We start from the raw sequence: 424,118 nt of genomic DNA on the forward strand, positions 1-424,118 counted from the left end.
ACGATGTCAGGGACGCTCAGGTCCTGGAACACCCGGCTGGTCTTGCGGTGCCGCAGCAGCGCCAGCGGCGGTTCGATCGTCAGGCCGTAGCGGGCAAAGCCGCCGTCCGAGCCCAGCGATTTGACCCTGGTGACCACTCCGGTCAGCACCTGCGTCCCGCCGTCGGCGGTGTGGATGTCGACCTCGACCGCCAGCCCGAGCAGCGACTTCAGCTCCAGCCCGGCATCGGCCGACAGGCACTCCAGCGTGTACAGATAAGGCTTGCTGAGTTCAGCCTCGCCCTCGAGCACATGCGGCAGCAGCGTCTCCGGCACCGGTCCGCGGCCTTCGGCGAAGTGCAGCGACAACAGGCGCTGGTCCTGGTTGAACGCGGCGGCGAATGACGCGAGCAGGCTGGTGAGGTCCATCGGNGGAGTAGCCCCCATTTAGCGTAAGCAAACCGGTCGTGCGATCAATTTTGACTTTCGGCTTGTTCAGGAAATTCAGCGCCAGGACGCCGGTGATTTCCTTTTCACCCACGAAGGGCTGATCCATCGTGAGCCATCCTTCGTGCGCGTTGTTGAGGCCCGGCAACATTTCCTGCGGGATCTGAAAGCGCACTGCGTTGCCGTTGATTTCAACGGTTGCAGCACCGCTGAAGGTGCGATGGCCCGAGGTGTTCGTTACCGTCATCTTGGAGTGGTCGTTGCCCTTGCCGCCGAGCTCGGTACCGACAGAACTCTGGTTTTCAGTGACGGTACCAGAGCCTTGGCATAGCAAGCGGACAGTACTGTCTGCGAGGCTGGCTTGGGCGGCAAGAAGGGCAAAGGCAGATAGAACAACGGGGGCGAATTTCATCTGAACACCGGTCTCTGTCGAATGGATGGTGTCCATTATTGAACAAGAGCGGGATGATGAAAGGGCAATAAATACCGCGATGGCATAAAGTCAGCGGCAGTCATCTCTGTCGGACCGGATGGGCGCGCGCAGGATCTTGAGTGTTCGGGGAGGGGGCTGAGGTGCCCTTGGTGCGTCAGCTTTCCGGGGAGTTATTGGTGCGCTGGACTATTTGAATAACCCAGTTACCGTTCTATCACCCGACGGGCTGTGTTGGATGGCCCGGAAAGCCTTGCAAAAACAGGTGGCGGAGAGACGAGGATTCGAACCCCGGATAGGCTATTAACCAGATAAATATTCTTATAATAATCCAGTAAAAACAAAGTGTTGGGTCGTCTGGCTTGGGTCTTTCGGATGTGGCGCGAAAGCTCATAAGTCATTGATTTTACAGATGGTGAGTATTTGCCAGTGACCCGGTTAAGGGGGGCGCTGCTGGGGCATAAGTGGCTAACGCTGGAGATAAGCGGTGCGCAGAAGGCGCATCAGCTGGAGCCGCGGGTTAGGCCATTTTTCGAAGCGCATGCTCTATCGCTTAAACCAATGCTTCGGATATCGACCGCGCTGGGCATAAAACTTCACGTCTTGAACAGTCATAGCGCCGAACCAGCGCATAGGGAAAGTAGATAACCAAGCAACGGCCATTCCGCTAACGTAGACAACAAGCGGAACGCTAAGAAGGGTAAGCGCGACCCAGACCACGCCGTTCGCCGATCCTTGAATCCGGGCGTTCCACGACAAGCCTAGCCATGATGCAAGTAGAGTTGCAACGAACATCATCATCAGCAGAGAAGTGGCCAGGGCGAGGAGACCGACAGCACTGGTCATCCAGTAGTACTTGCGCTGCAGACTGGAAGTCGCCTGCGCGTTTGCGAGCAGTTCTCGGATGATTTCCATGTTGGGGTGAAGAGCTCGAATGAGCCTAACGTAGCTATGGCCGGCGACCAAAAATGGGTGCGTAGAGAGCGTAGTGACCGAGCCGACGCCCTTGGGCTTCCGTGCCGATTGACTTGTTAGACGGCTCTTCGAACCAGTCGCGCATGATCGGTGTACGTGAACGTGAGGATGGCTTCGCCATCCGCTTGCACCTGAAGTTTGCAGTCAGCGACGCGGCCGGTCGAGCACCAAAGAGCCCGAAAGCACAGATAGTCGCCCGAAACTGACACTTCACTCACATTGGCCGTTTCGCCATCGCTCGGATCCCGGGCCGAGACCACCAGCGCACCTCCGCGCTCGTCAACGGTGTACTCCACCTCCGCGGTGTATTCGTCTGGACCAACCCACGTGCCGATGAAGCGGTTCATAGCACCTGCCGTCTAACGTTTGAAGAGACGGGCCGGCTTTAGCCGGTCCCGGTTGACTGAAGTGTTAGGCTCTCACCTTTGGGCGGTACGCAACAATATTCACTACGCCCTTTCCTTTGAACTTGGTCATTTCGAATAAATCGATTTTTGCAATTAAATCAGGTACTTTTGTTGCGCCGTAAGTTCTGGGGTCAAAATCTGGCTTTACGCGTTTCAACAGCCCGCCGACTGGAGCGACGTTAGCCCAGTCATTGCCGTCATCTTCTTTATATTGCTGCCACCCAGAGAGTAAAATTTCGACAATTTCTTGAGGGATTACTTCTGTTTCTTGTTGTTGTAACGACTCGCCTTGCTGCGGGGCTACTTGTACAACTCCTACATCATCAAGATTTTCTACAAAAATGAAATCGTCACATGAATTTCTGAATGATAGAGGTGTTTTTTTCTCGCCAACACCAAAAACATAAATCTCAGATTCTCTTAGGCGCGATGCGAGTTTTGTAAAGTCACTGTCCGAAGAAACTATAGCAAATGCATCGTACTTGTCCGTGTAAAGCAAATCCATTGCGTCAATAATCAGGGAAGAGTCTGTAGAGTTCTTTCCTGTTGTGTAGGCGAACTGCTGAATTGGCTGAATGGCCATTTCATTTAGTACTGTCTTCCAGTTCTTCAGATACTCACTTGACCAATCGCCGTATGCTCTCTTTGTGATTATGTGCCCGTGCTTAGATATTTCATTAAAAATTAATCTAACTTTTGAATGCTGTGCATTGTCGGAATCTAATAGAACGGCAATTTTTTTCTGATCAGTTAAGTCTTTCATATGCAGTTCCTTGTGCCTGACGCTTGAAGTTAGTGGCCAGTTTTAAGCCGGTCCCGGTTGGTTTAAGTATGAGGCGCTGCTGCGCGTGCTAGGACGATCAACTAATATCTTGATCTTTACACATGTGACGATGCGGATTGCGTGCGATGTGCTTGATCAGGCGTCAGCGAGCGCATTAGCGAAATCAGGCCAGAAAGTGACGGCTGCTTCGACGTACCGACGCAGGTCTGTTTCACGTAGAAATATGTCGTCACCGGAGAGCGGCGAATAAATGCGCGGTCGATAGTAGAGATTTGGGAAGTCGAATTTTTCGAGAGCGGGAGGCTTGAGCAAGGCGGGGTACTGCGTCTTGACGATCTCTGCCGACGTGCCATCAGCGTGCTTGACTGTGTTCGCGACATGTTTGAGTTCATCAATGATTGCCCAACTCGGCAGAGCCTTCAGTTCAACGCCCTTCAATGAAAGGCGCTCTTTTAGGACATTGATGGAAAGCAACTTCGGCTCATGTTCTTCGGTGGGATGAAGTACTTCCCGGCGATGGAATGCGAGCAGTTGCTGTTCCCAAGTGTGATAAAGGATTGGGGCAAATGCATTCAACAGGGTTTGACGCACGGCGCACATCCCTAAGTAGTGCTCTAGTGCTTCTTCGTGTGCCATCTCCGCTGGCCACGCAGGATCGCAGTCCTCGTCTGCGGGCATCTGATTAAAACGATCAAATGCTACCTCCTGTACACGATCGGCTTCCGCCGCCAGATCACCTAACGAGGGCAACAGGCGCTCTTCGAGAGTCTGATGGAGCCGCCGAAGATGCGGGATGAAAGCTTGTTGGAAGTGGCGGGCCCAAAACTGGTGGTTGTGCATGGCTTTCGATGCCTAACGTTTGAGTTAACGAGCCGGATTTAGCCGGTCCCGGCCTAACTAAGCTGTTAAGCGTATAACTAATGCGCTAACGACCATAATGTAATAAATATCCAGTAAAGCGCTGTGGAGGCACCAAGAAAAATAAGTGACCACAAGGCAAAGGCTTGAATTTTGGGAACAGGGGGGCTGGGAACGATATTGATATATCTGGCGCTAGCCTCATCTGACTTGCAATATGCGTTTATTTGACTGTGCGTGATTGGTGGAGCGTATAAGTATGAAATATTAATTTGCTCGTCTGGAACTAAAGTCGGTATTAGTATTTCTGCAGTCCCATTGCTACCATTTTTTAATTCATGATCTAGCTGGGGGTAAAGTTGATAACTTGCTGGTAAATGGTTGTGGCCAATTCGCACATTGTGCGCAGTCTTCTTGCCGGCATTTCGCACTACAATGCTGTGCGTATTTATAATATGGGTGGTGTTTTCATGGATTAAAGGAATGGCCGAGGCGTGTACAAGATAAGTTATTAATTTGGGCCTTTCTTCAAGATATTTTTTAATCACAAACCCAATAATGGCCGTCAATATCGGGGCCAGAATTTTAACAATAACATCTAAATTCATGCTCGAATCCATGTGACGCGCCTAACGTTTGAAACAACGGCCGGCTTTGGTTGGCCCCGGTTGAGTGACGGGTCGGTGTTTACGAAAATAGATTTTCTGCAAATTCGGGACGGAAATATTCATTGCTGTTTTTCTTTGTTGTTTTTAACATTCGCATGGCGATGTCATAACGGTCATAATTCTTAACTCGATGAGTTTCCGAGAAATGTGATTCAGGGAAGAAAACATCACATTCAGCGCAATAATAGCGAGCGGCATCAGACTCACTTTGATCGCCGTGAATGTAGTAACGCTGCTTTTGAGGGGGCGCCATAAGCTTGCTCTTGAACGTTAGCGTTTGTGATAACGGGCCGATATTAGCTGGTCCCGGTTGCTTGAAGTGTTAAGTATCGACTGCTGTATTTGTAATGCCTTCAATTTTTGGTGAAATACCAAACTATCAAGCTTGATGCTATACCAGTAAGCAGGCCGACTACGATACCTTCCAAAAGCCCGCGCCCACGGCCTTTTGCAGATGCTCGTGCCAGCATGCGAGCAAAGGCTTCCTCTGGAACTTTTATCAAATCTTCTGCTGCAGCCCGATCCTCTCGAAGTCGCGCGATCTCAAATTGCAATTGATCTGACTCTTTCTTCGATTTAGTTGCACTTTCCCGCAGCTCACCTACAGCAGCGACTGCTGCGTGAAGATCTGCTTGTATCTCTGCTAGTTTTTTTATTCGCTCATCGGCACTAGGTTCAGCTTTGAAGATTCGAGCGAATCCATCGAGCCCATACATCCGTAAGAGTTCTTGCGCGAGTTTTGAAGTTATGACTTCGATGGAGAGTGACAAGATGGCTTCCTTAATGCCTAGCGTTGTTTACATGCCATGGTACATATAGAAATATTGCGACATCTGTCGGATAACACGGCCGACAGTCGTCTTTTCAAGTGTTCTTTGTGGCTGCAATGTTCTGTACTTTCCAGCATAAATGCACTCTGCAGGGAGACTGGCAATGTTATTGGACATGTCGGATAACCCTGCAAATACACCACGACCAGGTTTGCTGTAGCAGGTGTCGGACTGCCTGCGCTACCGTCCTTGCAACCTGGTACCTGAAAAAGCTTACATCCGTATGGTAAAATACTTTATCAGATTTAATGGTGTACGCAATCTGCATGTAACTGGGCGACAGGAGGTGTGTTTTCTGACTCATCGGGCTGTAGGGCGGGGCGTACTGGTGTCGATGCCATGCCGAGCGCTGTCGGTGTTGCTGAAGCAGTCAGAGATGGTGCCTGCCGGCGCATGCGATTCAGTCCTTGCGTTCCAGCGGTGAAACGCGCTCTGCTTTTCTGCGATAGATGCGCTTTGTCGTATCGATGCTGGTGTGCGAAAGCAGGGCTCTGGCGTGATCGACGGTTTCAGCGTCGCTGGCGACCTTGGCCCGAATGTCGTGCTCGTTGAACCGAACTGTCACTTCCGTTTCGGACATGACGCGATCCATGAAACCGCGCCACAGGGAGTCCCAGCCACCGGCGCGGCCGGTTTGTTCATTGACGTAGCACTCGCCGCGGCGATTGCAGAACAACCAAGGCGACCTGGCATTCGGCCGTGCAGCAATGGCATCCAGTACGACGGCACGCAGGGTCTCGGTCCAAAGATAAAGTGTTCGCTTGCCGGTGCTCTTGGCTGTCTTGTGCCGTTTGATCTCGATGCCCTCCGCATTGAAGTCGGGCAGAGGTAAACGTAGCAAGTCACCGCGTGCCATGCCGGTCAGCAGCTTCAGGCGAATGTAGGCTTGCGCGGCCAGCACGCTGCCTTTTTTCCGCTTGCTCTTGATCGACAGGCAGGCTTCGATTTCCCAGTCCTCGACATAGCGATCCCGGGGCTTCTCGCCGGCGAGACGAACCTCGCGCGCGAAGGGGTGGCGCTTCATGAAGCCCCATTGAACGGCCATGGTGAAGGCGTGCGACAGGACTTCAATCTCTCGCATCGCGGCTGTCCTGGCTTTGACTTTCAGGGGCTGGCCGTCCGCACCCTTGATCGTCTTGGTTCGTGCGTCGACGTAGGTGTAGATGTGGTGCGGCTCGATTGCAGAAAGCGGCCAGGCGCCGAAGGTTTTACGCAAGCGGTTGATGGCAATCTGGTTCTGCGTTTGAGTCGTCGTGGCTTTGGTCGGTACGACTTCGAGTGCGTACCGATCGAGCAGCTCGCCTATGTTCGCCGCGGCGTCGAGCGTACCCAGCCGATCGGCCCAAGTGCGATAGGCTTCGGGCAGGTTGGCGCCCAGGCGGAATCGCTTCTTACCGTCCCAAAGGGCTTCGAGGCCGGGCGGTACACGGTAGAAGTAGGCGCCGTGGTGGTGCTGCCAGCGGGCAGGCAGCCCCTTGTTTTCTGCGTTGCGCTTCCGGGCCATTACAGGGTGCTCCGGTCAATCTGGTAGACCTTGGCCCTTTGGCCGGGCCGTTCAGCCCCGCCGAGCAAGCGTTCAACGTGCGCACGCAGCACGATGACGCTGCCGTCCGGTCGAATTCGGTGCTCGATGCCGAGTGATTTCAATACGGTCGCCTGCGAAGTGCGGCGAACCCGGTTTGTAAGTTCTTGCAGTTCGGCCTGGCTGAGAAATAGCTTCGTAGACTCGTTGATTGGCGCGCTCATGATGTGCCTCTTTGGTTGTCGGCAAGCCCAGACCTGGCGGCCCAATTCGAAGGGCGCGCTTGTCGGTTGCTGCCGGTGTTGTTCCTCAGCACTGATGACGGAGAGGCTGCGACGCCCGGGTGCTCCGGGTATCGAATCGCGCTCGCACGATTGGTCGGGGCGGAAGGCCTGATCCGAGCCGGGCCTCCGTGTTTCGAATGAAAGAACGACTCGCAAAACCTTCCCAAAGGCTTACGTTTTGCGAAGTTGGATGCCACGTATTGACGAGTTCTGCTGTGATTGGTAAGAAATATGCGCAGCAAACTTACATACACTAAAAAAATACGAGGCAAAAAATGGCACGTTATACCGTATCGGCAGACCAGATCCGGGTATGGATTTCCAGAAGAATCAACGAGCATCCGACTCTTGTTGCCAAAGGTGGGTACGTCAGGGTGCCGCTGCCCTATTGGTGTGATGCGCCACCCAATGAATGCAACTGGCATATTTCGTACTGGTATGACGTCACCGGGTACGAAGAAATTGTTGCATCCGTGTTGCAAGAGGCTCAGTCGCGATTCTCGCTGGTTGTCAGCCCCAGTGAGAGCGTCATCCGTATCCACGACTAAGGGGTGATAGGCCGGCCCGGGTGGATACGCTTGGGCCGGCTCGCGTAGTTCTGAGGCTGCGCGTGGGTAGGCATGTGTTCATGCTGCAATCCTCTCAATCTCGAAGTAGGGCAAATGCTGCTGCCGCCACTCGTGGAACTTGGCTGTTGCCAATGGCTTTAAGTCGGTCCACCCGATGGGTCAGCCCATCAGCCACTCGACCCAGTCCGGGTTCAACTGGCCATCGTCCGAAGCCATGACGGCACGGTCCAGCCTGTCGTTCTCCCGGCTCGCACCGGTCTTGCGGGTGCTCGAGCTGCGCGGCGTGTCGTGCAGCGACCTCGAGGCGCACACGCCGGACAAGCGGCAGATCATGTGTGCCGGATCCTTCGGGCAGCCCGTGTTCACCCGCGGCGAGCTGGCCAGCGCGCTCTCAAGCTACGTGGCGCGCGCCGCCGAGAAACTGCGCAAGCAGGGCTCGGCCGCCGGTGGGCTGATGGTGTTCATCCGTACGAACCCGTTCCGCCCAAGCGATCCGCAATACAGCCCGGCGGTAACCGTGCCGCTGACCACGGCCAGCGACGACACGCCGTTGCTCAAGCGTGCCGCGCTGTGGACGCTCGACCGGATCTTTCAGTCAGACTACCGCTACGCCCAGGCTGGCGTGATGCTGACCAACCTGCAGCCCCGCGACACCGCGCAACGGCATCTGTTCATCGAAGACAACGTCGACCCGGGCAAGCGCACCGCCCTGAATGCAGTGATCGATCAGGCGAACCGGCGATACGGCCGCGGCTCGCTCAAGCTGGCCAGCGCCCTCGACGACAAGGGCTGGAAGATGAAGCAGGGGAAGGTGTCGCCGAACTGGACGACGGTGTGGGCGGATGTGCCAGTAGCGCGCTAGGGGCTGTTTCGGCTTGGTGGTGGGGGGGGCTGTAAAGGCGATCGCAGGCGAAGCAATTGCCTAAGGGATTTTGGGCTGACATGCTTCATGTGGATAACTACGAATTGTAGAAGCTTCTACAGCCGCGTCGGCGCAAAGTCGTGTGGTTACTTCATTTCCAGATTCTTGGTCACAACTTGGCGCTTTTTTGCATGAAGTGCTCGTGCATTTCGACGGTCAAGAGCTCGATACGCTCGGTCAACTGCTTGGTGAGCTCTGTCAGCTTGGTATTTTGCTGCAGCAATTCCAGCACCTGTGCCGCGTTCTGCGCGGCAATCGCCTGCCGTTGTTCGTTGGCCGCCGCGAGCGCCTCTCGATGTTGCGCATCGGCCTCGGCGAGCGCTTTGTCTGTGCAAGCAGGATGAGTGGGGCGGCGTAGGCTGCTTGCAGGCTGAATGCCAAGTTGAGAAGTATGAACGGGTAGACGTCGAATTTGACGAGGCCAAGGACATTGACGGCAATCCAGATGGCGACGACCGCCGTCTGCCCGCCCAAGAACAGTGGCGTTCCGAAAAACCGAGCGAACGCTTCGGCTTGGAGCGCGAAACGATCGCTGCCGAAAGTTGGGGCTAGGTGCGCGTGAGGGCGCTGGAAACACAGGTGGTCGATCTCCGGGGCCGCAACCGGAGCCGAAGCAGCGTCGGGCGTCGAATCAGATGGCTTTGTTTCCATGGCACCCTCATCTTGGTCATTCATTCGGGGCGGCGCTTGCTACTTCACACGCACCTAATCGGACTGCAGCCCAGCTGCTCCGCATCTTTCAGCATTAGAAGCGTTGCTTGGAAATGCCAACTCCATATGCCAATTCACGCAACTCGGCCGCGGCTCACTCAAACTGGCCGGCACGCTCGACGACAAAGTTGGCAGAGGAAAGTAGGGGAAGGTGTCGCCGCACCGGACGACGGTGCGAGCTGAGCCTGACTGTGCCTTCAAGGGCAACGTTGTTACGCGTCGTGGCCTCTTGCATTTAGGCATAAGCAGTCGGTGTGATTCGCCTCGGGAAGACGGTATGGGTCGGCGTGCCGGTGATCAACGAGGTGTCTAGGGCGCTGGAAGCGCTCTAGTATCATCGTCGAATCGCGAATGCCAAGGGTGATGCAGGGGGAGTTTGAGGTGGGTGGATTGATAGCTGAATGACCCAGTGTCCAATCCATGACCCAACCTCGGTGCGCGGGAACCGCTGGAACCCGCATAGAATCAGGTGGCGGAGAGACGGGGATTCGAACCCCGGATAGGCTATTAACCGCTGCGTTCTTTCTGAAATAAAGCATATAAATCATACGGGTAGGTCGTGTTTGGTGGGTATGTCAAGGTGTGAGTTATCTCGCGTTAAGTGCTTGTTTTGCAAGAAATATTGAGGGTTGAGTTGCCCATGTCGTCACGATGCTGATGGAGCATGGTTTGCCACAAATATGAAGGATGGTCTATGTTTTCCTTGATTCTTACCTTTAGTGAAAGGATTGGTCATGAAATCGAACTTGATCCGAACATTTATGAGTGTTCATTTTCAATTAATAGGCGCATTTTTCCTTTTATTATCTAGCGGTTCATGCCATTCTGAATCCTCCAAGATCGATTGGGAGGTCTTAAATAGATTTCCCGTTTTTAGCGCCGAAGAAGATTTTCAGCGTTTAGTAAGTGCTTGGCCTAAGAATCAAGGTGCAAAAGCGTTTTTGTCTAAAAATAATGAAAAAGAACTACGGGTGTTGTTGCCAATTGATAGGACTGCATGGGTGCCGCAACTTGGAACCTATGATCAACGCGTGCTTTTCCGTTCAGATAATAGAGTTAGACTGATGTGGCATGGACAAGGTGATTGCCATTGGAAGTTAGGCGAAAAAGAATTAACGGCTTTGTGTGGGTCTAGCGTTGTATTTCCAGTAAAGTTAAATGAAAAAATAAGTGTCAGTGTGTCGGATGATGCGGGTGAGTCCGTTTCTGAGGTTATCGAAATTAAACCAAAACTGATTGTCGCTATGGGCGATAGTTTTGCTTCTGGTGAGGGAAGCCCAGATTATGCGGCTGTATGGAGAGATGCGCGAATTGGTGGGAATTGGTTTTTAAAAGGGAGAAACTCAAAGGGGACTTTGATTTCAAGTGCGCGATGGTGGGATGATAGCTGTCATCGCTCATTGATTTCTTGGCCCGCATTGTTTGCGTTGCAAGAAGCCATTAGCAATCGACGTGGTGTAATACAGTTTGCAAGCTTTGCATGTTCTGGTGCTGAGGTGATTGATGGGTTTTATCTGGCACAACAAAATCCACCTGGATACTATCAGGATTTTTGGAGGGGCGATGTTCCACAACCAGAAAATCAGGTTCGTAAAAGCTACGTGCGTAATGGGCATGGAAGAGATGGGACTCCTGGAGATTATGTACGCTTGTCGCAAATAAATGCTTTGGTGAGCTTGTTGTGTCAAGGTCAAGTTATTCAAGGCGAACGCCAGTTTCCGTACGAAGGTGAGTCGATTAGAGTAGATGAATGTACGAAAAATAATCTTCGAAAAGTAGACCTGCTATTGCTGGCTTTTGGCGGGAATGATGTGCACTTCGCGAGTGTGGTTAAACATTCGATTTTCCCGGATTCTGTGCGCTCTGGTCTTCTTAAAAAACTACGTGGTGAGGCGTTGCAACTTGCTCGGTGGTTTGCGGAAATGAAGTCGCCAACTGAAGCCGCTGAATCGATTGATTTGCTTGAGGGGCTCTATGGAATGATGGATGAGGATCTGCGTAAACTGAATGTGAGTTCGTCGAAGGTGAATGCATTGGTTTATCCCGATCCGTTGCCAACTATACAGACAGACCAATGCACCGATCGCATTCGCTCTGGGAATATGGCGTTGACCACATTGGTGGGGAAATTTGGTTCGAATAATATGAAGTTTGGACTAAATAAAGGAAGCGTTGAAGACGTGCGCTCAAATTTTATATTTAAGCTACGCAATAAACAAATGAGTTTGTTTTCACCTGAGATGTTGAAATGGCAGGGTGTGCCCGCTCAGATTGGTTTTGATGGTGATGCGGTTCGTACTTGGTGTGCGGTAACTCCAGATTGTTACGCCGGACAGTGTGATGTGACAAATCTATTTGCTTGGAAAGATGGTTGGCGTGATGATCTTGGTTATTTGAATAATACCAAATATTGGTCTGGCTATTCGCCAGGGCGCGGTCGTGGAATGCGAACAGCAAATGATGCAATGCTTATTGGAGCAAGGCAACCGATGAACCACAACTATGAATGGGTGTTGGGTACGGCGCATCCGACAGAAACCGTACACGCTGGAATTGCAGAGTGGTTAAGTCTGAAGTATCACAAAGCGCTATGCGTTGATGCTTTGTGTAATGATCAAATCATATCGAAGGCGCCAAAGGCTGACGATGCTATCTGATTTTTTGAAGTTGAACCTCTAGTTGGGTTTATGTTTTGGGATCAAGTGGGGAAACGCGCTCTGCTTTCCTACGGTAAATGCGTTTTGTAGTATTAATGTTTGCGTGCGACAGCAGGGCGCTAGCATGCTCAATGGTCTCTGCGTCGCTCGCGACTTTGGCACGGATGTCGTGCTCGTTGAACGCGTCCTTGAGATCGGTCTCGGCCATGACTCGATCCATGAAATTGCGCCAGAGCGACTCCCAGCCACCGGCCCGGCCCGTATTTTCGTTGATGTAACAATCTCCGCGGCGATTGCAAAAAAGCCATTGAGACTTGGCGTTCGGACGAGCGGCCAGTGCATCACGTACCGCTGCGCGTAATGCATCCGTCCAGGTGTACAGCGTGCGCTTTCCGCTGCTGTTGGCCGTCTTGTGGCGCTGGATTTCTATCCCTTCGGTGTTGAAGTCCGGAACCGGTAATCGAAGCAGGTCACCTCGGGCCATCCCGGTAAGAATTTTCAGACGAATATAGGCTTGAGCGGCAAGCACGCTACCCTTCTTTCGCCTGCTTATGATTGACAGGCAGGCAGCGATTTCCCAGTCCTCAACGTAGCGGTCACGTGGCGGCGGAACGGCGAGGCGGACTTCCTGCTTGAATGGATGGCGTTTGAGGTATCCCCATTCAACTGCCTTCGTAAATGCGTGAGACAGCACCTCGATCTCGCGTAGCGCTGCTGTGCGGGCCTTGGTTTTCCGTTCGTTGCCGTTGGCGTCCTTGACTGTCTTGGTTCGTCCGTCGACATAGGTGTAGATGTGGTGCGGTTCGATCGCGGTCAATGGCCACGCAGCAAACGTTTTGCGCAGGCGTGCTACTGCAACCTGATTGTGCGATTGCGTGGTCGGCGCCTTTGCAGGAATGACCTCGAGCGCATAGCGATCAAGCAGCTCTCCGATATTGGTTGCTTTGTCAGGAGCGCCGATCCGGTCCGCCCAATTTCGATATGCTTCCGGGAGGTTTGCGCCGAGGCGGAATTTCTTTTTTCCATCCCAGAGTGCTTCCAGCCCCTTTGGAACACAGTAGTAGTAGGCACCGTGGTGAAGGTGCCAGCGAGCTGGTAGCCCCTTGTTCTCCGGTTTACGTTGCCGCGGCATTACAGCGTGCTCCGGTCGATTTGATAGGTTGTGGATTTGCGTGCGGGCTGCTCGCCACCTCCTAGCAGACGTTCAACATGAGCCCGGAGAACAAGCACACTGCCATCCGGGCGTACTCGGTGCTCAATCCCCAGCGAGTTCAGGACAGTGGCTTGCGAGCCCCGGCGGACCCGATTCGTCAATTCGCATAGCTCCGGCTGTGACAGGAACATGCTGGGGGCGTCGTTGGCGGAGACGATCGAGTTCACGGCTTATCCTCCATTTCATTCCTCGCTTTAATCCAGATAACCCCTGGTGCATTGATGCTGCTACCGCTGCAGCTGGGCAGTGATGCGCAGTCTGGCCAATGTTCTGCCACGCAGCCTTCGCAGGGGCCGATACCGGACTCGCCGGCTGCGATGTATTCCGCCGTACCCACGAAGATTTGAGTTTGACCAATCCATGTTTTTGGAATCGGCAGCTGGTGGCGGGTGATGTTCATGCGGCCTCCGCGGCGGGCGCCTGTGCTTTGGCAGCTTCATCAGGCGGCGCCGGCCGGTCGCAACTCTCGACCGTGGCAAACCGCACAACCGCATCCAGCAGGCCGCCAACGTCCTTGCGCAGTGCCATGCGGACGCCGGCGCGCAGCTCATCGCCGGCGCGGGTGCAGTCGGCCGCGGCTGGGGCAGCGATGCTGGTCGCCAGCAGGGAAACGACGATCAGGTTTCGCGTGTGATTCATGCTCGTGCTCCGTTGATGCGCGCGGCGGTCTGCACGCGCTTGTGGTTGGCTTGCCAGTCCTGGGCACATTCGGTGTCGCAGAACGTTGCCCCGGCCGGTGCCGGCTCCTCGCACCAGGGGCAAACGCCGCTGGGCTTAGGTGTTTCGCTACATGCCTTCCGGCGCACGTTGTCCAGCGCGCGGTCACGATCTTCTTGTTCGCGATCGCTGGCCAGATCGAAAATTCGGCTCATTGGTGGGGCTCCCGGTTGAGATTGTTGGTGGCTGCACTATCGGGCCGTAGAACAACCAGCCGGCCATGCCGTAGCCGAGGTTTTGCAGGGCAGTGATGCGCAACATCACCAGCTCGGCCTTGGGCGACATCAGCACCCAGTAGTGGCCGGGGCGAGGCAACTCGTTGAAGCGGCGAGGGCGAAGTTCCATGGCGGTCTCCGGCTACGGGCGCACGTCGTAGGCGTCAGCGCCCACGGCCTGCAGGCGTGCGTGCTGATCCCGCAAGCGCTCGGCGCCGTTGGGGCTGTGGTGCTCGATGCGGGAAATGGCCTCAGCAAGGTCTGCCATGGCCGCCGTGTGACTGCGGCCGCGGTGCGCGAAGTGCCGATCTCGTGCGGCCAGCCGGTTCAGCGCCGCCTTGAACTCCGGCGAAGCGATCTGCGCCGCGTTGTCGGCGTGGATTCGGGCGTTTTCGGCGTCGAGTTTGGCCAGCAAATCGCGCTGCGCCTGATTGTCCAGATCGGACCGGTTACAGTTATTCACACGAGTCCAAGTGCTCGCGGCTTCGCCGCTGCGCTCAAAACCAACCCCCAAAGGCGCGGCGTTGGCGCGGGCCATGATCTGGCCCACCGAGTTGTCGCGGCCCCATTTCACATCCCACTCGTGCATGCGCGTCTTGATGCGCTCGATGACCTCGTCAGCCAGATCAAACACGGCCACGCCCTTGCGCACGAATTGCGGTTCGCCGTACTTGTTCAGCGGCATCAGGTGTTCGCCGGTGGCCTTGTCCGACTTGAGCAGCGGCTCGAAGCCGATGCGCAACCCGGCACCGACGCGGCCATAGCCGGTCAGGAACGCAGCCCAGTCGCCCAGATCGGCTGCGCTGTGCAGGTCGCGCAGGATCAGCTCGCCCTGGTTCTCTTCATCGAACAGGTCGGCCTTGCGCAGCTCGCGCCACACCGTCACCGGCGGCTGGCCGAACAGCTGGAACTGGCGAATACGCCAGAGGCTGGCCCACTTGTTCACGCGCCGCGCGCCGGTATCGGCGGCAAGTCCCGATTCGTCGTCGGTACCGACAAACTCGCCGTCGATGTTCTTGGCCAGATACTTGGCGATGTAGCCGACGGCGCTACCCTTGCGCGGGTCGATCTTCTCGACCTTAAATCGCGCGCCTTCGCCGCCGCGCTTGTTGAAGCGGGCGCCCGGCTCATCGCCGTCCACCTCGAGCGCCTTCTCGCGCAGGATGTGCAGCATCCGTTCTGACTGGTGCGGCGCCACCCAGATCAGCATGTGCCAGTGGGGCGTGCCGTCGTGGTGCGGCTCGACCACGCGCACCCCGTAAACCTGAATCTGGTGCGCTTTTTTCTTGAACAGGGCACGGCACTCGGCCCAGTTCTCGCACAGGTAGTCCTGCGTATCGCGCGGGCTGAATTCCGGGCTGCCCTTGCCGTACTTGTCGCTGCAGCGGTGGTAACGGCTCGGTGCCGTGATGGTGAGGAAATAGCCCTCGTACCCGAGTCGCACCATCACTTCCTCGGTGCCGCGAACGCGCACCATCAGCTCGGTGCGGCGAATGGCCGGGTTGGCCACGGTGCGCCGGCTCAGCTCGGCCAGCGTGTACGTCTGGCCTTTCTCATTGGTGGCTTCGGCCAAGGCCAACGCTTTGGCATTGCGCTGATCGCGGCCGAGCATGCGCTTGAACGAGCCCTCGCTCAGGTAGGCCGCGCGCTCGCGGTCGACGCAGCCCAGCCGCACCATCAGCTGCTCGACGGCGCGGGTCACGAACCGTTTCAGTCGTCCGCGCCACCATTTCTCGTCGGCCAGTCGCTTCGGCAGCTGTTCGAGCGCCTTGGGGCCCATCCGGACCAGATCCGGCAGCACGCCGGCGTCGATCGCCTTGATCAGCGCCTCAAGCACAAAGCGCGGCTGCCGGCACAGCTTCCCTTCGATCAGGATGCTGCGTACTTCACCGGCGTCCGCCTCGGCAATGATCCGGCCGCACTCTTCGGCATTGGTGCGGGCGTAGCTGGCCAGCTCGTCGTCGGCCATCGCCAGCGGCAGGTTGTCCGACGCTGCACGGGCCGACGCCACAAAGTCCCGCACGAACCCGTTGGCGGCAGACAGCGCGCCGTTCTCGGTCGTTTTGCGGATGCGGTGCCAGCGGGCCAGCAGTGGTTTGCGCACATAGTCCGGCAAGCCCGCGGTCAGACCATAGAAGTCGCCCAGCTGCGCCTGACTGACGCGCGCACGCTGGCGCCGGATCGGCTCCGGAATTGTTGCCGCCCATGCCGCATCCTCGGCCGCCTGCACTGCCGCGGCGCGGTCGCTGGCAATCTGCTCGGCTATGCGGGCCGCAGTTTCAGGGCAGGGGGTCATGCCGCCACCTGCTTGGGCTCATCCGCCGTAAAGCTGCCCACACGTACCGCGCGCATCCGGGCGCTGGTGTCCTGTGCGAGTCGGTACTCGGTCTGATATGCAACCAGCCCGGCTACACACAACACCGACCGCACCGTCGCCGGATTGATGCCGGCAATGCCCTGCAGCTCGACTGCCGCAGCCAGCTCGCTCAGCCGCAAACCGAACTGCAGGCGCAGGTCACTGATCAACGCTTCCAGCTCTTCCACCACGGCGCGCTGCTGGCGCGTCATGGGCACGTCGACGGATCGGTGCGGAATCACGTTGCAATCCTCCGCCGGCGCCAACTGGATGGTGGGCGCCGGCTGCGGCTGGGCGGGCGGGATGCCGGCAACCGCCTGCAGCAATTGCAGGCGGGCGGCAGCGGCGAGGAACTGGTCCGGGGTGCGCATGGCGGGCTCAGGCGTACTGCCAGCGGTTGACGAGTGCCGACACCCAGTCGTCGCCGATACGGGCGAGGGCTTGCGCCACGGTGTAATCGCCCAGCACATCCAGCCGGTTGGCGGCCAGCCCCACGTACAGGCGTTCGCCGGTGCTCAGCACCCACACGCGGTCGGTGTTGCCAGTGCGGACGTCGCGGGCAATGGCGTCGAGGTGGTCCAGTTGCTTACTCATGGCCAGCCCCTGTTGCCTTCACCTCGAGCGCCTTCTCGACTACGTACCAACTGGTCGACTTCTTAGCGCCAACGACAAGCACGCCATCGTCATCGAAATCGACCAGCCAGCTGCTGGCTGGCCCAAAGTAGCAAGGGATCTCGAGTTGTCCGACCCACTCGACGCCCAGACTGGCAACCCCTGCTGCAAAGGCACGCTTTGCCTTTACCAACCGATCTTGTCCCTCGGCGACGTCCCGCTTGGCCTCTTCGAGGCCGTCAAGTGCACTGGACAGCCCATTGCGAAGGGCCGCAAATTCCTTGGCACGATCAACCGCCGGAAGCTCAACCATCTTGTTCTGTTCGCTCATGGCCGCGCCCCTTATGCCGACTGCCCGGCGCGCAGGCCGAACAGGGTGACAAGGCGGATGCGCCACACCACTGACCACGCCAGCACGCGGGGCATTTCGCTGCTGCTCACCAGCCCTTGCAAGTACTTGCCGACGTAGGCCACCACGCCGCCGCGGCGGATGACTTCGACCTTGATGCAGCGGCCATCGGTGGTCAGTTCGCGGCAGATGCTGCGGAACAGGCGGATCGCATCCGTGGTCCGGTCTGGCGATACCCACATCACGTAATGCCAGCTCGGCACACCGTCGCGGTGCGGCTCCACCACGCGCATGCCGGTCCAGTACAGATAATCGTTCGAAGCGGCCCGGGCGATTTCCCGCCACATCTTCTGCAGGAACTTCTGCGCATCCTTCGGCGTGCTGCCGTCGTAGAAAGCCGACTCCGGATGAAAGCGCGCCGGTGCGGTCAGCGAGATGAAGAGGCCGGCCTTGCCGGACTTGAGCGCAGCGCGCTCCATCTCGTACAGGTGGTCGGTCAGCGTGCTGAGGCGGGCCGGGGCGCGGCCGAGCAAACGGGCGATCAGGTCTTTCATTGCGTTTCTCCGGGCAAAAAAAGCCCCTCGCAGCCCGAAACGGGCGCGAAAAAAGGGCAACAACGACGAGGAAGGAAGGGGGCTTAGCTGGGCGAGAGCGGCAGCGTCATCTGCTCGCGGCCGAGCAGATGCTCAACCGGCAGCGCAGTGCCGCCACGGATGCGGCCGTTCGGGTCGGGCCGCAGCTCGCTGATGATTTCCAGCACCGCGCGAAAGCGCCGGCCGCAGCCCTCGAAATTGCTGCATTCGAGGTAACGCAACGTGCTCAGCTCGGACTGCTTGCGGCTGGACCGCGTCTTGAGCGACCAGCCGCAATACGGGCAGGTGGCATGGCTGATCTTGGCGCGGGGCGCGCGCACTGGCCGGTATCGGCGCGGGTGCTGGTCTCGGCCCAAGCCTTGGCGGCTGGACGGAATCACCCGGCGGCAGGTGGGGGCGGGTTTTTTGCTTTGGTCGGCCATGATCAAGCCCCAGCCATGTGAGCAGCACCACTGTTTGCTGACGGCATATCGCGTACAACCACAGCGTGGTCGATGTCCCATTTGAAGCGCTGCAGGCCACGCCGATACATCGACAGGACAAAGCTGGAATGCGAGTAACCGTGCGCCTCCGCGAGCTTTTCCATCTCGGCCCGGTCCACCGTCGAAAGTGACAGACCGACCCGTTTTGGTGCACGTTTTGCTTGACCGAAAGCGGATGTTTTCTTGCTGTTAGCTGTCATGGTGTATGATCGCCTTCTAATGCGTGTCACACGGATGCGGCGGCAAAACGGCTGCCCGCCACGACACGGTTTGGTTTGCTGCCGCAGGTTTGCTTGTCCGGCGACTGCTGCAGCGGGGTAATGCATGGGCTGTTCATGGGTTTGAACGGCCTTATGTGTGTGACATGAATGCATTATTTCCCTCGAACGAGGGAAAGTCAAAGAATAAATATCGAAAATGGATTCTTTCGGTGCACGGCTTCGCGAAGAGCGGAAGCGACTCGGCTTAAATCAAGACGACTTTGCTGCCATCGGCGGCGTGCGGAAGAACGCCCAAAGCAACTATGAGAAAGACGAGCGGGCCCCTGATGCCGCCTATCTCCAGCTTGTGGGTGCAGCTGGTGTCGACGTGCTCTTCGTCGTTACTGGCGAGCACAACGCCGCGCTTCTCAGTGCAGATGAGAGGGCGTTGTTATCTGCCTACAAAGCGGCTCCACCCGCTGTCAGAGCTGCAGCCCTCGCAGCCCTGATCGCTGGCACCGCTCCGACTGGAACCACCCAGGTTGTTCATGGCGACGTCGGTCAGCAGGTTGCTGGCAACGTCACTATCGAAGGCGGCTTCAACATGGGCGGCAAAAAGAAGTAGCTCGACGACAAAACGGCGAAATAAGCCGGTCTAGAAGGGGGATGGATGGAACTGACAATCAGAAATGAAGCTCAGGCATTCGAGCTTCTTGAGCGCGCTGTACGCGGCGAGTTTGGTGAAAACGAGCATATCGATTTCACCTTCGAAGACTGGCCGAACGTCCATGTCAAGTTTACGGGGCAGGGGTACGATAGCGTTGTAACTGCCGAGATGGCCCTCGCCATCGTCGAGTTCCAGCATGCAGTAAACCGAGCCTACGCGCGGCTGGCCTACAATCAACCGAATGCTCGCTTCCTCAAGGATGTCGAGCGTGATGCGATTCGCATCAAGGCCAAGGTTGAAAAAGGCAGCACGGAAATCACGCTTCCGCTTGGCGATGTCATCCCCAAAATTGTTGAGACCTTGGCGTCGAAAATGACCCCTGAGCAACTTGTCATCACTGTCATAGGTGTAGCCGCGGTCATCGCAGCGCCGGTGATGTACAAGGCTTATCTGGCGAGCCGTACCCGCGAGAAGGAGATCGACGCGGAGACGACAAAAACCATCGCCATGACTGAGCAACAAACGAAGCAGCTTGAGATTTTTGCCAAAGCAATGGCGAAGGAGCCAAGGCTTGAGCTGATCCGCGAGGATTTCGACGTAGCGCGAAACGAGATTTTGCGCGGCGTTGCTGACGCCGACAAAGTTGAAGTAGATGGCGTTGTGGTATCTGCACCGATCGCCAAGAAACTGGCCACGGCCCCGAGAACCGCTTCGAAAGACATTCAGCTCAACGGCACCTACCTCATCCAGCAGGTTGACCATAGTGCCGATGGCGAGGTTCGCCTTTCGCTGTATCGCCCTGGTACTGATCGTCTGTTCTCGGCGCGCTTCCGCGATCAATCGCTTGAGCAGTCCGAGATCAAGCTGCTGCAGGAGGCTGAGTGGTCCCGCTCCAAGGTCTACCTCAGCATCAATGCCACGGAACTTCGCGGTGAAATCACATCCGCGACCGTAGTTGGCGTGCTACTGCAACCCCCGACGGCGCAGAACTAAGTCTAGAAATCCAGCAGTAATCCCAGGCAGCGCGTGCTTCGCCATGTTGCTGGATCGTTTACGTGCGCCCGATCCAGGGTGATTAATGTGTAGTCATGAATAGCAATGGAGGCTTGTATGGCACATCAAGTATCTTTGAATCTCAATGAAAAAATTGTCCTTCACAAAGACGTAGAAATTGAAGTTAAGGCCGATGGAGCAAAGCTGGGGACTCTTTTGGTCAGCAAAGGAAATATCGAGTGGCTGCCAGTTGGTAATTCAGTGAATAAGCATCGCCTAACTTGGAAAAAGTTTGCGGAGCTCATGGAAACCCAAGGTGCCCCAGCAAAGGTAAAGAAGAAAATTGCTTAGAGAAAATGGCATTTGGGGCGAAGAGAAAACTCGCGCTTGATTTTTCATATAAGAAGCAGTTCCGGATTGTCAAGTTAAATCTACGTTTTCTCCCTTCGCGAAGTCGCTTAAGTAACGAGCCGCTATGGATATTGCATTTACGCTGCTGTTTCTGTGGAGTTTTGCCTGTATGCCGATGATGGCCCTTTGGGGGCGCCGTCGTGGTCGATCCTGGTTCGTCATCATCCCGCTGGCGCTCACTGCCGGGTTTTGCGCCTTGCTCGCCACGACCTTGCTGCTTGCTCCATCAATCACCTCGATCCTTGTCAAAGTCTTCGGTTTTCTCTTCTTCGGCGGGCTGCACGTGCTCGCGCTCTGGCCGTGCCGCGCAATCAACAAAGTTGAAATGAGTGGCATTCGCTCCTGATAGAAGGGGCTATTTATACGGCGAACATACCCCATTCAAATATCAACCGGGAAAATTTCGCCCCCGGTCGCCCTAACGAACTGGGACTCACGGTTTGGTGCTATTCGGTAATCTAAATATTAGTAATCGTTGTCGATAGAGTTTAATTTTATTGTGTGTTGATGAGTATTCCGGGGGGGTGTATGCATCAGGTCCTAGAGCAAATAACAAATGAATTGATTGCCATTCGAGGGCAGGTTTACGGGGTGGTGCCTACCGATACTCCATTTGGAGTTGCTCATGGTAATAGTTGGCAGATGTCTGGGCTTTCTAGAATGGATCTGCTGGAAATGTTGCGTGACGTGGAAGATTTCATTTCCATTTACGGTAGTGGTGATATTAAGTCAATTGAAAGTAGGTTGCAGATTTATGTTTCAGGGTTGAATCACCTTAAAGTTAATGTTGTACCGCAGCTTTGGGCGAACCCCTTATACGCTGTGCCCGCATTTGTCATGACGATTGACGGTCTTCGTAATGCTGTTAAGCCGTTGAAGGTTGAAATTGATACAGAGGATGCGGTTTTACGGCAACGCTCGATTCAAAATAAACAAAGAAATCTTGAGGCTACTTTGCGGAAGGTCGAGCCAAAATTAGCAACTTTGTCTGAAATGGTGGAGCGTATCGAAAATGCATATCAAACAGCTGAACAACTTCCTTCCGATTTGGAGTCGCTAGACGAAGCAAGATCGGAAATTGAAAAATTAAGGAAGCTCGCAGAAGCAGACCAAGCTTTGGCGTTATCGGCGGCTACTTCTGCATCTGAGCAAAGTGCACTTTTAAATCAGCATGAAGTTGATGCGAAATCGGTTCTGGAGCGGTGTGAGTCTGCATATTCGGCTGCAACAAGTGTTGGTTTGGCCGCTGCATTTACTGAACGCTCGGTGTCACTGACAAGGTCCATGTGGGTGTGGGTCGTGGGTTTGATCATTTCTTTATGTGCCGGCGGCATATGGGGGCACGTGCAGCTGGGGTCGTTGACTTCGCTTTTATCTGACTCAAAGGCTTCAAATTTGGTGGTCTCGGTTAATTCCATTCTTACTGTGCTTTCTGTAGGCGCTCCCATTTGGTTTGCATGGATTTCTACAAAGCAAATCGGTCAGCGTTTTCGGTTGGCAGAAGACTATGCATTCAAAGCCTCCGTTTCTCGTGCATACGAAGGCTTCCGTAAAGAAGTCGCTAGATTTGACAAGGACATGGAGGCGCGCCTGCTTTCGTCCGCACTCAGTCGACTTGATGAACTCCCGCTACGTCTTGTTGAGCCTGATACGCATGGAAGCCCCTGGCATGAATTGGCGTCATCTGAGCTAGTCAAGCAAGCACTAAAAACAGTGCCTGGTTTTGGGGCTGAGGTCGCAAATCTGGCAAGTAATGCATTGGATAAAGTTGGTGCAACAGTGGGCTCTATTTCCAAGCGCGCTGTTTCTTCCGCTGTTGGGTCAGAAGCAGCATCTGATAAGCGAGCCAATGATAATGAGTAACTCTTTTGAGGGGCGATCGGATGGTGGCCATTAAGGGGCAGGCTAGTTCCGATTTGGTTCACGGTATGTACGAAATGGCGCAGGGGGTGTCGAAGAGACTGCGTGAAGAACGCCAAAAGCTTGGTTTAAACCAGACGGACTTCGCTGCCATTGGTGGCGTTACCCGTAATACGCAATCGGTGTTCGAGCGAAAGCTCACCATTCTGGACCTTGCCTATCTGGATAGACTGCAAAGCGCGGGCGTGGATGTTGGATATGTTCTGACCGGTGTTTCATCGCGGGCCGAGCTTCAACAGTTGATTGCTGCCTACATGAAGGCGCCACCCCGGGCCCGGGCCGCAGCAACCGCCGCATTATCGGCTTGTGGCGTTTCATCAGAATAAAGAGAGGAGAGCAGTAGCGTGCAAGACCAATACACCAACGAAAAGCGGCCTGCGTTCGACGAGCTGCTTTCCGATCTCATCGAAGCCGCAACCGACATCTGGGGAGGCGGCCCGCGCAAGATGGCTGTCGGATTCACGGATGAACAGGGCCACCTGTACCGGGAAATCGAAACCAACGGCATGGGCGAATACAACCTGCTGGTGCACAAGCTGAAAAACAACGGCTTTGTGTCGTCCGGCCGCTCCGGCAAGTTCGATGATGTGTTCCACCTGGCCCAAGCAAAGACTGCATGAATCAGCGCTTCAACGATGTCGGCGTGGTCGCCGGCAACAACGTCTATATCGACAAGCTGTTCAACCAGTTGCAGCCGGATCCGGCCAAGCCCGACGCGATCAATTCCTCGCAGCTGTGGCAGCTGCGGCAGCTGGTCGACCGGGTGATCCTCCGCCGGCAGGAGGCCGGGCAGCCCGGCGCCGAGTCAGTAGCCGTATGGGGCGAAATCAAACGGGTCACGAAAGTGGGGATCGACGACATGACTGTCGACCACTTCGCGCCGGCCGAGCAGTGCCTCAAGCAGATGCTGCAGGCGGTGGAAGACGAAGTCAGCCGCAAGAACATGTACACCCGGCTGTTGCGGCGGACCAGCGACAGCCCGGACATTCGCCAGAAGATGAGCGACTTCGCCCTGCGGCGGTTCGGCAAGCGGCTGATAAAGGACCTGACCATCGAGCAATTGCGAGAGGTCGACGAATACCTGGAGTCGTCCGTCGCCATCACGCTCCCGGCCACATCCGAGCCGGCGAATGCACACTGTACGCATGACTGCCAGAGCTGCCGCTCGGCGACGCAAGCGCATCAGTTCGCGCAGATGGAGCAGCTGAAGGCAGATGCCAAGGTGGATCTGGATCGGGCCAACAGGGCTTTGTCCACCAAGGCTGCAGCGCTGATCAAGGAAAAGGTCAGCGAGGCTGTGACGCAAAGCGCTGGGTTGTGGCAATCCAGATTGAACGAAGCCAAGTCGGAGCACGCTGCGGCAATTAATCAGGCGAAGGCGCAGTCGACAGCAGATTGGCGCAGCCGGCTAGTCGAACAATCAGGGAAATTTGAGCATACCAAGCGGCGGTATCAAGTCGGATGCATGGTTTGTTTCATGATCGGCTTCATGATTGCGGCATGGTTATTTTGATTTGTACTGCTGCGATATTTTCTTAACGAAAGTTGGATCATTCTGTGGTTGTGAATATGAGTTCGATGAGTGATGAAAGTCAAATTCATGATGCCGATGTGGCGTCTGCAAGTATGCTCTATCAAAGATTGAGTATTTTGAAGTGGCTTGCAATTATTGTTTTCTTGATAGTGATTGGCTTGTATTTGGCTATTTTCAATGGTGAACTTACAAGGGACCAGGATAAGTGGGGGCAGTTTGGGGACTTTGTTGGTGGCGTGCTAAATCCGATTTTTAGTTTGATGGCGTTAATTGCCCTGCTTGCTACATTTGATTTGCAGGTTAGGGAGTTGAAACTTTCAGCAAAAGAGTTGAAGAATTCTGCAGATGCATTAGCTGCCCAAAACGCCACGATGGAGCGACAAAATCAAGAGGCGTCTTTTTTTAATTTGCTGGGTGTGCTGGCTAAAGTAGTTGATGGTTTGAGTTACAAAGAAAGCAGTTTGATGGGAGTTGTATCTAGTAAATCGGCTATAAAGTATAGCGGCAGAGAGGCGTTTCATCCGCTGTGTAATTTGTGGTTGATGGATTTGTTGCGAGCGCATCGGAGAGGTGACTTTGATGTCGATATCGCAAAAGAGATGCTTGTGGAAAAATACTTTGATTCTATCGAATTCAGATTGGGGCATTATTTTCAGGTTGTGCTTTCTTTGGTTAGATTTGTGGATAGGTCAAATGACAAAAGTTACTTTTCTGAAATTATAGCTGCGCACTTGACTATTTATGAGATGGAGTTAATCCATTATTACTGCCTGTTGGGTCTGTCTGATGAGCTGAGGGATTTGGTGGAAAAGTATGAATTAATTGCACGTTTATATGCAGGCAAGAAAGTCGCGCTGAAGTGATGATGCATTAACGTGTGTTTCGAAAAAGATTGGCTCAAGTTAGTTGCAGTAAGTGCATTTATGTGATGAGTTGCTGGGTTTTTATTTGTCTTTTTTGATTTTTATTATTGATGTAGGTAAGGGGGGCGAAAAATGAGTGCAGAAACCAATGCACGATGGTGGGAGGGCTATTTTGTTCGTTATGCACAAGGTTCTGTCATTGGTGCGCTGTTTGTGGCTGTAATTTTTTCATCAAATGCACACCTGAAATCGTATCTATTTATGCCGAAGTTGGGAGAGAAAATCGAGGCTGCCAATTTGTTGTTAATGTTGGCGTATGGTCTGGTTTTCTGTTATGTCTCAAGTGCACCGATATTGGTACTTCATGCTTGTCGCGGCCTTAAACTGGATGCGAGGTGGAGTTCGGCGTCTTGGACTGCTTATAGGTGCTTGACGTACTTTTTGCTGGCTGCAATTATTTACTTTTCCCTGTATTTGGGTTTCGAAGATCAATTGTTTACGACGTTGATGGCGAAATTTGTAATGGGGGTGCTGGCGTTTTTGCTTTCATTTCAGTTCGTTAATTTGCTTGGTTTGATTGGGCCGGGGTGGGGTGAATCCGTAAAATATTTTAAGGGTTTGGCGGAAAAGCGCGGAAAGGCCGATAATAAAGAATATGTTGAGTCATATCGTCATTTGAGAGAGCATGGCAATGCATTTATGATTTTGATTTTTGAGTTTTTCTTTGCGGCCATTCTTTATCCAATGGTGATTAACTTTCCGGAATTATCAGAGACTCCGCCTATAAGTCTCGTTTTCGTCTTGCTGCTTTGGGTGTTGCCGGCGGCAATGGTATGGCTTGCAGGAACAAAACTGGAGCATGCGTTAGTTCGCTAATGGATGGCATGGTTGGGCAGACAAGTCGTCGGCCATTTGAACTGTGCATTGCGGTTTTTCGGTAGGATTATTTAGTTTCAACTTCATTCAGGCGTAGTTCGAATTCGACCGAGGTCGCCAACCCGTTGCCGTCCAGCGTGTGGGCGGCCCGGCTGACCGTCCAGTTGCCGTTGTCAATGTCGGCCTTGAAACCGGTCACGGTAGCCGGCGATTCGGTCACGATTTCAGGGCGGCCGAGGGCGAGGGTGATACCGAACTCGGCCACGCCGCGCTGTATCCGGTTCCAGCTGGCCTTCGCCGCGCGCTCGGCGGCCTTCTGGGTGGCGTATACATGGCGCAGGGTTTTCAGGTTGTCTGCCTTGCCAACCACCACTTCGCCCTTTTTCGCCTTCTTGTTGTTCTGGTACTCGGCGCGCACGCCGCTGTAGTTGTCGCGGTTGGCCACGTTGTAGCGGTGCTGGTCGCCAGCCTGCCGGTTGACGAGCACGCGCTCCAGCGGCTGGCCGCTGGCCGTGGTGCAGGCGCCCATGGGCATGAACAGCAGCCGGCCAGCCTTCACCGTGGCCACGGCATCGAACAGCTGGCCCAGCCTGGTCAGGAAGTTGGCGTCGCTCTCGTTGGTCTGGTCGATGTGGTCGACCACTTCCTTGGCCAGCGCCTCCGCAATGCTGGGTTCGAGCTTGGCCGCGCCGGCAATGGTGCGCACGATGGCCCCCACCGTCTGCCGGTGGAATGATCGTTCCCGTTGCATCAGCAGCCCGTCTGCGAGATCCGCGCTGCGGGCGCGAATGGTCAGCTTGTCCGGCGCGCCGCTGTGCTCGACCTCGTCGACGGTGAACGTGCCTTTGTCGATCAGCCCCGTGGCCTGCCAGCCCAGCCAGACGCGGATTTCGGCCTTGAGCGGCGGAATGGCCAGCGCGCCGTCGTGGTCGTGCAGCACGATGTCGAGCTGGTCGGCCTCGAATCCGCGGTTGTCGGTCAGCGAGAGTGATTCCAGCCGGTTGTCGATCAAGCCGCTGATGTCGCGGCCATCGACCACGACCCGAAAGATGGGGACGGGCTGCGGGCTCATTCAACGGCCCTGGGCTGGGCCAGATCCTGCAGGTCCGGGTCGCGGCGTTTCAGTTCGATGGTGAACTCGATCCGGCGCGCCGTGCCGTCGTGCATGAAGTAGCTGCGGGATTCGTCGATGCCTTCGATGACGAAGTTGCCGTACAAGTAGCCGTTGCCCTCGATCAGCGGCCATGCGTCGCCCTCGTCAGCCATCTTGATCAACTGGTCCAGTGACGGCACGCCGCCGGTGATTTCCGGGTAGAGCACGCCGTCGATGCTGATGGTCTGGTCATCCGGCCCGACAAACTGCGACACCGGCCGCGCACCAACGCGCGAGCCGGACGGGTGGCGCCATTTGCTGCTGCGCTTCAGGCCGGTGTAGGGCAGGGTGGTGCGCTGGAACACGAACATGCCCAGGCTGGCGAGGTTGCTGGTGTAGGTGACCGGCGGACTGAGCAGCCGTTCGGCCGCCTGGTACAGGTTGTTGCGCAGGTTCATGGCGATTTACTCGTTATCGACCAGGCGGGAACGGCCACGCGCAGCCTGCTCGCGCGTCAGTTTCTCGATTTCGGCGCGCACCTGTTGTGCGATGGCGTTGGTATCCATCCCCGGCGCGGCATAGATGTGGATTCCGCCCAGATTGATATTGGCGCCCGCGCCGGCCGGCGCACCCGCGCTGGCCGCAATGGGCGGGCGGCGATCGATGTTGATGCCGGTGGCACCTCCGGTGCCGATGGCGAATCCGGCACCGATGGCGGCCAGCTGCTGGCCGAGTCCAATCACCGACTTGATCGGCCCGCCCTGGCCGTCCTGCAGCCCTTGGTTCAGCCCGGCCATGGTGAAGCCGCCGAGCTGGGCAAACACGCGCGAAGGCGAGTGGATGCCAAGGGTCGATTTCACGCTGTCGGTCACGCTGCTGGCGATTTCCTTGATGGTGCTCTTGAGCGACTCCCATTTGGTCATCAGCCCGTTGATGAATCCGTCAATGACCATGCCACCAAAGTCGGTGAACTTCGCCGGCAGCTCGATCCCGAACCAGCTCAACACGGTTGCCAATGCCCGATGGAACAGGCCGATGGGGGACCAGTTGACGATCAGTGCACCAATGCCTGCGATGCCGCCGTCAAACGCGGCGCTGATCTCGGCCCACAGCGACTTGAACCACGCCTTGATCGGCTCCCAGTAGCGGTAGATCAGGTACGCCGCGGCCGCGATCGCCATGATTGCCCAGCCGATCGGGTTGGTGAGCAGGAACAGCGCAACAGACTGGAGCGCCCCGATCAGTTGAACGGTCAGCGCGCGTGCGACCCACCAGATCAATTGCCCGAAAATCTTGAGTGGTGCCGCAAAGGCCATCAGCAAGCCACGGCCAAAGCCCAACATGGCGCGCATGATGGCCGGCCCCTGGCGCCACAAGTACCCCGCGACTTGCCCTGCACGTTTGAGCACTCCGGCCAATCCGCTACCCGCCCAGTCCCATGCCTTGCGCAACAGGCTGGCCGCTTTGCCGCCGGCCTTTCCGGCGCTGGTAAACCTTTCTGCCAGTCCGCCGACTTTGATGCCCAGCACGGACAGCGATAGCCTGACCACTGCCATCGGGCCAAGCAATCCGGCGATAGCGATCATGATGCCGCCAAGGGTGGTCAACAGGACGGCGAGCACGGCCACGATCTTGACGATGCTGGCTGCCAGCTGCGGATTGGCTTTGACCCACCGGTTCACAGTGCCGAGCAATTCGCCCAGGCCCTTCATCAGCTCCATCAGCGGCTGCCGCAGGGAGGCGCCAAGGTTGCTGCTTTCGTTGAACAGCTGGTTCTTCACCATCTGCCATTGCGCTGACAGCGTGTCGTTCTTGGCGTCACCTTCGCGCTGCATGCTGCCCTTGGCTTTTTCCTCGTTCACCAGCTTCAGTTGCTTGCGGTATTCGCCGAGGTTGTCGGCCAGCTTGGCGGCGTCATCGCCGTATTCCTTGCCGAACAGGTCGACCATGACGCCCATCCGCCGGGTTTCCGGCAACCTCCGGACGGCTTCCATGACCTTGAGGATGGTGCCGGTACTGTCCTTGGCCATGTCGGCCTGAATCTGTTTGGCGCTGAGCCCAAGCTCGGCCAGCCCCTTGCGGAAACGGGCGGGCTGTTTTTCGGCAATCTGCAGTTCGCGCACCATGGCCTTGGTGGCCGTGGCGGCAATCTCCGGCGACGCGCCCAGTGACAGGAAAGTACTGCCCAGTGCCGCGGCTTCCTTGTAGTTCATGCTGCCGGTGCTGCCGGCGATACGCTGCATTACCTCGATGATGTCCGCCCCCTTGGATTGGGCGTTGTCGTCCAGATAGTTGATGGCATCGCCAAGCTGGCCGATATCCTTGATCGGGATCTTGTAGAGGTTGGCGATCTTGCCCAGATCCTCGCCGAGCTGGTCGACGGGCAGGTCGAAGGCGGTGCCGGCCAGTGCGGCCGTGCGGGCGAAAGCGAGCAGGTTGTCCTTGCCCTGGATGCCCATGCGGGCGCCGCCTTCGACCAGCGCCGCAATCTCCGTCGTGGCCATCGGGATCTGCCGGCTCAGCGCCTTGATGGCGTCTCCCATCTCGTAATAAACCGGAGTCAGCTTGCCGTTGGCGTCCCGTGCGCCTTCCACCTGGCGCGCGATGCCAAGCATGGCGTCTTCGTAACTGCTGTAGTCCTTGATCATGCTGGCGATGGGCACACCCATCACGGCGCCGGCTGCGGTCGTGGCTACACCGGCGCCGGCGAGCTTGTCCCGCACGCCGATGGTCTTGTCGTAGTTGGCGCGCGCGGCGTGCATGCGCTGCGCCTGTTTGTTGAGTCGTGCCAGGTGCGCCTCCTGTTTGGCCAGCGTACCGTTGGCTGCTTCGGTCTGTGCCTTGAGTTGCTGCTCGTGCTGAGTCAGGTTTCGAATGCCGGAAGCATTCATCGCACTGCGCAGCTGTTTCAGCGATTCGGTTTGCTCGCCGTGCTTCTTGCGTAGATCTCCAGCTGCTTTTTCAGCCTGTTTGAACTGACGCACCATTTTCCGGGTCGGGTTGGCTGTCTGCTTCATCTGGCTGCCCAGCGCTTTGGCATAGGCTTCCGCGCTGCGCATGCTGACAGCGGTTGCCTTTGTCTGCTGCTGGAGTTCGCGCAGGGCGTTGACTTGTCCCTGTGCGCGTTCCAGTTGCTTGATCTGGACCCGGGTCGCTTTGATTGCCTTCGCAGCATCGCCGCTTCCGGCCGTGATCTGTTTGAGCGGGCGGGTTACGCGGTCCACCGCGTTCATGATGACCCGCAGCTTGAGGTCGTTACCCGCCATCAGTCATCGGCTCCGCTTCGTTGTCTGGCGTGCTCGCGCCATTCCATCAGTTCGGTCAGGGACATGGGAGCCATGACTTCCGGCCCCCAGTGGAAAATCACGGCGATGTCGGCGATGGCGTCGTCGACGTATCGGGGGATTCCCCGCTCAGGCGCTTCGGCACCAAAAAACCGGCCACCTCGGTGCCCAGCTGCAGCAGGTCGGCGGGGTCAAGCTTGTCGACATCGGCTTCGGTCAGCGTCGGGTCGCTGATGCGCGGCAGCAGGGTTTTCAGGGCGGAGACGTTGATCTGCATGACGTCGGTCAGGTTCAGGCCGCGCAACGCGCCGGAGTTCGGCTTGCGCAGGGTGATGCTGGCGATGATCTGGTCGCCACGCTTGATCGGTTCGTCGAGTTCGATGGTTACGTTTTTGATCATTTGTCATTTCCTTGGCGTAAAGTGGCGCACATCCGGCGCCGATTGCTACGAGCTGGATAGCGCCCCGGCTTGGTCCGGGGCGTTTCATTACATGCCCAGCGCGCGGCGCTGCTCGGCAAGGCGATCGACGCCGCCGACCATCTCGACCATGTTCAGCACGTCAATCTCGATCAGCACCGTGCCGTTGATGGACAGCTTGTAGTAGCTGACCGAGCTGGTGATCTTGAACTCGGTGTCGTCGCCGGCCTTGGCCTTGCCCGGGTCGATTTCCTTGTGCCGGCCGCGGACGACCAGCTCGACCGCGTCGACCTCGCCATCGTCGTCGCGCTGGTAGGCGCCGGCGAAGCGCAGCAGCGCACCGCCGACCTGGGTGATGCCCCATTGTTCGAGCGGTTGGCGCATGAAGCCGCCGCAGGTCCACTCGAACTCCATTTTTTCCATGCCGAGGTCGGCCTCGATCGGCACGTTCATGCCGCCGCCGCGCCATTCTTCGACCTTGCGGGCGAGTTTGATCAGGTTGAGTTCGCCGATCTCGCCGGCGTAGTTCGTGCCGTCGACGAACAGCGTGAAGTTCTTGAGTTTGCGGGGCATGCCCATGGTGATGTCCTTTCAGCGCGGGGCCGGGTTATGCGTTCACAGCGGCGGCGAAGTCGGCGAGGTAACGATCGGTAATGCGCTGGCGCAGCATGATGTATTCGGCCGGCGGCAGCGGGGTGTAGTCGAAGTCGATGGTGAGCTTGCCGCTCTTGAGCGTTTCCAAGGTGTTGACCTCGGGGTCGTACCAGGCTTGGGCGTCGATGATGTAGCCCAGCGCTTTCAGCTCGCGGAATTTGGCATTGATGGTTTCGAGGATGTCGCGCACCAGCGAGGGCGTCATCGGCTTGTCGACGGCCCACATCAGCCCTTCGGCGACGGTGTCGGCCAGTACCTGGGCGGTGCGGGTGTAGTTCTCGAAGGCGAACAGCGGGTCGTCGCTGCAGGTGCGCGAACCCCAGAAGCGGAAGCCGTCGCGACGCACCAGCGTGGTGACTTCATGGCCATTGAGGAAGTTGGCGTCGGTGGCCGATTCCTGCAGGGCAAAGAACACGTCCGCGCTGATGCCCTGCACGCCATTGACGCCCACGTTCGAGAGCGTTTTGTGCCAGCCCAGTTCGTTGTCGATCTTGGCTCGCAGGCCCACGGCGTAGGCGGTAGAGAACGCGGCCGCTTCTGCATCGGCGACCGTATCCCAGACCAGAAAGTCCGGCCAGATGAGCATCAGCTCGCGCTGACTGAAGCCTTCGCGGTAGGCGACGACCTCTTCCTTGGTCTTGCAGCCGTTGGCGTAGATGTAGCCGAAGGCCCGCAGCTTCTGGCAGATGCTGCCGATTTCGGTGGCGACGGGCAGGGTGTCGAGGCCCGGCGCAGCGATGATGCGCGGTTTGACGCCAACGCGCGTTTCGGCGCTGAGCAGGGCCTTGAGGCCGGTGTACTTGCCGGCCGCAGTGACGGTGCCGATGACGGCGGAGGTAGTCGCGGCATCGTCCGCACCCGGGGCGACGCGCACCACGATGGTTGCGGCGTTGCCCTGCGAAACGATCGCCTCCAGTGTCTTTTTCAGCGTGCCGCTGGTGCCGGCCTTGCCGATGGCGGCCTGCACGTTGGTCAGTAGCACCGGGGTGTCGAGCGGGAAAGCGGCGACGTCGGCATCCTGCGCGGTGCAGACCACGCCGATGACGGCGGTTTCGATGGTGCGCAACGGGCGGGTGCCGTCGTTCAGCTCGAACACCTTGACGCCGTGGTGAAAGGAATCCTGGGCCATGTCTGGCACTCCTGGGTTGCAGTCGGTTTACCTGCCCAGAATGCCGCGCCCGCGATGTCGGCGCCTGTGGCCGGTGTTGTGCCAGATGGCGGCACAGGCGCGGGACATGAAAAAGCCCGCCTTTGGAGCGGGCTGTGATTTTCGGCGTGACCTCCGAACCGATTCAGATCTCACCACAGACGAGGTGACCGTTGTCGTTGGAGAAAACGCATGACGGGCAACTCTGCAGGTCGATTCTTGTTCCGTGGGCACCACCACCACGCTGCCGGCAGGCGCAGTACAGGGTGCCGATGTAGTTGACGCGTTCCTCCGGGACGTCGAATCCGCAGTCATAGCAAGAGTCGGCATAGCTGCCTCTGACCTGGCTTGGTGTGCAGGTATTCGCCACCTTTGGCTGCAAAGCATCTGCGGATTCGGATTTGTTCGTGGGGCCGCAGGCAGGCAGAAGTAAAACAACCACCAAACTGAAAAGGACGGCTACGCGCATGACGTTTACCTCGCTTCGTGCTGTGATTCCAAACTAGCCGAAGCGGAGGCAAGCAGTTATTGCTGGGGGCTGGATGGCCAGTCCGGCACAAACGCCTGCAGCCATGCCGCATTGGCCGCGTCGATCTGCAGCTTCATCTCGCGCTGGCGTTGATGGATTTTCCAGCCTTGCCCGAAAATGGCGCGCTCGTGCGCTTCGAACAGCGCCTGCAGCTCTGGTCGGCCCATCGGCACGTCGATGTTGTCGGCGTCTGTCCAGAAGAAGCCGTCCGGCACACCGACGGCTTTGAGGGTCGCCAGCGTCGTATTCAGGCGCTCGCGTACTGCGAGGCCGCCATCCCAACGGTGGTCGGCGTGGGTGAAAGTCACCACGGCGAGCTCTTGCTGGTCGCGCCACACGTTAATGCGTTCACGGGCGGCGACGCGAAGCGATTCGATTGGCGCTTGCGGCATATCAGCACATTCCGGCAACCCATCTTGCCCAGCAAGGATCAATTGCCCGCGTGACTGGCCAGCCAGCAGCTCGGCATGCAGGGCCTCGGAAATTTCGACTACGTCGGAGGGCCAAGTGCCGGCTACATCATATGCGGCACGCATTGCGCCATCGTAGAAACCAGCATTTGAAGCAGAGTAGAAAAGCACGGTTATGTCCCCCAATTACATGCCAATCGCGAAGTACGAACATGAGACACCACCCGCAGACGGCGTACCAGGTGCGACACCAGACGCTGAATAAAATGCAGAAAAGGTGAAACCCGAGAGGCTGGTCGTATTCAGCACGACATACGCCTGCTGACTGATTGTGATCTGGCCACCGACAGGAAAGACGCGCAGACAACTATTTGGAAATGCAATCGGGAACGTCGCCGACGTCGGATTGCTCGCGCCGTTGAGCAGATTGCCCCACTGGATGATCAGCCCGCTTGGCAGCTTCTGCCAGCCGTTGCTGGCAAAGCTCGCGCCAAACGACGGCAGTCGGCGCAACACCGTACCGCCAGTCAAAACCCAACCGGCGCCAAACAAGGTGACAGTTGCGTCCTCACCCACGTCGACATTGATCGAAGTCGGTGCGTTGCCCGACGAAATCGTGATGCCGTCGACCGAAGCAATCGTGAAATAGCTGTTGGCAACGGTGGCCTTGAATGTGATTGATGCCCCGTCCGGCAATCCGGCTTTGTCCGGAAGCGTCAGCGTGATCCCGCCGGCCGTCACGCCATGTAACAGGCCCACGTCTGAGGCAGTCATCACCCGGGTCGCAGCCTCGGGTTTGATGCCCGCGTAGCTGCCCAGCTCTCGGCGCAGTGCGGCCATGGTCGCCATTTTGGTGCTGTTGTCGAACTGCGCTGGAGTCGACCCCTGCACCGGGCCGGTAAAGGATGCGCCGGCCAGCGCAGCTTTTCCGGCCAGAGCGTTCGTCATCGTCGCGGCGAAGCTCGAATCGTTGCCGAGTGCGGCGGCAAGTTCGGCCAGGGTGTCGAGTGCGCCGGGTGAGCCGTTGATCAGCGCGCCGATTCGGGTCTCAACCTCGGGTGCAGTCATGTACTGCGGGTGCGGGTCGGCTGCGCCAGTGTGCGCGGCCAAGTCGCCCTGCCTGGTCTCGACTTGCTGCTTGAGCCAAGCGGTTCGGTTGGTCAGATCCTGCAGTGGCAGGTTGTCGGGGCAATTCGGGCCGCCGGTGAGCACTGCGCCGTCTTCGAAGTAGCGGACCCCGGTAGCCCAGCTCACGTTTTCTACGAGTGTTCCCATGTTGTTTCCTTCAGATTGAACCGCGGGTGTAGTTGCCGTCGCGGCGGGCGTAGCCGTTGCGGACCAGCGCGGCTGACGAGAAGTCGATCCCGTACAGGTGACTGCGGGCCGGTGCGATGCTGGCCAGCAGCTGGCGTGCCTCTTCGGCCTGGGCCACGCTCAGCAGGTTGAAACATTTGATGCGGTACACCGCCCATTCGGTGCGGCCATCGCCGCGCATCGCAAAACCGTCGCGGCGCTGTCGGCCGTCCCGCAGATAGCCGCCACGACCTTCTTCGATTTCGATCTCGCCGAGGCCCATGTCGCGGAAGACCTGCCGCACGGCGGCAACGGTGCCCTTGTGGCGGTGGACCTCGATCGACGAGGCGATCAGGGCGCGCTGCTGGGCCTCGGTCTGGGCGGCGTCGAAGCGGTCGACCGACCGCGCCCACGCGAGCCAAGGCAGGAAGGGGGCTGGGCAGCGCTCGGCGCTGTAGAGGTCGCGCAGTGCGGACGGATCGATGTCCGGCGCCAGCGCGACCGCGAGCGCCTCCTCGAGCCATGTGCGGTTTGGTGGCAGCAGGCTGCGGATCATCGCCGTTCCACCGTGACGCTGCTGGCAAGCGGGAATTCGTTCAGGGCGCAAACAACATCGGCGGTCGGCGAGAGCCACGTCACCCGGCGAACGCCCGTGACATGCACCGCAGCGTCGAGCGCGGAATGCGAGACCAGCCCTTCGAGCCGTTTGAGCTGTGCCAGCGCTTGCTCGGCGCGGGACTGCGCCGCGGCCAGCCCGCCCGAGATGGCTTCACCACCGTCCTCGAACTCGATCAATGCATGCGCGGCGAACGAGCGCGGCGTGCCGGCGATGACGTAGGGCCGGTCGTTCAGCGGCCGGACCGTTTCGGCGGACAGTGCGGCCTGCACGGTGGCGAGCAGCGTGGCATCGGGCACGCCGTTACCGCGGTCGTCGAGCACGTAAACATTGACGTCGCCGCCGGCCGGGCTGACGACCTTGACGTCGGCAACGTGCGGCGAGGCGCTGAGCGCGTGGAATACATAGGCGCCGCGCGGGCCAGCGACCGACAACCCCTCAAGCGCCATCTGGGCGCGCATGCGCAGGCGGTCGTCGCTTTCCCAGATGGCATCGATCGGTGGCACGGCGTCCGGATCGGCAGGGGTAATCAGCAGCCGGTTGACGCCGTAGTCGGCGGCGCGGTTGTCGAGGTCGGCACCCCTGGCCTTGGCCAGCAGCGTGGCGACTGCCGCTTCGTTGATGCGCTGCCGGAGCAGCAGCTCCATGTAGGCGTTTTCCTGCAGCAGGATCGTCATCGGCTCGGATTCGAGCTCGAGCGTGCGGGCGACGTTGTCGCGCTGATCTGCCGGCACCAGTCCGAGCAGCCGGGCTTTGCGGCGGGCGAGGATGGTCTCGAAATCCAGCGGCTCGACGAGGTCCGGAGCGGGCAGTTTGGCGAAGTCGATCTGACTCATGCAGCACCCCCGCGAAGTGGCACGCTGAGCGCAACGGCCTGCCGGCGCGGGCCGTCTGCACGCTCGGCATTGATATCGATGGACAGTTGCCCCGGCGACTCGCCGGCAACAAGTTGCACTGCGGTGATCCGCAGGCGTGGCTCCCAGCGCTGAACGGCCATGACGGTTGCGGCACGGGCGCGCTGAATAGTGACCGCGTTCATGGGCGCGTCGACGAGGTCCGGCAGCAGCGAGCCGAAATCACGACGCATGACGCGGCTACCCAACGGGGTAGTGAGAATGCAGCGCACGGACTGACGGATATGGTCGAGGTCGCCGATGCTTCGGCCGGAGTCGATGCTCATGCCGGCGTAGCTCATTGCGGGCCTCCCGTGCTGCCACCGATGGAGTCAACGTGGATGTGCAGGTGGAGCACCACGCCGTTGGAGCTGAGCTGGCCACCTTCGTGGATGAAATCACCGGTGATCTTTGATTTGCCACCGGCACCACCGTTGCCGGATAGGCCAGCGAGGTAGGAAAGCAACTGTTCGATGGTGGCTTTGCCCTTGACGACCAGATTGCCCTTGATCAGCACGTCGCCGGAAAACTCGCTCTTGGGGCAGTCGACGGTGACCATGTCCGAGGCTTCGATCATGGCGGTCTTGATGCCGGTGACGTCGAGCGCGCCGGCGGCGTGGTTGTAGCGGATGACTGCGCCGTCCGGATACTGCGTCATGTGTTCGTCCGGGCTAGCACTGGGTGCCGGATTGGCATCGCTGTACAGGCCGACCAGCACGATGCCGGCGGCTGTTTCTCCGCTCGGGCTGAGCACGAGGCATTGCTCGCCCACGGTCGGGGCATTCCATGTCCGGGTCGTGCCGGCGCGCAGCGTGATCCAATGCAGCCATTCGGACTGAAGCCCGCCGGTTTGCACGCGGCAGAGTGCATTGTCGTGATCGACTCCGGCAATGGTGCCGGTGCGGATCAGGCTCTCAAGGCGACGGGGTTGTTCGGCGGGCAAGCTCATTGGTGAAGCATGAACGCGACACGGGAGCTGATGTTTTTGGTTTGTTGTGCGGGTCGTGCTGCACAATTTACACCTTGCGAAAGAATTTGTTTGCGAATGCTGTTTTTCGAGTTGGAGTTGTCATGGGAAAGACCGAGTTACTTAGAAATCCGAAATTGGGTGGGGCGGGTTTGGTCAAACGCAAGGGAGCGGTCGCAAAAAAAAATCTGGACTGGCGTTTGGTGATGTCTACATTTGCAGTGATTGTGGCTCCTTGCGCATACTTATTCGGTCATGCATATCGAGAAGGTTATCTAATTGAGTTTGGCGTGGATCCTTCGCATTTTTCGATTGATATCACGGAAACGTATGTGAATGCTTTTTATGCAGTGATTGGAATATGGAATAGAGTTGCTGATTGGGCGGGTGTCTCACCCGGTGTGATTAATTTTCTGTTTGCATTGTTTGTTTTGTGGATGTTTTACGGGTTTGCAGGTTATGTGCTTTTACTTATTAGAGGGTTTCTTGATAAGCCACGGATTCAAAATGGCTGGCTTTTGACAAAACTGCGTCCGATTCTTGCTAAGCTGAGTCCCAAGAGAAATAGACTTGTGAAGTCTTTTGGATATGTTAGTGCTATTGGTTTAATAGTGGCTTGCGTTCTCTATCTTGTTTTTGTTTTTGTTTTGGTAGCTGGTCTTGTACCAGCGACCTCGTATGCTCAAGGGGCATATTCAGCGAAGAAGCAAAAGTCAAGTTTCTTGCAGGGCATGTGCAGCGATCGAAAAAAGTCACAGGGGAATTGTGTTGCCCTGAAGGGTGACGATGGTAAATTGATCGCGAGCGGCTTATATGTGTCCCGAAATGAGAAAAGCATCGCAATTTACGCTAGTGGAGTTAGTGCGATCTACCCTATTCCGGTGAAATACGTAATGGAAAGTTACTAGGTATTTTTGGTGAGAATGGTCGATAGAATCAATTCGTGGGTGAGGTCCACTTCTTTCGGGCGGAAACCCAGTAATCTTCTTCGGGGCAGGCGTGGAACGCTACCTTCCTGATGCTGGCCGGCAATACGGGCATCCCGGCCGCTGAATCCAATACTGGCTTCGTCGGTGGTGGATTCGGCTTTCAGGTGTCTGGCGGTGCGCAGTTTGGCGAACATGCTGCGGCGGATGCGGCCTTTCTTGCCGCGCAGGCCGCGTTTGCTTGAGCGCGGCGCGTAGGCGACGCCGTCCGGATCTTTCTGCTCGGCAATGCGCTTGGCCTGACTTTGTCGCAACGCGGTGGCGATCTGCCTCATGAGTTTGCGGCGCTCGACCGGAGAAAGCCTGGCTAGCAGGCCGCTGGCCCAATCTTCGATAGCACTGAGGTCATCCACCGGCGGCCTTTCGTTCAAAGATGGCCAACCAATCTGATTCGACCGGGGCAGGTTCGCTAATGGCTTCGGTTTCCCAGCGGCCGGCGACCGTACGTGCGATGACGCGCTCGGTGAGCGGTAGCTTGATGGACAGGTCGACCAGATCCTCTTTGAGGATGTCCGCCTCGAACTGGATGGCATCGCGGCGGCGTTCGTTGTTGTCCAGCAGTTCGGGCTGGTTCGTGGCCAGCCAGTCGACCACGGCGACCATGACGGCATCCGGGTTGCCGCCGAAGTTGGTCAGGATCAGGTTCAGCGTGTACTGGTATTCGTAGCTGCGCGTACCGGTGCCGGTGCCGAGGATGCGGCCCTCGTCGACGAACATCAGCAGCTTGTCCGGATCGCGGTCGAGATGTGGCATGGTCGCGATCAGGTGCGCACGCAGGCTGTCCGGTTTTTTCATTGTGCGGGCCCGTTGATCAGGGTGCGGTCGTTAACGACGATTGACTGGCAGGCTGCGAGCTGACGGGCGAGCTGGTCGGCATCACTGCCGAGGCGTTCAAGAAACTCGCCAGCCGCGACCGATAGTTCGGCTCGCGCTTCACCATCACCGCCGCGTCCGGCGGCGACAGTTGTGGGCACTGGTTCGCAGCTACCGGCACGGACAGGGACGAACAGCCGGCGAGTGCCAGCACGCAGATCAGCAATGGCACGGTCACGGTCGGCGATTTCATTTTGCAGGCGCTCCTGATAGGTTGTGGCGATGACTGCTTGGGATGCGGCGGCGGCGCGTTCGTCACGGCGGACGGTGTTGATGCGCGCGGCCACGGCGCTGGCGTCGCGGGCTTTGCGTTGCTGGTCGGCGAGGCGCCACTCGGCGTCGCTGCTGCGGTAGCCATCCAGCCAGATCAGGCCGATGGTGCCGGCCAGCAACAGCGCATAGAGCAGCCATTTGCCGATCGGCTTGAGCATGGCCGGCCAGCTCATGCTGCGACCTTGGCGAACTGCTCGTAGGCGCGGGCGAGCTTCACGTCGTAGAGGTTTTCGCGGTAGGCGGCGCCGTTGTAGCCACGGGCGAAGTCCGCCCACTTGCGGCCCCTGAGCGCCTTGATCAGCGCCGGTTCCGACAGCACGAAGCGGCAGAAGGCTTCGAGGTGATCGCCTTCGTTGCGCTGCATGCGCTCGACGAACTCGTAGATGCTGGCGTAGCCAAGCGCTTGCCAGTGGTAGCCCATGACTTGGAACGCGCCCCAGCTGCAGGCTTCGAGCGCGCAAGCATCGTCGATGCGCCGGGCGTTGGCGAGGCGGATGTACTCGGCGCTGCCGCCGGCGTAGCCACCGCGGACTGTGCTGACCAGATCGGCGTAACGGCTGGCGATCGCAGCGGCGGCATGGCCGGCTTTTTCGAGCTGCCGGTACATGATGTGGCGCTCGTACAGGACGACCGGGCGGCCGTCGTCGAGGAAACCCGAACCGCGGCTTTCCACCGCGTTGACGGCCTGAATGCTGGCCAGCGGCACGCCGAGCAAGTCGGCGGCGCGCTGCAGGTCGGCACCGGTCATCAGTCGCGGATCGGCGCCACCTGCGCGCAGGGTCTGCAGCGTCTTGGGGCCAGCGATGCCATCGGCGACGAGGTCGTGCGATTGCTGAAAGCGGCGCACGGCAGATTCGGTTGATTCGCCGTACCAGCCGTCTGCGCTGAGCCGGTAACCGGCGGCGAGCAGTTGGCGCTGCAGATCGCGGACGGCCTGCCCCTGATCGCCATTGCGCAAGGTCATCGCCATGGTCCGTCTCCGAACACGCGGGCGACGTTGCCCTTGTCGCGCCAGACCTTGGCGCAAAACAGGATGACGAGCAGATCCATGCCGCGTGGGACGACGGGATACCAGCCGAGCAGGATGCCGCCGGCCGAGAAGATCATGCAGGCGAGCACGACCCAAGCCATGACCGAATGATGGCGACGGAAACTGGCGCCAGCGCGCTGGTAAAACAGGATGCGGCCGATTGCCATCAGCATGGCGATGCAGGCCAGCAGGGTGAGCAGACTCACGATTTACCCCCTTTGCCGAACAGGTTGTTGATCAGGCCGGCGAAGTCGAATGTCCTTGCCCGTTCGATGAGGCCAAGGGCGACGGTGACCAGCAGCAGCGACAGCAGGAACGCAGCGGCGCCGGTGCTCTTGATTGGCGTCAGCCGCACCACTTCAGCCGCGCAGAAGTAGCCGACCGACCACGAAATTGCGAGATAGATGAGACGCTTCCACCAAGGCAGCTCTTTGGCGCTGACGGTGAAGAGCGTGGCGCCGGCGGCGGCGCAGACCAGCGCGTTGTCGTCGACACCGGCAAGCATCGATGCAAGGCCGGCACCGGTGACGATGGTGAACACGGCGGCATTGGTGACGGGTTCGGACATTCGGGCTCCTAGTCCCAAAGCTGGACGATGCGGCGCTCGGCTTGCGGCGCGATGTCCGGCAGTTCGATTTCAAGGCCCATCGGCAGGATGGGGCCGTGGTCGGCAAGGCCGGGATTGCTGGTGAGGGCCAGCTCGGTGACGCCGGCCGTGCGGCCGTAGTACCGCTGGCAGATCGCGTCGAGCGTGTCGCCCTGACTGGCCCGGACGCGCATCAGATCAGCTCGACCGTGATGCGGGACCGGCCGAGCAGATCGCGGACGGCAAAGCGGCCGTCGCGGCGCAGGGCGTCGGGCTGCTCGTCGAGCGTGTCCGTTTTCTTCTGGCCTTCGCGGGTGGTGTCGTAGTCGCGGTAGCGCTCGACCAGATTCGCCTTGGCGAAGCAGTAAACGGCGCGGCGGTAGTGCTGCACGAGCACGCTTTCACCATCGATCTGGTCGGCTGGTACGTCGGCCAGTGTGGTAAAGCCGACCGCCTGTTTGCCTTGGCGCCAAGCCTTCATGTCGGTCTCGCCGTTGACGCTGGCCATGGCATTGACCAGCGCTTCGGTCAGGCGGATGTCGGTAACGGTGTCGGTGAAGCGCATGACGTCACGCGCCTTGTCCAGCTCGATGTCGGGCCAGAAGCCGGCATTGCTCAGCGTGGCGATCTTGGGTGGCGTGCTGCCACCGGTGGCGACGAAGCCGCTCATGTTGGACCTCGATTCAGGAGGCGGTGGGCGGGGCTTCATCGTGGGCCAAGCCCCGAATCCACCCCGCGCCGCCTGGCTCGCGTGGGACGCTCGGTCAGCCGCCTGCAGGCGGCGTGTCTTTGGGCTCGCCCGTGGGCGGCGATTCGTGAGTGGCCTCGCCGGTGGGCGGTGCGTTGACGGCTGCGGCCTTGCGCATTTCACGCTCGATCCGCTCGATGTCTTTCTTGACCCCGCACTTGTCGTGCAGCTGCAGCGCACGGTTGAGGTGGGTCAGCGCCTCGGCCGGGTCTGCTTTCTCCAGGGCGTAGCCGATGGCCTTGTGCAGCTTGGCGCGGACTTCGTCCGGCATGTCTTCGTCGGCCACCAGCGCGGCGACCTCATGCAGGATGGTGGCGTCGACCGACTGGTCGTTACCGGATGCTGCGAGCGCGGATTCGGCGATTTCCTCGGCGATCAGGCAGGCCGTGGTGCGCTCGTACTGGTCCGGCATGGTCAGCTTGTGCTGCAGCGCGTAGCGGGCGATGGCCAGCGCGCCGGCGATGTCGCCGGCGTCGACGCGCCAGACCATGACGGACATCAGTACGTCGTCCTGGGCGCCGCGGCCGGCGGCGAGTACGCCGTCGATGTAGGCGACGTACTCGGGTAGCAGTTCTTCGCGCTTGATGACGATCTTGCGTTCGATGCTTTGCACCTGCTTGAGCCGGCGCCGGTCTGCGCTGAGCTTGGCCAGCATCAGCTCGTAGCCGGTGGCGTCGCGCATGGTGTTGCCGGCACCGGCTGCCTCGATGGCGGCGACGGCGCGCTGGAAATGGGCTTTGGCCGGACTGGTCATTACGCGGCGACCAGTTCGATGTTTTCGATCAGGCAGCCGGCCTCGTACACCTCGACGACGTAGGCGTCGTTCGAGCTTTCGTAGTTGGCGACCCGGTCGTAGTCCGGTTCTTCGCGCAGATGGCGACGGCGGCCGCCTTCCTGGTAGTAGATCGACAGGTTGGCCAGCGTGGTGATCAGGATGGTGCCGGCCGGGAAGAACGGTACGGTCACTGCCTGCTTGCCGCCAACGCGCTTCTGGCTGATGACCATATCGCCGGCAAGTTGCTCGGTGGCCGGGTTGTCCTTGTTGATCAGGGGGAAGTATTTGTCGGCCAGCAGGTCGCGGCCCATGACGGCAACGATGTTCGGATCGTCGCGGAAGCGTTCGTCGATCAGGTTGTTGACGACGTCGTAGACCAGTGCGTCGAGGTTCTTGTAGCCATCCTCTGCCGCCACTGCCGCACCGATCCTGACCTTGCCACTGGCTGCCTTTACCTCTTTCATGACCCGCTGTGGCGCGTCGACGCGATAGTGCTGCAACCAGCCGATGTTGACGTCCTGCAGCAGCGGATTGGCATTGCGATCGGTGGTTGCGGCAACGCTGGTGCCGTTGAAGCCGATCATGATCCGGTCCAGTGCTTGCTGCTTCAGGATGACGTCGCGGACACGGGTCTGGAAGTCCGGAAACTTGGCCCACATGTCGAGCTGCGGGTAAGGAATGGCCGTGTCGAAGTTGGTCTGGGCGCACACGTACTTGCCGGACGACAGGTCGGCCACGCTGCGCGGTTCGCGCTTGCCGCCATTCTTGGTGTTGGTACGACCCGCGATGGTGCCGATGACGCCGAGGCCGATTTTTTCGCCGGACAGCTCGGTGACCGGGACGATGTTGATCTTGCCGAGGAATTCGCTCGACAGCTGGATCTTGGTTTCAAGTGTCTGCTGGACGCTGGGCTCGACCGAAAACGACAGGGCGACATCGTCGACGTGGTTCAGCTGGGCAATGGCCTGCGCGTAGGCATTGAATTTGAGGCGGGTGCTGTTCTTCATGATCTGGCTCTCTCCTGTAGCGGTCGGTGATCAGCAGTCGGTGACGGCATCGCCGTTGCCGCCTGTGGCGCGGGGCCGCTGGGTGTTGTGCTTTTCGGTGGTGTCGAGGAGCTTTTCGACGGCGTCGAAACGTTCGGTCAGCGACTTGTTGTCGGCGGTGAGCTGCTTGACCTCGTCAGCGGTGCCGGCGAACGCGTCAACGCGCTGGGCCAGGTCGCCCTGGTTGGTGGCCAGCAGCTCGACGGCCTGGCCTACATCGGTGAAACGCTCGTCATCGCTGCGGGACTTTTTGCTGAACAGGTTGAGCAGGTCGCGGACCTTGCCGAACAGCTGCGGCTTGTTGGCGTCGACGGATTCGTTGATTTCGTCGGCTACCGTTTCGAACTCGATGTCGGTTTCTTCACCGATCGAGTAGAGGTATTCCGGGTTGAGCGCGAACTTGCCGATCTGCCCGCCGTTGGCGCGGAACTGCATGACTTCGGTGCCGAGGCTGGCCGGGTCATCGGTTGCGGCGACACCCATCAGATAGGCCTCGCCGGTGTCGGCAAAGCTCGGTTTGATTTCTACCGAGGTGAAGGTTTTCTGGCCCTTGCCGGTCATGGCGATCAGGTCGTCGTTCGGCTCGATGACGGCATAGAGGCCCATCTTGCCGTCGAGCATGCTGCCCTTGATGACCTCAGATGACAGCGACAGCACCTTGCCGAAACGGCGGAACGGGCTGTCCGGCAGCACGCTCTTGAAATGTTCGAGATTGACCAGCGCGGTGTAGACCGCCGGGTCGTAGTTCTTGGCCATCTGCTCGATGTGCAGGCGGGAAATCTTGCGGCCGTCGACGGTGGCGCCTTCGGTTGCAACGCGGAATTTCTTGGATCGGGTGGCCATGCTGCCCTCGTGTCATGCGGTAGCGGATGCGATACCGACATGGTCGTGACGCGAGGGGCGAGGGGGCAACGGCGGGCTGTTGTGCCAGTTGGCGGCACAGTTCGGGCGTGTCGAAAGCAGGGCGCGTGGCGGTCAGGCTTCCGGCATGACCGATACCATTCTCGAACTCGACCCGCGCCGGCAGGCGCGCGGCCTGTACTGGCAGGGCTTTCGCATCGCGGAGATCGCCGCGTTGCTGGAACTGCCGCGCGGCACGCTGGACAGCTGGAAGCAGCGCGACCGCTGGGATGATGCCAAGCCGATCGACCGCGTCGACTACATGCTCGAAGCGCGGATGACGCAGCTGATCATGAAGGAGAGCAAGGCCGGCGGTGACTATAAGGAAATCGACCTGCTCGGCCGGCAGATCGAGCGCATTGCCAGAGTACGGCGCTATAGCGAAACCGGCAGTGAGGTGGATCTCAATCCGAAGCTGGCCAAGCGCAACGAGCAGCCGAAGGCGAAGCCGGCGCGAAACGTCTTCAGCGAGGAGCAGGGCGATCTGCTTGTCGAGGCGTTCAAGGACGGGCTGTTCGACTACCAGCGCAACTGGTTCGAGAGCATGAACCAACGGACGCGGATGATCCTGAAAAGCCGGCAGATCGGCGCGACCTGGTACTTCGCCCGCGAGGCACTGATCGACGCGATCCTGACCGGGCGGAATCAGATATTTCTGTCGGCATCGAAGTCGCAGGCGCACGTGTTCAAGCAGTACATCATCCAGTTCGCCCGTGAGTCGGCCGGCGTCGACCTGTCGGGTGATCCGATCGTGCTCGACAACGGTGCGCACCTGTACTTCCTCGGGACCAACGCCCGGACGGCGCAGGGCTACCACGGCAATTTCTATTTCGACGAGTTCTTCTGGACCAACAAGTTCGAGGAGCTGAACAAGGTTGCCTCCGGCATGGCGCTGCACAAACAGTGGCGCAAGACCTACTTCTCGACGCCGTCGAGCCTGAACCACGAGGCGTACCCGTTCTGGTCCGGCGAACGCTTCAACAAGCGTCGGCCGAAGAAGGACCAGGCCGATTTCAATGTGTCGCCGGCCTACCTGCAGCCGGGCGTGCAGTGTCCGGACAAGATCTGGCGGCAGGTGGTGACGATTCTTGACGCCGAGCGCGGCGGTTGCGACCTGTTCGACATCGACGAGCTGCGCGCCTACGAGTACAGCCCGGACGAGTTCGACAATTTGCTGATGTGTAATTTCATCGACGACACCCAGTCGGTGTTCACGCTGCGGTTGCTGCAGGCGTGCATGGTCGACAGCTGGGATGTCTGGACCGATGTGAAGCCGCATGCCAATCGGCCATTTGCCGACCGGGCCGTCTGGCTGGGTTATGACCCGTCGCTGAACGGGGACAGTGCCGGCCTCGTGGTGCTGGCACCGCCGCTGGTGGCAGGTGGCAAGTTCCGTGTGCTGGAAAAGCACCAGTGGCGAGGCATGGACTTCGAGGCGCAGGCGTCGGCGATCCGCGCCATCACCGAGCGCTACCGGGTGACCTACATCGGCATCGACGCCACCGGGATCGGGCAGGGCGTCTATCAGCTGGTGCGGCAGTTCTTCCCGGCGGCCGAACAGATCAGCTACTCGCCCGAGGTGAAAACCCGGCTGGTCCTGAAAGCCTACGACGTGATCAGCAAGGGCCGGCTGGAATTCGACGGCACCGATCTGGCGCAGGCATTCATGGCGATCCGCAAAACCCTGACCGCGAGCGGCCGACAGGTGACGTACGAAGCCGGCCGATCCGACGAAACCGGCCACGCCGATCTGGCGTGGGCGTGCATGCACGCGCTTTCCAACGAGCCGCTGGAAGGCGCGGCCGCGGGCGAGCGCATCCCGATGGAGATTTTCTGATGAGCAAACGAAGCCGCATGCGCGAACACACGCAGCACCCCAACACCCAGAACGCGCCAGCAGCGTCTACCAGCCCCACGCTCGAGGCGTTCACCTTTGGCGATCCGGAGGCCGTACTCGATCGCCGCGGGATCTTCGATTATCTGCAGTGCTTGCACAACGGCCGCTGGTACGAGCCGCCGATCAGCTGGGACGGACTGTCCAAGTCGTTCAGGGCGACACCGCATCACAGCTCGCCGCTCTACGTGAAGCGCAACATTCTGGTCAGCACCTTCAAACCGCATCCGCTGCTGAGCCGGTCGGCGTTTTCGGCGTGGGTGCTGGATTTCCTCGTGTTCGGCAACGCCTATCTGGAGCGGCGCGACGCTATGAGCGGCCGGCCGTTGTCGCTGAAACCGGCGCTGGCCAAGTACGTTCGTCGAAGTGTGGACCTCGACGGCTACTGGTATGTGCCGACGGCTGCCGAGGAGTACGAATTCGAACCCGGCCGCGTTTTCCATCTGCTCGAGCACGACATCGACCAGGAGGTGTATGGTCTGCCGGAGTACCTGAGCGCGCTGCAGTCAGCCTGGCTGAACGAGTCTGCGACCCTTTTCCGCAGGCGGTATTACAAGAATGGCAGCCATGCGGGCTTCATCCTGTACGCCCACGATACGAAGCTGAACAACGACGACGTCGATGCGCTGCGCGCGGCACTGCGAAGCAGCAAGGGGCCGGGCAATTTCCGGAATCTGTTCCTGCATGCGCCGGGTGGCAGCAAGGACGGCATCCAGCTGATTCCGGTCAGCGAGGTGGCGGCCAAGGATGAATTCCTGAACATCAAGAACGTGACCCGCGACGACCAGCTCGCTGCGCATCGTGTGCCGCCACAGCTGATCGGCATCATCCCCACCAACACCGGCGGGTTCGGTTCGCCGGCACAGGCGGCCGAAGTGTTTGCGCGGAATGAAATCGGGCCGCTGCAGGCGCGGTTTATGGAGCTGAACGAGTGGATCGGGGAAGAGGTTGTGGCATTCGAGGCGTACGTGTTTCCGGATGGATCGACGGCTGCATAGGCGTGATTGGTCGGGTGAAAGGCGAGCAGATGCTCGCCTTTTTTCTAACTCCAATCGATCATTTGCTTGCCGGTGACGACATTCAGCCGTTCGAAGTCCCGGAGCACTTCAATGGCTTTCCCGGCCACCAGGCGCTGACCTCTCCGTTTGGCCAGTTCTTCCAGCAGGGTCAGGCATCGGCTGGCGAGCGGTCGGGCAACCTGCGCTTCTCGCAAAAAATTGTACTCGCCAACGGCAAACCGGATGGCGGCCTGGCCACGAAGGTAGCCGTATTCCGCATCGGTGATGTCGACCACATAACTGCAGGCTCCGGTAAATCGCATCATCCCGCCTCGCTGCTTGGAAACCTGGGAGTCCCAGTTTTGCGCGACGTTTTTTTGGGAAAGGACCAGATTTCGGCTGTTGGCCGTATAGGGCTCGTCGGTCAACACGTTGGTGACCGTGACTGAAAATCCGTTCGGCGTTCCGCCCATCGTGAATTCGATGTGGTGACCGGTTTGCAAGTCCAGCATCGTCATGTGGCCCGGGTCGTTCTGGTCGTTTTCATTGATCCAGGCTTCGAACTTAACTTGTGGCATCTAGATGGCTCGCTTCAGTGATTGGCGTTGTATCTATAGGAAACTTTCCACGTTTTTCGTTGTGTTCTGAACGATCCAGACTCATGCGTTGCTAGCCCAGTGACTGATCGTGCGACACGATTGGGCGTTTGAGGGTATTGGGACGTGGTGCAAGCACCCCGTGCAGCGCTACTGCATCGAACGGACCTAGCATCGTGCGCGCCTGCTCCACCGGCGTCGGTGCCAGCCATTCGGCAAAGTCGGATTGCGCAAGCAGCACCAGCGACCGCTTCTCGTCGCCCGGCTTGTGCATGCGTTTCATCAACGGGTGGTCGTCCGCGTTGATGGTCAGTTGGGTGAAGCTGAACGAGTAGCCGCCGTCGTCCTCCTTCCACGGCCGCCACAGGCCGGCCACTGCGAAAGGCGCGCCGTCGACACGCTCGATCCGCATCCGCTCGGCCTTGCCAGTCTCGTAGCACGGCTCGAAGAAGCCCATCATCGGCACGAGGCAGCGGTAGCCCTTGGCCCAGGCGTTGCGGTAGCTGATTTTTTCGCCGACCGTCTCGGCCCGTGCGTTCATGGTGGCGTAGTGCTTCCCGCCGGGCTTGATCTTGCGCTTGGGGATCATGCCGTAGCTTGCGACGAGCGCCTTGGGCTGGCCGTCGTCCCCCTGGATGATGATCGGCGCCAGATAGTCCTGCCAGACCTCGTCGGGCCAGTCGCCAAGCGGGTCGGGCACCTTGAAGTGCTGGATCAGTACGGCGCGGGGTGTGGGCAGGTAGTTGACGCACATCGGCTGGATTCCACTTTTGCAGAACGATCGTTCTACAATGGCAATCAGACAACTCCGATTTGCCACCGCAATGATTCCCGAATTGATCGGGCCGATACCGGCCCATGATAGTCCGCCGCCGTGCGCGCTGCCGCTGGCCGACGTGCTGGTGCCGGCCGGCTTCCCCAGTCCGGCCGAGGACCACGCCGAGGAGCGCTGCGACCTCAACATGTATTTCATCGACCGCCCGGAAGCGACGTTTTTCTTCCGAGTCGCCGGCGACAGCATGGTCAGCGACGACCCGCAGCGGTCGATTCCGCCGGGCGCGCTGCTGGTTGTCGACCGCTCGCTCGAGGCCAGCCACGGCGATGTGGTTGTGGCCGCGATCGACGGCGATTTCACCGTCAAGCGGCTGTTCAGCCGCGCCGGCAAGGTCGCGCTGGTCGCCAACAACAAGGCGTACCCGCCGATCGTGCTCGGCGACGAACAGGAGCTGTCGGTCTGGGGCGTGGTGACCGGTTGGGCGATGAAGTCGCAGCGATGATCGCGCTGGTCGACGTCAACAACTTCTACGTGAGCTGCCAGCGGGCGTTCGAGCCGGCCATGGAAGGGCGGACCATCGTCGTGCTGAGCAATAACGACGGCTGCGTGATCGCGCGCAGCAACGAGGCGAAGGCACTCGGCATCAAGATGGGTGCGCCGTGGCACCAACTGCGCGAGCTGGTGCAGCAGCACGGCATCGTGCACTACTCCAGCAACTATGCGCTGTACGCAGACATGAGCAACCGGGTGATGTCGGTGTTGGGCCGGTTCTCGCCCGACCAAGAGGTGTATTCGATCGACGAGAGCTTTTTGGGCCTCGACGGCATGCCGGGCGATCTGACCGATTACGGGCAGGAAATCCGGACCACGGTGCGGCGCTGGACCGGGCTGCCGGTGTGCGTCGGCATCGGGTCGACCAAGACGCTGGCCAAGCTGGCCAACCACCTGGCCAAGAAGCGGCCAGAGTTCGGTGGCGTGTGCGAGCTGGCCAAGATCCCGCCGGCGCGGCTGCAGGCGATCATGGCCGAGGTCGACGTCGGCGATGTGTGGGGTGTCGGCCGCAAGATTGCGGCCCGGCTTGCCGGCGAGGGCATCAACACGGTGGCCGATCTGGCGGCGGCCGATGCCGAGGGCGTCGCGAATCGATACAGCGTGGTGCTGCAACGGACGGTGCTCGAGCTGTGCGGCGTGCCGTGCATCGACCTTGAAACCGCGGCGCCGGACAAGCAGCAGATCATGTGTGCCCGATCCTTCGGGCAGCCGGTGTTCACCCGCGGCGAGCTGGCCAGTGCGTTGTCGAGCTACGTGGCCCGTGCCGCCGAGAAGCTGCGCAAGCAAGGCTCAGCCGCCGGCGGCTTGATGGTGTTCATCCGCACGAACCCCTTCCGCCCGGGTGATCCGCAGTACAGCCCGGCAGTGACCGTGCCGCTGACCACGGCCAGCGACGATACGCTGCTACTCACGCGCGCCGCGCTGTGGACGCTCGACCGGATCTTCCTGCCCGGCTACCGCTACGCCAAGGCCGGCGTGATGCTGACCAACCTGCAACCCCGCGACACGGTGCAACGGCATTTGTTCGTCGAGGACCGCGTCGATCCGGGCAAGCGCGCCGCGCTGAACGCGGTGATCGATCAGGCGAACCGGCGTTACGGCCGTGGCTCACTCAAGCTGGCCAGTGCCCTCGACGACAAGGGCTGGAAGATGAAGCAGGGGAAGGTATCACCGCACTGGACGACGGTATGGGCGGATGTGCCTGTGGTCCACTGAACACCCTGGGCGCGGGCTGGCGCGCGCAGTCGTCTCCCCGCCACGCCTACCCGCTAAATGGGGTGGTTTTCATGCACACATGCACGCCAGCTAGAAGCAAGCTTGGCTACGGGCTGGAGGCATATATTTGCCTGACATGAAATCATTCGGAATCTTGCGTTTTCATGCGCGCAAGAGGGGGCGGACGTGACAAGACCAGCTCGCAGCAAAGGACGAGTTCGCTCGGCGTCAAAGGCTGGATGATGAAGCTGAGGAAGCACTGTGCGCTGGGCGAAAACCTAGGCGTAAGAGCCGGTGCCGCGCGAACTTGAGGGGCTTTCAGGGTAGGCTGGGTGAGTTGAATTACCCAACCCCCGTTGAATTACCCAGCAGCGTTGCGCTGACCGGGCTGGAAGCCTTGCAAAATAAGGTGGCGGAGAGACGGGGATTCGAACCCCGGATAGGCTATTAACCTATACACGCTTTCCAGGCGTGCGACTTAAACCACTCATCCATCTCTCCGCGATGGGAGGCCGAATAGTACCGAAGCGCCGCGCGGCTGGCAAGGCGCGCGCGGTATTTTCTTACGCTGCCGAGCCGGCGGTTCGCGCCGCGGTCAGGCTCAGCAGCCAGTAGCCTGCGCCACCGATCAACAGGGCCGGCACCGAAGCCATCATGCCGGGGAGCAGGTGCACGGTCAGGTGGTAGGCGGTGATGCCGAGTGACCAGGCAAGCAGCCCGCGGACATGCCAGCCGCCGCTGTACCAGTAGGTGCCACCGACCTGGGCGATGGCCGCGGTATCGATCTGTCGGCGGCGAACGACGAAGTGGTCGACGAGAACGACGCCGAACAGCGGTGCGAACAGCGAGCCGATCAACAGCAGGAAGTTCTCGAAGCGCGCAAACGGTACGAACAGGGCAATCGCAGTGCACAGTACACCAAAGGCCAGTGCCGCGTGTTCGACCTTGGCCGGAACCAGTGTGCAAGCCGACACCGCCGCCGAGTGGATGTCGGCGAATGCCTTCTCGCTTTCGTCGAGCAGGATCAGCAGCAGTGCAAGGCCGCCGCCCGATGCGGCGAGTGCGAACAGCAGGGCGTTGTCGCCGCCCTGCTGGGCGAAGGCGAGCGTGTACGCTGCGCCGAGGCTGCAGAACCACAGATTGCCGATCAGGTAGCCGACCAGCGTGCCGCGGAAGGCCGCACCGGGCTGACGGGCGAAGCGGGTGTAATCGGCGACCAGCGGCAACCACGAGAGCGGCATGGCAATGACGAGGTCGATGCCGGTGCCAAGTCCCAGCGCGCCCGTGCCCGGACGGCTGAACAGCTCGGCGATATCGTAGGCGGCAAACAGGTGCCAGGTGAGCCAGGCTGCCGCTGCCAGCAGCATCCAGATGCCCCAGCGGCGCAGTACGCGGCGGACGAAGCCGAGCGGGCCGAAAACGGCGATCAGCGTCGAGATGCCGCCGAACAGCAGCGTCCACAGCACCGGGCTTTGCCACAGTGCCGAGTCGGTCCCGGCACGCTGGATCAGCGCGCCGGCGGCATCGCGCATCACGACGATCTCGAACGCACCCCAGCCGATCAACTGAATCAGGTTGCAGATGGCCGGCAGGCTGGCGCCGCGCAGGCCCAGCGTCGGGCGCAGCGCCGACATCGTCGCCAGGCCGGTGTCGGCACCGATGACGGCAACGGACGCGAGGCAAGCAACGCCGACGATGCTGCCGATGACGATTGCGGTCAGCGCTGCGCCAAAGCCCAAGCCCGGCACCAGCAGCGCGCCGGTCTGCAGCACCATCAGGCCGATGGCCAGCGAAAACCACAGCGACATTACGTCGCGGGCGGAAAAGACGCGCCGTTCCAGCGGAACGGGAACGCGCGGATCGTAGGTGCCGGTCGGCTTCATGCTTCGTTCTCCTCGGAAGGCAGGCATTGTCGCCGCCACCGCAGACGCAGGCAACGAAAAACCCCGCCGCAGCGGGGTTGGATCAAGGTTGCTCAGGGCTCAGAGGAAAACCATTGCCACCGTCGCCACCACGCCGCCGGTGACGCCGATGATGGTTTCCATCACCGTCCATGTCTGCAGCGTCTGCTTTTCGGTCATGCCGAGATAGCGGCTGGCAAGCCAGAAGCCCGAGTCGTTGACGTGCGACAGCACCACCGCGCCGCCACCGATGGCGATCGTCACTGCGGCCAGTTGTGCGCCGTTCAGGTGCATGTATTCGATCATCGGCTGGATCAGGCCGCAGGCCGTCAGCATCGCCACCGTGGCCGAGCCCTGGATCACGCGGACTGCGGCCGCGAGGGTGAACGCCAGAATCGTTACCGGGAGGCCGGCACCGGCGAGCATGTTGCCGAGCGCGCTCCCGACACCGGAGTCGACCAGCACCTGTTTGAACACGCCACCGGCACCGGTGACGAGAATGATGATGCCGGCCGGCTCCAGCGCGGCCGAACAGATGTTCATGATCTCGTTGCGGCTCATGCCACGCTGGACGCCGAGCAGGTAGAACGCCGACAGGCAGGAAAACATGATCGCGGTGAACGGGTGACCGATGAACTGCAGCCAGTTGTAGAGCGTCGAGTCGGGTTCGACGAAGTGCACCGCAACGGTCTTCAGGCCCACGAGCAGCAGCGGCAGAACCATCAGGCACAGCGCAAGGCTGAATGACGGCAGTTCTCCCTTGTTTTCACCCAGATGGCTTTCCAGTGCATGCGCCGGCAGGGGGACGCTGACGAACTTCGAGATGAAGCGGCCGTAGAGCGGACCGGCCAGCACGGTGGCCGGGATCGCCGTGGCCAGACCGAGCACGATCATCCAGCCGAAATCGGCATTGAGCTGTGATGCGACGAGAATCGGCGGCGCAGCGGGAATCAGAAAGGACTGGCAGGCGCCGATGCCGGCAAGCAGCGCGAGTCCGAGCCCGACGACGTTGCCGCCGCTGCGGCGGGCCAGTGCAAACACCACGCCGATCAGCAGCACGACGGCGACGCCAAAGAACAATGGCAACGAGCAGATGAGACCGATCACCGCCAGCGCCCAGCTGGCGCGCCGCTCGCCGAACTTGCCCAGCAATGTCAGCGCAATACGGTCGAGCGCGCCGGTGGCCTCCATCATCTTGCCGAACATCGTACCGAGCGCGACGACGGTGGCGACGAATCCGAGCGTATCGCCCATGCCGCTCTGGATGGTGTCGGCAATCCTGGCCGGGTTCATCCCTGCGGTGATGCCGACGATCATCGAGACAAGAATCAGTGCGACGAATGCGTGCAGCCTGAGTTTCATGACCAGTGCCAGCAGCAGGACGATGGACCCTGCTGCGTTCAAAATCAGCGACAAATTTGACATGGATCGACTCTGGTTGTTGTTGTCAACTTACGTGTCTGTTCTTTGAACTACGTTACCGGTAACATGCTAGCAGTAGCACCAGAAGAGTGCCTATCAAGAAGAGTCCCTATCCAAAAGGGTGCCTACTGCAACAAGCCCAAGTGCGAGGTCAGCCCGGTTCGTTCCGAGCCGGCGCCAGCCTCCTCGGTCGGGTGACGGGTCGATCCAATGCAAACAGGAGTACTAACAGATGTCCGGGAAAAGTTACGTGGTGATGGGGGTGTCAAGCAGTGGCAAGTCGAGTATCGGCGCGGCGCTGGCACAAGCCCTCGGCGCCAAGTTCATTGATGGCGACGATCTGCATCCACGCGCCAACATCATCAAGATGGGTGGCGGCACGCCGCTGAATGATGATGACCGCGCGCCGTGGCTGGAACGGATCAACGACGCGGTGTTCGCGGTCGATCGCAAGAACGAAACGGCGGTGATCGTCTGTTCGGCGCTGAAGAAGGCCTACCGTGACCGGATTCGCCAGGGCAACGACAAGCTGACCTTCGTGTTCATGGAGGGCGGTTATGAACTGATTCTCGAGCGCATGAAGGCACGGCAGGGGCATTACCAGAAGGCCGGGATGCTGCAGAGCCAGTTCGATGCGCTCGAGGTACCGGGGGCCGACGAGCCGGACGTGATCCATGTCCCGATCGACGGCGATTTCGAGTCGGTGCTGGCACGGTCACTGGCGGCGGTTCGCACTGCTGCTTGACGAAGTCCTGCTGCATCAAGGGATTTCCGATTATCGATTCAGCCCTTTGGTTTTCGACGATGTTCAACACGAAGCGGACGACTTGGGGCGGCCACGGAAAATGTCCATCGACAGGGGCTGGATTAAAAGATGGCTGGTTGCATGCTTGGTATTGATGCCGGTGCGGCTGGTACGCAAGAAGCTGGAAAATTGACGATTTGGAGGGGTTCATAATGCCGTTGGTCATTGTAGGTTTTGGCATTTTAGCTTTGCTAATTTTGATCATGAGATTCAAGTTGAACACGTTCATCTCATTGATCGTCGTGTCTTTTGGCGTTGCTTTGGCGCTTGGAATGCCGCTGAAAGACATCGTTAAAACGATTGAAACGGGCTTGGGCGGGACGCTTGGTCATTTGGCGCTGATATTCGGTCTCGGTGCGATGATGGGCAAGCTGATCGCTGATGCAGGCGGTGCTCAGCGAATTGCCATGACGCTCATAAAAAAGTTCGGCGAAAAGAACATTCAATGGGCTGTCGTTGCTGCTTCCTTCATCATCGGTGTGGCACTGTTCTTCGAGGTCGGGCTTGTATTGCTGATTCCGATCGTTTTTGCGATTTCAAGGGAGTTGAGGGTTTCCATCCTGTATCTCGGTATTCCGATGGCTGCCGCGCTGTCTGTGACGCACGGATTCTTGCCGCCACATCCGGGTCCCACGGTCATCGCTGGCGAGTACGGTGCACACATTGGCGAGGTATTGCTGTACGGCTTCATCGTTGCTGTTCCTACCGTCATTCTGGCAGGTCCGCTGTTTACGATCGTGGCCAAGAAACTGGTGCCGGATTCGTTCACCAAGACAGGCAATATCGCTTCGCTGGGAGAACAGAAGTCGTTCAAGCTGGAAGAAACGCCCGAGTTTGGGATCAGCGTTTTTACAGCGCTGCTGCCGGTCATCCTGATGTCGATCGCGACAGCCATTACGCTGCTGCAAAAAACAATGGGTGTCGAAGACAATCATTTCCTGGCTGCAATCCGCTTTGTTGGTGACGCCGGTACCGCAATGCTGATTTCGTTGCTGGTCGCCATCTATACCATGGGTGTGGCAAGAAAGATCCCCATCAAGAATGTGATGGAGTCTTGTACGACATCCATTGCCCATATCGGGATGATGCTGCTGATTATCGGCGGTGGTGGTGCCTTCAAGCAGGTGTTGATCAATGGGGGCGTCGGTGGCTATGTGGCCGAACTGTTCAAGGACACGTCGCTGTCCCCCATTTTTCTTGCCTGGATGATTGCCGCCATTCTGCGTATTTCGCTCGGTTCCGCTACGGTTGCTGCGTTGACTACGGCTGGTCTGGTGATTCCGTTGTTGGGGCAGACACATGTCAATCTTGCGCTGGTCGTTCTTGCCACCGGGGCGGGGAGTTTGATTGCTTCTCACGTCAACGATGCCGGCTTCTGGATGTTCAAGGAATACTTCGGTTTGAGCATGAAGGAAACATTTGCAACGTGGACCTTGCTTGAAACCATCATTTCCGTAGCCGGGTTGGTGTTCATTCTGTTGCTCAGCCTGTTTGTGTAAGTGTTGACCGTTCACGGTTTTGCTCGAATGGTGCAGGTCCGTGAAGCGGGTTCAGGAAAGGAGTCGTGCCCAGTGAAGGGGAGATTGCTGCGCCAGGTTTCGGCTCCTTTCGTTCAATAAAAAGCCTCGCAACATGCGGGGCTTTTTTTGATCACCGGGGGCGCTTGTGGATTGTCAGGGGCGAGAAGCGACAACACTGCCGCCCAGCGCCAGCGCATAACCCAGGTCGACGACGCGGTCCGGATAATCCCGGCCGGCGAGGCGTCCAAGCAGGCGCTCTGCCGCAACGCGACCGATCGCTTCGCGCGGCGTGATCACGCTGGCCAGTTGCGGTGACAAGGCCTTGCCGATATCCAGCGCGTTGTAACCGGCAATGGCAACGTCGTCGGGTACACGCAGCCCCCGTTGCTGGCAGGCGAGCATCGCGCCGACGGCTACGTCGTCGTTGGTGCAGATCAGACCGTCGAGCCCCGGGTGGCGTGCGAGCGCATCGGCGGCGAGGTGGCCGCCCAGCGTGAAGGTGGAGGGCGCTTCGGTTTCGACCACATGCGGGTTGAGGCCGGCTGCACCGAGTGCTTGCCGGTAGCCGGAAATCCGCTGGTGCGTGCGGCTGTCGAGCCGGGCTGCGAGATAGACGATGTGGCGCTTGCCGCTGGCGATCATCGCCTCGGTCATCTCCTTGGATGCCGCGGTGTGGTCGAGCCCGACAGCCAGATCGATCGGGTTGCAGGGCGTTTCCATCACTTCGACCACCGGTACGCCGGCAGTACGGATCATGCGCAACGTCCGCTCGGTATGCAGGGTTTCGGACAGGATCAGGCCGTCGACGTGGAACGACAGCAGGGTGGCGACGCGCGCTTCTTCGATCGTCGGGTCGTAGCCGAAGTGGGCATACAGCGTCTGGTAGCCGGCCGGCTCCGTGACCGATTCGACGCCGCGGATCAGTGCCGAAAAGACCTGGTTGGAGATCGAAGGCAGCAGCACGCCGATCGCGTGGCTGCGGGCTTTGGAGAGGATGTCGGGGGCCCGGCTCGGAATGTAGCCCAGTTCCTCGACCGCCTGCTGCAACGAATCCCGCAGCGCCGCCGATACCTGTGACGGGTCACGAAGGTAGCGGCTGACGGTCATCTTGGTGACGCCAACCAGATCGGCGACATCCTGCAGGGTGGGGCGTTTGGCGCGGTTCATCGGATTGCGGTCAGAGGCGATCGGTCGATTGTTACACGTAACATTGTCCACTTGTACGACCTGGCGCAAGATCGCATCATCTTCGTTCACCCGTTTCGCGCCTGGAGGCGTCATGTCAGCAGCAGGGGTCTCGCGGTTCCGGACGGTTTTCGTTTTTGCTGCGCTTGTACTTGCGGCCTGCACCACAACACCCCCACGCAAGCCGCAGCCGGTCGACCGTAGCCTCGCGCACATCGAGGCACAGGGCGATGGTCGCGAGATCGTGATGTACTCGCTCGGCTTGCTTGATGTCGGTTACCAGTTCGGCGGCAACAACCCGGAGGCCGGGCTCGATTGCAGCGGCATGGTGCGCTTTGTCTACAAGAATGCGCTGGGCATCGAGTTGCCGCGCACCGCGGCCGACATGGCTTCGAAAACACGCCCGGTATCCGGATCGCAACTGCAGGCCGGCGATCTGGTGTTCTTCAATACGCTGGGGCGGCCGTACTCGCACGTCGGCATCTATCTGGGCGATGGCAAATTCGTGCATGCGCCCTCGAGTCGCGGCAAGATTCGCGTCGAGTCGATGGACCTGCCGTATTTTTCAAGTCGCTACGAGGGGGCGCGGACCGTGTTCGCGCAAGGAAAATGACGCTCGGGGATCAGGCCTTGTCGGCAATGTGGCGGTTGATGCCGCCTTGCAGCTGACCCTGCTGCGAGTAGCCGAGTGCGTCGCTCTGGCCGGCGGCCAGCGAATAGGCGAGGGTGTCGAGTGCCTGCCGGCGGGCGTCGATCAGCTTGCCGTTGCACTGGTTGAGCAGTGCGGCCTGGCGGACCTGTTCCAGCAGCTGCTGCCATGGCGCGACCAGCCCGGGGCGGTTGGCAGAGAGCCATTCGGCGATGGCCGGACCGTTCTCAAGGCCCAGTGAGGTAAAAGCGCTGTTGAGTGCATTGCCGGCGGCGTCGGCGGCCAGGGTGGCTTTTTGCTTGTCGGCCAGCAGGCCGGCCAGCGCATCCGGCTGATTGTGGGTCAGGCAGTGCTGCTCGTCCTGCAGCAGCAGGACAAGGGACTTGTAGGCGTCGGTGGCGGCGCCAAGTTGCGCGGCCCAATCTGGAAGGCTGTTCATGTACGCGTTGACCGCGTCAGCGGCCCAGCAGTTCCTTGACGCTGTCGATCAGCTTGTCGGCGACCGCATCGGCGCGCACGCTGAATCGGCCTTCGGCGATGGCCTGGCGCAGCGTGGCAACGCGTTCGCTGTCGAACGGCGCGCCGGCCGAGTCGGCTTGGCCAAGCTCGGCTGCCGCCGGATTGATGCTGACGCTAAGGTCATCGGCCGGTGCGGCAGTGCCGGTCTGACTGGCACGCTCGGTATTGCGCAGTGTTTGCGCAACCGGCGCCCGGGTAGACGGGTCGATTTTCATTGGGAATCCTCGTCGCCGCGGATCTCGCCGTGGCTGGTTTTGGTCCTGATTATGCGCTGTATCGGCCGTTCGACGGAAAACTTTAATGCGAATCGCAACCTGTTGTCGCCGCCGGACGGATGGCGCCGCGCCTTGCCGTGCCAGACGCGAAAGCGTGGGGGCTATGATGGAGGTCCGGTCAGGCCGCCGTGCGGTGCTGGCAAGCGCTTCATGGTGGCCGGACCTTGCTGTATAGTTGCGCAATTTTGACCCGGCCCAGGGTTGGCGCCGCGTGCGCGCCGCGGGGAGAACCGAGCAAGCATGAAAACCACATTCCTCGATTTCGAGCAGCCGATTGCCGAGCTTGAAAACAAGATCGAAGAGCTCCGCTACGTTCAGGATGATTCCGCTGTCGACATTTCCGTCGAGATCGGTCATCTGGAAAAGAAAAGCCAGGAGCTGACCAAGAGCATCTACGCCAAGCTCACGCCGTGGCAGATTTCGCAGGTTGCGCGTCATCCGCAGCGGCCCTACACGCTGGATTATCTGGCCGCGATCTTCACCGACTTCGAAGAACTGCACGGCGACCGTGCCTTTGCCGACGACCATGCGATCGTTGGCGGTCTGGCACGCTTCAACGGTCAGTCCGTGATGGTCATCGGCCACCAGAAGGGCCGCGACACCAAGGAAAAGATCCACCGCAACTTCGGCATGCCGCGTCCGGAGGGTTACCGCAAGGCGCTGCGGCTGATGAAACTGGCCGAGAAGTTCGGGCTGCCGGTGCTGACCTTCGTCGACACGCCGGGGGCCTACCCGGGCATTGGCGCCGAAGAGCGTGGCCAGTCCGAAGCGATCGGCCGCAACCTGTTCGAAATGGCCAAGTTGCGCGTGCCGGTCATCACCACCGTGATCGGCGAGGGCGGTTCGGGCGGTGCACTGGCGATCGCCATTGGTGACGTCGTCCAGATGCTGCAGTACTCGACCTATTCGGTCATCTCGCCGGAAGGTTGCGCATCCATCCTGTGGAAGACGGCCGAGAAGGCGCCGGATGCCGCCGAAGCGCTGGGCATTACCGCCAGTCGCCTGAAAACGCTGGGATTGATCGACAAGATCGTCACCGAGCCGGTCGGTGGTGCGCATCGCAATCATGCGCAGATGATGCAGGCGATGAAGAAGGCGATCTCCGATGCACTCAAGAGCGTTTCGGACAAGCCGGTCGACGCATTGCTCGATACCCGTTTCGAGCGTCTGATGGGTTATGGCCAGTTCAAGGAAGTTCCGATCCAGTGATCTGGCCGGGCGGGTGGGCGAGAGCCTGACTCGCCACGCTGTCTCGCCGGCCACGCGGCTGTGCGTGGGGCTGTCGGGCGGGCTCGATTCGGTCGTCCTGATTCACCTGCTGGCCGGTTTGCGCAGCAGTCTGGGGTTCTCCCTCTCCGCAATTCATGTTCATCACGGATTGTCGGCAGACGCCGATGCGTGGGCCGATTCGGCTTGCGCGTTGGCGCATTCTCTGGAAGTGCCGTGCGATGTCGTGCGCGTGCATGTCGATCGTCGCGGCAGCAAGGGTCTCGAAGCCGCAGCGAGAGCGGTCCGCTATGCCGTTTTCGAGCAGGCCGATGCCGATCTGCTCTGTCTGGCGCACCATCAGAACGATCAGGCCGAAACCGTACTGATGCAGGTGTTGCGCGGCAACGGGCTGGCCGGCATTGCGGCGATGCCCGAATGCCGCGATCTGACGCCGTCGCTACGGCTGTTGCGTCCGCTGCTGGCGATGTCGCGTGCCGAGCTGGCTGCCTATGCCAAAAGCCACGATCTGCGCTGGGTCGACGACGAGAGCAATGCCGATACGCGCTTCTCGCGCAACTTCCTTCGCCACGACATCCTGCCGATGCTGGCGCAGCGCGATCCGGGGGTCAATGCGTCGCTGGCAAGGCTGGCTACGCATGCCGCCGAGGCGAACGCCCTGTTGGCCGAGCTGGCCGAGTGCGATCTTGCGCATTGCGTGCGGGATGGTGGCCTGGATCTTGCCGTGGCTGCCGAACTCGGCGAGCGGCGAAGCCGCAATGCGCTTCGGTACTGGCTGGCAAGGCAAGGGGTCGTGGCGGATGCGCGGGCTTTCGATGCGTTCTGCATGCAGTTGCAATCCGCCAGCGATGCGCAGCCGCAGTTGCGCTGGCGCGACCGGCAGATTCGCCGCCATCGCGGGCGGCTGTATCTGGTCGCCGCGGCACCATCAGGTGGCGTGATCGATATCCCGTTCGGCGAGTCCTGCTTGCCTCGAGGCTGGGCGGGAAGGCTGGATTGGCGTCGATGCGCCGACGGCGTGGCGATTGCGCATGCTGGTCGAGCAGGGTGGCAGCTGCGTCCGAGGCTTGGAGGCGAGCGGCTGCGTTTGCATGCTGCCGGACCGAACCGGGAGCTCAAGTCACTGTATCAGGAGGCCGGCGCACCACCCTGGCTGCGCGATGCGACACCGCTGCTGTATTGCGACGACGAGCTTGTTGCCGTGCCCGGACTTGGCGTTGCCGCGGCGTGGCGTGGAGAGGGCTGGCTGCCGTTGTGGCAACCAGCCTGAGGCAGACCTTTAAGCCAGCAGTCGTTCGAGTACGCCGGCATAGACGGCCGACAACCTGGGCACGTCCTCGACAGAGACGCACTCGTTGAGCTTGTGGATTGTCTTGTTGATCGGGCCGAACTCGACCACTTCCGGGCAGTACTTGGCGATGAAGCGGCCGTCCGACGTGCCGCCGGTGGTATTGAGCTGCGGCGTATGGCCGGTGACCTCCGCGACGGATGCCTTGATGGCGTCGATCAGTGCACCGTGATCGGTCAGGAAGGGTTCGCCCGACAGGTTCCAGGTCAGTTCGTACTCGAATCCGTGTGCGTCGAGGATGGCGTGAACCTTCTGTTTCAGCGTCTCGGCGGTGTTCTCGGTCGAGAAGCGGAAGTTGAACAGTACTTCGGCCGTACCCGGGATCACGTTGGTCGCACCGGTGCCGCTGTGCAGGTTGGAGACCTGCCATGTCGTCGGCGGGAAATAGGCGTTGCCCTGATCCCATTCGGTGCCTGCCAGCTCGGCCAGCGCCGGCGCCAGCAGGTGGATCGGGTTCTTGGCGAGGTGCGGGTAGGCGATGTGGCCCTGGACGCCGTGGACGATCAGGTGGCCCGATAGCGAGCCGCGACGGCCGTTCTTGATCGTGTCGCCGAAGGTCTCGGCGCTGGTCGGTTCGCCGACGATGCAGTAGTCGATCTTTTCGCCGCGCGCCTTCAACGCCTCGATGACCTTGACCGTGCCGTCGTGGGCCGGGCCTTCCTCGTCCGAGGTGATCAGGAAGGCGATCGAGCCTTTCGGGGTCGGATGTTTGGCCAGAAAGGCCTCGGTCGCGGTCACGAAGGCGGCGAGCGAGGCTTTCATGTCGGCGGCGCCGCGACCGAACAGGTGGCCGTCACGAATTTCCGGCGCAAACGGATCCGAATGCCAGCGATCGAGCGGGCCGGTGGGGACCACGTCGGTGTGGCCGGCGAAAACGAGGACCGGACCTTCGCTGCCGAAGCGGGCCCAGAGGTTGTCGACATCGCCAAAGCGCATGGGTTCGATGTGAAAGCCGAGCTTCGCAAGGCGGCTGGCCATCAGTTGCTGGCAGTCGGCATCGTTCGGGGTTACCGATGCCTGGCGGATCAGTTGCAGGGTCAGGTCTAGCGTGGCGTCGTTCATGGTCTCAGCGGCGGAAAAGCGTGTCGTAGGTTTCGGGTTTGTAGCCAATGGTAATCGTACCATTGCGGTCAAGTACCGGCCGCTTGATCACGGACGGCTGCGCCAGCATCAGGGCGATGGCCGAATCGGCATCCACCACTGCGGCCTTGCTGGTGTCGTCGAGCTTGCGCCAGGTGGTGCCGGCCTTGTTGACGAGCGGCTCCCAGCCGGTCTGGGCAATCCAGCCGTTGAGTAGCTCGGCGCTGATGCCGGCCTTCTTGAAGTCATGCCAGTCGTAGTCATGGCCGTGCTCGGCCAGCCAGGTCCGGGCTTTTTTGACCGTGTCGCAGTTCGGGATGCCGTAGAGCTTCATGGAAAGGGATTCCGATACAAAAGGGTGATTCTAGATGGCTGCTCCGGAGGTGCCTACCGTTCATCGGTACTTCGGCGAGCATTGCATCCGCTCGGGCACGGCCCGCGGACGAGTCATCTTTTGCAACGCGGTACCCGTATCCTTTGATGGTCATCATGAGAGTGCCGCATGTCATTGCCCGCCGTTCCTGGTCTTGGCCGTCTGCGCTTCTCTTGATGAGGACGCAGTCGGACCTGCCCGTGTCCGTTTGCCCCAATGTGCCCGATGAAATGGCCATACGGATCAAAGACGTGGGCGAGACCACTTGCTGGTGTCGGGCCGGGAGGGGTTGGCAAGCCAATACGATTGGGCGCTGCAGGACCGAAGTTGAGCTTTGCGACCGGAGCCGACGGGTGATTGGCATGGTGTCATGCGGACCCGACCTGATGGGTGCTGAATGGGTCGAAGGTGACCCGTCCGTGGCCCCGCGCCGGATCCGGGCCGCCTGCTGCTGTGGGTCAAGGCAAGCTTTCCGCGGGGCGTGGCAAGAGGCGCGCATCAGCTTTACTCCGCGTCCGACCGCCGCGCTCCTGCGGTGCCTTATGCCGTCGGCAAATCCGGAGAAAAGCTCCAGTTTGCCGATAAGGCCCGACTGCGCGCTTTTCGCAAGGTCACGAATCCGTCTGAGTCTGGCCGCTGCGCAGCGGCTCAGTGCAGCTTGATGTCGAAGTTGGCGCCGGTGTCGGCGACTATGCTGACCGGGGGCGCGTTCTTCGCTTCCTGCTCCTCGACGGTCTGGCTGTTGTTGACCATCCACGAGAGGTTGGTGGCCGAGTCGGCATGGCGCAGCGCTTCGTCAAGGTCGACTTCCCCGCTGCGGAACAGTCCGTACAACGACTGTTCGAAGGTTTGCGAACCTTCGGTCAGGGTCTGCTCCATCGCTTCCTTGATGTCGGTGAGCTGGCCGTTGCGGATCAGCTCGGCGATACGGTTGGTGTTGAGCATGACTTCGATGGCCGGTGTCAGCTGGCCGTTGCGGTTGCGGACGAGTCGCTGTGACACGATCGCGGTCAGTGCGGTCGAGAGGTCATAAAGCAGCGCTTCGCGTGCGTCCTGCGGGAAGAAGTTCACCACGCGGGACAGCGAGTGGTAGCTGTTGTTGGCATGCAGTGTCGAAACGCAGAGATGACCCGCCTGCGCGTACTGCAGTGCATAACTCATGGTCTCGCGGTCCCGGATTTCGCCGATCATCAGAACGTCGGGGGCTTCGCGCATGGCGTTTTTCAGCGCCTCGGCGTAGCTGTGGGTGTCGACACCGATTTCCCGCTGGTTCACGAGGCTGCGCTGGTGTGAATACAGGTGTTCGATCGGATCCTCGACCGTGAGGATGTGGCCCGGATAATTCGCGTTGCGATGCTCGAGCATGGCGGAGACCGTCGACGACTTGCCCGAGCCGGTGGCGCCGACAACGAGAATGATGCCGCGCTTTTCCATGATCAGTTCGCGCAGCACCGGCGGCAAGCCGAGTTCGGCAATGCTCTGGGCGCGAGGCCGGATGAAGCGTGCCACCATCGCCACGGCGCCGCGGGTGCGGAAGACGTTGATGCGGAAGTTGCCGAGCTGCGGCAGCGTCAGCCGGAAGTTGAGTTCCCAGTCGCTTTCGAAGCGGGCGATCTGCTCGGGACTCATGAGCTGGTAAACCAGTTGCTTGACGTGTTCGGCGCCAAGCACCTGGCTGTTGGCCGGATTGCACTGGCCGTTGATCTTGATGACGATTGGCGAGTCCGCCGACAGGAACAGGTCGGAGGCGCTTCGTTCGGCCATCAGTTTGAAAAACGGCAGCAAATTCATTCGTGCATCCGGCGTGAGGGTTTATTGGGGTTTCAATTCTCGCCGCAGGATTTTACCGACATTTGACTTGGGTAGTTGCTCGCGGAACTCAACCAGTCGTGGAACCTTGTAATTCGTCAGGTTCGCGCGACAGTGTGCGATCACGTCCTTTTCGGTCAGGGCCGGATCCTTGCGCACCACGAAGACCTTGACCGCCTCGCCGGACTTGTCGTCGGGAACACCGATGCAGGCCACTTCCATGACGCCCGGATGATCGGCAACGACATCCTCGATCTCGTTCGGATAAACGTTGAAGCCGGATACCAGAATCATGTCCTTCTTGCGGTCGACCAGTTTGAAATAGCCGGTTGGCGACATCACCGCGACGTCGCCCGTGGCGAGATAGCCGTCGGGCCCGATGACCTTGGCGGTTTCCTCGGGGCGCTGCCAATAGCCCTTCATGACCTGCGGTCCCTTGATGAAGAGCTCGCCCGATTCGCCGGTCTCCAGAACCTTGCCGTTGTCGTCACGGATCTGTGCGTCGGTCGACGGCACCGGCAGGCCGATCATGCCGTTGTATTCCCGCGTGGTCATCGGGTTGATCATCGCAGCCGGCGAGGTTTCGGTCAGGCCGTAAGCCTCGACCAGCGGGACGCCGGTGATCTTCTTCCATTTGTCCGCAACCGCGTGTTGCACGGCCATGCCGCCGCCGAGTGCCAGTTTCCACGTCCGGAAATCCAGCTTGGGGAAATCGGGGTTGTTGGCGAGGGCGTTGAACAGCGTGTTGACGCCGGTCATGCACGTGACCGGGTATTTGCCGAGCTCCTTGACGAAGCCGGGGATGTCGCGCGGATTGGTGATCAGCAGGTTGGTTGCGCCGACCTTGGTGAAGACCATGCAGTTCGCCGTCAGGCAGAAGATGTGGTACAGCGGCAGTGCCGTGACGATGATTTCCTTGCCTTCTTCGACCGCCTCGCGAATCCAGGCATGTGCCTGCTGCATGTTGGCGACGATGTTGCCGTGCGTGAGCATGGCGCCCTTGGCGACGCCGGTGGTGCCGCCGGTGTATTGCAGGAAGGCGAGGTCGTCATGGCTCAGTACCACCGGTTGCAGCTTGTGCGCCTTGCCCCTGCTCAGGGTGGCGTTGAAGCCGATGTGTCCCGGCAGCCTGTAGGGTGGAACCATTTTTTTGACGTGACGTACGACACTGTTGACCAGCAAGCGTTTCGGAAAACCGAGCAGGTCGCCGATGTCGGTGACGACAACGTGCTTGACTGGCGTGTGGCCGATGATGCTTTCGAGCGTGTGGGCAAAGTTGGCGAGGATGACGATTGCTTCGGCGCCGGAATCCTTGAGCTGGTGCTCGAGTTCGCGCGGGGTGTAGAGCGGATTGACGTTCACGACGGTCATGCCCGCCTTCAGGATGCCGAAAATCGCGATCGGATACTGCAGCAGGTTGGGCATCATGACCGCGACGCGGGCGCCGCGGGCGAGCTTCAGATCCTGTTGCAAAAACGCGGCAAACCGGTTCGAAAGCTGGTCGAGCTCACCGTAGGTAATCGCTTTCCCCATGTTGATGAATGCATCGCGCTCGGGGTAGCGTGCGACCGTTTTGGCGATGACATCGGGAATCGAGCTGAACTCGTGGACGTCGATTTCGTGGGGGACATCCGCCGAATAGCTGGCAAACCAGGGTCGCTCCATGTTCCTCTCCTTGGGATTCTTTGCGCACTCTAGGGTTGTAAGGCTGTCGAGAACAAGCCGCTTGTGCACACAGTTTCGCCAAGTAATTGTTTCTGTTAGAATGAGGGTTGTCCCCAAGATACGGGGATAGTGCTTGGGAATGGGCGCATTTTTGCAGCCCATTTTTTGTTTTTCAGCAAAGGAATCTATGGCAGCGAACGTGCAAAGCGTGCTGGATGCGACGCTTCCGGGTCTCGGCTACGAGCTGGTCGATCTGGAACTGGCGCACAACGGGCTGGTGCGGGTGTTCATCGACAAGCCGGGTGGCATTACGGTGGACGACTGCGTCACCGTCAGCAACCACCTTACCCGTCTCTTCATGGTCGAAGAGGTCCCTTACGAGCGACTGGAGGTGTCGTCGCCGGGGGTGGATCGTCCGCTGACCAAGCCCGAAGACTTCACGCGCTTTGCCGGCGAAAAGGTGCGCATCAAGTTGCGCCTGCCGCTGCCGGACAAACGCAAGAAACTGCTCGGCACGCTCATCGGTCTCGAGGACGGTGCGGTTGTGGTCGACGTCGATGGCGAGCGCCTGGCGCTGCCATTGACGCAAATTGACAAGGTGCGGCTCGAGCCGCAGTTCTGATCCGGAATTTAGGCCCACAGGCGGGCTTCTTGCCGAGGGAATCGAAACGATGAGCCGAGAAATTCTGCTGCTGGTGGATGCACTGGCGCGCGAAAAAAATGTAGAGAAAGAAGTCGTTTTCATGGCGCTGGAAATGGCGCTGGCGTCTGCGACCAAGAAAACCTACGAGGACGAGGTTGATATCCGTGTCGATATCGATCGCGATACCGGTGACTACCGCTCGTTCCGCGTCTGGACCGTGGTCGAGGACAATGACCACGAAGAGCCGTCGCGCCAGATCGCCATTACCGATGCGCCGGAGTACGACCCCGAGCTGCAACTGGGCGAAACCTGGGAAGTCGAGCTCGAGCCGATCGAGTTCGGCCGGATCGGCGCGCAGGCGGCCAAGCAGGTCATCCTGCAGAAGATCCGCGATGCCGAACGCGAGCAGAACCTCAACGATTTCCTGCAACGTCGCGAGCACATCGTTTCGGGCAGCATCAAGCGGCTCGAGCGCGGCAATGCGATTCTGGAGTTGGGCAAGCTCGAAGCGATCCTGCCGCGCGACCAGATGATCCCGAAGGAAAACCTCCGGGTCGGCGACCGTGTGCGCGCCTTCCTGCTGCGGGTCGATCGTCTCGGTCGTGGTCCGATGCTGGTGCTGAGTCGTACCGCGCCCGAATTCATGGCCAAGCTGTTCGAGATGGAAGTGCCGGAAATCGAGAACGGCCTGATCGAGCTGAAGGGCGTTGCCCGTGACCCGGGCATGCGTGCCAAGATTGCCGTCAAGTCGAACGATCCGCGCGTCGATCCGCAAGGCACGTGTATCGGTGTTCGCGGTACCCGCGTCAACGCGGTGACCAACGAAATTGCCGGCGAACGTGTCGACATCATTCTGTGGTCGGAAGATCCGGCGCAATTCGTGATCGGTGCGCTGAGTCCGGCCGACGTGAATTCGATCGTCGTTGACGAAGACAACCACGCGATGGATGTGGTGGTCGACGAAGACAATCTTGCCATGGCCATCGGTCGTGGCGGCCAGAACGTCAAGCTTGCTTCCGAGCTGACCGGCTGGAAGATCAACATCATGACCGTGAACCAGGCCGAAGAGAAGAACGAGGCCGAGTTCACCAAGGTGCGCGAACTGTTCATGCGTGCGCTCGACATCGACGAAGACGTTGCCGATGCGCTGGTGCAGGAAGGGTTCAACACGCTGGAAGAAGTGGCCTACGTGCCGCTGAACGAAATGCTCGAAATCGAGGTGTTCGACGAGGACACCGTCAATGAGCTGCGCGCCCGCGCCCGCGACGCACTGCTCACTCAGGCCATTGCCCGCGAAGAAAAACTCGAGCATCAGTCGGAAGACCTGAAAAACCTGGAAGGCATGACCGCTGAACTCGCTGCTGCGCTCGCCGAGAACGATGTCCATACCCGCGACGACCTCGCGGAGCTGGCCGTCGACGAGCTTGTGGAAATGACCGGTATCGGCGAGAACGAGGCCAAGCAGTTGATCATGAAAGCCCGCGAGCACTGGTTCGCATAAGGCGGGGAGAAATGCATGAGTGAATTAAAAGTCAGTGAGTTCGCGGCAGAATTGAGAATGCCGTCGCAGGAGTTGCTTGAGCAGCTCACCGCGGCCGGTGTCAGCAAGTCCGGCGAGTCCGATGCGGTGACTGCCGAGGATAAGGCTCGTCTTCTGGATCATCTGAAAAAGAAGCATGGTGGCGGCGACAAGCCGAAGATCACCGTGACCCGCAAGCAGACGTCCGAGATCCGCAAGACCGATTCGACCGGCAAGGCCAAGACCATTCAGGTTGAAGTCCGCAAGAAACGCGTGGTTGAAGCACCGGCTGCGCCGGCCGTAGAGCCGCGCGCCGATGTCGCCGCCGCCAGCCCCGCTGCGCCGGTGATCGGCGATGCGGAACGTGCTGCCCGCGAGGCCGAGGCCCAGCGTCAGTCGGCGCTTCGCGAACGTCAGGCGGCAGAAATGCGTGCCAAGCACGGTGGCGAAGCCCCGAAGGAAGAGGTGCGTGAGGTACCGGTTGCGGTCGCTGAACCTGCACCTGCACCTGCTCCCGAGGTGGTCACGCCGGTGGTGGCAGCACCCGCGCCTGTGGCTGCGCCGGCCCAGGCCGAACCGGTGGCCCGTCCGGCTGCTGCACCTGCACCGGCCGCTGCTGCGCCGCGAACCGACCGTCCGCGCGTCGGCATGCGCGTTGAGTTGCGCAAGCCGAAGGATACGCCGCTGCGTGCGCCGGAGCCGGTCAAGCCGGAGCCGGCCAAGGTTGCCCCGGCAGCCGCCAAGCCTGCGTCGTCGCCCGAGAAAAAGGACGAGAAACGCAAGTGGGATGACGGCAAGGGCAAGAAGGGCATCAAGACACGCGGTGGCGACGCCGGCGGTGGCTGGAAGTCCGGCAAGAAGGGTGGTGGCCGCAACAGCCGCAACCAGAGTCAGGATAGCGACAACGCGCACGCCTTCCAGGCGCCGACCGAACCGGTCGTGCATACCGTCGACGTGCCGGAAACCATCAGCGTCGCCGATCTGGCGCACAAGATGGCTGTCAAGGGGGTCGAGGTCGTCAAGGCACTGATGAAGATGGGCATGATGGTGACCATCAACCAGGTGCTCGACCAAGAGACCGCGATGATCGTCGTCGAGGAAATGGGGCACGTTCCGCGCGCTGCCAAGCTCGACGATCCGGATACCTATCTGGAAGAGGCCGACAAGGGCGAACACGAACTGCTGCCGCGCGCACCGGTCGTGACCGTCATGGGTCACGTCGACCACGGCAAGACCTCCCTGCTCGACTACATCCGTCGCGCCAAGGTGGCCGCAGGTGAAGCGGGCGGCATTACCCAGCATATCGGTGCTTATCATGTCGAAACCGGCAAGGGCATCGTCACCTTCCTCGATACCCCGGGTCACGAGGCGTTTACCGCCATGCGCGCCCGCGGCGCGTCGGCCACCGACATTGTCGTGCTGGTCGTCGCTGCGGACGACGGCGTGATGCCGCAGACGATCGAAGCGATCCACCATGCGAAGGCGGCCGGTGTGCCGATCGTGGTTGCGGTCAACAAGATCGACAAGCAGGGTGCAAACCCGGAGCGCATCCGTCAGGAGCTGGTGGCGCAGGAAGTCGTGCCGGAAGACTGGGGTGGCGACACGCAGTTCGTCGAAGTTTCGGCCAAGCAGGGTACGAACATCGATGCGCTGCTGGATGCGATCCTGCTGCAGGCCGAAGTACTGGAGCTGACCGCACCGGTCGATGCGCCTGCCAAGGGCATCATCATCGAGGCGCGTCTCGACAAGGGCCGTGGCGCGGTGGCGTCGATGCTGGTTCAGTCGGGCACCCTGCGCAAGGGCGATGTCGTCCTCGCCGGTGGCGTCTACGGTCGTGTTCGCGCCATGCTGGATGAAACCGGCAAGCAGATTACCGAAGCGGGCCCGTCGATTCCGGTCGAGATTCTCGGTCTGTCGGAAGTGCCGGCTGCCGGTGAAGATGCGATGGTGCTCGCCGACGAGAAGAAGGCGCGTGAAATCGCCCTGTTCCGTCAGGGCAAGTTCCGTGACGTCAAGTTCGCACGCCAGCAAGCGTCCAAGCTCGAAAACATGTTCGCGCAGATGGCCGAAGGCGAAGTGCAGAACCTGCCGATCATCATCAAGACCGACGTGCAGGGTTCGGCCGAAGCGCTGGCCGGTTCGCTGCAGAAGCTGTCGACCGACGAAGTCCGTGTGCAGATCCTGCACTCGGGTGTGGGTGGCATCTCGGAATCGGACATCAACCTTGCGCTGGCGTCGAAGGCCGTCGTGGTCGGCTTCAACGTCCGTGCCGACGCGGCAGCCCGCAAGCTGGCCGAGTCGGAAGGCGTCGACCTGCGTTACTACAACATCATTTACGACGTGGTCGATGATGTGAAGGCTGCGCTGTCGGGCATGCTGGCACCGGAGAAGAAAGAGCAGATCATCGGTCTGGTCGAAATCCGCCAGGTGTTCGTCATCTCCAAGGTCGGCTCGATCGCGGGTTGCTACGTGCTCGACGGTATCGTCAAGCGCGGCGCCGGCGTCCGCCTGCTGCGCAACAACGTGGTCGTGCACCAGGGCGAGCTCGAAACCCTCAAGCGCTTCAAGGACGACGTCAAGGAAGTGCGTTCGGGTTACGAGTGCGGTCTGCAGCTCAAGAACTACAACGACATCCAGGAAGGCGACCAGCTCGAAGTGTTCGAAATCATCGAGATTGCGCGTACGCTGTAACGTCGTGAGGTGTGAGGGACGGGGTACGAAGCATGCTTCGTCCCTTGCATCGGCAGGCGCGGGTTCATCCCTGCGCCTTTTGTCTTTTCTGCCTGCGCCCAACCGGTGTCGGGCACCGCTACAGAATCATCATCATGGCCAGAAACTTCACCCGTTCCGACCGGATCGCACAGCAGCTGCAACGTGACGTTGCCGAACTGATCCGTGCCGAACTTGATCATCCGAAGGCATCGCTGATCACGATTACCGATGTCGAAGTCACCCGCGATCATTCGCATGCCAAGATTTTCTACACCTTCCTTGGTACGCCGGAAGATGCGCAAGCGATCGCCACCAAGCTTGAGCAGGCCAAGGGTTTCCTGCGCAGCGAACTGGCGCGAGGCTTCAAGCTGTTCAAAATGCCGGAGCTGCATTTCCATTACGATCATTCGATCGAGCAGGGGTTCAAGCTCGATACGTTGATCTCGCAGGCAGCCAGTCTGCCGAAGGCGCCGGACGACGAAGGCGACGCCTGAGATGGCGAAGCGCAAGATCGACGGCGTGTTGCTGCTCGACAAGCCGTTCGGCATCACCAGCAATGCGGCGCTGTTGAAGTGCCGCTGGCTGCTGTCTGCCGAGAAAGGCGGGCATACCGGCGTGCTCGACCCGTTCGCGACCGGGCTGTTGCCGCTGTGCTTTGGCGAGGCGACCAAGTTTGCGCAGCGCATGCTCGATGCGGACAAGGGGTATCGTGCGACGATCCGGCTCGGCCAGGTGTCGACCACCCTTGATGGTGAGGGCGAAATCAGTGACAGCGGCCAGCCGCCGACGGCGCTCGCCGAAGTCGAGCGGGTGCTGGCGGGTTTTGTCGGCGAGATCGAGCAGGTGCCGCCGATGCATTCGGCACTCAAGCATCAGGGCAAGGCGTTGTACGAGTACGCGCGGCAGGGGGTCGAAATCGAGCGCCAAGCGCGCCGGATCACCATTTATTCGATTGGCGTTGTGTCCTTCGATCGTGCCGAGCTCGTGATCGATGTCGCGTGTTCCAAGGGGACATACATCCGCACACTGGCCGACGATGTCGGTCGTGCGCTGGGGTGCGGTGCGTATCTGACGGGTTTGCGCCGAACCAGAACCGCCGGGTTTTCTCTCGATCAGGCGGTGTCGCTCGATGCCTACATCGCCATGTCGCTCGACGAGCGAGAGGCTTGCCTGCTGCCGGCCGACACGCTGGTACAGGACATGCCGCTGTTGACGCTTGACGAAAGCGAAGTCGCCCGCTGCCGAAACGGCATGAGTATCCAGCGTGCGGCGGGCTGGTCGGCGCAAGGCCTGTTCCGGCTTTACGCTGAGGTCGAAAGCGGCGATAATGCGCGATTCATCGGTTTGGGCGAAGTGGCATGCGATGGTGTGCTGCGGCCCAAACGTCTGCTGGCCACTAGTGGCCAGTGAAAGGAGCGCGGTTGGGTGCAAACTCGGCCGGGCTTGTCGGGAGCGGGGCATCTGCCCTGGCCCAATCACCACTCTGGAGTATTGAAATGGCAGTTACCGTAGGCCAAAAGGCTGACATCGTTAAGCAATTCCAACGCGCTGAAGGCGACACCGGTTCCCCGGAAGTTCAAGTTGCGCTGCTCACCGCTCGCATCAATGACCTGACCCCGCACTTCAAAGAAAACAAGAAAGACCACCACTCGCGTCGCGGTCTGCTGAAGATGGTTTCGCGCCGTCGTCGCCTGCTGGATTACCTCAAGCGCACCAATGCTGATAGCTATCGCGAGCTGATCGCTCAGCTGGGTCTGCGCAAGTAAGCCAGTTCCACTTAAAAGTCGCAGTCATCGCACTGCGACTTTTTTGCTTTTTGGAATGTCGAAATGATTGCGTTCCGCCCAAAGACGGCTTCGGCGGCGGAACGGAAGACCGTGAAAACCGGTCACGCTGGAATGTGCCGAGGCCGGCGACAGGCATCCGGGTCATTGCCGGGATGGGCGGCGTTGTCGCAGCGGGATATTGCCCTTGCCGCAGGCAAACAACTGTAAGGAAAATCCGTGTTCAACAAAATCGTGAAATCGTTCCAGTACGGCAAGCACACCGTAACGCTGGAAACGGGCGAAGTCGCCCGCCAGGCTTCCGGCGCTGTGGTCGTGTCGATGGACGACACCGTGGTGCTGGTGACTGTGGTCGCCGCCAAGGGCGTGAAGCCCGGCCAGGATTTCTTCCCGCTCACGGTCGATTACCAAGAGCGGACCTACGCCGCCGGCAAGATTCCGGGGGGCTTCTTCAAGCGTGAAGGCCGTCCGTCCGAGAAGGAAATTCTCACCAGCCGCCTGATCGATCGTCCGATCCGTCCGCTGTTCCCGGAAGGCTTCTTCAACGAAATCCAGATCATCGCGACCGTGCTGTCGCTCGATCCGCAGATCGATTCGGACATTCCGGCGATGATCGGTGCTTCGGCTGCGCTGGCGATTTCCGGTGTGCCGTTCCAGGGGCCGATCGGTGCCGCGCGCGTCGGTTACGCCGACGGCCAGTACCTGCTCAATCCGAGCAAGGACGAACTTGCCGCGTCGCAGCTTGACCTCGTTGTCGCCGGTACCGAGCAGGCCGTACTGATGGTCGAGTCCGAAGCCAAGGAGCTGTCGGAAGAGGTGATGCTGGGGGCCGTGGTCTTTGGGCACGACGAAATGCAGAAGGTCGTCAAGGCGATCAACGAGCTGGCTGACGAAGTCAATCCGGAGTTGTTCGACTGGAACGAGCCGGTGCGCAACGAGGCACTTGAAGCGCAAATCGCCAAAATCGCCGGTGAAGACCTGAAGCTCGCTTTCCGCATCGCGCAAAAACAGGCACGCAGCGCCAAGATTGGCGAGGCGTGGGACAAGGTCAAGGCTGCACTGATCAACGAGTCGACCGACACGCTGGCGGCCAACCAGATCCGCGGCATCTTCCATGACATGGAAGCCAAGATCGTCCGCAACCAGATTCTCGACGGTTACCCGCGTATCGACGGCCGCGACACCCGTACCGTGCGTCCGATCACCGTGCGCAACAGCGTGCTGCCGCGTACCCACGGTTCGTCGCTGTTCACTCGTGGCGAAACCCAGGGTCTGGTCGTTGCCACGCTCGGCACCAAGCTCGACGAGCAGAAGATCGACGCGCTGGCTGGCGAGTACAGCGACCGCTTCATGCTGCACTACAACTTCCCGCCGTACTCGACCGGTGAAACCGGTCGTGTCGGTACGCCGAAGCGCCGTGAAATCGGCCACGGCCGTCTGGCCAAGCGCGCGCTGATTGCCGTGCTGCCGAGCCCGGAAGAGTTCGCCTACACGATGCGTGTGGTATCGGAAATCACCGAATCGAACGGTTCGAGCTCGATGGCGTCGGTCTGCGGCGGTTGTCTGGCACTGATGGACGCCGGTGTGCCGCTGAAGAACCACGTTGCCGGTATCGCGATGGGTCTGATCAAGGAAGGCAACCGCTTCGCGGTGCTGTCCGACATCCTGGGCGACGAAGATCACCTCGGCGACATGGACTTCAAGGTGGCCGGTACCGACAACGGTGTGACCGCGCTGCAGATGGACATCAAGATCAACGGCATCACCAAGGAAATCATGAAGGTGGCACTGGAGCAGGCCAAGGCCGGTCGCCAGCACATCCTCGGTGTGATGAAGGAAGCCGTTGGTGGCGCCCGTGAAGAGGTCAGCGCTCACGCGCCGCGCCTGTACACGATGAAGATCAATCCGGAGAAGATCCGTGACGTGATCGGCAAGGGCGGTTCGGTGATCCGTGCGCTGACCGAAGAAACCGGTACGCAGATCGACATCGCCGAGGACGGCACGATCACGATCGCGTCGATTTCGTCGGCCGGTGCCGACGAAGCCAAGCGCCGCATCGGCGAGATCACTGCCGAAGTCGAAATCGGCAAGATCTACGAAGGTCCGGTCGTCAAGATCCTCGACAACAACGTCGGTGCGATCGTGTCGATCATGCCGGGTCGTGACGGTCTCGTGCACATCAGCCAGATCGCCAACGAGCGCATCAAGAACGTGTCCGACTACCTCAAGGAAGGTCAGGTCGTTCGCGTGAAGGCACTCGAGCAGGACGAGAAGGGCCGTGTCCGCCTGTCGATCAAGGCTGTGCTGAACGACGAAGCTGCTGCGGCAGCGCCGGCAGGCGAGCCGGTTGAAGGTGGTGCGCAGTAATTGCCGATGATGGGGCGTTAGCCTCATCCGGGTAAAGCAACGGGAGCATCGACGATGCTCCCGTTGTCCATTTCCGAGTAAACAAAAAGGCGCCCACGGCGCCTTTTTGTTTGCGCTGGATTCGCGATTAGGCGGCAGCGTTGCCCGAGGCAGCGGTTTTCTTGGCTGCGGTCTTGACGGCGTCAGCGGTTGCGGTAGTGGCAGCCTTCACCGAAGCGTCAGCAAAGTCGGCGACTTGCTTGGCGGCCTTGGTCAGGCTGTCGACGGCGGCGGCAGTGGCTTGTACGGTCGACTTGACGGCGGCAACGGCTACGTCGGTGCCGGCCGGAGCCGACTTGACGAAGCGGTCCAGGCCCGAAACGACCTGCTTGTTGAACGCGGTCGATTGTTCTTCAGCGATCTTGGTCAGCTCGGCTTGTGCTTGCGAAGCGATTTCGTACACTTGGCGCGAGTACTGGCCTGCGTGGTCGACGGTGGCTTCGAGTTGCTTCTGGCGCAGGGCCAGCGCTTCCTGCGCGTCCTTGACGGCGGCCAGCGACTTGACCTGCTTTGCACCTTCTTCGAGCGACGTCTTGGCGGTTTCCAGGTTCAGTTTGGAGAGGCGTTCGGCCGAATCCAGATAAATACGGGCAAAACGCAGTGCGGTTTCGACGTTTTCGGTGGCAAAATCTACAAACTGTTGTTGAGCTTGGCTCATGATGGTTTCCTCGAGATGGGTTGGCATGCCGATGGCAGAGCCATTTTGAGTATTTGAAGTATGCTGCTCTGCACAATCACGTTCATTTTTGGATCGGTTCTACTATTTGTCAATCGATTTTTGTGCGCTGCAGCAATGGCCGACGAGTGGTGATGAGCGGCGGCGATCTACAATGCAGGAATCAAGCTGCAGACTCAAAGGGAGTTGGCATGAGTGCCGAAGAAAAGCGCATCATCAAAAAGTACCCGAACCGTCGCCTGTACGACACGGCGACCAGCAGCTACATCACGCTTGCCGACGTCAAACAGCTGGTGCTCGACTGTATCGACATCCAGGTCGTCGATGCCAAGAGTGGCGAAGACATCACCCGCAGCGTGCTGCTGCAGATCATCATGGATGAAGAGGCCGGCGGCATGCCGCTGTTCAGCTATGACGTGCTGACGCAGATCATCCGCTTCTACGGCAACGCGATGCAGGGGCTGATGGGCAACTATCTGGAGAAGAACCTGCAGCTGTTCGCCGAGATGCAGCACCGCTTGCAGGACCAGGCGAGTTCGGCCATGAGCGGTGACAATCCGATGCTCGGCAACGCCAACCTCTGGGGCGACTTCATGAAGTTCCAGGGGCCGGCCTTGCAGAGCATGATGGGCAATTACCTGGAAAGCAGCACCAATCTGTTCGTCGACATGCAGCAGCAGCTGCAGGATCGGGCCAAGAACCTGTTCACCGGTTTCGGCATGCCGGGCTACGGCAAGGCTGAAGCCGAGACGGACGAACCGCAGCCGTCGGCGCCGCCACCGGCCGACGAACCGAAAACGACGACGCGAAAACGCACTACCAAGAGCTAAGCGCTTGAATTAAAATCGCATGTTGTCCACGCGGGCATGCCAAAACGGCATGCCCGCATCGTTTTGTGCCGGCGCCGGTGAAGATGCGCGCCGCGAAGTGTGCGCCTGAAGGCGCCGGAGATGTGTATGTCCGCACCAAGAGTTGGCTTTGTCTCGCTGGGCTGTCCGAAAGCGTTGACCGACAGCGAACAGATCATTACCCAGCTGCGCGCCGAGGGGTACGACATTTCGCCGTCGTACGACGATGCCGATCTGGTCGTCGTCAATACCTGTGGCTTCATCGATTCCGCGGTACAGGAGTCGCTCGACGCGATCGGCGAAGCGCTGGCCGAGAACGGCAAGGTCATCGTTACCGGTTGTCTGGGCAGCAAGGAAGACGGCAACCTGATTCGTGAAACGCACCCGAAGGTGCTGGCCGTGACCGGTGCGCATGCCCGTGACGAGGTGATGAACCACGTCCATCAGCATCTGCCCAAGCCGCACGATCCGTTCATGGATCTGGTGCCGCCGGCAGGGGTCAAGCTGACCCCCAAGCATTACGCCTACCTGAAGATTTCTGAGGGCTGCAATCACCGCTGCACCTTCTGCATTATTCCGAGCATGCGGGGTGACCTCGTCAGCCGGCCGATCCACGACGTACTGAAAGAGGCCGAAAACCTGGCCAAATCCGGCGTCAAGGAGCTGCTGATCATTTCGCAGGACACCAGCGCCTATGGTGTCGACGTCAAGTACAAGACCGGCTTCCATAATGGCCGTCCGGTACGCACCCGGATGACCGAGTTGTGCGAAGAGCTGGGCAAGCTCGGCATCTGGGCGCGGCTGCATTACGTCTACCCGTACCCGCACGTCGACGAAGTGATTCCGCTGATGGCCGAAGGCAAGATCGTGCCTTACCTCGACATCCCGTTTCAGCACGCCAGCCAGCGCGTACTCAAGTTGATGAAGCGGCCCGCCAATAGTGCCAACGTGCTCGGCCGGATCAAGAAGTGGCGCGAGATCTGCCCGGATCTGACGATCCGTTCGACGTTCATCGTCGGTTTTCCGGGCGAAACCGATGCGGACTTCGACGAACTGCTGGCTTTCCTCGATGAAGCCCAGCTCGACCGCGTCGGCTGTTTCACCTATTCGCCGGTTGACGGTGCGACGGCAAATGACCTGCCCGACCACGTGCCGGCGGAGATTGCCGAGGACCGAAAGCGTCGCTTCATGGAAAAGCAGGCCGCGATTTCGGCTGCACGGCTGCAGGACAAGATCGGCCGCGAGTTCAACGTGCTGGTCGACGAGATCGACGACGAAGGCGCGGTTGCGCGCACTTATGCCGATGCGCCGGAAATCGACGGGCTGGTGTTCTTTCAGCCGGCGGAAACCGTGCAGCCCGGCGATTTCGTCAAAGTGCGCATCGTCGATGCCGACGAGCACGATCTGTGGGCGGAGCAGGTTGAAGGCTGATTGATGGATACCTCGTACGAGCGTCGCTTCGGCGGCATTGCCCGGCTGTACGGTGCGGCTGCGCTGACCCGGTTCCGCAGTGCGCATGTCTGCGTGATCGGCGTCGGTGGCGTTGGCTCATGGTCGGCCGAGGCGCTGGCCCGGTCGGGTGTCGGCGCGATCACGCTGATCGATCTGGACGACATTTGCGTGTCGAACACCAACCGGCAGCTGCCGGCACTGGTTGGCCAGTACGGCAAAATGAAAGTGGCGGCGCTGGCCGAGCGTATCGTTGCGATCAATCCGGAGTGCCGGGTGACGACGGTGGAGGATTTTGTCGATGCAGACAATCTGGCCGACCTCCTCGGTGTCGGCTTTGACTACGTCGTCGATGCGATCGACTCGGTCAAGACCAAGGCGGCACTGATCCACTGGTGCCGGCGCAACAAGGTCAACCTGATCACCACCGGTGGCGCCGGCGGGCAGATCGACCCGACGCAGGTGCAGGTCACCGATCTGTCCAGGACGACGCAAGATCCGCTGGCCAGCAAGGTTCGCAGCATCCTGCGGCGCGAGTACGGCTTTCCGAAGGGTGACAAGAAGTTCGGCATCGATTGCGTGTTTTCGACCGAGCCGCTGGTTTATCCGCAGCTCGACGGCAGCGTGTGCGCGCAGAAGCCGGCGGTGGGCGATTCGCCGGTACGGCTCGATTGCGAAGGCGGATTCGGCGCCAGTGTGGCGGTGACCGGTACCTTCGGTTTTGTCGCCGTCGCACATCTTCTGAAGAAGCTCGCTACCAAGGTCTGACGCGGCTTTTCCGGCAAGGGACGGGGCACTCGGCGTGATAAAATCGACCGATGCCTCTTCACCTTGTCCTCCCTTATTCCGACTGGGCAGAGCGCGACGACATCGCCGCCTTTGCCAGCTCCGTATCACTACCGGCGACCGCGCTGCTGCTGGGGCGCGGCTCACGCCAGCCGGCGCAGCCCGAGTCGCTCGACATCTGGCTTGCCAACCGCTGCGGGCTGGCTGATCTGCCCGTTGCACCGCTGACGATGGCACTCGATCTGCCTGGCGAGGAGCCCGGCTTCTGGATGCGGGCCGATCCGGTGCATCTGCGCGTCGATCGCGACCGCCTGTTGCTGGTCGACCCCCGACACTTTTCGCTGACGCAGGCCGAGGCCGACGGTCTGTGTTCCGGTCTGAACGCGCTGTATCGTGACGACGGCTTCCGTTTCGTTGCAGCGACGCCGTCGCGCTGGTATCTGCGCCTGCCTGCCGACCCGGGATTGCACTGGTCGCCGATCGATGCGGCATTGGGTCACGACGTCCGTGAGCACCTGCCCAAGGGCGACGGTGCGCTGAAGTGGCACGGGCTGCTGAACGAAATCCAGATGTGCCTTTACAACCATCCGGTCAACGACGCCCGCGTTGCCGCCGGCCAGCCGGCGATCCAGAGCGTCTGGCTCTGGGGCGGTGGTCAGTACCCGCTGGCCGACAAGCCGGTTGCGCCGGCACAACCGGTGCTGAGCGATCTGCCCTTGGTGGTGGCGCTGACCCAGCATGGCGGCGGTCAGGCCAGACCTGCGCCGGCCGCCTTTGATGCGGTTCAGGGTGACGCGGTCGTGGTGCTCGACGCGCTGCGCGACGGCAATCTCTATGGCGATGCGCACGGGTGGCTGTCGGCCTGGCTGGCGCTCGAGGCCGACTGGTTTGCACCGGCACTGGCGGCATTGAAAGCCGGCCGGCTCGACGAGCTGGCGGTTTCGATGCCCGAAGCCGGATTCGGCGTCAAAGTCACCCAACGGGCGTTGTGGGCGCTCTGGCGCAAGCCGGTTCTGCCGTGGGAGGTGCGCTGATGCCGCAAGTCCGCGCCCGGGCGGTTGCGCCCGACCGCCTGCAGCAACTGATGAACGAAGGGATGAGTGCGCTTGAAGCACGGCTGTATGCCGGCCGGGGCATCGCTTCGCCCATGGAACTCGAGCACGAACTCAAACGGCTGCTGCCATTTGCGACGCTGAAGAACATTGACGCCGCCGCAGTGCGGCTTGCCGACGCGATCGCCGCGCGCGAGCGCCTGCTGATCGTCGCCGATTACGATGCCGATGGCGCAACCGCGTGCAGCGTCGGCCTGAAGGGCCTGGCGATGCTCGGTGCGGTGGTCGATTTCGTCGTGCCGAACCGTTTCGAATACGGCTACGGCCTGACGCCCGAGATCGTCGAACTCGCGGCACAAAAATCGCCGGACCTGATCGTGACGGTCGACAACGGCATTGCCAGTGTTGCCGGCGTTGCCGCGGCGAAGGCGCGCGGGATCGACGTGCTGGTGACCGACCACCATCTGCCTGGCGACACCTTGCCAGACTGCCTGATCGTCAACCCGAACCAGCCCGGCTGCGGGTTTCCGAGCAAGAACCTCGCCGGCGTCGGCGTGATGTTTTACGTGCTGCTGGCGCTGCGCGCCGAACTGCGCGCACGGGGTGCGTTTGCCGATGTGGCCGAGCCGAATCTGGCCACGCTGCTCGATCTGGTGGCACTGGGGACCGTCGCCGACGTCGTGCGGCTGGATGGCAACAACCGGATTCTGGTCGAGCAGGGGCTCAGGCGCATGCGGGCCGGCCGGGCCAGTGCCGGTGTGATGGCGCTGTTTCAGGCTGCCGGACGCAACCCGGCGAAGGCGAGCTGCTTCGATCTCGGCTTCACGCTCGGCCCGCGCCTCAATGCGGCTGGCCGGCTGGATGACATGAGCTTCGGCATTTCCTGCCTGCTGTCGACGTCCGAGGAAGACGCTTTGACGCGGGCTCGCGAGCTGGATCAGCTCAACCGCGAACGCCGCACCATCGAGGCGGGGATGCGCGAGGAGGCCGAAACGGCGCTGGCCGGACTGGCGATCGATGCCAGCTATAGCATCGCGCTGTACCGGCCGGACTGGCATCAGGGGGTGATCGGCATCGTTGCGTCCAGGGTCAAGGAGCGTTATCACCGGCCGACCATTGTGTTCGCCGACGCCAGCGAAACCGAAATCAAGGGCTCCGGCCGTTCGATTCCGGGGCTGCATCTGCGCGATGCACTGGATCTGGTGTCCAAGCGCCATCCGGACCTGATCGTCAAGTTCGGTGGCCATGCGATGGCAGCGGGTCTGAGTCTGCGCCCGAACGATTTCGGCCGCTTCCAGCAGGCCTTCGAGGCCGTGTGTCGCGAGCTGATGGACGAGGCCGCGCTCGAGCGCGTGATCGAGACCGATGGCGAACTGTCGGCCAACGACTTCAGTTTCGAAACCGCCGAGCGGATCGAGCGTCAGGTCTGGGGGCAGGGTTTTCCGGCGCCGCTGTTTCACGGGCATTTCCGCGTGCTCGAACAGCGCGTTGTCGGCGAGCGGCATCTCAAGGTCAAACTGGCCAACGACTACGGTCTGGTGCTCGAAGGCATCCGCTTCCAGCATCCGGACCCGCTGCCGCGGGACGTAAACGCGGCCTACAGCCTGTCGGTGAACGAATTCCGCGGCGAGCGCATCCTGCAGGTCATGCTCGACTACGTTGAAGGTTCGGCCTGATGCGTTATTTGCATTCGATCGTGAGCGCGTAGACGTCGTCGGTTTCGTGCGGGTTGCCGATCAGCGTGTAGCCCTTGGGGCAAAGATCGTGCGCCTTGTCGAAACTGTCGGTGGCGCTGCCGGTTTCGATATGATGGACGGGTTTGCCGTTGGGGCCGAACTCGGCGGTTTCGACCGAGGCGCAACCGGCGAGCCAGACAGTACCGAGCAGCAAGATGAAGACAAGCGGTGTTTTCATGGCGGTGGTGTATGGGGAGCGGTGCGCCATTGTCACGATTTATGGTTGTTGTTTACAACTGGAATAGTGGCGCGGACTGCCATGGTCGAAAGGAAAGCTTGGTGATCGGTCATACACTTGCTCGTTGCGGATTGCCCGCCATCGCGCTATTGCTGTCTGCTTGTACCGTCGTGACGGTGACCGGTGCCGTAGTCGGTGCTGCTGCATCGGTGACGACAACCGCGGTCGGGCTGGCCGTGGACGGCACCGTCGCGGCCGGCAAGGGCGTGGCGGCCGTCGGCGGCATGGCTGCCGGCGCGATGTCGTCGAAGCCGGTTGCGAGCGAGGCCAGCGCGGCCAGTGGCACCGCTGACCGATCGCCCTAAGGGGAAGTGATGCGCACAATCGTATTTGCTTTGATGCTGTGGTCCCTGCCTGCCATGGCGGGTACGGTGCTGACGCCGGCCGAGGCTGCGGCGCTGGGTGATGCCGCATGCACACCGCTGAAGAATGGCCTGCTCGATTGCCGGAAAATAGCGACACCGTCGCCGCCGCCCGCCTCGGACCCGGCGATTCGCCCGCTTGAAACCATGTTCGCTCCGGCAACCCAGGTCTTCCCGCAGCCGAGCGCCGAGGCGCCGATCTTGCCGAGCTTCGATCCGATTCCGGCACAACTGGATGGCGACACCGTATCGATCGGCTGGGATATCGGTTTCGGTACGCCGGCGAGCTGGTGGGAGGTGCTCGACAACGATGCACTGCGACTGAAGTCGCGCAACTTCGTCCAGCGCCCGCTTGGGGCGGCGCCACTCGGCGAAAACATCGTGGCCAGCGAAGGCATGATCGTTCAGGGGGGCATGCAGTCGGTATCGGTGCAGAGCGGGGTTTACAAGCTCGGCCCGCTGACGCCGGGACGGCACGTGATCGAGGTACGGCTGTGCAATCCGGACGTCGACGGCAAGCCGCTTTGCCAGGGCAAAACATTCGAGACCTGGGTGGGCGGCAAGGGCGAGCAGGGCGAAGGCATGCCCGACAAGCCGCAGTTCGACTGGGTGCCGCAGATCACCACCGGCGAGCCGATTACCGTCGGCTGGAACATGTGGTGGGGCCAGACCGGCAGCTACTGGCAGCTGCTGGACGACAGGCAGGTGCTGCTCGAATCGCACGAGTTTGCCGAACACACCGAGCGCAGCCAGTCGGGACAGACGGTCCTGACAGGGCTGGCGGCCGGCAAGCACAGCCTGCAAATCCGTTTGTGCAATGCGCTGCAGTGTGCCGAGAGCGACCCGGCACCGGTCGAAGTGCTGTTGCCGCCGGAAGTGCCGACCAAGCCGGTGCTGGCGCTGTTGCCGCTCGAAAACGATCAGTGGCTGCTGCGCTGGTCCTTGCCGAAATCCACGCAGCATGTCGCACCAACCGACTGGCAACTGCTCGACGCCGATGTGCCTGCGGTGCTGCGACAGGAAAGAAAGGTGCGCAGCTGCCAGATCACCGGTGAGGCGCAGCAGCGCGTGACCAGTTACTGCGGTGAAACCCGGATTGCGCAATCGGCCATGCCGAAGCAGTTGCTGGTCCGGATCTGCGCCGGTCAGCGCTGCGTCGACAGCGATACGGTGCCGACGGTCATGCTGCTGGCAACGCCGGCGTCCGAATGATTCCTTCCTGCTGTTTTGCAGGCCGACCTGCAGTCCGGGAGGCTAGGGCCGGGGCGCCCCATCTTTCCCGGTAACACCGGCTGCGGCGGGTGCGACGAAATAAGTGCCGCGTGCGGTGTGGATGTAGTCGGCTTCCAGCGCCATCATAGTCACGAGAACCAGCAAACACAGTGGCGGGATCAGGATTGCGCAAACGAGGGCTAGCCGCTCCCATGCAAGGTGCATGAAGACGCTGGCGATCAGTGCCGCCTTGTAAAACATGAAGGTCAGGATCAGTGTCCAGCGCAGCGCACCCTGGACGTGAAAGTAGTCGACCAGGTAGGAGCAGGCGCTGAGGACGAACAGCAGGCCCCAGATTTTCAGGTAGAGGCCGACGGGGTGCTGCTGACCGTGGGTCATGACGGCCTCCTGCTTTCGCCATTGCGGGTGCGCGGTGCCATGCCGCTCACCACAGGTAAAAGAACGCGAAAATGAACACCCAGACCAGGTCGACAAAGTGCCAGTACAGCCCGGCGATCTCGACCCGGTCCGCGTCACGCAGGTGCCCATTGTCAGGTGAAGGCCCGTCGCTGTGCCTGTGTCCGAGCAGGCGCACGGCGACGGTGGTGAGGTAGATCACGCCGACACTGACGTGCAGACCGTGAAAGCCGGTGATCATGAAAAAGCACGCACCGAATTGCGCGGCACCGAGCGGGTTGCCCCACGGACGTATGCCCTCGGAGACGATCAGCTTGGTCCATTCGAACGCCTGCATGCCGACGAAGGCTGCGCCCAGTGCCGCAGTGGCCAGCATCAGTGCTGCGGCGCGAACCCGGTCGCCGCGGCCGGCGAAGTTCACCGCCATGGCCATCGTGCCGCTGCTGCTGATCAGCACGAAGGTCATGATGGCGATCAGGATCAGCGGCAGTCTGGTTGCGCCAAGCTGCAGCGCGAACACCTCGCTGGGGTTGGGCCATGGTTCGGCAGTGGTCATGCGCACCGCCATGTAGCCGCTGAGGAAAATACCGAAGACGAAGGTGTCTGACAGCAGGAACACCCACATCATCGCCTTGCCCCAGGGCACCTTGAATGCCTCGCGGTCACCGGACCAGTCGGCAGCCAGTCCGTACACCCCGGATGAAGAGGTGGGTGAAGAGGTCGAGTCGGACATGATGATGGTCCTCCGGGGCCTAACTTCCGCCGCAAATGACCTGCAGCGTTGCGGGTGGAATCAGGAACAGCACGCCGTACAACAGCAGCCAGACGAGCAGCAGGAAGTGCCAGTAGCGGGCGCACAGTCGTGCGCCCGGCGCGATGTCCGCGCCATGCCGTGCGCGAACCCGAACCCGAACCATCAACAGGCCCCATGCAAGCAGCCCGCCCAGTACATGCGCGCCGTGCATGCCGGTCAGCAGGTAGAAGAAACTGCTGGCCGGATTGCCGGCCACCCCGAACCCGAGCGATCGCAACTGTTGCCATGCAAGCAACTGGCCGACCAGGAAGGCGCAGCCGAACAGCCCGCCGAACCAGAGCGGGATTGTGCCGTGAGGGCGCATCGCGGCCGATTGCAAGGCGACGCTGGCCAGCAGCAGCGCCAGTGTGTTCCAGCGCAGCAGTGCCGGCTCCGGCAGGCGCAGCCAGTCAGCGCTGCCGGAGCGCACGGCGTAGGCCTGGATGAATTGCAGGAACAGCACCGTAATGACCGCGAGCAGCACCCACAGCCCGAGCCGGGCGGCGGCATCAGGATCGGGACGGTCTGTGCGGGTCGTGGCATCGTTCATGGCGCTGTCCGGTCAGGTTTCGCCTCGCAGCCCAGTGGCGACGTCGAGGTTTGCGGCAGGAAGTCGGTACTCGTGCCCGGCACGCTGTAATCGTACGGCCAGCGGTGCACCTCCGGCAGTGCGCTTCCCCAGTTGCCGTGGCCGGGCGGGTTTTCAGGCGTTTGCCATTCCAGCGAGGCCGAACCCCAGGGGTTGGGGCCGGACGGAAGTCCGTTGAACGCGCTGCGGGCGAGGTTGTAGAGGAACACCAGCTGGAAAGTGCCGACGATCAGCGCGGCGACGGTGATGAAGGCATTCAGCTGCTGTGCCGAGGGCGGAATGAAGGCGTAGTTGTCGTAGGCGTAATAGCGGCGCGGCATGCCGAGAATGCCGAGGTAATGCATCGGAAAGTAGATGGCGTAGCTGCCGACAAAGGTCACCCAGAAATGCAGCTTGCCGAGCGTGTCGTTCATCAGCCGGCCGGTCACTTTCGGATACCAGTGATAAATGCCGCCGAAGATCGCCAGAATCGGCGACACCCCCATCACCATGTGGAAATGGGCAACGACGAAGTAGGTGTTCGACAGCGGCATGTCGGTGCTGACGTTGCCGAGGAAGAGCCCGGTCAGGCCGCCGATCACGAAGGTGCTGACGAAGCCGATGGCGAACAGCATCGGCACGGTCAGGTGGATGTCGCCGCGCCAGAGCGTGAGCAGCCAGTTGTAGACCTTGATGGCGGTCGGTACGGCAATGATCAGCGTGGTGGTGGCAAAGAAGAAACCGAACCAGGGGTTCATGCCGCTCACGTACATGTGGTGCGCCCACACGACGAAGCTGAGAACGCCGATGATGACGATGGCCCACACCATCATCCGGTAGCCGAAGATGTTCTTGCGCGCATGCGTGCTGATCAGGTCGGAGACGATGCCGAACGCCGGCAGCGCGACGATGTAGACCTCGGGATGGCCGAAAAACCAGAACAGGTGCTGGAACAGGATCGGGCTGCCACCCTTGTACGCGAGCGCCTGGCCCATCGACACCACGGCGGGCATGAAGAAGCTGGTGCCGAGCAGCCGGTCGAACAGCATCATCACCGCACTGACGAACAGTGCTGGAAATGCGAGCAGCGCCATGATGGTCGCGACGAGGATGCCCCAGACGGTCAGCGGGAGCCGCATCAGCGTCATCCCGCGCGTACGCGCCTGAAGCACCGTGGTTACGTAATTGAGTCCACCCATCGTCGCCGCGACGATGAAGATCGCCAGTGACACCAGCATCAGCACGATGCCGCCGCCGCTGCCCGGCGTGCCGGGCAGGATGGCTTGCGGCGGATACAGCGTCCAGCCCGCGCCGGTCGGCCCGCCGGGGACGAAGAAGCTGCCCATCAGCACCAGCACGGCCAGCAAATACATCCAGTAGCTGAGCATGTTGAGGAAGGGAAACACCATGTCGCGCGCGCCGACCATCAGCGGGATCAGGTAGTTGCCGAAGCCGCCGAGGAACAGCGCGGTCAGCAGGTAGATCACCATGATCATGCCGTGCATGGTGACGAACTGGTAATAGTGATTGGCGTCGATGAAGGCAAAGCGGCCGGGGAAGCCGATCTGCAAGCGCATCAGGTTGGACAGTACCAAGGCCACCAGGCCGACCGCGATCGCCGTGATCGTGTACTGCACCGCAATCACCTTGTGATCCTGGCTCCATACGTAACGGGTCCAGAAACTGTGCGGTGCGTGATCCTGTTCCGGATAGGCCATGGTGCCCCCTCACTGCCGCGCGGTGGTCGCCGCAGGTTTGGCGGACAGCGACTTGATGTAGGCGATCAGGGCGTTGACCTCCTGATCGTTCAGCTCGATCTTCGGCATGACAGGCTGGAATCCCTCGACCCGTTTCGAGTTGGGTGAGGTGATCGCTTCCCTCAGGTAGGCGTCGTCGACCAGCGCCGAAGCGCCGCCGGCCAGCCGTTCGTGCTTGCCGTACAGGCCCTGCCAGCCCGGGCCGACGCCGGCGGCCGTGGTCGGGCTGTGGCAGGCTACGCAACCCTTGCTTTGCGCCAGCGACTGGCCCTGGCTCGCGAGTGCGTTGACGGGGGATGTGCCGGAGATGGGGGGCGCTAACGGCCGGGTATTGACCGTGGCGGATGCCAGCGTCACGCGCTGCTTGTCGAGCCAGACCTGGTACGCAGCTTCGTCGTCGACGACGACATAGCCGCGCATGTTGAAGTGGCCGACACCGCACAGCTGCGCGCACAGGATTTCATAACGCCCGGTCCTGGTCGGCGTCAGCCAGAACGACGTCACCATGCCCGGCACCATGTTCATCCGGGTCCTGAACGGCTGGACGAAGAAGTCGTGCAGCACATCCTGGGAGCGCAGCAGGATCTTCACCGGCTGGTTCACCGGCAGGTGTACTTCCGGCGCGTTGATCAGGATGTCGTCCTGGCCGCGCGGGTCGGCCGGATTGAGGCCGAACGGGTTGGTCGGACTGATGAAGCGCACGTCGGTCGAGCCGAGCTGGCCGTCCGGGCCGGGCAGGCGGAAGCGCCATTGCCACTGCTGGCCGATGGCTTCGATGACCGCGGCCTTGGGCGGCGCATGGATCAGGTCGGCATAAACGAACAGGCCCGGTGCCAGCATGGCGGCGATGCCCAGTGCGGTCAGGCCGATCAGCCAGTGCTCGAGTTTGCGGTTGTCCTGCTGGACGGTCGCACGATGGCCGTCGCGCTGGCGAAATCGGACGATGCACCAGGCGATGAAGATGTTCACGGCAATGAATACGGCGCCGGTAATCAGCAGGGTGATGGACAGCGTCGTGTCGATGAGTGCCCAGTTGGAGGCAAGGGGCGTATACCACCACGGGCTGAAGACGTGGAACAGGACTGCGGAGATGACCAGTGCGATCAGTGCGATTGCGAGCGCCATGGGGTGTCTGCCTGCTGCCGTGCCCGTGCAACCGGAGTTTGCTGCGGGCCGGGTACGTCGTTTCACGCTAGCACATCGTGACCGGTGCACCGGCCGCAGCGGCAAACCGGGCGACGGCCTGCAACCCGGTATCAGGTGCGAGGGTCGGCACGCAACTTGCTTGGACTATGCTGGTTCCTATGCAAAGTCCTGCCTCCATGCTCCGCGTTCTGCTCGTCAACGACACTGCCAAGCCCATCGGTGAATTGCGCGATGCGCTCGAGCACGCCGGTTATGCGGTCATTGCCGAGGTCGACGGTGCGGCGGCCTTGCTGCGCGCGGTGGAAACGCAGCGCCCCGACGTGGTGATCATCGACACCGAGTCGCCGTCGCGCGACACGCTCGAACAGCTGGCGGTGATGGGCCACGCCGCACCGCGGCCGGTGGTGATGTTCGCCGACCGCAGCGAGCCGCAGGCGATCCGTGATGCGGTCGGTGCCGGGGTCACCGCCTATGTGGTCGATCACGTCGGTGCCGACAGGCTTGCCCCGATCATCGAAGTGGCGCTGGCGCGGTTCGAGGAAGAGGCGCGACTGAAAAAACGCCTCGCCAACGCCGAGCAGCAACTGGCCGACCGAAAGCTGATCGACCGCGCCAAGGGCGTGCTGATGGACAAGCGCGGCCTGAGCGAGGCCGAAGCCTACGCCACCTTGCGCGAGCAGGCGATGAAGCAGGGGAGCCGGATCGCCGACGTGGCGCGCCAACTGATCGCGATGGCCGAGCTGCTCGGCTGAAGGAAGAACCGATGTTCCACCCCACTGCATCAACGCCCGAATCGCTGCCTGGCTACCGGATCACCGGGTCGGATGCACCCGAAAAAACGGTGCTCAAGCTCGGCTTCGTGCCCTTGTCCGATTGCGCGCCGCTGGTTGCCGCCAAGGTGCTCGACCTCGGGCGCACGCACGGGATCGAAATCGAGCTGTACCGCCAGCCATCGTGGGCGGCGGTGCGCGACAAGCTGATTTCGGGCGAGCTGGATGCCGCGCATGCGCTGTACGGCCTCGTCTACGGCGTCGAACTCGGCATCGGCGGGCCGCAGGCCGACATGGCCGTGCTGATGACGCTGAACCAGAACGGCCAGGCGATCACTCTGTCGAACCGGCTCGCCGAGGCGCTGCAGGCCGGCATCGGGCTGCGCGAACTGCTGGCGGCCGAATCGCGTCGACACGTATTCGCGCAGACCTTCCCGACCGGCACCCACGCGATGTGGCTGTATTACTGGCTGGCGACGCAGGGCATCCATCCGCTCGACGACGTGAAACCGGTGGTGATTCCGCCGCCGCAGATGAGCGACGCGCTGGCATCCGGCGTGCTCGACGGCTACTGCGCCGGCGAACCGTGGCACGCGGTCGCCGAGGCCGAAGGCCACGGCCGCACGGTGATCCGCAGCGGCGAAATCTGGCCCGATCATCCCGAGAAGGTGCTGGCCTGCCGGCGCGACTTCGTTGCCCGCCATCCGAACGCAGCGCGGGCGCTGACGATGACGCTGCTCGAGGCCTGCCGCTGGCTCGACGACCTCGAACACCGGCGCGAGGCGGCCGGCTGGTTGTCCGGCCCCGGCTATATTGGCCGGGCCAGTCCGCTGATCATGCCGCGATTGCTCGGCGACTACGGCCGGCTGGGTAATACCGCGCCGCTGATGCGCTTTTTCGGCGGCGGCAGCGTCAACTACCCGTATCTGTCGGACGGCTTGTGGTTCCTCGGTCAGTACCGGCGCTGGGGCTTGCTGCCGGACGACGTGGACATGCAGGCAGTCGCCAGGGCAATCAACCAGACGGCACTGTACGACGAAGCCGCCTCCGCGCTGGGCGTACTGCAGCCGGCCAGCCCGATGCGCAGCAGCACGCTGATCGACGGCCGGCGCTGGGACGGAAGCGATCCGCAGGGCTATGCGGACGGTTTCGAAATCCGTGCCGATGCCTGCGTTGGCGGGGCTGGCGACGGGCGGCGCTGAAGCGCCGACCTGCGATGTTGCGGTGCGCAAATGCTGTGCGCACGGACATCCATTTGCACCGATGCAGTGCGCCATGCCGGGGTGATCCACCCCGAAAATCCAGCAAATCCCGAGCGCGAACGAAAACGGTGATCTGGCACGGCCCTTGCTGAACATGAAGTGAGTGGCACAACGGCGTGCCGCTCACCAAATCGGAAGTGAAGGCCAACGGCGGTTTTCAGCTTCAAGGACAACGGCGTCCCTCCATGTTTCACGACATGGACGGACGCCGTTTTTGTTTTCCTGCTTGGGAGAGTGTCATGAACCGTTCCTTCTGGCGTGCAGGGCATACGCCGACGCTGTTTTCCGCCTTCCTGTATTTCGACCTCAGTTTCATGGTCTGGTATCTGCTCGGGCCGCTGCAGGTGCAGATTGCCAGCGACCTGCACCTGACCACGCAGCAGCGCGGGCTGATGGTCGCCACGCCGATTCTGGCCGGCGCGATCCTGCGGCTGGTGATGGGCGTCGTCGTCGACCGGATCGGCGCCAAGCGCGCCGGTCTGATCGGTCAGGTGATCGTGATTGCCGCCTTGCTGACGGCGTGGCAGGTCGGCTTCTCGACCTTGACCGGCGCGCTGACGCTGGGGCTGTTCCTCGGCGTGGCCGGTGCATCGTTCGCCGTCGCTTTGCCGCTGGCGTCGCGCTGGTACCCGCCCGAGCATCAGGGCACGGCGATGGGCATCGCCGGCGCCGGCAACTCGGGCACCGTGCTGGCCGCCCTGTTCGCACCGCTGCTGGCGGTGGCGTTCGGCTGGCAGAACGTCTTCGGTCTGGCATGCATTCCGCTGGTGATCACGCTGATCGTTTATGCCCTCAACGCCAAGGACGCACCCGGTGCCGCGCCGAAGAAGAAACTCGCCGACTACCTGGTGGTGCTCGGCGAGAAGGACGCGTGGTGGTTCATGTTCTTCTATGCGATCACCTTCGGCGGCTTCTCGGGCTTTGCCAGCGCCTTGCCCGGCTACTTCCACGACCAGTTCGGCTTCGACGCCAAAACCGCCGGCCTCTATACCGCCGCCTGCGTGCTGGCGGGTTCGGTGATGCGCCCGATCGGCGGCGTGCTGGCCGACAAGGTCGGCGGCACCAAGTCCCTGCTCGTCGTTTACACCGCCACTGCCTTGCTGATTGCCGCGGCCGGTTTCAACGTCGGTGGCTCGGCCGGTGCGGTGGCCTTGTTCATTGCCGCGATGCTCTGTCTGGGTGCCGGCAACGGCGCGGTGTTCCAGCTGGTGCCGCAACGCTTCGGCAAGGAAATCGGCGTGATGACCGGGCTGATCGGCATGGCCGGTGGTGTTGGTGGCTTCGCGCTGGCGGCGAGCCTCGGTGCGATCAAGCAGGCGACCGGTGATTACGCGACCGGGCTGTGGCTGTTCGCCTGCATCGCCGCGCTGGGCTGGATGAGTCTGGCCGGTGTGAAGCAGCGGTGGCGCAGCGACTGGACCGTCGCCGCAGCGCGTGTTTAAGGAGAAACCACAATGAAAAAGCCCAAACTCGTCGTCGTCGGCAACGGCATGGCCGGCATCCGCACGGTCGAGGAACTGCTGACGCTGGCGCCCGATCTGTACGAGATCACCGTGTTCGGTGCCGAGCCGCACCCGAACTACAACCGCATCCTGCTCTCGCCGGTGCTGGCCGGTGAGCAGGAGTTCAAGGACATCGTCCTGAACCCGCTGTCGTGGTACGCGGAAAACGGCATCCGGCTGCATCTGGGCAAGAGCGTCGCGCGGATCGACCGGCACCGCCGTACCGTCGTCGCCAACGACGGCACCGAGGAGCCGTACGACCGGCTGCTGTTGGCGACCGGGTCGATGCCCTTCATCCTGCCGGTGCCGGGCAAGGACCTGAAAGGCGTGATCAGCTACCGCGACATCTACGACACCGAAACGATGATCGCTACCGCAAAGGCCAAGAAGCACGCCGTCGTCATCGGTGGCGGGCTCTTGGGGCTCGAGGCAGCCAACGGGCTGAAGATCCGCGGCATGGATGTCACCGTCGTGCACTTGGGCGAGTGGCTGCTCGACAAGCAGCTCGACGTGACCGCCGGCCAACTGCTGCAAACCTCGCTCGAGGAGCGCGGACTGTCCTTTCTGCTGCAGAAGCAGACCGCCGAGCTCGTCGGCAACGACGCCGGCGAAGTGACCGCGGTGCGCTTCAAGGATGGCGACGAGGTCGCGGCCGATCTGGTGGTGATGGCCGTCGGCATCCGCCCGAACACCGCGCTGGCGGAAAGCGCCGGACTGCATTGCAATCGCGGCATCGTCGTCAGCGATGCGCTGCAGACGTTCGATCCGCGAATCTACGCGGTCGGCGAGTGCGTCAGCCATCGCGGCGTCGCCTACGGCCTCGTCGCGCCGCTGTTCGAGCAGGCCAAGGTCTGCGCCAACCATCTGGCGCAGCTCGGCATCGGCCAGTACAAGGGTTCGGTGCTGTCGACCAAGCTCAAGGTCACCGGCATCGACCTGTTCAGCGCCGGCGATTTCATGGGCGGCGAGGGCACCGAGGACATCGTGCTGTCCGACCCGGCCGGCGGCGTCTACAAGAAGCTGGTGATCAAGGACGACCAGCTTGTCGGCGCCTGCCTGTATGGCGACACCGCCGACGGTGCGTGGTACTTCAAGCTGTTGCGCGAGGGACGCAAGATCGCCGACCTGCGCGACCACATCATGTTCGGCGAGTCGGCGATCGGCGACGCCGGCGTCCAGGGCCAGAGCCGCGCCGGTGCGATGCAGGACAGCGACGAGGTCTGCGGCTGCAACGGTGTGTGCAAGGGCACCATCGTCAAGGCGATCAAGGAGAAGGGCCTGTTCACCGTCGACGACGTCAAGAAGCACACCAAGGCGGCGAGTTCGTGCGGTTCGTGCACCGGTCTGGTCGAGCAGATCCTGATGAATACGCTGGGCAGCAGCTTCCAGGAGACGCCGAAGACCAAGGCGGTGTGCGGCTGTACCGACCACAACCATGGTGAGGTGCGCAAGGCGATCCGCGAGCACCACCTGACGTCGCACAAGGCCGTTTACGACTTCCTTGAGTGGCGCACACCGAACGGCTGCGCAACGTGCCGACCAGCGGTCAACTACTACCTGATCTCGACTTGGCCGAAGGAAGCCGTCGACGATCCGCAAAGCCGCTTCGTCAACGAGCGCGTGCACGCCAACATCCAGAAGGACGGCACGTTCTCGGTGATCCCGCAGATGAAGGGCGGCGTGACCAACTCATCCGAATTGCGCAGGATTGCCGATGTCGCCGACAAATACCACGTGCCGATGGTCAAGGTGACCGGTGGCCAGCGCATCGACTTGCTGGGTGTGAAGAAGGAAGACCTCGTCAGCGTCTGGAAGGATCTGGGCATGCAGTCCGGCCACGCCTACGGCAAGTCGATCCGCACGGTGAAAACCTGCGTCGGCAGCGAGTTCTGCCGCTTCGGTACGCAGAACAGCACGCAGATGGGCATCGATCTCGAAACCATGCTCGCGAACATGTGGTCGCCGCACAAGGTGAAGCTCGCCGTCTCCGGCTGCCCGCGCAACTGCGCCGAATCGGGAATCAAGGACGTCGGCGTGATCGCGGTCGACAGCGGCTGGGAGCTGTATGTCGGTGGCAATGGCGGCATCAAGACCGAGGTCGCGCAGTTCCTGTGCAAGGTGAAAACCGGCGACGAGGTGAAGGAATACACCGGCGCCTTCCTGCAGCTCTACCGCGAAGAGGCGTACTACCTCGACCGCACCGTCCACTACATCGCCCGCGTCGGCCTCGACTACATCAAGCAGAAGGTCGTCGACGATGCTGCGAACCGCAAGGCGCTGTACGAGCGGCTGCTGTACTCGCTCGAAGGCCTGCCCGACCCGTGGGCGGCGCGGATCGCCGGGGTGCAGAAGAACGAGTACATCCCGATCAGGCTCGTGACCGCAGGAGAACCGGCATGAATGCCCCGCTGAACACCGAACAATGGTTGCGCGTCTGCACGGTCGAGGATATTCCCCGGCTCGGCAGCCGGGTGGTCGAACGCGACGCCGGCAATATCGCCGTGTTCCGCACTGCAAGCGACAGCGTATTCGCACTGCTCGACCGCTGCCCGCACAAGGCAGGTCCCTTGAGCCAGGGCATCGTCCACGGCGAGACGGTGACGTGCCCGCTGCACAGCTGGAACATCGACCTGACATCGGGCGAGGCCAGGGCGCCCGACGTCGGCTGTGCGCGACGCTATCCGGTCAGGGTCGAAAACGGCGAGGTCTTCCTCGCATTGGCATCGCCATGAGCCTACTGCGCGAATCGATGGCTGCGTTGCGCGGTGCTCGGAATCCTCATGGACCACGTGTCCATTCCGGTTCCTGTGCGCCGGGCGCTTTGACCTCGATCCGCTCGCTACGGCTCTTGGTGATTCCAGAGGTGTACTGAGATGACAAAGACCATTACCAAATCGACGTGCTGCTACTGCGGTGTGGGCTGTGGCGTGCTGATCGAGTCGGACGGCGACCGGATCATCGGCATCCAGGGCGATCCCTCGCACCCGGCCAATTTCGGCCGGCTGTGCACCAAGGGCATGACCCTGCCGGCAACCGCTGCCAGCCTCACCGGCCGGGCGCTGCATCCGGAAATGCGGCTGACGCGGGATGCCGAACGTCAGCGCATCGATTGGGATGCCGCGCTCGATACCGTGTCCGAACGCTTTGCCGACATCATCGAGCGCCACGGCCCGGATGCGGTGGCGTTCTACGTGTCGGGCCAGCTGCTGACCGAGGACTATTACGTCTTCAACAAGCTCGCCAAGGGTGTCGTCGGTACCAACAACATCGATACCAACTCGCGGCTGTGCATGAGCAGCGCGGTGACGGCGTACAAACTGGCGCTCGGTGCCGATGGCCCGCCGACGTGTTACGAGGACCTCGAACTCGCCGATTGCGTGCTGTTCGCCGGCAGCAATATGGCGTACGCGCACCCGGTGCTGTTCCGCCGGCTCGAAGCAGCCAAGGCGACGCGGCCGGCGACGAAGTGGATCGTCATCGACCCGCGCCGTACCGATACCGCGGCGATGGCCGACCTGCATCTGCAGATCCAGCCCGGTACCGACGTTGCGCTGTTCAACGGCATGCTGCACCACCTGATCTGGGAGGGGCTGGTCGACCCGGCCTACATCGCCGCGCACACCGCCGGCTTTGCCGAACTGAAAAAACTGGTGCGCGATTACACGCCCAAGATGGCGGCGGAGCTGTGCGGGATATTCGAGGCCGATCTGGTCCAGGCGGCTGAATGGTTCGGTGCCAGCGGCGGTGCCTCGCTCTCGCTGTACTGCATGGGGCTGAACCAGTCGGCGCACGGCACCGACAAGAATCTGGCGCTGATCAACCTGCACCTGGCCACCGGCCAGATCGGCAAGCCCGGCGCCGGGCCGTTCTCGCTGACCGGCCAGCCGAACGCGATGGGCGGGCGCGAGGTCGGCGGCATGGCGACGATGCTCGCCGCGCATCGCGACATCGCGATCCCGTCGCACCGCGCCGAGGTCGCCGAGGTGTGGGGCGTGCCGGCCGAGCGGCTGTCGAACCAGCCTGGCCTGCCGGCGGTGGCGATGTTCGACGCGATCCGGGACGGCAGGATCAAGGCGGTGTGGATCGCCTGTACCAATCCGGCGCATTCGCTGCCCGACGCCGGCAAGGTGGCCGAAGCGCTCGAAATGGCCGAGTTCGTCGTCGTCCAGGAGGCATTCACCAATACCGACACCGTACCGTACGCCGACGTGCTGCTGCCGGCGGCGACCTGGGGCGAAAAGGCCGGCACGGTGACCAATTCCGAGCGTCGGATCTCGCGCGTCCGCGCCGCAGTCGCCGCACCGGGCGAGGCGAGGCCGGACTGGTGGATTGCGTGCGAAGTCGCGAAACGGATCGCGGCACGACTGTACCCGGAGGACGCAGCGGGTTTCGCATATGTGGAAACATCGGCGATTTTCGACGAGCACCGCAGGCTGACTGTCGGTCGTGACCTCGACATCGGCGGCCTCGACTACGCGCTGCTCGAATCGCATGGCCCCCAGCAATGGCCGCTGCCGGCCGGCATGCGTCAGGGGCTGGCGCGGCGTTATGTCGACTGCGGCTTTGCCACGCCGGATGGCCGGGCGCGCTTTCATGCCACGCCGTACAAACCGGTCGCTGAACCGACCAATGCGCGCTACCCCTTCCACCTGCTCACCGGCCGGCTGCGCGACCAGTGGCACGGCATGAGCCGGACCGGCCGGCTGCCGCAACTGTTCGCGCACACGCCCGAGCCGAGCCTGACGATGCATCCGCATGATGCCGAGCGCCGTGGCCTGAAGGCTGGCGATCTGGTGCGGGTCGCCAGCAAGCGCGGCGCACTGGTGCTGCCGCTGGCGATCGGCAATGACGTGCCCAGTGGCAGCGTGTTCGCCGCGATGCACTGGAACGGCCAGTTCCTCAATTCGCTTGGCGTCAACGAGACCAGCGCACCGATGGTCGACGGGCGTTCGTTCCAGCCCGAACTCAAGCACGCCGCAGTGCGGATTGAGCGCGCCGAGCTGCCATGGCGAGCGATGGCGGCGCTGCGCAGCCCCGATGTGCTGATGCTGCACGCTGCAGTGCAGCCGCTGCTGGCCGAATGCGATTACGCGGCGATCAGTCTGCAGGGGCGCGACACGCTGGTGCTGCGCGCCGCGTGTACCGAAGCGCCGGCCGGCTGGCTCGAACGGGTGTTTACTGCGCTCGAGCTGCAGCCGGGCGCCGACGTACTCGAGTATCGCGACGCGCGGCGCAATCTGGTCAAACGGGTCGGCTGGCGCTCGCAGGATGAAGGCGGCAGCGTGCTGGCCGGTTTCGTGTTTGCCGGCGATGTGTCCGGCGCCGAGGGACTGCTCGATACCTTGCTCGCCGGCGAGGTCTGGCAGGGGCCGCGGCTGGCGGTATTTGCGCCTAAGGGCGCAAGTGCCGTGCCGCGCGATCGGGTGGTCTGCAACTGCATGCAGGTGCGCGAATCGCAAATCGCCGGTCGCGCTGCGGCCGGCGCCGGTGTCGAACAACTGAAGGCCGAGCTGGGTTGCGGCACCGTCTGCGGCTCGTGTGTGCCCGAACTCAAACGCCTGTGCGCATCGACGTCACGGGCTGCCTGATCAAGGAGATGGTCATGAACGGAAAAGTCACCCTGCTCGGCGCCGGCCCCGGCGATCTGGATCTGCTGACGCTGAAGGCGGTCAAGGCGCTGGCGGCGGCCGAGATCCTGCTGCTCGACGATCTCGCGAATCCCGACATCGTGACATTGGCGCCGCAGGCGCGGGTGATTCGTGTCGGCAAGCGCGGCGGCTGCAAGTCGACGCCGCAGGATTTCATCCAGCGGCTGATGCGCCGCTATGCGCTGGCCGGCAAAATCGTCGTGCGGGTCAAGGGCGGCGAGGTGCTGCTGTTCGGTCGCGCCGGCGAGGAGATTGCCTACCTGCAGGCTGCCGGCGTCGCGGTCGAGATCGTCAACGGCATCAGCTCCGGCCTCGCGGCGGCGGCCAGTCTCGGCATCTCGTTGACGCATCGCGAGCACTGTCGTGGCGTCATCTTCGTTACCGCACATGCGCAGGACCATTCCGAACCGGACTGGGGTGCGCTGGCCGCGACCGGGACGACGCTGGTGATCTACATGGGGATGAGCCGGATCGGTAGCCTGAGCGATGGACTGATGCGGACCTTGCCTTCGTGGACGCCGGCGGCCGTGGTGCAATGGGCCAGCACCGATCGCGAGCGAAGGCTGGTGACGACACTCGGTGCACTGGCCGGCGATGCCGAGGCGGCCGGGCTCGGCAGTCCGGCGATCATCCTCGTCGGCGAGGCAGTTGGCGAAGCACTGCCGACCGCCTTGCCGCTGGCGGCCTAGCGGTACTTGATCGCGATGCCGATCAGCCGGTGGCCTTCGATGTCCTGCACCGTTGCGGCCCAGTAGGGACCCGACACATAGGCGCCGACCGGCTGGATGCGGTCGTAGACGATGACGATGGCGTCGGCGCCGAGTTTCGCCGCTTCGGTCCGCAGCTTGTCTTCGACCTCGGTCACGCCGGGTGCAGGATCGGTGCTGGCGTCGATCTTCACTTCGCCGATCCGGTCGAACGGCTTTTTCGGTTCTTCACGCAGGATCTGGACCGATGCCGGGTCGGTCGGTGCGGGGTGGGCCACGCCGACGTACTGGGTCGACGTGGCATCGATGCTGGCGCAGGCGCTCAGCACCAAGGCAAGCAGGACGGAGGCAAGGTGGCGTAGCGGCATCGTCGTACTCAAGAGATGAGAATCAATCCTGATTGTAGTGCGACGGCCAGTTGTTGCCATAAGGAACTTTGTTGCCGGGCCGGTGCACGTCACCGACTGCCGTGCGGTCGGTGACGCATGCCGATTCAGCCGGAAGCGCCGGACGCAGCTGCCGCTGGGGCGTCCTGCACAGCGCAAGTCAGTGCGAGGCCGACAGGCAGTCCGCCGGGCAGGTTGCGGACGCCGCATACCGTCCGCACGTGCGCACCCCGGTCGCCCAGTACGGCGACGAGCAGTTCCGATGCGGCATCGAGTACCTGCGCGTGCCCGGTGAAATCGTCGCTGCAGGCGACGTAGCCATCCAGCCGGACAAGCTGTGCCAGCGTATCGAAGCCGCCGAGGTAGCGATGAAGTTGCGCGAGCGTGTTGAGTGCCGCACGCCGCGCCGCCTCGCGCCCGTCGTCCATCGTCAGTTCGGCGCCGATTCGCCCGGGCAGTAGCGGCTTGCCGGCAATGGCCGGCCCCTGCATCGAGACGAACAGCAACGATCCGGTCCGGGCAACGGCCTGATAGGCGCCGAGTGGCTGTGGCGGCTCGGGCAGGGTGAGGCCGAGCCCGGCCAGGCGTGCAACGACGTCGTCAGTCATGATCGGCTCCGGTGCTTGGCCACGGTCGCAGGATGATGCTGCCCTGTGCCTGGTTGGCCGCAATGCGCCGGTGCGCGTCGGCGGCTTGCGACAGCGGCAGCACGCTGTCGATCTGTGGCTTGATCCGGCCGGCCCTGATCGGTTCGAGCCAGGCTGCAAAGTCCTCGATGTCGCCAACCAGCGTGCCGCGCAGCTGCTTTTGCGAGAAGAAGAAGTCGCGGATGTCGAAGCTCACCGTCGTGCCGGCCATGAAGCCCATCGTGACGATGGTGCCGAGCGGCCTGACGGCGGCAATGGTCCGGGCGAGTACGTCACCACCGAGATTGTCGATCGCCACGTCGACACCGGCGCCGCCGGTCCAGTCGCGGACGGCCTCGACGAAGTCCTGCCCGTTGCTGTCGATGACCAGCTCGGCGCCCAGCTGCGTTGCCAGCTCGGCCGATGCAGCACTCTGCACCGTCGTGGCAACCCGTGCACCCAGCGCACGGGCAACCTGGATGGCCATGATGCCGGTGCTCGAAGCGCCGGCGTGGATCAGCACCCGGTCGCCAGCCTTGACCTCGCCGACAATCTGGACCGAACGAATCGCGATCAGCAGCGCCACCGGCAGCGCGGCGAGCTGCTCGGCCGGCAGGCCGGTCGTGTCGAGGAGCAGCCAGTGCTCGGGCACCACGACGTACTGCGCATACGTGCCGGGAATCTGGATGCCCGGAATGGCGTAACTGGCCGCAGCGGTGACCGGGCGCACATCGGCGTGGGCCGGATCGGTCGGGTAGCCCGGCATGGTGATGACGCGATCGCCGATGTCGACGCGGCTGACGCCTTCGCCCAGTTCGACGACTTCGCCGACGGCGTCCGAACCGAGGATGTGCGGGAAGGCCAGTGCCGGGGCAATCTGACCCAGACGCACGTAATGATCCAGCCGGTTGATGCCGACGGCCAGCACCTTGACCAGCGCCTCGCCCGGGCCGGGGCGTGGTGTGGCGATCTCTTCGATACGGATCTGCTCGGGGCCGCCAAAGGCGCGGATGACTGCTGCTTGCATGGTGTACCTCCAGGTTCAAATGGCTTGTCCGGACGAAATGCCTCGCGGCGTTCACTACGTGGCCAAGTGAACGCGGAGCGGGTTCCGGACAGGTGGTACAATCCTAAGGAGTGTACTAACCATTTGAAAAGTAGGTACTTTTTTGTAATGTAGTTACCATTTGGTAACTTTTGGAGTCATGCCGGATGGCTGAACCGGATTTCATCCTGCGAGAAAACTGCCCGCAACGGCGGATCCATTACATCCTCAACGGCAAGTGGACGTCGATGGTCCTGTCGGTGCTGAGCTACGGCCCGATGCGTACCGGCCAGCTGGAGCGCGCGCTGCCCGGCATCTCGAAAAAAATGCTGACGCAGACGTTGCGGGAGGTGGAAAGCGGCGGCCTCGTGCATCGCGAGGTATTTCACGTCGTGCCGCCGAAAGTCGAGTATTCGCTGACGCCGCTAGGCATCCGGTTTGTCGAGCCGCTGAGCGCGTTGTACGACTGGGCCAAGGACAATGCTGCGGCACTGGACGAACTCGAAGACAACCTGCGTCGCAGCGCCGAGGCCGCAAGCAAACAGGGCGAGTGAAGCACCAACTTCGGTACGAGGCCATTGAATGTACAACACCCCCGTCGCACTGGCGAAGGGGGTGTTGTCGGTACGTCGCTGTATGCGTGTGATGCAGCGAGCCGGATCTCAGGTCGGATCCACCGTGCCGGCTGCGATCATGCGCAATGCGGTCAGGCTGGGTACGAAGAAGTAGTCACCGCCACGTGTTTCCACGAAACGCGGCAGGCGCGGCAGGATGTAGGGGGCTTCGTCGCTGTTCGGGTCGACCTGCAGTACGGCCTTGCTGGGGAAGTGTTCGCTCTGGCTATGGTTGCCGAGCAGGATTTCCTTGTCGTTGCCGGCCTTGAAGTCGTTGCCGTAATTGATCCACTGTTGCTGCACGAATTCGAACTGCCGGTTGATGTCCGCATTGAGCATCATGATGACGATGCCGTGATTGCCGTCGTCGCGGCTGCGATCCTTGACCTCGCCGTAGGGCAGTCCGCGGCGCAGGATGCGGCGGCGGTTGCTGAGTGCGCCGGGGGTATCGAACGCGCCTTTGCTGACGCTGAATCCGCCGCAGACTTTGGCCGGGGGCTGTTCGTCGCGGGTGAGCTCAAGCGAGGCGCGCGGGTTGATGCGGCGAATGTGTGCGCTGAACGGGCAGCGACCGCCGCTCATGTCCTCGTCGTAAGTGAAGTTGCTCAGCAGCTGATCCGCCCCATGGCTGTCGTGGGCTTTTTCCAAAGCGGCAAGCTCGGCATCGAAGCGTGCCTTGCTTGCGGCATCCCAAGCCTTGACGATGGGGGCCCCGTTGTCGCGCCAGCGGCCGACGAATTTGGCCGCCAGCAGTTCCTTGCCGCCCTGATAGCGTTCGCCGTGCTCGTCCAGGTACTTTTCGAACGTGCCGACGTTCTCGTGCAGCTTGCGGTAGATCATATACGTGCCGTTGCGTGACAGCAGCAGCGGGCTGGGGGCGGGCGGGTATTCCAGTGCTTCGTCGGTATGGCCGAGCAGGAATTCGCCGGCAGCCAGCGGCGCCCACTGGCCGTTGTCCAGTTGCTTGCCCCGGCCGTTGATGCGGTCCGCATCGTAGGGCACGCCTTCGAACACCGGGTCGCCAATCCCGTCGGTGTAGCCGAAGTGTTCCTTGCTGGTCGGTACGCCGTTGTCCAGCACAGCCTTCACGTCCTGATAATCAAGCAGATCGCCGTCGTCACCGCGATGCCCGCCCAGCTGCACCACGCCGCCCTGGCATGCGGCCAACTGATCCTGCAGCCACCGGTAACCGGCCTCGACGCGTACCTGTGCTTCCAGCACTGCAGCGTGTATCGCGGCGGGCTCGGCGTCCTTGGGGAGGGGCATCAGGCCGTTGATGGAGACGAAGACGTGTACGTCGTGCTCGCGCGTTTCACGATTGCGCTGCCAGATCGGATCCCAATGCTCTGGGGCGCTGGGGCCGTCGTCGCCCAGGATGTCCCGGCGGTCTTTCATGCCGGCGACGAATTCGGGCGAGAAGCCGATCAGCGACTCGCGCGGCAGATCCAGCTCTTTCAGGCCCTGGTAGGCGAAGGCGACATTCAGTGTCCACTCGGGCGCGGGCAGTTTGTCCGGCCCTTCGCCCCATTGCACCGCGGTGGTCACGCGACGGGTCAGCGCGGCAACAAAATCACGCCCGCGGGCACCGTCACGGATATTGAAAAACACGTAGCGGGCAGCCGGATAACGAAAGCGGCCGTAGGCGCGCAGCACATTGCCCTGAATATCCAGCAAATCCAGTTGTTGGGTCACGCTTGCAATCCTTGTTGATCAGGGCAGTCGGTACTTGCCGGGTTCCCAGGTGGGGGCGGCCAGTTCGTGCGGGGCGATGCGCGTCATGAAGTCCCGGAAGTGCTGCCGCAGGGTTGCGGTCGGCAGGCCCTGGTTGGCGACGGCGAACTTGGCGAATTCCTGCTTGATGTACAGCGCTTTGAGCTGCTCGGGCAGCGCCTCGTCGTTGGAGCCGACAAAAAACAGCGATGCAGGCAGTGCGCAACGCTGAATGTAAGCGGCGAAACCGTCGGCATCCTTGACCTCGTCAAAGCCGTAGCAGTATTGCCAGATCGATTCGATCTGCGGACGTATGGCCTGCCACATGCCGCGCAGATAGGGCGCAATATCGCCGGACGGGCCGACATGGACATTGGCGGAGAACACCAGATAGCGCGACTTGAGTTGATCGTGTGCCGGCATGACGGCGCGCCGCAGCCAATCCGGTACCACAGGCAGCCAGTCGCTGATGGTGTCGAGGGCACCGCCGCCGGGCAGTGATTCGGTATACGGATTGTCGAGCACGAAATAGCGGCACAGATAGGTCTGTGGTACCGCGGTCATCGGGCTGTTTTTCAGCTCGTTCCACCCCAGCAGAATGCTGCGGACCTTGTCTGCATAGGCGATTTCTTCGTCTGCGACGATACCGGGCTTGATCGGCGACAGTACCGTCAGTGCATAGGCGTTGCCACTGAGATTGCTCATCAGTGCTTGCTCCCGTCGAGTTGGCCGTCATGCCAGCGCTGGCGCCGCTCGACCTGATAGGCCGACATGCTGACGATGGGTGTGGGGTACATATCGCCCAGGTCGTGCTGCAGGTCCCGCAGCAGCTTGCGGTATTCCCGGGCGAATTCGCCGTCACTGCTTTCGCGGGTGGCACCGTCGAAATCCAGCAGCTTGGCCTTGACGATACGGGCCGATTTCACATCATTGGACGTGGCGAGGGGATAAGCGTTGTAGTAGTGCAGCGTGTCGAGCTGGTTGTAGCGGATGTATTTATGGAAAGGCGTCAGCGCGACCGACTTGGGATAACGGATGTTCCATTTCCAGAACATGTCCAGTCCGCTGGGAATGGCGAAGGTGAACGAGTCGACATACTGATCCCAACTGCCGTTGAAGTTACTGAAAAACAGCATGTATGCGTACTTGAGGTCTTCCTTCGGCTGGCTGGGATGGACATGCGGAAACTGGTTGCGGCCAATGATCACCCAGCGCGCGTAATGGATCAGCGACAAGGTAATCAGGCCTTTGAGCGTGGACGGGTTTTTAAGTGCAGCCCAGAAAATCACTTTGTTGAGCCATACCGTATACCAGCGTATTGGCGTTATTACGTTCATTGCATAGGCTTTGCCGGCAATGTTGGACATGGCTGCCCTCGGGAGTGGTCGTTGATCCGGACGTACGTTACGTTTGTCTTACATAGTTCAATTTTCTCGCTGACGATCTTAGTTTGCATGCTGTTGGCATGCAAGTTTTTGCTTGCAAACTGTGGGTTGCTTGGCAGGAGAGGACTCTGGCGTTCGAGTCTGGCGCTATCCGATTGCGGCTTCCGGCGCATACAACAAAGCCACCTTGCGGTGGCTTTGTTCATGCTGGCGCGGTGGAGTCCCGCGTGATTTCAGTAGGTGTAGAACATCCGCTGGATTTCCTTGGTGTCCTTGGTCTTGGTCAGTGCCAGCATCAGCAGGATGCGGGCCTTTTGCGGGCTGAGCGTGTCCGAGACGACGAAGTCGGTTTCGTCATCATTGTTTTCGCCGTTGCGGATGGTCGGGCCGTTGCCGACGCGCGACGAGCGGACGATCTGCAGGCCTTGCTTGCGCAGTTCGGTCAGACGCGGGCGCACGGTATTGGCCAGGCTGCCGTCACCGGTGCCGGCATAGACGATGCCGACGTCGCCGGCTGCAGCGAAGGCGTCGATGGCGATGGTGTTGGCATTGGCCGAGCCGTAGGCGATGTCGACGGCCGGCAGTTTGTCTAGCTTGCTGACGTCGAACTCGGTGTCCGCGGTGTTCTTGCGCGTGCTGGCGCGGTAGAACACCGGTTTGCCCGAGACGATGTAGCCGAGGCTGCCCAGTTCCGGCGAGCGGAAGGTGTTGGCGGTCATGGTGTTGGTCTTGGTGACGTCACGCGCGCCCTGGATTTCGTCGTTCAGCGTGACCAGCACGCCGCGGCCGACCGAGTCCTTGCTGCCGGCGGTGGCGACGGCGTTGTACAGATTGATCGGGCCATCGGCGCTGATGGCGGTCGACGGGCGCATCGAACCGACCACGATCACCGGCTTCTTGCTCTTGACCGTCAGGTTGAGGAAGTAGGCGGTTTCCTCGATCGTGTCCGTGCCGTGGGTGATGACGATGCCGTCGACGTCCGACTGCTTCAGCAGTTCGTTCACGCGCTTGGCGAGCTTGAGCCAGTGATCGTTGGTCATGCTTTCGCTGGCGATCTGGAACACCTGCTCGCCTTTGACATTGGCCACTTTCTTCATTTCCGGCACGGCTTCGATCAGCTTTTCGACGCCGATCTTGGCCGCGGTATAGCCGACGGTGGTGGTGCTGGTGGCGCCGGTGCCTGCAATGGTGCCGCCGGTGGCAAGGATCACGACGTTGGGCAGCTTGTCGGCCGCGTGAACCGAAAACGCGGTAAACAGCGCCGCGGCACACAGGCCTTGCTTGGTGAGGGTGGCAAACATCAGCATGCTCTCCGGTGTCGGCAGGCGTTCGGGTCACCGGATGGATGACGTGCCTGCCTGTGTTCTGGGTTGGAATACGCTGCCCGTTGGCAGGGTGAAACGATCATGCGCGCCACGTTTTTGCAATCCTATTGCCACATTTACTGATGGGGAAACGCCTTAGCGGGCTTCGCTTCTTTTTGTATTAATGGGAAATGAAATCAAGGACTTGAATCCGGAGTTGGATGCTGCGACTGCACAATGGCGGCGCCATTCTGGTGCATGCTGAAAACATCCATCCGGACAGCGGTTTGCGATGTGTGGGGGTCGTGTTTGCGTCGTCGGACGGCCACCGGTTGCACCGGCCTGGAACGGTCTGGCGTGCGGGAACGCCGCTCCATGTCCTGTCCCGGGGAGTTGGCCGGATCGGTTATGCTGCGGGTTTTTGCGCGACAGACATCATGAGTTCGATCATTGCCTTTGCGGCGGCAGGCACGACACCTGCGTTCGATCACCCGCGTCCGGACCGGCGCGTTGACGGCAATCCGCAGCGAACGACGTGGGAACACTATGCCCGGCAGGGTCTGTCGAGCGGGATCTGGGCGTGCGAGGTCGGTAGCTGGCACATCCGCTTTGCCGACAATCGCGACGAGTTTTTCTGTGTGATCGCTGGCAGGGTGCGGCTGCATGCCGAGACAGGCGGCATGACCGAATTCGGCCCGGGCGACGCCGGGGTGATTCCGGCGGGCTTTGTGGGCCGCTTCGAAGTGGTCGAAGCGGTGCGGAAGTATTTCGTCGTCGTCGACCAGTAAGCGCTGGCCGCTGCGGTCAGAGCGCCAGCAGGCCCGTCTCGATCAGTTCGTCGAGCAGCAAGGCCATGTCCTGTGCGGCGTCGCTGTCGGGGTCGAGCGAGAACACGTCGGCATGGCGGATCACGGCGGCCTCGTACAGCTCGGCCGGGCGGATCGTAGCGCCGAGCACTTCGCCCGGATAGTCGTGGCGCAACTGGCGCAGCGCATGTTCGCTGCCGATGCTGCCACGCTGGTAGCGGTTGAGCAGGTAGCGCCGCGGCTTGCGCGGCACCAGCCGCTCGAGCCCGGCGAGTGTCCGTGCCGTCATTCGCGCACCGTGCAGCGCCAGGGTTTCGGGCGACACCGGCACCAGCACCACGTCGGCGGCGAGCAGCGCGGAGAAGCCCAGTACGCCGAGCATCGGGCCGCAGTCGATCAGCACCGGCGCATGATCGGCCAGCATCTCCGCGGTCAGCCCGAGCTGCAGTCGCCACAGGTGGTCACGGTGCCGGGTGAGCTGGGCGTCGACTTTCGACAGCGCCAGTTCGGACGGAATGAAGTCGATGCCGTTCGGCAGTGGCCGGACCAGATCGGACAGCGCGGAGACGCCACGGAAGAAGTCGTGAATCGTCGGGCCCGGCGCGGCACCGAAACCCCAGTAGTGGCTCAGGTGCGCTTGCGGGTCGAGGTCGATCACCAGCGGCGCGGTGCCGTTCTGCGCCATGGCGGCAGCAAGGTTGGCCGTGACGGTCGTCTTGCCGACGCCGCCCTTTTGATTGAATACCGCGATCACCGTCATGCCGTGCAGCCTACTGCTCGAAAGCCTGAGAACTTAGTCGAAAACACGCCCGGTTGAAAGATGTCCGGCCGAAAGCACGGCGCTTTGCGTGCGCTGCGACGCCTGCACCTCGGGCCGGGCCGACGCGCAGCCGGGGCCGGTGCGGGCACGATGTGCCGCACCCCAGTCGCGCAGCGCCAGCAACACCGGCTCGAGCGTACGGCCGTACTCGCTGAGCCGGTATTCGACCTTCGGCGGCACCTCCGGGTAAACGGTGCGCGTGATCAGCCCGTCCTGCTCGAGTTCGCGCAACTGCTTGGTCAGCATCCGCTGCGTGATCCACGGCAGGATGCGCTGGAAGGCGTTGAAGCGGATGCAATCGTGTTCGAACAGCAGGAACAGTAGTACGCCTTTCCATTTGCCATCGATCAATTCGAGCGTGGCTTCGACCGGGCAGCCGATCGAACCGTCATAACTGCCGTGTCTGCGCATTGGGCACCGTTTTGTAACTAAGGGACGAAATTGTGCGTTCTTATGCCGTACGAATATATCGGGAATAATCGGCCGCACCAAATCTGCACAAGGAGGAGTCCGGATGAAACGTCGCCATGCCTTGCCGTTCATGCTGTGGAGCGCCGTCGCGCTTGCCGGTCCGGCCGCCGACCGCGATGCGGTGTCGCAGGTCGCGTCGAACTACCTTCGTGCGTGGTACACCGGCGACGGTGCGCTGATGAAAACCACGTTGCACCCGCAGCTCGCCAAACGGATGCCGACCGGCAAGCGCAATGCGGCGCTCGACGATATCTCCGCCAGCGCACTGGTGATGGCGACCGATGCCGGCTATGGCAAGCCGGCAGCCGACGACGCCAAGCGCAACGACGTGACGGTGCTCGACCTGCGCGGTGACGTCGCTTTCGTCAAGGTTGTCGGCGACAGAATGACGGAGTACCTGCAACTCGCACGGACCGATGACGGCTGGAGCGTCGTCAACGTGCTGTTCGGCAGCCATTCGTAAAGGAGCAAGCGATGAACCGTTATCTCGTGACATTGGCGCTGCTGATTTCCGGCGCGGCCCCGGCGGCACCGTGCACGCCGAAACAGTGCAATGCGATCGGGGCTGTCGTGGCCGACTATCTGGCGAATGACGCCAGGCGCGTCGGGCGGGCGACCCTGGCCGGAACGGCGCAGCGTCGGGTCGACCCGGCGACGCTGCAGCTCGAAGAAATTCCGAACGGCAAGCTTCAGCCGGCCGCGCCGTCCCGGACGATCGCGGTGCTCGACGTCGACGGCGATATGGCCGCCGTCGCCGTGTACGACGTCAGCCGCGTCGATTACCTGCAAATCGGCATGGCCGGTGGGCACTGGAAAGTCATCAACACCTTGTCCGAGCAGTTCGCTCACTAAACCCGCCTCACGGTAAGGAGAAAACGATGAAGCCGACCTATCTGATCCCCGTCGCAATGCTTGCGATGGCCGCGGGCGCCGTGAGCGCCGCAAAGTGCGACAAGCCAACATGTGCAGCGCTTACTGCGGTCGCGCAGGACTACACCGACGGCTGGTACAACGGCGACGGCCCGCGGATGAGGCGGGCGATCTACGACAAGCTGGTGAAGCGTGAAATCCGGCAGGGCGGGAATGAGACCAACGTGAACGAACTGAGCCCGGATGTGCTTGTGAACTACACCGCGCAGGGCTACGGCAAGACCGACGATCCGGCCCGGCGACGCCATGACGTCCAGGTGCTCGACGTCTACAACGGCATGGCGATGGTGCGTGTCGACATGCAGGACTGGGTCGACTACATGCAGATGGCGAGAATTGATGGGCGTTGGCAGATCGTGAACGTGATCTGGAGCCACCATCCGATCGAGAAATAACGGTTCAGCGTATTTCGGTGGCGACATCGGCCAGTCCTTTCCACGCATGACGTTGACCGGCCTGACCTTGAGGCGTACGCGTTTCAAGGCCCGGCATGCAAAACGGGTCGGCATTGCCGACCCGTTCACGGATGGCGACAGGAATGGCTAGGCGGACGGCTGTTCGCCCGTCGCCTCGGCGCGTTGCAGGACAAAGTAGTCGAACCAGCCGTCGTCATCGCACCGGACCGTGCCGCTGGCTGTGAAGCCGCTGCGCAGGACGACACGGCGGGACTCCGGGTTCGAGGGCTTCACGACGGCCATCAGTTGCGGAAGGGGGGACAGCCCGAAAAGCCACTGCGTTGCGGCGCGGACGGCTTCACTGACGTAACCGCGGCCGCGATACGCGTGCGACAACGCGTACATGACTTCTGGCGGATCGACGTGAACACTTGGCTTGGGCCAGATGCCCAGCCAGCCGATCAGCTCGCCGTCAGGCAGGCAGATTGCGAGGGGCAGAGCCGGCTTGTCGCTGTCGAAACGGGCCTGGTTGGTTTCGTGCCAGGCCAGCCACTGTTCGCACTGCTCGGCTGTCATGGCCCAGTCGGGCAGGTTGGTGGTGATTTCGGCCTGACTGACCAGCAAGAGAAGCGCAGCCAGATCGTCTTGCGAGAAAGTGCGCAACAGCAGTCGCGCGGTGGGGATGCGCAGGTCGCGCAGGTCGTGGAGCATCGGGGTGATCCTGTGTTTGGCACAAAACGAAACCCGCCGTGCTGATCGCAACGGCGGGTGGGAGTATAGCGCTCAAAATGATATTGGCATTTGTCCGGATGCCGGACGATCCTGGCGGTCGAGGTCTACAAGGTTTCCGCCGCATAATCGGCAAGGCGCGAACGCTCGCCGCGCTGCAGCGTGATGTGTCCCGAATGGCCCCAACCCTTGAAACGGTCGACGACGTAGGTGAGACCGGACGAACCTTCGGTCAGGTAGGGTGTGTCGATCTGGCTGATGTTGCCCAGACACACGACCTTGGTGCCGGGGCCGGCGCGGGTGATCAGCGTCTTCATCTGCTTGGGTGTCAGATTCTGCGCTTCGTCGATGATCAGGAACTTGTTGAGGAAGGTGCGGCCGCGCATGAAGTTGAGCGACTTGACCTTGATGCGCGAACGGATCAGGTCGCGCGTCGCGGCACGTCCCCAGTCGCCGGCCTCGGCGTCGGTCTGGTTCAGCACGTCGAGGTTGTCTTCGAGCGCGCCCATCCACGGCTGCATCTTTTCCTCTTCGGTCCCCGGCAGGAAACCGATGTCCTCGCCGACCGGCACGGTGACCCGGGTCATGATGATCTCGCTGTAGATCTTGGTTTCCAGCGTCTGAGCGAGGCTCGCCGCCAATGTCAGCAACGTCTTGCCGGTGCCGGCCTGACCGAGCAGCGAGATGAAGTCGATTTCCGGGTCCATCAGCAGGTTGAGCGCGAAGTTCTGCTCGCGGTTGCGTGCCAGGATGCCCCAGATGGCGTTCTTCTGGTGCGAGTAGTCCTTGAGGCTGACGATCAGCGCGCTCTTGCCGTCGATCTCGGCAACGCGGGCAATGAACGGTGTCTCGCCCTGCTGGTACAGCAGCTGGTTCGGATAGAGGTCGATGACGTCCGGCCCCTTGATCCGCCAGTAGCTGCGGCCGCCTTCCTGCCAGCTCTGCAGGTCCTTGCCGTTCTTTTCCCAGAACGTCTGGTCGATCTCGCGCATGCCGGTGTAGAGGAGGTCGGTGTCCTCGAGCACCTTGTCGTTGAAGTAGTCCTCGGCCGCCAGCCCCATCGTGCGGGCCTTGATGCGCATGTTGATGTCTTTCGACACCAGAATGACCTGGCGCTTGGGCTGCATCTGCTGCAGATGGTGCACGACACCGAGAATCTGGTTGTCGGCCTTGCCCATCGGCAGTTGCGACGGCAGCACGCTGGTGATCGCTTCGGTCTGCAGGAACAGCCGGCCGCTGGCCTGGCCCTTGCTCGGGCCGTCCAGTGGCACGCCTTCGTGCAGGCTGTGCTCGCGTCCGGCGACCAGTTCCTCCATGAAGCGGCTGGCCTGACGGGCGTTGCGGGCGACTTCGGACATGCCCTTCTTGTTGTTGTCGAGTTCTTCCAGCGTCATCATCGGCAGGAAGAGGTCATGCTCCTGGAAACGGAACAGCGAGGTCGGATCGTGCATCAACACGTTGGTGTCGAGTACGAACAGCTTGGTGTCGTCCTTGCGGCGAGGCTTGCGGGCAGCCATATCGTTTCCCCTTGCTGGTTGGTGCTGTGCGGTTGCAGCAGCCATGAAAAAAGCGGCGCACGCGCCGCTTCGTTTACTTCAGTGTCCGGACAAAGCCGAGGACTTCCTCGACATGCCCCGGGACCTTGACGCCTCGCCACTCCCTGACGATGTCGCCGTCCCGATCGATGACGAAGGTGCTGCGCTCGATGCCACGCACCTGTTTGCCATACATGTTCTTCATTTTCATGACACCGAATGCTTCGCAGGCGATCTCCTCCGGGTCGGAAACCAGTTCGAACGGAAAACACTGCTTGGTCTTGAAATTTTCGTGCGACTTGACGCTGTCCCGGCTGATGCCGAAAACCCTGACGCCGGCGGCCTCGAAGTCGTCATGGTGGATGCGGAAGTCGTTGCCTTCGACGGTGCAGCCGGGGGTGCTGTCTTTCGGGTAGAAGTAGAGGACGAAGGACTGCCCCTTGAGGGCGGCTGTGTCGAATACGCCACCACTGGTGGTTGGCAGGTTGAGGGCGGGGCACGGCGTGCTGGGCATCGGTGAGGGTTCTCCTTCTCGTTATGAATTGTCTGTCTTGATTGTCGGCAATCAAGGCGGCGAGGGCAAGTCGGCGGGCGCGGCAAGAGTCGTGTATCCCGCGCGCTTCAGTGCCGGTAAAATGCCGGCCATTCCAATGAAATCAACCAGGGTATTGCAATGAGCATCAAGTCGGACAAGTGGATTCGGCGCATGGCCGAAGAGCACGGCATGATCGAACCCTTCATTCCCGGGCAGGTGAAGGAAGTGAACGGCGAGCGCATCGTGTCCTACGGCACGTCGAGCTACGGTTACGACATCCGCTGCGCCGACGAATTCAAGGTGTTCACCAACCTCAATAGCACCATTGTTGACCCGAAAAACTTCGACGAGAACAGCTTCGTCGACGTCTCGGGCAAGGGCTACTGCATCATTCCGCCGAACTCGTTCGCGCTGGCCCGAACGGTCGAGTACTTCCGCATTCCACGCAACGCACTGACGGTGTGCTTGGGCAAGTCGACGTATGCGCGCTGCGGCATCATCGTCAACGTCACGCCGTTCGAGCCGGAGTGGGAGGGCTATGTAACGCTGGAGTTCTCCAACACCACACCGCTGCCGGCAAAGATCTACGCCAACGAAGGCGTGGCGCAGGTGTTGTTCTTCGAGGCCGACGAGGACGATGTCTGCGAAACCAGCTACCGCGATCGCGGCGGCAAGTATCAGGGCCAGAGCGGCGTGACGCTGCCGAAAACCTGATTCGCCTGCGTTCCAGGAACGAGCCCGAAGCCGCCGGATGTTCACCGGCGGCTTTTTTGTTGCGTCCATGTGTGCAGGACATGACACCCCGTTTGAGCGCGCGCTATAAGTGCAAACAGGAGGGCGCATGACAATACGCTTGCAGGCACGCTATGAGGCTGACGACCCCTTGTTGCAGGGGGCGCAATGGGCATTGCACAGGGGGCGGAACGTGCAGTCGGGGCAGGCGGTGTTGCTGCTTGCGCTGCCGTCGCCATGCGACGACAGCCTTTGCCGGCAGCTGCTCGCGCTGCGGCACCCGCAGCTGTTGACGCCCGTCGAGGTGGTGCGCCATTCCGACGCCTGTTGGCTGGTCCTGGATGACGTCGCGGCCGAGCCGTTGCGGCAGCGCCTGCGCCGTGAAGGCCCGGTTGCGCCGGGGGTGGCCGTGTCGTGGGTGCTGGACGGGCTTGCCGTGCAACAGGACGCACAAAGCCAAGGCCTGGCGCTGGTATTTGGTGAGTCGCTACTGATCGATGCCAGTGGTCAGCCCAGGTTGTTGCCGGTTCCCGGGTCTCGCAACGCCGATGCCTTGTCTGCTGCGGCGGATCTGTTGCAGCAGGTGCTTGGCAATGCCGCGGTGCAGCCCGAGCTGGGCGAGTTGCGGGGCCTCGTTGCCGACAGAAAGGGGGGTATCGAGGCCTGGTCAAGAGGGTTGCGGCACTGGCTGGAAACGCAAGGTGGCGGCGATGCCACAGAAGGCGGAACGCTCGACAAGCTGCTGCGGCGAATGCAACGGACCAGCGATTTTCCGGCGCTCTCGCAGGCGATCAGCAGCCTCAACCAGATCCAGGGCGGCGATGCCGAACATCTGCAGGGTCTGTCCGACGTGGTGCTGCGGGATTTTGCACTGACCAACAAGCTGTTGCGGCTGGCCAATTCGGCAATCTACGGCCAGTACGGCGGCACGATCAGTACCGTGTCGCGGGCCATCGTGATCCTCGGGTTCAACACAATCCGCAGTCTGGCGGTGACGGTGTTGCTGTTCGAGCACCTGCACGACAAGAATCAGGCGCAGAGCATCAAGGAAGCCACGCTGCGGGCCTTTTTTTCCGGGCTGCTTGCCCGGGCGCTGTATCGCCGCGGTGGCGCGCGTGACAGCGAAGAAGTGCTGGTATGCGGCATGCTCCATCACCTCGGGCGGCTGTTGGCCATCTATTACTTCCCCGACGATTTCCTGCGCATTGACCAGCGCTGTCGCGAGGGGCGGCGTGAGGCCGTTGCCGCCAAGTCGGTGCTGGGGCTGGATTTCGCCGAGCTCGGCAGCGGGGTGGCCAGGCAGTGGCACTTTCCGGAGCGGATCTGCCGCAGCATGCAGACACTGCCTGACGGTAATGTGCGGCCGGCGCAGACCGAGCAGGAACGCTTGCGGCAGTATGCGAATCTCGGCAGCGAGCTGCTGGCCGTGCTCGACCCGTCCGATCACGCCGGCACCGGACGGCTGGAGCACCTGCAGCGCCGCTATCTGCCGGCGACCGGATTGTCGCTCGACGAATTGAACACGACGCTGCAAGAGGTCTCGGCACAGTTTCGCGACTATTTGCGCGCGCTGGGCATCACGGCAGGAAACAGTGCGCTGCTTCACCGGCTGGACGAGCTGGACGCAGCCCGTCTGCAGGCGGCAACGGACGGGCCGGATACGATCGACCGTGCCCGGCTGGAGACGACACTCGAAGACGCGGCACCGGCACATGCCGCCATTCTTGCTGCGGGGGTGCAGGACATCGCCGATACGCTGGTGGGTAGCTTCAGGCTCAACGACCTGCTGCGCATGGTGCTCGAGACGATGTACCGCGGAATCGGGTTCGACCGCGTGCTGCTGTGCACGCGTGACCCCAAGCGTCAGGCCATCGTCGGCCGGTTCGGATTCGGCCAAGACATCGCCAGGGTCATGCCCGGCTTCCAGGTTGAACTGGGGCCGGTTGCCGACGTCTTCCAGGTTGCGTTGCAACGCAATGCCGACATCCTGATCGAGGACACCCGTGATGCGACCATCCGCGACCGCATACCGGCGTGGCATGCGCAGCGCCTGGGGGCGCGAACCTTCATCGTGTTGCCGCTGGTGTTCGACAAGCAGGTCATCGGCTTGCTGTACGGAGACCGCCGGCAGGCCGGAAGTTTGCGCATCGGCAACGAGGCACTGAATCTGCTCAAAACGCTGCGCAATCAGGCGCTGATGGCTATTCGCAGTGCCCAGTCGTGAACGCGGCCGGTTTTCGGTGGTCAGTCCGGCATCGACAATGCGATGGACGGGCAATGAATCAACATGCAATCGGGGTGACACATGGCAATTAACTGGCTGGTCGCCTTGCAGGCGATTCCCTGGGGGCAGGTGATCGAAAACACGCCGAAGATCATCGATGCAACCAAAAAGCTGTTCACCAAGGCGCGATCAATCGACCCGCCGCGCGAAATCGTCATCGATGCCGCAACCGCGCCTGACGACGCCGCCCGGATCGCCCGGCTTGAGCGCCTTGTCGAAGAAAACCGTCACGAGCTGATCACCTTGCATGAAGGACTGCAGGCGTCGACCCGGCTTCTCGACGAGCTCGCCGGGCAGAATGCACGAATGATCGGCGAAATCGAGGTGTTGCGACGGCGTGGCAGAGTGCAGGTCTGGTTCTGCGCGGTGCTGGCGCTGCTGCTGATTGGTGTGGTCCTCAGGGTCGCCTGATCGGACGGAAACAAAAAGCGCACCCGGGGTGCGCTTTTTGACGAAGGCTGCGGAGCGATCAGCGCAGCGTTTCCAGGTACTTGTCGGCATCCAGTGCAGCCTGGCAACCCGAGGCGGCGCTGGTGACGGCCTGACGGTAGATGTGGTCCTGCACGTCGCCGGCAGCGAACACGCCCGGCGCCGTCGTCGCGGTGGCGCCACCGTCGCGGCCGCCCTTGGTGATGATGTAGCCGGTGCTGTCCATCTCGATCTGGCCGCGGAAGATGTCGGTATTCGGCTTGTGGCCGATGGCGATGAACACGCCGGCCACCTCGAGGTTCTTGGTCGCGCCATCCTGGCTCGACTTCAGGCGCGCACCGGTCACGCCGCTGGCATCGCCGAGCACTTCGTCGAGCGTCTGGTTCAGTTCGAGCGAGATCTTGCCTTCGGCAACCTTGGTCATCAGGTGGTCGACGAGGATCTTCTCGGCGCGGAAGGTGTCGCGGCGGTGGACCAGCGTGACGTGGGCTGCGATGTTGGCGAGGTAGAGCGCCTCTTCAACGGCGGTGTTGCCGCCGCCGACGACGGCGACCTTCTGGCCTCGGTAGAAGAAGCCGTCGCACGTGGCGCAGGCCGATACACCGCGGCCGGCGAAAGCTTCTTCGGACGGAATGCCGAGGTATTGTGCCGAAGCACCGGTCGCGATGATCAGGGCGTCGCAGGTGTACTCGCCGGCATCGCCGACCAGACGGATCGGCTTCTCGTTCAGGTGCGTCGTGTGGATGTGATCGAAGAGCATTTCGGTGCCGAAGCGTTCCGCATGCTTCTGGAAGCGCATCATCAGCTCGGGCCCCTGAACGCCGTCGGCGTCGGCGGGCCAGTTGTCGACATCGGTGGTCGTCATCAGCTGGCCGCCCTGGGCCAGGCCGGTCACCAGCACCGGGTTCAGGTTGGCGCGAGCGGCGTAGACGGCGGCGGTGTAGCCGGCCGGGCCGGAACCGAGAATCAACAGACTGGCGTGCTTGGTGGCCATGGGCATTCCTATGAAGAGGGGCGCAAAGGTGGATAGTCTAAATCAGTCGCAGTCGGGCAATCTAATCGAATATGCCTATTGATCCGATTGTCCGGGCTCGCCGGTGACGTGCAGTTCGACCGGAACCTGCAGGTATGGGAGCGACAGTTGCTCCGCAGTGATCGTTGCAAGGAGTCGGGCAATGACGTCGCTGCTGGCAATGACTTCGACTGCGACCGGTACGTCGCCGGCGAGTTCAAAGAAGGTTGCTTCATGCCAGCCATGGCGGCCGAAGCCGGCGAGTGCATGAAATGCGGTTGCGCCGCTGGCGCCCTGTGCGTGTGCCTGTTTGAGCAGCCATTCGTAGAGCAGCACGCCATGATGGCGGCGCGTTTGTGTCAGATAGAAGCGGACCAGTTGCATCACATGCCTCCCTTCAGTGCCGCGACGGTCTTGAGACCCAACCACGTTAGCGTCAACGAGCCGCCGACATGCAGGCCGATTGCGGCGACGGCCCAGCCGAACTGCTGGCGCAGGATGAGTGTGGTTATCTCGGCCGAAAAGGTGGAAAACGTCGTCAGTCCACCCAGAAAACCCGTCGTGATCAACAGTTTGATTTCGGGGGAAATGCCTTGCCAGAGCGTGAATGCGCCGAGCGACAGTCCCATCAGGTAGCCGCCGACCCAGTTGGCGGCAAGTGTGCCGGCCGGCACGGTCGGAAACAGCGGGTTGAGTGCGATCGACAATCCCCAGCGTGCCCATGCGCCAAGCGCTGCGCCGATGCCGATGAAAATCAGGCTGGTATAGTTCATAGTCGGTATCAAGATCGTCGGATATGCCGGCGATTATAGAGTCCGCCTTCGCCAGAGCGAGTCGTCTGATCCGTGTTCCCCAAACTTTTTGCGTTGTTGCCCCTTCTTGGACAGTTGCGCCGGCCGCCGGTGCGCCGCGTCGTGCTCAAACAGTTGTATTTCACCGGCAACCAGGCCGCATGGATCATGCTGCTGATCGGTGTGGCGCTCGGGGGGATCGTGCTGCTGCTGCTGCACGGACAGTACGGACAGAGTCGCGAGGCGTCGATGCGCCTGCTGGCGACGTTGAGTTTCCGCGACATCAGCCCTTTGCTGGCCGCACTGGTGCTGATCGCCAGGTCGTCGTCGGCGGTCGCCAGCGAACTTGCGGCGATGCGTGTCCATGGCGAGCTGGACAGTCTCGCTGCGATTGGCATTCCTGTATCGGCCTACATCGTGATGCCGCGGATTATCGGGGTCGGCGTCTCGTCGGCGCTGTTGTCGTTCTATCTCGCTGGCGCTTCGCTGATCGGCGGCGCGCTGGTTTCGTCCGGCTGGGAAATCAGCTATCAGGTGCAGCGGATCGATCAGGTACTTCAGTTCGGTCTTGTGCTGGAGTGTCTCGGCAAGTCGCTGCTCTTCGGCCTTGCCGCTGCAGCGCTGGCGTGTTTCTCCGGCTTACGCGCTGCGCCCTATGTGACCGAGATTCCCAAGGCCTCCTCGAGTGCCGTGGTGCGCGGATTGCTGGCCGTCTTCTTCATTGACCTTGTCTGGGTGTTGCTGTCGTGAGCGTGCAATGGGATTTCGCGGCATGCCGCCCGGGCTCGGTTTACGGTCTTGAGCACGAACTGCGCATGTCGGAAAGTCAGCGCGCGCTGACGGCCTTGCAGCGGCTTCAGCCGGGCAAGGTGGCTTGTCTGCAGGATGGGGGCGGGCTGGTGAACAATCTGCGGGTGTGGGAAAACCTCATTTTGCCTGCGTGGTACCATGAATCGGCCTCGATGTCCGACCTTGAGGGGCGCGTTGCAGCGGCGCTGGATAGGGTTGCGGCGGATGACAGCGAGCGTGTCCGGCTGATGGCGTCGTTGCCGTCGACGCTCTCGCGAACGCAATGCCGTACGCTGGCGTTGGTTCGGGCGCTGGTACAGGCGCCGACGTGGCTGGTTGTCGAGGTTGAGTGGCTGGCGTGGCTGAGCGGGGTTGCCAACATCCATTGCAAAGAGGCGTTCGGTGCGCTGGCGCGTCAATGCCCGGTGCTGTTGCTCGGGGCTGGTGCCTTGCCGCAGGCCGAAGCCTTGCCTGAATTTCCCACGACAAACACCGAGGAATGCAATGCCGCTGCTGCGAGATAGCGACCCCCGTTTCCGCTGGCTGGGCTGGCGGGTCGGCGCATTCGTGCTGATCGGTCTGGGTATGGCGCTGGCGCTGTTGGTGGTGCTCGGCCTGCGCCAGGGTTATTTCGTTCCCAAAACCCAATTGCATTTCGTGGCCGAGCATGGCGCCGGTCTGACGCCGGGGATGCAGGTCCGCTTGTCCGGCTTCAAGGTCGGCGTCGTTGATGCGGTCTCGCTGAACGAGCAGGCCAAGGTCGACGTCGATCTGCTTGTCGAGGCGCGTTACATCAAATGGATCAAGCCCGACTCGATGGCGATCCTGCAGCAGGACGGTCTGATCGGCGATCACTACATTGAAATTGCCGGCGGTTCGCCGAATCAGGCGCCGATCAAGGAGGGGGGGCGGCTGACGTTCGCGCCGGCGCTGGGCTTGTCGGAAATCGCGCTCGACCTGCGTCAGCGTATCGTTCCGGTGATTGACTCGGTGCAGACGACGCTCGATATCGTCAATGACCCGAACGGTGATCTGCGCCAGACGCTGGCGAACGTGCGCGGCCTGACCGCCGAGTTGCGCGAAACACGCGCATCGGTCGACCAGCTGATCGTCAACCTGAATGCGCTGAGCTCGCGTGATCTGCCGGCAGTCGCACAAACGGGGCAGCAGGCACTGGCAAGGGTCGATGCAATCGCCGCCGAGCTGCAGGGGCGCATGCCGACGATGCTCGACCGGATCGACGGCACGCTGCAGCATGCCAGTCGTGCGGCCAGTGAGGCCGAGGCCATGATGGTGACGACGCGTCGCGCCGTCGACGCCGCCGCACCGCGCTTGCCATCGATCTTGCGCAATGGCGATGCGGTCCTGCAGACGAGTCGGGATGCGCTGGATGGTGCATCGCAATCGTGGCCGCTGAAAAACTGGTTGCCGCCAGCCGATACCAGTGCGCCTGTTCCGCCGAGCCGGCCATGAGGAGGGCGGACGTGATCAGGGCTGCTGTATCGACACTGCTGCTTGGCAGTTTGGTCATTCTGTCCGCCTGTGGGGGGGCGCCCACCCAGCCTGGGCCGGTTCTGGCGCAGAAGGCTGATGCCGCGGCATTGGCGGCAAACCGTGCGGCACAAGTCGGCAACGACGAAGAGGCGGCGGATCTCTGGCAATCTGCGCTGGATTTGCGGCGTGCCATTGATGACTGGACGGGGGTGGGCGAAGCACGGCTGGGGCTGGCGCAGGTGCTGGTCCGCTTGCAGCGGCCGGCCGATGCGGCGCGGGCGCTGGCCGAAATGCCGGCGGACGGGTTGTATCCTGCTGGCCAGCGGGCGCGAGCCGCATATCAGCTGGCGGTGATTGCCGTTGCCGACGTGCCGACGGCGCGCCGCTGGCTGGTGCAGGCTCAGGCATTGTGCGTGTCGCCGTGTGCAATCGCCGTACCGTTGCGGAATCTGGATGCACGTCTGGCGCTGGCCGAGGGGGATCCGGCTGCGGCGCTGGTGCGGGCGGATGCGTCGGCCGATGCATCGCCGGTCGAGCGAGCGCATGCGGAACGGATCCGGGCCGAGGCGCTGGGGGCGCTGGGGCGCAATGCAGAGGCGCTTTCGGCACTGCAGGCGGCGATCGTTCTGGATCGGCAACTCGCGGAGCCGGCCTATCTGGCCGATGACTTCTCTTTGCTGCGGCGGCTGGCACTGGCGGCGGGCGATGAAGGGCTCTCTGCACAGGCTGCTCGGCGGCTGGACGGCATCTGCGCCGTCGCGGCCGTTCCGGCTTGCAGGTCGCACTGAGTGGAAGCTGCCCGGGCTTGAGCGGTCTTGCAATTTCGGGCTATACTCTTGGGCTACGTACGGCATGGGTCGTGCGTAGCATTCTCCCGGTTCGCCCCGATATGGGTGCCCTGTTTGGTCAGGGTGTCGCGCGAACGGTAGTCCATAACCCTATCGATTTGGAGAGTTCCAATGTCCGTTAGCATGCGTGAAATGCTTGAAGCCGGTGTTCACTTCGGTCACCAGACCCGTTACTGGCACCCGAAAATGGGTCAGTACATCTTCGGTGCCCGCAACAAGATTCACATCATCAACCTCGAAAAGACCCTGCCGCTGTTCGAAGAAGCGCTGAAGTACGTGCGCCGCCTCGCAGCCAACAAGGGCACCGTTCTTTTCGTGGGCACCAAGCGCTCGGCTCGCGACATCGTTGCCGAAGAAGCTGCCCGCGCAGGTATGCCGTTCGTCTCGCACCGCTGGCTCGGCGGCATGCTGACCAACTACAAGACCGTCAAGCAGTCGATCAAGCGTCTTGAAGATCTGCAAGCCATCCTCGCTGACGAAAACAGCGGCTATGGCAAGAAAGAGCTGCTGGACATCCAGCGCGAAGTTGAAAAGCTCGATCGCTCGCTCGGCGGTATCAAGGACATGAAGGGTCTGCCGGATGCGATCTTCGTGATCGATACCGGTTATCAGAAGGGTGCGCTGGTCGAAGCCAAGAAGCTGGGTATTCCGGTCATCGGTATCGTTGATACCAACAATGACCCGCAAGGCGTTGACTTCGTTGTGCCGGGTAACGACGACTCGTCGCGCGCCATCCGCCTGTACGCTCGTGGCGTTGCCGATGCGGTGCTCGAAGGCCGCAACCAGGCGGTGCAGGAAATCGTTGCTGCGGCTGCTGAAGCCCAGGCCTGATTCGCCTCTGTCGCGAGTCCGAAATGAAAAAGGGGCGTTCAGCCCCTTTTTCACAAGCCAGTAAACCGAATTCAATACAGTATCCGAACCGTATTCAGGAGAATCAACATGGCAGCAATCACTGCAAAGATGGTCGCCGAACTGCGCGAACTGACCGGCCTGGGCATGATGGAGTGCAAGAAAGCGCTCGTCGAAGCTGATGGCGACGTCAAGAAGGCCGAAGAAGTGCTGCGCATCAAGTCGGGCAACAAGGCTTCGAAAATGGCTGGCCGTACCGCTGCCGAAGGCGTGATCGCTGCGTTCATCTCGGACGACAAGAAGGTTGGCGCCATCGTCGAAGTCAACTGTGAAACCGACTTCGTCGGCAAGGATGCCGGCTTCATCGAGTTCGCTTCGGCTGTTGCCAAGGCGGTTGCCGTTGCCAACCCGGCTGATGTTGAAGCGCTTGCCGCTGTTGCAACCGATTCCGGCGCTTCGGTTGAAGACCTGCGCAAGGCCATCATCGCCAAGCTGGGTGAGAACATGACGCTGCGCCGCTTCGTGCGCTACGAGACCGCTGGCCAGCTCGCAACCTATCTGCACGGCGGCAAGATCGGCGTTCTGGTTGACCTCGAAGGTGGTGACGAGGCGCTGGGCAAGGACGTCGCAATGCACATCGCTGCCGCCAAGCCGAAGTCGCTCGACGCGTCGGGTGTGGATGCCGAGCTGATCGAAACCGAGCGTCGTGTTGCGATCGAGCGTGCCAAGGAAGCGGGCAAGCCGGAAGCCATGATCGAGAAGATCGCTGAAGGCACCGTGCAGAAGTTCCTGAAGGAAGTGACACTGCTGAGCCAGCCGTTCGTCAAGGACGACAAGCAGACCATCGAGCAGCTGCTCAAAACCAACTCGGCCAAGGTCAATGCGTTCGCACTGCTGGTCGTTGGTGAGGGTATCGAGAAGAAGGTTGTGGACTACGCTGCAGAAGTTGCTGCCGCTGCCAAGCTTTAAGCTATTGTTGTAGAAGTAACTGACGCCGCGCGGCAACGCGCGGCGTTTGTCCGCCTGTCATCGGCGGCACCCAGAATATACAAGTATCGCGTCGTCGAGCGCCCGCACAAAGGAATCCTCATGAGCCAAGCCCCCAAATACAAACGCATCCTGCTGAAACTCTCCGGCGAGGCCCTGATGGGCGATGACAGTTACGGCATCAACCGGGCCACCATTGACCGCATCGTTGGCGAGGTGAAGGCCGTGGTCGATCTTGGGGTGCAGGTGGCGGTGGTCATCGGTGGTGGCAACATCTTCCGTGGCGTGGCGCCGGCGGCTGCCGGCATGGACCGCGCAACGGCCGATTACATGGGGATGCTGGCGACGGTGATGAACGCCCTGGCCTTGCAGGATGCGATGCGCCATGCGGGCATCGTCAGCCGGGTGCAGTCGGCGCTGACGATTCAGCAGGTCGCAGAGCCCTACATCCGCGGCAAGGCGATCCGCTATCTGGAAGAAAACAAGGTGGTGATCTTCGGTGCCGGTACCGGCAACCCGTTCTTCACGACCGACACGGCGGCGGCACTGCGCGGCATGGAAATGGGTGCGGATATCGTCCTCAAGGCCACCAAGGTTGACGGTGTTTATACCGATGATCCGAAGAAGAATCCGGATGCGGTGCGTTACCAGACCGTCACCTTCGACGAGGCGATCGGTCGCAACCTCAAGGTGATGGATGCGACAGCGTTCGCGTTGTGTCGTGACCAGAAGATGAACATCAGCGTCTTCAGCATCTTCAAGGCCGGCGCGCTCAAGCGCGTGGTGCTTGGGGAAGACGAGGGCACGCTGGTACACTGCTGATTTTCGCGGGGCGCTCGCCCGCCCTGGCCGGATAGGAATGCTCAAGCAGGCGGACTCGATCCGCCTGTTTCGTTTGTGCTGTGAGGACAAAAGAATGATCGCCGAAATCAAGAAAAACGCCGAAACCAAAATGCAGAAGTCGATCGAGGCGCTGAAAACCAGCCTGATCAAGGTGCGTACCGGTCGCGCGCACACGGGCCTGCTTGACCATGTCATGGTCGATTACTACGGCAATCCGACGCCGATCAATCAGGTGGCCAACATTACCTTGCTGGATGCGCGCACGATTGGTGTGCAGGCTTGGGAAAAGCCGATGGTTGCCAAGGTTGAAAAGGCGATCCGCGATTCGGACCTCGGCCTCAATCCGGCTTCGATGGGTGATGTGATTCGGGTTCCGATGCCGATGCTGACCGAAGAGCGCCGCAAGGAACTGATCAAGGTTGTGAAGGGCGAGTCGGAGGATGCGCGTGTTGCCATTCGCAATCTGCGCCGCGATGCCAATGACCAGCTCAAGAAGCTGCTCAAGGACAAGGATATTTCCGAGGATGACGAGCGTCGCGGCCAGGAAGACATTCAGAAGCTGACCGATCGCTACATCGTCGAAGTCGACAAGGTCTTCGCCGAAAAAGAAAAAGAGCTGATGACGGTATAAGGCCGGATTCGTGACCAAGTTTTGCAGCTCGACGCTTGCGGTGCCGCAGGCCAATACATGCGTGCCACAGCACGTTGCCATCATCATGGATGGCAACGGCCGCTGGGCCAAGAAACGGCTCATGCCGCGCGTCTTCGGGCACAAGAAGGGCGTCGATGCACTGCGCGAGACGGTGAAGACCTGCGATGCACTGGGTGTCCGTTACCTGACCGTTTTTGCGTTCAGTAACGAGAACTGGCGCCGTCCGGACGACGAGGTGTCGTTCCTGATGGGCCTGTTCCTCAAGGTGCTGCAGGGCGAGATCGAACGCATGCACCAGAACGGCATTCGTCTGAAAATTATCGGCAATCGCGACCGTTTCTCCGCCGAGCTGCGTGAGTGGATCGAGTCCGCCGAAGCCAGGACGGCGAACAATGCCGGCCTGACGCTGACGATTGCTGCCGACTACGGTGCGCGCTGGGATATTCTGCAGGCGGTTCATCGCCTGCAGCAGTCCGAGCCGGACAAGGCGGCATCGTTTGGCGAAGCCGAACTGACGCCATATCTGTCGATGGCCTATGCACCCGAGCCGGATCTTTTCATTCGTACCGGCGGCGAGCAGCGCATCAGCAACTTCCTGTTGTGGCAGTTGGCGTATACCGAACTGTATTTCACCGATCTGCTCTGGCCGGATTTCGATGCTGCGGCATTCGGTGCTGCAGTTGACTGGTACCGTGGGCGGGAGCGGCGCTTCGGACGCACCAGCGAGCAAGTTCAGGCGACCTCCTCATGCTGAAGCAGCGCGTACTGACGGCGCTGGTCCTGATTCCATTGATTCTGGTCGGCCTGTTTGCTTTGCCGCAAACGGCGTGGATCGGTTTCGTTGCGGTCATTCTCGGTTTTGCGGCGTGGGAATGGCAGCGCCTTGCGGGCATGGGTGGCATGGCGGCCCGGTTGTACCCGGTGTTGACGCCAGTGTTTTTCCTGTTGTTGGCAATGCCCGGTTTGAGTGTCTTGGCGTCACCGTTCGTGATGCTCGGGGTGATGCTGGCCGGCTGTTTGTTCTGGGGGCTGTTGGCGCCCGTTTGGCTCAAGGCCAAATGGCTGCTGGCCCGCGGCGGCAATGTCAATGCCTTGCTGGGTTGGGCGGTGTTGTTGCCGGCGGGGCTGGCAATGGTGGTCCTGCGCCAGGGGGGCATGGGCGGATGGGTGTTGCTCATCGTGATGGCCATCGCCTGGGTGGCCGATACAGGGGCCTACTTCAGCGGAAAGGCGTTCGGACGCCACAAGCTTGCGCCCGGCATCAGTCCCGGCAAGAGCTGGGAAGGCGTGTTTGGCGGCTTGGTCGGTGTTGGCATCTATGCGCTGCTGGTGCCCAAGACGCCGTTCGTTGGCGGTGACGCCGTTCCATCCGTGGTCTGGGTGCTTGTAGCGCTGCTGCTGACGGCACTTAGTGTCATTGGTGACCTGCTGGAGTCGCTGTTCAAGCGCCAGATCGGACTCAAGGACAGCAGTCAGTTGCTGCCCGGGCATGGTGGCGTACTGGACCGTATCGATAGTCTGCTGGCAATCCTGCCGGTTGCCGCGGCGATCTACCTTTCCTATTTGTTGTTCCATCTCGTGCCAGGGCAATAGTCCCGGCGAGGCTGAATCATGGCTCCACAAGTTCTGACCGTCCTCGGTTCGACCGGCAGCATCGGCGTAAGTACCCTCGACGTCGTCGCGCGCCATCCCGAGCGCTTTCGCGTTTATGCACTGACCGGTGCAACTCAGCTCGACAAACTGCACGCTCAGTGCCTGACGTTTGCACCTCGTTACGCCGTTGTGCTCGACGAATCGGCTGCCGACACCTTGCGCGCCAGCCTGCTGGCGTCGGGAAGCGAGACCGAAGTCCTGTGCGGGGAGTCTGCCCTCGAAGCTGTGGCCAGCGATCCGGCAGTGACGATGGTGATGGCCGCCATTGTCGGTGCTGCAGGCATGAAGCCGACGCTGGCGGCTGCGCGCGCCGGAAAGCGGGTCCTGCTCGCCAACAAGGAAACGCTGGTGCTTGCCGGCCGTCTGTTCATGGACGAAGTGGTCCGCTGCGGTGCAACGCTGTTGCCGATCGATAGTGAACACAACGCAATTTTCCAGGTGTTGCCACGCCCTTATCGGGAAGAGCCCTATGCGGGTAGCTTGCGAGGTGCGGGCGTCAAACGGATCTTGCTTACCGCGTCCGGCGGGCCGTTCCGCACGCGTCCGCTCGAGACGCTCGCACAAGTGACACCCGAAGAGGCAGTCAAGCATCCGAACTGGTCGATGGGGCGCAAGATTTCGGTCGACTCCGCTTCAATGATGAACAAGGGGCTCGAGGTCATCGAGGCGCATTGGCTGTTCAATGCCGGCGTTGACGATATCGCCGTCGTCGTTCATCCGCAGAGCATCGTGCATTCGATGGTCGAATACGTCGATGGTTCTGTGCTCGCGCAGCTGGGGGCGCCGGACATGCGTACGCCGATTGCGTACGGCATGGCTTATCCGGAGCGCGTCGAGTCCGGTGTCACCTCGCTCGACCTGTTCAGTGTCGGGCGGCTGGATTTCGAGGCGCCGGATTTTGCCCGCTTTCCCTGTCTGCGGCTGGCGTTCGACGCGTTGCGCGCCGGTGGCGCCGCGACGGCAGTGCTGAATGCGGCGAATGAAGTGGCCGTTGCCGCTTTCCTTGATCGCAGGCTTGGGTATGCCGGCATTCCGGCGTTGATCGAAGCGGTCCTCGCCGATTGTGTTGGTCAGGTGCACGCGAACAGTATCGATACGCTGATGGAGGCCGATGGCCTGGCTCGCGAGCGTTCGCAGGCCTGGTTGAGTCGCCACTGACAATGCTGCTCACCATACTGGCCTTTGTCGTTACGCTGGGTGTGCTCGTTACGGTGCACGAGTGGGGGCACTACTGGGTGGCCCGCCGCTGCGGCGTCAAGGTGCTGACCTTTTCGATCGGTTTTGGCAAGCCACTGCTGCGTTGGCGACGGGGCGACGAACAGTGGCAGCTGGCCGCCATTCCGCTCGGCGGGTTTGTCCGGATGCTCGACGAGCGCGAGGCGCCGGTATCGTCCGGCGAAATGTCGCAGGCGTTCAATCGTCAGCACCCGCTCAAGAAAATTCTGATTGTCGTTGCTGGGCCGCTCGCCAATCTCGTTCTCGCGATGCTGCTGTATGCAGGGCTTTACGTTCATGGTGTCGACGCCATCCGGCCGATTGCCGGGCAGGTGACACCTGCCTCGATTGCCGACCGGGCCGGATTCCGTCCGGGTGACGAGATCGTGTCGATTGCCGATCGACCGGTGGCCAGTTGGGATGAGGCGTTCGTTGCCTTGCTCGACGTGGCAGGAAGTGCGGTGCCGGCGAGGGTCGAAGTGCGGGATGCCGATGCGCGTGTCGTCGAGCGGCTGCTGCCGCTGGCGGAGTTGGGGCGAGAGGTTTACGAGCCGCGACTGCTGATTCGTCTCGGGTTCACGCCGTATCCATTGACGACCGTGATTGCCCGTGTCGAACCGGAGAGCGCTGCGGCGAAAGCCGGCTTGCGAGCGGGGGACGCCATCGTTTCACTCGATGGCCAGGTGCTGCGGCAATGGTCGAGTCTTCAGGCCGCCCTGCAGCGAGGCCCCATCCCTTTGGATCTTGTTGTTCGGCGCGACGGGGTTGAGCGCTCGATCGTTGTCACGCCGGCTGCGGTCGACGTGCAGGGGCATCGCATAGGTCGGCTTGGACTCGAGCCGACGATCGACGAACAGCTGTGGCAGAAGTACCAGGTGCGCTTGCAGTATCCGCCAGTGCAAGCATTGTCGGCTGCCGTGGACAAAATCGTGATCCAGACCCGACTGACGCTGGCGATGTTTGGCCGGATGATTGTCGGCAAGGCATCGCTCGATCAAGTCAGTGGTCCGCTGACCATTGCAACCTATGCCGGTGAAAGCGCCCGGCTGGGGCTGGGCAACTTCATTGAATACCTCGCGCTGATCAGCCTGAGCCTTGCAGTGCTGAACCTGCTACCAGTGCCGCTGCTGGACGGCGGCCATTTGTTGTATCATGTCGTCGAACTTTTGACCGGCCGGCCCGTATCGCCGCAGGTCGAGGCAATCGGGCAACGTATCGGTTTGACCCTTTTGCTCGCCTTGATGGCGCTCGCGCTGTTCAACGACATCCACCGACTTTTCCTGGGCTGATCGAGCCAGCATCCGACCGACAATGACATTGAAACCGCTTCATCTGCTGCTTGCTGCAGCACTGGGCTCGGCAAGCGTTGCCGCGCATGCCGTGGCACCGTTCGTGATCAAGGACATCCGGGTTGAAGGCCTGCAACGGACCGATCCCGGTACCGTGTTCAGCTATCTGCCCGTCAAGGTAGGCGATCGATTCGACGACAGCCGTGCAACCGAGTCGATCAAGTCGCTGTTTGCCACCGGCTTCTTCAACGATGTCCGCGTCGAAACGGATGGCAGCGTACTGATCGTTACGGTTGAAGAACGCCCGACGATCGCGCAAATCAACATCAACGGCTCCAAGCTGCTTGAGAAGGACCAGATCAAAACCGCGCTGAAGGGCCAGAACTTCGCCGAGGGGCGGATTTTCGACCAGGCCGTGCTTGATGCTGGCGTCAACGAACTCAAGCAGCAGTACTACTCGCGCGGCCGCTACTCGGTCATCATCAAAACGACGATCACCAAGCTCGAGCGCAACCGCGTCGGTGTGCAGTTCGACATTTCCGAGGGTGAAGTCGCCCGCATCCAGCAGATCAACGTCGTTGGCAACAAGGCTTTTTCTCACGGTGACATCGGCGACCTGTTCTCGCTGACGACCCCGAACTGGATGTCCTGGTATACCAAGACCGACCAGTATTCGAAGCAGGCGCTCAGCGCCGACCTCGAGAAGCTGCGTTCGTACTATCTCGATCGCGGTTACCTCGAGTTCAATATCGACTCCACCCAGGTGGCCATCTCCGAAAGCCGCGAGGACATGTTCCTGACGGTCAATGTGAGCGAGGGCGACAAGTTTACCGTCAGCGATATCAAGCTGGTCGGCGATACCGTCGTGCCGCGCGAGGATGTCGAAAAGCTGATCGAGCTGAAGGCTGGCGACGTGTTCTCGCGTGAAAAGCTCAACAAAACGACTTCGGCCATTTCGGATCTGCTTGGCAACGAGGGCTACGCGTTTGCAAACGTCAATGCTGTGCCGGAAATCGACAAGGACAAGCACACGGTTGCGTTTACCTTGTACGTTGATCCGGGTCGCAAGGTCTACGTTCGGCGCATCAACATCAGTGGCAACAATCTGACGCGTGACGAGGTGATTCGCCGCGAGCTGCGGCAACTCGAGTCGGCGCAGTATGACGGCGCAAAGGTCAAGCGCTCGAAGCAGCGGCTGAACCAGCTCGGCTACTTCAACGAAGTCACCATTGATACACCGATCGTTCCCGAGGCGACGGATCAGGTGGACATGAACGTCCACGTGACCGAGCAGAAGACCGGTTCGTTCAACATCGGTGCCGGCTACGGCCAATCGGAAGGTGTCGTTGTTATTTTGTCGCTCTCGCAGAGCAACTTCCTCGGTAGCGGCAAGCAGTTCACAGCCGAAATCAACACCAGCCAATCGAACAAGGTTTACTCGCTGGCGCTGACCAATCCGTATGCGACGGCGGACGGTGTGTCGCTGGGCTGGAACGTTTATCAGCGTGAAACGGACGCATCAGACCTCGATATCGGTGATTACGCGACTTCGTCGTATGGCGCCGGCATGTCGATGGGTTTTCCGGTGTCCGAAACCAACCGGATCAATTTTGGCCTCAATTACGAGCACCTTGAGCTGATTACCAACGACGGATCCCCGGGGTATATCAAGGATTTCGTCGCGGAAAACGGCAATCAATACAATAACTATCCGCTGAGCATGTCGTGGGCCCGGGATACGCGGGATAGTGGCTCCTATCCGACCAAGGGCTGGTATACGCGTGTTGCCGGCGATATTTCGCTTCCGTTTTCCGATCTGGATTATTACAAAATCCAGGGGCAGAGCCAGTTGTTCATTCCGCTGTCAAGTGAATTCACCTTGATGTGGAACCTTGAGGCCGGGTACGGTGATTCGTACGGTTCCAATACCTACCCGTTCTACAAGAACTTCTATGTCGGCGGCGTTAACACGGTTCGTGGCTTCAAGTACGGCACGATCGGCCCCAAGGACGAAGACGGAAACGGTATCGGCGGTACACGCAAACTGGTCAGCAACGTCGAGTTCCTGTTCCCCATGCCCGGCGTGAAGAACGACAAGTCAATGCGATTGTCGGTTTTCGCCGATGCAGGCGATGCCTGGGGCGAAGGGGAAGATATCGATTTTGCCACCATGCGATATTCGGTCGGCGCTGCCTTCACTTGGATTTCGCCAGTTGGTCCGCTCAAGTTGGTCTACGCGGTGCCGCTGAAGTCGGAAGAAGGGGATCAAATCGAACGCTTCCAGTTCCAGCTTGGCAAGGTGTTCTAAGTTGCGAGGTAACGGTATGAAGCGATATGCAGGATGGCTGCTTGGTGCTGTGCTGCTGACGAGCGCATCGGCATGGGCTGCGGAAATGAAAATCGGCTTCGTCGATACCGACCGCATCCTGCGCGAATCGGCGCCGGCGCAAAAGGCGGGGAAAAAGCTCGAGAAGGAGTTCGATCTTCGTCGCCAGGAGTTGCAGCGGCTTTCCGCGCAGGGCAAGAATCTTCAGGCGCAGATGGACAGACCCGGGGTGTCGGAGTCGGACCGCAAAGCGAAGGAACGCGACCTGATTCGTCTGAATCAGGATTTCCAGCGTATGCAGCGTGAACTCAACGAAGACCTCAATACGCGCCGCAATGAAGAACTTGCCGGCATCCAGGAACGCGTCAATGGCGCGATTCAACAGATCGCCAATAACGAGAAGTACGACCTGATCCTGCAGGAAGCGGCATGGCGCAATCCGCGCATCGACATCACCGACAAGGTGTTGCGACTGCTGTCGGAGAAGTGATGCCGGCCCCAATCAGGATCTCGACGCTGGCGGCGCGTTTCGGCGCCTCCGCGCATGGTGAAGACGTTCTTGTGGTGCGTGTGGCCTCGCTGGAGTCGGCGGGGCCGGATGCGCTGACGTTTCTGGCCAATCCCCGCTTCAAGCCACTGCTTGAAAGCAGTGCTGCGGGTGTGGTGGTCGTACGGGCGACCGATGCGGTGGGCTTGCGACGCCCGCATGTCATTGCCAAGGATCCCTATCTCTTTTATGCCCAAGCGGCGCAACTCCTGTATCCGCAGCGAACCGCGAATCCGGGCATTCATTCGAGCGCCTGCGTCGATCCGAGTGCGCGGGTAAGCGATGCGGCGGAAATCGGCCCGAACGTCGTGATCGGTGCCGGATCGGTGGTCGGCGCCGGATGCATCATCATGGCCAACAGCTATGTCGGCGCGCGGGTCGAGTTGGGTGACGATGTCTTGTTGCATCCGACCGTTACGCTGATGGACGACTGCCAGATCGGTAGCCGCGTGATCGTTCATCCGGGGGCGGTACTCGGTGGTGACGGGTTCGGCAATGCCTGGGCAGGCGATCACTGGGAAAAGATTCCGCAGGTCGGACGTGTCGTCATTGGCGACGACGTCGAGATTGGTGCCAATACGACCATCGATCGTGGCGCGCTGGAAGACACCGTCATCGGTAGCGGGGCAAGGATCGATAACTTGATCCAGATTGCCCACAACGTCGAGATCGGCGCGCACACGGCGCTTGCGGGCTGCGTGGGCATCGCCGGATCGACGAAAATCGGTGCGCGTTGCCAGATCGGTGGTGCTGCAATGATCAGTGGTCATCTGGAAATCTGCGACGGCGCCGTCGTGTTGGGCGGGACGCTGGTTGCCAAGTCGATCCGCGAGCCTGGCGCCTACGGTGGGCCGTACCCGATGCAGGCCCACGGAGACTGGGTCAAGAACGCCGCGCAATTGCGCCATCTCGGTGAATTGGCGCAGCGTGTCAAACAGCTGGAAAAAACAATGGCGAGCCTGAGCGTCGCCACCGGAGAGAATGAATGAGCCAAGTGATGGATGTACTCGATATCGTCAAATGCCTGCCGCACCGATACCCATTCCTGCTGGTGGACCGGGTTGTCGAACTCGAGCCGGGCAAGTCGATCAAGGCGATCAAGAACGTCACCGTCAACGAGCCGTTCTTTCAGGGGCATTTTCCGCAGTATCCGGTCATGCCGGGCGTGCTGATTCTCGAAGCGCTGGCGCAAGCCGCCGGCGTGCTCTCGTGCAAAAGCGTGGAAGAAGTGCCGGAGGACTCGCTGTATCTGTTCGCCGGCATCGACAATGCACGCTTCAAGCGGCAGGTGCTGCCGGGTGACCAATTGACGCTGTGCGTTGAGATCGTTGCGCAAAAGCGCGGCATCTGGAAGTACGCGGCGAAGGCTTATGTGGGCGAAGAGCTCGCTGCCGAAGCCGACCTGATGAGCGCGCACCGCGTCATCAAACGTTAATTGACCGCTCGGGGAACGTATATGCCGAAGATCCATCCCGCCGCGCTGGTCGATGCCAGGGCCGAGCTGGCCGACGACGTCGAGGTCGGTCCGTTCGCGGTGATCGGCCCCGACGTCCGCATCGGCGCCGGCTCGGTGGTCGGTGCCGGTGTGCAGATCGAAGGCGTGACGCGGATCGGTACCGGCAATCGTTTCCATCCGCACAGCCACATTGGTTGCGCGCCGCAGGACAAAAAGTACAAAGGCGAGCCGACCGCGCTGGAAATCGGCGACGGCAATACGTTCTTCCAGTCGATGACCGTCTCCGTCGGGACAATCCAGGATCGTGGCGTCACCCGGATCGGCAACAACAACTGGTTCATGGCGTATGCGCACATCGGTCATGATTGCGTCATCGGCGACAACACCATTTTCGCCAATGCCGTAACCCTGGGCGGGCATGTCAATGTCGCCGACTGGGCCATTCTTGGCGGCCTCAGTGCGATCCATCAGTTCTGCAGCATTGGCGCACACGCCATGGCCGGCGGTGGCTCGATCATTGTTCAGGATTTGCCGCCGTTCGTGATCTGCGAGGGCAATCGTGCCGTGGCGCGAGGCATCAACAGCGAAGGGCTGAAGCGTCGCGGCTTCAGTGCCGAGGCGATTGCACGGGTCAAGCAGGCTTATCGCCAGCTCTATCGCCAAGGTCTGCCGTTCGACGAGGCCAGGGCAACGATCGAGGCGGACGCTGCCGCGGCGCCGGAGCTCCAGTGCTTCGTCGACTTTTTCGCCGTGAGCCAGCGCGGCATCATTCGCTAACCCCTTATATGACGAGCCGATGAACGATCGACTCTTTGAAGCCGGACGGCGCGGGCCCCGCATCGCCATTGTGGTGGGCGAGGCCTCGGGCGACCTGCTCGGATCTCAGCTGATGCACGCGCTCAAGGCCCGACTGCCTGACGCGCAGTTTTCCGGCATCGCCGGTCCGAAAATGATGGCCGCTGGCGCATACAGCATGGTGCCGATGGAAAGTCTGGCCGTGCGTGGTTACGTCGAGGTGCTCAAGCACCTGCCGCGGCTGATTGGCATTCGCCGGCGTCTGAAGAAAGCCATTCTTGCCGAGCGGCCCGACTTGCTGATCGGAATCGACGCGCCGGATTTCAATCTGGGTCTGGAGGCCGCCGCCAAGGCTGCCGGCATTCCGACCGTACACTACGTCGGGCCGTCGGTGTGGGCATGGCGGCCGGAGCGCCTGAAAAAGATCGGCGCAGCAGTGTCGCACATCCTGCTGCTGTTTCCGTTCGAGGAAGAGATCTATCGCGAGGCCCGGATTCCGGCGACCTACGTCGGTCATCCGCTCGCGGATCTGATGCCGGTGCAGCCGGATCAGGCTGCGCTGCGCGAGCAACTCGACATCGGCACGACCGGCCCGGTTTTCGCGTTGCTGCCGGGCAGTCGCCAGAACGAGCTGGAAATGCTCGGCGCATTGTTTGTCGAGACGGCCAAGCGCTTGCACGAGCGTTTTCCCGATGCGACCTTCCTGGTGCCGTTCATTACCCGGGAAACCCGGCTGTATTTCGAGAACGAAATGTGGCGCCAGGGGGCGCAAACGCTGCCGTTCCGCCTGATGTTCGGGCACGCGCACGAAGCCATGCAGGCGGCGGATGCGATCCTGGTAGCCTCCGGTACGGCGGCGCTGGAAGCAATGCTGGCCAAGCGGCCGACGGTCGTAACGTACCGGATTACCGATTTCACCTACCGGATGGTGAAAAAGAAATTGCGTCTTCCGTACGTCAGTCTTCCCAATGTGCTGGAGGGCCGTTTCGTATTGCCGGAACTGATCCAGCACGAGGCGACGGCCGAAAACATCAGTCAGGCGCTCGCCAATCTTGTGGTGGACAAACGGCTGGCAGGCAAGCTGGCCGAGTGTTTTACCGCGCACCACGAAGCCTTGCGCTGCAATGCCGCCGAACGTGCTGCCGATGCGGTGATCCGGCTTTTGGGGGTGCGGGCATGACGCTGGTGTGCGGCGTCGACGAGGCGGGGCGGGGGCCGCTGGCCGGCTCGGTCTATGCTGCCGCCGTCATCCTGCCGGTCAATCACGGTATCGTCGGGCTGAATGACTCGAAGAAGTTGTCCGAAAAGAAGCGCGAGCAACTGTTTCCGCTGATCCAGCAACGTGCGGTTGCGTGGGCGGTCGCCAGTGCGAGCGCCGCTGAAATCGACGAGATTAACATCCTGCAGGCCACCTTTCTCGCCATGCGGCGGGCGATCGAAGCCTTGCCCGTGGCGGCCACTTCGGCGCAGATCGACGGCAACCGGATTCCGCCGCGCTTGACGATTCCGGCGGAGGCCATCATCCAGGGGGATGCCAAGGTGGAGTCGATTGCCGCGGCGTCGATCCTGGCCAAGGTTTCGCGTGATCGAGAGGCGCTCGAGCTCGAGGCACGCTACCCGGGTTACGGTATGGCGAAACACAAGGGGTATCCGACCGCGGCGCACCTCGAAGCGTTGCAGCGTCTGGGGCCGACCCCGGAGCATCGCCGCAGCTTCGGTCCGGTCAGGGCCTTGCTGTCACGGTCGGACCTGTTCTGACTGTTGCAAAAACCGGGGTGATGCAGGCGACGGCGCGCATTAGGCGTTGCCGCGGCGCAAGTGCATCACCGACAATGAACCGACAAAAAATAGCTCAGGGATAGGGACGATGTTTGTTGTCATCGGCTACATTTTCATGTGCGCCTGCATTTTCGGGGCCTACGCAGCGCATGGCGGTCATCTGGCCGTGCTTTGGCAGCCCACGGAAATCGTCATCATCTTTGGCGGGGCGCTTGGTGCAATGATCGTCGGCTACGGCGGCAAGCCGCTCAAGGCGGTCCTGAAATCGCTGCCGTCCCTGTTCAAGGGGAGCGCCTACAGCAAGGCGTTCTACATGGACCTGTTTGCGCTGATGTTCGAATTGCTGAGCAAGGTGCGCAAGGAAGGCCTGATGTCGATCGAAGCCGACGTCGAAGATCCGCACAACAGCCCCGTCTTCGCCAAGTACGAGCGGATTGCCAAAGACCATCACCTGATCGAGTTCATCACCGATTACCTACGCCTGATGGTCGGCGGCAATCTCAATGCCTTCGAAATCGAGAACCTGATGGATGTCGAAATCGATACCCATCATCATGAAGCCGCCGTGCCGGCCACCGCTATCACCAAGCTCGCCGACGGCCTGCCGGCGTTCGGTATCGTCGCCGCGGTCATGGGCGTCGTGCACACGATGGGTTCGCTGCACCTGCCGCCATCGGAGCTGGGCGGCCTGATCGGTGCGGCACTGGTCGGGACTTTTCTGGGTATTTTGCTGGCATACGGCTTCGTCGGGCCGTTGGCCCAGATCCTCGAACGCAAGGTCGAGGAATCGAGCCAGGTCCTCAATACCGTCAAGGTGACGCTGCTGGCGAGCCTGAACGGTTATGCGCCCCAGGTGGCGGTCGAGTTCGGCCGCAAGGCGCTGAGCTCGACCGAACGGCCGTCGTTCAAGGAGCTTGAGGACTTCGTCAAGCAGGCCAAGGCCAAGTAGCCGGAGAGATGAGCGATGAGTGACGAATCGCAACGGCCCATTGTCGTCAAGCGCGTAAAAAAAGGCGGCCATGGCCATCACGGTGGCGCCTGGAAAATCGCCTACGCCGACTTCGTGACCGCGATGATGGCCTTCTTCCTGTTGATGTGGCTGCTTGGTTCGGTGTCCAAGGGCAACCTCAAGGGGATTGCCGACTACTTCTCGAACCCGCTCAAGGTCGCCAGCCGCGGCGGCGAAGGGGCCGGTGATGCCGATTCGCTGGTCAAAGGTGGTGGGAAGGACTTGTCACAAAAAACGGGTCAGCTCAAAAAAGGCACGCCGACCATCGAGGATCAGCAGAAGGACAAAAACCGGCTTTCGGCACTGAAAAAGAAGTTCGAAACGCTGATGAATGACAAGGCCAAGAAAAACAGCAAGCTGGCCCAGTTCAAGGACCAGCTGCGACTGGATATGGTTGCGGAAGGCTTGCGCATCCAGATCGTCGACAAGCAGAACCGGCCGATGTTCAAGTCCGGCTCCAGCGAGCTGGAGCCGTACGCAGCAGAAATCCTCGATGAAATTGCGCAACTGCTGAATGATGTGCCCAATTCGGTATCGATATCCGGTCATACCGATGCCCAGCAGTATGCCAGCGGCCAGCGCGGCTTCAGCAACTGGGAGCTGTCGGCGGATCGGGCCAATACGGCGCGGCGCGAGCTGATTCACGGCAGCCTGTCCGAGCAAAAGGTCTTGCGCGTCAACGGCTTTGCCGACGAGGTGCCGCTGGATGCCGGCAACCGCCTTAACCCGGTGAACCGCCGCATCAGTATTGTCGTGCTCAACAAAGAGGCAGAAGGCGACATCCGGGAGCAGGCTGGCATGTCAGCCAGCGAGGCGAGTGCACCGCAGCAAGCAGGCGCATGACCGTCATTTTTCGTATCGTTCTGCTGCAGTGCGTCGCGCTGGGAGTGACGTTGCTGGCGCAATGGTGGATGCCTGTGTCGGCGCCGGTCCTGATGGGTTTCGCCTCGCTTGCTGGCGGTGGATTGGCTGCACTTCACTTTCGGCGCTGGTGGATGGCATTGTTGAATGCGGTGATGCCGCCGGTAGGTTTGCTGGCGCTTTCAGGGAATATCCCGTCGTGGTTCTGGCTGGTGGCCGCCATCCTGACCTGGGCGATCGGCGCCGGCGCATTCCGGTCGCGGGTGCCGCTCTACCTGTCGAACCGCGGTGCGTTGCGACAACTCGAGCCGCTGATTCCCCAAGGGGCGCACGTCATCGACCTTGGCGCCGGCACCGGGACGGTGCTGGCCTGGCTGGCGCGCAGACGCCCTGATCTGCGTCTCACCGGCGTCGAACTGGCGTGGTTGCCGTGGTGTGCCGGCTGGTTGCGCCTTCGCAAGCGCGGCGTGAACTGGCATCGGGCGGACGCCTTTGCGATCGACCTCGCGGCGTACGATGTGGTCTACGCCTATCTGTCGCCAGCGCCGATGGCGGCGCTATGGAACAAGGCGCGCGCCGAAATGGCAAGCAGCGCCATACTGATCAGTAACAGCTTTGAAATCGATGGCGTTCCGCCGCATGCAAGGCATCCGGTCGGTGACTGGAAACAGAGTGAGTTGCTCGTATGGCATCCCAATTCGCAGACTCGTCCGGTAGCCGGCGCATGAGTGTGCCGCCGGCCCGCTTCGAGGTGCCGCTTCCTGCATTGCTGGCGACGCGCGAGCGACTGGCTGCCATGTTGCGACGGGCGGAGCGGATCAAGCCTGCGGAGGTCGCCGAAGTCGTGCTCACCGATCCGCTGCTGACCGCGACCGTGCTGCGCGATATCAGTCGCCGCCCTCGAACGAGCGTCAGTGTCGACGTGACCTCGATCGAGGCCGCAGTGATGCTGTTTGGGGTCCTGCCGTTTCTGGAGCGACATGCCCGTGGCGTGGTGCTCGAAACGCAGCTGGCCGGCGATGAAGAGCGTCTGGGTCGTTGTCTGGCGCTGGTGTCGCGTGCTCAGCTGGCCGCCAGAACCGCCCGGCGTGCCGCGGTCGAACGCATGGATGCCCGGCCGGAAGAACCGCAGGTCGCGGCCTTGCTTGCCTCGCTGGTGGAACTGCTGACGCAGCTGTTTGGCGAGGAGCCGGGGTTGCAGTGTGCCGACCTGCTGCAGGCGTGGCAGTTTCCCGAGGCGCTCTGCCAGCTGTGTACAGACGGCGAGCCGGTTTCGCACCGGCAGCAGCTGCAGCAGGCGTTGCTGGCCCTGGTTCGAGCGCTCGAGTCCGGCTGGTGGCTCGACGCCGTGACCGACGCGTTGCAAGAGGCCGCCATTGCGCTGGATCGCCCGGAAGAGCTGGTCTGGCAACTGGTCCGGGAGTCGCTGCTGGCGCATGCTCGCGCGCCCCTGGCCGCCATGGTCATGCCGCCGGCGCGCTGGCTGCCGATGCTGCCCGGGGCGTGGCCGCGCGCCGCGCCGACCAAGGATGTGCTGGCGGAGCGGATGCAGGCGCTGCATCTGGCCGGTTTGCAGGGCTTGCCGGCGAACCAGATCATGCGTCTGTCGGTGCAGGCTTTGCGGGAAGGGCTGCAGATGCGGCGGGTGCTGCTGGCAATTCCGCAGGAGCGGCAGCTGTTGGCGCGTTTCTGCATCGGCGCCGACGACAATGATCCGTTGCGTGCCTTTGCCTTGTCGATGGACGAGCCGCAGCTGTTTTCCCAGCTGATGCGAAAGCCGCAAGCAGTCTGGCTGAGCGCCGAAAGCCGGCCGCAGTTGCTGCCGCAACTTGGCGGTGCCGTGCTGGCGACCGTTGGTTCCGCGGATTTCTGCGCGATGTCGCTGTTCGTCGGAGACAAACCCGTCGGCATGCTGTTTGCCGACCGGCCGGAATCGATGCCGATCGACGCGCAGGTCTATCAACACTTCAAACAAATCTGCCAGCTGACGAGTCGCGCACTTGCCAGCCGGACCGTGCCGTAATGCTCCAAGACCTTATTCAGTCCGCCCAGAATCCGCTCTACAAGCAGCTGCACAAGCTCGCAACGCAACGCCGCGACCGGCTCAAGCTCGGTTTGACGCTGCTCGACGGCCCGCATCTGATCGACGCCGCACTCTCGGCAAACTGGCCACTGCAACGGCTGATCGTGACCGAGGGCGGCATGCAGCGGCCCGAGGTGGCGCAGTTGCTCGCCCGGGCGGGGTTGCCGGTGCATCCGATGGCCGACATGCTGTTTGCCACGCTGACCGAATTGCCGAGTCCGACCGGCGTGCTGGCACTGACCGCGATTCCCGTTGCGCCGGCCGCCAGAACGAACGGTTTCGTGTTGTTGCTTGACGGCATTCAGGATCCCGGCAACGTCGGAACATTGCTGCGCACCGCGGCTGCGGCAGGGGTCGATCAGGCGTGGCTGTCCCCCGGGTGCGCCGACGCGTGGTCGCCCCGGGTGCTCCGCGCCGCAATGGGCGCGCATTTCGTGCTGCCGCTGATCGAGCGCGCGCCGCTGGGGGCGTTGCTCGACGGCTTTGCCGGCCCGCTGGCAGCGACGTTGCTCGACGGCGGGGTCGATCTCTATCAGGCTGATCTGGTCGGCGATCTGGCGCTGGTGCTCGGTGCAGAGGGGCTCGGTGTGTCCCCGGAACTGGCTGCGCGCGCCGGCAAGCGCTTGCGCATTCCGATGGCCGCCGGCATCGAGTCATTGAACGTGGGTGCTGCTGCGGCGATCTGCCTGTACGAGCGCGTGCGGCAGCTTGGCGGTGTGCCGCGGGTATAATCGCCGTTTTAAAGTCCGGCCTGAACGCATGAGTGCATTTCCCGAAGGTGTCTGCTTCGACGCCATTTTGCCGCTGGTCTGGCAGCCCGATGCGCGTTGGCAGCCGTTCGAAGTGGCGCGCTATCTCGATGTCCTGGCTGATTTCGACGTCACCGAGCGTGCCGAGCCGATTTCGGCCGAGCAGGGCAGACTCGATCTGCAGCTGATCTGGCTGGCGCGACTGGCCAACCCCATCTTGCCGGCGCCGGCGGGCGTCACGGTCGGGCTGGAGTTCGTCCGTTGGCAAGGGGGCGGTGTCAGCATCGGCGAGCGCGGCTGCCTGTCGATCGCGCCCGGTGAGGCGTTGCCGCATCTGCTGGCGCTGCCGGCAGAAATTGTCGCGATCGATGCGGCGATGGCAACGGTTACGGCGCGATGGCAGCTTGATCATCCGGCGGCCCGTGATGCGTTCGAGCGCTATGTGTTTCGCCGGCATCGGGAGCAGATCCGCCACGATCGCGAGGCGAAATCGTGAGCGCCCTGGCAGATCAAGTCCCCGCGGCATGGCGGGAGGCGCTGGCGCCGGTCAGTGAGAGTGCCGGATTCGCAAGCCTGTCGGCTTTCCTCGATGCGGAACTGGCGGCCGGCAAAACCGTCCATCCGCCGCGCGAACACTGGTTTGCCGCGCTTGCCGAGTTGGCGCCGAACGACGTTCGCGTCGTGATTCTCGGGCAAGATCCCTATCATGGCGCCGGCGAGGCGCATGGCTTGAGCTTTTCGGTGCCGTACGGGGTGAAAACGCCGCCGAGCCTGCGCAACATCTGGCAGGAGATCGCGCGTGACCTTGGCATCACCCCGCCGCAGCACGGCAATCTGAAGGGCTGGGCGAGGCAGGGTGTGCTGCTGCTGAACAGCGTCCTGACCGTCGAGGCTGACAGGGCCGGTTCGCATGCCAAACGTGGCTGGGAGGCCGTGACCGACGCGGTGATCCGCGAGCTGGCGCAGCGCCATGACGGGCTTGTGTTCATGCTCTGGGGTGCCTACGCGCAAAAGAAAGCCGGTCATGTCGATGCGGGCCGGCATTGCGTGCTCGAATCGGCACACCCGTCGCCACTGTCGGCCTATCGCGGCTTCCTCGGCAACGGCCATTTCTCTGCGGCCAACGCCTATCTCGAACAACACGGAAAGGCGCCCATCAACTGGGCGCGAGTCGAATGAGCCAGAAACTACTGAGTTTTGATATCGGCGGTACGCAGATCAAGTACGGCATCGTCAGCGACAGCGGCGAAGTGCTGCTTGCACACTCGGTGCCGACGCAGGCGCAGGAGGGGGGCGCGGCCTTGCTCGACCGCCTGGTTGCCTTGGCGCGACCGGTCGTTGCGCAAAACGAGGTGTGCGGCATCGCCATCAGTTCGCTCGGTCTGGTCGATGCAGAAAGCGGTCGGATTCTTGGCGCTGCCGAAGCGGTGCCGGACTATGTCGGCATGTCGCCAAAGCGGGCGCTCGAGACGGCGTTCGGTCTGCCGGTCACGATCGAGAACGACGTCAACTGCGTTGCGCTGGCCGAAGGCTGGCAGGGTTCGGCCAAGGGCATCAGGCACTACATTGCGCTGGCGATCGGTACCGGCATCGGTGGCGGCATCGTCATCGACGGCAAGTTGTACCAGGGCGCGCGCTCGGCCGCCGGCGAGTGGGGCTATATGCGCATTGCCGACCGTTGCTGGGAAAACCACGCATCGATGCGCGGCCTCGTCACCGAGGCCATCCGCGTCAGTGGCCGTAGCGACTGGGATGGCCGGTCGGTGTTCGCTGCGCGCGATGCCGGCGACGCGCAGATGGGGCGCGTCGTTGAAGAGTGGCTCGATCTGCTGGCGACGGGCATCGTCAACCTGATCTATGTGCTTAACCCGGAGCGCGTGATCGTCGGTGGCGGCATCAGTAGCCGCGGCGAGCGTTTCCTGAACGAGCTGCATGCCGCGATCAGCGTGCGCATCGAGCCTGGCTTCCGCAACATGAGTGACGTCGTGCTTGCCAGTGCCGGCAACAATGCCGGCATGATCGGCGCGGCGCGCAACTGGTTTCAAAGCAAGCGGCTGTTCTGACCTCCAATAACAACCAAGGGCGAGACTGATCATGAAAATCCTGTTCAACCACCTGGGCTTCGAGCCGCAGACCCGCAAGCAGGCATTGATCGAAGCGCCGGCCGATGCCGCGCTGACGACATTCGCCATTCATGACGCCGAAACGCGCGAGTGCGTGCATCGCGGTGCGGTTCGCGCCGAAGGTGGCGTGGCCCGCTGGAAGAACTGGCACTTCTGGTCGGCCGACTTCTCGGCACTGACCACCCCGGGCGAGTACTTCATCGTGGTCGACGGCGTGACCCCGGCGCTGGTATCGCACACTTTCGCGATCGGCGAAGGCCTGTTCGGTGAGCTGCTGCTGTCCGACATCATCCATTACATCAAGGGCCAGCGCTGTACCGGGCTGTACGACCTGGCCGACCGGTCCCGGCCGAAGTGGGGTTCGGACGAGCGTCGCGACGTGCACGGCGGCTGGTATGACGCTTCGGGTGACTGTTCCAAATACCTGAGTCACCTGTCGTTTGCGCAGTTCATGAACCCGCAGCAGACGCCGCAGGTCGTCTGGAACCTGATCGACGGTCTCGCGCAGCTGCCGGATCAACCGAAGTGGTTCAACGAGCGCATCGTTGACGAAGCGCTGCATGGTGCCGATTTCCTCGTTCGCATGCAGGATCCGGCCGGTTACTTTTACATGACCGTCTTCGACCAGTGGAGCAAGGACGAAAACCGTCGCGACATCTGCGAGTACAAGACGCAGAAGGGGGACAAGTACGACACCTACCAGTCCGCCTGGCGCCACGGTGCCGGCAGCGCGATTGCCGCACTGGCACGGGCATCGACGCTGGGGCGTGACGGCGAAGGGTTTGCCCGTGCCGATTACCTCAAGGCTGCGCGGACCGGGTTTGCCCATCTCGAGGCCAACAACATCGCTTATCTGGAAGATGGCGTCGAGAACATCATCGACGACTACTGCGCGCTGCTGGCCGCAACCGAGCTGCTGGCGGTGACCGGCGACGGTGTCTATGCCGATGCCGCGACGCGCCGGGTGCTGAACCTGCTCGAGCGCCAGCAGATGGAGGGCTGGTTTGCAGCCGATGCAGCGGGCGAACGCAGCTATTTCCATGCCGCGGAGTCCGGTCTGCCGTACATCGCACTGATGCGATATCTGGAGGTCGTACCGGCGAGCCCGCTGGCCGGCCGCATTCGCGAAACGCTGCGCAATGCGTACGAGTACGAGCTGCGCATCACCGGTGAGGTGACGAATCCGTTCGGTTATCCGCGTCAGTACGTCAAACTGCCGGGGCAGGATGCCAAGGTGCAGTTCTTCATTCCGCACGACAACGGCACCGGCTACTGGTGGCAGGGTGAAAATGCCCGGCTCGGCTCGGTGGCTGCGTCGGCTGGCCGTGCTGCAGCGCTGTTTGCCGGCGAAGGCGATCTGGCTGACCGTATCGCGGCCTACGGCCAGAATGCGCTCGACTGGGTGCTGGGCGCCAATCCGTACGATGCCTGCATGCTGCAAGGCTGGGGGCGCAACAACCCGCGTTACGAGCCGGGCTACTACAATGCGCCCGGTGGCGTGTGCAATGGCATTACCGGCGGCTTCGACGACGATCAGGACATCGACTTCAAGAAATCTGCCGATGCGACCATGGCACACAGCTGGCGCTGGACCGAACAATGGATGCCGCACGGCGCGTGGCTGTTCCTCGCGCTGTGCACCCGACTGAAAAAGGAAAACTGATATGGCAATCGTGGTGACCGGCGCAGCCGGCTTTATCGGCTCGAACATCGTCAAGGGGCTGAATGCCCGTGGCGAAACCGACATCATCGCCGTCGACAACCTCACTCGCGGCGACAAGTTCCGCAATCTGGCCGACACCCAGATCAGCCACTTCGTCGACAAAAACGATTTCATTGCCGAGCTGGCCAGTGGCCGCTACGACGGTGAAGTCACCGCCATCCTGCACCAGGGCGCGTGCTCCGACACCATGGAGCACAACGGCAAGTACATGATGGAGAACAACTATCAGTACACGCTGGGTCTGTTCGAATGGTGTCAGGCCGAGGAGGCGCAGTTCATCTATGCATCGAGTGCGGCAACCTACGGCAACGGCGACAACGGCTTCCGCGAAGATCCGGAATGCGAAGGCCCGCTCAACGTCTACGGCTATTCGAAGCTGTTGTTCGATCAGGTTTTGCGCCGTCGTTGGGAGGAGCTCTCCGCGCAGGCGGTCGGCTTCCGATACTTCAACGTCTATGGTCCGCGCGAATGGCACAAGGGCCGGATGGCATCGGTGGCGTTCCACAACTTCAACCAGTATCGCGAGTCGGGCAAGGTCAAGCTGTTCGGCGAGTACGGCGGCTATGTGCCGGGCGGCCATCTGCGCGATTTCGTGTCGGTCGAGGACATCGTCAAGGCCAACCTGTGGTTCCTCGACAATGACGAAGTCTGCGGCATCTACAACCTTGGCTCGGGTCAGGCGCAACCGTTCAACGACGTAGCGTCGACCGTGGTCAATACCTGCCGTGCCGCCGAGGGCAAGTCGATCCTGACGCTCGACGAGATGGTCGGCAACGGCATCCTCGAGTACATCGACTTCCCCGATGCGCTCAAGGGCAAGTACCAGTGTCATACCGAAGCCGATCTGACACTGCTGCGCGAAGCCGGCTATACCGAAGCGTTCCTCACCGTGCAGGAAGGCGTGTCGCGTTATGTGGAATCGCTGCTTCAGGGCTGATCCGACATGATGCACGCACAAAAAGCCGGCGAAAGCCGGCTTTTTGCTTTCCGTTGATCGGGGTGGGTGAAAATTTTGTGTAAGAATGGCGGCTTGCCATTTTCCGGGGCGCCCCGATGCGTGTCTTCCATCTGTTTTCTGCCGGTGTACTGGCGCTGGGTCTGAGTACGGCCCAGGCCGCCGTCAATGTCACGACCTTTTCGCCGCAGGGCGAAGTCCGGCAGGTCGAGCAGGTGCGCGCCACCTTCTCGGCGCCGATGGTACGGATGGGTGATGTGTCGGCCGCCGCGCCGTTTTCGGTTTCCTGCAACCTGCCCGGCAAGGGACGCTGGATCGACGACCGAAGCTGGGTGATCGACATCAGCGGCGACCTGTCCGCCGAGACGGCATGCCGCTTTACGCTCAAGCCGGGGCTCAAGAGCGTCGACGGCAATCCGGTTGATGGCAAGAAGACGTTCCAGTTCTCGACCGGCGCGCTGGCAATCGCGGAAAGCTGGCCGGATCGTGGCGAAACCGTCGAGGAAGATCAGGCCTTCGTACTGCGCTACAACGGCGCGCTGGCGGGCAAGCAGCCCCAGCTCTTCTGCAAGATCGAGGGTCTGCCCGAACGTGTGCCGGTGACGAGACTGTCCGCGGCCGATACGGCGACGTTGGTCAAGCATCTTGGCGAACAGAAACGCGCCGCAACGATCGAGGCCGTGCGCTGTGCGCAACGGCTGCCGGCCGGCAAGAAGGTCGTGCTGGCCCAGCCGCGCATTGGCAAGGCCGAGGTGCGCGAGTTCGATGTCCGGCCCGAATTCAGCGCATCGTTCAGTTGCGCGCGCGAAAACGCCAAGGCCGCGTGCATTCCGTTCAAGCCGGTGACGCTGTCGTTCAGCGCGCCGGTGCTGCAAAAACTCGCCGACAAGATCCGGCTGGTGACGCCCGAGGGCGAGCGGGCGCCGGAGCCCGATCGCGATGCACGCAACGGCACGGTCGACTCGGTGCAGTTCAAACCGCCCTTCGCCGCGCTCGGTGCGTTCACGATCAAACTCCCCGGCGATCTGGTTGACGACACCGGGCGCAAGCTCGTCAATGCGTCGGCGTTTCCGCTGGCGTTCAAAACGACAGACTATCCGCCGCTGGCAAAATTTGCCGCCGCGCCGTTCGGCATCATCGAACTCGGCGACGACGCGGCGCTGCCGGTGACACTGCGCAACGTCGAGTCCGACCTCAAGGTCGGCGAAGTGCGCGTCGGTGCGGAAACGCTGTCGGTCAACGACGACAAGGGCATGATGGCGTGGCTGGCCAAGGTGCTCGACTACCACGAGAGTGTCGTGCCGGTGAACCGCGGCGGCAAGACCGAACAGGTCGAAACGCGGCGGCTGAGCCTGCTGAAGGGCCAGAAGGGCGTGACGCCGCTGACCTTGCCCGGTAAGCCCGATGCCAAGGGGCGCTGGCCGTTCGAAGTGGTCGGCATTCCGCTCAGGACGCCGGGCCTGCACGTGGTCGAGATCGAGTCGCGTCTGCTCGGCAAGGCACTGCTGGGTGCCAGCAAGCCCATGTACGTACGCAGTGCGGTGCTGGTGACCAATCTGGCGGTGCATTTCAAGCAGGGGCGTGACAATGCGGCCGTGTGGGTGACCACGCTCGACCGCGGGCAACCGGTGCCGCAGGCCGAGGTGAGCATCTACGACTGCAAGGGCGTCGCCCGCTGGCACGGCAAGACCGGCGCCGACGGTGTTGCGACCGTACCGCAGGCACTGGGCCAGCCCGAGTGCAGCGGCACGACGCTCGACGGTTATTTCGTGACTGCGCGCAAGACCGACAAGGGCGTGACCGATGTGTCCTTCGTCCGCTCGGGCTGGAATCGCGGCATCGAATCATGGCGCTTCCCGTTTCCGACCAGTACCTCCGACCGGCCTTCGGTGCAGGCGCATTCGGTGCTCGACCGGATGCTGTTCCGCGCCGGCGAAACGGTGTCGATGAAGCATTACCTGCGCGTCGAGACCAGCAAGGGCTTTGCATTGCCGAAGGCGGGACAGTTGCCGGACCAGCTGCGCATCGTCCACGAGGGCAGCGGCCAGGAATACCGTCAACCGCTGAGCTGGCGTCAGGGGCGTTACGCCGATTCGAGCTTCAAGCTGCCCAAGGACGCCAAGCTCGGCGAGTACTCGATCGTGCTGGAAAAGACTGCGAGCAAGGCACGCAGCGACGACGGCTATGGCAGCAACGGCGTGACGCTGTATACCGGGACGTTCCGTGTCGAGGAATTCCGCCTGCCGGTGATGACCGGCTCACTGACCGTGCCGGCGAAGGCCGGCATCGCGCCGAAAGACGTGCCGCTCAATGTCTCCTTGGCCTACGTCAATGGCGGTGCGGCCAAAGGTCTGCCGGTACAGGTGTCGGCAATGCTGCGCGAGCGCTATGCACGCCCGCAAGGTTATGACGGTTACTCCTTCAGCCCGCCGGAGGCCAAGCGTAACGAGGCGCAGACATCGCTCGACGGCAAGGTGATGCTCGACAAGGCCGCGCTGACCCTCGACGCCAATGGCGGCGGAAAAGTAGCGGTCAAGGGCCTGCCGGCCATCGACCGGCCGTACGACATGGTGACCGAGGCGACCTACGCCGATCCGAACGGCGAGGTGCAGACGCTGTCGCGGACCGTGCCCCTGTGGCCGGCAGCGGTACAGGTCGGCCTTGCCGTCGACGACTGGGTCTCGGTAGGGCGCGAGGCGAAGCTGAAGGCCATCGTGCTCGATACCAACGGCAAGCCGGTGGCCGGGCGCAAGGTCGTCGTCAATGCGGTGCGCCACACCTACCAGTCGACGCGCAAACGACTGGTCGGCGGTTTCTACGCCTACGACCACGACGAACAGGTCGACGATCTGGGCAAGGTCTGCAGCGGCGAAACCGACGCGCGCGGGCTCGTGTTCTGCGATCTTGCGCTGAAGGATGCCGGCAGCATCGAGCTCGTCGCCAGTGCCGACGACGGTGAGGGTCACAGTGCCCGCGCCGCACAGTCGGTCTGGGTCAGCAAGCAGGACGAGTTGTGGTTCGATGTTGACAACAACGACCGGATCGACGTGCTCGCCGAAAAGGAAAGCTACAAGCCCGGCGAAACCGCCCGCTTCCAGGTCCGCATGCCGTTCCGCAAAGCGACCGCCTGGGTGGCGATCGAGCGCGAAGGCGTGATCGAAACGCGCGTGGTCCAGCTCGAAGGCAAGTCGCCGATGATCGAAGTGCCAGTCAGTGCGGCTTGGGCGCCCAACGTTTATGTGTCGGTGCTGGCGGTGCGCGGCCGCGTCCGCGATGTGCCCTGGTATTCGTTCTTCACCTGGGGCTGGAAGGCGCCGGTGTCGTGGTGGGACGCGTACTGGAACGAAGGCAAGGACTATCAGGCGCCAACGGCAACGGTCGATCTGGCCAAGCCGGCATTCAAATACGGCATCGCCGAGATCCGCGTCGGCGAGGCCGGCCACAGGCTGGGCATTACGGTGACGCCGGACAAGCCCGGCTACGGGGTTCGAGAAACGGCGCAAGTCACCGTCCAGGTGAAGTTGCCTGACGGCAAGCCGGCCCCGGCCGGGACCGAAGTTGCGTTTGCCGCCGTCGACGAGGCGCTGCTCGAACTGCAGCCCAACTCAAGCTGGAACCTGCTCGAAGCGATGCTGAAGCGACGCAGTTACGGCGTCGAAACTGCCACGGCGCAGCTTGAGGTCATCGGCAAGCGCCACTACGGCCGCAAGGCACTGCCACCGGGCGGCGGTGGCGGTTTTGCGCCGACACGCGAGCTGTTCGACACGTTGCTGGTGTGGAATCCGCGGCTGGTGCTCGACGCCAACGGGAGGGCGAAGATCGCCGTGCCGATCAACGATGCGCTGACCCGTTTCCGTTTCGTTGCGGTGGCCGATGCCGGCACCGGCTACTTCGGCACCGGTTCGGCCAGCGTGGCGGTGACGCAGGATCTGCAACTGACGTCGGGATTTGCACCGCTGGTGCGCGAAGGGGACCAAGTCCGTGCGCTGGCGACGCTGCGCAACGGCAGTGCGCGGGCGATGAATGTCCAGATCAGCGCGCAGGCCGAAGGCTTGCCGGCGCTGCCGGTGACGAAGCTGGCGCTGCCGGCCGGCGAGGCGCGCGAGCTGGTCTGGCCGATGACGGTGCCGGACGGGCTCAAGTCGCTGAAGTGGACGCTGGTTGCCAGCGAAGTCGGTGGCAAGGCGGTTGATCGCTTGAGTTTCAGTCAGCAGGTCGAACCGGCGGTGCCGGTGACGGTGCAGCAGGCGACGCTGCGGCGGATCGATGCCGAGGTGAGCATTCCGCTTGCACTGCCCGCGGCAGCGTTGCCGGCGCGCGGCGGCGTATCGGTGCAGCTGCAGCCGCGGTTGTCGGCCGAGTTGCCGGCGGTGCGGCGCTGGTTTGCCGACTATCCCTACGTCTGCCTTGAACAGAAGGCGTCGGTCGCGATCGGCCTTTCCGACAAGGCACGCTGGGACGCGCTGATGGCCGAGCTGCCCGTTTACCTCGATGCCGACGGGCTGGCCAACTACTTCCCGCCGCGCGAGGGCGATGCGGCCAGCGGCAGCGATACGCTGACGAGTTATCTGCTGGCGGTTGCGTCCGAGGCCGGCTGGGCGATTCCGGATGCCAGTCGCGAGAAGATGCTGCAGGGGCTGACCCGCTTTGTCGAAGGCAAGCTCAAGCGTGATGCATGGGCGCCGCGTTCGGACATCGACGCGCGCCGCCTTGCCGCGCTCGAGGCACTGAGCCGGTATGGTCGCGCCGAGCCGCGCCAGCTGGCAGTGCTGGCGATCCAGCCGAACACCTGGCCGACGGCGATGCTGGTCGACTGGTTGTCGCTGCTTGAACATCTGCCTGCACTGCCGGAACGTGCAGCGAAGCTTGCCGAGGCCGAACAGCTGCTGCGTGGCCGGCTGACGTATCAGGGTACCCGGCTGCAGTTCTCGACCGAAAAGGATGACGACTGGTGGTGGCTGATGCGCAGTGCCGACGTCAATGCGGCGCGGTTGCTGCTGGTGACGCGCAGCCTGCCGGGCTGGAAGGATGATATGCCGCGTCTGCTGAATGGGCTGATCGGCCGGCAGACGCAAGGCACGTGGCGGACCACGACGGCCAACGTCTGGGGCTCGCTCGCCGTCGCGGCCTTCGCCAGACAGTTCGATGCCACGCCGGTGTCCGGTGCGACGAAAGTGGCGCTTGGCGATGCCAGCCGCGAACAGCGCTGGCCCGCGGCAACGCCGGTACCGATTGCGCTGCCGTGGCCTGTGGGTGGCAAAGGGGTACTGAGCCTGAAGCACGATGGTGCCGGTGCGCCATGGGCCACCGTGCAGGTTTCGGCCGCAGTGCCGCTCAAGGCACCGCTGGGTGCCGGTTTCCGGGTCAAGAAGACCGTCAGCGCAGTCGAGCAGAAGGTGGCGGGGCAGTACAGCCGTGGCGACGTGCTGCGGGTGAGGCTCGATGTCGATGCGCAAAGCGACATGACCTGGGTGGTTGTCGACGACCCGGTGCCGGCCGGTGCAACGGTGCTGGGTGGTGGCTTGGGGCGCGATTCGGCGATCGCCACCCGTGGCGAGAAGCGCGAGGGTGAGGCGTGGCCGGCGTACGAGGAGCGCCGCTTTGCGGGCTACCGTGCTTATTACGGCTACGTGCCGCGCGGCACGTTCTCGGTCGAGTACACGGTGCGGCTCAACAGCGCCGGCGAGTTCAAACTGCCACCGACACGCGTCGAAGCCATGTATGCGCCGGACGTGTTCGGCGTGTTCCCCAATGCGGCATTCAAGGTCGTTGATGCGAAGTAAGTGGGGAGTGGCGGTGCTTGCGCTGGCGACACTGCCGGCGTGGGCGCTGCCGACGTTCGAGGCGGTCAAGGCCGACTGGCGCTCATCGGATGCCGTGCTGCTCGACCGGCATGGCGTCGAGATCCAGCGCGTCCGTGTCGACATGAAGCAGCGGCGCGGCGACTGGGTAACGCTGGCGGAAACCTCGCCGGCGCTGCGCCATGCGCTGGTCGTGTCGGAAGACAAGCGCTTCTATGTGCACAGTGGCGTCGACTGGTCGGCTGTTGCCGCTGCGGCATGGGGCAACCTGTGGAGCAGCAAGACGCGGGGTGCGTCGACGTTGACGATGCAGCTGGTCGGCCTGATCGACGAGGACCTCCGCCGTGATCAGGGGCGGCGCAGCTTCTGGCAGAAAGCCGGGCAGAGCGTGTCGGCGCGCTCGCTCGAACATGACTGGAGCAAGGCGCAGATTCTCGAGGCCTACCTGAATCTGGTCAGCTTCCGTGGCGAACTCGTCGGGCTGTCCGCGGTATCGACAACGCTGTTCGGCAAACTGCCAGCGGGGCTCAACGCCCGCGAGTCTGCGATTGCCGCTGCGCTGATCCGTGCGCCGAATGCATCTAATGATCGGGTCGCCGATCGTGCCTGTGTGATCCTCAAGGACATGAAGGTGGCGGACGATTGCGGCGGGTTGCGAGGCGAAACGCAGCTTGCACTGGCCCGCAAGGCGGTGCCCGATGTGCAGCCCGAATCGCTGGCGCCGCATTTCGCCCGTCAGGTGCTGGTCGGGGCCAAGGCCGGTCAGCGCATCCCGACGACACTCGATGCCGGTTTGCAGCGTTTTGCCGACCAGACGCTGCGCCGGCACTTGCTCGAGCTGTCGCAGCGCAACGTGCAGGACGGTGCGGTCATCGTGCTCGACAACGCGAGTGGCGATGTGCTCGCGTGGGTCGGATCGAGTGGCGGGCTGTCACGGGCGCGCGATGTCGATACCGTCGTGGCGTTGCGTCAGGCCGGCTCGACACTCAAGCCCTTCCTCTACCAGCTGGCACTCGAAGGGCGCTGGCTGAGCGCGGCGTCGCTGCTCGACGATGCGCCGCTCGATCTGCAGACGGCCAGCGGGCTCTACATGCCGCAGAACTACGCCCGTGACTTCAAGGGACCGGTTTCGGTGCGGACGGCGCTGGCGTCGTCGCTGAACGTGCCTGCCGTACGGACCATCGAGATCGTTACGCCGAACCGCTTGCGCGACCGGTTGTATGCGCTCGGGCTGACGAGTCTGTCCGAGGCGGGCGACTACTACGGCTATTCGCTGTCGCTCGGTGCGGCTGACGTGCGCCTGGTCGACCTGGCCAATGCCTACCGGGCGCTCGCCGATGGCGGGGTCGTGTCACCACCGCGATTGCGTCGCGACACGCCGGCCGTGCCGGGCAGGCGCATTTCTGACGCGGCAACCAGTTTCATCATTGCCGACATCCTGTCGGACCGGACGGCGCGCTCGCGCACGTTCGGACTCGAAAGCGCACTGGCAACGCGCTACTGGAGCGCAGTGAAGACCGGCACCAGCAAGGACATGCGCGACAACTGGACGGTCGGTTTTTCGCGCCAGTACACCGTGGGGGTCTGGGTCGGCAATGCCAGTGGCGAGCCGATGTGGGACGTTTCGGGCATGCACGGTGCAGCACCGGTGTGGCTGGCGGTAATGAACCGGGTGCAGCAATCGCCGTCGCGCCCGCCGACGCCGCCGTCCGGGGTCGTGGCGCAGCGCGTGGTGTTTGAAAACGGTGTCGAGGCGACGAGGCAGGAATGGTTCGTCAAGGGGACGGAGCGGGCCGAAATCAGGCTCGCAACGGCGGCGGATGCCCGGTCTTCGCCGGCGCGTATCGTCAATCCTGCGAACGGCGCGATCTACGCGCTCGATCCAGATATCCCGCCACGCAGTCAGCGCATTGTTTTCCGTGCCGAAGGCGTCACCGGCGGCAGCTGGTGGCTCAACGGAAAGCGCGTCGGGGGCGGGGCGAGTCTGTCGTGGTTTCCGTGGCCCGGACGGCACTTGCTGCAACTGCGTACGTCCGCGGGGGCGCTGGTCGAGGAACGCCGTTTCGAGGTTCGGGGCGCGGTGGCGAAGCCGGGGCGCAAACCCTGGTAGCAGGCAGGGTGTGGACGCGCATCGTTACAGACCCGATCGAATTGCATGACGTATGCTGTAGGCTCAAACCAATATCTTTTACAGGGAGTGCTTTCGTGAAAATCGTGAACAAGCTGCTGCTGGCGATGATGATTTCTGCTGCGGTGCCGGTCTTCGCTGCCGACGATGCAACCGCGCCGCTGTTTGCCATCCAGGAAGAAAACAAGCTGACGGTGCAGATCACCGCAATCGACGCTGCCAAGCGCAAGCTGACGGTGCAGCTGCCGAGCGGCGAACTCGCCGACGTCGATGTTGGCGCCGAGGTGCGCAATTTCGATCGCTTGAAGGTCGGTGACAAGGTGACGACGCAGATCAGTGCGGCGATTGCCTACGAAGTCGTCAAGGGCGCTGCCGGTGTCCGCGGCACGACCGAGTCGACGGACACCTCGCGCAGCGAGCCGGGTCAGCGCCCGGGCGGTGGCTGGGTGAAGACCGAAACGCTGACGGCCGATGTTGTCGCGGTCAACCGCAAGACTTCGCAAATCAAGGTCAAGACGCCCGACAACAAGATCGTCGAAGCGAACGTGAAGAACCCGGCGGCACTTGAGCAGATCGCGGTCGGTGACCAGATCAGCATCATTCTGCGCCGGTCGATCGCGATCTGGGTTGAACAGCCGGCGAAGTAAGGCGATCCGGACAAAATCGGGGCGCACGCCTTCGCGTGCCTGTCATGCGGCGAGTATAATCGCCGCATGACTACACCCCGATTCAAGACGCTCGAGGACTTTGTCGGCAATACGCCGCTGGTTCGTCTCAAACGCCTGCCCGGCGATACGAGCAACATCGTCCTCGTCAAGCTCGAAGGCAACAATCCCGCCGGTTCGGTCAAGGACCGGCCTGCGCTGTCGATGATCCGCCATGCCGAAGCGCGCGGCACGATCCGTCCCGGCGACACCCTGATCGAAGCCACCAGCGGCAATACGGGCATTGCGCTGGCCATGGCTGCAGCGATGATGGGTTACCGGATGGTGCTGATCATGCCGGCCAATTCCAGTGTCGAGCGGGTTCAGACGATGAAGGCCTACGGTGCCGAAGTCATTCTCGTCGACGGCATGGAAGTGGCTCGCGATCTCGCAACGCAGATGGTGGCCGAAGGCAAGGGGCTGGTGCTCGACCAGTTTGCCAATCCGGACAACCCGCTGGCGCACTACGAAACCACCGGCCCGGAAATCTGGCGCGATACCGAAGGTACGATTACCCATTTCGTCTCCAGCATGGGGACCACCGGCACCATCATGGGCACCGGGCGGTACCTGAAGGAGGTCGCGCCGCAGGTCGAGATTGTCGGCGTTCAGCCGTCCGACGGGGCGTCGATTCCCGGCATCCGCAAATGGCCTGCTGAATATGTGCCGGCGATCTGCGACTTCTCGCAGATCGATCGCGTCATGGAGGTCGGTCAGCAGGACGCCGAAGACATGACCCGCCGGCTGGCGCGCGAGGAAGGCATCTTTGCCGGCATTTCGTCGGGTGGTGCGCTCGCGGCGGCCCTGCAGCTGTCCAAGCAGGTAGAGAACGCGGTGATCGTGTCCATTGTCTGCGATCGCGGCGACCGCTACCTGTCGACCGGGGTATTTCCGGCGTGAATCCGCTTGACTGGATCGGCCATGTCGCCGGTGTCTGCACGACGTTCGCGTTCCTCCCTCAGGTGGTCAAGGTGTGGCGGACGCGCTCGGTCGACGACATTTCGCTCGGCATGTACTCGCTGTTCGTTTTCGGCGTCGCATTGTGGCTGCTGTACGGCGTGGTGATCTCGTCGTGGCCATTGATCATTCCGAACTCGATCACCCTGGTGCTTGCCGGTTCGGTGCTGGCGATGAAGCTGCGCTACTCGGTAGGGGCAAAACGATGACGCCGGTCGACCTGCATTGTCATTCGAACATCTCGGACGGCCTGCTGCCGCCGCGCGAGGTCGTGCGCAAGGCGCAGGCCCGCGGTTGCCAGCTGTTTGCGCTGACCGATCATGACGACGTTCGCGGTCTGCCCGATGCGGCCGACGAAGCGGCGCTGCTCGGGATGCAATTCATCAACGGCGTCGAGATTTCGGTCAGTTGGGGCAAGCATACGCTGCATATCGTCGGCCTCGGCTTCGACCGTGATCATCCTGCCATCGTCAACGGACTGGCGAGCGTACGCGCGGGCCGGGCAGAGCGGGGCGAGCGCATGGCCGCGTCGCTGGCGGCGGTCGGCATCGACGGGGTGCTTGAAGGCGCGCGCAAGTACGCCGACAACCCGGAAATGATCAGCCGCACCCACTTTGCCCGGTACCTGGTGGAGGCGGGCAAGGCCAAGGACACACGCAGCGTGTTCAAGAAATTCCTCGTGCGCGGCAAGCCCGGCTACGTCGAGCATGAATGGGCGCGGCTGCACGAGGCCATCGACTGGATTCGCGAGGCCGGCGGCGTTGCCGTGCTGGCGCATCCGGGGCGTTACGAGCTCGGCAACGAAACCCTGCGCGTGCTGTTGACCGAGTATCGCCGACTCGGTGGCGAGGCGATCGAGGTCGTCTCGGGTAGCCATGGCGCTGCCGATGTCGGCCGTTTCTCGCGACTGGCTCAGGAGTTCGGTTTTCTTGCTTCCTGCGGCACCGATTATCACGCGACCGGCGAGGGCGCGCGCGAGCCCGGCCTCAATGCCGACCTGCCTGCCGGCTGCGAGCCGGTCTGGGCGCGCTGGTGGACGCCACCGTCAACGACAAACTTGCCCTGACGATCGGGCGCTCGTCCGCTACAGTCGCAGCAGTACACCAAGAAGCGAATCCATGTCCCAGTTCTTTTCGATCCATGCCGAAACGCCGCAGCCGCGCCTGATCAAGCAGGCGGTCGAGATCATCCGCAAGGGCGGTTTGATCGTCTATCCGACCGACTCCTGTTATGCGCTCGGCTGCGCGCTCGACAACAAGGACGCGCTCGAACGCATCCGCCGTATCCGTCAGTTGAGCGACAAGCACCATTTCACGCTGGCCTGCCACGATCTGTCGCAGCTGGGCAATTACGCCCGCGTCGACAACCGCACCTACCGGATGCTCAAGAGCGCGACGCCGGGCAATTACACCTTCATCCTGCTGGCGACCAAAGAGGTGCCGCGGCGCGTCTGGCACCCGAAAAAGCAGACCGTAGGGCTGCGCGTGCCCGATCATCCGGTGGCACTGGCGCTGCTCGAGGAGCTGGGCGAACCGATGCTGTCGAGCTCGTTGCTGCTGCCGGGCGAAGACGACCCGATGTCCGATGCGTGGGAAATCCGCGACCGGCTCGAACACGATGTCGACCTCGTGATCGAGGGCGGCTACTGCGGCATCGAGCCGACGACGGTCATCGATCTGTCCGAAGGCGCGCCGGTACTGATGCGCGCCGGCAAAGGTCCGCTGGCGCCGTTCGGTCTCGACGCCTGATATGAATCCGACTGGGAAATCAAATGGGTGGTTTTGATCTGAGCAACTTCGTCCAGACGGTCTGCATCTGGGCGATTCCGGTGCTGTTTGCCATCACCGTGCATGAAGCGGCACACGGCTATGTGGCGCGGCATTTTGGTGACGACACGGCGTCGCGACTGGGCCGGATTTCGCTGAACCCGATCCGTCATGTCGACCCGATCGGCACCGTCGCCTTGCCGCTCTTTCTGCTGGCGCTCGGCGGGTTCCTGTTTGGCTGGGCCAAGCCGGTGCCGGTGAACTTCGGCAAGCTGCGCAATCCGAAGCGCGACATGCTCTGGGTGGCCGCGGCCGGGCCGGCATCGAACTTCGTGATGGCGATCGGCTGGGCGCTGCTGATGAAGGCGGCGCTCGGGCTCGAGGGATTCAGTCTGCAGGAGCCGATGTTCCTGATGGGGCAGGCTGGCGTATCGATCAATCTGTCGCTGATGGTGCTGAATCTGCTGCCATTGCCGCCGCTCGATGGCGGCCGCATCCTCGTGTCACTGCTTCCCAACCGTCAGGCCATGTGGCTGTCGCGAATCGAGCCCTATGGCTTTTTCATTCTGATCGCACTGCTGGCGACCAATATGCTCGGCACCATCATGGCGCCGCTGATGCGGCTCGCGGCAATGCCGATCATGTTCATTTTGCACTGATAACCATAAATTCAAGGAATTAGCTCCATGTTCCCCGATCGCGTCCTCTCGGGCATGCGCCCGACCGGCAAGCTGCATCTCGGCCACTATCACGGTGTACTGAAAAACTGGGTCAGATTGCAGAGCGAGCACGAGTGCCTGTTCATGGTCGCCGACTGGCATGCGCTGACGACGGCGTACGACGATGTCAGCGTGATCGAGAAGAGTGTCTGGGACATGGTGATCGACTGGATCGCCGCCGGTGTCGATCCGGCGCAGGCAACGATCTTCATCCAGAGCCGTGTGCCCGAGCATGCCGAACTGCACCTGCTGCTGTCGATGGTGACGCCGCTGTCGTGGCTCGAGCGCGTGCCGACGTACAAGGACCAGATCGAGAAGATGAGCCACAAGGATCTCGGGACCTACGGCTTCCTCGGCTATCCGCTGCTGCAGTCGGCCGACATTCTGCTGTACCGCGGCAATCTGGTGCCGGTGGGCGAGGATCAGGTGCCGCACGTCGAAATCACCCGGGAAATCGCCCGCCGTTTCAATCACGTGTTCGGAAAGGAAGTCGGCTTCGAAGAAAAGGCCGAAGCGGCGATCAAGAAGATCGGCGGCAAGAAAGGCAAGCTGTACGAAGACCTGCGTACACGCTACCAGCGTGACGGCGACGTCGAAGCGCTCGAAGCGGCGCGTGCCTTGCTGGCCGAAACGCAGAATCTGTCGCACGGCGATCGCGAGCGACTGTTCGGCTATCTGGAAGGCGGCGGCAAGATGATTCTGCCCGAGTCGCAGCCGCTGCTGACCGCGGCCAGCCGGATGCCGGGGCTCGACGGGAACAAGATGTCGAAGTCCTATGGCAACACGATCAGCCTGCGCGAGGATGCCGACTCGGTCGCGAAAAAGATCAAGCAGATGCCGACCGATCCGGCGCGCGTTCGCCGCACCGATCCGGGCGATCCGGACAAGTGCCCGGTCTGGCAGCTGCACCAGGTGTACTCGGACGATGCGACCAAGGCCTGGGTGGTCGAAGGCTGCAAGAGCGCCGGCATCGGCTGTATCCAGTGCAAGCAGCCGGTGATCGACGGCGTGCTTGCCGAGCAGGCGCCGATGTTCGAGCGGGCCCAGCCTTATCTCGAAGATCCGACGCTGGTGAAAAAGATTGTTGCCGACGGTTGCGAGCGCGCTCGCGAGCTGGCGCGTGAAACCATGCGCGACGTGCGCGAAGCGATGGGACTGGCCTACAGCTGAGAGGTGTCATGAGCATGCTGATTCGTCCTGCCACGGTTGCCGACGCACATGCGATCCGCGAACTGGTCACCGCTGCGTTCGGCCAGCCGGGAGAAGCCGGGCTGGTTGATGCGCTCCGGGATGCCGGGCGTGCAAGTGTCGAGCTGGTTGCGCAGGCCGATGATCTGATCGTTGGCCACGTGTTGTTCTCGTCTGTATCCGTCGAGGGCGTCGCTGGCGACGTCGCCGGATTGGCGCCGCTGGCGGTTGCCGCCGACTGGCGCCGGCAGGGCGTGGGCAGGGCGCTGATCGAAGCCGGCCTGACTGAGCTCAGGAAACAAGGTGCTGCCGCGGTCGTGGTGCTGGGTGATCCTGCCTACTACGGTCGATTCGGTTGCGTGCCGGCGTCCCGCTTTGGCCTCAGTTGTGAATACGAGGTGCCTGCCGAGTACTTCATGGCACTGGAGCTTTGGCCCGATGCGCTGGCGTTCGGCGCCGGCGTTGTCCGCTATGCGCCGGAGTTTGCCGCGCTGTGACCGCTGGCGATGCGGTACTGGCGCACGTGCTCGGCGAGCCGGTGCATCAGTTGCCGGCCGACCTGTACATTCCGCCGGATGCTTTGCGTGTACTGCTCGAGTCTTTCGAGGGGCCGCTTGATCTGCTGCTGTACCTGATTCGCAAGCAGAATCTGGATATTCTCGACATCCCGCTGGCCGACGTCACCGGGCAGTACATGCAGTATGTCGAAGCCATGCAGACGAGCCGTTTGGAACTGGCTGCAGAATACCTGCTGATGGCAGCGGTGCTGATCGAAATCAAGTCGCGCCTGTTGCTGCCACGGCGCGACGAATACTTCGACGACGGACCCGATCCTGACGTGGATGACCCGCGTGCCGAGCTGGTGCGCCGATTACTGGAGTACGAACAGATCAAGCAGGCCGCCTACGCGCTGTCCGAACAGCCGCTGGCCGGGCGGGACTTTGCATTTGTTGCCGTGCTGTTCGAGCGGGAAATGATCCTGCGCCTGCCGGAGGTGGGGGCTGCGGATCTGCGCGCAGCGTGGCAGGGCATTCTGGCCCGAGCCAAACGCAATCAGCACCACCAGATCACCCCGGATTCGCTGTCGGTACGCGAACAGATGAGTCAGGTATTGCGGCTGCTGCAGGATGGTCGTTTGCATGCATTTGAAACGCTGTTCGATATGACGGCAGGCGTCCCGTTGCTGGTGGTGACCTTTCTGGCCGTGCTCGAGCTGGTCAAGGAAGAGCACATCGTCGTCAGTCAGGACGAGGGCTTCTCGGTGATTTATGTGCGGCTTGCCCGGAGTGCACCGGCGGAGGTCTTGCAATGAGCCCGGACTGTTCGCCCAAACTGGTGCTGGAAGCTGCACTGCTGGTCGCGCAGGAGCCGCTGGCCATGCCGGCGCTGCGCCTGCTGTTTGCCGACGAATTGTCCGGCAAGGACATTGCCGCGCTGCTGGCCGAACTCAAGGGCGATTGGGCGGGACGCGGCGTCGAGCTGGTGCAGTTGGCCTCGGGCTGGCGTTTTCGCAGCCGTGCAGCGGTACAGCCGTATCTGGAGCGGCTCAGTCTGGAGCGTCCGCCACGCTACTCGCGTGCGGTCATGGAAACGCTGGCAATCATTGCCTATCGACAACCGGTCACGCGCGGCGACATCGAGGAAGTGCGCGGTGTCGCAGTGTCCAGCGCCATCATTCAGACGCTGAAGGAGCGCGGCTGGATCGACGTGGTCGGTCACAAGGAGGTGCCTGGCCGCCCCGAGCTGTTGGCGACCAGCAAGTCTTTCCTCGATGACCTTTCCCTGGGATCCTTGTCCGATTTGCCGCCACTGGCCGAAATGTCGTCGCTGGTCGAGCCGGACATCGGCTGAGCCCGGCAGAGGCCGGGCTGTTGGGCTGCATCAAATTCGTCGCGAGCCGGCCTGCCACAGCAGGGCGCACTGCGTTACATTGAGCGGTTACTCGCGAGCACAAAACATGATGAATGAAACGACAGCGGTCGGGATTGGTGCCGTGGCCATGCTGATGGTCTGGAAGTGGGCGGCAGCGGCATTGGCCAAGAAAGGGCTCAAGCGCTGGATCCAGCATGTGGTCGGTGGCGTTGCCGGCGTGCTGGTGCTGGCACTGGTTGTCGGAATACTGGCGCCGGCGCGTCAATTGCCGCCGGTATCGTCTCCGGCCGCGACGGCGAACTGAATTGGCTCCGGCGTGGTATCTATGGCGGGAATGTTTGACGTCGGCGGTCGATTGAAAGAGCGGACACTTTGAATGTGCGCATGATGCCCAATGACATTCCGAAAGAATGGCCGAGGCGTTACAAGTAATCTTTGCCGAAGAATGGTGGTGGTTTGAGTGGCGGATACAGGTGCCGCTACCCAATAGAGTAGCGGTCCCGACCTCCGCAAAAAGATCCCGCCATGAAGCACATCCTTTTTACCGTTTTGCTGACGGGCAGTACGCTGGCCAGTGCCGGCATCGTTTCGTCTGCGACTCCTGATGAAGTTCGCGCGGAAATCCGGCTGACGACAGCACGGACGCTCGAGCAACTTTATCAGCTGCATCCGGATGCAAAACCGCTGATCGCACAAAGTGCCGGTTACGCTGTTTTCGACAACTTGAGTACCACCATCGTGTTTGCAGGGGGTGCGACGGGCCATGGCATGGCGGTCGATCGCCGGAACAGCCATGCGACCTATATGAACATGTACGGCGCGCAACTCGGTCTCGGGCTTGGCGCGCAAAGTTACAAGCAGGTATTCGTGTTCCAGACAACGTCCGCCCTGAACGAGTTCATCCGGACGGGGTGGCAGGTCGGGGTGCAGGCTAATGCTGCCGCCAAGAACGGCAAAGACGGCGCCGCATACTCCGGTGCGGTCAGCATTGCCAAAGGCGTCTGGGTCTACCAGATGACCGAAACGGGTTTGGCGATGGAGGCGACCGTGAGTGGTGTGAAGTACGCCAGGGACAGTGAGTTGAACGCTTCCGGCGTGGCCTCTGCACCCGTTGCTTCGATGGCGAGCGCGCCCGCCAGAGTAGAGGCATCTGCGGCCAAATAGCATCCGGCGCCGGGCCTCGTGGCCAGCCCGGTCCGGCCGCTTTTCGCCCGAGTTCGTGCGGCGATTCAATCCCTCCGTCGGGAGCGAAGTCGGGTTTCACTGGCCAGCCACGCTGGCTAGAAAAGAACTGGTTCGGCCAGCTGAATGCAGAGGCTGCAAACGGCTCTTGTCAGCGGCCGTGCTCACCGCTGCTGCTGTGCACGGTTCGGCTGCGTCCGCTTCCCGCTGGGGCCGGCTTACCAGTTGTTCGATGTCGGCGTGAATTACGGTCGGCAATGGCAATCAAGCCGCGGCAATGCGCGATCAGTGCCGATGGCGACGGCATCATCGGCCTCCGCAGACGCTCGGCGCAGCCAAAGCCATGCAACCCGCCGACGCGGTAAGCCTGCTGGCAAAAAGCCGGCATCTTGGCGCTGGAGATAGCGGGCAATGGCAAAAAATCACCACAAAGCGTAAACGTCTGATTTTATTGATAGGTACTGGGGCGGGTGACGGGAATCGAACCTGCACGAAATCTTGCAGTTGTGCGGGTCGCAGTAAATTAACAGGCCAAATGCTGGCGAGGTTAAGTCCGTCGCCTATTTCTTAATGGAATAGCTCGTTCGTATTTTCTCTCTGCCTTTTTTATTGATGTCTGCGCAGCCTCAAACCTACAATAGGTGGTTTATTAGTAATTGATGACCCGCCAAATTTTTGTTGTGAGTGCACTTAACGAGTTTAGAAAAGTCGTAAAATATTTTATTGGGTGGTGTTTTTCGATTGACTTAGCTCTTGGTGATTTTCGGTCCAATGTAGAATACACTTAGTTTTGTTCTCGGCATTGGTGGCCATTCAAAATGGATTCGATATTGTGGGGTTTTAATTTTTCCGTGCCAAGAGCAAAAAAATTTCTTGCCGGGCTGCGTCGGATCGGAAAATTCTAGTTCTTTTTTGAAATTCCGTTTGTTAGATTCTGATTCGTCGCTAAACCAACTCTTGGCTCCAGTGAAGTGTTGAGCCATCAATTCGTTGTTACGTTTCGTGGGTGCCCCAGTTTCTATCATGCAGAACATGTATTCGTTCAATACCCGTAGGAGTTCGAATATTCTTTCCACTGCATAATAACTGAAAGGCTCGGATTTTAGAGAGTCACTGCAATTGGCTACTAAATTTAGATGCTCGAAACGCCTGCGGGCTGCTGTCAACATTTGTTCCCAATTAACGATCGGGGGGGCTGCGGCTTCAGCTGCCTGCTGAATATCCCCCCATTTCCAAAGGTTGGTCACAGAAATAGTTGAGATCGGTTCCTCAAGTAGGCCTTGAACTACCTGCAACGGACTGTAGTCGAATCCTGCTGCAGCGAAGCTAACAGAATTCGCTAATGTTTCTCCACCGAGCAGGCGTCTAGATGCCTCGCCAAGGCCCAGTTCTGTGACCTCCGTTTTTTGGTAGTGGAAGTAATCATCCGCAACCTGTTGCCGCTGATCTTCCCAAAAAGGGCCAGCTTTGGTTATCCAGTTAAGTACCAAACTTGTCAGGGTCTTGTCGGCCGAGCCGCGTACTGCTTGCTGAAAATTATGGTTTGGGGATACCGGTTGAGTGCAAATGGTTCGAGAGCAAAACAGTCGAGACGTTAATAACGGTGAGCGACAGCGAAGCGCTAACAGTTGCTTCAAATCTTCGATGAAGAACTCTGGCGTCGGATACTGACCTGTAAGCGATAAATCATTCAAAAACCAAGCCATTTTCTACCCCTGGCCGCTGAAGTCGATAGTCCAGCCTGCCAAGGCTGCAAGATCCTTTTCGGACTGATCAAAGAAACCACCGGGCCATTCGCTTAGATTACCATTGCTGCTAATATGAATTGCGACTACGTGAGCGGGATCCTCCGATGTGTTGGGTCTACGATTAAAGAAATATACAGCAGCTTGTTCGGGGGGGGGATTTTTATTGAGAATGGCTAAGCGAACCCCATTCAATACATGATCGCTGTGGGTTTCGACGATGACCTGGACGCCGCTATGAGCCAAGTTAGCGAGGAACTCACCCATTTTGGATTGTCCCATCGGATGCAGGTGTGCCTCCGGGCTATCAATCACCAAAATTTGCCCGGGCTTGGCAAGCAGCCCTGCTACTAGAATCGGAAACGCGTAAGTAATGCCGTATCCAATGTTGGCCGGTCGCCGCCAAGCGTCGGCTTCGTGACTACGAAATTCAAGGCGTACTAAGCTGGTGCCGGCTATGCGCTGAGCGTTAGCCTCGACGCCAGGAAATAGTTCCCCAGCCCACGCATTGAACTGACGCCTTAGCGAAGGTGCAGGTTCGGACGGGTGGCGCCGCAACTCGGCTATTTCCTCATCGAGTTTCTCGGTAAACCACCAAGCGGCGTACTCTCCCATAATACCTGCATCACCCCACAACGGATTCGGTGTGTCTGGTGATGGAAATACATCAGTAGCTCCAGCTCTAACGGCTGAAATGAATATGCAATTTGCTAGGCGGTTAATCAGAGTAATAACAGACGTTGTTGTTTGATGTGGGACGAGAAGTCCTGTCGTGTGTATGGTGCCATCATCAGAATACTCTCCACTCTCACTTTCGGAGGTCCATTTTATATTCTCCAGCGAAAGGGTGTGCCCAATACGGTCTTCACCAGGGCCGAGTGTCCATTTTATGTCCGCTTCTTCAGAGCCTATTCCGAGAGTGAGCTGAGATCCGCCGACTTGCCCAAGCACATCTCCAGGAGTGCCAAGGCGCACCAAGGGGCCATTTAGCGGTAGCTTCGGTCCCCGGGTGCCTTGTCGCAATGCTTGGGCAAGTAGTAGTAATCCTTGGGTTGTAGTCGATTTACCTGCTGCATTGAAACCGGTTAGCAACGTTAGTGGTGCTAGTGGCAAAGTTAATTCATCAAAGCATTTTAAGTTTTTTAGATATAAACGATCAATCACAGAAATACCTCTTCAATTGCATTCCGAGCCATGTCGAAACGAGTATAAACCTGTCTTTTGCTATTGGTTGAGTATGTGATTGAATGGTTGAATGATGGCTCTCCAATTAATCGGCGAGCTGCATCGCGAAGTTCATCGGCATGCTCCTTAATGCTTTGTACATCAAAGTCGGCGAGCAATACCGAGAATACGTCAAATAAGGCTATGTTCAGCACCGAGCGAGAATTAAACTCGCTGTTTCCCGCTAATGATTTACGGAAAGCGTGCCCTTTAAATAGCCATTTATTTGCTTGCATCGAGTGTGTGAATTTGATACTCAATTGGTCAAGCTCGTCGGCATTTTCATTCATGTGCTTTAGAGCTCTTGCGAGGAATTCATCCATGTCCCCATTTCTGTAGCTGCTCTCACCTAAAAGATAAAAGGCGCAGAATCGATTAATCGCTTCACGATCTCTCATTGTTTTTGGTTGCAAAGAGCGACCACTAGTAGATAGAAATTCTGGGCTGCCGGCCGCATTTTTTAGCCACTGAGTCGCAGGGCCATTAAACAAACAGTTGCGCATTTGCTGGCGTGTGAGTGGGGAGCCACTATTTACGCGCTCAAAAATGTCTAGCTTTGCTCGCTCTGGTGCCTTTACGTCGAGAATGTACAAAGTCAATTGGGTGTCTTCGATACGCTCTTGTAACTGAATTGGAAGGTCATCGAATTTTTTGCCGTCAAGCGGGTGATGCGGCTGGTCCTCTCCCGTCTTTAATACTAAGGCAAAGTCGCCATTTAGGAAGCGATGAAAAGAGGTTAGGCGCTGTAACCCATCAACCACTGCGATACGACCATCCGGAGACTCTGCAACATAGAAGACAGGGAGCGGTATTCGCATAATGCAGGATTCGATAAGGCGAGATTGATTTGTTACGGGCCACACAAAATCTCGTTGAAACTCAGGGTCAAGCTGGTACCGTTTTGCATTGATTCTCTTTACCACTTCCACAACTGTACGTTGTTCACTACGTACGAAAACTGCGTCAAGCGGATAGTCACTACCCCAACCAGTCGGCTGAGATGTGTCGATACCCTCGGGCTCGTTTTCCGGCAGGGAAAAATCGGAGTTATCAGTATTAATGCTCATAGTCGCTTGCGAAGTAAATCTTTCGAGATTAGGCCTGTGCGCTAGTACGCTTTATTGAGATCTGGCCGGATAAAATTTGAAACCTTTGCATGTCAATTCTATGGATATAATTTAATATATCAAAGAATTTAATCAATAGTTGAAATTTATAAATCATTTTAACACTGGACTCAGTAGTCTACTTGCTATGGAACAGAGAAAATTGCCTTAGATGCTCCCGAGACTGCCTAAGGTAGGGGGCAAGGGGCTGGCTACTGGACACGCTTGCGCTTGACCTTAGCATGTAAAGCTCCTCTTGGCCCGCTTCAAGACAACAAGTAAACCCTATGTTTCTTGGTGGCTACGACTGCTTGGGATTATCTATGTTGGGCGTCTCTAGCCTACGCCATGTCAAGTAATCGAATGTCGCTGAGCTGTGGGCTTCAGCATCTCCGGTGACATGGGCTTGGAATCAGGATTTTTCGGTCTTGCCCGGCGTGTCGTGCCACTGCCTGAAGCCTGCAGGCCACCGATTTCATGCTGATGGGGGCGTCCGGGGTTAGTGCCGACCGCGCTCAGGTATTTGGCGGCAACACCTTCGAAGGAGTCACTGATTCGGTGGCAGAACATGGCAGGGGGCTCAGGCCGTTGGCATCAAGTTGGGCCGAGCCGGTGTCCGACTTCAGCCAGTCGCACAAGAGATCAAATACGCTTTCGGCATATTCAGGTTGAAACTTACGTGTTGCGCATTCCCAGATTACCAGCACCCGCCAGCCTTTCTCAATAAGCAAGCGCTGTTGTTTGGAATCCCGGACACAGTTGGCTGTTATTTTGGATGCCCAGAAGTCGGTGCGGGTCCCGGGAAGGCGGAAGTACTTGCAGCCTTGGTGGCCGTGCCAAAAGCAGCCATGCACGAACAGCACGGCCTTGTATCGGGGGAAAACCAGATCCGGTTTGCCGGGCAGGTCGGGCGCATGCAGCCGATAACGGAAGCCCCGCGCGTGCAGGGCCTTGCGGATCAACATCTCGGGCTTGGTGTCCTTGCCCCGGATGCCGGACATCATCCGGCTGCGGGTAGCCTGATCGATGATGTCCGTCATGATGCTTGGTGCTAGAGCGGCAGCTCCGGCTGCAGGTCGTTCACCAGAAACTGGTGCATCAGCCGGGCCGTGTGCGCCATGACGTCCACCACGACCGAGTTGCCGAACTGCTTGTAGGCGCGGGTATCCGAGACCGGAATGCGGAAAGTGTCGTCGAAGCCCATGAGGCGGGCGCATTCACGCGGCGTCAGCCGGCGCGGGTTCTTGCCTTCGCCCTGATACACCAGGATCTCCGAACCGTCCTTGTAGTACCGGGCGGAGAGGGTGCGGGTCACGCTGTCCGGGCCGACCAGTCCGAAACCGAAGCCATTGCCCTTGGCGCGGTGCTTTTCGGCATAGCCTTGCAGGTAGGCCCAGAGTTTGGGCGTGAGCGTGTACTTGTCGAGCACCTTGCCGCTGGCGTGATCGAAAAAGCGGTCGCCATCCCAAGGCAGCACCGGCTCGCTGCCGTCGGTCTTGTGCAGGATGTCCTTGAGGGTCGTCGAACCCTTGGGCGGCAGGGGGATGGCATCCCATGCGAACGCGACCGGCTCGCGGAAGCCGACAATCAGGATCCGCTCGCGGTGTTGTGGCGTGAAATGGGCGCCGTCGATGACGCGATAGTGGATGTGATAGCCGAGCTCCTCGGTGAGCGTCCTGCGGATGACGTCAAACGTCCGGCCTTTGTCGTGTGACAGCAGGTTCTTGACGTTCTCGAGCAGGAAGGCCCGTGGTTGCTTGTCCTTGATGATGCGCGCCACATCGAAGAACAACGTGCCCTGCGTTTCGTCCTCGAATCCGTGGGCTCGGCCGAGTGCATTCTTCTTCGATACGCCGGCGATGGAAAACGGCTGGCATGGAAAACCGGCCAGCAGTACATCGTGGTTCGGAATGTCCCCGGTGGTCACCTGGGTGATGTCACCGTTCAGTTCGTGCCCATCGCCGCGGTAGTTCTCGGCGTAGGTCTTCTGGGCGTAGCTGTCCCATTCGCTGGTGAACACACAACGGCCGCCGATCTGCTCGAAGGCCTGCCGGATGCCGCCGATGCCGGCAAACAGGTCGATGAAGCGGAAATCCGATGTGTCGTCATCCTCGAACGGCAACACCGGGGGCAGCAGCTGCTTGAGTGCGTGCTTCACGTACCTGGGCGGTTCGCTCTCGCCGTTTTCCCAGCGACGGATGGTGCGGACATCGGCATCCAGCGCCTTGGCCAGTTCGGCCTGGGATTTCTGCTTGCGCAGGATCCGGAGCATGGCCTGGATACTGTCGAGGTCGGGAGCATTCATGAGTCGGTTCTCTGGGTATAAAAGCGGACATTTCGTCCTTGTTTTTTACCGAATTTTACTGGTGAACGAACGTTCTTGCCAAGGTTTCAGGTGGTAGTATGAGCATAGGGCGATGTAGCTGCCCCTTGGGCGGTGCAACGGGTTCTGTTTTCCGACTTCTCTTGCCCGTCCTTGCACGGTCTTGGCTACATACGTAGCGCACCATTTTCGTGTGCAGGTGAGGCGGAAGCTCAAAGGGCTCAGCGAGGATGAGGGGGGCTTCACATGATCCAAGAGGGGGTAAATCCACGGATGGGTTGGGGCACAAAAACTCATAGTGCCCCTTGATTTTTATCCGCATTAGTGTAATTTTTGTAAGTTTTGTAAGTCGAGCTTTCTCTGGCTGGTTATTGGTCACGGTAAATGCTGCACTGTGCGTTGATGATCGACATGGGGCCTGAAGGTGTCGACACACTACCCTGAAAATAGGGTGAAATAATAAATTCAGAGTTTAAATGATGTCGCAAATTTTTTTGGATGATGCTCGAAAGATTGAAGAGCGAGTAACACCAGACTCATTGGATGTGACCATTACGTCGCCGCCATACTTCGACATGAAGGATTATGGTCATTCTGGGCAGATTGGATTTGGTCAGAGTTACGATCAGTATATGGATGATCTGAAAAAAGTATTCCGAGGTGTGTTTCAGGCAACAAAAAATACTGGTTCGTTATGGGTTGTTATCGATTCGTTTAGGCGCGACGGGGTTGTTGTTCCGTTGCCATTTGATTTCGCAAAGGCAATTGGTTCAATAGGCTGGAAGCTGCAAGATGTAATTATCTGGAAAAAGGATAAAACTGTTCCTTGGAGCAGAAAGGGCGCAACAAGAAAAATATTTGAGTACGTGCTTTTTTTCTCCAAAAGTGAAGAATATAAGTATTACTCGGAACGGGCCCGAGAAACGAGGGATTTAAAAGAGTGGTGGGTTCGTTATCCCGAACGGTATAGTCCATATGGGAAAAGTCTTGAGGAAATTTGGGAATTCAGTATTCCAACCCAGGGTGCGTGGGGTGAGGGGTATATACGTCATTTTTGTCCGCTCCCCGAAGATTTGGTTCGTCGGATAATAACGTTAACGACGGATGAAGGAGATTTGGTTTTTGATCCATTCTCCGGATCTGGAACTGTGCCAGCGCAAGCAGCATTCATGGCTAGGAATTATTTGGGCTTCGAGTTGAACGAAGGTTACGTGAAGATGTTTGAGACGTACTTGAATGCCAACTCTAGCACTCGATTGAATGAATATTTCAAGTCGAAATCCTCCATGGGGGAGGATGAGTTCAAAGAGACAATTACCAACCTTCGTATACTGAAATATCCAAGGGTAATTGCAAAAAAGCTGAAATCCATGGGCATTGACGTGTCTCGAATTTTTGTAGAGCGTCTAGATGTGCCTTTGGGCGGACGGCACGAGATTGCAGCCGCAAAATATGTGTTTTTGACGAGTAATGCGGTGTCATCGGAGCATTTGCTTGGGGCTATTAAAGAAGTTACAAGCATTCCACCGTTGTCAAAATTTGGGATTGCTGCAAACGTTGAGCACATGACCAACGAAGAAGTTTTTTTTGCGAAATTACCAAGTTCTGATTTGTATATTTATACGGCGGCAAATACTCATAAACATAAAGAGTCGAGGCTGGGGCTTAAGTATGGGCGTAGTGATTTTATTTTTAGCTCAATTGCAATAAATATAAACGAAGAAATGTACAGGAGCAATCAATAAACATGGCTGCAAGGACCGGGGTGCGTAGCGCAAGAAAAAGGATGTCGCCAGAAGATCGGGCGAATGCAAAAAAGAAAAGAGACGAGACTCGATTTCGCAACTCTGCAAAAGAGATTTTTGCAAAATCTGGATTTGTTTCGATTTCTTCTGAGGGGAGGGAGTTTAAATTCTCAACCCCCAATGGGGATAGAACCGGCGAGCTGGACGGCATTTTTGTATATGAAAATGTCTTAATTTTGCTGGAAGACACTTGCGCCGCTACGCCTGGGCCGCACCTCAACAAAAAGCTAATGTTTTTTGAACTTGCGCTTAAAAATCCAGCAAGATTTGTGAGTTGCCTTCGTGATGTGTTTCCTGAGTTTGAAAGGTATTTCAGTGCAAGGGCATATCAAGAAGAAGATTTTGTTTTAAGATTTGTATACTTCAGCATGTATTCAGTGGATTCTGAGTATGTGGAGGCTGCAGCTCGTGCTGAAGTTAGGGTTGTTGAGCGAGCGCTGACTAATTATTTTAGTGCGCTTGTAAAGAACATTGCAGCGTCTGCAAAGTATGAAATATTCAAATTTTTGGATATTCCATATTCGGAAATTGGAGAGGAAAAATTAAGGGGTGGCAATTCAGATTATCCGAGTAGATATAATGGATTCTTGTTGCCGGAGGCAAATAGTAGTTATCCGGAAGGGTATAAAATAGTTTCGTTTTATGCGGATCCGGCATCGTTGCTTAAAAAAAGCTTCGTATTGAGAAAGAATGGGTGGCTTGCGCCCAATTTGTCTTATCAGAGAATTCTCGATGTTTCGAAGATTAGGCTGATGAGGCGTTATTTGACGGAAGATAAGCGGGTATTCCTTGGTAATATTATTGCAACCCTTCCTTCTTCGACCAAAATCGGTAAGCTTTCAACCGCAGATCAGCTTTCGCTGGATGACCAGCGGACGGTGAAAGCAGTGAAAATTACGTTGCCAGATGAGTATAACGTAATTGGATTGGTAGATGGGCAGCATCGAGTTTATTCGTATCATGAAGGAAACGATGCGTTCGAGAAAGAAATAAATCGATTGCGAACTAAGCAGAATTTGCTCGTTACCGGAATTATATACCCAGAGTACGTGTCGGACGAGGAGAGAACCTTGTTTGAGGCAAAATTGTTTTTGGAAATAAATAGCCGACAAACCAAGGTTAAGTCTGCGTTGACTCAGGAGATTGAGCTGATTGTCAATCCTTTCTCCACGACGGCAATTGCTAAGGCTGTGTTAGTTCGACTTGCAAAAAAAGGAGCGCTCAAGGATAGGTTGGAAGAGCACGTATTTGATGATGTGAAGAAGCTGAAGGTGTCTTCCATTATCGGTTACGGCTTGAAGCCCCTAGTCAAAAAGGAAGGCGGGGATTCGTTGTTTGATCTGTGGGGCGAAGATAGGAAAAAGGTTGATATTTTTACAGAGCGCAATAGGGAGCATCTCGAGGAGTTTGTGGATTTTTGTGCTTCGGAGATCAATGACTTATTGATCTCGGTGAAAGTTTCATGCTCGGATGCTTGGTATATTGGCCACGATAAGAAGCTTCTGACTCCGACATCAATAAATGGATTTCTCAAGTGCTTGCGCCTTATTATTGAGAAAAGAAACGTGCGCGGAATTGAGGAATACAAAAAAAGATTGGCCAATATTGGTGATTTCGATTTTTCAACGTACAAGTCGAGTCATTGGAATCAGCTGGGCACTGACTTGTATGCAAATTATTTTGCAAGCTGATTCAGCTTCGACTTTCTGGGTTCGCTAGTCTATTAGGATTTTGGTGAAATCCTCGTTGTAGATCTGGGCGGTATGGTGCTCGGCCTAATTTCACGATGCGATCTGGGTGCCGATGCTGGCGAGGCCTTATCGGTGCCGTCGCAGGTCGCGCACGGGGCGCTCGTGTATTTGGCCCGCCAACCGGGTGAGGTCGCCGAAGCGCTGGCGCTGGTTGTGGAGCATGGCGGCACGCTGGTCAAGCCGGCCACGGAAATCGCATGGGGTGTTGCTGGCTACTTCCGCGATCCGGACGAGCATCTGCTTGAGGTTTGCTACGAGGATGGCTGGAAGATCGACGAAGCAGCGCGCTTGCTGGTCTGAGCGTTTGGGACGGGCGGCTGGAGCGGACGAGGGCCGCTCCAGTTGTTTGGAGCAATATGCTCAACTGCTGTCCGCGACAAGTGCATTTCGGCCAAACGTTGCATTTGCCTTCAAGCCTGCCTGTGGAGATGCGTCTGGAAGCCAGCGACCGTAAACCCTGGCGATCATGGTCCAGTCGGCATGCCCCATCTGTGCCGCAACCCACATCGGCGCCTCACCGGCGCTGAGCATCATGCTGGCGTAGGTATGGCGGGTTTGGTAGGGGCGGCGATATCGGACTCCCGCGCGTTCGAGCGCTGGCAGCCAGATCGACTTCCGGATGCCATTCGGCCCTTTCCAGGGTTGGTTCGAATACGGGTTAAGCCAGATTAGACCGCTCGGGTGCTCAAGCGTATGCACTTTCTGCGCCTCCAGTGCCTGAAGCGCCATGGGAAGCAGCTTGACCTCGCGCGCACCTGCGCGCGTTTTCGGTGTTTCAGGCTCCTTCGCATGGGCGGTCTTCGCCTTGTTGATCATGACTACGCTTCGTATCCAGTCGATGTCCTTCCACTCCAGTGCAATTAGCTCGCTGGTCCGCAGGCCAGTCCAGAATGCAAACTGCACCAGATTCCGGGCCGCACCTTCCAGATTGGCAAGTACCGAAGCCTGTTCGCTCGGCGAAAGCGGATCGACGTCGTCAACTCGTCGAGGCGCCGTTTTGCGGCGATAGGTCCAATCGTGGAGCGGGTTGCTTTCGATCATCTCGTCGTCGACAGCATCGTTCAGGGCAATCCGTAGCGGGCTGAGCATGTTGGCGATCCGCTTGTTGCCGGCCGTCAGCGTATTGCACCAGTTACGGATTACCGGCCGCTTCAAGTCACTCAAGCGCATTGAACCGAACGCCGGAATCAGATGATTGAAGATGGTCATCCGGTAGTCATGCAGCGTACTTGCTTTGAGCGTCAACGATTGCTGATCAAACCAAGCGCAAAGATAGTCTTCCACCGTTTCGACTTGGCCGAGACGTTCCGCAAACATGCGTGCCCGAGCGGAATCGGGAAAAGTCACCGTGTAGTCGAAAGTGCCCAAGGCGATCGCCTCGAGCACTGCGGCGCGGTGCTGCGCGACCCGCTTCAGATTAGCGGGGGTGGGCTGAAGCTTGATCCGCTCACGACAGCGGACGCCTCGATAGGAGAAGGTGATTTCGATCGACGTTTCACTGACTGCGTTGACGCCCGGCCACTTTCCGCCCATTGGTTGTAACCCTCTATATCGATCAAAATTCGCCCATCGGGGGCTTTTATCCAGACCTGCGCCATCAGCCATACACCGTTGTGGATCTTCGATCTGATGGCGTACTCGGTGTACCCGGACTCTTTCGAAAACTGCCGTATCGTCTTGAATCTGATGGTCGTCATACACCGTTCCTCGAAGAGAGCGCCGGACGCCATTGCCATACCTCGCAGGTAGCAGTTTTCAGTTCGCGAGCGATTTGATGGTCGCGTCGGCGATTGCGCAGGACTTCAAGTTCAGAACCCCGAGCGCGAATGATGACCAGATCATGCGTGTGCAGGCGTGCGGGTGATGCCGACAACAGTGCGTTCGCTCGCCATGGCGTATTCGCCAGCCGTGCGGCTTCTGCATGGGCGTTCATGGCGCACTCTCGGCGCCGATGGTGTTGATGAGATCCATGACGATCGTCCAGATACCCAGCAGGCTGAAGATCGTGATGGCCGCGGTGATCTTGTCGAGCGGGTGGGGCAGGTTGCTGCACGCGGCACAGATTGTCAGGGCGAGGGCGAGGCATGCCGCGGTGACGATGATTTGAAGGGCGAAGGTCATGCTGCCGCCCTCATGTGCTCGCCATCGTTTCCTCTGGCCGTCTCGACGTGTTTCAAGACATAGAAGCGAGTGTCGATGCCGTTAGAGATCCGGTAGCCGGCTGCAAGGATGGGATTCATCAGCTCGACTACCAATCCGTCGCCAACCATCAAAGCGTAGATAGTGGCGTTGCGGGGTGTAGGAGGTTGTTGCTCTGAGTGGCCGTAAGTTCGGATGGATTGCACGTTGCAGACCTTTCCGGGGGATTTACCGGATTGATGCGCAGCGGGCCATGTCATTTGCACGCCTCCCCGAGGCCTACTGCGCTAGGTGGCGTGTAATAAATATACCCACAAGGTATACATAAAATCAATACCCATCAGGTATCTTTTGTGGGCATGAAAAAGCCGCCTGAAAAAGCGGCTTGTTTGGCTTATGAAGTGCGCTTGCTGCGCAGTTACTTCTCGTTTGCGAGGTGATCGGCTGTGGAGACGAGGAGAGACAAGGATTGGTCGCTGAGAGCTCCACTAGCACTTGCTACTGCTATTTTCTCCATCAGGAGGAGTGCTTTGGGTGGGACCTGAACCCATAGATCTTCTGATATGCCGGGTAAGCGCAGCGTTTGAGCTTGTTTGTTCTGGAGCGTGCTGAGTGCACCATCGGCAGCATTAAGCCCGTCATGGCGAGCGTCCATCCACCCGTGAGGTTTCTGCGCGGCGGTTTCTGCGTCCCGTGCGATCTTGTCACCGATGTTCTTAACCGGTGTTTTGCCAATGTAGTTACTCAGCAGGGCATAGCTGATGTTCATCAGCTTTGCGAGCTGTGGGCGCCCGCCCACCTCTTGCGCAAGCAGGCGCAAATTGGCTAGGCGAATTGCGTAGATATCCATCTAGCCATTTTCATAACGTTGACGCCCCGCGTAAATGACCTGCCGGGTACATTTGTGTTGCAGAAAAATATACCTGTGAGGTATATTTTGAGTGTGAGTTTGAGGACGCCCAGCTTGTAACCGACAGCCATCCGGGCTGTAGCCTCGTCTTGAAATACTTCGATTTAGGTTCCACCGCCACAGCGTGCCCCGCTATGGCCTTTGCCGGTCGCGCCGGCTTTTTTCTTCCTGCTGCACTGCCATTTTCGGCACGGCAGCGCGCCTTCACACCATTTTCCAAGGAGAGCGCCTTATGAAACAGGCTTATCGCCACGTTGTCGTTGCCGGGCAGGTGCTGGCCAAAAGCCATCACAACGGGATCGTGGGGCTGGCTGCGGTGATGCACAAGAACGCGACCATCCTGACCAACAAGCTCAACCCCAATAACGACGCCAACCAGCTGACGTTGACCGAGGCCGCCGAAATCACCGACCGGATGCAGAGTCCGGTGATTGCCGATGCGCTGGCGTCGCTGTGCGGTTACGTGACGGTGCCACTGCCGGAAGCACACCGCTCGCTGCGCGAACTGTCGCGCGAGTTCTGTCTGCTGGCAAAGGAGTGTGGCGACACCGGTGGCGAGATTGCCCGCGCCGAAGCACCCGACAGCGAGTGGGGCGAGCAGTTGAGCCCGGCCGAGCGCAAACGGATCGAGCAGCATCTGCGTCGTCTGTTGACCGTGGGTGCCGGCATGTTGTTGCAGGTGGGCTGAGGGAGAGGGCGATGATTGCGGTAACGCATGTCGAGGCCCGGGCGCTGAAGCGCTGCTCGGATCTGGCGAAGCGGGTGTATGTATCTGGTTTGTTGCGGTTGGTGGATCTGCGCGACGCGCACGTCACCGGGCCGCGCCAGTCGATGTTGAACCAGCTGGCATCACTAGTGGGGCCGGTCCCGGCCTTGGGTCGGCCACTGGTCTACGAGGAGCTGCGGGCGGTACTGGCCGAACTGCTCAATGCCGGGGTGATCGAGAGCCGTGGCGATCTGCGGGTCTTCGACGTGGTGCTGTTGCCTCGGACAAGGTGGGCCGCATGAGCGTACTGATCTCCGACGCCGAACGGGCCGCGCTCGAATACCTCGATCCGTTCGATTTCAAACTGTACGTACTGGGCCTGCGCTGGCACATGGACTACCAGTCCGGCATCGTCGGTCGTGCTCGCGGTATCTCGTACCAGAGCCTCTCCGAGGCGGTCGAGAGCCATCCGGAAGCCTGCAGCAGGGCCAAGGCGGTCAAACCCACCGAGAAACGCCTGCGCTGTGCGCTCGAACGCTTCGAACGGCTGGGTCTGGTGGTGCGCAAGCATGACCCGAAACACCTCGTTTTTTCACTCCCGTTGGCGACCCTGGCCGACGTGCGTCCGAAATCCGGGGGGCAGATGAAGGGCAGGGATGAAGGGCGGGCTGCAAGCCGCGCCAGTGCTGGGGTTCCGACTAGTGAGGGGCAGACCCGAATTGCCCATGAGCGGCACACATCAGAGGTCGGGTTTTTACTCTCCGAATCATCATCATCTGTGGAATCAACTACGGGGGCAGATGGTGCCGTTGCCGACGAGATGATGCCGGTCGAAGAGGGCAACGAAACCCTGACTGCACTGGCGACAGTATTGCGCGACTCAGGCATTCCGGTGTCACCACGTCATGCCCAGCTGCGTAGCTGGGCCAGTGCGGCGGTCTCGGTCGACGAACTCCGGTCGGCAGTGGCGACAGCACGCAAGTACAAGCCGACGCCGGAGGCGCTGCCGCTGGCCTATCTGGCCAAGGTGCTGCAGACGGCACGCTCATCGAACGTCGTGCCGCTGACCTCTGCCGGTCCGGCCGGCAAACCGTGGTTCGAGTCCTGGTCCGGCATTCAGGCCAAGGGAGAGGCCTTCGGGTTGTTCGAGCGGGACTTCGCCCAACCGCAGCTGTTCCGCGAAGCGGTGCTGCAGGCCGCCGGTGTCGGCCGGCAGGCGCAGCGGGTCGCCCACGTCGATGCGGGAGGGCGCTGATGGCCCGCAATCCGTGGTTGCGCCCGGCTGGTGCCGACGGCTTCGTGGCCGTGCGCGTGCTGTGGGAACGGTTCGCCGCAGTGTATGGCGCCAAATGGCGCACTCAGTTTCCGGACGAGGCCTCACAGGTGGTGTGGGGCGAATCGGCTGCCGCGCTGTTCTACGCCCGCGGCATCCAGTACCGGATGCTTAAGCCGGTGCTCGACCGGTTGCTTGCTACGGTCCGGGCCGACTCGGTTCCGCCTTCACTGGCCGAACTGGCTGACATGGTGTTGCCGGCGATCGACTTCGCTGCCGCCTTCGACGAGGCGAGGGTACAGGCACCGCTTGTTCAGTTCGGCAGTGCAGTGTGGAGCCAGCCGGCGATCTACTGGGCGGCGCGGGACTTTGGCCTGAGCCGGATCGCTTCAGCGCGCTGGGGCCGCAGCAAGGGAGACTGGATACGGCTGCTGTCGAAGAGACTGGCAACCCCGTGCCCGGCGGTACCGGCGAACGTACCGCCACCGGAATACAAGCGCGGCAATACCGCCGTCGCCGCCGCCTCGGTGGCACAACTGAAGGAAATGCTGGCTGCAAAAGCGGCCTGAGCAGAACACAACAAAGCCCGGCAACGATCGGGCCAGGTGGTCTCCGGGGCAATATCGGAGGGAATGATGGTTGAAAAAATGCTGGATGGTCCGGCCGCGATCAAAACGCTGGAGAACTGGGCCCGGTGGTCGCAGTCCGTGCCAAGCAGGGGGTACGCGGCGTGCTCGTACATGACGCCGGAAGAAAAGATCCAGGCTGGTGCGACCTCACGGCCGAACTCGGTCGATGAAGCTGTAGCGATCCGCGTAGATGCCGTTGTGGTCGGCTTGCCTGAGTCGACCCGGAATCTGCTGCGCAGGCACTATCTGCTGCGCGACAATCCGAAGTGGATCTGCCGACGACTGCGTTTGGCGCTCGTTGACTATCCGGAGCATGTCGCGCGTGCAGAAGAAGTATTCCGGATGCGATGGAATTATTTGTTGTCGACTCCAACCAAGGCCATCCGCTATCTTTCGCTCAACAATTCGACAACGCTTCGGCGCGACTCTACCCGGGAAAGGGTGTTTTCGCTCGCCTAGCAGAAACGAATCCCCAGACCCCGCCGCAGCGATGCGCGGGGTTTTTGCTTTTCCGGGTCGATGCGCCGACCAACCCCAGCCCGCCATCGTGCGGGCTTTGTCATTTCCGGAAGAGCCCCATGCAAACCTACTACCGGCTGATCCACGCAGACGGCCGCATCGTGATCGACAACGTCGTGCCGGTCGACGCGGACGTGATTGCCGAATGCGACGCCTACAGCTGGCTGGAGGCGAGCAAGCAATTGCCCGATCTCGACTGATGTCGTTCCTGAAACTGGATTTCGACTTCGGTGCCGTCGAGCGACAATTGACGGAGCTGGGCAGGAAGCAACTGCCATTCGCCACGGCCAAGTCGCTGACGCAGGCCGCGCAATCGGTGCAGCAGCAGGTCAGGGCGGACATGCCCAAGCGGTTCACGATCAGCCGCAAGTGGGTGATCAACGGCATTCGGATCGAGCCGGCCCGCAAGAACCGGCTTTCGGCCCAGGTCTACAGCCGCGACAAGTTCATGGGCCGGCAGGAATACGGCGGCAAGAAACGCAGCCGGGACACTCAGGTCTGGCGCTGGAAAGGCAAGCTGGCCATTCCGACCGACGAAGCGCGCGGCGGCAAGCCGCACGGCGTCGTGCCGAAGAAGAACTGGCCAGAGAACCTCGCCGGCGCGCTGTTCCAGATCCGTACCCGCGACGGACTCGAGCTGCTGTGCCTGCGCCGTCGCGGCCAGGTGCAGGTGATGTACGTGCTCGAGGACGAAGTTACCGTCGATGCGCGCCTGAAGCTGCGAGAGACCGGCGACCGGATCGCCAAGGTCGCCTTTCCGAAGCTGTTCGGCGCCAATATGGCACGGGCGATCGCACAATCACGGCGACAGGCAACCGGGCGATGATGCAGCCACCGTTTATGCCCGGAGGTCCATCACCTCTCGGACCGCGTTGCGGTGCTGGCGTAGCGCCGGCATGAACTCGCGGATCGGCATCGGCCGGCCGAAGTAGTAGCCCTGCAGGTAGCGTACCCGCAAGGCCCGCAGGTAGTCGCGCTGGGCGGCGGTTTCGACGCCTTCGGCCACCAGGTCGATGTCGAGCTTGGTCGCCAGCGCGACCAGCGTGTCGAGCAGGTGGGCCGACAATGTGTCGGCGCCGATGCGCTTGACGAAGCTCTGGTCGATTTTCAGCGCGTCGACGGTGAAGCGCTGCAGGTAGTTGAGGCTGGCATGGCCGATACCGAAGTCGTCGATCGCCACCTTGACGCCGAGGGAGCTTAGTTGTTGGAACAGCAGGTCGGACGCTTCGGTCGGTTCGATCAGTTCGCGCTCGGTCAGCTCCAGCCACAGTTCGATGCTGCCGGACGGGAAGGCTGCAAGGAAGTTGCGGCAGTCCTCGAGCAGCTGCGGGTCGCTACAGTGGGCGGCGCTGATGTTGAAGCCGATATGGCAGTGCGGCGGCAGCTCGGCGGCGTGCGGTGCCAGCACCTCGGCGACCTGCTGCATCAGGTCGCGGGTCATTGGCAGGATCTGACCGGTCTGCTCGGCCATCGGGATGAACAGGTCGGGGCGGATCAGTCCCTCGCCGGGCAAGTGCCAGCGCATCAGGACTTCGGCACCGATCCAGTGACCGTCTCCGGCCCGCACAATCGGCTGCAGGAAGGGCTCGAACTGCCGTGCTTCGAGCGCGCGCCGCAGGATGGCCCGCGGTGAACCGGGCCGGCCCAGCAGGCGATAGCAGGCCAGTCCGGCCAGCAGGCCGACAATGACGGTCAGGATCAGTAGCGGCAGATTGTAGTTGAGCAGGTACTTCTGGATCGATCCGGCAGGCGAACCGCTGATGATCGTATACGGATGGCGGCTGGAGGTTCGCTTGGCAAACGCATCGTCGAGCGCCGGGATCGGTTTGTTGCTGATGTGACCGTCCAGACCCATGTGCAGATCGCCGACCTCGAAATACAGTTGGCCATCCTGAGCTGCCAACTGCATCGCCGAATGCAGGTAGCGACCGTCGATGATCGCAATCACGGCGCCGCCGGGAACCGGGTGCCGGGTGGCGAGTACGGGGACATTCGGCGAAGTGACGAGGTTGGGCATCAGCAGAAGCTGGCCGTCGATGAACCGGGACTGCGTCAGGTCAAAGCGGGTCGCGCCAAGCAGCGAAGTGCAATACAGCTGGGAGCCCTTGGTCAGTGCGACGGACCGGACGTAGGTGATCGTCGCAACGGGCCATTGCAGTGCGCGCTGGGTGTTCTTGTCACAGGGCTGGCCGACCAGCATTTGCACGGAGCTGGCTGCCAGTTTGCCGTTGTCCAGTACCTGGTCCAGCCGCTTGATTGCGTGCGCGGCAGACTTTTCGGCTTGCTGCTGTAGTTGCCAGTGCGCCTGAACGATGCCGATGCCGATGCCTAGCAGCGGCAGCGACAGCGCCACCAAGGCCGAGATGAGTACGCGAGACCGGACGCGGCTCGGCCCTGCTTCGGGGAATCTGCTGCCGGCGTCGTTGGCGTTACGTTGTAGCAGCGAGGCGAAGCGTCTGGGCATGAGCGTGGGTAGAACAGCAAGTTGCTGCCGGCGAATATCAGTCGTTGCTGAATTCTAGGTCGTCGCCGGAAATGTGCATCGGCAGCATTTCGCATGGGGTGCGGGGAGACGGCGCAGTCCAGGCTCTGCGCCTTTGCCATTGAAGGCTCCGTTCGATGGTGGCCGGGGGCAATCGGTCACACTCGGGAGACAGACCGGCCGCCATCGACAGGAGTACCGACCAGACTGGGCCGGAGCGGAATGAAGGTCAATCAGAATTTCCTGATGTGATGTGAATTCGTCCGGTGCTTTGGGCATTCGGGTCCTTCCGGACGGGGTGGCCCGCACGGGTATCGCGGCCCCGATGGTCTGCAGCGGTCCGGTTTTCCGGAATTGCTTAACACTTAACAACTTAACAGGGCTTTACCGATAGCTCCGGTCAATGAGGTGCTGCATGGAAGCCCTGACGAAATCCGCCTTCGCCAAGCTGCGGGGGTACAGCCGCGCCTATGTGACGCAGCTGGGCAATGCCGGGCGACTGGTGCTCGACGACGAAGGCCTGGTGCTGGTGGCCGAGACCGACCGGCTGATCGCGGCGACGGCCGATCCGTCACGGGCCAGACGCAAGGCGGCCCCACGCAAGGCCTGGCACGACCCCTTGGCCGACTCCGGCTTGCCCGACTTCCAGACGGTACGCACCCAGAACGAGATCAAGCGCGGCGTGCAGCTCGACATCGAGATCGCCGAAGCCCTCAAGCAACTGGTGGCGGCCGACGAGATTGCATTGGCGGTCGCCGACATTGCCGGCGCCGTGCGTGCCGCGCTCGAGCGCCTGCCTGACCGGCTGTCGATGCCGATCGCGGCCGAGACCGATCCGGGTCGGGTCTACGACCTGCTGGACCGGGAGATCACGCTGGTGATCGAAGAGGTGCACCGGCTGATGACGGTGTTGCCGGAACAGAACGAGGAATCCCTATGCTGATGACCGGGTTGCGCGACAGCTATCGCTTCGCATGCGAGACGGTGGGGAAGGTCTTCGCCCCACGGCTGCGCCTGAGCGTGTCGGGCTGGGCCGACCGGTTCCGGCGGCTGCCGCAGAAGGGTGCGTCCGAACCGGGCCAGTGGCATACCGACCGGACCCCGTTCCTGCGCGAGATCATGGATGCACTCTCCGCCGACAGCCACGTCCGCCGGGTCGTGTTCATGAAGTCGTCGCAGGTCGGCGGGACCGAGGCCGGCAACAACTGGCTGGGCTACGTGATCGACCACGATCCGGGGCCGATGATGGTCGTGCAGCCCACGCTCAAGGTCGCCAGCCGCTGGGCCAAGCAACGGCTGGAGCCGATGATCAAGGAAACGCCGGCGCTGGCCAGCAAGATCGTCGCCACCGGCAGCCGGGACGGCAGCAACACGGCCGAGCTGAAGGATTTTCCGGGGGGAGTGGTGATCATCTCGGGTGCCAATTCGGCGTCGAGCCTGCGCTCGATGCCGGCCAAGTACCTGTTCCTCGACGAGGTCGATGCCTACGTCGACGACCTCGACGGCGAGGGTTCGCCGATCGATCTGGCCGAGCGCCGGACGACGACCTTCCCACGGCGCAAGATACTGCTGGTGTCGACGCCCACAGTGCGCGACGCCAGCGCGATCGAGGCCGAGTACGAGGCCAGCGACCAGCGCCGCTACCACGTGCCGTGTCCCCACTGCGGCGAGCTGCAGTGGTTGCAGTGGAAGGGTCTGCGCTGGTGCGACAACGACGGCAGCGTGCAGGTGCCGGTGCATGCACTGACCCGGGCCTGGTACGTGTGCGAGCACTGCGACGCGCCGATCGAGGAGAACCACAAGACGGCGATGCTGGCCCGGGGGCAGTGGGTCCCGGGTTTTCCGGAACGGACGGCAAGGGGCTACCACATCAACGCGCTGTATACGCCGATCGGCCTCGGGGATTCGTGGCTGGACCACGCCCGCGGCTGGATCCGCAGTCAGGGGAATCCGATGCGACTGAAGGTCTTCATCAACACCGTGCTCGGCGAGACCTGGGAAGAGCGCCGGAATGCCATCAAGCACGACGAACTCAAGGCGCGGGCCGAGCCGTTCCGGCTGCGGACGGTGCCGGCCGGCTGCCTGCTGCTGACCTGCGGTGTCGATACCCAGGACGACCGGCTCGCGGTGCAGCTGATGGGGCACGGCCGGAACGGCCAGATCTGGATCCTCGACTGGTTCGAGCTGCCGGGCATTCCGTCCGACGACGCGCTCTGGGCCCGGTTCGACCTGTACCGGACCACGCCGATCCGCAACCAGTGGGGCATCGACATGCGGATCGAGATGACCGCCATCGATACCGGCGGCCACTTCACCCACTTCGTCTACAACTACTGCCGCATGCGGCAGAACCAGGGCGTGCTGGCGATCAAGGGCGCATCGCAGGCGAACAAGCCCATCCTCGGCAAACCGGGCCATCCGGACGTGCTCTACCAGGGCGAGACGATCACGGCCGGCGTGCAGCTGTGGCCGGTCGGTACCGATACCGCCAAGACCACGCTGATGAGCTACCTCGTGCAGGACCGGAACGCGGTGCTGGGCGAGCGCCGGGTGCACTTTTCGGACCAGTTGCCGGACGAGTACTACCAGCAGCTCACGGCCGAGAAGTTCGACCCGCTGCACCACCGCTGGGTCAAACCCAAGAACGCCCGCAACGAGGCGCTGGATACCGCCGTGTATGCCATGGCCGCCGCGCAGCATCCGGCGTACCGGATCCACGTCGCGACCGATGCGGACTGGGAGCGGCGCGAAGCGCTGCTGCAGCCAAGGATGCGGGACCTGTTTGCCGAGCCCGCGCCGCAGCTACCCGAACCACCCCCACCGGCCGACGTGCCGGTGGCGCAACCGACATCCCGACGCCCCGTCCCGAGCGGGGCGTCGTCACATCCGGCCACCGACGACTGGGTCGGCGAGACCGGCGACTACTGGAGAGACTGATGGCCGAATTTACCCTCGACGACCTGAACGAGCTGAGCCGGGCCATTGCCAGCGGTGAACTCACGATCGAACGCGACAACCGCAAGGTGACCTACCGCTCGATGGACGAACTGATGACGGCCCGGAACCTGGTGCGCAACGACCTGATCAGGGCCGGCCTGATCCGTGACGGCGACAGCCGTTCGGTCGCCGCCTCGTTCGACCGGTACTGAGACGATGAACGTCTTCGACAGCATCGTCGGCTTCTTCAGCCCGCGGGCCGGGCTCGCGCGCTGGGCCGACCGGCAGGTGCTCGACGAGGTTCGCCGGTTCGATGGTGCGCAGAAGGGCCGCCGTACCGATGGCTGGCTCACGCCGGGCACGTCGGCCAACGCGACCAACGCGCTGTCGCTGCCGGTGCTGCGCAACCGGGCCCGCAACCTGGTCGACAACAACGAATGGGCCGCCGGTGCCGTGCGGCGCTGGATCGCGCAGGCGGTCGGCACCGGCATTGTGCCGGACTGGGGCGACCGCGACACGGTCGATGCGCTGTGGCAGCAATGGGCCAAGGTGGCCGATGCCGATGGCGGCAGCTTTGCCGCGGCGCTGGCACTGATCGCCCGGACGGCGTTCGTCTCGGGCGAGGTGCTGATCCGGATCCGGCCGCGCAAGACCAGCGACGGCCTGCCGGTGCCGTTCCAGATCCAGGTGCTCGAGCCGGACTACCTCGACGTATCCGGCGACGGTCCGCTCGACGGGGGCGGCTACCGGCAGGACGGGATCGAGTTCGATGCGATCGGCCGGCGGGTGGCGTACTGGCTGTTCGACCGGCATCCGGGCGACGACCACGCGTCGATGCGGACGACGACCAGCCATCGCGTCCCCGCGCGCTGGGTCATCCACCACTTCGAGGTGCTGCGCCCGGGCCAGCATCGCGGCGTGACGCGCTTTGCACCGGTGATCATGTCGATGCGCGACCTCGGCGACTACGAGGACGCGACGCTGATGCGCAAGAAGGTCGAGGCCTGCATCGGCGCGGTGATCACGTCGACCGACGTGCGCATGCCGGCGGCGCTGGGCATGCCGGTGGATCCCGCCGGCGAGACGGCGTCAGGCAGCACCGGCCGAAGCGGGCGCCGCAACGGCCCGCGTCTGACGCCGGGGATGATGACCCGCATCAACCCGGGCGAGAGCATCAATTTCCTGAACCCGACGGCCAGCGCCGACTACCAGATCTACACGCGCCGGCGCGACCGTGGGGTGGCCTCCGGCCTCGGCGTCACCTACGAGCAGCTGACCGGTGACTACTCGCAGGTCAACTTTTCGTCGGGACGGATGGGGCGTGGCGAGTTTCGTGCCGAGATCCAGCAGTACCAGCTGCTGTGCCTGATTCCGCAGGTGTGCGAAGCGATCGCGACCGCGTTCCTGGCCATGGCCCGTGTGGCCGGACTGCTCCGGCCGGACGAGCTGGCGCCACCGGAGGACTGGACCACGCCGGGCTGGATGATGACCGACCCCGGGCGCGAAGTGCCGGCGATGCTGATGCAGCTCGATGCCGGTCTCGCCAGCTGGGGCGACGCCTGCCGTGCCGCCGGGATCAACCCGCGCCGGCAGCAGCAGGTGCTGCAGAAGCAGAACGACGCGCTGCAGGGGCTGATCGGTGCGCTGAACTTCAGCGGCAAGCACGCCACCGGCGCCGTCGACATCCCGGATCCGCCGGACGAGGACCAGCCGGCCGGCGAGCAGTCGACCGGCACTTCATCAACCTGACCCACCCGCCCATGGCGGGTGTTTTCACATCTGGAGGTGGCGATGTCCAAACCGGACAGAACGCAGGACCCCGACCGGCCGCTGATCCGCGGCGGGCTGCCGCTGCAGAGCCGGGCCTATGCCGTCACGTCGGTCAACGAAGCCGCGCGCACGGTCGAGCTGGTCTGGACCACCGGCGCCGCGGTCCGCCGCTTCGACTGGCAGCGCTGGCGTTACTTCATCGAAGAGCTTGAGGTGTCGGACGCGGCGATCCGGCTCGAGCGCCTCAACGGCGGCGCCGGTCTGCTCGACAACCACAACAGCGGTGAGCTGAGCGACCAGATCGGCGTGGTCGAACGCGCCTGGCTCGAGGGTGGACTCGGCCATGCCGAGGTGCGCTTCAGCCGCCGCGCCGAAGTCGAGCCGGTCTGGCAGGACGTCGTCGACGGCGTGATCCGCAATGTCAGCGTCGGCTATGTCGTGCACGGCTACGAGATCACCGAGACCGAAGGCCAGACGCCGGTCTACCGCGCCATCGACTGGGAGCCCTACGAACTGTCGATGGTGCCCATCCCGGCGGATTCCGGCGCCGTGACCCGCAGCGCCGTTCCGGTCGACCTGCCGGATTTCCCGATTCATTACCGCTACACCCATGCCCCCACGGAGGAACTCCCGATGGACCAAGAACAAGCGCAACCTGCAATTCAGCCCGAGCAAGTCGAACGCCAGCAAGCGATCGAACCGGCGCCGGCAGCACCGGCACAGCAACGCAGCCAGCCGGCTGCCGCACCTGCGGCAGCGGATCCGGCCGATGCCGTCGCCACCGAGCGCCAGCGCGGCATCGAGATCCGCACGCTGGTACGCAAGTCCGGCCTCGACGAGGCGCTGGCCGACGAGCTGATCGGCAACGGCACGCCGCTGGCCCGCGCCCACGAGGCGATTTTCCAGCGGCTGTTCGACGACGACCAGGCGGCGCCGACGCGCAGCGGCATCGTCCAGACCGTCCGCGACGAAACCGATGTCCGCCGCACGGCGATGACCGAGGCGATGCTGCACCGTGCCCAGCCGGGCCAGTACCCGCTGACCGACGCGGCCCGCAATTTCCGCGGCATGTCGCTGGTCGACCTCGGCCGCGAGTGCGTCGAGCGCGCCGGCGGCCGGACCCGCGGGCTGGTGCCGGCCGAGATCGCCGATCTGGCACTGAACAACACCCGTGGCGCCGGCATGGCGTCGACCAGCGACTACCCGATCATCCTCGGCAACGTCATCAGCCGGGTGCTGCAGTCGGGCTATGCGCTGGCCGGCCAGACTTTCTGGCCGCTGGTGCGCGAGCGGACCGCAGCGGATTTCCGCGAGCTGGTCGGCGTGTCGGTCGGTCAGGACCTGTCGTTCAAGCCGCTGGACGAGCACGGCGAGTATCAGGAAGGGAAGCTGCTCGAGAGCGAGCAGCGCTACCGGTTGCAGACCTACGGCCGCAAGATCAGCGTGACCCGGCAGCTCATCATCAACGACGACCTCGGCGTGTTCACCAACCTGGCTGCGCGCTTCGGCCGGTCCGCCGCGAACCTCGAATCCGATCTGGTGTGGAGCCTGATCATCAGCAATCTGCTGATGGCCGACGGCAAGTCACTGTTCTGCGCCGACCACGCCAACGATGCCGAAACCGGCGCGGCGATCAGCGTCGACGCCATCGGCGAGCTCGACACCCTGATCGGCCTGCAGACCGACATGAGCGGCGATGCGCTCAACCTGGGCAGCAAGTACCTGATCGTGCCGCGCTCGCTCAAGCTCGCGGCCAGCAAGGCCATCGCGGTGATCTCGCCGAACAAGGCCGAAGACAGCAACCCGTACCAGAACGACCTGCAGATCATCGCCGAGCCGCGGCTCGACCGCGCCGACAAGGCCGCCTGGTATCTGGCGACCGACCCGACGCAGTGCCCGATCGTCGAGCTGGCCTACCTCGAGGGCCAGCGCGGCGTTTACACCGCGACCCGCGAGGGCTTCGACGTCGACGGCATCGAGGTCAAGGCTCGGCTCGACATCGGCGTCGGCCTGCAGGATTTCCGCGGCATCGCCCGCAACAAGGGCCAGTGAGGCCGAGGAGACACCATGCTCAATTACGTGCAACAGGGCGACAGCCTGACCGTCACCGCCGTGGCCGACACGCTGTCGGGTGATCCCATCCTCGTCGGCCACCTGTTCGGCGTCGCGACCCACGACGCGCCGGCCGGCCAGCCGCTGACGATCAAGACCTCGGGCGTGTTCGACCTGCCCAAGCTCTCTGCCGACGAAGTGACCGTCGGCGGTCCGCTGTACTTCGATGCGGCCAAGCATGTGCTGACCGGCACCAAGCCGGCCGATGCGTCGACGGCGCCCTTCGTGGCCGTCGCGACCGTGGCCGCCGGCAACAACACCGGTAGCGTGCGGGTCCGACTCAACGGCGTGGCGATCTGATGGGCTCGCCCGCGGATCGCCATCTGTACGGGTCGCTCCGGTCGCTGCTGCGCACCTTCGGCGAACCGGCCGTGCTGGACGACGGCACGGTCATCCGGGTGCTGTTCGATGCGCCGGTGAAGCTCGAAGGCTTGCCCGGCGGCATCTCGCTGGTCGACAACCTGCCGACCGCACGCTACCGGCTGGCCGACCTGCCGGCCGGTACCACGACGCTACACCGACGGCTGATCACGCTCCGTGGCCAGACCTGGCTGGTCGCCAATGTCGAACCCGGCGATGACGGCACCGAGCGGGCGCAACTGGGGGTGAGGTCATGACGCAGCAGCACCAGCTCGACGCGATCTGCGCCGCGCTGCAGGCGACGCTGACCAACAGGACGCAGGCTAGGGCCTGCGTTTTTCGTCACCGTGCCCGGCATTTCCAGGCTGCGGACATGCCGGCGCTGAATGTCTACGACGGCGTCACCAGTTGCGAGATCTGGAGCGATCCGCCCCGGGTACTCAAGTTCGACACCGAGCTGATCGTCGTGCTGCACATCGCCGGTGGCGAGCTGGCCGACGCCGTGGCCAAGCAGCTGCTGGCCGAAGTCGAAGCGGCGATTCATGCCAACCCGCGGCTGGATGCGACCGGGCAGGGCGACTGCCAGCTTGCCGACGAACTGGTGCCGGTCCGCTACGAGGCTTTCGCCGACGGCGAACAGGGACACGACTACCAGGGCTACGTCACCACGTGGCGCGCGACCTGGTACCAGGACGTCAGTTACCCGACCGACGGGGCGGCACTGCCGCCGCTGCTCGGCGTCACCACCCGCTACGACCTCGCGCCCGCCGATGGTGCGATCGACGCGACGGACATCGTTCCGCCGCAGGAGAAGACATGAACAAGACCACCACGAAGCCCGCTGCTCGCGGCAACCGCATCCTCGTGCGGCCGAAACCGGGCCGGCGCGTGCTTGACCCCGAAACCGGTCAGGCCCTGCCGCCGGACGGCGCCTGGGTGGCCGCGCGCCATCAGGGGCACTGGCTGCGGCGATACCGCGCCGGCAGCGTGGATTTCCCGGTGCCGGCCGAACCGGTCACCGACACCACGAAGGAGGATGCCGCATGATCAGTTTCGACAACATTCCCGCCGGCTGGCGCGTGCCGGGCGCGCAGGTCGAAATCAGCAACGTTCGCGCCGGACAGGACCTGTCGCTGCAACCGTACCGGGTGCTGCTGATCGCGCAGGCCTTGGCCGAGGTCGTGCCGGGTCTGTACCGCTGTACCTCGGCCGATCAGGTGATCGCCCAGTGCGGCGACGGCTCGCAGCTCGCCGGCATGGCCACGGCCTACTTTGCCGCCAACCAGACGACCGAGACCTGGTATTACCCGCTGCAGGACGTCGAGGATGCGGTCGCCGCGGTCTGGACCGCGACGATCACCGGGCCGGCGAGCGGCGACGGTGCGCTGGTGCTTGATCTGGCCGGCGATATCGTTCGTGTCGGCGTGCTCGCCGGCGACGACACCGCGACCATGGCCCAGGCAGTGGTCGCCGCCGTCGCCGCCGTGCCGGGCGTGATGTTCACCACAGCGCTCACGGCCGGTACCGGCGTGACCTTCACCGCCCGCAATGCCGGTGCCGCCGGCAACGGCATGACGCTCGACCTCAACCCCGATGCCGACGACGTGCTGCCGGCCGGGGTCTCGGTTGCGATCAGCCAGACCGTGCAGGGCGTGACGAACCCGGACCTGTCCGAGGTGGTCGCGGCGATGGGCGACGTGCAGTTCAACATCATCGCCCACCCGTACACCGACGCGGCCAGCCTGCGCCTCCTCGACCAGGAACTGGAGAGTCGCTGGGAGCCGCCGCGGCAGATCGAAGGCATGGCGGTGTCGGCGGTGATCGAATCGTTCGACGATCTGGCCGACCTCGGTGACGGACAGAACTCGCCGAACCACATCATCGTCGGCACGCCGGCCATGCCCTCGGCGGTCTGGCGTGTGGCCGGCGGCACCGCCGGGCGGCTGGCGTTTTCTGCATCGCAGGATACGGCCAGACCGTTCCAGACGCTGACGCTGCCCGGGCTGCGCGGACCGAAGCCGGCGGCGCAGCTGACCGGGACCGAGAACAACCTGCTGCTGCACGACGGCATCTCGACACTGGCGACGATGACCGACCGCACCGTGGCGATCCAGCGCCTGATCACCACCTACCGGACCAATGCGCTGGGTGCCGCCGACGCGAGCTACCTCGACCCGAACACCCGGCTGACGCTGGCCGCGATCCGCTACGACTGGCGCAACTACGTGCTGAACAAGCTGCTCGGCGGCCGCTACAAGGTCGGTAAGGACGGCACCAAATTCGGCGCCGGCCAGCCGGTCATGACACCGAAGGGCCTCGAGGCCGAGGCCGTGTCGCGCTTCAAGCTCTGGATGGACCGCGGCTGGGTACAGGACCTCGAGACGTTCAAGACCAACCTGCATGCCGAGATCGACAGCGCCGACCCGACGCACCTGAACCTGCTGATGGTGCCGGATCTGGTCGTGCCGCTGTTGATGGTCGGCACCCGCATCGAATTCGTCAGGGGATGAGCATGGCAACACAGAACCGCCGCGCCGGGACGATCTACTTCAAGGTGGACGGCTACCAGTACGACGCCAAGGGCGACTTCACCTACAACCTCGGCAACCCCAAACGGGAAGGGATCATCGGCGCCGACGGTATCCACGGCTTCAAGGAAACGCCGCAACTGCCCTATATCGAGGGCAAGTTGACCGACAAGGCCGATCTCGACCTCGACCGGCTGACCCTGCTCGACGACGTGACCGTCACGCTCGAGCTGGCCAACGGCAAGGTCATCACCGGCGCGAACATGTGGTACGCGGCTGACGGCAACGGCAGCACCGGTGAGGCCGAGCTCGACGTGCGCTTCGAAGGCAAGACCAAACTCGAGGAGATCTGAACATGGATGACACGATGGACCTGCACGCCGACCAGTCGCCGCTCGAGGCGCTGATCGACGAACTCGACAACCTGAGCATCGACGCCAACGGCCGGCTGAACCTGGTGCTGAACACGCCACTCGAGGACGAGGACGGCAACCCGGTACCGGTGCTGGTGTTCCGGCGCGATCCGTGCGCCGGTGACCTGCGCGACGCGAAGGTGCAGAACCTGATCGCCGGCAAGGCCGACGATGTGCTGGCCTTGCTGGGCCGGCTGTGCGGGCTGCCGTTGCCGCGGATCCGCAAGCTCGATCTGGGCGACATGGCGACGGCTTCGCTGGTGATCGGCTGTTTTTTCGTGCCTGGCCGGCGAACTGGCAAAAAGTGATCGGGGCGCTGGCCCTGAATTGTTCGTTCGGCATGGCCGAGCTGGAGGCCCTCGATCTCGCGGGCCTGCTGTTCTGGAATGCGTTGATCAAGGAAACGCTCGATGAGTGCACCGGCCCAGGCTGAATTTGTCGTCACGGCCACCGACAGGGCGACCGCAACGCTCGACCGCATCCTGAAGAAGTTCGAGCAGTTCAACGCCCCGGTCACACGGATGCAGCGCGCGTTCGCCCGCTTCGGCAACACGGCCGGGCTGGAACGGTTCGGCAAGTCGATCGCCAACGTCTGGGACAAAACCAAGAACGCCGGTGGCGAGATCGGCGCGCTGATGCTGAAGGGCGCCGGCGTCGCCGCGACGGCCGGCTACCTGTTCAAGAAGCAGTTCCTCGACGTCGCGTCATCGTTCGAACGGATGCAGGCGGCGCTCGAAACGACCGAGGGCAGCCAGGCCGGGGCCAAACGGGCGATGGACTGGGTGAGCAAGTTCGCGGCGCAGACGCCGTACGAGCTTGATCAGGTCACCGAAGCCTACGTGCGCCTGCGCAGCTACGGGCTGGATCCGACCAGGGGACTGATGCAGTCCCTGGGCGACACCTCGGCGGCGATGGGCAAGCCGCTGATGCAGTCGGTCGAGGCGATCGCCGATGCGGTCACCGGCGAGTACGAGCGCCTGAAGGAGCTGGGCATCAGGGCGTCGACCAAGGGCAACGCGACGACCTTCGCCTACACCGACAGGTCGGGGCAACAGCACTCGGCCACGGTCAACAGGAACAACCGCAAACTGGTGCAGCAGACGCTGGAAACGATCTGGAACGACAAGTACGCCGGTGCGATGGGCCGGTTGTCGTCGACCTGGTCGGGGATGCTCTCGAACCTGATGGACCAGTGGACCCGCTTCGCCAGCATGGTGATGGCGACCGGCCTCTTCGACTGGCTCAAGGACAGGCTGTCGGGCTGGCTCGAGCAGATCAACCGGCTGGCCGAGAACGGCCAGCTGCAGGCATGGGCCACGAAGACCGGGCAGATGATCCGTGATGGCTTCCAGCAGGCATGGAGCGCCGGTAAGGCCTTCGTCGACGGCGTGCAGCAGTTCGTCGGCTTCGTCGGCGGCTGGAGCAATGCCTTCAAGCTGCTGGCCTTGGTGCTGGCCGGGCCGCTGCTGATGTCGCTGGTGAGCCTGACCACCGCCGTCTGGTCGCTTGGTGTGGCGCTGTATGCGACACCGGTCGGCTGGATTGTCGCCGGACTGGCCGCGATTGCCGTGGCCGCAACGGCGCTGTACCTGAGCTGGTCCAAAAGCGTCGGCGAGATCGACGGGCTATGGGACGGGGTGGTCAAGACTTTCCGGTGGGGTGTCGACCTCGTCACCAGACTATTCAAGGACTTCACTCCGCTGGGCTGGATCGTCGACGGCATCGTCAACGCCAAGGGACCGCTGGCCGGGTTTTTCAAATGGATCCGGGACAAGCTGTCTGTACTTGGCATCGGCCAAGGTGGTGAGTCGGACGATCGCGGCATCGACCAGCAGAAGGTCTGGCAGAGCGCCGCGCCGCCGGTGGCGCCGGCACCGGTGGTAATGAAACCGGCCGGGCAGGGTGGATCCGGCAACAACGCTCAGGCAGCGCCAGGCGCGCGGATCGCCGTGGACTTCAGCGGCATGCCGCGCGGCGTCCGCACCACCACGACAGTGGATCCGGGCGTCGTGCTGGACCAGTCGCAGGGCTATTCGCAAACGGGGGTGTACTGATGGCAGGGCCGAGCAAGTACGAGCAGTGGCGCAGGACGCTGAAGCCGGCCAGCTGGCGCGGTATCCGCTTTATGGTTGAGGATTGCCTCGAGTCCGGTGGCCGCCGCGTCGACGTCAGCGAATACCCGTTCCGGGATGCTCCGTTCGTGGTCGACCTCGGTGCCAAGGCGGGCGAGCTGCTGGTGTCGGGCTACCTGCTCGCGTCGGAACTCGGCGCCGCACTGTGGCCGACATCGCAGCAGCTGTTCGATGCCTTGCAGAGCGACGGCAGCCCCGGCGAGCTGGTGCTGCCCGAGGGCGGCGCCCAACAACGCCGGCCAATGGGGATTGCGCGCCGCACCTGCTCGGGCGATCCCGGCATCGTCCGCTTCGACCTGACGTTCGCGCCACTGGGCAAGAACGAATTCCCGACCCGAACCGCCGATGCACAAAGCGGCGTCCGCGACGCCGGTGCCGCGACCGTCGACGGCGCCACGGCCTCGATGGCGTCGGTCTGGTCGGTGGTCGGCCAGTCCAGCGCCGCGTTGGAGAAACTGGCCAACCAGGTCGAAGGCTACGTCGATCAACTGACCGAACTCGCCGGCATGGGCGACCTGCTTTCGGGTTTGAACGACCTGATCCTGCAGGGCACGCGCATCAGCAACGACATCGCCCGGCTGATCCGCGCACCGGAGGAACTGGCCCAGCAGCTGACCAGCATGACCGCCTCGGTCGGGCGGATGTTCTCGCGACCGGCCGACGCGGTGCGCAGCTACCAGACCTTCTTCGACGGCCTGCGCCCGAAAGGCACACCACGGGCCAGTACGCCCCAGCCCGCGCAACCCAAGGCCGGCGTGCCGCGTGATCCGTACAGTCTGGCCGCACCACCGGACAACAGCCGGGCGCTGACCGAGCTGATGGAACGCAGCTGCCTGAGCGAAGCGGGCATCCTGCTGCCGTCGGCGACGTACACGACCTGGGACGACGCCCGTGCCGCCTGCGATCAACTGGTGCAACGGATCGATCGGATCCAGCCGGCGGCACCGGACGCCGTGTACGAGCCGATGTCGCTGCTGCGCTTGGGCCTGCTGTCCACGGTACCGGACCCGACAGAACGGCTACCGCGACTGGTCACGGTAACGCCGCCGACCACGCTGCCGGCCTTGGTACTGGCCTACACCTACTGCGGCGATCCGTACCAGGCCGACGATCTGGTGCAGCGCAACGGGATCAGCCGGCCGGGATTCGTGCCGGGCAATAAGCCGCTTCAGATCATCGTATCGCAGCAGCTCATGGCTGGAGAAACATGAAGTAGAAGTACAGCAACGCAGCAAGGACCGAAAGAAAGAGCGCTGAAAACATGCCGGAAATGGCCAAGGCGATGCGTCTTCCGCTTTTATGAGACTTGATACTCAGCTTGGTAGTGAATGCTGACAGCAGCGTTGCTGGAAAAATCACGAGGATGCTCAAAGCTGCTGATCCGCACTGGCCAACCGGTCTTTGATGGCACTATCCAACGCCACGAGGGCGCTGGTCAGCTCTGCCACGCCTAAATCTGCAGTCCCAAAAAACTTCTTGGGTATTTTGGGCGCACTGGCATGATGCGAATGCACGATGGCGGCAAAAGGAGGGCTAAGGCTGTCGTCGGCGAGGCCATCAAGCCTCGCCCTCCATAGCGGGCATTTCAGGGCGATCCACTGCAACAGCACTGAAACTTCCTTCATGTGGATGTAATCAACATCCATCTTGGGCGCCTTGGAGCTGGCCTGACTGCCTACAAGTGCTTCGACTTTTCCCTTCGCTCCACCGTTCGTGGGGCTGGCTGGCATGATCCCACCCACCAGATGCAGCTGGCCTAGGGTGGTGACCCGGTCGAGGTTGGTGCGCGTTACGACCGGGCCATGTACCTCGGCGGCAACGAAATTATGGCCATTCCAGTCTGGCGTCTTCGCCAATGCGCTGTCCACATTCAGCGCTTCTGGATGCCAGAACATCTCGCCGATCGTAAAGTCGCGGCGCTCCGCCAAGTCGAGCAGGATAAGGTTGATCAGAAAGGCTCGGATGTTGCGGGCGGGTTCAGCAATAAACATGGCGCAAACGAAAACCGGCAGCGCCGTTTGTAGCCTTGAATAGTCTTTGCTAAGTGGTATGGCCTTGCCACTCAGCATGTTACGTATGGCTTGGATCACCGCAGGCTGGCGTGCGGCATCGTTCCAGGTGAGCGGGGTGGCCACCTGCCATGCCTTGCCCAAGCTGGCTTTCGCCTGTGCCGCCCAAGCTGCATTTTGCGGTAGCGCATTTTCAGGCGAGCGCATAATCTGCGCGCCTACCCGGTAGGTGGGCGCTACACTTCCATTGAATGCCAGCTGTTTATTTCGGTCGATCCGGTGTTGGAGGTCTGCCGCATGGGCGTCGGCGGCGTTAGCATCCTCTAGGAAACGCTCTGCGTCGCCGTGCAGGAACGCTGCTGCGGCAGCGTGCCGGTTGAGCTCGGCTGTGGTGTTTGCTGTGGCGATTGCGGCGACATCAGCATCGGGGTCCCACTTTTTCCAGGCGGGGCCTACGTCGCTGAAATACAGATCATGCTGGATATCGCGCCGGATCAACCTACCGGCCACGCAAAAGTACTGTACGGCTTTGTTTTTCTTCACGTGGCATGCCAGTTCAAACCACTGCTGGATGCTGGTGGGCCGCCAAGGCTCAGTCGCCGTGCCTTCGCCAACGCAAGAGATCGCACGGGTGGCGTCCACCTTGCGATTGCAGTATTTCTGTACGATACGCAGCAGATCGATGCCGTCGATCAACACCTCTTTGCCATGTAGTTGCCGCCCTAGGGATTTATACACATCAAGCTCCGTCGATTAGAACAATCTTGCCTCCGGCCGGTGGAAACGCGTCCATCTACGCTACGCCGAGACACTATAGTTACGAAATTGCGGATTCCCAAAAAAATGGATCCAATCCACGTGCCTGCTCGTAAAACTGCCCTACATCCTGAAGGAAGATGCGAATTGCTGAGTTTGCAATGTCGGGGCGTGATCGATCCATGGAATTCCGAAGGACTGGCGTGTGAAGTGGCGGGCCCGCGCTAGCCAGTCCCAGTTGACTGGAGTGTTAGCCCTCGTCTTCTAAAGGGGGCAGGCTTAGAGGTGAAGTTTGCCCGCTGGATAGAAGGGCTAAATAAGACGAGAGCAAGCGCTCATCGTAGTTGGCCGCATCGGCAAAAAACGGAGCGGCAGCTTGAAATGCCGGTAGTATCTTTTCTGCATTTGGTTTCGCCCACATCTTGAATATGGAAATTCGAGGGCCACCTTTAGGAATTCCAGTAATTCTCTTTTCGGTTGTCATCGTTCCTGTGGGTAGACTACCTTTAAGAGGGATTCTTGAGATAAACAGGGAGTGAAAAGAGTTTTCTTTCCCGGTAATCCAGAAGACTTCTTGATGCGGAAAAAATTCTTTTAAATCTTCCTGTAGCCACTCAATTCGAGTGGTTTTAAATCGTTCCAATCCTAACAATCGTTCTAGGTGGTTGCGATTAAAAACGAGTCCATCCAGATCACGCAACCAGCATTGAATTACTGCAAATAGTGCGGCTGTGCGATGTTGCCTTCTTGCACCTTCTCGTATGTCAATCTGTTTCATGGAATTCCTGAGTAACGTAGTGTTAAGGGTACGGAGTCGCATTGTGGCGGAGCGTCTCAGTGAGCGAAGCGAACGATTTGAACACGTTGTTAGGTTATTTTTGGCCAAAAAAAGGTATCTGGCATCATTTGATACTTTGCTCGTTTTTTATTGTTGCAGCTGGGGCACGACAACACTAGGTTGGTAGGGTCATTCGTTCCACCGTTGGCTATTGGTGTCATATGATCTATGTCATAACTCTGGTTTGCAATAGATGGGCTGGCAACAATGCAGTTACAATAATGGCATAGTCCTCTTTCGCGGAGCATAATCATGTCTACGAGCCATTTAGGGAAATATGTTTCCCTGGGAAGTTGGCCGTCTTTTGCTAGTGCTGGGTATTCATGCTTCAAAAGAGGTGAAATTTTTTCGGCTAGCCTTGTGTTGAAATCAAACAAAAAACCCTTTCTGGTCCAAAGATGGGCAAAGGCTGAATTTACAAAAAATTGAAGCCCGGACAAGAATAAATTTCTATGTTGGTCTCGCGCAGCGATTATCTCTTCTGGCGATTTGCGACGAAATTCGCTCGGGACAGGGATGTTCATGTGCTGAAACATTTCTGTTGCATATTTAGCAAAGTCGGTGTATTCGTCGGTCCAATCTAAGTCGTCGTATAATTGCAAGTAAAAGTAAATATAAGCCAAGTTGCTAAGTACTTTGTGCAGTGCCGTGTTTTCTGAGATTCTGCTTGCTTCCAAAGCAATCCTTAGAAGATCGTCATCAATTTCACTGAAGCAAACGCTTTCGTTTTGATCTATAGGGTTGCGATAAACAAAACGCTCTACAGCTGAGATAAGATCAATCGAAGGTCCGCCGCTAATTATGCTGCTAATGTTTCTATTTCTTCTCATTTTTTGAGCCTAGTGAGCATAACAGTTATTGGAGTGGTTGGACTGCTTGTGGATTTCACAATAATGCTGACGCGAATTTTGTTATGTATCTCTTTAATTGTATGGAGATTTTCTCGCCCTCGTCCGCCTATCCGTGTCAATCATACGGACGCAATGCAGCTTCCGCATCACCTGCTTACAGCATGCTTTGTTTTTGTCGACAAGATGTGACATTTGACCTGACCAAGGTAGCGTTTCTCTGTTCTTGGCGCCCGGTTTTCCGGGCACGTTCCAATCAAACCCGCTCCGGCGGGTTTTTTCATGCGTGGCCTTCATGGATATCGACCTTTTGATCGGCGGTGCCCGCTACGGCGGGTGGCAGAGCGTGTCGGTAGTGCGGTCGATCGAGACACTGTCCGGGCGGTTTTCGGTCGGGCTGACCGAGCACTGGCCGGGGCAGTGGTTCGATTGGCCAATCTCGACCGGTGACCGGGTGCAGGTGCTGATCGCCGGGCAACCGGTGATCACCGGCTGGATCGGCCAGGTCGAACGGGCGGCGGAAGCGTCGCGCTACACGCTGTCGGTTTCGGGGCGCGATGCGAGCTGTGATCCGGTCGACTGCGCCCCGGATTACCGCCCGGGGCAGTGGTCCGGGCTGACGCTGTCGCGGCTGCTGCGCGCCTTGCTGGCGCCGTACCCGGGCATTCCGGTCCGGTTGGTGCCGGACGTCGTCGACGTGGTGCTGCCGGCCTTCAAGGTCCAGCCCGGTGAGACGACGTTCAGGGCAATCGACCGTGCCTGCCAGTTGGCCGGGGTGCGCTACATGGCCGATGCGGCCGGTGGCGTGCTGGTCACGCAGGCCGGCCGGGAACGGGCAAGCACGCCGCTGGTGCTGGGCGGCAACCTGCTGGCGATCAGTGCCTCGTTCGATGCCGACGGCCGCTTCAGCGATTACCTGGTCAAGGGCCAGTGTTGCGGTGGTGCGGACGAGCCGGCGATGCCGGTGCTCGGGCGGGCACACGACCCCGGGGTGACGCGCTCTCGCCCGCTAGTGATCCGGGCGAACAGCGGCCAACTGACGCCGGAGCTGGCTGGGCGTCGCGCCCAATGGGAGCGGGACACCCGGGCGGCGAGGGCTTCGCCGGTTTCGGCGCTGGTCGCGGGCTGGCAGCAGCAGAGCGGCGACCTGTGGGCACCCAACCTGCGGGTGCCGGTGAAGGCGGCGGCGCTGCAGGTCGACGCCGAAATGGTGATTGCCTCGCTCGAGTACACGGTGGACCCGGAGCGCGGCCCGGTCACCAAGCTGGATCTGCTGCGGCCGGATGCGTTTGCACCGCAACCGGCACCGGCCCAAGCGCGCGGCCGGCGTGCCAAAGCGAGCGGGGAGGTCGGTTTTGACGAGGTGAAATGGAGGTGAGTCGGGACATGAGCCGGATAGCAAAGGGAAAAATCCTGCGCGCCGATGACGGCGGCCGCTGCGCCATGCTGCAGGTCGAATTGCTCGACGGCGAGATCGTCGACAACGTCGAATGGTTTCTCAGTTACGGCGTCACGGCGCTGCCGCTGGCCGGCGCCGAATGCGTGGTGGCCTTCATCGAAGATGCCAGCGACCACGCGGTGGCCATCGCGGTCGAGGATCGCCGGTACCGAATCGCCGCCAAGGCCCCCGGCGAGCTGGCGATCTACACGCAGGACGGCGCCAGAATCGAACTACTCAACGGGCGGCTGGTTTCGGTCGAGTGCGACACCTATCAGGTGCGTTGCGCGACCTACGACGTGCAGGCCGACAACGTGGCGTTTGATGCTGAGGCGATTGCACTGACCGCTTCAGCCGGGGTCGACGTCGATGCCCCGGTGCTGGCCACGACCGGCGATGTGACCGACCGCGGTGGTCAGGCCTCGCTGCAGGACCTGCGCGACTACGTCAGCGGCCATACCCATGCCGAAACCGGTACCGAGACGCGCGCACCTTCGCAAGTCATGAAAGGAGCAGGGAATGAGTGATCTGGCGCTGGTGCTCGACGACTCGGGCCGGATCGATCTGGCTATCACTGCTGGTGACCTGGTGCGCGAAACCACCCTGAACACCTGCGTGTTGGTGTGCCTCGGTACCGATGCCCGGGCCGGACCCGATGATGCGATCCCGGACGGCACGACCGACCGCCGCGGCTGGTGGGGCGACGCGCTCGGGCAGCAGGTGCACGGCTCGCTGCTGTGGCTGCTGTCCCGCGAGAAACACACCGCCGCAGTCGCGCAGCGGCTCGAGGACTATGCCCGCCAGGCGTTGGCGTGGATGGTGCCTGCCGGATTGGCTGCTCGCATCGACGTGCAGGCGACGCTGGCACCCGGGCAGGGTGCCGTGCTGGCCGTGACGCTGTACCAGCGTGACGGCAGCGCCGCGCATTACGAATACAACGATCTCTGGAGCTGAACCCATGCCTTATCCCAAACCGGGGTTGAACCAGATCGCCGGGCGCATCACGACCGACTGGCTGCAACGCCTCGCGCAGGGCAAGGCGCCGATTCCGGCCCCGGGTTCGCTCGCGTCGATGCTGGCCCAGGGGCTGGCCGGTGCCTTCAACGGCCTGTACGGCTACGGTGACTGGATCTACCGGCAACAGCATCCGGCGACCTGTGACGCCGATACGCTGATGGCGCGTGACGTGCCGATGTTCCTGAAGGATGGTCCCAAGCCGGCGGTGGCGGCCACCGGCGTGGTCCAGTTCGCGGCACCGGCCGGCGCGATGATCGCCGCCGGCGCGCAGGTACAGCGGGTCGACGGGGCGCTGTTTCTTGCTACTGCCGCGGCAAGCACCGGTGACGATCTGCAGATCCGGTTGCCGGTGGTGGCCGAACTGACCGGCCCCGCCGGCAACACCGCCGCCGGCGAGACGATGACGCTGGTCAGTCCGGTCGGTGGCGTGGCTGCGCAGGGCACGGTGGCCGGTGCCGGCCTGACCGGCGGGGTCGATGCCGAGTCGGTCGACGAGATCCGCGGCCGGGTGATCGCAGCCCGGCGCAACGGCGGCCAGGTCGGCAAGTCCGGCGACTGGGAGCTGTGGGCGCTCGAGGTGCCCGGCGTCACCCGGGCCTGGGCAGCACCGCAGCTGCTCGGCCTCGGCGAGATCACGGTGTTCTTCGTCAGGGACGATGACACCGACGGCATCTTCCCCGATGCCGCCGAGCAGGCCGCCATGAAAACCTGGCTCGAAGCGAACGGAACCCCATTCGGCGAAGTCTGGGGTGCGTCGCCCAAGCCGAAGCCGGTCGACTTCAGCATCCGCCTCGCACCCGATTCGCCAGCCTTGCGCGACGCGGTGCTTGCGTCGCTGCAGTCGGTGTTCGCGCTCGAGGCCGCGCCGGTCGCACGTTACACGGACGGCACGACTGTCCTGCCCGTTGCCGGCGTCACGCTGCCGCTGACCCATTTCGCCGAAGCCATCAGCACGACCGTCGGCGAGTTCGATCATGACCTGATCGCCCCCAGTGCCGACGTGGTCTGCGAGGTCGGCGAGCTGGCGCAACTGGGGACGGTGACATGGACGAGCTGATCGAAGCCTACCGGCAACAGCTGCTGGCACTACTGCCACGCGGCCTGGCGTGGAACCGTTCACCCGACGGCAACCTGAACCAGTGGCTCACCGGTGTCGCGGTCGAGTTCGCCCGGGCCGACCAGTATCTGGCGCAACTGTTCACCGAGGCGGATCCGCGCCAGACCTCGGCACTGCTGCCCGAATGGGAGGCCAGCCTCGGCTTGCCGGACCGCTGCACGTCGCCGGGGCGCGGGATCGAAGCAAGACGGGCGTCGGTGGTCACCAAGTACACCGACCTCGGCGGTGCGCGCGTGCCGCGCTACATCTGCATCGCCGAGTCGCTCGGTTACACCGGCGTATCGATCAAGCGCTTCGTACCGTACTCGGTCATCAGCCCGGTCGATGTCCCGCTCTGCACCGAGCGTTCCCGCTTCTGCTGGGAGCTGCATGTCGCCGAAGCCACCAAGGTTACGCCCTGGGCGGTGGTCGGCGGCGTCAACGAACCGCTGTCGAGCTGGGGTGACGCCGAGCTCGAATGCGTGATCCGGCGCGAATCGCCGGCCATCTCCAACGTCATCATCTCCTACGGAAACACCCATGTATCGCATTGACAGTACCACCGCTGCACTCGACAAGTTCGGCCCGGGCAAGAACGGCTTCCAGGACGGCGTGCCCGGTCTGGTGCAGGCCACGACACCGGGTGCGGTGACCTTCGACCGCTTCCAGGAAGAGCTGGCCAATGCCGTCGAAGGCGCCGGTCTGACGCTCAACAAGAACGACAACACACAGCTGCTGCAGGCGATGCAGATCGTCGCCGACGGCAGCACCACCGACGAGGCCGGCAATCCGCTGTACGTGCCGCGTGCCGGCGGCTCGGTGGTACAGGCGCCGTTGCTGCGCACCGGCGCCGGCGAGCTGCAGGACCGCAGCGGTGTACCTGACGGGACCGACTGGAACGGTCTCAACGGCAGTGGCTTCTACTTCTTCGGCAGCGACGCCAGCATGGCGACGATGGTCAACGCCCCGGCGCTCCACGCTGGTTTGCTGCACGTCTACAGCTCGAACGATGCCGGTACCGAATGGGTGTTCCAGCAGTACCAGAGCTACGCCGACGATCGCATCTACCGCCGCCGTTTCTACCCGACCTCGGGCTGGTCGTACTGGTCGGCCGACTTCACGTCCTCGTACCCGCAACCGATCCCCATTCCACCCAAGGAGCTGCCGGTCGGGATGATCGCGCCGTTCAACGTTGCGCCCGGCACGGTGATCCCGGGCTGGATGCCATGCACCGGCGGCGGCTATCCGGATCTGCGCGGGCGTTTCATCCGCGTCTGTTCGCAGGGCAGTGGCGTCGATCCGGACGGTGATCGCGGCGCCGGCACGATACAGGGCTGCGACGTGCAATCGCACACCCACGGTATCCCGGTGCGCGAGCGGGAAAGCAACGGCGGTGGTGGCTGGGGTGTCGACTACCAGGGTGGCGCGCTCGAGAACACCTGGGGGACCGGTGGCGCAGAAACCCGCCCGACCAACGTCAGCTACCCGCATTACTACTACACCGGCGTCGGTGTCGGCCTGTGGACGCCGCTACAGCTGAAGCACGCCGGCATCGAGCCGGCTCCACTGAGCGTGCACCAGTCGCATCTGCTGACCGGCGAGTACCTCGGAGAATATCCGGTCCAGCACGATCCGTTCGCCACGAAAGAGCAGGGCGTGCTGGTGCCGCTGATTCCCGACGGCGCCACGCTCGAGCCGCCGCCGGCCAGCAACGACGAGGCCGGCTACCCGCAGCTGGCTGTGCTCGAGTCGGGCATTTGGCAACTGGTCCGCAACTGGCGGTCGACCGCGCTGTGGCGCACCACCAACGCCCAGACCTACAGCCCGGGCAGTTGGCCGCACGATCCGGAGTGGAGCGGTCTGGGTGACTTGCCCGACTGGCTGACCGATCAGGCGCCGCCGGAAAGCTACCCGCTGTGGAATGCCACAAACGGCGAATGGACCATCGACACGGTCGCCCAGCAGCGTGACGCCGAGCTGGCCAAGGCCAGACAGGATCTGCAGTCCTTCCTCGTCATGCAGGGACTCGCGCCCGAAGTGGCAGCGCTGCTGTGAGCCGCAGCCGAACCACCTCGCCACCCAGCCGGCCTTGCGCCGGCTTTTTAACGCCCGGAGGAAACGCGCCATGAGTTTGAGACTGATCCTGCTCGCGCTGATTGCCGTGCTGAACGGTTGCGCCTCGGCGCGCTATGCCGACGGCCAGTCCAGCACCTGGGCGATCGGTGACGGTTCCTGCGCCATCGTCCGCGCCGACGGTGTCACCGTCTCGGCCTGCGGCCAGACCCACGAAGTAGGAGAACCCGATGCGAATGCTGAGCTACGCACTGCTGCTGGCCCTGACCGGCTGCGCCATCGCCATGACCAGTGAGGTCCACCAGCCGGATGGCCGCGACACCCGCCGCGGCATCGCCATGAGCAACGGCTGCGCCCGCGCCGCCGGTGCATCCGGGCCTATCGCCTCGGCCTGTGTGGCCGGTCACTGAGCGGTGCGAAAACCGGCCGCTTGGGCCGGCAAGAGTGTGATGGGCCTGCCGCTACGCCTGGCTTGGCGTCCTTGGTTGCCTTGGCTTTTAACCAACAAGGAAAAACTGCTACGGGCTTTTTAGCGTCGCCGCGCCGACGTCCAGCGGCTGAATATCCGCACCAAGGAAACAACAAAAATGCGGACGGGCGCATATTGCTCCGCAAGGGCAACCAATTCAATTGTAAATATTAGGAATTACTCATGCAAAATGAACAAAGCCTTATGCACCGCACCAACCTTGCCGGGCAGATGCTCAACTTCGCCGTCGCCTTCCAGCGCACCGTCGGCCTCGAGGGAGACTACTGGGAAGACCCCGCCGGCGGTCCAACCCGCTACGGCATCACCGAAACGACCGCACGCGACCATGGCTACACGGGCGACATGCATGAGCTACCGCTGACCACCGTCGCGGCGATCTACTGGCAGTCGTACTGGGCGCAGTCGGGTTGCGTGTATTTCCCGCTGGTGCTGGCCTACCAGCTGTTCGACGCCGGCGTGAATCACGGCCCGACGACAGCAATCAAGCTGCTGCAGCGCGCGCTCGGCACCGACGACGACGGCATCATCGGCCCGCAGACGCTCGACGCCGCGAAGGCCATGAATTCCTACGACCTGGCGATCCTGTTCCTCGCGCAGCGCGAGCAGTACTTCACCGACTGCTCAGGCTGGCCGGACAACGGCAAGGGCTGGTCAAGGCGGGTGGTGCAGAACCTGCGGTATGCGCAGCAGGATGTCACGAGGTGACAGCACCGGAAGTAAAACAGTCAGCCTGCCAGCGCATGAGCTGCGTCAGATCACTATGGGCCGCAACCGCGCGCTGGTGGTCGGCCTGGCTCAGCCCCGGCTCGAGCTTCTCGCGGTAGACGTGCAGAACCTTGCCTGCATCGAACTCGCGCGCCAGTGGCGTGAGCTGGTCGAGCAACTGGTTTGCCTTGGCAAGGTAGCTCGCGCGCTCACCGGTCCAGGGGTCGACCATGTCGCCGGCCAGCCCGTAACGGCAAGCCTGGAAGCGGTTGTACGGATAAACGTCGTGAGCCGGCTGCGGCGCCGGCCGCGCTAGATAGTAGGCGCACAGCAATTGCACCAGCCCGGCCAGGCCAGCAGCGATTTCGACCGTCAGCGGCGTATCGAAGATGCGGAATTCGATGGTGCCGTACTCGGACTTGGGGCGGATGTCCCAGTAGAAGTCCTTGATGCTGCCAACGATGCCGAGCCCGGTCAGTCCGTCGATGTAGTCGCGACATTCCGCCCAGTCGGCGAAGGGCGGCATCGCACCGGCATACGGAAACGACGTCAGGCTGTGCAGTCGCGAGCAGGCGAAACCGGTGTCGAAGCCGTCCTGAAACGGTGACGCGACCGACAGGGCGATCAGCAGCGGAATCCACGGCGACACCGAACGGATCAGCTCGATCGCCCGATCGCCTTCACCGCCGACACCGATGTGGACATGCATGCCGAATACGGTGAACTGCTTGCTCAGATAGCCGTACTTCTCCCCGAGATCGAGGTAGCGCTCTTTCGGGAAAAACTCCTGATCGTTCCAGTAGCGGAAGGCATGCGTACCGCCACCGCTGATGCGCAATCCGCATTCGTCGACAAGCGGCAGCAGATAGCCGCGCATCTCCCGCAATTCATCGAGCAGCTCGTGCCAGCGGCCGTGCACGCCGCTGTTGTACTCGATCATCGTCTGGGTGATTTCGGGGCAGAAGAAGAAGCGCTTGTCGGCGTGCATGCGCATCAGATCAAGCAGATTGAGCGCACCGGCGCTGAGCGCGTAGGTCTGCGGATCGAGCAGCATCAGCTCGAGTTCGACCCCGAGCGTGAGCATGCCGGCGGATTTGAAAGGCGGCAACGACATGGCATTTCCTCGCGGCACATGCCAGCGGCCGCTACCCGGTACGAGGTGCCGCGACGTCAAAACGTTCCGCAGTCCGGCCCCGGGCCGTACAAGCGGCTGTGTTGCCGTTCGACTCGAGGAAAACTATTCGCCGGTCGAGTTGGCCAGCAACTGACGCATTTCGTCGACCGAGAATCCTGCCGCCTCGATTGCCTTCTGGATGTCGGCCTGCGTTTCGCGTTTGCGTTTGAGGCGTTCGAGCTTGGCGGTGACTGCCGCCTCTTCGTTCTGCTTGTGGGCGATCAGGTTCTGACCTTCCAGAGTAGGGGTGTGATCGGGCGTCGGCGCGGGGCTGCTGCCGGAGAACAGTGCTTCCAGTGCTGCACGAGCAGCAGGATCGGAGCGGGTTTGTTTCGGGTGCTTAGTGTATTGACTGGCCATTGCGGCTTCTAGGAGTAAGTGTTGATTCCAACATAGCAACGGAATATGGCATTTGAATAAGGAAATACAAGTACCGAGAGCACATGAATCGTTTTGTGCTCGGCCATGAACGGTTCCCATTTACCAGCTTACAACAGAAACTTACGCCTTTGCTGATAATCAGACAATCTTGTGCGTATTGCCATTCATGGAAATGTGCTCGACTCGCATGACCTTCTGGCCGAACTGCCGCATGCGTGAGCGGAGGATTGTTCTAATCTCAACGTAGGCAGGGTGTCATCGCGAAGGGATTTTCGCGTGTTCCAGCAAGCTAGGCAGCTCCGCCTGGCGGCGACTGCAGGCGGGAAACCCATGAATGACGCGGGTTACAGAGAGGTGGGCGCTTGCTGCGAGGGGTGCCAAGCGGGTCTAAAAATGCTGGCAAAAAGCTGGCATTTTGGTGGCGGAAAGGCCGGAAAATGGTCAAAAAAATAGTCACCCGAAAAACGTAAGTGACTGATTTTATTGATTATGCTGGAGCGGGCGACGGGAATCGAACCCGTGTTCCGAGCTTGGGAAGCTAGTGTCTTACCATTAGACGACGCCCGCAGAAGCCAAGCATTTTAGCCGAACACCCCTTGTCGGGCAATCGCCGCCTTGTGGCTTGGGAGGAAAGATGACCGGGCCCGCATCGGAAAATCTGGTGCCGCGCTTGTCTGGCGTGGATCTGTACGGTAACGACATTGCGCTGCAAACCGCGGTCAACGCATTTGGCGGCACATGGGCGCGGCAAAGGCTGCATGGGCGAGGGCGGCTGCTTTATCGTAAGGACTGGCTGGACATTGCCGATGCCGCTGACCGGAATCCGCCGCAGCTGCATCAGTTCGACCGGCTCGGCGAACGCATCGATGATGTTGTCACTCACCCTTCCTGGCACCTTCTGCTGGACAGCGCTGTCGGCGCCGGCCTGCACAACAGCCCTTGGGCCGCACCACGTGAGGGTGCACACGTTGCAAGGGCGGCCGCATTCTATCTGCAGGCGCAGCTGGAAGCAGGCGGGTTGTGTCCCGTCACGATGACCTTCGCGGCCACCCCCCTGCTGTTGCAACAGTCCGTACTGCAGCCGTGGCACAAAGCGTTGCTGTCGGACCGCTACGATGCGCGTCCCTTGCCCGGGCCGGCCAAGCACGGGGTATTGGTCGGCATGGGCATGACCGAAAAACAGGGTGGCTCGGATCTGCGTTGCAATGTCACCCGCGCCGAACCGCATGGCGAGACGGTCCGGCTCTACGGGCACAAATGGTTCTTCTCCGTGCCGCAGGCCGATGCGCATCTGGTGCTGGCGCAGGCCGGCGCAGGGCCAAGTTGCTACTTCATGCCGCGCCGGCGCGATGACGGCAGTCTTAACGCAATCCGGATCCTCCGCTTGAAAGACAAGCTGGGGAACCGCTCCAACGCGAGTGCAGAAGTCGAGTTTGACGGTGCAATCGCCTTTCCCGTCGGGGAGCCCGGGCGAGGAATTGCAACCTTGCTCACGGTGGCGGCCCGCACCCGTCTCGATTGTGCACTGGCGTCGGCCGGGCTGATGCGCATGGCACTGGCCGAGGCATTGCATCACGCCCGACATCGGCATGCATTTTGCACCCGACTGGCCGATGCCTCGTTGATGAAGGTCGTTCTGGCTCAAATGGCGGTCGAGTCCGAGGCGGCGATGTGGCTGGCCATGCGGTTGGCGCACGCGGGAGGCGGCACCGATGCTGCCGAAATCCTGCTTTACCGGCTGATGACCCCGGTCGCCAAATTCTGGATCTGCAAGCGGGCCGAAACACTGATTGCCGAGGCGATGGAAGTTCTGGGTGGAAACGGGTATTGCGAGGATTTCCGGCTGGCACGGGGCTACCGTGAAGCACCGGTCAACTCGATCTGGGAGGGCGCCGGCAATGTGATGTGCCTGGACGTGCTGCGAACGCTGCAACGCCAGCCTGAAGCCGCTGAGGCAGTGCTGCTGGAATTGAGCAAGGCGGCGGGGCAAAGCCAGGCATACGACCGGCACTTGAAGACGCTGCCGGCCAGTTTGCAGGGCGCCAACGAAGGCGTTGCCCGGCAGTTGGCCGGCAAGCTGGCGTGGATGATGCAGGCAAGACTGCTGCTGCAATATGCCGATCCGGCGGTTGCCGATACATTCGTCGGTCTCGTTACCGGCGAGTTTGACGGCGGTCTGTTCGGGATGCGATCCGTTGGCAATGCTGAAGTCCTGTTGCAACGGGCCTGGCCAGAATGAAAAAAGCCCGGACTATGCCGGGCCTTTGATGGTTACGACTGCTTGTCCGGCAAGCGCCAGCCCCCGCCAACGGCCTTGTACAACGCAACGCGTGTATTGGCTTCGGCCAGCTGGGCGTCGACCAGCGCAAGGCGGGCATCGAACAGACTGCGCTCTGCATCCAGCACTTCAAGGTAGCTCGAGTAGCCGTTGTCATAGCGCAGGCTGGCCAGTTTGTACTGCCGCTGCAGTGCAATGACGCGATCGGACTGCGCCTTGGTCTTCTTGGTCGACTCGGCATTCGAGATCAGTGCGCCGCGCACATCGGCAAAGGCCTGTTGCACTGTCAGCCGGTAGTTGGCGAGTGCCTGTTGCTCGACGGCCCGAGCCTGATCGACTTGCGCCGCAGTCAGACCGCCATCGAACAGCGGCATGGCCAGGTTGCCGGCAAATGACCAGGTTTTTGCTGCACCACTGAACAGGTTGGAGAATGACACGCTTTGCACGCCCAGCAGGCCGGTCAGCGACACGGTCGGGAAATAGGCGGCCCGAGCTGCTTCGACTTGCGCGCGCGTACCGATCAGCGTTGCTTCTGCCGATTGGATGTCCGGCCGGCGCAGCATCAGATCGGATGGCAGCCCGGACGGAATGGCGGGGGCCTTGTCGATCTGGTCGATCGATCGACCGCGGGCAGGTGTGGACTCGATGATCGTTTTCGGATCCGAACCGATCAGCACGGCGAGCGCGCCTTCGGTTCTGGCCACCGAACTGACGAGATCGGGTACCGCTGCGCGAGCGATATCGAGTTCGGACTCGGACTGGCGCACGTCCAGTTCGGAAATCAGCCCGCCCTTGAAGCGCTTGGTTTGCAGTGCGTAGGTTTCTTCGCGTGACTTTACCGTGTCGGTGGCAATCTGGAGCTGGGCATCGAGTGCACGCAGATTGAAATAGGTCTGGGCCACTTCGGCGTAGAGCGCAAGCTCGACGCCGTCACGGTTGTAGGTGGCGCCGAGGTAGTTGCGGCGCGCCGCTTCACTCAGGTTGGCCAGCTTGCCCCACAGGTCGAGTTCCCAGCTGGCAACACCGGCAACCTGATAGTCGTTGTAGGTGCCCAGTGCCGCAGTGGTCGACTTTTCCGACACCTTCTGGCGCGACCCGGCCGCACCGAGGTCGACGCGCGGCAGCTGCGCGGCCGTGTTGATGCCAAGAACCGCACGAGCCTGATCGACGCGTGCCGATGCCAGTGCAAGGTTCTGGTTGTTGGTACGCGCGGCCTCGATCAACTGGTCAAGCGTCGGATCGGCGAACTGCTTCCACCATGCATCACTGATCCAGTCCGGTTGTGCCTGAGTGCTTGTCGGCAACGGCATCTGCGGCGCCTTGGTGTCCGGTTGGAAAAATGCGCAGCCGGACAGTAGCGAGAGCGACAGGGCAATGGAGAGCGCTTTCATTTTCTTAGGCATGGTGTTCTCCCGCGTTCGGCGCGGCTTCTTTCTTCTTGCCAAGGCCCATGATCAAACGGAAGAAGAGCGGTACGAAGAAGGTGGCAAGGCAGGTGGCGGCGAGCATGCCGCCGATCACGCCGGTGCCGATCGAGTGCCGGCTGGCCGCGCCGGCACCGCTCGAGGTGACCAGCGGGACGCAACCGAGGATGAATGCAAGCGAGGTCATCACGATCGGGCGGAAGCGCAGGCGAGCCGCCTCCAGCGCCGAATCGAGCAGCGTCATGCCTTCGTGATGCTTCTCGACCGCGAACTCGACGATCAGGATCGCGTTCTTTGCCGCCAGACCGATCAGCGTGACCAGCCCGATCTGGAAGTACACGTCGTTGTTGAGGTCGCGCAACCAGACTGCCAGCAAGGCGCCGAACAGGCCGAACGGTACCGCGGTGACGACCGCAATCGGCAGGGTCCAGCGTTCGTACTGTGCCGCCAGGATCAGGAACACCATGATGATCCCGAACACGAAGGCTTGCGTCGACGTGCTGCCGGCCAGTTTCTGCTGATACGCACTACCCATCCAGGCCAGCGTGAAGTCGGAGCCCAGATCCTGGCTGGCAACTTCTTCGGCCGCGCTGATTGCCTGGCCGGTTGAAAAGCCTGGCGCCGGCTGCAGCATGACCTTGCCCGCCGAGAACACGTTGAAGCGTTCGACCAGCTCCGGTCCGGTCACCTGCTTGGCCGTGACCAGCGAGTCGAGCGGGATCATCTGGCCGCTGGCCGAGCGGACGAACACGTTGCGCAGATCGCTGGAGCGTGAACGGAAGTCGGCTTCGGACTGCAGTTCGACCTTGTACGTGCGCCCGAACTTGTTGAAGTCGTTGACGTAGAGCGAGCCGAATGTGGCCGACAGCGTCTGGAAGACCTGGTCGACCTGAACGCCCAGCGTCTTGGCCTTTTCGCGATCGAGATCGAAATACACCTGCGGCACATTGGCGCGGTAGGTCGTCGTGACGCTGGCAAATTCCGGACGCTTCTTGGCTGCCTCGATGAACGACTGAATGGCAGCTTCGATCTGTTTCGGGTCGGTCGTGCCGCGACTCTGGATGTAGGCCTCAAGGCCACCCGTCGTCGACATGCCGGTAATGGGAGGCGGATTGAATGCCAGCACCACCGCATCCTTCACCGTCTTGGCGCCATATCCCATGGCCTGCTTGGCCAGCGAGAACGAATCCTGGCCCTCGCCCTGACGCTCCTTCCAGTCCTTCAGCGTCATGAAGGTTGCCGCGGCATTGGAGCGGTAGGTGCTCGACAGCAGGTCGAAGCCCGAGAACGTCAGCACCTGGTCGACGTCCTTGTTCTTGATGAAGCCGGCATCCAGCTGCTTCGTGACGGCCTCGGTACGGTTCAGCGCTGCGGCATCGGGCAGTACCGGGATGACCATCAGATAGCCCTGGTCTTCGTCCGGAACCAGACCGCCCGGAACGCGGTAGAAGAGCACCACGAGCAGGACGATCATCGTGCCGAACAGCGTGAAAGCGACCATGACGCGACGGTTCAGGAACGAAACCCCGGCAACATAGCCGTTGGTCATCTTGTCAAAGCTGCGGTTGAACCAGCGGAAGAAACGGTTCGGCTCGGCGTGGGTGGGCTTGAGGATCAGTGCGCACAGTGCCGGCGTCAGCGTCAGTGCGACCAGACCGGAAATGACGACCGAGACGGCAATGGTGACTGCAAACTGCTTGTACATCTGGCCCGTCATGCCGCCCATGAAGGCCACCGGCAGGAACACGGAGCACAGTACCAGCACGATTGCGACAACCGGGCCAGACACTTCTTCCATCGCCTTGATCGCTGCTTCTTTCGGCGAGCACTTCTCGCTCGTCATGATCCGCTCGACGTTTTCGAGCACCACGATCGCATCGTCGACGACGATACCGATCGCCAGCACCATGCCGAACAGGGTCAGCAGGTTGATCGAGAAGCCGAGCGCGAACATCCCCGCAAACGTACCGATCAGCGAAACCGGAACGGCAAGGCAGGGGATCAGTGTGGCGCGGGCGTTCTGCAGGAACACGTAGACGACGATGAAGACCAGGATGATGGCTTCGAACAGCGTGTGCACCACTTCTTCGATCGAGATTTTCACGAACTTGGTGGTGTCATACGGAATGTTGTATTCCATCCCCTTCGGAAAGCGGGCCTTCATGCCTTCCATCGTGGTGCGGACTTCTTCCAGTACCTTGAGTGCGTTCGCGCCTGGCTGCAGATAAACCGCGATACCGACCGTGTCCTTGCCGTTGTGCTTGGCGACGACGTCGTAGCTGTCCGCGCCGAGCTGGATGCGGGCGACATCCTTGAGCTTGGTTTGCGAGCCGTCCGGATTGGAGCGCAGGATGATGTTGCCGAACTCTTCGGTCGTCTCCAGCCGGCCCTTGGCGGTCGCGGTGTAAGTGAACTCGAGCGGTTCCTTTGTCGGTGCGGCGCCGACCTTGCCGGCGGCAAACTGCTGGTTCTGCTCGTTCAGGGCATTGACGACGTCGGTCGTGCTCAGGCCCAACTGCGCCAGCTTGTCGGGACGCAGCCAGACGCGCATCGAATAGTCGCCGGCACCGATGACCGAAATGTCGCCGACCCCGTTCAGGCGCTTCAGCGCGTCGACGACGTTCAGGTTGGCGTAGTTGGCAAGAAACAGCGAATCGAGGCTGTTGTCCGGCGAGTCGAGCGTGACGAAGGCAAGAATCGACGTCGATTTCTTCTGAACCGTCACGCCCTGTTTCTTGACCGTGTCCGGCAGTTGCGCCATCGCGGCCTGAACGCGGTTGTTGACGTTGATGGTTGCCAGATCGGGATCAGTGCCGATGTTGAAGTAGACGTTCAGGTTCATGGCGCCGTTGGACGCCCCCGACGACTGCATGTAGATCATGTCTTCGACGCCGTTGATCTGCTGCTCGAGCGGCGCGGCGACGGTTTCTGCAATCACCTCGGGCGAAGCGCCCGGGTAGGCGGTGGTCACCGAAACGACAGGCGGGACGATGTCCGGATACTGCTCGATCGGCAGTGCCTTCATCGACACCAGACCCGCTAGGGTGATGATGATCGAGATGACGCTGGCGAAGATCGGGCGTTCAATGAAGAATTTGGAGAACATGCCGGCCGCCCCTTATCTGGCTTCGGCCGTTGCGCTGGCCGCGGTGCCGGCAGGTACCGGCTTCACCGGCATGCCCGGTCGAGCCTTGAGAACGCCGTCAACGATGACCCGGTCGCCATCCTTCAGGCCCGAGATCACGATGAAGTCGTTGCCACGTTCCTGACCGAGCTGCACCACGCGGGGCTCAACCACATCCTTGTCGTTCAGCACCAGAACCGCCTTGTCGGCCTGGAACTGGATGACCGCGCGTTGCGGAACCAGTACCGCCTGGTTGAGCTGGGCGCCGTCGAGCACGACGCGGACGAACTGGCCGGGCAGCAGATCGCCTTCCGGATTCGGAATCACCGCACGCACCTTGATGGTGCCGGTGCTCGGGTCGACCTTGCTGTCGGAGAAGTCGATCACGCCACTGTGCTTGAAGATCGAACCGTCGGCCAGCCGCAGTGAAACCTTGTAGCGCGAGTGCTCGGGCAGAATCAGCCGGCCGGAGGCCGAGCCTTTCTGGAATGCGAGCTTCTCGGCCTCGGAGAACGAGAAGTTGGCGTACATCGGATCAAGCTGGACGATGGTGGTCAGCAGGCCGCCATTGGCGCTCGGCGAAACCAGGCTGCCTTCGGAGAAATTGATCTTGCTTGCCATGCCGGAAATCGGTGCAACGACATTGGTGTAACCCAGATTGATGCGGGCCTCGTCGACCTTGGCCGTGGCAGCGGCAAGATTGGCGACGGCCGAATCGTATTCGGCGTTGGCGTCGTCGAAATCCTTCTTCGAGACGGCGTTTTCCTTGAACAGCGGTGCGATACGGTCCCGATCGGCTGTCGCCTTGTTCAGTGACGCTTTGGCCTGCGCCTGTACGCCAAGGGCCTGGTCGAGGGCTGCCTTGAATGGTGCCGGATCAATCTGGAACAGCGTCTGGCCTTCCTTGACCGGTTTGCCTTCGGTGTATACCCGCTTGAGCAGGATGCCTTCGATTCGTGCCCGGACGTCGATCTCGCGATACCCCGCCGTCTGGCCGACCGCTTCATAGGTGTAGGGCACCGTCTGCTTTTTGATGGTGACGATGCCGACTTGTGGCGGCGGCGCCTTGGGCTGTTCTTTCTTCTCGCACCCGACCAGACCGATGATCAGTGCGGCGGCTATGAGGGTGGGGATCGCTTGAAATCTGCGGCTTGGCACGGGAGTTCTCCTGATGCGATTTTGGTGACGTATCGGAACGCCTTATTTTTGGGGCAGCAATGCCTGAGCATGCTTTTCTGGCGGGGGCTGAATTCCAGTTTACCCAAGGTTGAATTAATTTTATGACGATCTGGGGAGTGGGCGCGGGCTTGTGTTGGTTTTGATGTCTTTTGCAACTATGTGCGGACGTGCATCGTAAACAAAGTTGACCAATGGTGCTTTAGGAAACGATGTAGATATTTACGATCGGCGGGCTGCCAATTAGACTGGACAGTCCAATCCAGTATTGCGGTGAAGTCTGGTGTCAGAACAGGAAGTCCAAGCGTCAGGTTGCAGGCAACGCATTGTTGCTGCGGCACTCGAGGTTTTCCGCGAGTGCGGCTATCGCGCGAGCGTCGATCGCGTAGCCCAGCGCGCCGGGGTCGCGCGACAGACGATCTACAACCACTTCGTCTCCAAACCCGCGCTGTTCTCGGCCGTGCTGCAGGAGGGCTGCGCCGAACACCGGGCCAGACTGGTTGCAGGAGAGGGGGGGCTGGCCCAGCGACTGCTGCATTTTGCCGTCGGTTTGCAGGCCAACTTGCTGACGCCAGCTTCAATCAATCTGCATCGTTTGCTGACGCATGAGGCGGCAAGATTCCCCGAACTTGCAGCGCAGGTTTATGTCAACGGCATTCAGGCTACGTCAGAGCAACTTGCCGGTTTGCTGACAAAAGCAATGCGTGACGGCGAATTGCGGGACGACGATCCGCAGCTGGCGGCCGACCTGTTTCTCGACATTGTCGTCAGCCATGATCGTCAGCGCCTGCTGTTTTGCATGCCGCTGGCCGATGCGGATCAGCAGCTTCAACTGTTGCGCCGGCGCATCAACATCTTTCTGCGCGCCTATCGCCCCGATCCGCCCTGAGTGGCCGTACACGTAGTTGCAGCACCGTTGTCGTGAAATGAAAAAACAGAACAATCAGCTCGTTACCACAAGGACATTCCCCATGCAGCAACGACTTGCCGTGCTGTGCGCCGCGCTGGCGCTTGGCTTTACCGCCTGCAGCAAACCGGATGGCGACGCGAAACAGGGCGCCGGCGGGCCGCCCCCGGCCGAGGTTGCCGTGGTGACGGTGACCCGCGGCGACAGTGCGCTGACGCGCGAATTCCCGGGGCAGGTCACCGCGTTCAGAACGGCCGAGGTCCGCGCCCAGGTCGAGGGCATCCTGCAGCAGCGGCTTTATGCCGAAGGGGGGGAGGTCCGCGCGGGCCAGCAACTGTTCCAGATCGACCCGAGAACGCTGCGCGCCAATCTGGCGTCGGCCAAGGCCGATCTCGCCCGCTTGCAAGCCAGTGCCGACATCGCACGGGCTACGCTCAAGCGCTACGGCCAGCTGGTCGGCGACCAGGGGGTATCACAGCAGGAGTACGACCAGGCGCAGTCGTCGCTCAAGCAGGCCGAGGCGCAGGTGCAGGCGGCCGCGGCCGCCGTCGACCGGGCCCAGATCGACCTCGAGCACGCGGCCGTTGCCGCGCCGATTGCCGGTCGCATCGGTCGGGCTCTGGTGTCCGAAGGCGCGCTGGTCGGCAAGGGCGAAGCCACGCATCTCGCCACCATCGAACAGCTGGACCCGATCTACGTCGACTTCAATCAGTCGGCCAACGATCTCTTGCGGCTTCGGCAGCAGCTCAAGTCCGGCAAGCTGGGGGCAGCCGACGGTCTGCCGGTCGAAATCATCCTGCCCGACGGCAGCGTCTATCCGCATACCGGCAAATTGCTGTTCTCGGAGCAGACGGTTGACCCGGCAACCGGCACCCTCGTTGTGCGCGCGCAGTTCCCCAACCCGGACCGGTTGCTGATGCCGGGCGTATTCGTGACCGCACGTTCGGCGCAAGGCACGCTCAGTGGTGCCGTCCGCGTACCGCAACGTGCGGTGCAAAGTTCGCCGCAGGGGCAGTTCGTCTACGTCGTCGACAAGGACAGCAAGGTCGCGCCGCAACCGGTCAAGACCGCCGGCTTCTCGGGCAAGGACTGGCTGATCGGCGAAGGCCTCAAGGGTGGTGAGACCGTCATTGTCGAGGGCATTCAGAAAGTCCGTCCGGGTGCACCGGTCAAGCCGGTCCCGTTCGGCGCGAGTCAGGCGGCCGCTCAGGGTGCCAGCCAGCCGGCAGCCAGCGCTGTCGCGGCCAAGAAGTAAGGGGCGCCCATGTCACGCTTCTTCATCGACCGCCCGGTTTTTGCCTGGGTGATTGCACTGATCATCATTCTCGCCGGCCTGCTCGCGCTGCGCGGGCTGCCGGTGTCGCAGTACCCGGAAGTCGCTCCGCCGGGGCTGACGATTTCCGCAACCTATCCCGGCGCCAGCGCGAAACTGGTCGAGGAGACGGTGACCGCGCTGATCGAGCAGGAAATGAACGGGCTCGAAAACCTGCTTTACTTCGATTCGGCCAGTGACAGCAACGGTTCGGCAACGATTACGCTGACCTTTGCATCGGGCACCGACATCGACATTGCCTCGGTGGAGGCGCAGAACCGCATCAAGCGGGTCGAGGCACGACTGCCGGCCGAAGTGCGCCAGCAGGGTGTTCAGGTCGCCAAGTCGCGCCGCAACTACCTGCTGTTCATGACGCTGTACTCGCCGGACGATTCGCTCGACAACGTTGCGCTCGGCAGCTATGCCAGTTCGGCCGTGCTCGACAGCATCCGTCGGGTCAAGGGGGTCGGCGAGGCCACGCTGTTCGGTACCGAGTACGCCATGCGCGTCTGGCTCGATCCGCAGCGGCTCGCCGGCTACAAGATGACGCCGGCCGAGGCATTGGCCGCCGTGCGCGCGCAGAACGTCCAGGTGGCGACCGGCGAGCTGGGCCAGCTGCCGTCGAAACCGGGGCAGGAAATCAACGCGACCGTCGTCACCCAGGGGCGTTTCGTGACCCCCGAGGAGTTCGGTAGCATCGTGTTGCGCGACGGTGGCCACGGTGCGCAGGTTCGGCTCAAGGACGTCGCCCGGGTCGAACTCGGCGCGCAGGACTATTCGGTCGTGGCGCGTCTGAACGGCAAGCAGACCGCGGCGATCGGCGTGAAGCTCTCGCCGGACGGCAATGCGGTCGAAACGGCCCGGCTCGTCCGCGAGAAGATGACCGAGCTGCAGCGTTACTTCCCGCAGGGTGTGGCGTGGGACATTCCGTACGACACGTCCAAGTTCGTCGACATTTCGATCAAGGAAGTACTGAAGACGCTGGCCGAAGCAATCGTGCTGGTGTTCCTGGTGATGTACCTCTTCCTCGGCAACCTGCGTGCCACGCTGATTCCGACCATCGTCGTGCCGATTGCACTGGTCGGTTCGCTGGTGGGGCTCTACCTGCTCGGCTACTCGATCAACGTGCTGACGCTGTTCGCGATGGTGCTGGCGATCGGCATTCTCGTCGACGACGCGATCGTCGTGGTCGAGAACGTCGAGCGGATCATGTCCGAAGAAGGGCTGGCGCCACGTGAGGCCACGCAGAAGGCGATGGGCCAGATCGTCGGCGCGATCATCGCGATCACGCTGGTGCTGTCGGCGGTGTTCGTGCCGATGGCGTTCTTTACCGGCTCGGTCGGCGCGATCTACCGGCAGTTCTCGGTGACGCTGGTGCTGACCATGGGCTTCTCGGCGCTGCTGGCACTGACGCTGACACCGGCCCTGTGCGCGACGCTGCTCAAGCCGATCCACAAGGGCGAGCTGCACGCGCAGACCGGTTTCTTCGGCTGGTTCAACCGCAAGTTCCACACCACCACGGTCGGCTATGTCGGCTGGGTGACGCGCATCCTGCGCCGCTCCGGCCTGGCCTTGCTGTTCTTCGCGCTGGTGCTCGCGGCGACCGGCTGGCTGATGAGCCGACTGCCGACCTCCTTCCTGCCGGACGAGGACCAAGGCTACTTCGTCAGCCTGGTGCAGCTGCCGGCCGGCGCGACACGCGAGCGTACGCTGGTGGTGATGAACGAGGTCGAGCAGTACTACATGAAGCAGCCTGCCGTCGACAAGGTGATCGGTGTGGTCGGTTTCAGCTTCTTCGGTCGCGGCCAGAATGCGGCGCTGGCCTTCGTGACGCTGAAGGACTGGAAAAACCGTCCGAAGAAAGAGGATGGCGTGACCAGTCTGGTGCAGAACGCGAACATGATGCTGTTCCGCATCAAGCAGGCCTTCGTGTTCGCGCTGAACGTGCCACCGATCCCCGAACTTGCATCGGTCGGCGGCTTCGACTTCCGGCTGCAGGACCGGGCCGGGGTGGGGCGTGAAAAATTGCTCGAAGCGCGCAACATGATGCTGGGCATGGCCGGGCAGAATCCGGCATTGGCCGGGGTGCGTCCGGAGGGGCAGGAGCCGGGGCCGCAGCTCTATCTCGAGGTCGACCGGGTTCGCGCCAGCCAGCTGGGGATTCCGCTGGCCGACCTGAACGATACGTTGTCGATTGCGCTTGGCTCCGCCTACGCCAACGACTTCGTGCGTGACGGACGCATCCTGCGCGTACTGATCCAGGCCGATGCACAGTCGCGCTCGTCGCCGGACGGCATCCTCGGCCTGCAATTGCGCAACCGGCAGGGCGGCTTGGTGCCGCTGTCGGAAATCGCAACGGCCAGCTGGGTGGTCGGTGCGCCGAAGCTGGATCGCTACAACGGCCTGCCGTCGTACAAGATCAGCGGTGGTCCGGCGCCGGGCAAGAGCTCGGGTGATGCGATGAACGCGATGGAAGAAATGGCGGCCAAGCTGCCGCAGGGCATCGGCTTCGAATGGTCCGGTACGTCGTACGAAGAGCGGTTGTCGGGGTCGCAGGCACCGTTCCTGTTCGGTCTGTCGGTGCTGGTCGTGTTTCTGTGTCTTGCCGCACTGTACGAAAGCTGGTCGATTCCGTTTGCCGTGCTCTTGGTCGTGCCGCTGGGCATCTTCGGTGCGGTCATGGCGATGACACTGCGCGGCTTGCCGAACGATGTCTACTTCAAGGTCGGCCTGATTGCGATCATCGGGCTTTCGTCGAAAAACGCGATCCTGATCATCGAGTTCGCCAAGGATCTGCAGCGGCACGGCATGGGGCTGACCGAGGCAACGCTCGAGGCTTGCCGCCTGCGCTTCCGGCCGATCCTGATGACCTCGATCGCCTTCATTGCCGGCGTGCTGCCGCTGGTGATCAGTACCGGTGCCGGGGCGGCCAGCCGTCATGCGATCGGTACCGGGGTCATGGGCGGGATGATCGCAGCCACCGTGCTGGCGGTCTTTCTGGTGCCGGTGTTCTTCGTCGTGACGCGCAAGCTGTTTCCCGACAAGACACACAAGGCACAGACAGAAGCCGCCAGTGACGATCACCGCTAAGGAGCGCACGATGAAAAAAAAGATGATTTCGCTCGCGGCGCTGACCCTGCTCGGCGGCTGCGCCATGGGCCCGGATTACCAGCGCCCGGCGCTCGACATGCCCAAGCAGATCGGCCAGGGCGACGCGGCAGTCCAGCCGGCAGCGTTGCCGGCGATCAAATGGGAGAACTACTTCACCGATCCCGCACTCACGCCGCTGATCCGCGATGCATTGGCAAACAATCGCGACCTCCGTGTCGCAGTTGCCCGGGTCGAGGAAGCCAGGGCGCTGTACGGCATCCAGCGTGCCGACCAGTTGCCGACACTCAACGCCAACGGCGCAGCAGCAGCCAGTCGCGTGCCGGCATCGCTGAGCAGTACCGGCCAGGAAATGATCAACCACCGTTACGATGCCAATCTCGGCTTGCTGTCGTACGAGCTGGATTTCTGGGGGCGTGTCCGCCGGTTGAGCGAAGCGGCGCAGGCCAACTACTTTGCCAGTGAGGCGGCGCAAAAGAGTTTCCGCTCCGGGCTGATTGCCGATGTGGTCAGCGGGTATTACGCCGCCCAGGCCCTGTCGGAACAGCTGGCCTTCTCCCGCAAGACCGAGGTTGCGCGCGGCGAAACGCTGAGGCTGGTTCAGCGTCGACTCGATGTCGGTGTGGCAGGGCGGCTGGAGTTGCTGGAGGCGCAAACCGCGCTCGAAACCGCGCAGGCGGTGTCGGCGCAACTTGCCAAGCAGAAGGACAATGCGCGGCATGCGCTCAGCGTCCTGATCGGTCGCGTGGTGGCCGACGACGAGATTATCTCCGGCGATGCGACGCTACTGGAGAAACGCCCGTTGCCGCTGGCGGTGCCGTCAGGGTTGTCGTCGGACATCCTGCTGAGCCGGCCGGACGTCGAGCAGGCCGAGCAGCAGCTGGTGGCGGCGAATGCCAATATCGGCGCTGCGCGTGCCGCATTCTTCCCGAAGGTGACGCTGGTCGGGTCGGCGGGCACGGCCAGCGCGGAACTGAGTGATCTGTTCGGTAGTGGCAGTGGCGCATGGAGTTTCCTGCCGACCGTGTCGATGCCGATTTTCGATGGCGGGCGGACGCGCTCCGGGCTGGAGCTGGCTGAGGCGCGCAAGGTCGGCGCGGTGGCATCGTACGAAAAAACGATCCAGGTGGCGTTCAAGGAAGTAGCGGACGTGCTGTCCGACCAGCAATGGCTGGCGGCACAGCTTGAAGCGCAGCAACGGTTGATCCGAAGCCAGACGGCACGAATGGACATGGCCGAACGCCGCTACAAGGATGGTCTGACCAACTATCTCGAGTTCCTGATTGCTCAGCGCGATTACTTTGCCTCCCAGCAGACGCTGATCGAAGCGAGAAGGGCGAGGCTGACGGTCGCCGCACAGGCCTATAAGGCGCTGGGTGGGGAATAAAAAAACGCCAGGGCAATTCCCTGGCGTTTTTTTGAACAGTAGCGGGCTTAACCCATGTGCTGACCGCCGTTGATGGCGAGATTGGCACCGGTCATGAAGCCCGACACATCGGAGGCCAGATAGCCGATCAGACCGGCAATTTCTTCCGGCTTGCCGAGGCGGTTTACCGGGATGTGCGCAATGATCTTGTTGCGCACGTCTTCCGGAACGGCCATCACCATCTCGGTAGCGATATAGCCGGGAGAAATCGTGTTGACCGTCACACCCTTGCGAGCCACTTCCTGCGCCAGTGCCATGCTGAAGCCGTGCATGCCGGCCTTGGCGGCCGAGTAGTTGGTCTGACCGAACTGGCCCTTCTGGCCATTGATCGACGAGATGTTGATCACGCGACCCCAGCCACGATCGGCCATGCCGTCGACGAACTGCTTGCAGACGTTGAACACCGAGTCGAGGTTGGTCTTGATCACCGCATCCCAACTGATCTTGTCGAGCTTTTTGAAGGTGGCATCGCGGGTGATGCCGGCGTTGTTGACGAGTACGTCGACAGCGCCGACATCGGCATTCACCTTGGCAGCCAGCTCGACGCACGCGTCATAATCGGTGACATCACACTGATAGGCGTGAAAACTGTAGCCGAGCTCTTTCATGTCGGCGAGCCAGGCCTGTTCCTTGCCCGGGCGCGAATAGGTGGTGACCACGGTGAAGCCGTCATCTGCAAGTCGTTTGCAAATGGCAGAGCCGATGCCGCCCATGCCGCCCGTGACCAGTGCAATCTTTGCCATGATTTGATGTCCTTCTCTTTTGTAGATGTTGTCGTTCTCGCCCAGAAAGGGCGACAAAAATCTTACTATTTACATTCTGTGTGTGTAAATAAGCAAGATGTAATGTTTGTGTTTAGCAGCAACACTGAGTCAGTGAGGAATCCATCGTAATGCTCGTCAAAACCGCGCCATCGGCGCGCTCGATTCTTGTCAGCGGTTGTTCTACAGGTATAGGTCACTGTGTCGCGCATGGCTTGGCTGCCCGCGGCTGGCAGGTCTTTGCAACCGCACGCCAGGCCGATGACGTCGCCAGTCTGGCCGCGGCAGGCTTGACCGCGCTGCAGCTCGACATTGCTGACGATACGTCGATCCGAGGCTGTGTCGATAAGGTGTTGGCGCAGACCGGCGGCAGACTGGACGCCCTGTTCAATAATGCCGGCTTCGGTGTGCCCGGGGCCGTCGAGGATCTCGGCAGGGCAGCCATGCGGCATCAGTTCGAAACCAATGTCTTTGGCAGTCTCGAGCTGACCAATGCCGTATTGCCGGTCATGCGCCGGCAAGGCCACGGACGGATCCTGTTCAACAGCTCGGTGCTGGGTTTTGCCGCGATGCCGTATCGCGGTGCCTATAACGCCAGCAAATTTGCCCTTGAAGGGTTGGTTGACACGCTTCGGCTCGAACTCCTGGGCGCCGGCATCCATCCGGTGCTGATCGAGCCCGGGCCGATCAGCAGCCGGTTTCGCGCCAACGCGCAGTTGCAGTTCGATCGCTGGATCGACGAGGTGGCCAGCGCGCATGCGCCGGCCTACCGGGCCATGCGTGCGCGGCTGGCCAAGCCGGGGCCGGCGGCGCCGTTCACACTGCCGCCGGAGGCGGTGCTCGACGCCGTGCTTGCCGCGCTGGAAGCGGGCCGCCCGGCAGCGCGCTACCGCGTGACCGTACCAACGCATCTATTCTGGTGGCTCAAGCACCTGCTGCCGACCCGGTTGCTGGACTTGGTACTTTTGCGCGCAAGCGGCGATGAGCCCGGTCATGTCTACGGGCGCAAGTAAATCCGTGGCGTATGCGCGCCCGAGTCACATTCCGTCGTCCTTGTCCAGAATTGAGAGGGGACGGGTGTTCGGCTAAAATACGGGATTCCAATCTGTTGCATTCGCCATGACCAAGTACATCTTCGTAACCGGCGGCGTTGTTTCTTCCCTCGGGAAGGGCATCGCCGCCGCGTCGCTTGCGGCCATCCTCGAATCGCGTGGCCTCAAGGTCACCATGATGAAGCTCGATCCCTACATCAACGTCGACCCGGGCACCATGAGTCCGATGCAGCACGGCGAGGTGTTCGTGACCGAAGACGGTGCCGAGACCGACCTCGACCTCGGCCACTACGAGCGCTTCATCCACTCGAAGATGAAGAAGAGCAACAACTTCACCACCGGCCAGATCTACGAGTCGGTGATCAAGAAGGAGCGTCGTGGCGACTATCTGGGCAAGACCGTCCAGGTCATCCCGCACATCACCGACGAGATCAAGCTGTTCATCGGCGAAGGCACGGACGGCGTCGATCTGGCCGTGATCGAAATCGGCGGCACCGTGGGCGATATCGAGTCGCTGCCGTTCCTCGAGGCCATTCGCCAGATGGGCGTTGAGCTCGGTCGCGAGAACGTCTGTTTCGTCCATCTCTCCTACGTGCCGTACATTGCCGCCGCGGGTGAAATCAAGACCAAACCGACCCAGCACAGCGTCAAGGAGCTGCGTGAAATCGGCATCCAGCCGGACGTGCTGATCTGCCGTGCGGACCGCGTCGTGCCGGACGACGAGCGCAAGAAGATCGCGTTGTTCACCAACGTGTCGGAAAAGGCCGTCGTTTCCTGCCCGGACATGGACTCGATCTACCAGATCCCGCGCGTGCTCTCGAGCCAAGGCATCGACGACATCATCTGCAAGCAGCTGCAGCTGGACCTGCCGAAGGCCGATCTGTCGATGTGGGACCGCATCGTCGGTGCAATCCAGAATCCGAAGCAGACCGTCAACATCGCGATGGTCGGCAAGTACGTCGATCTGACCGAATCGTACAAGTCGCTGATCGAAGCGCTGAAGCACGCAGGCATCCATACCGAGAGCGAAGTGAAGATCCACTTCGTCGACTCCGAGTCGCTCGAAACCGAAGGTCCGGGCTGCCTCAAGTCGGTCGATGCGATCCTCGTGCCGGGCGGCTTCGGTAAGCGCGGCGTCGAGGGCAAGATCGTTGCAGTCAAGTATGCGCGCGAGCACAACATCCCCTACCTCGGCATCTGTCTCGGCATGCAGATTGCGCTGATCGAGTACGCGCGTGACGTGGCCGGCATGACCGGCGCCAATTCGACCGAGTTCGACCTCGAAACCGAATTCCCGGTCGTTGCGCTGATCGACGAGTGGGTCAATCACGACGGCAAGATCGAAACCCGCGACGAGAACTCGAACATGGGCGGCACCATGCGGCTGGGCGCGCAGGAGTGCAAGCTGGCTTCGGGCAGCCACGCAGCGAACATCTACGGCGCGGACACGATCACCGAACGTCACCGTCACCGCTATGAAGTCAACAACCACTACCTGCCGCGTCTCGAAGCGGCCGGCCTGACAATCAGTGGCAAGTCGACTGGCGCCGAGCAGCTGGTCGAGACCATCGAGCTGCCGGAACACCGCTGGTTCTTCGCCTGCCAGTTCCACCCGGAGTTCACTTCGACACCGCGCGATGGTCACCCGCTGTTCAAGTCCTACATCGAAGCCGCCATCGACTACGCCAAGGCACAGGGTCGCGAAGGCCTGAGCTGCTGATCGATCCGGGCCACCTGCGGGTGGCCCGTCATTCGTACGGGCGGGTGTCGCAACACGCCGCCAGGAGACAAGCATCATGAAACTTTGCGGATTCGAAGCCGGCCTCGACAAGCCGTTTTTCCTGATTGCCGGTCCGTGCGTCATCGAAGGTGAGCAGTTTTCGATCGACGTTGCCGGCCAGCTCAAGGAAATCACCACCGAGCTCGGCATTCCGTTCATTTTCAAGTCGAGCTTCGACAAGGCCAACCGCTCCAGCGGCAAATCGTTCCGCGGCTTCGGCATGGACGAGGGCCTGAAGATCCTTGCCAAGGTCAAGGAGCAGGTCGGCGTACCGGTCCTGACCGACATTCACGAAATCGACCAGATCAAGCCGGTATCGGCGGTGGTCGACGTCCTGCAGACGCCGGCTTTCCTGTGCCGCCAGACCGACTTCATTCGCGCATGCGCGCAGTCCGGTCGGCCGGTGAACATCAAGAAGGGCCAGTTTCTCGCCCCGGGTGACATGAAGAACGTCATCGACAAGGCGCGTGAGGCTGCGCGCGACGCCGGCCTGCCGGACGATGTGTTCATGGCCTGCGAGCGCGGCGCCAGTTTCGGCTACAACAATCTGGTGTCCGATATGCGATCGCTGGCGATCATGCGCGAAACCGGCGCACCGGTCGTTTTCGATGCGACGCACTCCGTTCAGTTGCCGGGCGGTCAGGGTGACAAGTCCGGCGGCCAGCGCGAGTTCGTGCCGGTGCTGGCGCGCGCAGCGATGGCGGTCGGCGTCGCCGGTCTGTTCGCCGAAACCCATCCGGACCCGGCGTGCGCGATGTCCGACGGCCCGAATGCATGGCCGTTGCCGCGAATGAAGGAGTTGCTGACCGTGCTCAAGGCCATCGACACCACGGTTAAGGCAAACTCCTTGTCCGAACAAACGTTGTAATCCGGGGCGTATAGCCTCGGTTCGTGTTCCACAAACATCATCGTCAACAAAGGAAAGCATCAATGAGCGCAATCGTTGAAGTGATCGCCCGCGAGATTCTCGACTCCCGCGGCAACCCGACCGTGGAAGCAGACGTTCTGCTCGAATCCGGTGTGATGGGCCGTGCAGCCGTGCCGTCCGGCGCATCGACCGGCGAGCGCGAAGCGCTTGAACTGCGCGACAACGACAAGTACCGCTACCTCGGCAAGGGCGTGCTCAAGGCCGTCGAAAACATCAACACCGAAATCGTCGAAGCCATCATCGGTCTGGATGCTGCCGATCAGGCGTTCATCGACAAGACCATGCTCGAACTCGACGGCACCGAAGACAAGAGCAAGCTGGGCGCCAACGCCATCCTCGCCGTGTCGATGGCCGTGGCCAAGGCCGCTGCCGAAGAATCGGGCCTGCCGCTGTACCGCTACATCGGTGGTTCGGGCCCGATGAGCCTGCCGGTGCCGATGATGAACGTCGTCAACGGTGGCGAGCACGCGTCGAACAGCCTCGACTTCCAGGAACTGATGATCGTTCCGGTTGGCGCACCGACCTTCCGTGAAGCGCTGCGCTACGGCGCGGAGATCTTCCACAACCTGAAGAAGATCCTGCACGACAAGCACCTGCCGACCCAGGTCGGTGACGAAGGCGGTTTCGCGCCGGACGTGGCCAACGCCGAAGAAGCGCTGGACCTGATCCTGGCCGCCATCCACAAGGCCGGCTACAAGCCGGGTGAAGACATCGCGATCGCGCTGGACTGCGCTGCGTCGGAGTTCTTCGACAAGGCCACCGGCAAGTACGTGTACAAGAAGAGCGACAAGCGCGAGCTGACCAGCGAGCAGCAGGTCGACTACCTCGAAAGCCTCGTCAACAAGTACCCGATCATCTCGATCGAGGACGGCATGGGCGAGCGTGACTGGGACGGCTGGAAGGTGCTGACCGACCGTCTGGGCGATCGCGTCCAGCTCGTCGGCGATGACCTGTTCGTCACCAATACCAAGATCCTGGCCGAAGGCATCGCCAAGGGCATCTGCAACTCGATCCTGATCAAGGTCAACCAGATCGGTTCGCTGTCGGAAACGCTGGCTGCTGTCGACCTGGCCAAGCGCAATGGCTACACCTCGGTCATGTCGCACCGTTCGGGTGAAACCGAGGACAGCACCATCGCCGATCTGGCCGTGGCTACCAATTGCATGCAGATCAAGACCGGCTCGCTGTCGCGTTCGGACCGTATCGCCAAGTACAACCAGCTCCTCCGCATCGAAGAAGAGCTCGGCGATGCTGCGGTCTATCCGGGCCGCGGTGCGTTCTACCAGCTCAAGAAGTAATCACGGGCCGGTGTACGCCGCAAACATGTAGTAAGATGAAAAACCGGGGTTCGGCCCCGGTTTTTCTTTGGTTTCAACCCGTTTTCTCCCGCACCCACTCATGCGCCTGCTTGCCATCGTTCTTGCCCTGTTGATCGCCCTGTTGCAATGGCCGCTGTGGGTCGGCAAGGGCAGTTGGCTGCGCGTCTGGCAGCTCGACAACGAACTGGTTGCCAAGCGTGCGCAGAACGAGCGGCTCAAGGAGCGCAATGCCGCGCTGGATGCCGAAGTGGCCGACCTCAAGTCCGGCACCGATGCGATCGAAGAGCGTGCCCGCAACGAGCTGGGCATGATCCGTCAGGACGAGGTGTTCTTCCAGGTGCTCGATCGCCGCAAGCCGGCAAGCGGTCCGTCGATCGCCAGTCAGGTCGCTTCCGCGCCCTGAGACGTTTTGCCTGAACTGTGCTGCTGTCCTGGTTCGGTAAACAAATATTCACGACTGTAATGGTGTAACTGTATATTGGTATCTCATCGACGATGAGGTGCATGATGGCAACGCCGCTTTCCCCTGCTGCAAAGCGCAAGTCCGATACGCTGTATTTCCAGCTTGCCGAAGAAATGGCACAAGCGATTGCGGCGGGCGTACTGAAAGCGGGTGAACGCCTGCCGTCGATCCGTCGGCTGTCGGCGCAGCGGCAGATCAGCCTGTCGACCGTGATGGAGGCCTACCGCGAGCTTGAAGCCCGCGGGTTGATCGAGGCCCGGCCGCAAAGCGGTTTTTACGTCAGGGCGTTGCACGCCGGTTTCAGTCCCCCGTCACTGACGCAGCCGCCGAGCGAGCCGAGCGAGGTCGTGACCGCACCGGTGCTCTGGCCTTATCAGGTCAAGGAAAACCAGTCGATTCGCGTCGATTTCGGTCTCGCCATCCTCTCGCCGGAACTGTACCCGACACAGCAACTGCAGCGTCTGCTGGCACAAACGACGCGCTACCAGCCGCGAATGCTGGCCGATTACGGCAAGCCGGCCGGCGACATCGAGCTTCGTCGTCACATTGCCCGTCGTTCGTTGGCCTGGGGCGGGCAGTTCGAAGCCGACGACGTCCTGATCACCCATGGCTGTCTTGAAGCGATCAACCTGTGCCTGCGTGCGGTGACCGAACCCGGCGACGTGGTTGCGATCGAATCGCCGGCGTACTTCGGTCTGCTGCAGATCCTTGAGAGCTTCCAGCTCAAGGCACTGGAAATTCCCACCCATCCGCAGACCGGCATTTCGATCGAAGCGCTGGAGCTGGCCACACGCGAGGGCAAGGTCAAGGCCTGTCTGCTGATTCCGAGTTTTTCCAATCCGCTCGGCAGCGTGATGCCGGACGACAACAAGAAACGACTGGTGGAAATGCTGTCGAGCCGGAACATCCCGCTGATCGAAGACGATCTGTACGGCGAGTTTTTCCACCATGGCAGCCGACCGCGACCGGCCAAGGCGTTCGACCGCGACGGCAACGTGATGCTGTGCTCGTCATTCACGAAGGCACTGGCGCCGGGCATGCGGGTCGGTTGGGTGGTGGCCGGACGCTGGCGTCGCGAGCTGGAGAAGCTCAAGTTCATCAACACCTACTCGACGCCGGTCGCGATGCAGCAAACGATTGCGCGCTTTCTCGAGAACGGTGGCTATGACCACCATTTGCGCCGGCTTCGCCGTGCGGTGGCGGAACAGGTTGACGGCGCCGTCTCTGCAATCCGGCGTTTCTTTCCCAAGGACACGCGGCTGAACGTACCGCAGGGCGGGTATGTGCTGTGGATCGAGCTGCCCGAGTGCGTCGATACCCGCGAGCTGCTCAGACTGTCACTGGCCGAAGGCATCAGCTTTGCGCCGGGTGAACTGTTCTCGCCGAGTCACAGCTACCGCAACTGCCTGCGCATCTGCTGCGTCGAGCCGTGGACCACACGGCACGAGCGCGCCATCCAGCGTCTGGGCGAATTGTGCCAGACGCTGATCCGGCCGGTACCGCACAGCGTCGTCACCGCCTGAACGCAACTGCCTGAAAAATCAGTAGCGGTGCTCGGCACCGCCAGCGGGCTCGTCCTCGATATGCATGACGACCATGCAGCTCGTCGGCCCGTTGTACTGGACTTCGTCACAGAATGGCGAATACGACATCAGGCAGGGCGGATTTGCACGCGTTTCGTCAAGCCAGACCACGTCGAGGCGCTGACCGCAGACGGAGTCCAATGCCATGCGCAGCATGCTGATGTTTTCCACCAGACCGGCGCCTGCACTCGAACTCAGCATGCTGGCGGCAAGGGTCAGGGCGGCGAGAAGAGAGGGGCGGACCATGGCGGACCTCCTTGCAGTCTGCCGGCGCGCTCCGCCGGCCTGCTGTCGACGGCCATGGTTTCACTCTAGATTCTTACAACGAGTGCTTCAGTGCGTTGATGCCGCCGAATATCGGTTGGCGGTGTGCACGCCGTGGCACGTTGCGGTGCGGTGCGACCACGGCATCGAGCTGCAACCGTGCAGAAGCAGACATGGCTTCGACCAGTGCGATGCCTTGACCCGGAGCCGTCCAGTGCTCGCCACCGGCAAGCACGACATCTTCTCCGTCGAAAGTCAGCCACAAGCGGCCGGAGGCACAGCGCAATTGCCGGCCGGGCGCGAGTGCCATTCTGAGCAGGCTGCCGGATGTCAGTGTCAGCGTTTGCATCGTCGTCTCCTTGGGAGGGTGTACGACGATGCTACGGCCGCGCGAAGGGGTGTGGCAGATGCAACTGTACTGCTGCCCGGTGATTCAGCGCTTCAGTGCAAGCCGATTGTACCGGCCATGCCATTGGCAAACTGTTTGTCTTGCTGATCCATCGTGGCCAGCATTGCCGTGGCGCTATTCATCGTCGCTGCCGCCGGTCTGCACGCGGTAGGGCTCGCCGCGCCGCAGTGCTCGCAGGAGAAAGCGGGCGGGGTCGACTGCATTCAATAGGGCGCTTTCAACCGGCGCGGGCTCACCATTGAGTCTGCAGGCAAGCATTTCGCCGATCAGCGCCGACCACGACAGTCCGCGTGCGCCCAGTCCGAGCGCGCCGTACAGGCCGGACTGGCGCGGCACCTGCGCCAGCTGATGGCAGCGCGGATAGTCGTCGTGCCACGGCAGTGCGAGCTCGCCGACCAGCGGCAGGCGGTCGGGCGAAGTGGGGCGCTGACAAATCCGGCTTCCGAGTACGGCGTCGTCCGGCAGTGTCTGCCCGGGCAGCAAGGCGACGAGTGCCCGGCGATTCTCGATTTCGGCTGCGGCAAGGTCGCCCTCGAACGGTGCCGCGCCGATGATGCGTTCGCCACCGGCCGCGCCGGTCAGATAGCCGGCGCCGGCTATACCTGCTGCAGTCAGCCCGACACTCGAAGCCGGGATGCGGCTTGCAACACGGAGCACGCTCCAGAGTGGCAAATCCACGCACTGCGCCAGCGCTCGGGCCGCACTGGCATTGCACAGAATCACGGTCGGCGCGGTGCCGAGCAATGTTCCGTCTCCACCGAATGCCTGCCACTGGCCGTCGACACAATCCAGCCGGACAACCGGTGCGTTCCCGCGAAAACGGACCGCATCGCCGTGCCGGGCCAGCAGCGCACGGCAGTAACCCGGCGGATTGATCCAGGCGCCGCGCGCAAACCACCAGCCACCGCGTGCCGGGCGCACGCCCAGCCGCTGCTGCGCCTGATCCGGCTTGAGGAAGCTGACGTCCGGATCGGTACCGTCCTCGGCCATGCATTGCTGCAGCGCCTCCTGTTCCGCGTTGCGGGCGACCTGCAGCACGCCTTCGATGCCGTGCGGTACGTTCAGGCCTGAATCGGCCAGATCCTGCAGCAGGGCGAGTGTGGCGGCATTGCCGGCGCGACTGAGCCGGGCGAGCAGGTTGTCGTCCTGCGACACATAGGCATGCATCAGCCCGGCCAGATTGCCGGACGATCCGGTTGCGGGTTCGGCGGCCGCATCGACAATGTCGATACGCCAGCCACGTGCGGCGAGACGCTCCGCCACCGCACAGCCGGCGAGACCGGCGCCGATGACCAGTGCGTGCCTTGCAATGGGGGCTGCAACGGGGCGCCGCGGCGCGCGTGCCATGCCGCCGCACAGCATCTGCCACTTGCTGCCATAGCCCTTGGCTTTCGCAACGGCAAACCCGGCCTCGTTCAGCGCCCGGCGGACGGCACCGGCGGCGGTGTATGTCGCCAGCGTCGTGTCGGCACGGCAAAGCCGCCAGAGTTGCTTGAACACCGCGGGCGTCCACAGCTCGGGGTTCTTCGACGGCGAGAATCCGTCGAGGTAGATCGCGTCGGCACAGGCGTCGAGCTGCGGCAGCACGTCGAGCACATCACCGAACAGCAGCGTTAGCGACACCCGTCCGCCATCAAGCCAGAGGCGGTGGAAGCCCGGCGTCGGCGCAGGCCAGTGCGCGAGCAGCTCGGCCACCTGTGCCGCGTACTGCGGATAGCGCGCCAGCAGTACTGCCAGATCATCGCGAACGAAGGGGTGGCGTTCGACCGACACGAAGTGCAATCGGGCACAGGCGGCCGGGTCGGCACGCCATGCCGCCCAGGTCACCAGAAAACTCAGCCCCTGGCCGAAGCCGGTTTCGACGATGGTGAACGCATCCCGGCCACGCCAGCGTGCCGGCAGCCCGTTGCCCCCCAGAAAGACGTGCTCGGCCTGACCGATGCCGCCGTCGGGCGAGTGGTAGGCATCGTCAAACTCGGCGGAAAACGGCACGCCGTGTTCGTTGAACGCAAGTCGGGCTGGCGTGATGCGGGCGGGTCTGGACTGGGACAAGAGCGGCTTTCCGGACAGCAAAGCCGCGATTTTACGCGCCTGCGGCCGGCACGTCGTGACCGGACAGGAAACGCTTCACCAGCAGCCAGAACCCGATCCCGGCCGCGAGGTTGGCACCCGCGAACCAGAGGTTGCCGCCACTGCCGTAGCCCCAGCGGACGATTTCGATGCCGACGGTAAAGAACACCATCGTGATCATGCCGAGCGACGCAGCCACCGTGCCTTTGCTGACGGTGCTAGAGAACAGTGTCAGCCGGTACAGCGCGGCATTGGCCAGGCCGACGCCGTAGGCATAGAGGCTGATGCCGCCAACCAGCCAGGCAACCGCCGAGCTGTCGACCAGCATGGCCACGGCAGCAAGACCCAGTCCGGCCAGTGCCGGAATCAGACCGAAGCCGATCATCCGGTGGATCGGAACGCGGTCGGCGACACGCGCCAGCGTGATGTTGCCGGCGATCAGCGCGGCAAAAATCGGGATCTGCCACAGCCCGAAGGTCAGCGGCGTCATGTGCGCGCGTTCCATCAGGATCACCGGCGCCTGGCCGATCCACGTCAGCAGCGGCAGACTGGCCGCACCGATTGCCAGCGCGCCGCAAACGAAGCGGCGGTTGCCGAAAACCTTGCGGTAATCGCCGGCAATGCTGCGCACGTTGAACGGCGTGCCGCGCAGTTTGGCGGTCTCCGGCATCGTCCGCCACAGGCCGAACAGCGAGATCGAGGTCGTCACGGCGATCAGCACGAAAATGCTGCGCCATGGCGCCACCTCGATCAGGGCCGCGCCGGCGACGGGGCCGATCAGCGGCGCCAGCAGCGCCACGTTGGCCATCAGCGCCATCACCCGGACCGCGGCCGTCTCGGAGAACGCTTCCTGAATCGACGCATAGCCGATCGCGGTGACGAAGCACAGCCCCATGCCCTGAAAGAAACGCAGCACCATGAACTGGGTGATCGACGTCGTCGGCAGCGTCAGCAACAGCAGCACGATGAATGCGGCCACGCCGAACAGCATCAGCGGCCGCCGGCCGACCCGGTCCGACAGCGGACCGAGCAGCCACTGCAGTGCTGCGCCGCCGGCGAGGTAGGCCGCCAGCGCGGTCGGCACCAGCGACGATGGCGCGTTGAACTCGTGCACGACCTGCAGCATGCCCGGCAGGATCATGTCGTTGGCGATGTAGGTCGAGAACTCGAACAGCACGAGCGAAATCGGGAACAGCATCGTTCGCCAGGTGAGTCGGGAAATGGGCTGGGCAGTCATGGACGGGCTTGAAGGAATCAACCCGGCAGTTTGTCCGATGACGACGGAATGCGCGATGAAGGATTACCGCTGCAGCCACGCTTTGGCCAAGCCGGGCAATGCCGGGCAAGCGCAATCGGCATCGCCGCTTACGGGGCGGCGGCGAAGCCGGGCGCCGCAAAGCGGCGGCTGCATTGTGTTTGCCGTCGCCAGCCGCATTGGGGTGCAACGGCTGACAAACAGGTAGAGCCCGATTTCATAAGCGAGCAATCACATATTCTTTACCGGCCTATGTTGTACCTTCCTATGCTGGTTTCGCTTTTACAAACAAGGAGGAATGTATGCCATCACCCCGCTCAAAAGCGAAACCGCTCCCGTCATTCAAACACTCCGGCGTGCTGCTCGGGCTGGCTGCCCTGCTGCTCGCCGGGCCGACCAGTGCCGCCTCGGTACTTGCAACCCCGGAGCAGCAGGCGTTCGATGCCAGGGCGATCCAGATCCGCAAGAACAACCCGTTCCTGCTGCAGCGCGCGCAACTGGCCACGGCCTACCTCACTGCACATGGTGCGCCGGTCAGTGCCGAGGCCTCGTCGCGACTGAATGGCGCCATCGACGAACTGGTGTTCAGCGCCATCCAGAAAGCCGTGAACAACGATCCGGACCATCCCGGGGTCTACTGGCTGAACGCGCCGCCGCGCGACTGGTTCGGCCTCAAGGTGCCCGGTGGCCGCTATTCGTACGACAACCCGGACAACATCTACCGGACGATTCCGGTCGACGGCGATTCGCGCTACGTGATCCGCGGCCAGCGTCGCGGCAACGGCCCGAGCGACGTGACATTCTCGCTGATCAGCAATCCGAACTACCAGCAGAGCATTGCCGTACTGAGCGGCAAGGATCTGGTCGTTGCTGCCGACGGCAGCTTCACGATCACGATCGACAACCAGCCGGCCAACGGCCGGATCAACCACATCCAGTCGACGCCGGAGGCAAAGCAGCTGTTCGTGCGCAACAACTTCGGCGATTGGGCGGAGGAAACGGCCGACGCACTCAGCGTGACCCGGCTTGATGCGCCGTCGCGCCCGGCACGCAGCGATGCCGACATCGTGGCGGATGTCCGCACCAACCTGAACGAATCGACGCTGGCGTATGCAGTCGGCACCCTGGGACTGAAAACCTACATCAACCCCGTAAACACGCTACCGCAGCCCAGCTCGTCGGCCACGCTCGGCACGCTGGTGACCCAGGCCAGCACGTTCGGACACTTTCGCCTGGGCGACGATGAGGCACTGCTGGTGACGGTCGACACCGGTGGCGCCGGTTACTTCGTGCTGCCGGTCACCGACCCGTGGACGGTCAGCGTCGAGCCGGACAACCATCAGGTCAGCCTGAACAACGCGCAGGCCGTGCCCGATGCCGACGGCAGCTACACCTTCGTGATCTCGCCGAAAGATCCGGGTGTGTTCAACTGGGTTGAAACCGCCGGGCTGCACGAGGGAACGCTGATGCCGCGTTGGCAGGATCTGCCGGCTGCCGCTACGGCCGGCAGCGGGCCGGCGATTGCCGCGCGCGTCGTCAAGCTGGCTGACCTGCCGCATTACCTGCCGGCGGCTACCCGCTACGTGACGCCGGCCGAACGCCAGCAGCAGCGACAGGCACGCGCGGACGCCTACGCGCAGCGGATTGCAACCGACTGATCAGCACGGCTGCGGGCGAAGGCGCCGGTGAATGGCCGTCGCCCGCTGCAGCCAGCCGCGCTGTTGCCAGCGCCGGTACATCAGCATGCCGCGCAGCCATTCGTCGCAAAGCATTGCCAGCCATACACCGACGAGCCCGAGGCCGAGCACGGTTCCCAGCAGCCAGGCGCCCCCGACAAGGACGATCCACATCGACAGCACGCCGACGATGACCGGATAGCGCACGTCACCGGTGGCCCGTAGCGCATTGATCGCCACCAGATTGGCGACGCGTCCCGGCTCGAGCACGATGCCGATACGCATCAGCACCGCCCCGGTAGCAATGATCGTGGCATCGGTGGTGAACAGCCCCAGCAACCAGGGCGCGGCCAAGGCAACGACCAGTGCCATCCCGCCGGCAAACAGCCAGCCCAGCTTGAGGCTCTGCAGCACCTGCCGGTAGGCGGCGTCGAACTCGCCGGCGCCGACCAGTTGGCCGATCAGGATTTCGGTCGCCAGCCCGATGGCCACGCTGGTGAGCACGACGATGTGGACGAGCTGCATCGCATAGGTCTGCGTTGCCAGCGTGGCATCGCCCAAGCGCGCGCTCAGCGCAGTAATCGTCACGAATGCCAGATACCAGCTGACCTTTTCGCCGGCGGCCGGCAGGCCGATGTGCAGGATGCGCTGCAGAATGCCCGCCGGAACGTTGAAGAACTCGTGCCATCGGGGCAGCCAGCCCAGTGCCCGCTCTAGCAGCACGAACAGCGCAAGCAGGGCAACGACCCGGCTCAGTACCGCGGCATACGCCACGCCCTCGACGCCCATGACCGGCACCCCCAGCAATCCGAACAGCAGCACGGCGCCGCCAGCAGCATTGACGGCGTTCTGTGCCAGACTCACCCACATGGCCACCCGCGTGTGTCCGTGTGCACGCAGCACGGCCGAAACCGACAGGTTGACGGCTTCGAGCGCCAGACTGGCGCCGACGATGACCAGAAAGGGCTGGGCATAAGCACGCAGCGCAGCGGACAGCTGCATTGCACGCAACAGGGGATCGGCCAGCAGCGCGACGGTTACGCCGAGCGCCAGCCCGAGCCAGGTGTTGACCGCCATTGCGGCGACGGCAACGTCGCGCGTGCCCTGGCGGTCCCCCGCGCCGAGATGGTGGGTGAGGACGACGCTGCCGCCGATGGCAACAAAGCCGAACACCATGATGCACAGCGTGACAATCTGGTTTGCCGCGGACAGTCCGGCCACTGCGTTATCGCCAAGATGACTGACCATGAAAATGCCCACCATGCCGACCAGCATGTGCAGCAGCTGCTCGAGAAACAGCGGCCAGGCCAGCTGGAACAGGGTGGGGCGGCGGAGCGGAGTGTGCATCGCAGCAGGTTCCGGTTTCGATGCGATCATTCTGCGTGCTTTTGCAATCGAATTCAAACCGGTTTGAATCGTGACGATTCGTGAGCAGGGATCGACCCGAAAGAGCGCAGGGCACATGCCGTTACTGGTGGTGCACCGTGCTTTGCGGCATGCTCGCCGCTTTGCAGAGACGGACCCGGTCATGAAGCAGATCGACACCGCAACGCTGGACGCGCTCGCCGCGCAGGCGGCACAGTCACCGCGCAAACGCGCCAATCACAACCTGCACCCGGAACTTGCCGATCCGATCCAGCGGCTGGCCATTGCGATGGCGCCGGGCACCTATGTGCGGCCGCACCGGCATCCGCATACCTGGGAGCTTCTGTATCCGCTTCGCGGCCGCTTTGTCGTGCTGCATTTCGACGATGCCGGCACGGTGATTGACCGTGCCGTGCTCGGTGAAGGCGCGGCCGTGGTCGAAACACCGGCGGGCGTCTGGCATGCGGTGCTGTCGCTGGACGAAGGCGGCGTGATCTTCGAGGTCAAGCACGGGCCGTACGTGGCGATCCCGGCCGACGATTACACCGTCTGGTCGCCGGCAGAAGGCGAGCCCGGCGTCGCCGGGCTGATGGCGCGTTACGCCACCGCGACGACCGGTGAAACGCTGGCCTGATCAGGCATCAGCCGGCCGCTCCCTCACGGCACGGCCGAACCAGACGGCAACCAGCGTCAGCACTGCCAGTACAGCAAACGTCCAGTGGAAGGCCGGCAGCAGCGCCGTGCCGGCATGCCCTGCCGGCGCCAGTGCCGCCAGCAGCAGGCTGCCAACGGCAATGCCGAATGCCATCGACAGCTGCATGGCGGTAATCCAGCCGGTATTGCCCATATTGGTCAGTCCCGGTGTCAGCTCGGTCACCGTTGCGGCGTTCAGCACCGTGTATTGCGTCGAATTGAGTGCGCCGTTGAGCAGCAGAAGCAGCAGGATCAGCACCCCGGCGCTGTCGGGTGTCAGCCAGCCGAAGGCCCAGGTCGCCAGTGCCAGCAGGACGTTGGTCGCCGTCAGCAGCCGCGCCCGCCCGCATCGGCGGATCAGCATCGGCATCAGCGGTTTTGCGCCGATGGCGCCGATCGACGCAACGCCGATGTAGATGCCGGCCTTGGTCGGACTGAAGCCGAGTGCCAGTTGCAATTGCAGCGGCACCAGCAGCGGCACGGCGCCGGTGCCCAGACGGCCCAGCAGCGTCGCCAGTATCCCTGCGCGGTAGCCGCGCTGCTGCCATAGTGCCGGCGAGAACAGCGGCGCCGGATGGCGGCCGAAATGGCGGGTGCACAGCCACAACGGCACCAGTGCGAGCAATGCCAGCGGCAACGCCACCGACGTCGGCCAGGCATTCTGCCCCAGCGCATCAAGCGCGGTGGTCAGCAAGGCGATGCCACCGGCAAACAGTACGAAGCCGAACGTATCGAAACGGTGGGCGGACACCTGCCGGTAGTCGGGCATGCAACGGCGGATCAGCATCAGCCCGAGCACGCCGACCGGCACGTTGATGAAGAAAATCCAGCGCCACGACGCGTACTCGGTCAGCCAGCCGCCAAGCAGCGGCCCGGCCAGCGGGCCGACCAGCCCCGGAATCGTCACGTAGTTCATCACCCGCAGATAGCGGTCGCGCGGGTAGTGATGCAGGATCGTCGCCAGTCCGACGGGCACCATCAGTGCCGCACCGGCCCCCTGCAGCACGCGGACGACGACAAGAAAGCCCAGGCTTTGCGAGAGGCCGGCTGCGAGCGACGCTGCGGTGAACAACAGCAGCGAACCGGCAAACACGCGCCGGTTGCCGAAACGGTCGGCCAGCCAGCCCGACGCCGGCGTGCACACGGCCACCGCCAGCCCGTAGGCGAGGATCACCGCATGCAGCGAAAACGGACTGGTGCCGAGCTGTGTCGCCATCGCCGGGATGGCGGTATTGAGGATGGTGACGTCCAGCATCTGCATGAACATCGCGATGGCAACCAGCCAGGGCAGGCCGCGATAGTGGCGGGCAAGGTGAGGGCGCTGTTCCATGAACTCAGTCGGTGGTGCCGCTGACCGGCAGGGTGGCCAGCATGTCGGCCGGAACCGGATGCTGCGCGCAAAGGGCACGCTTCTGCACCGCAGATAGTTGCTTGACGGTGTATTCGCCGCGACTGGCGCTGGCGCGATCCGGGTGCGGCATCACGGCCAGCAACCGAACCGGGGGATTGGCGCGCGTGTATCGCGCTCCTTTGCCGGTTTGGTGGACACGGAAACGCGCGACGACATCGTTGCTGATGCCGGTATACAGGCTGCCGTTGGCGCACTCGATCAGGTAGACGTACCAGGACATGGAAGCCGCCCCGCGGCGAAGGCACGGAAACGGCCGATTGTACCCGCCGGAACCTACTCCTTGCCGGCGGCGCTGGCGCGCGCGTGCATTTCCTCGGCCGACAGCCGTTCGCGCTGCGACGAGATGTACCAGCGGTGACCGAAGGGGTCGACGAGGGTGCCGCTGCGGTCGCCGTAGAACTGGTCGGCGACCGGACGGGTCAGCATCGCACCCAGTCCGACGGCACGGGCCACGGTGGCGTCGACGTCCTCGACATACAGCAGCAGGCCGACCGGCGAGCCGCCGACGGTTTGCGGGCTGTGCGCCTCGTACTCGGGGTGCTCGCTGGCCAGCATCAGCGGCTGGCCGTTGATGCGCAGCTCGGCATGGCTGATGCTGCCGCCGTCGCCTTCGAAGCGCAGCGTTTCGGTCGCGCCGAATGCCGCCTTGTAGAAGTCCAGCGCCGCATGGGCATCATCGACGATCAGGTAAGGGGTGACTGCGGTGTAGTCGGGAGGAATGGGCGGAACAGGCTGTTTCATGGCAGCGCTCGAGAGGGTGAACACGTTCCAGCGTAGCCCGTCGGGGCCGGCGATCACCGGCGGGACCGCCATGCGGCGGTGCATCGTCCGCCCATCGTCGGGACGGCCGGATTGACTGCGGATGATGCGCACAGGCCGGCTAACGTTGAATCAGGTGGCCGTACGCGGCCACCCGGCTTTTCCATGTCGTCAATAAGGAGGCGCCATGAAATCGTACTGCATGGCACTGGCGACCATCGTCGCCCTGATTGCACCGCCGCTGCTGGCCGACGACGATGTCACGTTCACCAATCCCGGTCAGATCAAGTGGGAAAAAGCGCCCCCCGATCTGCCCAAAGGCGCCAAGGTGGCGGTGCTGCACGGTGACCCCGGCAAGCCGGGGCCGTTCACCATCCGGCTGAGCGCGCCGGCCGGCTACCGGATTCCGGCGCACTGGCACTCGCAGGCCGAGAACCTGACGGTGATCTCGGGCGAGTTCTACCTCGGCCTTGGCGACAAGCTCGACAAGACCAAGGCACACGGTTTGAAGGCGGGCGGTTACCACTACCTGCCGGCGAACGTGCATCACTACGCGTTCACCAAAACGCGGACCGTGGTCCAGGCGAGCGGCGAAGGGCCGTTCGACATCCACTACCTCGATCCGGCCGACAATCCGGCAGGCAAGTAGCCATGACTGGCGGACACCGCGACGGGCATCGCGCCGGCCGCGATGCCCGCATCCGGCTCCGGATTGTGCGAGCCCGCACTCAGCGTTTCGGCTGCAGCCGGAGGATTTCGCCGGCGTCCTCGTCGGTCAGCAGGTACAGCCAGCCGTCCGGCCCTTGGCGCACGTCGCGGATGCGGCGCTTGCCGTCCCGCAGCAGGCGCTCTTCGGCCACGATCCGGTCGCCGGACAGCGTCAGCCGTACCAGCATCATGTCCTTCAGTGCCCCGACGAACAGACTTCCGCGCCAGCCCGGATAGCGTGTGCCGGTATAGAAGGCCATGCCCGACGGTGCGATCGACGGGTCCCAGTAGTACACCGGTTGCAGCATGCCCGCCTTGGCGGTGCCTTCGCCGATCCGCAAGCCAGTGTAGTCCCGCCCGTAGGTGATCACGGGCCAGCCGTAGTTGCCGCCGGCCCGCGGGATGTTGATCTCGTCGCCACCGCGGGCGCCGTGCTCGACTGTCCAGAGGGCACCGGTTCCGGGCCGGAGTGCCGCACCTTGCGGATTGCGGTGGCCATAGCTCCAGATTTCCGGCAATGCGTCCTTGCGTCCGGCAAAGGGATTGTCGGCCGGAATACGGCCGTCCGGCCAGATCCGGACCACCTTGCCCAGATGGGTGCCAAGGTCTTGCGCCTTGTCCCGCTGGTAACGTTCGCCCAGCGTGACGAACAGCGTGCCGTCGCCGGCAAACACCAGCCGCGAGCCGAAGTGCACGCTGCCGTCGACCTTGGGCAGCTGCCGGAAAATCACCTGAAGTCCTTCCAGCCACGCTTTTCCATCGTTTTCGACCAGCCGGCCGCGTGCAACGGCGGTGCCAGCCTGACCGGTGCGGCCGGCCTCGGCATAGCTCAGGTAGACGAGGCGGTTGTCGGCGAATATCGGATCAAGCGCCACGTCCAGCAGACCGCCCTGGCCGGCGGCGTACACGTCGGGAACACCGGTGACCGGGGGCGAGACGACGCCGGACGTCGTGACGATACGCAATCGCCCCGGCCGCTCGGTGACCAGCATCCGTCCATCGGGCAGGAAGGCAAGCCCCCAAGGATGCGCGAGTCCGCGCGCGACGGTCGTTCCGACCCACGCGTCGGACGTCGTGACCGGCACGTCGGCGCGGGCAGGAACGGCCAGCAGCAGTCCGGCCAGCAGGGCGCTAGCGCGCAGCCAGTTCGCGCAATACATAGGGCAGGATTCCGCCATGTTTGTAGTAGTCGACCTCGATCGGGGTATCGATCCGGCTGCGCACCGGTACGTTCCGGACCTTTCCGTCGGCACCGGTGATCCGCAGCGTCAGCATCTGCTGCGGCGCCAGACTGTCGCCGTCGATGCCGAGCACGTCGAAGGTTTCGTTGCCCGCCAGCTGTAGCGTCGCAGCGCTGTCGTCGCCGACGAACTGCAGCGGCAGTACGCCCATGCCGACGAGATTGCTGCGGTGGATGCGCTCGAAGCTGCGGGCGACGACGGCTTTTACGCCGAGCTGCTGCGTCCCCTTGGCCGCCCAGTCCCGGCTCGAACCCGTGCCGTACTCTTCGCCGGCAACGACGATGGTCGGCGTCCGGCTCGCGATGTACGCCTGCGCGGCGTCGAAGACGGCGGTCTGCTGGCCGTCGTGCAGCGTGAAGCCGCCTTCGATCCGGCTGCCGTCGGCCTTGGGCGGCAACATCAGGTTCTTGATGCGGACATTGGCGAACGTGCCGCGGATCATCACGTCATGGTTGCCGCGGCGACTGCCGTAGCTGTTGAAATCCGCCCGCGGAACGCCGTGTGCCACCAGATACTGCCCGGCCGGCGTGGACTCGCTGAACGCACCGGCCGGGCTGATATGGTCAGTCGTGACCGAATCGCCGACGATCAGCAATGCTCTTGCGCCAAGAATGTCGCTGACGGGGGCGGGGGATGGCTTGAAATCATCGAAGAACGGCGGTCTGGCAATGTAGGTCGATGCCGGCCAGGTGTAGACTTGGCCCGTCGGCGCCGGAATGGCGTTCCACAGGTCGAGGTCCTTGCCGAAGTCGGCATAGAGCCGGCGAAACACCGCCGGATCGAGCGCCGCCGGCAGCAGCGCCGCGACGTCGTCGGCCGAAGGCCATAGGTCGCGCAGGTAGACCGGCTCGCCATCCAGACCGGTGCCGAGCGGTTCGGTTTCGAGGTCGACATTGACCCGCCCGGCAATCGCGAAGGCGACCACCAGTGGCGGACTGGCCAGATAGTTGGCACGGATGTTCGGATGGATGCGGGCCTCGAAGTTGCGGTTGCCCGACAGCACGGCCGCGGCGATGACATCGTGTTCGGTGATCGCCGCATTCAGTTCCGGCGTCAGATCGCCCGAGTTGCCGATACAGGTCGTGCAGCCGTAGCCGGCAAGGGCGAAGCCCAGCTGCGCCAGCGGCTCGAGCAGGCCGGTCCTGTCGAGGTAGTCGGTGACGACGCGCGAGCCCGGCGCCAGACTGGTCTTGATGTGTGGCTTGACGCGCAAGCCGTGCGCGACGGCCTTGCGCGCCAGCAGGCCCGCCGCGAGCAGCACGCCGGGGTTCGAGGTATTGGTGCAGCTGGTGATCGCCGCGATCAGCACGTCGCCGTGGCCGAGGTCGATGCCGCTGTCGTGCCGGTCGTCGATCCGGTCCGGCGAGGGGCGGTTGTCGGCCATCTCGACGACATTGCGCGCCGAGCCGGCATGATCGAAGCGCTGGCTGTCGACCGTGCTGCAGCTGCTTTCCGGCCCGACCGGATAGCGCCGGGGCAGCTCGTCGGCCGGCTTGCCGAAGCCGTTTTCGCCGGCCGGCTTCGAGAACAGCGCCTCGAACGTCTCGCGCATCGCCGGCAGCGCGATCCGGTCCTGCGGGCGCTTCGGGCCGGCCAGGCTCGGCACGATGCTGGCGAGGTCGAGCGTCAGGGTGCGGGTGTAGTCGATCTCACCGGTCTTGGGAATGCCGAACAGCTGCTGCGCCCTGAAATAGGCTTCGAACCGGTCGGTTTCGCTGTCGAGCCGTCCTGTGCCCCGCAAATAGGCGAGCGTCTGCCCGTCGACCGGAAAGAAGCCCATGGTTGCGCCGTATTCGGGCGCCATATTGGCGATCGTCGCGCGGTCCGGCACCGTCAGGCTGGCGGTGCCGTCGCCAAAGAATTCGACAAACGTGCCGACGACCTTTTCACGCCGCAGCAGCTCGGTCACCGTCAGCACGAGGTCGGTGGCGGTGACGCCGTCGCGCAACGTCCCCTTGAGCTCGACGCCGATCACGTCCGGCGTGAGGAAGTACACGGGCTGACCGAGCATGCCCGCCTCGGCCTCGATGCCGCCGACGCCCCAGCCGACGACGCCGACGGCGTTGATCATGGTTGTGTGGCTGTCGGTGCCGACCAGCGTATCGGGAAACACGACGCCGTTTCTCACCTGGACGCCGCGAAACAGGTATTCGAGGTTGACCTGATGAACGATGCCGACGCCGGGCGGCACGACCTTGAAGGTGTCGAATGCCTGCATCCCCCATTTCATGAACCGGTAGCGCTCGCCGTTGCGGGCGAACTCGAACTCCATATTCCGCTGCAGCGCATCGGGGCGACCGAACACGTCGACCTGAATCGAGTGGTCGACGACCAGATCCACCGGCACCAGCGGCTCGATCAGGGCCGGATCTTTGCCGAGCTGCCCGACCGCGCTGCGCATTGCCGCCAGATCGGCGAGCAGCGGCACCCCGGTGAAGTCCTGCAGCACCACGCGGGCAACGATGAACGGAATTTCTTCGACACGCTCGCCTTGCGGCTTCCAGTTGGCCAGTTGCCGGACGTGCTCCTCGGTCACCTTCTTGCCGTCGCAGTTGCGCAGTACCGCCTCCAGCACCAGCCGGATCGACACCGGCAGCCGAGAGACCGGGCCGACACCGGCGGACTCGAGTTCGGGCAGGCTGTAGTAATCCAGCGATTCACCGCTGGCAAGGGCGAGCGACTTCAGCGTTTGCAGCATGGCGGGGCTCCGTCTGCAGGGTCCGATAAGCAGTCCGACCGCGTAACGGCCCGGCCGTTCACGCGGTTGCACTCATCTTTGCAGATCGGCGGGGCGGAACAAGGTCCGCAGCAGCGCCGCCGGGCGGTTTACTCGCGGTACGGGCCGGGAGGCAGGTAGGGCAGCGCCGCCTGAAGTGCCGGAATGCTCAGGGCGACCCATGCTGCCGCGAGGACGGCCAGCCAGAGCCATTTGCGTTTCGACGTGAACAGCCAGCACAGCCAGCCGATTGCACTGGCCGACAGCGGCAGAACTTGAAGCGTCCATGACAGTTCACGGAAATAGCGCGGCGGTCTCGGATTCATATGCCCCAGTCCGATCATGACGAGCCCGATGCCGTAAAAGATGTAGCCGAACGCCAGTCCCGCGACCACGATGCCGATCCGGTTCCAGGTCTGCGGCGTCATTTGCGGCCGCCTGCGTTCGGAGCTGCGACCTTGAGCCCCTCGGCCGATCGTTCGAGCCACTGGCAGAAGGCGGCAATGGTCGGGTCGTTCATGGCACTGCGTGGCGCGATCCAGCAATAACCGCGCACCGGGACGATCGGGGTGGGCAGCGGTGCGATCAGGCTGCCGTTTTCAAGTTCGGCCTGCATCATCGGCAGCGGTCCGAGGGTGACGCCGAGCCCGTCCATGGCGGCCTGCAGCGCCAGATAGAAGTGGTCGAACTGCTGTGTGGCGGCTGGCTTGAGATCAGGCACCCCGGCCAGCGTGAACCAGCGCTGCCATGCCGTCGGGCGGGTATCGGCATACAGCAGCGTGTGGCCGGTCAGGTCGGCGGGCGTCCTGATCGGCAAACGTTCGAGCAGCGCCGGACTGCACAGCGGCAGCTCCCACTCGTCGAGAAACGGCTTGCTGACGTAGCCGGGCCAGTCACCCGGGCCGCGGCGGATGGCGACGTCGAACGGCGCGTCGAGCCGGCTGATGTCGCGGTCCGACGTCATCAGCCGCAGCTCGACATCCGGATGCTCGCGCTGGAATTGCGCCAGATGCGGCAGTAGCCAGTACATCGCCAGCGTCGGCGTCGAATTGATCACCAGCCGGCGCTGGCGGTTCGGCTGCATCAGCTGCTGCGTGGCATTGGCGATGATGTCGAAGCCGTCCTGCACCTGCACGAGGTAGCGCCAGCCGGCGTCGGTCAGCTTGACCCGACCGCCGGCACGCTCGAACAGCTGCACCGACAGCCACTCCTCCAGCTGCTTGATCTGCTTGCTCACAGCGCCGTGGGTAACGAAGAGCTCGTTGGCGGCGGCGGAAAAGCTTTCCAGCCGGGCAGCGGCTTCGAAAATGCGCAGGGCATTCAGCGGGGGAAGGGTCTGGCTCATTCTGTGAGTATATCTCACAGTCCTTGTGGCGATTACTCGTTTGTTTCGCCCGCGCGATCGCGTTAATCTCGCAGCCAAATCCCCGGTTTGCGCTGGCTTGCTGTCAGCGTTGGCCGAGATGGCCGCCGTGACGGCCATCGAGCGGAGTCGATACGGACCGAGTCCGCCCCATACAACGCAACCGCAAAGGTCATTCCATGCTTGAAGCTTATCGCCAGCACGTTGCAGAGCGCGCCGCCCTCGGCATTCCGCCGCTCGCACTCACCGCACAACAGGTCGTCGACCTCGTTGCCCTGCTGCAGAACCCGCCGGCCGGCGAAGAAGAATTCCTGCTGGACCTGATCACCAACCGCGTTCCGCCAGGCGTCGACGATGCCGCCAAGGTCAAGGCCGCGTTCCTTGCCGCCGTCGCGCAAGGCAAGGACACCTGTAAGCTGATCAGCCGCGCCAAGGCGGTCGAGCTGCTGGGCACCATGCTCGGCGGCTTCAACATCAAGCCGATGATCGACCTGCTGGGCGACGCCGAAGTCGGCACCGTGGCCGCCGAAGGCCTGAAGAAAACGCTGCTGATGTTCGACTACTTCCACGACGTGAAGGAACTGGCCGACGCAGGCAACGCCAACGCCAAGGCCGTGATCCAGAGCTGGGCCGATGCCGAGTGGTTCACCAGCCGTCCGGAAGTGCCGCAAGCCGTGACGCTGACCGTGTTCAAGGTCACCGGCGAAACCAACACCGACGACCTGTCGCCGGCCCCGGACGCGTGGTCGCGCCCGGACATCCCGCTGCATGCACTGGCCATGCTGAAGAACACCCGTGACGGCATCACGCCGGAAGAAGACGGCAAGCGCGGCCCGATCAAGTTCCTGCAGGATCTGGCTGCCAAGGGCCACGCCGTTGCCTACGTCGGCGATGTCGTCGGTACCGGTTCGAGCCGCAAGTCGGCAACCAACTCGGTACTGTGGTGGACCGGCGAAGACATCCCGTTCGTACCGAACAAGCGCTTCGGCGGCTACTGCCTCGGCGGCAAGATCGCCCCGATCTTCTTCAACACCCAGGAAGACTCGGGCGCGCTGCCGATCGAAGTCGACGTGACCCAGCTGAACATGGGCGACGTGATCGAACTGCGCCCGTACGAAGGCAAGGTTATCAAGAACGGCGAAACCGTTTCCGAATTCAAGGTCAAGTCCGACGTGCTGTTCGACGAAGTGCGCGCCGGCGGCCGGATCAACCTGATCATCGGCCGCGGCCTGACCGCCAAGGCGCGCGAAGCGCTGGGTCTGCCGGCATCGACGCTGTTCCGCCTGCCGCAATCGCCGGCCGCATCGACCAAGGGCTTCACGCAAGCGCAGAAGATGGTCGGCCGTGCCTGCGGCCTGCCGGAAGGCCAGGGCGTCCGTCCGGGCACTTACTGCGAACCGCGCATGACCTCGGTCGGCTCGCAGGACACCACCGGCCCGATGACGCGCGACGAGCTGAAGGATCTGGCTTGCCTCGGCTTCTCGGCCGACCTCGTGATGCAGTCGTTCTGCCATACCGCGGCCTATCCGAAGCCGGTTGACGTCAAGACCCACCACGAGCTGCCGGAATTCATCCGCAACCGTGGCGGCGTGTCGCTGCGCCCGGGCGACGGCGTGATCCACAGCTGGCTGAACCGCATGCTGCTGCCGGATACCGTCGGTACCGGTGGTGACAGCCACACCCGTTTCCCGATCGGCATCTCGTTCCCGGCCGGCTCGGGCCTCGTGGCCTTCGGCGCTGCCACCGGCGTGATGCCGCTGGACATGCCGGAATCGGTGCTGGTGCGCTTCAAGGGCGAACTGCAGCCGGGCATCACCCTGCGTGACCTCGTCAACGCGATCCCGCTGTACGCGATCAAGGCCGGTCTGCTGACCGTGGCCAAGGCCGGCAAGAAGAACATCTTCTCGGGCCGCATCCTCGAAATCGAAGGCCTGCCGGATCTGAAGGTCGAGCAGGCGTTCGAGCTGACCGACGCGTCGGCCGAGCGTTCGGCCGCCGGTTGCTCGGTGCGCCTGAACAAGGAACCGATCATCGAGTACCTGAACTCGAACATCGTGCTGCTGAAGTCGATGATCGCCGACGGTTACGGCGACGCGAAGACGCTGGCCCGCCGCATCAAGGGCATGGAAGCCTGGCTGGCCAACCCGAACCTGATCGAACCGGATGCCGACGCCGAATACGCTGCCGTGATCGAAATCGATCTGGCCGACGTGAAGGAGCCGATCCTCGCTTGCCCGAACGACCCGGACGACGTGAAGGTGCTGACCGAAGTCGCCGGCACCAAGATCGACGAAGTGTTCATCGGTTCGTGCATGACCAACATCGGCCACTTCCGTGCCGCCGGCAAGCTGCTGGAAGGCAAGCGCGACATCCCGGTCAAGCTGTGGATCGCCCCGCCGACCAAGATGGACGCGCAACAGCTGACCGAAGAAGGCTACTACGGCACCTTCGGCACCGCCGGCGCACGCACCGAAATGCCGGGCTGCTCGCTGTGCATGGGCAACCAGGCGCAGGTGCGTGAAGGCGCCACGGTCGTGTCGACGTCGACGCGCAACTTCCCGAACCGTCTGGGCAAGAACACCAACGTGTTCCTGAGCTCGGCCGAACTCGCCGCCATCGCCTCGCGCCTCGGTCGCATCCCGACCGTCGCCGAATACATGGCCGACATCGGCGTGATCAACGAGAAGGGCGCCGAAGTCTACCGCTACCTCAACTTCAACCAGATCGAGAGCTACCAGGCCGAAGCTGCGAAAGCGACGGTTTGATCCCGGTTCCGCGTTGAATGAAACAGCCCGCTTCGAGCGGGCTGTTTTTTTACACTCGTTGCATGGTTGCAACGACAGTCTTTCACCAGTTTGACGGCATGGCGTCGGCACGCCAACAATGCGCCCCATTCTTCAACCCTCAGCCACAGGAGATTTCTGCATGACCTCGAACCAAACTCTCCGTATCAACTGCTGACCCCGTTTCCGCCATTGGCGCAGGGGTTCCAGCCCCTGCGCCGGTTGCCCAAAAAGCCCCGGCCCGACCGGGGCTTTTTCATGTCCGTCGCCGCCTGATCGGCGCGCCGGACATGGCAACAGGAAATGACGTATGCCGATTCTGAAAACCTATGCCGGCGCTAGGGTGCCGGTCAAAGTCTGGACCGACGATGTCGCGCCGGACGCCATTCAACAACTCAAGAACGTCGCTGCACTGCCCATCATCCACGGCCACGTGGCCGCGATGCCGGATGTGCATTACGGCACCGGCGCCACGGTCGGTTCGGTGATTCCGACCAAGTCGGCCATCATCCCCGCCGCCGTCGGTGTCGACATCGGTTGCGGCATGAATGCCGTGCGCACCTCGCTGACCGCGAGCGACCTGCCGGAAAGCCTGGCCCGGCTGCGCGCCGCCATCGAGGCCGCCGTGCCGGTGGGCTTCGAGCAACACGAGTGGGACAAGGTCCGCGGCTCGGCCCGCCAGCGGATTGCCCGGCCGCTCGACGACCGGCTCGACCGCATCGTCGGCAAGCATCCTGGACTGATGAAGATGCAGCGCAAGTTTGCCCAGACCTGGGTCTGCCAGATCGGCACGCTGGGTGGCGGCAACCACTTCATCGAACTGTGTCTGGACCAAGACCAGCGCGTGTGGGTGATGCTGCACTCGGGCAGTCGCGGCACCGGCAACGTGATCGGTCGCTACTTCATCGACGCCGCACGCAAGGACATGCGCCGTCACCAGATCAGCCTGCCGGATCGCGATCTGGCCTATTTCAGCGAAGGATCGACCTGGTTTGACGACTATGTCGAGGCACTGGAGTGGGGTCAGGACTACGCACTGGTGAACCGCCGCGAAATGATGCGGCTGGCGGTCGAGGCCATGCGCCCCTTCCTGCCGGCCTTCACGCTGACCGACGAGGCGATCAACTGCCACCACAACTATGTGGCGCAGGAAACGCACTTTGGCGAAAAGCTCTTCATCACCCGCAAAGGGGCGATTGCCGCCCACGCCGGGCAGCTGGGCATCATCCCCGGCTCGATGGGGGCCAGAAGCTTCATCGTGAGGGGGCTGGGCAATGCGCAATCGTTCTGCTCCTGCTCGCATGGCGCGGGCCGGCGCATGAGTCGCAGCGAGGCCAAGCACCGCTTCAACCGCTTTGATCTGGCAACGCAGACCGAAGGCGTCGAGTGCCGCAAGGATGGTGGCGTGGTCGATGAAATTCCCGCCGCCTACAAGGACATCGACACCGTGATGGCTCACCAGACCGATCTGGTCGAGGTGGTCCACACCCTGAAACAGGTGCTGTGCATCAAGGGCTGATTCGCCGCTTGATGAACCCACGGAGTGGCCAAAGCCGCGCCGACAACCCGAGGAGCCGAATCATGAAGAACCGACACCAAAGCAACGCCAGCTTTCGAGGCCACCCGCAAGCGCCGCAAGGAGTTCCCGTCTGAAACGGGCGTCAAGCGCGGCCCGAGGACCGTGCATGGCGACAAGGAGCTGCTGGAAAAGCTCGGTCGCAACGATCTCTGCCCGTGCGGCTCCGGTCGTTTGTTTCAAGCGTTGTTGCCTCGCTACCGGCTGCTTTTGACGGCAGCCTGAGGGACGACTACTTCCGCCAACCCGAGGGACCGCGCAAGCGCGGTCCACATGAACAGGAGGCCACGATGAATCAGGCCATGGCAGTACCCCCATACCGAATACCCGATTTCCCCGCGCCTGAATGGCGTGATCCGGAGCTGATTGATGAATGCCCGACTGGTCGACGAAATCGTCGCCTGCCTGCCGCAAGGCAGGACCTGCTTTAACTATTACCCCGAGCGTTACGCCTGGCTGCTGCTGCGCCATGCCGTCGGCGAGGGCGCCACGGTGGGTGCGCTCAAACGCTCGCCCTTTGCCGGACTGCTGCAAAAACCGCGCGTCAAGCAATGGCTTGCCCGGCTCGGTTCGGACCGGATCCGGCCCGGCGACCTGATTGTCACCGACGGAGATGCCGAACAACTGGCGTTCACGCTGACGCTGTCGCAATGGCAAGGCGCGCAGACCACACGAAATGATGCGAATCTGGTGTTGCAGCTCAACTTCGACCGCGGTCACGACCGGCGCTATCAGGAACTGGTCAGACCGTCCTCGGACGGTGTCGGACCATTTGCCTGTTCGGGCCACCCGATTTGTCGGACGCGGAACACGCTGGCATGGGCGCGACTCGATATCGATCTGGATGCCGGCGAAGTACTCATCGAAGAAATCCAGAACGACTGGCTGCGCAAAACGGCCTGGGCACTGGAAAACCCGGCACGATGGCCGGCACAGATCGGTGGGCAGCCTGCCGACGTGCTGCGTTACCTGCGATGGGTGCAGGCGCGCTACCGCAAAATCTGGGCCGAGGCGATGCTGGCCGCGACCATCTGGTTTGTCCGGGAGGAACTGGGCCTGCGCCGGCTGTTCTTTCACTCGCCCGAGTCGGGTGTCCTGCTGAAGAGACTGCCGTCATGCCGCCAGCCGCCGCGTTCGATCTATACCGATCTGCCTCGACAGTTCTGCTTCCGCGAGACCGGCAACATGCCGCGTTTTTTCGCCAGAAGACAGTGCCGGCGGGCTCGCAATGCACCGCTTTACGAGTTGCAGTTGAGCGGGGTGCCAGCGTGAAGATCAGCGGCAAACTGCCCAGGCCCCGCAATCCGCTGGCACTGGCTGCCCGACAACGTCATGCCGGCCCCCATGAAAAGAGCAAGAAATCGCTGCGTGCCGCAGATCGACGGGCATTGAAGCTGGCGCTGCGTTCCGGCCGCTGGCCGGAATAGTCATCCCCGGGCAGAAGCAGCGGGCCGGCCATGCCGTCAGCCTGCTGCGTCCGCCGGTTTCTTGTCGACGGCGACGTGCACGAACAGCTCACCATCGACGCTGACATCGAACGCCTTGCCGAAGCCGACCACGTAACGGCCGGGTTGCGGCGTCAGTTCGAACAGGGAGAAATCCAAGCCGCGCAGCAGCGCGAGCATTTTGTCGCCGAAGCGCGCATCGAACAGGGCAAAAACCTCGTCGAAACCTTCGTTGCCGAGATTTTTCACTGCGCACAGCCAGCGCGCCCGCTCGCGACCGAACAGGTTGGCCGAGTCGGCCTCGTCGGCCAGCAGCATCACATTGGCCTGCCGACGCGCCTCGATGTACTGGTAATGCTCGGCCAGCCGGCTGATGTAGATGTAGAACCTGCCGTCCCGGTGAACGAACGGCGCATAACTGATGAAGGGGGCGCCGTCCGGGTCGAGGCAGCTGATCGCCAGCGTTTTGCGGCTGGCGACGAAGTCGAGGTACTGCTGTCTGGCGGCGGCAAGGTCGATGGCCATCCGGGCGTACTCCTGTCGATCGGCGGGCCGATATTGTCCACGCTGACGACCGGTCTGTCACGGCCCGCAAACCGGCATCGAACACGGGTAAAATGCAGGCAGCGCCGGCCACAGAGCCGGCCTTGTCATTGATCCGGTCCGTTCTTTGCGAGAACGACCACCTGGAGAACAAGCGATGTCGCATCAATCTGCCCAGCCCATTGTGGTTGCGGCGCTGTACAAATTCGTTACCCTGACCGATTACGTCGACCTGCGCGAGCCGCTGCTGCAATGCATGCTCGATCATGACGTCAGGGGTACGCTGCTGCTGGCCGAAGAGGGGATCAACGGCACGGTGTCGGGCACTCGCGCCGCAATCGACGCCTTGCTGGACTGGCTGCGCCGTGACGTCCGACTGGCCGACGTCGACCACAAGGAGTCGTACTGCGACGTGCAGCCGTTCCTGCGCACCAAGGTCAAGCTGAAGAAGGAAATCGTCACGCTCGGCGTGCCCGGCGTCGACCCGAACAAGCGCGTCGGCACCTATGTGGAGCCGCAGGACTGGAATGCGCTGATCAGCGATCCCGAAGTACTGCTGATCGATACCCGCAACGATTACGAAGTGGCCATCGGCACGTTCGAAGGCGCGATCGACCCGAAGACCGAAAGCTTCCGCGAGTTTCCGGACTATGTTCGCGCGCACTTCGACCCGGCCAGGCACAAGAAGGTCGCGATGTTCTGTACCGGCGGCATCCGTTGCGAGAAGGCCTCGAGCTACATGCTCGGTGAGGGCTTCGAAGAGGTCTACCACCTCAAGGGCGGCATCCTCAAATACCTGGAAACCGTGCCTCAGGAAGAAACCCGCTGGCAGGGCGACTGCTTCGTGTTCGACAACCGCGTCACGGTCCGGCACGACCTGTCGGAAGGCGATTACGAGCTGTGCCACGCCTGCCGCGAGCCGGTATCGGTGGACGAGCGCCAGTCACCGCACTACGTCGAAGGCATCAGCTGCCCGCACTGCTGGAACAGCCTGAGCGAGAAAACCCGTGCCGGTGCGACCGAGCGGCAGAAACAGATTGCCCTGGCCAGGGCGCGCAACCAGCCGATGCCACTGGGGCGCAACCCGCGCACCGCGGACTGATCCGGTCGATCCATGCAAAACAGCCCGGTTGGTCCGGGCTGTTTTTTTGTGTTGTGCCGTGTGACTAGCCGCGCAGCCGCAACGTCAGCCCCTTGAGGAAGTTGCGCAGCAACTGATCGCCACAGCGGCGGAAGTTCTTCTGGCCTTCCTTGCGGAACAGGGCGCTCAGCTCGGGTTTGGATACGTCGAAGTCCACGCTGGCGAGAATGGCGTGCATGTCGTCATCCTTGAGTTCGAAGGCAACCCGAAGCTTCTTCAGCACCGTATTGTTCGACACCGGCCAGCTGACCTCCGGCAACGGCCGGCTTTCGTCGCGACCGCGACGGAAGATCACCAGCCCGTCCAGAAAGTGCGCAAACATCTGGTTGTCGCAATGGCGATAGCCGTCCTCGTCATCCTTCTTCAGGTAGGCCTGGACGTCGTCGAGCGTCGTTTCGAAGCCGGCGAGAGCGGTGATCTCGACGAGCTTGGCGTCGCTGAGGTCGAGCATGTAGCGCACGCTGCGCAGTACATCATTGGAAAGCAATTCGAATCCTTGTGGTGAGCGTGCCCGGCAAGGCCGGACCGAATCCCGTATTTTGCCACTCCGGCGGCCCGAATGGCGTCCCGACAGTGGCACCTTGCATCGGGTTGCGCTGAAAAAGCGTTACCCCACGCGCAAACCCGCCGTTTTTTGCGCTAAATTTCTAATTTTTCTGGTTATTTTCCGTTCCGCCGCTTGCCCGAACGGGGGCGGCAGGGCAAAATCCTCGTCTTTTTTCGGGCCGGATATCCGTCCGGCATGTGTTGAACTGATGGCTTGCCCACCCATCGTGACCTGGTCACAAAGTGGCGAGACGTCTTAGACCTTCTAGCCCAGGGGGTGTGGGATAAACATGACGAATCTGGCTACGGCTGCAGCCTTGCAGCTGGACATGACGACCCAGCTCCCGGTGTCGTCCTACTTTGACGAAACCCTTTTCCAGATCGAGCAGGAGCGCCTGTTTGCGCGGGGCCCGAAGTACATCGGCCACCAGCTGATGGTGCCGGAAGCCGGTGACTATCACGTGCTCGAGATGAGCAACGGCGCGCAATACCTGAAACGCACCGATCAGGGCGTCAAACTCCTTTCCAATATCTGCCGCCACCGACAGGCCACCATGCTGTCCGGTCGCGGTAACGGTACGCACACGGTTTGCCCGCTGCACCGCTGGACTTACGACCAGCACGGCAAACTGGCCGGCGCGCCCCACTTCCCCGGCAATCCTTGCCTGCATTTGCCGGAAACCGGACTGGTGCAATGGAACGGCCTGCTGTTCGAGAACAATGGCCACGATATCGAGGCCGACCTCAAGGATCTCGGCGTCGCCAAGCACCTCGATTTCTCGAACTACGTGTTCCACAGCGTTCAGGTCGACGAGTACGAGGGCAACTGGAAGACCTTCATCGAGGTTTATCTCGAGGACTACCACGTCGAGCCGTTCCATCCCGGCCTCGGGCGCTTCGTGACATGCGACGACCTGAAGTGGGAATTCGGCGACTGGCACTCGGTGCAGACGGTCGGCGTCAACAACGCCCTCGCCAAGCCCGGCTCCAAGGTCTACCAGGAGTGGCACAAGCAGGTGCAGGCCTACTATGGCGACACCGTGCCCGAGCATGGTGCGATCTGGCTGACCTATTACCCGAACGTGATGGTCGAGTGGTACCCGCATACGCTGGTGATTTCGACCCTGATCCCGACCGGGCCGCGCAGCTACAAGAACGTCGTCGAGTTCTACTACCCGGAAGATATCGCGTGGTTCGAGCCCGAGTTCGTTGCGGCCGAGCAGGCTGCCTATGCCGAGACGGCGGTCGAAGACATCGAGATCATCAACCGGATGGAAGCGGGGCGCCTTGCGTTGTACAAGGCCGAACGCAACGAGGTTGGTCCGTACCAGAGTCCGATGGAGGACGGCATGCGCCACTTCCATCAGTTCCTCCGCCGCGAACTGGGCGACGCGATCCGGGCCTAGGGTCAGGCCCAATGGTGCAGATGGTCGCGAATGCGTGATCATCGACCTGCGCAGAAGGCAGCCTGTCGGCTGCCTTCTTCTTTCTTCCGGCCTTACCGACTCATGACCTTAATGCACTGGCATCGACTGAAAAACTCCGGCCCGTTCTGGATGGTCGTCGCCTGCCTGAGCTTTGGCGTGATGGGCGTATTCGTCAAACTCGGCAGCCACAGCTTCAGTACGGCCGAGCTGGTGTTCTATCGCTGCCTTGCCGGCTTCATCGGCATCCTGCTGATTGCACTGCCGGCACGCCGGCCGCTGCGGGTGTCCTGGCCGCTGCTGCAGGTTCACCTCGGACGCAGCGTGTCCGGCTTTTTGTCGCTGATGCTGTATTTCTTCGCGATCAGCCGCCTGCCCCTGTCGACGGCCGTCACGCTGAATTACACGTCGCCGCTGTTCCTGATGGTCGTTTCGACCCTGTGGTACCGGCAATGGCCGATGCGCAGACAGGTGCTGGCCATCCTGTTCGGCTTTGTCGGTGTCGTTCTGTTGCTGCGGCCGGCGCTTGATGGCGACGAATGGCTCGCGGGCCTGCTTGGTCTGTGCTCGGGGCTCCTGGCGAGCATCGCGTACATGAACGTGCACGAGCTCGGCCGGCGCGGCGAGCCGGAGTGGCGCACCGTCTTCTATTTCTCGCTGGTTTCGTCGCTCGGCGCAGGCATCTGGATGCTGCTGCAACCGGGCGAACTGGCGCAGCTGCACCTGGACAACCTCTGGATCATCCTCGGCATGGGCATCAGCGCGACGATTGCGCAGCTGTCGATGACGCGGGCGTACAGCAAGGGCAAGTCGCTGGTCGTCGCCAGTCTGGCCTACCTGACCGTCGTGTTTTCGACCCTGTTCGGCGTACTGCTGTGGGGCGACCGGCTGCCACCGTCGAGCTACCTTGCGATGCTGCTGATTGCCGCCTGCGGCGTCGTTTCCGCACGACTGGGCGCAGCATCGGCGGCACGCCCACAACGGCCGGCCTAGCTGCATTTTGTCGTCGTCGGTCGTGCGGCTAGAATAGGGTCGACCGGGGAGAATGCATGCGCATACTAATTTCAAACGACGACGGTTACTTCGCGCCGGGCCTTGCGGCGCTCGCCACCAAACTTGCCGAGCAGCACGACGTGCTGGTGTGTGCACCGGAGCGTGACCGCAGCGGCGCGAGCAACTCGCTGACGCTGGATCGCCCGCTGACCGTACGTACGGCCCCCAATGGCTACCGCTACGTCAACGGCACGCCAACCGACTGCGTTCATCTCGCGGCCACCGGGCTGATGGACACGCTGCCGGACATGGTGGTCTCCGGCATCAACCACGGTGCCAACATGGGCGACGACACCATCTATTCCGGCACCGTGGCCGCCGCGACCGAGGGCTTCCTGCTTGGCGTACCGGCCATGGCGGTTTCGCTCGCGTCACGCAATCCATCGCATTTCGACACCGCGGCGCGCATTGCCAGTGAACTGGTCGCCCGCGTCGAGCGCGAACCGTTTCGCGGCGCCGTGCTGCTCAACGTCAACGTGCCGGACATGCCTTACGGCGCACTCGCAGGGCGAAAGGTCACCCGCCTCGGGCGCCGGCATCGTGCCGCGCCGGTCATCAAGGCAGCCAACCCCCGTGGCGAGGCCATCTGGTGGGTCGGCCCGCCGGGACTGGCGGCCGATGCCGCCGAAGGTACCGATTTTCACGCCATCACCCAGGGTCAGGTTTCGATCACGCCGCTATCGATCGATCTGACCGCCTACCCTCAGCTGGATTTCATCGAATCATGGCTGCACGCATGAACTTCAACGCTTTCGACGGCGCCGGGATGACATCGGCGCGTACCCGCTCCCGCATGATCGACCGGATCAGGCAGCTTGGTGTCGACGACCCGCGCGTACTGACGGTGATGGGGCAGGTGCCAAGGCACGTTTTCATCGACGAAGCGCTTTCGCACAAGGCCTACGACGATACGGCGCTGCCGATCGGCTACGGCCAGACCATTTCCCAGCCCTATATTGTCGCCCGGATGACCGAGCTGGCGCTGGGCGCCGCGCAACATGAAAAAGTGCTGGAAATCGGGACTGGCTGCGGATATCAAGCCGCGGTATTGTCTCAGCTCTTCAAGACCGTCTACTCGATAGAACGGATTGCCCAGCTCAGCAAGGGGGCGCGGGACCGGCTCAGCCAGCTTGGACTGCGCAATGTCCGCGTTCGCCATGGCGACGGCAGCCACGGCATGCCCGAGGCGGCACCGTTCGACGTGATCCTGATCGCGGCAGCGGCACCGATCGTTCCCGAGGATCTGATCGATCAACTGAGCATAGGCGGGCGCCTGATTTTTCCGGTCGGCAGCGACGATCAGGAGTTGCGCCTGATCGAGCGCAGCGAGGAGGGCGTCACCGAGACCCGTCTTGAAAAAGTGCGGTTCGTTCCGCTGTTACCGGGGCTCGCCTGAGCAGTTGCCACGATTGCGCCCCCAGGCGAATCGGTCCATGCTGCAAGGCCGGTCCATTTACGATGCGCCACCGGCAGGACAGCCCGAGCCGGCGGCAAGACAAGGAGATCCTTTGTGAGTTGGCCGCGCCTGATCGCACCGACCGTTCTGTTGTTGCTGGCTGCGTGCACGAGTGCGCCAAGACAGCCGGCGCCGATCGTTGACCATACCAATCCCGCGCCGCTGCCTGCGGCAACGCCCTCGCCAACACCGATCGCGGTGCCGGCCGGGCAGTACATGGTCAAGCGCGGAGACACGCTCTACCGGATCGCGCTTGAACACGGCCTAGCCTATCGCGACCTTGCCAGCTGGAACTCGCTGACCGACTTCAACGACATCAAGGTCGGCCAAATACTCCGGCTGACTCCGCCCTCCGGTGGTGCAGCCACACCGGCAGGCGTCGAAGTCCGTCCGCTGGGTGATGCAGCCGTGGTGACCAGTGCACCACAGCCGAGCAAGCCTGCCGTCAAGCCCGCCAGTAGCGTAGCGGCAGTGTCAGCTGGTGCCGTTGCTGCCAAACCACAACCCGTCACAGCCAGTGCTGCGGTGAAAACAAACGCCTCCGCTGCGTCGTCCGTAGCAAAAACCCCTGAAAAATCAACCACGAAACCAAGCGCCGAGGATGCCGACGTGGCAGACTGGATGGCGCCGACTTCCGGCAAGCCAAACAAGGGCTTTACCGATGAGAGCCGCGGCATTGATATTCCCGGGAAAATCGGACAGTCTATTGTTGCGTCAGCATCCGGAAAGGTTGTTTACGCAGGTTCAGGGCTTCGCGGTTATGGCAAGATGCTAATCATCAAGCATAACAAGGAGTTTTTGTCAGCTTATGCCCACAACAGCAAGCTGCTCGTCAAAGAGGGCGATACCGTCAAGAAGGGCGAGAAGATTGCGGAAATGGGTAATACCGACGCCGACCAGGTCAAGCTGCACTTCGAAATTCGCAGATATGGCAAACCGGTCGACCCCGCCAAATATATTCAGCTTGAATGACCGACCATGAACGATCAAATCGATATGCTGGAAAACGACTCAGGCCTTGATCAAGGGGACGAGCTCGAACGGGAAGAGGCAGAAGACGAAGCCGAGGCCGAAGAGGCCGCCGGCGGCGAGGAGGCAGACAACACCAGTTATGAAAGCACCGGTGACGTTACCCAGATCTATCTGAACGAAATCGGCCGCAGCCCGCTACTCAAGCCCGATCAGGAGCGCGAACTGGCGCGCCGTGTCGTGCAGGGGGATTTCGAAGCGCGGCAGAAAATGATCGAGCACAATCTGCGCTTGGTCGTGAACATCGCCAAACACTACATCAATCGCGGCATGACCCTGCTCGACCTGATCGAGGAGGGCAACATTGGTCTGATGCACGCACTGGAAAAGTTCGACCCCGAACGCGGCTTCCGGTTCTCGACGTATGCCACGTGGTGGATCCGCCAGAGTATCGAGCGGGCGATCATGAACCAGTCTCGAACGATCCGGCTGCCGGTGCACGTGATCAAGGAGCTCAACGTCTATCTGCGTGCGCAGCGCCATCTGGAAACCCACCTCGGGTACGAGCCGTCGCTGGAAGATGTGGCCCACCTCGTCGGCAAGGATGTAGAGGATGTGCGCCGGGTCATGGGCTTGAACGAACGCGTTGCATCGCTCGATGCGCCGCTGGATATCGACCCGATGCTGACCATCGGCGAGTCGATTCCGGACGAGCAGAACGAGGGCCCGGAGATGATTCTGCAAAATGCGGAAATCCAGCGCTATGTCCGTGAATGGCTGCGCCAGCTCAACGAGAAGCAGCGCATGGTGATCGAGCGGCGCTACGGCCTGAACGGCTACGAGATCTGCACGCTGGAAGACCTGGCTGCCAGCCTGAGCCTGACCCGCGAGCGGGTACGCCAGATCCAGATCGAAGCACTGGAACAGCTGCGCCGCATCCTCCGCCGCTACGGCGTCTCGCGTGACGTTGTGCTCTGAGCGCACATCATTAAAAAAGCCGACCTGCAAAGGTCGGCTTTTTTCTTTCAAAATCGAGCAGATCAGATGCCGCGCAGCAGTTCGTTGATGCCGACCTTGCCACGGGTCTTGGCGTCAACCTTCTTGACGATCACGGCGCAATACAGACTGTACTTACCGTCGGCCGACGGCAGGTTGCCGGACACGACCACCGAGCCGGCGGGAATGCGGCCGTAGCTGACTTCGCCGGTTTCACGATCGTAGATCTTGGTGCTCTGACCGATGTAAACACCCATCGAGATGACCGAGCCTTCCTCGACGATCACACCTTCCACTACTTCCGAGCGTGCACCGATGAAGCAGTTGTCTTCAATGATGGTCGGATTGGCTTGCAGGGGCTCCAGTACGCCACCGATGCCGACGCCGCCCGACAGGTGAACGTTCTTGCCGATCTGCGCGCATGATCCGACGGTCGCCCACGTATCGACCATGGTACCTTCGTCGACGTAAGCACCGATGTTGACGTAGGACGGCATCAGCACGACATTCTTGCCGACGAACGAACCTTTGCGTGCAATCGCATTCGGTACGACACGGAAACCACCGGCACGGAAATCCGCCTCGGTGTAGTCGCCGAACTTCGACGGAACCTTGTCGAAATACTGGGTGCAGCCACCATCCATCGGTACGTTGTCATTGATGCGGAACGAAAGCAGTACGGCTTTTTTCAGCCACTGATGCGTTTGCCACTGACCGTCGATCTTTTCTGCAACGCGCAGTTGCCCCTTGTCGAGGCTGTTGATGACTTCGTTGATCGCGTCGCGCAGTTCCGCGGATGCAGACGCCGGATTGATGTCGGCGCGATTCTCGAACGCGGTTTCGATCACGGATTGCAGATTGCTCATGCTGATTTCCTTGTTGGTTTACAAAGACTGGACAAAGCGGACGATGCGATCGGCCGCTTCGAGACATTCGGATTGCGAAGCGACCAGCGCGATGCGCACGTAACCTGCCCCCGGGTTGGTGCCGTGCGCCTCCCGGGCGAGAAAGGAGCCGGGCAGCACCGTGACATGCTCCTGTGCGTACAGGCGCCTGGCGAACTCCGCATCGTCACAGGGCACTTTGGCCCAGAGATAGAACGATGCATCCGGCAGGACGACGTCCAGAACGGATTGCAGCCGCGGGGTAACCGCCTCGAACTTGGCCGCATACTCCCGCCGGTTGTCTTCGACGTGCACCTCGTCATCCCAGGCAACGGCGCTGGCGGCCTGGATCGTCGGGCTCATCGCACATCCGTGGTAGGTGCGATAGAGCAGGAACTGCGCCATCAGCCTTGCATCGCCTGCAACAAAGCCCGAGCGCAAGCCCGGTACGTTGGAGCGCTTCGAAAGCGATGAAAACATCACGAGATTGGTGAAGTCACGGCCGAGCCTGGCGGCGGCCTCGAGGCCGCCAAGCGGCTTCTCGGCGCCGGAATAGATTTCCGAATAGCACTCGTCACTGGCGATGACGAAGCCATGACGGTCGGACAGGTCAAACAGCTTCTGCCAGTCGGCCAGCGACGCCACCGCGCCGGTCGGGTTGCCGGGGGAGCAGACAAAAACCAGTTGCGTGCGCGCCCATACGTCATCGGGAACGGCATCCCATTCGGGCTGAAAACGAGCCGGCGCGGTGCAGTTGACGTAGTAGGGTTCCGCACCCGCCAGCAACGCCGCACCTTCGTAAATCTGGTAGAACGGATTGGGAGACAGGACGACCGGCTTTTGCTTGACCGACGTATCGATGACCGCCTGGGCAAACGCAAACAGCGCTTCGCGACTACCGTTGACCGGCAGGATTTCCGTGGCAGGGTCGAGAGCCAGATCGTAACGCCGTTTGGCCCAGCGACCGATCGCAGCGCGCAGCTGCTCGCTACCTTGCGTTGCCGGATAAGCCGCCAAGCCGTCGAAGTTGGCAACCAGCGCATCCTTGATCAGCTGCGGCGTCGGGTGCTTGGGTTCACCTATCGACAGATTGATGTGCTGGCGTGCGACATTCGGTTCGACATCGGCGAAGAGCTGGCGCAGCTTCTGGAACGGATAGGGGTGCAACTGCGCAAGATTCGGAGACATGGCGAACGGACTTAGGGAAAACGACAAGTATAACCTGCCGAAGCCCGGCGTCACCTTTCCGCAGCGACCGACGCCGGCACCACCGGCAGCGCGAGTCTGGCCGTGATTTTGCAGCGCTGACAACGTCACAAGCGGCAAACCCGGCCGGCTCGCCGCCACGAGCTTGCAATTGCTCAGGCCAGAGAGGGTAACCATGCCCCACGCAGCGTTGCCGGTTACACGGGGGTTACTGCCGTGCAGTTCTGGCGTTGGAGGGCTGAGGCGCGTTGAAGTTGCTGCGATAGGGATTGATGTCCAGCCCTCCCCGGCGGGTATAGCGCGCATATACCGACAGTTTCAGCGGAGCACAGCCACGCTGGATATCAACAAAAATGCGTTCTACGCACTGCTCGTGGAATTCGTTGTGATTGCGGAACGAAATCAGGTAACGGAGTAGCGACTCACGATTGATGGGCTGCCCGACGTAACGGATCTGTACGCTGGCCCAGTCCGGCTGACCGGTCACCAGACAATTTGACTTGAGCAGGTTCGAGACCAGCACTTCTTCGACCAGGCTGTCGGCTTTGTCGCAATGCAGGACCTCCGGCGTCGGCGTATAGGTATCGACATCGATGTCGAGGTTGTCGATGCAGTAGCCGTCAAGTTCTCCCAGTCGCTGAAGCCCAAATGCATCCGGCTCGATCAGCTCGACGCGGACGGTGGCGCCGGCAGCATCGCCAAGATCGTGCCTGAGCAACTCGGCCAAGGCTTCGGTGCCGGCGAGGCGAGTCTGGTTGAAACTGTTGAGGTAAAGCTTGAATGACTTCGATTCGATGATGTTCGGACTGGTGGCCGGGATCTCGATCACGGCGAGCGCAATCTGCGGCTTGCCGCGCATGTTCAGCCAGGAGAGCTCGTAAGCGTTCCAGATGTCGACCCCCATGAAGGGCAAGGTGCCGCCGATGCCGACTTCGTCCCGCTTGCCGATGCGAGGGATCGGAAACAGCAGGCTGGGGTCATACTCGGCCTTGTAACTGACAGCCTTGCCGAGGGGAGAGTGGTGTTCGTTGCTCATTGCGTACCGGTCAGATTGCGTATGGGCGAAGTTTAGCGGTATTTGCGCACCAGCCCGACCATGATGCCGAAGATTTCCAGGCCTTCCTGCGGGCGGATGGGCGCATAGTCGACATTGTGGGGCAGCAGCATGTAGCCCTGTTTGTCCCGGCCGAGTTCCTTCAGTGTGTACTCGTTGTCGACGACAGCAACGACGATGTCGCCAACACTGGCGGCGTGGCGTTTTTCCACGATGGCGATGTCGCCATCGTGAATGCCTGCGTCGATCATCGAATCCCCCTTGATCCGGACCATGATGGTGCTCGACGGCTTGGGAATCAGGTATTCGTCAATGGTCAGCGATTCGCTCATTGCGTCATTGGCGGCCGCCGGCATGCCCGCCGGAATCGGAAAGTCGGCCAGCTCGCGCTCGAAGAACCGTTTGGTCGGAGCGAGGCGCTTGTCTGGCGTCATTTCGACATAGCCTGCCAACGTCAGGCGCTTGATCAGCGCAGAAACCGCCGACTTCGATGCCATGCCGAGCATGTCGCCGATGACGGCGTAGGAGGGGATGCTGCGATAGTCGGCATAGTAATCCTGCAGTTTGCCGAGGTATTCCTGGTCACGGTTCGGGTTGCCCATAATCTGCGCGATAGAGAACATTCGTTCCACAAGCGTAGAGAACGATCGTACACATGTCAATCGGCGTGCCGCCATTCCATGGCATCAAGGTAAAATGGCGGTCCGGCCTAGAGTTGTACGATCGTGAAAATCTATCTCGCCCCGATGGAGGGGCTGCTCGACCATCTGCTGCGCGACATGCTGACCCGAACGCCCGGCGTCGACATCTGCGTGACCGAATTCGTCCGCGTCTCCGGCAGCCTGCTGCCCAACCGGACCTTCCAGCGCATCGCCCCCGAGCTACTGCATGGCAGCCGCACGCCGTCTGGCGTACCGGTGCGGGTACAGCTGCTGGGCTCCGACCCGGCCTGTCTGGCCGAGAATGCAGCCAAGCTGGCCGAACTGGCGCCGATGGCCATCGACCTCAATTTCGGCTGTCCGGCCAAAACCGTCAACCGCCATCGCGGCGGCGCGGTGCTGCTTGACGAGCCCGAGCTGCTGCACGAAATCGTCAGTAGCGTACGCCGAGCCGTGCCCGCCGCAGTGCCGGTTACGGCGAAGATGCGCCTTGGTTACAACGACCGTACCCGCATGCTCGATTGTGCCCATGCACTGACATCGGCCGGCGCCGCCGAACTGGTCGTCCATGCACGGACCAAGGCGGATGGCTACAAGCCGCCGGCGTACTGGCACGAAATCGGGCGGATTCGCGAAGCCGTGACGGTGCCGGTGATCGCCAACGGCGAGATCTGGGCGGTCGACGACTACGTGCAATGCCAGCTGGAATCGGGCTGTGACGACGTGATGCTGGGCCGCGGCATCGTTGCCGATCCGGGGTTGGCAGCACGGATCAAGGGTCTGCCAGCGCCCGACTGGGACGCCATCAAACCGTTGCTCGCCGCATTCTGGGACGACGTGCTGATCTACATCCTGCCGAAGTACCAGGCCGGCCGGCTCAAGCAGTGGCTCAATTACCTGAAACGGATCCATCCCGAAGCCGGCATCGCATTCGAGCACATCAAGACCGTCAAGGACGCCGACGTGATCGGCGCCTGGCTGGCCGAGGGTTGCCCGGTCCCTGCTGCGGAACCGGGCTGGACCAAAGCCTAGTTGGGCTGCAGTGTCAGCACCGTGCTGCCCTGAAGCAACTCCTCGGACTTCAGCCGCCACTGCCCGGCATTGTCGCCCAGCTCGAGCTGCCAGCGATGTGACGGCAGTGGTTTGTCCAGCTGTACGGCGTACAGCATCGGGCCTTGCGACACCAGCTTCAACTGCTGATCGTGTCCGGCAATGGTCGGGTGGATCACCTTGAGGAACAGTTCACCATCGACCGGGCGGTTGAGCAGGATGCGGACCGCCCGACTGTCGTCGCTGACCATCAACTGCGCACTCAGGCCCATCTCGCGCGCCTTGTCGTCGCGCGCCAGGCGCTGATTGATCTCCTGGCCTTCCTTGTAATAGTCATCGGAAACAAGACTGTCTTCCGTCTTGAAGGCAATGACGAAGGTCGTCACGCCGGCCAGGACGGCCAGCGCCGGGAAGAACATCAGGAACCATGGCCACGGCGATTTGTACCATGGCGATTTGCGGGGGAGGGTCATGCTCATTCGGACCTGCCTGTCTGTGAAGCTGGATGGACCGCCGGCTCCGGCAAGGATTCCCGGCGGATCGGATTACTGACCGATGAAGGTCGCCTTTTCGCGCGTACTGATTTCGGGTTTGTCGACCGCCGTGATGACGAAACGGATGTCGTGACTCCCCTTGGTGGCCACTTGCGGGTCTGCCTGCAACCGGACGCCGACTTCCTGCATGTCGGTCGGTGCAATGTCGATGGAGCTAGGGCCGTCGACCAGGACACGCAGACCGGGCAACCCTTCGGCAGTAATACGGTAAGTGTGCCTGGCTTCGTCGGCATTCTCGATCTGGATCCGGTAGCTGTTTTCCAGCCAGCCATCGTCGGCCTCGCGCACCAGCGCAACGCGATCACGTGCGATGTTGGCCTTCACCGGCTGGCGCAACACCAAACCGGTGACCGTGGCGATCATGATGATTGAGAGAACGACCGCGTACATCATCACCCGCGGCCGAACCAGGCGCTTGAGCAGTTGCCGCTCCGGGTAGTCTCCCTTGAGCGCGTTCTCCGAGGTGTAGCGGATCAGGCCGCGCGGGTAGTTCATCTTGTCCATGACCGTATCGCAAGCGTCGATACAGGCAGCGCAGCCGATGCATTCGTACTGCAGGCCGTTGCGGATGTCGATGCCGACCGGGCAGACCTGCACGCACATCGTGCAGTCGATGCAGTCGCCCAGTCCTTCGGCCTTGTAATCGGCGCCTTTCTTGCGGCTGCCGCGTGCCTCGCCGCGCTTTTCGTCGTAGGACACGATCAGCGTATCGGCATCGAACATCGCACTCTGGAAACGGGCGTACGGACACATGTACTTGCAGACCTGCTCGCGCATCCAGCCGGCGTTGCCATAGGTGGCAAAGCCGTAGAACAGTATCCAGAACAGCTCCCAGCCACCAAGGGCCAGTATCAGCATGTCGGACCACAGCTCGCGGATCGGCGTGAAGTAACCGACGAAGGTAAAGCCGGTCCATAGCGAAAAGACGATCCACAGTGCGTGCTTCGTGGCCTTCAGCCGCAACTTGCGGGCCCCGAGCGGGCCGTTGTCGAGCTTGATCCGCGCCGGGCGGTCGCCTTCGACCCATTTCTCGATCCACAGGAAGATTTCGGTATAGACGGTCTGCGGACAGGCGTAGCCGCACCAGAGCCGGCCACCGATCGTCGTCCAGGCGAACAGGCCGAACGCACACAGCATCAGCAGGGCGGTCAGGTAGATGAAGTCCTGCGGCAGGAACAGCAGGTTGAAGATGTAGAACTTGCGCGTCGAGAGGTCGAACAGCAGCGCCTGGCGGCCATTGATCTGCAGCCACGGAACGGCATAGAAAAACAGTTGGGTGGCGATGACGGCAAAAACGCGCCAGTTGTTCCACAGCCCGGTTACCCAGCGCGGATAAATTTTCCGGTGTGCGGCGTACAGGTGGATCTGTTCGTACTCGCCATCGTCGCTGACGACATTGACCGGAATGTCCTGGAGTTTCTGCTTGCTCATCGCGCTTTCCTGATGTGCTGATTCCCGAGCGGCGCCGGAACGGTTCTCGTTCTCGATCGCGCCTCAGGATGGTAAAACGGGCGGGGATAAGCCCGCCCGTTGTACTTTGCCGGAAAACCGGCGACTTACTTGGTTGCCGCGGCCGGCGTGTTCGACAGGCCGTAGACGTAGGCGGCCAGCAGGTGCACCTTGCTGTCGCCCAGGAAGTCCTTCCACGCCGGCATGACGTTGTTGCGGCCGTTGGTCACCGTTTCGATGATCGTCGCTTCGGAACCGCCGTACAGCCAGACCTTGTCGGTCAGGTTCGGCGCACCAACGTCCTTGTTGCCCTTGCCGTCCGCACCGTGACAGGCCACGCAGACCTGCTGGAACGTTGCCTGGCCACGCGAAGCGCGCAGTTCGTTGTGCGGCTTGCCGGCGATCTGCATCACGTAGTTGGCAACGTCGCGGACCTTCTCTTCACCGAAAGCGGCGCCGAAGGCCGGCATCTGGCCGTGGCGACCCTTCTCGATGGTTTCGAGGATCTTCTCAGGCGTACCGCCATAGAGCCAGTCGCTGTCGGTCAGGTTCGGGAAGCCCTTGGCACCACGCGCATCGGCACCATGACACTGGATACAGTAGGTGTAGAACAGCCGCTGCCCCATCTCGCGAGCTTCCTTGTCCTGCGCAACCTGGGCGATCGGCAGCTTCGCGTACTTGTCGTAGATCGGGCCGTACTTGGCATCGGCCTTGGCGACTTCCTGCTTGAACTGCCCGGTCGATGTCCAGCCCTTGGCGTTGCCGAACAGCACCAAGCCCGGGTAGAGCGCCAGATAGCCGACCGCAAACACGATGGTCAGAATGAACAGCCACAGCCACCAGCCCGGCAGCGGATTGTTGTACTCCTGCAGGTCGCCGTCCCACTTGTGGTCGAGGACTTCGGCCTTTTCACCCTTCTTGAGCTTGATCACCGCCTGACTCTTGAGCAGGACGGCGAGCCAGATCAGCGACACGATCACGATGACCGCGATGAAGACGCCCCAGAAACCGCTATAAAAATCTGTCATCTCATTCTTCTCCGTACGGCAGATTTTCAGGCGCGCGGGCCGTGCGGGGTGTCATCGTCCAGCAGCGGCGCCTGAGCGGCCTCGTCAAAGCCCTTGCGGCTCGAGCGGCTGTAAGCCCAGGCGCAGATCCCCAGAAAACAGAAGAAGCTGATGACGGTGACGGCGATGCGCGCGATGTCCTGAAAATCCATGATCCGTATTACCTCTTGTTCTTGAGTGCCAGGCCGAGACCTTGCAGATAGGCGATCAGCGCGTCCATCTCGGTCTTGCCTTCGACAGCCTTGGCGGCGCCGGCGATGTCGGCATCGGTGTAAGGCACGCCAACCTTGCGCAACGCGGCCATCTTCGCCGGCATGGCTTCGGCATCGACCTTCTGGGCGGCCAGCCACGGGAAGGACGGCATCACCGATTCGGGCACCACGTCCTGCGGGTGCATCAGGTGGGCGCGATGCCACTCATCCGAATAGCGACCACCGACGCGGGCGAGGTCCGGACCGGTCCGCTTCGAGCCCCACAGGAACGGGTGGTCGTAAACCGACTCGCCCGCTACCGAGTAGTGCCCGTAACGCTCGGTTTCGGCGCGAAACGGACGGATCATCTGCGAGTGGCAGTTGTAGCAGCCTTCACGGATGTAGATGTCGCGACCGGCCAGCTGTACCGCGGTGTACGGCTTGACGCCTTCGATCGGCTTGGTGACCGACTTCGAGAACATCAGCGGCAGGATTTCCACCAGCATTGCAACGCTGATGGTGGCGATCGTCAGGACGATCAGCCAGCCGACGTTTTCTTCAATGAGTTTCTGAGCCTTGTTCATTTTTATGGCTTTCCTTTAGCTCAAGCGTGGGCAGGCACGGCCGGGATCGGCGCGTTGACAGGCTTGCCGTCGAACACGGTGCGTAGCACGTTGTAGAACATCAGGAACATGCCGGCGACGAAGCAGCAGCCACCCAGGAAGCGGATGAAGTAGTACGGATGGGTTGCCTTGACTGCGTCGATGAACGCGTAGGTCAGCGTGCCGTCCGGGTTGACCGCACGCCACATCAGGCCTTGCGTCACACCGGCGATCCACATCGACGAGATGTAGAGCACGATGCCGAGCGTGGCGATCCAGAAGTGGGCTTCGATCAGCTTGATCGAGTACATCTGTTCGCGATCGAACAGGCGCGGAATCAGGTAGTAGATCGAGCCGATGGTGATCATCGCGACCCAGCCCAGCGCACCCGAGTGCACGTGACCCACGGTCCAGTCGGTGTAGTGCGACAGCGCGTTGACGGTCTTGATCGCCATCATCGGGCCTTCGAACGTCGACATGCCGTAGAACGACAGCGCAGTCACGAGGAACTTGAGGATCGGGTCGGTGCGCAGTTTATGCCAGGCGCCCGACAGCGTCATGATGCCGTTGATCATGCCGCCCCAGCTTGGCGCCAGCAGAATCAGCGAGAACACCATGCCCAGCGACTGGGTCCAGTCGGGCAGGGCGGTGTAGTGCAGGTGGTGCGGACCGGCCCACATGTAGGTGAAGATCAGCGCCCAGAAGTGCACGACCGACAGACGGTACGAGTACACCGGACGACCAGCCTGCTTCGGCACGAAGTAATACATCATGCCGAGGAAGCCGGCGGTCAGGAAGAAGCCGACCGCATTGTGGCCGTACCACCATTGCACCATGGCATCGACGGCGCCCGAGTAGGCCGAATACGATTTCCACAGCGACACCGGTACGAACGCACTGTTGACGATGTGCAGCAGCGCGACGGCAAGGATGAACGCACCGTAGAACCAGTTGGCGACGTAGATGTGCTTGACCTTGCGCTTGGCGATGGTGCCGAAGAACACCACGGCGTACGCGACCCAGACGATGGCCAGCAGGATCTTGATCGGCCATTCCATTTCGGCATATTCCTTGTTGAAGGTAATGCCGAGCGGGTAGGTGATGACACAAAGGACGATCACCAGTTGGTAACCCCAGAAGGTGAACGCAGCGAGGCCGTCGGAGAACAGGCGCACGTTACAGGTGCGCTGGACGACGTAATAGCTGGTGGCAATCAGGCCACAGCCGCCGAACGCGAAGATCACCGCGCTGGTGTGGAGCGCACGCAGGCGCCCGAAGTGGAAATACTGGCCCAGATTGAGTTCCGGCCAGACGAGTTGCGAGGCGATGAACACCCCGAGCAGCATGCCGACAATGCCCCAGACGACTGTCATGATGGCGAATTGCCGCACCACTTTATAGTTATATGTGGCTTGGTTTTCCATGGGAGCGCTCCGAATGATCTCCAAGAACGGCGGTTTTATGAAACCTGTGAGTTTGTACGCAACCCTTTGCAGGCGAACGAAAGGGGCCGATCTGGATCGGCAAATGCGGAATAAGCCGGCGCGACTATAACGAGGGATGGACTAGTCCAACCTTGATTCAAATCAAACCGGCCAACGACCAACGTGCATTTTACCGTGCCGCACGTCATCCAGTCAGTTGTTTTTTTCCCGATCGGACTCATTTCCGGGCAAATGCGGATCCGGTCGGTCGTCATCCTGCAGGATACGGTGCGCCGGACCTTCGAGATCGTCGAACTGCCCGCCGCGGATGGCATTCCAGAACAGCAGCGCGATCACGACGACCAGCAACACCGATAGCGGGATAAGCAAGTAGAGGCTTTCCATCAATATCTCCGCGGAAGCCGGGTCAGGCGCAAGGCGTTGAGGATCACCAGCAGCGAGCTGGCCGCCATGCCGGCACTGGCCAGCCAGGGCGTCACCCAGCCCGCCACCGCGAACGGCAGCGCAACAAGGTTGTAGAGCAGGGCCCACGCCAGATTCTGCCGAATGATCTGCCGGGTACGCCGCGCAAACAAGATGGCCTCGGGAATCCGTTTCAGGTGGTTTTCCAGCAGCACCGCGTCACCGGCGCTCTGTGCCACGTCCGTTCCGCCCCCCATGGCAATCGAGACATTGGCCGCCGCCAGCACCGGCGCATCGTTGACACCGTCCCCCACCATCAGCACGCGCGCACCCTGCGTTTGAAGGGCCTTGATGCAGGCGAGCTTGTCCTCAGGCGAGGCGCCAGCCTGCCAATGCTCGATGTCGAGCTCCCCGGCCGTATGTGCCACCACTCCCGCCGAATCGCCGCTCAGCACGTGCGTACGCAATCCGGCCTGCCGCAATCGGGCCACGGCAGCGGCAGCGTCCGGCCGAAGGGCATCGGCAAGCACCAGCCACCCCAGCCAGACGTCCTCACCAACCAGCGCCAGCAGCGTCCCGTCGCTCGATTCGGGCACCTCCGGCCGGGTCGACGTCGTGAACCCCGCCGCAAAATCCGGATGGCCGATGGCAAAATGCCGTCCGGCGATCGTACCGGTCAGACCGCCACCGGGGTGACTGACAACGTCGCCGGCCATCATCGAACCGCCAAAACCGGCAAAGGCTCCGGCCAGCGGGTGCTCCGAATGATGTTCGAGCGCAGCGGCGAGTCGCAACATCTCGTCCTTGCTCATGCCGGCAACAGGATGAACCGCCCGCAGGACGGGGCGACCAAGCGTCAGTGTCCCGGTCTTGTCGAACACGACATCGGTGACCTGCGCCAGCGACTCCAGCGCATGACCCCGACTGATCAGCACTCCCCGGCGTGCCAGCGCACCGGTGGCAGCCGTCAACGCAGCCGGCGTTGCCAGTGATAGTGCGCACGGACAGGAGATCACCAGCACGGCGACAGCGATCGGCAACGCATGCAGCGGATCGTGCAGATGCCAGTACCACCACGCCGCAGCCGCAACAACGAGCAGCGCCGCAACAAAACGGCCGGAAATCCGGTCAGCCAGTTGCGCCAGACGGGGCTTTTCGGCCAGTGCACGATCGAGCAGCCGGACGATACCGGCCAGCCGCGTCTCCTGACCGACCCGTTCGACGCTGACGATCAGCGGGGACGCCAGATTGATCGTACCGCCGGTCACCACGTCGCCGACCCGCTTTTCGACCGGCAGGCTTTCCCCCGTCAGCATCGCCTCGTTCACCTGTGACACCCCCTCGGTTACGCGGGCATCTGCCGGGAGTGTTTCGCCGGGCCGCACCAGCAGCACGTCACCGACAGCCAGCCGCGTCACCGCCACCTCGTGAGTCATCCGGTCTCGCGGGTAGTTTGCCAGCCGGTGGGCAAATGCCGGAATCAGCCCGGCCAGTTGCTCGAGGGCGGCGCCGGCCTTGGCACGCGCCTGCGACTCGAGGTAGCGGCCGGTCAGCAACAGGAAAACGAACATCGATACCGAATCGAAATACACCTCGCCGTGATCGGTGAGCATGGCATAGACGCTGGCAGCAAACGCCAGCACCACGCTGACCGCCACCGGCAGATCCATGCCGGCCCGGCCGCGCCGGATGTCCCGCCACGCCGAGACGTAGAACGGCCAGCTCGAATACAGCACAACCGGCAACGTCAGCACAAAACTGGCCCAGTTCATCAGATCAAGCCAGCGCACCTCGATTTCGCCGGTCGGCGCCAGGTAGACCGGCACGGCAAACATCATCACCTGCATCATCGACAGCCCGGCCACCCAGAGCCGGAACAAGGCCGACTTGCGGGCCTTGGTCTGGGCAGCCTCCTGCCGGACACGGTCGTACGGCAGGGCGCGATAGCCGATGGCTGCAACGGCTTCCAGCACTGCCGACAGGCTCGTTTGCGCCGGATCCCAGCGCACCCGCGCACGGTGACTGGTGTAGTTGATCGAGACGTCGCTGACACCCGGCAACCGGGCGATCTGCCTTTCGTTCAGCCAGATGCACGCCGCGCAGGTAATGCCCTCGATCATCAGGGCCGCATCCTTCAGTTCACCACTGTCGGCAACGAAGTCCGCCTGCAGCTGCGGATCATCGTAAAGCCGGAGTTGCTCGCGCAGCGCCGAGGGTAGCGGCTCGGCGCGATCGGCCGGCCTGTCCCGCTGCTCGTAGTAGGCGTCGAGACCCGCATCGATGATGCTCTGCGCAACGGCCTGACAACCGGCACAACAGGCCGGCTCACTGCGTTGTCGATAACGGATGACAAAATCGGCACTTTCGGGAACGGATTCGCCGCAATGGAAACAGCACAGGACGACGGGCGTGGAAGCGGCATTCATGGCACGCATTTTACTGCATTGAACTGGCGCGGGGCGCAGACATCCCCAATGATAAACGCCCCGACAAGCGGGGCGTTGCAGAGGCCAGGACGCGTCAGGCCAGACCCTTGGGAAGCGAAAAAACGACGTTCTCTTCGATGCCATCCATCGGTGATACCGATTCCGCACCAAAATCGCCGATGCGCTGGATGACGCGCTGCACCAGCACGTCCGGCGCGGAAGCGCCCGCGGTAATGCCGACACGGACACCATCGGCAAACCACTCCGGCTTCAACTCGGTTTCGTTATCGACCATGTAGGCATCGATACCCAGACTGGCGCCGACCTCGCGCAGGCGATTCGAGTTCGAACTGTTGGGCGAACCGACAACCACCAGCACGTCGACATCGCGCGCCAACTGCTTCACCGCATCCTGCCGGTTCTGCGTGGCGTAGCAAATGTCGTCCTTCTTCGGCCCGACGATGTCGGGGAAGCGGGCGCGCAGTGCGTCGACCACGCGCTGTGCATCGTCGACCGACAGCGTGGTCTGCGTCACGTAGGCAAGTTTTGCATCCGCATTGACGACCATGCCCGGCACGTCCTCAGCCTCTTCGACCAGATACATGCCGCCGTCGGCCTGCCCCATGGTCCCTTCGACCTCCGGGTGACCCTTGTGGCCGATCATGATGATCTCGAAGCCCTGCTGGCGCAGCCGCTTCACTTCGAGATGCACCTTGGTGACCAGCGGGCAGGTGGCGTCAAAAACCGACAGGCCACGGGCTTCGGCCTCGGCGCGAACCGCCTGCGACACGCCATGCGCCGAGAAGATCACCGTATTGCCGGCCGGCACCTCTGCCAGCTCCTCGACAAAGATCGCCCCCTTGGCTTTGAGGTCTTCGATCACGAATTTGTTGTGCACGACCTCGTGACGCACGTAGATCGGCGCACCGAACTTCTCCAGCGCCTTTTCGACGATGGCGATTGCGCGGTCGACGCCGGCACAGAAGCCGCGCGGCTGCGCGAGAATGATCTGCATGCTCATGCGGATTCCTTCTTGCGGAAGCTGTCCCACACCATCAGTGCCGCACCGGCGCAGATGGCCGAATCGGCGAGATTGAACGCCGGGTAGTACCAGTTCCGATAGTAAACCTGGATGAAATCGATCACATGACCGAACAGCACCCGGTCGATCACGTTGCCGATGGCGCCCCCCATGATCAGCGACAGCGACAGCGCGAACAACGTCTGACCATGATGCTTGCGCAAAGTCAGCACGATGAAGACGGAAACGCCAAGCGCCAGGATCGTGAAGAAGTGCCGCTGCCAGCCCCCCGCATCGGCCAGGAACGAGAATGCTGCACCCGGGTTGTAGGCCAGCGTCAGGTTGAAGAAGCCCGGAATGACCGGAAGCACGTCGCCGTAGGCAAATGCCGCCTCGATCGCGTGCTTGGTTACCTGGTCCAGCGCAATGACGGCCACCGCGAGTGCAATCCACTGCCAGAACCGCTTAGGCATGCGTACGCGCCTCGCCGTGGCCGTGCAGGTTGTCATCGCAACGGGCGCACAGCGTCGCATGACCCGCCACTGTGCCGACGCTCGGCACGTAGTGCCAGCAACGGTCGCACTTGGTGTACACCGACGGCGTGACACCAATGGTCAGCGCATCGCTCCGCTTCAGCACCGCCTTCGAGGTAATCAGCACGAAGCGGAGCTCGTCACCGAGACTTGCGAGCGCGTCGTGCAGTTCGCCACCGGCAGCAATCTCGACCTCCGCCTGCAGGCTCGAGCCCAGTTTGCCTTCGGCGCGCAGCACTTCAATGTCCTTCTGCGCGGCGGTCCGCACCTCGCGGATCAGCGCAAAGCGCGTCGACAGCTCGGCCGCATCGGCAATCGATGGTGCCGGGTGCCACGTCGACAGGAAGACGCTGTCGTCGTCGCCGTTCAGCACTTCCCAGGCTTCGTGCGCCGTGAACGACAGGATCGGTGCCAGGATGCGGACCAGCGACTGCGTGACGTGCCACAGCGCGGTTTGCGCCGAGCGACGGATCGCCGAGTCGGCCTTGGTCGTATACAACCGGTCCTTGATGATGTCGAGGTAGAACGAGCCGAGCTCTTCCGAGCAGTAACGGTGGATTTCCTGCACCGCCGAGTGGAACTCGTAACGGTCGTACAGCGCCGTCACACGTTGCTGGAACGCAGCAAGTTCGACCAGCGCATAGCGGTCCAGCGTCAGCAGCTGCTCGGCCGGCAGGGCTTGCGCCGCCTCGAAGTCGGACAGGTTGGCCAGCAGGAAACGCAAGGTATTGCGGATGCGCCGGTAGGCGTCGGTCGTACGCTTGAGGATTTCCTGCGACAGCGACATTTCGCCCGAGTAGTCGGCGCTGGCGACCCACAGCCGCAGCATGTCGGCGCCGATGCTGTTGAAGATTTCCTGCGGTTCGATGCCGTTGCCCTTGGACTTCGACATCTTGTGACCCTTGTCGTCGACGGTGAAGCCGTGGGTCAGCAGTTGTTTGTACGGCGCGCGGCCTTCGGTGGCGCAGCCGGTGAGCAGCGACGACTGGAACCAGCCGCGATGCTGGTCCGAGCCTTCCAGATACAGGTCGGCCGGCCAGCCCAGCTCCTCGCGCTGACGCAGCACCGCGTAGTGGGTCGAGCCCGAGTCGAACCAGACGTCGAGCGTGTCCTTGAGCTTTTCGTACTGTGCCGCTTCGTCACCGAGCAGTTCGGCCGCATCGAGCTTGAACCACGCTTCGATACCCTCGTTTTCGATGCGCTGGGCGACCTGTTCGAGCAACTCGCCGCTGCGCGGATGCAGGTCGCCGGTTTCCTTGTTCACGAAGAAGGTCATCGGCACGCCCCAGTTGCGCTGGCGAGAAATGCACCAGTCCGGGCGGTTGCCGATCATGGCCTCGAGCCGCGCACGCCCCCAGGCCGGGAAGAATTCGGTGTCGTCGACGGCCTTGTTGGCGTGCTGGCGCAGGGTAGTGCCGTCGACCGCCTTTTCCATCGCGATGAACCACTGCGTGGTCGCGCGGAAAATGATCGGCGTCTTGTGCCGCCAGCAATGCGGGTAGCTGTGCTTGAGTTTTTCGTTGGCGAACAGCGCCTGATGCTCGTCGAGCACCGCAATCACTAGCGGATTGGCTTCCCAGACGGTTTTGCCGGGTGCGAACGATGCGCTGCCGATGTAACGGCCGTCGCCGCCAACCGGATTTTCCACCGGAAGGTGATAGTGCAGACCGACCAGATAGTCGTCCAGGCCGTGCGCCGGCGCGGTATGAACGAGGCCGGTACCGGCGTCGGTCGTCACGTGCTCGCCAAGAATGACCGGTACTTGCCGGTCAAGGAAGGGGTGTTGCAGCTGCAGGAGGTTCAAACGCGAACCGTGCGCCTTGGCAATGACCTCTGCAGCCTCGATGCCGTAGCGCTTCAGCGCGGACTCGGCCAGATCGGCGGCGAGCACCAGCAGGCCGCGCGGCGTGGCGATCAGGTCATAGGTCAGTTCCGGGTGAACGCACACAGCCTGGTTGGCAGGCAGGGTCCACGGTGTCGTGGTCCAGATGATCGCGTAAGCCGGTTGATCCTGCAGATTGACGCCGCCAAAGGCCTGCGACAGTGCGGTGGTGTCGACGAAGCGGAAACCGACGTCGATCGCCGGCGACACCTTATCTTCGTACTCGACCTCGGCTTCGGCCAGCGCCGAACCGCAATCGACGCACCAGTGCACCGGCTTCTGGCCTTTGACGATGTAGTCGTTGGCGTGGATCTTGCCGAGGGTGCGGACGATGTTGGCTTCGGTCTTGAACGCCATCGTCTGGTACGGGTCGGCCCAGTCACCCCAGACACCAAGCCGGATGAAGCCTTCCTTCTGGATTTCGATCTGCTTGGCAGCATAGGCACGGCACAGTTCGCGCACGAAAGCCGCCGGCAGGTGGGTTTCCTTTTCGCCCAGACCGTTTTCCTTGCGGAATGCAACGATACGGGCGTGAATGTCCGGATTGGCCTTGACGGCTTTGTCATCGCTCTTGGCGATCTTTTCGATCTGGTGTTCGATCGGCAGGCCATGGCAGTCCCAGCCCGGCACATAAGGCGCATCGAAACCGGCCAGCGACTTCGACTTGATGATGATGTCCTTCAGCGTCTTGTTCACCGCGTGGCCGAGGTGGATCTCGCCGTTTGCGTACGGCGGGCCGTCGTGCAGGATGAACTTCGGCCGGTTTTCCTGTTTGGCGCGCTCGCGCAGCTTCTTGTAGAGCTGGCGATCCTGCCATTGCTTCAGAAAACCCGGCTCGCGCTTGGCGAGGTCGCCGCGCATCGGGAACGCGGTATCCAGCAGGTTGACCGGGTATTTATTCGACGCTTTTTCGCTCATGGTGTCTCTCAGTGTCGGTCACGATTCGCGAACCAGTCGCGGGCTTGGTCACAATCTTTGTGGATCTGGGCAATCAGTGGTTCCAGACCCGAATACTTTTCTTCGTCGCGCAGCTTGGCGAGAAAATCCACCCTGAGGTGTTCGCCGTAAATCTGTCGATTGAAATCGAACAGGTGCACCTCCAGTACCGGCGCAGCATCCGCACCTTTGACGGTCGGCCGGACGCCGAGGCTGGCAACACCCTGCCAAGGCTTTTCCAGCCCGTGCACCTCGACAACGAAAACCCCCATCATTGGCGGCTTGTTGTGGTGCAGCTGAATATTGGCGGTCGGAAACCCGAGCTGCCGGCCAAGCCGGTCCCCGCCGATCACCCGGCCCGAAATCGAATACGGCCGGCCGAGCAGGGTGGCGGCCTGTGCCATATCACCCTGTGCAAGCGCTGCGCGCACCGCGGTCGAGGACACGCGACCGCCCGCATGCACGACGGTCGGCAGGGCCTGGACATCGAAAGCCTGCGTTTGGGCCAGGAGCGAAATATCGCCCGCCCGGCGAGCACCGAAACAGAAATCGTCGCCGACAATCACGTGACGGGCATTGAGCCGGCCAGCAATGATTTCGTCACGAAACGCGTCGGCTTCGTAGCCGGCGAAGCGACGGTCGAAACGTTGAACGATCAGGTAATCAATCCCTTCCGCGGCCAGGCGTTCGGCCTTCTCGCGAAAACTGGACAGACGGGCCGGAGCCGAATCGGGCGTAAACAGTTCGCGAGGGTGGGGCTCGAAGGTCAGCACCGCGGTAGCCAGACCGCGCTCGTGCGCAATGTTGCGGACCTGGGCCAGCATGGCCTGATGCCCCAGATGAACGCCATCGAAATTGCCGATGGTCAGCGCACAGGGCGGAAGTTGGGCTGCGGCGACACCGCGTACGACTTGCATGATCGGCAATGGCAATCGGGTGCAAAACCATAGATTTTAACGGTTTAGGGGCGGCTTGTCAGGCACGCGCTCGCCGATGTTTTGCACGCCATCGGCGAATCGGTTTTCTATATTGAAAGCCGATTGTCAGGGGCAGAACGATGAACGAGCTTCTCCCGCTTGCTTTCCGGCTGGCGCCGGTCCTGATTGCGGCACTGGCATTGCACGGCAGCCTGAGCTGGCTTCAGGGCATCGCCGCATTGTCCGAGCGTGAACGCCTCCGGCAAGTGGCAGCCGCATCACTGGCGCTGGGCGGCGGCCTGTGGGTAGCCCTGCTTGCGCGACTCCCGCTGGCGAATCCGGAACAACTGCACCAGCCGCTGCCGTTGCTCGGCGGGCTGTTCGTTTCACTACTGGGCGCCGGTCTCGGCCTATGGCTGATCACCAGCAAGCACCTGCGCCTTGCGGGGCTGGTTGCCGTCGTGTTCGGACTGGCTGCCGCGCTGTTTTTCGTGGCCACCCCATACCCGTCCACCTGGCCGACCACCAACCGAATCACCCCCGTGCTGGCACTACTGGCGGCAGTTGCGATTGTCTGGAGCAGCGACCAGGCAAGACTGGGCAAACTCCCGCCGAGCAGGCACGCACTTGCAACCCTGGTAACTGCCCTGGCCATCGGCCTGTCACCCCTGCAAATCGTCACTCCGCCGCAGCCGGAGTTTGCCAGCGAATTTACCCTCCTGCTGGCGCTGACGTTTCCTGCAGTGTCGCTACTTGCGCTGGCCGTACTGGCGCCAGTTCTGGCTCACCTGCTCAAACAACCGGGCAAATCAGCTCCCAGCACACCGCCACCGATCAGGCACCTATTCATGGTGCCGGCCGTCATGCTGATCGCACTTTTCGGTATCGGCGGAGGCTGGGCAGTGGGTCAGCACAACGCCACCCTGCAACGATGGGCGCCACGCCACGACGCAACAATTGACGAGCTGGCCCGCCTGCAAAGCGTGCGCGAGGATTTGGCCGCAACCGGCTCGATTCCAGCCTGGCGCGGCGAAGCAGGGGAGCGACTGCGACAGAGCTGGCACACCTGGCACAACCGGTTCGCCCCACCGAACGAACTCCGGGATGCCGATCTACCGGCGCAGCTGGACGAGGCAGCCAACACCCGCAATCCGTCGGCGGCATTTCAGTCCGAACGCGACCGGATGTTCCAGGCCATCGACACCCGGCAGCGCACGCTCGTTGCACAGCTGGACCGCACCCGGATCGAGTCGCGCCAGACCGGTGCGGCCACGCAGGCTGTCGCCACTTCAATCCTGCTCGTCACCCTGCTTCTGATCCCGGGTGCGTTCTGGCTGATCGGCCGGCTTGGCCAGCTCGCACGGGAGGCGCACGCAGAGCAGCAAAAGTTGCACGCGGACATGCTGGAACGCGAAGCACTCAGCGACACCCTGCGCCGCAGCAATGAGGCACTGGAAGGCGGGCTGGCATCGTTGCGGCGACACCTGCAGGACGTATCCCTGCAGCGCGAACTCGGTCGCATGCTCGAATGCTGTCAGACCTTCGACGAAGCACGCGACATCATCCGTGCCAGCATGGCCAAGCTTTTTCCGGAGAGCGCCGGTCAGCTTTTCATCGACAATCCGGTCACCGCGCAACTTGAAGAGGCCTGCCGCTGGGGCGAGCTCCCCAGGTCGCAAACTGCCATGGCACCTGACGACTGCTGGGGCGTGCGACTGGGGCAAGCGCACTGGCTCCAGTCACCCCAGCACGGCCCGCGCTGCCGCCACGTCCCCGTCGCGCCAAGCCGGCAGAGCCTGTGCATTCCGATGACGGCACAGGGGAGAAACCAGGGCGTACTGACGCTACTGGGTTCGTTGTCACGATCGGAGAGCCAGTTCAGCGATGTCGAACACCAGCTGGCTCTGTCGGTAGCCGAACAGATTTCCCTTGCCATTGCCAACCTGCAACTTCGCGAAACACTGAAACTGCAGTCGATCTCCGACCCGCTGACCGGGCTGTTCAACCGCCGATATCTTGAAGAGTGCTTGCGGCGCGAGCTGGCTCGCGCCAAACGCAGCCGCGGCACGCTGGGCGTCGCCATGATCGACATCGATTACTTCAAGCGCTACAACGACACCTACGGCCATGAAGCCGGCGACGCCGTGTTGCGCGCACTGGCGCAATGCCTGCTCAATCTCGGCCGTGCCGACGATGTCGTCTGCCGTTACGGCGGCGAGGAGTTCACCGTCCTGCTGCCGGCGATCGACCGCGAAGGACTGACCGACTGGGGTGAACGTCTGATGGCAGCGGTCCGCCTGTTGTCGGTCGACTTTCACGGCCAACGGCTGATCGGCATCACGATTTCGATCGGCGCAGTGCTCGCCGGAGCAGGCGAATCGGACTCCGATGCGCCACTCGAACTGGCCGATGCCGCGCTCTATGCCGCCAAGCGGGAAGGGCGCAATCGCCTGCGCTGGTGGACCCCGTCCGACCCGAGCCGGGCCGAAGCCGAGCACATGGCAGCCGCCACGCTGCAGTCGGCCACCTGAGACTGACGATCAGGGCGCCGCGTCGACCGTCCCGTCGGCACGGGCCACACCCTGCACGATCTGGGTGGCACCGAAACGGACCCGCACCATCTGCCCCTCGGTCGCATTGTTCAATGCAACCCCTTCGTTGCTGACGTCGATGCCATCCATCCGGAAAACCAGTTTGACGCGCTGCCCCTGTCGGATCACGTTTGCAGCGCGCAGCATCTCGGCACGAACAGGGGCTCCACCTGAAATGGCCGAACCAAGCGTGCGACCGACGGCCTGCGCCGGATCGAGCACGACACTGCCCGGAAGTTGCGCCAGGTCGCCCCTTTGAAGCTGGAGGTCAGTCGCCGCCAGAGCATGCCCCGCGGGCAACGGCCGAGCGGCCACGTAATAGGCAACATCCTGACTGATCTGCACCGGCAGATTGACCGCCCAGCTCGCCCCCGAAACGCAGCGAACCCGCACCTGTGTGTTGCCCAGCAAACGCTGGCCAGGCGCAAGCTGGATGTCGCGCAGCGCGCAACCATCAAGCCGAAGCCGGCTGTCGAGCTGCCCCGCCTTGACCGTGGCAGCAGGCATGGTGGCCAGTTGCAGCCGCACCCACGCCTCGACCTCCCGGCGCAAGGCATCGTTATCCTGAGGTGCTGCGTAGCTGGCTGCGCAGCAACCGAAAAACACCAAGGAGCAGAGTTTTTTCATCGGGCCATTATACCGACCAGTTGTAGCTCCGCCTCTCCCGGACGCTCCTCCGCAAAAAAGCGGCACCCCATCCGGCCCGCAACGCGATCGCAACCAGACCCTGTATTGCTGCGCCTTGCTTGCCCCCCCATGGCCGCTCATGCGCGCACCGCAGCCCGCATCGGTGCTGCGATCGCATACAATCTCCGACCTAACACGGAGCCCGTACATGCTAGATCTGCTTTTCGGCATCACCACCCTGATGGTGCTGCTCGCCGGCGTCGTCGTCGTGCTGCGCCTGCAGCACCTCGCCCGCGTCCAGCAGGATGTTCTCGATACGCTTTCTCAGGACATGGAGGCCAAGCACCGGCAGATGCTGAGCGATCTGCACACGGGGCTGGCGCGCCAGGGCGAGGCGCAGCACGCCGCGCTGGCGCAACATGGCAGCCTGCTGAATGACGCCATCGGCCGGTCGGCCGGACAGCTGCGAGACGCGATGGGCGAGTCGTTCGACCGGCTTCGCGGCGGTGTCGGCAGCGAACTCAAGGACACGCGCGAATCCCTCAACCGGCTGGCCAGCACGCAGGGCGAGTCACTGTCGGCGATGCGTCTGTCGCTGACGTCCACACTGTCGGAGACGCGCGAGCTGGTCCTCAAGCAGCTCGCCGACATCGCCGCAGAGCTCAAGGGCAAGCAGGACGCGCTGCGCGAGGACGTGCTGGTCAAGCTGTCGACCATGCTGGCCGAACAGTCAAAGCGCGAAATGGAGCAGATCCAGACCCTGCTGGCGTCCACCTCACAGCAGCTGACTGCGACGGTCGGCGAGCTCACCAAGACCGCCGATACGCGTCTCGCCGAGATATCCGGAAAGGTCAACGAGCGACTGGACGAAGGTTTCAAGAAAACCAACGAGACGTTTGCCAGCGTCATGGCTCGACTGGCCACGATCGACGAAGCGCAGAAGAAGATCGACGGCCTGACGACCAATGTCGTCAGCCTGCAGGAACTGCTTGGCGACAAACGATCGCGCGGCGCCTTCGGCGAGGTGCAGCTCGAACACCTGGTGCGGAACGTACTGCCGGCACAGGTCTACGAATTCCAGGCCTCGCTATCGAACGGCACCCGTGCCGACTGCCTGCTGCGCCTACCGGAACCGACGGGCACCGTTGCCGTCGATGCCAAATTCCCGCTGGAGAATTATCACCGCATGTTCGCTCCGGACACCGACCGGGTCGTGGCGACACGCGCCTTCAAGGCCGATGTCAAAAAGCATATCGACGACATTTCCGGCAAGTACATCATCGCCAACGAAACCGCCGACGGCGCGGTGATGTTCGTACCGGCCGAGGCGGTATTTGCCGAAATTCACGCCTACCACCCCGACCTCGTGCAGCACGCATTGGCGCGGCGCGTCTGGATCGTCTCGCCAACCACGCTGATGGCGGTGCTCAACACGGCCCGTGCGGTGATCAAGGATGTGGAAACCCGCAAGCAGGTGCACATCATCAAGGAGGCACTGGGCAAGCTGTCGCTGGAGTTCAGTCGCTTCGATGATCGCATGAAGAAACTGGCAACGCACATTCGCCAGGCCAACGACGACGTGCAAAGCGTCGCGATCACCAGCGAAAAAATTTCGCGCCGCTTTGTCGAGATCGAACAGGTTCGACTCGAAGGCGACGATACGGCCAAAATCGAGGCATAAAAAAATGCCCGCTGGCAGGCGGGCATCCAAGTCATGAGGAGAGATGAAGCATTGCGGGCCGTTCCATGGGTTCAGCCGGCACGAACCCATCGTATGCCGTCGCCATCTCCACCTCCACCGACAAACTCACACCTGTGAGTAATGCCGCAGGTGTCGTCTTTTCGACAAACAGAAACGGCCCGCAAGCGACCGGCTTGCAAATCACGACATTAAGCGCTATTGATCTGGCGATTCCGCGCTCAATAAGAATGGAGACCCGATAATGAAATCGCATCTGGCGCTGCTGGCACTTTGCCTGTCGACCGGTCTGGTGCACGCCGAGATCTACAAATGGAAGGACGCCAGCGGCAACTGGCAGTATTCCGACACACCGCCCGCCGGCGCCGACAAAGGCAAGGCGCAAATCGTCAAGACGGCCAAACAGCCGGTGACGGTAACGCCATCAACCTCGGCGCCGGCAAAAACCAGCGCCTCCGCCGCGACCGCGTCGGCCCCGCAAAGCGCGCCGCAGGCCAAAGAAGAGACCAGGAAGGACCCCAAGCAGTGCGCGGAAGCCAAATCGCGACTTGGTTACCTGCAAACCGCGCGATTCAACAGTCTGAACGACAAGGGCAAGGTCGAGTTCATGACCGAGGAACGCAAGAAGGAAGAAATCACCAAGATGCAGGAAGTCATCAAGAAAACCTGCGAATGAAAAAACCGGCCTCAGGCCGGTTTTTATTGATCGCTATTGGTCGCCGCCGCCTTTCTTCATCGCCTTTCCTTCTGCGACCCGCTTGCGACGCACCTCCTTGGGGTCTGCGATCAGCGGGCGGTAGATCTCGACGCGGTCACGCTCGCGCAGAACGGCATCGAGTTTTACGGCCTTGCCGAAAATGCCGACCTTGTTCCGAGTCAGGTCGATTTCGGCAAACTCGTCGAGCAGTCCGGATTGCGCAATCGCCTGTCCGACGGTGGCACCGGCCGATACACGCACGGTGACGAGCTTCTGCCGCCCCGGCGTGGCAAATACCACTTCAATGCTGATCTGCTCACTCATGCTTCACCCATGACGACGGTCGGCTTCTTTGACAAAACAGTCAACGAACGTACTGGTGATTTTCTCGAACACCGGGCCGATCAACACCTCGAGCGTACGGCTTTCGAACTGGTAATCGAGCTCGAATTCGATCTTGCAGGCGTCCTCCATCAGCGGGGTGAAGCGCCAGATGCCTGATAGCGCCTTGAACGGACCATCGGCCAGCTGCATTTCGATCCGGTTGTCGCTGTTGACGTTGCGGGTGCGGAAGAACGACTTGACCCTCAGGAAGTCGATGCGCAAGGTGGTGTCGAGCGTCGTTGCCGTGCGCTCGTGCACCTCGACGCCGCCGCACCACGGCAGGAAGCGCGGGTAGCGTTCGACATCGTCGACCAGGTGGAACATGTGAGCGGCAGAGTGGGGGACGAGAACGGACTTTCGGATTTGCTTCATCGGGCAATGGCGTCGCGCCAAGGGCCGCAAGGGGCTAGAATAGACGGCCTTTCGCCCACGGAACGACTGTCGGAAATGACCGAGTATCCTACCCCCCCCCCTGACGCCATGCAAGCCGGCCTTGCCGCCGACGTTGCCGCACTCAGGCTGCCGCCGCATTCGATCGAGGCCGAACAATCGGTGCTCGGCGGGCTGATGCTCGACAACACGGCGTTCGACAAGATCGCCGACGTGATCAACGAGAACGACTTCTATCGCGAAGATCACCGCAAGATCTGGCAGCACATCGTCAAACTGATCGAGCACAACCGGCCGGCCGACGTGATCACCGTCGCCGAGTCGCTCGACAACTCGAACGACCTGGCCTACGTCGGCGGGCTCGCCTACCTTGGCTCGCTGGCATCGAACACGCCGTCGGCGGCCAACATCCGCCGCTACGGCGAAATCGTCCGCGAGCGCTCGGTCATGCGCCAGCTGGCCGCCGTCGGTGCAGAGATTGCCGAATCGGCCTACAACCCGGACGGGCGCGAATCCGCCGACCTGCTTGATGAAGCCGAATCGCGCGTATTCCAGATCGCCGAGCAGTCGGCCAAGGGCCAGAAAGGCTTCATTGCGATGCCGCCGATCCTGAAGGAGATCGTCGAGCGCATCGACCACCTGTATCAGCAAGACAATCCGTCCGAAGTCACCGGCATCGCCTCCGGCTTCATCGACCTCGACAAGATGACTTCGGGCCTGCAGAAAGGGGATCTGGTCATCGTCGCCGGACGCCCCTCAATGGGCAAAACCGCGTTTTCGGTCAACATCGCCGAGTACGTCGGCGCCGAACTCAAGCTGCCGGTGGCGATCTTCTCGCTCGAAATGGGCGCCGCACAGCTCGGCATGCGGATGGTCGGCTCGATCGGCAAGATCGACATGCACAAGCTCAAGACCGGGCGCTTTGAGGACGAGGACTGGCTGCGCCTGACCCATGCCGTGAACAAGCTTTCCGAAGCGCCGATTTTCATCGAGGAGACGGGCGCACTGTCGGCGATGGATATTCGCACCAAGTCACGAAGATTGGCGCGACAGGTCGGCGGCCAGCTCGGCCTGATCGTGATCGACTACATCCAGCTGATGTCGGGCCGGGCCGGCGCCAAGGACCAGAACCGCGCCACCGAAGTGGGAGAAATATCCCGTTCGCTCAAGGGCTTGGCGCGCGAACTTCAAGTGCCGATCATTGCACTGTCGCAGCTCTCCCGTGCGGTCGAACAGCGGACCGACAAACGCCCGATGATGTCGGACCTGCGCGAATCGGGCGCCATCGAGCAGGATGCCGACGTGATCATGTTCATGTATCGCGACGAGTACTACAACCCGGACACGCCGCACAAAGGCCTGGCCGAGTGCATCATCGCCAAGCATCGTAACGGCCCGACCGGCAAGATCCCGTTGGTGTTCATGGGGCAGCACTCGCGCTTCGACAATGCATTGATGCGGCCGGAGGGCTGGTCGAGCGACCTCGAGTAGATTTCACGACTCACACAAACAAAAAACGCCAATTCATTGATGGAATTGGCGTTTTTTGTTTGCAACCAAAGCGGCGCATCAACGGAAGTAGTTCAGCACCCCTTCAAGCCCGACCCGGTTGATGCAGTACGGCGCCTCTGCCTGCACCTTGGGCTTGGCGTGGCACGCCACACCAAAACCTGCTTCGTGCAGCATGGGCAGGTCGTTGGCGCCGTCCCCCATGGCCACGACCTGATCACGGCGCAGGCCGAGCGATTCACGCAGCGCGATCAGCTCGCTCTTTTTGCGCTCGGCATCGACGATGTCACCATTCACGTGCCCGGTCAGCTTGCCGCCCTCGATCTCGAGCACATTGGCAATCGTCCGGCTCAACGCCAGTCGCGACTGCAGCTTGTCGGTAAAGAAGGTAAACCCCCCCGAGATCAGCAGCGTCGTGGCGCCGGCCGACTGGAAACCGGCGAGCATCTCTTCTGCACCAGCCATCAAATGCAGGCGCTCGTCATAGACACGCTGCAATGCCGACTCTTCAAGTCCGGCCAGCAACGCAACACGGCGGGTCAGGCTTTCGCGAAAATCCAGCTCGCCCCGCATCGCGGCAGCCGTGATCTCGGCCACCTGCGGCTTGATGCCGACCATGTCCGCAATCTCGTCGATGCATTCGATCGTGATCAGCGTCGAATCCATATCCATTACCACGAGGCCGATATCGCGAACACCCAGCTCTTCAGGAATGAATGCAAAGTCGAGCTGATTGCTTTCGCAAAAATCGGCCACCGCCTCCTCGTTGCCGATATGCGCGCCGTGCAGCTTGAACGCGCGCTGGCTGATCGCCTCGATCTGGTGCGCATCGGACAGACGGGCCAATTGCTTCAGGTCCTGCGTGGCGATCTCGGGGGCTTGAATGACGAGGCGGTGCATGGTGATTCCGGTTCGATGGGTTGGTGTGAGGGGCGACGATTATAACGGATCGCCCGGCCTGACTACGCGACGGGCAAGCAGGGAAGGCTTGCACTCGAAACGACTCAGGCGCCGTGACACTTCTTGAACTTCTTGCCCGAGCCGCACGGGCAAGGGTCGTTGCGACCGACCTTGGGCTCCTCGCGTTCGACCCGCTCGACCTGACCGTACTTCTGTTCCAGCCAATAGAACATCACGTCCTCGACAATCCACGGCAGCTCCGAAATCCGCTCCTCGCGCTGTTTGATCGTCAACGGCCTGGCTTCGTCGTCCGGTTCGTGGCCCTCTTCGAGCGCGAGCACCGACGCCACCGAGTCGAACAGGTGTTCGTCCTCGTCGAGCGCCTTCTGCCACACGTCTTCGCGCGCAAGCAGGCCAAGGCGAAAGCCGCTGGCCCAGTAGGCACCCAGCGAGTCCTGCCACTTCTCGTCAGCCCCTTCGTCGGACAGTACCAGCGGAAAGTAGAGTGGCTCCTCGCCGATGTTTTCACGGCGCTTCGGTGCGAACGCGGCACGGACAGCCGCAGCGTGACGACGGATCAGCGAGAACGTTTCCTCGGCCTCGACAGCGTCGTCGAACTCGGGAGGGGTGCCGTCAAACACCTGCGGCAACCACTCGTCCTCGGGCACTTCTTCCGGCCCCACGGCGAGCGCCACCAGAAAGCCGTCGAGCATTTCCAGGTCCATGGTTTCCGCTGGTGTGCGCGGTGACATCAGAAAGGCATCGAGACGGTCGAGTTCGTCTTCGGAGAGGGGTTTGAGCAGATCGGTCATGGTTGTTCCAGTCATTTGTTCAGTTCGACGAGCAGTTCCTTGATACGGACTGCACGCAGTGAGGGTTCGGGCCAGTTGCCCTCGATCCGCATCCGGTCGGGGGGCAACATCTTGTAGTTCTTCTTGCTCTGGATCAGCTGGATCAGCTTGAAGGGTTCGACAACGGTGTTCGGTGCGAACGTCAGCACGATGGCCGAGTCGGCCGCGTCGATCTTCTGGATGCCCATCGGCTTGGCCTGCATGCGCAGCCGGTGGCAGTCGAGCAGCACCTTGGCCGGGTCCGGCAGCAGCCCGAAGCGGTCGACCAGTTCCTGCAGGATGTCGTCAAGCTCGTCCGGCGTTTCGCAGTTGGCCAGCCGCTTGTACAGCGACAGGCGTTCGTGCACGTCCGGGCAGTACTCGTTGGGCAAAAGTGCTGGCGCATGCAGATTGATTTCGGTGGTGATGCCGAGCGGCTGCGACAGGTCGGCCTCCTGGCCCTTTTTCAGCGACTTCACCGCCTCATTGAGCATCTGGCTGTAGAGCGAGAAGCCGATTTCCTGCATCTCGCCCGATTGCGAGTCGCCCAGTACCTCGCCGGCGCCGCGGATTTCCAGGTCGTGCATGGCCAGGTAGAAGCCCGAGCCCAGCTCTTCCATCAGCTGGATGGCTTCGAGGCGCTTCTTGGCGTCGGCGGTCAGCCCTTCGACATCGGGAACCAGCAGGTAGGCGTAGGCCTGATGGTGCGACCGACCGACGCGGCCGCGCATCTGGTGCAGCTGCGCCAGACCGAACTTGTCGGCGCGGTTCATCACGATGGTATTGGCATTCGGAATGTCGATGCCGGTTTCGATGATGGTCGTACACAGCAGGATGTTGAAGCGCTGCGCATGGAAATCGCGCATCACGTGCTCGAGCTCGCGCTCGCGCATCTGGCCGTGCGCGACGCCGATTCGCGCCTCCGGCAGCAGGGCACCGAGCTTCTCGCGCATGTTCTCGATCGTGTCGACCTCGTTGTGCAGGAAAAACACCTGTCCGCCGCGCTTGAGTTCGCGCAGCACCGCTTCGCGGATGATGCCGTCACTGAATTTGGCGACGAAGGTCTTCACCGACAGCCGTTTGCTCGGTGCGGTGGCAATGACCGAAAAATCGCGGATGCCTTCGAGGCTCATCGCCAGCGTGCGCGGGATCGGTGTGGCCGTCAGCGTCAGTACGTCGACGTTGGCACGCAGCGCCTTGAGCTGCTCTTTCTGCCGCACGCCAAAGCGATGTTCTTCATCGATGATCACAAGGCCAAGATTCTTGAATTCGACATCGGGCTGCACCAGCTTGTGCGTTCCGATGACGATATCGACCGAGCCTTCGGCCAGGCCCTTGAGTGCGGCCGTCGTTTCCTTGCCGGAGCGGAAGCGGCTCAGCTCGGCAATCCGGACCGGCCAGTCGGCAAAGCGGTCGGCAAACGTCTGGAAATGCTGTTCGGCCAGCAGGGTCGTCGGCACCAGTACGGCAACCTGCTTGCCGCCGGCCACCGCGGCAAAGGCCGCGCGCAGCGCAACCTCGGTCTTGCCGAAGCCGACATCGCCGCAAACGAGCCGGTCCATGGGCTGACCGACGCGCATGTCGACCAGTACAGCCTCGATCGCGGCGGCCTGATCGGGGGTCTCGTCGAAACCGAAGCCTTCGGCAAAGGCTTCGTAGTCCTGGTGTTTCCACTCGAATGCATGACCCTGACGTGCGGCACGGCGCGCGTACAGGTTGAGCAGTTCGGCAGCGGCATCACGAACCTGCTCGGCCGCTCGGCGCTTGGCCTTTTCCCAGGTGCCGGTGCCGAGGCGGTGCATGGGCGCCGCATCGGCCGCACCGCCGGAGTAGCGACTGATCACGTGCAACTGGGCCACCGGCACGTACAGCTTGTCGCCACCGGCGTACTCGAGCAGCAGGAGCTCGGTCTCGCCCTCGCCAAGGTCCATCGACGTCAGCCCCATGTAGCGGCCGATACCGTGCGCTTCGTGCACCACGGCGTCGCCGACCTTGAGCTCGGACAGGTCGCGCAACATGGCGTCGGCATTGCTGCGTTTCTGCTGCCTGCGGCCGCGCCCCTGTGCCACGGTCGGGTACAGGTCGGCCTCGGTGATGACGGCCAGCCCTTCGGCGTCGAGGATGAAGCCGTTGTACAGCGGTGCGGCCGCAAGCATCAACCGCGTTTTGCTTGCCGCCAGCGCGTCCGACCATGCCTCGACCAGCACCGGCCTGACGCCATATTCGGCAAAGAACTGCGCCATCGTCTCGCGCCGACCCAGGCTTTCGGCGGTGATGAACACCTTGCCCGGGAAACCGGCGACGAAGGCTTCGAGCCGGGCCAGCGGATTGTCGGCCCGGCGGTCGACGGCCAGAGGTGGCAATGCCGACGTCGGACGCGGCTCGTCGCCACCACTGATGAGCTCGACACGGCGCAGCGGCTTGATCAGGCCGAACAGCTCGTCCGGAGCCAGATACAGCTCGCCCGGTTTCAGGATCGGCCGGTCCTTTTCGCCCGACAGGTTGCGGTAGCGGTCCTGCGTGTCGCGCCAGAAGCTTTCGGCGGCATCAAGCACCTTGCCGTGCAGTGCGACGACGGTGTCGCCGGAAAGGTAGTCGAAGAGTGTCGCAGTGTGGTCAAAAAACAGCGGCAGATAGTATTCGATGCCTGCCGGCGTTACGCCGTTGCTGATGTCCTTGTAAAGTTGTGACTTACTCGGATCGCCTTCGAACACTTCTCGGAAGCGTTGGCGGAAACGGGTGCGACCGGCGTCGTCCAGCGGAAACTCGCGGGCAGGCAGAAGCCGGATGTCCGGCACCGGATAAAGGCTGCGCTGGGTGTCGACGTCGAAAGTGCGGATGGTCTCGATTTCGTCATCGAACAGGTCCAGCCGGAACGGCAGGGTCGACCCCATCGGGTACAGGTCGACGAGGCCGCCACGAATGGCAAACTCGCCGGGGCTGAACACCTGTGTGACATGACTGTAGCCGGCAAAGACCAGATCAGCCCGCAGCTTTTCCGGATCGAACTTGCTGCCCTTGGTGATGTTGAAGGTGTAAGCCGTGAGGAACTCGACCGGCGCGAGCCGGCCCATGGCGGTCTGTACCGGCACGATGATGACGTCGGCCTGCTGTTGCCGGATCTGCCAGAGGCTGGCCAGACGCTCGGAAATCAGGTCGTGGTGCGGACTGAGGTGGTCGTAGGGCAGGGTTTCCCAGTCCGGCAGCTGTACGACGGTGCGTTGCGGGGCGAAGAAGCGGATTTCGTCCCGGATGCGGCTGGCATCTTGCGCAGACGCTGTCAGGATGAGTAATGTTTGTGCGCCAAGCCGGTCGAGGAGCCAGGCGTCGGCCGACCCGTGCGGGGTAGCGAGAAGCAGGCGTTCGCCGGCGCGAGGCAGGACTGGGGTGGTCATGGCATGGATGCTGTGATCGGATGGGGCCGATTATACCGGCGTAGCAGCATCAGGAACGCGAACCGGACAGGTCGCCGATAACAAAGCGCAGGCTGGCGCAAAAGAGGAGGGGCAATGTCGGCACGATGGCTGCGCGGGGCGCAACTGGCCTCGCTCTATGCGCTGGCGCAATACCTCTGCTGGCTGTTCTTCGCGCCCGGACAGTATGGTGCGCTGGTTGCCCCGCAGGTCGGCATTGCGGTTGCCGGCCTGTTGCTGCTCGGATCGCGCACCTGGCCCGCCATCGCCGCCGCCGCCTGGGTGCTGCCGATGCTCGGCGGGCTGTCACTCCCTGCTGCACTGATGGTCGCAACAATCCAGGTGCTGCAAGCGCTGCTGATCGTTGGTCTTCTGCCGGGACTGGCCGCTTCCGGCGATGTTCGCGTTCGTGATGCGCTGCGTCTGCTGGTCGCCGGGCCGCTGACCGGCGTTCTGCTGTCGGGTACGCTCGGTGCCGTCGTATTCGGACTGTTCGAGCCGGCGCGCAACCTGAATACCTTCGACGGCTGGGTCGAGCGCGCAATGGGCGAGGCGCTGGGCATCCTCATCGTCGTGCCTTTCGTCGCGGGCCTGCGCTCCGAAATGCGCAGCTTCAGCGCCAACCGGCTGATCGAGTTGACGCTGCTGGTGACGGTCACCGCCGTCAGCACCATGCTGATCTACCGCCATTACGGCGACGGCATGGCCAATCTGCAGTTCCTGCTGTTCCCGCTGATCATCTGGTCATCACTGCGCCTCGGTCACGTCGGCAACGGCTGTACGATGCTGACCGCCATCATGGTCGCCTCGGCCACGCTGCAGACCCGCAGCCTTCCCGGTGGTGACGACCTGTCGATCATCCTGCACCTGTTTACCGTCACCGTCGCCGGCCTGCTGATGGCGGCCTCGTACCGCGACGAAGCGGCCGCGGCGCGCAGTGTCCGACTGGCGGCGCAGGTATTCGACAACGCCTCGGAAGGCATCCTGATCACCGATGCACAGGCACGCATCGTCGCGGTGAATCCGGCCTTCAGCCGGATTACCGGCTTCGAGCAGGGCGAGGCCATCGGCAAGATTTCACGCATGTTCGGCGAACACCGGCGCTCGCGCGAACGCAACCGCGAAATGGTTGCCAGGCTTGCCGAGCTCGGGCACTGGGAAGGCGAGATGCTCGATCGCCGCAAGAACGGCGAAACCTATCCGGCCTGGCTGTCGATCAGCGCGGTCCGCGACGAGCTGGGCGGTGTCAGCAACTATGTCGGCGTTTTTTCGGACTACACGCACCGGAAGGAAGCGGAAATGCGCCTGCATTTCCTTGCCAATCACGACGCGCTGACCCAGCTGCACAACCGCAGCGCGATGCACGCGGCACTCAAGCAGGCGGTCGCCCGCGACGGCGCCAAGCCGTTCGCACTGCTGTTCCTTGATCTCGACCGCTTCAAGGCGATCAATGACAGCCTCGGTCACGACGTGGGTGACGAGCTGCTCAAGGTCATCTCGCAGCGCCTGCGATCATCACTCAAGGAGTGCGACATCATCGCCCGGCTGGGCGGCGACGAGTTCACCGTGATCCTTGACGACATTTCGGGGGCGGACGATGTCGCGGCGGTCGCCGAGCGCCTGCTGTCCAGACTCGGGCAACCGGTCCTGATCCAGGGGCAGGAGCTGTTCGTCACCTGCTCGATCGGCATCAGCCTGTACCCGAGCGATGACCTGCAGCCTTCGCAGCTCTTGAAGAATGCCGATGTGGCGATGTACCGCGCCAAGGAGCTCGGCAAGAACACCTACCAGTTCTTTGCGCCGGAAATGAACGTTCGCGCCTTCGAGCACCTTGTGCTCGAAAACAGTCTGCGCCACGCACTCGAGCGGGACGAGCTGTGCCTGTATTTCCAGCCGCAGGTCGACCTTGCGGCCGGCACGCTCTATGGTGTCGAGGCTTTGCTGCGCTGGTCGCATCCGCAGCTGGGCCTGGTGCCGCCGGCGAGCTTCATTCCGCTGGCCGAGGAAAACGGACTGATCGTGCCGATCGGCGAATGGGTGCTGATCGAGGCATGCAGGAACATGCGCCGCTGGCTGGACGCCGGCCACGACATTCCGCGCGTCGCGGTCAACCTGTCGCCGAGACAGTTCATGCGCGAGCAGCTGCCGCAGCAGGTCGCCACGGCGCTGGCACTGGCCAACCTCCCTGCGGCGCGGCTGGAGCTGGAAATCACCGAAAGCATGATCATGCAGAACCCGGAGCGGGCGGTGCGCATTCTTGCGCAGCTGCGCAACATGGGGGTCCGGCTGGCGATCGACGATTTCGGTACCGGATACTCGTCGCTGTCCAACCTGCGCCGCTTCCCGCTGGATACCCTCAAGATCGACCGCTCGTTCATCGAAAGCATGCCGGAGGACGAGGATAGCGGCGCCATTGCCGAAGCCATTGTCGCCATGGCGCGCAAGCTGAGGCTCAAGGTGGTTGCCGAAGGTGTCGAGACGCAGCAGCAGGCCTATTTCCTGCGCCGCACCGGCTGCCATGTCGTGCAGGGCTACCTGTATGCGCCGCCGCTTGCCGAGGCGGACCTGCTGCGTTACATCGACCAGTACGCACTTCTGAGCCCGGTCGACGGCGAAGTCCGCACACTGGCGGGGTGAAGTCGCGCCGGGCCGGCGGCGGAGTTTGCTAGAATCGCGGTTTCCTTTCGCGATTGCCGGCCTGCCGGCGATGGTGCACGCCATGCAAAACAAACTCATCCACGGCTTTCACGCCGTTTCGTCTCGCCTGAAGCGCTTCCCCGACAGCGTGCGCGAGCTTTACCTGAATGCCGCGCGCATCGACGCCCGCGCCAAGGAGCTGATCAAGCTGGCCGAAGAGCAGGGTGCCAAGGTCGTGCTGGTGGACGCAGCGCGTCTGGACGGCCTGACCGGCAAGGCACGCCACCAGGGCGTTGCAGCCCTGATCGACCCGACCAAGTCCTATGTCGCGCTCGACGACGTGCTCGACACACTCGACGAGCCGCCTTTCCTGCTGGTGCTCGACGGCATCACCGACCCGCACAACCTTGGCGCCTGCCTTCGCGTTGCCGATGCCATGGGTGTGCATGCGGTGATCGCCCCGAAGGACAAGTCGGTCGGCATCAACGCCACCGTGTCCAAGGTCGCCTGCGGCGCGGCAGAAACCGTGCCCTACGTGATGGTCACCAATCTCGCGCGCACGCTGCGCGAACTGAAGGATCGCGACGTCTGGATCGTCGGCACCGCCGCCGAAGGCGATGCCGATCTGCACCACTTCGAAGTCCGCGGCGGCATTGCCTGGGTGCTCGGCAACGAAGGCGAGGGCATGCGCCGGCTGACGCGCGAACACTGCGATCAGCTGGTGTCGATCCCGATGTACGGCTCGGTCGAGAGCCTCAACGTCTCGGTTGCAACCGGCATCGTGCTGGCCGAAACCCGTCGCCAGCTCTCGCTCGCCAAGCGCTGAACGCGAACAAAAAAAGGCCGGCAATATGCCGGCCTTTTTTACGTCCGAAGCACTCAGTCTTCGCGGCGCATTTGCGGGAACAGGATGACGTCGCGGATGCTGGCCGAGTCGGTCAGCAGCATCACCAGACGGTCGATGCCGATGCCGCAACCGCCGGTCGGCGGCAGGCCGTATTCGAGTGCACGGATGTAGTCGGCGTCGAAATGCATGGCCTCGTCGTCGCCCTTGTCCTTCAGGTCGACCTGCGCCTGGAAGCGCGCAGCCTGATCTTCGGGGTCGTTCAACTCCGAGTAGCCGTTGGCGTGCTCGCGACCGACCATGAACAGCTCGAAACGCTCGGTGATGCCCGGGTTGGTGTCGTTGGCGCGGGCCAGCGGCGACACTTCGGCCGGGTAGTCGACGATGAAGGTCGGCTCCCAGAGCTTTTCCTCGGTGGTTTCGTCGAACAGGCTCAGTTGCAGACCGCCGATGCCGTCGGTCAGGACCGGCTTGGCGCCGAGGCGGGCCAGTTCGGCCTTGAGCCACGCGCGGTCATGCAATTGCTCGTCGGTGTACTGCGGGTTGTAGTGCTTGATGGCGCCGGCAATGGTGAATCGCGCGAACGGCTTGGACAGGTCGACCGGCTTGCCCTGATATTCGATTGCGGTGTGGCCGATGACTTCGCGCGCGGCATAGCGGATGACGCCTTCGGTCATGTCCATCATGCGCTGGTAGTCGGCGTAGGCCTCGTAGAACTCCATCATCGTGAATTCGGGGTTGTGCCGCGTGCTCATCCCTTCGTTGCGGAAGTTGCGGTTCACCTCGAATACGCGCTCCATGCCGCCGACGACCAGACGCTTCAGGTACAGCTCCGGCGCGACGCGCAGGAACAGCGGCATGTCGAGTGCGTTGTGGTGCGTCACGAACGGCTTGGCCGTAGCGCCCCCCGGGATCGGGTGCATCATCGGGGTTTCGACTTCGAGATAGGACTCGTTCACCATGTATTCGCGGATCTTCTGCACGATGCGCGAGCGCTTGATGAAGGTGTCGCGGCTGACCTCGTTGGTGATCAGGTCGACGTAACGCTGGCGATACTTCTGTTCCTGGTCGGCCAGGCCGTGGAACTTGTCCGGCAGCGGGCGCAGCGACTTGGTCAGCAGGCGCAGCTGGGTGACCTGCACCGACAGCTCGCCGGTCTTGGTCTTCATCAGCGTGCCGACTGCGCCGAGGATGTCGCCCATGTCCCAGGTCTTGAAGCTGGCGTAGACGTCTTCACCGACCGAGTCACGGCTGATGTAGAACTGGATGCGGCCGCTGACGTCCTGCACCGTGGCGAAGCTGGCCTTGCCCATGACGCGCTTGAGCATCATCCGGCCGGCAACGCTGACGGTCACGTTCCTGCCTTCGAGGTCTTCCTTTTCCAGGCTGCCGTACTTGGCGTGCAACTCGCCAGCGATATCCTCGCGCCTGAAATCGTTCGGGAAGGCGACGCCCTGTTCGCGCAGTGCGCCGAGCTTGGCCCGGCGCTCGGCCATGATCTGGTTCTCGTCCTGCTGGACGACGTTGTCTTGTTGTTCGCTCATCTTGCTTTCCATCAATGCGGGGTCGGTCTCGACCCGGTCAGATTCTGGGTTAGACGCCCTGCTTCAGGCTGGCCTCGATAAAGCCGTCCAGGTCGCCATCCATCACGCCCTTGAGGTTGCCCACTTCGTAGCTGGTGCGCAGGTCCTTGATGCGGCTCTGGTCGAACACGTAGGAGCGGATCTGGTGGCCCCAGCCGATATCGGCCTTGCCGGCTTCCAGCGATTGCTGGGCTTCCATGCGCTTGCGCAGCTCGAGTTCGTACAGCTTGGCGCGCAGCATGGCCCAGGCTTCGTCACGGTTGCGGTGCTGGGAGCGGTCGTTCTGGCACTGGACGACGATGCCGGTCGGCGCGTGCGTCAGCCGGACCGCCGAGTCGGTCTTGTTGATGTGCTGGCCGCCAGCACCCGAGGCACGGTAGGTGTCGGTGCGCACGTCGGCCGGGTTGATTTCGATCTCGAAACTGTCGTCGACCTCCGGGTAGACGAAGACCGAGCAGAACGACGTATGCCGGCGCGCGTTCGAATCGAACGGCGACACCCGTACCAGCCGGTGCACGCCGGTCTCGGTGCGCAGAAAGCCGTAGGCGTATTCGCCGGTCAGCTTGATCGTTGCACTGGTGATGCCGGCAACTTCGCCTTCGGACTCTTCCATCACCTCGACATTGAAACCCTTGCGCTCGCCGTAGCGGACATACATCCGCAGCAGCATGCCGGCCCAGTCCTGTGCCTCGGTGCCACCGGCGCCGGACTGGATGTCGATGAAGCAGTTGTTCGGGTCGGCCGGATTGCTGAACATACGGCGGAATTCGAGCCTGGCGATCTTTTCTTCCAGCACCTGCGCATCGTCGTTGATCGCGGCGCAGGTGTCGTAATCGCTTTCGCCGCGCGCCATGTCGAACAGCTCCTTGGCATCGGCGGCACCGCCGGCGACTTCGTCGAGCACGAGCACGACGTCTTCGAGCGCCTTGCGCTCGCGGCCGATTTCCTGGGCTTTTTTCTGGTCATTCCAGATGTCCGGGTCTTCGGAGAGGCGAACAACCTCCTCGAGACGGTCACGCTTGCCCGGGTAGTCAAGGTAACGCTTCAGCTCCTCGGCGCGGCTGGCCAAGTCTGCGAGGTGGTTGTCGATCTGGTTGAGCTGTTCGGCTTCCATCACGGTCTGTATCGGTCGGAAAACCGGCCATTATACCGGATTGCCCACCCGGATCGGGGCAATGCTTGCGCTCGCCGGCGGCAATTTTCTCCGGACGGGCCGACGAGCGCGACACAAAAGAAAAGCGGCACCCGCAGGTGCCGCCTTCGGTCCGGGCGACGCCGGTCAGGCGATCAGCCGCGCCCGCAACTCGCGCTGCGCGGCCGAGATCATGGCCAGATCCGGCTGGCTGTCGCGCAGCTCGTCGAGCATGCGCAGCCATTGCGCCAGCGACTCGGCGATCTCCTCCTGCCACGTCGCCAGCTTGGCATCCGCATCGGCTTGCGGACGCCCCCAGACCCGATCGGTCAGCGTCGCATGCAGGCGCTGCAGGTCGTCACGCGCCGCGAGACGGGCCAGGGTCTGCCAGCGGTTTTCGCGCGGCAACTTCTCGATTGCCGTCGCCAGCCAGTCGAGCGACAGCACCTGGCCGAGCGCAAGGAAGAGCTTCATCCGCTCGGCCAGCGTACCGGTGTCGGATGCGCTGCGTGCCAGCTCGATAAACGGCATCGCATGTTCGATCGCCAGCACCTGACTGGCCAGCACACCCGGCACCCCGGCATCGACCCATGCCTCACGACGTGCCTGCGCATCAGCGCTGCCGGTCAGCCACTCGGGCAGACGCGGCAGGCACAGCTCGGCGCAGGTGCGCAGATGCTCCTGTGCAGCGGTGTCGAGCGGATGCTGGAGCAGCCAGCGCGCCACGCGCTCCGTCTGGCGACGCGTCGACATCAGCAACTCGTACTGTTCGGCCACCGGCACCGCAGTCGCAGCTTCGATCTCGGCCAGCAGGCGGTCGGCACTCAGCAGTTGCTGCGCATCGATCAGCGCAGCCACTACCGCATCGGCGGGGCGCTCGACCTCTTCGGCCAGACGGAACACGCAGGTAATGCCGTAGCGGTTGACGACGTGATTGGTCAGCAGGGTCGCCACGATCTCGCGGCGCAGCGGGTGCTCGGGAACGCGATCACCGTAGCGCTCGACCAGCGCGGTCGGGAAGTAGTCGACCAGCATCGGGTTCCAGCGCGCCTCGTCCGGCAGCGCACTGGCGAGCAGTTGCTGCTTCAGGACGATCTTGGCGTAGGCCAGCAGCACCGACAGCTCCGGCCGGGTCAATCCAAGCTTGGCCTGCTGGCGTTCGAGCAACAGCGTGTCGCCCGGCAGGTATTCGAGCCGGCGGGACAGCTTGCCCTGGCGTTCCATCGCCAGCATGAAGCGCTGATGCACCGACAACAGCGACGGCGCCTGCATCCGCTCGAGCGAAATCGCTTGGGTTTGCAGCCGGTTGTCCTCCAGCACCAGATGGCCGACCTCGTCGGTCATTTCGGCCAGCAGCTGGTTGCGCTGCTTCAGCGTCATGTCGCCGCTGGCGACGATGCGGTTGAGGAAAATCTTGATGTTGACCTCGTGGTCCGAACAGTCGACCCCCGCCGAATTGTCGATCGCATCGGTAAAGATCCGCCCGCCCGACAGGCCGTACTCGATCCGCCCCAGCTGGGTGAAGCCGAGGTTGCCGCCTTCGCCCACCACCTTGCAGCGCAGCTCGCGACCGTCAACGCGGACAGCATCGCTGCCGCGGTCGTTCGCCTCGGCGTGCGTCTGCGTGCTGGCCTTCACGTAAGTGCCGATGCCGCCGTTGTAGAGCAGGTCGATCGGCGCCTTCAGGATGGCCTGGATCAGCAGATTGGGTTCGAGCTCGTCGTCCTCGACCTGCAACAGCGTCTTCATTTCCGCCGAGAGCGGAATCGACTTGGCGTTGCGTGGCCACAAGCCACCGCCTTGCGACACCAGTCTCGCGTCGTAATCGGCCCAGCTGGAGCGGGGCAGGGCGAAGAGGCGCTCGCGCTCCTTGTACGACAGCGCCGGATCCGGATTCGGGTCGATGAAGATGTGCCGGTGATCGAATGCGGCCACCAGCTTGACTGCGGTGGAGCGCAACAGGCCGTTGCCGAACACGTCACCCGACATGTCGCCGATACCGGCAATGGTGATCGGATCGACGGCGACGTCGATACCCATCTCGCGGAAGTGCCGCTCGACCGACACCCAGGCGCCGCGAGCGGTAATGCCCATCTTCTTGTGGTCATAACCGACCGAACCGCCCGACGCGAATGCGTCGTCCAGCCAGAAGCCGTACTCCTGCGACAGTGCGTTGGCGACATCGGAGAATGTCGCCGTACCCTTGTCGGCGGCAACGACGAGATAGGGGTCATCCTCGTCACGTCGGGTGACCTGTGCCGGCGGCACGACCTTGCCGTCGACGAGGTTGTCGGTCAGGTCGAGCATGCCGCGGATCAGTGTCTGGTAGCACTCGACGCCCTTGGCAAGAAAGGCCTCGCGCTCGGCCGGCGGGTTCTTGACGACAAAGCCACCCTTGGAACCGACCGGGACGATCACGGTGTTCTTGACCATCTGCGCCTTCACCAGCCCGAGCACTTCGGTACGGAAGTCTTCGCGCCGGTCGGACCAGCGCAGGCCGCCGCGGGCCACCTTGCCGCCACGCAGGTGGACGCCCTCCATCTCGCTCGAATAGACGAAGATTTCGAACAGCGGTACCGGCTGCGGCATGCCCGGAATCTGCGCCGATGCGATCTTGAACGACACATAGGGCTTGGCATCGCCTTCGGCATCCGGCTGCCAGAAGTTGGTGCGAACCGTCGCTTCGATTGCCGCGCGGAACTGCGACAGCATTTTCTCGTCGTCGAGGTTGGGCTGATCGGCAGCGAATTGCGCGATCCCGGCGCTGAGCACCTCGACCTGCGCGGCATCCGTCGTCCCCGGCTTCAGGCGGCCGTTGAACAGCGCGACCAGCTGTCCGGCCTGCTGCGGGAAACGCAGCAAGGTGTCGGCCAGGGTCTCCTGACTGAACCGCAGGCCGATCTGCTTCAGGTAGCGGCCGTACGCGCGCAGCACCAGTACGTCGCGCCAGGCGAGGCCGGCCTGAAGAATCAGCCGGTTGAAGCTGTCGTTTTCGCTGCGGCCGGCAAAAATCGCCTCAAACGCCGCGAGCACACGGCTGCGCGCTGCCGGGCTTTCGAGTTCGCCCGACAGTGGCAACTGGATGCCGATGTCGATGATCCATGCGGCGCTGCCATCGGCAAAGCCCAGCTTGTAGGGGCGCTCGTCCAGTACGCGCACACCAAGGTTTTCCAGCAGCGGCAGGCAGTCGGACAGCTCGATGGCGGTGTTGCGGTAAAGCTTCAGCCGCCAAAGCCGGGTATCGGACTGGCTGCCCGGTACGATGGTCGTCGCCAGTCTGCCGGTTTCCAGCGCGGTCTCGAGCGCATCGATATCGTGCACCGCGACGCGGGCAGGGTAGTCGGCGCAGTACGCGGCCGAGAAGGCATTTGCATAACGCTGGTAGCGGACCGCGCCTTGCTCTTCGCCGCCATGGGCGACCAGCTGACGACGAAGCTCGTCCGGCCAGCGCCGGGCGATCTCGGCGATCTCCGCCTCGATCTCCTGTGCGTCGTACTTAGGATGGGTGCCGTGCGGAATCCGCGTGATGAAGTTGATTCGCGCCAGCGGGCTGTCCGAGAGCAGGACGTTGAATTCGCAGCTTTCACCGGCCAGCCGTTCGAGCAACAGCTGCTGCACCTTCACCCGGACCTCGGTGGTGTAGTTGTCGCGCGGCACGTAGAGCATGGCCGACACGTAGCGGCCGTAGATGTCGTCGCGGAAGAAGATGCGGGTCCGGTTGCGCTCCTGCAGACCGACGATGCCGGTAGTGATCCGCGCCAGCTCGTCGGCATCGGTCTCGATCAGCTCTTCGCGCGGATAGGTGTCGAGCACGTTCAGCAATGCCTTGCCGCGATGGCCGGCCAGATCGGCGCCGGACTGGACAACCGCGCGAGCGATCTTCTGCCGCAGGATTGGAATCTGCCGCGGCGGCGCATTGTAGGCGCTGGCGGTATACAGGCCGAGGAGGCGCAGCTCGCCAACCACCTTGCCCTCGGCGTCGATGCGCTTGAGGCAGACCATATCAAGATATGTAGGCCGATGGATCACCGAACGGGTATCTGCCTTGGTCAGGATCAGCAGCGTATCGGGGCGATAGGCGATCTTGCGCAGCTCGGGCGTCAGCGACGCCCAGGTGCGCGACGGGCCGCCGACCCCATCGTCACGCAACATGCCCAACCCGGAACCCGGGGTGATCCACATATTGCCGTCGCCCTGGGCATCATCGATTCGGTAGTCGCGGCAGCCGAGGAAAATGAAGTGGTCGTCACGCAGCCACTCGAGGTAAGCGACGGCTTCGGCGATTTCGTCCGCGGCCAGTGGCGGCGGGCTCTTGCGCAATTGTTCGAGCGTCTGGCCGAGGTGTTCGGTCATTCTGGGCCAGTCGGCAACGGCCACCGAGAGCACTTCCAGCGCGCTACGGATTTCCTGCTCGAGCGCGGCCAGCGTCTCCGGGCGGGTCACGCGGTCGATTTCGAAGTGCATCCATGATTCGTGCGTGCCCGCATCGTCAAGGCCATCAGCCTGGCCGGCGGCATCGCGCACGACACGCAGTACCGGATGAATGACGAGGTGCACGCCGTAACCGAGGCGGTTGATCGCCATGCCGACGGTATCGACGAGGAAGGGCATGTCATCGACAACCAGCTCGATCACCGTGTGCCGGCACTCCCAGCCGTGCTCGATCAGCGTCGGATTATTGACGCGGACCAACAGCTCGCCGGCAACGCGCCGCGCGCCAAAGCGCCAGTGCGACAGGGCCGCGCCGGCCCAGTTTTCGGCATCCCGGGCGTCAAAGTCCTCGGCGGGAAGATCCGCGTAATAGCGCGCAAACAGCGAGCGGATGTTGTCGGCGAGGGGTTCGCGGGCCTGAGCCAGTGCATCGAGCTGCGAACGGGGAACGGAAAAGGTCATTTCAGCCTGCTCTGCGTCGTTGAAGCTGACTTGACTCTATACCCCGACCTATGGCGTCGCCAGACCGGGTTTTCCTCAACCTTGTTTTCCCCAATCGCTAAAGCGCCACAAGGCCGAAACGCCCATCGGTGTCTCTTTGCCGCCCAGCTGTCGGCAATCAGGATTGACCGGCAAATTAACCAAACATTACCATAACCTAATATACGTCAATGACATGCCGGCCCCCCATGCACACCGTACGCGCCCGAACCGAAGCCAGCCCGCAAGCGGGAACGCTGATCGCCTGCCGCGACCTTGCGCTGGAGATGCTGACCGAGTCGCTGGATGACTTCTTCGAAGAGCTCGAGGAAACGTTCTTCCAGCTCGCCGAAACGACGACGGAGCGCGGCCTGCGCGACCAGTATTTCGATGCCCGGGTCGAAGCGCGGACCAAGAAGGACGCCATCGTGGCAGCCTTCAAACAGCAGTTTCTGGCCAGCTTTGAAGCCAGCCTGCAAACGCGCGATCCGCGCAACGAAAGCAGTTTCTACCAGGTCAGCCTGACACCGGACGCGCTGTCGCTGGTGGCCAACGACGAATACGAAGCTTCGCTGACGCTGAGCAGCGTCACCAATGCCATGCAGCAGAAGGGCGGCGATACGCTGACCCAGCTCGAGCAACGGCTGGCAACCCTGCTGCCCGAGCGCAGCGAATCCACCGGGCCACTGAGCCCGAAAGCCATCTGCGAAGCCTTTCTCAATGCCTGCCAGCAGCTTGAAAGCGGCCTGGCCGCGCGTCTCGTTGCCTTGCGCACATTCGAAACCGAGCTGTCGGGCCGCGTCGCGGGCGTTTATCAGCAGCTCAACCAGTATCTGATCCAGCAGAACGTTGCACTTCCCGGGTTGACGCGCCGGACCGGCTCGCGGGGCGAGCCGCATACTGCGACATCACAGGCAGGGAGCGATAGTGCGTACGCACCGCAAGGCGACTTCGGTGCGAGGGGCGGAGAGGGTACAGGCAGCGCTCCCGTCACGCCGGCATCGTTGTTGCGTCCCGAGCTGATTGCCCACCTGAACCAGCTCTTCTCGGCCGGCGCGCCATCAACACGGCGCCCGGTTCGCCCGGACTGGTTCAACTTCCTCGATCACCTGCAGCAGGATTCGTTTGGCACCTCGCAGGACCTGTTCGCCCAGCCGGAAAACCTGCTGGCCCTGCTGCGCGGCAGCCGCTGGACACAGGAACTCGACCGGGTCGACACGATGACGGTCGAACTGGTCACCCTGCTGTTCGATCGGCTGTTCGACGATACCCGCCTGCCCAGTGCAGCCAAGGGGCTGCTTTCACGCCTGCAGGTGCCGGCCCTGAAAGCCGCCATGCTCGACGCGGGTTTTTTTAGCGACAAGTCGCACCCGGCGCGACGGCTGATCGACCGGATTGCCGAGGCCAGCCTCGAATGGCAGGAAGAACCGTCCGAAAACGACGCCCGGCTGCGCAAGTTTGCCGAGCTGATCGCCGAGGTTGCGGCAACCTTCAGCGACGACGCCGGCGTTTTCCAGACGGCACTGGATTCGCTCAATCGCTGGCTCGAAGCCGAAAGCAGCGCGATCGATGCATCGATCAGCGAGCAGGCAGAAGCACTGCTCGCCGGAGAGATCAGCGAACTGGCGCAGGCCACGGTGCAGGCACTGCTGGAGCAGCGGCTTCAACCGTCGCACCCGCCCGTTGTCGTCGCCTTCATCTCGGAGCAATGGCATGTCGCGCTTGTGGCAGCCTACGACGCCAGCGGTGAGTCGGCACCGCTCTTCGTCGAACGACTCGCGGTTGTCGACGACCTGCTGTGGAGTGTCGCCCCCAAGGTCCGTCCGGAAGACCGGTTGCAGCTCGTCAACACCCTCCCGGCCTTGCTCGCCCGGCTTGAAAAAGGCATGCGCGACACCGGGGTAGCCGACGAAGTTCGCAAGGCGTTCTTTGCCGAACTGGTGCAACTGCACGCCAGCGCAATCCGCCAGGGCTTGAAACTCGCCCTGACCGTCACAGTGGAAACGGCGCCGCAAGTACCTGCAGCGCGCACGCCCGTGCCGGCCACGCCGATCGAGCTGGATGTCATCGTCCCGGCACGTCCGGCGACGCCTGAAATCGAGTACATCACCGACGAGCCAGCACCGGTGGAGATCGGCGCTTCACACGCGTCCGAGCCGGAGACATCCACCGAGCCGGCCGTTGTCGCAGATCTTCTGGCGCGTGGTGACTGGGTCGAATGGTATGACGGCGATGCGCCACCACGGCGCCTGCGGGTCGGCTGGGTCAGCCCGCAGGGCACCCGCTTCCTGCTGACCAGCCGTACCGACAAGGGCCTGACACTGATGCGGAACGAGGTTGAAGCGCATCTGGCCAGCGGCGCACTGGTCCGCATCGACCTTGGTGCCGGAGTGACCGAAGACGCATTCAGCCAGTTGCGGGATGCGCTGACCGTCTGAAGCGCCGGGCCGGGGCTTGTCCCGGTCTGGTAAACTCCGGGGCATGATCCGACTCAAATCCGCCACGCTGCGACGTGGCCTCAAGGTCCTGCTCGAACAGGCCGACCTGACCCTCAATCCCGGCCAGAAAGCCGGCGTCGTCGGCGCCAACGGTGCCGGGAAATCGTCGTTCTTCGCCTTGTTGCGCGGCGAACTGCATCTCGACGGCGGCGACCTCGAACTGCCACCGCGCCTGACCATCGGCCACGTTGCGCAGGAAACGCCCGCGCTCGCCGAGCCGGCGCTCGATTACGTGCTGCGCGGAGATGCCGAGCTGAGCTCGCTTGAGCGCGAGCTGGCACAGGATCACGACGACGGCGTGCATCACGCCGAGCTGCTGTCGCGTTACGAAGCCATCGACGGCTATACGGCCAGGGCGCGGGGTGCCAAGCTCCTGGCAGGACTGGGTTTCAGCGAAGCGGAAATGCAGCGCCCGGTCGCCGATTTTTCCGGCGGCTGGCGCATGCGGCTCAATCTGGCACAGGCGCTGATGTGCCGCTCGGACCTGCTGCTGCTCGACGAGCCGACCAACCACCTGGATCTGGAAACGGTCGTCTGGCTGGAAAGCTGGCTGCGCAGCTATCAGGGCATGCTGCTGGTGATCTCGCACGACCGGGACTTCCTCGACGCCACGGTCGGCAGCATCCTGCATGTCGAGCTCGGCAAGCTCAACCTCTACACCGGCAACTACGCCAGCTTCGAGGCGCAGCGTGCCGAGAAACTGGCGCAGCAGCAGCAGGCCCACGACAAGCAGCAACGCGAAATCGCCCACCTTGAGTCGTTCATCACCCGCTTCAAGGCCAAGGCCAGCAAGGCCAGACAGGCGCAAAGCCGGGTCAAGGCGCTCGAACGGATGGAGATCATCGCCGCCGCTCACGTCGACTCACCTTTCACTTTTTCGTTTCGCGAGCCCGAGTCCAGTCCGAATCCGCTGCTGCGCATCGAAAAAGGCGACGCGGGCTATACCGCCGACAGGCCCACACTGCGTCACCTTGATCTCAGCCTCCAGAAACAGGCACGGATCGGCCTGCTTGGCGTCAACGGCGCCGGCAAGTCGACGCTGATCAAGACGCTGGTCGGCGAACTACCCTTGCTGACCGGCGAGCGGCACGAAGGAAAGGGACTCAAGGTCGGCTACTTCGCCCAGCACCAGCTCGAGCACCTGCGACTCGATGAATCGCCACTATGGCATCTGCAGAAACTCGCCCCCGACACCCGCGAACAGGAGCTGCGCGACTATCTCGGTGGCTTCGACTTCCGCGGTACGATGGCTTCGAGTCCGGTAGCGCCGTTCTCGGGCGGCGAAAAGGCGCGCCTGGCGCTGGCGCTGGTGATCTGGCAACGACCGAACCTGCTACTGCTCGACGAACCGACCAACCACCTCGATATCGACATGCGGCAGGCACTGACCCGCGCACTGACCGATTTCGACGGGGCAATCATTCTGGTGTCGCACGATCGGCATCTGTTGCGCGCCACGGTCGACGACTTCTGGCTGATCGAGGCGGGCAGGGTGAAGCCGTTCGATGGCGACCTTGACGATTATGCACGCTACAGCCAGGAAAAGCGCATCGAATCTGCCGCAATCAGCCTGCAGGCATCCGATGCGGGGCTCGACCGCAAGGCACAGAAGCGTGCCGAGGCCGAAGCCCGCCAGGCGCTTGCACAGCAACGCAAGCCACTCGAACAGCGACTGACCAAGATCGAGAAAGCACTGACACCCAAGCAGGCCGAACACGCCGAACTGACGGTGCAACTGCAGGACGCAGCACTGTACGACGCCAGCCGCAAGGACGAACTGCAGCTGGTGCTGCGCCGCGAGGCACAGCTCAAGGGCGAAATCGACGAGCTGGAAATGGCGTGGCTGGAGGTCAGCGAAGCGCTTGAAGCGCTGGCTGTGGCCTGATCCGTACAAAAAAAGGGAGCCTGCGGGCTCCCTTTTTTCATGCGGCATGATCAGTGCCCCCATAAACAAAAACCCCGGCAACTGTCGGGGTTTTTGTTTTCAGCACGGCGACTTACTTCGCCTTGGCTTCTTCGCGCTCGTACGCCTCGACATACGGACGGCCGTAGTAGCTGTCGAGCAGCAGCTGCTTCAACTCCGAGATCAGCGGGTAGCGCGGGTTGGCACCGGTACACTGGTCATCGAATGCTTCTTCGGCTACTTCGTCGAGCTTGGCGAGGAACTCCTTCTCCGGCACGCCGGCCGCCTGGATCGACATCGGAATGTCGAGGCAAGCCTTCATCTCGTCCACCCAGGCGATGAGCGACTCGACCTTCTGGTCGTCGTTCTTGCCCGGCAGACCGAGGTATTCGGCGATGTCGGCGTAGCGGCACTTGCCGATCGGACGGTCGTACTGGCTGAACGCGGTCTGTTTGGTCGGAATGTCGGCCGAGTTGTAACGGATGACGTTCGAGATCAGCAGGGCGTTGGCCAGGCCGTGCGCCAGATGGAACTCGGCACCGATCTTGTGCGCCATCGAGTGGCAGACGCCGAGGAATGCGTTGGCAAACGACATGCCGGCAATCGTGGCGGCGTTATGCACCTGTTCACGGGCCTTCGGATCCTTGGCGCCGTTGGCGTACGAGGAGGGCAGGTAGTCCTTCAGCAGCTTCAGCGCCTGCAGGGCCTGCGGGTCCGAGTACTCGGTCGCCATCACCGAGGCATAGGCTTCCAGTGCGTGCGTCACCGCGTCGATGCCACCGTAGGCGGTCAGGCTCTTCGGCATGTCCATGACCAGGTTGGCGTCGATGATTGCCATGTTCGGCGTGAGCTCGTAGTCGGCGATCGGGTACTTCACACCGGTCTTCTCGTCGGTCACCACGGCAAACGGCGTCACTTCCGAACCGGTACCCGAGGTGGTCGGGATCGCAATCAGCTCGGCCTTCACGCCCATCTTCGGGAACTTGTAGATGCGCTTGCGGATGTCCATGAAGCGCAGGGCCAGTTCTTCGAAGTGGACGTCCGGGTGCTCGTACATCACCCACATGATCTTGGCCGCATCCATCGGGCTACCGCCGCCCAGTGCGATGATCACGTCCGGCTTGAAGGTGTTCAGCAGCGCTACGCCTGCACGGACCACTTCCAGCGTCGGATCGGCCGGCACGTCGTAGAACACTTCGACTTCGAGGCCCATCTGCTTGAGGATGCGGATGGTTTCGTCGCAGAAACCGTTGTTGAACAGGTAGTGGCCGGTGACGATGGCGGCGCGCTTCTTGTTGCTCAGTTCCTCGAGTGCGATCGGCAGGCAACCGCGGCGGAAATAGATGCTCTTCGGCAGTTTGTGCCACAACATGTTTTCGGCCCTCTTCGCGACGGTTTTCTTGTTGATCAGGTGCTTCGGACCAACGTTCTCGGAGATCGAGTTGCCGCCCCAGGAACCGCAACCCAGCGTCAGCGACGGCGCCAGCTTGAAGTTGTACAGGTCGCCGATACCGCCTTGCGACGACGGCGTATTGATGAGGATCCGTGCGGTCTTCATCTTGTCGCCGAAGTAGTTGATACGCTCGCCCTGCAGATCCTGATCGGTATACAGCGAGGAGGTGTGGCCGATGCCGCCCAGCGCGACCAGCGCCTCGGCCTTGGTCACTGCATCGTAGAAGTCCTTGGCGCGGTACATGCCCAGCACCGGGCTCAGTTTTTCGTGCGCGAAGGCTTCTTCTTCACCGACCGACGTCACTTCACCGATCAGTACCTTGGTGTACGGCGGCACCTTGACGCCGGCCATCTCGGCGATCTTGATTGCGGACTGGCCGACAATGTTGGCATTCAGGCCGCCATTGATCAGGATGACTTTGCGGACTGCTTCGGCGTCCTTTTTGCTAAGGATGTGGCCACCGTTCTTCGAGAAGCGCTCCTTGGCAGCTTCATAGACTTCGTCGACGATGATCACGGCCTGTTCGGACGCGCAGACCACGCCGTTGTCGAAGGTCTTCGACATCAGGATCGACGCCACCATGCGCTTGATGTCGGCGGTTTCGTCAACGACGACCGGGGTGTTGCCGGCACCGACGCCGATCGCCGGCTTGCCGGACGAATAGGCGGCCTTGACCATGCCCGGACCACCGGTCGCGAGGATCAGGTTCACATCCGGGTGCTTCATCAGGTGATTCGACAGCTCGACGCTCGGTGCATCGATCCAGCCGATGATGTCGCGGGGCGCACCGGCAGCAACAGCGGCCTCGAGCACCAGACGCGCAGCGGCGTTGGTCGAATCCTTGGCGCGCGGGTGCGGGCTGAAGATGATGCCGTTGCGGGTCTTCAGCGAAATCAGCGCCTTGAAGATCGCGGTCGACGTCGGGTTGGTCGTCGGGACGATGCCACAGATGATGCCGATCGGCTCGGCGATGGTGATCGTGCCGAACGCATCGTCGGTCGACAGTATCCCGCAGGTCTTTTCGTCCTTGTAGGCGTTGTAGATGTATTCCGATGCGAAGTGGTTCTTGATGACCTTGTCTTCAAGCACGCCCATGCCGGTTTCGGAAACCGCTTGCTTGGCCAGCGGAATGCGCGCATCGGCAGCAGCCAGCGCCGCACAGCGGAAGATGTTGTCGACTTGCTCCTGGGTATAGGTTGCAAACAGTTGCTGCGCTTTTTTGACACGGGCAACCAGTGCGTCGAGTTCTTGCACCGAGGTAACGGCCATGGTGTATCTCCTTGGTTTTCACGGACTTGCTTGGCTGATGCGATACGGAAGGGACAACCAACCGGACCCAAATCATTTCGTAGTCATATTAATCCCTGAGCGCCACGATAGTTTGATCTGGATCAAGTCGCAATCTGCAATTAGTTACAGAGTCGTATAATGTATATTATGTCAAGTTACATCCTAATCCTGATCGGACTGACCCGATTTCGAGCCCATCAAGCCCACCCCGTTTTCAGCCCTCTTTAGCCGCACTTTCTTGTGCCGAAATAACAACAGCCGCCCGATGGGCGGCTGTTGTACTTCTAGGGAGAAAAACAATGAAAATGAACGTACCGACCGCTCAATACAAAGTCTCAACGCAGGATCTCATCTTCGCCATCACCAGTTTGCCGCCGTCTACGGTCGCCGATGTATGCGGCGTCGGCATCGATCAGGTGCAACGGTGGAAAGTCGGTGCCGATCCGCTGCCGTTCGCCGTCTACCAGCTGTTGCGGTTTTTCGGCATGCGAACGGTCCCCAGTGGATTCGGCGCGTGGTCTGGCTGGCGATTCACCGAGGACACGATCATCCCGCCCGGTGGCGGCCGACGAGATGGCGCGCGGATACAGGACGTGATGTTTATCCGGCACTGGTACATCGATCGGCAGCTTCTCGAGAGGCAATCGAACCTGATCGACGATCTGACGCGGCAGCTCGACTTCTACAAGCGTCAGTGCACGCTGGAAGCCCGTTACGGGCTGATGCTCGCCACGCTATTCGGCAATGGCGGCCATCTGGCAACTTAGTTTGATAGCTCAGCCTGCGGCTTCGCCTCCTGCGGCCGCGGGATCAGCAACGCTTGCCGTAGCTGGTCGACCGACGGGTTTTGCCGGAATCTCAGGGTTTTGATGCCGGCCTCGCCCAGAAAGGCGTCGCGCTCGGCGTCCTTGTCCAGCTTGCTGTTGTGGGTCGAGTCGTCCAGCTCGATGACGGCCAGTACACTGAAATCCTTCTTGCAGACCACGAAGTCGGCCGACTTCTGGCTGATTCGCTTGAACTTGGCGTAGTTCTCCTTTTGGCTTCCGCCCTTGGCAACGACCAGCTGCGAAAAAGATACCTGAGCCAGAACGATGTGATCGGGAGAAAGCGCTTCGACCAAGCGGAAGTAAACCGGCTGTTCACGCTCGGTTAGCACGGGCTTCCGCTGGAAGCGCGACGAACCGGTAGAGGCTCCCTTCCCTGCCCCGTTTTTCTTCATCACCGTGCCAAGGACGGCAGCAACCACGACCATCAGGACAGCAAAAGCCAATGCGCCAAGCATAATCACCTCCTTTTCAAAGGTGGAAAGCTTGGCACAACGGGCGAGGAAGCTGCAAAAGGTTGTGCGTGAGGGGTGAACCGCGCGACCGCGCGGCCGGGACGCCCCGGCCCCTCATGGCACCGTAGCGGACTGCTACGGCCTTGGGTCTGCAGTTAACGACTGCAGGCGTCCCACGATGGCGCGCTGTAGCCGCATGACCACCATGCCCAAAAGTCTGCGCGGCGATCCTGCTCGGATTTGTCCAGGTGCGCACAACCGGTCAGCATCAGCGCGATCAGCGCGGCGCGGATCATGCCGACACCTTCAAGGTCGTGACTTTGGTCTCGACCGGCGCGGGTGGCTGACTGGAGACCTGCACCGGGGTCGTCGTAGTGTTCTGCATCGGCTGCTGCCCGGGTTTCCACGGCAGGTAGATCCCGTTGCGGACGATATTCTCGCACATGTCCTTGTCCATCTGGACCGGCGTGCCTTGATCGGTGTAGCACTTGCAGCCCTTGGCGCTCGATACGCACGCCTGCGGCGCGGGGACACTTTGCGGTTTGGTCAGGTCGTCGTATTCAGGCGCGGTATGCGGCAGGCCGGCGATACGCGGCTGCTGGTCCTGTACCCACTGCTCGAGCGTGCGGTGCTCGTTCCTTCGGTCGTCGCGGGATGCGCTCGATATCGCCTTGCCGTGCGACTGCGGCGCTGAGGCTTCGGCTGTCGGCGTTGAGCCCGGCGCAAACTTGTGGTCGAAATTGGCGAACCACCGGTAGGCCATGAAGCCGAGCACGGCCAATGCGATCGGCAGCAGGCAGAACAGCCAGAACTTCATCGGAATCCGCGCTTTGTACGTATCGAGCTCGGTCGATTTGTACTTGCCGAACAGCACCTTCGGATAACTCCAGTCGTGCCGCACCGAATCCTTGGTGGACTTGTCGCAGTTATCGCGGCACTTGTTCCACTCGTGCACGACAGCGCGGCGCATGTTGAACGTACGGTTGACGTGGAAATGCCGGCCGACGAGTCGTCGAACGTTGCCATCAATCAGTAGCGGGTGCTGCGTAGTAATCCAGAGGTCGACGCCCATGTGCCGGTGCGTTTCCAGCTCGGACACGCACTTGGGGACGGCCGAGCCGTTGGCGCGGGGCCGGAACAGCCGCTGGCATTCGTCAATGACGATGATTGCGCCCTTGGGGCAGTTGAACCACTCGGCTTCGTTGTCGAGCTTTGTCCAGGGCAGATACACCTCGTCAAGGATTTCGAGTCCGGCATAGAACACGGGGCGGTTCTCTTTCTCGGCTTGGGCCTTGACCTCTTGGACCATCCGCAGCGTTTTGCCTGCGCCGGGCAGGCCTGTTGTCATGATGATCATTTGGTCACCAGCTTCTTGATGGAGCCGGACTGCAGGCCACTGATGAGTAGGCGCGCCGAGCAAGCCGAGAACAGCATCGAGACGCAGATATCGACCTTCATCGCCCCCATGATCGCCGCGACGTCACTGGGCACGGACTGCAGATAGTTGGTTGACTGCGCCAGTGCCCAGTCGAGCATGGCCGAGAAGCCGGTATAGGTGGCGAAGCCGAAGCCAAGGCCGATCAGGACACGACCGGCAAGGCTTGCGGCGACTTCAATCAACGCGCCAATCAGCGCGGCAATAATCATTGGCATGGGGTTACCTCACAACGATGAAGACGCAAGCGATGAACGTAATGGCAACGAGGATGTTGCCGAGGACCTGCAGCCACGAGCACATGCCCGAGAGCGGCATCGTTACCGAGTGCCCCATCAGGCTGAATGACTTGTCGGACGGACAGCCGCCGGACAGGAATCGGTCCTGCTTGAATGCCCGTGACAAGTCGCGGTCACCGATATTGAGTGAGTCGCGCACTTCCTGATCCGATTTGCCGACTGCATCGTTGCCTTTCTTGGACCAGTCGTTTTCCTTGGTCATTGCGCAATAGGATTGCCAATTGACCTTGGCAATTTCACAACCAACAACATCATCGGACTCACATTTAAACGAATCACAACCACCGGAAACGTTACTTTTTTCCTTTGTCTTGCAAATCGGAGAGGTTGGATTGAGCTTGCAATACTGATCAACTCGGTCCGTCGTAGTCTGAGTAGTCGTACCAGTCGGGCCTGTCGTATTAGTCGTCTGAGTTACCGTGCCATCAGGATTGGCAGTGGTTGTAGTTGTCGTAGTTTCAGAAGTTGTAGTGCCATCCGGTCGTGTTGTCGTATTCGTACCAGTGGTCTGAGTTTGAGTGCCGGTCGAGTTAGGAACACATTGAGTTGCTCCATTCATTGTCACGCTACCCATTGCCTTTTCAGCGCACGATGACTCTGTTTCACTGCCGGGGCTAGCACTATCACCAGTTTGATTACCCGCCTCGCCAGTAAAGGTCGCAACTACGCCTTTGGCGAAATAGCATTTTTTTACACCATCAACAGGGGCGCAATAGTAATCAGACGACGACAGAGAAACCTTGCATCCCTCAAAACTACACGCCATCGCACCTTTACCAACGCAGGACCCAGTGTAACCACCAGCAGCAATTGTTTGGCCCGCTTTTGACGCGCACGGGTTCTGACAAACGCCGTTGATAAGCTGCTCTCCCGCTGGGCATTTCTGCTGGCACTTACCCCCAACCAGTTCTTGCCCAGACGGACAGCCGCAATTGCCGGTAACCGGGTCCTGCGTTTGTCCGGACGGGCACGTATTAGTGCAAGCGGCATTGGGCAACACCAGATTATCGGGAGCACATTGTTTTCTAACGCTACCCACGTTTGCACCGGATAAATCAAGGCACAGCCCCGCGCCCATTGAAACGGAGTACGAACTGGAACGCTTGGCCTTGCATGCCTGCAATGGGTCTGAATTGCAATACGGGTAGTTGGCCGAAGTTGGAGTGCCACTGCCCGCGCAGTAATAATCGGCATATGCCAACCCGGAGGCCCATGACGTGGCAATCAGGAAAAAATAAGCCAGCACGCTCCGCAAATTGAGACGATGTAGAACCAGCCATCCATTTTTCATTTCTCCAATCTCCGGAAAATAAAAAAGGGCGAGTTGCCCCGCCCTGCAATCGGCTTTTGACCGATTAGCGGCCCATGGCACTGGCGATCCACGGCCAGACCTTGATACCGATCTTGACGCCGAGGTAGGCCGCACCGACCACGCCGATTGCCGCAACGGCTTCGGTCATCCCGGTCGTTACCGACGTGGTATCGATTGCAGCTTGTGCACCGGCAGCGGACAGAGCAGCAACGCCAGCACCGGCGCGCACGAAGAAACGTTTGGTTTTATTCATCTGAATCACCTCTATGGTTGAATAGTTGAGCGAGGGCACGAATTACGGCTCCGGCACCCCAACAGGTGACGATTGCCATTGCTACCAGCTTGCCCTCATCGCTGGTCATTTCAAAAAATCCGGGCGACGAAATTGCCAATTGGCAAGGGCCTGATGCGGCCATTGCACGGACAATTCCGTCGGCGGCAATTTCGACGCATTGCGTGACCATCTGTCGTCCTAGTGAACGTTCGGTAAAGCGCACGAGAAGATGACGAACTCACCGCCGAGCACACTGACCGCCGTATCGAATGCGTCCTGATATTCCGGAAACGGACCCGCATTGATGATCAGCTTGGTGAATCCCACATCGCCTTCATGCGGACACAGGAACTTGCCCGTATCCGTGTCCTGGACGAAGTACACCGGCCGATAAGCCGGGGCACTCATGATCAACCCTGCTTGACTTCACCGATCTGGCGATTCAGGCCAGTGCCGGTGATGGGCTTGTAACCGACCACGACCGTTTTCTGGGTGCGGCCACTGGTCACCAGTTCCAGCTCGAGTTCCGCCTCATGCGGATACGACATGCTCTTCATCGACTGGAACAGGCTTTCGTCCTTGTACTTGTATTCATTGACGGCAAAGCCCTTTGCGGTGCCGCGCGATTCATCCAGCGCGGTTTCCACAAACAGCGTGGTCTGATTGATGACCTGTCCGTCGATCGTGCCATTGAAGCCCTTGACGCCGAGTACCTTAGCTTGAGTCTTGAAACGCATGATGGATTACCTTTTAAAAGGGCGCAGCATTGCCACTAATCCGCGATTGCGCCTTGAACGCGGGGACAGTAATTTCCGGATTGTTGAGCGACATCAATTCGCTCCAAGTCATGTATTGCTTGTATTCAGCGTGCATCGGCTCAGGACTGACATTGAAATCAGCCACTTTGAAGCGCGGTGGAATCTTGTCGGTACGCATGATCAATTGCATTGCCTTGTCGGCATCGCGTCCGCACATTTCCCAGATCATCCAGATATGGCATCCGAACTGATGCTGGACGATTTCAACCGATTTATTCAGGTCGATTTCCTTTTGCACCCGGTAGCCGGTGATCCGCTCGCATTTGTGATCGGCGATCCATTGCAGCGCCGGATACGTTCCCGCGAGGTACGCACCCGCTTTGAGCAGCACCTCAAACGGGATGACGCAGCCGTCGTTTTTCAGCTCGACTTCGACCCGCAGCCATGGGTGCCACTTGTGGCCCAGCTGCATGCCCTTTTCGTAGATACGCGCGTAACGCGAGCTGGCACGTGTGCCGATATAGACCGTCCGACCAGTGCCGTCCGGATACTCCCAGTCTCCCCTGCCCTCGTACTTGGGCCGGCGACCACCGTTCATGAAGAAACCGTTGCGATGGTCATCACGGGCTTGCTCGACGCTGTAGTGCTTGCCCTCGACGTCGTCGTACGCCAAGTCACAACGGGTGATCCGAGGGCGTACCGCTTGCTCGCTCAAGAAGTCATAGAGCCGTTGTTCCCACCCTGCTTTCGCGGCCTGCAGACCCGTACCGCTGACCATCAGCAGCATCGTGTCCTCTTGACCACCAATGCCGACCGTTCCCCAGTCGTCGCCGAGGATGTAGGTGGACGTGTAGTAGTTGCGCAGCTTGTGGTCGGTCTTGGACGTGACGCCGAAGCCGAAAATCTGTTCCAGCTTCATGCTGAGGGCCATGACGAGCACCTCGTCATCGACCTTGTCGCCCTCTTGGGTGATCGCTGTAGGACGAACTCCGGGCAACCCGGTCAGGTCATCGACGAACGACTGGGAGCCGAACACCCGGTACGCCGACAGGTACTGGTTCGCCGTCGATTTGTGGATCGTGATGTTGATCCAGTCAATGAAGGCCGCGTCATCACCATGACCGTGCCGTTTTGGCACCTGGAGGAGATTCCCCCGGTCATCAATCACGAGGGTGATGAACTCCGGTTCGCTCTCCGGCGCCACCTTTTCCCCCATGTTATTAGGGGGGGAAGTCCCCGCGCCGCCCGCCTGCGCGTCGGCTGCGCCTGCCGCGACGGCCGCCCGGCGCTTGGACTGACGCACAAACTCGCCGGCCAAGTAGTTGACATAACCGGCCCGAAAACCCCGCTCAGTCGGCACGTAAACGGCCTTGGCGCTGTCGGCCGTGACTTCGGCACGATTTGCGGCCTCGTCGGCACGGCTCACTGCTGGCTGAATAGCGCGGATTTTGCGGGGCATGCTAGGCTCTAAGTGAATTCAACATCCCGATATCGCTAAGTCGATATCGACAAGCCGAACTTTAGATATCGACATCGCGATATGTCAACAGGAGCGCAGCGTGAACACGCTTAACGAAATCTTGGATTCAGCGAAAGAATCCATCGGGACGACGCAAGACCAAGAACTTGCAAGGAAGCTCGGAATCGGGCAATCAACACTCAGCGGATACCGACACGGTAAGAGTACGCCTGACGCCTATGCGCTTATGCAGCTGTCAGCCGTACTGAAAAAAGATGCTCGCGAGCTACTCGCCGTGATCGAAGCCGAACGCGCTAAAACTGAGGAAAGACGGGGCTACTGGGAGGGGCTCAAGACCCAATTTCGAAAAAGCTCGAAGACGCTGGGTGCCTTGGCGGCGGCTGCCCTAGTCCTAGCGTTCGCGCCTAGCGATCAACATATTTACATGTTTGCTTTCACGGAGCTGAGCGCACCAATGTATATTATGTCAAGTTATCTACTCGAATGGCTCGACAGACTGCTCAAATCACTCCTTACGCCGAAGAAAGAAAACCCCCGCTGGTCGGGGGTTTTTTAACGTTGGGAGAAAACAACAAATGAAGAGCAAAACTCTGCTTCCGCTCCCGGTGTTCGACTTCGCGCCGGCACCGAATCCGTCCGAGACCTTGATGATGATCCGCAGCCTGCCGCCGGCGACGCTCGCCGAGTCGATGGGCATCGAGGTCGACGAGCTCGAGTGCTACGCCCGCGGCCGGAAGAAAATCACCCGGATGGTCTACGCCTTCATCCGTTGCGTGACTGGGGCCGAATTGCCGGCAGGCTTTGGCGAGTTCGCCGGGATGCGCATCGAGCGCGGCCGGATCATCGCTCGGCCGAACCAGCACCACAGCTGTGGCATCCGCTATGACGACCTGGTGCACATGGAGTATCTACGCACCTGTGGCGAGCTGGCCAAGGGTCAGGCGAACCTGATCGAGCGACTGAGCAAAGAGCGCGATTTCTATCGCCGGCAGTGCTCAAAGGATTCGCGCTACGGGATGCCCGTCGGCTCTACCTGCGGCTTAGCTTCCTGCGGCCGCGGGATCGGCAACGCTTGCCGGAGCTGGTCGACTGACGGGATTTGCCGGAATCGCAGGGTTTTGATGCCGGCCTCGGCCAGAAAGGCATCGCGCTCGGCGTCCTTGTCCAGCTTGCTGTTGTGGATCGAGTCGTCCAGCTCGATGACGGCCAAAACGCTGAAATCCTTCCTGCAGTCTACGAAGTCGGCAGACTTCTGGCTGATCCGCTTGAACTTGGCGTAGTTCTCCTTCTGGCTGCCGCCCTTGGCAACGACCAGCTGCGAAAAAGATACCTGAGCCAGAACGATGTGATCGGGAGAAAGCGCCTCAACCAGGCGGAAGTAGGCCGGTTGTTCGCGTTCGGTCAGCACGGGCTTGCGCTGAAAGCGTGACGAGCCGGTAGAGGCTCCCTTCCCTGCCCCGTTTTTCTTCATCACCGTGCCAAGTACGACGGTAACCACAATCAAAACAGCCAGGAGGGCGCAAAAACACGCGCCACGGGCCATAAGCACCTCAGGTCACGTATGGCGTCAGCAAGCTGCCGCCGCCCTGCCCTGAAATGTTATCGCCGCACGCCGGCCTGACCTGCCGTCAACGGCCACGCTGCGAAGGCGAGTTGAATTCCGGCATGCAGCAGCGAGAATGCCAGCATGCTCAGCAGCATTGCGCCAACCATGCCATTGGCCACCCAAGGCAAACCCAGGCTCAGGGCCAGGCCTTTGAACGCCACCATACCCAGCGCCATCACCAGCAGCATGGCGGCGAACTCGACCATCACCCAACCTAGCGCCGGCAGCGCGAATCGGCCGTCGACACGTTCCTGCACGACCACTGCCAGCATCAGTAGTGCGGTAAAGGGGAACCAGCGCAGGTGCTCCAGCGGTAGACCCAGCCAATCGGCAGCCGCGGACGTGGTGCAGAATGACAGCAGAGCCTCAGGGGCGATACGGCTGAAATCCAGCCAGGTGCCGACACCGACGGCCGCCAGACAGGCCAGCATGGCGCTGCGCCGGCAAGGCGGCAGCACACGCAGCGCGACGGCAGCCTCGATTGCTGCGCAGGCAAGTGAACCCAGCACGGTCCAGCTCCAGGCGGCCGAGGCACCGTGCAGGCGCACTGGCAGATCGAGCACCAGCGCACCTAGCGCGGCTAGCAACAGCACGCGCCAGCCGCCGGCAGGCGGCACCGTCAACCAGGCAGATGGTAAGCGCATGGCGCGGCCTAGGCCTCAGTCCGGCGTATTGTCCAACACGGCATACCAAGTGCAGGCCACGCCTGCCGGCGATACGCCGCCGGAGCCGCTGGCATGCGGAATGGTACGCACGATGGAGCCGGCCAGCGCCGGGCGCTGATCGATGCCATTGGGCCAAGGCGGACTGAGGTAGCCGATATAGTCGTAAATCCATTCCTCGCCGCCCACCACGCCACGCCCCTGGAAACGCACGGTGCTGGGGTTGCCATAGCTGATCGAGCCATTGAGCTGCAGCTCCCAGCCCGGACCATAAATACGGCCCTTGAACACGCCTTGCGGTGCCGGCTCGATATCAATGTTGCCGCGACCGAACTCCAGATCGTTGAATGCCGTGTTCAAGTCCGGATCATTCTGCAGACTGCGGTAAGTCCAGGTGCCCGTCAGCGGGCCTATTTCCGGAACGAAACTCATGGCGGACTCCTTACTGGCATCAGGTGAAACAGCCTGCCTCGAAGGGCAGGCTGCTTGGCGCATTTAGCGTACTTCGACGCGGAATGCCTTCTGTGCCGGTGCGGGCGCCGTGCCGGCTGGTACGGCAACCGCCTGTAGCAATTGCGGCGGGTTTTGCTGCACCTGACCGTCACGGGTGTGGACTTCCACTTCGAAGTCGGCCGTGCCCAGCGCCTGCGCGCGCAGGCCGTACAGCGGGAACGCGGCCTTCACTTCCAGATGGGTCTGGCAGTTGGCGCACCCCTGAATCGCCCAGCGGCTCAGCACGGCCTCGGTACCAAGGTGGTAACGCTTGCCGCCAATGTTGGCAAAGGCCGAAATCAGGAACGAGCCGCGAATGCGCGCGCGGTTCAACGCAGAGACACGGATCACCTTGTTGCTGTGGCCCTCTTCAACGGCCGTGGCAGTCAGCTTGGGCGCCTCTTGCGCCAGCTCGTCCAGCGAGCCGGGGGCATAGGTGAATCCAAGCTGTTTTTCGATGTTGATGTAGTCGCGCGAGGTTGCGGCACGCTCGTGGCCGTTGTGATGCACCTTGAACGGATCGAGCGGCGAATCAAGCGTCAGCCACGAATTGGGCACCACCCCCGGTGTCGGCCCCTGGTTGTCGACCGAATTGGTACCCGGATAGCCTTCGATGACATCCAGATGGTCTGTGTACCCGTGCTTTTTCTGCCATTGCCAGAACACGTAATCGATGAAGCAATGGTGGAAGTAGAAGATCGGGTCAAGGCCCGCAGTGTCGTTCTCGCCCATGTCGCCGTTGGCGCCGGCAATCGGCGAGTAATCGCCGGAATTTGGGCCGGTCGGCACATCGAAGCCCCCCACGGCAAGGTGGATGCTGTTGTGCGGCGACTCCAGCGGCACTACGGCCTTGGTCCCGGCCGGCAGGTTGTCGTTCCATTCCGCAGCCGAGGTAGTGTTGGAAAACACCGTGTAGTTGGGCGCGTTCAGGCAGTTTTCAAACTTGTTCTTCACGTTTGTCGGGATCACCTGCTTGTCGACCACGATGTACGAACCCAGCCAGTTGGTGATGTTCTGGTTCAGCAGACGCACATTGGTGTCGTAGTCCGGGAATTTGGCATTGTGCGCCTCGGTCGCCGCGCGATCGTCTGGCGTGCCGACAAGTCCGGACAGCGGATAGCGCACGGTTTCATAGCCGTTTGCCTTGCTGTAGTTGGGATCATCACCGTTGACGTGGTCCTTGATGTTGCGGTTGAACACAAAGGAGCGCAGCGGGTTCGGAATGGTCTGACCGTCGAGCACGAAATCCTTCTGCGTCAATGCCCAAGGAATGCCGTTCTTGACCGAGTCTTCGCTGGTTTCGTCCCAGTACGGCAGCATCACGTCATGGCAACCCTCGATGCTTTGCAGCGCCTGCTCAAGGCGCGCCAGATAGGCGCGGTGCCAGGTGGGGAAGAGCACATTGCCATGGTTGCAGTACCCCCCCCAGTACGAGGCATTGCCCCAGCCAGCGCCACGGAACGGCTCTCCGTGGTATCCGCCGATCATGAAAAAGGAATTCGGATCGCTGGCCGGGAGCGCCTTGATCCCCTTCCACGCCCGCATCAGGTCTTCCAGCGGTTTCTTGTTGCCGTTGCTGTATTCGGTTTGCAGCTCGACGAGGGATCTGCGCACCCGCAATGCTTGAGTCATGTGGAATCCGTCCAGTAAATGAGTAAGAAAGATTGCCGACCGGACTGCACTGCCTCCGGCCGGGTGCGCGCAAACGCCGTCCTTTGGACGGCGATCATCGCAAGCAATTTATGACAATGGCATTTATCAGATCAAATTTCTTTCTTGTTGCGTATGATTGATAGGATAACAATCGTAAGAAATAAAGAATATTCTGTTAATTTAAATTCCGAACCAAGACAGAATTTCCGACAAAATCCCGCACCACACCCCCCCCTACAGGCAAGGGCGGCTCCGTTACACCACTGACTGCATGGCCGCTGGACGGTGGCTCGACTCACAGCAGCACCCGAGGAAAACGCATGAAGCCCTTCCCCGCCCCGCGCCACTTCGCTCCCGGCCTGCTGCTCAGCATCCTGGCCAGCGTCAGTGCCACATCGTCGCTGGCTGACGAACCCCAGCAGGTGGGCAACCCGCCACTGCTGCACGCCGCCATTTCCCCGCAGATGAATGCCGGCCACGCCAAGCTCCGGGTCAACCTGCTGGCCAAACCGGCGACTACCGAGCTGGAACCTGGCATTCCGCGCGAGGTGTATTTCGACCTTGCCATCCGCTATGTGAACGGCTGGATTCGCAATCCTTCGGTAGAAAAGCCTGGCGAGGTGAAGTACGACAAGGTGCAGTTGCGCAGCTATGTGCAGGGCGATGGCAGCAAGGCCAAACCACTGGATCCCCCTACCAGCTGGAGCAAACCCGGCCAGACCGTATACGTTGCGCCGCAGATCGAGGCCTATCCGGGCCAGACGGTGCGCATCACGCTCAACAACGACCTGCCGCAGGATCCAAGCTGCAGGCCGCAAGGCGGCAGCGCCAATACACCGCACTGCTTCAACGGCACCAATCTGCACTCGCACGGCCTGTGGGTGAACCCGGCCGGCAACAGCGACAACGTGTTGCTGGCCATCAACCCCGGCGTGGGTTTCCAGTACGAATACAACATTCCGCCCACGCATCCGGCAGGTACTTTCTGGTATCACACCCACCAGCACGGCTCGACCGCGCTGCAGGTATCGAGCGGCATGGCCGGTGCGCTGATCGTGCGTGGTACACGCGTGCCGACGCCAAACGAAAATGGCGATATCGATACGCTGCTCAAGCCCTATGGCAACACCACCTTTCCCGAGCGGGTGATGGTGTTCCAGCAGATCCAGTATGCCTGCCGCTTCAAGGAAGGCGATCTCAAGGGCCAGATCAAGACCTACGGCAACGACCCGCTGCCGGGCCAGAAGCCCAACCCGGAAGACAACCGCTACAAGTGCGATGAAGGCGACGTGGGCGCCATCACCGGCTATGACCAGTTCGGCCCCGGCACATGGCAATCGTCCGGCCGCTATACCAGCATCAATGGCGTGGTGCTGGGCACGCTGGGCACGCTGGGCAAAGCCAAGGTCGGCACCATCGAGCGTTGGCGCATGATCCACGGTGGCGTGCGCGATACCATTTCGCTGCAAATCCGTCGCCGCGCAGCTGGTGCGCCACGCCTGGGCGCATTAAGCGCAGCGGACACCAGCGACTACGTGAAACGCTATTGCACCGGTGCGGCGTTGGACCTGCCGCTGGTGGCGGCCGACGGCCTGACCATGGGCAAGGCGCTGTTCAAGAAAACCGCCGTATTCCAGCCCGGCTATCGCTGGGACGCACTGGTGAGCTTTCCACAAGCCGGGGACTACTGTGTGATCAACAACACCGAAGTCACCGCCACCATCGACCGCGCCGCGCCGTCAGCCCGCTTGCTGGGCATCGTGCAGGCGGAGGGTGACGGCCCCGCCATTGCCAGTCCCAAGCAGCATCTGCTGCAAGTACTGGCCGAGGCCGCCAAGGTCAACATGCCGGCCGATGTGCGCCAGACCGTAGCCAATGACGTGCTGAACAACCTGACGCTGACCAAGTTCGTACCGCACCAGACCATTGCCGACGACGAAGTGACCGGCACGCAAACACTGTCGTTCAACATCGATACCTCGGTGCCGGGCAGCGCCTTCTTCCAGGTGGACGGCAAGCCGTATGACGGCAGCCGCATCGACCGCGTGCTGCAGCTGGGCGCGGTGGATGAATGGACACTGACCTCGCACTTTGTCAGCCACCCCTTCCACATCCACGTGAACCCGTTCCAGGTGGTGAAGATCATCGACCCGAACGGCAACGACGTCAGCCTGGAAAACGCGGTGGACGGCAAGGACGCGCAATACCCGGGCCTGAAGGGCGTATGGAAGGACACGCTGTGGATCAAGGATCTGTACCCCAGCAAGGAAGCGCCGACCCTGAAGCAGGGCATGTACACCATCGTGGTGCGCACACGCTACGAGCGCTATATCGGTGACTTCGTCCTGCACTGCCACATCCTCGATCACGAGGACCAGGGGATGATGCAGAACATCCGCATCGCGCTGCCTGACGGCATGGGCGGCGTTTCGCAAGCCCACCACTGACCCCGTCCGCGCCGGCACTGCGCCGGCGCAATGAACCACGCAGCACCCACCGAGGCACCACCATGACTGAGCAAAACAAGTTCGTGATCGGCATCGCCGTCTACAACGGTGTAGACCTGATGGACGTCGCAGCCCCCTATGAGCTGTTCAACTGGATGGCCTCGCTGGAATCGCAATACAACCCGGGCGCACCGGTGCGTGAAGTGCGCGCGCTGTCGCTGGACGGCAGCTCGGTGGTCACACGCGACAACCTGACCGTCGGCGCCGACCTGCCGGCGCTGACCGCGCCCGCGCCGGGCGACACGGACAAAATCGACCTGCTGTGGATACCGGGCGGCGACCCGATGCGGCTGGAAGAACTGATGCTGGACGAAAAGGCGATGGACCTGCTTTACGCCGTCGGCAACGACGCACAGTACGTCGCCTCGGTCTGTGAAGGCGCCATGCTGGCGGCCGCTTCCGGGCTACTGGATGGGTATTGCGCTACCACGCACTGGGCCTTTTTGCCATGTCTGGGCCTGTTTCCGTCCATCACGGTCAAACCGGGCTATCCGCGCTACGTAATCGACGGCAACCGCATTACCGGCGGCGGCATTTCATCGGGGATCGATGAAGCGCTAGCGATCATTGCCTTGCTGTCCAACGACAATGTGGCCGGTGCGGTACAGCTGATGGTGCAGTACAACCCGCAACCGCAATTCCATCAAGGCGACCCGTCGCAGGCCACACCGCCGGTCTATACACCGGGCGATGGCTCGACCTGCAGCATCCCGCACATGGCTGCCACCATTGACAAGGTGATTACCGCGCGGGAAAGCAGAAGAGTCTGACTTGACGAATTGGTGGCACAGGGCGCCAGGCTGAAATGCCAGCATGAGTCATGCGCGGCTCACCGCGATATGGAAATCACGCAGCTACAACACCTTCATCACCCGGATCACGCCGTTCATGTTTTCATGCCCCGAGCCGCAGAAGACGTCACAGTAAAAACCAGTTCCCCGACCGATTGAGGCGGGATGTGCAAACGTGCAGGCTGGCCGGGGACGAGGTCCGTGCGCAGCTTCAGGTCGGGCAGATTGAACCCCATCACCACATCACTCACCGTCACCTCGAGCACCACTGCTTCGCCGGCCGGGATGGCAAGAGCAGGAGGCATGTATTCGAAGCGTTTGGCCGCGAGATGGACTACACGCTCCCCGGCGGATGCGCGGAATGCCGGCACTACCAGCATTCCGCCCCCCAGCAGCATCCGGATGAAATTGCGTCGTTGCATCATCACCCTAGCCCTTCTGTACCGGCAGCTCGGCCAGCTGGTAGTGCGCTGCACGGACTTCCGCCTTCACTTCCCGGTAGCCAAGGCCGCGGTACGGCATCGCAGCGTCCAGGTACCGGTGTGCGTTGCGGTTGCGAACCAGGGGCCGGTAACGCGAACATCAGCGAGCGTGCCGCATGGTGTTCAATGTGCCCGGTGGCGAAATGATGCTCCTGATGAATGTGTCCGTAAAACACGGTGACATTACGGTACGGACTCAGGAGTGCAATCGCTTTATCCCCGTCGCGGGTCGCCCAGTCCCAGCGCGGGTACAGATCGAACAGCGGCCGGTGTGTGAACACGACAATCCGCGCATCCAGGCTCTGTTTCGCGAGGTCCTGCTGCAGCCACTGCAACTGCGCCTCTCCGATTGTGGCACCGGGATCGCTGACGTTGTCGACCACGATGAAATGCACGCCCTTGTGGTCGAACGCGTAATGGGTGGCACCAAAGTACTCGATGTACGCAGCCCCCCGGTCCAGCGCGGCATCGTGTTCGCCCGGCATGTAATGCACGGCCGGCACCCTCAGCTTGCCGGCGATCCCGCGGAACTCTGCCAGACGCCGACGGCGTTCGACCGGATCGTCAGTGGTATGTGTCAGGTCACCGGTGAACATCACGAAATCGGGGGGCTGCCCCAGCGCGTTGACAGCCGCTATTGCCTTGGGAAGTGTTCCAGCAGCATCGGGATTCGCTGCCGCACCTTCAAACCCCCAGTGCGTGTCGGAAAGCTGGACGAAGTAGAAATCCTGCGATGCGGTGGCCCCGGGCATGCGGCTGCCCACACCGGCACAGCCACTGACGAACACAACACCGCCAAGGCCGGCCAGCCTGAGAAAATCCCGCCGATCAATCCCGTCTTTCATCGCCGTCTCCTTGCCTGAAACGGGGAGAGGCTAGACATTGCATCGTTACTCGTGGCCTCGTCGCCCAGGCCGGGTAGCAACCTGCACCGTTGTCTTCGCCCGGATCTGGCAACGGCTCGACATCAACGTGACCCAATTGCGAGCCGTTGCTCTTGCGGCTGGAGATAGCCCGACCGCTTTTACCTGCGTCGGCCTACCGAAGCACACCTACGACGATCGGCGCATCCTGTGAGCCTGTGTACAGCTCGTAGGTGCCCCCTTCACTCATCAGCCCGACGCAGCCGTCCGGGGTCGTGCCAATCCATTTGACGCACACTTGGTCGCCACTCATTTGCCAATTTCCACGGTACTCGGAAGTGTCGGTATTCATCGACAAGTTGTCCCCGTTCGCCTCGCCGTTGGATGCAAAACGCCACTCAACAGGCTTGGCGCCGGGTTGACTTACGAAATCGACTGGCGAAGCCAGAAGTCGGCTGCGAAGCTCGTCACCACCGAGAAACGTGGAGCCACTACCTGCCGCATGGGCGGCGGCAATGCCCAGGGAAAACAGAGCCGTACACACATGCAACATGACTCGCATGATCCTGATCTCCAACGGAGCACCAACTCCAGCTTCGTTGGTCAGTCGCATACGGTGAAGGTTTAGTTCGGTAGACAGGCGGACGCTGTGATATTTCGAATGATGGTGGTCGTGCGGGTCACCCTTCTTTGAAATGAGCGAAAAGGCCCACCCAAAAAATGAACCTTTTCAGCTACCCTCCCCGCATCGACGTACAGTGTGCGCGCCCCCGAACAAACCAGGACGATCATTCGAAGGTTTACCTCCGGGCAGGATGTGGCACCCTGACCAGAAGCCAAAACCACTGGCATCACCGCCGTTCGCAAGCCCCGTTTCACGCTCCTTTGCCATGAAGCGGATAGTCGGGCTCACCGAACGCTAGATGGCCATTGTCGGCACTTGATCGGGCACGACCAGTTCGGCCTCTGTGCCGGCCAGAACGTCGGCCACGCTCACCCCGGGCGCCGTTTCCAGCAGCGTGGCTCGTCCGCCGGGGAAAGCGATCACTGCGAGATCGGTGACCACCAGATCGACCTGACGCACCGACGTGAGGGGCAGGCTGCATTGTCTGACGATCTTGGCCTTCCCCTTCGCCGTATGCTGCATGGCGACCACCACACGCTTGGCGCCGGTAACCAAGTCCATCGCGCCGCCCATGCCGGGCACCATCTTGCCCGGAATCATCCAGTTGGCCAGACGTCCTTGTTGATCCACCTGAAGTCCACCGAGCACCGTCACGTCGACATGCCCGCCCCGGATCAGGCCGAAAGAAACCGCGCTGTCGAAGGTGCAGGCACCGGGCAAGGCGGTTACCGGACGCCCGCCAGCGTCGGTGAGAAGGCGGAGCTGCATGCCCGGCTCCGGCACCGGCCCGGTGCCGATGAGCCCGTTTTCCGACTGGAAGTAGACATGGACTCCCGCCGGCAGATAGTTGGCCACCAGAGTGGGAATACCGATGCCCAGATTGACGAGCATGCCTTCGCGCAGCTCCTGCGCGATTCGCTTGGCAATAATGGTTTGTGCGTCCATGTCGGTCACCCGTTCATCAAAAGATAGTCAACCACGGGGGCGGGGGTATGCACCTGATCCGGGCTGATGACACCGGTGGGAACGATGTTGTCCGCCTCGGCGATGACTTGCCTGCCTGCCATGGCGATGACCGGATTGAAGTTCCTGGCCGTCAGCGTGTAGTGGAGGTTGCCGTAGTAGTCGGCCAGAAAACTGTTTACCAGCGCGAAGTCGGCATGCAAGGCCGTTTCCAGCAGGTACTCCTTGCCGTCCACCTCGAGCTTGCGCTTGCCTTCTTCGACGATGGTCCCCACCCCGGTCGGGGTGAGAACGCCTCCCAAGCCGTAGCCTGCGGCGCGGATGCGTTCGATCAGCGTGCCCTGGGGTACCAGCTCCACTTCCAGCTCGCCGGCCAGCATCTTCTGCTGGGTTTCCGGATTGAGTCCGATGTGGCTGGCAATGACCTTGTGGACCAGTCCGGCGCTGACCAGTTTGCCGATACCGGCACCGGGCAAAGCCGTATCGTTGGCGATCACCGTGAGCCCATCCTTGCCCTGGCGCACCAGTTCGTCGATCAAGCGCTCCGGCGTGCCCACGGCCATGAAACCGCCGATCATGAGACTTGCGCCGGCGGGGATGATGGCCACCGCCTCTTCCACGGAAACTGCTTTCATTTTCGTCCCTTACGGTTCGTGAGAGAAAGATCCTGCCAACCGGCCCCGCCCCGAAGCCTGATTGGCGAAGCGGCCGGCACCTGGTTTGACCGATGTACTCCATGCAGACCGGGATGGAGATTGACGTTCCTCATGGCGCGCCGATCTGCCGGCGCAGATCCGGAGGGAGATCGATGAGCCCGGGCGCTATTGCTTTGCTTTCCAGTCCGCCAAAGCCTTCAGGGTATTGGCAACGTGCTGGCCCGGGTCGAGGTCGGTAAACGAGTAGAGGATTTTGCCGTCAGGCGTGATCACGTATGACGTGCGGCTGGCAAGTTCGGGTTTGGCGGCAAGCACGGCGTCGTACGATTTCATGATCTTCTGGTCGGCGTCCGAGCCGACCGGAAACTTGCTGCGGCATTCGGAGACCGAGAAGCGGTTGAGCGTGGCGATGTCGTCGTGCGAAACGCCGATCACCGTTGCGCCGAGCGCGTGGTACCGGTCAATGGCCTCGGCGAAGTCGTGCGCCTCGATCGTGCAACCCTTCGTGAACGCGGCGGGATAGAAATAGAGCACGACCGGGCCCTTTTTCAGCGCTTCCGACAGCGTGAATGACGATACCTTGCCGCCGAGACTGACTTGCATGGTGAAATCCGGTGCGGCGGCGCCATTCGGTAGCGCTGAGTAGGCCGACGTGGCAATTAGCGCGGCAATGAAAGTGGCGACGATTTTCATGGTGAGTTCCGTGCAGAGGTCGAACCGAGTACTCGCGTATCACACGCGGTGATCGCTGAAACAATAGACCGCACCACTACGTTCGGCCGTCATTTCTCATCACTGCGAATCCCTTTTAGTTACGATGCACGTCGTGGGTTACAAATGGAGTTTCGGCATCCGGGATGTCGAGCCAACCGGGACGAGCCAGGCTTCGGCCGACATCGGCATGGCCGCTTTGCCAGTGGTCATGCATCGACAGCGCACCGAACTGGTAGTCCTTGTAATGCCCTTCGCATTCCTTGTCTTTGTAGATCAGGTGGATCACGTTGAAGCGACGGTCGCTGGCGTACGCGGCGGCGCGGCGGTACGCCGCGTTGTCGCGTGCCTGTTCGGGCACCAGCGCCATCAGGTCGCGCAACAAGCGGCGGTGCTGCTGGGTGGTACTCATCTGCGAAGTCATCATCCGCGTGCGGCTGGAATACTGGATTTCTTTCTGCCGCAGCATCACCTTGCTCAAGTCGTCGGGCAGTGCGCCGCCGGCGCTCCACAGGTCGACCTGGAACACCAGCGATTGCTTTCCGGGCTCGCTCGACAGTACGTATGCAAGCGGAGTGTTCGACACCAGCCCGCCATCCCAGTAATACTCGCCGTCGATCTCGATCGCCGGAAAGCCGGGCGGCAACGCGCCCGAGGCCATGAAGTGCTCGGCCCGCAGCGTGTGCCGGGTGTTGTCGAAGTAGACGAAGTTGCCTGTGCGGACATTGACGGCACCGACCGACACGCGTAGCCGGTGCGGATCGTTCACCCGGTCGAAATCGACGAACTCCTCGAGCGTCTGCTTGAGCATCGACGTGTCGTAGAAGCTGGCATGTGCGGGATCACTGGCGAACGCCGACGCAGCACGCGGCACAAAGAAGCCACGCTGGCCTTCGGTCAGCGCGCGCCACGCTTCCCAGCCGTTGAGCCAGCCCAGCAGCGGCTCGGCCACGGCATTGCGGCGCAATGCCGCCGTCGGGCTCGGCGGCCACAGTGGGGGCGCGCAAATGGTTTCCCAGAAGCGGCGCAGCTGGTCGACGCGCGTTTCCGGCGGGTTGCCGGCAATGATGGCCGCGTTCAGTGCGCCGATGGAAATGCCGGCGATCCAGTTCGGCGCCAATCCGGCTTCAGCCAGCCCCTGATACACGCCGGCCTGGTAAGCGCCGAGTGCGCCGCCCCCCTGCAGCGCCAGCGCGACGACCTGATAGCCATGCTCATCCGGCAGCCCCGGGCAGCGATGCTGCCCTGCTTCGCCCGGACAGGCCGGATTGCGTCCGGCCTGCGTCATTGCATGTACCAGCCGTGGCTGACGATGAAGGATTGCCCGGTAAGTGCCGCCGTCGGGAATGAAGCGAGGAAGAGCGCAGTCTGCGCGACGTCGTCGACGGTGGTAAACACACCATCGACCGTCTGGCCGAGCATCACCTTCTTGATCACCTCGTCTTCACTGATGCCGAGCGCCCGGGCCTGTTCGGGAATCTGTTTGTCGACCAGCGGCGTGCGCACAAAGCCGGGGCAGATCACGTACGAGCGGACATTGTGTGCCGCGCCTTCTTTCGCCAGCACGCGCGCCAGCCCGAGCAGGCCGTGCTTGGCGGTGACATAGGCCGACTTGAGCGGCGAGGCCTCGTGCGAGTGCACCGACCCCATATAGATCACCGTCCCCCCCTGATCGTCCTTGTACATGTGCGGCAACGCCGCCTTGGTCGTCAGAAAAGCGCCGTCGAGATGGATGGCCAGCATTTTCTTCCAGTCGGCGAAGCTGTAGTCGACGAGCGGATTGACGATCTGGATGCCGGCATTCGAGATCAGGATGTCGAGTCGACCGAACGCATCGATCACGCTCCGGGTACCGGCGTTGACGGCTTCTTCACTGGTCACGTCCATGGCCACGCCGATTGCCCTGGCTCCGGTGGCGTTGATCTCGTCGGCGGTCTTTTGTGCCGCGTCGAGATTGATGTCGGCAATGGCGACTGCAGCGCCGGCGCGCGCGTAGACGAGCGCGATGTCCTTGCCGATTCCGCTAGCAGCGCCGGTGATCAGCGCGACTTTTCCGTTCAGTAGCATCGGGTTTCTCCTGGCAGGGCCAAACAATCGAAAACAACCTCGCCCAGCCCCGGTATCAGGTAGGCGACAGAAATGCGCGTTGATGATCCTGAACACCGGCGCTTCGGCAACCGGGCCAGCACGTGGCACTCGGTGAAGGCGCAGTAGAGCCGCTCAATACATCTTGATTTTTCAGATCGGTGACAATGCTTGCTCACCGGTGCAAAGTGCAAATCGCCTGGCCGAAGCACCACGGTAGCGGACAAACAGGCATTCACGATTTATGAATTGCTGCGGCCCGTCCAAGAGCGCTGGAGTAGTCGGGGCCATCGCAAACGTCCATCCGGAAACGGACTCAACACCCAAAATCGACGGTACCAGCCCGCTGCGGCACGCCCCTCGTTATAGCGGTTCGTGCTGCAATGCCCGTGACAACAGTCGCAATCGGCACTGCCAAGCGGTGTAGATAAGCTGCGCGGTGATGGTTCGGACAACACACAGTTCATCGTCTCCGGTTAAGGACCGTATGTCGCCGACCGGCTTGCTTGTGTGTCAGGACTGCTTTGGCATACCGGATTGCCAGGGCGGCGCGTACTGGACCGGCTACGGCAAGTTCCCGACGACGAAGCTGCCGGGCACGGCCTGGATCAGCCTGTGGGCCTGCAACAGTCAGGACGTATGCCGCCCGGCAGAGCTGACTCGGCAGATCCCGGGGCAGACGACAAGCGGACACTTGAGCGAGCCGGTACCGCTGGAAGGCAATCCGCAACTCGCCCCGCAGTAGCCCGCATCAGGCGCTATCACTTTGCATGCGTGGGTCTGAAAAGGCTTCCGACTTCACTGCACCTGGTTTCTTGGCTGCCAGCTATTTAAGCGCACTCGAACCGGACGACCACAACGTCCGTTGGCTTCCGTTCTGCCGGTCATGCAGATACGCAGTACGAAGTGGCAAGAACCCCTCATTTGTCACCAGACTCCTTGGTCTTGAGCCTCAGTCGCTGCACCACCGCACGCGCCTTCAGTCGACGCCGATAATCAGGCACCTCGCCAAGTGCCATACCTTCAGGTACATGGCGCAGCTTGCCGGCCCCGATGCGCTGCGCCCGGTAAATTCCTGCGTGCCCGGAGAACAGATAGGCGACGACGCAGCCAATCGCGGCATAGACGCCGATCTCGGCACCGAACAGCTCCATCGCCATCAGGGTCGATGCGATCGGCGTATTGGCCGCGCCGGCAAACACCGCAACAAAGCCGACACCTGCCAGCAGCGGAAACGGCAGATGCAGCAACGGCGCGAGCGCATTGCCAAGCGTTGCGCCGACATAGAACAACGGCGTCACCTCCCCACCTTTGAAGCCGCTGCCCAATGACAGCACGGTCAAACCAAGCTTGGCGGCGAAATCGTGCCAAGACAGTGGCAGCCGGAAGGCCTCGACAATGGCCGGTATGCCGAGCCCGATATAACGGTCCGCACCGGCAAACCAGACGATCGATGCAACGAATAGCCCACCCAACAGCGGGCGATACGGCGCATAGGCAATGTGGCGTTTCACCCAGCCGCCGAGCCGGTGCGTCGCGTCGGCGAACACCTTCCCGGCCAGCCCGAAGGCAATGCCTGCCAGCCCAACGCCCAACAGTGGCCAGAGCGAGATCGGCGGAATGGTCGCAATGGCATAGTGGGTGTGACGCACGCCCCGGCACAGTCCGACCTGATCGGCAACGATGGCGGCCACAGTGCACGCCAGCAAGGCGTCATAACGCAACTTGCCGATCGCCAGAACCTCGAGCCCGAACACCGCACCGGCCAGCGGCGTGCCGAACACCGATGCGAAACCCGCGCTGATCCCGGCCATCAACATGATGCGCCGGTCCGTACGATCCAGCCCCAGCCAGCGCGTCACCTGATCGGCCAACGCCCCGCCCATCTGCACTGCAGTGCCTTCACGCCCCACCGAAGCACCAAACAGATGCGACATCACCGTCCCGCCCAAAACCAGTGGCACCATCCGTAGCGGGACGATCTTGCGGGGATCGTGGATTTCGTCGATCAGCAGATTGTTGCCGGCCTCGACCTCGCGGCCGAACCGCAGGTAGAGCCAATCAACGACGAAGCCGGCCACTGGCAGCAGCCAGACCAGTTCGCGGTGCGCGATCCGTGTGGCCGTTGCCCAGTCGAGGGCAAACAGGAAAAACGCGGATGCCGTACCGGCCAGCACGGCGACGGCACTGGCGAGCAGCACCCATTTGGCGAGGTACGGCAGCAGCTCGATCTGTTCGGAATAGGGAGAGTATTTCATACAGGTCCGGAGGTGGCAGTGTGACGGCCTGGACCTGCTGGGGACGGAGTGAATGCAGCTACGCCGCCCCGGGAGGACCAGGAACGATGTAGGCATCATTAGCCCCAAGGGCGGTTCACGGGGGAATGCCACCCCCGAACGGCAACTCTACGCGCAGGGCCGGTTGCTGTTCAAGACACTTTGTCGTGCAGTGGCCAAGGCGACACGCAACAAGAGTCCTCGACCCATTCGGAAATTGGGCAGACGCAGCCCGAATGCCTCATCCGCCAGCACGCCCAGTCGCTGATCCCGTATCAACCGGAATGCAGATCGACCCTTTGGTGAAGTCGTTCACCACCGCAAGGCACTTGATCCAGCTGCCCGTATCGAGGGCATCGAAGACGATTTCCTTCGACCACGCCTGATCCGGCGCAGCAGGCAGTGCTCGTGGCTCTCGCTCGACCGCCACGCCATAACGGCGACAACGGCATTTCACCAATCAGCCGGCGCTGCGATGGAGCCGGTTGCCCCACGTGCGGCTACCCCGGATGGCCCCGCTGCAGGAGATGCGGAGCAGCGGCAACCGAAGCGGCGACGTTTCCGCGCCAATGCGATCAGGAGAGCTTGAAGGCTGACAACCAGTTTAGCGCGATGAGGCAGGTAGTTCAGCACCAAGCGGAGCAGCCCGGTCAGGTGGTTTGCGCGCACACGGACTTCTCCCGGCAGGTCCGCATTTTCAGCACCACGGCATGCGGTGCCCGCCGGGCTCAGCCTTTTCCAGCAGCAGCAACCTTGAGTACCTCGATTCCAGTTGCGCCTCGGCCAGCAACTTCTTCATCCGGCAGTTCTCCAGCTCCAGATTCTTCAGCCGGCGGATCTCGGGATTCATGCCACCGGCACAGCGCCCTGTACGGGGATGCCGGTTTCGGCCTGCCTGAGGGAATCGGGAATCTGTTCGTCAGTAATGTGCTTCCTCGCTGCCGTCTCCTGCTCGGAAAACGGACTCGACCAAGTTCTTCCTGATCTTGAACCCGGGAAGCAGATCGGTGCGCAACAACGCAATCAGCCAAGTTCTGCGCTCGAAGATGCCCGTCCTAGCCCGCATCAGCTGTAACGCAACCAACCGTGCTCGCACATTTAATCATCAATGTTGCACGTAGTTCATGTGCCCGCTGGACGCAACGTCGACCATACTGCAAAATTACTGAAAATTACATACATGAAATTTTTCATATAAATAAAGTTTTCACAAATGTTCCGAACAATGTAACAAAACAATTGGCGGCGAAGCACCCCTTTCCCGTCAGCACCCTCACGCGGCTCCGACCAACCCAAGGACGAGAAATGATTTTTCCCAGTGCAGACCAGATCATCCTGGATGATATTTTTGTCGTGTTGCCGGGCTTTCTAAAGCACTCTACGGCCTACTTGAAAATGGAGTCCTACAACCCCGGCGGCTCCATCAAGATGAAAACCGCTGTCGCACTGTTGGATTACGCCGAACAACATGCCGGCCTGAAACAAAGCCGCCGCGTGATCGAATCATCTTCCGGCAATCTGGGTGTCGCAATCAGTCTGATCTGCGCCGTGCGTGGCTACCACTTCACCTGCGTTGTGGACAAAAACACCCTACCGGCCAACATCAAGCTGATCGAGGCCTATGGCGCCGAAGTGGTGGTGATCAACAAGCTTGATGCCAATGGCGGCTATCTCGGCAGCCGCCTGGCCTATATCCAGGAAAAACTGGCGCAGGAACGCGGTCTGGTCTGGCTCAACCAGTACCAGAGCCCGGCCAACCCGGCGGTGCATTCGGCGCGCACCGCCCAATCGATCATGACCCAGTTCCCGAATCTGGACTTCGTCTTTATCGGCGCAGGAACCACCGGCACGCTGGCTGGCTGCACCGAGCGCCTGCATAAAGACTCGCCCAGCACCCGCATCATCGCAGTCGACTCGATCGGCTCGGTGAATTTCGGTGGCAAGCCCTCCCGCCGCTTTATTCCCGGCCTTGGCTCCAGCGTCACGCCGCACTTCCTGCGCGAAGAAGGCATTGCCGATTTCATTTCGGTAGAGGAAGCCGACACCGTGGCGATGTGCCACCGGATGGCTCGCGAGTACGGCCTGCTGCTCGGCGGCTCCAGCGGCACGGTGCTGGCGGCGCTGGCCCAATACGAAAACGCCATTCCGCCGGGTTCAACCGTCGTGGCGCTCAGCCCGGATTCCGGTGATCGCTATATCGACACCCTCTACAGCCAGGACTGGGTCGACGAACGTTTTCCGGATTTTTACACCGACCAAGCCGTCGCCTGATCCGCCGCAGCGGCGGCCCCGGCCCATGGCCTCGCGCCGATGGCGCCGCCCGGCCGCCTGCTGACGCCATCCGCACATTACCTCCCTCCGTATTCACCCTTGCCCAGGACCTTCGTTCATGTCGCATGCCATGCCCCTGTTTTCCGTCATCCCTGGCGAAAGCATCAACAGCCTCATCCAGCAAAACCGCGGTCGGATCGTTGACATCGTCCGTACCGCCTACATCGAGCACGAACTCGGCCAGACGATCAACCCGGACAGCTATTTCCTGCGCTTTGAAGACAAACCGTCGTCGCGGATCATCGCCTTGCCGGCCGCGCTGACCGGCGACACCCGCCTGTCCGGGATCAAATGGATCGCCAGCTATCCCGAGAACATCCAGCACAACCTGCCGCGTGCCTCGGCGACGCTGATCCTGAACCAGTACGACACCGGTTATCCGTACGCCTGCCTCGAAGCGTCGCTGATCAGCGCCGCGCGTACCGCGGCCTCGGCGGCGCTGGCCGCCAGCGTACTGGGGTCGGAGCAACGCCACGCACGCAAGATTGCCGTGATCGGCGCCGGCATCATTGCCCGCAACATCCTGGAATTCCTGATCGACCAGGACTGGCGCACCGAGCAGCTGGCCGTCTTCGACCTGAATCCGCAAGACGCCACGCGCCTTGCCGCGCACGGTCACAAGCTGGCCGGCTATCACAGCGTGATCTCGGCCTCGCTGCAAGACGCGCTCGAAGGTGCCGATCTGGTGATCCTGGCCACCACCGTGGCCACGCCCTACATCACCGAGCCCGATACGTTCAAGCCGGGCCAGCTGGTGCTGAACATCTCGCTGCGCGACATCGCGCCGGAGATCGTGATGGCGGCCAACAACGTGGTCGACGACGTCGAGCATTGCATGAAGGCCAACACCTCGCCGCACCTGGCCGAGCAGAAATACCGGACCCGCAGCTTCGTGAACGGCACGCTGGCGCAAGTGATCACCGGCGCGATCACGCTCGATCGCAACAAGCCCACGCTGTTCTCGCCGTTCGGCCTGGGCGTGCTCGATCTGGCGGTCGGCCATTTCGTCTACGAACAAGCCACCGCGACCGGCCAGGCGCACCAGATCCCCAACTTCTTTGCCGAAACCCAGCGCTGGGCGCACGAGGAAACGGGCAATGCATAGTCATGGCGCCTGGGTCACGGCGCTGAAGCGCTCGTCGCCGTTCCTGCTGTCGGCCTTCCTGTCGGGCATCGTGTTCGGCGCGCTGGCGGAAAACGCCGGCCTGTCGGTCGGCAACTCGCTGCTGATGTCGGCGTGGGTGTATTCCGGCGCGGCCCAGTTCGTCGGGCTGCAATTGCTGATCACGCACGCCGACCTGGCCGTGGTGCTACTGACCACCTTGCTGCTCAGCCTGCGCTTTTTCATCTATTCGATGTCGCTGGTGGACGAGGTCAAGGCCGTGCCGATCAGCTATCGCGCACTGCTGGCGTTCGGGCTGATCGACCAGGTGTTCTTCCTGGCCAAGGACCGCTACAAGGAGCCGGTCAGCGCGCGCGCCAAGCATGTTTTTTTCCTGGCGTGCGTGCTGATCTTCTACTTCAACTGGCTCGCCGGCACGGCACTGGGCATTTATGTCGGCGACCGCATGGCCAGCCACGTCGCGCATCTCGGCTTCGACTTCATCGCCACCGCCTCGTTCATTGCCATGCTCGGGCCCTACCTGAAACAGCGGCGTTTTCTGCTGGTGTCGCTCGCCGCGCTGATCCTGTATCTGCCCTGCCAGAACCTGCCCTACAACCTGGGACTGATCGTTGCCTGCCTCGGTGCGGTCACGCTGGTCAAATTGTCCGGATTCAGCCGCGAGCGCGCGGTCAGCGGGGCCTCGGCATGATCAATACGACAACAACCATTGTACTGATGGGCCTGGTGGTCCTGAGCATTCGCGGTGTGGCCTTCATGTTCGCCGAACGGATCGTGCTGCCTGCACTCGTCAAGGACTGCCTCGAACTCTTCCTGCCCGCGATTCTGACCGTGCTGATCGTGTCCGGCATCACCGGGCACCGCAGCGGTGGCGGCGATGCACTGCAGCTGCTGCGCAATCCCTATGTGTTGGCGACTTTCGTGGCGGTCGCACTCTCGCTGCGTTTGAAGAGCTTCTTTGCCGTCGTGATGCTCAGTTACCTCAGCTTCCTGGCGTTTTATTTCCTGCTGCCACAAGTTTGACCCGGACCCTTTCCATGTCGCTCTCAACGATCGATCCATACGGCTTCACCACGCTGCTCAATGGCGTGTTCCCCCATCCGCTGCCCGATGACGTGCTCGAAATGCGGCTAATCCATTGCGGCGGCGACTCCATCCTCGCCGCCACGCTGGCCGCGCGCTGCTTTCGCCAGTACGGCGTCAAGGTCCCGGTGTCGCTGATCCTGCGCGCCGAACGCCTGCACGCGGTGCTCGACTATATTCGCGAACACGCCACCGGCGCCCCCATGGACGTGGCGCCGCAAGCCGCGACGCCGCTCGGCCGCTTTGCGCAAAACGCCGCGCAGCGACTGATCTACTACGCCCACAGCGTGGACGCCGCGACCACCGCGTACAACATCCCCTTGATCCTGCGCACCGCCGGCGCCATCCCGGCATCACGGTTCCAGCAGGCCGTCACCGGTGCGGCACGCCAGTTTCCGATGCTGTTCAGCCGCTTCGGCCAGAATGCCGCCGGCCTGTGGTTCGAGCCCGGCCAGCCCGACGAGATCGCACTGCAGACCTTCAGCAGTATCGGCGCGGCCGCCGAACACTTCGTCCAGCCTTTCGACCTGGGTGCGGGCGCGCTGCTGCGCGCCGGCATCGTGCCGTTCAACGGCATCGAGACAGTGCTGCTGCTCGATTTCAGCCATATCGCGGCAGACGGGCTATCGGTGGGCCTGTTTGTCCAAGCGCTGAAAGACCAGCTCACCGGCACCCGCACGGAGCCGGAAGCGCGAACGTTCTGGCCGCAGACCCGCGACGTGGCGCCGGAAGCCGAAGCCTTCTGGCAACAGCGCTTGCAGGACGTCGTCGCCCGACCGCAGTGGCCGACCGATCGCCAGTACGCCGCCAGCGCGCCGCTGGGCTACGCGGTGGAATACCTGCTGATCGACGCAGCGCTGGCCGCCGGGATTCGCCAGCGCGCCGCCGAACTGGGCGCCACGCCGTTCAGCGTGCTGCTGCTGGCCTACGCGCTGCTACAGACCAGCTTCACCCATGAATGGCGCAGCCATGTCGGCGTTGTCGTCAGCGGTCGCGACGAGGCGGAGCTGGCCGATGTATTCGGCATGTTCGTCAATACGGTGATCGTACCGTTTGCGCTGGATGACCAAGGCCAAGCCGGCCTGGCGATCCAGACGCTGGCCGCGCAGTTTCTCGGCACGCTCGACCACCAGAGCTATCCATTCCAGACGCAGCTGCATCACGTCAAGAACCGCAACGACGCGGACCGCCCGACGCTCGATGCACTGCTGGCTTTCCAGAACATCGATTACCAAAAAAACGATGTGGCCGGCGGCAAGTTCCGCTCGTTCTGCGAAGCCAAAAAAATGGCGCAATTGCCGCAGGTGATCCACGTGTTCGACCTGGCCGAGCAAGGCTACGAAATCCAGTGGGAATACTGCCCGCAGCGCTTTGACGCCGACACCGTCGGCGTGTTCACCAACAACCTGCTGCGCATCTTGCGTCGCCTGGTCGGCAGCCCGGCGAGCACGGCGCTTAGGACGCTGATCGAAGCCGAGGCGGCCGAAACCCAGGCCGCACCGATTGTTGCCGCAGATTTTGATTTCTGAAAAATCACAGGACATCAACCCCATGCAAGCCACTACCCAGAATGATTCGGCGGTCAAAGAACGCGCACTGAAAAGCGCGGCCTATCTGAAGGCCGTGTTGGGCCCGAGCTGGATGCCCGCGGCCTTTGCCGGCATGCCCGGCTATGCGCCGGACAACGGCATCTCCACGCAGGTCTTGTCCGGCGACGTCGCCGCATCGCTGCAGGCGATCTCCAAGGGTGACTGGATCAATATCGCCGCCGTCATGTCGGTTGCGACGCAGTTGCTGCTACACAGTCACGTCGCCTCCGACACCCCGCTCAGCACCGGGATTTCGGTGCCGGTCGGCGGCCAGCCGCCGCGTTGCCTGCTGCTGCTGAACGAAGCCCCCGCCGCCGAGCAGAAACTGTCCGAGCTGATCAAAAGCCACCGGCAGATCATTCTGGACGCGCTGGCGTACGACTTTGGCTCGTTCAACGACATTCGCCGCCACGTCACGCTGGATCGCGGCGCACAGCTCACCGGGCTGCACCTGGCCGTCGGCCACGACGCGGCGGAACTGGCCCAGCCGGGCGTGGTGCAATTGCAGCTCGAAACACTGACCGCCGGCGCCGCGCTGGTGTTCCGTGCCAATGGCGCGCCCTTCCCGGCCGTCTATCGCGAAGCGATTCTCGACAATCTGCAACACATCCTGGCGCAACTTTGCGCCGCACCGACGGCCGAAGCGCAGCGAATCGACCTCACCAGCCCGCGCAATGCCGAGCACGCGCTGACGCTGGCACAAGGCCCCGAGTGCGCGTTCACCGAAACGCGCCGGCTGGAACAGGTTCTGGAACAACGCGCGCTCGATCACGCCGACAAGACCGCCGCGACCGATCAGCACGGCAGCGTCAGCTACGCCGAACTGAACCGCCAGGCCAATGGCGTGGCGCAGACGCTGATCGAGCTGGGCGTGCAACCGGGCCAGGTCGTCGCGGTGATGGTGCCGCGCGGCATCGACATGCTCGCGGCGATTTACGGCGTACTCAAAGCCGGCGCCGCCTATGTGCCCATCGACCCCAACTATCCGGAAAACCGCCGCAGCTACATCCTGCAAGACAGCGGTGCCTTCGTGCTGCTGCAACAAGGCGGTGCGGCGGCGACCGGCGACACGACGATCCGTTGCATCGATGTCGCCGATTGCCTGGCGGCGGGCAGCGACGCCAACCCGGTACTCGACAAGCACGCCGACGACATCGCTTACCTGATCTACACCTCGGGTTCCACCGGCAACCCCAAGGGCGTGATGATCGAGCACCGCTCGGCGTTCAACCGCATCGAGTGGATGCAGAACCGGTTCGGCCTGCGCAGTGACGACGTCATCCTGCAAAAGACGCCGGTGTCGTTCGACGTTTCGGTGTGGGAGCTGTTCTGGTGGCCGTTTGCCGCCGCCTCGGTGGTGTTGCTGGCGCCGGGTGCCGAAAAGGAGCCGGCGCAAATCCTCGCCACGGTGCAGCAGCACCGCGTCACGCACATGCACTTTGTGCCGACGATGCTCGATGCCTTCCTCAATGACCTCGAACTCACCCCGCAGGCGATCGGCGACGCGGCGCTGCGCATCGTGTTCACCAGTGGCGAAGCGCTGACGATGCATCAGTCCAACCGCTTCTTCGCGCTGATCGGCCAGCCGCAAGGCAGCCGCCTGGTCAATCTGTACGGCCCGACCGAAGCCACCGTCGACGTGACCTGGTACGAGTGCGTGGCCGACGATCCCAAGGCCTCGGTGCCGATCGGCCGGCCGATTCAGAATACCCAGATCTATGTCGTCGACAAGCACGGCAAGCCGACCGCCATCGGCGTACCGGGCGAGCTGTGCATCGGCGGGGTCAATCTGGCGCGCGGCTACCTGAACCGCGCAGAACTGACCGCCGAGAAGTTCTGCCAGCTGGCGCTGCCGACGCCGCGCCGCGTCTATCGCAGCGGCGATCTGGTGCGCTGGCTGGCCGACGGCCAGATCGAGTATCTGGGCCGGATCGACCATCAGGTCAAGATCCGCGGTTACCGCATCGAGCTGGGCGAAATCGAAAGCGCGATGCTGCGCTGCCCGGGCATCACCGATATCCGCGTGATTCCGCGCAGCCGCGAAGACGGCAGCCGCTATCTGGCGGCGTACGCGGTGACCAACGCCGGCTACAGCGAAGCCGCGGTGCGGCAGCAGCTGTTGAGCAATCTGCCGGAATTCATGGTCCCGCCGTTCATCGTCGAGGTCGCATCGTTCCCGCTCACCCCCAACGGCAAGCTCGATCGCGGCCTGCTGCCCGACCCGTACACGCGGATGGCGAGCAGCCGCAAGACGCCGCCGAGCAACGCGCTGGAACAGACGCTGGCCGATATCTGGTCCGAGGTACTGGGCGTCAAGGACCCCGGCATTCACGACAATTTCTTCAGTCTGGGCGGCGACTCGATCAGCTTCCTTGCCATCATCAGCCATGCGCGCAAGGCCGGGCTGGAAATCAGCTTCCAGCAATTGTTCCAGTACCCGACCATCAGCCAGCTCGCGCCGTTCGTGCGTCAGGCGGTGAACGTCGCCGAAGTCGAATACCGGCCGTTTTCGCTGCTGTCGGCCACCGACCGCGCGGCCCTGCCGGCCGGACTGGAGGATGCGTATCCGATGACGGCGCTGCAAGCGGGGCTGATTTTCCAGAGCGAACTGCTGCGTGGCGCCTCGTGGTATCACGATATCCAGAGCTACAACCTGCAGGGCAGCTTCAACCGCGCAGCGTTTGCCCAGGCAATGCAATGGATCGTCGACGAACACCCGATTCTGCGCACCAGCTATCAGCTGAGCCAGCATTCTGAATTCGTCCAGTACATCCACCAATCCGCCGAATTGCCGCTGTTCATCGAAGACTGGCGCGGGCTCGACGAAGCCGGCCAGGCCGAGCAACTCGAGACCTTCTTCGAGCACGAAAGCCACTACCGCTTCAACTGGTCCGAGCCGGGTCTGATCCGAGTGCACATCCATATCCTCTCGGACGAGCGCTTCCGCTACTCGCTGAGCTTCCACGACTCGGCGCTGGATGGCTGGAGCATCAACCGCCTGCATACGCGCCTGCTCAGCTACTACCATATGGCGCGCCGCGGTGAAACGCCGCAGCAGCCGCTGCGTGACGACTTCCTGCGCAAATACCTGGTGCTCGAGCGCGCGACCCAGCAAGATCCGGCGGCGCGCAGCTACTGGCAAAACGAGCTGGCCGGCTTCGAAGCGATGCCGGTGCCGCGCCCGCTGCGGGAAACACGGCCGACGCCGGTCATCGATTACTTTGATGTGGAGATCGACACCGGCCTGTCGCAGGCGATCCGCGCGCTCGCCAGCGCGCTGGCGGTACCGGTGAAAACCGTCCTGCTCGCCAGCCATCTGCACGTGCTCGGGGTGATCTGCAACCGCCGAAGAGTGATTACCGGTTACGAGCACAGCGGCCGGCCGGAAGAGCTGAACGCCGAACAGGGCGTGGGCTTGTTCCTGAACAGCGTGCCCTACCAGCTCGAGCTTGCCGAGCAGGAAAACTGGCGCGGGCTGATCGGCCGCGTGCACGCGCACGAAGCGGCGTTCCTGCCGCATCGCCGCTTCCCGCTCGCGGAAATGAAGGCCGCGCTTGGCACTACCGAGCTGATGTTCGAAACGGTGTTCAACTTCACCCACTTCCATATGCTGAAGGAGCTCAAGGCGCTGCCGGGCATGGATGAACTCACCGTCAAGGTCCGCGCTGAAACCGAGTTCCCGCTGCGTGCCGAGTTTGGCCAGGACGCGTATACCGACGAGGTGCGCCTGAGCCTGCACTACTACAGCAATGAATTCGAGGTCGAGCAGATCGCCCGCTTTGCCGGCTACTACAAGGCCGCGCTGCGCCAGTTGGCCAGCAACCCGGACGCGATCTACCTCGACCACGGCCTGCTGGATACGGCCGAACTGGCACGGCTGGCCGCGCTGGGCCGTGGCCCGGTGCACGCGCAGCCCGAGACCACCGCCATCGACCAGATCCGGTCGCAGATCCGGCAACGGCCGGACGCCATCGCGCTGCAGGACGACACCGGCCAGCTGAGCTTTGCCGCGCTGGCCGAGCACGCCGACGCCCTGGGTGCCTTGCTGCCGGCCGGCCAGCAGCAGGTGGTCGGCGTCGCCTTGCCACGCTCGGCGGCCTGGTCGGCGGCGATCTACGCGATCATGGCCAAGGGCGATATCTATCTGCCGCTGGATCCGGACATGCCCGATGCCCGCCTGCAGGAGCTGATTTCCCAGGCCGGCGTGCGTGCCGTCGTCTGCGCGCCGGCGCAGCAACAACGGCTGGCGGCCATGAGCGACGGGCTCAGCCTGGTCAGCCTGGCGCTCGGCGCTGCCACCCACGCACCGGCAGCGGCACTCGCCCGCCCGCAGCCACAGGACCTCGCGTATCTGATGTTCACCTCCGGCTCCACCGGCACGCCCAAGGGCGCACAGCTGGAACACGCCGGGATGCTGAACCACATGCAGGCCAAGATCGACGACCTGCAACTCGACGCCGGCGACGTGATCGCCCAGACCGCGCCGGTCACCTTCGATGTTTCGGTCTGGCAGGCCCTCACCGGCCTCTTGGTCGGCGCGCGCACGGTGGTCTACGACAAGGCAATCCAGCTCGATCTGCCCCACTTTATCGCCCAACTGGAGACCGACGGCGTCACCGTGCTCGAAGTGGTGCCCTCGTGGTTTGCCGTGCTGCTCGACTACCTCGAGAGCACGCCGGACGCGCCGCGCTTCACCCGCTTGCGCGCACTGGTCCTGACCGGTGAAGCACTGAAGCAGGAACTGGTGAACCGCTGGTTCGCGCTGCAGCCGGACATCGCCCTGACCAACGCCTACGGCCCGACCGAAGCGTCGGACGACATCACCCACTGCATCCTCCGCGGGCCGGTGGACACCCATATCGTGCCGGTCGGCCGGCCGGTGCGAAACCTGCAACTGCATGTGCTGAACGAGCAGGATCAGCCGGTACCGCTGGGGACACCGGGCGAGATCTGCGTCTCCGGCATCGGTGTCGGTCGCGGCTATATCAATGCCCCGGAAAAAACCGCCGCCGCGTTCGATTTCGACCACCCGCTGGCGCAATGGAGCAACGGACGCCTCTACCGCACCGGCGACCTGGGCTACTGGCTGCCCGACGGCAATCTGGCCTATCTGGGCCGCAAGGACGAGCAGGTCAAGGTGCGCGGCATGCGTATCGAACTCGGCGAAATCGAAAACGTGCTGCTGACGATGAACCCTGTGCGCGACGCCGCCGTGGTGTTCGACGGCAACGGCCTCACCGGCTTCATCTGCGGCAGCGACGATACCGACGCCGTGCAAGCCGGGCTGATGCGCAAGCTGCCGCTGCACATGGTGCCGGACCGCCTGTTGGCCATCGACGCGCTGCCGCTCAGCCGCGCCGGCAAGGTCGACAAGAAAGCCCTGCTGGAGATTGCCGCTCGTCAGAGCCACAACCTCACCGCCATCGCGCCACTGACGACGCCGCGCCAGCGCGACATCGCCCAACTTTGGGCCGAGGTGCTGAAAGCGGACGCCGGGCAAATCGGCAGCAACAGCAACTTCTTCAGCCTTGGCGGCAACTCGCTGCTGGCGATGCTGGCGGCGATGCGCTCCGGCGGCTGCTTCAGCATCGCGGACCTGTTCGAGCACCGCACGCTGGCCGATCTGGCCGCCTACAGCGAGCGCGCGGTCACCCAGCACGACGTGCTGCGGCCGCTCAAGACCGCCGAGAGCGATCTGGCGCTGGTGTGCTTCAGCTACGCGGCCGGCAACTCGATCAACTTCCAGCCGGTGGCCGAGCAATTGCGGTCCGACGTCAGCCTGTACGGCGTCGAACCGCCCGGCAACGACCCGAGTACCGGCGAAGCCTTCATCGGCGTGACCGAACTGGTCAGCCGTTGCGTGGCCGAGCTGCAGCAACGCGGCATCCGCCGGATCATTCCGTGGGGCCATTGCTCGGGCACCGGCGGTGCGGTCGAATTGGTACGCCAGGCCCAAGATGCCGGACTCGAAGTCGCTGGAGCGGTGGTCTCGGGAAAACTGCTGCGCGAAAACGATGTGCTGCAGGCGCAGATTCACCAGAACGAAACCATGAGCGATGCCGAAATCGTCTCGTGGCTGGTGGATGTCACCGGCTTCACCTTCGACCGGATCGGCGACACCAGTCTCACCCGCCATCTGGCCGGCGCCTTCCGCAACGACGCGATCGAAGCCAACCGCATGCTGATGCCGCTATGGCAAAAGCCGCAGCCGCTGATGTCGCAACCGTTGCTGTGCCTGATTGCGTCGAATGACCCGCTCACCAGCGATCACGCCAGCCTGGTACAGAACTGGCAACGCTTCAGCCCGCAATTGGTAACACGCGAGCTGGCGGAAGGCGGTCACTACTTCATCAAGAGCCATGCCGCCGCTGTCGCTGACCTGGTCCAGCGTGCCTTGCTGAACTGATGTAGCCGGGTGGGCCTGCACATGCAGGCCCACCGCAATCAGGTGGTTTTCAATCATGTCGCAAACCCAGCTTTACAGCATGGCCCGTAGCGCCGATGTATTGTCCGCAGTGCCGGATTTTCATCACTGGCTGACGCGCGCTGAACAACACCGCGCAGACGCGTTCTTGTCCGCCACCGCCCGCAGCGATTTTATTGCCGGCCACCTGCTGGCGCGGCTGGTGGCTGCGCACTTCACCCCCACCTCGGCCAGCGACCTGCGGCTGATACAACACTGCGCCTGCTGCGGTGGAGCGCATGGCCTGCCCAGGCTGGATGGCCATCCTGAACTGCACATCAGCATCAGCCATACCGAGGGCGTGGCAGCGGCAGTGGCCGGACTGCATCCGGTGGCGATCGATATCGAAACCCTTCGCGACAGCGAACGGCTGCTGGAAATCATGCCTGCGGCGCTGGCAACGGCAGAATTGGCGCGGATCCGGCATCTGCAGGCGATGGGCGTCTCGTCGTCGAGTACTGATTCCGACGCGGTGGAACGTGCGCTACTGCGCACATGGGTGCGGAAGGAAGCATTTGTGAAACTGGGGTTACTGACGCTGGACACGCTGCAGTCGCTCGATTTATCCGCGCTGGCGATCGAGCCCGATTGGGTGAACGGGCAAACCTGGAGCACCGAATACAACGCACGGCAGCTCACCGATTTTGTCGCACCGAAGCTTGGAGTGGCGGGCGCGGTGCTGGGTGACGACGTGACGGCCTGGATAGCGGTGTTGCCAACGCAGACAACATCAACAGTCGGCTGAAGCGATCCGACTCCCATAGGCGTTCCAGTCCAATTGCTCCTGCCGAGCCGCCAGACCGAGCAACCGCTCACCCCCGGCAGGAACAAATGCCTGCATGTGAACGATATGCTTGCCAGCAAACCGGAACCGCAATCCCGGTCAGCAGGAAACGGAATGCATTCTTTAGAGTGCGGCCTGCAGCGAACCCGCCTACACGACTGGAAACGACCTTGTCACTTCCTCACCCGGATGCAACAACGACAGACAGCCACGATACGCACAAGGTGCGGAAATGATCAGGCTATTCGTGCTCGACTACCTGTTGCCGATTCTGGTCAGCGCCGGCCTGAGCAGTTTTCTGCTGTTCATCCTGTTTGCCCGGCTGGTTTACGACCATCTGGCCACGCATTATCACGACATGCTGTCGCCGCGGCCGACCAACGGCCTGCATGACTCCGACGCCAATGGCGTGTTCATGTCCGATGTCTGGCAGGCAGGTCGCAGTGGCGAGTGGCGGCGAATCGATTCGACGTTCTGGCGGGGCTTTTTCCTGCTGACGATGACCACCGGCGGCATCATGCTGATCAGCCTGTTCGGGCTGGCGGCCATTTTCCTGTTTCCGCGCTGGTGGCGTTGACTGCACCCCCCGTTTCACGCCGAAAAAACACCGGAAAGCAAACCGCTCTCCGGTGTTTCTGACCGGCCGGACCGGCGATGCCCGGCGGCATCACTTGATCAGCGTTACCGGCACGCCCGCGCTGCTGGCAACGCTGTAGGCCACCGAACCGAACACGAAACGCTGCAACGCACCGCTACCGCGTGTCCCCATGATCACGCGGTGACAATCGGCGCGATTGGCCTGCTCGCGAATCACCGCGGCCGGCTTGCCGAATACCACTTTGCGGCTGAACGGGATGCCCGACGCAAGCAGCCTGTCCGCCGCGACGGCAATGGCAGCATCGCCCTGCTCCTGCAGCATCGCCTGCATCGGCTGGGTGTTGACGATACCCTCGACGAGCGACGGGTACAGCATGGGCTGCTGCACGTTGAGGAGCCGCACCGTCAGCGGCTTGCCGCTGGCCGCCAGCCTGATCGCGTAATCCACCGCGCGCAGCGCGTTGTCCGAACCATCGACCGGAATCAGAATGTTCAGCATGACAGGTTCTCCTTTGTGGCTCAGTTGACCAGGGTGACAGGCAGGTCGCTCAGGCTGACCACCTTGCCGGCCACCGACCCCAGCATGGCGCTGACCGCGGCGCCATAGCCGCGCGTCCCCATGTAGATCTGTGCCGCGCCGATGTCGTCGGCAACGCGGACGATGGTTTCCGCCACCGGCCCCGGCTCCGCCCGCACTTCGAAGCGGACACCTCGGTCCGCCAGCGTCCTGCAGGCATCCGCGAAGGCGCGGTCGGCTTCCGCCTTGTAGATGGCCAGCACGTCCTCGTCGCTCATGAAACTGCGCCCGCGAACGATGGGCACCTGCACGTTCAGCAGCACCAGACGGTCGATCGGCTGGTAATCGGCAAAATCGAGTGCGGCTTCGATCGCGTTCAGTGACGGACGCGAGCCGTCGACGGGCACCAGGATGGTAGTCATGATGATCTCCTGCGTTGGTGATTGAGTTCGTTCATGCTGCAGCCGCCTTGCGCTGCCAGCGGTTGACCAGGCACTTCTCCAGTTCGACCACGACAAACACGGCCAGACCGATCAGCGAGGCAATGCCCCAGTACGCCAGTGGCAATGGCTCGGTGCCGAAGACGCGGTTCATTGCCGGCACCTGGAAGATGGCCAGCTGCAGCAGCGCCAGCACGACGGTCGCCAGCCAGAGCCCGGCATTGCTGAACATGCTGGCGTTCAGCGAGAAGCGGTCCTGAATGCGGCAGTTGAACATGTAGACCCATTGCGCCATCACCAGCGTCTGCAGCAGTACCGAGCGGATGAACGCGTCGCCATGCCCCCGGCCGATCAGCCAGGCTTCGAGCCAGAACGCACTGCCGGCGATCAGCACCCCGACCAGCCCGATGCGCCACACGCCGTGCAGATCGAGAATGGATTTGCCCGGCGCCCGCGGCTTGCGCCGCATCATGCCGGCCTCGGCCGGCTCGAACGCCAGGCCGAAGGCCAGCGTTGTCGAGGTGGCCATGTTCATCCAGAGGATTTGCAGCGGCGTCAGCGGAATGGTCGTGCCGGCCAGCAGTGCAACGACCACCAGCAGGCCTTGCGCCAGATTGGTCGGCAGGATGAACAGGATGGTTTTCTTCAGGTTGTCGTAGACGCGGCGCCCTTCGGTCACCGCCCGCGCGATCGACGCGAAGTTGTCGTCGGCCAGCACCATGTCGGCGGCCTCCTTGGTGACCTCGGTGCCCTTGATGCCCATGGCGATGCCGACATCGGCCTGCTTCAGCGCCGGCGCGTCGTTGACACCGTCGCCGGTCATCCCGACCACCTCGCCCCGCGCCTGCAGCGCCCGCACCAGCCGCAGTTTGTGCTCGGGGCTCGTACGCGCAAAGATGTCGTGATCGGCCGCCACCCTGCCCAGTTCCTCGTCGCTCATGTGTTCGAGCCGGGCGCCGGTGACGGCATCCTGCCAGTCGCGCATGCCCAGCATTTTGCCGATCGCCATGGCGGTCTCCGGGTGGTCGCCGGTAATCATCTTCACCCTGATGCCGGCCTGCTGGCAGACGGCAATCGCCTCGATCGCCTCGGGGCGTGGCGGATCCATCATTGCGGCGATCCCCAGAAAAACGACTCCGTCCCCCAGATCGGCATGTTCGATGCGGCGAACGTCGACGTCGGCCGGTTTGTACGCCGCAGCCACCATGCGCAGGCCGAGCCTGGCATAACGCGCCATTTCGGCTTCCCAGAAGTCGCGACGGAACGGCCGTACCCCGCCCTCGCCCAGCTCGGACTCGGCCATCGCGAACAGTACGTCCGGTGCGCCGGTCACGAGGATGCGGTTTGCCCGGTCGATGCGATGCAACGTCGCCTGATACTTGTAGGCCGAATCGAACGGTATCTTGTCGATCAGCTCGGCGTCGTCGAAGCGCAGACCCGTTTTCGCAGCCAGCACCTGCAGCGCCCCGGCGGTCGGCGCACCGATGATCTGCCAGCGACCGTCGTCGCCTTGCCGCAGCTGCGCGTCGTTGCAAAGATGCACCGCCGCGATGAACTGCGTCATGGCCGGCAGACCGGACGGATCAAGCACTTCGCCACTGGCCTCTGCCGACAGCGCACCGACCGGTTCGTAACTCTCGCCTTCGACCAGATAGCCGCCGTCGGCAAGCAGTACCGCTTTGACGGTCATCTCGTTCATCGTCAGCGTGCCGGTCTTGTCCGAGCAGATCACCGTCATGGCGCCCAGCGTTTCCACCGTCGGCAACTTGCGGATGATGGCATTCTTCCGCGCCATGCTCTGCACGCCCATCGACAGGATGATCGAGATGATCGCCGGCAGTCCTTCGGGCACGGCCGCCACAGCCAGGCTGATCAGTGCAAGCAACAGCTCGCCGATCGGCAGGTCGTGCAAGACCACGCTGAACACGAACAGCAGCGCCATCACGACGAGAATCAGGTAAAGGATGCCCTTGCCCAGACGCTGCATCTGCAGCAGCAGGGGTGTCTGCTGCACCTCGACGGCGGCCAGCATGCCGTTGATGTGGCCCAGTTCGGTCTGCTCGCCGATGGCAATGACCACCCCGGTCGCCGTGCCGGCGCTGACCGTGGTGCCGGAATAGGCCAGATTGGTTCGATCGCCGATCATCACTTCGTCGGCAATCGCATCACGCTGCTTGGTCACGACGGTGGATTCGCCGGTCAGGATCGCTTCTTCGACACGCAGGTTGTGCACTTCGAGCAGGCGCAGGTCGGCCGGAATCCGGTCACCGGGACGCAGGGTCACGATATCGCCCGGCACCAGCTCCGCGGCGTCGATGTCCCGCTTCCCGCCACCGCGGACGACGTGCGCGCGGCTCGACAGCATGCCGCGGATTCCCTGCAGGGATTTTTCGGCACTGTTTTCCTGATAGAAACCGATCAGCGCGTTGATGACCACCACGCCGAGGATGACCACCGTATCGACCCAGTGGCCCATCACGCCGGTCAGTACGGCTGCGGCCAGCAGGATGTAGATCAGGACATCGTTGAAATGAGCGATGAACTTGAGCCAGGCCGGGCGGCCCGCCCGTTCCGGCAACTGATTCGGGCCGTAGCGCTCGCCACGCTCGAGTGCATCGGCCTCGTCCAGCCCGTGCTCGCCGCTTTGCAGCTGTTCCAGTACCGCGCCGGCATCCAGCCGATACCATGCGATCGCACTCCCCCCTCTTCGTTCCTTGTCGTGACCCGGCATACGCACGCCCTCCCTGGCTGCCGAAGCGCGGAGGACGCGGAACGAATTCGATTCGATTCAAAGGATGAAGAGCGACACCCGGGCAACGGAAAAATCAAACGGATGCCCAAGACTAATTGAAGCCCGCTATCGGCGAACTTGACCCAGCGCAAAGCGCGGATGCCGCCCTATGCCGAAAGCAACAATTACCAGGAATAAAGTTGTTTATTAAGATTAAGCACAGGGTCTCGAACAGGCGCCGTCAGCTCAGCGCGCACTGCGGCCGCTCCCACAACGCAACCGCACGACGCCGGCTGCCCTGCAAGTTGCACACCGCCGCTGCGGCGTGTTCACAGCAGTGCACCAGTGACGCTATGCTTCGGCAATGAAAATCCGACACCCGCTCAAGACAGCGGCGGCACTCGTCGCCACCTTCGTGACTACCACCACCCTCGCCGCATCGGTACCGGTTTCCGACGGCCCGGTCACGCAGGCCTTCGTCACCTGCCTGCGGGCAATTCCCGCCACCCTGGACCCGGCAAGTCGCGAGTACGCCAGCAAGGCCATCCCTTGCTACCGCACGGCCAAGAAGGAGGCGATCGCTTATGGTCGCCAGAACAAGCTGAGCGAGAAACAACTGGCCGAGTTCTGGCAGAAGGCCTCGGCCGACAACAACACGATGGAAGACGCCTGGACACTGGGCGACGACACCGTCGAGCCGGCGCAGTTCTTTGTGTCCTACGTCGAGCTGGCCGTTCAGGGCGAGAAGCCGGAGTAAGCGTCCGGCCGGCTCAGCGACGCGTGGCCGGCGCGCTGGGCGGAACGAGCTCGAAAGCGGGGCGCTTGGCCTCTTCCAGCCTGTGCCGCTCTGCGGCGACCAGCTGGTCGATCAGCCGTCCCACCGTGGTGCCCTGTTCGCGCGCGGCGGTCACCAGATAGCGCCGGGTCGATTCGTCGACCACGGCGTTGAGCTGGGCGGGAATCTGCGTATTGGCTACGTCCTTGCTCTGCAGGGCACGCTGGAGCTGATTGAACCGGCTGCGGCGCTTTCGCTCCGCGGCCGTCATGGCCTTGGGCCCGATCGAGGGGCGGCCACGTTTTTTGGTGACCGGGAGCCCCGGCAGTTCGGCGGTTTGGCGGTCGTCTGGGTGGCGCATGGCTGAATGAGTCGCTAGTCACAAAATGCCCGGCGTCATTGTAGTCGGGCGGACGCAGGAAAGAAAACGGCCTCATCGAGGCCGCTTCCGGAAGAACCTGTTACTGGCGCCGCCAGCTGGTTCCCTGCGGACCATCCTCGATCACGATGCCGGCCGAAGCCAGCTCGTCGCGGAGCCGGTCGGACTCGGCCCAGTTTTTCTCGGCCCGCGCCGTTTTGCGCGCAACGATCGCCGCTTCGATCCGGTCGGCCGTCCATTCGCCGGCGTCGCCGCCCTGCAGGAACAGCTGAGGATCGCGCTCCAGCAGGCCCAGTACGGCGGCCAGTGCCTTGAGCTCGCCCGACAATTGCGCCGACTGCTGCCGGTTGGCTTCGTGCGCCAGCTCGAACAGCACGGCCATAGCTTCGACGGTATTGAAGTCGTCGTCCATCGCCGCCTTGAAACGCGCAGCGTAGCCCTGTTGCCAGTCTAGGGTGACGGCGGCCGGCGGCACGCTCTTCAGTGCGGTGTACAGCCGCGTCAGCGCATTCCTGGCGTCATTCAGGTGCACGTCCGAGTAGTTGAGCGGACTGCGGTAGTGCGCGCGAAGGATGAAAAAGCGCACGACTTCGGCATCGAACTTCTGCAGCACTTCGCGGATGGTGAAGAAGTTGCCCAGACTCTTGGACATCTTCTCGTTGTCGACGCGAATGAAGCCGTTGTGCATCCAGTAGTTGACGTAAGCGTGGCCGCTGGCACCTTCGGACTGGGCGATTTCGTTTTCATGGTGCGGGAACTGCAGGTCGGCACCGCCACCGTGGATGTCGAAATGGCTGCCGAGATGATGGCAGCTCATCGCCGAGCATTCGATATGCCAGCCCGGGCGACCTTCGCCCCACGGCGACGCCCACTTGGCGTCCTGCGGCTCGTCCGCCTTGGCGGCCTTCCACAGCACGAAGTCGAGCGGATCCTGCTTGTTCACATCGACATCAACGCGCTCGCCGGCGCGCAGGTCTTCGAGGCTCTTGCCGGAAAGCTTGCCGTAGCCGTCGAACTTGCGCACCGCGTAGTAGACGTCGCCGTTCGGCGCCGGGTAGGCCAGACCGTTGTCGATCAGTTTGCCGATCAGCTGGTGCATCTCGCCGACGAACTCTGTGGCACGCGGCTCGTGGCTGGGTTTTTGCACGCCCAGAGCCGCGGCGTCCTCGTCCATGGCCGCGATGAAGCGTGCGGTCAGGGCGTTGATCGACTCACCGTTTTCCAAGGCCCGCTTGATGATCTTGTCGTCGATGTCGGTGATGTTGCGGACGTAGTTGACGTCGTAACCCGAAGCGCGCAACCAGCGCGCCACCATGTCGAACACCACCATCACCCGCGCATGCCCGAGGTGACAGTAGTCATACACCGTCATGCCGCAGACATACATGTCGACCTTGCCGGCATGAATGGGGGTGAAGACCTGCTTCTCGCGTGCGAGGGTGTTGTAGAGGCTGAGCATGGTGGCGACGTAAGGTGGAACGAACCGGTGATTCTAACAGACTGGGCCCGCGTCTCTAAGCGGGCAGGATTGTGCCGGACGCAAAAAGGGCGCCCGAAGGCGCCCTTTCCGGCGGCTGGCGTGCTTACTTCTTCAGCGCATCGGCCAGCGTCTTGCTCAGTTCGCCATCAGCGGTATCGTTCGACAACTCCCAGAACATCACCCCGCCCAGCTTGTTCTTCTTCACGAACTCGACCTTTTCCTGCAACGCTTGCGGGTCGTCGTAGTTCCAGACCTCGTTGCCGTTGAGCTTCCAGACGGCACGGGTCTTGTCGTCACGGAACACCTTGCCCGGCGCGGTCTTGATCTGCGCGTACGGCTTGCTGCCCTGCTCGACCGGCCCCTTGGCGGGACCACTGCTCGGCTGGTACATGCCGTTGTTGTCGGTGCTCTTGACCAGCCAGCCGTAACCGTAGAACGGCACACCCAGCACCAGTTTCTGCGACGGCACTTTTTCGAGGTAATCCTTGACCGTGTAATCGATCGCGAACTGGTCCTTCTTGCCGCCGTACAGGTTGGCGTGCGGCTGGCTCTGGTTGGCCCAGCCGTTGCTGAAGTCGTAGGTCATGATGTTGATGAAATCGAGCGACGGATGGATCTTGTCCAGTTCCATCATCGCCGACTTGTCGCTGGCCGCCGGGCTGGCGATCGTCAGCAACAGGCCGGGCTTGACCGCATCGAGCTGCTTGCGGAACTCGGCAAGCAGGGCCGTGTAGTTCCTGGTGTCTTCCTTGCGGACGACGTTGCCCTTTTCACCCTCGGCCGCCGGGTACTCCCAGTCGATGTCGATCCCGTCGAACACGCCGGCCGCGAGCCCGTTGACCAGCTTGCCCTGCTTGTCCGGCACATTGCCCTTGATGTAGGCGTCGACGCAGGACTTGACGAAGGCTTCGCGGTTTTGCGGCAGCGCCGCATCCGAGAAGTACTTCGACCAGCTCCAGCCCCCCAGGCTGATCACGACCCTGAGGTTCGGATTGGCCTTCTTCAGCTGCTTGAGCTGGTTCCAGTGTCCGAAGAGTCCCTTGTCACCCAGATCATCCTTGCCGTCGAGGGTGTGCGCCTTCGGCACCGGTTCCCAGTAGTCGTCCGCCGCTGCACCCACGCCCTTGGCTTCGACGCCGACGACGCACTTGTTGTCCTTGACGTTGCCGAAGGCGTAGTTGATGACCGTCAGACGCTTGGCTGCGCCCGAGGTCTCGATGTCCTTCACCCAGTAATTGCTGTTGTGTTTCGCCCAGGCCGGGAAGTAGCCGACCACTTGCGGCGTTTTCGGTGCGGGCGCGCCCGTCACGGCGACGGCTGCAGCCGGTTTGGCCGCAGCGGCACCGCCGCCATCACCCTTCTGTACCAGCTTGATGTTGTCGAAATAGATGTCCTTGCCTGCGCCGGCCGAGCTGGTCCATTGCTCGAGCGCCAGATGGAAGTCGAAGCGCCCCTTGAAGTCGAGGTCGTAGTGCTCCCACTTGCCGGTATCCTTGATCCGGTCCGGGAAGCCCGAGTTGGCCGTACCGGCCAGCCACTGGTCCCGCCCCGGGAACTCGGCGGTCACGCCGATGACGCCGCCGCAATTGCCCCCGCAGGTGCCAAGATAGTCGAACGAAAGGACGTACTTGCCTTCGGGAAACTGCTGCCTGGTGAAGATGTCGCCGCCGTATACCGGCTTGTCGAAACGCGCGACCTTGTTGCCGAGCTTGAGCGGATCGTCGATCAGCGTGACGTTCATCGGCACGGTGCCGTCGCCGCGCTGGCCGACCCACTTGGCCAGATCGCCCTCGAAGTTTTCCTCGAACACCACGCTGTCTGCGTGGGCAAACGCCGCTGCGAGCAAGAGCGGCAATACCAGACGTTTCATTTCGACCCCCACCTTTGGTTTTTGTGAATGCGTGTACGGCGGCTTGCGCCGCCGCGGATGGCGGAAACAGTGTAGCGTCGAAGGAGCCGACTACATATGATGCCGTATTGCGCTGACGCGCAAATGTCACAGACATCACGAACCGTCAGTTCGTGGCCGCCCGGCGAGCCTTTTCGGCGTCACGGCGCTCGCGAAAGAACGCGCGCAGCTGCGCTGCAGCTTCGTCGGCCAGCAGCCCACCGACGACCTCGGTCTGGTGGTTGAGGCGCCGATCCGGAAACGGGTTGATGACGCTGCCGGCAGCGCCGGTCTTGGGGTCGGTGGCGGCATAGACGATGCGCGCGAGCCGGGCATGCAGCATGGCGCCGGCGCACATCAGGCACGGCTCCAGCGTTACATAAAGCGTGGCGCCGGGCAGCCGGTAGTTGCCGAGCCGGCTTGCCGCATCGCGCAGCGCCAGCATTTCGGCGTGCGCACTCGGGTCGTGCAACGTGATCGGCTGGTTGCAGCCCCGGCCGACGATCTCGCCGTCGATCACGACGACGGCGCCAACCGGCACCTCACCCAAAGCATAGGCGCGCCCGGCTTCGGCCAGCGCCTCGCGCATGAAGCCGGCATCGGCATCGGTCCAGGCCGGTGCCGGAGAGTCGGCAACATCGTTCATGCGGACTGGACCAGTCCGAGCAGCTCGGCTGCATGGCGCCGCGTGGTTTCGGTGATTTCCACGCCGCCAAGCATGCGGGCGATTTCCTCGATGCGCTCGTCACTCGAGAGCGGGCGGACCGCACTGACGATGCCGGCCGGCGTACTGGCCTTGCTGACCTGCAGGTGCTGATGCCCGCAGGCAGCGACTTGCGGCAGGTGGGTAATGCACAGCACCTGGCGGTTGGCGCCCAGGTCGGCCAGAAGGCGGCCGACAATCTCGGCGACACGGCCGCCGATGCCGACGTCGACCTCGTCGAATACGAAGGTCGAAATGCCACCCTGCGTCGCCGCAATCACCTGCAGCGCCAGACTGATCCGCGACAACTCGCCGCCGGAGACGATTTTGGCCATTGCCCGTGCCGGCGCACCGCCGTGGCCGACGAGGAACTCGATGCTCTCCGCGCCATGCGCGGTGAGCTTGTCGAGCGGCGTCAGCGCGATTTCGAAACGGCTGTCGGCCAGGGCCAGTGGCCGCATTTCCCGGGTCACGGCCTCGGCCAGCTTCGGCGCGGCCCCCTTGCGTCTGGCGCTCAGTTTTGCCGCCAGGGCATGCGCCGATTTTTCCGCCCTGGCCACATCGGCTTCGAGCCGCGCCAGGCCGTCACGGCCGCCCAGGGTATCCAGCCGGTCCTGCCACTCGGCCAGCAAACCGGCCAGCTGCTCGGGCTCGCAACGGTATTTGCGTGCGGTACGCCAGATCGCGTCCATGCGGCTTTCGACGTCCGATAGCCGCTGCGGGTCAAGTTCAAGGCCGTCGGCATAACGGCGCAGCGTGTTCACGGCCTCGGTCAACTGCGCATCGGTCGACGCCAGCAACTCGCGCGCCTCGGTCAGCCCGTCGTCGTAGCCGGCCAGTTCGTCGACCCGGTGCTGCGCACCGCCGAGCCAGCCCTGACAGTTTTCGTCGCCATCGGCGAGTGCAAGCAAGGCCGCCTGCACGCCGTCGATCAGGCTGGCGGCATGGTGCAAGCGCTTGTGTTCCGACTGCAACGCAGCCCATTCGTCATCGCCCAGCGACAACGCGGCGACCTCGTCGATCTGCCATTGCAAACGCTCTCGCTCCGCCTCGAACGTTGCGGCGTTGCGGTGCGCCGCGTCGAGCTCGTCGGCCAGCCTGCGCCAGCCGCGCCATGCGTCGGCCAGCTCGACCGCCAGCGCTTCGGCGCCAGCATAGGCATCGAGCACCTGACGCTGCACCTCGGCACGCAGCAGCCGCTGATGGGCATGCTGGCCATGGATGTCGACGAGCAGTTCGCCCACTGCCTTGATCTGTGCCAGCGTTGCCGGACTGCCGTTGATGAAGGCGCGGTTCTTGCCGTGAATGTCGATGGTCCGCCGCAACACCAGTCGCGCAGGGTCGGCGTCGACCAGATCGGATTCGACCAGCCAGGCGCTGGCGGCCGGCACGTCGCCCAGCTCGAACTCGGCGGCCAGTTCGGCGCGCTCGCAGCCGTGCCGGATGATGCCGCTTTCGGCCCGGTCCCCCAGCAGCAGGCCGAGCGCGTCGAGCACGATCGACTTGCCGGCGCCGGTCTCACCGGTAAGCACGGTCAGGCCGGCGGCAAAATCGAGTGCGAGCTCGTCGACGATGACGAAGTTCTTGAGCCTGAGCGAAAGCAGCATGCGTTCGGGACGTCCTGGATCGTTCGGAGAAAAGGATTATTGCAGCTTGTGGCCCCAGTGCAGCTTGGCCCGGAGCATGTCGTAGTAGTTGTACCCGACCGGGTGCAGGATGCGCAGCGTGTTGCGGTAGCGGCGGATGCGCACACGGTCGTGCTCCTTGAGCTCGAAGTCCGACTGGTTGTCGAAGTACACCCGCGCGTCGTTGGCGCGGGTCAGCAGGAATTCGACTTCGGCGTCGTCGCTGACGACGATCGGCCGGTTCGACAGCGATTGTGGGCAGATCGGCACCAGCGTCACCGCCGGCAGGCTCGGGTGAAGGATCGGGCCGCCCGACGCCAGCGCATAGGCGGTCGAACCCGTCGGCGTACTGACGATCAGTCCGTCCGAGCGTTGGCTGTAGACGAACTGACGATCGATGATGATCTCGAACTCGATCATCGAGCCGGTCGAGCCGCGACTGAACACCACGTCGTTGAACGCCAGCGACGGGCCGAACTCCTCGTCGCCACGACAGATCGTCGTTTCGAGCAGGATGCGCTCCTCGGGCACGAAGGCGCCGGCAAGCATGTCGCCGATCACTTTCTCCATTTCACCGAGCGGCACGTCGGTCATGAATCCCAAACGCCCCTGGTTGACGCCGATCAGCGGGATCCGGTACGGCGCAACAAGGCGCGCAACACCGAGCATCGTGCCGTCGCCGCCCATCACGATCACCAGATCCGCCAGCCGGCCGATCATCTCGCGTGCAACGGTCGGATGATCGGCGATGCCGTGTTCGGCAGCGGCCTCTTCATCGATCAGCACGCTGGCGCCGCGAGCGGCCAGCATCGCGGCCAGCCGCGTCATCGGTTCGGCAATCGTCGGGGTGTTGCGGCGACCGACCAGCGCCACAGTCTTGAACAGGGTAGTCATGGCTTTTCCATCTGGGTGGCCGGATGCAGGACGTCGGCCACCACGCATGCCCGGAATTAAACCATAGCCATCCCGGGCACGCACACGGCAACGGCGTTAGAATCGGGACATGCTCAGCGAACGCGCCCAACACCTGCTTACCACGCTCGTCGAACGGTACATAGCCGACGGCCAACCGGTCGGTTCGAAGACGCTATCCCAGGCCAGCGGTCTGGTCGTCAGCCCGGCGACGATCCGCAACGTCATGGCCGAACTCGAAGACCTCGGCTTCATCGCCAGCCCGCACACCTCGGCCGGCCGGATTCCGACGGCACGCGGCTACCGTTTTTTCGTCGATTCGCTGATGGTGATGCAGTCGCTGGACCGACTCGAACGAAGCGCCACACCCGACGTCGGCGGACTGCCCAAGGGCAACGCACAGCGCTCGATCGCGGCCGCGTCGCAACTGGTGTCGCAGCTGACCCACTTTGCCGGTGTCGTCATGCTGCCCAAGCGACAGGAAGCCATCCTGACGCACATCGAATTCCTGCAGCTCGGCGACAACCGTGTGCTCCTGATCCTCGTCACCGCCGACGGTGACGTGCAGAACCGCATCCTGACAACGCAGACCGCCTACACCCCGGTCCAGCTGACCGAAGCGGCCAACTTCCTCAACGCCCATTGCGCCGGCAAGACCTTCGGTCATTTGCGCAATGTGGTCGAGGCCGAAGTGCACGCACTGAAGGGCGAGCTGGTCACGCTGATCAATGCCGCCGCACAGGACGTCATGAGCACGCCCGGCAACGAGGCCGTACTGATTTCCGGCGAGCGCAACCTGCTCGACAGCGACGATCTTGCATCCAACATGGGCCGGCTGCGCCAGCTGTTCGAGCTGTTCGACCGCAAAACGGCGTTGCTGCAACTGCTCGACGTCGGCAATCGCGCCGATGGCGTACAGATCTACATCGGCGGCGAATCCGGCCTCGAACCGCTGGGCGATTGTTCGGTCATTACCGCACCGTACCGCACCAACGGCGAGATCGTCGGCACGCTCGGCGTGATCGGCCCGACCCGGATGGCATACGAGCGCGTCATCCCGATCGTCAACGTCACCGCAAAACTGCTGTCCAGCGCCCTGTCACAGTAAACCCGAATCCCCTAGCCCGCCCCGGCTCCGCCGGTTGAGGACCCCATGCGCATCACCCTGCTCAGCACCCTGCTCTCCCTTGCACTGACGGCACCGGCCTTTGCCGACGAAGCCCTGATTGCCCGGCCGGACGTCAAGCAGTACCTCGACGAAGTCGCCGCCAGCGAAAACCTGCCGCGCGACAAGCTCGATACGCTGTTCACCAGCGTCCAGCTCAAGCCGAACATCCTCGCCATCCTCGACCGGCCGTCCACCAGCCGGCCGTGGTACCAGTTCCGCGGAAACTTCGTGAACCCCGCGCGGATCAAGGCAGGTGCGAAGTTCTGGCGCGCCAATGCAGACACGCTGGCGGCCGTATCGGCGCGCTACGGGGTGCCGGCCGAAGTGATCGTGGCCATTCTCGGCGCCGAAACCAACTACGGCAGCAATACCGGCAGCTTCCGCGTCATCGATGCGCTGTCGACCGTCGCCTTCGACTACCCGCGCCGTGCCGATTTCTTCAGGAAGGAACTGACGCAGTTCCTGTTGCTGGCGCGTGAAGAAGGCGAAGACCCGCTGTCGTTCAAGGGCTCGTATGCCGGGGCCATGGGCTGGCCGCAGTTCATGCCGTCGAGCTTCCGCCAGTACGCCGTCGACTGGAACGGCGACCATCATCGCGACATCTGGAACAACGCCGACGACGCGATCGCCAGCGTCGGCAACTACCTTGCCGCGCACGGCTGGGAAAAGGGTGGCCCGACAATGGACGTCGTCAACGTCGACAGCGACCAGATCGAGGCACTGCTGGCCGACAAGTTCAACCTGCACTACACCGTGGCCGAGATGATGGCCAAGGGCATCACGCCGCTCAATGAAGTCGATCCGCAGCGGCAGGCGGTGCTGTTCGCGCTCGACACCGAACCCGATTTCACCCGCTACTACCTCGGCTATACCAACTTCTACGTGATCACGCGTTACAACAAGAGCACGCTGTACGCGAGCGCGGTGCTCGAACTGGCCGAGGGCATCAGGTCCGCCTACCAGAGCGGCGACGATGCCGCGGTCACACCGAAGAAAGCAGCCCCGGCCAGGAGCGGTGGCAGCTGGGGCAAACCCAAGCACTAAACACGCACCCAAACAAAACGGCCCGTCACGGGCCGTTTTGTTTTGAAGCCGCACCCGGATGCCTAGATGCGGTACTGCGCGGTTTCCCGCTGCATGGTCGCAGCCAGTTCGCCGAGTTGCTTGGCCGAGCTGTTGGTCTGCTCCGCGATGGCACTGTTCTCTTCGGTCATCTGGGCAATCCGTTCGACCTGCTGGGCAATGTTCGAACTCGCCAGCGACTGCTCGCGCAGCGCCGCCGAGATGTCGTTGACCATCTGCACCGTCTGCTCGGCCTTGCTGCCGATCTGCCCGATCACGTCGCGCGCCGCATCGGCCTGTGCAACACCGGACTTGACCAGATTCACGGCCTGATTCATCCCCGCCACCGAACGCTGGGCGCGTTCGCCCACGGTTTCGATGATCTGCGAGATTTCGGCCGTCGAGTTTGCGGTCCGCTCGGCCAGCTTGCGCACTTCGTCGGCCACCACCGCGAAACCGCGGCCCTGCTCGCCGGCGCGTGCCGCCTCGATGGCCGCATTCAGCGCCAGCAGATTGGTCTGATCGGCCACGTCGCGAATCACGCCGATCACCGATGAAATCTGCTGGGTCTGCTGCTCAAGCTCGGACAGACGCGCTGCCGCTTCGCCCACGCCTTCGGCGATCTGGTTGATCTCGTCGACGGTACGACCGATGACGGTGCGCCCCTGTTGCACCAGCTGGCCCGATTCGCGCGCCAGATTGTGCGCCTCACCGGCGCGATCGGACACGTGACTGATGCTGACGGTCATCTGCTCGACCGACGACGCCATGCTCGCCGTCGCATCGCTCTGATAGTTGGCGCTCTTGGCCACCTGGCCCGAGGCATCGGACAACTCGCCCGCCGAGCCCGACACATCGCCCGCAGCACGCTGCAACTGCCCGAGGCTGCCTTGAACGCGGTCCATCAGCCGGTTGAATGCCGTGATCGCCTCGCCCACTTCGCCCTTGCCGTCGGTTTTGGCGCGCCGCTTGAAGTCGAGGTCCTGCTCGACACCACGAATCGCGTCGCGCATGCCGTTGAGCGGGTTCACGATGGCACGGTAGCTGATCAGCCCGAAGATGCCCGCACCAGCCAGACCGACCAGCAGGCAGAGGATCGACTGGAATACCGCGCTATTGAACGTTTCCGAAGCGAGTTTGACCTGTTTGCCGGACCACTCCTCGTTGTACTTGGCGTGGGCGTCGAGCGCGTCGGCGACCTGCTTCGACTCCTCATAGCTCTTGGTCAGCAGCGCGTTTGCCTCGTCACGCTGCGCCAGCCGCGACAGGTCCAGCGCCTTCTCCTGAATCTGCAGGTACTTCTGCATGGTCTCGCGATCGGCGGCCAGCAGCGCCACGTCGCGCTGGTCATTGACGTCGAGTACGTTTTTTTCGTAATCGCCGAACGCCCCGGTGATCTTTTCCTTGTAGCTGGCAATACGCTTTTCGAGTTCGCCCTGATCCTGGGTGCTCATCGAATTGAGGTGGCGAAACGTCGTCACGCGCATGCGCTGAAAGGAAACGTTTGCTTCGTTCAAATAGCGAAGACTCGGAATCACGTTCCGGTTGATTTCGTCGATATGGCCGTTAATCCGGTTCAACTGATAGATGCCCAGCCCGGAAATCAAGGCCAGCACTGCAGCGAAGGCGGCAATCAGCGCAATTAATCGTGTTTTCACTGTCATGGAATGCACTCGCAGAATTTAGCCGAAAAAAGAATTACGCAACATCCAGGCAAGTATTGTGTAATTATTTATCGCCAATGCCATTGCTAGTCGCATGATATTAGGAATCGGTGATGCAGGCAAAAAAAATGCCCTTGGGATACAAGGGCATTACACATTCCGGAATAGAACGATATTGAATCTTAATTCAACAAGCCGGAATTCCTACAGTCAATGCAAGCCCACCCAGGGATGTTTCCTTGTACTTGTTCTGCATGTCCATGCCGGTGCGGTACATGGTGTCGATCACCTGGTCGAGACTGATCTTGTGACGGCCATCCTCGATGATGGCCAGCTGTGCGCACTTGATCGCCTTCTCGGCCGCGACGCCATTGCGTTCGACGCAGGGAATCTGCACCAGACCACCGACCGGATCGCAGGTCAGACCAAGGTGGTGTTCCATGGCGATCTCGGCCGCATTCTCGACCTGCGCCAGATTGCCGCCGCTGACAGCGCAGTAACCTGCGGCCGCCATCGAGCACGCCACCCCGACCTCCCCCTGACAACCGACTTCGGCGCCGGAAATCGAGGCGTTCATTTTGTACAACATGCCGACCGCAGCTGCGGTGAGCAAAAAGTCGACGATGCCCTGATCGTTCGCCTGCGGGTGGAAGTTGCGGTAGTACTGCAGTACCGACGGAATGATGCCTGCGGCGCCGTTGGTCGGCGCGGTCACGATGCGGCCACCTGCCGCGTTCTCCTCCGAGACGGCAATCGCATACAGCATCGGCCAGAGCATCACGTCGGTCCGGCCTGCCAGCTGCAGCGAAACGATGCGGCGGAAAATCGCCGGTGCGCGACGTTTGACGCCGTAGCCGCCCGGCAGGTCCCCCTCGTGACGGCATCCGCTCTCGACACAACTCTTCATCACCGCGGCGATTTCCAGCAGTCCGGCGCGCACCGCCGCCTCGTCCTGCCAGGTCAGTTCGTTGGTCATGACGATCTGCGCAATCGTTTTGCCCTCCCGCTCGCAATGCGCCATCAGTTCCTGCGCATTGGCAAACGGGTACGGCGGCACGGCGCGCTCGCCCGCGGCCAGGCCGAACTCGGCATCGCTCACAATGAAGCCGCCACCGACCGAATAGTAGGTCTCGTCGGTGATGACCCTGCCTTCACCGTCCCGCGCCCGGCAGCGCATGCCGTTGGCGTGTTTGGGCAGGAATTCGTGCATGTGGAGCACGACATCGCGGCGACCGTGAAACGGCACGGGCTGCTCGCCACCGAGCAGCAGCGTCGCCCCGTCCTGCATCAGTGCCTGTGCGCGCGGCACGACCGTTGACGGGTCGACGGTTTTCGGGACCTTGCCCTCGAGACCGTTGAGGATCGCCTCGACAGTGCCGTGCCCCTTGCCGGTCAAGGCCAGCGAGCCGTACAGGTCGACCGTGACGTGCGCAATCCGTGCACGATCCGGGTGGGCCAGCAAGGCATCGGCGAAGCGCTTGGCCGCCACCATCGGGCCGACGGTATGCGAGCTGGAAGGCCCGATACCGATCTTGAACATATCGAAAACACTGAGCATGGATCGCTCCGCCCGGACGGGATCACCGTCCGGCTTGGGGACAAAAGCGGGTGGCGCGGGTGGCGTCACCCGGGACGGTCGGTCTCGTCAGAGGTAACTGCCGACGAAGTCGCCGGCAATGCCGACCAGCCCCATGACGAACACGAAACTGGCAAACGACGAGCGATAGATCATCAGTCGCGGCACGCGCTTCATCAGCATCACCGGCATCAGGTAGGCATAGATTGCGATGACCGGCGCCGACAGCGCGCCGATGATTTTCAGGATCGGCGGGTTGTAGACGGCAAGGAACCACAGGCCGACCATCATCAGCACGGTCACGACCAGATTGATGCGGCGTTTGTCGAGTTTCTCCTCGTCGGCCGGACGGCTCCAGGTCATCAGCCGGGTGATGATGCCGACCAGACCCTCGCGGGTACCGACGAAGTGGCCGAAATACGAGCTGGCAATCGCCAGGAAGGCGATCAGCGGAATCACGTACTTGAGGAAGGGCTGGTGCACCGCCAGCGACAGCACGGTCAGGATGTCGACGTTCTTCGCCTGCGCTTCGGCCAGCATGTCCGGTGTGGTCGTCAGCAGCATCGACAGCACGAAGAACATGACGAACACCAGCAGGATCAGCGAGGTCCACTTGATGATGCCGTCGGTGCGCCGGACGGCTTCCTCGACCGGATACTGCGCGCGGTACGACGCACCCAGCGTCGAGCACACCGGCGAGAAGTTCATCGCGAACACCAGTACCGGGAACAGCAGCAGCAGGTTCTTCATGATCTCGCCCCCGGTCGTCGGCGCAGTCACGACCGCACTGTTCCAGTACGGAATCATGTACAGCGACAGCACGGCCAGCAGGATGATGAGCGGAAAGGTGATGATCGACGTCACCCGCACCATGATCTTTTCGCCGGCGAGAATCACGCTGGTCAGGCCGACCAGCAGCAGGAAGGTCAAGACCGGGCGCGACACTTCACCGACCCCCATCTGGTTGGTCAGGAACGATGAAACGATATTGGTGATCCCGGTCGCGTAGCCGACGCAGATCGTGATGATCGACAGGAAGTACAGCACCGACACGGCAAAGCCGACATTGCGGCCGAGGTCGTGTTCGACGGCACCGACGATGTCGGTTGCCTTGCTGCACGACGCCACGACCCGGGTGATGCCGCGATGCGCGACATAGGTCACCGGAAAAATGATGGCGGTCAGGATCAGCGTCGGCCAGATGCCGCCGAGGCCGGCACGGATGGGCAGGAAAAGAATGCCGGCACCGACGGCGGTACCGAAGCAGGTCAGCACCCACTCCCAGTCTTTGCGATCGAGTTTCATACGACCCTCCTGAGGTCTGTCTTGTTATTGGCGCGTTCGAGGTACGAATGCGCCGGCGGCGACCTTTTTAAGGCCTGCAGGAGGATGTCGGTTGTGACTTAATTACGCAGCCCGGTCTTTCCCTTATGCGGTTTGCGTTAACTCAAAAGAAGAAAACGATATAAGACAAGCTGCTTGCCGCAGTCCGATCACAGACACAACCAACCGATCGGTTCATGCAACAGGCGACTCGTCATGCTGCTGAAGCGCCCACAAGCGGGCGTAGTGACCGTCGCGCGCAAGCAGTTCGGCGTGCCGCCCGCGCTCGACGATGCGGCCGCCTTCCATCACGGCGATTTCGTCGGCATCGGCAATCGTCGACAGCCGGTGGGCAATGATCAGCGTCGTCCGGTTGGTCGAGACCGCCTTGAGTTCGGCCTGGATGCCCTTTTCGGTTTTCGAGTCGAGCGCACTCGTTGCTTCGTCGAAAATCAGGATCGGCGGGTTCTTGAGAATGGTGCGCGCAATCGCCACACGCTGCTTCTCGCCGCCCGAAAGCTTGAGTCCGCGCTCGCCGACCATGGTGTCGAACCCCTCGGGCAGCTTTTCGATGAAGTCGTAGATGTGCGCCGCCCTCGCCGCTTCGATCACCTCTTCGCGGCTCGCACCGGTCCTGCCGTAGGCGATGTTGTAGTAGATCGTATCGTTGAACAGCACGGTGTCCTGCGGCACGATGCCGATGTGCGCACGCAGGCTTTCCTGCGTCATGTCGCGCAGATCGGTGCCATTGATCGTTATCTTGCCCTGCCAGACGTCATAGAAGCGGTACAGCAGCCGCGACAGCGTCGATTTGCCGGCGCCGCTGGCGCCGACCACCGCCAGCGTCCTGCCGGCCGGAATCTCGAAACCGACGTCGTGCAGGATCTGCCGGTTGCGCTCGTAGCCGAAATCGACCGACTCGAAGCGGATCACCGCGTTGCCGGTCTGCAGCGCAACCGCATCCGGCTTGTCGGCGATCTCGGTATTCTGCCGCAGCAGCGTGAACATCTTTTCCATGTCCGCCAGCGAATGCTTGATTTCGCGGTAGACGAAGCCGAGGAAGTTCAGCGGCGCGTACAGCTGCAGCAGGAAGGCGTTGACGAGCACCAGATCACCGAGCGTCATCCGCCCGTTGACGACGTCCCGTGCCGCCAGCCACACCAGTGCCGTCACCCCGACGGCGATGATCACGGCCTGCCCGGCATTCAACAGCGACAGCGAGACCTGGTTCTTGACCGATGCGCCCTCCCACTTCTCCAGGCTGCGGTCGTAACGCGCGGCCTCCCAGCGTTCGTTGTTGAAGTACTTGACCGTCTCGTAGTTCAGCAGCGCATCGATCGCGCGGGTATTGGCCTTCGAATCGAGGTCGTTCATCTGCCGGCGGAACGCCATGCGCCATTCGGTGACGCCGAGGGTGAAGCCGATGTAGATGACGATGGTGCCGAAGGTGATCGCGGCGAAGTACCAGTCGTACTTCTTCAGCAGGATGATCGCCACCAGCGCGATTTCGACCAGCGTCGGCAGGATGTTGAACAGCATGAAGTTGAGCAGGAAGGCGATGCCCTTGGTGCCGCGGTCGATGTCGCGACTCATCCCGCCCGTCTGCCTCTCCAGATGGAAGCGCAGGCTGAGTGCGCTCAGATGCTCGAACACCTGCAGCGCCACACGACGGATCGAGCCCTGCGTCACCTTGGCAAACACCGCGTCGCGCAATTCGCCGAATACCGACGAGCACATCCGCAGGGCGCCGTAGGCCAGTACCAGCGCAATCGGCATCACCACGATGCTCTTGCTGCCGTCGAGCGAATCGACGATGCCCTTGAGGACCAGCGGCACCGCGACGTTGGCAAACTTGGCGGCGATCAGCAGCCCGAGTGCCAGCACGACGCGGTTCTTGTAGCGCCAGAGATAGGGAAACAGGGTACGCAGCGTTTGCCAGTCGTTGCGCGGAGCGGATTCGGGAGCGGCCATGATGGTTCTTATCGACAGACGACAAGGTCAGATGCGGCCGGCACCGCGCAATTGCAAGTCCGCTACTCAGTGCAGGGTGCGGGGGATGGAGAGCACGAATTCGGGAATGTCGACGTGAAATTCCTCGCCGTCGACGGTACGCATCAGGTAGCTGCCCCGCATGGTGCCGACCGGCGTTTCCAGCGTTGTGCCACTCATGTATTCGAATGACTGACCGGGTTCGAGCACCGGCTGCTCGCCCACCACGCCCAGTCCGCGCACCTCCTGGATGCGGTCGCCCATGTCGCGAATGACCCAGTGGCGGGAAATCAGCTGTGCAACCACGTCACCATGGTTGGTGATACGGATGTGATAGGAGAAGACGAAACGCCCCTCCTCCTCGTCCGACTGCTCGGCAACGAAACTGGCGCGAGGCACCACATCGATCCTGAACTTGGGATTATCGCCCATGCACGTTTCCCCATTGATGGAGGACAATCTTAACAGGCTGTCCTGGTCGTGGCAGGGTCAGCAAACGGTACAATCTAGCCATTCGTCCTGGAGTTCGCCCATGAGCCAGTTCCGCATTGCCCCGAGCATCCTGTCCGCCGACTTCGCCCGCCTCGGCGAAGAGATCAGCAACGTCATCGCAGCGGGTGCCGGCCTGATCCATTTCGACGTGATGGACAACCACTACGTTCCCAACCTGACGATCGGGCCGCTGGTTTGCGAAGCCATCAAGCCGTATGCCACGGTGCCGATCGACGTGCACCTGATGGTCAAACCGGTCGACCGGATCATCCCCGACTTCGCCAAGGCCGGCGCCAACATCATCACCTTCCACCCGGAAGCATCGGACCACATCGACCGATCGCTGTCGCTGATTCGCGACCACGGCTGTCAGGCCGGGCTGGTGTTCAATCCGGCCACGTCGCTCGACCATCTCGACTACGTGCTCGACAAGGTCGACATGGTGCTGCTGATGTCGGTGAACCCGGGCTTCGGCGGCCAGTTCTTCATTCCCGCGATGCTCGACAAGGCCCGGGCCGCACGCGCCAAGCTCGACGCCTACAAGGAAAAAACCGGCCGTCACATCCATCTCGAGATCGATGGCGGCGTGAAGGTCGACAACATCGGTGCGATCGCCGCGGCGGGCGTCGATACCTTTGTCGCCGGCTCGGCCGTCTTCGGCCATCCGGACTACAAGGCGGTGATCGATGCGATGCACGCCGAAATTGCCAAGGCACTCGCATGACGATCCGCGCACTCGCCTTTGACCTCGACGGCACACTTGTCGATTCGATCGCCGACCTTGCCCGCGCCGCGAACGCAGCGCGGGCGGACCTCGGCCTGCCGCCGCTGGCGGAAGGCACGGTAGAGAGCTACGTTGGCGACGGGGCGCAAAGCCTGGTTGCCCGGACGCTTGCCGACGATCACGACGCGACCTGGCGCAACGCACCCGAGCAGCAGGAAGCCATGCAGCGCTTCGACCTTCATTACAAGGCCGGGCTGACGATTGCAACGCGCTTCTACCCGCAAGTGCAGGAAACGCTGCATGCACTGCACGAGCTCGGACTGCCGCTGGCCATCGTCACCAACAAGCCTGAACGCTATACGTTGCCGCTGCTGCGCGAGCTGGGGGTTTCGGAACGGTTCGAGCTCGTCGTCGGTGGCGACACCTTGCCCGAACGCAAGCCGTCGGCCCTGCCCCTGCAGCACGTTCTCGAACGGCTCGGGGTTGCCAGCGACGAGCTGCTGATGGTCGGCGACTCGAAGAACGACATCCTCGCCGCCCGCGCGGCCGGCTGCCCGGTAGTGGCGGTCGAGTACGGCTACGGCAGTGATGTCCGGTCGCTCGGCGCCGATCACGTGATCGGCCGGTTTTCGGAGTTGCTCGAATTCGTCGAAGCCTGATTCGCGACTTCGCAACAAAAAAACGGGCCAAAGGCCCGTTTTTCATTTCCGCCGGTAGGTCACGAAGGCGAAATCGATGCCCTTGGCGCTCTGACGGGTTTCGCGCACCACCTCCTGCCATTCACCATCGCCCAGCACCGGGAAGGTCGCATCACCAGCTGGGGACAGCGCAACCTCGGTCAGATAGAGGACGTCGGCCAGCGGCAGCGCCTGGCGATAGATCTCGCCACCACCGATGACGAAGACCCTGTCGTTGCCGGCATAGGCTGCCAGTGCTGCCTGGATGCTGGAAAACGCCTCGGCGCCGTCGGCCTGCCAGCCGGCATTGCGCGTGACCACCAGATGCCGGCGACCGGGCAGCAGCCCGGGTAGCGATTCGAAGGTCTTGCGCCCCATCAGCATGGGCGCCCCCATGGTCAGTGCCTTGAAGTGTTTGAGGTCTTCCGGCAGGTGCCAGGGCAGTTTGTTGTCGATGCCGATGACGCGGTTCTGTGCCAGCGCGGCGATGATCGCAAGCTCCATCAGACTGCCACCGGTGCCTTGATCGCCGGGTGGGACTGGTAGTTTTCGAGCACGAAGTCCTCGTATTCGAACGCAAAGATGTCCTTCCGGTCCGGATTCAGCTTCATCGTCGGCAACGGCAAGGGTTCGCGGCCGAGCTGGGTCTGCACCTGCTCGAGATGGTTCAGGTAGATATGACAGTCGCCACCGGTCCAGACGAAGTCACCCGGCTCGAGGTCGCAAGCCTGCGCCATCATCATCACCAGCAGCGAGTACGAGGCAATATTGAACGGCACACCGAGGAAGAGGTCGGCACTGCGCTGGTACAGCTGGCACGAGAGCTTGCCGTCGGCGACATAGAACTGGAAAAACGCGTGGCACGGCGGCAGCGCCATGTTCTCGATCTCGCCGACATTCCATGCTGAAACGATGATGCGACGCGAATCCGGATTGGTCTTCAGTGTTTTGACCACCTCCGCAATCTGGTCGATGTGCCGGCCATCTGCCGTCGGCCAGCTGCGCCACTGGTAGCCGTAGATCGGCCCGAGTTCGCCGTCGTCACGCGCCCACTCGTTCCAGATCGACACGCCACGCTCTTTCAGCCAGTTGTTGTTGGTTTCACCGCGGAGGAACCACAACAGCTCGTAGATGATCGACTTCAGATGGGCTTTCTTGGTCGTCACCAGCGGAAACCCCTGCGAGAGGTCGAAACGCATCTGGTGGCCGAAGACCGACAGCGTGCCGGTACCGGTCCGGTCATCCTTGCGCGTGCCGTGATCGACGACATGCTGCAGCAGGTCGAGGTATTGCCTCATGTTCTTGCTCCGTCCGGGTGCCATGCACGCCGGTTAAATCGCGTCAGATGCCGATTTTACCGTCCGGATCGAGCAACGTCTCGGTCGATTTGCCACCCCGGTGGTGCAATCCATCGGTATCAGGCTGGGGCAGCGAGACGGTGAACGTCGTGCCATGCCCGAGCAGACTGTCGCAACGGACGCCGCCCCCCATTTCCTCGGCCAGCCGCTTGACGATCGACAAGCCGAGTCCGGTCGTGTGTTCGCCACCGGTCGGCACGGCCGACAGCCGCCCGAACTTGCGGAACAGCTTGTCCATTTCGTGCGGCGCAATCCCCGGCCCCCGGTCGTGCACGCCGATCTCGACCATGCCCAGCGACAGGGCCGCTGCAATCTCGATCCGGCTGCGATGGGGCGCGTACTTGGACGCATTCGAAATCAGGTTGTCGAGCACCTGCCAGAGCGCCTGGCGGTCTGCCTGCACGATCAGCCCGTGCGGCTGCCACTGGCAGTGCTGCTGCTTTTCTTCCAGCCGGCCTTCCCAGCTCGCCAGCAACTCCGCGAGCAGCTCATCCAGCGAAATCGGCTCCAGCGTCAGCCGGTACTGCCCGGACTCGAGCGTGTTGATGTCGAGCAGATTGCCGAGTATCCGCTGGATACGGTGGGCAAGCTGGCTGATCCCGGCCAGCCGGTCCCGCACCCGCTCCTTGGGCCAGACATCGAACTTGCTGCCGATCAGGCTGGCCATGCCGCCGATACTGGCTACCGGGTTCTTCAAGTCATGCGCCGCAATGGTCAGCAGTTCGTTCTTTTCCTCATTCAGACGAGAGAGCTCGGCGTTGGCCGATTCCAGCTGGGCATTGCGCAGCGCCAGCTCTTCGGTACGCGTCGCGACCTGGTCTTCCAGGTGCTGTCTGTGATGGGCAATCGTCATTGCCATCGTGTCGAAGTTGCGCGCCAGCTCGCCCAGCTCGTCGGTGCGGTCCGTATCGAGCGGATGCGTGTGCCGCCCCTGCGCCAGCGACTGGATCGCGGCCTTGAGCCGCCCCAGCGGACGCGCCACGTCAACCTTCAGCACCCAGGCCATCAGGCCCAGCTCGATCAGCAGCGCAATCAGCCCGAGCAGAAGCACCATGCTGGCCGCCAGCGCGGCCTTCTCCTGAAGCAAGCGCTTCGGGTAAACCGTGACGAACAACCAGTCCGCCCCGCGGATCTGTGCCATGCCCAGCCAGGACTTTCCGTCCGGGCTCTCGACAAAGAGCTGCTTCGGTGTCGCGCTGGTCACGGCGGCATACATATCGCGTAGCGCCGGATCGTCGGCATCGCGCAGATTGTAGTGCCCGCGCATCGCCTCGATCTGCGACATGCGGTCCGGATGGGCGATCAGCTCGCCCTGGCGCGTGACGATGAAATTGGTCGTCCCGGGAATGCCGACACTGTTGGTTCGGGCAATCAACTGGTCGAGCAGTACGTCCTGTCCCGCGCTGCCGATGTAGCGACCGAGGTAGTCGATCGGCGTCACGACCGACACCATCCACTGCATCGCCTGCTTGTCGAAATAGATGCCGGTCCAGAAGGTCTTGCGCTCCGGGTTGCGCGCCGGCGTCGCACCGACCTCGGTTTCCAGATCGAATTCGAAATCGGCAACCGAACCATTGCGGGCATAGTTCAGGTCCGGCAGGAACATCAGGCTGCCGTCCGACACGTTCAGATCGATGAAGGTATCGTAATAGCGGTTGCGGAATGCCGGCCCGTACTGCCCGAGCAGTTCGTAACCGAGCATGACCTGGCGCATGAACTCCGGTGTCAGCTCGACACGGGGCAGCAGCGCAACCGTCGCCCGGTATTCGAAGTCGTCGCGCTCGACCCGGACGCGCCACATGCCGTCCTTGTCCTGCTTCATCAGCGCATGGAAATCGGCGGACACATCCACGCCCTGCATTTGCGCGTAGCGGCGGATGAATTCGTTGCGCAACAGGGTGGTGTTGGTTTCGGCCTGGAGGAAGGGCTCGCTTTCGAGCTGGCTGCGCGCCTTGATGTACTTCTCGAGGTTGCCCAGCGCCTCTTCCTGCAGCCGTGTATAGCTGTAGTAGTAACTGACGGCCGAAATCGCCAGCGACACGACCGTGATCCGGAACGCCATGTTCCGGAGTACGCGCCTGAAAAGACTGCTGTTTGAGGTCCGCTTCATGCGCGCAGCATATCCAATTGGAAAGCCGCACGCAAAACAGAAATCAGCTCTGTATCAGCTTGGTCGCTCGGTTTCCAGCGCCTGATAGCGGACTTCGAGAATCTCGATTTCCTCGATCCCGCCCGGCAACCGCAGCGGCACGGAATCGCCTTCGCGTGCGCGCAACAATGCCCGTGCAACCGGCGCTGTCCAGCTGACGTAATGACGTTTCAGATCCGTCTCGTCGACACCGACGATCGAAACCGTTTCCTCGTTGCCGTCCTCGCGCAAATAGGTCACGGTCGCACCGAAAAACACCTGGTCGGTGGCCTCGCGCGCCTCGGGATCGACCACTTCGGCGTTTTCGAGCCGCTTGGTCAGAAAACGGATGCGCCGGTCGGTCTCGCGCAGCTTCTTCTTGCCGTAGATGTAGTCACCGTTCTCGGACCGATCACCGTTGCTCGCCGCCCAATTGATGACCTGGGTCAGCTCGGGACGATGTTTGGTGACCAGGTCGTGCAGCTCGGTCTTCATGCGGCGCCAGCCGCCCGGCGTCATGTAGTTCTTGCTGCCGGCCGGCACCTTCAGCTCGGCAGGCAGCTCGTCGTCGTCGCGATCGTCTTCCCTGGTGAACGCCTTGCTCATGCGACCGTCCGCTTATTCCTTGGCTTCACCGTTGAGCTTCAGACCCGCCCACTTCATCACGGCCAAGACCTCGGTTTCGGACAGCTCGTAGAACTGTCCACGCTTGAGGCGCCCCGGCAAGGTCAGTGCGCCGAAGCGGACGCGCATCAGTCGCGACACGGTCAGATCGAAGTGCTCGAACATCCGGCGGACCTCGCGATTGCGCCCTTCCTTGAGCACGACGCGATACCAGTGGTTCATCCCTTCGCCGCCTTGTGCCTCGATATGGGTGAACCTGGCCGGACCGTCATCGAGCTCGATGCCTTTGCGCAACTGCGCAATCTGATCGTCGGTCAGCTCGCCGAGCACCCGAACCGCGTATTCGCGCTCCATTTCGAAGCGCGGATGTGTCATCCGGTTGGCAAGATCACCCGAGGTCGTGAAGATCAGCAACCCGCTGGTGTTGAAGTCGAGACGACCGACGGCGACCCACTTGCTCGACGACAGGCGCGGCAGACGATCGAACACGGTGACGCGCCCTTGCGGGTCGTCACGGGTGACGAGTTCGCCTTCCTGCTTGTGGTACAGCACCACGCGAGCGAGGCGGTCCTGCCAGCGCATCGTCACCCGCTTGCCGTCAACCCGCACGTCGTCGCCCTGTTTCACCCGCGACCCGAGTTCGGCGATCTTGCCGTTGACGCTGACGCGACCGGCGGCAATCAGCTCTTCCATATCGCGGCGCGAGCCGACACCGCTGTACGCCAGTGCTTTTTGCAGGCGCTCCTCCCCGACCTGGGCCGAGGTCAGCCGTTTGGCGCGCAGCTGCTTCTGCACCGCGACCTCATGCTGCGATCCGGCGCGCTGCTTCATGCGCTTGGCCTTGGTCACGACATCCCGGCCGCCACGTGGTGCTTCAGCTTCGGCACTGCGACGCTCGGCACCGGCTGTTGCCGAACGCGCCTGACCGAACGCCTGCCCCGGCGTTACCCCCCGTGGCTTGCGGCCGCTGACGAACTCGTCGCCGGTGCGCGGCGCAGCATCCTTGTTGCGGCTTGCAAGCCCGGCACGCTGCTGGCCGGCCGCCTTCTGTTCGCGAATCGCCGGCTGAGGGCGACGGGCACGGGTGGTTTTCATGGTGATCTGTAATCCGGGAATAACAGGCGATTATATCGCGGACAGCCCAAGCCCATCACACTTGCGTCCAAAACAAACAGGGCCGCTTGCAAAGCGGCCCTGCGGCTTCAGGCGATCGTGGCTCAGGCCTCGGTAAAGAACGCAATGCTGCCAAGGCTGGTCAGCCCCAGATTGAAATGCTGGGATTTGAAACGCTCGGTGTCCCGCAGCTCGGCCTTGCGGAGGATCTCGAACAGCAGCTCAACCTCCTTGAACATTTTCAGGACGCGGGTATCGCCGTTGAGCCGTGTTTCGATGGACGCCTTGTCGGCATGCTCGCTGGCCACGACGATGTGCCCCGCCTCACCGCCGACGAACTGCACGGCCGGCGGAATCCGCACACCGATCGCGTCGAGGTGTGCGGTGATCTCGTCACCCAAGTTCTTCAGTTCGGAGGTCGCCTTGTTGCGGACATCGGTCAGACGGAACGTTTCCGCATTCGGATCGATTCCGAGAAACCGTGCGATGCCCTCATCGATATCCCACTGGTCGTTCTCTGCCTGCCCATTCTGTACGGCTTCCACGTTGTTGCTCCTCGTTGCGTTCGCTACTGGATATGTTTTTAGCTTAGTCGGGCGAACGATTCATTTTGGCCTGGTTGTGAATTTGAACTTTAGTTCGTCAATCAGAGCATTGCCTTGAGCTCGAACAAAAGCTGTAGTGCGGCGCGCGGGCTCAAGTCATCGGGATCGATCCCTGCGATTTTTTCGACGAGCGGATGATCTTCGGGTTCCGCCACCGGCTCAACCGGCACACTGAACAGGTCCCCTTGCTGCGCATGACCCGGACTGGACTGCTCAAGTTCCGCCAGCTTGCGCTTGGCCTGACGAATGACTTCGCGCGGCACGCCGGCGAGCTGTGCCACGGCCACGCCATAACTTTGCGACGCCGGCCCTTCCTGTACCGCATGCAGGAAGACGATGCGGTCCTTGTGCTCGACCGCATCAAGATGGACGTTGGCGACCATTGCGTAGTCCTGCGCCAGCCTTGTGAGCTCGAAGTAGTGCGTGGCAAACAGGGTATACGCGCGACTCTTCTCGATCAGTTGCCGGGCAATCGCCCACGCCAGCGCCAGCCCGTCGAAAGTCGACGTTCCGCGCCCCACTTCGTCCATCAGCACCAGACTGTGCTCGCTGGCGTTGTTGAGGATGTTCGCGGTTTCGGTCATTTCAACCATGAAGGTCGAGCGGCCGCCAGCCAGGTCGTCCGAAGCGCCGATCCGGGTGAAGATGCGGTCGACACGACCGATCACTGCGCTCGTTGCCGGGACGTAGCTGCCGACATGCGCCAGCAGCACGATCAGCGCCACCTGGCGCATGTAGGTCGATTTACCGCCCATGTTCGGTCCGGTGATCAGCAGCAGCTTGCGCATCGCGCCAAACGTCACCCCGTTCGGGATGAAGTCGTCGATCTGCGCTTCGACCACCGGATGACGACCGGCATCAATGTCGATGCGGACGTCGTCGACAAACTCGGGGGCCACATAGCCGCGGGTCTGTGCATGACCGGCGAGGCAGGCCAGCACATCCACCGTCGCAACGGCCTGCGCAGCGAGACGCAGGCTGGCCAGTTGCGGCTGCAGACTGTCGAGCAGCGCATCGAACAGCTGTTTCTCCAGCGCCAGCGCCCGGTCCTGCGCTGACAGCGCCTTTTCCTCGAACGCTTTCAGTTCCGGCGTGATGTAGCGCTCGGCGTTCTTCATCGTCTGCCGGCGCCGGTATTCCGGCGGCACCTTGTCGACGTTGGCATTGCCGATTTCGATGAAGAAACCGGCGACGCGGTTGTATTCGACCCGCAAGGTCGGAATGCCGGTCCGCTCGCGTTCGAGCAATTCCATTCTTTGCAGGTATTCGCCGCAGTTGGCCTGGATGCCGCGGAGCTCGTCGAGCTCGGCCGAATAGCCGTCGGCGATCACCCCGCCCTCCCGCAGCACCACGGACGGTTCCGGCTGGACCGCACCGGCAAGCAGGGCATGGATTTCGGCATCGGGCAGCAGTGCCTGCGACAGCCCGGCAAAGAACGCGGTCTGCGGCAATGCGTCGCGCAATGCCGGCAGCAAGGCAAGGCTGTCACGCAGACTGGACAAATCGCGCGGGCGGGCGCTGCGCAGTGCAATCCGCGCGGCAATCCGTTCGATGTCGGCAACGCCGCTCAGTGTTTCCTGCAAGGGTGCGCTGGCACCGGTGTCCAGCAGCGCACTGATCGCCGCCTGCCGCTCGAGAATCGCCGCGTGCTGACGCAAGGGGTGATGCAGCCAGTGCCGCAGCGTCCGCGACCCCATGCTGGTTGCACACTGGTCAAGCAGCGAGAACAGCGTCGGTGCCGCCTCGCCGCGTATGGTTTCGGTCAGTTCGAGATTGCGTCGTGTCGCCGGATCGAGCTCGATGTACTGACTGGCATGTTCGACGCGCAATCCGGCCAGCGCCGGCAGGACGCCGCCTTGTGTCGTCCGCACGTACTCGAGCAACGCACCGGCCCCTCCGATTGCCAGCATGTCGTCAGCCACGCCGAAACCGGCCAGATCGTGCGTTGCAAAGTGGCGCGTCAGCGCGCGAATCGCGCTGTCGCGATCGAACTGCCAAGGCGGCATTTGCCGTACCGGTACACCGAGCGTGTCGAACAGCGCCAGCCCGGTGTCGCTCGAGATAACGACTTCGGCCGGCCGCAGTCGCTCGAGTTCGGTCGGCAGGCGCTCGACGTCGGTATCCATCAGCGCGAAATCGCCGGATGCCAGCGACAACCAGGCCAGCCCCAGCCGGCCTTTCAGCGCGACAACCCCCAGTAGCCGGTTTTCCTGCTTGTCATCGAGCAGGGCCGCATCGGTCAGTGTTCCCGGCGTCACCACCCGCACGACCTTGCGTTCGAGCGGCCCCTTGGTCGTCGCCGGATCACCGAACTGCTCGCAGATCGCCACCGACTCGCCCAGTCTGACCAGCCTGGCCAGGTAACCCTCGCAGGCGTGATACGGAATCCCGGCCATCTTGATCGGCTGGCCGGCGCTCTGGCCACGGGTCGTCAGGGTAATGTCGAGCAGCTTCGACGCCTTGACCGCATCGTCGTAGAACAGCTCGTAAAAGTCGCCCATCCGGTAGAAAACCAGCTTGTCCGGATGGTCGGCCTTGAGCCGAAGGTACTGCGCCATCATCGGCGTATGATTCAACTCTTTGTTTTTAATGGCGCTTTTTTCCAACGTCTGATACCTGTCCGAAACTCGTGTGCTTTGGTCCGTGATTTTACCTTGAGGATGAACGTTCGCACGGCAGAAAGTCGCTGCAGCGGCAGGCAAGCTTGCGTATCGTTGAACGCATGCCGGACCGCCCGTGGACCGTGCACTCTTCGACGTTTGCCCGCCCCGCTTATGTGCGTCAACTTTCTGCCCACGCCACCGACCATCCTGCCTCAGCGTTTCGCCACCCCCGACCCGTTCGGTGAATGGCAGGACGAGGTCTGGCAGGACTATTCCGCCCCGATCATCATCCAGGGCGACGACGGTCAACGTCAGGCACTGCTGGCGAACTACGGCATGATTCCCAGACGCAAGATTCCGGCCGGCGCCGCGCATTTCAGCACCATGAACGCCAGGACGGAGACGGTCGACCGCAAACGCTCCTACCGGACAGCCTGGCTGAAGGGCTATCGCTGCCTGATTCCGATGACGGCATTCTTCGAGCCGTGCTACGAGAGCGGCCGGGCCGAGCGGATGCGGATCGGCATGGCCGACGGCGAACCGTTTGCCGTTGCCGGCATCTGGCGCCCCTGGAAGGAAGACAACGGCAGCCATTCGTTCAGCTTCTCGCAGCTGACGATCAACGCCGACCACCATCCGCTGATGAATCGGATGCACCGGCCCGGTGACGAGAAACGCTCGCTGGTCATCGTTCCGGCGTGCGACTACGACGAATGGCTGAACTGCGCCGACCCGGCCGAAGCCCGCCGCTACCTACGCGATTTTCCGGCCGAACGGATGCGGGCCACGGGCAATCCGCCCCGCCAGGCGTCGCTGCTCGGGTGAGAAACACCATCAAGCGATGCCCGGGCATCACGCTTTGCGGCAAAATGCGGCCCTCGCGCCACTAACGACCCCTCCCGCACGTCGACATGGACAGCCACAACCGCCGTCGCCTCAAGCAGCTCAAGAAGCAGTTGCAGGCCATTGCAACGCCGATCAAGGCACCGCCCCCGTCCGCCCCCGACGACCACACGCTGTTCATGCAAGCCGTGCGCGGCAGCACCCCGTTGCAACACGCTCCGCGCCACCCGCATCCTGCAGCACCACCCAGCCCGTGGCCGAAACAGCAACCGGCCGAGCTCGCCTCGGGCACCGAAGCAATGAGCGATTACTGGCCGTGGGACGAGCTGGCTGCGGGTGAAGAACTGCTCTACCTGCGCCCCGGTCAGAAGCTCGACACGCTCAAGAAGCTCCGTCGCGGTCACTGGCTGACCCAGGCCGAACTCGACCTGCACGGTTTTGACAGCGAGGCCGCCCGACAGCAGGTTGCCGAATTTCTGCATGCGGCACAGCAGACGCACCGGCGCTGCGTGCGCATCATCCACGGCAAGGGCTTGAGCTCGAAAAACGGCGAGCCGGTGCTGAAGCACAAACTGCGCAACTGGCTGGTCCAGCGCGATGAAGTGCTTGCCTTCAGTCAGGCGCGACCCGCCGACGGTGGCAGTGGCGCGGTACTGGTGCTGCTGAAAACACGGCGCCACCACTGAACTTCACGCTCGCTTAACTGGTGGCGCCTAGTGTTTTCGATTATGTTACGCCCCTGCCAGACCGTGACAGGCTCACGACAACTTAAATTCAATTCCAACCGGACCCGTGCATGACCGATTTCGCCAACAAGCGCTGGCCCAAATGGCTGATGCTCATTTCGTTTGCCGTACTGTGGTTCAGCACGCTGGGCTATCGCAAACTGATTTCCCCCGATGAAGGCCGCTACGCCGAAATCGGACGCGAAATGCTGACCAGTGGCGACTGGCTGACACCCCGGCTCAATGGCATCAAGTATTTCGAAAAGCCGATCCTGCAGTACTGGGCCACGGCGACCAACTTCAAGCTGTTCGGCGAAACCGAGTTTGCCGCGCGCCTCTGGCCGGGGCTGACCGGCTTCATCGCGGTGATTGCACTGTACTTCACCGCCAAGCGCCTGTTCCGCCGCAAACCCGACGCCGAAACGCGTGCAATCGGCGCGTCGGTGATTCTGGCCAGCAGCCTGTGGTGGATCGGCAACGGCCACTTCCTGACACTCGACATGGGCGTCTCCTGCTTTCTGTCCATTGCGCTGTTTGCTTTCGTCTGGGCGCAACAGGACGACGCGACGCCGACCGAAAACCGCAACGCCATGCTCGTGGCCTGGGGGGCGATTGCACTGGCGATCATGTCCAAAGGGCTGATCGGCCTCGTTTTCCCCGGCGGCACACTGGTCATTTACTCGCTATGGACCCGTGACTGGAAGCCGTGGGCGCGGATGCACTTCATCAAGGGCATTGCACTGCTGCTGCTGATTGCCGCGCCCTGGTTCGTAATGGTCTCGCGCGCCAACCCGGAGTTCGCACACTTCTTCTTCATTCACGAGCACTTCCAGCGCTTCGCCACCGACCAGGCCCGCCGCGAAGGCGCGTGGTACTACTTCGTACCGATCCTGATCGTCGGCCTGCTGCCGTGGACCGCCCTGCTGCCGCAAACGCTTCGTGCCGGCTGGCAGGCCAGCAACGCGCAGCGCTTCCAGCCACAGCGCTTCCTGCTGGTCTGGGCCGCGCTGATCTTCCTGTTCTTCTCGAAGTCGCAGTCGAAACTGCCGTCCTACATCCTGCCGATGTTCCCGGCACTTGCACTGCTGGCCGGATTCGTGCTGACCGACCTGCGCCGCCGCAGCTGGTTGTGGCTGAGCGGCACGATGCTGGCTCTCGGCGTCGTGCTGATGGCCGCGGTACCGGTCATTGCCGCCAAGGGCAGCGACAAGACCCCGCAGATCTACAACGCGGCGTTTTCCGAATGGGCCCTGGCGGGCGGCATCGTCATCACCGTACTCGCGGCAGTCGCGTTGTGGAGCGCCTTGCGCCGACGCTTCGACATTACGCTGATCGTACTGGCCGCGACCGGACTGGTCGGCGCACAGATTCCGATGCTGGGGCACAACGAATTTGCCGAAACCAATTCCAGCTACCATCTGATCGAGACGATCAAGCCGCAGCTGAAGCCCGGCAGCACGGTGTACATGTATCACTACTATGATCAGACGGTACCGTTCTACCTGAAGCGTCCGGTGCAGCTGGTCGAGTACGGCGACGAATTCACGCTCGGCCAGCAGCAGGAGCCGGACAAGAAAATGAGCAACGAAGTCTTCCTGCAGCACTGGCACAACGACCCGGCACCGGTAGCGATCACCAATCCGGACCGCTTCCGCGAACTGCAACAGCAGGGTCTGGCAATGCAGATCATCGCCAGCGATCCGCGCCGCATCGTCATCACCCGCCCCGCTTCGGCCTCGAACTGACCGAAACGAAACGACCGAGACCCACCATGGAATTCCTGCCTTTCACCCGCCCGAGCATCGATGAAGAAACGATCGCCGACGTCGCCAGCGTCCTGCGCTCCGGCTGGATCACCAGCGGCCCCAAGGTGGCCGCACTCGAGACGGCACTGTCGGACTATTTCGGCGGCCGGCCGGTTCGCGTCGTCACCTCCGCAACCGGGGCCATGGAAATCGCACTGCGACTGATCGACCTGAAACCGGGTGACGAAGTCATCACCACGGCCATGACCTGGGTGGCGACCAGCAACGTCATCATCAATGCGGGTGGCAAGCCGGTATTCGTCGACATCGATCCGGTCACGCGCAACATCGACCTGGAACTGATCGAAGCAGCCATCACGCCGCGTACCCGTGCCATCTTGCCGGTCGATCTGGCCGGACTGCCGGTCGACCGGGACCGCCTGTACGCCATCGCCGGAAAACACGGCCTGCGCGTCATCGAGGACGCGGCGCAGTCGCAGGGCGCAACCTGGAACGGCCGACGCGTCGGCAGCTTCGGCGACCTGTGCTCGGTGTCCTTCCACCCGAACAAGAACATGACGACGATCGAGGGCGGCGCACTGGTGATGAACACGCCAGAGGAAGCGCGTCTGTTCGAAAAGTGGCGCCTGCAGGGCGTCACCCGATTGCCCGACGGCACGATGGACGTCGACCTCCCCGGCGGCAAGTACAACCTCACCGATGTTGCTGCCGCGGTCGGCCTCGGCCAGCTGAAGCAGCTCGATGCATTCAACAAGCGGCGCGCCGAGCTGGCCGATCGCTACTTTGCCAAAATCGACCGCAAGCTTGGCTTGGGCCTGCCCGTCGAATCCGCCGACAGCAACTGGCACATGTTCCAGATCCTGCTGCCGCTCGACCGGATGAACATTTCGCGCGGCGAGTTCATTGCCCGGATGAAGGATGCGGGCGTCGGTGTCGGCGTGCATTATCCGGCGCTGCACCTGTTCACCTACTATCGCGCCCTCGGCTACACCGACGGCATGTATCCGCACACCGAGCGTGTCGGCGCGAGCACCATCAGCCTGCCGCTGTTCCCGGCAATGATCGAGTCGGACGTCGACCGGGTCTGCGATGCGCTCACCGCCGTACTGGCCCCGGCTCTGAAGGGCTGAGATGACTTCATCGCCGCTTAAGCCAGCCGATGCATCATGCGCTGCTACGACGCATGTCACCGATAGCGAGCTCATGACCGAACCGACCGTTTCCATCATCATCCCCGTTTACAACGAGGAAGACGGCCTTGCCGCACTGTTCGACCGCCTTTATCCGGCGCTCGACCAGCTCGGCAAGACGTACGAGGTCCTGTTCATCAACGACGGCAGCCGCGACCGCTCGCCGGCCCTGCTGGCCGAACAGTTCCACAAGCGTCCTGATGTCACCCGAGTGATCCTGTTCAACGGCAACTTCGGCCAGCATCGCGCCATCCTGGCCGGCTTCGAGCATGCCCGCGGCGAACAGATCGTCACGCTCGACGCCGACCTGCAGAATCCGCCCGAAGACATCAAGACGCTGCTCGATGAAATGGACAAGGGTCATGATTATGTCGGCTCGATCCGTCGCCAGCGCAACGACTCGGTCTGGCGTCACGTCGCCAGCCGGGCGATGAACCGGTTGCGGGAGAAACTCACCCGGATCAAGATGACCGACCAGGGCTGCATGCTGCGCGCCTACAGCCGCCGGATCATCGACACGATCAATCTGTGCAACGAGATGCACACCTTCATTCCGGCGCTGGCCTATTCGTTTGCCCAGAACCCGACCGAAGTCGTCGTCGGCCACGAGGAACGCTTCGCCGGTGAATCGAAGTACTCGATCTACAGCCTGATCCGGCTCAATTTCGACCTGATGACGGGCTTCTCGATCGTACCGCTGCAGATGTTCTCGATGCTCGGCATGGTGATTTCGACCCTGTCCGGCTTCCTGGTCCTCTACCTCGTCGGCCGCCGCTTCATTGTCGGTCCGGAAGAAGGCGGCCTGTTCACGCTGTTCGCGATCGCCTTTTTGCTGATCGGCATTGCACTGTTCGGTATCGGTCTCCTCGGCGAGTACATCGGCCGGATCTATCACGAGGTCCGTCAGCGGCCGCGCTACCTGATTGCCGGCATTCTTGAGAAACGGGCCGTCGAATGACACGCGCCGTCGTTTTTGCCTACCATAACGTCGGCGTCCGCAGCCTTCGGGTTCTGCTGGCGCAGGGCATCCGGATCGACCTCGTCGTCACGCATGAGGACAACCCGGACGAGAACATCTGGTTTGGCTCGGTGGCACAGGTATGTCGGGACTGCGACATACCCTACATCACCCCCGCCGACCCGAATGTGCCCGAGGTCGAAGCCCGCATCGCGGCGCTGGCGCCGGACTTCGTGTTTTCGTTCTACTACCGCCACATGCTCAAGGCGCCGATTCTCGCGGCACCAAGCCGCGGCGCATTCAACCTGCACGGCTCGCTGCTGCCGCAGTACCGTGGTCGTGTTCCGGTGAACTGGGCCATCATCCACGGTGAAACCGAAACCGGCGTCACGCTGCACGTGATGAACATCAAGCCGGACAATGGTGCGATCGTCGATCAGCTTGCCGTCCCCATCCTCCCCGACGACACGGCACACGACGTGTTCGAGAAGGTCGCGGTGGCCGGCGAACTGTGTCTGCACCGCGCGCTCCCCCGTCTGGTGGCCGGCACGGCGACGTTCACGCCGCAGGATCTGTCGCAAGGCGGCTACTTCGGCGGACGCAAGCTGGAGGACGGCCGGATCGACTGGCGTCAGTCCGCACAGCAACTGCATGATCTGGTGCGCGCCGTCACTCACCCCTATCCGGGCGCGTTCAGCGACACACCACGCGGGCGACTGACGCTGTGGCGAACCCGCCGTATCGACGCAGTACCATCCACATCCGACGGCGGCCGCGTCACACTCTGGGCTGCAGACGACAAGCTCTGGTTACGCTGTGCCGACGGCGGCTTGCTGCGTGTGCTCGACGCGACGCTGGACGGCAAACCCCTTAAGCCCGACGCGCTCAGCGCACCGCTCGAATTCGAATCCTGACTCAACACCTGCAGGCAGACACAACATGAAAAAAGTCCTCATCCTTGGCGTCAACGGCTTCATCGGCCACCACCTGACCAAGCGCATTCTCGAGACGACCGACTGGGAAGTCTTCGGCATGGACATGTACGCCGGCAAGGTCAGCGAGTTCCTCGAACACCCGCGCTTCCACTTCTTTGAAGGCGACATCACCATCAATCAGGAGTGGATCGAGTACCACGTCAAGAAGTGTGACGTCGTGCTGCCACTCGTGGCGATCGCCACCCCGGCAACCTATGTGCAAGCACCGCTGCGCGTGTTCGAACTCGACTTCGAGGCCAACCTGCCGATCATCAAGTGGTGCGTGAAGTACAAGAAGCGCGTGATCTTCCCGTCGACCTCGGAGGTCTACGGCATGTGCAAGGACGGCGAGTTCGACCCGGAAAACTCCGAACTGATCTACGGCCCGATCAACAAGCCGCGCTGGATCTACGCCTGCTCGAAGCAGCTGATGGACCGCGTCATCGCTGCCTACGGCCAGCAGGAAGGCCTCGACTACACGCTGTTCCGTCCGTTCAACTGGATCGGCGCGGGCCTCGATTCGATCCACACGCCGAAGGAAGGCTCGAGCCGCGTGATCACGCAGTTCCTCGGCCACATCGTTCGCGGCGAGACGATCAAGCTGGTCGACGGCGGCCATCAGAAACGCGCGTTCACCTATATCGATGACGGCATCGCCGCACTGATGAAGATCATCGACAACAAGGACGGCAAGGCCTCGGGCCAGATTTACAATATCGGCAACCCGGTCAACAACTACTCGGTCCGCGAGCTGGCGACGATGATGATCGACCTTGCCAAGCAGTATCCGGAATATGCCGACGGCGTTGCCAAGGTTCAGGTTGTCGAAACCACGTCGGGCGAGTACTACGGCAAGGGTTATCAGGACGTGCAGAACCGCGTTCCGAAGATCGACAACACCAGGACCGACCTCGAATGGGCACCGACGGTGAGCATGGCCGACGCGCTCAAGGGCATCTTCGATGCCTACAAGGACCAGGTGGCAGAAGCCCGCGGACTCGTCGACTGAGACTGGCCCACCCGCATGCAAAACCGGAAGCCTCGCTTCCGGTTTTTTAATGCCAGTACGCCGTCGGCGCCCCTTATAATTGAGGGCGCATTCCGCGCCCGATACCGATACCATGCCCGCCCCAACCAATCCGACCGACATCGCCCGCGAAACGCTCAGGCAACTGATGCTGCGCCGCATTCCACCGACGCCGGACCATTACGCGGAAATCTACGACGGCATCGCCGAAACGCCGGACGACGAGCGCGTGCCGCCGCTGATGCGCGAAATCGACCGGAGCCTGCACGCACTGCCGCGACAGGGGCAGGAGTTTCTGCGGCTGATCAAGCAGATGCGGCAGTCCGCCCGGCTGGGCGAGTGGCAGGATGTTCCGCCACTGGTCATCCGCGCGATCGAACTGCAGGGCGGTCAGGCCAAGCTGGCAATGCCATGGTCCGATCTGGTACGCGAACTGGTCCGGCTCTGGGACATGCGCAACCCGCTGTACACGCCGACCCGCAAGCAGGAAACGCTGGAGCGTGTCCTGATCCACTTCAGCAACGAATCCGACCTGCTGAACGAAAAACTGGCTGCCTTATTGCAGGCGTGGAGCGAAACCAGCGGCGAAACGAGCAGTGAAACCACCGGCATCGGTACATCGCCGGACATCGCCGATGCGCCCCCTTCGACGGCGCTCGACACCAGCGACACCGCCTGGCACGACTGGCGTGAAGCCGTCACCCAGGCGCTCGAGCTGGGCGTCATGCCGACGTTGCTGACGCATGATGCAGAACTGGCCGAGGAAGTCCGCCAGATCAGCAACGAGGCGCGCGCGCTGGGCAACGAGCACGACCTGCAGAAATGGCTTCCTCGCCTGAAAAAACTCTGGCTCAAGATCGAACTGCAAGGCCAGCAGGAGCGACGACTGTCCGACGGACTACTCAGTTTGCTGCGCCTGCTCACCGACAATATGGGCGAGCTGCTGGTCGACGACAGCTGGCTGCAGGGCCAGGTTGCCGTGGTGCAGGAAATCATGGCGCGGCCGCTGAACATGCGGCTGATCTACGATGCCGAAGCCGGACTCAAGGAAGTGATCTACAAGCAGAGCCTGCTCAAGCACAACCTGCACGACGCCCAGTCCACGCTCAAGAGCATGGCGACGACCTTCCTCGACCGGCTCGGCTCGCTCTCGGCCAGCACCGAGCAGTATCAGGAAAAAATCCGCCAGTACGCCGCAAAGGTGCAGACCGCCGACAACCCCGCGACCCTCAAGTTCGTCCTCGACGACATCATGCACGACACACGCACGCTCCAGCTCGACGTGCTGCGCTCGCGCGACGAGCTGGTCACCGCCCGTCACGAAGCCGATCAGGCCCAGCAACGGGTCATGCAGCTGGAACGCGAGCTGCGTGAGGTCAGCGAAAAGGTGCGCGAGGACCAGCTGACCGGCGCACTCAACCGCCGCGGCCTCGAAGAAGCGTATGAAGTCGAGCTTTCCCGCATGGCGCGCCAGCACACGCCGATGGCTCTGGCACTGCTCGACATCGACAACTTCAAGAAACTCAACGACCAGATGGGGCACGCCGCCGGCGACGGCGCACTGGTCCACCTGGTGCAGGTGATCCGCGAGCTGCTGCGGCCGACCGACGTCGTGTCGCGCTACGGCGGCGAAGAGTTCGTACTTTTGCTGCCGGATACCGACCTCGAGGACGCAACGCAGATCCTGCAGCGGCTGCAGCGCGAACTCACCCGGCGCTTCTTCATGCACAACAACGACAAGCTGCTGATCACGTTCAGCGCCGGCGTGACCATGGTTCAGCCCGACGAGCACCGCGCCCATGCCATCGAGCGGGCCGATCACGGCATGTATCGCGCCAAGCTGCTCGGCAAGAACCGCGTCGAGGCCGAGCCCGCGTCAGCCGCAGCAAACCAGTAAAAAAGCGGCCACAGGCCGCTTTTTTACTGGTTTGCTTCATTCATGGCGTTGATTCGGCAAACACCTCGTCCTGCAATACCGTCGCCGTACCCAGCTTGGCGACCACGATACCGGCCGCATGATTGGACCAGCTCATCGCCTCCGGCAACTGCAGGCCGGCGGCCAGCATGAGGCCCAAGGTCGCGATGACCGTATCGCCCGCCCCCGAGACATCGAACACCTCGCGCGCCACCGTCGGCTGGTGCACAACGCCAGTGCTGCGGAACAGCGTCATCCCCTCTTCGCTTCGCGTGACCAGCAAGGCCTCAAGATCAAGCTGCTCGCGCAGCGCCTGCGCCTTGGCCGTCAGATCCGCTTCGTCGCGCCAGTCACCGGCCACCTGGCGGAACTCGCTGCGGTTCGGCGTCAGCAAGGTCGCACCGCGATAGCGCGAATAGTCGTCACCTTTGGGGTCGACCAGCACCGGCTTGCCCGCCGCACGTGCCGCCGCGATCATTTCGTAGACATGCTGCAGGCCACCCTTGCCGTAGTCGGACAGGATCACGACATCAGCATCAGCCAAAAGCCGGCGGAAGTCGTCCAGCTTGGTCGCGAGGATTTCGTGGCTTGGCTTTTCTTCAAAATCGATCCGCAGCAACTGCTGCTGCCTCGCCAGCACCCGCAGCTTCACCGTCGTGGCGATTTCCGGGTCGCGATACAACGAGGTGTTGACGCCATCGTCACGCAGCAGCTTTTCCAGGCTACGCCCCGCCTCGTCATCGCCGACCACGGCCAGCAGCGTCGCCTGACCGCCCAGCGATGCGATGTTGCGCGCCACATTGGCGGCGCCACCGGCACGCTCGTCGGTCTTGCGGATGCGCGCCACCGGCACCGGTGCTTCGGGCGAGATCCGCTCGACGTCACCGAACCAGTAACGGTCGAGCATCACATCGCCGACGACCATCACGCGGGCGCCGGCAATCGCCGCCTTCAGCGCGGCTACGGATTGACCAGCCGGCAACATCATTTGCGCCCGATCGCGTCGTATTCGAGACCCAGCGCACGCATGGCCGCCGGCTCGTACAGATTGCGACCGTCGATGATCAGCGGCGTTTTCAGCGACTGCTTGATGCGGTCGAAATCCGGTGCACGGAACTGCTTCCATTCGGTCACGATCAGCAGCGCGTCGGCGCCATCAAGCGCATCCAGCGGATTCTCCGCGTAATCGATGCGTTCGCCCAGAACACGATGTGCCTCATGATTGGCCACCGGATCGAAACCGCATACCGTTGCACCGCGCGCCAGCAGGCCATCGATCAGCGTCAGACTCGGTGCTTCGCGCATGTCATCGGTACCCGGCTTGAACGCCAGACCCCAGAGCGCAAAACGGCGACCGCTGAGGTCGTTGCCGAACCGGGAGACCACCTTGTCGATGAGGCGCTGTTTCTGTGCGTCGTTGGCCTCCTCGACGGCGGCCAGCACCCGCAGCGGCACACCGTTTTCCTCGCCGGTTTTCTGCAGCGCCTTGACGTCCTTCGGAAAGCACGAGCCGCCGTAACCGCAACCCGAGTACAGGAAGCTGTAACCGATACGCGGATCGGAACCGATGCCGCGACGCACCAGCTCGATGTCCGCACCAAGCACCTCGGCCAGGTTGGCCAGCTCGTTCATGAACGAGATCCGCGTGGCCAGCATGGCGTTGGCCGCGTATTTCGTCAGTTCCGCCGAACGGATATCCATCACCAGGGTGCGGTCATGATTGCGCTGGAACGGGTGATACAGCGCACGCATGGTGTGAATGGCCTGATCATCCTCGGCCCCGATGACAATACGGTCCGGGCGCATGAAGTCTTCGACTGCCGCCCCTTCCTTGAGGAACTCCGGATTGGAGACGACGCTGAAGTCGAGCGAGAGGCCACGCTTGGCCAGCTCGTCGGCGATGGCCGCCTTGACCTTCTCGGCAGTACCGACCGGCACCGTCGACTTGTCGACGACAACCTTGTAGTCGGTCATGCGCTGGCCGATATTGCGTGCTGCCGCCACAACGTACTGCAAGTCGGCCGAACCGTCTTCATCCGGCGGCGTACCGACGGCAATGAATTGCACCGTACCGTGCGCAACCGAACGGTCGATGTCGGTGGTGAAATGCAGGCGGCCGGCCGCCACGTTGCGCGCGACGACTTCGTCGAGACCCGGCTCGTAGATCGGCAGAACGCCCTCGTGCAGCTTGTCGATCTTGGCCTTGTCCAGATCCAGACACAGCACGTCGTTGCCAACCTCGGCAAGGCAGGCGCCGGTCACCAGACCGACATAACCGGTACCGATTACGGTGATTTTCATAGCAGTTCCAATGATTGGTTGATTCGGTTCAGCGTCGCGAGCGGATCGGCGCTCCGGGTGATCGGCCGACCGATCACGAGGTAATCGCTACCGGCGCGAATGGCCGCGTCCGGCGTCATGATGCGGTGCTGGTCGTCGGCGCTTGCGTCCGCCGGACGGATGCCCGGCGTCACCAGCTTGAAGGTCGGCCCACATGCGTTGCGAAGCAGGGTCGCCTCCTGGGCGGAGCAGACGACCCCATCAAGCCCGCAGTCGCGGGTCAGCCGCGCCAGCCGTTCGACCTGCGTAGCCGGCGACGGCAGACCCAGCTCGGCCAGTTGCACCTCGTCCATGCTGGTCAGCACGGTCACAGCGATCAGCAAGGGTCGCTGCGGCAAGGCTTCGAGCGCCTCGCGGGTGGTTTCCATCATCTTTCGTCCACCGGAGGCGTGGACATTGACCATCCAGACGCCAAGCCTGGCGGCAGCCTTGCAGGCCTGCGCCACCGTATGCGGGATGTCGTGGAATTTCAGATCGAGAAAAACATCGAACCCTTTGGCAACCAGTGCCTCGACCAATTGCGGCCCGACGGTGGTGAAGAGTTCCTTGCCGACCTTCAGCCGGCATTGGGTCGGTGACACGCGACCGGCAAACGCCAGCGCGGCCGAAGCGTCGGCAAAATCGAGTGCGACGATGACTTTCGGGTCGTTCATGGTTCGAATCCAGGAAATCAGGCGCTGGCTTTCTTGCGACCGCGCACCGGCGGGTAGGTTTCCCACTCGTTGCAGGCCGGGCAATGCCAGAAATACTGTTTGGTCTTGAAACCGCAATGGCGGCAGTAGTACATCGACTGGTCACGCGTCACGTCATTGAGCAGACGGACTATGACTTCGAGCTCGGCCTTCTGGTCATCCGGCGCCACCAGCAGGTGTGCCTCGAGCACCTTGCGCAGTCCCGGCATGGTCGGGTGCTCGCGCATCCGTTCGCGCACGAACTCATACGCCGCATCGACGCCTTGGAGCGACATCAGGCGCTCGTAGGCCAGATCCATGACATCCAGCTCAGGGTAATGCTTGAGCAGCCGAAGCAGCAGCGTCGTCCCTTCGTCGCCGCGGCCAAGCGCATCATAGGCCGCCATCAGCTGCCGCATGGCCAGCGCCAACGCGTGCGGCTCCTGCGCTTCCAGTGACAGCCACTCGTCGATCGCTGCGGTGTAGTTCTGCTCGGCCATTGCCATTTCGCCAAGCAGCAACCTGGCGCGGCTGCACTGGCGATGCGTTTCCAGCGCCTGCGCCAGATAAGCACGTGCTTCATCTTTTTTCGAGCGGGTCAGCGACTGCTCGGCCAGCTCGCAATAGAACTGGGCGATTTCGTGCTGGTAGCTGTGACTGTCGTCGCGCAGCTGCTGCGCGGTTTCAATCGCCTTTTTCCACGCCTTTTCGAGTTCGTACATCCCCAGCAGCTCGGTCCGCGCCTGACGGGCGTAATCGCTGTGCTGCAATTCGTTCAGCAAGGCCTCGGCACGATCGAACAGTCCGGCCTTCATGAAGTCCTGCGCAAGTTCGAACTGCGCGGACTGCCGCTGCGCCTCGGTCAGCTCGCGCCGCTCGAGCAGCTTCTGGTGCATGTTGATCGCCCGTTCCAGCTCGCCGCGGCGACGGAACAGGTGCCCGAGCGAAAACTGCAGTTCGACCGTTTCGGCATGATGCTTGGCGATGTCGACGTAGACCTCGACTGCCCGGTTGGTCTCACCGTTCAGCAGGTGATTCAACCCCTTGAAGTACGCTGCCGGCAGCGAGCGTGTTTCCGAAAGGACGTGTTTGATATCGACGCGGGCAGCCAGCCAGCCGAGCCCGAAAAAGATCGGGAAGGCAATCAGCCACCAGTATTGGGATTCGAGCATGGAGTGCCTGTCAGGCCAAGGATCAGACGGCGTCCCGCGGCGGCTGCAGCGCGGCGTCAGCGGTCACGACCTCGGGGGTGGTGCGGGTACGGACTTCCTTGCGCAGTGCGACAAGCTCTCGGCGCAGGCGAACGACCTTGCCGAGTACGGCCAGAATCCCGAAGACGGCCCCCAGCACGAAGGCGATCAGCAACAACAGCGCAAGCGGCGCCTGCCAGACATAGCCGAGGAAAAAGTTGAGCGCCACCGGCTCGGCATTGTGCATCGCGAAGCCGAACAGCACGACGAACAGCAGAAACTTGATCAGCCAAAACAGGTAGCGCATCCACAAGCCCGTATCGATAGTTTGACCCCATATTGTAGCCGATTACACCCATGGCAGCGCAGCTGGCAGCGCGCAAAAAAATGACGACACCCGAAGGTGCCGTCATTTTTGCCGCAAGCGACAGGATTACATCAGCTCGTCAACGCGCTCACGCAATTCCTTTCCGGCCTTGAAGTGGGGAACAAACTTTTCCGGCACCTCAACTTTGCTGCCGGATTTCGGATTGCGCCCCACGCGCGGCGGTCGGTAGTTGAGGTCAAAGCTGCCGAAGCCACGGATCTCGATGCGCTGGCCTTGAGCAAGGCTCTTGGCCATGGCATCGAGAATGGTCTTGACGGCCAACTCAGCATCCTTCGCAACAAGCTGCGGATAGCGCTCGGCGAGCTTTGCGATGAGTTCGGACTTGGTCATGCCGCCTCAAGCCTCCTTACTCTTGCGAGCCGGACAGCTTGGCCTTCAGCAGCGCGCCGAGGTTGGTCGTGCCGGCCGAAGCATCGGCGGAGAGCTGGCTCATTGCAGCCTTTTCTTCGCCCATGTCCTTCGACTTGATCGACAGGTTGATCGAACGGTTCTTGCGATCAACGTTGATGATCATGGCTTCGACTTCATCACCTTCCTTCAGGACGGTGCGGATGTCTTCGACACGGTCACGCGACACTTCGGTAGCGCGCAGGTAGCCTTCGACTTCGTCGGTCAGCGCAACAACAGCGCCCTTGGCGTCAAGCGACTTGACGGTACCGCGAACGATGGTGCCCTTGTCGCTGGTCGACACGTAGTTGTTGAACGGATCGCCTTCGAGCTGCTTGATGCCGAGGCTGATGCGTTCCTTGTCGACGTCGATCGACAGAACCACGGCTTCGACTTCGTCGCCCTTCTTGAAGTTGCGAACGGCTTCTTCCCCGGTAGCGTGCCACGACAGGTCCGACAGGTGAACCAGGCCGTCGATGCCGCCCGGCAGACCGACGAACACGCCGAAGTCGGTGATCGACTTGATCGCGCCTTGCAGCTTGTCGCCCTTCTTGAAGTTCTGAGCGAACTCGTCCCACGGGTTGGCCATGCACTGCTTCATGCCCAGCGAGATGCGACGCTTTTCTTCGTCGATGTCGAGGATCATGACTTCGACTTCGTCGCCCAGCGAAACAACCTTCGACGGATGGACGTTCTTGTTGGTCCAGTCCATTTCGGACACGTGCACCAGACCTTCGATGCCCTGTTCGATTTCAACGAACGCACCGTAGTCGGTCAGGTTGGTGACCTTGCCGAACAGGCGGGTGCCCGACGGGTAGCGGCGCGACAGGCCAACCCACGGATCTTCGCCCAGCTGCTTGAGACCCAGCGAGACGCGGTTCTTTTCCTGGTCGAACTTGAGGACCTTGGCTTCGATTTCGTCGCCGACAGCCAGCACTTCCGACGGGTGCTTGACACGACGCCAAGCCAGGTCGGTGATGTGCAGCAGGCCGTCGATACCGCCGAGGTCGACGAATGCGCCGTAGTCGGTGATGTTCTTGACGATACCCTTGATGACCGCGCCTTCGCGCAGGGTTTCCATGAGCTTTTGACGCTCTTCACCCAGCGACTCTTCCAGCACGGCACGACGCGAAACGACGACGTTGTTGCGCTTGCGGTCGAGCTTGATGACCTTGAACTCGATCGACTTGCCTTCGTACGGGGTGGTGTCCTTGACCGGACGGATGTCGACGAGCGAACCCGGCAGGAAGGCGCGCAGGCCGTTGACCATGACGGTCAGGCCGCCCTTGACCTTGCCCGAGATCACGCCGGTCATGACCAGGCCCTTCTCGAGTGTATCTTCCAGCTCGATCCACGCAGCCAGGCGCTTGGCCTTTTCGCGCGAGAGCTTGGTTTCGCCGTAGCCGTTTTCGAGGCTGTCGATCGCGACCGGAACGAAGTCGCCGATCTTGACGTCGAGCTCGCCCGCGTCGTTCTTGAATTCTTCAACCGGAATCAGCGATTCCGACTTGAGGCCGGCATTGACGGTGACGAAGTTGTGGTCGATACCAACGACTTCGGCGGTGATGACTTCACCAGAGCGCATTTCCTGATTTTGAAGGCTTTCTTCAAACAGGGCGGCAAAGCTCTCCATCGAGCCAAAAGCAGTTTCAGTAGTCATTGAGAAAATGTTCCATGCCTCCTGCTGACGCAGGGAGCGGGGGTTAGTTGAACTTCACCGGCGACGCCTTGCGCGGCGCCGATACCTTCAAAATAAAAACGCTTGAGCCCGGCTCGGCATGCGCCGAAACCGGGACAGCTGCGATTTTATTGAATTCTCTTTTTCACTTCAAGCGCTTAGCGCATTTTTCCACCACGACAATACCTGTTCGACCGCTTCGTCGACCCCCATATCGGTGGTATCCAGCAACAATGCATCGGCCCATTGCTGCAGTGGCGCAACCTTGCGCGCCCGGTCACGGGCATCGCGAGACTCAAGGTCGGCGGCGATTGCGGCGAGATCGGCCGGCTCGCCGGCAGCAAGCAACTGCTTGTGGCGACGTTCGGCGCGCGCCTGCGCCGAGGCCGTCAGGAACACCTTCAGCCGTGCGTCGGGAAATACCACCGAGCCCATATCCCGGCCATCGGCAACCAGCCCGGGCGCCTCGGCGAACGCATGCTGACGCGCGAGCAACGCCGACCGCACCGCCGGCAGCGCAGCAACCACCGACGCGCCGATGCCGATTCCTTCGCTGCGGATGGCTTCGGTCACGTTGTTGCCGTCGAGCAGTACCGCCGCACCATCGAACACGGCATCGAGCTCGCCCGCCAGTTTTGCGACCGCCAGCTCGTCACGCCAGACCACCCCCCGGCGCTCGGCCGCCAGCGCGGTCAACCGGTACAGGGCACCGGAATCCAGATAGTGAAAGCCGAGCGCCGCGGCGACACGCTGCGCCACGGTCCCCTTGCCCGAAGCCGACGGTCCGTCGATGGTGATGACGGGAACGAGAGACATGCAGAACTCCAATGAAAGACCGGCGGATCATCCGCCGGTCGGTTTGTCATGTGCGACCAATCAACCCTTCAGCACGGCCTCGATCTTCGCCAGCTCATCGGCGCTGAAATCAAGCCGCTCGACCGCGCCGACGTTTTCGACGATCTGCTCGACCCTGCTGGCACCGATGATGACCGACGTCACCGTTTGCAGTGCCCAGGCCAACGCCATCTGCGCCAGACTCTGGCCGCGCGCCGCCGCGATCCCGTTCAGCGCCCGGACCTGCGCCAGCCGCACTTCGACCTTGTCCGGCGTCAGGAACGGGTTGTCGACGGCCGCCGCACGCGAATCGGCCGGAATGCCGTCGAGGTAACGACTGGTCAGAAGCCCTTGAGCCAGCGGACAAAACGCGATCGAGCCGACACCTTCGTCGTCGAGCACCTGCGTCAACGCGGCCGAACCCGCCTGCGCCGGGCTTTCGATCCAGCGGTCGAACATCGAATACGACGGCTGATGGATCAGGCACGGCGTCCCCAGCGATTTGAGGATGCGTGCTGCTTCACGCGTCTGATCGGCCGAGTACGACGAAATCCCGACATACAGCGCCTTGCCCTGCCGCACGATGGCGTCGAGGGCCCCCATGGTTTCCTCGAGCGGCGTATCGGGATCCGGGCGGTGCGAGTAGAACACGTCGACATAGTCGAGCCCCATCCGCTTGAGGCTCTGGTCCAGACTGGCGACCAGATACTTGCGGCTGCCAAGATCGCCGTACGGACCATCCCACATCTGCCAGCCGGCCTTGGTCGAGACGATCAACTCGTCCCGGTGCGTGCGCAGCCCATCCGCCAGCACGCGACCGAACGTTTCCTCGGCCGAGCCCGGTGGCGGACCGTAGTTGTTGGCAAGGTCGAAATGGGTGATGCCAAGGTCGAATGCCTTGTGGATCATGGCCTTGCTGTTTTCGTACGGCTTGTTGCCGCCGAAGTTGTGCCACATCCCGAGCGAGATGGCGGGCAGCAGCAGACCGCTGCGGCCGGTGCGGCGATAAGGCATGCGGCCATCGTAACGGGCCGGATCGGGGACATAGGTCATGTTCTTCTCCTTGAAGCGGCACGCCGGCAAGCAGCGCACCGGACGACGACTCAGGCCTTGCGGCTGCGGTCGCCCCATTCGGTACGCGCCTTGCTGGCTCGGTCGATGTATGCGGTCAGCGCCGCAGCGTCCTCCGACTCGACCAGCGCAATCAGCGCTTGCAGCGCCGTCACGTTGGCGCGCAGATCGGCCGCCACCGCGTCGCGGTTGGCAAGCGCAATGTCGCGCCACATGTCCGGATGCGAACCGGCAATCCGGGTGAAATCACGAAATCCCGTTGCCGCAAAATCCAGACAGGCTGCGACCTCGCGCTTGTCGAGCAGCGCATTCATGTAGGCAAAGGACAGCAGGTGCGGCACATGACTCACGGCAGCAAAAATGCCGTCGTGCTCGGCGGCGCTCATCTCGAACACCTCCGCGCCACAGGCCTGCCACAGCTCGCGGGTACGGGCAACGGCATCGGCCACCGTCTCCGGCAACGGCGTCAGTACGACGCGCCTCCCTTCGAACAGGCCGTACTGCGCGGCTGCGGCACCGGAGAGCTCGGAGCCGGCAATCGGATGACCCGGCACGCAGTGCGCCAGATGCCCCGCAAGGTGCGTTCGGTACAGTGCCGCTACGTCCTGCTTGGTCGAGCCGCCGTCGGTCACGATGCAATCGGGCGCCAGCACCGGGGCAATCCCGGCCATCAGCCGCCCCATCTGCCCGACCGGCGTCGCCAGCAGCACCATCTCCGCGTCCTTCACCGCATCGGCCGCGTCGTGGCTGGCACTGTCTATCACGCTCAGATCAAGCGCCCGGGCCAGATTGGCGGGATTACGCCCGACACCGACGACATGCTGCACCAGCCGCGCGCGCTTGAGCGCCAGCGCGAACGAACCGCCAATCAGGCCGGTCCCCAGCAGAACCAGTTTGCGAACAGGAGTCATCGGATCATCGCCCCGCTCCGGGCGGGAATTGAAAACGGAAAACCGCCACCCCGAGGGCGGCGGCAAAGCAACGGTGGCGCAACGACCGGCTCGAACACGGACGCGGCGCCAGTCATTTTAACGGGATTGCGCGATCAGCGACGCGTTTCCAGCGTTTCGATCAGGATCAGCTTGCGGTTCGGTGCATCGGCCGGCGGGTTTTCGACGCGCTCTTCACGCACCTTGACCACATAACCGACGCCCGGCTGCGGCTCGAAGCCCTCGATACCGAAGTACATCAGCTGCCAGTCGGCCGCTCCCGGCTCGCGCACCTGCAGGCACTCCATCCTGCCCACGCCGCTGCAGGTTTTGCGCTCCGGCGAGATTTCGAGCACCCGCTCGACACCGGCCGGCGCAGCCGCTTCGGCACGCACCAGCGAGATCAGGTTGCCGGCATCGTTGCTGAACACCAGCTTGCCGTTGGCCAGCGAGAACGACTTGGCGCCGTTGAGGACCTGGTGCATTGCATGTTCATAGGTGGCGGTTTCGTTCTGGATGCAGGCCATCAGGGTCGAGGCCAGCGGGCCGACCTTCAGCGGCTTGTTGCCGTATTCGATCTGCCCCATGAAACGGTTGCAGCCGGCAAAGCCGCTGATGCGCGCACCGTCGATCTGGACCGAGGGCTTGGTGTCGTCACCGAAACGCTGCACGGTGCCGTCGTACACCAGCCGCTCCACACGATAGTCGCCGTCGAGCATCGAACGCGCCTGCGCACCGGCCATCATTGCCATGGCCAGCGTACCCACCATCAGGCTGCTGCGAATGATCGATTTTTTCATGTCATGTTCTCCTTGTTGGGTTTCAGATCGAACGGCCCACGGCCTTGGCGATGGCGCCGAGCGTCACCATCAGCGACTTGAGTTCGTCAGGCGTCAGCGCCTGATCGGCGTCGCACCATGCATCGCAGGGATTCGGGTGCATTTCGACCAGCAGACCGTCCGCACCGGCCGCTACCGCTGCCTGCGCCAGCGCGGGCACCATCCATGCCTTGCCACCGGCATGACTCGGATCGACGATCACCGGCAGGTGGGTTTCGCGCTTGAGCACCGGAATCGCCGTCACGTCGAGGACGTTGCGGTACGCGGTTTCGAAGGTACGGATGCCGCGCTCGCAGAAAATGATGTTGTGGTTGCCGCCGGCCGCGATGTACTCGGCCGCCATCAGCCATTCGTTGACCGTGGCCGACAGGCCGCGCTTGAGGATGATCGGCTTGTTGACCCGGCCGACTTCCTTGAGCAGGTCGAAGTTCTGCATGTTGCGCGCGCCGATCTGGATGACGTCGACGTCGTACTCCATGAACGTATCGAGCATGCGCACATCCATCAGTTCGGTCACGATCGGCAGCTTGTGGCGCTCGGCCGCGCGCTGGAAGTACTCGAGCCCTTCCACTCCGAGCCCCTGGAACGCATAGGGACTGGTGCGCGGCTTGAACGCGCCGCCACGCATCATCCGGCAGCCGGCGGCCGCGACCGCATCGGCGGCGACGTTCATCTGGTCCTGGGTTTCGATCGAGCACGGCCCCGAAATCACCTGGATCTGCTCGCCGCCGATCGGAATGCCGCGCACCTTGATCACCGAACCCTGCGGGTGCGAATCGCGCGAAACGATCTTGTACTGCTTGGTGACGCGGGTGACGCGCTCGACGCCGGCCATGATTTCGAAGTGGCCCGGATTGATCCGGTCTTCGTCGCCGATGGCGCCGATGATGACCAGCTCGGAACCACGTGAAACGTGCTCCTGCAGGCCTGCCTTGCGGATCTCGTCGACGACCGCGCTGATTTCCGCGTCGGACGCGTGTTGCTGCATCACAATGATCATTGCTGCTTGTCCAGTTGGGTCTGACCTGCGTTTACGCTAGCAGGCGAATAGGCTGAACATCGTCGCAATACTACGGCCGGACGACAACCGTCATTTTACCGCCCTGTCATGCCGCCCCTTTCCGTCGCAGGCAAACCGGCAAAGCACAGCACACCACCGAGCGCCGACACGCTCGCCGCGAGGGCAAACACCGTCGAACCGGAGAAATCCGCCCACAGAAAGCCGGCGATGACCCCGCCGAGACTGCCGCCGATGCCGAAAGACGCCGCGATGTAGAGCGCCTGCCCCTTGGCCGCATGCGCACCGGCAAAGTGCCGGTGCAGATAGCCCATCGCCACGGCATGGTGACAGGCAAACGTGAACGCATGACCGAGCTGGGCGATCACCAGCAGCGGCAAACTGCCCGCGCCGAACGCAATCAGCAGAAAGCGGACGACCGCAATCGCAAAGTCGCCAACGAACAAGGCCTTCGGCGACAGGCGCACATTCAGCCACGGCATGGCCAGAAACAGGCCGACCTCGGCCAACACCCCCACCGTCCACAACCAGCCGATCGTGCTTTGCGCCAGACCGTGCTCGGCCAGATGGATCGAGTAGAAGCTGTAGTAAGGACCATGCGCCAGCGACATCAGGAAGCAGCCGGCAAAAAACACCCGCACCTCGCGACGGTGGAGGATTTCGCCGAAACCGGCCTGCACCGCAGCAACGGCCCGCCTGACCGGCGACTCGGGCAAGCGCCAGCAGTAGACCGCCAACCCGGCCATCGTACCGACCACCGCCAGCGGAAAAACCCGCACTCCGCTCGCCTCGATCCAGTAGCCGGCACCCAGCGATGCGGCAATGAAGCCGATCGACCCCCATACCCGCAGCCGCGCGTAACGGCCGCTGTCGCCGGCAAGTCGGGCAATCGCCAGCGACTCCACCAGCGGCAGCGCGGCGCTCCAGAAGAAGCTGGCAAACAGAACGGCCACGAACATCGGCCAGAAGGAGTCGACGGCCAGCAGCGGCAGGAAGCCGATCAGGCCGGCGATGCCGGCCAACCGAAGGATCGCTCGCCGCCGGCCGCTGCGGTCGGCCAGCCAGCCCCAGATCGCCGGTGCGTAGATGCGGTTGACCTGGGTCAGCGAGGTAAGAATGCCGATCTGCCACGCAGGCAAGGCCAGGGCGGCGAGATAAAGCCCCCAGTAGGGCGAGAAAAGCCCGTTGAAGGCGAAGTAGCAGAAGTAGAAGCCGCCGATGACGGCAACGCCGCCCGCAGGCGACTCAGCCCTCACGGAACTGCTGGGCCGCGACGCGCAGGTAGTAGAACATCGAAACGATGGTCAGCACGCCGGCGATGTACAGCGCGATCGAACCGATCAGGTCGGTCGGCACGCCCGGCAGCAGCGGGCCGTACCAGAGCAGGAACAGGATGGCGAGCATCTGGGCCGCAGTCTTGAGCTTGCCGATGTAGGCAACGGCGACGCTCTTCGTCTTGCCCAACTGGGCCATCCACTCGCGCAATGCGGAAATGGTGATCTCGCGACCGATGATGATCACCGCCAGCCACGCCGGCGCGCGGCCGATCTCGACCAGCAGGATCAGTGCAGCCGCCACCATCAGCTTGTCGGCGACCGGATCGAGGAAGGCGCCGAAGCTCGACGTCTGGTTCCAGCGCCGGGCCAGATAGCCGTCGAACCAGTCGGTCAGCGCTGCCACAGCGAAGATCACCGCACCGATTGCGTTTTTCATCGGCACGCTGACCAGCACATCGGGCAGATAGAACAGACCGACGAAGACCGGAATCAGCGCGACGCGCAACCAGGTAAGCATGATGGGCAGATTCAGGGGCATCGGTGCGGCGACGGTTGAACTTGAAAGTACCGCATTCTAGCCGTTTGCCCCCGTTGCGCGAAACACACGATTACATCCGGCCCAAACGTGCCGCCTCGGCATCGATCCGCCTCCGCCCCAAACGGCAACACCGGCACCGAACGCGATTGACATTTAAACGATCGTTTGAGATTTTGATCGCCACCACACCGGAAATCCGAGATGAACGCCAGCCTGCTTCGCCGCCTGATCAACTGGTGGCCCCCCTTCCTGCTCACCGGCATCCACGCCACCCGCATCACTGCCGACTACCACGAGGTCGACGTCGAGCTGCGGCTGCGCTGGTACAACCGCAACTACGTCGGCACCCACTTTGGCGGCAGCCTGTTCGCGATGACCGATGCCTGGTACATGCTGATGCTGATGCATACGCTCGGCCGCGACTATTACGTCTGGGACCAGAGCGCCAGCATCGACTTCCTCGCCCCCGGCCGGGGCGTCGTGACCGCTCGCTTCCGGCTGGATCAGGGCACGCTGGACGACATCCGCACCCGGACCGATGGTGGCGAAAAATACCTGCCGCAGTTCAACGTCGAGATCGTCGACACCAAAGGCGAGATCGTCGCCCGAGTCCAAAAAACGCTGTACGTACGCAGAAAACCCAAAGCGCGCGAATCGATCCCGGGCAGTCTCGACTGACCCGGGCTGGTGCAAACGCAACGTCAGCGGCAGAATCACGCCTCGAACGACCAGACCGGGGCACCCCATGCAACACGTGATCGACGCCACGCGCGACTGGCTGGAAAAAGCCGTCATCGGACTGAACCTGTGCCCGTTTGCCAAGGCCGTCTACGTCAAGGAGCAGGTCCGCTACGTCGTGAGCGAGGCACGCCATCTCGACGGCTTTCTGGAAGAACTCGACCGGGAACTCGACCTGCTGGCCGCCGCCGACCCGACCGAGATCGATACGACACTCCTGATTCACCCGACACTGTTCGACGACTTCCTCGTTTTCAACGATGTCATCGGCGTTGCCGAAGAAGCCGTCGGCGAACACGATCTGGAGGGCATCCTGCAGATCGCCAGTTTTCACCCGCGCTTCAAGTTCGCCGGTACCGGGCCGGACGACATCGGCAACTACACCAACCGTTCGCCCTATCCGACGCTGCACCTGCTGCGCGAAGACAGCATCGCGCGCGCGGCTGCGGCGTTTCCCGACGCGTCGGCGATCTTCGAGCGCAATATCGCGACACTGGAACAGCTCGGTCATGCCGGCTGGGATGCCCTGAACATCGGTCGCAAGGACTGAAACCATGCTGATCCGCGAAACCCGGGCCGACGACCTGCCCGCCCTGTTCGTGCTGCGCGGGCAGACGCGCGACAACGCGCTGACACCGGAAGAACTCGCCGGCTACGGCATCACGCCGGAATCCAGCGCCGCCGCCATGCAGCGCGGCGAGGTGAAGGGCTGGCTGTGCGAGATCGACGGCCGCATTGTCGGTTTTGCCAGCGGCGACCGGGACGGCGGCGAGATGCTGGTGCTGGCGCTACTGCCCGACTTCGAGGGTCGCGGCATCGGCAAGGCACTGCTGGGCTGCGTCGTCGCCTGGCTGCAATCACTCGGTCACGCGCGGATCTGGCTCGTCGCCAATCCGGACCCGAAAGTCCGGGCCCACGGTTTCTACCGCCGATGCGGCTGGGTCGCGACCGGCGAGATGATCAACGGCGAAGAAGTCATGGAGTACCGCGGCAGCTAGCCGCGCAGCGCAGCGTAGATCTTCTCGGCCAGTGCGGCGTTGATGCCGTCGACCAGCATCAGGTCGTCGACGCTGGCCGCCTTCACGCCCTGCAAGCCACCGAAGCGGGCCAGCAGACGCTGCCGGCGCTTCGGTCCGACACCGTCGATGTCCTCGAGACTGGACGCAACGCGTGCCTTGGCACGGCGCGCCCGGTGCCCGGTAATCGCGAAGCGGTGCGACTCGTCGCGGATCTGCTGCACCAGATGCAACCCCGGATGGTCACGCTTCAGATGCTTGACCTCGTGCGTCGTTGCGAGGATCAACTGCTCGAGACCCGCCTTGCGCGTCTCGCCCTTGGCGACCCCGATCAGCACCGGCTGCGTCAGCCCGACTTCGGCCATCACCTCCTCGGCCTGCGCCAGTTGTCCCTTGCCGCCGTCGATCAGGATCACGTCCGGCACCACGCCTTCTCCCGCAGCGATCTTGCCGTAACGCCGGGTCAGCACCTGCTTCATCGCCGCGTAATCGTCACCGCCGGTGATGCCCTCGATGTTGTAGCGGCGATACTCTTTCGGCTGCATGTCGCCCCGGTCGAACACCACGCACGACGCCACGGTCAGCTCGCCCATGGTGTGCGAGATGTCGAAACACTCGATCCGCTGTGTGTCGTCCGGCAAGCCGAGCGCCTCGACCAGCGCTTCGAGACGGCCGGCCTGCGTCGCAGCCTGCCCCAGCCTCAGCACGATCGCCAGCTCGGCATTCTTCGTCGCCATTTCCAGCCAGACCCGGCGCTCCCCGTTCGGATTGCTGTTGAGCCGGACAATGCGCCCGGCCTGATCCGACAGCAGCGAGGCGATCACGTCGGCATCCGGCGGCGCCGGATGGCACAGCACCATGGGCGGCACGCTGCGATCGAGATAGTGCTGTGCCAGAAACGCCGACAACGCTTCGGCCGCGTCGTAATCATCGGCGTGGCTCGGGAACAGGTTCTTGTCGCCGACGTGGCGCCCGCCGCGCACCATGGCCAGATTGACGCAGACCATGCCGTCCTTGACGACGCAGGCGACGATGTCGGCATCAAGCTCGCTGGTATTGCTCGAGACGAACTGCTTTTCCTGAATCTTCGCCAGCGCCTGAACCTGGTCGCGCAGCATCGCCGCGCGCTCGAAATCCCAGTTCTCCGATGCGGCCTGCATCTGCGACTGGAGTTCGTCGAGCAGCTCGGTGGCCTTGCCGCCGAGGAACAGCGCCGCACTGTCGACGTCGCGCCGATACGCTTCCGGGCTGATCAGGTTCACGCAGGGGGCCGAGCAGCGCTTGATCTGGTGCAACAGGCAGGGACGCGAGCGGTTGGCAAACACCGAGTCCTCGCAGGTCCGCAGCTTGAACACCTTCTGCAGCAGCTGCAGCGACTCCTTGACCACATAACCGTTCGGAAACGGTCCGAAGTACTGGTTGCGTTTGTCGAGCGCCCCCCGGTAGTACGCCAGCCGCGGCGACGCATGTCCGGTGATCATCACGTAGGGGTAGCTCTTGTCGTCGCGGAACAGGATGTTGTAGCGCGGCGAAAGGGCCTTGATCAGGTTGTTTTCCAGCACCAGCGCTTCGGCTTCGCTGCGCACCACCGTCGTCTCGATTTTCGCGACTTGTGCCAGCATCAGCCGGATGCGCGGGCTGTGGTCGGTCTTCTGGAAGTACGAACCGACCCGCTTGCGCAGATCGAGCGCCTTGCCCACGTAGAGGATCGCGCCGTCGGCATCGAGATAGCGGTACACGCCGGGCAGGTGAGGCAAAGCCTTGACGTGCTCGATCAGCGCGGCAAGACGGACGTCGGTCGGGACGGCAGGCGTTTCAGCGTTCATGAAGGCATTTTACCGCGTCTGCGCTGCGGTTTTCCCGAAGCGACAACGCAGCCGATCGGGACGATAATCCGCGCCTTGTCCTCGCCGGCGATCCCGGCGGGGTCTATTACGCAATTGAGTCGCCCGCTGAAGCTGCGCGCGGCCCGAACGCGGCAAGGTTCTCCGTTCGTCCCGGCACGGGCACGCCGTACCGATGCAGCGCCCGGGTCATGCCTCGCCACCGGCGACACCACCCGGGAGTACGCGCCATGGCGCAACGCGACGGCTTTACCTCTACCTTCGGCGTTCTCGTCGCCACACTCGGCTCGGCTGTCGGGCTCGGCAACATCTGGAAATTCCCCTACCTGACCGGCACCAACGGCGGCGCCGGCTTTCTGCTGGTCTATCTACTGGCGACGCTGCTCGTCGGCCTGCCCGTGATGATCGCCGAAATCATGCTTGGCCGCACCGCCCGCGCCAATGCGGTCAGCACCTTCGAAATCCTCTCGCCCAAGCAGCCGTTCTGGAAGACCATCGGCTACATGGGGCTGGTCGCCGCGGTACTCATCCTCGCGTTCTACACCGAGGTTGCCGGCTGGGTGTTTGCCTACGTCGTCAAAAGCGTCGCCGGCACACTCGGTCATACCGACCCGGCCAGCGCCAGGGCCACATTCGGTGCGCTGGTGTCGTCACCGCTGCAGGCGCTGTTCTGGCAGTGGCTGGTACTGGTGATCACCGGCGGCATCATCATGCTCGGGGTTTCCAAGGGCATCGAGGCGGTCGCGAAGAAACTGATGCCGCTGCTTTTCCTGCTGCTGATCGCACTGTGCGTCCGCAGCCTGACCCTGCCCGGCGCCGCCGAAGGGCTGCGCTTCCTGTTCGCGCCGGACCTTTCCAAGATCGGCACCGGTGTCCTGCTGACCGCGCTGGGGCTGGCGTTCTTCAAGCTGTCGATCGGCATGGGCACCATGCTCACCTATGGCAGCTACTTCCGTCCCGAACAGAACATTCCCGCCACCGCCGCACGCGTGATGATTGCCGACCTCAGCGTATCGCTGCTCGCCGGCATGGCGATCTTCCCGGCTGTGTTCGCGTTCGGCTTCGAACCGGCCGCCGGGCCGTCGCTGGTGTTCATGACCATTCCGGCAGTGTTCGACAGCATGCCTGGCGGACGGGTGTTCATGGTGCTGTTCTTCGTCCTGACCGCGATCGCGTCGCTCGGCGCCATGCTGTCGATTCTGGAAGTGCCGGTCGCGATGATGACCGAACGCTGGTCCTGTAGCCGGAGGAAAGCGACCCTGATCACGCTGGCGGTGATCGCGCTGCTCGGCGCGCCGGCGTCCTTGTCGCAAAGTCTGGCGCAGGACTGGAAGCTGTTCGGGCTGAACGCGTTCGACCTGTTCGACTACCTGAGTTCGAACGTGCTGCTGCCGCTGGGCGGCATCCTGATCTGCCTGTTTGCGGGCTGGTCGTACGGGATGGGCCGGCTGGTGGCCGGGCTGTCCAACGATGGGCAGCTCGACAACCGCCCACTGGTGAAGACGCTGTTCGTTTTGCTGCGCTACGTGTCGCCGCTGCTGATTGCCCTCGTCATGCTCAAGGCGCTCGGGCTTTTCTAGGTCTGCTCTGGAACGGCGGGCGGTGCTTTGAACTGGGGCGCCGTCACGTCGGCACCAGCCTCGAGCAGGTAGATGAAGGCCAGCAGCTCGGCAACCGCACGGTAAAGCTGCTCGGGAATGTGCCGGTCCAGATCGACCTGCATCAGCAGCGACACGAGCTCCGGCGATTCGTGCACGAACACGCCGGCCTCGCGCGCTTTTTCGATGATACGTTCGGCCGTCAGCCCCTGGCCTTTGGCCACCACGCGCGGCGCACCGCCACCGTCGGCGTAAGCGAGCGCCACCGCCTGCTGGCGATTGTGCGACTTGCTCACGTTGCACCGCCTCCGTCGCCGGCGACAACGGTCGGCGTGCCGGCCAGCGACAAGCCGGCCGCCTCGAAACGTGCACGCAGGGCGGTTTGCCCGGCGCTGATTGCCAAGCGCGTTGACGGCTCGGGCGACACGAAGCGCAGCGAAAACTGCCCCTGATGCAGCTCGGCAACGACCGATACCGCACCGAGTCTCGGCAAGGTCAGGTCGAGCCGGGTTTGCCAGCGCTGCGCAACGGCCTCGCCGACCTGATCCGGATTCCGCTCGTCGGCCGTTTCGGTCTGCAAGGCCCAGCGCAACGGCTGCCCCGGCCATGCCTGCCCCAGCCAGACGACCCCGCCCTGATCGAGCGCATCCAGCTGCCGCTGCACCAGCTGACCAAGAATGGCGCGTGCTTCCTCGAGCTTGGGAGCCGGCGCGGCGACGCTGTAGCCCCGGCCACCTTGGATAGTACTTGCGGCATCGTCCTTGGCGGCGTTCTGCGGCTCGCGCAACAGCGCCTGCAACGGCCGCTCGCCACGCACCCAGTCGGCCTGATGCGACTCGTAAAACAGGCCGCTGTTGTTGATGCTTTGCGCCAGTCGTTCGGCCAGTCTGGGCACATCCGGCGCGGCACCGGCGACGGGCTTGAGCAGCGGTTCCGGGTCGTCGACCGTGGCTGCGCCACTTCCCGCCGATGGACGCAACAATTCAGCCAGCGTCCGCGCAGCCGTACTGAGCGTCGCGGCAGGCCGCGACTCGACGCCAGCGCTTTGCAGCAAGGCAAAACGCAACGCAGGCGACGTCGAAACGACTTCAAGATCGACCTGCTCGCCGGGCTGGGTATTGCGCGGCAGGTTCAGGTCGAGCAACTGATCCTTGATCTGGACTGCGTAGCGACCGCCAGGCAGTTCGTTGCGGACGATGGCCTGCAAACGCTCGCCCACCGTCAGCAATGCCTCTTCGGCACCCGCAAGCCGGGCGCTGTCGATCAGTGGCGTCTGGCCCTGCAAGTATTGCTGCAGCAGTCCGACGGCATTGGTCCCCGGCAGCATGGCTATCTGCGGCCCTGCTTGCGGTACAGCGCAATGATCAGGTCGACCTCGCCACGGGACAATCCGCACACCGAAGCCACCTGCGCGGCTTCGGCCCCCTGCCGCGCCAGCCGGATGGCATGCGCATACGGGGATTCTTCACTGACCTCGGCGACCGGCTCGGCCCCGCTGGTGACGGACTCGACCTGCTGTGCCGCAAGGCGGATTTTCAGGCGTTCGATTTCCTGCCGCAACGCCACAACTTCGGTGCGCAGCGCATTATCCGGCCCGCCGGCGTGCCTGGGCCAGGACCAGCCGTGGCGTTTGAGGAAGAACAGCAGCTGCGCGATGTAGAACACGATCAGGCCAAGGCTGACGTAAAGCAGTTGCTGCCAGGTGATCAGGATGCCGTTCATGCTCGTTCCGTCGCCCGTGCGGGGAGTATCAGCGATAGGCTCGATTCAGTTTATCGGCGTTATGGACATTTTGCAGCGCGGCCTGGGACTCGTCGCGCGCCCGCCGGACCAGCGGCATCAGCTCTTGCAGCAGCACCTGGGAGGCCTGCATCAGCCCTGCGGCCTGCGCGCGCTGCGGCGAAGCGGACCAGTCCACGGGAAGCTGTGCTGCAGCGATTTCATCGTAATGCGCCAGAGCCACCAGCAGCGCCTCGCCATCTGGCGCACTCAGCGCATGCTTCACCGCGAGCAGGCTGTCGTGCAGCGCCTGCAACCGCACCAGCGCGTCAGGCGCGGCCATAGCTGAGCACGCTGGCCGTATCCTGGCGGGGCGGTTCGACGGCCTGCGCAGCCTGCACCGCAGGATCGATCGCCTCCCACGACTGCTTGAGTTCACCGAGCAGTCCGAGCACTTCGTCGAACAGCTCGGCGTCGTTGCGCAGGTTGGCCCTGAGCAGCTGGCTGCTGATGTACTCGTACAGCGCATCCAGATTGGACGCCAGCTCGCCGCCCTGTTCCTTGTCCAGCGACAGGCGCAGCCCGTCATCGACGATGGCGATCGCCTTCGAGGTCGCCGCACCCTTCTCGGCAATGTTGCCGGCCTCGAGGTGCACCTTGGCCATCGCCACCGACTTGATCGCGCCGTCGAACAGCATCATCACCAGCCGGTGGGGGCTGGCGACGTCCACTGCCATTTCCACCGAGGTCTGGCCGTAGGCGCTCAAGGCCTTCTTCATTCCCAGCATTCGATTTCCTTTTCAGCGGGTCGCTCAGTTGGACGACAGGCTCGACAGCATCGACATCAGCGAATTGCTGCTCTGCTGCATTTTGGTCAGCGCCTGATCGAGTGCCACGTACTGTTTGCGCAGCCGGGCTTCCGTTTCCGTCAACTTGGCGGTCATTGCATCCCGCTGCTTGTCGAGCAGCTTGATGCTGCTGTTGATGCCGTCGGTACGGCTGTCCATCGTGCCGCCCTTGGTCAGCATCTTGTCCAGCATGTCGTTGAGCTTGACGCCGAAACTGTCGGCACTCGACGCCGGCGGCTTGCTCGGATTCTTGGTCTTGTCGTAGGAACCGAGGAAAGACATGACCGAGTCGAGGTTGTTGGTGACGGCCTTGTCGAGCTTGGCCGAATCCAGCGCCAGCTTGCCGTCCTGCTGGAACGCGACACCAAGCTGCGACAGCGTCTGGATTGCCGCATCGCCGCCACCGAAGGCCTGGCCCAGCATGCTGCGCAACTGGCTCTGCACGCCGCGCACCGACGCGTCACCCTGCAAGATGCCCGCCGTCTTGGTTTCGGCGTTGTAGCTTGCATTCTGGCTGATCGAGGACTGGACGTCGTTGTACGCCTTGACGAACGCCGTCAGCGCCGTCTTGATCGAGCTGCTGTCACGGGCGGACGTCAGCTGGATCGGCGTCGAAACGCCATTGCTGTCGGTCGTCGGCTTGAGCAGATTGATCGTCAGGCCGTTCACGACCTCGGTCAGCGTGTTGCTGGCACTGGATACATCGATGCCGTTGACCTTGGCCTTGGCGTTCTGGGCCTGACTGTCCTTGAGGATGGTGAAGCCGCTGGTGTTCAGGTTGCCGGCGGCATCCGTCGTGGCGTCTTTCGGGTCGAACGCCAGCTTGGACAGGTCGGTCGCCACGGGATCGCCGTTGGCATCGTTGGTCGTCACGCCAACCTTGAAGGCGTAGTTTTCGCCCGTGTTGGTGCCGGTCAGCACCAGTCGGACGCTATTGTCGGCGTCCTTGACGATCGAGGCGGTCACGCCCAGATCGGTCTGCTTGTTGATCGAGTCGCGCACTTCCGCCAGCGTGATTTTGCCGTCGCTGTTGCCGTCCGAAATCGTCACCGACTTGGCCGGGGCGCTGGCATTGGGCGTGAAGCCGTCGGTTGCGCTGGCGTCGATCTTGCCGAAGGTGAAGGTCAGCTTGGCCTGATTGACGCCGGAGCCGGCCGGAATCAGCACCTGGTCGGCCGCCGTGAACTGGCCGGCCTGGCTGGTGAGTCGCTGGCGCTGCGCCAGCTTGAGGACGTCGAGCGAGAAGTTGCCGAGGTCGGCGGTATTGCTTGCCGACACGGTCGCCGCGTCGCTGTTGGACGACGAGGCCTTCACGCCGTTCAGCTTGCTGAGGTCCAGCAGCGACGACACGGCCGTCTGAAATGTGGACAAGGCACTCTTGATCGTTCCGAGCGCACTCAGTTGCGACTGGAAGCTCGCCTCTTTCGTGTTGAGCTTGGCAATCGGCTGCTGTTCGATCTGCATCAACTGACTGACGATCGAATTGATGTCGAGACCGGAGCCGCCATTGGTGGTGATCGTTGCCATACCTCTTCCTTTTCAGACGGATTGCGGGGTCATGCTTTGTCGCGCACCAGCAAACCCCGCAGCTTGTCGATGCTTTTGGCGATGTTCAACGCTTCCTGCGTCGGAATCTGCCGGATGACTTCCTTGGACTGCGTATCGATCACCTTGACCAGCGGGGTCTTGGTGTCGTCATCGATACTGAATTCGATGCCGACCTTGGGCTGCAAGGACTGCACCGTTTCATTCAACTTCTTGACCGCATCCTCCACGGCCGCCGCCTGCTGCTTGGGCGTGAGCGCCTGGACCGCATCCGGGCTGGTCGCGATTGCACCGTTCGCGGCCTGGCTGGTCGCCGCAAGCTGCACGGCCGGCTGCTTCGCATCTCCTTGGGGTTGCAGCGGCGAGCTCTGGCTCAGGGGATTGATAGCCGAAATCGACATGGGTTCCCTCTCCTGCAAGAAGCCCCGGCACGCGGCCGGGGCTTATCAGTTTAACGCAAGGTCAAACCGAAGGCTTAGCCGCGGAGCAGGCTCAGCACTTGGTTCGGCAGCGCGTTCGCCTGGGCCAGCATGGCGGTACCGGCTTGTTGCAGCACCTGGTTACGCGTCATCGTCGCGGTTTCCTTGGCGAAGTCGGTGTCCTGGATGCGGCTGCGCGAAGCGGACAGGTTGTCCGAGGTGGTTTGCAGGTTGGCGATCGACGATTCGAAGCGCGACTGCAGCGCACCGTACTGGGCGCGCTGACCGTTCACTGCGGCCAGAGCCGAGTCGACGATCTTCAGGGCCTTCTGGGCATTGTCGAAGCTGGTCACGTCGAGCGAAGCAACGGTATCCAAGGTCGAAGCCTTGGTCAGGCCGTAGCCCGAACCGGCGTCGGTCACCGAGAAGCTGTTGGACGAGTCGAGGGTCACGCGACCGTTGGCCACGGCGGTTGCAGCAGCAGCCTTGGCATCGAAGGCGGCAGCACCGGTGGTGCCGTCGGCGTCGTAGCTGTTCACGTCCAGCTTGGTGTTGGCAGCAGCAGCCTGGTTGGTCAGCTTGATGTCGTTGCCGGCAGCGTTGGTCAGCTTGATGCCGCCGTTGACCGCGTCGAACTCGGCGGTCACGCCGGTCTTCGAGGTTGCAGCGTTGATCGAGTTGATCGCCGAAGCGTAGTCGTCAGCCGTCGAAGCAGTGCCACCGACGCTGAACGACACGGTTGCGGCAGTTGCGTTGTCCGACTGGATGCCCAGCGTGTAGGTTTCAGCACCCAGAGCCAGGTTGGCGCTGGTGGTTGCCGTGGCGCTGACGCCGGTCTGGTCGCTCTTGGCATTGATCTGCTGAGCGATGGTTTGCGCGGTGTCGGTTGCGGTGGTCGTGTAGGTGGCCGAGCCGAGCGAACCGTTGATCTTGATGGCCTGGGCAGCAACGGTCTTGGTTGCAGCGCCGACAGCCGGCTGGTCAACTGCAACCGAGTTGTTGCCGTAGTTGTTGGTGCGGAAGTTCACACCGCTGGCCTGGATGGTCTGGTTGGCGTTGGCGCCGACCTGGAAGGTCGCGGTACCGAACGAGCCGTCCAGCAGGTTCTTGCCGTTGAAGTTGGTGGTCTTGGCGATGCGGTCGAGTTCCGAAGTCAGCTGGCCGACTTCCTGCTGGATGGCCTGACGGTCGCTCGACGAGTTGGTGGCGTTCGACGACTGGACAGCCAGTTCGCGGATGCGTTGCAGCATATCGCCAGCCGACGACAGCGCGCCTTCAGCGGTTTGCGCCAGCGAAACGCCGTCGTTGGCGTTGCGGTTGGCCTGATCCAGACCGCGGATCTGGCTGGTCATGCGCTGGGAGATGGCCAGACCGGCCGCATCGTCCTTGGCGCTGTTGATGCGCAGACCCGACGACAGGCGTTGCAGCGAGGTATTGAGACCAGCTTGCGAGGTGCCAAGGTTGCGTTGCGAAGTGAGCGAAGCAACGTTGGTGTTAATGACTTGAGCCATGATGTTTCTCCGATAGAGAGACGATATTTTTAGGAAGCCGGACCAGCGTTGCTGCGTCCTTGAATCCCTTATCGTCCTGGCTGCGGAGAACTTTAGGAAATACTCACATATTTTTCGAACACCATCGCCGCCACGGCCAGACCCTGCGCCAATGCTTGCGTCGCATCGACCTGATTGATGCTTCCGGCACTCTCGGCGACACCGGCGGCACGGTTCGCCACCACCGCCAGCGTGGCATAGGCGGCACCCAGTTCGCGCGCAAGTACCGCCTCGGGCATCGCGGTCATGCCGACCATGTCACCGCCGTCCCGGCGGATCCTGCGGATTTCGGCTGCAGTTTCGAGCCGCGGCCCCTGCATGCAGGCGTAAACACCGCCATCGATCAGCGACACTTTCAGCACACGGGCCGCCTCCAGCAGGGGTTCGCGCAGCGAAGCGGCATAGGGCTCGGTGAAGTCGACATGCGAGACGACCCGGTCATCGCCATCAAAAAAGGTCTGCCGCCGCCCCCAGGTGTAATCGAGCAACTGGTCGGGCAAGACCAGCACGCCGGGACGAAAGACGCGACCGATGCCGCCTACCGACGCCAGACCGACGATTTGCTCGGCGCCCTGCGAGGCCAGCGCCCAGATATTGGCCCGGTAGTTGATCCGGTGCGGCGGAATGGTATGACCGTAACCGTGACGCGCCAGGAAGAGCACCGACCCTCCGGCCAGCTCACCGACGATCAACGGCCCCGACGGGTCGCCGTAGGGCGTACGCACGATCAGCCGCTGCCGCACCGTCAATCCGGCCAGACTCGCCGCGCCGGTCCCACCAATGATCGCCAGCATGATCACTCCGCACCGGCTCAGCCACGCGGCGCCGGTCCTTCAATCATATGCACTGGCGACAACGACATGAAAAAGGCGGCCCGAAGGCCGCCCGGCTTACTTTCCACCCTAACCACTCAGGCCCTGGGTAGCGTGAACCGGCTCAGGTACTCGGCAAACTCGCCACCAACCTCCGGGTGCTTCAAGCCATAGGCCAGCGTCGCCTTCAGATAGCCCAGCTTCGAGCCACAGTCGTAGCGCGTCCCCTTGAGCTTGTGCGCAAGGATGTGCTGCTCCTGCATCAGCGCGAAGATACCGTCGGTGAGCTGAATCTCGCCCCCCTTTCCCGGCTGAACGTGCTGCAGGTGATGGAAAATCCGCGGCGTGAGGATGTAGCGGCCGACGACGGCCAGCGTCGATGGCGCCTCTTCGGGCTTCGGTTTTTCGACAATGTTGTTGATGCGCAGACGGCCGTTGCTGTCATCGACCGCCACGATGCCGTAGGAGCTGGTGTCCTCGCGCGGCACCTCCTCGACGCCGAGCACGGCGCAATGCGTATCGCCGAACACTTCGACCATCCGCGCCATCTCGGACGTTGCGCCGCCGTCGATCAGGTCGTCCGCCAGAATGACTGCGAACGGTTCGTCACCGACCACCGGCTCGGCACACAGTACGGCATGCCCCAGACCGAGCGCCTCGGGCTGGCGGATGTAGATGCAGGTCACCGACTTCGGAATGATCGACTGGACGATGTCGAGCAGCTTCTGCTTGCCCTTGGCTTCGAGCTCGCTCTCGAGCTCGTAGGCCTTGTCGAAATGGTCTTCGATGTTGCGCTTGTTGCGCCCGGTGATGAACACCATCTCGGTAATGCCAGCGTCGAGCGCCTCTTCGACCGCGTACTGGATCAGCGGCTTGTCGACGACCGGCATCATTTCCTTCGGACTGGCCTTGGTCGCCGGCAGAAAGCGGGTACCCATGCCGGCAACCGGGAATACGGCCTTGCGGATTTTCTGCATTGAAGTTGCTCCTTTGTGTTTGTTTTCTGGCGCCAGCAATCCGAGTCGCAACGCGGCCCCCATCACCTGATCGGCCTGACGCAGGCCAAGTTCGTCCGGCCACTGCGAGACCGCAGACCGCCCCAGACCGAGGGCATCGGCCAGCCGGCTCTGGCTACCAAAAAGGCGAAGTGCTTCGGATTTGCGCATCGCACCATTGTTCAACAAACTGAACCGGCAAATCAAGCAGAAAAATCAGTCGCTACGCGTTCAAAAAACTAAACATCAGCCGTACCCAGCAAATCCCGCAATCCGGCCTCGTCCAGCACCACCACCCCGAGCGACTCGGCCTTGGCCAGTTTCGATCCGGCCGCCTCGCCGGCAACGACATAGTCGGTTTTCTTCGACACGCTACCCGATACTTTGCCGCCAGCCGCCTCGATCATCGCCTGCGCCTCGTCACGTGTCAGCGACGGCAACGTGCCGGTCAGTACCAGCGTCTTGCCTGACAGCACCCCGGCAGGCGCCGACACCGACGGCAGCAACGCCAGCAACGCGCTGCGCTGCACATCGAGCGCGTGCAGCATGGCAGCATTTGTCCCGTCTCCCAGCCAGACCAGCAGCGACGAACGCACGTCCGCCGGCAAGCCACCAAGCGCCGCCTCGTCGGCAGCAGCCAGCTGCGCCGGCGTCGAGACCGACTCCGCCAACTGGCGCGCACGCAACGGTGTGAGTTTCGGCACGCCAAGCACCGCGTACAACTCGGCCGTCACCAACTTGTCGCGCCAGCCAACGCTGGGGGCATGCAGATCCACCGGTGCCACACCGGCCGCCAGCAACGCATCGAGCGCCTGCTGGTTCTTGGGTTCGGCAAAGAAATCGGCAATCGAATCGGCCACCGTCGCCCCAACGTCGGGCAACACACGCAGCAGCGGCGATGGCGCCTGCCGCACCAGCGCAAGATCACCGAACCAGTCCGCCAGCGTCTTTGCGGTCGACTCGCCGACGTGGCGGATGCCGAGCGCAAACAACAGTCGCGCCAGCGATGGCTGCTTGCTGGCAGCAATGCCATCGATCAGGTTCTCGGCCCATTTGCTCGCCACCTGCCCCGCCTTGACCGTCTCCGGCACCACACCGTCCCGCTCGTCGGCACGACGCTTCATTTCCAGCAGGTCTGTCAGCGTCAGCCGGTAGAGATCGGCAATGCCGTGGACGTAACCAAGATCGACCAGATTGTCGATGTAACGCTCGCCCAGTCCTTCGATATCCATCATGCGCCGACCGGCAAAATGACGGATCGCCTCCTTTCGTTGCGCAGAGCAGAACAATCCGCCCGAACAACGCGCAATCGTCTCGCCTTCTTCACGCACCACGTGCGAGCCGCACACCGGACATGCCTTCGGCAGCTCGAACGGCGCATACTGCGGACGCCGCACCGGGGAGAACAAATCGCCCCCTGCTTCGTCAACCATCGGTCGACGCTCGAGCACGACGCCGACCACTTCGGGAATGACGTCTCCGGCGCGCCGGACGATGACCGTATCGCCGACGCGCACGTCCTTGCGCCGCACTTCGTCCTCATTGTGCAGGGTCGCATTCGTGACCGTCACCCCGCCGACGAAGACCGGCACCAGCCGGGCCACCGGGGTGATCGCACCGGTCCGGCCCACCTGCACGTCGATTGCCTCGACCGTCGTCAGCACTTCCTGCGCCGGAAACTTGTGCGCCACTGCCCAGCGCGGCTCACGGCTGCGGAAGCCGAGTTCGCGCTGCATCGCCAGCGAATCGACCTTGTAAACAACGCCATCGATATCGAATGGCAGTTCGGCGCGCAATCCGGCCACCCGCTCGTGAAACGCCACCAATCCGGCTCCACCCTGCGTCCGGACCCGCTCTGCACACACCGGCAGGCCATAGCCCTGCAACGCGTCGAGCACTCCCGAATGCGCGGCCGGCGCATCCAGCCAGCCCGACACCTCGCCGAGTCCGTAGGCAAAGAACGACAGCGGCCGGGTCGCAGCAATGGCCGGGTCGAGCTGGCGCACCGCGCCGGCGGCCGCATTGCGCGGATTCACGAATGTCTTGGCGCCGACGGCCAACTGCTTCTCGTTCATTGCGTCGAAGTCGTCGCGGCGCATATAAACCTCGCCACGCACTTCGAGCACCGGTGGCACCTCGCCCTGCAGGCGCAACGGGATCTGGCCGATCGTGCGGATGTTCTGCGTGACGTCTTCACCGGTCACGCCGTCACCACGCGTTGCCGCCCGTACGAGCACACCGGCCTCATAGCGCAAGCTGATTGCAAGGCCGTCGAACTTCAGTTCGGCGACGTAATCGACCGGTGCATCGCCCTCCCCCAGTGCCAGCTCCTTGCGCACACTGGCATCGAATGCCAGCGCCCCGCCCGCGGTGACGTCGGTTTCGGTGCGGATCGACAGCATCGGTACCGCATGCCGGACAGGCTGGAACTGCGGCAGCGGCTTGCCGCCGACACGCAGCGTCGGCGAGTCGGCCGTCTTGAGCTCCGGGTGCGCAAGCTCCAGCGCCTCGAGCTCGCGAAACAGCCGGTCGTACTCGGCGTCAGGTACCGTCGGGGCGTCGAGCACGTAGTATTCGTGACCGTAACGCTGCAGTAGCACCCGGAGTTCGGCGGCACGGGAAACGGGATCGGAAGAAGTCATGGTGTCATGTCCGGAACGAAAAACGCCGCTGTCGGACAGCGGCGCATTCGGGTCAATCGTAAGGGGTGTTTCGGCAGGTCGGACGAGGCTCAGGCAAACAGTCGCAACGCCGCCATCGACCCCGGTGCAATCCCGCGATCGTCCATCTGCGCATAGATATTGGTCAGCTGCCGGCGAATGTTGGCGATGCTGCCGGGCGCCAGCGGTCGACCCGAATCGTCGACCAGGTCGCCGGCCAGCAGGTTTGCCAGCTGCTGGGCGATGTCGCTCAGGTGGTCGAACACCGGCAGGCCGCCGGCCACGCGCGGCACGTCGAACAGGAAGGTCAGCCCTTCACTGGTATTGCCGAACGGACTCTGATCCTGGTTGACCAGCGAAAACAGCGCCTTGCCCGACTCGCTGCGATAGTGGAACAGCCCGTCAGCACCACGGGCGAGCCCGGCCTGCTCGGCAAACAGGCGCACCCGCTCCATCGGGAAGGGCTTGCCCTGGGTCACGACGTTCAGGCCGATGAGCACATCGACCGACGCGCAGAATTCATCCAGGTCCCGCGCAGCGGCGAGCTTGCCCGAACGCTGCGGAAAGGTCACCACCGCCTCGTGCTCGTCGGCAAACTGCTGCACTGCCATGCAGAAGGCGTTGAGCTGCTCCTGCGTCAGCGAGCCCTGGCGGTCCGCCAGCTGCAGACCGGCGCGCAATTCGGTGTACCGGCCGTTGCTGCGCGCACTGACCACCTCCCACTGCCCGGCCTCGGTCAGACCCAGGACCACCACCCGCTTGGACGCCGAGAACTGCGGCACCTCGGCGGCAGCGATCGGTTCATTGGCGTGAATGTCGGCAATGAAGTCCAGCGACGCATCGAGCTGGCTTGTCGCGAGCACTTCGACATCCTGCAGCTCGACCTGCTTGACCACCGGCTCCGGCACACGCACCGGCGCCTCGGCCACATCGTCGAATGCGGGCAGATCGTCGTCGACCTCGACTTCAGGCACGTCGAGCTGCGGCTCGCGCCGCACCGGTGCTGCAGGCACCACCGGCTCGATCATCGGCTCGAGCCGCTGGCCGCTGGCGACCGGACGGACCATGTTTTTCTGCGTTTCGAGCAGCACGTCGGGCTGATTTTGCGCGAATGCCCGCTGTGCCTGCTTGCGATAACGGTGCTCCTGCCACCAGTTGAAGGCATAGACGGCCGCAACGATGGCGCCCCCCGCGATCAATGATCCCAACTGTAAATCTGTCATGGTCTTCTGCACGTAATCCGTCGCAGCGGCAACGGATGGATTATTCCGAATTTGAACGGGGCGATTCAAGCCCACGGTTTACCTTGCACTTTGCAAGATCATCTTGACTCACGTTGCAAGCACCGTATCCCGCATCGTCAGCGCTTGCTGAATATCCACGGCCACAACGCGCGATACGCCCTGCTCCTGCATGGTCACGCCGACCAGCTGCTCGGCCATTTCCATCGTCAGCCTGTTGTGACTGATATAGAGGAATTGCGTTCGCTCGGCCATTTTTTTGACCAGGTCGCAGAAACGCAGGGTATTCGCATCGTCCAGCGGTGCGTCGACTTCGTCCAGCAGGCAAAACGGCGCCGGATTCAGGCTGAACAGCGAGAATACCAGACTCAGTGCGGTCAGTGCCTTTTCGCCCCCCGAAAGCAAATGGATGGTGCTGTTCTTTTTTCCGGGCGGCTGAGCCATGATTTGTAAGCCGGCATCGAGAATTTCATCGCCAGTCAGATGCAGTTCGGCATGTCCACCACCAAACAGCGCCGGAAACAGCCGCTGCAGATTGGCGTTGACGGTATCGTAGGTACCTTGCAGCAGCGTGCGTGTTTCTCGATCGATCCGGCGGATTGCCGATTCGAGCGTCTCGATCGCTGCCAGCAGATCGGCCGATTGCGCTGCCAGATAGTCGGCGCGCGTCTGCGCTTCCTGCAGTTCGGCCAGTGCAGCCAGATTGACCGCACCCAGTGCATTCAGCGACTGACTCAGGCGGCCGATCTCGCCCAGCAGCGATGACGCCTTGACGCCGGCCCCGAGGCTCGCGGTCAGCGCCACTTCATCGGCGTCAATCAGTTCTTCGGCAAAGCGCTCGAATGCCAGCCTCGCCTCCTGTTCACGCAACTTCAACGAAGACAGGGCATCCCGCGACGGATCCAGCGTTTGCTCGATCGCGTGCCGGTCGGTCTCGCGCTCCCGTTGTGTTTGCGCAATGCCATTCAACGCATCCCTTGCCTCGGCGAGATGGCGCTCCCGCGCCATGCGCAAGTCGACGGCGTGTTGCACCTCGCCATCCAGCGCTGCGGCATCGACACCGTCGAGCTCGATCAGTTGCGACGCCAGCCGCTCCCTCAGCAACTCGGCCTGATCGGCCTGCGCCACCGCTGCGCGCTGCAGTTCGTCCAGGCGGTCACGCGCGCTCTGCGCGGCAAACCGTTCGGATTGCAGCTGTCGTTCGGTGCTGCGCAACTGCTCGCGCAGCCGCGCGAGTGCGGTTTCGGCCTCCGCACGTGCCGATTGCGCCCGCTCCATTTCGGCCGTCTGCGGCGTCACCGCCAGATCGGCCTGTGACAGCGCCTGCTCCGCCACCAACCGCTCCGCCTCGCTGTCTTCGAGCTGCTGCGCCAGTTCGCCCAGCGCCGCCGACGACAGTGCCAACCGCAGCGCTGCCGCCTGAACGGCCGATTCACGCTCCGCCAGTTTGCGCTCCAGCGCGCCAAGGCGTTGCATGGCGCCCGATTGCGTTTGTCGCAGCGAACGCAACAACGCATCGCGGTCCGCCACACCGGGCGCAACGACATCGATCTCCGCCTGCACTGCGGCCAACGCCGGCTGCAGCGCCGCCAGGGCCGCCGCTGCCGCCTCGCGCGACTGCTGACGCTGCATCAAACCGTGTGCATCGCTGTGCGCATCAAAGTAGCGCACCGAAACCGGCATGACCACGTGCCCCTCCGGCGTCACGAAACAAGCGTCGCGCGGCAGCCGGGAGCGATCGGCGAGCGCCGTTTCATACGACGCGGCGCAGTACACGCCGGCAAGCAGGGCATCGATCGCGCCGCGCGCACCGGCTTCGCGTACCGAAATCCGGGCCGACAACGGCATCCAGCCATTCAACGGCTCGGTCGGCAGGATGTGCTGCCCCTGCAGCGCCACCGAAAAGGCCGCTGGCGCAGCGTGATCAGGCAATGTCGCCGTCAGCCGCCCCTTCAGGGCGGAACCGAGCATGGTCTCAAGGGCAGTGGCCCACGCGGGCGTGACATCCAGCAACGACAGCAGCACCGGCGCGTCACCCAACCCGTGCCGAGCCAGCCAGTCTGCCAGCGCACCGTCGTCGCGAACCGGCTCGGCACCCAGTGCTGCCAGCCGAGCGGTGGCATCGGTGCGTGCCAGCGCCAGACGCTCGCGCTCGGAACGCAGATCGTCCAGCCTCACTCGTTCGATTTCGAGCGTTTCGTCCTGCAGTTCGATCGCCAACGTCCGGTCGTCGATATCGGTGCGCAGTCCTTCGACCTCCGCACGCACGGCATCGAGCACGGCGTCCTCCGTGACGGATGCCGCGGCGATGTCGGCTTCGAGCTTGATCTTGCGCGCCTGCAACCCGGCAACTTCCCGCTTCTGCCGCTGCAGATGCTGCCGTGCCAGTTGCTGCGTCGCCTGCGCTGTTGCAAGCCTGTCGCGGACTTGCTGGAGACTTTGCTCCTGTCCGCTGAGTGCGGCCTCGAGCTCGGGCTGCAGCCGCATCTCGTCGTCGAAGACGAGCGCCGTCTCCTCGGCCGCCAGCAAGGCGGCATCGAGCTTCAGTTGCCACTGTTCGGACTCCTGTGCGCCGCTCGCCCGGCTCTGTTCGACCCTGGCCAGCTCCTCGCGGCTGAGTGCCAGCTGCTGCTGCAAGCGCTCGCGCGTCTGGCGCAGGTGCAGCAACTGCTGCTCGAAACGTGCAACAACGGCATTGGCGTCAAACAATGCCACCTGTGCCGCTTGCACCTGTTCGGTGGCGCCATAATGGCGCTCCCGCAGCACTCCGATTTCGGCCTCGTGCGCCCGCAATGCAGCCAGTCCGGCATCGAGCGCAGTCTGTGCAGCGGCAATGTCGGCACGGACCTTGTCCAGCTCGGCAGCGGCATCCCGCTTGCGTTGCAGCGCAAGCAACTGTTGCTTGTGGGCGATCAATGTCTGCAGCCGCTGATATTCGCCGGCGACTTCAGCCTGGTCGCGCAGCTTGTCGACCTGCGCCGTCAGTTCCCGACGGATGTCATCCAGGCGCGCCAGATTGTCACGCGTATCGGCCAGCCGCGACTCCGTTTCGCGACGACGTTCCTTGTACTTGGAGACGCCGGCCGCCTCTTCGAGAAAGTGCCGCAACTCTTCGGGCTTGGCCTCGATGATGCGGCTGATCATGCCCTGCTCGATGATCGCGTAGCCACCCTTGCCCACGCCGGTCCCGAGGAACAGGTCGGTAATGTCGCGGCGCCGCACGGCAAGGTTGTTGATGTAGTAGTCCGAATCTCCCTGCCGGGTCAGGACGCGCTTGATCGAAATCTCGGCGTACTGCGACCACTGGCCGGCGGCCAAGCCCTCGCGATTGTCGAACACCAGTTCGACCGAGGCCCGGCTGACCGGCTTGCGGCTGGTCGAACCGTTGAAGATCACATCCTGCATCGACTCGCCGCGCAACTGCTTGGCCGACGATTCGCCCAGCACCCAGCGCACCGCGTCGATCACGTTCGACTTGCCGCAGCCGTTCGGCCCGCACACCGCGACCAGTTGGCCCGGCACGTGGATCGTGGTCGGGTCGACGAAAGACTTGAATCCGGCAAGTTTGATGTGGGTAAGGCGCACGCGGCGAGGCTCCTGACAGCGCACCGATTGTAACGGCCCGTGCCCCTACGGCACAGGCCGGTGCACGCACGTCACTTCTGGATGACGATCTTCGGGAACTTGGCCGAGAAATCCTGCGCCCGCGCTGCCACGCCGATCGCGACCTTGCGGGCAATCGCCTTGTACAGTGACGCGATGGCACCATCCGGATCAGCCGCGACGCTCGGCTTGCCGGCGTCGACGCTGGTACGGATCGACAGGTCCAGCGGCAGCTTGCCCAGAAGCGACACGCCGTAGTCCTCGCCCATCCGCTCGCCGCCGCCTTCGCCGAAAATCGGTTCGATGTGGCCACAGTTCGAGCACACGTGCGTGCTCATGTTCTCGACGATGCCGAGGATCGGCACGCCGACCTTTTCGAACATCTTCAGGCCCTTGCGTGCATCCAGCAGCGCGATGTCCTGCGGGGTCGTCACGATCACCGCACCGGTCAGCGGCACCTTCTGACTCAGGGTCAGCTGGATGTCGCCGGTACCCGGTGGCAGATCGATGACCAGGTAGTCGAGATCGTCCCACAACGTGTCGTTCAACAGCTGCTGCAGCGCCTGCGTCACCATCGGGCCGCGCCAGACCATCGGCTGCTCCGGATCGATCAGGAAGCCGATCGACATCGTCTGCACGCCGTAACTCACGATCGGCTCGATGTGCTTGTTGTCCGGCGATTGCGGCTTCTGGTCGGCCACGCCCATCATCAACGGCTGCGACGGGCCATAGATATCGGCGTCGAGCAGTCCGACCCGAGCGCCCTCGGCGGCCAGCGCCAGGGCCAGATTGACCGAGGTGGTCGACTTGCCGACCCCGCCCTTGCCACTGGCCACGGCGATGACGTTCTTGACGTTCTTGAGCAGCGGCACGCCTCGCTGCGCGGTATGCGCAATGATCTGGCTGCGCACCGTCACGGTCGCCCCGTTCACGCCCTCGACACCGGACAGCGCCGCCTCGAACTGCGCGCGGATTGCATCGAACTGGCTCGCCGCCGGATAGCCGAGCAACACGTCGGCATGGGCATGGCCGCCGATCAGCTCGAGGCGCTTGATGCATTTGCCGGCGACATAGGTCTTGCCGGTGTTCGGATCGACAAGCGCCGCGACGGCGGCTTGCAGCAGTTCGGGATTGGACATCGAGGGACTTCCTTCGCGCGCGTCGCCAAAAAGGCGGGAGATGAACGACATGGTGAGCCGGCCCGCAGGCCATGGTTGACTGGAATGGTCGGCTATTTTCGCGGATCGGCGACTGAAAAACAAACGCCCCTCACAGGCGGGGCGTCACTCTTGGCTACGGATATGTCAGTACGGATTGCCCAGCATTACGTAAAAGCGCGCTTTTTTGTTGTCACCGTAGGCAGCGGCAACATAGAACGGTCCAAGGAAGGTATCCATTCCCAGGAAGGCGGTTCCGGAAACGTGCAGATCGTTCTGCGACGAGTCGACCGCATCGAACAGCTGTCCGACTTCGAGTGCCCCGCCAATGTAGACCTTGCTGTCCGGCACGAGGAACGACAGCGGGTGATACAGCGCAATCCGGCCATACGCCATCGAATCACCGATGATTTCCTGATAGCCGTAACTCGATAAATTCATGAAACCGCCGAGCCATTGCAGATCATTGACATCGTTGTCACCACCGCCCTGCTGCATGACGCCATGCAGTCGGACATGACCGCCGAAATCGCCGAGCTTGAAACCCTTGACCAAGGTTGCGGTAACTTGGGTATACGGATCGAACGTACCGGAACCGGACCGGCCACCGAATGACTGGTATGCCGACGCATTGAACAGCACCCCTTCGGTCGGGAAATCCAGACTATCGAGCTGGTCGTAGTAAAGGCGCACCCTCACTCCCCAGTCTTGCTGGCTGAAATTGTCCAGCAGATTCTTTTGTTGGGCGTCTTTCGTGCCTTGCGACGCATTCTCGTCGTCATCAACGAGCACCGGAATAAAACCGATATCCCTCGCGCCACGATAATTGTTGTAGGCGAAGCCGATCCGCACCTCGCCGTACTTGCCGTACCCTGACCCGATGTCGAAGCCTGCCCTTTCCTTTCGATACTTGTACTGGGCCACCTTTTCTCCATTGACCCAGATATCGACCGGCTGGTTTTCCGCGCTGAAATACGGCGCGACAAAGGCATAGCCGTCAAGCTGGAGCGGCTGGTAGAACTCGGTCGCAAACTGCGTGTGATTTCCGAGCCGGACCAACGACGTCCACTCACCGCCAAGATCGTTAATCCAGGTGCGGCGATAACGTGCCGCCAGGCTGTAGCGGTTGTCGGTATCGAAGTCGGTACTCAAGGCCAGGCCAAGATTCAGGTAATTCGGTCCCCAGCTTTTTTCGACCGGGGTCAGCCGAAACAGTTGGCCGTTATTGGTATCGAGCAGCTCGTAATCGAGCTGGGAAAAGTCCCCGCGCGCATAGGTCTTGGACAAACGCTCGTTGAAGGCCGCGTTGTCCAGCGGTTTGCCCGGCGTAATGTCGAGCGCCCCCTTCAGCACATCGGGATTCACGTAATCGAGCTTCGCCACCTGGACTTCGTTGATGGGCTTCGGTACGAGCTGCTTCGCCTGTCTGGCCAGCGCCCACTTGCGATACGCTGGAGCCGACAACGCATAGCGCTCGAGTTCGGGCAACTGCATCTGTGCTGCGGCCTCTCCGCGCTCGATCAGTTGCCTGGCCTTGGTGAAGTCGGAGCTCGACAGCTTGTCGAGCTCGGGCGTAATCAGGATATCGCGACCCGATTTCAGGCTGGCGATCTGCGGTCGCTGGTTCTGCAGGATCATCAGCCGCGTGTACTGATCCGCAACCGAGAACAGGTTGTCGATCTCCGCGCTCTTGAGTGGCGGCGAAGCGACGTCGACAGCAATGACGATGTCCGCACACAACTTGCGCGCCACGTCGACACCCATGTTGCGCGACAACCCTCCGTCCACCAGCGTGTGCCCTTCGAGCGGCACCGGCGGGAATACGCCCGGCACAGCCATGCTGGCACGCATCGCACTGACGATGTCGCCATCGCTCAGCACGACCATTTCGCCGGTCTCAAGGTCGGTGGCAATCGCACGATAGGGCGTTGCCATCTGGTTGAAGTTGGCGACAGTGCCACCATAAGTCAGTTCACGCAGGAAGTACTCGACCTTCTGAGTACCGATTGCCGCGCGTGGTAATGCAATAGTGCCGTTATCGCGCAAACCAAGCTCGATTGGTACATTTCCGGAACGATCCAGCTCTTTCTGGCGGAAAGACAGGCTCTGCCTCGGCAAGCCGCTACTCAGCAAGTCATCCCAGTCCGCTTTCTCGCTTTCGGCGATCAGCTCTTCCGGCGTCCGCCCCGACGCATACCCCCCCGCAACCAGCGCACCGATACTGGTCCCGACGATGCAATCGATCGGCACCCGCGCGTCCTCGAGTACCTTCAGCACGCCGATATGCGCCAGGCCACGCGCGCCGCCGCCACCCAGCACCACACCGATCCGCGGCCGTGTGCTATCGGCAGCCGCCGCCGCGGACACGGCCAAACTCGCGATCGTGCAAACCACCACTCTGGATACGGAACGCCGCATTCAATCCCTGCTAAATTGCTTGTATCGTCAACATTCTATACGGGCAGAACATGCAACTCATCGCCCATCGCGGACTCGCACGCACGGTCCCGGAAAACACGCTGGCGGCTTTCGCGGCTGCATTATCCAGCGGCTTCGACGGCTTGGAAACCGACATCCGTCTTTGTGCCGATGGTGAGGCCGTTCTGTGTCATGACCGCGTCACCCCGAACGGCACCCCGGTTGCGCTGCTTTCGCGCAAGGCGCTGTCGCAGCAACTCGGCTATCTGGTGCCCACCCTTGCCGAGGCACTCGACACTTTTCCGGACGCACTCTGGAACCTGGAAATCAAGTCGCCGGACGTGGTCAAAACGGCATTCGAAATCATCGCTGCATCACGCCGTTCGCACCGCATTCTGTTGTCGTCGTTCCGGCACGACATCGTGCTTGCCGCCGCAGAATTGCTGCAGGTCGACTGTGCGCTGCTGGTCGCCCACCACCCGGCATCACTCGCCGGGCTGTTGCAGCAGGCGTTACCGCACGAACGGCTGCGCGGTATCGTCTGGGATTTCGAAATCGTCGATGCACCGTTGCTCGAACAGGTCGCCGAACTCGGCTTCCGCAGTTATGTTTACGGGGCACATACACTCTACGAACACGCGTTCTGTCGCGACTACCAGGTCAGCGGCATCATCACCGATCATCCCGAATTCGTCGGATTGACGCCGGCGCCAGCCCTGCAATAACGCCAGCGTCAAGCGTAATCGGCCATTGCGTCGGGGCGCCGCATCCGGCACCATGCCGCCCCCTCTTTCCGGACTACCCCATGCTCTTGCTCGAATTTGCCGTCGTCCTCGCGGCCATCCTGATCGGCGCCCGCCTTGGCGGTATAGGACTTGGCGTCATGGGGGGGCTGGGGCTGGCGGTCCTGACCTTCGTCTTCGGGCTCAAACCCGCCACCGCGCCGATCGACGTCATGCTGATGATCGTCGCCGTCATTACTGCTGCGGGCTGCCTGCAAGCGGCCGGGGGAATGGACTACCTTGTCCACATCGCGGAAAAACTGCTGCGCCGCCATCCGAAGCGGATCACCTGGTTCGCACCACTGGTCACCTACTCCTTCACGCTGTTCGCCGGCACTGGTCATGTGGCCTATTCGGTGCTACCGGTCATTGCCGAAGTCGCCCGCGAATCGGGCGTCCGCCCGGAAAGGCCGCTCTCGATCAGCGTGATCTCGTCACAGGCAGGGATCACCGCGAGCCCGATCTCGGCCGCAACGGTCGCGCTGCTGTCACTGCTGTCTCCTTCCGGAGTACACCTGTCGGACATTCTGATGATTGCCATTCCGGCGACTCTCCTAGGCACGCTGGCCGGCGCCTTCGTCGCCAGTCGCCTTGGTGTGGAGCTGGACAAGGATCCCGTCTATCAGGCGCGGCTTGCCGCGGGAGATCTGCAAGCCGTCACCAAGACAGCCCGCCCGGCGCTGCCAGGCGCGGCCAAGTGGTCGGTGGGAATCTTTCTGGCGGCGGCCTTTTCCGTCGTCCTGCTCGGTTCGTTTCCGTCGTTGCGCCCGAGCTGGAGCACCGCTGGCATCGTTGTGCAGCTGGATATGGCGCAGGCGATCGAAATGGTCATGCTCTCTGCCTCGGCACTCATCCTGCTCTGCAGCAAGGTCAACCCGGACCAAGTGGTAAGAGGCAGTGTATTTCGCGCCGGTGCCGCAGCCGTGATCGGCATTTTTGGCGTGGCCTGGATGGGTGACACCTTCATTCAAGGCAACATGGCCTTCTTTTCGGAGAACATTCGCAGCGCAGTGACTACTGCACCATGGCTGTTCGCGCTGGCGCTGTTCGCAATGTCCATCCTGCTGTACTCGCAAGCTGCGACAATCCGCGCATTAATGCCACTGGGGTTGGCACTCGGCCTGCCGGCACCCGCGCTGATCGCGATGTTCCCGAGTGTCAACGGGTACTTCTTCATCCCGAATTATCCGACCGTCATCGCCGCGATCAACTTTGACCAGACCGGGACGACGCGCATCGGCCGCTGGCTGCTCAACCACAGCTTCATGCTGCCGGGCCTCACGTGCTCGGTGATGAGCGTCGGCAGCGGCTTCGTACTCAGCCACTTTCTGCTGTGAACCCCCGCTTCGCCGCTTTTGGTAAAAAAATCACGTACTTGGACGTGAATCGGCCATGGCCGCAGATCGCAGCGACCCGGATGATGGAGACTTGTTGAAAATTGAAACGGTAACGACCTGCCACCAATGAGTCACCGGCAGCGCCGACCGTTCCCCAAACCCCATGCGCTCAAATCCAGCACGCTCGTCCCGCACCTTGCCGGCACCTTGGTCGCAACGCTGGCCGATCCCCCAAATGGGAACCGCGAACGCCGCACAGCCGGATGACGCGGATTTTGGAGTCTGGTTGCAGCAGCGACATCAGAAACCGATCGAAAACACGATAGAAGCCGCTGCCAATGACCCCAGCGCCGACAATGACTGGTCGGATCGACTGATCTTCACGCTGATGCACAGTTCGAATCGCCAGCGCGGCAACGAACCGGCAACCAAGACGCGACGGGAACTCCGCGACACCTACCAATCGTCGTTGGCCGGTCTGTCGCCGCGGCAGCACGTACTCGCCTAAGCGGGCGAACTGGCGTCGTGCAATGCCAACCGGTAGCGATATAACCGGCCGATTTCGCTATCAACCCTGCCGCTTGCTTGTTCCCAGTCCGGCGTGGGTGCTTTGGCGGTCAGTATGTCCATATGTTGCCAACCCAAGATCCGCGCCTCTTTGGCGAGCACGGCAAGCAGGCGTTCTGCCTCCTTCACACCCTGATCGGACAGCTGCAACCAGATTGCACCGCCGGGGGTCAGCCCACCGAGCCCCCCACACCGCCCTTGCTCTTGCCAGAGTGCAAACTGACGCCCCACAAGCACGTCAGGCGTGACCGGGCTCAAGGGACCACGCAATGTAGTGTCCCCGAAGCCCAGTGAGGGGCGCTTTGACGTCACCGGGTAAACGCACCAGTCAACTTCCGGCGCCACGATGTTCACTTCAATTCCGGGTTTCAGTCGTGCAAACAACGCGTCAACATCCGCGTTGCGCATGCGGATGCAGCCATGCGAAGCCGGCACGCCCATCGGCTGGTCATCCGGCGTACCGTGGATATAGATGTAGCGTGACATGGTATCGACACTGCCGAAGCGGTTGAAACCTGGTACTGCGCCGGACAACCAGATGATCCGTGTCAGCACCCAGTCCCGCTCGGGATGCACCTTGGCCAGTTCGGGGCTGTAAACCTCCCCGGTCCAGCGACGTCCACGAAATACCGCACCCATCGGCCTACCGGCACCGATCAATGCCCGCACGCGATGATGACCTCGTGGCGTCTGATAACTACCAGATTGCTCACCAGCGCCTCGGCTTGCTGTAGACACCGGGTAACTGCACAGCGCAGTCCCCGATGAATCAAGCAGGGTTAGCGTTTGAGTTGCCAGATCGATAGTGATATGCATGGTGAAATGGTGCCACGATAGGAATCCCGAGCAAACCACCTTGGTGACTTGGAACTACGTTGCGTGAGGCCGCACCAAAGCAAAAACCCCCTGCAGCATGGCTGCAGGGGGTTTGCATGGGGAGTCTGGCGATGACCTACTTTCACACGGGAA

414 protein-coding genes, 2 tRNA genes and 1 riboswitch are annotated in these 424,118 nt (G+C 62.2%); of the genes, 197 read left to right on the plus strand and 219 right to left on the minus strand.

Annotation, left to right across the window (positions count from 1 at the left end):
• The 10 genes from IE097_RS05735 to IE097_RS05780 form a co-directional block, all read right to left on the minus strand.
• Positions 1-407: contractile injection system protein, VgrG/Pvc8 family (locus IE097_RS05735; protein WP_268247084.1), on the minus strand; the 407-nt coding region annotated here is incomplete at its 3' end.
• Between the two features lie 994 nt (positions 408-1,401).
• Complete coding sequence (locus tag IE097_RS05740; RefSeq protein ID WP_189459211.1) at positions 1,402-1,770, minus strand: hypothetical protein; 369 nt, start codon at positions 1,768-1,770, stop codon at positions 1,402-1,404.
• Between the two features lie 116 nt (positions 1,771-1,886).
• The gene (locus IE097_RS05745; protein WP_189459212.1) at positions 1,887-2,177 is read right to left on the minus strand and encodes a hypothetical protein; all 291 of its coding nucleotides are present in this window, start codon (positions 2,175-2,177) and stop codon (positions 1,887-1,889) included.
• A gap of 64 nt (positions 2,178-2,241) precedes the next feature.
• Positions 2,242-3,000 (minus strand): NYN domain-containing protein, encoded by a 759-nt coding sequence (locus tag IE097_RS05750; RefSeq protein ID WP_189459213.1) that lies wholly within the window; start codon positions 2,998-3,000, stop codon positions 2,242-2,244.
• A 156-nt stretch (positions 3,001-3,156) separates the two neighbouring features.
• Positions 3,157-3,861 carry a hypothetical protein gene (locus IE097_RS05755; protein ID WP_189459214.1) on the minus strand — a complete coding sequence of 235 codons (705 nt, stop codon included), beginning with the start codon at positions 3,859-3,861 and terminating at the stop codon, positions 3,157-3,159.
• A gap of 77 nt (positions 3,862-3,938) precedes the next feature.
• Positions 3,939-4,487: a DUF8453 domain-containing protein gene (locus tag IE097_RS05760; protein ID WP_189459215.1), complete on the minus strand. Its 549-nt coding sequence runs from the start codon at positions 4,485-4,487 to the stop codon at positions 3,939-3,941.
• Positions 4,488-4,566: 79 nt separating this feature from the next.
• Complete coding sequence (locus IE097_RS05765) at positions 4,567-4,800, minus strand: hypothetical protein (protein WP_189459216.1); 234 nt, start codon at positions 4,798-4,800, stop codon at positions 4,567-4,569.
• A 100-nt stretch (positions 4,801-4,900) separates the two neighbouring features.
• Positions 4,901-5,317 (minus strand): hypothetical protein, encoded by a 417-nt coding sequence (locus IE097_RS05770; RefSeq protein ID WP_189459217.1) that lies wholly within the window; start codon positions 5,315-5,317, stop codon positions 4,901-4,903.
• A gap of 460 nt (positions 5,318-5,777) precedes the next feature.
• On the minus strand, positions 5,778-6,881 hold the full coding sequence (locus IE097_RS05775) for a site-specific integrase (protein WP_189459218.1): 1,104 nt from the start codon (positions 6,879-6,881) through the stop codon (positions 5,778-5,780).
• Entirely contained in the window at positions 6,881-7,123 is a 243-nt protein-coding gene (locus tag IE097_RS05780; protein ID WP_189459219.1) for a DUF4224 domain-containing protein, read from the minus strand. The genes IE097_RS05775 and IE097_RS05780 overlap by 1 nt, the downstream gene beginning before the upstream one ends.
• A gap of 335 nt (positions 7,124-7,458) precedes the next feature.
• Here IE097_RS05780 and IE097_RS05785 point away from each other — a divergent pair, with 335 nt between their 5' ends.
• Both IE097_RS05785 and IE097_RS05790 read left to right on the plus strand, forming a co-directional pair.
• Entirely contained in the window at positions 7,459-7,731 is a 273-nt protein-coding gene (locus IE097_RS05785) for a hypothetical protein (protein WP_189459220.1), read from the plus strand.
• Between the two features lie 175 nt (positions 7,732-7,906).
• Positions 7,907-8,614: a DinB/UmuC family translesion DNA polymerase gene (locus IE097_RS05790; protein WP_189459221.1), complete on the plus strand. Its 708-nt coding sequence runs from the start codon at positions 7,907-7,909 to the stop codon at positions 8,612-8,614.
• 258 nt (positions 8,615-8,872) lie between these two features.
• Here the strand turns inward: IE097_RS05790 and IE097_RS19590 are convergent, their stop codons facing one another.
• Positions 8,873-9,121 carry a DUF1003 domain-containing protein gene (locus IE097_RS19590; protein WP_373295736.1) on the minus strand — a complete coding sequence of 83 codons (249 nt, stop codon included), beginning with the start codon at positions 9,119-9,121 and terminating at the stop codon, positions 8,873-8,875.
• Here IE097_RS19590 and IE097_RS19275 point away from each other — a divergent pair.
• Positions 9,038-9,226, plus strand: a complete 189-nt coding sequence (locus IE097_RS19275; RefSeq protein ID WP_229797451.1) for a hypothetical protein — start codon at positions 9,038-9,040, stop codon at positions 9,224-9,226. The genes IE097_RS19590 and IE097_RS19275 overlap by 84 nt on opposite strands.
• Positions 9,227-10,119: 893 nt before the next feature.
• A complete protein-coding gene (locus IE097_RS05800; RefSeq protein WP_189459222.1) occupies positions 10,120-12,042 on the plus strand; it encodes an SGNH/GDSL hydrolase family protein in 1,923 nt (640 codons plus the stop codon).
• 28 nt (positions 12,043-12,070) lie between these two features.
• Here the strand turns inward: IE097_RS05800 and IE097_RS05805 are convergent, their stop codons facing one another.
• The 12 genes from IE097_RS05805 to IE097_RS05860 form a co-directional block, all read right to left on the minus strand.
• Positions 12,071-13,174, minus strand: a complete 1,104-nt coding sequence (locus IE097_RS05805) for a tyrosine-type recombinase/integrase (RefSeq protein WP_189459223.1) — start codon at positions 13,172-13,174, stop codon at positions 12,071-12,073.
• Positions 13,174-13,386: a DUF4224 domain-containing protein gene (locus IE097_RS19595; protein WP_189459645.1), complete on the minus strand. Its 213-nt coding sequence runs from the start codon at positions 13,384-13,386 to the stop codon at positions 13,174-13,176. Before IE097_RS19595 ends, IE097_RS05805 begins: the two co-directional genes overlap by 1 nt.
• A gap of 32 nt (positions 13,387-13,418) precedes the next feature.
• Positions 13,419-13,655, minus strand: coding sequence for a hypothetical protein (locus IE097_RS05815; RefSeq protein ID WP_189459224.1), 237 nt, complete (start codon positions 13,653-13,655; stop codon positions 13,419-13,421).
• Positions 13,652-13,894, minus strand: a complete 243-nt coding sequence (locus IE097_RS05820; RefSeq protein ID WP_189459225.1) for a hypothetical protein — start codon at positions 13,892-13,894, stop codon at positions 13,652-13,654. Before IE097_RS05820 ends, IE097_RS05815 begins: the two co-directional genes overlap by 4 nt.
• On the minus strand, positions 13,891-14,127 hold the full coding sequence (locus IE097_RS05825) for a DUF2116 family Zn-ribbon domain-containing protein (protein WP_189459226.1): 237 nt from the start codon (positions 14,125-14,127) through the stop codon (positions 13,891-13,893). Before IE097_RS05825 ends, IE097_RS05820 begins: the two co-directional genes overlap by 4 nt.
• Before the next feature lie 202 nt (positions 14,128-14,329).
• The gene (locus tag IE097_RS05830) at positions 14,330-16,483 is read right to left on the minus strand and encodes a replication endonuclease (protein WP_189459227.1); all 2,154 of its coding nucleotides are present in this window, start codon (positions 16,481-16,483) and stop codon (positions 14,330-14,332) included.
• Positions 16,480-16,914 carry a hypothetical protein gene (locus tag IE097_RS05835; RefSeq protein WP_189459228.1) on the minus strand — a complete coding sequence of 145 codons (435 nt, stop codon included), beginning with the start codon at positions 16,912-16,914 and terminating at the stop codon, positions 16,480-16,482. Before IE097_RS05835 ends, IE097_RS05830 begins: the two co-directional genes overlap by 4 nt.
• Before the next feature lie 7 nt (positions 16,915-16,921).
• Positions 16,922-17,137, minus strand: coding sequence for a hypothetical protein (locus IE097_RS05840; protein WP_189459229.1), 216 nt, complete (start codon positions 17,135-17,137; stop codon positions 16,922-16,924).
• Complete coding sequence (locus IE097_RS05845) at positions 17,130-17,486, minus strand: hypothetical protein (protein WP_189459230.1); 357 nt, start codon at positions 17,484-17,486, stop codon at positions 17,130-17,132. Before IE097_RS05845 ends, IE097_RS05840 begins: the two co-directional genes overlap by 8 nt.
• 11 nt (positions 17,487-17,497) lie before the next feature.
• The gene (locus tag IE097_RS05850; RefSeq protein WP_189459231.1) at positions 17,498-18,058 is read right to left on the minus strand and encodes a replication endonuclease; all 561 of its coding nucleotides are present in this window, start codon (positions 18,056-18,058) and stop codon (positions 17,498-17,500) included.
• Positions 18,059-18,141: 83 nt separating this feature from the next.
• Positions 18,142-18,417, minus strand: coding sequence for an ogr/Delta-like zinc finger family protein (locus IE097_RS05855; RefSeq protein WP_229797452.1), 276 nt, complete (start codon positions 18,415-18,417; stop codon positions 18,142-18,144).
• Positions 18,418-18,521: 104 nt separating this feature from the next.
• Complete coding sequence (locus tag IE097_RS05860) at positions 18,522-18,779, minus strand: hypothetical protein (RefSeq protein ID WP_189459233.1); 258 nt, start codon at positions 18,777-18,779, stop codon at positions 18,522-18,524.
• 217 nt (positions 18,780-18,996) lie between these two features.
• Here IE097_RS05860 and IE097_RS05865 point away from each other — a divergent pair, with 217 nt between their 5' ends.
• The 10 genes from IE097_RS05865 (at position 18,997) to IE097_RS05910 (ending at position 26,043) form a co-directional block, all read left to right on the plus strand.
• Positions 18,997-19,404: a helix-turn-helix domain-containing protein gene (locus IE097_RS05865; protein ID WP_189459234.1), complete on the plus strand. Its 408-nt coding sequence runs from the start codon at positions 18,997-18,999 to the stop codon at positions 19,402-19,404.
• Between the two features lie 45 nt (positions 19,405-19,449).
• Positions 19,450-20,439 carry a hypothetical protein gene (locus IE097_RS05870; RefSeq protein WP_189459235.1) on the plus strand — a complete coding sequence of 330 codons (990 nt, stop codon included), beginning with the start codon at positions 19,450-19,452 and terminating at the stop codon, positions 20,437-20,439.
• 117 nt (positions 20,440-20,556) lie between these two features.
• The gene (locus IE097_RS05875) at positions 20,557-20,790 is read left to right on the plus strand and encodes a hypothetical protein (protein WP_189459236.1); all 234 of its coding nucleotides are present in this window, start codon (positions 20,557-20,559) and stop codon (positions 20,788-20,790) included.
• A 124-nt stretch (positions 20,791-20,914) separates the two neighbouring features.
• A complete protein-coding gene (locus IE097_RS05880; RefSeq protein WP_189459237.1) occupies positions 20,915-21,196 on the plus strand; it encodes a hypothetical protein in 282 nt (93 codons plus the stop codon).
• Positions 21,197-21,378: 182 nt separating this feature from the next.
• Positions 21,379-22,713 (plus strand): coiled-coil domain-containing protein, encoded by a 1,335-nt coding sequence (locus IE097_RS05885; RefSeq protein WP_189459238.1) that lies wholly within the window; start codon positions 21,379-21,381, stop codon positions 22,711-22,713.
• A gap of 20 nt (positions 22,714-22,733) precedes the next feature.
• Positions 22,734-23,096 carry a helix-turn-helix domain-containing protein gene (locus IE097_RS05890; RefSeq protein ID WP_189459239.1) on the plus strand — a complete coding sequence of 121 codons (363 nt, stop codon included), beginning with the start codon at positions 22,734-22,736 and terminating at the stop codon, positions 23,094-23,096.
• 18 nt (positions 23,097-23,114) lie between these two features.
• A complete protein-coding gene (locus IE097_RS05895; RefSeq protein ID WP_189459240.1) occupies positions 23,115-23,390 on the plus strand; it encodes a hypothetical protein in 276 nt (91 codons plus the stop codon).
• Positions 23,387-24,283 (plus strand): hypothetical protein, encoded by an 897-nt coding sequence (locus tag IE097_RS05900; protein ID WP_189459241.1) that lies wholly within the window; start codon positions 23,387-23,389, stop codon positions 24,281-24,283. The genes IE097_RS05895 and IE097_RS05900 overlap by 4 nt, the downstream gene beginning before the upstream one ends.
• 65 nt (positions 24,284-24,348) lie before the next feature.
• Positions 24,349-25,167 (plus strand): putative phage abortive infection protein, encoded by an 819-nt coding sequence (locus IE097_RS05905; protein ID WP_189459242.1) that lies wholly within the window; start codon positions 24,349-24,351, stop codon positions 25,165-25,167.
• A gap of 132 nt (positions 25,168-25,299) precedes the next feature.
• Positions 25,300-26,043, plus strand: a complete 744-nt coding sequence (locus IE097_RS05910) for a hypothetical protein (RefSeq protein WP_189459243.1) — start codon at positions 25,300-25,302, stop codon at positions 26,041-26,043.
• 67 nt (positions 26,044-26,110) lie between these two features.
• On the opposite strand, the gene IE097_RS05915 is transcribed toward IE097_RS05910, so the two are convergent.
• From IE097_RS05915 to IE097_RS05980, 14 genes are all read right to left on the minus strand, one after another.
• Positions 26,111-27,115: a phage late control D family protein gene (locus IE097_RS05915; RefSeq protein WP_189459244.1), complete on the minus strand. Its 1,005-nt coding sequence runs from the start codon at positions 27,113-27,115 to the stop codon at positions 26,111-26,113.
• Entirely contained in the window at positions 27,112-27,594 is a 483-nt protein-coding gene (locus IE097_RS05920; protein ID WP_189459245.1) for a phage tail protein, read from the minus strand. The genes IE097_RS05915 and IE097_RS05920 overlap by 4 nt, the downstream gene beginning before the upstream one ends.
• A 6-nt stretch (positions 27,595-27,600) precedes the next feature.
• A complete protein-coding gene (locus IE097_RS05925) occupies positions 27,601-30,402 on the minus strand; it encodes a phage tail tape measure protein (protein ID WP_189459246.1) in 2,802 nt (933 codons plus the stop codon).
• Positions 30,402-30,476, minus strand: coding sequence for a GpE family phage tail protein (locus IE097_RS19600; protein ID WP_373295737.1), 75 nt, complete (start codon positions 30,474-30,476; stop codon positions 30,402-30,404). The genes IE097_RS05925 and IE097_RS19600 overlap by 1 nt, the downstream gene beginning before the upstream one ends.
• A gap of 23 nt (positions 30,477-30,499) precedes the next feature.
• Complete coding sequence (locus IE097_RS05935; protein ID WP_189459247.1) at positions 30,500-30,820, minus strand: phage tail assembly protein; 321 nt, start codon at positions 30,818-30,820, stop codon at positions 30,500-30,502.
• Between the two features lie 87 nt (positions 30,821-30,907).
• A complete protein-coding gene (locus tag IE097_RS05940; protein WP_189459248.1) occupies positions 30,908-31,417 on the minus strand; it encodes a phage major tail tube protein in 510 nt (169 codons plus the stop codon).
• 28 nt (positions 31,418-31,445) lie between these two features.
• Positions 31,446-32,621, minus strand: coding sequence for a phage tail sheath protein (locus IE097_RS05945; protein WP_189459249.1), 1,176 nt, complete (start codon positions 32,619-32,621; stop codon positions 31,446-31,448).
• A 163-nt stretch (positions 32,622-32,784) separates the two neighbouring features.
• Positions 32,785-33,108, minus strand: a complete 324-nt coding sequence (locus IE097_RS05950) for a hypothetical protein (RefSeq protein ID WP_189459250.1) — start codon at positions 33,106-33,108, stop codon at positions 32,785-32,787.
• A gap of 56 nt (positions 33,109-33,164) precedes the next feature.
• On the minus strand, positions 33,165-33,749 hold the full coding sequence (locus tag IE097_RS05955; RefSeq protein WP_189459251.1) for a DUF4376 domain-containing protein: 585 nt from the start codon (positions 33,747-33,749) through the stop codon (positions 33,165-33,167).
• 15 nt (positions 33,750-33,764) lie between these two features.
• Positions 33,765-34,853, minus strand: coding sequence for a gp53-like domain-containing protein (locus tag IE097_RS05960; protein WP_189459252.1), 1,089 nt, complete (start codon positions 34,851-34,853; stop codon positions 33,765-33,767).
• 10 nt (positions 34,854-34,863) lie between these two features.
• Entirely contained in the window at positions 34,864-35,427 is a 564-nt protein-coding gene (locus IE097_RS05965; RefSeq protein ID WP_189459253.1) for a phage tail protein I, read from the minus strand.
• The gene (locus IE097_RS05970) at positions 35,424-36,323 is read right to left on the minus strand and encodes a baseplate assembly protein (protein WP_189459254.1); all 900 of its coding nucleotides are present in this window, start codon (positions 36,321-36,323) and stop codon (positions 35,424-35,426) included. The genes IE097_RS05965 and IE097_RS05970 overlap by 4 nt, the downstream gene beginning before the upstream one ends.
• A complete protein-coding gene (locus IE097_RS05975) occupies positions 36,320-36,682 on the minus strand; it encodes a GPW/gp25 family protein (RefSeq protein WP_189459255.1) in 363 nt (120 codons plus the stop codon). Before IE097_RS05975 ends, IE097_RS05970 begins: the two co-directional genes overlap by 4 nt.
• Positions 36,679-37,329: a phage baseplate assembly protein V gene (locus IE097_RS05980; protein WP_189459256.1), complete on the minus strand. Its 651-nt coding sequence runs from the start codon at positions 37,327-37,329 to the stop codon at positions 36,679-36,681. The genes IE097_RS05975 and IE097_RS05980 overlap by 4 nt, the downstream gene beginning before the upstream one ends.
• A gap of 122 nt (positions 37,330-37,451) precedes the next feature.
• Between IE097_RS05980 and IE097_RS05985 the strand changes: the two genes are divergently transcribed.
• Positions 37,452-38,255, plus strand: coding sequence for a hypothetical protein (locus IE097_RS05985; RefSeq protein ID WP_189459257.1), 804 nt, complete (start codon positions 37,452-37,454; stop codon positions 38,253-38,255).
• Here IE097_RS05985 and IE097_RS05990 read toward each other — a convergent pair.
• The 11 genes from IE097_RS05990 to IE097_RS06040 all read right to left on the minus strand — a co-directional run bounded on the left by IE097_RS05990 (position 38,252) and on the right by IE097_RS06040 (position 44,507).
• Positions 38,252-38,686: a phage virion morphogenesis protein gene (locus IE097_RS05990; protein WP_189459681.1), complete on the minus strand. Its 435-nt coding sequence runs from the start codon at positions 38,684-38,686 to the stop codon at positions 38,252-38,254. The genes IE097_RS05985 and IE097_RS05990 overlap by 4 nt on opposite strands.
• On the minus strand, positions 38,679-39,128 hold the full coding sequence (locus IE097_RS05995) for a phage tail protein (protein WP_189459258.1): 450 nt from the start codon (positions 39,126-39,128) through the stop codon (positions 38,679-38,681). Before IE097_RS05995 ends, IE097_RS05990 begins: the two co-directional genes overlap by 8 nt.
• Positions 39,125-39,637, minus strand: a complete 513-nt coding sequence (locus tag IE097_RS06000; protein ID WP_229797453.1) for a lysis system i-spanin subunit Rz — start codon at positions 39,635-39,637, stop codon at positions 39,125-39,127. Before IE097_RS06000 ends, IE097_RS05995 begins: the two co-directional genes overlap by 4 nt.
• Before the next feature lie 11 nt (positions 39,638-39,648).
• Positions 39,649-40,449, minus strand: coding sequence for an N-acetylmuramidase domain-containing protein (locus IE097_RS06005; RefSeq protein ID WP_189459260.1), 801 nt, complete (start codon positions 40,447-40,449; stop codon positions 39,649-39,651).
• Positions 40,440-40,715, minus strand: a complete 276-nt coding sequence (locus tag IE097_RS06010) for a phage holin family protein (RefSeq protein WP_189459261.1) — start codon at positions 40,713-40,715, stop codon at positions 40,440-40,442. The genes IE097_RS06005 and IE097_RS06010 overlap by 10 nt, the downstream gene beginning before the upstream one ends.
• A complete protein-coding gene (locus tag IE097_RS06015; protein WP_189459262.1) occupies positions 40,712-41,077 on the minus strand; it encodes a putative holin in 366 nt (121 codons plus the stop codon). The genes IE097_RS06010 and IE097_RS06015 overlap by 4 nt, the downstream gene beginning before the upstream one ends.
• Before the next feature lie 8 nt (positions 41,078-41,085).
• Positions 41,086-41,289: a tail protein X gene (locus IE097_RS06020; protein ID WP_189459263.1), complete on the minus strand. Its 204-nt coding sequence runs from the start codon at positions 41,287-41,289 to the stop codon at positions 41,086-41,088.
• Complete coding sequence (locus tag IE097_RS06025; protein WP_189459264.1) at positions 41,289-41,765, minus strand: head completion/stabilization protein; 477 nt, start codon at positions 41,763-41,765, stop codon at positions 41,289-41,291. The genes IE097_RS06020 and IE097_RS06025 overlap by 1 nt, the downstream gene beginning before the upstream one ends.
• A gap of 94 nt (positions 41,766-41,859) precedes the next feature.
• Positions 41,860-42,597, minus strand: coding sequence for a phage terminase small subunit (locus IE097_RS06030; RefSeq protein WP_189459265.1), 738 nt, complete (start codon positions 42,595-42,597; stop codon positions 41,860-41,862).
• Entirely contained in the window at positions 42,597-43,625 is a 1,029-nt protein-coding gene (locus tag IE097_RS06035; RefSeq protein ID WP_189459266.1) for a phage major capsid protein, P2 family, read from the minus strand. Before IE097_RS06035 ends, IE097_RS06030 begins: the two co-directional genes overlap by 1 nt.
• Before the next feature lie 30 nt (positions 43,626-43,655).
• A complete protein-coding gene (locus IE097_RS06040) occupies positions 43,656-44,507 on the minus strand; it encodes a GPO family capsid scaffolding protein (protein WP_189459267.1) in 852 nt (283 codons plus the stop codon).
• 145 nt (positions 44,508-44,652) lie between these two features.
• On the opposite strand from IE097_RS06040, the gene IE097_RS06045 reads away from it, so the two are divergent.
• Both IE097_RS06045 and IE097_RS06050 read left to right on the plus strand, forming a co-directional pair.
• Positions 44,653-46,401, plus strand: a complete 1,749-nt coding sequence (locus tag IE097_RS06045) for a terminase ATPase subunit family protein (protein ID WP_189459268.1) — start codon at positions 44,653-44,655, stop codon at positions 46,399-46,401.
• Positions 46,401-47,456, plus strand: a complete 1,056-nt coding sequence (locus IE097_RS06050; RefSeq protein WP_189459269.1) for a phage portal protein — start codon at positions 46,401-46,403, stop codon at positions 47,454-47,456. Before IE097_RS06045 ends, IE097_RS06050 begins: the two co-directional genes overlap by 1 nt.
• Before the next feature lie 44 nt (positions 47,457-47,500).
• On the opposite strand, the gene IE097_RS06055 is transcribed toward IE097_RS06050, so the two are convergent.
• Both IE097_RS06055 and IE097_RS06060 read right to left on the minus strand, forming a co-directional pair.
• Positions 47,501-48,034 (minus strand): hypothetical protein, encoded by a 534-nt coding sequence (locus tag IE097_RS06055; RefSeq protein WP_189459270.1) that lies wholly within the window; start codon positions 48,032-48,034, stop codon positions 47,501-47,503.
• A gap of 91 nt (positions 48,035-48,125) precedes the next feature.
• Complete coding sequence (locus IE097_RS06060; protein ID WP_189459271.1) at positions 48,126-48,806, minus strand: SOS response-associated peptidase; 681 nt, start codon at positions 48,804-48,806, stop codon at positions 48,126-48,128.
• Between the two features lie 70 nt (positions 48,807-48,876).
• On the opposite strand from IE097_RS06060, the gene IE097_RS06065 reads away from it, so the two are divergent.
• Both IE097_RS06065 and IE097_RS06070 read left to right on the plus strand, forming a co-directional pair.
• Positions 48,877-49,329 carry a LexA family protein gene (locus IE097_RS06065; RefSeq protein ID WP_189459272.1) on the plus strand — a complete coding sequence of 151 codons (453 nt, stop codon included), beginning with the start codon at positions 48,877-48,879 and terminating at the stop codon, positions 49,327-49,329.
• Complete coding sequence (locus IE097_RS06070) at positions 49,305-50,594, plus strand: Y-family DNA polymerase (RefSeq protein ID WP_229797454.1); 1,290 nt, start codon at positions 49,305-49,307, stop codon at positions 50,592-50,594. Before IE097_RS06065 ends, IE097_RS06070 begins: the two co-directional genes overlap by 25 nt.
• 410 nt (positions 50,595-51,004) lie before the next feature.
• On the opposite strand, the gene IE097_RS06075 is transcribed toward IE097_RS06070, so the two are convergent.
• The 3 genes from IE097_RS06075 to gntU all read right to left on the minus strand — a co-directional run bounded on the left by IE097_RS06075 (position 51,005) and on the right by gntU (position 53,920).
• A tRNA-Ser gene (locus IE097_RS06075) sits at positions 51,005-51,095 on the minus strand.
• A 62-nt stretch (positions 51,096-51,157) separates the two neighbouring features.
• Entirely contained in the window at positions 51,158-52,477 is a 1,320-nt protein-coding gene (gene cytX, locus IE097_RS06080) for a putative hydroxymethylpyrimidine transporter CytX (protein WP_189459274.1), read from the minus strand.
• A gap of 99 nt (positions 52,478-52,576) precedes the next feature.
• Positions 52,577-53,920, minus strand: coding sequence for a gluconate transporter (gntU, locus tag IE097_RS06085; protein WP_189459275.1), 1,344 nt, complete (start codon positions 53,918-53,920; stop codon positions 52,577-52,579).
• 229 nt (positions 53,921-54,149) lie between these two features.
• On the opposite strand from gntU, the gene IE097_RS06090 reads away from it, so the two are divergent.
• Together IE097_RS06090 and IE097_RS06095 are read left to right on the plus strand one after the other, a co-directional pair.
• Complete coding sequence (locus tag IE097_RS06090; protein ID WP_189459276.1) at positions 54,150-54,662, plus strand: gluconokinase; 513 nt, start codon at positions 54,150-54,152, stop codon at positions 54,660-54,662.
• A 212-nt stretch (positions 54,663-54,874) separates the two neighbouring features.
• Positions 54,875-56,221 carry a GntP family permease gene (locus tag IE097_RS06095; protein ID WP_189459277.1) on the plus strand — a complete coding sequence of 449 codons (1,347 nt, stop codon included), beginning with the start codon at positions 54,875-54,877 and terminating at the stop codon, positions 56,219-56,221.
• Positions 56,222-56,395: 174 nt separating this feature from the next.
• Here IE097_RS06095 and IE097_RS06100 read toward each other — a convergent pair whose 3' ends face one another.
• Positions 56,396-57,409, minus strand: coding sequence for a substrate-binding domain-containing protein (locus IE097_RS06100; RefSeq protein WP_189459278.1), 1,014 nt, complete (start codon positions 57,407-57,409; stop codon positions 56,396-56,398).
• Between the two features lie 112 nt (positions 57,410-57,521).
• Here IE097_RS06100 and IE097_RS06105 point away from each other — a divergent pair, with 112 nt between their 5' ends.
• A complete protein-coding gene (locus IE097_RS06105) occupies positions 57,522-58,040 on the plus strand; it encodes a C40 family peptidase (RefSeq protein ID WP_189459279.1) in 519 nt (172 codons plus the stop codon).
• A 10-nt stretch (positions 58,041-58,050) separates the two neighbouring features.
• On the opposite strand, the gene flgN is transcribed toward IE097_RS06105, so the two are convergent.
• Positions 58,051-58,515: a flagellar export chaperone FlgN gene (gene flgN / locus IE097_RS06110; protein ID WP_189459280.1), complete on the minus strand. Its 465-nt coding sequence runs from the start codon at positions 58,513-58,515 to the stop codon at positions 58,051-58,053.
• Positions 58,516-58,531: 16 nt separating this feature from the next.
• Positions 58,532-58,810 (minus strand): flagellar biosynthesis anti-sigma factor FlgM, encoded by a 279-nt coding sequence (flgM, locus tag IE097_RS06115; RefSeq protein ID WP_189459281.1) that lies wholly within the window; start codon positions 58,808-58,810, stop codon positions 58,532-58,534.
• 300 nt (positions 58,811-59,110) lie between these two features.
• Between flgM and IE097_RS06120 the strand changes: the two genes are divergently transcribed.
• Both IE097_RS06120 and tilS read left to right on the plus strand, forming a co-directional pair.
• Positions 59,111-60,079, plus strand: a complete 969-nt coding sequence (locus IE097_RS06120) for an acetyl-CoA carboxylase carboxyltransferase subunit alpha (RefSeq protein ID WP_189459282.1) — start codon at positions 59,111-59,113, stop codon at positions 60,077-60,079.
• Entirely contained in the window at positions 60,048-61,367 is a 1,320-nt protein-coding gene (gene tilS, locus IE097_RS06125) for a tRNA lysidine(34) synthetase TilS (protein ID WP_189459283.1), read from the plus strand. The genes IE097_RS06120 and tilS overlap by 32 nt, the downstream gene beginning before the upstream one ends.
• A gap of 9 nt (positions 61,368-61,376) precedes the next feature.
• Here tilS and dapE read toward each other — a convergent pair whose 3' ends face one another.
• The 4 genes from dapE to IE097_RS06145 form a co-directional block, all read right to left on the minus strand.
• Positions 61,377-62,507, minus strand: coding sequence for a succinyl-diaminopimelate desuccinylase (gene dapE, locus IE097_RS06130; RefSeq protein WP_189459284.1), 1,131 nt, complete (start codon positions 62,505-62,507; stop codon positions 61,377-61,379).
• A 4-nt stretch (positions 62,508-62,511) separates the two neighbouring features.
• Positions 62,512-62,859: an ArsC family reductase gene (locus IE097_RS06135; RefSeq protein ID WP_189459285.1), complete on the minus strand. Its 348-nt coding sequence runs from the start codon at positions 62,857-62,859 to the stop codon at positions 62,512-62,514.
• 687 nt (positions 62,860-63,546) lie between these two features.
• Positions 63,547-64,689, minus strand: coding sequence for a PilT/PilU family type 4a pilus ATPase (locus IE097_RS06140; RefSeq protein WP_189459286.1), 1,143 nt, complete (start codon positions 64,687-64,689; stop codon positions 63,547-63,549).
• A gap of 21 nt (positions 64,690-64,710) precedes the next feature.
• Positions 64,711-66,372, minus strand: coding sequence for a long-chain-fatty-acid--CoA ligase (locus IE097_RS06145; protein ID WP_189459287.1), 1,662 nt, complete (start codon positions 66,370-66,372; stop codon positions 64,711-64,713).
• A 187-nt stretch (positions 66,373-66,559) separates the two neighbouring features.
• On the opposite strand from IE097_RS06145, the gene rimP reads away from it, so the two are divergent.
• From rimP to pnp, 7 genes are all read left to right on the plus strand, one after another.
• Entirely contained in the window at positions 66,560-66,994 is a 435-nt protein-coding gene (gene rimP, locus IE097_RS06150) for a ribosome maturation factor RimP (protein ID WP_229797455.1), read from the plus strand.
• 49 nt (positions 66,995-67,043) lie between these two features.
• Positions 67,044-68,516, plus strand: coding sequence for a transcription termination factor NusA (nusA, locus tag IE097_RS06155; RefSeq protein WP_189459289.1), 1,473 nt, complete (start codon positions 67,044-67,046; stop codon positions 68,514-68,516).
• Positions 68,517-68,531: 15 nt separating this feature from the next.
• The gene (gene infB / locus IE097_RS06160) at positions 68,532-71,225 is read left to right on the plus strand and encodes a translation initiation factor IF-2 (protein ID WP_189459290.1); all 2,694 of its coding nucleotides are present in this window, start codon (positions 68,532-68,534) and stop codon (positions 71,223-71,225) included.
• 134 nt (positions 71,226-71,359) lie between these two features.
• Positions 71,360-71,740: a 30S ribosome-binding factor RbfA gene (gene rbfA, locus IE097_RS06165; RefSeq protein WP_189459291.1), complete on the plus strand. Its 381-nt coding sequence runs from the start codon at positions 71,360-71,362 to the stop codon at positions 71,738-71,740.
• Position 71,741: 1 nt separating this feature from the next.
• A complete protein-coding gene (truB, locus tag IE097_RS06170; protein WP_189459292.1) occupies positions 71,742-72,656 on the plus strand; it encodes a tRNA pseudouridine(55) synthase TruB in 915 nt (304 codons plus the stop codon).
• 86 nt (positions 72,657-72,742) lie between these two features.
• Positions 72,743-73,012 carry a 30S ribosomal protein S15 gene (gene rpsO / locus IE097_RS06175; protein ID WP_189459293.1) on the plus strand — a complete coding sequence of 90 codons (270 nt, stop codon included), beginning with the start codon at positions 72,743-72,745 and terminating at the stop codon, positions 73,010-73,012.
• Between the two features lie 237 nt (positions 73,013-73,249).
• On the plus strand, positions 73,250-75,397 hold the full coding sequence (gene pnp, locus IE097_RS06180; protein ID WP_189459294.1) for a polyribonucleotide nucleotidyltransferase: 2,148 nt from the start codon (positions 73,250-73,252) through the stop codon (positions 75,395-75,397).
• Between the two features lie 127 nt (positions 75,398-75,524).
• Here pnp and IE097_RS06185 read toward each other — a convergent pair whose 3' ends face one another.
• Positions 75,525-76,094, minus strand: a complete 570-nt coding sequence (locus IE097_RS06185) for a phasin family protein (RefSeq protein WP_189459295.1) — start codon at positions 76,092-76,094, stop codon at positions 75,525-75,527.
• A 209-nt stretch (positions 76,095-76,303) separates the two neighbouring features.
• Here IE097_RS06185 and phaR point away from each other — a divergent pair, with 209 nt between their 5' ends.
• The 5 genes from phaR to recJ all read left to right on the plus strand — a co-directional run bounded on the left by phaR (position 76,304) and on the right by recJ (position 81,923).
• Positions 76,304-76,942, plus strand: coding sequence for a polyhydroxyalkanoate synthesis repressor PhaR (gene phaR, locus IE097_RS06190; RefSeq protein WP_229797456.1), 639 nt, complete (start codon positions 76,304-76,306; stop codon positions 76,940-76,942).
• A gap of 126 nt (positions 76,943-77,068) precedes the next feature.
• The gene (gene rimO / locus IE097_RS06195) at positions 77,069-78,391 is read left to right on the plus strand and encodes a 30S ribosomal protein S12 methylthiotransferase RimO (protein ID WP_229797457.1); all 1,323 of its coding nucleotides are present in this window, start codon (positions 77,069-77,071) and stop codon (positions 78,389-78,391) included.
• A gap of 3 nt (positions 78,392-78,394) precedes the next feature.
• Positions 78,395-79,177, plus strand: coding sequence for a tRNA cyclic N6-threonylcarbamoyladenosine(37) synthase TcdA (tcdA, locus tag IE097_RS06200; protein ID WP_189459297.1), 783 nt, complete (start codon positions 78,395-78,397; stop codon positions 79,175-79,177).
• A gap of 50 nt (positions 79,178-79,227) precedes the next feature.
• Complete coding sequence (locus tag IE097_RS06205; protein ID WP_189459298.1) at positions 79,228-80,229, plus strand: hypothetical protein; 1,002 nt, start codon at positions 79,228-79,230, stop codon at positions 80,227-80,229.
• A complete protein-coding gene (gene recJ, locus IE097_RS06210) occupies positions 80,226-81,923 on the plus strand; it encodes a single-stranded-DNA-specific exonuclease RecJ (RefSeq protein ID WP_373295738.1) in 1,698 nt (565 codons plus the stop codon). Before IE097_RS06205 ends, recJ begins: the two co-directional genes overlap by 4 nt.
• Positions 81,924-81,927: 4 nt before the next feature.
• On the opposite strand, the gene IE097_RS06215 is transcribed toward recJ, so the two are convergent.
• Positions 81,928-82,161: a hypothetical protein gene (locus IE097_RS06215; RefSeq protein WP_189459300.1), complete on the minus strand. Its 234-nt coding sequence runs from the start codon at positions 82,159-82,161 to the stop codon at positions 81,928-81,930.
• Positions 82,162-82,262: 101 nt separating this feature from the next.
• Between IE097_RS06215 and IE097_RS06220 the strand changes: the two genes are divergently transcribed.
• Both IE097_RS06220 and IE097_RS06225 read left to right on the plus strand, forming a co-directional pair.
• Positions 82,263-82,526 (plus strand): hypothetical protein, encoded by a 264-nt coding sequence (locus IE097_RS06220; protein WP_189459301.1) that lies wholly within the window; start codon positions 82,263-82,265, stop codon positions 82,524-82,526.
• Between the two features lie 9 nt (positions 82,527-82,535).
• Complete coding sequence (locus IE097_RS06225) at positions 82,536-83,795, plus strand: chitinase N-terminal domain-containing protein (protein ID WP_189459302.1); 1,260 nt, start codon at positions 82,536-82,538, stop codon at positions 83,793-83,795.
• A 42-nt stretch (positions 83,796-83,837) separates the two neighbouring features.
• Here IE097_RS06225 and IE097_RS06230 read toward each other — a convergent pair whose 3' ends face one another.
• From IE097_RS06230 to IE097_RS06250, 5 genes are read right to left on the minus strand one after another with little or no spacing between them, the layout of a single operon-like run.
• The gene (locus tag IE097_RS06230; RefSeq protein ID WP_189459303.1) at positions 83,838-84,194 is read right to left on the minus strand and encodes a cytochrome C oxidase subunit IV family protein; all 357 of its coding nucleotides are present in this window, start codon (positions 84,192-84,194) and stop codon (positions 83,838-83,840) included.
• A gap of 46 nt (positions 84,195-84,240) precedes the next feature.
• Positions 84,241-84,945 (minus strand): cytochrome c oxidase subunit 3, encoded by a 705-nt coding sequence (locus tag IE097_RS06235; protein WP_189459304.1) that lies wholly within the window; start codon positions 84,943-84,945, stop codon positions 84,241-84,243.
• A gap of 19 nt (positions 84,946-84,964) precedes the next feature.
• Complete coding sequence (locus tag IE097_RS06240; protein ID WP_189459305.1) at positions 84,965-85,555, minus strand: cytochrome c oxidase subunit 3; 591 nt, start codon at positions 85,553-85,555, stop codon at positions 84,965-84,967.
• Positions 85,552-87,291: a cytochrome c oxidase subunit I gene (ctaD, locus tag IE097_RS06245; RefSeq protein ID WP_189459306.1), complete on the minus strand. Its 1,740-nt coding sequence runs from the start codon at positions 87,289-87,291 to the stop codon at positions 85,552-85,554. The genes IE097_RS06240 and ctaD overlap by 4 nt, the downstream gene beginning before the upstream one ends.
• Before the next feature lie 9 nt (positions 87,292-87,300).
• Entirely contained in the window at positions 87,301-88,455 is a 1,155-nt protein-coding gene (locus tag IE097_RS06250; protein ID WP_189459307.1) for a cytochrome c oxidase subunit II, read from the minus strand.
• Between the two features lie 197 nt (positions 88,456-88,652).
• On the opposite strand from IE097_RS06250, the gene IE097_RS06255 reads away from it, so the two are divergent.
• The 7 genes from IE097_RS06255 (at position 88,653) to cobA (ending at position 98,347) form a co-directional block, all read left to right on the plus strand.
• Complete coding sequence (locus IE097_RS06255) at positions 88,653-89,228, plus strand: ANTAR domain-containing response regulator (protein WP_189459308.1); 576 nt, start codon at positions 88,653-88,655, stop codon at positions 89,226-89,228.
• An 11-nt stretch (positions 89,229-89,239) separates the two neighbouring features.
• Positions 89,240-90,448, plus strand: coding sequence for a CmpA/NrtA family ABC transporter substrate-binding protein (locus IE097_RS06260; protein WP_189459309.1), 1,209 nt, complete (start codon positions 89,240-89,242; stop codon positions 90,446-90,448).
• Between the two features lie 299 nt (positions 90,449-90,747).
• A complete protein-coding gene (locus tag IE097_RS06265) occupies positions 90,748-91,950 on the plus strand; it encodes a nitrate/nitrite transporter (protein WP_189459310.1) in 1,203 nt (400 codons plus the stop codon).
• 12 nt (positions 91,951-91,962) lie between these two features.
• Positions 91,963-94,410, plus strand: coding sequence for a nitrite reductase large subunit NirB (gene nirB, locus IE097_RS06270; protein ID WP_189459311.1), 2,448 nt, complete (start codon positions 91,963-91,965; stop codon positions 94,408-94,410).
• Complete coding sequence (gene nirD / locus IE097_RS06275) at positions 94,407-94,742, plus strand: nitrite reductase small subunit NirD (protein WP_189459312.1); 336 nt, start codon at positions 94,407-94,409, stop codon at positions 94,740-94,742. Before nirB ends, nirD begins: the two co-directional genes overlap by 4 nt.
• 141 nt (positions 94,743-94,883) lie before the next feature.
• Positions 94,884-97,598 (plus strand): nitrate reductase, encoded by a 2,715-nt coding sequence (locus IE097_RS06280; protein WP_189459313.1) that lies wholly within the window; start codon positions 94,884-94,886, stop codon positions 97,596-97,598.
• 14 nt (positions 97,599-97,612) lie between these two features.
• The gene (gene cobA, locus IE097_RS06285) at positions 97,613-98,347 is read left to right on the plus strand and encodes a uroporphyrinogen-III C-methyltransferase (protein WP_229797458.1); all 735 of its coding nucleotides are present in this window, start codon (positions 97,613-97,615) and stop codon (positions 98,345-98,347) included.
• On the opposite strand, the gene IE097_RS06290 is transcribed toward cobA, so the two are convergent.
• The 3 genes from IE097_RS06290 to IE097_RS06300 form a co-directional block, all read right to left on the minus strand.
• Positions 98,344-98,733 (minus strand): hypothetical protein, encoded by a 390-nt coding sequence (locus IE097_RS06290; RefSeq protein WP_189459315.1) that lies wholly within the window; start codon positions 98,731-98,733, stop codon positions 98,344-98,346. The genes cobA and IE097_RS06290 overlap by 4 nt on opposite strands.
• Positions 98,734-98,858: 125 nt before the next feature.
• Positions 98,859-99,359, minus strand: coding sequence for a RidA family protein (locus IE097_RS06295; protein ID WP_189459316.1), 501 nt, complete (start codon positions 99,357-99,359; stop codon positions 98,859-98,861).
• Complete coding sequence (locus IE097_RS06300) at positions 99,352-100,404, minus strand: quinone oxidoreductase family protein (protein ID WP_189459317.1); 1,053 nt, start codon at positions 100,402-100,404, stop codon at positions 99,352-99,354. Before IE097_RS06300 ends, IE097_RS06295 begins: the two co-directional genes overlap by 8 nt.
• Positions 100,405-100,589: 185 nt before the next feature.
• Between IE097_RS06300 and IE097_RS06305 the strand changes: the two genes are divergently transcribed.
• Positions 100,590-100,976: a winged helix-turn-helix transcriptional regulator gene (locus tag IE097_RS06305; RefSeq protein WP_189459318.1), complete on the plus strand. Its 387-nt coding sequence runs from the start codon at positions 100,590-100,592 to the stop codon at positions 100,974-100,976.
• Between the two features lie 108 nt (positions 100,977-101,084).
• On the opposite strand, the gene IE097_RS06310 is transcribed toward IE097_RS06305, so the two are convergent.
• From IE097_RS06310 to IE097_RS06325, 4 genes are all read right to left on the minus strand, one after another.
• Positions 101,085-102,728 carry a Dyp-type peroxidase gene (locus tag IE097_RS06310; protein ID WP_189459319.1) on the minus strand — a complete coding sequence of 548 codons (1,644 nt, stop codon included), beginning with the start codon at positions 102,726-102,728 and terminating at the stop codon, positions 101,085-101,087.
• A gap of 18 nt (positions 102,729-102,746) precedes the next feature.
• Positions 102,747-103,451: a hypothetical protein gene (locus IE097_RS06315; RefSeq protein WP_189459320.1), complete on the minus strand. Its 705-nt coding sequence runs from the start codon at positions 103,449-103,451 to the stop codon at positions 102,747-102,749.
• Positions 103,451-104,113: a hypothetical protein gene (locus IE097_RS06320; RefSeq protein WP_189459321.1), complete on the minus strand. Its 663-nt coding sequence runs from the start codon at positions 104,111-104,113 to the stop codon at positions 103,451-103,453. Before IE097_RS06320 ends, IE097_RS06315 begins: the two co-directional genes overlap by 1 nt.
• 251 nt (positions 104,114-104,364) lie before the next feature.
• Positions 104,365-105,432 (minus strand): type II asparaginase, encoded by a 1,068-nt coding sequence (locus tag IE097_RS06325; RefSeq protein WP_189459322.1) that lies wholly within the window; start codon positions 105,430-105,432, stop codon positions 104,365-104,367.
• Between the two features lie 224 nt (positions 105,433-105,656).
• Here IE097_RS06325 and IE097_RS19280 point away from each other — a divergent pair, with 224 nt between their 5' ends.
• On the plus strand, positions 105,657-106,223 hold the full coding sequence (locus IE097_RS19280) for a cupin domain-containing protein (RefSeq protein ID WP_229797459.1): 567 nt from the start codon (positions 105,657-105,659) through the stop codon (positions 106,221-106,223).
• A 16-nt stretch (positions 106,224-106,239) separates the two neighbouring features.
• On the opposite strand, the gene IE097_RS06335 is transcribed toward IE097_RS19280, so the two are convergent.
• Together IE097_RS06335 and IE097_RS06340 are read right to left on the minus strand one after the other, a co-directional pair.
• Positions 106,240-107,001 carry a ParA family protein gene (locus tag IE097_RS06335; protein ID WP_189459323.1) on the minus strand — a complete coding sequence of 254 codons (762 nt, stop codon included), beginning with the start codon at positions 106,999-107,001 and terminating at the stop codon, positions 106,240-106,242.
• A 33-nt stretch (positions 107,002-107,034) separates the two neighbouring features.
• A complete protein-coding gene (locus tag IE097_RS06340; RefSeq protein WP_189459324.1) occupies positions 107,035-107,472 on the minus strand; it encodes a winged helix-turn-helix transcriptional regulator in 438 nt (145 codons plus the stop codon).
• A gap of 103 nt (positions 107,473-107,575) precedes the next feature.
• Here IE097_RS06340 and IE097_RS06345 point away from each other — a divergent pair, with 103 nt between their 5' ends.
• From IE097_RS06345 to IE097_RS06355, 3 genes are read left to right on the plus strand one after another with little or no spacing between them, the layout of a single operon-like run.
• Entirely contained in the window at positions 107,576-107,995 is a 420-nt protein-coding gene (locus tag IE097_RS06345; protein WP_189459325.1) for a nuclear transport factor 2 family protein, read from the plus strand.
• 11 nt (positions 107,996-108,006) lie between these two features.
• Entirely contained in the window at positions 108,007-108,384 is a 378-nt protein-coding gene (locus IE097_RS06350) for a nuclear transport factor 2 family protein (RefSeq protein WP_189459326.1), read from the plus strand.
• Between the two features lie 26 nt (positions 108,385-108,410).
• Positions 108,411-108,857: a nuclear transport factor 2 family protein gene (locus IE097_RS06355; protein WP_189459327.1), complete on the plus strand. Its 447-nt coding sequence runs from the start codon at positions 108,411-108,413 to the stop codon at positions 108,855-108,857.
• Between the two features lie 147 nt (positions 108,858-109,004).
• On the opposite strand, the gene IE097_RS06360 is transcribed toward IE097_RS06355, so the two are convergent.
• The 3 genes from IE097_RS06360 to IE097_RS06370 form a co-directional block, all read right to left on the minus strand.
• Positions 109,005-109,568, minus strand: coding sequence for a GNAT family N-acetyltransferase (locus IE097_RS06360; RefSeq protein ID WP_189459328.1), 564 nt, complete (start codon positions 109,566-109,568; stop codon positions 109,005-109,007).
• 125 nt (positions 109,569-109,693) lie between these two features.
• The gene (locus tag IE097_RS06365) at positions 109,694-111,103 is read right to left on the minus strand and encodes a PhoH family protein (RefSeq protein WP_189459329.1); all 1,410 of its coding nucleotides are present in this window, start codon (positions 111,101-111,103) and stop codon (positions 109,694-109,696) included.
• Between the two features lie 73 nt (positions 111,104-111,176).
• A complete protein-coding gene (locus IE097_RS06370; RefSeq protein ID WP_189459330.1) occupies positions 111,177-111,635 on the minus strand; it encodes a peroxiredoxin in 459 nt (152 codons plus the stop codon).
• On the opposite strand from IE097_RS06370, the gene IE097_RS19285 reads away from it, so the two are divergent.
• From IE097_RS19285 to IE097_RS06385, 4 genes are all read left to right on the plus strand, one after another.
• A complete protein-coding gene (locus IE097_RS19285; RefSeq protein WP_229797460.1) occupies positions 111,625-111,798 on the plus strand; it encodes a hypothetical protein in 174 nt (57 codons plus the stop codon). The two genes, IE097_RS06370 and IE097_RS19285, sit on opposite strands and share 11 nt — an antisense overlap.
• On the plus strand, positions 111,795-112,370 hold the full coding sequence (dcd, locus tag IE097_RS06375; protein ID WP_189459331.1) for a dCTP deaminase: 576 nt from the start codon (positions 111,795-111,797) through the stop codon (positions 112,368-112,370). Before IE097_RS19285 ends, dcd begins: the two co-directional genes overlap by 4 nt.
• A 127-nt stretch (positions 112,371-112,497) precedes the next feature.
• Positions 112,498-114,612: an HDOD domain-containing protein gene (locus IE097_RS06380; RefSeq protein WP_189459332.1), complete on the plus strand. Its 2,115-nt coding sequence runs from the start codon at positions 112,498-112,500 to the stop codon at positions 114,610-114,612.
• A gap of 81 nt (positions 114,613-114,693) precedes the next feature.
• Entirely contained in the window at positions 114,694-115,083 is a 390-nt protein-coding gene (locus tag IE097_RS06385; RefSeq protein WP_189459333.1) for a hypothetical protein, read from the plus strand.
• Positions 115,084-115,141: 58 nt separating this feature from the next.
• On the opposite strand, the gene trxB is transcribed toward IE097_RS06385, so the two are convergent.
• From trxB to crcB, 3 genes are all read right to left on the minus strand, one after another.
• Positions 115,142-116,095: a thioredoxin-disulfide reductase gene (gene trxB / locus IE097_RS06390; protein ID WP_189459334.1), complete on the minus strand. Its 954-nt coding sequence runs from the start codon at positions 116,093-116,095 to the stop codon at positions 115,142-115,144.
• Positions 116,096-116,170: 75 nt separating this feature from the next.
• Positions 116,171-116,497 carry a DUF190 domain-containing protein gene (locus tag IE097_RS06395; RefSeq protein WP_189459335.1) on the minus strand — a complete coding sequence of 109 codons (327 nt, stop codon included), beginning with the start codon at positions 116,495-116,497 and terminating at the stop codon, positions 116,171-116,173.
• On the minus strand, positions 116,497-116,886 hold the full coding sequence (crcB, locus tag IE097_RS06400) for a fluoride efflux transporter CrcB (protein ID WP_189459336.1): 390 nt from the start codon (positions 116,884-116,886) through the stop codon (positions 116,497-116,499). Before crcB ends, IE097_RS06395 begins: the two co-directional genes overlap by 1 nt.
• Positions 116,887-117,027: 141 nt before the next feature.
• Between crcB and IE097_RS06405 the strand changes: the two genes are divergently transcribed.
• The 43 genes from IE097_RS06405 to IE097_RS06615 all read left to right on the plus strand — a co-directional run bounded on the left by IE097_RS06405 (position 117,028) and on the right by IE097_RS06615 (position 160,228).
• The gene (locus IE097_RS06405) at positions 117,028-117,654 is read left to right on the plus strand and encodes an ABC transporter permease (RefSeq protein ID WP_189459337.1); all 627 of its coding nucleotides are present in this window, start codon (positions 117,028-117,030) and stop codon (positions 117,652-117,654) included.
• A complete protein-coding gene (locus tag IE097_RS06410; RefSeq protein ID WP_189459338.1) occupies positions 117,651-118,217 on the plus strand; it encodes a P-loop NTPase family protein in 567 nt (188 codons plus the stop codon). Before IE097_RS06405 ends, IE097_RS06410 begins: the two co-directional genes overlap by 4 nt.
• The gene (locus IE097_RS06415; protein ID WP_189459339.1) at positions 118,198-119,166 is read left to right on the plus strand and encodes an MlaD family protein; all 969 of its coding nucleotides are present in this window, start codon (positions 118,198-118,200) and stop codon (positions 119,164-119,166) included. The genes IE097_RS06410 and IE097_RS06415 overlap by 20 nt, the downstream gene beginning before the upstream one ends.
• Positions 119,167-119,177: 11 nt before the next feature.
• Positions 119,178-119,975 (plus strand): tetratricopeptide repeat protein, encoded by a 798-nt coding sequence (locus IE097_RS06420; protein WP_189459340.1) that lies wholly within the window; start codon positions 119,178-119,180, stop codon positions 119,973-119,975.
• A 171-nt stretch (positions 119,976-120,146) separates the two neighbouring features.
• Positions 120,147-120,866, plus strand: a complete 720-nt coding sequence (rpsB, locus tag IE097_RS06425; RefSeq protein ID WP_189459341.1) for a 30S ribosomal protein S2 — start codon at positions 120,147-120,149, stop codon at positions 120,864-120,866.
• Between the two features lie 108 nt (positions 120,867-120,974).
• The gene (tsf, locus tag IE097_RS06430; RefSeq protein WP_189459342.1) at positions 120,975-121,853 is read left to right on the plus strand and encodes a translation elongation factor Ts; all 879 of its coding nucleotides are present in this window, start codon (positions 120,975-120,977) and stop codon (positions 121,851-121,853) included.
• 120 nt (positions 121,854-121,973) lie between these two features.
• Positions 121,974-122,693: a UMP kinase gene (gene pyrH / locus IE097_RS06435; RefSeq protein WP_070526279.1), complete on the plus strand. Its 720-nt coding sequence runs from the start codon at positions 121,974-121,976 to the stop codon at positions 122,691-122,693.
• A 94-nt stretch (positions 122,694-122,787) separates the two neighbouring features.
• Positions 122,788-123,345 (plus strand): ribosome recycling factor, encoded by a 558-nt coding sequence (gene frr / locus IE097_RS06440; RefSeq protein ID WP_189459343.1) that lies wholly within the window; start codon positions 122,788-122,790, stop codon positions 123,343-123,345.
• 10 nt (positions 123,346-123,355) lie between these two features.
• Positions 123,356-124,120, plus strand: coding sequence for a polyprenyl diphosphate synthase (uppS, locus tag IE097_RS06445; protein WP_189459344.1), 765 nt, complete (start codon positions 123,356-123,358; stop codon positions 124,118-124,120).
• Positions 124,114-124,959 carry a phosphatidate cytidylyltransferase gene (locus IE097_RS06450; RefSeq protein ID WP_189459345.1) on the plus strand — a complete coding sequence of 282 codons (846 nt, stop codon included), beginning with the start codon at positions 124,114-124,116 and terminating at the stop codon, positions 124,957-124,959. The genes uppS and IE097_RS06450 overlap by 7 nt, the downstream gene beginning before the upstream one ends.
• An 18-nt stretch (positions 124,960-124,977) precedes the next feature.
• A complete protein-coding gene (ispC, locus tag IE097_RS06455) occupies positions 124,978-126,177 on the plus strand; it encodes a 1-deoxy-D-xylulose-5-phosphate reductoisomerase (protein ID WP_189459346.1) in 1,200 nt (399 codons plus the stop codon).
• 2 nt (positions 126,178-126,179) lie between these two features.
• Entirely contained in the window at positions 126,180-127,523 is a 1,344-nt protein-coding gene (gene rseP, locus IE097_RS06460) for an RIP metalloprotease RseP (protein WP_189459347.1), read from the plus strand.
• A 28-nt stretch (positions 127,524-127,551) separates the two neighbouring features.
• Complete coding sequence (gene bamA, locus IE097_RS06465) at positions 127,552-129,831, plus strand: outer membrane protein assembly factor BamA (RefSeq protein WP_229797461.1); 2,280 nt, start codon at positions 127,552-127,554, stop codon at positions 129,829-129,831.
• A 49-nt stretch (positions 129,832-129,880) separates the two neighbouring features.
• On the plus strand, positions 129,881-130,339 hold the full coding sequence (locus IE097_RS06470) for an OmpH/Skp family outer membrane protein (protein ID WP_229797462.1): 459 nt from the start codon (positions 129,881-129,883) through the stop codon (positions 130,337-130,339).
• Positions 130,339-131,385 carry a UDP-3-O-(3-hydroxymyristoyl)glucosamine N-acyltransferase gene (gene lpxD, locus IE097_RS06475; RefSeq protein ID WP_189459652.1) on the plus strand — a complete coding sequence of 349 codons (1,047 nt, stop codon included), beginning with the start codon at positions 130,339-130,341 and terminating at the stop codon, positions 131,383-131,385. Before IE097_RS06470 ends, lpxD begins: the two co-directional genes overlap by 1 nt.
• A complete protein-coding gene (gene fabZ / locus IE097_RS06480) occupies positions 131,382-131,831 on the plus strand; it encodes a 3-hydroxyacyl-ACP dehydratase FabZ (protein ID WP_189459349.1) in 450 nt (149 codons plus the stop codon). Before lpxD ends, fabZ begins: the two co-directional genes overlap by 4 nt.
• Before the next feature lie 21 nt (positions 131,832-131,852).
• The gene (lpxA, locus tag IE097_RS06485; RefSeq protein WP_189459350.1) at positions 131,853-132,629 is read left to right on the plus strand and encodes an acyl-ACP--UDP-N-acetylglucosamine O-acyltransferase; all 777 of its coding nucleotides are present in this window, start codon (positions 131,853-131,855) and stop codon (positions 132,627-132,629) included.
• Positions 132,630-132,648: 19 nt separating this feature from the next.
• Complete coding sequence (lpxB, locus tag IE097_RS06490; protein ID WP_189459351.1) at positions 132,649-133,827, plus strand: lipid-A-disaccharide synthase; 1,179 nt, start codon at positions 132,649-132,651, stop codon at positions 133,825-133,827.
• Positions 133,824-134,405 carry a ribonuclease HII gene (gene rnhB, locus IE097_RS06495; protein ID WP_189459352.1) on the plus strand — a complete coding sequence of 194 codons (582 nt, stop codon included), beginning with the start codon at positions 133,824-133,826 and terminating at the stop codon, positions 134,403-134,405. The genes lpxB and rnhB overlap by 4 nt, the downstream gene beginning before the upstream one ends.
• A 109-nt stretch (positions 134,406-134,514) precedes the next feature.
• Positions 134,515-135,375 (plus strand): flagellar motor stator protein MotA, encoded by an 861-nt coding sequence (gene motA, locus IE097_RS06500; RefSeq protein WP_189459353.1) that lies wholly within the window; start codon positions 134,515-134,517, stop codon positions 135,373-135,375.
• A gap of 15 nt (positions 135,376-135,390) precedes the next feature.
• The gene (motB, locus tag IE097_RS06505) at positions 135,391-136,278 is read left to right on the plus strand and encodes a flagellar motor protein MotB (protein WP_189459354.1); all 888 of its coding nucleotides are present in this window, start codon (positions 135,391-135,393) and stop codon (positions 136,276-136,278) included.
• Positions 136,275-137,024, plus strand: a complete 750-nt coding sequence (locus IE097_RS06510) for a class I SAM-dependent methyltransferase (protein ID WP_189459355.1) — start codon at positions 136,275-136,277, stop codon at positions 137,022-137,024. Before motB ends, IE097_RS06510 begins: the two co-directional genes overlap by 4 nt.
• On the plus strand, positions 137,021-138,319 hold the full coding sequence (locus tag IE097_RS06515; protein ID WP_189459356.1) for an HDOD domain-containing protein: 1,299 nt from the start codon (positions 137,021-137,023) through the stop codon (positions 138,317-138,319). The genes IE097_RS06510 and IE097_RS06515 overlap by 4 nt, the downstream gene beginning before the upstream one ends.
• On the plus strand, positions 138,319-139,110 hold the full coding sequence (locus IE097_RS06520) for a TrmH family RNA methyltransferase (protein ID WP_189459357.1): 792 nt from the start codon (positions 138,319-138,321) through the stop codon (positions 139,108-139,110). Before IE097_RS06515 ends, IE097_RS06520 begins: the two co-directional genes overlap by 1 nt.
• A gap of 28 nt (positions 139,111-139,138) precedes the next feature.
• The gene (locus tag IE097_RS06525) at positions 139,139-139,624 is read left to right on the plus strand and encodes a PilZ domain-containing protein (protein WP_189459358.1); all 486 of its coding nucleotides are present in this window, start codon (positions 139,139-139,141) and stop codon (positions 139,622-139,624) included.
• Positions 139,621-140,307 (plus strand): uracil-DNA glycosylase, encoded by a 687-nt coding sequence (locus IE097_RS06530; protein ID WP_189459359.1) that lies wholly within the window; start codon positions 139,621-139,623, stop codon positions 140,305-140,307. The genes IE097_RS06525 and IE097_RS06530 overlap by 4 nt, the downstream gene beginning before the upstream one ends.
• On the plus strand, positions 140,304-141,191 hold the full coding sequence (locus IE097_RS06535; protein ID WP_189459360.1) for an ROK family protein: 888 nt from the start codon (positions 140,304-140,306) through the stop codon (positions 141,189-141,191). Before IE097_RS06530 ends, IE097_RS06535 begins: the two co-directional genes overlap by 4 nt.
• A 31-nt stretch (positions 141,192-141,222) precedes the next feature.
• Entirely contained in the window at positions 141,223-142,914 is a 1,692-nt protein-coding gene (locus IE097_RS06540) for a glycoside hydrolase family 9 protein (protein WP_189459361.1), read from the plus strand.
• A gap of 1 nt (position 142,915) precedes the next feature.
• Positions 142,916-143,911, plus strand: a complete 996-nt coding sequence (gene rfaD, locus IE097_RS06545) for an ADP-glyceromanno-heptose 6-epimerase (RefSeq protein ID WP_189459362.1) — start codon at positions 142,916-142,918, stop codon at positions 143,909-143,911.
• Positions 143,912-144,027: 116 nt separating this feature from the next.
• Positions 144,028-149,712: an alpha-2-macroglobulin family protein gene (locus IE097_RS06550; RefSeq protein WP_189459363.1), complete on the plus strand. Its 5,685-nt coding sequence runs from the start codon at positions 144,028-144,030 to the stop codon at positions 149,710-149,712.
• Complete coding sequence (gene pbpC / locus IE097_RS06555) at positions 149,702-151,840, plus strand: penicillin-binding protein 1C (RefSeq protein ID WP_229797463.1); 2,139 nt, start codon at positions 149,702-149,704, stop codon at positions 151,838-151,840. Before IE097_RS06550 ends, pbpC begins: the two co-directional genes overlap by 11 nt.
• A gap of 95 nt (positions 151,841-151,935) precedes the next feature.
• Positions 151,936-152,505 (plus strand): hypothetical protein, encoded by a 570-nt coding sequence (locus IE097_RS06560; protein WP_189459365.1) that lies wholly within the window; start codon positions 151,936-151,938, stop codon positions 152,503-152,505.
• 66 nt (positions 152,506-152,571) lie between these two features.
• Positions 152,572-153,462 carry a cysteine synthase CysM gene (gene cysM, locus IE097_RS06565; protein ID WP_189459366.1) on the plus strand — a complete coding sequence of 297 codons (891 nt, stop codon included), beginning with the start codon at positions 152,572-152,574 and terminating at the stop codon, positions 153,460-153,462.
• Positions 153,459-153,728, plus strand: coding sequence for a SemiSWEET transporter (locus IE097_RS06570; protein ID WP_189459367.1), 270 nt, complete (start codon positions 153,459-153,461; stop codon positions 153,726-153,728). Before cysM ends, IE097_RS06570 begins: the two co-directional genes overlap by 4 nt.
• Entirely contained in the window at positions 153,725-154,585 is an 861-nt protein-coding gene (locus IE097_RS06575; protein WP_189459368.1) for a 3',5'-nucleoside bisphosphate phosphatase, read from the plus strand. The genes IE097_RS06570 and IE097_RS06575 overlap by 4 nt, the downstream gene beginning before the upstream one ends.
• Before the next feature lie 52 nt (positions 154,586-154,637).
• Complete coding sequence (locus tag IE097_RS06580) at positions 154,638-155,267, plus strand: L-threonylcarbamoyladenylate synthase (RefSeq protein ID WP_189459369.1); 630 nt, start codon at positions 154,638-154,640, stop codon at positions 155,265-155,267.
• Between the two features lie 23 nt (positions 155,268-155,290).
• The gene (locus tag IE097_RS06585; RefSeq protein WP_189459370.1) at positions 155,291-155,944 is read left to right on the plus strand and encodes a site-2 protease family protein; all 654 of its coding nucleotides are present in this window, start codon (positions 155,291-155,293) and stop codon (positions 155,942-155,944) included.
• 27 nt (positions 155,945-155,971) lie between these two features.
• Entirely contained in the window at positions 155,972-157,174 is a 1,203-nt protein-coding gene (locus IE097_RS06590; protein ID WP_189459371.1) for a tryptophan--tRNA ligase, read from the plus strand.
• An 8-nt stretch (positions 157,175-157,182) separates the two neighbouring features.
• A complete protein-coding gene (locus IE097_RS06595; RefSeq protein WP_229797464.1) occupies positions 157,183-157,689 on the plus strand; it encodes a GNAT family N-acetyltransferase in 507 nt (168 codons plus the stop codon).
• Complete coding sequence (locus tag IE097_RS06600; RefSeq protein WP_189459372.1) at positions 157,686-158,504, plus strand: segregation and condensation protein A; 819 nt, start codon at positions 157,686-157,688, stop codon at positions 158,502-158,504. Before IE097_RS06595 ends, IE097_RS06600 begins: the two co-directional genes overlap by 4 nt.
• Complete coding sequence (gene scpB, locus IE097_RS06605) at positions 158,501-159,043, plus strand: SMC-Scp complex subunit ScpB (RefSeq protein ID WP_189459373.1); 543 nt, start codon at positions 158,501-158,503, stop codon at positions 159,041-159,043. Before IE097_RS06600 ends, scpB begins: the two co-directional genes overlap by 4 nt.
• A gap of 106 nt (positions 159,044-159,149) precedes the next feature.
• A complete protein-coding gene (locus IE097_RS06610; protein WP_189459374.1) occupies positions 159,150-159,368 on the plus strand; it encodes a hypothetical protein in 219 nt (72 codons plus the stop codon).
• A gap of 221 nt (positions 159,369-159,589) precedes the next feature.
• Positions 159,590-160,228: a lipid-binding SYLF domain-containing protein gene (locus IE097_RS06615; RefSeq protein ID WP_189459375.1), complete on the plus strand. Its 639-nt coding sequence runs from the start codon at positions 159,590-159,592 to the stop codon at positions 160,226-160,228.
• Between the two features lie 764 nt (positions 160,229-160,992).
• On the opposite strand, the gene IE097_RS06620 is transcribed toward IE097_RS06615, so the two are convergent.
• The 5 genes from IE097_RS06620 to dcm form a co-directional block, all read right to left on the minus strand.
• The gene (locus tag IE097_RS06620) at positions 160,993-161,952 is read right to left on the minus strand and encodes a hypothetical protein (protein WP_189459376.1); all 960 of its coding nucleotides are present in this window, start codon (positions 161,950-161,952) and stop codon (positions 160,993-160,995) included.
• A 3-nt stretch (positions 161,953-161,955) separates the two neighbouring features.
• Positions 161,956-163,155, minus strand: coding sequence for an AAA family ATPase (locus IE097_RS06625; protein WP_189459377.1), 1,200 nt, complete (start codon positions 163,153-163,155; stop codon positions 161,956-161,958).
• Entirely contained in the window at positions 163,152-164,282 is a 1,131-nt protein-coding gene (locus IE097_RS06630; RefSeq protein WP_189459378.1) for a DUF262 domain-containing protein, read from the minus strand. Before IE097_RS06630 ends, IE097_RS06625 begins: the two co-directional genes overlap by 4 nt.
• 554 nt (positions 164,283-164,836) lie before the next feature.
• Positions 164,837-165,361 (minus strand): very short patch repair endonuclease, encoded by a 525-nt coding sequence (locus IE097_RS06635; RefSeq protein WP_189459379.1) that lies wholly within the window; start codon positions 165,359-165,361, stop codon positions 164,837-164,839.
• 11 nt (positions 165,362-165,372) lie between these two features.
• Positions 165,373-166,626: a DNA (cytosine-5-)-methyltransferase gene (gene dcm, locus IE097_RS06640; protein ID WP_189459380.1), complete on the minus strand. Its 1,254-nt coding sequence runs from the start codon at positions 166,624-166,626 to the stop codon at positions 165,373-165,375.
• 494 nt (positions 166,627-167,120) lie between these two features.
• Between dcm and IE097_RS06645 the strand changes: the two genes are divergently transcribed.
• The 3 genes from IE097_RS06645 to IE097_RS06655 all read left to right on the plus strand — a co-directional run bounded on the left by IE097_RS06645 (position 167,121) and on the right by IE097_RS06655 (position 170,500).
• Positions 167,121-168,389 (plus strand): DNA-methyltransferase, encoded by a 1,269-nt coding sequence (locus IE097_RS06645; protein ID WP_189459381.1) that lies wholly within the window; start codon positions 167,121-167,123, stop codon positions 168,387-168,389.
• Positions 168,390-168,391: 2 nt separating this feature from the next.
• On the plus strand, positions 168,392-170,140 hold the full coding sequence (locus tag IE097_RS06650) for a DGQHR domain-containing protein (RefSeq protein WP_229797465.1): 1,749 nt from the start codon (positions 168,392-168,394) through the stop codon (positions 170,138-170,140).
• 72 nt (positions 170,141-170,212) lie between these two features.
• Positions 170,213-170,500, plus strand: a complete 288-nt coding sequence (locus IE097_RS06655; protein ID WP_229797466.1) for a VOC family protein — start codon at positions 170,213-170,215, stop codon at positions 170,498-170,500.
• 60 nt (positions 170,501-170,560) lie between these two features.
• Here the strand turns inward: IE097_RS06655 and IE097_RS06660 are convergent, their stop codons facing one another.
• From IE097_RS06660 to IE097_RS06675, 4 genes are all read right to left on the minus strand, one after another.
• Positions 170,561-171,733 (minus strand): tyrosine-type recombinase/integrase, encoded by a 1,173-nt coding sequence (locus IE097_RS06660; RefSeq protein ID WP_189459384.1) that lies wholly within the window; start codon positions 171,731-171,733, stop codon positions 170,561-170,563.
• 396 nt (positions 171,734-172,129) lie between these two features.
• The gene (locus IE097_RS06665) at positions 172,130-172,321 is read right to left on the minus strand and encodes a hypothetical protein (RefSeq protein ID WP_189459385.1); all 192 of its coding nucleotides are present in this window, start codon (positions 172,319-172,321) and stop codon (positions 172,130-172,132) included.
• Positions 172,318-172,599 (minus strand): hypothetical protein, encoded by a 282-nt coding sequence (locus tag IE097_RS06670; RefSeq protein WP_189459386.1) that lies wholly within the window; start codon positions 172,597-172,599, stop codon positions 172,318-172,320. The genes IE097_RS06665 and IE097_RS06670 overlap by 4 nt, the downstream gene beginning before the upstream one ends.
• Positions 172,600-172,757: 158 nt before the next feature.
• Complete coding sequence (locus IE097_RS06675) at positions 172,758-173,189, minus strand: hypothetical protein (protein WP_189459387.1); 432 nt, start codon at positions 173,187-173,189, stop codon at positions 172,758-172,760.
• 292 nt (positions 173,190-173,481) lie between these two features.
• Between IE097_RS06675 and IE097_RS06680 the strand changes: the two genes are divergently transcribed.
• The 7 genes from IE097_RS06680 (at position 173,482) to IE097_RS06710 (ending at position 177,202) form a co-directional block, all read left to right on the plus strand.
• Complete coding sequence (locus tag IE097_RS06680; RefSeq protein WP_189459388.1) at positions 173,482-173,937, plus strand: phage regulatory CII family protein; 456 nt, start codon at positions 173,482-173,484, stop codon at positions 173,935-173,937.
• Positions 173,938-173,948: 11 nt separating this feature from the next.
• Positions 173,949-174,257 carry a hypothetical protein gene (locus IE097_RS06685; protein ID WP_189459389.1) on the plus strand — a complete coding sequence of 103 codons (309 nt, stop codon included), beginning with the start codon at positions 173,949-173,951 and terminating at the stop codon, positions 174,255-174,257.
• Positions 174,254-175,210: a hypothetical protein gene (locus IE097_RS06690; RefSeq protein ID WP_189459390.1), complete on the plus strand. Its 957-nt coding sequence runs from the start codon at positions 174,254-174,256 to the stop codon at positions 175,208-175,210. Before IE097_RS06685 ends, IE097_RS06690 begins: the two co-directional genes overlap by 4 nt.
• A complete protein-coding gene (locus tag IE097_RS06695; protein WP_189459391.1) occupies positions 175,210-175,797 on the plus strand; it encodes a hypothetical protein in 588 nt (195 codons plus the stop codon). Before IE097_RS06690 ends, IE097_RS06695 begins: the two co-directional genes overlap by 1 nt.
• Before the next feature lie 66 nt (positions 175,798-175,863).
• On the plus strand, positions 175,864-176,316 hold the full coding sequence (locus IE097_RS06700) for a hypothetical protein (RefSeq protein ID WP_229797467.1): 453 nt from the start codon (positions 175,864-175,866) through the stop codon (positions 176,314-176,316).
• Between the two features lie 119 nt (positions 176,317-176,435).
• Complete coding sequence (locus IE097_RS06705; protein WP_189459393.1) at positions 176,436-176,576, plus strand: hypothetical protein; 141 nt, start codon at positions 176,436-176,438, stop codon at positions 176,574-176,576.
• Complete coding sequence (locus IE097_RS06710; protein ID WP_189459394.1) at positions 176,576-177,202, plus strand: DUF6441 family protein; 627 nt, start codon at positions 176,576-176,578, stop codon at positions 177,200-177,202. Before IE097_RS06705 ends, IE097_RS06710 begins: the two co-directional genes overlap by 1 nt.
• A gap of 12 nt (positions 177,203-177,214) precedes the next feature.
• Here IE097_RS06710 and IE097_RS06715 read toward each other — a convergent pair whose 3' ends face one another.
• Positions 177,215-178,840, minus strand: a complete 1,626-nt coding sequence (locus IE097_RS06715) for an EAL domain-containing protein (protein ID WP_189459395.1) — start codon at positions 178,838-178,840, stop codon at positions 177,215-177,217.
• 433 nt (positions 178,841-179,273) lie between these two features.
• Between IE097_RS06715 and IE097_RS06720 the strand changes: the two genes are divergently transcribed.
• Genes IE097_RS06720 through IE097_RS06785 form a run of 15 tightly spaced genes read left to right on the plus strand, consistent with a single transcriptional unit; the run spans position 179,274 to position 192,321 of the window.
• On the plus strand, positions 179,274-179,801 hold the full coding sequence (locus IE097_RS06720) for a hypothetical protein (protein ID WP_189459396.1): 528 nt from the start codon (positions 179,274-179,276) through the stop codon (positions 179,799-179,801).
• A complete protein-coding gene (locus IE097_RS06725; RefSeq protein WP_189459397.1) occupies positions 179,795-181,795 on the plus strand; it encodes a phage terminase large subunit family protein in 2,001 nt (666 codons plus the stop codon). Before IE097_RS06720 ends, IE097_RS06725 begins: the two co-directional genes overlap by 7 nt.
• The gene (locus IE097_RS06730; RefSeq protein ID WP_189459398.1) at positions 181,795-182,007 is read left to right on the plus strand and encodes a phage head-tail joining protein; all 213 of its coding nucleotides are present in this window, start codon (positions 181,795-181,797) and stop codon (positions 182,005-182,007) included. Before IE097_RS06725 ends, IE097_RS06730 begins: the two co-directional genes overlap by 1 nt.
• 4 nt (positions 182,008-182,011) lie before the next feature.
• On the plus strand, positions 182,012-183,544 hold the full coding sequence (locus IE097_RS06735) for a phage portal protein (RefSeq protein ID WP_189459399.1): 1,533 nt from the start codon (positions 182,012-182,014) through the stop codon (positions 183,542-183,544).
• Positions 183,545-183,586: 42 nt separating this feature from the next.
• Positions 183,587-185,617 carry a prohead protease/major capsid protein fusion protein gene (locus tag IE097_RS06740; protein ID WP_189459400.1) on the plus strand — a complete coding sequence of 677 codons (2,031 nt, stop codon included), beginning with the start codon at positions 183,587-183,589 and terminating at the stop codon, positions 185,615-185,617.
• A gap of 15 nt (positions 185,618-185,632) precedes the next feature.
• On the plus strand, positions 185,633-185,977 hold the full coding sequence (locus IE097_RS06745) for a DUF2190 family protein (protein ID WP_189459401.1): 345 nt from the start codon (positions 185,633-185,635) through the stop codon (positions 185,975-185,977).
• Positions 185,977-186,294 (plus strand): head-tail joining protein, encoded by a 318-nt coding sequence (locus tag IE097_RS06750; protein WP_189459402.1) that lies wholly within the window; start codon positions 185,977-185,979, stop codon positions 186,292-186,294. Before IE097_RS06745 ends, IE097_RS06750 begins: the two co-directional genes overlap by 1 nt.
• Positions 186,291-186,857, plus strand: coding sequence for a hypothetical protein (locus IE097_RS06755; protein ID WP_189459403.1), 567 nt, complete (start codon positions 186,291-186,293; stop codon positions 186,855-186,857). Before IE097_RS06750 ends, IE097_RS06755 begins: the two co-directional genes overlap by 4 nt.
• The gene (locus IE097_RS06760) at positions 186,854-187,084 is read left to right on the plus strand and encodes a DUF2635 domain-containing protein (protein WP_189459404.1); all 231 of its coding nucleotides are present in this window, start codon (positions 186,854-186,856) and stop codon (positions 187,082-187,084) included. The genes IE097_RS06755 and IE097_RS06760 overlap by 4 nt, the downstream gene beginning before the upstream one ends.
• Complete coding sequence (locus tag IE097_RS06765) at positions 187,081-188,547, plus strand: phage tail sheath subtilisin-like domain-containing protein (protein WP_189459405.1); 1,467 nt, start codon at positions 187,081-187,083, stop codon at positions 188,545-188,547. Before IE097_RS06760 ends, IE097_RS06765 begins: the two co-directional genes overlap by 4 nt.
• A gap of 2 nt (positions 188,548-188,549) precedes the next feature.
• Positions 188,550-188,918, plus strand: coding sequence for a phage tail tube protein (locus tag IE097_RS06770; protein ID WP_229797468.1), 369 nt, complete (start codon positions 188,550-188,552; stop codon positions 188,916-188,918).
• A gap of 2 nt (positions 188,919-188,920) precedes the next feature.
• Positions 188,921-189,286, plus strand: a complete 366-nt coding sequence (locus IE097_RS06775) for a phage tail assembly protein (RefSeq protein ID WP_189459407.1) — start codon at positions 188,921-188,923, stop codon at positions 189,284-189,286.
• Positions 189,283-189,411 (plus strand): hypothetical protein, encoded by a 129-nt coding sequence (locus tag IE097_RS19475; protein ID WP_268247085.1) that lies wholly within the window; start codon positions 189,283-189,285, stop codon positions 189,409-189,411. Before IE097_RS06775 ends, IE097_RS19475 begins: the two co-directional genes overlap by 4 nt.
• Positions 189,389-191,032, plus strand: a complete 1,644-nt coding sequence (locus IE097_RS06780) for a tape measure protein (RefSeq protein ID WP_189459408.1) — start codon at positions 189,389-189,391, stop codon at positions 191,030-191,032. Before IE097_RS19475 ends, IE097_RS06780 begins: the two co-directional genes overlap by 23 nt.
• Positions 191,032-192,321 (plus strand): DNA circularization protein, encoded by a 1,290-nt coding sequence (locus IE097_RS06785; RefSeq protein ID WP_189459409.1) that lies wholly within the window; start codon positions 191,032-191,034, stop codon positions 192,319-192,321. The genes IE097_RS06780 and IE097_RS06785 overlap by 1 nt, the downstream gene beginning before the upstream one ends.
• Before the next feature lie 156 nt (positions 192,322-192,477).
• Here IE097_RS06785 and IE097_RS06790 read toward each other — a convergent pair whose 3' ends face one another.
• The 3 genes from IE097_RS06790 to IE097_RS06800 all read right to left on the minus strand — a co-directional run bounded on the left by IE097_RS06790 (position 192,478) and on the right by IE097_RS06800 (position 195,543).
• Positions 192,478-193,857, minus strand: coding sequence for a hypothetical protein (locus tag IE097_RS06790; protein WP_189459410.1), 1,380 nt, complete (start codon positions 193,855-193,857; stop codon positions 192,478-192,480).
• Positions 193,858-194,125: 268 nt separating this feature from the next.
• Complete coding sequence (locus tag IE097_RS06795; RefSeq protein ID WP_189459411.1) at positions 194,126-194,653, minus strand: hypothetical protein; 528 nt, start codon at positions 194,651-194,653, stop codon at positions 194,126-194,128.
• A gap of 89 nt (positions 194,654-194,742) precedes the next feature.
• Positions 194,743-195,543, minus strand: coding sequence for an HNH endonuclease (locus IE097_RS06800; RefSeq protein ID WP_189459412.1), 801 nt, complete (start codon positions 195,541-195,543; stop codon positions 194,743-194,745).
• A gap of 313 nt (positions 195,544-195,856) precedes the next feature.
• On the opposite strand from IE097_RS06800, the gene IE097_RS06805 reads away from it, so the two are divergent.
• From IE097_RS06805 to IE097_RS06840, 8 genes are all read left to right on the plus strand, one after another.
• Positions 195,857-196,939 carry a phage baseplate assembly protein gene (locus IE097_RS06805; RefSeq protein WP_189459413.1) on the plus strand — a complete coding sequence of 361 codons (1,083 nt, stop codon included), beginning with the start codon at positions 195,857-195,859 and terminating at the stop codon, positions 196,937-196,939.
• 8 nt (positions 196,940-196,947) lie between these two features.
• Positions 196,948-197,526, plus strand: coding sequence for a phage baseplate assembly protein V (locus tag IE097_RS06810; RefSeq protein WP_189459414.1), 579 nt, complete (start codon positions 196,948-196,950; stop codon positions 197,524-197,526).
• Positions 197,519-197,953 carry a phage GP46 family protein gene (locus tag IE097_RS06815; protein ID WP_189459415.1) on the plus strand — a complete coding sequence of 145 codons (435 nt, stop codon included), beginning with the start codon at positions 197,519-197,521 and terminating at the stop codon, positions 197,951-197,953. Before IE097_RS06810 ends, IE097_RS06815 begins: the two co-directional genes overlap by 8 nt.
• 4 nt (positions 197,954-197,957) lie before the next feature.
• A complete protein-coding gene (locus IE097_RS06820; protein WP_189459416.1) occupies positions 197,958-199,073 on the plus strand; it encodes a baseplate J/gp47 family protein in 1,116 nt (371 codons plus the stop codon).
• Complete coding sequence (locus tag IE097_RS06825; protein ID WP_189459417.1) at positions 199,061-199,666, plus strand: YmfQ family protein; 606 nt, start codon at positions 199,061-199,063, stop codon at positions 199,664-199,666. The genes IE097_RS06820 and IE097_RS06825 overlap by 13 nt, the downstream gene beginning before the upstream one ends.
• Positions 199,653-201,167, plus strand: coding sequence for a pyocin knob domain-containing protein (locus tag IE097_RS06830; protein WP_189459418.1), 1,515 nt, complete (start codon positions 199,653-199,655; stop codon positions 201,165-201,167). The genes IE097_RS06825 and IE097_RS06830 overlap by 14 nt, the downstream gene beginning before the upstream one ends.
• Positions 201,168-201,237: 70 nt before the next feature.
• Complete coding sequence (locus tag IE097_RS06835; RefSeq protein ID WP_189459419.1) at positions 201,238-201,480, plus strand: hypothetical protein; 243 nt, start codon at positions 201,238-201,240, stop codon at positions 201,478-201,480.
• A gap of 357 nt (positions 201,481-201,837) precedes the next feature.
• Positions 201,838-202,380, plus strand: a complete 543-nt coding sequence (locus IE097_RS06840; protein WP_189459420.1) for a glycoside hydrolase family 108 protein — start codon at positions 201,838-201,840, stop codon at positions 202,378-202,380.
• On the opposite strand, the gene IE097_RS06845 is transcribed toward IE097_RS06840, so the two are convergent.
• From IE097_RS06845 to IE097_RS06855, 3 genes are all read right to left on the minus strand, one after another.
• Positions 202,370-203,494 carry a YbdK family carboxylate-amine ligase gene (locus tag IE097_RS06845; protein WP_189459421.1) on the minus strand — a complete coding sequence of 375 codons (1,125 nt, stop codon included), beginning with the start codon at positions 203,492-203,494 and terminating at the stop codon, positions 202,370-202,372. The genes IE097_RS06840 and IE097_RS06845 overlap by 11 nt on opposite strands.
• Positions 203,495-203,617: 123 nt before the next feature.
• On the minus strand, positions 203,618-203,914 hold the full coding sequence (locus tag IE097_RS06850) for a hypothetical protein (RefSeq protein ID WP_189459422.1): 297 nt from the start codon (positions 203,912-203,914) through the stop codon (positions 203,618-203,620).
• A gap of 514 nt (positions 203,915-204,428) precedes the next feature.
• Positions 204,429-204,502: transfer RNA gene (locus IE097_RS06855), tRNA-Gly, on the minus strand.
• A 67-nt stretch (positions 204,503-204,569) separates the two neighbouring features.
• On the opposite strand from IE097_RS06855, the gene IE097_RS06860 reads away from it, so the two are divergent.
• On the plus strand, positions 204,570-206,174 hold the full coding sequence (locus tag IE097_RS06860) for an isovaleryl-CoA dehydrogenase (protein WP_189459423.1): 1,605 nt from the start codon (positions 204,570-204,572) through the stop codon (positions 206,172-206,174).
• A 32-nt stretch (positions 206,175-206,206) separates the two neighbouring features.
• Here IE097_RS06860 and IE097_RS06865 read toward each other — a convergent pair whose 3' ends face one another.
• From IE097_RS06865 to IE097_RS06875, 3 genes are read right to left on the minus strand one after another with little or no spacing between them, the layout of a single operon-like run.
• Positions 206,207-207,616: an efflux transporter outer membrane subunit gene (locus IE097_RS06865; protein WP_229797469.1), complete on the minus strand. Its 1,410-nt coding sequence runs from the start codon at positions 207,614-207,616 to the stop codon at positions 206,207-206,209.
• Positions 207,609-210,743, minus strand: coding sequence for an efflux RND transporter permease subunit (locus IE097_RS06870; RefSeq protein ID WP_189459424.1), 3,135 nt, complete (start codon positions 210,741-210,743; stop codon positions 207,609-207,611). Before IE097_RS06870 ends, IE097_RS06865 begins: the two co-directional genes overlap by 8 nt.
• A 12-nt stretch (positions 210,744-210,755) precedes the next feature.
• A complete protein-coding gene (locus IE097_RS06875) occupies positions 210,756-211,919 on the minus strand; it encodes an efflux RND transporter periplasmic adaptor subunit (RefSeq protein WP_229797470.1) in 1,164 nt (387 codons plus the stop codon).
• A gap of 301 nt (positions 211,920-212,220) precedes the next feature.
• On the opposite strand from IE097_RS06875, the gene IE097_RS06880 reads away from it, so the two are divergent.
• The 4 genes from IE097_RS06880 (at position 212,221) to IE097_RS06895 (ending at position 218,651) form a co-directional block, all read left to right on the plus strand.
• On the plus strand, positions 212,221-212,826 hold the full coding sequence (locus IE097_RS06880) for a TetR/AcrR family transcriptional regulator (RefSeq protein ID WP_189459425.1): 606 nt from the start codon (positions 212,221-212,223) through the stop codon (positions 212,824-212,826).
• A gap of 82 nt (positions 212,827-212,908) precedes the next feature.
• Complete coding sequence (locus IE097_RS06885) at positions 212,909-214,099, plus strand: efflux RND transporter periplasmic adaptor subunit (protein ID WP_189459426.1); 1,191 nt, start codon at positions 212,909-212,911, stop codon at positions 214,097-214,099.
• Between the two features lie 9 nt (positions 214,100-214,108).
• Positions 214,109-217,246, plus strand: coding sequence for an efflux RND transporter permease subunit (locus tag IE097_RS06890; protein WP_189459427.1), 3,138 nt, complete (start codon positions 214,109-214,111; stop codon positions 217,244-217,246).
• Between the two features lie 10 nt (positions 217,247-217,256).
• Positions 217,257-218,651, plus strand: coding sequence for an efflux transporter outer membrane subunit (locus IE097_RS06895; protein ID WP_189459428.1), 1,395 nt, complete (start codon positions 217,257-217,259; stop codon positions 218,649-218,651).
• A gap of 47 nt (positions 218,652-218,698) precedes the next feature.
• Here the strand turns inward: IE097_RS06895 and phbB are convergent, their stop codons facing one another.
• Positions 218,699-219,433: an acetoacetyl-CoA reductase gene (phbB, locus tag IE097_RS06900; RefSeq protein ID WP_189459429.1), complete on the minus strand. Its 735-nt coding sequence runs from the start codon at positions 219,431-219,433 to the stop codon at positions 218,699-218,701.
• 149 nt (positions 219,434-219,582) lie between these two features.
• Between phbB and IE097_RS06905 the strand changes: the two genes are divergently transcribed.
• The 6 genes from IE097_RS06905 to IE097_RS06930 all read left to right on the plus strand — a co-directional run bounded on the left by IE097_RS06905 (position 219,583) and on the right by IE097_RS06930 (position 226,516).
• Positions 219,583-220,464 (plus strand): SDR family NAD(P)-dependent oxidoreductase, encoded by an 882-nt coding sequence (locus IE097_RS06905; RefSeq protein WP_189459430.1) that lies wholly within the window; start codon positions 219,583-219,585, stop codon positions 220,462-220,464.
• A gap of 106 nt (positions 220,465-220,570) precedes the next feature.
• Positions 220,571-222,223: a CTP synthase gene (pyrG, locus tag IE097_RS06910; RefSeq protein WP_189459431.1), complete on the plus strand. Its 1,653-nt coding sequence runs from the start codon at positions 220,571-220,573 to the stop codon at positions 222,221-222,223.
• Positions 222,224-222,299: 76 nt separating this feature from the next.
• Complete coding sequence (gene kdsA, locus IE097_RS06915; protein ID WP_189459432.1) at positions 222,300-223,151, plus strand: 3-deoxy-8-phosphooctulonate synthase; 852 nt, start codon at positions 222,300-222,302, stop codon at positions 223,149-223,151.
• A gap of 62 nt (positions 223,152-223,213) precedes the next feature.
• Positions 223,214-224,509 carry a phosphopyruvate hydratase gene (gene eno / locus IE097_RS06920; protein ID WP_189459433.1) on the plus strand — a complete coding sequence of 432 codons (1,296 nt, stop codon included), beginning with the start codon at positions 223,214-223,216 and terminating at the stop codon, positions 224,507-224,509.
• Positions 224,510-224,609: 100 nt separating this feature from the next.
• Entirely contained in the window at positions 224,610-224,933 is a 324-nt protein-coding gene (gene ftsB, locus IE097_RS06925) for a cell division protein FtsB (protein ID WP_189459434.1), read from the plus strand.
• Positions 224,934-225,037: 104 nt separating this feature from the next.
• The gene (locus IE097_RS06930) at positions 225,038-226,516 is read left to right on the plus strand and encodes an aminotransferase-like domain-containing protein (RefSeq protein WP_229797471.1); all 1,479 of its coding nucleotides are present in this window, start codon (positions 225,038-225,040) and stop codon (positions 226,514-226,516) included.
• Positions 226,517-226,534: 18 nt separating this feature from the next.
• Here the strand turns inward: IE097_RS06930 and IE097_RS06935 are convergent, their stop codons facing one another.
• From IE097_RS06935 to IE097_RS06950, 4 genes are all read right to left on the minus strand, one after another.
• On the minus strand, positions 226,535-226,822 hold the full coding sequence (locus IE097_RS06935) for a hypothetical protein (RefSeq protein ID WP_189459436.1): 288 nt from the start codon (positions 226,820-226,822) through the stop codon (positions 226,535-226,537).
• A 73-nt stretch (positions 226,823-226,895) separates the two neighbouring features.
• Positions 226,896-227,189, minus strand: a complete 294-nt coding sequence (locus IE097_RS06940) for a DUF2917 domain-containing protein (RefSeq protein ID WP_189459437.1) — start codon at positions 227,187-227,189, stop codon at positions 226,896-226,898.
• Between the two features lie 174 nt (positions 227,190-227,363).
• Positions 227,364-229,301, minus strand: coding sequence for a bifunctional tRNA (5-methylaminomethyl-2-thiouridine)(34)-methyltransferase MnmC2/FAD-dependent 5-carboxymethylaminomethyl-2-thiouridine(34) oxidoreductase MnmC1 (mnmC, locus tag IE097_RS06945; protein ID WP_189459438.1), 1,938 nt, complete (start codon positions 229,299-229,301; stop codon positions 227,364-227,366).
• Positions 229,302-229,332: 31 nt separating this feature from the next.
• Complete coding sequence (locus tag IE097_RS06950) at positions 229,333-230,556, minus strand: MFS transporter (protein WP_189459439.1); 1,224 nt, start codon at positions 230,554-230,556, stop codon at positions 229,333-229,335.
• A gap of 320 nt (positions 230,557-230,876) precedes the next feature.
• Here IE097_RS06950 and IE097_RS06955 point away from each other — a divergent pair, with 320 nt between their 5' ends.
• Entirely contained in the window at positions 230,877-232,232 is a 1,356-nt protein-coding gene (locus tag IE097_RS06955) for a DUF1214 domain-containing protein (protein ID WP_189459440.1), read from the plus strand.
• On the opposite strand, the gene IE097_RS06960 is transcribed toward IE097_RS06955, so the two are convergent.
• Positions 232,233-233,597, minus strand: a complete 1,365-nt coding sequence (locus tag IE097_RS06960) for an MATE family efflux transporter (RefSeq protein ID WP_189459441.1) — start codon at positions 233,595-233,597, stop codon at positions 232,233-232,235.
• A gap of 181 nt (positions 233,598-233,778) precedes the next feature.
• Between IE097_RS06960 and IE097_RS06965 the strand changes: the two genes are divergently transcribed.
• A complete protein-coding gene (locus tag IE097_RS06965) occupies positions 233,779-234,249 on the plus strand; it encodes a WbuC family cupin fold metalloprotein (protein ID WP_189459442.1) in 471 nt (156 codons plus the stop codon).
• Here the strand turns inward: IE097_RS06965 and IE097_RS06970 are convergent, their stop codons facing one another.
• The 3 genes from IE097_RS06970 to IE097_RS06980 are packed head-to-tail and all read right to left on the minus strand — an operon-like array spanning position 234,250 to position 236,544.
• Positions 234,250-235,638 carry an MFS transporter gene (locus tag IE097_RS06970; protein ID WP_189459443.1) on the minus strand — a complete coding sequence of 463 codons (1,389 nt, stop codon included), beginning with the start codon at positions 235,636-235,638 and terminating at the stop codon, positions 234,250-234,252. It lies immediately after the preceding gene.
• A gap of 4 nt (positions 235,639-235,642) precedes the next feature.
• The gene (locus IE097_RS06975; RefSeq protein WP_189459444.1) at positions 235,643-235,939 is read right to left on the minus strand and encodes a GIY-YIG nuclease family protein; all 297 of its coding nucleotides are present in this window, start codon (positions 235,937-235,939) and stop codon (positions 235,643-235,645) included.
• 53 nt (positions 235,940-235,992) lie between these two features.
• Complete coding sequence (locus IE097_RS06980) at positions 235,993-236,544, minus strand: VOC family protein (RefSeq protein WP_229797472.1); 552 nt, start codon at positions 236,542-236,544, stop codon at positions 235,993-235,995.
• Between the two features lie 121 nt (positions 236,545-236,665).
• On the opposite strand from IE097_RS06980, the gene IE097_RS06985 reads away from it, so the two are divergent.
• A complete protein-coding gene (locus tag IE097_RS06985) occupies positions 236,666-237,127 on the plus strand; it encodes a cupin domain-containing protein (RefSeq protein ID WP_189459445.1) in 462 nt (153 codons plus the stop codon).
• A 79-nt stretch (positions 237,128-237,206) separates the two neighbouring features.
• Here the strand turns inward: IE097_RS06985 and IE097_RS06990 are convergent, their stop codons facing one another.
• The 4 genes from IE097_RS06990 to IE097_RS07005 form a co-directional block, all read right to left on the minus strand.
• On the minus strand, positions 237,207-238,346 hold the full coding sequence (locus IE097_RS06990; RefSeq protein ID WP_189459446.1) for a PQQ-dependent sugar dehydrogenase: 1,140 nt from the start codon (positions 238,344-238,346) through the stop codon (positions 237,207-237,209).
• The gene (gene acnA, locus IE097_RS06995) at positions 238,318-241,125 is read right to left on the minus strand and encodes an aconitate hydratase AcnA (RefSeq protein ID WP_189459447.1); all 2,808 of its coding nucleotides are present in this window, start codon (positions 241,123-241,125) and stop codon (positions 238,318-238,320) included. Before acnA ends, IE097_RS06990 begins: the two co-directional genes overlap by 29 nt.
• A gap of 128 nt (positions 241,126-241,253) precedes the next feature.
• Positions 241,254-241,571: a hypothetical protein gene (locus tag IE097_RS07000; protein WP_189459448.1), complete on the minus strand. Its 318-nt coding sequence runs from the start codon at positions 241,569-241,571 to the stop codon at positions 241,254-241,256.
• Positions 241,568-242,488, minus strand: coding sequence for a transcriptional regulator GcvA (locus tag IE097_RS07005; RefSeq protein ID WP_189459449.1), 921 nt, complete (start codon positions 242,486-242,488; stop codon positions 241,568-241,570). The genes IE097_RS07000 and IE097_RS07005 overlap by 4 nt, the downstream gene beginning before the upstream one ends.
• A 197-nt stretch (positions 242,489-242,685) precedes the next feature.
• On the opposite strand from IE097_RS07005, the gene acnB reads away from it, so the two are divergent.
• From acnB to IE097_RS07025, 4 genes are all read left to right on the plus strand, one after another.
• On the plus strand, positions 242,686-245,271 hold the full coding sequence (acnB, locus tag IE097_RS07010; protein ID WP_189459450.1) for a bifunctional aconitate hydratase 2/2-methylisocitrate dehydratase: 2,586 nt from the start codon (positions 242,686-242,688) through the stop codon (positions 245,269-245,271).
• Positions 245,272-245,599: 328 nt separating this feature from the next.
• Positions 245,600-246,808 (plus strand): RtcB family protein, encoded by a 1,209-nt coding sequence (locus tag IE097_RS07015; protein ID WP_189459451.1) that lies wholly within the window; start codon positions 245,600-245,602, stop codon positions 246,806-246,808.
• Between the two features lie 162 nt (positions 246,809-246,970).
• Complete coding sequence (locus IE097_RS19605; protein ID WP_373295734.1) at positions 246,971-247,090, plus strand: SEC-C metal-binding domain-containing protein; 120 nt, start codon at positions 246,971-246,973, stop codon at positions 247,088-247,090.
• 144 nt (positions 247,091-247,234) lie between these two features.
• Positions 247,235-248,137 carry a hypothetical protein gene (locus IE097_RS07025; protein ID WP_189459452.1) on the plus strand — a complete coding sequence of 301 codons (903 nt, stop codon included), beginning with the start codon at positions 247,235-247,237 and terminating at the stop codon, positions 248,135-248,137.
• 191 nt (positions 248,138-248,328) lie between these two features.
• On the opposite strand, the gene IE097_RS07030 is transcribed toward IE097_RS07025, so the two are convergent.
• The gene (locus IE097_RS07030) at positions 248,329-248,835 is read right to left on the minus strand and encodes a HugZ family pyridoxamine 5'-phosphate oxidase (RefSeq protein WP_189459453.1); all 507 of its coding nucleotides are present in this window, start codon (positions 248,833-248,835) and stop codon (positions 248,329-248,331) included.
• A gap of 175 nt (positions 248,836-249,010) precedes the next feature.
• Here IE097_RS07030 and trhO point away from each other — a divergent pair, with 175 nt between their 5' ends.
• Positions 249,011-249,955 carry an oxygen-dependent tRNA uridine(34) hydroxylase TrhO gene (trhO, locus tag IE097_RS07035; protein ID WP_189459454.1) on the plus strand — a complete coding sequence of 315 codons (945 nt, stop codon included), beginning with the start codon at positions 249,011-249,013 and terminating at the stop codon, positions 249,953-249,955.
• A gap of 64 nt (positions 249,956-250,019) precedes the next feature.
• On the opposite strand, the gene IE097_RS07040 is transcribed toward trhO, so the two are convergent.
• Positions 250,020-250,481 (minus strand): YehS family protein, encoded by a 462-nt coding sequence (locus IE097_RS07040; RefSeq protein ID WP_189459455.1) that lies wholly within the window; start codon positions 250,479-250,481, stop codon positions 250,020-250,022.
• Positions 250,482-250,830: 349 nt separating this feature from the next.
• Here IE097_RS07040 and IE097_RS07045 point away from each other — a divergent pair, with 349 nt between their 5' ends.
• From IE097_RS07045 to rpoS, 6 genes are all read left to right on the plus strand, one after another.
• The gene (locus IE097_RS07045; protein WP_189459456.1) at positions 250,831-251,946 is read left to right on the plus strand and encodes an aromatic ring-hydroxylating oxygenase subunit alpha; all 1,116 of its coding nucleotides are present in this window, start codon (positions 250,831-250,833) and stop codon (positions 251,944-251,946) included.
• 111 nt (positions 251,947-252,057) lie between these two features.
• Complete coding sequence (locus IE097_RS07050; RefSeq protein WP_229797473.1) at positions 252,058-252,957, plus strand: DMT family transporter; 900 nt, start codon at positions 252,058-252,060, stop codon at positions 252,955-252,957.
• Positions 252,958-253,013: 56 nt separating this feature from the next.
• Positions 253,014-253,757, plus strand: coding sequence for a 5'/3'-nucleotidase SurE (surE, locus tag IE097_RS07055; protein WP_189459457.1), 744 nt, complete (start codon positions 253,014-253,016; stop codon positions 253,755-253,757).
• A complete protein-coding gene (locus tag IE097_RS07060; protein WP_189459458.1) occupies positions 253,742-254,413 on the plus strand; it encodes a protein-L-isoaspartate(D-aspartate) O-methyltransferase in 672 nt (223 codons plus the stop codon). The genes surE and IE097_RS07060 overlap by 16 nt, the downstream gene beginning before the upstream one ends.
• A gap of 114 nt (positions 254,414-254,527) precedes the next feature.
• On the plus strand, positions 254,528-255,445 hold the full coding sequence (locus IE097_RS07065) for a peptidoglycan DD-metalloendopeptidase family protein (protein WP_189459459.1): 918 nt from the start codon (positions 254,528-254,530) through the stop codon (positions 255,443-255,445).
• Positions 255,446-255,451: 6 nt separating this feature from the next.
• The gene (gene rpoS / locus IE097_RS07070; RefSeq protein WP_189459460.1) at positions 255,452-256,420 is read left to right on the plus strand and encodes an RNA polymerase sigma factor RpoS; all 969 of its coding nucleotides are present in this window, start codon (positions 255,452-255,454) and stop codon (positions 256,418-256,420) included.
• A gap of 62 nt (positions 256,421-256,482) precedes the next feature.
• Here rpoS and dapD read toward each other — a convergent pair whose 3' ends face one another.
• The 4 genes from dapD to IE097_RS07090 form a co-directional block, all read right to left on the minus strand.
• Positions 256,483-257,304: a 2,3,4,5-tetrahydropyridine-2,6-dicarboxylate N-succinyltransferase gene (gene dapD / locus IE097_RS07075; protein WP_189459461.1), complete on the minus strand. Its 822-nt coding sequence runs from the start codon at positions 257,302-257,304 to the stop codon at positions 256,483-256,485.
• An 18-nt stretch (positions 257,305-257,322) separates the two neighbouring features.
• Entirely contained in the window at positions 257,323-258,510 is a 1,188-nt protein-coding gene (gene dapC, locus IE097_RS07080; RefSeq protein ID WP_189459462.1) for a succinyldiaminopimelate transaminase, read from the minus strand.
• A gap of 226 nt (positions 258,511-258,736) precedes the next feature.
• Complete coding sequence (queF, locus tag IE097_RS07085) at positions 258,737-259,564, minus strand: NADPH-dependent 7-cyano-7-deazaguanine reductase QueF (RefSeq protein ID WP_189459463.1); 828 nt, start codon at positions 259,562-259,564, stop codon at positions 258,737-258,739.
• Between the two features lie 32 nt (positions 259,565-259,596).
• Positions 259,597-260,205: a LexA family protein gene (locus IE097_RS07090; protein ID WP_229797474.1), complete on the minus strand. Its 609-nt coding sequence runs from the start codon at positions 260,203-260,205 to the stop codon at positions 259,597-259,599.
• A 102-nt stretch (positions 260,206-260,307) separates the two neighbouring features.
• On the opposite strand from IE097_RS07090, the gene IE097_RS07095 reads away from it, so the two are divergent.
• Complete coding sequence (locus tag IE097_RS07095; RefSeq protein ID WP_229797475.1) at positions 260,308-261,273, plus strand: tRNA dihydrouridine synthase; 966 nt, start codon at positions 260,308-260,310, stop codon at positions 261,271-261,273.
• Here the strand turns inward: IE097_RS07095 and IE097_RS07100 are convergent.
• From IE097_RS07100 to IE097_RS07155, 12 genes are all read right to left on the minus strand, one after another.
• Positions 261,270-261,764, minus strand: a complete 495-nt coding sequence (locus IE097_RS07100; protein WP_229797476.1) for a FixH family protein — start codon at positions 261,762-261,764, stop codon at positions 261,270-261,272. The two genes, IE097_RS07095 and IE097_RS07100, sit on opposite strands and share 4 nt — an antisense overlap.
• A gap of 72 nt (positions 261,765-261,836) precedes the next feature.
• Positions 261,837-263,276, minus strand: a complete 1,440-nt coding sequence (gene ccoG, locus IE097_RS07105) for a cytochrome c oxidase accessory protein CcoG (RefSeq protein WP_189459465.1) — start codon at positions 263,274-263,276, stop codon at positions 261,837-261,839.
• A gap of 125 nt (positions 263,277-263,401) precedes the next feature.
• A complete protein-coding gene (gene ccoP / locus IE097_RS07110) occupies positions 263,402-264,322 on the minus strand; it encodes a cytochrome-c oxidase, cbb3-type subunit III (protein ID WP_189459466.1) in 921 nt (306 codons plus the stop codon).
• A gap of 26 nt (positions 264,323-264,348) precedes the next feature.
• A complete protein-coding gene (locus IE097_RS07115) occupies positions 264,349-264,513 on the minus strand; it encodes a cbb3-type cytochrome oxidase subunit 3 (RefSeq protein WP_189459467.1) in 165 nt (54 codons plus the stop codon).
• 8 nt (positions 264,514-264,521) lie between these two features.
• Positions 264,522-265,136 (minus strand): cytochrome-c oxidase, cbb3-type subunit II, encoded by a 615-nt coding sequence (ccoO, locus tag IE097_RS07120; RefSeq protein WP_189459468.1) that lies wholly within the window; start codon positions 265,134-265,136, stop codon positions 264,522-264,524.
• 20 nt (positions 265,137-265,156) lie between these two features.
• Positions 265,157-266,578 (minus strand): cytochrome-c oxidase, cbb3-type subunit I, encoded by a 1,422-nt coding sequence (gene ccoN, locus IE097_RS07125; protein ID WP_189459469.1) that lies wholly within the window; start codon positions 266,576-266,578, stop codon positions 265,157-265,159.
• Positions 266,579-266,791: 213 nt separating this feature from the next.
• Entirely contained in the window at positions 266,792-266,983 is a 192-nt protein-coding gene (gene ccoS, locus IE097_RS07130) for a cbb3-type cytochrome oxidase assembly protein CcoS (RefSeq protein WP_189459470.1), read from the minus strand.
• A complete protein-coding gene (locus tag IE097_RS07135; protein ID WP_189459471.1) occupies positions 266,983-269,427 on the minus strand; it encodes a heavy metal translocating P-type ATPase in 2,445 nt (814 codons plus the stop codon). Before IE097_RS07135 ends, ccoS begins: the two co-directional genes overlap by 1 nt.
• Positions 269,428-269,521: 94 nt before the next feature.
• The gene (gene ispH / locus IE097_RS07140) at positions 269,522-270,448 is read right to left on the minus strand and encodes a 4-hydroxy-3-methylbut-2-enyl diphosphate reductase (RefSeq protein WP_229797477.1); all 927 of its coding nucleotides are present in this window, start codon (positions 270,446-270,448) and stop codon (positions 269,522-269,524) included.
• A complete protein-coding gene (gene lspA, locus IE097_RS07145) occupies positions 270,445-270,921 on the minus strand; it encodes a signal peptidase II (protein ID WP_229797478.1) in 477 nt (158 codons plus the stop codon). The genes ispH and lspA overlap by 4 nt, the downstream gene beginning before the upstream one ends.
• Entirely contained in the window at positions 270,914-273,781 is a 2,868-nt protein-coding gene (ileS, locus tag IE097_RS07150; protein WP_189459473.1) for an isoleucine--tRNA ligase, read from the minus strand. Before ileS ends, lspA begins: the two co-directional genes overlap by 8 nt.
• 8 nt (positions 273,782-273,789) lie before the next feature.
• Positions 273,790-274,731, minus strand: a complete 942-nt coding sequence (locus IE097_RS07155; protein WP_229797479.1) for a bifunctional riboflavin kinase/FAD synthetase — start codon at positions 274,729-274,731, stop codon at positions 273,790-273,792.
• Between the two features lie 125 nt (positions 274,732-274,856).
• On the opposite strand from IE097_RS07155, the gene IE097_RS07160 reads away from it, so the two are divergent.
• A complete protein-coding gene (locus IE097_RS07160; RefSeq protein ID WP_189459474.1) occupies positions 274,857-277,247 on the plus strand; it encodes a sensor domain-containing diguanylate cyclase in 2,391 nt (796 codons plus the stop codon).
• Between the two features lie 9 nt (positions 277,248-277,256).
• Here IE097_RS07160 and flgA read toward each other — a convergent pair whose 3' ends face one another.
• Entirely contained in the window at positions 277,257-277,934 is a 678-nt protein-coding gene (gene flgA / locus IE097_RS07165; RefSeq protein ID WP_189459475.1) for a flagellar basal body P-ring formation chaperone FlgA, read from the minus strand.
• Positions 277,935-278,142: 208 nt separating this feature from the next.
• Here flgA and IE097_RS07170 point away from each other — a divergent pair, with 208 nt between their 5' ends.
• Complete coding sequence (locus IE097_RS07170) at positions 278,143-279,615, plus strand: DNA recombination protein RmuC (protein ID WP_189459476.1); 1,473 nt, start codon at positions 278,143-278,145, stop codon at positions 279,613-279,615.
• Positions 279,616-279,877: 262 nt separating this feature from the next.
• Positions 279,878-280,309 (plus strand): DUF4124 domain-containing protein, encoded by a 432-nt coding sequence (locus IE097_RS07175; RefSeq protein ID WP_189459477.1) that lies wholly within the window; start codon positions 279,878-279,880, stop codon positions 280,307-280,309.
• Positions 280,310-280,342: 33 nt separating this feature from the next.
• On the opposite strand, the gene IE097_RS07180 is transcribed toward IE097_RS07175, so the two are convergent.
• Both IE097_RS07180 and IE097_RS07185 read right to left on the minus strand, forming a co-directional pair.
• Positions 280,343-280,654: an RnfH family protein gene (locus tag IE097_RS07180; protein ID WP_189459478.1), complete on the minus strand. Its 312-nt coding sequence runs from the start codon at positions 280,652-280,654 to the stop codon at positions 280,343-280,345.
• 3 nt (positions 280,655-280,657) lie between these two features.
• Positions 280,658-281,086, minus strand: coding sequence for a type II toxin-antitoxin system RatA family toxin (locus tag IE097_RS07185; protein ID WP_189459479.1), 429 nt, complete (start codon positions 281,084-281,086; stop codon positions 280,658-280,660).
• A gap of 75 nt (positions 281,087-281,161) precedes the next feature.
• On the opposite strand from IE097_RS07185, the gene dnaB reads away from it, so the two are divergent.
• Entirely contained in the window at positions 281,162-282,595 is a 1,434-nt protein-coding gene (gene dnaB / locus IE097_RS07190; RefSeq protein ID WP_373295735.1) for a replicative DNA helicase, read from the plus strand.
• A gap of 78 nt (positions 282,596-282,673) precedes the next feature.
• Here dnaB and serB read toward each other — a convergent pair whose 3' ends face one another.
• From serB to mfd, 3 genes are all read right to left on the minus strand, one after another.
• Positions 282,674-283,513 carry a phosphoserine phosphatase SerB gene (serB, locus tag IE097_RS07195; protein WP_189459480.1) on the minus strand — a complete coding sequence of 280 codons (840 nt, stop codon included), beginning with the start codon at positions 283,511-283,513 and terminating at the stop codon, positions 282,674-282,676.
• Between the two features lie 104 nt (positions 283,514-283,617).
• A complete protein-coding gene (locus IE097_RS07200) occupies positions 283,618-284,325 on the minus strand; it encodes a YecA/YgfB family protein (protein WP_189459481.1) in 708 nt (235 codons plus the stop codon).
• Between the two features lie 11 nt (positions 284,326-284,336).
• On the minus strand, positions 284,337-287,738 hold the full coding sequence (gene mfd, locus IE097_RS07205) for a transcription-repair coupling factor (protein WP_189459482.1): 3,402 nt from the start codon (positions 287,736-287,738) through the stop codon (positions 284,337-284,339).
• A 114-nt stretch (positions 287,739-287,852) separates the two neighbouring features.
• On the opposite strand from mfd, the gene IE097_RS07210 reads away from it, so the two are divergent.
• Positions 287,853-290,393, plus strand: coding sequence for a bifunctional diguanylate cyclase/phosphodiesterase (locus tag IE097_RS07210; protein WP_229797480.1), 2,541 nt, complete (start codon positions 287,853-287,855; stop codon positions 290,391-290,393).
• A gap of 82 nt (positions 290,394-290,475) precedes the next feature.
• Positions 290,476-291,219, plus strand: a complete 744-nt coding sequence (gene rlmB / locus IE097_RS07215) for a 23S rRNA (guanosine(2251)-2'-O)-methyltransferase RlmB (RefSeq protein WP_189459483.1) — start codon at positions 290,476-290,478, stop codon at positions 291,217-291,219.
• Between the two features lie 53 nt (positions 291,220-291,272).
• Here rlmB and lysS read toward each other — a convergent pair whose 3' ends face one another.
• From lysS to IE097_RS07230, 3 genes are all read right to left on the minus strand, one after another.
• Positions 291,273-292,781, minus strand: coding sequence for a lysine--tRNA ligase (gene lysS / locus IE097_RS07220; RefSeq protein WP_189459484.1), 1,509 nt, complete (start codon positions 292,779-292,781; stop codon positions 291,273-291,275).
• A gap of 49 nt (positions 292,782-292,830) precedes the next feature.
• Positions 292,831-293,934 carry a peptide chain release factor 2 gene (prfB, locus tag IE097_RS07225; RefSeq protein WP_189459674.1) on the minus strand — a complete coding sequence of 368 codons (1,104 nt, stop codon included), beginning with the start codon at positions 293,932-293,934 and terminating at the stop codon, positions 292,831-292,833.
• Between the two features lie 165 nt (positions 293,935-294,099).
• Positions 294,100-298,845: an NAD-glutamate dehydrogenase gene (locus IE097_RS07230; protein ID WP_189459485.1), complete on the minus strand. Its 4,746-nt coding sequence runs from the start codon at positions 298,843-298,845 to the stop codon at positions 294,100-294,102.
• A gap of 227 nt (positions 298,846-299,072) precedes the next feature.
• On the opposite strand from IE097_RS07230, the gene IE097_RS07235 reads away from it, so the two are divergent.
• Both IE097_RS07235 and IE097_RS07240 read left to right on the plus strand, forming a co-directional pair.
• Positions 299,073-301,301, plus strand: coding sequence for a DUF1631 family protein (locus IE097_RS07235; protein WP_189459486.1), 2,229 nt, complete (start codon positions 299,073-299,075; stop codon positions 301,299-301,301).
• 43 nt (positions 301,302-301,344) lie between these two features.
• Positions 301,345-303,246 (plus strand): ATP-binding cassette domain-containing protein, encoded by a 1,902-nt coding sequence (locus IE097_RS07240; protein WP_189459487.1) that lies wholly within the window; start codon positions 301,345-301,347, stop codon positions 303,244-303,246.
• A 112-nt stretch (positions 303,247-303,358) separates the two neighbouring features.
• On the opposite strand, the gene adhE is transcribed toward IE097_RS07240, so the two are convergent.
• Positions 303,359-305,986 (minus strand): bifunctional acetaldehyde-CoA/alcohol dehydrogenase, encoded by a 2,628-nt coding sequence (gene adhE / locus IE097_RS07245; RefSeq protein WP_189459488.1) that lies wholly within the window; start codon positions 305,984-305,986, stop codon positions 303,359-303,361.
• A gap of 320 nt (positions 305,987-306,306) precedes the next feature.
• Here adhE and IE097_RS07250 point away from each other — a divergent pair, with 320 nt between their 5' ends.
• On the plus strand, positions 306,307-306,774 hold the full coding sequence (locus tag IE097_RS07250) for a hypothetical protein (RefSeq protein WP_189459489.1): 468 nt from the start codon (positions 306,307-306,309) through the stop codon (positions 306,772-306,774).
• Here the strand turns inward: IE097_RS07250 and IE097_RS07255 are convergent.
• The 10 genes from IE097_RS07255 to IE097_RS07300 all read right to left on the minus strand — a co-directional run bounded on the left by IE097_RS07255 (position 306,771) and on the right by IE097_RS07300 (position 312,823).
• Complete coding sequence (locus IE097_RS07255) at positions 306,771-307,289, minus strand: DUF2726 domain-containing protein (RefSeq protein WP_189459490.1); 519 nt, start codon at positions 307,287-307,289, stop codon at positions 306,771-306,773. The two genes, IE097_RS07250 and IE097_RS07255, sit on opposite strands and share 4 nt — an antisense overlap.
• Positions 307,290-307,441: 152 nt before the next feature.
• Positions 307,442-307,582 carry a hypothetical protein gene (locus IE097_RS07260; RefSeq protein ID WP_189459491.1) on the minus strand — a complete coding sequence of 47 codons (141 nt, stop codon included), beginning with the start codon at positions 307,580-307,582 and terminating at the stop codon, positions 307,442-307,444.
• Positions 307,579-308,643: a zonular occludens toxin domain-containing protein gene (locus IE097_RS07265; RefSeq protein WP_189459492.1), complete on the minus strand. Its 1,065-nt coding sequence runs from the start codon at positions 308,641-308,643 to the stop codon at positions 307,579-307,581. Before IE097_RS07265 ends, IE097_RS07260 begins: the two co-directional genes overlap by 4 nt.
• Complete coding sequence (locus tag IE097_RS07270; RefSeq protein WP_189459493.1) at positions 308,640-308,939, minus strand: DUF2523 domain-containing protein; 300 nt, start codon at positions 308,937-308,939, stop codon at positions 308,640-308,642. Before IE097_RS07270 ends, IE097_RS07265 begins: the two co-directional genes overlap by 4 nt.
• Positions 308,940-308,943: 4 nt before the next feature.
• Complete coding sequence (locus IE097_RS07275; RefSeq protein ID WP_189459494.1) at positions 308,944-310,311, minus strand: virulence factor TspB C-terminal domain-related protein; 1,368 nt, start codon at positions 310,309-310,311, stop codon at positions 308,944-308,946.
• 64 nt (positions 310,312-310,375) lie between these two features.
• Positions 310,376-310,585, minus strand: coding sequence for a major capsid protein (locus IE097_RS07280; protein ID WP_189459495.1), 210 nt, complete (start codon positions 310,583-310,585; stop codon positions 310,376-310,378).
• Entirely contained in the window at positions 310,578-310,796 is a 219-nt protein-coding gene (locus IE097_RS07285; protein WP_189459496.1) for a hypothetical protein, read from the minus strand. Before IE097_RS07285 ends, IE097_RS07280 begins: the two co-directional genes overlap by 8 nt.
• Positions 310,797-310,804: 8 nt before the next feature.
• Entirely contained in the window at positions 310,805-311,014 is a 210-nt protein-coding gene (locus IE097_RS07290; protein ID WP_189459497.1) for a hypothetical protein, read from the minus strand.
• A gap of 2 nt (positions 311,015-311,016) precedes the next feature.
• Positions 311,017-311,343, minus strand: a complete 327-nt coding sequence (locus tag IE097_RS07295; RefSeq protein ID WP_189459498.1) for a hypothetical protein — start codon at positions 311,341-311,343, stop codon at positions 311,017-311,019.
• Positions 311,344-311,356: 13 nt separating this feature from the next.
• Positions 311,357-312,823, minus strand: a complete 1,467-nt coding sequence (locus IE097_RS07300) for a replication initiation factor domain-containing protein (protein WP_189459499.1) — start codon at positions 312,821-312,823, stop codon at positions 311,357-311,359.
• 100 nt (positions 312,824-312,923) lie between these two features.
• On the opposite strand from IE097_RS07300, the gene IE097_RS07305 reads away from it, so the two are divergent.
• On the plus strand, positions 312,924-313,400 hold the full coding sequence (locus tag IE097_RS07305; RefSeq protein WP_189459500.1) for a helix-turn-helix domain-containing protein: 477 nt from the start codon (positions 312,924-312,926) through the stop codon (positions 313,398-313,400).
• Here IE097_RS07305 and IE097_RS19610 read toward each other — a convergent pair.
• From IE097_RS19610 to IE097_RS07330, 5 genes are all read right to left on the minus strand, one after another.
• Positions 313,357-313,743, minus strand: coding sequence for a hypothetical protein (locus IE097_RS19610; RefSeq protein WP_189459501.1), 387 nt, complete (start codon positions 313,741-313,743; stop codon positions 313,357-313,359). The two genes, IE097_RS07305 and IE097_RS19610, sit on opposite strands and share 44 nt — an antisense overlap.
• A gap of 110 nt (positions 313,744-313,853) precedes the next feature.
• Positions 313,854-314,387 (minus strand): DUF2726 domain-containing protein, encoded by a 534-nt coding sequence (locus IE097_RS19615; RefSeq protein ID WP_189459502.1) that lies wholly within the window; start codon positions 314,385-314,387, stop codon positions 313,854-313,856.
• A 56-nt stretch (positions 314,388-314,443) separates the two neighbouring features.
• Positions 314,444-315,094: a hypothetical protein gene (locus tag IE097_RS07320; protein ID WP_189459503.1), complete on the minus strand. Its 651-nt coding sequence runs from the start codon at positions 315,092-315,094 to the stop codon at positions 314,444-314,446.
• A gap of 15 nt (positions 315,095-315,109) precedes the next feature.
• Positions 315,110-315,544 carry a hypothetical protein gene (locus IE097_RS07325; RefSeq protein WP_189459504.1) on the minus strand — a complete coding sequence of 145 codons (435 nt, stop codon included), beginning with the start codon at positions 315,542-315,544 and terminating at the stop codon, positions 315,110-315,112.
• Positions 315,545-315,607: 63 nt separating this feature from the next.
• Positions 315,608-317,236, minus strand: a complete 1,629-nt coding sequence (locus IE097_RS07330) for a tyrosinase family protein (RefSeq protein WP_189459505.1) — start codon at positions 317,234-317,236, stop codon at positions 315,608-315,610.
• Between the two features lie 341 nt (positions 317,237-317,577).
• Between IE097_RS07330 and IE097_RS07335 the strand changes: the two genes are divergently transcribed.
• Both IE097_RS07335 and IE097_RS07340 read left to right on the plus strand, forming a co-directional pair.
• Entirely contained in the window at positions 317,578-319,704 is a 2,127-nt protein-coding gene (locus IE097_RS07335) for a multicopper oxidase family protein (RefSeq protein ID WP_189459506.1), read from the plus strand.
• A 62-nt stretch (positions 319,705-319,766) separates the two neighbouring features.
• On the plus strand, positions 319,767-320,534 hold the full coding sequence (locus IE097_RS07340) for a DJ-1/PfpI family protein (protein ID WP_189459507.1): 768 nt from the start codon (positions 319,767-319,769) through the stop codon (positions 320,532-320,534).
• A gap of 116 nt (positions 320,535-320,650) precedes the next feature.
• On the opposite strand, the gene IE097_RS07345 is transcribed toward IE097_RS07340, so the two are convergent.
• The 8 genes from IE097_RS07345 to IE097_RS07380 form a co-directional block, all read right to left on the minus strand.
• Positions 320,651-320,980, minus strand: a complete 330-nt coding sequence (locus IE097_RS07345) for a cupredoxin domain-containing protein (protein ID WP_189459508.1) — start codon at positions 320,978-320,980, stop codon at positions 320,651-320,653.
• The gene (locus IE097_RS07350; RefSeq protein ID WP_229797482.1) at positions 320,980-321,882 is read right to left on the minus strand and encodes a metallophosphoesterase family protein; all 903 of its coding nucleotides are present in this window, start codon (positions 321,880-321,882) and stop codon (positions 320,980-320,982) included. The genes IE097_RS07345 and IE097_RS07350 overlap by 1 nt, the downstream gene beginning before the upstream one ends.
• Before the next feature lie 193 nt (positions 321,883-322,075).
• A complete protein-coding gene (locus tag IE097_RS07355; protein ID WP_229797483.1) occupies positions 322,076-322,462 on the minus strand; it encodes a hypothetical protein in 387 nt (128 codons plus the stop codon).
• Positions 322,463-322,819: 357 nt separating this feature from the next.
• Positions 322,820-323,470, minus strand: a complete 651-nt coding sequence (locus IE097_RS07360) for a 3-oxoacid CoA-transferase subunit B (protein ID WP_189459510.1) — start codon at positions 323,468-323,470, stop codon at positions 322,820-322,822.
• A 5-nt stretch (positions 323,471-323,475) separates the two neighbouring features.
• The gene (locus tag IE097_RS07365) at positions 323,476-324,123 is read right to left on the minus strand and encodes a CoA transferase subunit A (RefSeq protein ID WP_189459511.1); all 648 of its coding nucleotides are present in this window, start codon (positions 324,121-324,123) and stop codon (positions 323,476-323,478) included.
• 186 nt (positions 324,124-324,309) lie between these two features.
• A complete protein-coding gene (locus IE097_RS07370) occupies positions 324,310-324,837 on the minus strand; it encodes a peroxiredoxin (RefSeq protein WP_189459512.1) in 528 nt (175 codons plus the stop codon).
• A 115-nt stretch (positions 324,838-324,952) separates the two neighbouring features.
• Positions 324,953-326,143, minus strand: a complete 1,191-nt coding sequence (locus tag IE097_RS07375) for a DUF3734 domain-containing protein (protein ID WP_189459513.1) — start codon at positions 326,141-326,143, stop codon at positions 324,953-324,955.
• Positions 326,140-326,922, minus strand: a complete 783-nt coding sequence (locus IE097_RS07380; protein WP_189459514.1) for a 3-hydroxybutyrate dehydrogenase — start codon at positions 326,920-326,922, stop codon at positions 326,140-326,142. Before IE097_RS07380 ends, IE097_RS07375 begins: the two co-directional genes overlap by 4 nt.
• A 505-nt stretch (positions 326,923-327,427) precedes the next feature.
• Between IE097_RS07380 and IE097_RS07385 the strand changes: the two genes are divergently transcribed.
• On the plus strand, positions 327,428-327,685 hold the full coding sequence (locus IE097_RS07385; RefSeq protein ID WP_189459515.1) for a hypothetical protein: 258 nt from the start codon (positions 327,428-327,430) through the stop codon (positions 327,683-327,685).
• Between the two features lie 175 nt (positions 327,686-327,860).
• On the opposite strand, the gene IE097_RS07390 is transcribed toward IE097_RS07385, so the two are convergent.
• Complete coding sequence (locus IE097_RS07390) at positions 327,861-329,141, minus strand: voltage-gated chloride channel family protein (RefSeq protein ID WP_229797484.1); 1,281 nt, start codon at positions 329,139-329,141, stop codon at positions 327,861-327,863.
• Between the two features lie 139 nt (positions 329,142-329,280).
• Positions 329,281-329,343, minus strand: a riboswitch (Fluoride riboswitch).
• A gap of 570 nt (positions 329,344-329,913) precedes the next feature.
• Entirely contained in the window at positions 329,914-330,066 is a 153-nt protein-coding gene (locus IE097_RS07395) for a hypothetical protein (RefSeq protein WP_189459516.1), read from the minus strand.
• A 455-nt stretch (positions 330,067-330,521) separates the two neighbouring features.
• Here IE097_RS07395 and sbnA point away from each other — a divergent pair, with 455 nt between their 5' ends.
• From sbnA to IE097_RS07435, 8 genes are all read left to right on the plus strand, one after another.
• Positions 330,522-331,487, plus strand: a complete 966-nt coding sequence (gene sbnA / locus IE097_RS07400; protein WP_189459517.1) for a 2,3-diaminopropionate biosynthesis protein SbnA — start codon at positions 330,522-330,524, stop codon at positions 331,485-331,487.
• 118 nt (positions 331,488-331,605) lie between these two features.
• On the plus strand, positions 331,606-332,652 hold the full coding sequence (sbnB, locus tag IE097_RS07405) for a 2,3-diaminopropionate biosynthesis protein SbnB (protein WP_229797485.1): 1,047 nt from the start codon (positions 331,606-331,608) through the stop codon (positions 332,650-332,652).
• A complete protein-coding gene (locus IE097_RS07410; protein ID WP_189459518.1) occupies positions 332,645-333,361 on the plus strand; it encodes an AzlC family ABC transporter permease in 717 nt (238 codons plus the stop codon). The genes sbnB and IE097_RS07410 overlap by 8 nt, the downstream gene beginning before the upstream one ends.
• Positions 333,358-333,693, plus strand: coding sequence for an AzlD domain-containing protein (locus tag IE097_RS07415; RefSeq protein ID WP_189459519.1), 336 nt, complete (start codon positions 333,358-333,360; stop codon positions 333,691-333,693). The genes IE097_RS07410 and IE097_RS07415 overlap by 4 nt, the downstream gene beginning before the upstream one ends.
• A gap of 14 nt (positions 333,694-333,707) precedes the next feature.
• Complete coding sequence (locus IE097_RS07420) at positions 333,708-335,282, plus strand: condensation domain-containing protein (RefSeq protein WP_189459520.1); 1,575 nt, start codon at positions 333,708-333,710, stop codon at positions 335,280-335,282.
• Between the two features lie 22 nt (positions 335,283-335,304).
• Positions 335,305-341,748 carry a non-ribosomal peptide synthetase gene (locus IE097_RS07425; protein WP_189459521.1) on the plus strand — a complete coding sequence of 2,148 codons (6,444 nt, stop codon included), beginning with the start codon at positions 335,305-335,307 and terminating at the stop codon, positions 341,746-341,748.
• A 55-nt stretch (positions 341,749-341,803) separates the two neighbouring features.
• Positions 341,804-342,550, plus strand: a complete 747-nt coding sequence (locus IE097_RS07430; RefSeq protein WP_189459522.1) for a 4'-phosphopantetheinyl transferase family protein — start codon at positions 341,804-341,806, stop codon at positions 342,548-342,550.
• Between the two features lie 271 nt (positions 342,551-342,821).
• A complete protein-coding gene (locus IE097_RS07435) occupies positions 342,822-343,166 on the plus strand; it encodes a hypothetical protein (RefSeq protein WP_189459523.1) in 345 nt (114 codons plus the stop codon).
• A 90-nt stretch (positions 343,167-343,256) separates the two neighbouring features.
• On the opposite strand, the gene IE097_RS07440 is transcribed toward IE097_RS07435, so the two are convergent.
• The 3 genes from IE097_RS07440 to IE097_RS07450 are packed head-to-tail and all read right to left on the minus strand — an operon-like array spanning position 343,257 to position 346,874.
• Positions 343,257-343,685 (minus strand): universal stress protein, encoded by a 429-nt coding sequence (locus IE097_RS07440; protein WP_189459524.1) that lies wholly within the window; start codon positions 343,683-343,685, stop codon positions 343,257-343,259.
• 20 nt (positions 343,686-343,705) lie between these two features.
• The gene (locus tag IE097_RS07445; protein ID WP_189459525.1) at positions 343,706-344,125 is read right to left on the minus strand and encodes a universal stress protein; all 420 of its coding nucleotides are present in this window, start codon (positions 344,123-344,125) and stop codon (positions 343,706-343,708) included.
• A 31-nt stretch (positions 344,126-344,156) separates the two neighbouring features.
• A complete protein-coding gene (locus tag IE097_RS07450; RefSeq protein WP_189459527.1) occupies positions 344,157-346,874 on the minus strand; it encodes a cation-transporting P-type ATPase in 2,718 nt (905 codons plus the stop codon).
• A 364-nt stretch (positions 346,875-347,238) separates the two neighbouring features.
• On the opposite strand from IE097_RS07450, the gene IE097_RS07455 reads away from it, so the two are divergent.
• Positions 347,239-347,631 (plus strand): hypothetical protein, encoded by a 393-nt coding sequence (locus IE097_RS07455; RefSeq protein WP_189459528.1) that lies wholly within the window; start codon positions 347,239-347,241, stop codon positions 347,629-347,631.
• Positions 347,632-347,644: 13 nt separating this feature from the next.
• Here the strand turns inward: IE097_RS07455 and IE097_RS07460 are convergent, their stop codons facing one another.
• The 6 genes from IE097_RS07460 to IE097_RS07485 form a co-directional block, all read right to left on the minus strand.
• Entirely contained in the window at positions 347,645-347,920 is a 276-nt protein-coding gene (locus IE097_RS07460; protein ID WP_189459530.1) for a hypothetical protein, read from the minus strand.
• A 190-nt stretch (positions 347,921-348,110) separates the two neighbouring features.
• The gene (gene cysS, locus IE097_RS07465; protein WP_189459532.1) at positions 348,111-349,487 is read right to left on the minus strand and encodes a cysteine--tRNA ligase; all 1,377 of its coding nucleotides are present in this window, start codon (positions 349,485-349,487) and stop codon (positions 348,111-348,113) included.
• Positions 349,488-349,611: 124 nt separating this feature from the next.
• Positions 349,612-351,378: a glycoside hydrolase family 18 protein gene (locus IE097_RS07470; RefSeq protein ID WP_189459534.1), complete on the minus strand. Its 1,767-nt coding sequence runs from the start codon at positions 351,376-351,378 to the stop codon at positions 349,612-349,614.
• 145 nt (positions 351,379-351,523) lie between these two features.
• Positions 351,524-352,042, minus strand: a complete 519-nt coding sequence (gene tadA, locus IE097_RS07475; RefSeq protein WP_189459535.1) for a tRNA adenosine(34) deaminase TadA — start codon at positions 352,040-352,042, stop codon at positions 351,524-351,526.
• Positions 352,039-353,706 carry a DNA repair protein RecN gene (gene recN, locus IE097_RS07480; protein ID WP_189459536.1) on the minus strand — a complete coding sequence of 556 codons (1,668 nt, stop codon included), beginning with the start codon at positions 353,704-353,706 and terminating at the stop codon, positions 352,039-352,041. The genes tadA and recN overlap by 4 nt, the downstream gene beginning before the upstream one ends.
• Before the next feature lie 36 nt (positions 353,707-353,742).
• Positions 353,743-354,618, minus strand: a complete 876-nt coding sequence (locus IE097_RS07485) for an NAD kinase (protein WP_189459537.1) — start codon at positions 354,616-354,618, stop codon at positions 353,743-353,745.
• Positions 354,619-354,727: 109 nt separating this feature from the next.
• On the opposite strand from IE097_RS07485, the gene hrcA reads away from it, so the two are divergent.
• Positions 354,728-355,744, plus strand: a complete 1,017-nt coding sequence (gene hrcA, locus IE097_RS07490) for a heat-inducible transcriptional repressor HrcA (RefSeq protein ID WP_189459538.1) — start codon at positions 354,728-354,730, stop codon at positions 355,742-355,744.
• Positions 355,745-355,789: 45 nt separating this feature from the next.
• A complete protein-coding gene (mltB, locus tag IE097_RS07495; RefSeq protein WP_189459539.1) occupies positions 355,790-356,848 on the plus strand; it encodes a lytic murein transglycosylase B in 1,059 nt (352 codons plus the stop codon).
• A gap of 62 nt (positions 356,849-356,910) precedes the next feature.
• Here mltB and IE097_RS07500 read toward each other — a convergent pair whose 3' ends face one another.
• The 5 genes from IE097_RS07500 to apaG form a co-directional block, all read right to left on the minus strand.
• Positions 356,911-358,530 carry a methyl-accepting chemotaxis protein gene (locus tag IE097_RS07500; RefSeq protein ID WP_189459540.1) on the minus strand — a complete coding sequence of 540 codons (1,620 nt, stop codon included), beginning with the start codon at positions 358,528-358,530 and terminating at the stop codon, positions 356,911-356,913.
• Positions 358,531-358,717: 187 nt separating this feature from the next.
• Complete coding sequence (locus IE097_RS07505; RefSeq protein WP_189459541.1) at positions 358,718-360,088, minus strand: L-serine ammonia-lyase; 1,371 nt, start codon at positions 360,086-360,088, stop codon at positions 358,718-358,720.
• A gap of 87 nt (positions 360,089-360,175) precedes the next feature.
• Entirely contained in the window at positions 360,176-361,411 is a 1,236-nt protein-coding gene (locus IE097_RS07510) for an amino acid permease (RefSeq protein ID WP_189459543.1), read from the minus strand.
• A 213-nt stretch (positions 361,412-361,624) separates the two neighbouring features.
• Complete coding sequence (locus IE097_RS07515) at positions 361,625-363,400, minus strand: ABCB family ABC transporter ATP-binding protein/permease (protein ID WP_189459545.1); 1,776 nt, start codon at positions 363,398-363,400, stop codon at positions 361,625-361,627.
• A 66-nt stretch (positions 363,401-363,466) separates the two neighbouring features.
• The gene (gene apaG, locus IE097_RS07520; RefSeq protein WP_189459547.1) at positions 363,467-363,850 is read right to left on the minus strand and encodes a Co2+/Mg2+ efflux facilitator ApaG/CorD; all 384 of its coding nucleotides are present in this window, start codon (positions 363,848-363,850) and stop codon (positions 363,467-363,469) included.
• Positions 363,851-363,950: 100 nt separating this feature from the next.
• On the opposite strand from apaG, the gene rpe reads away from it, so the two are divergent.
• Entirely contained in the window at positions 363,951-364,634 is a 684-nt protein-coding gene (gene rpe / locus IE097_RS07525) for a ribulose-phosphate 3-epimerase (RefSeq protein WP_189459549.1), read from the plus strand.
• Positions 364,631-365,293 (plus strand): phosphoglycolate phosphatase, encoded by a 663-nt coding sequence (locus tag IE097_RS07530; protein WP_189459551.1) that lies wholly within the window; start codon positions 364,631-364,633, stop codon positions 365,291-365,293. Before rpe ends, IE097_RS07530 begins: the two co-directional genes overlap by 4 nt.
• 42 nt (positions 365,294-365,335) lie before the next feature.
• On the opposite strand, the gene IE097_RS07535 is transcribed toward IE097_RS07530, so the two are convergent.
• The 7 genes from IE097_RS07535 to mutS all read right to left on the minus strand — a co-directional run bounded on the left by IE097_RS07535 (position 365,336) and on the right by mutS (position 373,700).
• Positions 365,336-365,815, minus strand: a complete 480-nt coding sequence (locus tag IE097_RS07535; RefSeq protein ID WP_189459553.1) for a dihydrofolate reductase — start codon at positions 365,813-365,815, stop codon at positions 365,336-365,338.
• Entirely contained in the window at positions 365,815-366,609 is a 795-nt protein-coding gene (locus IE097_RS07540) for a thymidylate synthase (RefSeq protein WP_189459555.1), read from the minus strand. Before IE097_RS07540 ends, IE097_RS07535 begins: the two co-directional genes overlap by 1 nt.
• Positions 366,610-366,652: 43 nt before the next feature.
• The gene (locus tag IE097_RS07545) at positions 366,653-368,731 is read right to left on the minus strand and encodes a sensor histidine kinase (RefSeq protein ID WP_189459557.1); all 2,079 of its coding nucleotides are present in this window, start codon (positions 368,729-368,731) and stop codon (positions 366,653-366,655) included.
• Positions 368,732-368,833: 102 nt separating this feature from the next.
• Positions 368,834-369,403, minus strand: a complete 570-nt coding sequence (gene greB, locus IE097_RS07550; RefSeq protein WP_189459559.1) for a transcription elongation factor GreB — start codon at positions 369,401-369,403, stop codon at positions 368,834-368,836.
• Between the two features lie 12 nt (positions 369,404-369,415).
• Positions 369,416-370,516 (minus strand): 23S rRNA pseudouridine(2605) synthase RluB, encoded by a 1,101-nt coding sequence (gene rluB / locus IE097_RS07555; RefSeq protein ID WP_189459561.1) that lies wholly within the window; start codon positions 370,514-370,516, stop codon positions 369,416-369,418.
• 122 nt (positions 370,517-370,638) lie between these two features.
• Complete coding sequence (locus tag IE097_RS07560) at positions 370,639-371,079, minus strand: hypothetical protein (protein WP_189459564.1); 441 nt, start codon at positions 371,077-371,079, stop codon at positions 370,639-370,641.
• A 101-nt stretch (positions 371,080-371,180) separates the two neighbouring features.
• Positions 371,181-373,700 (minus strand): DNA mismatch repair protein MutS, encoded by a 2,520-nt coding sequence (gene mutS / locus IE097_RS07565; RefSeq protein WP_189459566.1) that lies wholly within the window; start codon positions 373,698-373,700, stop codon positions 371,181-371,183.
• A gap of 213 nt (positions 373,701-373,913) precedes the next feature.
• Here mutS and IE097_RS07570 point away from each other — a divergent pair, with 213 nt between their 5' ends.
• From IE097_RS07570 to IE097_RS07605, 8 genes are all read left to right on the plus strand, one after another.
• Positions 373,914-374,567, plus strand: coding sequence for an SOS response-associated peptidase (locus tag IE097_RS07570; protein ID WP_189459567.1), 654 nt, complete (start codon positions 373,914-373,916; stop codon positions 374,565-374,567).
• A gap of 86 nt (positions 374,568-374,653) precedes the next feature.
• Positions 374,654-375,271, plus strand: a complete 618-nt coding sequence (locus IE097_RS07575; protein WP_189459569.1) for a Smr/MutS family protein — start codon at positions 374,654-374,656, stop codon at positions 375,269-375,271.
• A gap of 110 nt (positions 375,272-375,381) precedes the next feature.
• The gene (locus IE097_RS07580; RefSeq protein WP_189459570.1) at positions 375,382-377,055 is read left to right on the plus strand and encodes a phospholipid carrier-dependent glycosyltransferase; all 1,674 of its coding nucleotides are present in this window, start codon (positions 375,382-375,384) and stop codon (positions 377,053-377,055) included.
• Between the two features lie 26 nt (positions 377,056-377,081).
• On the plus strand, positions 377,082-378,206 hold the full coding sequence (locus IE097_RS07585) for a DegT/DnrJ/EryC1/StrS family aminotransferase (protein WP_189459572.1): 1,125 nt from the start codon (positions 377,082-377,084) through the stop codon (positions 378,204-378,206).
• A gap of 73 nt (positions 378,207-378,279) precedes the next feature.
• Positions 378,280-379,224 carry a glycosyltransferase gene (locus IE097_RS07590; RefSeq protein ID WP_189459573.1) on the plus strand — a complete coding sequence of 315 codons (945 nt, stop codon included), beginning with the start codon at positions 378,280-378,282 and terminating at the stop codon, positions 379,222-379,224.
• Entirely contained in the window at positions 379,221-380,138 is a 918-nt protein-coding gene (locus IE097_RS07595; protein WP_189459575.1) for a formyltransferase, read from the plus strand. The genes IE097_RS07590 and IE097_RS07595 overlap by 4 nt, the downstream gene beginning before the upstream one ends.
• 25 nt (positions 380,139-380,163) lie before the next feature.
• A complete protein-coding gene (locus IE097_RS07600) occupies positions 380,164-381,207 on the plus strand; it encodes a bifunctional UDP-4-keto-pentose/UDP-xylose synthase (RefSeq protein ID WP_189459576.1) in 1,044 nt (347 codons plus the stop codon).
• A gap of 112 nt (positions 381,208-381,319) precedes the next feature.
• Entirely contained in the window at positions 381,320-383,122 is a 1,803-nt protein-coding gene (locus tag IE097_RS07605) for a GGDEF domain-containing protein (RefSeq protein ID WP_189459578.1), read from the plus strand.
• 40 nt (positions 383,123-383,162) lie between these two features.
• Here the strand turns inward: IE097_RS07605 and rfaE1 are convergent, their stop codons facing one another.
• From rfaE1 to pgsA, 14 genes are all read right to left on the minus strand, one after another.
• On the minus strand, positions 383,163-384,128 hold the full coding sequence (rfaE1, locus tag IE097_RS07610) for a D-glycero-beta-D-manno-heptose-7-phosphate kinase (protein WP_308429694.1): 966 nt from the start codon (positions 384,126-384,128) through the stop codon (positions 383,163-383,165).
• Positions 384,125-385,441, minus strand: a complete 1,317-nt coding sequence (locus tag IE097_RS07615; protein ID WP_189459580.1) for a UDP-glucose dehydrogenase family protein — start codon at positions 385,439-385,441, stop codon at positions 384,125-384,127. Before IE097_RS07615 ends, rfaE1 begins: the two co-directional genes overlap by 4 nt.
• A complete protein-coding gene (gene pyrF, locus IE097_RS07620) occupies positions 385,438-386,133 on the minus strand; it encodes an orotidine-5'-phosphate decarboxylase (protein WP_189459582.1) in 696 nt (231 codons plus the stop codon). Before pyrF ends, IE097_RS07615 begins: the two co-directional genes overlap by 4 nt.
• Positions 386,134-386,150: 17 nt before the next feature.
• Positions 386,151-387,323: a lipopolysaccharide assembly protein LapB gene (lapB, locus tag IE097_RS07625; protein ID WP_189459584.1), complete on the minus strand. Its 1,173-nt coding sequence runs from the start codon at positions 387,321-387,323 to the stop codon at positions 386,151-386,153.
• 22 nt (positions 387,324-387,345) lie between these two features.
• On the minus strand, positions 387,346-387,648 hold the full coding sequence (locus IE097_RS07630) for a LapA family protein (protein ID WP_189459586.1): 303 nt from the start codon (positions 387,646-387,648) through the stop codon (positions 387,346-387,348).
• A 126-nt stretch (positions 387,649-387,774) separates the two neighbouring features.
• Positions 387,775-388,059 carry an integration host factor subunit beta gene (locus tag IE097_RS07635; protein WP_070525962.1) on the minus strand — a complete coding sequence of 95 codons (285 nt, stop codon included), beginning with the start codon at positions 388,057-388,059 and terminating at the stop codon, positions 387,775-387,777.
• A gap of 16 nt (positions 388,060-388,075) precedes the next feature.
• Positions 388,076-389,776, minus strand: coding sequence for a 30S ribosomal protein S1 (gene rpsA / locus IE097_RS07640; protein WP_189459588.1), 1,701 nt, complete (start codon positions 389,774-389,776; stop codon positions 388,076-388,078).
• A 168-nt stretch (positions 389,777-389,944) separates the two neighbouring features.
• Positions 389,945-390,610 carry a (d)CMP kinase gene (cmk, locus tag IE097_RS07645; RefSeq protein WP_189459589.1) on the minus strand — a complete coding sequence of 222 codons (666 nt, stop codon included), beginning with the start codon at positions 390,608-390,610 and terminating at the stop codon, positions 389,945-389,947.
• 60 nt (positions 390,611-390,670) lie between these two features.
• Complete coding sequence (locus tag IE097_RS07650; RefSeq protein ID WP_189459591.1) at positions 390,671-391,681, minus strand: aldo/keto reductase; 1,011 nt, start codon at positions 391,679-391,681, stop codon at positions 390,671-390,673.
• A 50-nt stretch (positions 391,682-391,731) separates the two neighbouring features.
• Positions 391,732-392,610, minus strand: a complete 879-nt coding sequence (locus IE097_RS07655) for a prephenate dehydrogenase (protein ID WP_189459593.1) — start codon at positions 392,608-392,610, stop codon at positions 391,732-391,734.
• 134 nt (positions 392,611-392,744) lie between these two features.
• Positions 392,745-393,428, minus strand: a complete 684-nt coding sequence (locus IE097_RS07660) for an META and DUF4377 domain-containing protein (protein ID WP_189459595.1) — start codon at positions 393,426-393,428, stop codon at positions 392,745-392,747.
• Positions 393,429-393,450: 22 nt separating this feature from the next.
• Complete coding sequence (aroF, locus tag IE097_RS07665) at positions 393,451-394,467, minus strand: 3-deoxy-7-phosphoheptulonate synthase (protein ID WP_189459596.1); 1,017 nt, start codon at positions 394,465-394,467, stop codon at positions 393,451-393,453.
• A gap of 95 nt (positions 394,468-394,562) precedes the next feature.
• Complete coding sequence (locus IE097_RS07670) at positions 394,563-395,741, minus strand: MFS transporter (RefSeq protein WP_189459598.1); 1,179 nt, start codon at positions 395,739-395,741, stop codon at positions 394,563-394,565.
• Positions 395,731-396,300, minus strand: a complete 570-nt coding sequence (pgsA, locus tag IE097_RS07675; RefSeq protein WP_189459600.1) for a CDP-diacylglycerol--glycerol-3-phosphate 3-phosphatidyltransferase — start codon at positions 396,298-396,300, stop codon at positions 395,731-395,733. Before pgsA ends, IE097_RS07670 begins: the two co-directional genes overlap by 11 nt.
• A gap of 201 nt (positions 396,301-396,501) precedes the next feature.
• On the opposite strand from pgsA, the gene IE097_RS07680 reads away from it, so the two are divergent.
• The 3 genes from IE097_RS07680 (at position 396,502) to IE097_RS07690 (ending at position 398,036) form a co-directional block, all read left to right on the plus strand.
• On the plus strand, positions 396,502-396,978 hold the full coding sequence (locus IE097_RS07680) for a DUF4442 domain-containing protein (RefSeq protein ID WP_189459602.1): 477 nt from the start codon (positions 396,502-396,504) through the stop codon (positions 396,976-396,978).
• 67 nt (positions 396,979-397,045) lie between these two features.
• Positions 397,046-397,588, plus strand: coding sequence for a DUF1415 domain-containing protein (locus IE097_RS07685; protein WP_189459604.1), 543 nt, complete (start codon positions 397,046-397,048; stop codon positions 397,586-397,588).
• 4 nt (positions 397,589-397,592) lie between these two features.
• Positions 397,593-398,036 carry a GNAT family N-acetyltransferase gene (locus IE097_RS07690; RefSeq protein ID WP_189459606.1) on the plus strand — a complete coding sequence of 148 codons (444 nt, stop codon included), beginning with the start codon at positions 397,593-397,595 and terminating at the stop codon, positions 398,034-398,036.
• Here IE097_RS07690 and uvrC read toward each other — a convergent pair.
• Positions 398,033-399,880: an excinuclease ABC subunit UvrC gene (uvrC, locus tag IE097_RS07695; protein ID WP_189459608.1), complete on the minus strand. Its 1,848-nt coding sequence runs from the start codon at positions 399,878-399,880 to the stop codon at positions 398,033-398,035. The two genes, IE097_RS07690 and uvrC, sit on opposite strands and share 4 nt — an antisense overlap.
• A gap of 248 nt (positions 399,881-400,128) precedes the next feature.
• Between uvrC and IE097_RS07700 the strand changes: the two genes are divergently transcribed.
• Positions 400,129-401,478 carry a sodium-dependent transporter gene (locus tag IE097_RS07700; protein ID WP_189459610.1) on the plus strand — a complete coding sequence of 450 codons (1,350 nt, stop codon included), beginning with the start codon at positions 400,129-400,131 and terminating at the stop codon, positions 401,476-401,478.
• Here the strand turns inward: IE097_RS07700 and IE097_RS07705 are convergent.
• The 15 genes from IE097_RS07705 to IE097_RS07775 form a co-directional block, all read right to left on the minus strand.
• Positions 401,475-401,792: an EscU/YscU/HrcU family type III secretion system export apparatus switch protein gene (locus IE097_RS07705; protein WP_189459612.1), complete on the minus strand. Its 318-nt coding sequence runs from the start codon at positions 401,790-401,792 to the stop codon at positions 401,475-401,477. The genes IE097_RS07700 and IE097_RS07705 overlap by 4 nt on opposite strands.
• Positions 401,789-402,823, minus strand: a complete 1,035-nt coding sequence (gene fliK, locus IE097_RS07710) for a flagellar hook-length control protein FliK (protein ID WP_189459613.1) — start codon at positions 402,821-402,823, stop codon at positions 401,789-401,791. The genes IE097_RS07705 and fliK overlap by 4 nt, the downstream gene beginning before the upstream one ends.
• Positions 402,824-402,825: 2 nt before the next feature.
• Positions 402,826-403,218 (minus strand): DUF2802 domain-containing protein, encoded by a 393-nt coding sequence (locus IE097_RS07715; protein ID WP_189459615.1) that lies wholly within the window; start codon positions 403,216-403,218, stop codon positions 402,826-402,828.
• Positions 403,219-403,246: 28 nt separating this feature from the next.
• Positions 403,247-403,558, minus strand: a complete 312-nt coding sequence (locus tag IE097_RS07720; protein ID WP_189459617.1) for a hypothetical protein — start codon at positions 403,556-403,558, stop codon at positions 403,247-403,249.
• Positions 403,545-404,003 (minus strand): flagellar export chaperone FliS, encoded by a 459-nt coding sequence (gene fliS, locus IE097_RS07725; RefSeq protein WP_189459619.1) that lies wholly within the window; start codon positions 404,001-404,003, stop codon positions 403,545-403,547. Before fliS ends, IE097_RS07720 begins: the two co-directional genes overlap by 14 nt.
• Before the next feature lie 24 nt (positions 404,004-404,027).
• The gene (gene fliD / locus IE097_RS07730; protein ID WP_189459620.1) at positions 404,028-405,590 is read right to left on the minus strand and encodes a flagellar filament capping protein FliD; all 1,563 of its coding nucleotides are present in this window, start codon (positions 405,588-405,590) and stop codon (positions 404,028-404,030) included.
• 29 nt (positions 405,591-405,619) lie between these two features.
• Positions 405,620-406,009 (minus strand): flagellar protein FlaG, encoded by a 390-nt coding sequence (locus IE097_RS07735; RefSeq protein ID WP_189459622.1) that lies wholly within the window; start codon positions 406,007-406,009, stop codon positions 405,620-405,622.
• A 74-nt stretch (positions 406,010-406,083) separates the two neighbouring features.
• Complete coding sequence (locus IE097_RS07740; RefSeq protein WP_189459623.1) at positions 406,084-407,538, minus strand: flagellin; 1,455 nt, start codon at positions 407,536-407,538, stop codon at positions 406,084-406,086.
• A gap of 92 nt (positions 407,539-407,630) precedes the next feature.
• A complete protein-coding gene (locus IE097_RS07745) occupies positions 407,631-408,371 on the minus strand; it encodes an S-methyl-5'-thioinosine phosphorylase (protein WP_189459625.1) in 741 nt (246 codons plus the stop codon).
• A 116-nt stretch (positions 408,372-408,487) separates the two neighbouring features.
• The gene (gene galU, locus IE097_RS07750; RefSeq protein ID WP_189459627.1) at positions 408,488-409,366 is read right to left on the minus strand and encodes a UTP--glucose-1-phosphate uridylyltransferase GalU; all 879 of its coding nucleotides are present in this window, start codon (positions 409,364-409,366) and stop codon (positions 408,488-408,490) included.
• A 257-nt stretch (positions 409,367-409,623) separates the two neighbouring features.
• Positions 409,624-412,026 carry an NAD-dependent DNA ligase LigA gene (gene ligA, locus IE097_RS07755; RefSeq protein ID WP_189459628.1) on the minus strand — a complete coding sequence of 801 codons (2,403 nt, stop codon included), beginning with the start codon at positions 412,024-412,026 and terminating at the stop codon, positions 409,624-409,626.
• An 89-nt stretch (positions 412,027-412,115) separates the two neighbouring features.
• Entirely contained in the window at positions 412,116-413,267 is a 1,152-nt protein-coding gene (locus tag IE097_RS07760; RefSeq protein WP_229797486.1) for a cell division protein ZipA C-terminal FtsZ-binding domain-containing protein, read from the minus strand.
• A 108-nt stretch (positions 413,268-413,375) separates the two neighbouring features.
• Positions 413,376-416,870, minus strand: coding sequence for a chromosome segregation protein SMC (gene smc, locus IE097_RS07765; protein ID WP_189459632.1), 3,495 nt, complete (start codon positions 416,868-416,870; stop codon positions 413,376-413,378).
• Positions 416,871-416,941: 71 nt separating this feature from the next.
• Complete coding sequence (apbC, locus tag IE097_RS07770; protein WP_189459634.1) at positions 416,942-418,027, minus strand: iron-sulfur cluster carrier protein ApbC; 1,086 nt, start codon at positions 418,025-418,027, stop codon at positions 416,942-416,944.
• 165 nt (positions 418,028-418,192) lie between these two features.
• A complete protein-coding gene (locus tag IE097_RS07775) occupies positions 418,193-420,463 on the minus strand; it encodes a patatin-like phospholipase family protein (protein WP_189459636.1) in 2,271 nt (756 codons plus the stop codon).
• Between the two features lie 50 nt (positions 420,464-420,513).
• On the opposite strand from IE097_RS07775, the gene IE097_RS07780 reads away from it, so the two are divergent.
• From IE097_RS07780 to IE097_RS07790, 3 genes are all read left to right on the plus strand, one after another.
• Positions 420,514-421,188, plus strand: a complete 675-nt coding sequence (locus tag IE097_RS07780) for a glycerophosphodiester phosphodiesterase (RefSeq protein ID WP_189459638.1) — start codon at positions 420,514-420,516, stop codon at positions 421,186-421,188.
• An 80-nt stretch (positions 421,189-421,268) separates the two neighbouring features.
• Positions 421,269-422,582, plus strand: a complete 1,314-nt coding sequence (locus IE097_RS07785; RefSeq protein ID WP_189459640.1) for an anaerobic C4-dicarboxylate transporter family protein — start codon at positions 421,269-421,271, stop codon at positions 422,580-422,582.
• A 235-nt stretch (positions 422,583-422,817) separates the two neighbouring features.
• On the plus strand, positions 422,818-423,090 hold the full coding sequence (locus IE097_RS07790) for a hypothetical protein (RefSeq protein ID WP_189459641.1): 273 nt from the start codon (positions 422,818-422,820) through the stop codon (positions 423,088-423,090).
• Here IE097_RS07790 and IE097_RS07795 read toward each other — a convergent pair.
• On the minus strand, positions 423,087-423,965 hold the full coding sequence (locus IE097_RS07795; protein ID WP_189459643.1) for a L,D-transpeptidase: 879 nt from the start codon (positions 423,963-423,965) through the stop codon (positions 423,087-423,089). The genes IE097_RS07790 and IE097_RS07795 overlap by 4 nt on opposite strands.
• Between the last annotated feature and the right edge of the window lie 153 nt (positions 423,966-424,118).

The organism is Jeongeupia chitinilytica, assembly GCF_014652315.1.
GTDB classification, from domain to species: Bacteria; Pseudomonadota; Gammaproteobacteria; order Burkholderiales; family Chitinibacteraceae; genus Jeongeupia; species Jeongeupia chitinilytica.

Excerpts from the sequence above, each read along its gene's own strand:
- IE097_RS06005 (WP_189459260.1), bottom strand. The coding sequence starts at position 40,449 with ATGGCGATGACCTTGCGCAATGGCGATCAGGGGCAGGCCGTCCGCGAT.
- IE097_RS07735 (WP_189459622.1), bottom strand. The coding sequence starts at position 406,009 with ATGTCGATTTCGGCTATCAATCCCCTGAGCCAGAGCTCGCCGCTGCAA.
- rimO (WP_229797457.1), top strand. The coding sequence starts at position 77,069 with ATGTCCGCACCAAGAGTTGGCTTTGTCTCGCTGGGCTGTCCGAAAGCG.
- IE097_RS07345 (WP_189459508.1), bottom strand. The coding sequence starts at position 320,980 with ATGATGCAACGACGCAATTTCATCCGGATGCTGCTGGGGGGCGGAATG.
- IE097_RS06970 (WP_189459443.1), bottom strand. The coding sequence starts at position 235,638 with ATGGAACAGCGCCCTCACCTTGCCCGCCACTATCGCGGCCTGCCCTGG.
- IE097_RS06590 (WP_189459371.1), top strand. The coding sequence starts at position 155,972 with ATGTTCCCCGATCGCGTCCTCTCGGGCATGCGCCCGACCGGCAAGCTG.
- apbC (WP_189459634.1), bottom strand. The coding sequence starts at position 418,027 with ATGTCCAATCCCGAACTGCTGCAAGCCGCCGTCGCGGCGCTTGTCGAT.
- IE097_RS05900 (WP_189459241.1), top strand. The coding sequence starts at position 23,387 with ATGAATCAGCGCTTCAACGATGTCGGCGTGGTCGCCGGCAACAACGTC.
- IE097_RS19595 (WP_189459645.1), bottom strand. The coding sequence starts at position 13,386 with ATGTTCCTGTCACAGCCGGAGCTATGCGAATTGACGAATCGGGTCCGC.
- IE097_RS05860 (WP_189459233.1), bottom strand. The coding sequence starts at position 18,779 with ATGACAGCTAACAGCAAGAAAACATCCGCTTTCGGTCAAGCAAAACGT.
- IE097_RS07515 (WP_189459545.1), bottom strand. The coding sequence starts at position 363,400 with ATGGCCGCTCCCGAATCCGCTCCGCGCAACGACTGGCAAACGCTGCGT.
- IE097_RS06780 (WP_189459408.1), top strand. The coding sequence starts at position 189,389 with ATGAGTGCACCGGCCCAGGCTGAATTTGTCGTCACGGCCACCGACAGG.
- crcB (WP_189459336.1), bottom strand. The coding sequence starts at position 116,886 with ATGAACTATACCAGCCTGATTTTCATCGGCATCGGCGCAGCGCTTGGC.
- IE097_RS06840 (WP_189459420.1), top strand. The coding sequence starts at position 201,838 with ATGCAAAATGAACAAAGCCTTATGCACCGCACCAACCTTGCCGGGCAG.
- IE097_RS07715 (WP_189459615.1), bottom strand. The coding sequence starts at position 403,218 with ATGAACGGCATCCTGATCACCTGGCAGCAACTGCTTTACGTCAGCCTT.
- IE097_RS05975 (WP_189459255.1), bottom strand. The coding sequence starts at position 36,682 with ATGAGCTACGCCGGCATGAGCATCGACTCCGGCCGAAGCATCGGCGAC.
- IE097_RS06965 (WP_189459442.1), top strand. The coding sequence starts at position 233,779 with ATGAAGCAGATCGACACCGCAACGCTGGACGCGCTCGCCGCGCAGGCG.
- IE097_RS06540 (WP_189459361.1), top strand. The coding sequence starts at position 141,223 with ATGAAAATCCTGTTCAACCACCTGGGCTTCGAGCCGCAGACCCGCAAG.
- IE097_RS06940 (WP_189459437.1), bottom strand. The coding sequence starts at position 227,189 with ATGCAAACGCTGACACTGACATCCGGCAGCCTGCTCAGAATGGCACTC.
- hrcA (WP_189459538.1), top strand. The coding sequence starts at position 354,728 with ATGCTCAGCGAACGCGCCCAACACCTGCTTACCACGCTCGTCGAACGG.
- IE097_RS06860 (WP_189459423.1), top strand. The coding sequence starts at position 204,570 with ATGACCGGGCCCGCATCGGAAAATCTGGTGCCGCGCTTGTCTGGCGTG.
- IE097_RS06335 (WP_189459323.1), bottom strand. The coding sequence starts at position 107,001 with ATGACGGTGATCGCGGTATTCAATCAAAAGGGCGGCGTCGGCAAGACG.
- IE097_RS06185 (WP_189459295.1), bottom strand. The coding sequence starts at position 76,094 with ATGAGCCAAGCTCAACAACAGTTTGTAGATTTTGCCACCGAAAACGTC.
- IE097_RS05740 (WP_189459211.1), bottom strand. The coding sequence starts at position 1,770 with ATGGAAATCATCCGAGAACTGCTCGCAAACGCGCAGGCGACTTCCAGT.
- IE097_RS07255 (WP_189459490.1), bottom strand. The coding sequence starts at position 307,289 with ATGCTTGGCGCATTGGCTTTTGCTGTCCTGATGGTCGTGGTTGCTGCC.
- IE097_RS07005 (WP_189459449.1), bottom strand. The coding sequence starts at position 242,488 with ATGAGCCAGACCCTTCCCCCGCTGAATGCCCTGCGCATTTTCGAAGCC.
- IE097_RS07360 (WP_189459510.1), bottom strand. The coding sequence starts at position 323,470 with ATGGACGCACAAACCATTATTGCCAAGCGAATCGCGCAGGAGCTGCGC.
- IE097_RS06295 (WP_189459316.1), bottom strand. The coding sequence starts at position 99,359 with ATGACTGACGACGTCGTTGCACGCCTGGCCGGGCTCGGCCTCACCCTG.
- IE097_RS06765 (WP_189459405.1), top strand. The coding sequence starts at position 187,081 with ATGATCAGTTTCGACAACATTCCCGCCGGCTGGCGCGTGCCGGGCGCG.
- IE097_RS05825 (WP_189459226.1), bottom strand. The coding sequence starts at position 14,127 with ATGAGCCGAATTTTCGATCTGGCCAGCGATCGCGAACAAGAAGATCGT.
- IE097_RS07415 (WP_189459519.1), top strand. The coding sequence starts at position 333,358 with ATGATCAATACGACAACAACCATTGTACTGATGGGCCTGGTGGTCCTG.
- IE097_RS07460 (WP_189459530.1), bottom strand. The coding sequence starts at position 347,920 with ATGACGGCCGCGGAGCGAAAGCGCCGCAGCCGGTTCAATCAGCTCCAG.
- IE097_RS07450 (WP_189459527.1), bottom strand. The coding sequence starts at position 346,874 with ATGCCGGGTCACGACAAGGAACGAAGAGGGGGGAGTGCGATCGCATGG.
- rseP (WP_189459347.1), top strand. The coding sequence starts at position 126,180 with ATGCTGCTCACCATACTGGCCTTTGTCGTTACGCTGGGTGTGCTCGTT.
- IE097_RS06575 (WP_189459368.1), top strand. The coding sequence starts at position 153,725 with ATGACGCCGGTCGACCTGCATTGTCATTCGAACATCTCGGACGGCCTG.
- IE097_RS06975 (WP_189459444.1), bottom strand. The coding sequence starts at position 235,939 with ATGTCCTGGTACGTCTACCTGATCGAGTGCGCCAACGGCAGCCTGTAT.
- IE097_RS06515 (WP_189459356.1), top strand. The coding sequence starts at position 137,021 with ATGAGTGTGCCGCCGGCCCGCTTCGAGGTGCCGCTTCCTGCATTGCTG.
- IE097_RS07440 (WP_189459524.1), bottom strand. The coding sequence starts at position 343,685 with ATGCTGAACATTCTGATTCCGGTCGATGGTTCGGACAACGCGCTGCGC.
- IE097_RS07760 (WP_229797486.1), bottom strand. The coding sequence starts at position 413,267 with ATGACAGATTTACAGTTGGGATCATTGATCGCGGGGGGCGCCATCGTT.
- dapE (WP_189459284.1), bottom strand. The coding sequence starts at position 62,507 with ATGAACGACGCCACGCTAGACCTGACCCTGCAACTGATCCGCCAGGCA.
- IE097_RS06050 (WP_189459269.1), top strand. The coding sequence starts at position 46,401 with ATGAGCAAACGAAGCCGCATGCGCGAACACACGCAGCACCCCAACACC.
- IE097_RS07340 (WP_189459507.1), top strand. The coding sequence starts at position 319,767 with ATGACTGAGCAAAACAAGTTCGTGATCGGCATCGCCGTCTACAACGGT.
- IE097_RS05820 (WP_189459225.1), bottom strand. The coding sequence starts at position 13,894 with ATGAATCACACGCGAAACCTGATCGTCGTTTCCCTGCTGGCGACCAGC.
- IE097_RS07210 (WP_229797480.1), top strand. The coding sequence starts at position 287,853 with ATGTCGGCACGATGGCTGCGCGGGGCGCAACTGGCCTCGCTCTATGCG.
- IE097_RS05910 (WP_189459243.1), top strand. The coding sequence starts at position 25,300 with ATGAGTGCAGAAACCAATGCACGATGGTGGGAGGGCTATTTTGTTCGT.
- IE097_RS05865 (WP_189459234.1), top strand. The coding sequence starts at position 18,997 with ATGGATTCTTTCGGTGCACGGCTTCGCGAAGAGCGGAAGCGACTCGGC.
- IE097_RS06750 (WP_189459402.1), top strand. The coding sequence starts at position 185,977 with ATGGGCTCGCCCGCGGATCGCCATCTGTACGGGTCGCTCCGGTCGCTG.
- mutS (WP_189459566.1), bottom strand. The coding sequence starts at position 373,700 with ATGATGGCGCAGTACCTTCGGCTCAAGGCCGACCATCCGGACAAGCTG.
- IE097_RS06580 (WP_189459369.1), top strand. The coding sequence starts at position 154,638 with ATGTCCCAGTTCTTTTCGATCCATGCCGAAACGCCGCAGCCGCGCCTG.
- IE097_RS06775 (WP_189459407.1), top strand. The coding sequence starts at position 188,921 with ATGGATGACACGATGGACCTGCACGCCGACCAGTCGCCGCTCGAGGCG.
- IE097_RS06225 (WP_189459302.1), top strand. The coding sequence starts at position 82,536 with ATGCGCACAATCGTATTTGCTTTGATGCTGTGGTCCCTGCCTGCCATG.
- IE097_RS07285 (WP_189459496.1), bottom strand. The coding sequence starts at position 310,796 with ATGGTCACGCAATGCGTCGAAATTGCCGCCGACGGAATTGTCCGTGCA.
- IE097_RS06660 (WP_189459384.1), bottom strand. The coding sequence starts at position 171,733 with ATGGGCGGAAAGTGGCCGGGCGTCAACGCAGTCAGTGAAACGTCGATC.
- IE097_RS06895 (WP_189459428.1), top strand. The coding sequence starts at position 217,257 with ATGAAAAAAAAGATGATTTCGCTCGCGGCGCTGACCCTGCTCGGCGGC.
- IE097_RS06735 (WP_189459399.1), top strand. The coding sequence starts at position 182,012 with ATGAACGTCTTCGACAGCATCGTCGGCTTCTTCAGCCCGCGGGCCGGG.
- IE097_RS07780 (WP_189459638.1), top strand. The coding sequence starts at position 420,514 with ATGCAACTCATCGCCCATCGCGGACTCGCACGCACGGTCCCGGAAAAC.
- IE097_RS07530 (WP_189459551.1), top strand. The coding sequence starts at position 364,631 with ATGACGATCCGCGCACTCGCCTTTGACCTCGACGGCACACTTGTCGAT.
- IE097_RS05965 (WP_189459253.1), bottom strand. The coding sequence starts at position 35,427 with ATGATCCGCAGCCTGCTGCCACCAAACCGCACATGGCTCGAGGAGGCG.
- IE097_RS07690 (WP_189459606.1), top strand. The coding sequence starts at position 397,593 with ATGCTGATCCGCGAAACCCGGGCCGACGACCTGCCCGCCCTGTTCGTG.
- IE097_RS06145 (WP_189459287.1), bottom strand. The coding sequence starts at position 66,372 with ATGGAGCGACCCTGGTTTGCCAGCTATTCGGCGGATGTCCCCCACGAA.
- IE097_RS06595 (WP_229797464.1), top strand. The coding sequence starts at position 157,183 with ATGAGCATGCTGATTCGTCCTGCCACGGTTGCCGACGCACATGCGATC.
- IE097_RS07630 (WP_189459586.1), bottom strand. The coding sequence starts at position 387,648 with ATGCGCTACCTGTTTTGGCTGATCAAGTTTCTGCTGTTCGTCGTGCTG.
- rfaE1 (WP_308429694.1), bottom strand. The coding sequence starts at position 384,128 with ATGATGTTGCCGGCTGGTCAATCCGTAGCCGCGCTGAAGGCGGCGATT.
- fliS (WP_189459619.1), bottom strand. The coding sequence starts at position 404,003 with ATGCTGGGAATGAAGAAGGCCTTGAGCGCCTACGGCCAGACCTCGGTG.
- IE097_RS05765 (WP_189459216.1), bottom strand. The coding sequence starts at position 4,800 with ATGGCGCCCCCTCAAAAGCAGCGTTACTACATTCACGGCGATCAAAGT.
- dnaB (WP_373295735.1), top strand. The coding sequence starts at position 281,162 with ATGACCGAGTATCCTACCCCCCCCCCTGACGCCATGCAAGCCGGCCTT.
- IE097_RS05805 (WP_189459223.1), bottom strand. The coding sequence starts at position 13,174 with ATGCCGCGGCAACGTAAACCGGAGAACAAGGGGCTACCAGCTCGCTGG.
- ccoP (WP_189459466.1), bottom strand. The coding sequence starts at position 264,322 with ATGACAGATTTTTATAGCGGTTTCTGGGGCGTCTTCATCGCGGTCATC.
- IE097_RS06230 (WP_189459303.1), bottom strand. The coding sequence starts at position 84,194 with ATGACCCACGGTCAGCAGCACCCCGTCGGCCTCTACCTGAAAATCTGG.
- IE097_RS06525 (WP_189459358.1), top strand. The coding sequence starts at position 139,139 with ATGAGTGCATTTCCCGAAGGTGTCTGCTTCGACGCCATTTTGCCGCTG.
- lysS (WP_189459484.1), bottom strand. The coding sequence starts at position 292,781 with ATGAGCGAACAACAAGACAACGTCGTCCAGCAGGACGAGAACCAGATC.
- IE097_RS05995 (WP_189459258.1), bottom strand. The coding sequence starts at position 39,128 with ATGAAAAAACCGGACAGCCTGCGTGCGCACCTGATCGCGACCATGCCA.
- lpxD (WP_189459652.1), top strand. The coding sequence starts at position 130,339 with ATGCCGGCCCCAATCAGGATCTCGACGCTGGCGGCGCGTTTCGGCGCC.
- IE097_RS06585 (WP_189459370.1), top strand. The coding sequence starts at position 155,291 with ATGGGTGGTTTTGATCTGAGCAACTTCGTCCAGACGGTCTGCATCTGG.
- IE097_RS06705 (WP_189459393.1), top strand. The coding sequence starts at position 176,436 with ATGCAAACCTACTACCGGCTGATCCACGCAGACGGCCGCATCGTGATC.
- IE097_RS05880 (WP_189459237.1), top strand. The coding sequence starts at position 20,915 with ATGGATATTGCATTTACGCTGCTGTTTCTGTGGAGTTTTGCCTGTATG.
- IE097_RS06320 (WP_189459321.1), bottom strand. The coding sequence starts at position 104,113 with ATGTCCAACATTGCCGGCAAAGCCTATGCAATGAACGTAATAACGCCA.
- IE097_RS06700 (WP_229797467.1), top strand. The coding sequence starts at position 175,864 with ATGGTTGAAAAAATGCTGGATGGTCCGGCCGCGATCAAAACGCTGGAG.
- IE097_RS05750 (WP_189459213.1), bottom strand. The coding sequence starts at position 3,000 with ATGAAAGACTTAACTGATCAGAAAAAAATTGCCGTTCTATTAGATTCC.
- lspA (WP_229797478.1), bottom strand. The coding sequence starts at position 270,921 with ATGCCTAAGCGGTTCTGGCAGTGGATTGCACTCGCGGTGGCCGTCATT.
- IE097_RS06100 (WP_189459278.1), bottom strand. The coding sequence starts at position 57,409 with ATGAACCGCGCCAAACGCCCCACCCTGCAGGATGTCGCCGATCTGGTT.
- acnA (WP_189459447.1), bottom strand. The coding sequence starts at position 241,125 with ATGCTGCAAACGCTGAAGTCGCTCGCCCTTGCCAGCGGTGAATCGCTG.
- IE097_RS06135 (WP_189459285.1), bottom strand. The coding sequence starts at position 62,859 with ATGAAGCTCTACGGCATCCCGAACTGCGACACGGTCAAAAAAGCCCGG.
- IE097_RS06025 (WP_189459264.1), bottom strand. The coding sequence starts at position 41,765 with ATGAGCGGCTTCGTCGCCACCGGTGGCAGCACGCCACCCAAGATCGCC.
- IE097_RS06340 (WP_189459324.1), bottom strand. The coding sequence starts at position 107,472 with ATGCGCAGACACGGCAGTTATGACGGTTCGATCGGCTGCCCGGTCGAA.
- trhO (WP_189459454.1), top strand. The coding sequence starts at position 249,011 with ATGTCGCATCAATCTGCCCAGCCCATTGTGGTTGCGGCGCTGTACAAA.
- infB (WP_189459290.1), top strand. The coding sequence starts at position 68,532 with ATGAGTGAATTAAAAGTCAGTGAGTTCGCGGCAGAATTGAGAATGCCG.
- IE097_RS06060 (WP_189459271.1), bottom strand. The coding sequence starts at position 48,806 with ATGTGCGTCAACTACCTGCCCACACCCCGCGCCGTACTGATCCAGCAC.
- IE097_RS07100 (WP_229797476.1), bottom strand. The coding sequence starts at position 261,764 with ATGACCCTCCCCCGCAAATCGCCATGGTACAAATCGCCGTGGCCATGG.
- IE097_RS06300 (WP_189459317.1), bottom strand. The coding sequence starts at position 100,404 with ATGCAAGCAGCAGTCATCCGCGCCTTTGGCGGCCCCGAGCAGATCCGT.
- aroF (WP_189459596.1), bottom strand. The coding sequence starts at position 394,467 with ATGATCATTGTGATGCAGCAACACGCGTCCGACGCGGAAATCAGCGCG.
- cmk (WP_189459589.1), bottom strand. The coding sequence starts at position 390,610 with ATGTCTCTCGTTCCCGTCATCACCATCGACGGACCGTCGGCTTCGGGC.
- IE097_RS06745 (WP_189459401.1), top strand. The coding sequence starts at position 185,633 with ATGCTCAATTACGTGCAACAGGGCGACAGCCTGACCGTCACCGCCGTG.
- IE097_RS06810 (WP_189459414.1), top strand. The coding sequence starts at position 196,948 with ATGAGCCGGATAGCAAAGGGAAAAATCCTGCGCGCCGATGACGGCGGC.
- fabZ (WP_189459349.1), top strand. The coding sequence starts at position 131,382 with ATGAGCCAAGTGATGGATGTACTCGATATCGTCAAATGCCTGCCGCAC.
- IE097_RS07355 (WP_229797483.1), bottom strand. The coding sequence starts at position 322,462 with ATGCGAGTCATGTTGCATGTGTGTACGGCTCTGTTTTCCCTGGGCATT.
- sbnB (WP_229797485.1), top strand. The coding sequence starts at position 331,606 with ATGTCGCATGCCATGCCCCTGTTTTCCGTCATCCCTGGCGAAAGCATC.
- IE097_RS07330 (WP_189459505.1), bottom strand. The coding sequence starts at position 317,236 with ATGACTCAAGCATTGCGGGTGCGCAGATCCCTCGTCGAGCTGCAAACC.
- IE097_RS06290 (WP_189459315.1), bottom strand. The coding sequence starts at position 98,733 with ATGCCGCTACGCCACCTTGCCTCCGTCCTGCTTGCCTTGGTGCTGAGC.
- IE097_RS07185 (WP_189459479.1), bottom strand. The coding sequence starts at position 281,086 with ATGAAGCAAATCCGAAAGTCCGTTCTCGTCCCCCACTCTGCCGCTCAC.
- IE097_RS05800 (WP_189459222.1), top strand. The coding sequence starts at position 10,120 with ATGAAATCGAACTTGATCCGAACATTTATGAGTGTTCATTTTCAATTA.
- IE097_RS05850 (WP_189459231.1), bottom strand. The coding sequence starts at position 18,058 with ATGAAAGACCTGATCGCCCGTTTGCTCGGCCGCGCCCCGGCCCGCCTC.
- truB (WP_189459292.1), top strand. The coding sequence starts at position 71,742 with ATGGCGAAGCGCAAGATCGACGGCGTGTTGCTGCTCGACAAGCCGTTC.
- tcdA (WP_189459297.1), top strand. The coding sequence starts at position 78,395 with ATGGATACCTCGTACGAGCGTCGCTTCGGCGGCATTGCCCGGCTGTAC.
- IE097_RS06715 (WP_189459395.1), bottom strand. The coding sequence starts at position 178,840 with ATGCCCAGACGCTTCGCCTCGCTGCTACAACGTAACGCCAACGACGCC.
- lapB (WP_189459584.1), bottom strand. The coding sequence starts at position 387,323 with ATGCTCGAATCCCAATACTGGTGGCTGATTGCCTTCCCGATCTTTTTC.
- rpoS (WP_189459460.1), top strand. The coding sequence starts at position 255,452 with ATGAACGATCAAATCGATATGCTGGAAAACGACTCAGGCCTTGATCAA.
- ctaD (WP_189459306.1), bottom strand. The coding sequence starts at position 87,291 with ATGGCCTATCCGGAACAGGATCACGCACCGCACAGTTTCTGGACCCGT.
- IE097_RS06760 (WP_189459404.1), top strand. The coding sequence starts at position 186,854 with ATGAACAAGACCACCACGAAGCCCGCTGCTCGCGGCAACCGCATCCTC.
- IE097_RS06645 (WP_189459381.1), top strand. The coding sequence starts at position 167,121 with ATGATGTCGCAAATTTTTTTGGATGATGCTCGAAAGATTGAAGAGCGA.
- nirD (WP_189459312.1), top strand. The coding sequence starts at position 94,407 with ATGAATGCCCCGCTGAACACCGAACAATGGTTGCGCGTCTGCACGGTC.
- rbfA (WP_189459291.1), top strand. The coding sequence starts at position 71,360 with ATGGCCAGAAACTTCACCCGTTCCGACCGGATCGCACAGCAGCTGCAA.
- IE097_RS07375 (WP_189459513.1), bottom strand. The coding sequence starts at position 326,143 with ATGACGCAGGCCGGACGCAATCCGGCCTGTCCGGGCGAAGCAGGGCAG.
- IE097_RS06360 (WP_189459328.1), bottom strand. The coding sequence starts at position 109,568 with ATGCTCCACGACCTGCGCGACCTGCGCATCCCCACCGCGCGACTGCTG.
- pyrH (WP_070526279.1), top strand. The coding sequence starts at position 121,974 with ATGAGCCAAGCCCCCAAATACAAACGCATCCTGCTGAAACTCTCCGGC.
- IE097_RS07680 (WP_189459602.1), top strand. The coding sequence starts at position 396,502 with ATGAACGCCAGCCTGCTTCGCCGCCTGATCAACTGGTGGCCCCCCTTC.
- serB (WP_189459480.1), bottom strand. The coding sequence starts at position 283,513 with ATGCACCGCCTCGTCATTCAAGCCCCCGAGATCGCCACGCAGGACCTG.
- IE097_RS07000 (WP_189459448.1), bottom strand. The coding sequence starts at position 241,571 with ATGACGCCGCAGACCTGGAACCGGATCGGCATCGTGGTCGCGGGACTG.
- IE097_RS06805 (WP_189459413.1), top strand. The coding sequence starts at position 195,857 with ATGGATATCGACCTTTTGATCGGCGGTGCCCGCTACGGCGGGTGGCAG.
- IE097_RS07295 (WP_189459498.1), bottom strand. The coding sequence starts at position 311,343 with ATGCGTTTCAAGACTCAAGCTAAGGTACTCGGCGTCAAGGGCTTCAAT.
- IE097_RS06830 (WP_189459418.1), top strand. The coding sequence starts at position 199,653 with ATGTATCGCATTGACAGTACCACCGCTGCACTCGACAAGTTCGGCCCG.
- frr (WP_189459343.1), top strand. The coding sequence starts at position 122,788 with ATGATCGCCGAAATCAAGAAAAACGCCGAAACCAAAATGCAGAAGTCG.
- IE097_RS06725 (WP_189459397.1), top strand. The coding sequence starts at position 179,795 with ATGCTGATGACCGGGTTGCGCGACAGCTATCGCTTCGCATGCGAGACG.
- ligA (WP_189459628.1), bottom strand. The coding sequence starts at position 412,026 with ATGACTTCTTCCGATCCCGTTTCCCGTGCCGCCGAACTCCGGGTGCTA.
- rimP (WP_229797455.1), top strand. The coding sequence starts at position 66,560 with ATGGCAGCGAACGTGCAAAGCGTGCTGGATGCGACGCTTCCGGGTCTC.
- IE097_RS07045 (WP_189459456.1), top strand. The coding sequence starts at position 250,831 with ATGACGAATCTGGCTACGGCTGCAGCCTTGCAGCTGGACATGACGACC.
- IE097_RS06980 (WP_229797472.1), bottom strand. The coding sequence starts at position 236,544 with ATGCACCGCCGCATGGCGGTCCCGCCGGTGATCGCCGGCCCCGACGGG.
- IE097_RS06365 (WP_189459329.1), bottom strand. The coding sequence starts at position 111,103 with ATGGCTGCCCGCAAGCCTCGCCGCAAGGACGACACCAAGCTGTTCGTA.
- IE097_RS05755 (WP_189459214.1), bottom strand. The coding sequence starts at position 3,861 with ATGCACAACCACCAGTTTTGGGCCCGCCACTTCCAACAAGCTTTCATC.
- eno (WP_189459433.1), top strand. The coding sequence starts at position 223,214 with ATGAGCGCAATCGTTGAAGTGATCGCCCGCGAGATTCTCGACTCCCGC.
- ftsB (WP_189459434.1), top strand. The coding sequence starts at position 224,610 with ATGCGCCTGCTTGCCATCGTTCTTGCCCTGTTGATCGCCCTGTTGCAA.
- IE097_RS06205 (WP_189459298.1), top strand. The coding sequence starts at position 79,228 with ATGCCTCTTCACCTTGTCCTCCCTTATTCCGACTGGGCAGAGCGCGAC.
- IE097_RS05780 (WP_189459219.1), bottom strand. The coding sequence starts at position 7,123 with ATGAGCGCGCCAATCAACGAGTCTACGAAGCTATTTCTCAGCCAGGCC.
- IE097_RS06930 (WP_229797471.1), top strand. The coding sequence starts at position 225,038 with ATGGCAACGCCGCTTTCCCCTGCTGCAAAGCGCAAGTCCGATACGCTG.
- IE097_RS05940 (WP_189459248.1), bottom strand. The coding sequence starts at position 31,417 with ATGGGCATGCCCCGCAAACTCAAGAACTTCACGCTGTTCGTCGACGGC.
- ccoG (WP_189459465.1), bottom strand. The coding sequence starts at position 263,276 with ATGAGCAAGCAGAAACTCCAGGACATTCCGGTCAATGTCGTCAGCGAC.
- IE097_RS07395 (WP_189459516.1), bottom strand. The coding sequence starts at position 330,066 with ATGAATCCCGAGATCCGCCGGCTGAAGAATCTGGAGCTGGAGAACTGC.
- IE097_RS06990 (WP_189459446.1), bottom strand. The coding sequence starts at position 238,346 with ATGTATTGCGCGAACTGGCTGCGCGCTAGCGCCCTGCTGGCCGGACTG.
- IE097_RS06215 (WP_189459300.1), bottom strand. The coding sequence starts at position 82,161 with ATGAAAACACCGCTTGTCTTCATCTTGCTGCTCGGTACTGTCTGGCTC.
- IE097_RS07745 (WP_189459625.1), bottom strand. The coding sequence starts at position 408,371 with ATGCTGGCGATCATTGGTGGGACCGGCGCGGCGAGTCTGGCCGGATTG.
- IE097_RS06015 (WP_189459262.1), bottom strand. The coding sequence starts at position 41,077 with ATGTCCGAACCCGTCACCAATGCCGCCGTGTTCACCATCGTCACCGGT.
- IE097_RS07445 (WP_189459525.1), bottom strand. The coding sequence starts at position 344,125 with ATGACTACCATCCTGGTGCCCGTCGACGGCTCGCGTCCGTCACTGAAC.
- IE097_RS06680 (WP_189459388.1), top strand. The coding sequence starts at position 173,482 with ATGAAACAGGCTTATCGCCACGTTGTCGTTGCCGGGCAGGTGCTGGCC.
- IE097_RS06665 (WP_189459385.1), bottom strand. The coding sequence starts at position 172,321 with ATGACCTTCGCCCTTCAAATCATCGTCACCGCGGCATGCCTCGCCCTC.
- IE097_RS07635 (WP_070525962.1), bottom strand. The coding sequence starts at position 388,059 with ATGACCAAGTCCGAACTCATCGCAAAGCTCGCCGAGCGCTATCCGCAG.
- flgM (WP_189459281.1), bottom strand. The coding sequence starts at position 58,810 with ATGAAAATCGACCCGTCTACCCGGGCGCCGGTTGCGCAAACACTGCGC.
- IE097_RS06850 (WP_189459422.1), bottom strand. The coding sequence starts at position 203,914 with ATGGCCAGTCAATACACTAAGCACCCGAAACAAACCCGCTCCGATCCT.
- IE097_RS06710 (WP_189459394.1), top strand. The coding sequence starts at position 176,576 with ATGTCGTTCCTGAAACTGGATTTCGACTTCGGTGCCGTCGAGCGACAA.
- IE097_RS07775 (WP_189459636.1), bottom strand. The coding sequence starts at position 420,463 with ATGCGGCGTTCCGTATCCAGAGTGGTGGTTTGCACGATCGCGAGTTTG.
- IE097_RS07230 (WP_189459485.1), bottom strand. The coding sequence starts at position 298,845 with ATGACCTTTTCCGTTCCCCGTTCGCAGCTCGATGCACTGGCTCAGGCC.
- IE097_RS06960 (WP_189459441.1), bottom strand. The coding sequence starts at position 233,597 with ATGCACACTCCGCTCCGCCGCCCCACCCTGTTCCAGCTGGCCTGGCCG.
- IE097_RS07335 (WP_189459506.1), top strand. The coding sequence starts at position 317,578 with ATGAAGCCCTTCCCCGCCCCGCGCCACTTCGCTCCCGGCCTGCTGCTC.
- fliD (WP_189459620.1), bottom strand. The coding sequence starts at position 405,590 with ATGGCAACGATCACCACCAATGGCGGCTCCGGTCTCGACATCAATTCG.
- IE097_RS06770 (WP_229797468.1), top strand. The coding sequence starts at position 188,550 with ATGGCAACACAGAACCGCCGCGCCGGGACGATCTACTTCAAGGTGGAC.
- rnhB (WP_189459352.1), top strand. The coding sequence starts at position 133,824 with ATGACGCTGGTGTGCGGCGTCGACGAGGCGGGGCGGGGGCCGCTGGCC.
- IE097_RS05935 (WP_189459247.1), bottom strand. The coding sequence starts at position 30,820 with ATGATCAAAAACGTAACCATCGAACTCGACGAACCGATCAAGCGTGGC.
- IE097_RS06695 (WP_189459391.1), top strand. The coding sequence starts at position 175,210 with ATGGCCCGCAATCCGTGGTTGCGCCCGGCTGGTGCCGACGGCTTCGTG.
- IE097_RS06065 (WP_189459272.1), top strand. The coding sequence starts at position 48,877 with ATGATTCCCGAATTGATCGGGCCGATACCGGCCCATGATAGTCCGCCG.
- IE097_RS05775 (WP_189459218.1), bottom strand. The coding sequence starts at position 6,881 with ATGGCCCGGAAGCGCAACGCAGAAAACAAGGGGCTGCCTGCCCGCTGG.
- IE097_RS07700 (WP_189459610.1), top strand. The coding sequence starts at position 400,129 with ATGGCGCAACGCGACGGCTTTACCTCTACCTTCGGCGTTCTCGTCGCC.
- IE097_RS06950 (WP_189459439.1), bottom strand. The coding sequence starts at position 230,556 with ATGACTGCCCAGCCCATTTCCCGACTCACCTGGCGAACGATGCTGTTC.
- IE097_RS06870 (WP_189459424.1), bottom strand. The coding sequence starts at position 210,743 with ATGTTCTCCAAATTCTTCATTGAACGCCCGATCTTCGCCAGCGTCATC.
- IE097_RS07595 (WP_189459575.1), top strand. The coding sequence starts at position 379,221 with ATGACACGCGCCGTCGTTTTTGCCTACCATAACGTCGGCGTCCGCAGC.
- IE097_RS05920 (WP_189459245.1), bottom strand. The coding sequence starts at position 27,594 with ATGAACCTGCGCAACAACCTGTACCAGGCGGCCGAACGGCTGCTCAGT.
- IE097_RS05945 (WP_189459249.1), bottom strand. The coding sequence starts at position 32,621 with ATGGCCCAGGATTCCTTTCACCACGGCGTCAAGGTGTTCGAGCTGAAC.
- IE097_RS07380 (WP_189459514.1), bottom strand. The coding sequence starts at position 326,922 with ATGCTACTGAACGGAAAAGTCGCGCTGATCACCGGCGCTGCTAGCGGA.
- IE097_RS06030 (WP_189459265.1), bottom strand. The coding sequence starts at position 42,597 with ATGACCAGTCCGGCCAAAGCCCATTTCCAGCGCGCCGTCGCCGCCATC.
- dapC (WP_189459462.1), bottom strand. The coding sequence starts at position 258,510 with ATGTCTCCGAATCTTGCGCAGTTGCACCCCTATCCGTTCCAGAAGCTG.
- cobA (WP_229797458.1), top strand. The coding sequence starts at position 97,613 with ATGAACGGAAAAGTCACCCTGCTCGGCGCCGGCCCCGGCGATCTGGAT.
- flgA (WP_189459475.1), bottom strand. The coding sequence starts at position 277,934 with ATGAAAAAACTCTGCTCCTTGGTGTTTTTCGGTTGCTGCGCAGCCAGC.
- trxB (WP_189459334.1), bottom strand. The coding sequence starts at position 116,095 with ATGGCCACCAAGCACGCCAGTCTGTTGATTCTCGGTTCCGGCCCGGCC.
- IE097_RS07455 (WP_189459528.1), top strand. The coding sequence starts at position 347,239 with ATGAAAATCCGACACCCGCTCAAGACAGCGGCGGCACTCGTCGCCACC.
- ileS (WP_189459473.1), bottom strand. The coding sequence starts at position 273,781 with ATGAGCGAAAAAGCGTCGAATAAATACCCGGTCAACCTGCTGGATACC.
- sbnA (WP_189459517.1), top strand. The coding sequence starts at position 330,522 with ATGATTTTTCCCAGTGCAGACCAGATCATCCTGGATGATATTTTTGTC.
- IE097_RS06045 (WP_189459268.1), top strand. The coding sequence starts at position 44,653 with ATGACCGATACCATTCTCGAACTCGACCCGCGCCGGCAGGCGCGCGGC.
- IE097_RS07280 (WP_189459495.1), bottom strand. The coding sequence starts at position 310,585 with ATGAATAAAACCAAACGTTTCTTCGTGCGCGCCGGTGCTGGCGTTGCT.
- IE097_RS07015 (WP_189459451.1), top strand. The coding sequence starts at position 245,600 with ATGCCGATTCTGAAAACCTATGCCGGCGCTAGGGTGCCGGTCAAAGTC.
- IE097_RS06630 (WP_189459378.1), bottom strand. The coding sequence starts at position 164,282 with ATGAGCATTAATACTGATAACTCCGATTTTTCCCTGCCGGAAAACGAG.
- cysS (WP_189459532.1), bottom strand. The coding sequence starts at position 349,487 with ATGCTCAGCCTCTACAACACCCTCGCACGCGAGAAGCAGGTCTTCACC.
- IE097_RS07545 (WP_189459557.1), bottom strand. The coding sequence starts at position 368,731 with ATGGCGTTCCGGATCACGGTCGTGTCGCTGGCGATTTCGGCCGTCAGT.
- IE097_RS06825 (WP_189459417.1), top strand. The coding sequence starts at position 199,061 with ATGGACGAGCTGATCGAAGCCTACCGGCAACAGCTGCTGGCACTACTG.
- IE097_RS06325 (WP_189459322.1), bottom strand. The coding sequence starts at position 105,432 with ATGTTTGCCACCCTCACCAAGCAAGGCCTGTGTGCCGCGGCGCTGTTT.
- IE097_RS05830 (WP_189459227.1), bottom strand. The coding sequence starts at position 16,483 with ATGACCCCCTGCCCTGAAACTGCGGCCCGCATAGCCGAGCAGATTGCC.
- IE097_RS07470 (WP_189459534.1), bottom strand. The coding sequence starts at position 351,378 with ATGAAACGTCTGGTATTGCCGCTCTTGCTCGCAGCGGCGTTTGCCCAC.
- kdsA (WP_189459432.1), top strand. The coding sequence starts at position 222,300 with ATGAAACTTTGCGGATTCGAAGCCGGCCTCGACAAGCCGTTTTTCCTG.
- IE097_RS07325 (WP_189459504.1), bottom strand. The coding sequence starts at position 315,544 with ATGAGTTTCGTTCCGGAAATAGGCCCGCTGACGGGCACCTGGACTTAC.
- rlmB (WP_189459483.1), top strand. The coding sequence starts at position 290,476 with ATGCAAAACAAACTCATCCACGGCTTTCACGCCGTTTCGTCTCGCCTG.
- IE097_RS05890 (WP_189459239.1), top strand. The coding sequence starts at position 22,734 with ATGGTGGCCATTAAGGGGCAGGCTAGTTCCGATTTGGTTCACGGTATG.
- IE097_RS07275 (WP_189459494.1), bottom strand. The coding sequence starts at position 310,311 with ATGAAAAATGGATGGCTGGTTCTACATCGTCTCAATTTGCGGAGCGTG.
- flgN (WP_189459280.1), bottom strand. The coding sequence starts at position 58,515 with ATGAACAGCCTTCCAGATTGGGCCGCGCAACTTGGCGCCGCCACCGAC.
- IE097_RS07790 (WP_189459641.1), top strand. The coding sequence starts at position 422,818 with ATGGGAACCGCGAACGCCGCACAGCCGGATGACGCGGATTTTGGAGTC.
- IE097_RS07435 (WP_189459523.1), top strand. The coding sequence starts at position 342,822 with ATGATCAGGCTATTCGTGCTCGACTACCTGTTGCCGATTCTGGTCAGC.
- ispH (WP_229797477.1), bottom strand. The coding sequence starts at position 270,448 with ATGAGCATGCAGATCATTCTCGCGCAGCCGCGCGGCTTCTGTGCCGGC.
- IE097_RS05905 (WP_189459242.1), top strand. The coding sequence starts at position 24,349 with ATGAGTGATGAAAGTCAAATTCATGATGCCGATGTGGCGTCTGCAAGT.
- IE097_RS06095 (WP_189459277.1), top strand. The coding sequence starts at position 54,875 with ATGCCGTTGGTCATTGTAGGTTTTGGCATTTTAGCTTTGCTAATTTTG.
- IE097_RS06635 (WP_189459379.1), bottom strand. The coding sequence starts at position 165,361 with ATGACGGACATCATCGATCAGGCTACCCGCAGCCGGATGATGTCCGGC.
- IE097_RS06395 (WP_189459335.1), bottom strand. The coding sequence starts at position 116,497 with ATGCAACTGGTCCGCTTCTATCTGACACAAACGCGCCGCCATCATGGC.
- IE097_RS07385 (WP_189459515.1), top strand. The coding sequence starts at position 327,428 with ATGTCGCCGACCGGCTTGCTTGTGTGTCAGGACTGCTTTGGCATACCG.
- IE097_RS05785 (WP_189459220.1), top strand. The coding sequence starts at position 7,459 with ATGGCACGTTATACCGTATCGGCAGACCAGATCCGGGTATGGATTTCC.
- IE097_RS06255 (WP_189459308.1), top strand. The coding sequence starts at position 88,653 with ATGCTCCGCGTTCTGCTCGTCAACGACACTGCCAAGCCCATCGGTGAA.
- cysM (WP_189459366.1), top strand. The coding sequence starts at position 152,572 with ATGACTACACCCCGATTCAAGACGCTCGAGGACTTTGTCGGCAATACG.
- tadA (WP_189459535.1), bottom strand. The coding sequence starts at position 352,042 with ATGAACGATGTTGCCGACTCTCCGGCACCGGCCTGGACCGATGCCGAT.
- pyrF (WP_189459582.1), bottom strand. The coding sequence starts at position 386,133 with ATGAACGACCCGAAAGTCATCGTCGCACTCGATTTTGCCGACGCTTCG.
- IE097_RS05760 (WP_189459215.1), bottom strand. The coding sequence starts at position 4,487 with ATGAATTTAGATGTTATTGTTAAAATTCTGGCCCCGATATTGACGGCC.
- IE097_RS06755 (WP_189459403.1), top strand. The coding sequence starts at position 186,291 with ATGACGCAGCAGCACCAGCTCGACGCGATCTGCGCCGCGCTGCAGGCG.
- IE097_RS05985 (WP_189459257.1), top strand. The coding sequence starts at position 37,452 with ATGGGAAAGACCGAGTTACTTAGAAATCCGAAATTGGGTGGGGCGGGT.
- IE097_RS06240 (WP_189459305.1), bottom strand. The coding sequence starts at position 85,555 with ATGAACGATGCCACGACCCGCACAGACCGTCCCGATCCTGATGCCGCC.
- IE097_RS06000 (WP_229797453.1), bottom strand. The coding sequence starts at position 39,637 with ATGCTCAAGCCGATCGGCAAATGGCTGCTCTATGCGCTGTTGCTGGCC.
- IE097_RS07720 (WP_189459617.1), bottom strand. The coding sequence starts at position 403,558 with ATGGCCGCGCCTGACGCGCTGGTGCGGTTGCAGGCGCTGCACGACAGC.
- IE097_RS07240 (WP_189459487.1), top strand. The coding sequence starts at position 301,345 with ATGATCCGACTCAAATCCGCCACGCTGCGACGTGGCCTCAAGGTCCTG.
- IE097_RS07650 (WP_189459591.1), bottom strand. The coding sequence starts at position 391,681 with ATGACCTATGTCCCCGATCCGGCCCGTTACGATGGCCGCATGCCTTAT.
- IE097_RS06550 (WP_189459363.1), top strand. The coding sequence starts at position 144,028 with ATGCGTGTCTTCCATCTGTTTTCTGCCGGTGTACTGGCGCTGGGTCTG.
- IE097_RS05950 (WP_189459250.1), bottom strand. The coding sequence starts at position 33,108 with ATGCGCGTAGCCGTCCTTTTCAGTTTGGTGGTTGTTTTACTTCTGCCT.
- cytX (WP_189459274.1), bottom strand. The coding sequence starts at position 52,477 with ATGAAGCCGACCGGCACCTACGATCCGCGCGTTCCCGTTCCGCTGGAA.
- IE097_RS06055 (WP_189459270.1), bottom strand. The coding sequence starts at position 48,034 with ATGCCACAAGTTAAGTTCGAAGCCTGGATCAATGAAAACGACCAGAAC.
- dcm (WP_189459380.1), bottom strand. The coding sequence starts at position 166,626 with ATGAATGCTCCCGACCTCGACAGTATCCAGGCCATGCTCCGGATCCTG.
- IE097_RS06345 (WP_189459325.1), top strand. The coding sequence starts at position 107,576 with ATGAAACGTCGCCATGCCTTGCCGTTCATGCTGTGGAGCGCCGTCGCG.
- mfd (WP_189459482.1), bottom strand. The coding sequence starts at position 287,738 with ATGACCACCCCAGTCCTGCCTCGCGCCGGCGAACGCCTGCTTCTCGCT.
- IE097_RS06280 (WP_189459313.1), top strand. The coding sequence starts at position 94,884 with ATGACAAAGACCATTACCAAATCGACGTGCTGCTACTGCGGTGTGGGC.
- galU (WP_189459627.1), bottom strand. The coding sequence starts at position 409,366 with ATGCAGAAAATCCGCAAGGCCGTATTCCCGGTTGCCGGCATGGGTACC.
- fliK (WP_189459613.1), bottom strand. The coding sequence starts at position 402,823 with ATGCTGCCGGGGACCAATGCCGTCGGACTGCTGCAGCAATACTTGCAG.
- dcd (WP_189459331.1), top strand. The coding sequence starts at position 111,795 with ATGAGCATCAAGTCGGACAAGTGGATTCGGCGCATGGCCGAAGAGCAC.
- IE097_RS05745 (WP_189459212.1), bottom strand. The coding sequence starts at position 2,177 with ATGAACCGCTTCATCGGCACGTGGGTTGGTCCAGACGAATACACCGCG.
- IE097_RS06350 (WP_189459326.1), top strand. The coding sequence starts at position 108,007 with ATGAACCGTTATCTCGTGACATTGGCGCTGCTGATTTCCGGCGCGGCC.
- IE097_RS05980 (WP_189459256.1), bottom strand. The coding sequence starts at position 37,329 with ATGAGCTTGCCCGCCGAACAACCCCGTCGCCTTGAGAGCCTGATCCGC.
- IE097_RS06730 (WP_189459398.1), top strand. The coding sequence starts at position 181,795 with ATGGCCGAATTTACCCTCGACGACCTGAACGAGCTGAGCCGGGCCATT.
- ccoS (WP_189459470.1), bottom strand. The coding sequence starts at position 266,983 with ATGGAAAGCCTCTACTTGCTTATCCCGCTATCGGTGTTGCTGGTCGTC.
- motA (WP_189459353.1), top strand. The coding sequence starts at position 134,515 with ATGTTTGTTGTCATCGGCTACATTTTCATGTGCGCCTGCATTTTCGGG.
- IE097_RS05885 (WP_189459238.1), top strand. The coding sequence starts at position 21,379 with ATGCATCAGGTCCTAGAGCAAATAACAAATGAATTGATTGCCATTCGA.
- adhE (WP_189459488.1), bottom strand. The coding sequence starts at position 305,986 with ATGGCCGTTACCTCGGTGCAAGAACTCGACGCACTGGTTGCCCGTGTC.
- IE097_RS05960 (WP_189459252.1), bottom strand. The coding sequence starts at position 34,853 with ATGGGAACACTCGTAGAAAACGTGAGCTGGGCTACCGGGGTCCGCTAC.
- rluB (WP_189459561.1), bottom strand. The coding sequence starts at position 370,516 with ATGAAAACCACCCGTGCCCGTCGCCCTCAGCCGGCGATTCGCGAACAG.
- IE097_RS07570 (WP_189459567.1), top strand. The coding sequence starts at position 373,914 with ATGTGCGTCAACTTTCTGCCCACGCCACCGACCATCCTGCCTCAGCGT.
- IE097_RS06020 (WP_189459263.1), bottom strand. The coding sequence starts at position 41,289 with ATGCGCGTCCGGGCCAGTCAGGGCGACACGCTCGACGCGATCTGCCAG.
- ispC (WP_189459346.1), top strand. The coding sequence starts at position 124,978 with ATGGCTCCACAAGTTCTGACCGTCCTCGGTTCGACCGGCAGCATCGGC.
- IE097_RS06905 (WP_189459430.1), top strand. The coding sequence starts at position 219,583 with ATGCTCGTCAAAACCGCGCCATCGGCGCGCTCGATTCTTGTCAGCGGT.
- IE097_RS07585 (WP_189459572.1), top strand. The coding sequence starts at position 377,082 with ATGGAATTCCTGCCTTTCACCCGCCCGAGCATCGATGAAGAAACGATC.
- IE097_RS07605 (WP_189459578.1), top strand. The coding sequence starts at position 381,320 with ATGCCCGCCCCAACCAATCCGACCGACATCGCCCGCGAAACGCTCAGG.
- IE097_RS06090 (WP_189459276.1), top strand. The coding sequence starts at position 54,150 with ATGTCCGGGAAAAGTTACGTGGTGATGGGGGTGTCAAGCAGTGGCAAG.
- IE097_RS07290 (WP_189459497.1), bottom strand. The coding sequence starts at position 311,014 with ATGAGTGCCCCGGCTTATCGGCCGGTGTACTTCGTCCAGGACACGGAT.
- IE097_RS05970 (WP_189459254.1), bottom strand. The coding sequence starts at position 36,323 with ATGAGTCAGATCGACTTCGCCAAACTGCCCGCTCCGGACCTCGTCGAG.
- IE097_RS07365 (WP_189459511.1), bottom strand. The coding sequence starts at position 324,123 with ATGAAAGCAGTTTCCGTGGAAGAGGCGGTGGCCATCATCCCCGCCGGC.
- IE097_RS06120 (WP_189459282.1), top strand. The coding sequence starts at position 59,111 with ATGAAAACCACATTCCTCGATTTCGAGCAGCCGATTGCCGAGCTTGAA.
- IE097_RS07540 (WP_189459555.1), bottom strand. The coding sequence starts at position 366,609 with ATGAGGCAATACCTCGACCTGCTGCAGCATGTCGTCGATCACGGCACG.
- IE097_RS06385 (WP_189459333.1), top strand. The coding sequence starts at position 114,694 with ATGGCAATTAACTGGCTGGTCGCCTTGCAGGCGATTCCCTGGGGGCAG.
- mltB (WP_189459539.1), top strand. The coding sequence starts at position 355,790 with ATGCGCATCACCCTGCTCAGCACCCTGCTCTCCCTTGCACTGACGGCA.
- ccoO (WP_189459468.1), bottom strand. The coding sequence starts at position 265,136 with ATGAACAAGGCTCAGAAACTCATTGAAGAAAACGTCGGCTGGCTGATC.
- IE097_RS06305 (WP_189459318.1), top strand. The coding sequence starts at position 100,590 with ATGGCTGAACCGGATTTCATCCTGCGAGAAAACTGCCCGCAACGGCGG.
- IE097_RS06795 (WP_189459411.1), bottom strand. The coding sequence starts at position 194,653 with ATGAAACAGATTGACATACGAGAAGGTGCAAGAAGGCAACATCGCACA.
- IE097_RS07655 (WP_189459593.1), bottom strand. The coding sequence starts at position 392,610 with ATGACTCCTGTTCGCAAACTGGTTCTGCTGGGGACCGGCCTGATTGGC.
- IE097_RS06040 (WP_189459267.1), bottom strand. The coding sequence starts at position 44,507 with ATGGCCACCCGATCCAAGAAATTCCGCGTTGCAACCGAAGGCGCCACC.
- rpsO (WP_189459293.1), top strand. The coding sequence starts at position 72,743 with ATGGCAGTTACCGTAGGCCAAAAGGCTGACATCGTTAAGCAATTCCAA.
- IE097_RS07050 (WP_229797473.1), top strand. The coding sequence starts at position 252,058 with ATGCACTGGCATCGACTGAAAAACTCCGGCCCGTTCTGGATGGTCGTC.
- IE097_RS07420 (WP_189459520.1), top strand. The coding sequence starts at position 333,708 with ATGTCGCTCTCAACGATCGATCCATACGGCTTCACCACGCTGCTCAAT.
- rpsB (WP_189459341.1), top strand. The coding sequence starts at position 120,147 with ATGTCCGTTAGCATGCGTGAAATGCTTGAAGCCGGTGTTCACTTCGGT.
- IE097_RS06450 (WP_189459345.1), top strand. The coding sequence starts at position 124,114 with ATGCTGAAGCAGCGCGTACTGACGGCGCTGGTCCTGATTCCATTGATT.
- phaR (WP_229797456.1), top strand. The coding sequence starts at position 76,304 with ATGAGTGCCGAAGAAAAGCGCATCATCAAAAAGTACCCGAACCGTCGC.
- IE097_RS07160 (WP_189459474.1), top strand. The coding sequence starts at position 274,857 with ATGAACGAGCTTCTCCCGCTTGCTTTCCGGCTGGCGCCGGTCCTGATT.
- IE097_RS05840 (WP_189459229.1), bottom strand. The coding sequence starts at position 17,137 with ATGAGTAAGCAACTGGACCACCTCGACGCCATTGCCCGCGACGTCCGC.
- IE097_RS07025 (WP_189459452.1), top strand. The coding sequence starts at position 247,235 with ATGAATGCCCGACTGGTCGACGAAATCGTCGCCTGCCTGCCGCAAGGC.
- ccoN (WP_189459469.1), bottom strand. The coding sequence starts at position 266,578 with ATGGAAAACCAAGCCACATATAACTATAAAGTGGTGCGGCAATTCGCC.
- IE097_RS06690 (WP_189459390.1), top strand. The coding sequence starts at position 174,254 with ATGAGCGTACTGATCTCCGACGCCGAACGGGCCGCGCTCGAATACCTC.
- IE097_RS07300 (WP_189459499.1), bottom strand. The coding sequence starts at position 312,823 with ATGCCCCGCAAAATCCGCGCTATTCAGCCAGCAGTGAGCCGTGCCGAC.
- IE097_RS07170 (WP_189459476.1), top strand. The coding sequence starts at position 278,143 with ATGCTAGATCTGCTTTTCGGCATCACCACCCTGATGGTGCTGCTCGCC.
- lpxA (WP_189459350.1), top strand. The coding sequence starts at position 131,853 with ATGCCGAAGATCCATCCCGCCGCGCTGGTCGATGCCAGGGCCGAGCTG.
- IE097_RS07500 (WP_189459540.1), bottom strand. The coding sequence starts at position 358,530 with ATGACAGTGAAAACACGATTAATTGCGCTGATTGCCGCCTTCGCTGCA.
- prfB (WP_189459674.1), bottom strand. The coding sequence starts at position 293,934 with ATGGAAGCCGAACAGCTCAACCAGATCGACAACCACCTCGCAGACTTG.
- IE097_RS07575 (WP_189459569.1), top strand. The coding sequence starts at position 374,654 with ATGGACAGCCACAACCGCCGTCGCCTCAAGCAGCTCAAGAAGCAGTTG.
- scpB (WP_189459373.1), top strand. The coding sequence starts at position 158,501 with ATGAGCCCGGACTGTTCGCCCAAACTGGTGCTGGAAGCTGCACTGCTG.
- IE097_RS05915 (WP_189459244.1), bottom strand. The coding sequence starts at position 27,115 with ATGAGCCCGCAGCCCGTCCCCATCTTTCGGGTCGTGGTCGATGGCCGC.
- surE (WP_189459457.1), top strand. The coding sequence starts at position 253,014 with ATGCGCATACTAATTTCAAACGACGACGGTTACTTCGCGCCGGGCCTT.
- IE097_RS07265 (WP_189459492.1), bottom strand. The coding sequence starts at position 308,643 with ATGATCATCATGACAACAGGCCTGCCCGGCGCAGGCAAAACGCTGCGG.
- acnB (WP_189459450.1), top strand. The coding sequence starts at position 242,686 with ATGCTTGAAGCTTATCGCCAGCACGTTGCAGAGCGCGCCGCCCTCGGC.
- IE097_RS05875 (WP_189459236.1), top strand. The coding sequence starts at position 20,557 with ATGGCACATCAAGTATCTTTGAATCTCAATGAAAAAATTGTCCTTCAC.
- IE097_RS06800 (WP_189459412.1), bottom strand. The coding sequence starts at position 195,543 with ATGAGAAGAAATAGAAACATTAGCAGCATAATTAGCGGCGGACCTTCG.
- lpxB (WP_189459351.1), top strand. The coding sequence starts at position 132,649 with ATGAACGATCGACTCTTTGAAGCCGGACGGCGCGGGCCCCGCATCGCC.
- IE097_RS06370 (WP_189459330.1), bottom strand. The coding sequence starts at position 111,635 with ATGCCCAGCACGCCGTGCCCCGCCCTCAACCTGCCAACCACCAGTGGT.
- IE097_RS07580 (WP_189459570.1), top strand. The coding sequence starts at position 375,382 with ATGACCGATTTCGCCAACAAGCGCTGGCCCAAATGGCTGATGCTCATT.
- IE097_RS06615 (WP_189459375.1), top strand. The coding sequence starts at position 159,590 with ATGAAGCACATCCTTTTTACCGTTTTGCTGACGGGCAGTACGCTGGCC.
- IE097_RS06260 (WP_189459309.1), top strand. The coding sequence starts at position 89,240 with ATGTTCCACCCCACTGCATCAACGCCCGAATCGCTGCCTGGCTACCGG.
- IE097_RS07785 (WP_189459640.1), top strand. The coding sequence starts at position 421,269 with ATGCTCTTGCTCGAATTTGCCGTCGTCCTCGCGGCCATCCTGATCGGC.
- IE097_RS07270 (WP_189459493.1), bottom strand. The coding sequence starts at position 308,939 with ATGCCAATGATTATTGCCGCGCTGATTGGCGCGTTGATTGAAGTCGCC.
- IE097_RS07260 (WP_189459491.1), bottom strand. The coding sequence starts at position 307,582 with ATGATCCGCGCCGCGCTGATCGCGCTGATGCTGACCGGTTGTGCGCAC.
- IE097_RS06140 (WP_189459286.1), bottom strand. The coding sequence starts at position 64,689 with ATGAATTTGCTGCCGTTTTTCAAACTGATGGCCGAACGAAGCGCCTCC.
- IE097_RS07350 (WP_229797482.1), bottom strand. The coding sequence starts at position 321,882 with ATGAAAGACGGGATTGATCGGCGGGATTTTCTCAGGCTGGCCGGCCTT.
- IE097_RS06655 (WP_229797466.1), top strand. The coding sequence starts at position 170,213 with ATGGTGCTCGGCCTAATTTCACGATGCGATCTGGGTGCCGATGCTGGC.
- rpsA (WP_189459588.1), bottom strand. The coding sequence starts at position 389,776 with ATGACTACTGAAACTGCTTTTGGCTCGATGGAGAGCTTTGCCGCCCTG.
- IE097_RS06740 (WP_189459400.1), top strand. The coding sequence starts at position 183,587 with ATGTCCAAACCGGACAGAACGCAGGACCCCGACCGGCCGCTGATCCGC.
- IE097_RS07115 (WP_189459467.1), bottom strand. The coding sequence starts at position 264,513 with ATGGATTTTCAGGACATCGCGCGCATCGCCGTCACCGTCATCAGCTTC.
- IE097_RS07410 (WP_189459518.1), top strand. The coding sequence starts at position 332,645 with ATGCATAGTCATGGCGCCTGGGTCACGGCGCTGAAGCGCTCGTCGCCG.
- IE097_RS07250 (WP_189459489.1), top strand. The coding sequence starts at position 306,307 with ATGAAAATGAACGTACCGACCGCTCAATACAAAGTCTCAACGCAGGAT.
- IE097_RS06315 (WP_189459320.1), bottom strand. The coding sequence starts at position 103,451 with ATGAGCAATCTCAGTGGCAACGCCTATGCACTGACGGTACTGTCGCCG.
- IE097_RS07030 (WP_189459453.1), bottom strand. The coding sequence starts at position 248,835 with ATGGCCATCGACCTTGCCGCCGCCAGACAGCAGTACCTCGACTTCGTC.
- IE097_RS06935 (WP_189459436.1), bottom strand. The coding sequence starts at position 226,822 with ATGGTCCGCCCCTCTCTTCTCGCCGCCCTGACCCTTGCCGCCAGCATG.
- IE097_RS06265 (WP_189459310.1), top strand. The coding sequence starts at position 90,748 with ATGAACCGTTCCTTCTGGCGTGCAGGGCATACGCCGACGCTGTTTTCC.
- IE097_RS06890 (WP_189459427.1), top strand. The coding sequence starts at position 214,109 with ATGTCACGCTTCTTCATCGACCGCCCGGTTTTTGCCTGGGTGATTGCA.
- rpe (WP_189459549.1), top strand. The coding sequence starts at position 363,951 with ATGAGCCAGTTCCGCATTGCCCCGAGCATCCTGTCCGCCGACTTCGCC.
- IE097_RS06535 (WP_189459360.1), top strand. The coding sequence starts at position 140,304 with ATGAGCCAGAAACTACTGAGTTTTGATATCGGCGGTACGCAGATCAAG.
- pyrG (WP_189459431.1), top strand. The coding sequence starts at position 220,571 with ATGACCAAGTACATCTTCGTAACCGGCGGCGTTGTTTCTTCCCTCGGG.
- queF (WP_189459463.1), bottom strand. The coding sequence starts at position 259,564 with ATGAGCAACGAACACCACTCTCCCCTCGGCAAGGCTGTCAGTTACAAG.
- IE097_RS07060 (WP_189459458.1), top strand. The coding sequence starts at position 253,742 with ATGGCTGCACGCATGAACTTCAACGCTTTCGACGGCGCCGGGATGACA.
- uvrC (WP_189459608.1), bottom strand. The coding sequence starts at position 399,880 with ATGAACGCTGAAACGCCTGCCGTCCCGACCGACGTCCGTCTTGCCGCG.
- IE097_RS07425 (WP_189459521.1), top strand. The coding sequence starts at position 335,305 with ATGCAAGCCACTACCCAGAATGATTCGGCGGTCAAAGAACGCGCACTG.
- IE097_RS07180 (WP_189459478.1), bottom strand. The coding sequence starts at position 280,654 with ATGAGTGAGCAGATCAGCATTGAAGTGGTATTTGCCACGCCGGGGCGG.
- IE097_RS06355 (WP_189459327.1), top strand. The coding sequence starts at position 108,411 with ATGAAGCCGACCTATCTGATCCCCGTCGCAATGCTTGCGATGGCCGCG.
- IE097_RS06105 (WP_189459279.1), top strand. The coding sequence starts at position 57,522 with ATGTCAGCAGCAGGGGTCTCGCGGTTCCGGACGGTTTTCGTTTTTGCT.
- IE097_RS06415 (WP_189459339.1), top strand. The coding sequence starts at position 118,198 with ATGCCGCTGCTGCGAGATAGCGACCCCCGTTTCCGCTGGCTGGGCTGG.
- IE097_RS07615 (WP_189459580.1), bottom strand. The coding sequence starts at position 385,441 with ATGAAAATCACCGTAATCGGTACCGGTTATGTCGGTCTGGTGACCGGC.
- IE097_RS06650 (WP_229797465.1), top strand. The coding sequence starts at position 168,392 with ATGGCTGCAAGGACCGGGGTGCGTAGCGCAAGAAAAAGGATGTCGCCA.
- IE097_RS05790 (WP_189459221.1), top strand. The coding sequence starts at position 7,907 with ATGGGTCAGCCCATCAGCCACTCGACCCAGTCCGGGTTCAACTGGCCA.
- IE097_RS06785 (WP_189459409.1), top strand. The coding sequence starts at position 191,032 with ATGGCAGGGCCGAGCAAGTACGAGCAGTGGCGCAGGACGCTGAAGCCG.
- IE097_RS06865 (WP_229797469.1), bottom strand. The coding sequence starts at position 207,616 with ATGCCTAAGAAAATGAAAGCGCTCTCCATTGCCCTGTCGCTCTCGCTA.
- motB (WP_189459354.1), top strand. The coding sequence starts at position 135,391 with ATGAGTGACGAATCGCAACGGCCCATTGTCGTCAAGCGCGTAAAAAAA.
- phbB (WP_189459429.1), bottom strand. The coding sequence starts at position 219,433 with ATGGCAAAGATTGCACTGGTCACGGGCGGCATGGGCGGCATCGGCTCT.
- IE097_RS07200 (WP_189459481.1), bottom strand. The coding sequence starts at position 284,325 with ATGACCGATCTGCTCAAACCCCTCTCCGAAGACGAACTCGACCGTCTC.
- IE097_RS06235 (WP_189459304.1), bottom strand. The coding sequence starts at position 84,945 with ATGTCCGACTCGACCTCTTCACCCACCTCTTCATCCGGGGTGTACGGA.
- IE097_RS06885 (WP_189459426.1), top strand. The coding sequence starts at position 212,909 with ATGCAGCAACGACTTGCCGTGCTGTGCGCCGCGCTGGCGCTTGGCTTT.
- IE097_RS07485 (WP_189459537.1), bottom strand. The coding sequence starts at position 354,618 with ATGACTACCCTGTTCAAGACTGTGGCGCTGGTCGGTCGCCGCAACACC.
- IE097_RS07600 (WP_189459576.1), top strand. The coding sequence starts at position 380,164 with ATGAAAAAAGTCCTCATCCTTGGCGTCAACGGCTTCATCGGCCACCAC.
- IE097_RS07320 (WP_189459503.1), bottom strand. The coding sequence starts at position 315,094 with ATGCGCTTACCATCTGCCTGGTTGACGGTGCCGCCTGCCGGCGGCTGG.
- IE097_RS07590 (WP_189459573.1), top strand. The coding sequence starts at position 378,280 with ATGACCGAACCGACCGTTTCCATCATCATCCCCGTTTACAACGAGGAA.
- IE097_RS06835 (WP_189459419.1), top strand. The coding sequence starts at position 201,238 with ATGAGTTTGAGACTGATCCTGCTCGCGCTGATTGCCGTGCTGAACGGT.
- IE097_RS05925 (WP_189459246.1), bottom strand. The coding sequence starts at position 30,402 with ATGGCGGGTAACGACCTCAAGCTGCGGGTCATCATGAACGCGGTGGAC.
- tsf (WP_189459342.1), top strand. The coding sequence starts at position 120,975 with ATGGCAGCAATCACTGCAAAGATGGTCGCCGAACTGCGCGAACTGACC.
- IE097_RS06380 (WP_189459332.1), top strand. The coding sequence starts at position 112,498 with ATGACAATACGCTTGCAGGCACGCTATGAGGCTGACGACCCCTTGTTG.
- apaG (WP_189459547.1), bottom strand. The coding sequence starts at position 363,850 with ATGGGCGATAATCCCAAGTTCAGGATCGATGTGGTGCCTCGCGCCAGT.
- IE097_RS07510 (WP_189459543.1), bottom strand. The coding sequence starts at position 361,411 with ATGAAACTCGATCGCAAAGACTGGGAGTGGGTGCTGACCTGCTTCGGT.
- IE097_RS06250 (WP_189459307.1), bottom strand. The coding sequence starts at position 88,455 with ATGGCGCTCGCAATCGCACTGATCGCACTGGTCATCTCCGCAGTCCTG.
- IE097_RS06035 (WP_189459266.1), bottom strand. The coding sequence starts at position 43,625 with ATGAAGAACAGCACCCGCCTCAAATTCAATGCCTACGCGCAGGCCATT.
- IE097_RS07090 (WP_229797474.1), bottom strand. The coding sequence starts at position 260,205 with ATGTTCTCTATCGCGCAGATTATGGGCAACCCGAACCGTGACCAGGAA.
- IE097_RS19615 (WP_189459502.1), bottom strand. The coding sequence starts at position 314,387 with ATGGCCCGTGGCGCGTGTTTTTGCGCCCTCCTGGCTGTTTTGATTGTG.
- IE097_RS07135 (WP_189459471.1), bottom strand. The coding sequence starts at position 269,427 with ATGAATGCCGCTTCCACGCCCGTCGTCCTGTGCTGTTTCCATTGCGGC.
- IE097_RS06685 (WP_189459389.1), top strand. The coding sequence starts at position 173,949 with ATGATTGCGGTAACGCATGTCGAGGCCCGGGCGCTGAAGCGCTGCTCG.
- IE097_RS06620 (WP_189459376.1), bottom strand. The coding sequence starts at position 161,952 with ATGGCTTGGTTTTTGAATGATTTATCGCTTACAGGTCAGTATCCGACG.
- IE097_RS07235 (WP_189459486.1), top strand. The coding sequence starts at position 299,073 with ATGCACACCGTACGCGCCCGAACCGAAGCCAGCCCGCAAGCGGGAACG.
- IE097_RS05815 (WP_189459224.1), bottom strand. The coding sequence starts at position 13,655 with ATGAACATCACCCGCCACCAGCTGCCGATTCCAAAAACATGGATTGGT.
- nusA (WP_189459289.1), top strand. The coding sequence starts at position 67,044 with ATGAGCCGAGAAATTCTGCTGCTGGTGGATGCACTGGCGCGCGAAAAA.
- IE097_RS06985 (WP_189459445.1), top strand. The coding sequence starts at position 236,666 with ATGAAATCGTACTGCATGGCACTGGCGACCATCGTCGCCCTGATTGCA.
- IE097_RS06670 (WP_189459386.1), bottom strand. The coding sequence starts at position 172,599 with ATGACATGGCCCGCTGCGCATCAATCCGGTAAATCCCCCGGAAAGGTC.
- IE097_RS07175 (WP_189459477.1), top strand. The coding sequence starts at position 279,878 with ATGAAATCGCATCTGGCGCTGCTGGCACTTTGCCTGTCGACCGGTCTG.
- IE097_RS06720 (WP_189459396.1), top strand. The coding sequence starts at position 179,274 with ATGGAAGCCCTGACGAAATCCGCCTTCGCCAAGCTGCGGGGGTACAGC.
- greB (WP_189459559.1), bottom strand. The coding sequence starts at position 369,403 with ATGAGCAAGGCGTTCACCAGGGAAGACGATCGCGACGACGACGAGCTG.
- IE097_RS07660 (WP_189459595.1), bottom strand. The coding sequence starts at position 393,428 with ATGAAAAAATCGATCATTCGCAGCAGCCTGATGGTGGGTACGCTGGCC.
- IE097_RS07795 (WP_189459643.1), bottom strand. The coding sequence starts at position 423,965 with ATGCATATCACTATCGATCTGGCAACTCAAACGCTAACCCTGCTTGAT.
- IE097_RS06675 (WP_189459387.1), bottom strand. The coding sequence starts at position 173,189 with ATGGATATCTACGCAATTCGCCTAGCCAATTTGCGCCTGCTTGCGCAA.
- IE097_RS06815 (WP_189459415.1), top strand. The coding sequence starts at position 197,519 with ATGAGTGATCTGGCGCTGGTGCTCGACGACTCGGGCCGGATCGATCTG.
- IE097_RS06610 (WP_189459374.1), top strand. The coding sequence starts at position 159,150 with ATGATGAATGAAACGACAGCGGTCGGGATTGGTGCCGTGGCCATGCTG.
- IE097_RS05835 (WP_189459228.1), bottom strand. The coding sequence starts at position 16,914 with ATGCGCACCCCGGACCAGTTCCTCGCCGCTGCCGCCCGCCTGCAATTG.
- tilS (WP_189459283.1), top strand. The coding sequence starts at position 60,048 with ATGGCCAGTTCAAGGAAGTTCCGATCCAGTGATCTGGCCGGGCGGGTG.
- IE097_RS07370 (WP_189459512.1), bottom strand. The coding sequence starts at position 324,837 with ATGAAAATCGTCGCCACTTTCATTGCCGCGCTAATTGCCACGTCGGCC.
- recN (WP_189459536.1), bottom strand. The coding sequence starts at position 353,706 with ATGCTGCTTTCGCTCAGGCTCAAGAACTTCGTCATCGTCGACGAGCTC.
- pbpC (WP_229797463.1), top strand. The coding sequence starts at position 149,702 with ATGCGAAGTAAGTGGGGAGTGGCGGTGCTTGCGCTGGCGACACTGCCG.
- nirB (WP_189459311.1), top strand. The coding sequence starts at position 91,963 with ATGAAAAAGCCCAAACTCGTCGTCGTCGGCAACGGCATGGCCGGCATC.
- IE097_RS05845 (WP_189459230.1), bottom strand. The coding sequence starts at position 17,486 with ATGAGCGAACAGAACAAGATGGTTGAGCTTCCGGCGGTTGATCGTGCC.
- IE097_RS07740 (WP_189459623.1), bottom strand. The coding sequence starts at position 407,538 with ATGGCTCAAGTCATTAACACCAACGTTGCTTCGCTCACTTCGCAACGC.
- pgsA (WP_189459600.1), bottom strand. The coding sequence starts at position 396,300 with ATGCCCCTGAATCTGCCCATCATGCTTACCTGGTTGCGCGTCGCGCTG.
- IE097_RS05870 (WP_189459235.1), top strand. The coding sequence starts at position 19,450 with ATGGAACTGACAATCAGAAATGAAGCTCAGGCATTCGAGCTTCTTGAG.
- IE097_RS06510 (WP_189459355.1), top strand. The coding sequence starts at position 136,275 with ATGACCGTCATTTTTCGTATCGTTCTGCTGCAGTGCGTCGCGCTGGGA.
- IE097_RS06520 (WP_189459357.1), top strand. The coding sequence starts at position 138,319 with ATGCTCCAAGACCTTATTCAGTCCGCCCAGAATCCGCTCTACAAGCAG.
- rfaD (WP_189459362.1), top strand. The coding sequence starts at position 142,916 with ATGGCAATCGTGGTGACCGGCGCAGCCGGCTTTATCGGCTCGAACATC.
- IE097_RS07535 (WP_189459553.1), bottom strand. The coding sequence starts at position 365,815 with ATGGAGCTTGCGATCATCGCCGCGCTGGCACAGAACCGCGTCATCGGC.
- dapD (WP_189459461.1), bottom strand. The coding sequence starts at position 257,304 with ATGAGCAATCTGCAATCCGTGATCGAAACCGCGTTCGAGAATCGCGCC.
- IE097_RS07505 (WP_189459541.1), bottom strand. The coding sequence starts at position 360,088 with ATGCTCAGTGTTTTCGATATGTTCAAGATCGGTATCGGGCCTTCCAGC.
- IE097_RS06820 (WP_189459416.1), top strand. The coding sequence starts at position 197,958 with ATGCCTTATCCCAAACCGGGGTTGAACCAGATCGCCGGGCGCATCACG.
- IE097_RS06955 (WP_189459440.1), top strand. The coding sequence starts at position 230,877 with ATGCCATCACCCCGCTCAAAAGCGAAACCGCTCCCGTCATTCAAACAC.
- IE097_RS07430 (WP_189459522.1), top strand. The coding sequence starts at position 341,804 with ATGTCGCAAACCCAGCTTTACAGCATGGCCCGTAGCGCCGATGTATTG.
- IE097_RS19280 (WP_229797459.1), top strand. The coding sequence starts at position 105,657 with ATGCTGCGACTGCACAATGGCGGCGCCATTCTGGTGCATGCTGAAAAC.
- IE097_RS07685 (WP_189459604.1), top strand. The coding sequence starts at position 397,046 with ATGCAACACGTGATCGACGCCACGCGCGACTGGCTGGAAAAAGCCGTC.
- IE097_RS06845 (WP_189459421.1), bottom strand. The coding sequence starts at position 203,494 with ATGTCGTTGCCGCCTTTCAAATCCGCCGGCATGCTCACGCTCGGGGTC.
- gntU (WP_189459275.1), bottom strand. The coding sequence starts at position 53,920 with ATGTCAAATTTGTCGCTGATTTTGAACGCAGCAGGGTCCATCGTCCTG.